Origin of the sequence: Picosynechococcus sp. PCC 7117, assembly GCF_001693275.1 — a bacterium.
In the GTDB taxonomy this organism is placed as follows: Bacteria; Cyanobacteriota; Cyanobacteriia; order Cyanobacteriales; family MRBY01; genus MRBY01.
Window position 1 is genome coordinate 629188 of sequence record NZ_CP016477.1, and the last position, 461373, is coordinate 1090560.

Annotated in this window: 453 protein-coding genes, 4 tRNA genes, 3 pseudogenes and 2 riboswitches (2 of these 462 cut by a window edge); of the genes and pseudogenes, 219 read left to right on the forward strand and 241 right to left on the reverse strand. The window is 49.6% G+C overall.

All coding sequences use genetic code 11. The features are described 5' to 3' along the window. On the forward strand, positions 1-695 hold the 3' end of the coding sequence (locus tag AWQ22_RS03015; RefSeq protein ID WP_065710135.1) for an N-acetylmuramoyl-L-alanine amidase. Its footprint begins 1075 nt before the window's first position; 695 of the gene's 1770 nt are visible here — the last part of the coding sequence; the start codon falls outside the window, past its left edge; it ends in the stop codon at positions 693-695. A 3-nt stretch (positions 696-698) separates the two neighbouring features. Here the strand turns inward: AWQ22_RS03015 and AWQ22_RS03020 are convergent, their stop codons facing one another. From AWQ22_RS03020 to AWQ22_RS03050, 7 genes are all read right to left on the reverse strand, one after another. After that, positions 699-2471 carry a TolC family protein gene (locus tag AWQ22_RS03020; RefSeq protein WP_065710136.1) on the reverse strand — a complete coding sequence of 591 codons (1773 nt, stop codon included), beginning with the start codon at positions 2469-2471 and terminating at the stop codon, positions 699-701. A 382-nt stretch (positions 2472-2853) separates the two neighbouring features. Then, positions 2854-3297 (reverse strand): VOC family protein, encoded by a 444-nt coding sequence (locus AWQ22_RS03025; RefSeq protein WP_065710137.1) that lies wholly within the window; start codon positions 3295-3297, stop codon positions 2854-2856. A gap of 69 nt (positions 3298-3366) precedes the next feature. Beyond that, entirely contained in the window at positions 3367-6561 is a 3195-nt protein-coding gene (locus AWQ22_RS03030) for an efflux RND transporter permease subunit (RefSeq protein ID WP_065710138.1), read from the reverse strand. 115 nt (positions 6562-6676) lie between these two features. Next, positions 6677-7075: an arsenate reductase, glutathione/glutaredoxin type gene (gene arsC / locus AWQ22_RS03035; RefSeq protein ID WP_065710139.1), complete on the reverse strand. Its 399-nt coding sequence runs from the start codon at positions 7073-7075 to the stop codon at positions 6677-6679. Between the two features lie 16 nt (positions 7076-7091). Further along, positions 7092-8231, reverse strand: a complete 1140-nt coding sequence (gene arsB, locus AWQ22_RS03040; RefSeq protein ID WP_012306220.1) for an ACR3 family arsenite efflux transporter — start codon at positions 8229-8231, stop codon at positions 7092-7094. Between the two features lie 75 nt (positions 8232-8306). Further along, positions 8307-8624 (reverse strand): helix-turn-helix transcriptional regulator, encoded by a 318-nt coding sequence (locus tag AWQ22_RS03045; protein WP_030005849.1) that lies wholly within the window; start codon positions 8622-8624, stop codon positions 8307-8309. Between the two features lie 28 nt (positions 8625-8652). Next, positions 8653-9912 carry an efflux RND transporter periplasmic adaptor subunit gene (locus AWQ22_RS03050; RefSeq protein ID WP_065710140.1) on the reverse strand — a complete coding sequence of 420 codons (1260 nt, stop codon included), beginning with the start codon at positions 9910-9912 and terminating at the stop codon, positions 8653-8655. Positions 9913-10097: 185 nt separating this feature from the next. Between AWQ22_RS03050 and rseP the strand changes: the two genes are divergently transcribed. From rseP to argS, 8 genes are all read left to right on the forward strand, one after another. After that, the gene (rseP, locus tag AWQ22_RS03055) at positions 10098-11189 is read left to right on the forward strand and encodes an RIP metalloprotease RseP (protein ID WP_062432414.1); all 1092 of its coding nucleotides are present in this window, start codon (positions 10098-10100) and stop codon (positions 11187-11189) included. Positions 11190-11243: 54 nt separating this feature from the next. Beyond that, a complete protein-coding gene (locus AWQ22_RS03060; protein WP_065710141.1) occupies positions 11244-11510 on the forward strand; it encodes a DUF3493 domain-containing protein in 267 nt (88 codons plus the stop codon). Between the two features lie 42 nt (positions 11511-11552). Next, entirely contained in the window at positions 11553-12458 is a 906-nt protein-coding gene (locus AWQ22_RS03065) for an LD-carboxypeptidase (RefSeq protein WP_065711613.1), read from the forward strand. A 66-nt stretch (positions 12459-12524) separates the two neighbouring features. Beyond that, on the forward strand, positions 12525-13250 hold the full coding sequence (gene tpiA, locus AWQ22_RS03070; RefSeq protein ID WP_012306226.1) for a triose-phosphate isomerase: 726 nt from the start codon (positions 12525-12527) through the stop codon (positions 13248-13250). Positions 13251-13364: 114 nt separating this feature from the next. Then, positions 13365-15413 (forward strand): magnesium chelatase ATPase subunit D, encoded by a 2049-nt coding sequence (gene bchD, locus AWQ22_RS03075; RefSeq protein ID WP_065710142.1) that lies wholly within the window; start codon positions 13365-13367, stop codon positions 15411-15413. A 116-nt stretch (positions 15414-15529) separates the two neighbouring features. Continuing rightward, complete coding sequence (locus tag AWQ22_RS03080) at positions 15530-16135, forward strand: Uma2 family endonuclease (protein ID WP_065710143.1); 606 nt, start codon at positions 15530-15532, stop codon at positions 16133-16135. A gap of 103 nt (positions 16136-16238) precedes the next feature. Then, entirely contained in the window at positions 16239-16622 is a 384-nt protein-coding gene (locus AWQ22_RS03085) for a DUF4346 domain-containing protein (protein WP_030005857.1), read from the forward strand. Between the two features lie 151 nt (positions 16623-16773). After that, positions 16774-18531, forward strand: coding sequence for an arginine--tRNA ligase (argS, locus tag AWQ22_RS03090; RefSeq protein WP_065710144.1), 1758 nt, complete (start codon positions 16774-16776; stop codon positions 18529-18531). 445 nt (positions 18532-18976) lie between these two features. On the opposite strand, the gene AWQ22_RS03095 is transcribed toward argS, so the two are convergent. From AWQ22_RS03095 to AWQ22_RS03105, 3 genes are all read right to left on the reverse strand, one after another. Then, on the reverse strand, positions 18977-19780 hold the full coding sequence (locus AWQ22_RS03095) for a M48 family metallopeptidase (protein ID WP_065710145.1): 804 nt from the start codon (positions 19778-19780) through the stop codon (positions 18977-18979). A 2-nt stretch (positions 19781-19782) separates the two neighbouring features. Further along, the gene (gene rdgB, locus AWQ22_RS03100) at positions 19783-20358 is read right to left on the reverse strand and encodes an RdgB/HAM1 family non-canonical purine NTP pyrophosphatase (RefSeq protein ID WP_065710146.1); all 576 of its coding nucleotides are present in this window, start codon (positions 20356-20358) and stop codon (positions 19783-19785) included. Between the two features lie 162 nt (positions 20359-20520). Then, positions 20521-20733, reverse strand: coding sequence for a high light inducible protein (locus AWQ22_RS03105; RefSeq protein WP_012306233.1), 213 nt, complete (start codon positions 20731-20733; stop codon positions 20521-20523). Between the two features lie 248 nt (positions 20734-20981). Between AWQ22_RS03105 and AWQ22_RS03110 the strand changes: the two genes are divergently transcribed. From AWQ22_RS03110 to AWQ22_RS03125, 4 genes are all read left to right on the forward strand, one after another. Further along, entirely contained in the window at positions 20982-21971 is a 990-nt protein-coding gene (locus AWQ22_RS03110) for a phosphotransferase enzyme family protein (protein WP_065710147.1), read from the forward strand. Between the two features lie 325 nt (positions 21972-22296). After that, positions 22297-22818, forward strand: a complete 522-nt coding sequence (locus AWQ22_RS03115; protein WP_065710148.1) for a Ycf51 family protein — start codon at positions 22297-22299, stop codon at positions 22816-22818. A gap of 56 nt (positions 22819-22874) precedes the next feature. Then, entirely contained in the window at positions 22875-24047 is a 1173-nt protein-coding gene (locus tag AWQ22_RS03120; protein WP_065710149.1) for an iron-containing alcohol dehydrogenase family protein, read from the forward strand. 89 nt (positions 24048-24136) lie between these two features. Further along, positions 24137-25279: a 5-(carboxyamino)imidazole ribonucleotide synthase gene (locus AWQ22_RS03125; RefSeq protein WP_065710150.1), complete on the forward strand. Its 1143-nt coding sequence runs from the start codon at positions 24137-24139 to the stop codon at positions 25277-25279. Here AWQ22_RS03125 and AWQ22_RS03130 read toward each other — a convergent pair. Then, positions 25276-25689 carry a gamma-glutamylcyclotransferase gene (locus AWQ22_RS03130; protein WP_065710151.1) on the reverse strand — a complete coding sequence of 138 codons (414 nt, stop codon included), beginning with the start codon at positions 25687-25689 and terminating at the stop codon, positions 25276-25278. The two genes, AWQ22_RS03125 and AWQ22_RS03130, sit on opposite strands and share 4 nt — an antisense overlap. Positions 25690-25783: 94 nt before the next feature. Between AWQ22_RS03130 and AWQ22_RS03135 the strand changes: the two genes are divergently transcribed. The 10 genes from AWQ22_RS03135 to AWQ22_RS03180 all read left to right on the forward strand — a co-directional run bounded on the left by AWQ22_RS03135 (position 25784) and on the right by AWQ22_RS03180 (position 35815). Further along, positions 25784-26482 carry a response regulator transcription factor gene (locus AWQ22_RS03135; protein ID WP_012306239.1) on the forward strand — a complete coding sequence of 233 codons (699 nt, stop codon included), beginning with the start codon at positions 25784-25786 and terminating at the stop codon, positions 26480-26482. Positions 26483-26553: 71 nt separating this feature from the next. Further along, positions 26554-26841: a DUF3288 family protein gene (locus AWQ22_RS03140; RefSeq protein WP_030005865.1), complete on the forward strand. Its 288-nt coding sequence runs from the start codon at positions 26554-26556 to the stop codon at positions 26839-26841. Further along, positions 26832-28280: a bifunctional orotidine-5'-phosphate decarboxylase/orotate phosphoribosyltransferase gene (locus AWQ22_RS03145; RefSeq protein ID WP_065710152.1), complete on the forward strand. Its 1449-nt coding sequence runs from the start codon at positions 26832-26834 to the stop codon at positions 28278-28280. Before AWQ22_RS03140 ends, AWQ22_RS03145 begins: the two co-directional genes overlap by 10 nt. 81 nt (positions 28281-28361) lie before the next feature. Continuing rightward, positions 28362-29585: an ABC transporter permease gene (locus AWQ22_RS03150; protein ID WP_065710153.1), complete on the forward strand. Its 1224-nt coding sequence runs from the start codon at positions 28362-28364 to the stop codon at positions 29583-29585. 81 nt (positions 29586-29666) lie between these two features. Then, positions 29667-29739 (forward strand) — tRNA-Arg (locus AWQ22_RS03155). 26 nt (positions 29740-29765) lie between these two features. Beyond that, positions 29766-32774, forward strand: coding sequence for a DEAD/DEAH box helicase (locus AWQ22_RS03160; RefSeq protein WP_065710154.1), 3009 nt, complete (start codon positions 29766-29768; stop codon positions 32772-32774). A gap of 72 nt (positions 32775-32846) precedes the next feature. Next, a complete protein-coding gene (locus AWQ22_RS03165) occupies positions 32847-33074 on the forward strand; it encodes a DNA-directed RNA polymerase subunit omega (protein ID WP_012306244.1) in 228 nt (75 codons plus the stop codon). Positions 33075-33236: 162 nt separating this feature from the next. Next, a complete protein-coding gene (locus AWQ22_RS03170; RefSeq protein ID WP_065710155.1) occupies positions 33237-34883 on the forward strand; it encodes a DUF3685 domain-containing protein in 1647 nt (548 codons plus the stop codon). A 71-nt stretch (positions 34884-34954) separates the two neighbouring features. Continuing rightward, positions 34955-35389, forward strand: a complete 435-nt coding sequence (locus AWQ22_RS03175) for an NUDIX hydrolase (protein ID WP_030005870.1) — start codon at positions 34955-34957, stop codon at positions 35387-35389. A 39-nt stretch (positions 35390-35428) separates the two neighbouring features. After that, positions 35429-35815, forward strand: a complete 387-nt coding sequence (locus tag AWQ22_RS03180; protein WP_062432456.1) for a RidA family protein — start codon at positions 35429-35431, stop codon at positions 35813-35815. 156 nt (positions 35816-35971) lie between these two features. Here the strand turns inward: AWQ22_RS03180 and AWQ22_RS03185 are convergent, their stop codons facing one another. From AWQ22_RS03185 to AWQ22_RS03215, 7 genes are all read right to left on the reverse strand, one after another. Then, on the reverse strand, positions 35972-37435 hold the full coding sequence (locus AWQ22_RS03185) for a DEAD/DEAH box helicase (RefSeq protein WP_012306248.1): 1464 nt from the start codon (positions 37433-37435) through the stop codon (positions 35972-35974). Between the two features lie 180 nt (positions 37436-37615). Next, positions 37616-38935, reverse strand: coding sequence for a 30S ribosomal protein S12 methylthiotransferase RimO (gene rimO / locus AWQ22_RS03190; protein ID WP_065710156.1), 1320 nt, complete (start codon positions 38933-38935; stop codon positions 37616-37618). 136 nt (positions 38936-39071) lie between these two features. Then, on the reverse strand, positions 39072-39704 hold the full coding sequence (hisG, locus tag AWQ22_RS03195) for an ATP phosphoribosyltransferase (protein ID WP_012306250.1): 633 nt from the start codon (positions 39702-39704) through the stop codon (positions 39072-39074). Positions 39705-39751: 47 nt separating this feature from the next. Next, positions 39752-40966: an ATP phosphoribosyltransferase regulatory subunit gene (locus AWQ22_RS03200; RefSeq protein WP_065710157.1), complete on the reverse strand. Its 1215-nt coding sequence runs from the start codon at positions 40964-40966 to the stop codon at positions 39752-39754. A gap of 34 nt (positions 40967-41000) precedes the next feature. After that, on the reverse strand, positions 41001-41933 hold the full coding sequence (locus AWQ22_RS03205; RefSeq protein ID WP_065710158.1) for a J domain-containing protein: 933 nt from the start codon (positions 41931-41933) through the stop codon (positions 41001-41003). A gap of 71 nt (positions 41934-42004) precedes the next feature. Further along, entirely contained in the window at positions 42005-42847 is an 843-nt protein-coding gene (locus AWQ22_RS03210) for an inositol monophosphatase family protein (protein ID WP_065710159.1), read from the reverse strand. 94 nt (positions 42848-42941) lie between these two features. After that, a complete protein-coding gene (locus tag AWQ22_RS03215) occupies positions 42942-43310 on the reverse strand; it encodes a 2Fe-2S iron-sulfur cluster binding domain-containing protein (RefSeq protein ID WP_012306254.1) in 369 nt (122 codons plus the stop codon). 71 nt (positions 43311-43381) lie between these two features. On the opposite strand from AWQ22_RS03215, the gene AWQ22_RS03220 reads away from it, so the two are divergent. Next, positions 43382-43468 (forward strand) — tRNA-Ser (locus AWQ22_RS03220). A gap of 75 nt (positions 43469-43543) precedes the next feature. Here AWQ22_RS03220 and AWQ22_RS03225 read toward each other — a convergent pair. The 10 genes from AWQ22_RS03225 to AWQ22_RS03270 form a co-directional block, all read right to left on the reverse strand. After that, complete coding sequence (locus tag AWQ22_RS03225) at positions 43544-45463, reverse strand: ABC-F family ATP-binding cassette domain-containing protein (RefSeq protein WP_065710160.1); 1920 nt, start codon at positions 45461-45463, stop codon at positions 43544-43546. A gap of 9 nt (positions 45464-45472) precedes the next feature. After that, the gene (locus AWQ22_RS03230) at positions 45473-46066 is read right to left on the reverse strand and encodes a hypothetical protein (protein WP_157094570.1); all 594 of its coding nucleotides are present in this window, start codon (positions 46064-46066) and stop codon (positions 45473-45475) included. 19 nt (positions 46067-46085) lie between these two features. Further along, the gene (gene thrS, locus AWQ22_RS03235; RefSeq protein ID WP_065710162.1) at positions 46086-47900 is read right to left on the reverse strand and encodes a threonine--tRNA ligase; all 1815 of its coding nucleotides are present in this window, start codon (positions 47898-47900) and stop codon (positions 46086-46088) included. Between the two features lie 93 nt (positions 47901-47993). After that, on the reverse strand, positions 47994-48479 hold the full coding sequence (locus tag AWQ22_RS03240; RefSeq protein ID WP_065710163.1) for a crossover junction endodeoxyribonuclease RuvC: 486 nt from the start codon (positions 48477-48479) through the stop codon (positions 47994-47996). A gap of 282 nt (positions 48480-48761) precedes the next feature. Beyond that, entirely contained in the window at positions 48762-50309 is a 1548-nt protein-coding gene (locus AWQ22_RS03245; RefSeq protein WP_065710164.1) for a hypothetical protein, read from the reverse strand. A gap of 229 nt (positions 50310-50538) precedes the next feature. Beyond that, positions 50539-51591, reverse strand: a complete 1053-nt coding sequence (locus tag AWQ22_RS03250) for an iron ABC transporter permease (protein WP_065710165.1) — start codon at positions 51589-51591, stop codon at positions 50539-50541. Next, complete coding sequence (locus AWQ22_RS03255) at positions 51588-52802, reverse strand: ABC transporter substrate-binding protein (protein ID WP_065710166.1); 1215 nt, start codon at positions 52800-52802, stop codon at positions 51588-51590. The genes AWQ22_RS03250 and AWQ22_RS03255 overlap by 4 nt, the downstream gene beginning before the upstream one ends. 11 nt (positions 52803-52813) lie before the next feature. Beyond that, positions 52814-53581, reverse strand: a complete 768-nt coding sequence (locus tag AWQ22_RS03260) for a phosphodiesterase (RefSeq protein ID WP_065710167.1) — start codon at positions 53579-53581, stop codon at positions 52814-52816. A 40-nt stretch (positions 53582-53621) separates the two neighbouring features. Beyond that, positions 53622-55592, reverse strand: coding sequence for a TonB-dependent receptor (locus AWQ22_RS03265; RefSeq protein WP_065710168.1), 1971 nt, complete (start codon positions 55590-55592; stop codon positions 53622-53624). Positions 55593-55955: 363 nt separating this feature from the next. Then, positions 55956-56103: riboswitch (cobalamin riboswitch) on the reverse strand. A 68-nt stretch (positions 56104-56171) separates the two neighbouring features. Next, positions 56172-57326 carry a D-alanyl-alanine synthetase gene (locus AWQ22_RS03270; RefSeq protein ID WP_065710169.1) on the reverse strand — a complete coding sequence of 385 codons (1155 nt, stop codon included), beginning with the start codon at positions 57324-57326 and terminating at the stop codon, positions 56172-56174. 972 nt (positions 57327-58298) lie between these two features. On the opposite strand from AWQ22_RS03270, the gene AWQ22_RS03275 reads away from it, so the two are divergent. Beyond that, the gene (locus AWQ22_RS03275) at positions 58299-59027 is read left to right on the forward strand and encodes a phycobilisome rod-core linker polypeptide (protein ID WP_065710170.1); all 729 of its coding nucleotides are present in this window, start codon (positions 58299-58301) and stop codon (positions 59025-59027) included. Positions 59028-59121: 94 nt separating this feature from the next. Here AWQ22_RS03275 and AWQ22_RS03280 read toward each other — a convergent pair whose 3' ends face one another. The 3 genes from AWQ22_RS03280 to AWQ22_RS03290 all read right to left on the reverse strand — a co-directional run bounded on the left by AWQ22_RS03280 (position 59122) and on the right by AWQ22_RS03290 (position 61033). Continuing rightward, positions 59122-59637, reverse strand: coding sequence for a PD40 domain-containing protein (locus AWQ22_RS03280; RefSeq protein WP_030005890.1), 516 nt, complete (start codon positions 59635-59637; stop codon positions 59122-59124). Then, positions 59634-59909 carry a LuxR C-terminal-related transcriptional regulator gene (locus AWQ22_RS03285; protein ID WP_012306270.1) on the reverse strand — a complete coding sequence of 92 codons (276 nt, stop codon included), beginning with the start codon at positions 59907-59909 and terminating at the stop codon, positions 59634-59636. The genes AWQ22_RS03280 and AWQ22_RS03285 overlap by 4 nt, the downstream gene beginning before the upstream one ends. A gap of 92 nt (positions 59910-60001) precedes the next feature. Then, the gene (locus AWQ22_RS03290; protein ID WP_065711614.1) at positions 60002-61033 is read right to left on the reverse strand and encodes an isochorismatase; all 1032 of its coding nucleotides are present in this window, start codon (positions 61031-61033) and stop codon (positions 60002-60004) included. A 380-nt stretch (positions 61034-61413) separates the two neighbouring features. On the opposite strand from AWQ22_RS03290, the gene AWQ22_RS17415 reads away from it, so the two are divergent. Beyond that, positions 61414-61521 (forward strand): hypothetical protein, encoded by a 108-nt coding sequence (locus tag AWQ22_RS17415; protein WP_071925378.1) that lies wholly within the window; start codon positions 61414-61416, stop codon positions 61519-61521. A 144-nt stretch (positions 61522-61665) separates the two neighbouring features. Here the strand turns inward: AWQ22_RS17415 and hemJ are convergent, their stop codons facing one another. The 3 genes from hemJ to AWQ22_RS16685 form a co-directional block, all read right to left on the reverse strand. Further along, positions 61666-62280 (reverse strand): protoporphyrinogen oxidase HemJ, encoded by a 615-nt coding sequence (hemJ, locus tag AWQ22_RS03295; RefSeq protein ID WP_065710171.1) that lies wholly within the window; start codon positions 62278-62280, stop codon positions 61666-61668. 88 nt (positions 62281-62368) lie between these two features. Beyond that, positions 62369-63079 (reverse strand): hypothetical protein, encoded by a 711-nt coding sequence (locus tag AWQ22_RS03300; protein ID WP_065710172.1) that lies wholly within the window; start codon positions 63077-63079, stop codon positions 62369-62371. Between the two features lie 53 nt (positions 63080-63132). Continuing rightward, positions 63133-63279: a hypothetical protein gene (locus tag AWQ22_RS16685; RefSeq protein WP_156785464.1), complete on the reverse strand. Its 147-nt coding sequence runs from the start codon at positions 63277-63279 to the stop codon at positions 63133-63135. Between the two features lie 7 nt (positions 63280-63286). On the opposite strand from AWQ22_RS16685, the gene AWQ22_RS03305 reads away from it, so the two are divergent. Together AWQ22_RS03305 and AWQ22_RS03310 are read left to right on the forward strand one after the other, a co-directional pair. Further along, positions 63287-64018 (forward strand): OmpA family protein, encoded by a 732-nt coding sequence (locus tag AWQ22_RS03305; RefSeq protein ID WP_065710173.1) that lies wholly within the window; start codon positions 63287-63289, stop codon positions 64016-64018. A 15-nt stretch (positions 64019-64033) separates the two neighbouring features. Then, positions 64034-64423 (forward strand): DUF2358 domain-containing protein, encoded by a 390-nt coding sequence (locus AWQ22_RS03310; RefSeq protein WP_065710174.1) that lies wholly within the window; start codon positions 64034-64036, stop codon positions 64421-64423. Between the two features lie 21 nt (positions 64424-64444). Here the strand turns inward: AWQ22_RS03310 and AWQ22_RS03315 are convergent, their stop codons facing one another. The 7 genes from AWQ22_RS03315 to AWQ22_RS03345 form a co-directional block, all read right to left on the reverse strand. Further along, the gene (locus AWQ22_RS03315; RefSeq protein WP_065710175.1) at positions 64445-65980 is read right to left on the reverse strand and encodes a bifunctional ADP-dependent NAD(P)H-hydrate dehydratase/NAD(P)H-hydrate epimerase; all 1536 of its coding nucleotides are present in this window, start codon (positions 65978-65980) and stop codon (positions 64445-64447) included. Between the two features lie 44 nt (positions 65981-66024). After that, positions 66025-67722 (reverse strand): DNA mismatch repair endonuclease MutL, encoded by a 1698-nt coding sequence (mutL, locus tag AWQ22_RS03320; protein WP_065710176.1) that lies wholly within the window; start codon positions 67720-67722, stop codon positions 66025-66027. 162 nt (positions 67723-67884) lie between these two features. After that, entirely contained in the window at positions 67885-68448 is a 564-nt protein-coding gene (locus tag AWQ22_RS03325) for a Uma2 family endonuclease (RefSeq protein WP_065710177.1), read from the reverse strand. A gap of 141 nt (positions 68449-68589) precedes the next feature. Then, a complete protein-coding gene (locus AWQ22_RS16690; RefSeq protein WP_157094571.1) occupies positions 68590-68889 on the reverse strand; it encodes a hypothetical protein in 300 nt (99 codons plus the stop codon). A gap of 273 nt (positions 68890-69162) precedes the next feature. Continuing rightward, on the reverse strand, positions 69163-70848 hold the full coding sequence (gene ilvD, locus AWQ22_RS03330; RefSeq protein WP_065710178.1) for a dihydroxy-acid dehydratase: 1686 nt from the start codon (positions 70846-70848) through the stop codon (positions 69163-69165). A 93-nt stretch (positions 70849-70941) separates the two neighbouring features. After that, positions 70942-72312 (reverse strand): hypothetical protein, encoded by a 1371-nt coding sequence (locus AWQ22_RS03335; RefSeq protein ID WP_157094572.1) that lies wholly within the window; start codon positions 72310-72312, stop codon positions 70942-70944. Positions 72313-72579: 267 nt separating this feature from the next. Further along, entirely contained in the window at positions 72580-73056 is a 477-nt protein-coding gene (locus AWQ22_RS03345) for an Hsp20/alpha crystallin family protein (protein ID WP_065710181.1), read from the reverse strand. A 371-nt stretch (positions 73057-73427) separates the two neighbouring features. On the opposite strand from AWQ22_RS03345, the gene AWQ22_RS03350 reads away from it, so the two are divergent. From AWQ22_RS03350 to AWQ22_RS03370, 5 genes are all read left to right on the forward strand, one after another. After that, positions 73428-74411 (forward strand): alpha-ketoacid dehydrogenase subunit beta, encoded by a 984-nt coding sequence (locus AWQ22_RS03350; RefSeq protein WP_065710182.1) that lies wholly within the window; start codon positions 73428-73430, stop codon positions 74409-74411. 40 nt (positions 74412-74451) lie between these two features. After that, a complete protein-coding gene (gene secD / locus AWQ22_RS03355; RefSeq protein ID WP_065710183.1) occupies positions 74452-75855 on the forward strand; it encodes a protein translocase subunit SecD in 1404 nt (467 codons plus the stop codon). A gap of 32 nt (positions 75856-75887) precedes the next feature. Beyond that, positions 75888-76859, forward strand: a complete 972-nt coding sequence (gene secF / locus AWQ22_RS03360; protein WP_065710184.1) for a protein translocase subunit SecF — start codon at positions 75888-75890, stop codon at positions 76857-76859. Between the two features lie 85 nt (positions 76860-76944). Next, the gene (locus AWQ22_RS03365) at positions 76945-77340 is read left to right on the forward strand and encodes a hypothetical protein (protein ID WP_065710185.1); all 396 of its coding nucleotides are present in this window, start codon (positions 76945-76947) and stop codon (positions 77338-77340) included. Between the two features lie 234 nt (positions 77341-77574). Beyond that, positions 77575-78666 (forward strand): LuxR C-terminal-related transcriptional regulator, encoded by a 1092-nt coding sequence (locus tag AWQ22_RS03370; RefSeq protein ID WP_065710186.1) that lies wholly within the window; start codon positions 77575-77577, stop codon positions 78664-78666. Here AWQ22_RS03370 and AWQ22_RS17060 read toward each other — a convergent pair. The 4 genes and pseudogenes from AWQ22_RS17060 to AWQ22_RS03385 all read right to left on the reverse strand — a co-directional run bounded on the left by AWQ22_RS17060 (position 78663) and on the right by AWQ22_RS03385 (position 80795). After that, entirely contained in the window at positions 78663-78923 is a 261-nt protein-coding gene (locus AWQ22_RS17060) for a hypothetical protein (RefSeq protein ID WP_232321572.1), read from the reverse strand. The genes AWQ22_RS03370 and AWQ22_RS17060 overlap by 4 nt on opposite strands. Before the next feature lie 9 nt (positions 78924-78932). Beyond that, a pseudogene (locus AWQ22_RS17065) lies at positions 78933-79130 on the reverse strand (HNH endonuclease); the annotation flags it as partial. A 3-nt stretch (positions 79131-79133) separates the two neighbouring features. After that, complete coding sequence (locus AWQ22_RS03380; RefSeq protein WP_065710188.1) at positions 79134-79406, reverse strand: hypothetical protein; 273 nt, start codon at positions 79404-79406, stop codon at positions 79134-79136. A gap of 150 nt (positions 79407-79556) precedes the next feature. After that, a complete protein-coding gene (locus AWQ22_RS03385) occupies positions 79557-80795 on the reverse strand; it encodes an MSMEG_0569 family flavin-dependent oxidoreductase (protein WP_065710189.1) in 1239 nt (412 codons plus the stop codon). Positions 80796-81193: 398 nt separating this feature from the next. Here AWQ22_RS03385 and AWQ22_RS03390 point away from each other — a divergent pair, with 398 nt between their 5' ends. The 7 genes from AWQ22_RS03390 to AWQ22_RS03420 all read left to right on the forward strand — a co-directional run bounded on the left by AWQ22_RS03390 (position 81194) and on the right by AWQ22_RS03420 (position 86289). Further along, complete coding sequence (locus AWQ22_RS03390; RefSeq protein ID WP_065710190.1) at positions 81194-81676, forward strand: MSMEG_0572/Sll0783 family nitrogen starvation response protein; 483 nt, start codon at positions 81194-81196, stop codon at positions 81674-81676. A 160-nt stretch (positions 81677-81836) separates the two neighbouring features. Then, positions 81837-82844, forward strand: coding sequence for a Nit6803 family nitrilase (locus tag AWQ22_RS03395; RefSeq protein ID WP_065710191.1), 1008 nt, complete (start codon positions 81837-81839; stop codon positions 82842-82844). A 24-nt stretch (positions 82845-82868) separates the two neighbouring features. After that, positions 82869-83963, forward strand: coding sequence for an MSMEG_0568 family radical SAM protein (locus AWQ22_RS03400; RefSeq protein ID WP_315862425.1), 1095 nt, complete (start codon positions 82869-82871; stop codon positions 83961-83963). A gap of 14 nt (positions 83964-83977) precedes the next feature. Then, positions 83978-84496 carry an MSMEG_0567/Sll0786 family nitrogen starvation N-acetyltransferase gene (locus AWQ22_RS03405; protein ID WP_065710192.1) on the forward strand — a complete coding sequence of 173 codons (519 nt, stop codon included), beginning with the start codon at positions 83978-83980 and terminating at the stop codon, positions 84494-84496. Positions 84497-84522: 26 nt separating this feature from the next. Next, positions 84523-85500: a sll0787 family AIR synthase-like protein gene (locus tag AWQ22_RS03410; protein ID WP_084448951.1), complete on the forward strand. Its 978-nt coding sequence runs from the start codon at positions 84523-84525 to the stop codon at positions 85498-85500. Positions 85501-85505: 5 nt separating this feature from the next. Next, on the forward strand, positions 85506-85793 hold the full coding sequence (locus tag AWQ22_RS03415) for an MSMEG_0570 family nitrogen starvation response protein (protein ID WP_062432560.1): 288 nt from the start codon (positions 85506-85508) through the stop codon (positions 85791-85793). 4 nt (positions 85794-85797) lie between these two features. Continuing rightward, complete coding sequence (locus AWQ22_RS03420) at positions 85798-86289, forward strand: PD40 domain-containing protein (RefSeq protein ID WP_157094573.1); 492 nt, start codon at positions 85798-85800, stop codon at positions 86287-86289. A gap of 23 nt (positions 86290-86312) precedes the next feature. On the opposite strand, the gene AWQ22_RS03425 is transcribed toward AWQ22_RS03420, so the two are convergent. Next, the gene (locus AWQ22_RS03425; RefSeq protein ID WP_012306298.1) at positions 86313-86735 is read right to left on the reverse strand and encodes a hypothetical protein; all 423 of its coding nucleotides are present in this window, start codon (positions 86733-86735) and stop codon (positions 86313-86315) included. Between the two features lie 168 nt (positions 86736-86903). Between AWQ22_RS03425 and AWQ22_RS03430 the strand changes: the two genes are divergently transcribed. Further along, positions 86904-87956 carry a tocopherol cyclase family protein gene (locus tag AWQ22_RS03430; RefSeq protein ID WP_065710194.1) on the forward strand — a complete coding sequence of 351 codons (1053 nt, stop codon included), beginning with the start codon at positions 86904-86906 and terminating at the stop codon, positions 87954-87956. Here AWQ22_RS03430 and pdxA read toward each other — a convergent pair. Together pdxA and msrB are read right to left on the reverse strand one after the other, a co-directional pair. Further along, positions 87886-88962 carry a 4-hydroxythreonine-4-phosphate dehydrogenase PdxA gene (pdxA, locus tag AWQ22_RS03435; protein ID WP_065710195.1) on the reverse strand — a complete coding sequence of 359 codons (1077 nt, stop codon included), beginning with the start codon at positions 88960-88962 and terminating at the stop codon, positions 87886-87888. The two genes, AWQ22_RS03430 and pdxA, sit on opposite strands and share 71 nt — an antisense overlap. Positions 88963-89070: 108 nt before the next feature. After that, entirely contained in the window at positions 89071-89472 is a 402-nt protein-coding gene (gene msrB / locus AWQ22_RS03440; protein WP_012306301.1) for a peptide-methionine (R)-S-oxide reductase MsrB, read from the reverse strand. Positions 89473-89635: 163 nt separating this feature from the next. Between msrB and AWQ22_RS03445 the strand changes: the two genes are divergently transcribed. Next, positions 89636-89872, forward strand: a complete 237-nt coding sequence (locus tag AWQ22_RS03445) for a hypothetical protein (protein ID WP_065710196.1) — start codon at positions 89636-89638, stop codon at positions 89870-89872. A gap of 14 nt (positions 89873-89886) precedes the next feature. On the opposite strand, the gene argF is transcribed toward AWQ22_RS03445, so the two are convergent. Beyond that, complete coding sequence (gene argF / locus AWQ22_RS03450) at positions 89887-90807, reverse strand: ornithine carbamoyltransferase (protein ID WP_065710197.1); 921 nt, start codon at positions 90805-90807, stop codon at positions 89887-89889. A gap of 234 nt (positions 90808-91041) precedes the next feature. Here argF and AWQ22_RS03455 point away from each other — a divergent pair, with 234 nt between their 5' ends. The 6 genes from AWQ22_RS03455 to AWQ22_RS03480 all read left to right on the forward strand — a co-directional run bounded on the left by AWQ22_RS03455 (position 91042) and on the right by AWQ22_RS03480 (position 96667). Further along, positions 91042-92955 carry a long-chain fatty acid--CoA ligase gene (locus AWQ22_RS03455; protein WP_065710198.1) on the forward strand — a complete coding sequence of 638 codons (1914 nt, stop codon included), beginning with the start codon at positions 91042-91044 and terminating at the stop codon, positions 92953-92955. A gap of 120 nt (positions 92956-93075) precedes the next feature. Continuing rightward, the gene (locus AWQ22_RS03460) at positions 93076-93519 is read left to right on the forward strand and encodes a YlqD family protein (RefSeq protein WP_012306305.1); all 444 of its coding nucleotides are present in this window, start codon (positions 93076-93078) and stop codon (positions 93517-93519) included. A gap of 86 nt (positions 93520-93605) precedes the next feature. Next, complete coding sequence (locus AWQ22_RS03465) at positions 93606-94442, forward strand: prephenate/arogenate dehydrogenase (RefSeq protein WP_065711617.1); 837 nt, start codon at positions 93606-93608, stop codon at positions 94440-94442. A 68-nt stretch (positions 94443-94510) separates the two neighbouring features. Next, entirely contained in the window at positions 94511-95179 is a 669-nt protein-coding gene (locus AWQ22_RS03470; protein ID WP_065710199.1) for a protein-L-isoaspartate(D-aspartate) O-methyltransferase, read from the forward strand. A 297-nt stretch (positions 95180-95476) separates the two neighbouring features. Further along, complete coding sequence (locus AWQ22_RS03475) at positions 95477-95854, forward strand: DUF1823 family protein (protein WP_065711618.1); 378 nt, start codon at positions 95477-95479, stop codon at positions 95852-95854. A 3-nt stretch (positions 95855-95857) separates the two neighbouring features. Further along, positions 95858-96667 (forward strand): MOSC domain-containing protein, encoded by an 810-nt coding sequence (locus AWQ22_RS03480; protein WP_065710200.1) that lies wholly within the window; start codon positions 95858-95860, stop codon positions 96665-96667. A gap of 22 nt (positions 96668-96689) precedes the next feature. Here AWQ22_RS03480 and trpE read toward each other — a convergent pair whose 3' ends face one another. Together trpE and AWQ22_RS03490 are read right to left on the reverse strand one after the other, a co-directional pair. After that, positions 96690-98210, reverse strand: coding sequence for an anthranilate synthase component I (gene trpE / locus AWQ22_RS03485; RefSeq protein WP_065711619.1), 1521 nt, complete (start codon positions 98208-98210; stop codon positions 96690-96692). A gap of 215 nt (positions 98211-98425) precedes the next feature. Next, positions 98426-98854: a photosystem I reaction center subunit II PsaD gene (locus AWQ22_RS03490; RefSeq protein ID WP_012306311.1), complete on the reverse strand. Its 429-nt coding sequence runs from the start codon at positions 98852-98854 to the stop codon at positions 98426-98428. A 316-nt stretch (positions 98855-99170) separates the two neighbouring features. Between AWQ22_RS03490 and AWQ22_RS03495 the strand changes: the two genes are divergently transcribed. Continuing rightward, positions 99171-100055, forward strand: a complete 885-nt coding sequence (locus AWQ22_RS03495) for an alpha/beta hydrolase (RefSeq protein ID WP_065710201.1) — start codon at positions 99171-99173, stop codon at positions 100053-100055. 22 nt (positions 100056-100077) lie between these two features. Here the strand turns inward: AWQ22_RS03495 and rimK are convergent, their stop codons facing one another. The 12 genes from rimK to grpE all read right to left on the reverse strand — a co-directional run bounded on the left by rimK (position 100078) and on the right by grpE (position 112706). After that, positions 100078-100983, reverse strand: coding sequence for a 30S ribosomal protein S6--L-glutamate ligase (gene rimK / locus AWQ22_RS03500; protein ID WP_012306313.1), 906 nt, complete (start codon positions 100981-100983; stop codon positions 100078-100080). Then, on the reverse strand, positions 100980-101438 hold the full coding sequence (locus AWQ22_RS03505) for a RimK/LysX family protein (RefSeq protein ID WP_012306314.1): 459 nt from the start codon (positions 101436-101438) through the stop codon (positions 100980-100982). The genes rimK and AWQ22_RS03505 overlap by 4 nt, the downstream gene beginning before the upstream one ends. 44 nt (positions 101439-101482) lie before the next feature. Then, positions 101483-102265 (reverse strand): ABC transporter permease, encoded by a 783-nt coding sequence (locus tag AWQ22_RS03510; RefSeq protein ID WP_065710202.1) that lies wholly within the window; start codon positions 102263-102265, stop codon positions 101483-101485. A gap of 10 nt (positions 102266-102275) precedes the next feature. Continuing rightward, positions 102276-102809 carry a DUF4330 domain-containing protein gene (locus AWQ22_RS03515; protein WP_062432590.1) on the reverse strand — a complete coding sequence of 178 codons (534 nt, stop codon included), beginning with the start codon at positions 102807-102809 and terminating at the stop codon, positions 102276-102278. Between the two features lie 82 nt (positions 102810-102891). Further along, the gene (locus tag AWQ22_RS03520; RefSeq protein ID WP_065710203.1) at positions 102892-103413 is read right to left on the reverse strand and encodes a hypothetical protein; all 522 of its coding nucleotides are present in this window, start codon (positions 103411-103413) and stop codon (positions 102892-102894) included. 91 nt (positions 103414-103504) lie between these two features. Continuing rightward, positions 103505-105715, reverse strand: coding sequence for an ATP-binding protein (locus AWQ22_RS03525; protein ID WP_065710204.1), 2211 nt, complete (start codon positions 105713-105715; stop codon positions 103505-103507). Between the two features lie 153 nt (positions 105716-105868). Next, positions 105869-107257: an IctB family putative bicarbonate transporter gene (locus tag AWQ22_RS03530; RefSeq protein WP_065710205.1), complete on the reverse strand. Its 1389-nt coding sequence runs from the start codon at positions 107255-107257 to the stop codon at positions 105869-105871. Between the two features lie 46 nt (positions 107258-107303). Beyond that, the gene (gene rsgA, locus AWQ22_RS03535) at positions 107304-108401 is read right to left on the reverse strand and encodes a small ribosomal subunit biogenesis GTPase RsgA (protein WP_065710206.1); all 1098 of its coding nucleotides are present in this window, start codon (positions 108399-108401) and stop codon (positions 107304-107306) included. Then, a complete protein-coding gene (locus tag AWQ22_RS03540) occupies positions 108377-108631 on the reverse strand; it encodes a sulfurtransferase TusA family protein (RefSeq protein WP_065710207.1) in 255 nt (84 codons plus the stop codon). The genes rsgA and AWQ22_RS03540 overlap by 25 nt, the downstream gene beginning before the upstream one ends. Further along, positions 108628-109764 (reverse strand): molecular chaperone DnaJ, encoded by a 1137-nt coding sequence (gene dnaJ, locus AWQ22_RS03545; RefSeq protein ID WP_065710208.1) that lies wholly within the window; start codon positions 109762-109764, stop codon positions 108628-108630. The genes AWQ22_RS03540 and dnaJ overlap by 4 nt, the downstream gene beginning before the upstream one ends. 121 nt (positions 109765-109885) lie before the next feature. After that, positions 109886-111841: a molecular chaperone DnaK gene (gene dnaK / locus AWQ22_RS03550; RefSeq protein ID WP_030005934.1), complete on the reverse strand. Its 1956-nt coding sequence runs from the start codon at positions 111839-111841 to the stop codon at positions 109886-109888. 115 nt (positions 111842-111956) lie between these two features. Then, positions 111957-112706, reverse strand: a complete 750-nt coding sequence (gene grpE, locus AWQ22_RS03555) for a nucleotide exchange factor GrpE (protein ID WP_012306324.1) — start codon at positions 112704-112706, stop codon at positions 111957-111959. Between the two features lie 409 nt (positions 112707-113115). On the opposite strand from grpE, the gene AWQ22_RS03560 reads away from it, so the two are divergent. The 4 genes from AWQ22_RS03560 (at position 113116) to AWQ22_RS03575 (ending at position 118233) form a co-directional block, all read left to right on the forward strand. Further along, the gene (locus tag AWQ22_RS03560) at positions 113116-115137 is read left to right on the forward strand and encodes a GspE/PulE family protein (protein ID WP_065710209.1); all 2022 of its coding nucleotides are present in this window, start codon (positions 113116-113118) and stop codon (positions 115135-115137) included. 119 nt (positions 115138-115256) lie between these two features. Continuing rightward, positions 115257-116363, forward strand: a complete 1107-nt coding sequence (locus tag AWQ22_RS03565; RefSeq protein WP_012306326.1) for a type IV pilus twitching motility protein PilT — start codon at positions 115257-115259, stop codon at positions 116361-116363. A gap of 65 nt (positions 116364-116428) precedes the next feature. Then, positions 116429-117667, forward strand: coding sequence for a type II secretion system F family protein (locus AWQ22_RS03570; protein WP_012306328.1), 1239 nt, complete (start codon positions 116429-116431; stop codon positions 117665-117667). A gap of 8 nt (positions 117668-117675) precedes the next feature. Then, on the forward strand, positions 117676-118233 hold the full coding sequence (locus tag AWQ22_RS03575; RefSeq protein WP_062432640.1) for a hypothetical protein: 558 nt from the start codon (positions 117676-117678) through the stop codon (positions 118231-118233). On the opposite strand, the gene AWQ22_RS03580 is transcribed toward AWQ22_RS03575, so the two are convergent. Together AWQ22_RS03580 and AWQ22_RS03585 are read right to left on the reverse strand one after the other, a co-directional pair. After that, entirely contained in the window at positions 118230-119306 is a 1077-nt protein-coding gene (locus AWQ22_RS03580) for a glycosyl transferase (protein WP_065710210.1), read from the reverse strand. The genes AWQ22_RS03575 and AWQ22_RS03580 overlap by 4 nt on opposite strands. Before the next feature lie 27 nt (positions 119307-119333). Next, a complete protein-coding gene (locus AWQ22_RS03585) occupies positions 119334-120497 on the reverse strand; it encodes a class I SAM-dependent methyltransferase (RefSeq protein ID WP_065710211.1) in 1164 nt (387 codons plus the stop codon). A 69-nt stretch (positions 120498-120566) separates the two neighbouring features. Here AWQ22_RS03585 and AWQ22_RS03590 point away from each other — a divergent pair, with 69 nt between their 5' ends. Next, positions 120567-121493 (forward strand): homogentisate phytyltransferase, encoded by a 927-nt coding sequence (locus tag AWQ22_RS03590; RefSeq protein ID WP_065710212.1) that lies wholly within the window; start codon positions 120567-120569, stop codon positions 121491-121493. Positions 121494-121495: 2 nt separating this feature from the next. Here AWQ22_RS03590 and AWQ22_RS03595 read toward each other — a convergent pair whose 3' ends face one another. The 4 genes from AWQ22_RS03595 to acsF all read right to left on the reverse strand — a co-directional run bounded on the left by AWQ22_RS03595 (position 121496) and on the right by acsF (position 125572). Continuing rightward, positions 121496-122266 (reverse strand): alpha/beta fold hydrolase, encoded by a 771-nt coding sequence (locus AWQ22_RS03595; RefSeq protein ID WP_065710213.1) that lies wholly within the window; start codon positions 122264-122266, stop codon positions 121496-121498. Positions 122267-122349: 83 nt separating this feature from the next. Next, positions 122350-123372 (reverse strand): ATP-binding cassette domain-containing protein, encoded by a 1023-nt coding sequence (locus AWQ22_RS03600; protein ID WP_065710214.1) that lies wholly within the window; start codon positions 123370-123372, stop codon positions 122350-122352. A 62-nt stretch (positions 123373-123434) separates the two neighbouring features. Next, the gene (locus AWQ22_RS03605) at positions 123435-124277 is read right to left on the reverse strand and encodes an inositol monophosphatase family protein (protein ID WP_065710215.1); all 843 of its coding nucleotides are present in this window, start codon (positions 124275-124277) and stop codon (positions 123435-123437) included. A gap of 215 nt (positions 124278-124492) precedes the next feature. Further along, positions 124493-125572: a magnesium-protoporphyrin IX monomethyl ester (oxidative) cyclase gene (gene acsF, locus AWQ22_RS03610; protein WP_012306336.1), complete on the reverse strand. Its 1080-nt coding sequence runs from the start codon at positions 125570-125572 to the stop codon at positions 124493-124495. A 257-nt stretch (positions 125573-125829) separates the two neighbouring features. On the opposite strand from acsF, the gene AWQ22_RS03615 reads away from it, so the two are divergent. Both AWQ22_RS03615 and AWQ22_RS03620 read left to right on the forward strand, forming a co-directional pair. Continuing rightward, positions 125830-126195, forward strand: coding sequence for a metalloregulator ArsR/SmtB family transcription factor (locus tag AWQ22_RS03615; protein WP_030005943.1), 366 nt, complete (start codon positions 125830-125832; stop codon positions 126193-126195). A gap of 83 nt (positions 126196-126278) precedes the next feature. Further along, positions 126279-126896: a cation transporter gene (locus tag AWQ22_RS03620; RefSeq protein WP_065710216.1), complete on the forward strand. Its 618-nt coding sequence runs from the start codon at positions 126279-126281 to the stop codon at positions 126894-126896. A 97-nt stretch (positions 126897-126993) separates the two neighbouring features. On the opposite strand, the gene typA is transcribed toward AWQ22_RS03620, so the two are convergent. Then, positions 126994-128787 carry a translational GTPase TypA gene (typA, locus tag AWQ22_RS03625; RefSeq protein ID WP_065710217.1) on the reverse strand — a complete coding sequence of 598 codons (1794 nt, stop codon included), beginning with the start codon at positions 128785-128787 and terminating at the stop codon, positions 126994-126996. Positions 128788-129064: 277 nt separating this feature from the next. Between typA and AWQ22_RS03630 the strand changes: the two genes are divergently transcribed. After that, complete coding sequence (locus AWQ22_RS03630) at positions 129065-129559, forward strand: PH domain-containing protein (RefSeq protein WP_065710218.1); 495 nt, start codon at positions 129065-129067, stop codon at positions 129557-129559. Here AWQ22_RS03630 and AWQ22_RS03635 read toward each other — a convergent pair. The 5 genes from AWQ22_RS03635 to AWQ22_RS03650 all read right to left on the reverse strand — a co-directional run bounded on the left by AWQ22_RS03635 (position 129556) and on the right by AWQ22_RS03650 (position 134500). Beyond that, positions 129556-130836 (reverse strand): FAD-binding oxidoreductase, encoded by a 1281-nt coding sequence (locus tag AWQ22_RS03635; RefSeq protein WP_065710219.1) that lies wholly within the window; start codon positions 130834-130836, stop codon positions 129556-129558. The genes AWQ22_RS03630 and AWQ22_RS03635 overlap by 4 nt on opposite strands. Before the next feature lie 4 nt (positions 130837-130840). Then, on the reverse strand, positions 130841-131014 hold the full coding sequence (locus tag AWQ22_RS16910) for a hypothetical protein (protein WP_012306340.1): 174 nt from the start codon (positions 131012-131014) through the stop codon (positions 130841-130843). 61 nt (positions 131015-131075) lie between these two features. Next, positions 131076-132875: an ABC transporter ATP-binding protein gene (locus AWQ22_RS03640; protein ID WP_065710220.1), complete on the reverse strand. Its 1800-nt coding sequence runs from the start codon at positions 132873-132875 to the stop codon at positions 131076-131078. 26 nt (positions 132876-132901) lie between these two features. Beyond that, positions 132902-133657, reverse strand: a complete 756-nt coding sequence (locus tag AWQ22_RS03645; protein WP_065710221.1) for a phosphonate ABC transporter ATP-binding protein — start codon at positions 133655-133657, stop codon at positions 132902-132904. 9 nt (positions 133658-133666) lie between these two features. Further along, positions 133667-134500 (reverse strand): alpha/beta hydrolase, encoded by an 834-nt coding sequence (locus AWQ22_RS03650; RefSeq protein WP_198166520.1) that lies wholly within the window; start codon positions 134498-134500, stop codon positions 133667-133669. A gap of 192 nt (positions 134501-134692) precedes the next feature. Here AWQ22_RS03650 and rlmN point away from each other — a divergent pair, with 192 nt between their 5' ends. Both rlmN and AWQ22_RS03660 read left to right on the forward strand, forming a co-directional pair. Further along, a complete protein-coding gene (rlmN, locus tag AWQ22_RS03655) occupies positions 134693-135733 on the forward strand; it encodes a 23S rRNA (adenine(2503)-C(2))-methyltransferase RlmN (RefSeq protein WP_065711620.1) in 1041 nt (346 codons plus the stop codon). A 34-nt stretch (positions 135734-135767) separates the two neighbouring features. Continuing rightward, positions 135768-136064 carry a TatA/E family twin arginine-targeting protein translocase gene (locus AWQ22_RS03660; RefSeq protein WP_012306345.1) on the forward strand — a complete coding sequence of 99 codons (297 nt, stop codon included), beginning with the start codon at positions 135768-135770 and terminating at the stop codon, positions 136062-136064. A 31-nt stretch (positions 136065-136095) separates the two neighbouring features. Here the strand turns inward: AWQ22_RS03660 and AWQ22_RS03665 are convergent, their stop codons facing one another. The 4 genes from AWQ22_RS03665 to ureE all read right to left on the reverse strand — a co-directional run bounded on the left by AWQ22_RS03665 (position 136096) and on the right by ureE (position 139736). Further along, positions 136096-136560 carry a hypothetical protein gene (locus tag AWQ22_RS03665; RefSeq protein ID WP_030005952.1) on the reverse strand — a complete coding sequence of 155 codons (465 nt, stop codon included), beginning with the start codon at positions 136558-136560 and terminating at the stop codon, positions 136096-136098. A gap of 73 nt (positions 136561-136633) precedes the next feature. Further along, entirely contained in the window at positions 136634-137797 is a 1164-nt protein-coding gene (locus AWQ22_RS03670) for a glycosyltransferase family 4 protein (RefSeq protein WP_065710223.1), read from the reverse strand. A 23-nt stretch (positions 137798-137820) separates the two neighbouring features. Next, positions 137821-139179 carry an MFS transporter gene (locus AWQ22_RS03675; RefSeq protein ID WP_065710224.1) on the reverse strand — a complete coding sequence of 453 codons (1359 nt, stop codon included), beginning with the start codon at positions 139177-139179 and terminating at the stop codon, positions 137821-137823. A gap of 107 nt (positions 139180-139286) precedes the next feature. After that, positions 139287-139736 (reverse strand): urease accessory protein UreE, encoded by a 450-nt coding sequence (gene ureE / locus AWQ22_RS03680; RefSeq protein WP_065710225.1) that lies wholly within the window; start codon positions 139734-139736, stop codon positions 139287-139289. Positions 139737-139958: 222 nt separating this feature from the next. Between ureE and AWQ22_RS03685 the strand changes: the two genes are divergently transcribed. Both AWQ22_RS03685 and AWQ22_RS03690 read left to right on the forward strand, forming a co-directional pair. Further along, the gene (locus AWQ22_RS03685; RefSeq protein ID WP_228657462.1) at positions 139959-140600 is read left to right on the forward strand and encodes a transglutaminase family protein; all 642 of its coding nucleotides are present in this window, start codon (positions 139959-139961) and stop codon (positions 140598-140600) included. Between the two features lie 654 nt (positions 140601-141254). After that, positions 141255-142112 carry a pentapeptide repeat-containing protein gene (locus AWQ22_RS03690; RefSeq protein WP_065710226.1) on the forward strand — a complete coding sequence of 286 codons (858 nt, stop codon included), beginning with the start codon at positions 141255-141257 and terminating at the stop codon, positions 142110-142112. On the opposite strand, the gene AWQ22_RS03695 is transcribed toward AWQ22_RS03690, so the two are convergent. The 7 genes from AWQ22_RS03695 to cimA all read right to left on the reverse strand — a co-directional run bounded on the left by AWQ22_RS03695 (position 142113) and on the right by cimA (position 150089). Beyond that, entirely contained in the window at positions 142113-143603 is a 1491-nt protein-coding gene (locus tag AWQ22_RS03695) for a GMC oxidoreductase (RefSeq protein WP_065710227.1), read from the reverse strand. A gap of 86 nt (positions 143604-143689) precedes the next feature. Continuing rightward, entirely contained in the window at positions 143690-144283 is a 594-nt protein-coding gene (locus tag AWQ22_RS03700) for a heme-copper oxidase subunit III (protein ID WP_065710228.1), read from the reverse strand. Positions 144284-144369: 86 nt separating this feature from the next. Continuing rightward, positions 144370-146025 (reverse strand): cytochrome c oxidase subunit I, encoded by a 1656-nt coding sequence (ctaD, locus tag AWQ22_RS03705; protein WP_065710229.1) that lies wholly within the window; start codon positions 146023-146025, stop codon positions 144370-144372. An 82-nt stretch (positions 146026-146107) separates the two neighbouring features. Further along, a complete protein-coding gene (locus AWQ22_RS03710) occupies positions 146108-147001 on the reverse strand; it encodes a cytochrome c oxidase subunit II (RefSeq protein WP_065710230.1) in 894 nt (297 codons plus the stop codon). Positions 147002-147020: 19 nt separating this feature from the next. Then, complete coding sequence (locus tag AWQ22_RS03715; RefSeq protein WP_065710231.1) at positions 147021-147620, reverse strand: DUF2231 domain-containing protein; 600 nt, start codon at positions 147618-147620, stop codon at positions 147021-147023. A gap of 3 nt (positions 147621-147623) precedes the next feature. After that, positions 147624-148124: a DUF2231 domain-containing protein gene (locus tag AWQ22_RS03720; protein WP_065710232.1), complete on the reverse strand. Its 501-nt coding sequence runs from the start codon at positions 148122-148124 to the stop codon at positions 147624-147626. A 348-nt stretch (positions 148125-148472) separates the two neighbouring features. Further along, a complete protein-coding gene (cimA, locus tag AWQ22_RS03725) occupies positions 148473-150089 on the reverse strand; it encodes a citramalate synthase (RefSeq protein ID WP_065710233.1) in 1617 nt (538 codons plus the stop codon). A gap of 251 nt (positions 150090-150340) precedes the next feature. Here cimA and AWQ22_RS03730 point away from each other — a divergent pair, with 251 nt between their 5' ends. Then, positions 150341-150814, forward strand: a complete 474-nt coding sequence (locus AWQ22_RS03730) for a hypothetical protein (protein ID WP_049761560.1) — start codon at positions 150341-150343, stop codon at positions 150812-150814. A 54-nt stretch (positions 150815-150868) separates the two neighbouring features. Here the strand turns inward: AWQ22_RS03730 and psb29 are convergent, their stop codons facing one another. The 9 genes from psb29 to AWQ22_RS03775 form a co-directional block, all read right to left on the reverse strand. Next, on the reverse strand, positions 150869-151624 hold the full coding sequence (gene psb29 / locus AWQ22_RS03735; protein WP_065711621.1) for a photosystem II biogenesis protein Psp29: 756 nt from the start codon (positions 151622-151624) through the stop codon (positions 150869-150871). Between the two features lie 303 nt (positions 151625-151927). After that, on the reverse strand, positions 151928-152872 hold the full coding sequence (locus AWQ22_RS03740) for a F0F1 ATP synthase subunit gamma (protein WP_030005967.1): 945 nt from the start codon (positions 152870-152872) through the stop codon (positions 151928-151930). Positions 152873-152956: 84 nt separating this feature from the next. Continuing rightward, complete coding sequence (gene atpA / locus AWQ22_RS03745) at positions 152957-154474, reverse strand: F0F1 ATP synthase subunit alpha (protein ID WP_030005968.1); 1518 nt, start codon at positions 154472-154474, stop codon at positions 152957-152959. Positions 154475-154575: 101 nt separating this feature from the next. Then, the gene (gene atpH, locus AWQ22_RS03750) at positions 154576-155133 is read right to left on the reverse strand and encodes an ATP synthase F1 subunit delta (protein WP_065710234.1); all 558 of its coding nucleotides are present in this window, start codon (positions 155131-155133) and stop codon (positions 154576-154578) included. Then, a complete protein-coding gene (locus AWQ22_RS03755; RefSeq protein ID WP_012306365.1) occupies positions 155130-155657 on the reverse strand; it encodes a F0F1 ATP synthase subunit B in 528 nt (175 codons plus the stop codon). Before AWQ22_RS03755 ends, atpH begins: the two co-directional genes overlap by 4 nt. 129 nt (positions 155658-155786) lie before the next feature. Further along, positions 155787-156272, reverse strand: a complete 486-nt coding sequence (locus AWQ22_RS03760) for a F0F1 ATP synthase subunit B' (RefSeq protein ID WP_012306366.1) — start codon at positions 156270-156272, stop codon at positions 155787-155789. A 150-nt stretch (positions 156273-156422) separates the two neighbouring features. Beyond that, positions 156423-156668, reverse strand: a complete 246-nt coding sequence (gene atpE, locus AWQ22_RS03765) for an ATP synthase F0 subunit C (RefSeq protein WP_012306367.1) — start codon at positions 156666-156668, stop codon at positions 156423-156425. A 161-nt stretch (positions 156669-156829) separates the two neighbouring features. After that, positions 156830-157564, reverse strand: coding sequence for a F0F1 ATP synthase subunit A (gene atpB, locus AWQ22_RS03770; protein ID WP_012306368.1), 735 nt, complete (start codon positions 157562-157564; stop codon positions 156830-156832). 60 nt (positions 157565-157624) lie between these two features. Beyond that, positions 157625-157984, reverse strand: a complete 360-nt coding sequence (locus AWQ22_RS03775; protein ID WP_065710235.1) for an ATP synthase subunit I — start codon at positions 157982-157984, stop codon at positions 157625-157627. Between the two features lie 499 nt (positions 157985-158483). Between AWQ22_RS03775 and AWQ22_RS03785 the strand changes: the two genes are divergently transcribed. From AWQ22_RS03785 to AWQ22_RS03795, 3 genes are all read left to right on the forward strand, one after another. Continuing rightward, complete coding sequence (locus tag AWQ22_RS03785) at positions 158484-159458, forward strand: aldo/keto reductase (RefSeq protein ID WP_065710237.1); 975 nt, start codon at positions 158484-158486, stop codon at positions 159456-159458. Between the two features lie 15 nt (positions 159459-159473). Further along, complete coding sequence (locus tag AWQ22_RS03790) at positions 159474-159842, forward strand: hypothetical protein (RefSeq protein WP_030005972.1); 369 nt, start codon at positions 159474-159476, stop codon at positions 159840-159842. Positions 159843-159912: 70 nt separating this feature from the next. Continuing rightward, complete coding sequence (locus AWQ22_RS03795; RefSeq protein ID WP_232321468.1) at positions 159913-160179, forward strand: hypothetical protein; 267 nt, start codon at positions 159913-159915, stop codon at positions 160177-160179. A gap of 157 nt (positions 160180-160336) precedes the next feature. Here the strand turns inward: AWQ22_RS03795 and ispG are convergent, their stop codons facing one another. From ispG to ebsA, 3 genes are all read right to left on the reverse strand, one after another. Next, entirely contained in the window at positions 160337-161557 is a 1221-nt protein-coding gene (ispG, locus tag AWQ22_RS03800) for a (E)-4-hydroxy-3-methylbut-2-enyl-diphosphate synthase (RefSeq protein WP_012306372.1), read from the reverse strand. 71 nt (positions 161558-161628) lie between these two features. Further along, positions 161629-162717: a phosphotransacetylase family protein gene (locus AWQ22_RS03805; protein WP_012306373.1), complete on the reverse strand. Its 1089-nt coding sequence runs from the start codon at positions 162715-162717 to the stop codon at positions 161629-161631. Between the two features lie 76 nt (positions 162718-162793). Beyond that, entirely contained in the window at positions 162794-163174 is a 381-nt protein-coding gene (gene ebsA, locus AWQ22_RS03810) for a type IV pilus biogenesis protein EbsA (RefSeq protein ID WP_012306374.1), read from the reverse strand. 127 nt (positions 163175-163301) lie between these two features. On the opposite strand from ebsA, the gene dusA reads away from it, so the two are divergent. The 5 genes from dusA (at position 163302) to atpC (ending at position 168547) form a co-directional block, all read left to right on the forward strand. Continuing rightward, positions 163302-164336, forward strand: a complete 1035-nt coding sequence (dusA, locus tag AWQ22_RS03815; RefSeq protein WP_065710239.1) for a tRNA dihydrouridine(20/20a) synthase DusA — start codon at positions 163302-163304, stop codon at positions 164334-164336. 2 nt (positions 164337-164338) lie between these two features. Beyond that, the gene (locus AWQ22_RS03820; RefSeq protein WP_065710240.1) at positions 164339-165652 is read left to right on the forward strand and encodes a four-carbon acid sugar kinase family protein; all 1314 of its coding nucleotides are present in this window, start codon (positions 164339-164341) and stop codon (positions 165650-165652) included. A gap of 32 nt (positions 165653-165684) precedes the next feature. After that, on the forward strand, positions 165685-166434 hold the full coding sequence (rsmG, locus tag AWQ22_RS03825; protein WP_065710241.1) for a 16S rRNA (guanine(527)-N(7))-methyltransferase RsmG: 750 nt from the start codon (positions 165685-165687) through the stop codon (positions 166432-166434). A gap of 156 nt (positions 166435-166590) precedes the next feature. Continuing rightward, the gene (gene atpD, locus AWQ22_RS03830) at positions 166591-168042 is read left to right on the forward strand and encodes a F0F1 ATP synthase subunit beta (protein ID WP_065710242.1); all 1452 of its coding nucleotides are present in this window, start codon (positions 166591-166593) and stop codon (positions 168040-168042) included. Between the two features lie 100 nt (positions 168043-168142). After that, positions 168143-168547: an ATP synthase F1 subunit epsilon gene (gene atpC / locus AWQ22_RS03835; RefSeq protein WP_012306379.1), complete on the forward strand. Its 405-nt coding sequence runs from the start codon at positions 168143-168145 to the stop codon at positions 168545-168547. A gap of 147 nt (positions 168548-168694) precedes the next feature. Here atpC and AWQ22_RS03840 read toward each other — a convergent pair whose 3' ends face one another. Further along, a complete protein-coding gene (locus AWQ22_RS03840) occupies positions 168695-168997 on the reverse strand; it encodes a 30S ribosomal protein PSRP-3 (RefSeq protein ID WP_012306380.1) in 303 nt (100 codons plus the stop codon). A gap of 290 nt (positions 168998-169287) precedes the next feature. Between AWQ22_RS03840 and rimP the strand changes: the two genes are divergently transcribed. From rimP to recO, 7 genes are all read left to right on the forward strand, one after another. Further along, positions 169288-169749: a ribosome maturation factor RimP gene (rimP, locus tag AWQ22_RS03845; protein WP_065711622.1), complete on the forward strand. Its 462-nt coding sequence runs from the start codon at positions 169288-169290 to the stop codon at positions 169747-169749. A gap of 59 nt (positions 169750-169808) precedes the next feature. Next, the gene (nusA, locus tag AWQ22_RS03850) at positions 169809-171071 is read left to right on the forward strand and encodes a transcription termination factor NusA (RefSeq protein WP_012306382.1); all 1263 of its coding nucleotides are present in this window, start codon (positions 169809-169811) and stop codon (positions 171069-171071) included. Between the two features lie 51 nt (positions 171072-171122). Further along, entirely contained in the window at positions 171123-171377 is a 255-nt protein-coding gene (locus tag AWQ22_RS03855; RefSeq protein ID WP_012306383.1) for a YlxR family protein, read from the forward strand. A gap of 237 nt (positions 171378-171614) precedes the next feature. Then, positions 171615-174554 carry a translation initiation factor IF-2 gene (infB, locus tag AWQ22_RS03860; protein ID WP_065710243.1) on the forward strand — a complete coding sequence of 980 codons (2940 nt, stop codon included), beginning with the start codon at positions 171615-171617 and terminating at the stop codon, positions 174552-174554. A gap of 194 nt (positions 174555-174748) precedes the next feature. Then, positions 174749-174838 (forward strand): cytochrome b6-f complex subunit PetN, encoded by a 90-nt coding sequence (gene petN / locus AWQ22_RS16310; RefSeq protein ID WP_071819460.1) that lies wholly within the window; start codon positions 174749-174751, stop codon positions 174836-174838. Between the two features lie 315 nt (positions 174839-175153). Further along, complete coding sequence (gene deoC / locus AWQ22_RS03865; RefSeq protein WP_065710244.1) at positions 175154-175840, forward strand: deoxyribose-phosphate aldolase; 687 nt, start codon at positions 175154-175156, stop codon at positions 175838-175840. 7 nt (positions 175841-175847) lie between these two features. Then, positions 175848-176660 carry a DNA repair protein RecO gene (gene recO / locus AWQ22_RS03870; RefSeq protein WP_065710245.1) on the forward strand — a complete coding sequence of 271 codons (813 nt, stop codon included), beginning with the start codon at positions 175848-175850 and terminating at the stop codon, positions 176658-176660. 10 nt (positions 176661-176670) lie between these two features. Here recO and AWQ22_RS03875 read toward each other — a convergent pair whose 3' ends face one another. After that, entirely contained in the window at positions 176671-177789 is a 1119-nt protein-coding gene (locus tag AWQ22_RS03875; protein WP_065710246.1) for a hypothetical protein, read from the reverse strand. A 100-nt stretch (positions 177790-177889) separates the two neighbouring features. Continuing rightward, positions 177890-179515: an ABC transporter permease gene (locus AWQ22_RS03880; protein WP_065710247.1), complete on the reverse strand. Its 1626-nt coding sequence runs from the start codon at positions 179513-179515 to the stop codon at positions 177890-177892. Between the two features lie 76 nt (positions 179516-179591). Here AWQ22_RS03880 and psbX point away from each other — a divergent pair, with 76 nt between their 5' ends. From psbX to AWQ22_RS03900, 5 genes are all read left to right on the forward strand, one after another. Then, positions 179592-179708 (forward strand): photosystem II reaction center X protein, encoded by a 117-nt coding sequence (psbX, locus tag AWQ22_RS03885; protein ID WP_030005983.1) that lies wholly within the window; start codon positions 179592-179594, stop codon positions 179706-179708. A gap of 134 nt (positions 179709-179842) precedes the next feature. Then, positions 179843-180760 (forward strand): Ycf66 family protein, encoded by a 918-nt coding sequence (locus tag AWQ22_RS03890; protein ID WP_065710248.1) that lies wholly within the window; start codon positions 179843-179845, stop codon positions 180758-180760. Between the two features lie 29 nt (positions 180761-180789). Further along, entirely contained in the window at positions 180790-181326 is a 537-nt protein-coding gene (locus AWQ22_RS03895) for a PD40 domain-containing protein (protein WP_157094574.1), read from the forward strand. Positions 181327-181456: 130 nt separating this feature from the next. Then, entirely contained in the window at positions 181457-181585 is a 129-nt protein-coding gene (locus AWQ22_RS17250) for a hypothetical protein (protein ID WP_255447998.1), read from the forward strand. Next, positions 181585-181800 (forward strand): hypothetical protein, encoded by a 216-nt coding sequence (locus AWQ22_RS03900; protein ID WP_030005987.1) that lies wholly within the window; start codon positions 181585-181587, stop codon positions 181798-181800. The genes AWQ22_RS17250 and AWQ22_RS03900 overlap by 1 nt, the downstream gene beginning before the upstream one ends. Before the next feature lie 28 nt (positions 181801-181828). Here the strand turns inward: AWQ22_RS03900 and AWQ22_RS03905 are convergent, their stop codons facing one another. Continuing rightward, positions 181829-182911 (reverse strand): YheT family hydrolase, encoded by a 1083-nt coding sequence (locus AWQ22_RS03905; protein WP_065710249.1) that lies wholly within the window; start codon positions 182909-182911, stop codon positions 181829-181831. A gap of 17 nt (positions 182912-182928) precedes the next feature. Then, the gene (locus tag AWQ22_RS03910) at positions 182929-184629 is read right to left on the reverse strand and encodes an ABC-F family ATP-binding cassette domain-containing protein (RefSeq protein WP_030005989.1); all 1701 of its coding nucleotides are present in this window, start codon (positions 184627-184629) and stop codon (positions 182929-182931) included. A 73-nt stretch (positions 184630-184702) separates the two neighbouring features. On the opposite strand from AWQ22_RS03910, the gene AWQ22_RS03915 reads away from it, so the two are divergent. Then, on the forward strand, positions 184703-185368 hold the full coding sequence (locus AWQ22_RS03915) for a class I SAM-dependent methyltransferase (protein ID WP_065710250.1): 666 nt from the start codon (positions 184703-184705) through the stop codon (positions 185366-185368). An 11-nt stretch (positions 185369-185379) separates the two neighbouring features. On the opposite strand, the gene AWQ22_RS03920 is transcribed toward AWQ22_RS03915, so the two are convergent. The 7 genes from AWQ22_RS03920 to AWQ22_RS03950 form a co-directional block, all read right to left on the reverse strand. Further along, on the reverse strand, positions 185380-186321 hold the full coding sequence (locus AWQ22_RS03920) for a glycosyltransferase family 2 protein (protein WP_065710251.1): 942 nt from the start codon (positions 186319-186321) through the stop codon (positions 185380-185382). Positions 186322-186353: 32 nt separating this feature from the next. Further along, on the reverse strand, positions 186354-186926 hold the full coding sequence (lepB, locus tag AWQ22_RS03925) for a signal peptidase I (protein WP_157094575.1): 573 nt from the start codon (positions 186924-186926) through the stop codon (positions 186354-186356). 29 nt (positions 186927-186955) lie between these two features. Next, positions 186956-187345, reverse strand: coding sequence for a hypothetical protein (locus AWQ22_RS03930; RefSeq protein ID WP_012306397.1), 390 nt, complete (start codon positions 187343-187345; stop codon positions 186956-186958). 129 nt (positions 187346-187474) lie between these two features. After that, the gene (gene lptB / locus AWQ22_RS03935) at positions 187475-188218 is read right to left on the reverse strand and encodes an LPS export ABC transporter ATP-binding protein (protein ID WP_012306398.1); all 744 of its coding nucleotides are present in this window, start codon (positions 188216-188218) and stop codon (positions 187475-187477) included. A 3-nt stretch (positions 188219-188221) separates the two neighbouring features. Next, on the reverse strand, positions 188222-188689 hold the full coding sequence (locus AWQ22_RS03940; RefSeq protein WP_012306399.1) for an LptA/OstA family protein: 468 nt from the start codon (positions 188687-188689) through the stop codon (positions 188222-188224). 135 nt (positions 188690-188824) lie between these two features. Then, the gene (gene glp / locus AWQ22_RS03945; RefSeq protein WP_065710252.1) at positions 188825-190036 is read right to left on the reverse strand and encodes a gephyrin-like molybdotransferase Glp; all 1212 of its coding nucleotides are present in this window, start codon (positions 190034-190036) and stop codon (positions 188825-188827) included. 52 nt (positions 190037-190088) lie between these two features. Beyond that, the gene (locus tag AWQ22_RS03950; protein WP_065710253.1) at positions 190089-190670 is read right to left on the reverse strand and encodes a DUF4126 domain-containing protein; all 582 of its coding nucleotides are present in this window, start codon (positions 190668-190670) and stop codon (positions 190089-190091) included. Between the two features lie 208 nt (positions 190671-190878). Here AWQ22_RS03950 and AWQ22_RS03955 point away from each other — a divergent pair, with 208 nt between their 5' ends. Then, positions 190879-192174 (forward strand): Glu/Leu/Phe/Val dehydrogenase, encoded by a 1296-nt coding sequence (locus tag AWQ22_RS03955; protein WP_065710254.1) that lies wholly within the window; start codon positions 190879-190881, stop codon positions 192172-192174. 17 nt (positions 192175-192191) lie between these two features. Here the strand turns inward: AWQ22_RS03955 and AWQ22_RS03960 are convergent, their stop codons facing one another. Both AWQ22_RS03960 and AWQ22_RS03965 read right to left on the reverse strand, forming a co-directional pair. Continuing rightward, entirely contained in the window at positions 192192-192977 is a 786-nt protein-coding gene (locus tag AWQ22_RS03960; protein ID WP_065710255.1) for a DUF1350 family protein, read from the reverse strand. A gap of 33 nt (positions 192978-193010) precedes the next feature. Then, positions 193011-193973, reverse strand: coding sequence for a DUF6282 family protein (locus AWQ22_RS03965; protein ID WP_084448952.1), 963 nt, complete (start codon positions 193971-193973; stop codon positions 193011-193013). Positions 193974-194131: 158 nt separating this feature from the next. On the opposite strand from AWQ22_RS03965, the gene AWQ22_RS16315 reads away from it, so the two are divergent. The 4 genes from AWQ22_RS16315 to AWQ22_RS03980 all read left to right on the forward strand — a co-directional run bounded on the left by AWQ22_RS16315 (position 194132) and on the right by AWQ22_RS03980 (position 196366). After that, positions 194132-194248, forward strand: a complete 117-nt coding sequence (locus AWQ22_RS16315) for a photosystem II reaction center protein I (RefSeq protein WP_015132356.1) — start codon at positions 194132-194134, stop codon at positions 194246-194248. Between the two features lie 162 nt (positions 194249-194410). Next, positions 194411-194701 (forward strand): hypothetical protein, encoded by a 291-nt coding sequence (locus AWQ22_RS03970; protein WP_065710256.1) that lies wholly within the window; start codon positions 194411-194413, stop codon positions 194699-194701. Between the two features lie 153 nt (positions 194702-194854). After that, positions 194855-195979, forward strand: a complete 1125-nt coding sequence (locus AWQ22_RS03975; RefSeq protein ID WP_065710257.1) for a DUF3747 domain-containing protein — start codon at positions 194855-194857, stop codon at positions 195977-195979. A 3-nt stretch (positions 195980-195982) separates the two neighbouring features. Continuing rightward, on the forward strand, positions 195983-196366 hold the full coding sequence (locus tag AWQ22_RS03980; RefSeq protein WP_084448953.1) for a VOC family protein: 384 nt from the start codon (positions 195983-195985) through the stop codon (positions 196364-196366). Here AWQ22_RS03980 and AWQ22_RS03985 read toward each other — a convergent pair. Further along, the gene (locus AWQ22_RS03985; protein ID WP_062432821.1) at positions 196363-196605 is read right to left on the reverse strand and encodes a hypothetical protein; all 243 of its coding nucleotides are present in this window, start codon (positions 196603-196605) and stop codon (positions 196363-196365) included. The genes AWQ22_RS03980 and AWQ22_RS03985 overlap by 4 nt on opposite strands. A gap of 216 nt (positions 196606-196821) precedes the next feature. Here AWQ22_RS03985 and AWQ22_RS03990 point away from each other — a divergent pair, with 216 nt between their 5' ends. Continuing rightward, positions 196822-197139, forward strand: a complete 318-nt coding sequence (locus tag AWQ22_RS03990; RefSeq protein WP_012306410.1) for a DUF3082 domain-containing protein — start codon at positions 196822-196824, stop codon at positions 197137-197139. Positions 197140-197223: 84 nt separating this feature from the next. Here the strand turns inward: AWQ22_RS03990 and AWQ22_RS03995 are convergent, their stop codons facing one another. Beyond that, positions 197224-198834, reverse strand: a complete 1611-nt coding sequence (locus tag AWQ22_RS03995; RefSeq protein ID WP_065710260.1) for an iron uptake porin — start codon at positions 198832-198834, stop codon at positions 197224-197226. Between the two features lie 246 nt (positions 198835-199080). Between AWQ22_RS03995 and AWQ22_RS04000 the strand changes: the two genes are divergently transcribed. Further along, complete coding sequence (locus AWQ22_RS04000) at positions 199081-199590, forward strand: pentapeptide repeat-containing protein (RefSeq protein ID WP_065710261.1); 510 nt, start codon at positions 199081-199083, stop codon at positions 199588-199590. A gap of 57 nt (positions 199591-199647) precedes the next feature. On the opposite strand, the gene AWQ22_RS04005 is transcribed toward AWQ22_RS04000, so the two are convergent. Further along, positions 199648-199721 (reverse strand) — tRNA-Pro (locus AWQ22_RS04005). A 93-nt stretch (positions 199722-199814) separates the two neighbouring features. On the opposite strand from AWQ22_RS04005, the gene lipA reads away from it, so the two are divergent. From lipA to AWQ22_RS04035, 6 genes are all read left to right on the forward strand, one after another. After that, positions 199815-200720 (forward strand): lipoyl synthase, encoded by a 906-nt coding sequence (lipA, locus tag AWQ22_RS04010; protein WP_065710262.1) that lies wholly within the window; start codon positions 199815-199817, stop codon positions 200718-200720. 28 nt (positions 200721-200748) lie between these two features. Next, positions 200749-201312, forward strand: a complete 564-nt coding sequence (locus AWQ22_RS04015; RefSeq protein ID WP_065710263.1) for a Uma2 family endonuclease — start codon at positions 200749-200751, stop codon at positions 201310-201312. Between the two features lie 13 nt (positions 201313-201325). Beyond that, positions 201326-202486, forward strand: coding sequence for a cysteine desulfurase family protein (locus tag AWQ22_RS04020; protein ID WP_065710264.1), 1161 nt, complete (start codon positions 201326-201328; stop codon positions 202484-202486). Positions 202487-202842: 356 nt separating this feature from the next. Next, a complete protein-coding gene (locus tag AWQ22_RS04025) occupies positions 202843-204924 on the forward strand; it encodes an Rne/Rng family ribonuclease (protein ID WP_065710265.1) in 2082 nt (693 codons plus the stop codon). Between the two features lie 102 nt (positions 204925-205026). Beyond that, complete coding sequence (mazG, locus tag AWQ22_RS04030) at positions 205027-205863, forward strand: nucleoside triphosphate pyrophosphohydrolase (RefSeq protein WP_065710266.1); 837 nt, start codon at positions 205027-205029, stop codon at positions 205861-205863. A gap of 243 nt (positions 205864-206106) precedes the next feature. Then, a complete protein-coding gene (locus AWQ22_RS04035) occupies positions 206107-207057 on the forward strand; it encodes a hypothetical protein (RefSeq protein WP_065710267.1) in 951 nt (316 codons plus the stop codon). A 38-nt stretch (positions 207058-207095) separates the two neighbouring features. On the opposite strand, the gene AWQ22_RS04040 is transcribed toward AWQ22_RS04035, so the two are convergent. The 5 genes from AWQ22_RS04040 to AWQ22_RS04060 all read right to left on the reverse strand — a co-directional run bounded on the left by AWQ22_RS04040 (position 207096) and on the right by AWQ22_RS04060 (position 212398). After that, complete coding sequence (locus AWQ22_RS04040; RefSeq protein ID WP_065711626.1) at positions 207096-208073, reverse strand: GntR family transcriptional regulator; 978 nt, start codon at positions 208071-208073, stop codon at positions 207096-207098. Positions 208074-208233: 160 nt separating this feature from the next. Beyond that, positions 208234-209247, reverse strand: coding sequence for an NAD(P)/FAD-dependent oxidoreductase (locus tag AWQ22_RS04045; protein ID WP_065710268.1), 1014 nt, complete (start codon positions 209245-209247; stop codon positions 208234-208236). Between the two features lie 118 nt (positions 209248-209365). Further along, positions 209366-209929 (reverse strand): peroxiredoxin, encoded by a 564-nt coding sequence (locus AWQ22_RS04050; protein WP_012306421.1) that lies wholly within the window; start codon positions 209927-209929, stop codon positions 209366-209368. A 232-nt stretch (positions 209930-210161) separates the two neighbouring features. Continuing rightward, entirely contained in the window at positions 210162-210407 is a 246-nt protein-coding gene (locus AWQ22_RS04055) for a DUF5666 domain-containing protein (RefSeq protein WP_157094576.1), read from the reverse strand. Positions 210408-210577: 170 nt separating this feature from the next. Next, positions 210578-212398, reverse strand: coding sequence for an SLC13 family permease (locus tag AWQ22_RS04060; RefSeq protein WP_065710270.1), 1821 nt, complete (start codon positions 212396-212398; stop codon positions 210578-210580). A 324-nt stretch (positions 212399-212722) separates the two neighbouring features. Here AWQ22_RS04060 and AWQ22_RS04065 point away from each other — a divergent pair, with 324 nt between their 5' ends. The 9 genes from AWQ22_RS04065 to AWQ22_RS04105 all read left to right on the forward strand — a co-directional run bounded on the left by AWQ22_RS04065 (position 212723) and on the right by AWQ22_RS04105 (position 219198). Next, positions 212723-213787, forward strand: coding sequence for a sulfate ABC transporter substrate-binding protein (locus AWQ22_RS04065; protein ID WP_065710271.1), 1065 nt, complete (start codon positions 212723-212725; stop codon positions 213785-213787). Between the two features lie 48 nt (positions 213788-213835). Further along, positions 213836-214129: an NIL domain-containing protein gene (locus AWQ22_RS04070; RefSeq protein ID WP_084448955.1), complete on the forward strand. Its 294-nt coding sequence runs from the start codon at positions 213836-213838 to the stop codon at positions 214127-214129. 54 nt (positions 214130-214183) lie between these two features. After that, positions 214184-215041, forward strand: a complete 858-nt coding sequence (cysT, locus tag AWQ22_RS04075; protein WP_065710272.1) for a sulfate ABC transporter permease subunit CysT — start codon at positions 214184-214186, stop codon at positions 215039-215041. Beyond that, complete coding sequence (gene cysW / locus AWQ22_RS04080) at positions 215031-215855, forward strand: sulfate ABC transporter permease subunit CysW (protein ID WP_065710273.1); 825 nt, start codon at positions 215031-215033, stop codon at positions 215853-215855. The genes cysT and cysW overlap by 11 nt, the downstream gene beginning before the upstream one ends. A 67-nt stretch (positions 215856-215922) precedes the next feature. Beyond that, positions 215923-216969, forward strand: coding sequence for a sulfate/molybdate ABC transporter ATP-binding protein (locus AWQ22_RS04085; RefSeq protein ID WP_065710274.1), 1047 nt, complete (start codon positions 215923-215925; stop codon positions 216967-216969). Positions 216970-217105: 136 nt separating this feature from the next. After that, positions 217106-217900: a Crp/Fnr family transcriptional regulator gene (locus tag AWQ22_RS04090; RefSeq protein ID WP_065710275.1), complete on the forward strand. Its 795-nt coding sequence runs from the start codon at positions 217106-217108 to the stop codon at positions 217898-217900. A 233-nt stretch (positions 217901-218133) separates the two neighbouring features. Further along, positions 218134-218346, forward strand: coding sequence for a DUF2997 domain-containing protein (locus AWQ22_RS04095; protein WP_065710276.1), 213 nt, complete (start codon positions 218134-218136; stop codon positions 218344-218346). A 39-nt stretch (positions 218347-218385) separates the two neighbouring features. Then, on the forward strand, positions 218386-218769 hold the full coding sequence (locus AWQ22_RS04100) for a DUF1257 domain-containing protein (protein ID WP_012306430.1): 384 nt from the start codon (positions 218386-218388) through the stop codon (positions 218767-218769). Between the two features lie 3 nt (positions 218770-218772). Continuing rightward, positions 218773-219198 (forward strand): ferredoxin, encoded by a 426-nt coding sequence (locus AWQ22_RS04105; RefSeq protein ID WP_030007600.1) that lies wholly within the window; start codon positions 218773-218775, stop codon positions 219196-219198. Positions 219199-219219: 21 nt separating this feature from the next. On the opposite strand, the gene AWQ22_RS04110 is transcribed toward AWQ22_RS04105, so the two are convergent. Continuing rightward, a complete protein-coding gene (locus AWQ22_RS04110; protein ID WP_065710277.1) occupies positions 219220-219714 on the reverse strand; it encodes a hypothetical protein in 495 nt (164 codons plus the stop codon). Positions 219715-219809: 95 nt separating this feature from the next. Here AWQ22_RS04110 and AWQ22_RS04115 point away from each other — a divergent pair, with 95 nt between their 5' ends. From AWQ22_RS04115 to AWQ22_RS04125, 3 genes are all read left to right on the forward strand, one after another. Further along, on the forward strand, positions 219810-220478 hold the full coding sequence (locus tag AWQ22_RS04115; RefSeq protein ID WP_065710278.1) for a class I SAM-dependent methyltransferase: 669 nt from the start codon (positions 219810-219812) through the stop codon (positions 220476-220478). A 300-nt stretch (positions 220479-220778) separates the two neighbouring features. Continuing rightward, entirely contained in the window at positions 220779-222455 is a 1677-nt protein-coding gene (locus AWQ22_RS04120; RefSeq protein ID WP_065710279.1) for a DUF3352 domain-containing protein, read from the forward strand. Positions 222456-222578: 123 nt separating this feature from the next. Beyond that, positions 222579-224819, forward strand: coding sequence for a serine/threonine-protein kinase (locus AWQ22_RS04125; RefSeq protein ID WP_232321470.1), 2241 nt, complete (start codon positions 222579-222581; stop codon positions 224817-224819). A gap of 76 nt (positions 224820-224895) precedes the next feature. Here the strand turns inward: AWQ22_RS04125 and psbH are convergent, their stop codons facing one another. Further along, positions 224896-225099, reverse strand: coding sequence for a photosystem II reaction center phosphoprotein PsbH (psbH, locus tag AWQ22_RS04130; protein WP_012306436.1), 204 nt, complete (start codon positions 225097-225099; stop codon positions 224896-224898). 80 nt (positions 225100-225179) lie between these two features. Here psbH and psbN point away from each other — a divergent pair, with 80 nt between their 5' ends. Next, positions 225180-225311 (forward strand): photosystem II reaction center protein PsbN, encoded by a 132-nt coding sequence (psbN, locus tag AWQ22_RS04135; protein ID WP_012306437.1) that lies wholly within the window; start codon positions 225180-225182, stop codon positions 225309-225311. Between the two features lie 216 nt (positions 225312-225527). Here the strand turns inward: psbN and AWQ22_RS04140 are convergent, their stop codons facing one another. Together AWQ22_RS04140 and AWQ22_RS04145 are read right to left on the reverse strand one after the other, a co-directional pair. Further along, positions 225528-226271 carry a TIGR01548 family HAD-type hydrolase gene (locus AWQ22_RS04140; protein WP_065710280.1) on the reverse strand — a complete coding sequence of 248 codons (744 nt, stop codon included), beginning with the start codon at positions 226269-226271 and terminating at the stop codon, positions 225528-225530. A gap of 260 nt (positions 226272-226531) precedes the next feature. Further along, the gene (locus tag AWQ22_RS04145) at positions 226532-227278 is read right to left on the reverse strand and encodes a phycobilisome rod-core linker polypeptide (RefSeq protein ID WP_030007594.1); all 747 of its coding nucleotides are present in this window, start codon (positions 227276-227278) and stop codon (positions 226532-226534) included. A gap of 399 nt (positions 227279-227677) precedes the next feature. Here AWQ22_RS04145 and AWQ22_RS04150 point away from each other — a divergent pair, with 399 nt between their 5' ends. The 3 genes from AWQ22_RS04150 (at position 227678) to ndk (ending at position 229904) form a co-directional block, all read left to right on the forward strand. Beyond that, on the forward strand, positions 227678-228679 hold the full coding sequence (locus AWQ22_RS04150) for a hypothetical protein (protein WP_065710281.1): 1002 nt from the start codon (positions 227678-227680) through the stop codon (positions 228677-228679). Between the two features lie 67 nt (positions 228680-228746). After that, on the forward strand, positions 228747-229355 hold the full coding sequence (locus tag AWQ22_RS04155; RefSeq protein WP_065710282.1) for a PspA/IM30 family protein: 609 nt from the start codon (positions 228747-228749) through the stop codon (positions 229353-229355). 99 nt (positions 229356-229454) lie between these two features. Then, positions 229455-229904, forward strand: coding sequence for a nucleoside-diphosphate kinase (ndk, locus tag AWQ22_RS04160; protein ID WP_065710283.1), 450 nt, complete (start codon positions 229455-229457; stop codon positions 229902-229904). Positions 229905-229989: 85 nt separating this feature from the next. Here the strand turns inward: ndk and AWQ22_RS04165 are convergent, their stop codons facing one another. Next, entirely contained in the window at positions 229990-230562 is a 573-nt protein-coding gene (locus tag AWQ22_RS04165; RefSeq protein WP_030007590.1) for a hypothetical protein, read from the reverse strand. A gap of 59 nt (positions 230563-230621) precedes the next feature. After that, the gene (gene dacB / locus AWQ22_RS04170; protein ID WP_065710284.1) at positions 230622-232094 is read right to left on the reverse strand and encodes a D-alanyl-D-alanine carboxypeptidase/D-alanyl-D-alanine-endopeptidase; all 1473 of its coding nucleotides are present in this window, start codon (positions 232092-232094) and stop codon (positions 230622-230624) included. 111 nt (positions 232095-232205) lie between these two features. On the opposite strand from dacB, the gene AWQ22_RS04175 reads away from it, so the two are divergent. Then, positions 232206-232844, forward strand: coding sequence for a class I SAM-dependent methyltransferase (locus AWQ22_RS04175; RefSeq protein ID WP_065710285.1), 639 nt, complete (start codon positions 232206-232208; stop codon positions 232842-232844). A 63-nt stretch (positions 232845-232907) separates the two neighbouring features. Further along, complete coding sequence (gene dxr / locus AWQ22_RS04180; RefSeq protein WP_065710286.1) at positions 232908-234086, forward strand: 1-deoxy-D-xylulose-5-phosphate reductoisomerase; 1179 nt, start codon at positions 232908-232910, stop codon at positions 234084-234086. 16 nt (positions 234087-234102) lie between these two features. Here dxr and AWQ22_RS04185 read toward each other — a convergent pair whose 3' ends face one another. From AWQ22_RS04185 to AWQ22_RS04200, 4 genes are all read right to left on the reverse strand, one after another. After that, on the reverse strand, positions 234103-234516 hold the full coding sequence (locus AWQ22_RS04185) for a putative toxin-antitoxin system toxin component, PIN family (RefSeq protein ID WP_065710287.1): 414 nt from the start codon (positions 234514-234516) through the stop codon (positions 234103-234105). Further along, positions 234509-234727, reverse strand: coding sequence for a hypothetical protein (locus tag AWQ22_RS04190; RefSeq protein WP_041443377.1), 219 nt, complete (start codon positions 234725-234727; stop codon positions 234509-234511). Before AWQ22_RS04190 ends, AWQ22_RS04185 begins: the two co-directional genes overlap by 8 nt. Positions 234728-234788: 61 nt before the next feature. Further along, the gene (locus AWQ22_RS04195; RefSeq protein WP_065710288.1) at positions 234789-236561 is read right to left on the reverse strand and encodes an ABC transporter ATP-binding protein; all 1773 of its coding nucleotides are present in this window, start codon (positions 236559-236561) and stop codon (positions 234789-234791) included. Positions 236562-236609: 48 nt separating this feature from the next. Then, positions 236610-237041: an FYDLN acid domain-containing protein gene (locus AWQ22_RS04200; protein WP_062432899.1), complete on the reverse strand. Its 432-nt coding sequence runs from the start codon at positions 237039-237041 to the stop codon at positions 236610-236612. Positions 237042-237144: 103 nt separating this feature from the next. Here AWQ22_RS04200 and hemE point away from each other — a divergent pair, with 103 nt between their 5' ends. The 3 genes from hemE to AWQ22_RS04215 all read left to right on the forward strand — a co-directional run bounded on the left by hemE (position 237145) and on the right by AWQ22_RS04215 (position 240258). Further along, complete coding sequence (hemE, locus tag AWQ22_RS04205) at positions 237145-238197, forward strand: uroporphyrinogen decarboxylase (protein WP_012306451.1); 1053 nt, start codon at positions 237145-237147, stop codon at positions 238195-238197. A gap of 161 nt (positions 238198-238358) precedes the next feature. Then, positions 238359-239291, forward strand: coding sequence for an isoaspartyl peptidase/L-asparaginase (locus AWQ22_RS04210; protein ID WP_065710289.1), 933 nt, complete (start codon positions 238359-238361; stop codon positions 239289-239291). Between the two features lie 13 nt (positions 239292-239304). Next, positions 239305-240258, forward strand: a complete 954-nt coding sequence (locus tag AWQ22_RS04215) for an ABC transporter permease (protein WP_065710290.1) — start codon at positions 239305-239307, stop codon at positions 240256-240258. A gap of 165 nt (positions 240259-240423) precedes the next feature. Here the strand turns inward: AWQ22_RS04215 and gyrA are convergent, their stop codons facing one another. The 8 genes from gyrA to thiC all read right to left on the reverse strand — a co-directional run bounded on the left by gyrA (position 240424) and on the right by thiC (position 249047). Next, positions 240424-243033, reverse strand: a complete 2610-nt coding sequence (gyrA, locus tag AWQ22_RS04220; protein WP_065710291.1) for a DNA gyrase subunit A — start codon at positions 243031-243033, stop codon at positions 240424-240426. A gap of 159 nt (positions 243034-243192) precedes the next feature. Continuing rightward, entirely contained in the window at positions 243193-245388 is a 2196-nt protein-coding gene (locus AWQ22_RS04225; protein ID WP_065710292.1) for a ComEC/Rec2 family competence protein, read from the reverse strand. Between the two features lie 348 nt (positions 245389-245736). Then, positions 245737-246003, reverse strand: coding sequence for a type II toxin-antitoxin system RelE/ParE family toxin (locus AWQ22_RS04230; protein ID WP_030007578.1), 267 nt, complete (start codon positions 246001-246003; stop codon positions 245737-245739). Further along, complete coding sequence (locus AWQ22_RS04235) at positions 246003-246206, reverse strand: ribbon-helix-helix protein, CopG family (RefSeq protein WP_065710293.1); 204 nt, start codon at positions 246204-246206, stop codon at positions 246003-246005. The genes AWQ22_RS04230 and AWQ22_RS04235 overlap by 1 nt, the downstream gene beginning before the upstream one ends. Before the next feature lie 70 nt (positions 246207-246276). Next, entirely contained in the window at positions 246277-246486 is a 210-nt protein-coding gene (locus tag AWQ22_RS04240; protein WP_232321472.1) for a DUF2283 domain-containing protein, read from the reverse strand. Next, positions 246477-246695 carry a hypothetical protein gene (locus AWQ22_RS16695; RefSeq protein ID WP_157094577.1) on the reverse strand — a complete coding sequence of 73 codons (219 nt, stop codon included), beginning with the start codon at positions 246693-246695 and terminating at the stop codon, positions 246477-246479. The genes AWQ22_RS04240 and AWQ22_RS16695 overlap by 10 nt, the downstream gene beginning before the upstream one ends. Next, complete coding sequence (locus AWQ22_RS04245; protein WP_232321473.1) at positions 246665-247561, reverse strand: abortive infection family protein; 897 nt, start codon at positions 247559-247561, stop codon at positions 246665-246667. The genes AWQ22_RS16695 and AWQ22_RS04245 overlap by 31 nt, the downstream gene beginning before the upstream one ends. A 100-nt stretch (positions 247562-247661) precedes the next feature. After that, entirely contained in the window at positions 247662-249047 is a 1386-nt protein-coding gene (thiC, locus tag AWQ22_RS04250; protein ID WP_065710295.1) for a phosphomethylpyrimidine synthase, read from the reverse strand. 9 nt (positions 249048-249056) lie between these two features. After that, positions 249057-249156: riboswitch (TPP riboswitch) on the reverse strand. 362 nt (positions 249157-249518) lie between these two features. On the opposite strand from thiC, the gene AWQ22_RS04260 reads away from it, so the two are divergent. Continuing rightward, complete coding sequence (locus AWQ22_RS04260) at positions 249519-249992, forward strand: GNAT family N-acetyltransferase (RefSeq protein ID WP_315862436.1); 474 nt, start codon at positions 249519-249521, stop codon at positions 249990-249992. On the opposite strand, the gene AWQ22_RS04265 is transcribed toward AWQ22_RS04260, so the two are convergent. Then, positions 249952-250713, reverse strand: a complete 762-nt coding sequence (locus tag AWQ22_RS04265; protein WP_065710297.1) for a sensor histidine kinase KdpD — start codon at positions 250711-250713, stop codon at positions 249952-249954. The genes AWQ22_RS04260 and AWQ22_RS04265 overlap by 41 nt on opposite strands. A gap of 86 nt (positions 250714-250799) precedes the next feature. On the opposite strand from AWQ22_RS04265, the gene AWQ22_RS04270 reads away from it, so the two are divergent. After that, positions 250800-251693: a CoB--CoM heterodisulfide reductase iron-sulfur subunit B family protein gene (locus tag AWQ22_RS04270; RefSeq protein ID WP_065710298.1), complete on the forward strand. Its 894-nt coding sequence runs from the start codon at positions 250800-250802 to the stop codon at positions 251691-251693. 16 nt (positions 251694-251709) lie between these two features. On the opposite strand, the gene AWQ22_RS04275 is transcribed toward AWQ22_RS04270, so the two are convergent. The 3 genes from AWQ22_RS04275 to AWQ22_RS04285 are packed head-to-tail and all read right to left on the reverse strand — an operon-like array spanning position 251710 to position 254575. Continuing rightward, positions 251710-251994, reverse strand: a complete 285-nt coding sequence (locus AWQ22_RS04275) for a Txe/YoeB family addiction module toxin (protein ID WP_397428288.1) — start codon at positions 251992-251994, stop codon at positions 251710-251712. Next, on the reverse strand, positions 251964-252278 hold the full coding sequence (locus AWQ22_RS04280) for a type II toxin-antitoxin system Phd/YefM family antitoxin (RefSeq protein WP_012306465.1): 315 nt from the start codon (positions 252276-252278) through the stop codon (positions 251964-251966). Before AWQ22_RS04280 ends, AWQ22_RS04275 begins: the two co-directional genes overlap by 31 nt. A 59-nt stretch (positions 252279-252337) precedes the next feature. Further along, the gene (locus tag AWQ22_RS04285; RefSeq protein WP_065710300.1) at positions 252338-254575 is read right to left on the reverse strand and encodes an NADP-dependent isocitrate dehydrogenase; all 2238 of its coding nucleotides are present in this window, start codon (positions 254573-254575) and stop codon (positions 252338-252340) included. A 40-nt stretch (positions 254576-254615) separates the two neighbouring features. Between AWQ22_RS04285 and AWQ22_RS17255 the strand changes: the two genes are divergently transcribed. Continuing rightward, positions 254616-254738, forward strand: coding sequence for a hypothetical protein (locus AWQ22_RS17255; RefSeq protein ID WP_255448006.1), 123 nt, complete (start codon positions 254616-254618; stop codon positions 254736-254738). A gap of 41 nt (positions 254739-254779) precedes the next feature. Here the strand turns inward: AWQ22_RS17255 and petD are convergent, their stop codons facing one another. Beyond that, positions 254780-255262: a cytochrome b6-f complex subunit IV gene (petD, locus tag AWQ22_RS04290; protein ID WP_012306469.1), complete on the reverse strand. Its 483-nt coding sequence runs from the start codon at positions 255260-255262 to the stop codon at positions 254780-254782. A gap of 56 nt (positions 255263-255318) precedes the next feature. Then, positions 255319-255987 carry a cytochrome b6 gene (gene petB, locus AWQ22_RS04295; protein ID WP_012306470.1) on the reverse strand — a complete coding sequence of 223 codons (669 nt, stop codon included), beginning with the start codon at positions 255985-255987 and terminating at the stop codon, positions 255319-255321. A gap of 230 nt (positions 255988-256217) precedes the next feature. Here petB and ctpA point away from each other — a divergent pair, with 230 nt between their 5' ends. Continuing rightward, positions 256218-257462 carry a carboxyl-terminal processing protease CtpA gene (gene ctpA / locus AWQ22_RS04300; protein WP_030007566.1) on the forward strand — a complete coding sequence of 415 codons (1245 nt, stop codon included), beginning with the start codon at positions 256218-256220 and terminating at the stop codon, positions 257460-257462. Here ctpA and AWQ22_RS04305 read toward each other — a convergent pair. After that, positions 257459-258901: an MFS transporter gene (locus AWQ22_RS04305; protein ID WP_065710301.1), complete on the reverse strand. Its 1443-nt coding sequence runs from the start codon at positions 258899-258901 to the stop codon at positions 257459-257461. The two genes, ctpA and AWQ22_RS04305, sit on opposite strands and share 4 nt — an antisense overlap. A gap of 130 nt (positions 258902-259031) precedes the next feature. Further along, positions 259032-259220, reverse strand: coding sequence for a hypothetical protein (locus tag AWQ22_RS04310; RefSeq protein ID WP_062432939.1), 189 nt, complete (start codon positions 259218-259220; stop codon positions 259032-259034). A gap of 79 nt (positions 259221-259299) precedes the next feature. On the opposite strand from AWQ22_RS04310, the gene rpmB reads away from it, so the two are divergent. Beyond that, on the forward strand, positions 259300-259536 hold the full coding sequence (gene rpmB, locus AWQ22_RS04315; protein ID WP_012306474.1) for a 50S ribosomal protein L28: 237 nt from the start codon (positions 259300-259302) through the stop codon (positions 259534-259536). Between the two features lie 210 nt (positions 259537-259746). On the opposite strand, the gene AWQ22_RS04320 is transcribed toward rpmB, so the two are convergent. The 3 genes and pseudogenes from AWQ22_RS04320 to AWQ22_RS17355 form a co-directional block, all read right to left on the reverse strand. Continuing rightward, positions 259747-260949, reverse strand: coding sequence for an NAD-dependent epimerase/dehydratase family protein (locus AWQ22_RS04320; RefSeq protein WP_065710302.1), 1203 nt, complete (start codon positions 260947-260949; stop codon positions 259747-259749). 373 nt (positions 260950-261322) lie between these two features. After that, positions 261323-261991: a diguanylate cyclase gene (locus AWQ22_RS17350; protein WP_315862438.1), complete on the reverse strand. Its 669-nt coding sequence runs from the start codon at positions 261989-261991 to the stop codon at positions 261323-261325. Beyond that, positions 261992-262504 (reverse strand): annotated as a pseudogene (locus AWQ22_RS17355) (MASE1 domain-containing protein); the annotation flags it as partial. A 92-nt stretch (positions 262505-262596) separates the two neighbouring features. On the opposite strand from AWQ22_RS17355, the gene AWQ22_RS16530 reads away from it, so the two are divergent. Then, a protein-coding gene (locus AWQ22_RS16530) for an IS1 family transposase (protein ID WP_397428282.1) occupies positions 262597-263306 on the forward strand; the annotation gives its coding sequence in 2 pieces (ribosomal slippage) (positions 262597-262882 and positions 262882-263306; 711 coding nt in all). Between the two features lie 6 nt (positions 263307-263312). Here the strand turns inward: AWQ22_RS16530 and AWQ22_RS04335 are convergent. The 6 genes from AWQ22_RS04335 to petH form a co-directional block, all read right to left on the reverse strand. Then, the gene (locus AWQ22_RS04335; RefSeq protein WP_232321477.1) at positions 263313-263600 is read right to left on the reverse strand and encodes an MASE1 domain-containing protein; all 288 of its coding nucleotides are present in this window, start codon (positions 263598-263600) and stop codon (positions 263313-263315) included. Between the two features lie 243 nt (positions 263601-263843). Next, positions 263844-265085 (reverse strand): DNA cytosine methyltransferase, encoded by a 1242-nt coding sequence (locus AWQ22_RS04340; RefSeq protein WP_065710304.1) that lies wholly within the window; start codon positions 265083-265085, stop codon positions 263844-263846. 54 nt (positions 265086-265139) lie between these two features. Continuing rightward, positions 265140-266486 carry a UDP-N-acetylmuramoyl-L-alanine--D-glutamate ligase gene (gene murD, locus AWQ22_RS04345; RefSeq protein ID WP_065710305.1) on the reverse strand — a complete coding sequence of 449 codons (1347 nt, stop codon included), beginning with the start codon at positions 266484-266486 and terminating at the stop codon, positions 265140-265142. A 57-nt stretch (positions 266487-266543) separates the two neighbouring features. Beyond that, positions 266544-267299, reverse strand: coding sequence for a response regulator transcription factor (locus AWQ22_RS04350; RefSeq protein ID WP_012306479.1), 756 nt, complete (start codon positions 267297-267299; stop codon positions 266544-266546). A gap of 114 nt (positions 267300-267413) precedes the next feature. Next, on the reverse strand, positions 267414-267878 hold the full coding sequence (locus AWQ22_RS04355) for a GAF domain-containing protein (RefSeq protein WP_232321479.1): 465 nt from the start codon (positions 267876-267878) through the stop codon (positions 267414-267416). A gap of 247 nt (positions 267879-268125) precedes the next feature. Next, entirely contained in the window at positions 268126-269334 is a 1209-nt protein-coding gene (petH, locus tag AWQ22_RS04360; protein WP_012306481.1) for a ferredoxin--NADP reductase, read from the reverse strand. A 518-nt stretch (positions 269335-269852) separates the two neighbouring features. On the opposite strand from petH, the gene AWQ22_RS17260 reads away from it, so the two are divergent. From AWQ22_RS17260 to sipA, 3 genes are all read left to right on the forward strand, one after another. Further along, positions 269853-269984 (forward strand): hypothetical protein, encoded by a 132-nt coding sequence (locus AWQ22_RS17260; RefSeq protein ID WP_254903390.1) that lies wholly within the window; start codon positions 269853-269855, stop codon positions 269982-269984. A 30-nt stretch (positions 269985-270014) separates the two neighbouring features. Then, positions 270015-272009, forward strand: a complete 1995-nt coding sequence (locus tag AWQ22_RS04365) for an NAD(P)H-quinone oxidoreductase subunit 5 (RefSeq protein WP_030007559.1) — start codon at positions 270015-270017, stop codon at positions 272007-272009. Positions 272010-272127: 118 nt separating this feature from the next. After that, a complete protein-coding gene (gene sipA, locus AWQ22_RS04370; RefSeq protein WP_030007558.1) occupies positions 272128-272352 on the forward strand; it encodes a regulatory protein SipA in 225 nt (74 codons plus the stop codon). Between the two features lie 2 nt (positions 272353-272354). Here the strand turns inward: sipA and AWQ22_RS04375 are convergent, their stop codons facing one another. The 3 genes from AWQ22_RS04375 to AWQ22_RS16920 form a co-directional block, all read right to left on the reverse strand. After that, positions 272355-272690, reverse strand: coding sequence for a hypothetical protein (locus tag AWQ22_RS04375; protein WP_065710306.1), 336 nt, complete (start codon positions 272688-272690; stop codon positions 272355-272357). A gap of 131 nt (positions 272691-272821) precedes the next feature. Then, entirely contained in the window at positions 272822-274429 is a 1608-nt protein-coding gene (locus tag AWQ22_RS04380; RefSeq protein WP_065710307.1) for an NAD(P)/FAD-dependent oxidoreductase, read from the reverse strand. A 127-nt stretch (positions 274430-274556) separates the two neighbouring features. After that, positions 274557-274727: a hypothetical protein gene (locus AWQ22_RS16920; protein WP_012306486.1), complete on the reverse strand. Its 171-nt coding sequence runs from the start codon at positions 274725-274727 to the stop codon at positions 274557-274559. A 514-nt stretch (positions 274728-275241) separates the two neighbouring features. On the opposite strand from AWQ22_RS16920, the gene AWQ22_RS04385 reads away from it, so the two are divergent. The 7 genes from AWQ22_RS04385 (at position 275242) to AWQ22_RS04415 (ending at position 282178) form a co-directional block, all read left to right on the forward strand. After that, a complete protein-coding gene (locus tag AWQ22_RS04385; RefSeq protein ID WP_012306487.1) occupies positions 275242-276042 on the forward strand; it encodes a response regulator in 801 nt (266 codons plus the stop codon). 483 nt (positions 276043-276525) lie between these two features. Beyond that, complete coding sequence (locus AWQ22_RS04390) at positions 276526-277977, forward strand: ABC transporter substrate-binding protein (RefSeq protein ID WP_315862427.1); 1452 nt, start codon at positions 276526-276528, stop codon at positions 277975-277977. Positions 277978-277997: 20 nt separating this feature from the next. After that, positions 277998-278834: a nitrate ABC transporter permease gene (gene ntrB / locus AWQ22_RS04395; protein ID WP_012306489.1), complete on the forward strand. Its 837-nt coding sequence runs from the start codon at positions 277998-278000 to the stop codon at positions 278832-278834. After that, on the forward strand, positions 278834-279727 hold the full coding sequence (locus tag AWQ22_RS04400; RefSeq protein ID WP_012306490.1) for an ABC transporter ATP-binding protein: 894 nt from the start codon (positions 278834-278836) through the stop codon (positions 279725-279727). The genes ntrB and AWQ22_RS04400 overlap by 1 nt, the downstream gene beginning before the upstream one ends. Positions 279728-279783: 56 nt before the next feature. After that, positions 279784-280227, forward strand: coding sequence for a cyanase (cynS, locus tag AWQ22_RS04405; protein ID WP_030007552.1), 444 nt, complete (start codon positions 279784-279786; stop codon positions 280225-280227). Positions 280228-280331: 104 nt separating this feature from the next. Next, positions 280332-280808: a nuclear transport factor 2 family protein gene (locus tag AWQ22_RS04410; protein ID WP_062432975.1), complete on the forward strand. Its 477-nt coding sequence runs from the start codon at positions 280332-280334 to the stop codon at positions 280806-280808. Between the two features lie 152 nt (positions 280809-280960). Then, positions 280961-282178 (forward strand): HAMP domain-containing sensor histidine kinase, encoded by a 1218-nt coding sequence (locus AWQ22_RS04415; protein WP_065710309.1) that lies wholly within the window; start codon positions 280961-280963, stop codon positions 282176-282178. Positions 282179-282243: 65 nt separating this feature from the next. Here AWQ22_RS04415 and AWQ22_RS04420 read toward each other — a convergent pair whose 3' ends face one another. Further along, positions 282244-283155, reverse strand: a complete 912-nt coding sequence (locus AWQ22_RS04420; RefSeq protein ID WP_065710310.1) for an alpha/beta fold hydrolase — start codon at positions 283153-283155, stop codon at positions 282244-282246. 295 nt (positions 283156-283450) lie between these two features. On the opposite strand from AWQ22_RS04420, the gene AWQ22_RS04425 reads away from it, so the two are divergent. The 7 genes from AWQ22_RS04425 (at position 283451) to AWQ22_RS04455 (ending at position 292491) form a co-directional block, all read left to right on the forward strand. Continuing rightward, positions 283451-285721, forward strand: a complete 2271-nt coding sequence (locus AWQ22_RS04425) for an MASE1 domain-containing protein (RefSeq protein ID WP_232321481.1) — start codon at positions 283451-283453, stop codon at positions 285719-285721. A 106-nt stretch (positions 285722-285827) separates the two neighbouring features. Next, complete coding sequence (locus AWQ22_RS04430; protein WP_030007548.1) at positions 285828-286937, forward strand: S-(hydroxymethyl)glutathione dehydrogenase/class III alcohol dehydrogenase; 1110 nt, start codon at positions 285828-285830, stop codon at positions 286935-286937. A gap of 59 nt (positions 286938-286996) precedes the next feature. Continuing rightward, a complete protein-coding gene (gene fghA, locus AWQ22_RS04435; protein WP_065711629.1) occupies positions 286997-287842 on the forward strand; it encodes an S-formylglutathione hydrolase in 846 nt (281 codons plus the stop codon). Between the two features lie 490 nt (positions 287843-288332). Further along, on the forward strand, positions 288333-290132 hold the full coding sequence (locus AWQ22_RS04440) for a bifunctional serine/threonine-protein kinase/formylglycine-generating enzyme family protein (RefSeq protein WP_065710312.1): 1800 nt from the start codon (positions 288333-288335) through the stop codon (positions 290130-290132). Between the two features lie 231 nt (positions 290133-290363). After that, positions 290364-290579, forward strand: a complete 216-nt coding sequence (locus AWQ22_RS04445) for an addiction module protein (protein WP_065710313.1) — start codon at positions 290364-290366, stop codon at positions 290577-290579. Further along, the gene (locus AWQ22_RS04450) at positions 290576-290872 is read left to right on the forward strand and encodes a type II toxin-antitoxin system RelE/ParE family toxin (protein ID WP_065710314.1); all 297 of its coding nucleotides are present in this window, start codon (positions 290576-290578) and stop codon (positions 290870-290872) included. The genes AWQ22_RS04445 and AWQ22_RS04450 overlap by 4 nt, the downstream gene beginning before the upstream one ends. A 209-nt stretch (positions 290873-291081) precedes the next feature. Beyond that, positions 291082-292491 carry a serine/threonine-protein kinase gene (locus AWQ22_RS04455; RefSeq protein WP_065710315.1) on the forward strand — a complete coding sequence of 470 codons (1410 nt, stop codon included), beginning with the start codon at positions 291082-291084 and terminating at the stop codon, positions 292489-292491. A 9-nt stretch (positions 292492-292500) separates the two neighbouring features. Here the strand turns inward: AWQ22_RS04455 and AWQ22_RS04460 are convergent, their stop codons facing one another. Then, positions 292501-293565 (reverse strand): ABC transporter ATP-binding protein, encoded by a 1065-nt coding sequence (locus AWQ22_RS04460; RefSeq protein WP_012306499.1) that lies wholly within the window; start codon positions 293563-293565, stop codon positions 292501-292503. Between the two features lie 251 nt (positions 293566-293816). Here AWQ22_RS04460 and rsfS point away from each other — a divergent pair, with 251 nt between their 5' ends. The 5 genes from rsfS to AWQ22_RS04485 all read left to right on the forward strand — a co-directional run bounded on the left by rsfS (position 293817) and on the right by AWQ22_RS04485 (position 298885). Continuing rightward, entirely contained in the window at positions 293817-294200 is a 384-nt protein-coding gene (gene rsfS / locus AWQ22_RS04465; RefSeq protein ID WP_045442200.1) for a ribosome silencing factor, read from the forward strand. Between the two features lie 513 nt (positions 294201-294713). Next, entirely contained in the window at positions 294714-295556 is an 843-nt protein-coding gene (locus tag AWQ22_RS04470; RefSeq protein ID WP_232321483.1) for a pentapeptide repeat-containing protein, read from the forward strand. Positions 295557-295646: 90 nt separating this feature from the next. After that, entirely contained in the window at positions 295647-296972 is a 1326-nt protein-coding gene (locus AWQ22_RS04475) for a Mur ligase family protein (RefSeq protein ID WP_065710317.1), read from the forward strand. Positions 296973-297017: 45 nt separating this feature from the next. Next, the gene (locus AWQ22_RS04480; protein ID WP_065710318.1) at positions 297018-297518 is read left to right on the forward strand and encodes a hypothetical protein; all 501 of its coding nucleotides are present in this window, start codon (positions 297018-297020) and stop codon (positions 297516-297518) included. 71 nt (positions 297519-297589) lie between these two features. After that, positions 297590-298885, forward strand: a complete 1296-nt coding sequence (locus tag AWQ22_RS04485; protein ID WP_232321485.1) for an O-antigen ligase — start codon at positions 297590-297592, stop codon at positions 298883-298885. Here AWQ22_RS04485 and pgsA read toward each other — a convergent pair. After that, the gene (gene pgsA / locus AWQ22_RS04490; protein WP_065710319.1) at positions 298790-299326 is read right to left on the reverse strand and encodes a CDP-diacylglycerol--glycerol-3-phosphate 3-phosphatidyltransferase; all 537 of its coding nucleotides are present in this window, start codon (positions 299324-299326) and stop codon (positions 298790-298792) included. The genes AWQ22_RS04485 and pgsA overlap by 96 nt on opposite strands. Positions 299327-299381: 55 nt before the next feature. Here pgsA and AWQ22_RS04495 point away from each other — a divergent pair, with 55 nt between their 5' ends. Beyond that, complete coding sequence (locus AWQ22_RS04495) at positions 299382-299951, forward strand: nicotinate-nucleotide adenylyltransferase (RefSeq protein WP_065710320.1); 570 nt, start codon at positions 299382-299384, stop codon at positions 299949-299951. Positions 299952-299956: 5 nt separating this feature from the next. Here AWQ22_RS04495 and AWQ22_RS04500 read toward each other — a convergent pair whose 3' ends face one another. From AWQ22_RS04500 to dapB, 3 genes are read right to left on the reverse strand one after another with little or no spacing between them, the layout of a single operon-like run. Beyond that, on the reverse strand, positions 299957-300673 hold the full coding sequence (locus tag AWQ22_RS04500; RefSeq protein WP_012306507.1) for a hypothetical protein: 717 nt from the start codon (positions 300671-300673) through the stop codon (positions 299957-299959). Positions 300674-300676: 3 nt separating this feature from the next. Beyond that, on the reverse strand, positions 300677-301507 hold the full coding sequence (locus tag AWQ22_RS04505) for a transposase (protein ID WP_065710321.1): 831 nt from the start codon (positions 301505-301507) through the stop codon (positions 300677-300679). 14 nt (positions 301508-301521) lie between these two features. Then, positions 301522-302349 (reverse strand): 4-hydroxy-tetrahydrodipicolinate reductase, encoded by an 828-nt coding sequence (gene dapB / locus AWQ22_RS04510; protein WP_065710322.1) that lies wholly within the window; start codon positions 302347-302349, stop codon positions 301522-301524. Positions 302350-302441: 92 nt separating this feature from the next. On the opposite strand from dapB, the gene AWQ22_RS04515 reads away from it, so the two are divergent. From AWQ22_RS04515 to AWQ22_RS04525, 3 genes are all read left to right on the forward strand, one after another. Then, positions 302442-303773 carry an adenylosuccinate synthase gene (locus AWQ22_RS04515; protein WP_065710323.1) on the forward strand — a complete coding sequence of 444 codons (1332 nt, stop codon included), beginning with the start codon at positions 302442-302444 and terminating at the stop codon, positions 303771-303773. A 55-nt stretch (positions 303774-303828) separates the two neighbouring features. Next, positions 303829-304122 carry a 50S ribosomal protein L25 gene (gene rplY / locus AWQ22_RS04520; RefSeq protein WP_065710324.1) on the forward strand — a complete coding sequence of 98 codons (294 nt, stop codon included), beginning with the start codon at positions 303829-303831 and terminating at the stop codon, positions 304120-304122. An 87-nt stretch (positions 304123-304209) separates the two neighbouring features. Then, positions 304210-305220, forward strand: a complete 1011-nt coding sequence (locus AWQ22_RS04525) for an aspartate carbamoyltransferase catalytic subunit (RefSeq protein WP_041443396.1) — start codon at positions 304210-304212, stop codon at positions 305218-305220. Positions 305221-305236: 16 nt separating this feature from the next. Here the strand turns inward: AWQ22_RS04525 and AWQ22_RS04530 are convergent, their stop codons facing one another. The 9 genes from AWQ22_RS04530 to AWQ22_RS04570 form a co-directional block, all read right to left on the reverse strand. Continuing rightward, positions 305237-307030: an alpha-amylase family glycosyl hydrolase gene (locus AWQ22_RS04530; protein WP_232321487.1), complete on the reverse strand. Its 1794-nt coding sequence runs from the start codon at positions 307028-307030 to the stop codon at positions 305237-305239. 302 nt (positions 307031-307332) lie between these two features. Continuing rightward, on the reverse strand, positions 307333-308208 hold the full coding sequence (locus AWQ22_RS04535) for a carbohydrate kinase (protein WP_065710326.1): 876 nt from the start codon (positions 308206-308208) through the stop codon (positions 307333-307335). A 14-nt stretch (positions 308209-308222) separates the two neighbouring features. Beyond that, positions 308223-309056: an HAD-IIB family hydrolase gene (locus tag AWQ22_RS04540; RefSeq protein WP_065710327.1), complete on the reverse strand. Its 834-nt coding sequence runs from the start codon at positions 309054-309056 to the stop codon at positions 308223-308225. Next, positions 309049-311208 (reverse strand): HAD family hydrolase, encoded by a 2160-nt coding sequence (locus AWQ22_RS04545; protein WP_065711631.1) that lies wholly within the window; start codon positions 311206-311208, stop codon positions 309049-309051. Before AWQ22_RS04545 ends, AWQ22_RS04540 begins: the two co-directional genes overlap by 8 nt. A gap of 258 nt (positions 311209-311466) precedes the next feature. After that, the gene (gene folD, locus AWQ22_RS04550) at positions 311467-312333 is read right to left on the reverse strand and encodes a bifunctional methylenetetrahydrofolate dehydrogenase/methenyltetrahydrofolate cyclohydrolase FolD (RefSeq protein ID WP_012306517.1); all 867 of its coding nucleotides are present in this window, start codon (positions 312331-312333) and stop codon (positions 311467-311469) included. 81 nt (positions 312334-312414) lie between these two features. Further along, positions 312415-313350, reverse strand: a complete 936-nt coding sequence (locus tag AWQ22_RS04555) for a succinyl-CoA synthetase subunit alpha (RefSeq protein ID WP_062433018.1) — start codon at positions 313348-313350, stop codon at positions 312415-312417. Between the two features lie 46 nt (positions 313351-313396). Next, positions 313397-314563, reverse strand: coding sequence for an ATP-grasp domain-containing protein (locus tag AWQ22_RS04560; protein WP_062433020.1), 1167 nt, complete (start codon positions 314561-314563; stop codon positions 313397-313399). 285 nt (positions 314564-314848) lie between these two features. Continuing rightward, positions 314849-315475 carry a hypothetical protein gene (locus AWQ22_RS04565; protein ID WP_065710328.1) on the reverse strand — a complete coding sequence of 209 codons (627 nt, stop codon included), beginning with the start codon at positions 315473-315475 and terminating at the stop codon, positions 314849-314851. A 133-nt stretch (positions 315476-315608) separates the two neighbouring features. After that, positions 315609-317444: a PhoX family phosphatase gene (locus AWQ22_RS04570; RefSeq protein WP_065710329.1), complete on the reverse strand. Its 1836-nt coding sequence runs from the start codon at positions 317442-317444 to the stop codon at positions 315609-315611. Positions 317445-317963: 519 nt separating this feature from the next. Here AWQ22_RS04570 and AWQ22_RS04575 point away from each other — a divergent pair. The 3 genes from AWQ22_RS04575 (at position 317964) to AWQ22_RS04585 (ending at position 320751) form a co-directional block, all read left to right on the forward strand. After that, positions 317964-319532, forward strand: a complete 1569-nt coding sequence (locus AWQ22_RS04575) for a photosystem II high light acclimation radical SAM protein (RefSeq protein ID WP_065710330.1) — start codon at positions 317964-317966, stop codon at positions 319530-319532. Between the two features lie 131 nt (positions 319533-319663). Further along, entirely contained in the window at positions 319664-320398 is a 735-nt protein-coding gene (locus AWQ22_RS04580; RefSeq protein WP_157094578.1) for an SPOR domain-containing protein, read from the forward strand. 62 nt (positions 320399-320460) lie between these two features. Beyond that, complete coding sequence (locus AWQ22_RS04585) at positions 320461-320751, forward strand: cupin domain-containing protein (RefSeq protein ID WP_065710332.1); 291 nt, start codon at positions 320461-320463, stop codon at positions 320749-320751. Here AWQ22_RS04585 and rsmA read toward each other — a convergent pair. From rsmA to AWQ22_RS04605, 4 genes are all read right to left on the reverse strand, one after another. Continuing rightward, the gene (gene rsmA, locus AWQ22_RS04590; RefSeq protein ID WP_084449032.1) at positions 320736-321557 is read right to left on the reverse strand and encodes a 16S rRNA (adenine(1518)-N(6)/adenine(1519)-N(6))-dimethyltransferase RsmA; all 822 of its coding nucleotides are present in this window, start codon (positions 321555-321557) and stop codon (positions 320736-320738) included. The two genes, AWQ22_RS04585 and rsmA, sit on opposite strands and share 16 nt — an antisense overlap. A gap of 56 nt (positions 321558-321613) precedes the next feature. Next, positions 321614-322204, reverse strand: a complete 591-nt coding sequence (gene cbiT / locus AWQ22_RS04595; RefSeq protein ID WP_012306526.1) for a precorrin-6Y C5,15-methyltransferase subunit CbiT — start codon at positions 322202-322204, stop codon at positions 321614-321616. Positions 322205-322226: 22 nt separating this feature from the next. Then, the gene (pip, locus tag AWQ22_RS04600; RefSeq protein WP_065710334.1) at positions 322227-323174 is read right to left on the reverse strand and encodes a prolyl aminopeptidase; all 948 of its coding nucleotides are present in this window, start codon (positions 323172-323174) and stop codon (positions 322227-322229) included. A 72-nt stretch (positions 323175-323246) separates the two neighbouring features. After that, positions 323247-325529: an ATP-binding protein gene (locus tag AWQ22_RS04605; protein ID WP_065710335.1), complete on the reverse strand. Its 2283-nt coding sequence runs from the start codon at positions 325527-325529 to the stop codon at positions 323247-323249. A gap of 263 nt (positions 325530-325792) precedes the next feature. Between AWQ22_RS04605 and AWQ22_RS04610 the strand changes: the two genes are divergently transcribed. After that, positions 325793-326500 carry a hypothetical protein gene (locus AWQ22_RS04610; protein ID WP_065710336.1) on the forward strand — a complete coding sequence of 236 codons (708 nt, stop codon included), beginning with the start codon at positions 325793-325795 and terminating at the stop codon, positions 326498-326500. Positions 326501-326586: 86 nt separating this feature from the next. On the opposite strand, the gene ftsH4 is transcribed toward AWQ22_RS04610, so the two are convergent. Further along, positions 326587-328464, reverse strand: coding sequence for an ATP-dependent zinc metalloprotease FtsH4 (ftsH4, locus tag AWQ22_RS04615; protein ID WP_065710337.1), 1878 nt, complete (start codon positions 328462-328464; stop codon positions 326587-326589). A 191-nt stretch (positions 328465-328655) separates the two neighbouring features. Then, positions 328656-329291 carry a tRNA (guanosine(46)-N7)-methyltransferase TrmB gene (gene trmB, locus AWQ22_RS04620; protein ID WP_065710338.1) on the reverse strand — a complete coding sequence of 212 codons (636 nt, stop codon included), beginning with the start codon at positions 329289-329291 and terminating at the stop codon, positions 328656-328658. A gap of 141 nt (positions 329292-329432) precedes the next feature. On the opposite strand from trmB, the gene AWQ22_RS04625 reads away from it, so the two are divergent. Both AWQ22_RS04625 and larB read left to right on the forward strand, forming a co-directional pair. After that, entirely contained in the window at positions 329433-329870 is a 438-nt protein-coding gene (locus AWQ22_RS04625) for a DUF2996 domain-containing protein (RefSeq protein WP_030007824.1), read from the forward strand. A gap of 33 nt (positions 329871-329903) precedes the next feature. Continuing rightward, positions 329904-330674: a nickel pincer cofactor biosynthesis protein LarB gene (gene larB / locus AWQ22_RS04630; protein ID WP_065710339.1), complete on the forward strand. Its 771-nt coding sequence runs from the start codon at positions 329904-329906 to the stop codon at positions 330672-330674. On the opposite strand, the gene AWQ22_RS04635 is transcribed toward larB, so the two are convergent. Continuing rightward, positions 330671-331801, reverse strand: a complete 1131-nt coding sequence (locus AWQ22_RS04635; RefSeq protein ID WP_065710340.1) for a PP2C family protein-serine/threonine phosphatase — start codon at positions 331799-331801, stop codon at positions 330671-330673. The two genes, larB and AWQ22_RS04635, sit on opposite strands and share 4 nt — an antisense overlap. A gap of 49 nt (positions 331802-331850) precedes the next feature. Here AWQ22_RS04635 and AWQ22_RS17360 point away from each other — a divergent pair. Both AWQ22_RS17360 and AWQ22_RS04640 read left to right on the forward strand, forming a co-directional pair. Continuing rightward, positions 331851-332237: pseudogene (locus tag AWQ22_RS17360) on the forward strand (ATP-binding protein); the annotation flags it as partial. A 42-nt stretch (positions 332238-332279) separates the two neighbouring features. After that, positions 332280-333128 carry a sulfurtransferase gene (locus tag AWQ22_RS04640; protein WP_065711632.1) on the forward strand — a complete coding sequence of 283 codons (849 nt, stop codon included), beginning with the start codon at positions 332280-332282 and terminating at the stop codon, positions 333126-333128. A gap of 20 nt (positions 333129-333148) precedes the next feature. On the opposite strand, the gene bchM is transcribed toward AWQ22_RS04640, so the two are convergent. Together bchM and AWQ22_RS04650 are read right to left on the reverse strand one after the other, a co-directional pair. After that, entirely contained in the window at positions 333149-333844 is a 696-nt protein-coding gene (gene bchM / locus AWQ22_RS04645; protein ID WP_065710341.1) for a magnesium protoporphyrin IX methyltransferase, read from the reverse strand. 71 nt (positions 333845-333915) lie between these two features. Continuing rightward, positions 333916-334401, reverse strand: a complete 486-nt coding sequence (locus tag AWQ22_RS04650) for a CYTH domain-containing protein (RefSeq protein ID WP_065710342.1) — start codon at positions 334399-334401, stop codon at positions 333916-333918. An 82-nt stretch (positions 334402-334483) separates the two neighbouring features. Here AWQ22_RS04650 and AWQ22_RS04655 point away from each other — a divergent pair, with 82 nt between their 5' ends. The 4 genes from AWQ22_RS04655 to AWQ22_RS04670 all read left to right on the forward strand — a co-directional run bounded on the left by AWQ22_RS04655 (position 334484) and on the right by AWQ22_RS04670 (position 337500). Beyond that, positions 334484-335197: an ABC transporter ATP-binding protein gene (locus AWQ22_RS04655; protein WP_062433062.1), complete on the forward strand. Its 714-nt coding sequence runs from the start codon at positions 334484-334486 to the stop codon at positions 335195-335197. Positions 335198-335435: 238 nt separating this feature from the next. Further along, entirely contained in the window at positions 335436-336491 is a 1056-nt protein-coding gene (locus AWQ22_RS04660) for a hypothetical protein (RefSeq protein ID WP_065710343.1), read from the forward strand. Positions 336492-336623: 132 nt separating this feature from the next. Beyond that, positions 336624-337067, forward strand: a complete 444-nt coding sequence (locus AWQ22_RS04665) for a SufE family protein (RefSeq protein ID WP_030007831.1) — start codon at positions 336624-336626, stop codon at positions 337065-337067. A gap of 67 nt (positions 337068-337134) precedes the next feature. Next, complete coding sequence (locus AWQ22_RS04670) at positions 337135-337500, forward strand: hypothetical protein (protein WP_065710344.1); 366 nt, start codon at positions 337135-337137, stop codon at positions 337498-337500. Positions 337501-337609: 109 nt separating this feature from the next. Here the strand turns inward: AWQ22_RS04670 and AWQ22_RS04675 are convergent, their stop codons facing one another. The 4 genes from AWQ22_RS04675 to AWQ22_RS04690 all read right to left on the reverse strand — a co-directional run bounded on the left by AWQ22_RS04675 (position 337610) and on the right by AWQ22_RS04690 (position 341604). Further along, positions 337610-338671, reverse strand: a complete 1062-nt coding sequence (locus tag AWQ22_RS04675) for an Mrp/NBP35 family ATP-binding protein (RefSeq protein WP_062433068.1) — start codon at positions 338669-338671, stop codon at positions 337610-337612. A 14-nt stretch (positions 338672-338685) separates the two neighbouring features. Further along, positions 338686-339573 (reverse strand): beta-carotene hydroxylase, encoded by an 888-nt coding sequence (crtR, locus tag AWQ22_RS04680; protein ID WP_065710345.1) that lies wholly within the window; start codon positions 339571-339573, stop codon positions 338686-338688. Positions 339574-339921: 348 nt separating this feature from the next. Then, a complete protein-coding gene (locus AWQ22_RS04685; protein ID WP_065710346.1) occupies positions 339922-340728 on the reverse strand; it encodes an EI24 domain-containing protein in 807 nt (268 codons plus the stop codon). Between the two features lie 48 nt (positions 340729-340776). Beyond that, a complete protein-coding gene (locus AWQ22_RS04690) occupies positions 340777-341604 on the reverse strand; it encodes an NAD-dependent epimerase/dehydratase family protein (RefSeq protein ID WP_065710347.1) in 828 nt (275 codons plus the stop codon). A 69-nt stretch (positions 341605-341673) separates the two neighbouring features. Here AWQ22_RS04690 and AWQ22_RS04695 point away from each other — a divergent pair, with 69 nt between their 5' ends. Further along, positions 341674-342549 (forward strand): lysophospholipid acyltransferase family protein, encoded by an 876-nt coding sequence (locus tag AWQ22_RS04695; RefSeq protein ID WP_065710348.1) that lies wholly within the window; start codon positions 341674-341676, stop codon positions 342547-342549. Here the strand turns inward: AWQ22_RS04695 and AWQ22_RS04700 are convergent. From AWQ22_RS04700 to pgl, 10 genes are all read right to left on the reverse strand, one after another. Continuing rightward, positions 342546-343406 (reverse strand): ABC transporter permease, encoded by an 861-nt coding sequence (locus tag AWQ22_RS04700; RefSeq protein ID WP_065710349.1) that lies wholly within the window; start codon positions 343404-343406, stop codon positions 342546-342548. The genes AWQ22_RS04695 and AWQ22_RS04700 overlap by 4 nt on opposite strands. Before the next feature lie 52 nt (positions 343407-343458). Then, the gene (locus AWQ22_RS04705) at positions 343459-343797 is read right to left on the reverse strand and encodes a circadian clock KaiB family protein (RefSeq protein ID WP_012306548.1); all 339 of its coding nucleotides are present in this window, start codon (positions 343795-343797) and stop codon (positions 343459-343461) included. 14 nt (positions 343798-343811) lie between these two features. Further along, positions 343812-344975, reverse strand: coding sequence for a cysteine desulfurase family protein (locus AWQ22_RS04710; protein WP_065710350.1), 1164 nt, complete (start codon positions 344973-344975; stop codon positions 343812-343814). A gap of 166 nt (positions 344976-345141) precedes the next feature. Beyond that, entirely contained in the window at positions 345142-346608 is a 1467-nt protein-coding gene (locus AWQ22_RS04715; RefSeq protein WP_065710351.1) for a glycosyl hydrolase family 57, read from the reverse strand. Between the two features lie 250 nt (positions 346609-346858). Beyond that, on the reverse strand, positions 346859-347164 hold the full coding sequence (nuoK, locus tag AWQ22_RS04720) for an NADH-quinone oxidoreductase subunit NuoK (protein ID WP_198158715.1): 306 nt from the start codon (positions 347162-347164) through the stop codon (positions 346859-346861). A gap of 22 nt (positions 347165-347186) precedes the next feature. After that, a complete protein-coding gene (locus tag AWQ22_RS04725) occupies positions 347187-347804 on the reverse strand; it encodes an NADH-quinone oxidoreductase subunit J (protein WP_062433086.1) in 618 nt (205 codons plus the stop codon). A 63-nt stretch (positions 347805-347867) separates the two neighbouring features. Continuing rightward, complete coding sequence (gene ndhI, locus AWQ22_RS04730) at positions 347868-348479, reverse strand: NAD(P)H-quinone oxidoreductase subunit I (protein ID WP_012306553.1); 612 nt, start codon at positions 348477-348479, stop codon at positions 347868-347870. A gap of 51 nt (positions 348480-348530) precedes the next feature. Further along, complete coding sequence (gene nuoH, locus AWQ22_RS04735) at positions 348531-349649, reverse strand: NADH-quinone oxidoreductase subunit NuoH (protein ID WP_030007840.1); 1119 nt, start codon at positions 349647-349649, stop codon at positions 348531-348533. A 210-nt stretch (positions 349650-349859) separates the two neighbouring features. Next, the gene (locus AWQ22_RS04740) at positions 349860-350675 is read right to left on the reverse strand and encodes an FHA domain-containing protein (protein ID WP_065710352.1); all 816 of its coding nucleotides are present in this window, start codon (positions 350673-350675) and stop codon (positions 349860-349862) included. A 37-nt stretch (positions 350676-350712) separates the two neighbouring features. Next, positions 350713-351471: a 6-phosphogluconolactonase gene (pgl, locus tag AWQ22_RS04745; protein WP_065710353.1), complete on the reverse strand. Its 759-nt coding sequence runs from the start codon at positions 351469-351471 to the stop codon at positions 350713-350715. Positions 351472-351566: 95 nt separating this feature from the next. Between pgl and AWQ22_RS04750 the strand changes: the two genes are divergently transcribed. The 3 genes from AWQ22_RS04750 (at position 351567) to nusB (ending at position 354115) form a co-directional block, all read left to right on the forward strand. Then, on the forward strand, positions 351567-352394 hold the full coding sequence (locus AWQ22_RS04750; RefSeq protein WP_065710354.1) for an HpsJ family protein: 828 nt from the start codon (positions 351567-351569) through the stop codon (positions 352392-352394). A 257-nt stretch (positions 352395-352651) separates the two neighbouring features. After that, positions 352652-353416: a DUF502 domain-containing protein gene (locus AWQ22_RS04755; RefSeq protein WP_065710355.1), complete on the forward strand. Its 765-nt coding sequence runs from the start codon at positions 352652-352654 to the stop codon at positions 353414-353416. 57 nt (positions 353417-353473) lie between these two features. Next, positions 353474-354115, forward strand: coding sequence for a transcription antitermination factor NusB (nusB, locus tag AWQ22_RS04760; RefSeq protein WP_065710356.1), 642 nt, complete (start codon positions 353474-353476; stop codon positions 354113-354115). 24 nt (positions 354116-354139) lie between these two features. On the opposite strand, the gene AWQ22_RS04765 is transcribed toward nusB, so the two are convergent. Then, a complete protein-coding gene (locus AWQ22_RS04765) occupies positions 354140-354760 on the reverse strand; it encodes a CPP1-like family protein (RefSeq protein ID WP_065710357.1) in 621 nt (206 codons plus the stop codon). Positions 354761-355785: 1025 nt separating this feature from the next. On the opposite strand from AWQ22_RS04765, the gene AWQ22_RS04770 reads away from it, so the two are divergent. The 3 genes from AWQ22_RS04770 to AWQ22_RS04780 all read left to right on the forward strand — a co-directional run bounded on the left by AWQ22_RS04770 (position 355786) and on the right by AWQ22_RS04780 (position 357502). Further along, complete coding sequence (locus AWQ22_RS04770; protein ID WP_065710358.1) at positions 355786-356364, forward strand: hypothetical protein; 579 nt, start codon at positions 355786-355788, stop codon at positions 356362-356364. A 53-nt stretch (positions 356365-356417) separates the two neighbouring features. After that, positions 356418-356873, forward strand: coding sequence for a hypothetical protein (locus AWQ22_RS04775; RefSeq protein ID WP_065710359.1), 456 nt, complete (start codon positions 356418-356420; stop codon positions 356871-356873). Between the two features lie 92 nt (positions 356874-356965). Then, positions 356966-357502: a hypothetical protein gene (locus AWQ22_RS04780; protein ID WP_065710360.1), complete on the forward strand. Its 537-nt coding sequence runs from the start codon at positions 356966-356968 to the stop codon at positions 357500-357502. A 351-nt stretch (positions 357503-357853) separates the two neighbouring features. On the opposite strand, the gene AWQ22_RS04785 is transcribed toward AWQ22_RS04780, so the two are convergent. Then, the gene (locus AWQ22_RS04785; RefSeq protein ID WP_065710361.1) at positions 357854-358246 is read right to left on the reverse strand and encodes a hypothetical protein; all 393 of its coding nucleotides are present in this window, start codon (positions 358244-358246) and stop codon (positions 357854-357856) included. 748 nt (positions 358247-358994) lie between these two features. Here AWQ22_RS04785 and AWQ22_RS04790 point away from each other — a divergent pair. From AWQ22_RS04790 to dusB, 4 genes are all read left to right on the forward strand, one after another. Further along, positions 358995-359714, forward strand: coding sequence for a response regulator transcription factor (locus AWQ22_RS04790; RefSeq protein WP_030007285.1), 720 nt, complete (start codon positions 358995-358997; stop codon positions 359712-359714). 130 nt (positions 359715-359844) lie between these two features. Further along, positions 359845-360852, forward strand: a complete 1008-nt coding sequence (locus AWQ22_RS04795; protein WP_012306566.1) for a PhoH family protein — start codon at positions 359845-359847, stop codon at positions 360850-360852. Positions 360853-360885: 33 nt separating this feature from the next. Further along, the gene (locus AWQ22_RS04800; protein ID WP_065710362.1) at positions 360886-362640 is read left to right on the forward strand and encodes an EAL domain-containing protein; all 1755 of its coding nucleotides are present in this window, start codon (positions 360886-360888) and stop codon (positions 362638-362640) included. After that, complete coding sequence (dusB, locus tag AWQ22_RS04805) at positions 362624-363724, forward strand: tRNA dihydrouridine synthase DusB (RefSeq protein WP_232321489.1); 1101 nt, start codon at positions 362624-362626, stop codon at positions 363722-363724. The genes AWQ22_RS04800 and dusB overlap by 17 nt, the downstream gene beginning before the upstream one ends. Here dusB and lpxD read toward each other — a convergent pair. After that, on the reverse strand, positions 363721-364746 hold the full coding sequence (gene lpxD / locus AWQ22_RS04810) for a UDP-3-O-(3-hydroxymyristoyl)glucosamine N-acyltransferase (RefSeq protein WP_065710363.1): 1026 nt from the start codon (positions 364744-364746) through the stop codon (positions 363721-363723). The two genes, dusB and lpxD, sit on opposite strands and share 4 nt — an antisense overlap. A 19-nt stretch (positions 364747-364765) precedes the next feature. On the opposite strand from lpxD, the gene AWQ22_RS04815 reads away from it, so the two are divergent. The 4 genes from AWQ22_RS04815 (at position 364766) to AWQ22_RS04830 (ending at position 368249) form a co-directional block, all read left to right on the forward strand. Continuing rightward, positions 364766-365341, forward strand: a complete 576-nt coding sequence (locus AWQ22_RS04815) for a TerD family protein (RefSeq protein WP_062433111.1) — start codon at positions 364766-364768, stop codon at positions 365339-365341. A gap of 134 nt (positions 365342-365475) precedes the next feature. Next, positions 365476-365943, forward strand: a complete 468-nt coding sequence (locus AWQ22_RS04820; protein ID WP_143596758.1) for a surface-adhesin E family protein — start codon at positions 365476-365478, stop codon at positions 365941-365943. Between the two features lie 57 nt (positions 365944-366000). After that, entirely contained in the window at positions 366001-367689 is a 1689-nt protein-coding gene (hflX, locus tag AWQ22_RS04825) for a GTPase HflX (RefSeq protein WP_181445693.1), read from the forward strand. A gap of 119 nt (positions 367690-367808) precedes the next feature. Next, positions 367809-368249: a hypothetical protein gene (locus AWQ22_RS04830; protein WP_065710366.1), complete on the forward strand. Its 441-nt coding sequence runs from the start codon at positions 367809-367811 to the stop codon at positions 368247-368249. 130 nt (positions 368250-368379) lie between these two features. On the opposite strand, the gene ruvX is transcribed toward AWQ22_RS04830, so the two are convergent. From ruvX to AWQ22_RS04845, 3 genes are all read right to left on the reverse strand, one after another. Continuing rightward, the gene (gene ruvX / locus AWQ22_RS04835; protein WP_065710367.1) at positions 368380-368814 is read right to left on the reverse strand and encodes a Holliday junction resolvase RuvX; all 435 of its coding nucleotides are present in this window, start codon (positions 368812-368814) and stop codon (positions 368380-368382) included. A 9-nt stretch (positions 368815-368823) separates the two neighbouring features. Further along, positions 368824-370011, reverse strand: coding sequence for a GNAT family N-acetyltransferase (locus AWQ22_RS04840; protein ID WP_065710368.1), 1188 nt, complete (start codon positions 370009-370011; stop codon positions 368824-368826). An 83-nt stretch (positions 370012-370094) separates the two neighbouring features. After that, positions 370095-370949, reverse strand: a complete 855-nt coding sequence (locus tag AWQ22_RS04845) for a hypothetical protein (RefSeq protein ID WP_065710369.1) — start codon at positions 370947-370949, stop codon at positions 370095-370097. A gap of 201 nt (positions 370950-371150) precedes the next feature. On the opposite strand from AWQ22_RS04845, the gene AWQ22_RS04850 reads away from it, so the two are divergent. Next, a tRNA-Met gene (locus AWQ22_RS04850) sits at positions 371151-371227 on the forward strand. Positions 371228-371479: 252 nt separating this feature from the next. Further along, positions 371480-374008 carry a mannose-1-phosphate guanyltransferase gene (locus AWQ22_RS04855; RefSeq protein WP_065710370.1) on the forward strand — a complete coding sequence of 843 codons (2529 nt, stop codon included), beginning with the start codon at positions 371480-371482 and terminating at the stop codon, positions 374006-374008. Here AWQ22_RS04855 and AWQ22_RS04860 read toward each other — a convergent pair. From AWQ22_RS04860 to pyrH, 3 genes are all read right to left on the reverse strand, one after another. Then, positions 374005-374277 (reverse strand): DUF6439 family protein, encoded by a 273-nt coding sequence (locus AWQ22_RS04860; protein WP_065710371.1) that lies wholly within the window; start codon positions 374275-374277, stop codon positions 374005-374007. The genes AWQ22_RS04855 and AWQ22_RS04860 overlap by 4 nt on opposite strands. 75 nt (positions 374278-374352) lie before the next feature. Beyond that, entirely contained in the window at positions 374353-374901 is a 549-nt protein-coding gene (gene frr, locus AWQ22_RS04865) for a ribosome recycling factor (protein WP_012306579.1), read from the reverse strand. Further along, entirely contained in the window at positions 374888-375610 is a 723-nt protein-coding gene (gene pyrH, locus AWQ22_RS04870) for a UMP kinase (protein WP_012306580.1), read from the reverse strand. The genes frr and pyrH overlap by 14 nt, the downstream gene beginning before the upstream one ends. A gap of 173 nt (positions 375611-375783) precedes the next feature. Here pyrH and pgeF point away from each other — a divergent pair, with 173 nt between their 5' ends. Next, a complete protein-coding gene (gene pgeF / locus AWQ22_RS04875; RefSeq protein WP_065710372.1) occupies positions 375784-376572 on the forward strand; it encodes a peptidoglycan editing factor PgeF in 789 nt (262 codons plus the stop codon). A gap of 141 nt (positions 376573-376713) precedes the next feature. On the opposite strand, the gene AWQ22_RS04880 is transcribed toward pgeF, so the two are convergent. From AWQ22_RS04880 to AWQ22_RS04890, 3 genes are all read right to left on the reverse strand, one after another. Then, entirely contained in the window at positions 376714-377694 is a 981-nt protein-coding gene (locus AWQ22_RS04880) for a 30S ribosomal protein S1 (RefSeq protein ID WP_012306582.1), read from the reverse strand. Positions 377695-378127: 433 nt separating this feature from the next. Then, the gene (nrdR, locus tag AWQ22_RS04885) at positions 378128-378673 is read right to left on the reverse strand and encodes a transcriptional regulator NrdR (protein WP_012306583.1); all 546 of its coding nucleotides are present in this window, start codon (positions 378671-378673) and stop codon (positions 378128-378130) included. 182 nt (positions 378674-378855) lie between these two features. Further along, positions 378856-378951: a photosystem II reaction center protein T gene (locus AWQ22_RS04890; RefSeq protein WP_012306584.1), complete on the reverse strand. Its 96-nt coding sequence runs from the start codon at positions 378949-378951 to the stop codon at positions 378856-378858. A gap of 192 nt (positions 378952-379143) precedes the next feature. On the opposite strand from AWQ22_RS04890, the gene AWQ22_RS04895 reads away from it, so the two are divergent. Further along, entirely contained in the window at positions 379144-380067 is a 924-nt protein-coding gene (locus AWQ22_RS04895) for an RluA family pseudouridine synthase (protein WP_065710373.1), read from the forward strand. Here AWQ22_RS04895 and AWQ22_RS04900 read toward each other — a convergent pair. Further along, on the reverse strand, positions 380064-381476 hold the full coding sequence (locus tag AWQ22_RS04900) for a hypothetical protein (protein ID WP_065710374.1): 1413 nt from the start codon (positions 381474-381476) through the stop codon (positions 380064-380066). The genes AWQ22_RS04895 and AWQ22_RS04900 overlap by 4 nt on opposite strands. Positions 381477-381708: 232 nt before the next feature. Here AWQ22_RS04900 and AWQ22_RS04905 point away from each other — a divergent pair, with 232 nt between their 5' ends. The 3 genes from AWQ22_RS04905 to AWQ22_RS04910 all read left to right on the forward strand — a co-directional run bounded on the left by AWQ22_RS04905 (position 381709) and on the right by AWQ22_RS04910 (position 383758). After that, the gene (locus tag AWQ22_RS04905) at positions 381709-382650 is read left to right on the forward strand and encodes a hypothetical protein (RefSeq protein WP_065710375.1); all 942 of its coding nucleotides are present in this window, start codon (positions 381709-381711) and stop codon (positions 382648-382650) included. Between the two features lie 319 nt (positions 382651-382969). After that, positions 382970-383371 (forward strand): GFA family protein, encoded by a 402-nt coding sequence (locus AWQ22_RS16330; protein WP_071925400.1) that lies wholly within the window; start codon positions 382970-382972, stop codon positions 383369-383371. A gap of 168 nt (positions 383372-383539) precedes the next feature. Next, complete coding sequence (locus AWQ22_RS04910; RefSeq protein WP_062433137.1) at positions 383540-383758, forward strand: TA system antitoxin ParD family protein; 219 nt, start codon at positions 383540-383542, stop codon at positions 383756-383758. Positions 383759-383781: 23 nt separating this feature from the next. On the opposite strand, the gene AWQ22_RS16535 is transcribed toward AWQ22_RS04910, so the two are convergent. Further along, positions 383782-384575 (reverse strand): IS5 family transposase gene (locus AWQ22_RS16535; protein ID WP_157094579.1). Its coding sequence is split into 2 segments (ribosomal slippage): positions 383782-384242 and positions 384242-384575, totalling 795 coding nucleotides; the frame shifts between segments, so codons are not numbered across the junction. A gap of 107 nt (positions 384576-384682) precedes the next feature. Here AWQ22_RS16535 and AWQ22_RS17420 point away from each other — a divergent pair. Continuing rightward, positions 384683-384958 carry a type II toxin-antitoxin system RelE/ParE family toxin gene (locus AWQ22_RS17420; protein ID WP_339374700.1) on the forward strand — a complete coding sequence of 92 codons (276 nt, stop codon included), beginning with the start codon at positions 384683-384685 and terminating at the stop codon, positions 384956-384958. Positions 384959-385046: 88 nt separating this feature from the next. Here AWQ22_RS17420 and AWQ22_RS04930 read toward each other — a convergent pair whose 3' ends face one another. Both AWQ22_RS04930 and AWQ22_RS04935 read right to left on the reverse strand, forming a co-directional pair. Next, a complete protein-coding gene (locus AWQ22_RS04930) occupies positions 385047-386660 on the reverse strand; it encodes a S8 family serine peptidase (RefSeq protein WP_065710379.1) in 1614 nt (537 codons plus the stop codon). A gap of 72 nt (positions 386661-386732) precedes the next feature. After that, positions 386733-387905: an RNA-guided endonuclease TnpB family protein gene (locus AWQ22_RS04935; RefSeq protein WP_065710380.1), complete on the reverse strand. Its 1173-nt coding sequence runs from the start codon at positions 387903-387905 to the stop codon at positions 386733-386735. A gap of 219 nt (positions 387906-388124) precedes the next feature. Between AWQ22_RS04935 and AWQ22_RS04940 the strand changes: the two genes are divergently transcribed. Continuing rightward, positions 388125-389711, forward strand: coding sequence for a glucose-6-phosphate isomerase (locus tag AWQ22_RS04940; RefSeq protein ID WP_065710381.1), 1587 nt, complete (start codon positions 388125-388127; stop codon positions 389709-389711). A 23-nt stretch (positions 389712-389734) separates the two neighbouring features. Here the strand turns inward: AWQ22_RS04940 and AWQ22_RS04945 are convergent, their stop codons facing one another. After that, on the reverse strand, positions 389735-390286 hold the full coding sequence (locus tag AWQ22_RS04945; RefSeq protein ID WP_065711634.1) for a DUF4334 domain-containing protein: 552 nt from the start codon (positions 390284-390286) through the stop codon (positions 389735-389737). Between the two features lie 230 nt (positions 390287-390516). Here AWQ22_RS04945 and AWQ22_RS04950 point away from each other — a divergent pair, with 230 nt between their 5' ends. Further along, on the forward strand, positions 390517-390945 hold the full coding sequence (locus tag AWQ22_RS04950) for a DUF29 domain-containing protein (protein ID WP_232321495.1): 429 nt from the start codon (positions 390517-390519) through the stop codon (positions 390943-390945). Positions 390946-391038: 93 nt separating this feature from the next. Next, positions 391039-391602, forward strand: coding sequence for a Uma2 family endonuclease (locus tag AWQ22_RS04955; RefSeq protein ID WP_065711635.1), 564 nt, complete (start codon positions 391039-391041; stop codon positions 391600-391602). Here the strand turns inward: AWQ22_RS04955 and AWQ22_RS04960 are convergent. Both AWQ22_RS04960 and AWQ22_RS04965 read right to left on the reverse strand, forming a co-directional pair. After that, the gene (locus AWQ22_RS04960; RefSeq protein WP_065710383.1) at positions 391599-392657 is read right to left on the reverse strand and encodes a M42 family metallopeptidase; all 1059 of its coding nucleotides are present in this window, start codon (positions 392655-392657) and stop codon (positions 391599-391601) included. The genes AWQ22_RS04955 and AWQ22_RS04960 overlap by 4 nt on opposite strands. 148 nt (positions 392658-392805) lie before the next feature. Further along, positions 392806-393270, reverse strand: a complete 465-nt coding sequence (locus AWQ22_RS04965; protein WP_065710384.1) for a glutathione peroxidase — start codon at positions 393268-393270, stop codon at positions 392806-392808. Between the two features lie 141 nt (positions 393271-393411). Between AWQ22_RS04965 and AWQ22_RS04970 the strand changes: the two genes are divergently transcribed. After that, complete coding sequence (locus AWQ22_RS04970; protein WP_065710385.1) at positions 393412-394401, forward strand: NAD(P)-dependent oxidoreductase; 990 nt, start codon at positions 393412-393414, stop codon at positions 394399-394401. Here the strand turns inward: AWQ22_RS04970 and AWQ22_RS04975 are convergent. Further along, entirely contained in the window at positions 394398-395771 is a 1374-nt protein-coding gene (locus AWQ22_RS04975; protein ID WP_065711636.1) for a GDSL-type esterase/lipase family protein, read from the reverse strand. The two genes, AWQ22_RS04970 and AWQ22_RS04975, sit on opposite strands and share 4 nt — an antisense overlap. A gap of 142 nt (positions 395772-395913) precedes the next feature. Between AWQ22_RS04975 and AWQ22_RS04980 the strand changes: the two genes are divergently transcribed. Together AWQ22_RS04980 and AWQ22_RS04985 are read left to right on the forward strand one after the other, a co-directional pair. Beyond that, positions 395914-396387, forward strand: a complete 474-nt coding sequence (locus tag AWQ22_RS04980; RefSeq protein WP_065710386.1) for a low molecular weight protein-tyrosine-phosphatase — start codon at positions 395914-395916, stop codon at positions 396385-396387. A 32-nt stretch (positions 396388-396419) separates the two neighbouring features. Next, entirely contained in the window at positions 396420-397382 is a 963-nt protein-coding gene (locus AWQ22_RS04985; protein ID WP_084448957.1) for a CAP domain-containing protein, read from the forward strand. A 118-nt stretch (positions 397383-397500) separates the two neighbouring features. On the opposite strand, the gene btpA is transcribed toward AWQ22_RS04985, so the two are convergent. Beyond that, a complete protein-coding gene (gene btpA / locus AWQ22_RS04990) occupies positions 397501-398334 on the reverse strand; it encodes a photosystem I biogenesis protein BtpA (RefSeq protein ID WP_012306602.1) in 834 nt (277 codons plus the stop codon). Positions 398335-398571: 237 nt separating this feature from the next. On the opposite strand from btpA, the gene AWQ22_RS04995 reads away from it, so the two are divergent. Then, positions 398572-399549 carry a cysteine synthase A gene (locus AWQ22_RS04995; RefSeq protein ID WP_065710387.1) on the forward strand — a complete coding sequence of 326 codons (978 nt, stop codon included), beginning with the start codon at positions 398572-398574 and terminating at the stop codon, positions 399547-399549. A gap of 126 nt (positions 399550-399675) precedes the next feature. After that, positions 399676-400230, forward strand: coding sequence for a tetratricopeptide repeat protein (locus tag AWQ22_RS05000; protein WP_065710388.1), 555 nt, complete (start codon positions 399676-399678; stop codon positions 400228-400230). 420 nt (positions 400231-400650) lie between these two features. Here the strand turns inward: AWQ22_RS05000 and radA are convergent, their stop codons facing one another. Continuing rightward, positions 400651-402072, reverse strand: a complete 1422-nt coding sequence (gene radA, locus AWQ22_RS05005; protein ID WP_065710389.1) for a DNA repair protein RadA — start codon at positions 402070-402072, stop codon at positions 400651-400653. A gap of 221 nt (positions 402073-402293) precedes the next feature. Here radA and rpaB point away from each other — a divergent pair, with 221 nt between their 5' ends. Continuing rightward, positions 402294-403022: a response regulator transcription factor RpaB gene (rpaB, locus tag AWQ22_RS05010; RefSeq protein ID WP_012306606.1), complete on the forward strand. Its 729-nt coding sequence runs from the start codon at positions 402294-402296 to the stop codon at positions 403020-403022. A gap of 163 nt (positions 403023-403185) precedes the next feature. After that, the gene (gene recJ, locus AWQ22_RS05015; protein WP_065710390.1) at positions 403186-405186 is read left to right on the forward strand and encodes a single-stranded-DNA-specific exonuclease RecJ; all 2001 of its coding nucleotides are present in this window, start codon (positions 403186-403188) and stop codon (positions 405184-405186) included. 70 nt (positions 405187-405256) lie between these two features. Here recJ and psb30 read toward each other — a convergent pair whose 3' ends face one another. Then, the gene (gene psb30, locus AWQ22_RS05020) at positions 405257-405388 is read right to left on the reverse strand and encodes a photosystem II reaction center protein Ycf12/Psb30 (protein WP_012306608.1); all 132 of its coding nucleotides are present in this window, start codon (positions 405386-405388) and stop codon (positions 405257-405259) included. Positions 405389-405538: 150 nt separating this feature from the next. Here psb30 and AWQ22_RS05025 point away from each other — a divergent pair, with 150 nt between their 5' ends. Beyond that, a complete protein-coding gene (locus AWQ22_RS05025; RefSeq protein WP_065710391.1) occupies positions 405539-405898 on the forward strand; it encodes a YkgJ family cysteine cluster protein in 360 nt (119 codons plus the stop codon). A gap of 173 nt (positions 405899-406071) precedes the next feature. Here the strand turns inward: AWQ22_RS05025 and AWQ22_RS16925 are convergent, their stop codons facing one another. From AWQ22_RS16925 to AWQ22_RS05040, 4 genes are all read right to left on the reverse strand, one after another. Beyond that, on the reverse strand, positions 406072-406212 hold the full coding sequence (locus AWQ22_RS16925) for a hypothetical protein (RefSeq protein ID WP_168191139.1): 141 nt from the start codon (positions 406210-406212) through the stop codon (positions 406072-406074). 337 nt (positions 406213-406549) lie between these two features. After that, positions 406550-407950, reverse strand: coding sequence for an NAD(P)(+) transhydrogenase (Re/Si-specific) subunit beta (locus AWQ22_RS05030; RefSeq protein ID WP_065710392.1), 1401 nt, complete (start codon positions 407948-407950; stop codon positions 406550-406552). Positions 407951-407953: 3 nt separating this feature from the next. Next, positions 407954-408244: an NAD(P) transhydrogenase subunit alpha gene (locus AWQ22_RS05035; protein WP_012306612.1), complete on the reverse strand. Its 291-nt coding sequence runs from the start codon at positions 408242-408244 to the stop codon at positions 407954-407956. 67 nt (positions 408245-408311) lie between these two features. Next, entirely contained in the window at positions 408312-409457 is a 1146-nt protein-coding gene (locus AWQ22_RS05040) for a Re/Si-specific NAD(P)(+) transhydrogenase subunit alpha (RefSeq protein ID WP_030007255.1), read from the reverse strand. 290 nt (positions 409458-409747) lie between these two features. On the opposite strand from AWQ22_RS05040, the gene AWQ22_RS05045 reads away from it, so the two are divergent. The 13 genes from AWQ22_RS05045 (at position 409748) to AWQ22_RS05105 (ending at position 423742) form a co-directional block, all read left to right on the forward strand. Then, on the forward strand, positions 409748-410527 hold the full coding sequence (locus tag AWQ22_RS05045; protein WP_065710393.1) for a DUF2808 domain-containing protein: 780 nt from the start codon (positions 409748-409750) through the stop codon (positions 410525-410527). A 184-nt stretch (positions 410528-410711) separates the two neighbouring features. Further along, positions 410712-410849 carry a 50S ribosomal protein L34 gene (gene rpmH, locus AWQ22_RS16340; RefSeq protein ID WP_012306615.1) on the forward strand — a complete coding sequence of 46 codons (138 nt, stop codon included), beginning with the start codon at positions 410712-410714 and terminating at the stop codon, positions 410847-410849. Between the two features lie 63 nt (positions 410850-410912). Further along, positions 410913-411263, forward strand: a complete 351-nt coding sequence (gene rnpA, locus AWQ22_RS05055) for a ribonuclease P protein component (protein ID WP_012306616.1) — start codon at positions 410913-410915, stop codon at positions 411261-411263. Then, positions 411253-411645: a PH domain-containing protein gene (locus tag AWQ22_RS05060; RefSeq protein ID WP_065710394.1), complete on the forward strand. Its 393-nt coding sequence runs from the start codon at positions 411253-411255 to the stop codon at positions 411643-411645. Before rnpA ends, AWQ22_RS05060 begins: the two co-directional genes overlap by 11 nt. Before the next feature lie 179 nt (positions 411646-411824). Next, entirely contained in the window at positions 411825-412991 is a 1167-nt protein-coding gene (yidC, locus tag AWQ22_RS05065; RefSeq protein ID WP_012306618.1) for a membrane protein insertase YidC, read from the forward strand. A 6-nt stretch (positions 412992-412997) separates the two neighbouring features. After that, complete coding sequence (locus tag AWQ22_RS05070) at positions 412998-413489, forward strand: R3H domain-containing nucleic acid-binding protein (protein WP_062433199.1); 492 nt, start codon at positions 412998-413000, stop codon at positions 413487-413489. Between the two features lie 112 nt (positions 413490-413601). Further along, positions 413602-414102: a DUF177 domain-containing protein gene (locus AWQ22_RS05075; RefSeq protein ID WP_065711638.1), complete on the forward strand. Its 501-nt coding sequence runs from the start codon at positions 413602-413604 to the stop codon at positions 414100-414102. Between the two features lie 103 nt (positions 414103-414205). Continuing rightward, positions 414206-415702, forward strand: coding sequence for an AAA family ATPase (locus AWQ22_RS05080; RefSeq protein ID WP_062433204.1), 1497 nt, complete (start codon positions 414206-414208; stop codon positions 415700-415702). Positions 415703-415784: 82 nt separating this feature from the next. Next, on the forward strand, positions 415785-416288 hold the full coding sequence (locus tag AWQ22_RS05085) for an SH3 domain-containing protein (RefSeq protein ID WP_065710395.1): 504 nt from the start codon (positions 415785-415787) through the stop codon (positions 416286-416288). 284 nt (positions 416289-416572) lie between these two features. Then, on the forward strand, positions 416573-420355 hold the full coding sequence (locus tag AWQ22_RS05090; RefSeq protein ID WP_198166523.1) for a response regulator: 3783 nt from the start codon (positions 416573-416575) through the stop codon (positions 420353-420355). Positions 420356-420360: 5 nt separating this feature from the next. Next, a complete protein-coding gene (locus AWQ22_RS05095; protein WP_065710397.1) occupies positions 420361-420726 on the forward strand; it encodes an Hpt domain-containing protein in 366 nt (121 codons plus the stop codon). 96 nt (positions 420727-420822) lie between these two features. Then, positions 420823-421914, forward strand: a complete 1092-nt coding sequence (locus AWQ22_RS05100) for an ArsA family ATPase (RefSeq protein WP_065710398.1) — start codon at positions 420823-420825, stop codon at positions 421912-421914. A 388-nt stretch (positions 421915-422302) separates the two neighbouring features. Beyond that, complete coding sequence (locus AWQ22_RS05105) at positions 422303-423742, forward strand: isochorismate synthase MenF (RefSeq protein WP_232321497.1); 1440 nt, start codon at positions 422303-422305, stop codon at positions 423740-423742. A gap of 92 nt (positions 423743-423834) precedes the next feature. On the opposite strand, the gene AWQ22_RS05110 is transcribed toward AWQ22_RS05105, so the two are convergent. Continuing rightward, entirely contained in the window at positions 423835-425202 is a 1368-nt protein-coding gene (locus tag AWQ22_RS05110) for a Fic family protein (RefSeq protein WP_065710399.1), read from the reverse strand. 113 nt (positions 425203-425315) lie between these two features. Between AWQ22_RS05110 and bchH the strand changes: the two genes are divergently transcribed. Together bchH and AWQ22_RS05120 are read left to right on the forward strand one after the other, a co-directional pair. Continuing rightward, on the forward strand, positions 425316-429032 hold the full coding sequence (gene bchH, locus AWQ22_RS05115) for a magnesium chelatase subunit H (RefSeq protein ID WP_065710400.1): 3717 nt from the start codon (positions 425316-425318) through the stop codon (positions 429030-429032). A gap of 248 nt (positions 429033-429280) precedes the next feature. Then, positions 429281-430246 carry a hypothetical protein gene (locus AWQ22_RS05120; protein WP_065710401.1) on the forward strand — a complete coding sequence of 322 codons (966 nt, stop codon included), beginning with the start codon at positions 429281-429283 and terminating at the stop codon, positions 430244-430246. Between the two features lie 86 nt (positions 430247-430332). On the opposite strand, the gene AWQ22_RS05125 is transcribed toward AWQ22_RS05120, so the two are convergent. After that, on the reverse strand, positions 430333-431466 hold the full coding sequence (locus AWQ22_RS05125; RefSeq protein ID WP_065711640.1) for a beta-ketoacyl-ACP synthase: 1134 nt from the start codon (positions 431464-431466) through the stop codon (positions 430333-430335). A gap of 117 nt (positions 431467-431583) precedes the next feature. On the opposite strand from AWQ22_RS05125, the gene AWQ22_RS05130 reads away from it, so the two are divergent. After that, positions 431584-433206: a sodium:proton antiporter gene (locus tag AWQ22_RS05130; RefSeq protein WP_012306630.1), complete on the forward strand. Its 1623-nt coding sequence runs from the start codon at positions 431584-431586 to the stop codon at positions 433204-433206. Here the strand turns inward: AWQ22_RS05130 and AWQ22_RS05135 are convergent. Both AWQ22_RS05135 and AWQ22_RS05140 read right to left on the reverse strand, forming a co-directional pair. Next, positions 433203-433883 carry a TrkA family potassium uptake protein gene (locus AWQ22_RS05135; protein ID WP_062433224.1) on the reverse strand — a complete coding sequence of 227 codons (681 nt, stop codon included), beginning with the start codon at positions 433881-433883 and terminating at the stop codon, positions 433203-433205. The genes AWQ22_RS05130 and AWQ22_RS05135 overlap by 4 nt on opposite strands. A 49-nt stretch (positions 433884-433932) precedes the next feature. Continuing rightward, positions 433933-435378, reverse strand: coding sequence for an ATP-dependent DNA helicase RecQ (locus AWQ22_RS05140; protein WP_065710402.1), 1446 nt, complete (start codon positions 435376-435378; stop codon positions 433933-433935). 92 nt (positions 435379-435470) lie between these two features. On the opposite strand from AWQ22_RS05140, the gene purU reads away from it, so the two are divergent. Continuing rightward, complete coding sequence (gene purU, locus AWQ22_RS05145; protein WP_065710403.1) at positions 435471-436319, forward strand: formyltetrahydrofolate deformylase; 849 nt, start codon at positions 435471-435473, stop codon at positions 436317-436319. 67 nt (positions 436320-436386) lie between these two features. On the opposite strand, the gene tsaD is transcribed toward purU, so the two are convergent. Next, the gene (tsaD, locus tag AWQ22_RS05150; RefSeq protein WP_065710404.1) at positions 436387-437454 is read right to left on the reverse strand and encodes a tRNA (adenosine(37)-N6)-threonylcarbamoyltransferase complex transferase subunit TsaD; all 1068 of its coding nucleotides are present in this window, start codon (positions 437452-437454) and stop codon (positions 436387-436389) included. Positions 437455-437609: 155 nt separating this feature from the next. Between tsaD and AWQ22_RS05155 the strand changes: the two genes are divergently transcribed. Both AWQ22_RS05155 and psaJ read left to right on the forward strand, forming a co-directional pair. Continuing rightward, positions 437610-438119 (forward strand): photosystem I reaction center subunit III, encoded by a 510-nt coding sequence (locus AWQ22_RS05155; protein ID WP_030007236.1) that lies wholly within the window; start codon positions 437610-437612, stop codon positions 438117-438119. A gap of 43 nt (positions 438120-438162) precedes the next feature. Continuing rightward, entirely contained in the window at positions 438163-438276 is a 114-nt protein-coding gene (psaJ, locus tag AWQ22_RS05160) for a photosystem I reaction center subunit IX (RefSeq protein ID WP_012306636.1), read from the forward strand. Positions 438277-438636: 360 nt separating this feature from the next. Here the strand turns inward: psaJ and plsY are convergent, their stop codons facing one another. The 3 genes from plsY to AWQ22_RS05175 all read right to left on the reverse strand — a co-directional run bounded on the left by plsY (position 438637) and on the right by AWQ22_RS05175 (position 440922). Then, entirely contained in the window at positions 438637-439284 is a 648-nt protein-coding gene (gene plsY / locus AWQ22_RS05165; RefSeq protein ID WP_012306637.1) for a glycerol-3-phosphate 1-O-acyltransferase PlsY, read from the reverse strand. Between the two features lie 37 nt (positions 439285-439321). Then, positions 439322-440455, reverse strand: a complete 1134-nt coding sequence (locus AWQ22_RS05170) for a DUF3086 domain-containing protein (protein ID WP_065710405.1) — start codon at positions 440453-440455, stop codon at positions 439322-439324. A gap of 62 nt (positions 440456-440517) precedes the next feature. Beyond that, positions 440518-440922: a DUF3119 family protein gene (locus tag AWQ22_RS05175; RefSeq protein ID WP_030007233.1), complete on the reverse strand. Its 405-nt coding sequence runs from the start codon at positions 440920-440922 to the stop codon at positions 440518-440520. A gap of 185 nt (positions 440923-441107) precedes the next feature. On the opposite strand from AWQ22_RS05175, the gene AWQ22_RS05180 reads away from it, so the two are divergent. Together AWQ22_RS05180 and AWQ22_RS05185 are read left to right on the forward strand one after the other, a co-directional pair. Further along, the gene (locus AWQ22_RS05180; protein ID WP_065710406.1) at positions 441108-444248 is read left to right on the forward strand and encodes an efflux RND transporter permease subunit; all 3141 of its coding nucleotides are present in this window, start codon (positions 441108-441110) and stop codon (positions 444246-444248) included. Between the two features lie 22 nt (positions 444249-444270). After that, positions 444271-444906 (forward strand): GerMN domain-containing protein, encoded by a 636-nt coding sequence (locus AWQ22_RS05185; RefSeq protein ID WP_065710407.1) that lies wholly within the window; start codon positions 444271-444273, stop codon positions 444904-444906. Positions 444907-444918: 12 nt separating this feature from the next. Here AWQ22_RS05185 and AWQ22_RS05190 read toward each other — a convergent pair whose 3' ends face one another. The 6 genes from AWQ22_RS05190 to AWQ22_RS05215 all read right to left on the reverse strand — a co-directional run bounded on the left by AWQ22_RS05190 (position 444919) and on the right by AWQ22_RS05215 (position 452458). After that, positions 444919-446217: an FHA domain-containing protein gene (locus AWQ22_RS05190; RefSeq protein ID WP_065711641.1), complete on the reverse strand. Its 1299-nt coding sequence runs from the start codon at positions 446215-446217 to the stop codon at positions 444919-444921. 202 nt (positions 446218-446419) lie between these two features. After that, a complete protein-coding gene (locus AWQ22_RS05195) occupies positions 446420-446698 on the reverse strand; it encodes a hypothetical protein (RefSeq protein ID WP_065710408.1) in 279 nt (92 codons plus the stop codon). Then, positions 446688-446921: a BrnT family toxin gene (locus AWQ22_RS05200; protein WP_084448959.1), complete on the reverse strand. Its 234-nt coding sequence runs from the start codon at positions 446919-446921 to the stop codon at positions 446688-446690. The genes AWQ22_RS05195 and AWQ22_RS05200 overlap by 11 nt, the downstream gene beginning before the upstream one ends. A 93-nt stretch (positions 446922-447014) precedes the next feature. Further along, positions 447015-447725, reverse strand: coding sequence for a DUF6977 family protein (locus AWQ22_RS05205; RefSeq protein ID WP_065710409.1), 711 nt, complete (start codon positions 447723-447725; stop codon positions 447015-447017). 12 nt (positions 447726-447737) lie between these two features. Then, the gene (locus AWQ22_RS05210; protein WP_065710410.1) at positions 447738-448292 is read right to left on the reverse strand and encodes a DarT ssDNA thymidine ADP-ribosyltransferase family protein; all 555 of its coding nucleotides are present in this window, start codon (positions 448290-448292) and stop codon (positions 447738-447740) included. A 170-nt stretch (positions 448293-448462) separates the two neighbouring features. Then, on the reverse strand, positions 448463-452458 hold the full coding sequence (locus AWQ22_RS05215) for a magnesium chelatase subunit H (protein ID WP_065710411.1): 3996 nt from the start codon (positions 452456-452458) through the stop codon (positions 448463-448465). A gap of 358 nt (positions 452459-452816) precedes the next feature. Between AWQ22_RS05215 and AWQ22_RS05220 the strand changes: the two genes are divergently transcribed. Further along, a complete protein-coding gene (locus AWQ22_RS05220; RefSeq protein ID WP_012306646.1) occupies positions 452817-453401 on the forward strand; it encodes a low-complexity tail membrane protein in 585 nt (194 codons plus the stop codon). A gap of 38 nt (positions 453402-453439) precedes the next feature. Here the strand turns inward: AWQ22_RS05220 and AWQ22_RS05225 are convergent, their stop codons facing one another. Beyond that, positions 453440-454915 carry a DUF3370 domain-containing protein gene (locus tag AWQ22_RS05225; RefSeq protein WP_084448960.1) on the reverse strand — a complete coding sequence of 492 codons (1476 nt, stop codon included), beginning with the start codon at positions 454913-454915 and terminating at the stop codon, positions 453440-453442. A 256-nt stretch (positions 454916-455171) separates the two neighbouring features. Here AWQ22_RS05225 and AWQ22_RS05230 point away from each other — a divergent pair, with 256 nt between their 5' ends. Next, positions 455172-456263, forward strand: coding sequence for an LptF/LptG family permease (locus AWQ22_RS05230; protein WP_232321503.1), 1092 nt, complete (start codon positions 455172-455174; stop codon positions 456261-456263). A 93-nt stretch (positions 456264-456356) separates the two neighbouring features. On the opposite strand, the gene tkt is transcribed toward AWQ22_RS05230, so the two are convergent. The 3 genes from tkt to acpP all read right to left on the reverse strand — a co-directional run bounded on the left by tkt (position 456357) and on the right by acpP (position 460182). Continuing rightward, positions 456357-458363, reverse strand: a complete 2007-nt coding sequence (gene tkt / locus AWQ22_RS05235; RefSeq protein ID WP_065710413.1) for a transketolase — start codon at positions 458361-458363, stop codon at positions 456357-456359. A 167-nt stretch (positions 458364-458530) separates the two neighbouring features. After that, positions 458531-459787: a beta-ketoacyl-ACP synthase II gene (gene fabF, locus AWQ22_RS05240; RefSeq protein ID WP_012306650.1), complete on the reverse strand. Its 1257-nt coding sequence runs from the start codon at positions 459785-459787 to the stop codon at positions 458531-458533. Between the two features lie 149 nt (positions 459788-459936). Then, complete coding sequence (gene acpP / locus AWQ22_RS05245; RefSeq protein WP_065710414.1) at positions 459937-460182, reverse strand: acyl carrier protein; 246 nt, start codon at positions 460180-460182, stop codon at positions 459937-459939. Between the two features lie 248 nt (positions 460183-460430). Between acpP and gatA the strand changes: the two genes are divergently transcribed. Continuing rightward, positions 460431-461373, forward strand: partial view of an Asp-tRNA(Asn)/Glu-tRNA(Gln) amidotransferase subunit GatA gene (gatA, locus tag AWQ22_RS05250; RefSeq protein WP_065710415.1) — the 5' portion only. It continues 515 nt past the right edge of the window; 943 of the gene's 1458 nt are visible here — the first part of the coding sequence; its start codon is at positions 460431-460433; its stop codon lies beyond the right edge, outside the window.

The window sequence follows — 461373 nt, forward strand, 5'->3', positions numbered from 1 at the left end:
AGATTGATCCAGAAACGATCCGCTATGATTTTCGCCTCAAAACAGACCAACAATGGGGCCATTCACTGCGTTATGAAGGCAGCAATTTAATTTTGTCCCTCCGTCACCCGCCACAACTCCAGGGGAATTCGCTCCGGGGCGCGACCATTTGGCTCGATCCTGGCCATGGGGGGGCTGAATCCGGTGCCTTAGGGCCAACGGGCTACCCCGAAAAAGCAATTAATTTGCTCATTTCCCAAAAAATTCAAAAACAACTGGAAGCCAAAGGCGCGGAAGTGATCCTCAGCCGTACCACGGATCAAGATTTATCCTTAGGCGATCGCCAGGCCGCGATTCGTGAACTCCAGCCCACTTTGGCCCTGTCTGTCCATTACAATGCCCTGCCCGATGCGGGGGACGCGGAAAATACGGCGGGTATCGGGATGTTTTGGTACCATCCCCAGGCCCATGACCTGGCGCAGTTTCTCCACGATGATTTAACGACGCAGTTAGGCCGTCCCAGTTATGGTGTCTTTTGGAATAACTTGGCCTTGACCCGGCCCCAGGAAGCCCCAGCAGTCTTAATGGAGTTGGGTTTTATGATTAATCCCACGGAGTTTGAGTGGATTACCGATCCCCAGGCCCAGGAAGAACTCGCCGGGGCGATCGCCAATGCAGTTGAAACCTGGCTGCAAACCCAGGCGATCGCTCAATGATCCCTAGGGAGCCGCCGGGGCGATCACCGCATCCCCTAAACCGACTTCCCGCTTCAGTTGGGCAAAGGCACGATTATAATCGGTAACTGCCTGGAGATAGTTCCCCCGGGCCGTATTCAGACCCGTTTGGGCAGAGATTACATCGGTTTGGGTGCCGACCCCTGCATTAAAGCGCAGACGAGCCAGGCGTAAACTTTCTTCTGCTAAGGTGACTGCGGCGGCTGCCGTCGTGATGTTTTGTTCGCTGGCTTCAAAGTCATAGTAGGCCGTTTCCACCGCCAGGCGAATTTGGTTTCTTTGGTTAGCAAAACGATTTTCGGCGATCGCCTGATCAACTTGCTCTTGATTTGCCCGGGCGGCCGCTGCACCCCCATCAAAGAAATTCCAACGCATCCGGGCCCCAACCGTTAACCCATCGGCGGGGCCAAGGCTATCATCAAACACTTCCAAGACATCGTAGTTTGCAAAAACACTGACTAAAGGTCGAACGGCAGCCAATGCAATCCGTTCCTGGTAACCATCGATTTCCCGCTGGAGGAGCTGCTGGCGCAATTCTTGGCGGTTTTGCAGTGCCAGAACAATGGTTTCTTCTAAAGAAATTTCCCATCTTCCAGCGAGATTAATCTCATCGGCGGTGCGGGGATCGATGGTCGGTGCCAAACTCAGGAGTTGAGCCAGTTGACGCCGGGCGGTTCTTTGGGTGGCTTCAGCCCTGGTGAGCCGCTGTTGGGCGCTGGCGAGTTCGACCTCGGCCCGCAATACATCAAATTTTGTGCCCAAGCCTGCCTGTTCTAGTAGGGTGGCATCCCGTAAACTCTGGGTGGCATCAAACACCGAACTTTGTTCAATGACCACCTGGGCGTCGGCACTCTGGAGGTTGTAATAGTTCACCGCAGCGGCTAGACGAGTTTCTTCGGTGAGGCGCTCAATGTCTAGTTCGGCAATTTGCAATTGGGTCTGGGCCGCTTCAATTTGGGCAGAGCGACGCCCCCCGGTATAGATGTCATAGCTGACTTCGAGACGGCCATTGATCGCTGTGGTTGCGTTGTTGTCCCTGCCTAGGTTCCGGGCCTGGAGTTCTCCGTTGGCGCTGTCGGTGCGGGTAATGTCGAATTGGTTGCTGAGGTTTGGGTATTCGGCGGCGATCGCCTCTTGCACAAATTCCTCTGATCGGTCGTAGTTCAGACGGGCTTCCTGGAGCGTTTCATTGCGCTCTAGGGCCAGACGAATTGTTTCTTCTAGGGTGAGATCAACAACATTGTCAGTCGTTACTGCTGTGGCCTCCTGGGGGACTGTCACTGCCGGATTCTCAATGGGTTCTAGAAGCTGATTTAGATCTTCATTAATCACCCGATCCGGCGGTAAGGGTTGCACAAGGGGAATTGTCGGGTTTGTCTCTGCGGTGGGCAGCGTTACATCGACTCCCGTTGTTGAGGGGGTTTCTGTGGCATCTCCCTGGGCGAGGAGGGGCGCAGGAGCCTGGATGGTGCCGAGGTGAGCAGTCGGCGTTAAATCGAGATCTGCGGCAGGTAGGGGCAGAGCCGCCAGGGTTGTGGGCTGGCTGAGACCACCGAGGCTGGGTAAAAAGGCTGCTGTATCGAGGGGATCAACGCCAGGAGTGGCCAATGGTGGCAATGGCGCCTGGGGGGCCTGACCGACGGGAGGCTCTGGCGTAGCGATTTGCGGCGGGGTTGTTTGGGCGATCGCCACCCCACCACCAGAGAGGACCACGAGGCCACTGGTACTGAAAGTAAGAAAATCTCGAAAAGCGAACATTAGCTTCTAAGGGTCCAGCTGAAAATAGTTTAAAAATTGCCCACTAGCGAGCTTGGCAACGGGAAAAATTGCGCGGCCTAGGAGCTAATGACTTAGTTTAAGTCAAAAAACTTTAAACTACTACTTGTCACTAAATCCTCCGGCAAAAACCAATTGATCTAACCAGAAGCACTGGAACAAACCATCGGAATGCCTGCAATTTTTCTGTAATTGAATGTCATTGGCCGTGGCTAAGCGTTAGCTGCGCATCCCGCAAGCTTTTATGTCGTCACCAAATAAAGCACTTAAATTGGGCGATTTTTACCCCTTTATTTTTTTGACGACCAACGGCATCAATAACAGTGATGCAACTTACTAAAGCCGCATAATCTCAAAGCAAAACCTAGTGAGTTTCGGGGCGATCGCCAATTTCGGTGATTTCTCGACCACCAAAAATTGCCTCTGGATGGCGATACCATTTGAATTCCAATAGATTAAAAAACGGATCTTCGAGGAAAAAAGTACGATGTTCCGTTAATTTTCCCGGAAACCGGAGGCGGGGGCGATCGCGGAAGGGGAGTTGATAGTTTTCTGCCCGATTTAAGACCTGTTGCCAATCCTGTTCATCGAGAAAATTTAGACCAAAATGGCGCGGATAAACGCTCTTTTGGGGGCGGAGGGGTTCCTTGGTGACGTGGGCCACCAGTTGATGACCAAAGAAGTTAAAAATCACCGCCCCGCTATTTTCTCGTCCCACCGTGCAACCGAGGGCATCGGCATAGAATTTTTTGGCGACAACTGGGTTAGTAATCGGAATTGCAAGGTGAAACAGGTGGCGATCGCCCATGGCAATTTTTTCTCATAACGAAGATCATTTCCCCATTGTAGAGGGATTTTTCTAAGCACTTTTTCGGCCCTAACGTAGGACTTTAGTCGGCAGCTCTTCTTCTACAACCACCGGGCGGGGACGCTTGGTGCGGGGGGTACCCAGTTCATGGAGCAGGGTATAAAAACAGGGAATAATAAAGAGGGTCAACACCGTTGCCAAAGAAAGGCCGGAGAAGACCACAACCCCCAAGGGCTGGAGAAATTCTGATCCTTCGCCAATGCCCAGAGCCAGGGGAAATAAGCCCAAGACCGTCGTAATCGTTGTCATGAGGATCGGCCGGAGACGCTGGGGGGCCGCCTCCAAAATCGCTGCCCGGTAACTCAGGCGATCGCGTTCTCGAATTTGGTTCGCCAGTTCCACCATGATGATCGCGTTGTTAACGACAATCCCCACCAAGAGCACCGCCCCAACAATCACCGTCGCCCCAATTGCCGTTTGGGTAACGAATAAACCTAAGATGCCGCCCGCCAAAGCTAGGGGCACCGTCAGCATGATTACCAACGGATCGATGAGGGAGTTGTATTGCACCGCCATCACCACAAACACGAGGAAAGCCGCCATCCCCCCAAGGAGTTGGAGGGCCAGTTGAATTTGGCGATTGGTTTCTGCTGCCGAACTGGGCAAGAGGCTCACCCCTGCTGGCAACTCAAGACCGGCAATGATTTGATTTACTTCGCTGAGGGCGTCACTCAGGCTGGCCCCTTCGACGAGATTTCCTTCGAGGATCAACACCTGTCGCTGGTTAATGCGTTGGATTTCCCCTGGGGCATCACCGGAGGTAATGGTGGCGAGATCCCCCAGTTGTACCGGTTGTCGGGTGCTGGTAAATAAAGGAATACTCCGTAATTGGGCGGCCCGTTGAATGGTCTGGGGTTCGAGTTGGACACGGATATCCACCAGGCGATCGCCCCGTTGCAGTTGGGTGGGCACAGAGCCATCGAGGGCCGTTTGAATCGTGCTGCCAATCGCTTCAGCAGAAAATCCTAGGGCGGCGGCCCGTTGCCAATCGGGGCGGATTTGCACTTCCGGTTGGGGGGGAGCCGCATCGGGTTCATAGCTAGCGAGGGTTGCCTGGGACTCCAGGGCCGCTAAAACCTGTGCGCCCGCCTGCTCAAGGATGTCTGTATTCGCACCTTGGAGCATCACATCCACATCGGCCCGGGACGGAGAATTACTCAAAATCAAGCCCCGCACACTGCCCGGTCGCATCCGAATTGAGGTGCCAATCGCCGGAATTTGTTCGGCCACGAGCTGATTGATCCGGTCGGTGTAGGCTTGGACATTGCTGCCAGGCTTGAGGGTGACACTACTCGACCCCCGCAGCGCGTTACTGACCGTTGAAGTGCCGAATAAAGCCCCCCCGGAAGTGGTAAAAACATACTCCGTTTCTGGTTGAGCGAGCAGCAACTCTTCTACAGCTTGCATGACTGTGCGGTTTTCTTCGACCGTGGTGCCTGGGGGGAAGGTCGCCCGTAATTCCGCTTGGCCTGTATTGATCCGGGGTAAAATTTCCTGGGGCAATTGGCCCACCATCCACAAACTGCTGCCCCCAAAAATGGCGATCGCCCCGGCAATCACCAATAATTTCCGCCGCAGAATCAGGCCCAAAACGCGACTATAGAGGGTCGTTAAGCGATTGATAAAAGCACCAAACCACTGAATCGGCAGCGCCCGCTGGAGGTTACTGGACCAACGCACCGCGAGTAGTCGTGAAGAAAGGGCAGGTACCACCGTCAGAGCAATAATCAGAGAAGCAGCCACCGAGAAACTAATAGTTAGAATCAGTTCGCTAAAAATCAGCGCTAAAAAGCCCCCCACCAACAGAAAGGGCAACACGGAAACCAGGTTTGTCGTCGTCGAGGCAAATAGGGCCGATTCCAACTCCTGACTACTGGCTTCGACGGTGCGCTGCAATTTCTGGCGTGAACCATGCTCGGACTTCACTTTTTCGGCCCCAGCGGTGATATTTTCGAGCATCACAATGGCGTTATCCACCACGACCCCGACCCCCAGGGCTAGGCCCCCCAAACTAAACACGTTGAGGGAAAGATTGAAGGTAAACATCAAGATCAGTGCCGTCAACGTCGCCAGGGGAATTGACAAAACAATAATGAGGGTTTGGCGTACTGAGCCTAGAAACAATAAAACGGCGATCGCCGCGAGGGTTGCCCCAGTCAGTCCTGAAACCGCCACATTCTGAATTGAACTGCGGATAAACACCGACTCGTCTAAGGTTGCCGTACGATCCATATCCGCAGGGATGAGGCCGGATTGTTGCAGTTCTGCCAACTTCGCTTTCACCCCATCCACCACTTGCACCGTGTTGGCATCGGGTTGTTTCTGGACACTCACCTTCACCGCTGGTTGGCCATTGAGGGTAACGACTAACCGTTCCTCCACCGTGCCATCCGTAATCTGGGCCACATCCTGGAGGGTGATCGTCTGGGGATTTTCTGGGGTGCCCAGGCGGATCGGTAAGTTACGAATTTCCGTTACGTCATTAAATTGTCCCAGCAGGCGGGTGAGGGATTCTTGATCACCACCCCGCAGTAAACCCCCCGAAGCATCTTGGTTCCGTTCCCCCAGGGCGTTGAGTACCGTGGGGACATCTAAACCCAGGGCTTGGAGGCGTTCTAAATCGAGGTTGACTTGGATTTCTTCTTCAACCCCACCGGAAATATCCACATTGGCGACCCCCGGCACCCGGATTAATTCTCGCGCCAGGTCATTATCGGCAAAAATGCGTAGATCCACCGGCGCTAGGGTACTGGAGGTTAAGGCCATCTCGTAGACAGGCAACTGGGACGGATCAAATTTAAATACCCTAGGTTGGCTGATATTGTCGGGGAGGGAATTGCGCGCCCGGTTAAGGGTTGCTGTGGTGTCGTTCAGGGCTTGATCGACATCGGCGCCAGGCTGAAAAAAGAGATCGATACTGATCCGGCCTTCCCTGGTCTGGGAAAAAATTTGAGTCACCCCTTCCGTGGCGGCGAGGGCTTCTTCGAGGGGTCTAGTAATTTCGTTAACGGCTACTGCAGGAACGACCCCAGGGGCATCAGCCCGCACGCCAATGCGCGGATAGGTAATGGAAGGGAGTAAATCCACGGGCATCCTGAAGATGGCATAAAATCCCATCACCACGACGGCGATCGCCAACATCAGGGTGCCGATATGACGCCGGATGGCGAGGGTCGTCAAGCTTAGATTCGATTTTGCGCTCATGGCGGATGCACCGGGAAATTGGACAAGAAGAAGCTACTTTTTAGACATTAGGGAGCAATCTTTGGTTCAAAATTTGTCAATTTAGCCAAAAAATCGCTACCTCCTGCAAATCACCCTAAGATGTTAACTTTTTTAGCAACTGGTTGACTTGTCCTTGTATTTCATCTCTGACATTTCGAAAAATTTCGGGAGGCTGTCCATCGGGATCTTGAATTTGCCAATCTTCAAAGAGGGGCCGTGTCACCCAGGCGGCGGGCAGATTGACCCCGCAACCACAGAGGGAAATCACCGCATCGTAATCTTCTGGGTTAAATTCGGCTAAAGCATTAGAGGTTTGCGGCGTCAGATCAAGACCCACTTCAGCCATGGTGGCGATCGCCCCTGGATGAACCCGCGAAGCTTCGAGACCGGAACTGTGGACGATCACCTTGTCTGCACCGAGATGTTTCACCCAACCCTCCGCCATTTGGGAGCGACAGGAATTGCGCCGACAGACGAACATAATTTTTTTCATGGCAGGTTTTGCTTCCCTAAAAATTGCACGAATTAAGACAACGGGGATCGGGGAGCGTCGCTTTTTCCGGCTCCCGGGGAAACCAAAAGGCAGTTTTCTGGCACACCTTCACCAACATCAACATCACCGGCACTTCGATCAAAACTCCCACCACCGTGGCGAGGGCAGCCCCAGAATTTAACCCAAACAGCACCACCGCCGTGGCGATCGCCACCTCAAAATGATTACTCGCCCCAATCAAGGCTGCTGGAGCTGCATCTTCATAGGTAAATCCCAACTTCTGGGCCGCAACATAGGCGATCGCAAAAATGACATTGGTTTGGATCAAGAGCGGGATGGCGATCAGCAGAATGTGGAGGGGTTGATTGATGATCAATTCCCCCTTGAGGGCAAAGAGCAGCACCAAAGTTGTCAGTAATGCCAGCACCGCCACCGGGGTGAGAAACTGCAAAAACTGGGTTTCAAACCAGGCCCGACCATAGCGACGCAGCAGCCATTGCCGACTCAAGATGCCCGCTGCTAACGGTAAACCCACATAAATCAAAACCGAGTACACAATGGTTTGCCAGGGCACCGTCAGATTATTCGTCGCCAGGAGCCATTTCCCCAAGGGCGCATAGACAAACAGCATCATCAAAGAATTCACTGCCACCATCACCAAAGTGTGACCCTGGTTACTGTAGGACAGATAGCCCCACATCAGCACCATCGCCGTACAGGGAGCAATCCCCAACAAAATACAGCCCGCGATATAGGAATCCGCCAGGGCAATTTCTGTCCCCCGGATGATCTCCGTGGCACTGAGCAAAGGCCGAAATAAATACCCCAGAAAAAACTGGGCAAAAAAGACCATCGTAAAGGGTTTAATCAACCAATTAATCACCAACGTGAGGGTCACTGGCTTTGGCGTTTGGGCCGCTTTGACGGCTTGGGAAAAATCAATTTTCACCATGATCGGGTACATCATAAAAAATAGACACACCGCAATCGGCAACGACACATTGTAGAGACTGAGGGCATCGAGGCTTTGGGCGATCGCCGGAAAAAGACGACCGAGCAAAATCCCCGCAACGATACAAAGGGCCACCCAGAGGGTCAGGTATTTCTCAAATATATTGAGCTGTCCCCCTGCCTGCACCGCCTTGGTTTTGACCATGACTAAAAAAATCCTGCTGAGGCTTACAGGACTCAATATATCAAAAAAAATTGATTTGTATTCTGGGTTGAGGTTTTAATCCGCACAGGGGCGAGCAGGTAAAATTTCCCCAAAACGCCGATATGCTGCCAAATAAGATTCTAGGGCGATAAATTGGGCCAAATTCAGCCGATAGTAAATCCAGCGGCCTTCTTGACGGGTCAGTACCAACTCACTCTCTTTAAGAATTTTCAAGTGAAAAGAAAGTTTGGACTGCTTTAAATCCAAGACATCACACAATTCACACACACATAATTCTTGGGCGCGCAACCGTTCCAGGATCTCCAAACGAATGGGATCTCCTAAGGCTTTGAAGCCCTGCAAAATTAAGGTTAGGTCTTGGGTGAGGGACATTAAATCAAAAATAATTGATGCTTTGTGGTTATTCGGACAGCAAACTTAAGCGGACTGTTTGTCCGGTTTCCAGGGGGCGATCGCCTTGGACAACATACCGTTCCCCGACACTGAGACCACTCAGGATAGCAACCATGCCATTATCTTCCGGGCCAACTTGTACCGGACGCGCTTGCACAGTTGTTGTGTCACCCTGGGTAACGGGCACAAATACCGTTGTTTGGTTGCCATTATTCCCCGTGGTGAGGGCGGACGCGGGAATCATGACAGCCGTGGTGAGGTTGGGATCTGTAAGGCTGACCCGCGCCAATAACCCCGTGGCAATTTTTCCTGCGGGATTAGGAATGGTCACTTCAATGGGAATTAAGCGGGCAGCGGCATCGGCCACAGGAGAAATGCGGGTGACTTCGCCGGGAAAGGTTTCCCCAGGGAAGGCATCGAGGGCCACATTAACCCGTTGACCTTGGGCAAATTGACTCAGATCCCGGTCAGAGATTTGGATTTCAACCTTAATGGCGCTCAGATCGCCAATTTCGACGAGGGTTTGCCCCCCTTGAATCGTATCGCCAGCTTCGGCTTGCTTACTGAGGAGAATGCCACTTTGGGGCGCTGTGATTTGGGTATAGGTGAGGCGTTCTTGGGCCTGGGCGAGGATCGCTTGTTGGGCTGTCACCCGTTGCTTGGTGGCGGCGATCGCCTGTTGGCGGGTAATGACTTGTTCTTGGCTGGCTTTTAGTACCTGGGCGGCGGTGGCCTGTTGAGTTTGGGCGACTTCAGCTTGTTGGGCGGTGATCGCCCCCGCTTCGGCTAACTGTTGGAGACGGCGGGCATCGGCTTCGGCTTGTTTGAGTTCGGCCCGGTTCCGTTCTAGCTGGGCTTTGGCTTCGGCAAGAACGGATTCTGCTTCTTTTACTTCAAATTGCCGGGCGGCCAGTTCAGCTTGGGCTTCACTGACATCGGTGCGGGGTAAGTCCTGTTCCACGGCGGCGAGCAGTTGACCTTGGCGGATAAAATCTCCCACATCTGCATTGAGGGTAAGTAATTGTCCTTCGACCCGGGAGCGGACTACCACTTGTTTCAGGGCCATGGTGGTGCCGGTATAGCTGGCGGTGGGGGCTGTTTCTGTCCCAGTGGCGATCGCCACCTCGACTAGGGGCGGTTGGTCTGACTGTTCTAGGCGGCCCGCTGGTTGGGCATTGCTATTTTGTTCGAGGGCGCATCCCGTCGAAACAAAGGCCAGGGTTAGGGATAAACAGGCACCGATGGGGAGATGAAATTGCTGAGCCATAGGAGAGCACCAAGGAGGGGAATAGCAGGCAAAAAACTTAATGTTTCTTAAAGGTTTTGTCGCCGCTGATTCTAACATCTCAATTTTGAGGCTGCCGCTCACCCAGGTCTTTCTCCCATAACTCCGATGGCGATCGCCTACAATAGCTAGAACATAAAAAATCACTACAACATCAAGAGAACGTTATGTCCGTACTGGCGGCGATCGCAGTTTTGGCACTCCTCATCGTGATCCATGAGTTGGGTCACTTCTCAGCAGCCCGACTTCAAAATATCCATGTCAACCGCTTTTCCATTGGCTTTGGGCCTACCCTGCTCAAATACCAAGGCAAAGAAACCGAGTATGCGGTGCGCGCCTTTCCCCTCGGTGGCTATGTGGGCTTCCCCGATGATGATCCAGACAGTGATATCCCCCCAGAAGACCCGAACCTCTTGCGTAATCGTCCCGTCTTTGACCGGGCGATCGTGATCAGTGCCGGGGTCATTGCCAATTTAATTTTTGCCTACTTCCTCCTCGTGGTACAGGCAGGCACCGTGGGTTTTCAAGATATTAACTATCAACCGGGTGTACGCATTCCCCAAGTATTAACCGAAGTAGACTCTCCAGCAGCCGCAGCAGGTATTCAAAGCGAAGATATTGTCCTAGCTGTTAATGGCCAAACCCTCCCCAGTGGCCAAGCCGCCCTTGAGGAATTGCGGGTGCTGATTCAGGAGGCTCCCAACGAAACCCTTAATTTGCAACTCCAACGGGGCGAAGCAACGCTCACTGTAGATGTAACCCCCGATGCGGGGAGTGATGGGCAAGGGAAAATTGGGGTGATGTTAGCTCCCAATGGTGAAATTGTGCGCAACCGTGCCGGTAATCCCATTGCGGCTCTCCAGGCAGGCTCCCGGGAGTTTCAGCGGCTTGCTAGTCTCACAGTGCAAGGCTTTGGTCAACTCATCTTCAATTTCCAAGAAACAGCCCAACAGGTGGCTGGCCCCGTGGCGATCGTGGCGGTGGGAGCCGATTTAGCGAAAGATGATCTGAGTAATCTGTTCCAATTTGGTTCACTCATTAGCATTAACCTGGCGATTATTAACATTTTGCCTTTACCCGCTTTAGACGGCGGCCAACTGGCCTTTCTCCTAGTAGAAGGAATTCGCGGGAAACCTCTGCCGATGCGCCTCCAGGAAAACATTATGCAAACGGGCTTAGTCCTGTTACTTGGTCTTGGGGTTTTTCTCATCGTGCGCGACACCGTCAACCTGGCTTTTTTCCAAAATTTAATTCGTTAATTTCTTTGTTCCGTAGGGGTTAACGCTGGTTAATCCCTCGCAATTAATACAACCATGAGTCAAAAGTTCACCCCCGAAAAAATGGCCCGTCTACGGGCGGAAGCCAAAAATCCTTACCGTTCGCTCCGCCAATTTATTTATCTATGCTTTGGGTTGTCTGGGGGTGTTGGGGGGATGATTTTTCTGTTGCAAATTGCCGCTGGGCGAGATTTAGACCAAGCGATTCCGAATCTGGCGGTGCAGGCTGGGGTTGTGGGGTTAATGATTTTTCTCTGGCGCTGGGAAAATAAAAATAAACTCGCCAGTCAAGAAAAAGAATAAGCTGGATCTCACCAATTGGCCCGTTAATTTTAAATGAATAAATTGATGCTGCCCCCTTGGTTACAACCGGGGGATTTATTGAAAGTAATTGCCCCTAGTGGTCGTTTGCTAGAGCAGGATGCCTTTTGGGCTGGGGTAGATATTTGGCGATCGCAAGGATATCGGGTAGAACTGACGACGGGTTGGGATGCGCGCTGGGGCTATTTAGCGGGCAATGATCAGGGGCGACGGGACGCCTTGGCAGAAGCCTGGTTTGACCCAGATTGCAAAGGCATTCTCTGTGCGCGGGGCGGCTACGGCGGGATGCGCCTCCTAGAAAATTGGGACTGGAAAATCGACCAAGTGACTCCCAAATGGCTGATCGGCTTTTCGGACATCACCAGTCTATTGTGGAGTTTAGGCACGGTGGGCATTGCCAGTATCCACGGCCCCGTTTTAACTACTTTTGCGGCAGAATCCGATTGGTCTAGGCAAAGATTATTTGATTTCTTGGCAGGAAAACCCCTTGAAGCGCTCCAGGGCAAGGGCTGGGGCAATGGTCAAGCTGAAGGAATTTTATTGCCCGCAAATTTGACGGTGGCGACCCACATTCTCAAAACACCGTTACAGCCGAATTTTAAGAATGTAATTTTTGCCCTCGAAGATGTGACAGAAGCGCCCTACCGCATTGATCGCCTGTTAACCCAATGGCGACTGTTGGGGGCTTTTGAAAAAATCAAAGGCATTGCCCTCGGTCGCTTTAGCCAATGTGATGAGTTGGGTTCAGCGGACAGTTTTAGCGTTATGGAAGTGCTTGGCGATCGCCTCCAGGATTTAAACATTCCGATCGTCGCCGAGTTGCCCTTTGGCCATGATGGGATTAATGCCGCTCTACCCGTGGGGGTTCCGGTAATTTTAGATGGCGATCGCGGTTTACTCTCTTTCCCGGAGAAGCCGACCCCCCATTAGCACCGCTTCGGCAATGGGGTAAACTGGATCCCTGTGCATTGTAAGGAAAGCATTAGTAGGAAAGCCGTGCGAAAGATCATTATTGCGGGTAATTGGAAAATGTATAAGACTCAAGCCGAGTCTTTAGACTTTCTCAAAGCATTACTGCCCAAAATCGCCGATGACCATGAAGAACGAGAAGTGGTACTCTGTACGCCCTTTACCGATTTAGGTTTAATGTCCAAGAGTCTCCACGGAACGCGGGTACGTCTGGGAGCACAAAATATCCACTGGGCTGACGAAGGTGCCTTTACTGGGGAAATCTCCGGGTCAATGCTGACGGAAATGGGCGTCCGTTATGTCATTGTGGGCCATAGCGAAAGACGGCAATATTTTGGTGAAACCGATGAAACCGTAAATCAACGCCTTAAAGCGGCCCAACGCCACGGTCTAACACCAATTCTCTGTGTTGGTGAAAGCAAAGCCCAACGGGATGCTGGCGAAACGGAAGCGGTGATTTTTGCCCAGTTAGAGCAAGATTTAGTCGATATTGATCAAAATAACTTGGTTGTTGCCTACGAACCCATTTGGGCCATTGGCACAGGTGACACCTGTGATGCCACCGAAGCAAACCGAGTCATTGGTCTGATCCGCGAAAAACTCACCAATAAGAATGTCACCATTCAATATGGTGGTTCCGTTAAACCGAATAACGTTGATGAGATTATGGCCCAGCCCGAAATTGACGGAGCCTTGGTAGGTGGTGCGAGCCTAGAGGCAGAGAGTTTTGCCCGCTTGGTGAACTATGTGTAAGTTCTAATCAATTTTTCATTGGGTGGGGGTTTACCATGGTAAACCCCTACATTTTAATCATCTTTTCATTTCCAGATTGCCAAACTTTTATTTTTATAAAAACTTTTTTGATAGATGCCTACTCTCACGACATCGCGCACGACCTTTCCCCTAACAGCGGTGGTTGGTCAAGATGTAATCAAAACTGCTCTCCTGCTGGGGGCCGTTGATCCTGCCCTTGGTGGGGTGGCGATCGCCGGGAAACGGGGCACCGCAAAATCCGTGATGGCCCGGGGAATCCATTCCCTTTTGCCCCCCATCGAAGTCATTCAGGACAATCCCTTTAACTGTGATGTGCAGAACCGCAGTGACTGGGACGATCTCACCGCGGCGACCTATGGTGAAACGGCCAGCGAAAACATTCCCACAGAAGTGATTGCCGCGCCTTTTGTACAAATCCCCCTGGGCGTTACCGAAGATCGTCTTTTGGGTTCTGTGGATGTCGAAGCTTCCGTGCGCCAGGGAGAACCTGTTTTCCAACCCGGTCTATTGGCCCAAGCCCATCGGGGTGTGTTGTACATCGATGAAATCAACCTCCTCGATGACCAAATTGCCAACCAACTCCTGACGGTCTTAACCGAAGGACGCAACCAAATCGAACGGGAAGGTATTAGTTTTTCGCACCCCTGTCGGCCCCTACTGATTGCCACCTATAACCCTGAGGAAGGAAATCTGCGGGAACACCTCCGCGATCGCATCGCCATTACCCTGTCCGCCGATCGCCCCCTCAGCCTCGAAGAACGAGTCGCAGCAGTGGATCAAGTCGTGCAATACGCCACTGCCCCCAAGGATTTTCTTCAAAGCTACGAAGAAGACCTTGATGCCCTCCGCACCCAAATTATCCTGGCCCGGGAATGGCTCAAGGAAGTCAAAATCAGCAAAGACCAAGTGGCCTACCTCGTGAGCGAAGCAGTGCGTGGCAGTGTTGAAGGTCACCGGGCCGAACTGTTTGCCGTGCGCGTTGCCATGGCTGCCGCTGCCCTTGATGGCCGGAATGTAGTAATTGCTGATGATCTCCGCACAGCGGTCGAACTGGTGATTTTGCCCAGGGCCACGACAATCCCCACCCCAGAGGATGAAGATATGCAGCCACCTCCACCGCCGCCACCCCCTCAATCCCAAGACGATCAACAGGACGAGGAGGATCAATCCCAGGACGAAGATCAAGAGGATCAAGACGACGACGACCAAAACGAAGACCAAGAGGAACAGCCGGAACAGGAGCCGACGATTCCCGAAGAGTTTGTTTTCGATCCAGAGGGGGTTGTACTTGATCCAGGGATTCTCGCCTTTGCCCAGATGATGCAAAACAAAGGCAACTCCGGGAAACGGGGCTTAATTTTTTCCGATGACCGGGGCCGTTACATTAAGCCGATGTTACCGAGGGGGAAAGTACGGCGCATTGCGGTTGATGCGACCCTGCGGGCGGCGGCTCCCTACCAAAAGGCGCGACGACTGCGACACCCTGAGCGAAAAGTGATCGTCGAGCAAAGCGATCTGCGTTCTAAACGGATGGCCCGTAAAGCAGGGGCTTTGATGATTTTCCTTGTTGATGCCTCTGGATCTATGGCCCTGAACCGAATGCAGGCAGCAAAAGGGGCGGTGATGCGTCTGCTGACAGAAGCCTATGAAAACCGTGACCAAATTGCGTTGATCCCGTTCCGGGGCGAAATGGCGGAGGTGCTTTTACCTCCTACCCGTTCGATCACTTTGGCGCGCAATAGATTGGAAACGTTGCCCTGTGGTGGTGGTTCACCGCTGTCCCATGGGTTAACCCAAGCTGTGCATATCGGTGTGAATGCGCAAATGTCCGGTGATGTGGGTGAAGTAGTCATTGTTGCGATTACTGATGGTCGGGGCAATATTCCCCTCTCTCGTTCCCTTGGCGAGAAACCAGAGGAAGGGGAGGAAAAACCCGATATCAAAGAGGAACTTCTGGATATTGCCGGTAAAATTCGCGCTTCTGGGATGAAACTGCTGATTATTGACACAGAGAAGAAGTTTATTTCCTCTGGCTTCGGTAAAGAGCTAGCTGCTAAAGCGGGGGGTAAATATTACCGTCTGCCCAAGGCCACAGATCAGGCGATCGCCGCCATGGCCAAAGGAGCAATGGCCGAAATTTAGGCGATTTTAAATCCATAAAAGCTTCAGGGGCGATTGTCTACAAAGGCGATCGCCTTTATTTTTTCTTCCGGGGGCAAAGCTAAAATAAAACCATCTGGCTCACGGGAAAACCCACCATGGCAACCACTCTCTTGATTCAAAGTAATCTGGCTCCTCTTGAAGTCTCCTTTCCGGCGATCGCCAAAATGGAAAAAGATGAATTTTACGCCTTTTGCCGCGCCAACCCTGAATTACGCATCGAACAAACTGCCACAGGAGAAGTCATCATTATGTCCCCTGCCACTTCGGATACTGGCAATCGAAATTTTAATCTCGCTGCTTATCTTTGGTTATGGAGCGAACAGGATGGTACAGGTCTAGGCTTTGATTCGAGTGCCGGTTTTACGTTGCCTAATGGCGCGACCCGTTCCCCCGATGCGTCTTGGATGCGCCGTGAAAAGTGGGACAACCTAAGCGATGAGGAGAAAAATTCCTTTGCGCCGATTTGTCCCGATTTTGTAATTGAGTTGCGTTCCAAAAGTGATGCCCTCAAAACGCTACAAGCAAAAATGGTGGAATATCTGGAAAATGGTGTGTCTTTGGCTTGGCTCATTGATCGCCAAAACCGCACCGTCCACATCTATCGACCCCAGCAATCGCCCCAAATTCTCGAAAATCCGGACACAGTCAGTGCCGATCCTGAACTGCCAGGATTTACATTATCCCTCGCGAAAATTTGGTGATTTTTAGGCGATCGCCTTTTAGTTCAAGAATTTTTGGTGACGAAACCCCGTAGGCTATACTAAAAAGCTGTGCCAAACGCCATCCAAGATTACTGCCTTCACCATGACTGTTAACGCCGAAGAACGGGCTAAACTTGACAACGAATTATCCAATCGGTTTATTGACCTCGATCCCGACGGTTATTTTATTATCTACCTAGACCGTGAACAAGGCTTAATTTGCGCGAAACATTACACCAATACGATTAACGATAAAGGTTTAGCCACAGATCCAGAAACCGGAGAAGTCCTCGCCTGCAAAGGTAGTTTAGAACGGACTCATGTCACTGTTTACACTGGCCGCACCGCAAAAGAATTAGGCATTGAAATCACCGAAAAAGCCGATCCCTGTCCCATTTCCAAGTTAGATCATGCCCTATATCTCGGACGGGAATTTGTCAAAGCAGAAATCGCCCTTCTTTCCGGCACAGAATACATTCAAGATTAATTGAATTGAAACATATCTAAAAAAAGATGTTTGTCAATGCGATCTTCAAGTAAGAATAATATTTCGCCAAACTAATTCGCATATTTCTTTTACAGCAAACAAAATATAAAACTCTTTTTTATAACTAAAACTAAAAAAACAATCATTTATCATGAAATCTATTTTGTCGCAATTAAAAACGGCTGTTTCTGAGGCTCTGATCAAGGCATTTGGCGAAGATCTTAAAGATACTGATCCCCTTGTTGTCCCTGCTAGTAATCCGAAATTTGGTGATTATCAGTCTAATGTCGCCCTATCGCTAACGAAAACACTGAAGAAAAATCCTAGGGAAATTGCCCAAAGTATTATCGAAGCTTTAGACATTGCTGATCTTTGTGAAAATCCGACCATTGCCGGGCCTGGTTTTATTAACTTCAGCCTCAAACCGAGCTATTTAGCCACACTTTTAAAGGAAGTTCAGCAAAGCGATCGCCTTGCCATTGAGCCAGCAGAAAATCCCCAGAAAGTCATTGTAGATTTTTCTAGTCCGAACATTGCTAAAGAAATGCACGTCGGCCACCTCCGCTCAACGATTATTGGGGACTCTATTGCACGGATTTTAGAGTTTCGGGGCCAGGATGTTTTACGCCTCAACCATGTGGGGGATTGGGGCACGCAATTTGGGATGTTGATCACCTATTTAAAAGAAGCCTATCCCGATGCTTTAACGAAAGCAGATGTTCTCGACATTGGTGATTTGGTCGCATTTTATAAAAAAGCAAAGGTTCGTTTTGATGAAGATGAAGCCTTTAAAGAAGCCTCTCGAAATCAAGTCGTAAAATTACAATCTGGAGACGAAGAAAGTCAAAAAGCGTGGCAATTGCTCTGTGAACAATCCCGCCGAGAATTTCAAAAGATCTATGACATTCTAGATATCAAATTAACGGAACGGGGCGAGTCTTTTTACAATCCATACCTGGCAGATGTTCTAACGGCATTGGACGAAGTGGGTTTGTTAGAAGAAGATGCCGGGGCGCAATGTGTTTTCCTCGAAGGGTTTAAAAATAAAGATGGCGATCGCCTACCATTGATTGTCCAAAAATCCGACGGGGGCTTTAACTATGCCACCACTGATTTAGCAGCAATTCGTTATCGCATCACAGAAGATCAGGCCAAACGGATCATCTACGTGACAGACTCTGGTCAGGCCGGACATTTCGCCCAGGTGTTCCAGGTGGCCGGACGTGCTGGGTTTTTACCCGATGATGTGGAAGTTGTCCATGTGCCCTTCGGCCTCGTGCAAGGGGAAGATGGCAAAAAACTCAAAACCCGTGCTGGCGATACGATCAAGCTCAAGGATTTATTGGATGAAGCTGTTAACCGCTCCCGCGCTGATTTAGAAAAACGTCTCGCCGAAGATGAACGCCAAGAAACAGCAGAATTCGTCGAAAAAGTCTCCCAAGTGGTTGGGATTGGGGCTGTGAAATATGCTGACCTGAGCCAAAATCGCACCAGTAATTACATCTTTAGCTTCGATAAAATGTTGGCGCTCCAGGGCAACACGGCACCCTATATGCTCTATGCCTATGTGCGTGTCCAGGGGGTCAGTCGTCAAGGGGGCATTGACCTCAGCACCCTACCCACTGACACCCCGATTATTCTTGAAGAGGCCGCTGAACTGACCCTAGCTAAACATTTACTGCAACTGAGTGAAGTCCTGATGAGCGTTGAGCAGGATCTGATGCCCAATCGCCTCTGTGAATACCTCTATGACCTCAGCCGCAAATTCAACCAATTTTATGAGGCTTGCCCGATCCTCAAGGCCGAAGGCGATCACCGCATTTCCCGGTTAATCCTCGCCGACACCACGGCCCGCACCCTCAAATTGGGTTTATCTCTCCTGGGGATTGAGGTGCTAGACCGAATGTAGTCCTAAACCCTTATTCCCTTAGAAGAGTTGCCAACATCGCCCGCGAGATCGATAAGCAAATATTACAAGATATAAAGTATCCATCACCGCTACCTATCTTTGCTGATACCTTATAAGCAAGGTACAAAATAAAAGTTCTGAAAAAGCTTTTATTCGGACGAAGAGATTGAGCGGTTGTACCTCCTTTGTTCGGTCTCGCCCAGAAGTCCTTCTCAACATTTCAAGTTGAAGATAGACTCGGTTATTCCCCCTAACGGAATCGGGTAATCGGGCTATAATCACTGCCTGTTAGGTACCGTTTTTCGAGAAGCGCTTGTTGGGTTCGTTGTTAACCTCGTTTTGTTGTTTGGTAAATCTTTTTGTTAGTTAAATTTGGATTGTAAGCCTGCTCCCCTGAGTAGGCTTTCGCCTTGTTTAGGGGAAAATTATCCCAAACAGCGGTAGATTAATCTTGGGTTAATACCTCTGGCAGAGGGGTATATTCACCGATGGGGTAGCCCCTTTGCTGAATTAATGTTTTGAGGTGTTGCACTCGTTTTGCGGGGGCCGGGTGGGTCGCAAGAAAATCCCAATTGGCCCCTTGTTTTTGGCTCATCGCCTCAAAGAAATCCGTTGCACCAGCGACCTGTCTATAGGTGGCATAGAGCAAATCTAAACCATATTCATCGGCTTGTTTTTCTTGGGCTTGGGAAAAGCGCGAGGTACTGACAATTTGCGCGACATCTCCCAACCAACTGACATCACCAAAAATAGAAGAGATCACTGTACGGATTACGAGGGCCCGACCAATATTACGCAGATGGTCTCGGTTGGCAAAGTGACCGATTTCATGGCCCAACACCATCATTAAGGCGTTTTCTGAGTCCATTTGATCTAACAACCCTTGATAGACCAATACCGTATCCCCCGGCAGGGCCGCGGCATTCACCACATCCTGGGGAATATAGAGGAGTTGGTAGTCACGTTTTTCTTTAGCGCCAGCAGGAATTTCTGCTTCCAGGCGGTCGAGCAGGGCATTGAGTTCATCTTGGGCGGGCGAAGGTTCGGCTTGGGGTTCGTAGATTTTGACCAGGGCTTGCCCTAACCGTTGTTCCCAACTCACGGGCATCTGGACAATGAGCCAGTTGACACTGAAGTTTAATAGCCAAATCAAGAGGGCGATCGCACAGATAAACATTCCCCCAAGGGTGAGGAGTTCTCGGAGGGACGCTTCAGGATTGCGATCTTCTGGGGTGGGGGGAGCAGGCATCGTTAATCGAGGAGAGTGGCAAGACGCGGCAACAGCAGTGCAAAGGCTTGGCCCCGGTGACTGACGTTATGTTTGAGCGCCGCTGACATTTCTGCAAAGGTCTGTTGATATTCTGGCACATAAAAAATGGGGTCATAGCCAAAGCCCCCTGTTCCCCGCAGTTCCGGGAGAATTTCTCCGGGACAGTCTCCTTGGACTTGGGCGACAATGGTTCCGTCTGGTTTGGCGATCGCCACTGCACAGATAAATTTCGCGCGGCGATTGGGGTTGTTGCCCAGTTCCGTTAACAGACGTTCAATGCGTTCTTGGTCGGTGGTGCCGTAGCGGGCTGAATACAGACCAGGGGCACCGTTGAGGGCTTCGACGGCTAAACCAGAATCATCGGCGATCGCCCATTGGTCGAGGGCCTTTGCCACCTGAGAGGCCTTGAGAGCTGCATTTTCGAGGAATGTTGTGCCTGTTTCTTCGATGTCGAGTTCCGGGGGCTTGAGCTGCAATTCCCAGGGCAAATCCTGGAGATAGGCTTGCATTTCCTGTAATTTACCGGGGTTTCCGGTGGCGACGACAAGGACGGGCATGGGCGTTAAATATCTGAATGAGAAATTAAAAAAGTTAACCGGGAGTACCGGGCAGCGACTTCTATTTTAAGGAAATTTGCCGAAAAAAAAGACGACCAAGGGCCGCCCTACACAAACTTATGCTGTTGAGATGTTGTTTGAAAAAATTAAAAGCTGCTGGTCTTACTGAAAAATACCAATGACACCATGGCCGGTGAAGATTTCGAGAAGAAGTAAAGAAGCAAAACCGATCATTGCGGCGCGACCATTGAATTTTTCTGCGTATTCGGTAAAGCCGACGCGGGGATTTTCTTGGACGTAAACGGTGGGCTCTACGGCAAAGGTGTTCATTTTGCCTTGGTCGTCGATGATATTGCCTTGGTATTTTTTAGCCATATTGTTATCTGAGGTAAATTAGGTTGTTTTTTATCTTGATTCAAGATTAACAAGTTTTGTAACAATTTGCAACATTTTATTTTTCGAGGTTGACAAAAGCTGTAGGTATAAGCGTTTATCCCATTTTAGAAAAGAATTGCAAACTTTTTCTTGATGTTCTGGAAGATGGTGCCATGGGCTACAGATTTTTGGCCCATATCTTTTTAGGTTGATAGTTGATTTGTCCTGCACCTGAGGGGCTGCGGTCTATGGTCTGCTCGGATTTCCCCGTCATTTACTCCACGCTATCGGCGATCGCCCTCCGGGAGCGTGTGCTGCCGCAATATGGCCTTAAGACCGTCAGCCAATGTGAGTTATGGAATCGGGGCTTGAGTGATATTTATTTTGTGCAAGCAGCCCAGGATACGTTTGTGTTGCGGGTCTCCCATCACCATTGGCGATCGCCCACAGAAATTTTTTTCGAGCTAGACTTTTTAAATTTTCTCAAGGCCCAGGGTTTACCGGTGGCGGCTCCTCTAGCGACGGAAGTTGGTGAATGGGCGGTCAAAATTCAGGCCCCAGAAGGCGATCGCTATGCCACTCTGTTTCCCTTTGCCCCAGGGGAAATTGCCCTAGGGGGGTGGAACGAAAGCCAAAGTCATCATTTAGGGGCAGTGGTGGCGCAGATCCATCAGGTCAGCCAAGACTTCATCTGTGACCACCCGCGCAAACCCCTAGACCTTGAGTATTTGTTGGATGAATCCTTGGGCGTGATTTTGCCGTTTTTTGGCGATCGCCCCCGGGATTGGGGTTTCATGCAGGATATTGCCCACAAAATCCGCGAAACTTTAGCGCAACTCCCCAAGGAAAAGCCCCTCTGGTCGGTCTGTTGGGGGGATGCCCACTGCGGCAACGTCCATTTCACCGAAGATCATCAGCTCACCCTCTTCGACTTTGACCAATGCGGCTACGGTTGGCGCGCCTTTGAAATTGGCAAATTTTTCCAGGGGGCACTCACCACAGGTCTCCAGCGACGGGTGCGAGAAGCCTTTATCGCGGGCTATGAGTCCCAAACCACCTTTGTCGCCCAGGAACAGGTGGCCCTCCAGGCCCTTACCCAACTGGCTTATATTTGGTCGTGGCGCATCAGTCTCACCAGTATTCAAATTTTTAACAACAGCCAACTGGATCGTCACTACCTCACCCAGCGGCTAGAACGACTCAAGGCTTTATCTTCGCGGGATTGGCAATTATTCTAAATCTCCCCAGTGATAAATCTATGTGACATGATCCAGGCTGAGGGAAAATGTCGCGAAAAGTTGAAAAATTCCCTGATCAAAAATGGTATGTTCTGCTACACTTAGCGTTGTGTAAAGAAATATTTCGGGCTTCGTGCTGGGAACGCGTGGTTTGAAATCTTGTATTTTTTCGATGCAAAAACAACAACAAGCTTGAGTTATGCCAGCGATCGCCTCGCTGGTTTTTTCTTGGGGCCCTTGCTGGGATAATGGAAGCCACAACTTTTAATGATCCCTTAATTAACTGCACTGGCCTTGTGCCAAAACGTTTTTACCGAACTGACCCATGGAAAATTTAGATTTTGCCCTTTATACCCAGTGGTCTGCCTACGCCACCTTGTTCTTTGCGGTCTTGGCGATCGCCGCGTTTCTTTTTAAGTGGGGCATCCGTTTCCGCTTAGTCGGCACCACCGGCTTTATGATTGTGCTTACCATTGGTTTGTTTGGCCTCAGCTTAGGACTCTTTAGCCGTAGTATCGTGCCGGGAGCCGTGCGCTATGCCCTGGTTTATGACAATGGTGCAAACCTAGCCGTTGTCTCCGTGAAGCCTGAAGTGACTGCCGAGGAAATCAATGCAACCCTCCGCCAAGCTTCTAATGACCTCTTTTCCTACGGACGCATTGGCAATGGCGATAATAAATTTACCGTGCGCCTCCGGGTGATGAGTCACCCCGAACCCGGCGTTTCTGAACCCCTCTATCTAGGTCAAGTCCAACGCGCCATTGCTGATCGCGAAAATGGGGCCCTGGACATCCAGCTTTATCCAGAAAATCTCAAAAAGCTGCCCCAACCCAATGCGATTAGTTAGGATCTAGGGAAGTTTTTCTCAACCGTTTCGTCGCCATTTCTTCGCTACCAATACCCATGAAAAAGCCTGCTGCTACCCAAACCCAAACTATTCCCATGCAAGTGCTGATTGCGCCGGCCCAAGTGCTCAAGGGAAATAACGCCCTGGCCCAAGCTGGTGCGGCGATCGCCCGGTGGGGAAAACGTCCTTTTGTGGTGGGAGGGCAGCAGAGCCTTGAAAAATTGGCAGATCCGCTCCAAACCCTAGCCGAGCAAGAAAAACTCGATCTCGCCAGTGGCAGCTACAGTCCTGACTGTTCCGAAGCGTCCCTCAAGGAACTCAACAAAAAATTCAAAGCCCACAAAGCAGATTTTGTCATCGGCATCGGCGGCGGCAAGGCCCTAGATACGGCCAAACTCCTTGCCCACCAACAATGTTGTCCCATTGTGACCGTGCCCACCTCGGCGGCCACCTGTGCTGCTTGGACAGCTCTGTCGAATATTTATTCTGATCAAGGGGCCTTTCAATATGATGTGGCCTTGGAGCAATGCCCGAATCTGTTGATTCTGGACTATGACTTGGTACGCACTGCGCCGCAACGGACTCTCATTGCCGGGATTGGGGATGCGATCGCCAAATGGTATGAAGCCTCCGTCAGCAGTGGCCATTCCCCCCAGACCCTCACCATTGCCGCCGTCCAAGAAGCGCGGATTCTCCGGGATCTCCTCTTTCAAAAATCCTCCCAGGCGATCGCCGATGTCCACAGTCCCGAATGGCAGGAAGTCGTTGATGCAACGGTTCTCCTCGCTGGCGTGATCGGTGGCTTGGGAGGGGCCAACTGTCGCACCGTGGCCGCCCACGCGGTTCACAATGGGTTAACCCATCTGTCCGCCGCCCATGGCATTTTGCATGGTGAAAAAGTTGCCTACGGCATTTTGGTGCAACTCCGCCTCGAAGAAATTTGCCAAAAAAGTCAACTGGCTGAGACCGCCCGCCAACAGCTCCTCCAGTTTTACCGCGATATTGGCTTACCAAAGAGCCTCGCTGATCTCGGTCTAAATACAATGACCTTGGCCGAGCTGCGCCAGGTGGCAGAGATCACCTGTCAGCCTCAGTCAGACATCCACCGTTTACCCTTTACCGTCAACCCAGACCAGTTAATGGCGGCGATGGTTTCCACAGAAGCAACTAGAGAGAGTAACGCCTCTGAGACCCAGTCTGCCCCAGAGGCAACTAAAGCTCAGGCTTAGGCTCGCGGATCTAGACAATTGACATCCGGCAGCCCTCCTAGGGTTTAATGGGGCACGGGCAATCCATATAAAAACGGCAAAACAAGAGCATGAAACATAAAGTGGGTGTCATTGGCGGCGGACAACTCGCCTGGATGATGGGAGCAGAAGCCCGGAGCCTCGGCATGGAACTGTGGGTACAAACACCCAACGCCAGTGATCCGGCGGTTTCTAATGCCGATCAAGTGATCATTGGGGCGATCGACGATCTAGAGTCTACGGCCAAGCTGGTGGAAAACTGCCATGTGGTCACCTTTGAAAATGAATTTGTTGATCTCGAAGCCCTCGATACCCTCGTTAAACGGGGGGCAAAATTCTTCCCTTCTCTGCCTTTCCTCGCTGCCCTCTTGGATAAATATGATCAACGGCGCTGTTGTCAACGGTTCGGCATTCCGGTGCCGACCTTTGTCCCTTGGCAACTGGGGGAACCGCTACCCTCTGGTTGGGAATTTCCACTGGTCGTGAAGGCCCGTCGCCATGGTTATGACGGCAAAGGGACATTTATCGTGAAAGATGCTGCGGCGTTACAGACTTTACCAACGGATTTGGCTGATATTCCCTTACTTTTAGAAGCGTTTGTGCCCTTTGAGCAGGAATTAGCGGTGATGGTGACCCGCAACCGCCGGGGAGAAATTCGCACCTTTCCGACGGTGGAAACCCAACAGATTGATCAAGTGTGTCGTTGGGTGCTGGCCCCTGCGGCGGTTTCCCAAGATGTGGTGAGTCAGGTTGAAAAGATTGCCCGCACCTTAGCTGAAGGGTTAAATCTGGTGGGCATTATGGGGATTGAGTTGTTTCTCACTTCCGAAGGACAGGTGTTGGTGAATGAAATCGCCCCCCGCACCCACAATTCCGGCCATTTTAGTTTGGATGCTTGTCAGACTTCGCAGTTTGCAATGCAACTCCAGGCGATCGCCGATCTGCCTTTAGGGAACCCCAAGATGATCACCCCTGGGGCGGTAATGGTTAATTTACTAGGGTTTGAGCACAGTACGGGGAACTATGCCCACAAACGGCAGATGTTGACCCAGTTTCCCCATAGCCATGTCCACTGGTACGACAAAACCAGCGCCAGCCCAGGCCGCAAACTGGGTCATGTCACAGTTTTAAGTGAGACGAATGACCGAGAAACATTGGCGGCGATCGCCCAGCAAATTGAAGCCATTTGGTATGGTGACTCTAGCCCCACCTAGAAGTTCGAGAAGTTTTGGTTAGCCGTCCAGCGGGAACCAGAGAAAGGCGTCCCTCCCAGTTGGGCAACCTTTTCTGGGGTCATCCCATAGACCCAAGCCTCCGTCAGGATCGTTTTTGTCTCCGTGTAAACAGGCGCTTGACGCCGTTGATATTCATTGAGGCTTGGCGATCGCCCCGGTTGATAATCTTCAAGGACATCTAGTTTCCCTAAAACATTGGGATCCCTGAATCGCAACAGACAACCCTCTACCCAGCCAGGCTCTGGGGTGAGGGCCGGATAACCCACCGGTAACTGATAAAGCTTCCCTGGGATGAAAGCCTTCTCAATGTGGGGGTGATAGGGGGCACAGTAGCGGGGAAAATTTGCTTCTCCTGGCTGGAGGGTGCCATACACGAAAACCTTGAGCATGGTGTGATTTCCGACAAAGAACAACAGAGGACGAAACCGTGAAAAGCTATAATCAGGGGCAAGATCATGCGCTTTCGTAAGGGGAAAATGGGCGATGGATAAACGCTACAATATTTTGCTTGTCGATGATGAACCGGGCGTCCGGGAGGCGGTTCAAGCCTATTTAGAAGATGATGAAGCCCTAACCGTCACCACCGCTGAGAATGCCACAAAAGCCTGGGATGTTTTGCAAACGTTTACACCGGATTTAGTCATTTCTGACATTATGATGCCCCAGGTGGATGGCTATCAGTTTTTGGGGCAACTGCGCGAAGATCCGCGCTTTAAAACGCTTCCGGTAATTTTTCTAACGGCCCGTGGCATGACTGGCGATCGCATCCAAGGCTACCAAGCGGGCTGTGATGCCTATTTACCGAAACCCTTTGAACCCGAAGAACTCGAAGCGATTGTCAAAAATCTCCTGACCCGGGAGGCGGCGATCGCCGAACAACAAGATGGTGGCGGCAGCAATCTCGAAGGCATCGCCCAGGATCTCCGGGAGATTAAGCAATTCCTCGGCCAGCAAAATCAACTGGTCACCACCCCACCGCCTTTAAAAATTGACCTGACCCCTAGGGAGCAAAGTGTCCTCGATCTCGTGGCCCAGGGACTGATGAATAAAGAAATTGCCAAGGAGCTCGAAACCAGCGTCCGCAATGTTGAAAAGTATGTTAGTCGCCTATTTAGCAAAACGGGAACCAATAGCCGGACAGAATTGGTACGCTACGCCCTCAAGCACGGCTTAACGCAATAGTTGACGAAGACATTCCTTCAGTCTTGCGCCATGATTTAGCCCTTTTTGCACTGTTAGTTCCATTCGCGCCGATGCCCCAACAAGATCAAGTCCATCCCCAAGCCAACCGCGATCGCCTGATTGTGGATAGTCTCCTCAAGGGAGAACCCACAGAAAATGCCCTGGTGGAATTGGCACGGCTCCATCTGCGCTATGACGGCTTCCCTGGGGCAAGGGAAATTCAGCAGGATTTGAAATTGCTGTTCCAACAGTGGGGACTGACAGAGGAAGCTTTATTCGCCAAAACAAGGGAAATCCATGCGGCCGGGCGGGCCTACAAACATCTACGCCATGGCGAGGAGCAACAGGATTGGAGCTAGCACCCGCAACTTTCACCGAAAAACTCACCGGGGCGATCGCCGCCCAAAAGACCCTCCTCGTGGCGGGCCTCGATCCGAACCCGGAAATGCTGCCGGATGCTTTACGCACCGGAGATTTAATTCAGAACCTGAAAACGTGGCTTTTGGGGATCATTGACCAGACCCAGGATCTCGTCTGTGCCTACAAGCCGACCCTCGGTTTTTATCAAGCCTTAGGGGTGCCGGGGTTGCAACTGTTAGAAACGGTTTTAGCCCATATTCCGCCTGATATCCCCATTATTCTCGATGCGAAACACGCCGATCTCAACACCAGCAGCCTTTTCGCCCAGGCGATTTTTGAGGCGTGGCAAGTGGATGCAGTCACCCTCAGCGCCTACCCGGGCCAAGACCACGTTGCCCCTTTTTTGCTCTATCCCGACAAAGGCGTTTTCTTGCAATGCCGCACCTCTAACCCCGGTGCCTTTCCCCTGCAAAATTACCCCGACCCGCAACGGCCTTTTTATCTGCACCTGATCCAAGAAATTAAACAGTGGGGCACCCCCGAACAACTTTTCCTAGAAATTGGGGGCGATCGCCCGGCGGTTTTTCGCCAAGTACGTGCCATTGCTCCGGAACGGTGGATCCTTGCCCGCAGTATCTGGCAACGGAGCGAAAACCTCGAAGAAATCATTCACCAGGGCTTAAATTCCAATGGGTCTGGCCTCTTAATTCCCATTCCTAACGATGACCTCAGCCAAACCGATTGTCGGCAACCCGTCGCCCAGCTACGGCAAAAGATTGAAGACATTCGCCAGCGTTATACCCCCAGCAACGCCCGGTGTGATTTGCTCCAGGTACCGACAAATTTTCCCGCAGCGCACCCCCAGGCGGAGTTGATCGTGCAGTTGTTTGACCTGGGCTGTCTGCTCTTTGGGGAATATGTCCAGGCCTCCGGAGCGACGTTTTCCTATTACATTGATCTGCGCAAAATTATTTCTAACCCCCAGGTTTTTAACCAGGTGCTCAATGCCTACGGGGCGATCGCCAAAAACCTGAAATTTGACCGTATCGCCGGGATTCCCTATGGTTCGCTCCCCACGGCAACGGGGTTGGCTCTGAAATTAAATTACCCGATGATTTTCCCCCGTAAGGAAGTCAAGGCCCACGGGACGAGGCGGGTGATTGAGGGCCATTTTGAGCCAGGGGAAACGATTCTGGTCGTCGATGACGTGCTAATTACGGGCAAAAGTATCGTTGAGGGGGCGAAAAAACTGGAGTCGGCGGGCCTTACCGTGAAGGAGATGGTGGTTCTCATTGACCACGAAGCGGGCGTTAAGGATCGGCTCCAGGCCCAGGGATATCAAGCCCACGCCATTTTAACCATTTCTGAAATCACCGAAACCCTTTTCCAAGCGGGTCGCATTAACCAGAGTCAGTATGATTGCCTCGTGAGCCATTGAGCTTTTTTCGGACAAAATTCTGCCAGGGCTTGGGTCTTTTGCGTACAGTAGAGAAGAAGCACCTTTATCGACGACGGCCCCATGGGATTACATCTGTTTGAGCATTTACAAATGGCGATCGCCACCCTCCGCACCAACAAAATGCGCAGTGGTTTAACGATGCTCGGCATCATCATCGGTAATGCGTCCGTGATTGCCATGGTCGGTTTAGGCCAAGGTGCCCAAAAATTAGCCACAGAGCAGTTTGAATCCCTCGGTTCCAATGTTTTGTTTATCATTCCCGGCTCCCGGGCGGCCCAACGCACCACCATTGATTTACCCAAGACCCTCGTTTGGGAAGATGCCCAGGCGATCGCCGAACAGGTGCCGAATGTGGCGGCGGTGGCGCCCCAGATTAATAGTCGTGGTTTAGTGACATTTCGGGGGATTAATAAAGATTCTTTGCTCTTGGGGATTACCCCCGAATTCATTGATGTACGCGAATTTACCCTAGCCCAAGGCCGGTTTGTGACCGACAGTGATGTGGAACGCAACAAGCGCGTCGCCGTGATTGGGTCTGAGATTGCCACGGAGCTTTTCCCTAATATCGAGCCGGTGGGCCAAAAACTCCGGGTCAAAAATCTTACCTTCGATGTGATTGGTGTTCTCGAAGAAAAGGGGGCTTCCTTTGGCACAAACCAGGACAACGCCGTTTATATGCCCCTCACCACAATGTCGAACCAGGTGGTGGGACGCACGTCTCCCTATGGCACGGAGTTAACCTTTATTTCCGTCTCCGGTGAAAGTGAAGACCGAGTCAGGGCGATGACCTTTCAGATCGAAAATCTATTGCGGCTCCGCCATAAGATCGTCGATGAGGATGATTTTAGCGTCCAAAGTCAACAGGATTTATTGGACGTGGCGAATACAATTACCGGGGCTTTAACCACAATGTTGGCGGCGATCGCCGGTATTTCTCTCCTCGTTGGTGGGATTGGCATCATGAATATTATGTTGGTGTCTGTTACCGAGCGGACAAAAGAAATTGGTCTCCGTAAAGCCCTTGGTGCCACAGAAAACGACGTTTTGTATCAGTTCCTGATTGAATCGGTGATCCTGGCAGGGATTGGTGGGATCTTTGGGACAGGTCTAGGCTTGGGGGGCGTATTTCTCGCCAATGTCTTGACCCCCCTGGCGGCCCCTATTTCTGTAACAGCGATTGTGATGGCGGTAGGTGTTTCTGGGGGAATTGGCTTATTTTTTGGGGTGTTTCCGGCGCGGCAAGCGGCCCGTTTAGACCCGATTGTTGCCCTCCGCAGCGAGTAGAATTTTATCCCCGGCAATGGAGATAGATCGGGGTCTACAGCCAAACTTCAATCTGCTATACTTTATTAGCCCAAAACCCTTGGACGCATAGCTCAGTGGATAGAGCAACCGCCTTCTAAGCGGTCGGTCGCAGGTTCGAATCCTGCTGCGTCCGTTTTTCTCGACAAATACATATCGTCTATGGCACTGGTACACGGCACTTGGATTTTTCAGGCACAGCAATCCTACTTTTTTCTGTGGAGTGAGGTCTGGCGCAGTGAGTCCGCAGTCAGCCCGCCCGCTTATCCTTTTGGGGGCGATCGCCAAAGCCTCGAAACCCAACTCCAGGCCTATGGGGTGACGGTGCCGGAAAATGCCCAGTGGTTAGAAACGACGCTTTCTCTACCCAGTACCAAAGGCACCAAGACCAAACCCTCGATCCCACTCTTGTCTAATCAACCCCAGATTCCCGATCAGCTCGATTGGGCCGACTGGCAAATTATGGGCCTCGCCCTAAACGCCCGCCAAGCCACGAATATTATTCAAACATTACCCCTCACCGATGACGCCCTCGCGGGGGATCTCCGGTTTTGGTGGCAGGTGTGCCGCTGGAGCCTTGATTTAGTTGTGCGGCGTAAATTTCTGCCCCATGTGACCCTCCTCCCAACGGGAGAAGCCCTGGCGACGTGGGTACCTTTGTTAGATAGCGTCACAGAACAACAGCGGTTTGCCCAGTTTTTGCAACAGATGCCAGGCATTTGTGCGGTCGGTCAAACGCCAGCCCAGGTGTCATTGAGTTTTCTCACGGCGATGATCGATGCCCAGGTGCGTCCCCATGCCAAGCCCCTACAAAATTTTCCGAAAACCTCTGTGGTGTTTCCCTGGTGCGATCGCCTTTCCAAAGCCAAGGCCACCTTTGAAGATCTGCCCCGTCAACTGGGCCATGCCTACGAAAATTGGACGTTTCCCGTGCGGGAATATTTGGTAAATCCGCCGGATTTTGCCCTGAATCAGCCCCTATTTCGTGCCTGCTTTCAACTGCTACCCCCCACCGCAGACCAAAACAGTTGGCAATTGCAATATGGTTTGCAGGCCTTGGGAAATGCAGAAAATATTGTCACGGCGGATCGCGTTTGGCAAGATCCCAGTCAACCCCAGGAAATTTTATTAAAGGGTCTAGGCATTGCGTCCCGGTTGTACGAGTCCATTGGTGAAAGTTTAGGGGGGCCGCAGCCCTGTGGTTGTCCCCTTGATGCAATCCAAGCCTATGAGTTTATCCGTTCGGTGGCCTGGCAACTGCGCGATAAGGGCCTGGGGGTCATCCTGCCAGCAGGTTTAGAGGCTGGGAGTAATGAAGTGCGCCTTGGCATTAAAATTTCTGCCCAGGTCAAAGATGAAAGTCGCTTAAATCTTCAGAGTCTATTGCAGTACAAACTAGAGGTGGCCGTTGGCGAAACGACTCTCACAGAACGGGAATTTCAGGATCTCCTCGCGCGGCGATCGCCTTTGGTAGAAGTGAATGGTCAATGGCTAGCGCTCCAACCCACCGATGTGCGGGCCGCCCAGGAAATTTACCAAACGAAAATGAGTGAGCAGCCGCTGCGGGTAGAGGATGCCCTCCGCCTGGGGGCAGAACCGGGCCAGGTGTTTGCGAAGTTGCCTGTGGTTGGCTTTGAGGCGTCGGGGGCGTTACGGGAACTCCTCGATCATCTGGCGAATAATGAAGCCCTGAAGCTAATTGAGCCGCCTGACTCTCTGCAAGGTACGCTCCGGCCCTACCAGCACAAGGGGATGAGCTGGTTGAGCTTTTTACAAAAATGGGGCTTGGGGGCTTGTCTCGCCGACGATATGGGCCTAGGGAAAACGATTCAGGCGATCGCCTTTTTATTAACCCTCCAGGAAAACAAAAAACTAACCCAGCCGGTGCTATTGGTCTGTCCCACCTCCGTGGTCAGTAACTGGGAACGAGAACTTCACAAGTTTGCCCCTAACTTAAAAACCTTGATTCACCATGGCGATCGCCGCGCCAAAGGAAAAACCTTTGCGAGCACGGCCCAAAAATATAATGTGATTCTCACCAGCTATTCCTTGGTTTTTCGGGATCAAAAAGATTTAGCAACGGTGTCTTGGCAAGGCATGATCCTCGACGAAGCCCAAAATATCAAGAATCCCCAGGCGAAACAGTCCCAAGCGGTGCGCGCCCTCGACAGTGGTTTTCGCATTGCCCTCACGGGAACCCCTGTGGAAAATCGCCTCAAGGAACTCTGGTCAATCCTTGATTTTCTCAATCCCAATTTCCTTGGTACGCAACAATTTTTCCAACGGCGCTTTGCGATTCCCATCGAAAAATATGGCGATCGCCAAACCCTCCAGAGCCTCCGTAAGCTGACCCAACCCTTTATCCTGCGTCGCCTCAAGACCGACAAGACAATTATCCAAGACCTGCCCGAAAAACAGGAAATGGAAGTCTTTTGTAGTCTCTCGAAAGACCAAGCCAACCTCTACCAAAAACTGGTGGATGAATCCCTCGCGGAAATCGAAAACACCGACGGCATCCAACGGCGCGGCTTAATTCTCACCCTGCTGCTACGGCTCAAACAGCTTTGTAATCACCCTGTACTGCTCCAGAGCAAACCCAAACTCGGCAAAAATTTCGCCCCCCGTTCCGGCAAGCTACTCCGCCTTGAAGAAATGCTCGAAGAATTAATCTCCGAAGGCGATCGCGCTTTGATTTTCACCCAATTTTCCGAGTGGGGGAAACTGCTCCAACCCTACCTCCAGGAACGCCTCGGCCAGGATGTTCTTTTTCTCTATGGCGCGACCCGACGGGAGGCCCGTCAACAGATGTGCGATCGCTTCCAAAATGATCCCAATGGCCCCCCCATTTTCATCCTGTCCCTCAAAGCAGGGGGTACCGGGTTGAATTTAACCCGCGCCAACCATGTGTTCCACGTCGATCGCTGGTGGAATCCGGCGGTAGAAGACCAGGCCACCGACCGCGCCTTCCGCATTGGCCAGAAGCAAAATGTCCAGGTGCATAAATTCGTCAGTACCGGCACCCTCGAAGAAAAGATTAGTGCCATGATCGCCAGCAAAAAAGAACTGGCTGAACAAACCGTTGATACGGGAGAAAATTGGCTCACGGAACTGGATACGAATCAACTGCGAGATTTACTGCTCCTAGAGCGCGATCGCCTCATGGAAGAATAACCAGGCGAACTCCCCCGCACCGTTATAATGGAAAGCCTGAACACCCAACCCACAGATTTATTACCACCTCGTATGCAAAAACGTAGCTCCTTCGATTCTGCAGAAATTATGCACCGGGCTGAAGATCTCATGCAGGCCGCATCCAATCGTTACCGCATTACTGTGCAGGTGGCTCAGCGGGCTAAGCGCCGCCGTTACGAAGAATTTGATGCCGTTGAAGATCCGCTAATGAAGCCGCCGATCCGCGCCATTATTGAGATGTCCGATGAACTGACCCAGCCTGAAATTATTGGGGAATAATTCAAACCCCGTGCTCATCTAGTTTCGTCGTCCTGAAGGGGTTAACAGGTGGCCCCTAGGTAAAAAATTCCGCAAGAAGTTTGTGGGGAGCGATGTATTACAGGCGTCAACCAGTACACTGGGAGCATTGGTAACTCAGTGTAAGACATTCGTAAGCTTCCCATGAAACTGCTGTTGGTAGATGATGATCCCATTTTTCGTCTAGGCTTTTGTACCGCTTTAGCCCAGGAAACGGATTGGGCGATCGCCGCAGAAAATTTCAGCACCATTTTGGCAGCATCCCCCCGCAAGGATTTGGATCTAATTCTCTGTGATCCCGCCTGGCAGGGGGATCGTCATTGGCGTCGATACCGCGAACTGCAACTTCTTTACCCGACGACGCCCCTGGTTCTCTGTACGGCACAACTGGATTCGGAGCGGATCTTACAGGCAAAACGGGATGGACTGGCGGGTTATTTCCCGAAAGGCTTGGCGATCGCCGATCTCGTCCCGGAGCTGAGTACCATCGCCGCTGGTGGTAAAGTTTGGTCCCAACGTCCCCAGGGCATTAACCAAAATTTATTCGCTGGGATGCGTCGCCGGGGCCTTAACCAGATTTACACAGCCCTAGATCGCGTCGAAACCTACCTCGCCCAAGAGAACCTCCCGCCCCTGTACCGTGCGGTTTTCGCTGGACAACAACGGGAACTCAAAACAGCAGCCTGGCTCCTGCGCCATTGTCTGCCCCAAAGTGCCATTTTCCTCAGTACAGTTCCTCCTGCCCAGCCCCAAACGCCTCCCGCCGGGGCGATCGCCATTGCCTCGCCCGTAGAGATCACGACGACCAATAGCCGCTGGCAAACCCTCCTCGACAAGACCTTTGTGAAGCTCAATGGCTCCCTGAAAAATGCCACTGGCAGTAGCCTAGAACTAGAGATTGTCACCCCAGAAAAACGACGGGAACTGCTCTACATCATTCTGCAACAACTCAATTTTATTTTTAATGATCCCCAGTGGAAAAATTTAGATCCCGAAGCCTTCCAAGCCCAACATCAACGCAGCATTCGCAACCTCTGGAAATTTAGTGCCCAGGAATTTATTGGCCGCTACCACCTCACTGCCGATAATCAGGCCGAGGGCTTTTTGGAGTTGCTCAATCGGGTGGCGATCGCCAATGCCCCAGACCTAAACCAAAGACTACCCCAAAGCGATGACTTATTCGCCTATCTCCTGCAAGACCAGCCCCTCAAGATTGATAATGTCACCTATCGCCTTGAGGCCAGGGAAGCCCTACGACGCAGCCAACTCATTTTAGAAAATTTGTTGATCACCGTCGGTAACGATATCCTGCAATTTATCTTGAATACCTTACCGGAACCAGAATTACTCAAGGCAGAAATTTACCAGCCAAAACTGCGCTCTTCCCGCAACATTGCCCGTTTTCGCAATGATCTATCGTGGGCCTATCGCCTGCGCAAATATTGGTTAGAACCGAAGGCCATTTTTGAAAGTCAACATCAATTTTTGAGCGTTAGTCCAGTCGGCATCGTGCAAACGGCCGTTTACCAGCCCCGATCCGCAGAACTCGCCAACCTTGAGGGGATTCCCTGGCTGGTGACGATTCTCCTGGAACTGAGGGATGCCCTTGCCCCCCGGATTCGCGCTCTCGTGGCCTGGCTCGGTGAAATTTTAGTTTACGTGCTGACCAATGTGATTGGCCGAGCCCTTGGGTTAATCGCTAGGGGCATCGTCGAAGGAGCTGGCAGCAGTTGGCAACATCTCCGGGCGCGCCAAATTGAGCTAGCGAACATGGCCCGGAAAAATTCCTAAGAAGACAATAAGTCTGCAAACTGGCTTCAGAGAAACTGCTATGATCCTGATTGCAATTGCCTTTCTCTGCCATGGCTTACCGTAATCCCGCTCCCACCGTCGATATCATTGTTGAACTCTGTGATCGCCCCCATCGACCAATTATTTTGATTGAACGCAAACATGAACCCTTTGGCTGGGCAATTCCAGGGGGCTTTGTGGATTATGGCGAAACAGTAGAGACAGCCGCCAAACGGGAAGCTTTAGAGGAGATTTCCCTAGAGGTGCAATTAGTTGAGCAATTGGGTGTGTACTCCGACCCTGCCCGTGATCCGCGCCAACACACCATTAGTGTGGTCTTTATCGCTACGGCAACGGGAGACCCCAAAGCGGCAGATGACGCCAAAACAGTCGGCATTTTTCAGCCGTGGGAAGTTCCGCAAAATTTATGTTTTGATCATGGGCGCATTTTGCAGGATTATTGGTCTTACCGCCACCACGGGATGCGTCCCCGTCTGGGTGCTTAACGTGATCTGCAATTTTTTAACGGTTTTAAGAATTTAGTGATGGAAAAACAAGTTATTCAAACTAATCATGCCCCTGCCCCCGTTGGCCCCTATAACCAGGCGATCGCCGCTTCAGGCAAGATGTTATTTTGTTCTGGCCAAATTGCCCTTGATCCCGCCACGGGCCAAATTATTGAGGGGGATGTCCAAGCCCAAACGAAACAAGTCATGGCAAATTTAGCGGCGGTATTACAAGAAGCTGGTGCCACCTGGGAAAATGTTGTGAAAACGGGCGTTTTTCTCAAGGATATGAATGATTTTGCGGCGGTTAATGCTGTGTATGCCACCTACTTTGATGAAGCCACTGCTCCGGCCCGCGCTTGTGTTGAGGTGGCGCGTCTGCCGAAGGATGTCCTCGTCGAAATTGAATGTATTGCCGTGCTTTAAACACACAACTAAAGCTGCATTTTTATAAAGCCTTACCCAAAGAAAAACCTCCACTTCTCATCGGAAATGGAGGCTCTTTTTTATTTCTATAATGCTTGTCGCATTCCCCTAGATTTAGTGAGTTGGCTCACCTGGGGAGTCAGCGATATCACATTTTTAGGAATGGTTGGAACTGTAGGAACGGCGTCCCCGGGAGCGATCGCCTTTGTAGCCACCGCCACTCCCTTTGTAGTTAGAACGACGTCCGCTGCGGCCACCTTTTTTCGTCGGCTTGGGGAGACCTGTCTTGGTGTTGACTTCCGGTACTTCCCAATCTTCGTTGAGCCATTCGGGGGAATTATTGTCGTACATCATTTGCAATACCGCCGCGGCGATCGCCTGGGGATCATACTCATCACCCAAACGCTTCACAATCGGTAAGAAAGAGGCCATCCGTTCTCCAGCCAAGGCTTCCCGTACTTGGGTTTCCAGGCGGGTGACCCGTTGGGCTTCTACTTCAGTGCGGCTCGGAATGGTCGAAACTTTGAGGGACTGTTTGACGCGCCGTTCAATTTGACGCAACAACCGGCGATCGCTGGGTTCGACGAGGGCGATCGCAGTACCCGTTTTACCAGCTCGGCCCGTCCGACCGATCCGGTGGATATAACTTTCCGTATTATCCGGTAAATCAAAGTTAATCACGTGGCTGAGGTTTTCCACGTCCAGACCCCGCGCCGCAATATCCGTGGCGACAATCATCTTGATCTTGCCATCCTTAAAGCGACGTACCAGTTTTTCCCGTTGGTTTTGGTTGAGGTCGCCGTGGTACTCATCGGCACTTTGGCCCGCTTCAACCAACTCATTGGTCAACTCCGAAGCCGTCCGTTTCGTGCGCACGAAGATAATCGCCGACTCTGGGTTTGCCATTTCCAAGATGGGCAGGAGGGCTTTAGTTTTTGACCAACCGCGCGGAATCATGTAGACCTCTTGGGCAATGCGGTCAGGCGTAACCTGGGGCTGTTTGATCGTGATGTTGATCGGGTCATTGAGGAAATTTTCCACCAGATCCCGGATTGCGGGGGGCATGGTCGCCGAGAAACAAACCGTTTGGCGAGTTTTGGGGGACTGACGCAAAATCTTTTTCACATCATCAATGAAGCCCATACTGAGCATTTCATCGGCTTCGTCAAGCACCGCCCAACGGAGTTCTTCAAAGGACAACTTACCCCGTTCGAGGAGATCGATGACCCGGCCCGGCGTGCCCACAACAATGTGGACGCCCTTTTGCAGGCTGCGAATTTGCCGTTCCATGGATTGACCACCGCAGACGGTGAGCACCCAGAGACGACGATCCACGGCGAATTCCTTGAGGGACTGGGTCACCTGCACCGCCAGTTCACGGGTGGGAGTGAGGATCAAACCTTGGACGGTCTTTTGTTCCAGGTCAATTTTTTCAAGGAAAGGCAGGGAGTAGGCGGCGGTTTTTCCCGTACCTGTTTGGGATAGTCCCACCACGTCCCGTCCTTCGAGGATTGCGGGGATCGCTTTACTTTGAATTTCGGTGGGCTTCTCGAAGCCAATATTTTCTAACAGGTCAACGCGGGCGTCGGATAAGCCGATGGTTTGAAAAGAAGTGGTCATAAAAAAGTTGTAAGGTTTATGGATGGGTTTTTGCTAAGGTTTGACAAAAATTGGGAATGCGTCTTATCTAAGGGCAATCCCTCCCCCAACCCTTTTCCCAAACTGGGTTCTTTGAAATAAAACCGATTGGATGCTTCTTGGCAGTCTGGACAATGCCGGGGGTGTGGCTGGACGGTCTAGTTATGCTTCAACGATGGTGCCGTAGAGGTCATAAATATCCGCAGCGGTAATTTGAACAGGGACAATACTGCCGAGGGAGGCTTCTCCGGTGACATATACCAGTCCGTCAACGTCTGGGGCAAATCTAGGCGATCGCCCGATTAATTCACCAGTCGCTGGGTTTTCCTGTTCGATCAGCACATCCACCGTTTGTCCGACACAAAGTTCATTGCGGCGGGCAGCAATCGGTTGTTGAATTTCCATCAGAGCATCCCGACGGCTATCTTTGACAGATTGCGGTAGTTGGTTCGGTAAATCAATGGCAGGGGTTCCTTCCTCAGCCGAGAAAGTAAACACACCCACATGATCAAACTCGTGACGTTTCACAAAATCCACGAGGTGCTGGAAGTGTTCTTCCGTCTCGCCGGGGAAACCCACGATAAAGGTGGTGCGCAAAATTGCATCGGGTAACGCCTCTTTCAGGTCTTCAATGATTCGATCATTGACGCGACCTTGCCAAGGACGATTCATCGCCCGAAGAATATCTGGATGGGAATGTTGTAGCGGGAGATCCAGATAGGGAATAACGTTGGGGGTATCACGCATCGCCGCGATCACCTCAGGGGTCAACCCCGTCGGATAGGCATAGTGGATGCGGATCCAAGGGACATCGACTTCACCCAAGGCTCTGAGGAGTTCTGCCAATTTGGGTTTGCCGTAGATATCTTTGCCGTAGTTGGTGGTGATCTGGGAAATCAGAATAATTTCCTGGACACCTTGGTCAGCCAGTTGTTTGGCTTCGGCCACGATGGACTCAATGGGGCGCGATCGCTGATCCCCTCTAAGGTGGGGGATGATGCAAAAGGCACAGCGGTAATCACAGCCTTCCGCCACCCGGAGATAAGCCACCGCTTCGTTGGTAGTGCGGTAGCGGGGCACAGTTTCGTCGGCGATATAGGTGATTTCTTGGGAAACTTCCTTTACAATCTCGCCCTGTTCGGTGCGTTGAATCACGTCAACAATTTTGTGATAATCCCCAGTGCCTACGAGGGCGACGGCTTCAGGCAATTCTTCTAAAAGCTGCTCTTGGAAATGTTGCGCCATGCAACCGGAAATGACAATTTTCTTGTTTGCCTCTGCCAACTCCACTAGGGTACGCACAGATTCGGCGCGGGCATCTTCGATGAAGCTACAGGTGTTGACGATGACGTAATCGGCCAGTTCTTCGTTTGCGTCAACCTCATAACCAGCATTTACCAATAGCCCAATCATATGTTCGGAATCGATGCGGTTTTTTTCACAACCAAGATGGGAAATGGCGATTGTCGGTTTTGTGGTCATGCAGTTTCTAGTAAAGAACGGAGTTCAGGTCAAGATCTAGGAACGATTTCTTAATGCATTGTAACGGATCTTGGGGCGATGCTGAAATATTTTTTAGGAATTTGTCAGCAAACCTTGTTACCGTTTGCCCAAAGATTTAGAGGATTTGCTCCAATTTTTGCACCCAATCGAGCATATTGTGACGGTTGGCGCGGTAGCTGGTGGGGTGGGCAATGAGGCGAACGGTGCTATGGAAGAGCACTTCAACTTCTTCGAGGTTATTTTCCCTGAGGGTATTTCCAGTGGAGACGAGGTCAACGATCGCCTCGGACATGCCGGTAATGGGGCCGAGTTCGACGGAGCCGTGGAGGGGAATGACTTCGATGGGGAGATCGAGATCGCGGAAGTAGTCTTTGGCGCAGTTGACAAATTTGGAGGCTACACGGCAGTTGGGGGGGAGTTGCCGGGGATTTTTGTAGGGGCTGGCCTTGGGGACGGCAACGGAGAGGCGACAACCACCGAATCCTAAGTCTAACAGATTCGCGACATCGGGTTTTTTCTCCCGGAGGACATCGTAACCCGCAAAGCCCAGTTGGGCCTGGCCATATTCGACATAGACGGGAACGTCATGGGTGCGCACGAGCATCGCCCGGGCAGTGCCAGTGGGATCGGTGATTTGCAGTTGGCGATTTTTTTTATCGAGGAAGGCGCTAAAGTCTAACCCGACTTGTTGGAGGAGGGCGATCGCCTCTGGGAGGAGTCCACCTTTGGGAATGGCAATGGTAAGCATTTTTTCGTTAGCAGTGATTCAAAAATCTTGAGGAAAAAGAATTTAAGTTAGAGGGTTTCGAGTTTGGGTTCGCCACTGGGGTCAATCCAGGCGAGGTGGGTAATGTGGCTGCTGCGGGCATAGGCATAAATTTCGGCAGGCGATCGCCCTCCCAGTTCCACTTCGACGCGCACCATTTCATCCCCTTGGCGGAGGGTTTGGGCATAGTGAAATACCTGCTGCTGGGCATTGGGTTCCGTCGCAATCACCAGCCAAGCACTGCCAGCGAGTTGTTTGGGCAGTTGGGGACTTGCCAACAGACAGGTGTGTAGTTCTTCAATATTCAAGCAAAAGCCAATACCGGGGTGATTTTCCCGTTGGGGATGATACAAGCCCAGAAGCTGATCATAGCGTCCGCCTTGACCTAAGATATAAGACTGATGATTGGCAAAATTCACCACCTCAAACACAATGCCCGTGTAGTAATCAAAGGTCTGAATTAGGGTTAAATCCAAGATAATTGGCAGTTGCTTCCGGGTACTCCCAGCCAATAACGCAAAGAGAGCCTTAAGATTCGCGACGATTTCCTGCGCCTCTGGCCCCAGATCAAACTGACTCACCCGCGCCAATACAGTTTCCGGCTCGCCACGCAGATCAAAAATGTCCAGGGCATAGGCCTTGAGATCCTCATCCAGGGGCAATTCCTGCAACCCAACCCGGTCTAAATTGGCCACACAATGACGAACTGTTTCCCTTACTGGTTCAGGAAACGGATCCAAGAGCGATCGCCCCAGGGCCGCCTCTCCTAAAATTAACTGCCAATCTTCTAAACCTAGGACATCAAGGGAATCTGCCAAGAGCAATAAAATTTCTGCATCCGCCACAATTCCTGCCGCAAAGAGTAACTCTACTCCCGCTTGGTAAAACTCCATTTGTTTGCCGTGGCTGCCCCGGGGGGGATGGCGAAATACATTGGCCCGGTAACAAAGCCGTTGGGGAAAGGTATTTTCGGCCATTCTGGTGACAGCCGCCCTAGCGATCGAGGCCGTTAACTCTGGGCGCAAACCCAAAGCTTGACTTTCTGCCGTTTGTAGTTGAATGACCTTTGTGCGATCCACCGCCCCGCCAGCCGTGAGCGTCTCCAACCATTCCAAAGTAGAGGTGACGATCCGCTGGTAGCCCCACTGTTGAAAAACCCGTTGGAGATTGTCATTAATCCAGGCCTTTTGAGCAACTTCGAGGGGTAATAAATCCCTGGCACCTGCGGGGGGTTGATGAATCATGAAATCCGTATGTTGAGCTTTGCCGTCGCCTATTCTACTTCTTTTTCCCGCCAAACAAACCGCCAAATAAACCCCCTTGTTTATCGGAGCTCCCTTTCTTGGCCCCTGGTTGGGTCTCTAGGGCGCTGCCCATCACTTTTTCGAGGGCTTGCTTGGCTTGGCGCACGAGGGGATCTGTTGGTTTGGAGAGATAAGCTTTTTTGATATGCACCTTGGCCATTGCCAGTTGGTTTTGGCTCAGATAGGACAGTCCCATGAGGGCGTGGGCCTTGATGCAGTTGGGATCGAGCTGGAGGGCATCTCGGAATTCCAGCACGGCCTTGGCATAGTTTTTCTTTTTTAGGTGTTCTTCTCCCCGCCAGAGGGCTGCGTCTAGGGAAGATGTGCTGGTATTTTTCGGCGGCGGCGGGCTGACGGTAGCGCCTGATGTCGCCATGGTTTCCCCAGGATATTGGGGCATGGTTTCTTTTGTCTCGACTTTTTTAACCTTGCCGAGGTATTGGAGATAGACGAGGTTCAGTTCGCTTAAGGTGGCGATCGCCTGGGGGACTGTGGCCATCGTTTGGTAATTTGCCTGGGCCAAAGCTGCCACCTTCTCCCGGTAGAGTACCGAAATATTCCCTGGGGTATCGAGGAGTTCCTGGGCTTCCGTCGTAGTGAGGACAAGGTTATCTGTCTCATTACTCAATTGCTGACTCAATTGCACCAGAATCACTTGGTATTCCGACCAGGAAGCCGGTTTAGACAGTTTTTCATAGGCCGGATTCACGAGCTTTGACAAAAATTCACTGGCCAAGCGTTTATCCAGAGCCTGGGTTAGGGTACAGGTATCCGGGTGGAGCCGTTGGGCAATTTGTAAATAGGCTTTGCGCACGACTTTTGGATTCGCATCAATGGGCAAGCCGAGCACCGCAAAATGGTCGGCAATTTTTCGAGCAAATAATCCTTGGTTAATGGCAAGCGACATATGTTTGTGGGGGTCCCATTGACCTAATTATGACTGATTCTAAAAAAGGTACAACCGTTTAATGATGGTTTTTATGAATCCGCAGCGTAATAACTCTGAAACCATCCTTGGGCCTCTTGGAGGGCGACACTCAACGGGGTATGAATTTTGCCATTCGTCGCCAAGAGCCGACCACTGCCCATATCGAGGGGGGTTTGATCATAACTGGTGACGAGGCCGCCCGCTTCCCGCAAAATGCAGATGCCCGCCGCCATATCCCAGGGTTGGATGCCCCGTTCCCAGTAACCATCTAGGCGACCGCAGGCCACATCCACGAGATCAAGGGCCGCCGATCCGCCCCGTCTGACCCCCTGGGTTTGGTGGGTGAGGTAACAAAATTCACGGTAATTATTATCTTTCGTTTGCCGGCGATCATAGGCAAAACCAGTGGTAAGGAGACTATTTTGTAGCTGATCTGTTTTTGAAACTTGGATCGGTTGGCGATTTAGGGTGGCCCCTAATCCTTGGGCGGCGCGGAAGAGTTCATCGCGGTAGGGGTTGTAAACAACGCCGACTAACGGTTCGCCGGTATATAACAGAGCAATGGAAACCGAAAACATCGGATAGCCATGGGCGTAGTTCACTGTGCCATCGAGGGGATCGATCATCCAGAGGTAGGGACTGGGCTGATTTGTGGCTAACTGGCCTGCTTCTTCGGCATGGATCGGCACATCCGGTAGATGTCTTTGGAGCAGCTCGATAATGGCGGCTTCGGAGGTGGTATCCGCTTCTGTGATCAGGTCGCCTGGGGTTGCTTTTTCCCGAATTTGCTGGAGGTTACCGTAATATTTTCTGAGAATTGCGCCAGCACTGAGGGCGGCTTCTGTGGCAATGTCAAGGTAAGTTTGGCGTTCGGGTAGGGAGGGAAGGGCCATAGAGATATTTATAAAAGGAGATGGGCAGAGTTTAAATCCAAGAAAGTGGCGATCGCCCCAGGATCGGAATTGATAGTGGGGGGTCTAGGTGCCGTTAGTCTTCATCAAGGGGTAGACCAAAGCGAATCTTACCCTTACCGAAGTTGCGCCCAAACTGGAGTTCATACACTTCGTCCTCATCCTGGGTTTCTACCACCAAATCACTTTTGGCATGGCTCACACACATCAGGGCGTAACCCTGGCGTTGCAGATCCGGGGAAAGTCCCATGGCATATTTTTGTTCGAGATCCCCCGACAAAACCCGCACAGCGCAGGTCGTGCAGGCCCCGTTGCGACAGGAGAAGGGAATCTGAAACCCTTGTTTTTCGATGCTCCGCAGGATGAATTCGTCTTCTGGGACGGTAAAAGTCTGGGTTTCGTTAATTTGCCGGTAATTAATCGTGATTTTGTGAGTTTTAGCCATGGTTACAGCAGAAAAAATAAAAATTTGCCTTTTCCTTTAGTTATTGTATAATCATTAACCGTGCCCCATCTGGAGAGATGGCCGAGCGGTTGAAGGCGCAGCACTGGAAATGCTGTTTAGGGGTAACTCTAACGAGGGTTCGAATCCCTCTCTCTCCGTTCTAATTTAGAACCTAATTTATGAAAGCCTTAGATGTGTTGTCTAGGGCTTTTTTATGGCTTGAAAGATAATGGTTAATGCTCCATTTCTGCCAGTTCTAACCACCGTTCTGTTTTCGCTTCGATGTCTTGGTTGAGGGCTTCTAATTTTAAGGAAAGGGTCTGCAATTGCTCATAGTCCACTTGGTTACTGAGTTCCGTCTGTAATGCTTCCCGCTGAATTTCTAGCTCAGGAATAATCTCATTTTCGAGACGTGCTAGTTCACGCCGTTGGTAGTTTGACAGGCGACGGGATGGAGCGGCTTTTGGCTTGCTAGGCGTTTGTGGTTTGGCGATCGCCTCTTTTGGGAGAGGATTTTCCGGTGGGTTTTGGGCGGCTTCTGCCTGTTTATAGTCTAAATAAAGGGAATAATTGCCGGGGTATTGTCTCAGTAGCCCATTGCCTTCGAGGGCGAAAATCATGTTCACTGTCCGGTCGAGAAAATAACGGTCGTGGGCAACGATAATCACACAGCCATTAAAGTCTTCGAGATAATCTTCCAAAATAGAAAGGGTTTGTACATCTAAATCGTTCGTAGGTTCGTCAAGAATGAGTAAATTCGGCGCACCCATCAGCACTTTTAGCAGAAATAAACGCCGTTTTTCACCCCCAGAAAGTTTATGAATCGGCGCATATTGTTGATCGGGCGGGAACAAAAATCGTTCTAGCATTTGGGACGCTGTAATTTGTGTACCATCCGCCGTTTGTACATAGGTGGCAACATCTTTGATGTAATCAATCACCCGTTGATTTTGCGTGGCTTCATCAAGTAAATCATCGGAATGTTGGTCAAAATAACCAATATGAATCGTACTGCCGATTTCTACTGTGCCGCTATCGGGTTCGAGTCGTCCTGTAATCAGATTTAAAAAGGTCGATTTGCCCGCTCCATTGCCACCGATAATGCCGAGGCGATCGCCGGGATTAAATTCATAACTAAAATCTTTAATGATCATTTTATCATCGAAACTTTTACAGAGATTTTCGACGACAACAACTTTCTTGCCAATACGCCGCCCCGGTGTATCAATTTCAACTTTTCCTTGGGCTTCCTTAAAGGTTTTATTCTGCATATCAGAAATCCGATCAATGCGCGCTTTTTGTTTGGTACTCCTCGCCTTCGGCCCCCGTTTGAGCCATTCTAATTCCCGTCGCAATACCCCTTTATGTTTCTGTTGGCTGCTAACCGCTGCCTCTTCTGCCAAGGCTTTTTTCTCTAGGTAATAGGAATAATTTCCGGCGTAGGTATACAGATCACCGCGATCAATTTCGATGATGCGGTTGGTGACTTTGTCAAGGAAATAACGGTCGTGGGTGATTAATAGTAATGCCCCTGAAAATTGAGTTAAATAACCCTCTAACCATTCCACTGAATCAGCATCTAAATGGTTTGTCGGCTCATCCATTAAAAGTAGATCGGGTTCCGAAAGGAGGGCAGCCGCAAGGGCAATTCGTTTGCGATAACCACCGGATAAATCACCTACTTTTGTTTCAAAATCATCAATGCCCAATTTACTCAAAATGATCTTGGCATTGGTTTCCACTTCCCAAGCATTCAGGGCATCCATTTTTTCGGTAATGCTGGACAATTTTCCCATTAAACTATTCAATTCATCGCCAGAAGCTTTTGCCATTTTATGGGATAAATCTTCGTAGGCTTTAACCCATTTCATTTGTTCACTGCAATTGGCAAAAATCTGATCTAAAATAGTATTTTCTGGGTCGATTTCTGGTTGTTGCGGTAGATAGATAATCCTTGCCCCAGAACGAACTAACCGCTGTCCCCCATCAATGGATTCAATCCCTGCAATCATTTTTAAAAGGGTTGATTTTCCGCCACCATTCACCCCAATCAAGCCGACTTTTTCGCCATCATCAATACTCAAGCTCGCCTCTCTGAGAATTTCTTTAATGCCGAAATCTTTTTTAATGGATTGGAGGGTAATGATACTCATATCAAGAATTTATTTAAGTATGCCTAGATTTAAATATTTGCTAAATTCATTTTGTGATTCTTCTAACTGGTTAGTTAACCAGATCAATTTTTTTGCTTTTTTTTCCGCATGAATATCTCGATCATGTTGAGATAAATCTTTTTCAGCAAGTGAATGGCCGATAGTCAGTATGTCCAAAGACTCTTTTCTGATCTTTTTTATGTATTTACAAGTGTTTTCATCAAATAAAAAAGTAGCGTCTCTAGTATTTAAGTCTAACTCTATTAAACGAGCATCATAAAATGCTTCTGGATCAAGAAGTGATGGATGATTACGAACAGAAACCATAAATTTAATCACTGCACTAAAAATATTTAGCCGTCGTTCATATAAATCAAATTTAAGCCGATATTTATTGATTGTATACTGCTGACATGCGACGTAAGCTGAAATACATGCAGCAATTGCAGAGGCAAATGCTGCAAAAAAAGAAGGATTTATAGAATGAGTTGTATTAGAAATTAAAATTTTAAGTGACTCAAGTATCATAAGCACTTTTCGATAATAATTTAAAAAATAGGACGATTTTAAGCCAAAGTATCTTTCTGCTTCAAATCGCCCCAAATAATTGACGAGACGTTTTTTAGAAGTTGATATGACTCATGTTTGCTTCAACTAAGCGTTGAACCACTTCCTCCATCGGAATCGCGCCGAGTTCTCCAGAGGCACGGGTGCGGATACTGAGGCTATTGGCTTCGACTTCCTTCGCCCCGGCGATCGCCATCACAGGAACCTTCTGTTTTTCGGCATTGCGGATCAATTTGCCCAGACGTTCCCCAGAAGCATCGGCGATCGCCCGGATGCCAGCGGCTTGCAGTTTATCCGCTTGGGCTTTGGCGTAGTCGAAAAATTCATCGCTGACGGGGAGAATTCTGACCTGTTCGGGGGCGAGCCATAGAGGAAAATCACCCGCATATTCTTCGATCAGAATGCCGATCAATCGCTCCAAGGAACCGAAGGGCGCGCGGTGGATCATGATCGGCCGTTGGCGATCGCCATGCTCGGTAACATATTCCAATTCAAACCGTTCGGGGAGATTGTAATCCACCTGTACTGTACCCAATTGCCATTCCCGTTCGAGGACATCTTGGAAAATAAAGTCCAGTTTCGGGCCGTAGAACGCCGCTTCCCCTTCGGCTTCAAAATAGTCCATGTCGAGCTTGGTGACGGCTTTACGGATTGCGTTTTGCGCCTTTTCCCAGACCTCATCGGAGCCAATATATTTATCGGAGTTGGGGTCACGGAAGCTTAGTCGCGCCTTGAAATTTTTCAGTTGCAAACTCTTAAAGACGGTCAAAATTAAATCAACCACGTTAAAGAATTCTGCTTCCAGTTGATCTGGCGTAACGAAAAGGTGAGAATCGTCCACGGTAAAGCCCCGCACCCGCGTTAAACCACCCAATTCACCGGATTGCTCGTAACGATAAACTGTGCCAAATTCCGCCAGACGGATCGGTAATTCCCGATAGGAGCGCAGTTGATCCTTATAAATTTGGATGTGGAAAGGGCAGTTCATCGGCTTCATCACAAAACCCTGTTCCGCTGCCCGTTCTGCGTCGCCGTCCGCCATCATCGGGAACATATCCTCGCGGTAATTCTGCCAGTGACCGGACACTTTAAAGAGATCCACGCGGGCGATGTGAGGAGTCACGACACCTTGGTAACCGCGTTTGGTTTGTTCGGTTTTAAGGAAATTTTCGAGGGTGGAACGGATCAACGTTCCTTTCGGCGTCCAGAGGGGTAAACCGGGGCCGACTTGATCGGAGAACATAAACAAACCCAGTTCTCTGCCGAGTTTGCGGTGGTCGCGTTTGAGGGCTTCCTCTTTGCGGCGTTGGTATTCTTTGAGTTGTTCGGGGGTTTCCCAAGCGGTGCCGTAAATACGCTGGAGTTGCTGGTTATTTTCGTCACCCCGCCAATAGGCTCCGGCGACCGATTCGAGGGCGATCGCCTTGGGGTTGATATCACCAGTATTTTCCACGTGGGGGCCAGCACAAAGATCCCACCATTGATCGCCGAGGTAGTAGAGGGTGATCGGGTCGTGAATTCCTGCGAGGATTTCGAGTTTGTAGGGTTCGTTAATTTCCTTGATTCGTTTTTCGGCTTCGGCGCGGGAAATTTCTTCACGAATCACAGGCAATTTTTTCTTGACGATTTTCACCATCTCTTTTTTGATCGCCTTGAGATCCGCTTCCGTAAAAGGTTCTGGCTTATCGAAATCGTAGTAAAACCCATTCTCTGTCCAAGGACCAATGGTGACCTGGGCGTCGGGAAATAGCTTTTGCACTGCCATCGCCATGACGTGGGAGGTGGTGTGGCGAATCCGCTTGAGGGTGTCTGATTCACTGGTTTTGGGAAGTTTCATCGGTTCGAGTTGTTCACCATTCACCTGATCCATGGTTGAAATATGCTCCTTAAAATTGCTCCAAAAAGTTTAGCAGGTCGCCATTCTATGTTATCCGTTGTCTCTGCTGGACTGGGGAATTTTCACTTACCGAATCTCATTGCGCAAACCACAGGCGGCGGCATAGGCGATCGCAATAGCATCGACACTGTCATCGATAGGCATCGTCTCCATCCCAAAAATCGACTGCACGAGGGTCGCCACTTCCCGCTTATCGGCCTTTGCATTACCGATGTGGCATTTCCAACTGGACTGGTGCAGATAAATCGGTTCGATGTTTAATTCTCGCAGGCTAACCAAGTTTAAAATGCCTAGACCCTGTAATACGCCTCCTGCGGCTTTGATCTGACGGCTAAAGAAGGGCATTTCGATGGCGATCGCCTCTGGGTGAAATTCCCCCAAAATTTCTGTGTAATCTTGTTCAATCTCTAGGAGTCGTTGGGGCGTCGATAAATCTTTGGCTGTTTCGATAATGCCGTAATCAAGAATTTGTGGCAGCGTTTGTCCCTGTTCTTCGAGGACGGCCCAGCCAATAATCGCTAAACCAGGATCAATACCAAGCCAACGCTTCATGGCAAAATAATTTCTATAAGGTATTCATTCAGTTACAAATCTAGCACGACATTCAGAAGGCACTTCCAGCACAGTTGAAACTCCAAAACCCTCAAAGTTCTTGTAACTAATGATCAATGTAGGGCGATCGCTTTATTCTTCTATTTCTTCACCGGTGATGATCCCTTAACACTCCCGTTTACCCACTGTTAGTAGCTTTTCAGATTCATCAGCCAATTTACTAAAGACGGAGTACAAGTGAATTGTTAGACATGCTGTTGATTAGAATTGAATTAGAGATAATTAAAGAATGGAAACACCGCTTAAATGTCCATAACCATGTCCTTTATGATCAGGGCTTACAGGAGAATCAGCATTCTGTTTTGAGAGAATTAATTCTGACCAATTATTGAGACTTCTATTCAAAGTCCAATGTTCAAACTCATGTAGGGACTGAACGATTGGTGGCATATTTACCCTCATTAAAGAGCAATACTCGGTTTGCTTTACCATCTCTTCAAAAACTGTAGATGCAGCAATACTGTCATAGAAAGTTAAGATCAGCGGAATCACTGGCTTGTCATGAAGATTGAGGGCTTCTACCGTTATTCCAATTTGCTCAAAGGCAGAGTGAATGCGGCACCAAAGATCGGCAAGCCTATCAGCTTGGAAATAGGCACTTGTATCAGAATGCATAACACAACTCTTACATTCTATTACAATATATGAACTTGAAGTTTCAACAAGAAAATCAGCACGCTTATCTTTATTAGAATTAGGGTTTTTGACTTCAGGAATCTTCTCGAAGGAGGAAGCACAAATAAAAGGAAATAATACCTTTTCAAGATAATCTTCAAAGGCGCAGCTTAATAAGTGATTCAGTTTTTCTCCATAGCTGCTTTTGGAAATGAGACCTCTTACCTGATTCCAACAGGATTCAGTAAAAGAAAAAGGATCTGGTAAACAGAACTCTTGACCTCTTAATTCAACAAAAGGAATTTCCAGAAAGTGATTGTAGAAAAGCGGTTGATAATATTCAGGAACACTATCAAGAGTTTTGGTAATCTTTCCACGAAACGAAGTATCGGTTTGTGCAGAGTGAGGGGCACTATTCTGTTGAATAAAAAGTTTGAGATTCTCTGAGGTAATTCCTGACTCCTGGAGTTGGTTATCTATATCGGGAAGTCGAGAAAAGTTGCAAAATCCTCTTTTTCCGGAAAGCCATCCAAACAGAGCCAAACAAGCCAAAAACTGCCTAAAGTAATTTGTCGGGCTTAATCCCACATAGTTTGAAAAAGTCTCTGAAAATTCTTGATTGGACTGGCTGTCCAATAGTTCAATTAGTTTGATTGTCCGATGTAAACGAGAAACTGGATGCCCAAAACCTGCATTTTGAAAAGCCCCTAAACGTTGTACAAATAAACCTGCTATATGAGCATGAACCACGCTTGAATCTAAAATTTCGCTTAACTTTACTGACCAATTGCGTACTTGTTTTTTATTTTTAGGATTACCCTCCCATTTCATAATCGAGTTTAATAAAATTTTTTCTTCTTCATCAAGAATGCGCCTATCTGAAATCGTATGTCTGTCCCAGTTATGGTAAGCATTGACCAAATTATCAAATACGTGAGTATCCATACTCTGATGTCGGTGAGGATTACCCGCGCTTGCTAGTAACATGATTCGGACAGCATAATTACGTTCAGTGTTAGCAAGTACCCAATCTAGAGGATTGGCATACCTTACTTCCCAGTTTTGCCAGCATTTTTTAGTTCCAATTTCTAGGACAGATGTTGAATTATGACGACGAATAAACTGAAGAAATTCAGAAAATTGTTTGAAGTCCATTCGATTTTACTTTCTCTTAATCTAGCGGGACTGAAGCCACCTAACTATGTATTATACGGATGCTTTCTATGTAACATTCTCTTTGTTGTTTTTATATAGAGTATTTCTGTATAAACACACAAAATGGAAGACTATTCAGACAAAATTTGTGTGATACCTTTGTAAAGGTAATATACAACTTTAAAAGTTTGGCATGAACTATCATCGCTATAAAATAATTCAGCCTAAATTAATGATGGCGACGTAAAATCAAGACCACAATAATCGGTGCACCAAACATCGCTGTAACAGTATTCAAGGGCAACGTTAATTCACTCCCTGGTAGTTGCACAATAATATCCGCTAGCAATGCCAGACTAGATCCCAATAAAGTTACCGCTGGCACCAAAAGCCGATGATCAACCGTTTTTAGTAAACCCCGGCAGAGGTGCGGCACCGCAATCCCAAGGAAAGAAATCGGGCCACAAAACGCCGTGACAGATCCCGCCAGGAGAGCAGTGCTGACAATAATGTGACGACGGGTTGCCTTGAGGTTGAGGCCCACGCTTTGGGCATATTGTTTGCCGAGAAGAAGCGCATTCAAAGGTTTCGCCTGAAAAAAAGCCAGCAGTCCCCCCGCAAAAATTAACACCATAAAAATGGGCAACTGTTCCCGCTGGATTTCCGCGAAGCTGCCAAATGTCCAACTGAGATACAGGCGTAGCGCTTCCGTGGGACTAAAGTGCAACAACAATGTGACGAGGGAATTGCTGACATAGCCGAGCATCAACCCCAAAATTAGTAAGGTGCCATTGTGGGGAATTCGACGGGCGATCGCCAAAACGAGTAGCAACACCGCCACCGCCCCTAAACTTGCCGCCATCGCCACACTCAAATTTCCAAAAAGACCGCCCATAAAACCCGTTCCCAACAGCACCAGGGCCACCCCCAAACTTGCCCCAGAGTTGATGCCCAACACAAAGGGGCCAGCGAGGGGATTATTAAACAAGGTTTGCATCTGGAGGCCGCTAATCCCCAGGGCTGCCCCGGCAAAGGTGGCGGCGATCGCCCGTGGAAAGCGCAGTTGCCAAACGATTTCTGCCCATACCGGATTGTCAATGGGTTGGCCCAAGGCGATCGCCAATAGTTGATCCCAGGGAATGGTCGTCGAGCCCAGACTCAAACTGAAGAAAAATAAAACCCCCCACAATCCCCCCAGCAGGATAAATAACGAGGGCGATCGCCACCGCAGTTCCGGTAGGGACAAACAAGTTAGAGGGGTCGTGGTGTAGGGAATTTTCACGGGGAATCTTGCAAGTGACGGTAATAATAAAGCTCGTGGTCAGGCAATTGATCCGGATGGGCGATTTTAATCACATCGGCAAGGATCACATCAGGATTGAGGGTGCCCCCTTCCCAAAAATCATTGCCTCCCCCAGGCGCAACCCGGTTGTTGGCGGCATAGACTTGCTGGTTTTGTACCGCCTCAAACAGTTCATAGCGCGGGTCTTCCTGGAAAATATCGACGGTGGTTTGCCAGTCAGGATTCACATTCAGCCAAAGATCCGCTGTTTTTGCCCGACCTAGAACAGCCTCAAAATCTAGGGGTAAGCTCAAGCGGGCCGTTGTCGCATCCCAGGGGTAATTCACGTTCGCATCCCGCAGCAGTTGGGCCACATAGCTTTCGCCCCCCGGCACATACCAGACCCCTTGGTAGGGCGATCCACTCAGCACCGTTGGCGTGGTGTCTAGATCTTTGACTTGGTTCACGAGGGCTTGGTAGCGGTTGGCGATCGCCCCAAAAATCTCATTGGCTTCAGCTTCTTTGTTAAAGAGGAGAGCCGTAAACTTGAGCCATTCGGCCCGGCCCAGGGGAGTGGGTTCCAGGTGGGCCGCATCTAAAACCACCGTTAATCCCAAGGAATCTAGGGCGCTGGTATTGTTTCCTTCGCTGGCATCAAGACGATAATTCAAAATCACATCGGGCTGGAGACTGAGGATCGCTTCCCGGTCTAGCTGGAGGTTGCCCACTTCTTGGATGTCGCCTGCTTCAATGGCCGCCCGAATTTCAGGACTGTAAATCAATTGGCGATCGCCTACCCCCACCAAATTTTCCGACTGCTTTAAAACTTCCAAATGGGGTAAATAAGTCGTCGAAAGAGCAATCACCCGGTTGACAGGCACTTCAACGATGGTCGCCCCTGGATAATCCTCTGGAATCGGTGTGCCACACTGCACAAAAACATAGGTCAAATCCTGCTGGGCCGTTTCCCAGGGTTGCCGCACCGTCACCACCTTGTAATGGTCGTGGTATGTCACCTGAAAACCCCTGGCAAATTCTGGCGTCACCTTATCGGGGAAATAATCCACCGCCGGATCGTAATTCTCGACACAGGCCGCCGTCGAAGTTGGAGTTTCTACAGTTTGTTGGGTGGGGCCACACCCCCCTAGCCACAGGGATAAACCCAGGCCCAGCAGAGGAATCGAACGGTGTGGCAAGAAGGGGCAACGCATCGTTTTTTCTCCTACGCAAACCACGGAATGCGTTGGACTTTTGTCTGGAAGCGACCATCATCCTGGAGTTCAAACAGACGAAAACCCGGTTGTTCCCACAGTTGGCGATCGCCTTCCCGCAATTCTTGATCTGGGGGGGTCACTTGGGTACAGGTCGATGGCGTACCAAAGCAAGGAATTCCCCCTTGGGTGACGCTGTATTCCAGGTGCACATGGCCAAAGAAAACTGTTTTCACCTGGGGATGATGTTGCACAATCTGCCAAAATTCGGCGCGGTTGGTCACATCGATTTGATCGAGCCAATCAACCCCCGCTGGCACCACATGGTGATGGATGGCGATCGCCACCGGAGAGTGTGAAGATTGTTCCAGGTTTTCCGCGAGCCAAGCCAGTTGCGCTGTATCTAAAAAACCCTCGCCATATTCTGGGTTCTCAAGAAACGAATCCAACAGCAACAGTTGCCAGTTCCCCAAAGAAACGTTCTTGTCTGGCGAAAGATAATCTCCCTGCAAAATCTCGGCCATCAGTTCTGGATCGTCGTGGTTCCCTGGCAGCCAATAGCTAGGAATCTGCGTTGCTTCAACCAAATCCCGCAACCGTTCGTAGGCGATCGCCTCACCATGATGGGCCAAATCTCCTGTGAGAATCAATCGATCTGGTTTAAACTGTTGCACCGCCGCCAGGACTGCTTGAAAAGACGCATCGGTTTTCACGCCGCGCATTTCGGCCTCTGGGTGATCGAGGAGGTGGGTATCAGTAATTTGGGCAATGAGAACCATAGGAAATTGTGGGCAAAATTAGGAAACGAAACAAAGCAGCTTAACGGAATTGAGCATTGACACCAATCTGAAACCTGCGCCCCACTCCAGGGTAAGCGGGGAATGTTTCAAAATCCGCATCAAACAAATTTTCGACACTCGCCGTTAAATTTACGGTATCACTGATGGGATAGCGCGCCCGCAGATCCAGGTTTGTGTAGCCTGCCAAGGATTCAGTATTGGCATTATTTGTCAGGCGATCGCCCACCCGTTTCAGGAAAATTCCGGCATAAATTCCCTGGGGATTTTCGTAGGCAAGACCCACATTGAAATAATCTGTCCCCGCAAAGGCGACCTCATTACCAACCACCGTCGGATCAGCATCGGCAAGAATTTCTGAGTTGTTCCAAGTGTAATTAGCAAAAGCAGAAAGAGATCGGGACAATTGCAACGTCACCTCTGCTTCTAAACCTTGATTGCGGGCTTTCCGGACATTTTGGGGAGTGAATGTCCCAAGATCAAAAACGATGGCATCATCAAGGGTGTTATTAAAATAGGTCAGCCGCACCAAAGCACGATCCGAAAAACGGTGGTCAACACCCAGATCAAAACTATTCCCCAGTTCCGGCACTAAATCAGGATTGCTAAACCCCGGAAAATAGAGATCCACGGCAGTTGGCACCCGGAAGTTGCGGGCGTAATTGCCCCGAATTCGGGTTGATTCTCCCACTTGCCAGGCAAACCCTGCGCTGGGTGATGTGACCGAACCATCGGCCAAACTATTAAAGTCCTGGCGCACGCCCAGATTTAAAGCCAGTTCCGGGGTAATATCCAGGCCATAGCGGGCAAAAATGGCCCCTTGACTGAGGTTTTCGTCGTAACTAAAGCCAAATACGCCAGGATCCTCTGCTTTTGCAGTCAAATAGCGGTAATCAAAACCATAGGTGAGATTTTGGGTTTCATTTAGTTGCCAATTGTGCTGAATCTGGGCACCAAAGGAATTATTTTCATAGCGGGCATCGGTTGTCCCAAATTGATTCTCATCAAAGAAACGAAAATCATTCAGATCCGCAAATAATCTTGTCGTCAGCAGAGAATCATCGCTATTCCCCAGGCGAGACTCTAAATCCAGGGACAACAACCAATTATTGTCGTATTGGGTTGCATTTGGACTTGGGGAAGAAACACTGCTCGGAATTTCTAAATCCTTACTGCTATAGATGCCGTTGAAGCGCAACCGGTGGCGATCGCCTAACTGATTAACCACCTGGAGATTCACGTTTTGGATATTCGTCGCCGCATTATCCCGGACACCCAACAAACCCCGTGCGGCAATGTCATAGTCAAAGTCATTTTCTGCGGCGGTGCGGTCGTAGGCCAGTCGCACTGCCTGGGTTTCCGCACCAAAACTCACCCCAACATTTTGGCGATTGTAGCCAAAGCTCCCCAGATCGATCCCGGTCTCTACTGCAACTGGTTGGTTAAATCCGGGTTGGCGCGTCACAATATTGATCACGCCACCGATGGCATTGGAACCAAACAGCACCGAACTGCCCCCAGGGATTAATTCAATGCGTTCGACATTATCGGTAGTCAAATTAGACAGATCAAAGTTTCCTGAATCGAAACGATTAAGCGGCCTGCCATCAAGCAAAATTAATGTTTGGGAAGAACTATTAGCCCCCCGAAAAATCTGAGAACTTTGGGCACCAAGGCGAGATCCAGCCGTGCTATCAATAAAAATCCCAGGGAAATATTTCAAGGCTTCGTTGACGGTGCGATACCCTTGGGCTTCAATTTGCTCCCGGTTAATCACATAGGCCGCACGGGTTGCATCTTGCACTGTTTCTTCCTGGCGCGACGGAGCATATACAGGTTGATTTAATAGCTGGTCAATGACCGTTAGTTCAAAATCAACGGTCTCTTGTTCATCATCTAGATCGTTCTCTTCTTGAGCAAAAACAGCGGTACTACTACAGAGAAAACAAACAATCGTAAAGCAAATCGTCTGGGGCGTAAAAAATGACGTCATCTAAGAATATTTTGGGCTAATTTTTAATGTAATGAAGGGAGAATTCGTGAAGCAATGGCAAGACTTTTAAGTCATAAAAAGCCTTGGTCAATAACCTTAAGAAAAGCAAAGCAGTTGAGCGATTAAAATATCGTCGATTTTTTCTGGTTTGCCAAAATCAATGCATTTCTCAACCTCATTGAATGAGGCTAATGCTGATGGAATAACGGGTTAAAGCAATGTTTAAAACAAACTCGCTAACGAGACTGGGTTTGCTGATTGCGGCGATATTGCAGTCTCAGAAGATAGAAATTATGGGCAGCAGAAAAAGACTGGGTGCTAAAAGAAAACATCATCCGTACCTCGCAGATGGGTAATTACTAAAACGTCTACGCTTGGCTCGGCGGGCATTCTGACTTAGAAATTGCGGAAAATTTCCTTACAGCTGCGGGACAGCGACGGATTTGCACCGTTCTTTCCCCATTGCTTTTATCGGCTGATCCCCGATAAAACCGAACAGAGTCTAATTATATAGCAGGCGATCGCCCCCGATGTAAATAGATTTATGAAGTCCCCTTGAACCTTGGGAGAAAAGCACCTTTAGGGATTAAGCAGGGCCGTAATGTGGGGAATAATCTGGGCGTGGTTGGTCAATAAATAATCCAGGCGATCGCTAATCAGCGACAAAATTAAATCCTCGTAGGTCATCCCCTCTTCTGATAGTCCCTGGGCAACCAAGCTGGTGACGTTGGCAGCGGGCCGCTTAAGATCGGGCTTGGGATTGGCCTCTAAAATTTGGATATTTCCCATCGCATCCATCCGGGCATCGATACGAATTAAGGCATTTAAACTAAATTCCCAGTAGACTTGTTGGGCGAGTTTTGCTAGCTTTTTTTTGGCTGAGTCACTATCATCTAAAAAGCGAATTCTTTGGCCTGTAATTGCCTTTTTATCCATCGAGGTAAAAATCTTTTCATCGGCTTCTAAAAGACGCTCTAAAATCGAAAACGTAAAGGGAGATTCTAATTTTTCAAACTGCCCTTGACGATGGCGCACATAGCCACACACAGAGACACAAAATTCGCGCCCGGTTAAGAAGGGTTCAATCAAAGCGGTGTTGTGGGTTTGCTGATGTATGTTGGCGATCGCCTCACCGAGATCCTGGGGCTGATCCACAAAATGAATGTTCAAAGAGGCACGACCAGACACGGGTTTAACCAGAAAACTGCCCTGGTAATCGCCAAAAGTCTGCTGGAAACGAGCGTTGTCCTTGGCAGTAAATTTCCCCTGGGCTGGATGCCAAATCATGAACGGCGCAGTGGGAAAACCGAGCCCTTGCAGTTCCCGTTTAAAGCTGTGTTTATTATCTAAAATCGAGCTATTTAAAGGGTTATGGCCGATATAGGGTACTCCCAACATTTCTAAAATTGCCGGGGTGTGGCAGACGGGATTGTAACCCTGCACCCCACCAGTATTCAGCCAAGCCAGATGAATTTGATGTTTCCGGAGGCGATCGCCTAAGGTGGCATCATCGGGCAACACAAACACGTGCTGGAACCCTAAATCTTCGAGGGCCGCGGCAATGTCATGGGCTACCACTTCGTAGGTTTTGGTGGAGCGGGGATTGTGGGTTTGGTAGATCACGGCCCCCTGCGCTGCTTTGTCACCCCCATGAATTACGGCAATTTTTAACTTTTTCCGGAGAATTTCAAGGTAGTTTGGTAGTTGACTAAAATCGTAAACAAATCCCATCATTAACGTGACTTTCCCACAATTCTGAGCAGTTTTGTTATTTTAGAGGATCCCTGAGAAAGATATGGCAGGCAGAAAAAAAGAGATTGAGTCTTTAAAAGTCCTAAGATCTCTAAACAAAAAAATTATGTCTGCATCCTGTTCGACAGACCTCACCAATGACCAATGGTCTCTCATCAACCCCCTACTTCCCCCAGTTCAATCTAGCAAGCTCCTGTCCCACTGACCTGCGCCAGGTTGTTCATGCACGCTTTTATCTCCTCACGGGTAGTATTATCTAGCGCTTACTGCCCCGTAATTTTCTCCAATAGAAAATCGTCTCCTCCTACGCCCGCTAATGGTGTGACGACACGACCCTCGAACCCATTAAGCAAACTCCCCACCAGTGGAAGTGCCGCATGCACAGGTCACGAGCACCCTCCTCACTCAGTTATGGAGTGGTAAATGCTCAATCGGTAGATACAGCCACAATGATTCATCAGGAGATCGGCTACCAAGGCGATGGGCTGAGGTGCTTGGCATGATTTTCAAAAGATTTGCTGCGTCAATCTGGTTCCATTGCGATAACGATCTTAATAGCGCCTATGCTTACCGCTTCATCCCTGGCAAAAAATCCAAAGAGACCAATATTTAAGTCAATAAAACTTCTGGGAATTAGGCTTATATTTTCTTAATCGAACAAGAATTTTTTCTTTATTTGTCAATAATATTTTTGAGATTTACTAAATTAAAAATTATTATATAATTTTTGTTGTTTTATTGTAATTGGCAACTAAAAATAGAGAAAAATCATACTTTCTTAAATGGCGAATGCACTATTGTCCATAGACCCTTAGGGGGATTGTGGTGAAAACTTAAGAAAAATAAACCTTACTTTAAAAAAAGCAACTTTCCCGAAACTTTGCCTGGTCTAGTCTATAGTTTTTATAAACTTAATTCTTTTCATTTTCTAAAGTCAATACTTACTATAAAAAAATGACTATACCTCTATTGACCTACGAACCAAGCTCTCAGAATCAACGGGTACAAGATTTTTTTATCGGCAGTGAAGAAAGTCCCAAGCAATTTAGCGTGGAATCGGCTTTTGCAAAAACAGATTTTGAGACCTTAATCCAGGCGGCCTATCGCCAAATTTTCAATGAGCAGCAGATGCTTGAACAAAATCGCCTAAAAGTTCAAGAATCTAAGCTGAAATCCGGCTTTATCACCGTTCAAGACTTTATCCGAGCGTTGCTATTGTCTGAGTCTTTTCGGCAACGGAACTATGACGTGAACAATAACTATCGCTTTGTGCAGATGTGCGTGCAGCGGGTACTGGGCCGGGATGTTTATGGTCAGAAAGAGGTTCTGGCTTGGTCAATTTTGTTGGCGACCCAGGGTTTAAATGGCTTTGTGGATGCTCTCTTAAACTCTGAGGAATATCTCGACAATTTTGGCTTAGATACTGTCCCTTATCAGCGGCGACGCATCTTACCCCAGCGCACAGAAGGAAATTTACCCTTTGCCCGGATGCCCCGATACGACGCTGATTATCGTCAACAATTAGAAGATCTGGGCTATTTTCAAGAACGGGATGAAACACCATGGGTTGCTCCCACTTGGGTCAGTGTAATTGGGAAAACGGTTACCATTGCTGGGGCTGGGACATTGATTTTAGGGGCGATCGCCGTTGCTTTGGCGGCTTTTGAAATCATTAAGCTGTAGGCCTATGGCTCGATTGAGGGCAAGACTTCAATGCCTTGGACAATACATAAAATTCAACCCCAAGATATCGCGCGAGTGGGTCTTGGGGTTTGGTTCATTCTGCTTCAACTAAATCCGGTTGAACACCGCGGTCAATCACTTCAATATCCCATTGCCCCGTGCGATCGCCTTCAAAGGCAACCCAACGGCCATCGCCACTAACGGTAGGATTGCGCACTTGACCGATGTAGGTACGGGTCAGATTTTGGCTCTGGAAGGTTTGGCGGTCGTAGAGATAGATATTAGTTTTTCCTTCCTGCTCGGAAGTGTAGACAATGAAACGACCATTGCGGCTAATGTCTGGCTGGTCGTAGAACACATTGGGTTGATTTAAACCGGGTAGAGGCAACAGTTTGCGTTGGGCGAGATCATACAAAAAAATACGCCGTTGTTGGCGGCGATCGCTACTAAAGACCAGATAACGGCCTTCATCGGAAAGGCGGGGATTTTTTTCGCTGTGGAGACTATTGAGATTATTGCCAAGGGGGTCGGCTGGGGGCGTCACAAAACTGGTACTCTGGCAGCCGATACACAAAACCCCTAGAAGGGCGATCGCCCAAGCATGGTTCATGAATCCGAGGTAGCAGACTGATTCGGGAGGGCACAACAGTTCACATTATCCAGGCACACTTTCCCCCACTGTAACGCCCAGCGCACCAGGGAAACGCGATTATCCGTCGCCGTTTTTGTCAAAATATTACTGATGTGGTTGTCCACCGTGCGCTTGCTAATGTCGAGGCGCGCCGCAATCTCATGGTTCGTCAGACCCGCTGCCACCAAATCGACAATTTCGATCTCCCGTTCCGATAAAGCCGCTTCACTTGCCGTCTTTTCCGTAGCCATAGACCCTTCTTTTGTCTGTGTATTGTTATTTTCCTATTGTAGGGGAGGTTTTCACGTTGGCTAGATTGTACACAATTCCCTCCCCCAGACAACTAAAGATTTAACCCCGGAAAATCGGCGATCGCCATCGTTGAACTGACGAGCTGCATCCCTGCTGCGGCAAATCGAGTAAAGGCTTGGTCGGCCTGGGCCGTAAAATCAACCACCTCAGGGATCACGACCGGAGAAGTACAGTCTTCTAAAAGATAAACTTTTTTTGCCAAGGCTGGATCGTAACGCAAAATTTCTGCGAGCAAATCGTCCACAGTCCAGGCTAGACAGTGACTTTTCGCCTGCCCCGCAATAATCAACGCATCAAAGGCCAACAATTTTTGCAGGAAACGGGTATTTTCTTGGGCAATGGGTTGTCCCTGGGCATCGTCTAAGACCTCTGGCCGCAACGCAGAATAATTTTCCGTGAGGGGATTGTCCCCTTTAATCTCAAAATGGGTTTGGCTATGGCGCACTAAATTATGGAAAAACAGAGCCTCTTCCACCGCTGGCACAAGGGCATGACCAATCCCCCCCAACATGGCATGGTAGGGCCAAATCGTCAGGGGATATTTACCCGCTTGGCTGAGTTGGGCGGTGTAGTGGCGGGCATATTCTTGTAAGTCTTCGTAGTCGCGCTTGGTGCTAAAGGCGATCGCCGGATTCACTCGCCAAAGACCCTGTTCAACCTCCGCAAAGCTAATCTGAGTCGCCGGTTGGGGATGTTCGCCCGCCGCATTAACCCAAAAGACCGGGTGAAAAATTTGCACTGCCTTGTGGGTGTCCATGGTGGGGGTAATGGTGGTAATTGTCCCGAGATTTCGGTAGATAAATTCACACAGACGTCGGTTATCTTCCACGGCCCCAAGCCCCGATTGGCCGCCGACAAACAACTCAAACTCCGGGAGACAAAAGGTATTTTGCACATCGATCACCAGCAGACAAACGCGACAGCGGTCAGTGGTGGCCGGCCTAATCCCGTGTTCCTTGGCCCAGATTTCAGCAGCGGCGGCTCGGTCTAGATAGGGGACACGCCAGATCTGTCCAACGGTCTGGGGATCAAAAAAAGCAGGAATGGGTAGTTGGTTTGCCATCATCGATACCTCATGGGCAACAGATAGTTTCACTATGCCCCTATTGTGGTGTTTTAAAAACACGTTGTCAAATTGTCAAATGAGGGAGGCTGGCGATCGCCCGGCTTTGATCGCATGAGCCGGAACGATGATTTGCATGATGTATTTTCAGGGTTGATTCGATGTGCTTTTGCCGTGGAGAGTTGATTTTTGTCACAGTCTCCCAGGTTCAACATACTATTGTTGTCATTTAAAAGCGTATCCTTGATTACATTGTGTTGATTTTTTAACTCGTTTAATAGTAAACAACCATTCCCATCAAAAGTTTTTCTGCTAACACTTACTTGGGCGTTGCTCTAGGAAAACTATTTCAGTAAATCAAGTTAAAAACTAGAGTTTTAATGACGTGGGATAGAAACGAAAAATTTGGCGATGGGATCGTCAGTCTAATTGATTTTTCTATTGAAGTAGATGAGCTTGGATCGCCTGATAGTAACTATGTGCGGTGAATTTTGGCCCTGCAAAAAATGGCAAGTTATTTAAAGTTTTTCTGCTTCAAATTTCAAGCTTGATGTACATAGCAAAGTCCCTAGATTTTTTTACAGAATCCAGGGACTTTTTCTTATTTAAATTCACAAAATCAAGAGCTAATTTTAAGGATTAGACGTGGCCACTTGGCTCTGGGCTTCCCGGAGTTTTTCTTGATCTTTGCGGCGTTTTTTCGCATAAAGTTGGATTGCGACCGCCATAAAAACAATTAAGGCCAAAATCAAACCCCCTGTCCAATTGAGGGGCAAACTATTTTTAAACACGGCCAACATCACAATGGTTACCAACAGGAGGGTCGGCGCTTCATTGAGGGCGCGAAACTGTTGCCCTGTCCAGGTACAGGTGCCTTCTGCCAGCTTGCGCATAATTCGTCCGCAGAAAAAGTGATAGACCAGTAACAAGACAACCAAGGCCAGTTTCGCATGGAGCCACCAGGCTTTTAGAACCCCCGGTTCGGTGCTAATTACGGCGATCGCCATGGCCACAGTCACAAACATTCCCGGTTGGGTAATGATGTTGTAGAGGCGCTTTTCCATCAACTCATATTGTTTTTTGAGGATGCTCCGGGCGGGTTCGGGTTCCTTTTCGGCTTCGGCATGGTAGACAAAAAGGCGCACGAGGTAAAATAACCCCGCAAACCAGACCACCACGCCGATAATATGGAACGCCTTGAACCAAAAATAGGCCTGGGGAGCAATCTCTGACCAAAACTGTGTCATAGCAAGTTTCGATAAAAATCTTTATATCGTTTTTAGTCAGTGTAAAAGGGGCTGGGGGCGATCGCCGCAGTTTTCCCCGAAGTTGACATTAAATGTTAAATTCCCCGTCACTGCCAAACCAAGCTGGAGAAAGGAAATCACCATAGACCACGCCGTGATTTTCCCTGGCAAGATTCGTATCCCCACTGGGACTCACCCGCCAAATGGGCCAGACTTCTTCTCCCATAACCCCGGTTTGGAACAGGACATCCTCAGCATATTGCTCGCTCCAGCCCAACAAAATGGCATGGCTGTATTCGTCTTCGATATTGGGTTGGAGGGTAATACTCCGTTGGGTTTTGGCATCCCAGACCACCGCAAAATCTGACATCACGCCACTGTTAAAAAAGCCTTCAAACTGCCGCGCTAGGAGCCTTTGGCCATCGGCAGACCAAGACACGGGAATCAATAGCGAAATTAAACCTGCAGCATCGTTCCCTTCGACTTCTTGAAATGCTTGGGGGGCAAGGGGCGATCGCGCCATTACTGTGCTTAAAATGCCTGTTTGTAAATTTTCCACAAATAAAACACTGGTGACCTGACTCTCCTGGAGTTGCGGTCGCAGTGCTAACTGGATGCGACTGTAGGCGGCGTATTGATGGCGACCATTATTTAAAGCAGGACTGCGACATACATCGGCGCTACTCTGGTTCCCGGCGGCCACCGTGGCTTGGGTCTCTAAAATCCACTGCCAAGGGATAGGGAAAGGGCTGTGGAGTGGATCCGTAATGAGCTGGGGGTCGGCGGTGGAGATGGACATGATCTCAGGGGGGGAAGAGCAGCAAAAAAAGAATAGAGCGGTCAGGCAATGGTTTACATAAACCTGAGCGGTGGGGTCTCTAGGGCATTAGAATAACGATAAATTATTGTGCCGATGGCGACGACAACTGTGAGTTCATCTTCACCCCACCCCCCAATACCGTCAACGAAATCCCGCTTTTCTGTAACAAAATGGATCATCGCAACCTTGGGCCGGACGGCGCTTTTGCTGGGTTCTGGTCTCGGGGCGATCGCCTTGGGAATCTTAGTGGGTCATTTTATGCCACGGGTCGAGCCAAAACCGCCATTATTTTTACGGTTATGGGCGACAAATTCTGCTGGAACCACCAAACCGACCCTCAATGAAACCATTGCTGATTTATCGGCCGAAGACCGAGCCGCCATCGAACAAGAAATTGCCGGTATTCAGGCCCAACTAGATATCCTCGAAGCCCGTACGCAACAGTTGGAGGCAGAACTTGACCTCAGTCAGCAACAGACGGATCTCGGCGATCGCCTCGACAATTTGACCGAACTCCTCGCCGCTGATCCCAGCACCTTTGACTCCCAGGCGACCCCCGCAGTGACTTCGCAAACTCCGGAACCGTTAAAAATTACCCTGCCCAACAATGCCCTATTTAGCGCCGATGGGCAACTCGCCGCCGATGCTGCGGAAATTCTAGGGGCGATCGCCATCGATCTCCAGCAGCAGGAGCGCCAAACGATCACCATTCGCAGTTATCAAGTTGGGGACGATGCCACCAAAGCGACAAGCCTCGCCCAACAACAGGCCCAGGCCGTCCAAACTTACCTGGCGGAGGCTCTCCCCGGTGATTATCGCTGGCTCGTGGTGGGCTACGGTGAACAAGCCGCCGCTGAACCCACAGAAGACACAACGGAAACCAGCAGCCAAGCCCGCCTTGAAATTAGTACCCAGTAGTTACCGGTTTTGCCGATGGATCTCCTCGATATCTTGCGCCAAGATTACCAAAACTTTCCCCAGGATCAAACCTTTGCCATTTACAGCGACGATGTCTTTTTCCAAGACCCCCTTAATCGGTTCCGGGGGCGCGATCGCTATCAAAAAATGATTGGTTTTTTAGGGCGCTGGTTTCGGGATATTCACTTGGAACTCCACGATCTCCAGCAAACTCAACAGACCATCCGCAGCGAGTGGACTTTATCCATGACTTGCCCTCTGCCCTGGCAACCCCGATTACGCATTTCTGGCTATAGCCTGTTGGAGGTCAACGCCGATAACTTGATCGTCTCCCACATCGATTACTGGCAAAAACCGCCCCTAAAGGTTTTGTTGCAAGTTTTCCAGTCCCCCACATCTCCCTAGTTCATTTCCCAGAGTTTACGTTCAGGTAGATTTTGCCGACCATTGCTGTAAAACGTCGACGAGAAATTCCGCCAAAGTGACACCATCAACCCCGGCAACAGTTCTGGTCTGGGCCGCGAGGATTCCGGCTTGGGCATGCCACCAAGCGGCTGCCGCGGCGACCTCTAAGGGTGCGTCTGGATCTTGGGCCAAGAGGCCACCGATTAAACCAAGGAGGACATCACCACTACCGCCCCGGGCTAGGGCGGGGGTACTTTCTGTAACGCAATGGGTCACGCCATCGGGACGGGCAATCACAGTTTTTGCTCCCTTCAAAAGGGCGATCGCCCCGGTGAGTTGGGCCGCCATTTGGGTCATCTGAAACCGGTCGGCAGTAATGGGAATTTGGTCAGCAAAAAGACGCTTAAATTCACCGAGATGGGGCGTCAAAATTGTGGGGAAATGGCGGTTTTGAAGCACTTCTAAATCTTCCTCGGCTAGCCAATTGAGGGCATCGGCATCTAGCACTAGAGGCACTTCCCTCGGCATGAGGTCGGGCATTAAATTAGTCGCCCCCGTAAGGGTCAAACCGCAACCGCAAGCTACTGCTTGGTATCGGGAAAAATCCAGGCTCGGCAGTTGGGCAATCGCCCCCGTTTCATCTTCTGGGCAACCAATGACCAAGGCTTCCGGCAGTTGCGCCACTACCAACAATTTCAAGGATTCTGGCACTGCAACGGTAAGCATCCCAATCCCCGTTGCCCGCGCCCCCAAAGCCGCTAACAGTAGACTCCCTAGGTAAGTTTGGGAGCCACCAATGAGCAATAAATGGCCTTGTCTATATTTGTGGGTCAAAGGCGATCGCCCCAGGGGCAAAAAGCGTTGTAATAAATTCTGGGGAATGCCTTGAATCGTATTTTTGGCAGACAGTGTTTCTGCAATTAAATGGGAGGGAATCCCAAAATCAAGACGGTTCACCCTGCCCAGATAAGGGGCGGCGGCATCCTGGCCATAGGCGCGCTTCCAAAGACCTAAGCAGAGACTTTCCGTCGCTTGAATCGCTGTACCCAACACTTCTCCAGTATCGGTATGGAGCCCCGAAGGCAAATCAATACTGACAATCGAAAGACCCGATTCATTCAGTTCATCAATTAATAAACCTAAATCTCCTGTGATCGGTCGCGTTAAACCAAAGCCAAATAAACCATCAATGATCAAATGACTTTCCAGAAAGAGATCCAGATCTTTTATCTGGGGAATTCCTAAAAATTGTGCATAATTCCAATGACTTTGGGGCAGGGATTTTAGCTTTTCTAGGGGACGCAATAAGCGCAGTTCATAGCCCGCAAAATACAACTCCCGCGCAACAACTAAGGCATCACCACCATTGTGACCAGGCCCCACTAAAACGCTGATTTTTCGATAATCCTTTAAAGGATAATGACTTTGAATATATTGGGCAATTAATCCTGCCGCCTTTTCCATGAGGGCTGGTACTGGCATCCCTTGGTTGAAAATTTCTATTTCGAGGTGCTGCATTTGGGTGGCAGTGACAAAAATCTGGTCAAACTCAAGCATTTTTCTCTAGATAACGGTAAAAGGTCTATTAACTTTTAAAATACTCATTTTTCGGTAATGCCATGGCTTTTCCCCAAAACCCAATGGCGACGGAAAAAACGATAAAGGGATTTTTCTTCTAGGGCCAGATAAATGGGTCGACCGTGGGGACAGGTGCTTGGGTTTTGACACCCTTGCCAACGATCAATAATTGTTTGCATGGTCGGGAAATCTAGCGGTGTGCCATTACGGACAGCAGTCCGGCAGGCGATCGCCACCTGGGCGGCATCGAGATCTCCCCCTAGACTGAGTTCTAGTAAAGCTGCTTCTAAGTCAAGATTATCTTGCAAAGCGCTCGGAATGGTATTCACTCGCCAAATATTTTCCCCAAAAACTTCCAGTTCAAGGCCAATATTCTCTGTTAATTGCTCGATTTGCTTAGGAGATAAATGGTTTAAAAGTATCGGTTGGGAGAGAGAAACTAACTGCCAATTTTTGTGTAAATCTTCATAGATTGCTCGCTCATCGGCAATGTGCTGTTCTACCAGCCAAATCCCTTCGGTATGCTCCACTAAAATATAGGTATTGCGAGCTTGACCAATCACTTTTAAGGCTTTTTTTAATGGATTTTCTGAGGAAATATCGGTTTGTTTTTCTAATGATTTAAGTGAATAATTTTCTGATTTTTCTGCGGCTTGAATGAGATTTAAAACCCGTTGATTTTCGACACGCGGCAAACTCACTTCACTAAAACTTAAACTTTTGGCGATCGCCTGAGGGATAATCTCCTGCCAGAGGGCTTGATTTTGCAGATAAATTTCACTTTTTGCAGGGTGACGATTCCAGTCGATTTGTTCTGGCGGCACGTGGAGATGGACAAAACAAACGGGATGGCGATCGCGCGGCAGTGTGCGAGAAAAAGCTTTCATTATTGCCTGTTCTAAGGCCGAAAATCTCACGATTCGTCCATTAATGCCAAGCTTTAACCAGTCAGCTTGGTGGCGGTGACAACGGTCTGGTAAACCGAGGACTAATTCCAAACGGCTTTGAGAAAAACTAGGCAGATGTTCTGATAGAAAATCTGCGGCTTGATAGCACCGATAAATCAAGTCTTGAAGATTAATTGATTTCAGCAGTTGCGGCAAAATATCCTGGGCATTTTTTCCGGTACTAATGGCAAACCAGGGTTGATTATTTTGGGTCACTTGCCAAGTAATTTGTGGCTGACACAAAGCTAAATGGTAAATAATTTGCTGGGCGGTTTTTAATTGCTGGGCGATCGCCGGTAAGGCATGGCGTCGCACCGGAAAATTCTGAAAAATATCTGTCACCGTCACCATCGTTCCCACAGCCATCGGCTTGAGCAGTGGTTCCGAAACATGATTTTGCTGCACTGTGAGTTGATAACCGGGTTGCCCATCTTGGCAACTGGCGATGGTTAGCTTCGCCACCTGGGCAATGCTGTGGAGGGCTTCCCCTCGAAATCCGAGGCTTTTGATGTGGGCTAAATCTTGGCGATCGCCAATCTTACTTGTCCGGTGGGGGAGGGCGCACTGTTGCAAATCCTCCAGATCCATTCCCTGACCATTATCTACAACGCGAATTTGCCAACGTTGGGGCTGAATATCGATGTTAATGCGTGTCGCCCCGGCATCAATGGCATTTTCTGCCAACTCCCGCACCACCGCTGCCAGGGAATCAATCACTTCACCAGCCGCAATTAACTGGATGACATCATTAGGGAGTTGTTTGATATTGGCCATTTAGTGCTGAGTAATTATTTATTTTTATTTTTGGCGATCACGTTATGACTAAGATCTCAGTAATTTAAGACCAGGCTTTAATAACTTAGCACTCACTTTTGATGAAGGTTAAAAATTTTTATGGAAAACTATTTTATCTTCAAATCAAACATCAGAAAATAATCATGACCCCATTTTTAGCCAACTAAACACCTCAGCGGCGGTCAAGGTTAAAGGAATATTCGGTAGAATCTTGAGTGCATCTTCTTGCGTGAGCAGTTGTGGTTGTTGATTAGGCTGAAAAATTAGAATTGATCGATCGCCTGGATCAATAAGCCACCCCAACTGACAGCCATGCTCTAAGCAGTACAAAATATTGCCAGTGACTCGGTTAGGGCTTTGTTCAGGGGAAAGAATTTCAATTGTCCAATCTGGACACAGCAGAAAATTATCTGGGACTTCACCATCTGCTTCCAACGGGATACGTGACCATTGAAACACCGCAATATCAGGAACAATAGAGCGATTGCCAAAGCTACAGCGCAACTCTGGAAAGGCATAGGCAAGTTGAGTTGTTTCAGTAACAGCATTGATATGATTGCTGAGTTTTAACTGAAGACGGCTATGTTTACCCTTTGGCATTGGCTTTTGGTAGATGGCACCATTGATATATTCGCTTGCAGGTTTTGTTTCAGGACGTGCTAAAAAATCTTGCAATGATATTTCTGGAGAAGTTAAAGCCGTCATCTCTTTACCTTATCTCAAATATATTCACAGTTTAACATCGTTTATTCTCTGTCTTGAAACAGTAATTCCCTAGCTAAGTTAAGATAGTGTGTTATAACAACGCATAATCAACAAATGTAAAAAGCCAAAATTTTTATCTTGTCAGTTAATAGTAATTTCTCTACTTAAATCAACTCCTGAGTTGAGAAATATTCTACATTCTTCAATTTTATCAAAAGGGACTATATTTCGAACGGAGCGCTCGTTGAATCTTAACTTTACTCTAGTTGTACTATGGTCTAGAGAATTCTTTTTTGAAATCTCAATAATTAAGTGCCGTCCACAATCTTCTGTAGTATGTCGATATTCAAATTTATTACCTAATTTTTGTTGTAATTCTTCTAAGCGCTCCTGAAGACTACGTTGTTTTACTTCCTCTAAATATTTTTGAAGGTTATACATTTAATTGTTGACCTAATTTATTTGTACTACCTATTGTATTCTATGCTGTAAAAGCTTTCTTGACTATAAATGTACTGAAAACCGATCTTTTAGAGTTCTGCTTACCACACCAATAAAAATAAAACCACTTTATGTTGTAAGTACGATGTATTACTCTTCGTCCATACGCCTTAAAGAATCTTGGAGATTTCGTAATTTTTTATCCATAATGTTCAATAAAAAATCTCCGGTTGAAAAAGCAACACGGAGATCAAATTCATTTATTTTTTGAGCTTAGAAAAGGTCAATATCTGTTACTGCGCCTTTACTGCTGCTAGAAACAATCTTTGCATATTTCCCAAGGACACCACGCTTATAACGAGGTTCACGGGGTTTCCAAGCAGCGCGGCGTTTCACTAGTTCCTCATCAGAAACATTGATTTGCAACAGTTTTTCGTGGGCATCGATAGTGATGCTGTCCCCTTCTTCCACGAGGGCAATATTACCACCTACAAACGCTTCCGGAGCCACGTGACCAACCACGAGACCATAGGTTCCGCCAGAGAAACGACCATCGGTAATTAGACCGACAGAATCCCCTAGACCAGCGCCAATAATTGCGGAGGTGGGCGCTAACATTTCCCGCATTCCGGGGCCACCCTTCGGCCCTTCATAACGAACAATCACCACATCACCAGCAACAATCTTGCCAGCCAGGATTGCATCGAGACATTCTTCTTCGGACTCAAAAACACGGGCAGGGCCAGTGATCCGGGGATTTTTTACGCCACTAATTTTCGCCACGGAACCTTCTTCGGCCAAGTTGCCCTTGAGGATCGCCAGGTGTCCTTTTTCGTACATCGGCTTATCCCAAGGACGAATCACATCCTGATCGGGAGAGGGTTCGCTGGGAATGTCGGCGAGGGTTTCAGCGACGGTTTTGCCAGTAACTGTTAGACAGTCGCCATGGAGGAGGCCATGCTCCAAGAGCATTTTCATCACCTGGGGAATGCCGCCCGCCTTGTGGAGATCGGTAGCCACGTAGCGACCAGAGGGCTTGAGGTCACAGATGACGGGGACGCGCTGGCGGATGGTTTCAAAGTCATCGATGGTCAGATCCACACCGATAGTATTGGCGATCGCCAACAAATGTAAAACGGAATTCGTCGAGCCGCCCACGGCCATAATCACAGAAATCGCGTTTTCAAATGCCTTGCGCGTGAGGATGTCCTTCGGCAGGATCTGCTTCTTGATCGCATTGACCAAAACGCGTGCCGACTCTTCCGCACTGACAGCTTTTTCTTCGTCTTCGGCAGCCATCGTCGAGGAGTAGGGCAAACTAATCCCCATCGCCTCAAACGCCGAGGACATTGTATTGGCAGTGTACATGCCGCCGCAGGAACCCGCTCCCGGACAAGCATTTTTCTCAACGGCTAATAATCTTTCTTCGTCGATTTTTCCGGCGCTAAATTCACCGACTGCCTCAAACGCGCTCACAACTGTGAGATCTTCCCCGTCTAAATGACCGGGTTTGATCGTGCCACCGTAGACAAAAATTGCGGGAATATTCATCCGGGCGATCGCCAACACTGCCCCCGGCATATTCTTATCACAGCCACCGATCGCCAGCACCGCATCCATGCTCTGGCCATTACAGGCCGTTTCAATGGAGTCAGCGATCACATCACGGGAAACCAAAGAATACTTCATCCCCTCCGTACCCATGGAGATCCCATCACTAATGGTGATCGTCCCAAACATCTGCGGCATCGCTCCCGCTTCCCGGATCGCCTTATCCGCTCGCTGGGCGAGGTCATTGATTCCCATATTGCATGGCGTAATCGTACTGTACCCATTCGCCAAGCCCACAATTGGTTTACTAAAATCATCATCCCCAAAGCCCACAGCCCGGAGCATGGCGCGGTTTGGGCTGCGCTGATGACCTTCGGTGACTACCCGGCTACGTCGATTGTCGCTCATAACAAATAGAAATCAAGATTTACATCAAAATAACCTTTCTATTGTCCTTTTTTTTCGAGCTTTTGGATAGGGACTGCCTCAAGTTAACCACGACTACTCAGGCACAACCGGGCAATACTGGGGAGCCGTCAGCACCAACGCCAAAATAACCTGAACCGTCTCAAAAAAGCCCATGAGCCACTGGCACTCTGCCTTGGGCTGGTCTTGATATTGTCCGAGCAGAAGATTGAGGGCTTGCATCAGTTCACCATAGGTTTCTGGCGCGACCAATACCAATTTCAACAACAAAATACTGTGGGTTAAATATTCCCGCTGAATCATTAAAACGGGCAGAGGATGGGATAAATCTTGCAAATGTTCAGGATTGAGTAGGTAATGGATCAAATTGCGGCAAACATCAGTAATCAGCGCCCGGTCTAGGGTAATACTGTCTCCTGCGGGATAACACTGTTTCAGATGTTGCAAAATCTTATCGGGCAGCCACTTCAAACGGCGTGGTGAAGTCATGGCACAGAACAAATAGTCAACAAAATAGGGCTGCCAAGTGACAAAGGTATGCTCGTCTGTCTGGGCTAAAAATTGCGTGGCAATATCAGGGTAACTGGGCTGCTTTTTAACCACTAAACGGTGAATCAGATTCAGGGTTACATCTTCAATGAGGGTAGGATTTTTAATGGCCTCTCCTGTCGCTGTCATTTTTCCCTTCGTTGACAGGTACATCACCAAGCGGTAGCGATAGCGGTTATTAAATAGTTGGTAAAGCAGCTTAGAGGCCCGTTGTTGTTCGGGGGAAGATTGTGGATCCGTCGCTTGGGCAAATAACATAAAACCAACATAGCGATCGCCCCAAGTCCGTTGATTTGTCTCACTAGGAGGAGCCAAGACCCGCAAGACCCGACATTCCTCACTCTGAATAAATCCCCGTAGCCAATCCTGAAATCGCTCTGTGGTCAACGACGCATCACCCGTCTGCGATGTGGGCGTCAACAGCAAATGGGCCAGTTGAGTAATGTACTGGATACTTTCTTGATTGAGGCAAGTTTCGATAAATAGATAACAACACCGTTTAAGAACCGCAATAAATCCCGTGCGCCGATTGCCAATAATCAGCTGATAACTTGCTTGTTGTAGGGGTTCTGGACATTGGGCCGCGTCATAACCAACGAAAAACCCTTGAAATAACCCCAAGAACTCATCAAGGGAAGGGGTTTGTAGCGTTTGGGCAAAGAAATCAAAAACAACCTGTTCCGGGGGGATTTCTGGCTTCGGTAACGATGATTCTACGGGAGCTAAGGAGGTTTCAAAATCACGGCCTGGAGTCATGTCCGGGATCATCTCTGTTGATTGCAGTACTGTCTCTTCCGATGATACATTGGCTCGCCCTGATGGGTCAGTCTTTGGGCTGCGGCGAACCGATTTCGACGTGATCGGCCGTAGGTGGTTCAGTGGCAACAGTTGCTTCATGATGTTTCTCCCCCCGGCAATCCCCAGTTTTCTTGACTACCTCCATGATAAAGTTCCAGGTCTGTTGAGCATTGCTTTCTTGGACAATTCAAAGAAAAGCTTTATACTTCATTGCTTCTTTAGATATATAGCCAAACTTTATTGTAAATTCACATTGGCGCAGGCTCTGTCAGTTACTCAAAAAAACAATGGCCTCCCCGAATTTTCGGGGAAGGCCAGCACAGTGTTTATGATTTGACGGCGTCATGGAAAATGACAGTCCGTGAACTATTCAGTCGGTTCTTCGAGAGCTTTTTGAGTTTCGGGGCTTTTACCCAGTTGTAGTTTGACAACTTTTTTCGCTGCGGGAACAACTTTGGGCAGCTTCAGGGTAAGAATGCCATCTTTAAATTCTGCTGTGGCATTTTCGTGGTCAACGGCGACCGGAAGCGCAATGGTGCGGTCAAATTTTCCATAGCGGAATTCAGAATGATAGCAGCCTTCATCTTCTTTTTCTTCTTCGTATTTATATTCCCCGGAGAGGCGGACTGATTCACGGGTCAACTGAATATCGATATCGTCAGCGGCAATGCCAGGAAGGGCGGCTTTTAAGGTTAATTCTGCGTCCCCATTGAGTAGCTCGACAGAGGGACGCCAGGGGGAGCGACCTTCCCCTTGCCAGCCGGCAAGTTCATCGAGAATGCGATTCATTTGGGTCTGAACTGTTTCTAGTTCAGAAAACGGCGAGAAATGTACTAAAGACATATATGACCTCCTAAGAGAATCGGCTTCTTGCTACATTTTTATTTTCTACTATCTTCAAGGGGTTTGTAGATGACAAAAACCGTATTTTTTTTGGTGGAATTACCGCAGAATTGCTACTTTTTCTTGGGATTACAAATTGCATTTTTTTTAGGGAAAATTTAAGCATTTTTCGATCACCATTGGGGCTGGTTGGCCATTCCCCCCGCAAAAGGCGATCGCCACCGGACAGAGCCTCCCTGCCGATGGGGTTTCTCAATCCGGCCCTAGAGCCCTAAAAATGTCGGCTTCAATCCCACCTAGATTGATGGCGCAAGAAAGGCTCAGGAATGATACGATGTCACTTGCTGCGATAGGTTTTAGAACGATTTCATATGGCGGAAACTTTACTTTTTAATGCGCTGCGTCAAGCTATCGATGAAGAGATGGCACGTGACGAAACTGTCTTCGTTATGGGCGAAGATGTGGGTCATTACGGCGGTTCCTACAAGGTAACGAAGGATCTTGCAAAAAAATATGGCGACCTGCGCGTTCTGGATACACCCATCGCAGAAAACAGCTTCACCGGGATGGCTGTTGGCGCTGCCATGACTGGACTGCGGCCGATCATCGAAGGGATGAATATGGGCTTTTTGCTGTTGGCCTTTAACCAAATTTCCAATAACGCTGGGATGTTGCGCTACACATCCGGCGGTAATTTCACAATTCCGATGGTGATCCGTGGGCCTGGGGGGGTCGGTCGGCAGTTGGGGGCTGAACACTCCCAGCGTCTAGAAGCCTATTTCCAAGCTGTCCCTGGTTTGAAGATCGTCGCTTGTTCCACCCCTTACAATGCTAAAGGTTTATTAAAAGCGGCGATTCGTGACGAAAACCCCGTGCTTTTCTTTGAACACGTGCTGCTCTACAACTTGAAAGAGAATTTGCCCGATGGGGAATATGTGCTGCCCCTCGATAAGGCGGAATTGGTACGGGAAGGGAAAGATGTGACGATTCTGACCTATTCGCGGATGCGTCACCATTGCACCCAGGCGATTAAAACCCTCGAAAAACAAGGCATCGATCCAGAATTGATTGATCTCATCTCCCTGAAGCCCATCGATATGGAGGTGATCGCCAAATCTGTGAAGAAAACCCACCGGGTGATCATCGTCGAAGAATGTATGAAAACGGCGGGGATTGCGGCGGAAGTGATGTCCTTGATCAACGAGCAACTGTTTGACGAATTAGATGCCCCCGTAATGCGTCTCTCGTCCCAGGATATTCCCACCCCCTACAACGGTACCCTGGAGCGACTCACCATCGTCCAACCGGACAACATCGTCGAAGCAGTGCAAAATATGTTGGCCCTGAACGTCTAAACACCAGCGACCAACTGCGGTTCATCCTCCTAGATCCATCATGCAAAAACAACGGTTAATCATAGTTGCAATTCTTTTTTTGGTGGCGATCGCCATCACGATTTTGACAACCTTACCCCTCCAGCTCGGTCTGGATCTCAAAGGCGGCGCCCAATTGACGATCCAGGTACAACCCAATGCCGAAGGAGTCGTCGTTGAGGCCGATGATACAGCTGCCGTGAAGCGAGTCATCGAAAATCGCATCAATGGTCTAGGAGTGGCCGAACCCATCACTCAACTCGTGGGGAACGACCGGATCCTCGTGCAATTGCCTGGGGTGACAGATCCTGAGCAGGCAGAACGGGTTCTAGGCGGCACGGCCCAGCTCGAATTTCGGCCCCAAAACCCTGGCACCGAAGCCGAGTTCCAAGAAAAGTACGCCCTCCGTCGCCAACTCGACGCCCAGTTAACCAGTCTCCGTGGCAGTGCAAGCCCTGCCGCTAGCGATGCCGAAATCGAAGAATTAGAAACCAATATTGACAGTCTCGATCAAGAGATTCTCGCTCTGTTTGAACCCGTTGGTCTAGTCGGCGAATACGTCACCAATGCCCAACCTGCCCCCACCCAAACGGGCAACAGTTGGCAAGTCTTTCTCAATTTCAATAGCGAGGGGGCTGAACTCTTTGCCGAAATCACAAAAGGTCTAGCTGGTACAGGCCGGAGTGTCGGCATTTTCTTAGATGATGCCCTCCTCAGCGCCCCCACCGTTGGCCCAGAATATACCGCCCAAGGGATCGCCGGGGGCAATGTGACCATTACCGGCAACTTTGACATTGATACCGCCAGTGATCTCGCCATTCAGATTCGGGGTGGGTCGTTACCCTTCCCGGTGGCCGTGGTCGAGAACCGTACCGTAGGGGCAACCCTAGGCCAAGATTCCATTCGCCAAAGTATCTATGCAGGGATTGCGGGCCTAATTCTGGTGTTGGTCTTTGTGGCAGTCTATTACCGTTTGCCGGGGCTGATCGCAGATGTGGCGTTAGTGGTTTATACCCTCCTCACTTTGGCCTGCTATTCCCTTGTGGGGGTTACGCTGACGTTACCGGGGATTGCTGGTTTTATTCTCAGTATCGGTATGGCCGTGGATGCAAATGTGCTGATCTTTGAGCGCACCCGGGAGGAAATCTATAAGGGAAATACCTTGTACCGGGCCGTGGAATCGGGATTTTTTAACGCTTTCTCCAGCATTCTCGACAGTAATGTCACCACTTTGATCGCCTGTGCGGCCCTCTTTTTCTTGGGTTCGGGTCTGGTAAAAGGTTTTGCGTTGACCTTGGCGATCGGGGTGGGGGTGAGTATGTTTACGGCAGTGACTTGCAGCCGCACTTTACTGCTGTTAACGGTATTGGGCTTACCGGCGGTGCGTCAAAATCCCAAGTTGTTTGCGCCCAAAGCCCCCAACTAATTTCCTTTGCCCTCTAGTCTGTTGTTAACCCGATGACTTTTAAATTTAGCGTCATTAAACAGCGTCTCCTTTGGTGGTCCATCTCGGCGATCGCCATCCTTGCGAGTGTGTTGTTTATGGGCATTTCCTTCAACCAACTCCAAGCGCCCCTCCGACCCAGTCTCGATTTTGTTGGGGGCACAAAAATCCAAGTGGCCCTCGACTGTACGGTGGCTGGCAACTGTACTGATCCTTTAGAAACAGCGACAATTCAAACCGTGGTGAATAACCAGGGAGTCGGCAGTAGTACGGTGCAAATTTTGGGCCAAGAGCGGACAACGTTTTCGGTGCGGACGCCGCAGCTTGATGTGGATCAACGCAGCCGTTTGCTCGACGCCCTAGAATCCGAAGTGGGCGCCCTAGATCCTGGCGCGATCCAAATTGACTCGGTGGGGCCAACCATTGGTCGGGAATTGTTTGTCCAAGGGATGCTCGCCCTCCTGGTTTCTTTTTTCGGGATTATTGTCTACTTGAGTATCCGCTTTCAGTTCGATTATGCGCTGTTTGCGATCGCCGCATTATTCCATGATGTGCTGATCACGGCTGGCGTCTTTGCGCTACTCGGTCTGGTGTTGGGCGTTGAAGTAGATAGCCTTTTCCTCGTGGCCCTACTGACGATTATTGGTTTTTCTGTGAATGATACGGTGGTCATTTATGACCGCGTTCGTGAGAATCTCAAGGCCGACGAGGGAGACAACATCGATCAAGTTGTTGATCATTCCGTCCAGCAAACCCTGGGCCGTTCGATCAATACCACCCTCACCACCCTATTGCCGCTGGTGGCGATCTTTTTGTTCGGTGGTTCGACCCTCAAGTTTTTTGCCCTCGCCTTGATTATTGGGTTTATTTGCGGCTCTTACTCTAGTATTTTTGTCGCCAGTACCCTCTTGGCCTGGTGGCGTAACCGTAATGGCCAACCCCCCACGGTCACCAAAGAAGCGGTGAATGTCACAGAATTGTCCTAGCCATTGCAGGGGAACTTCCCGGTAACGGCGGCAATCCCAGGATTTGGCCTGACCCACTCGGTAAAGATGTTTAGGGTGAAAAAATATGGGCGATCGCCAACTTCAGGAAGCACCAACAGACCATCATTTCAGTCCCTTGGCCCGCAAGCTGGTGCGGTTTACTTTCCTCTGGCGTTGGCTATTGGTCGCCTTGCTGTGGCTGATCTTGGGGAGCTACGGCATTTGGGCGTTGCGGGGAGAATTTGCCCTCTGGCGCGACCATCTCACCTGGGCCGTGGTGCGTTTGAGTCTCGGTTACCATTACTGGGCGAGCGTTGCCTTGACGATCTGTGTCGCCTATACCTGTGCTGTTTTGGTTTGGCATAGCCAGAAATTAACCCAAGGCTGGTCTCAACGGGAAAAGTATCGTTTCAATCAATGGGCAGAAAAATTAACCCAGAATCAGCAGCATTGGCTTTGGTTTTTCCTAAGGCGTTTATAGTGTGATTTCAGCCATCTATAGGGTGTCAAAAGAAAAACAGCCAGTATTCGCAAATACGCCAAATTACTGAAAGCCGCTCTTTTGGGAGAGCGAGTCGCTGAAACTTTTCTGGATTAATCCCCTCCAAAGTTCCAGATAATTGCGGGTTTCTGTACTAATGTTCACTACTGACTGACGTAGGTGAGCTGGCTCGCGTTAACTAGAAAGAGAATTTGTGCTTAATTTACCGATGCCGTGCTTGATTCTGCTTGCTTGATTGTTGATTTGCAAAAGGTTCAGCGCATTACCCAGGGCATTTCCGGTTGTCTGGAACCAACGCTGATCGCCAAACGTTTAACCGAAGCATTGATTAAAGACTTTAATTGCGCCTTTGCGCGAATTTGGTTAACTGAGCCAGATCAACGATCGCTCCGGTTAGTGGCTTCATCGGGTCTGTCTGAAAACATTAATGGCAGTTTTGCACGGGTTCCCATGGGCGCCTATAAGGTCGGAAAAATTGCCAAAAATGGGATTCCATTCCTGAGTAATCAACTGGCGGAAGAAGCTTGGGTAAAAGACCGTGACTGGGCGATCGCCAACGGAATTCAAGGTTTTGCGGGTTATCCCCTTGCCAGTCAACAACGAATTATTGGTGTGTTAGCAGCTTTTAGCCATGAAACTTTTTTACCAGAATTTTTAGAGGTTTTGCAGGTGCTGTGTATGGCTGGGGCGATCGCCTTAGATGCCGCCCAAAAAAGCCCCCAAGATCCCAGCAAAAGCCAGACAAGAGAATCTCACCCCCTCTCGGATCACCTGGGCAGCCTTTTAAGTACCAGCCAGCTTAGTTTGATTGGTACGGAACGACCTCTGACACCAAGTTCGACCTATCTCTTGATTAAAACCGTAGAAATTCTCAATCAATTCAACTGTCACTATTGCCGACTCATCTACAGTGATACGGAAATTTGTCTCGAAGGCATTATCGCCGCCCCTAACCCGACGAAAAACAAAGGGCGATCGCCCTTTGCCGACATTGAATTTTTCGTACAAACCCTTGGGGGGAACTGCGATGTCGGGATCAACGCCCAGGAAGCAGTCCACCAAATTCGCCTTACTTTGCCCTATGGAGCGACCACCCAAGTCTACAAATCAAAAGAATCACTATCCCAACGGGAACGTCAGATTTTAGCGCTTCTCACCAAAGGGTTGCGTGATCGCGACATTGCCCAGCAGCTCCACATCAGTGAAAGTACCGTAAAATTCCACCTAAACCGCACCTTGAGTAAACTACAAGCTAAAAACCGCTACCAAGCCATTTACCAAGCCACAAAACAAGGTTTGATTTAAACGCGATCGCTAGTTCCACTATCCCCCAACAGCCGATCCAATTTCGGAGGATGTCGCCCAACATCTCGATCCGCTTGCCGAATCAACAGAACGCGCTCCCGATTCATATCTAATCTGGCGATCGTTGCCCGCCCAATTTCCGTTAAGCCTACCAACATAACTCCATCTTCTGCCCAAACAAAATGATCAGCCCATCGATCACAACGCGGGTTAAACAAGCGAACTTCCGCCCCTGACAGCAGATCAACTCCTGTCACGAAACTTGACTTTTTACGATTGCAATGAAAACAAGCCAACGCCAAATTTTCCACATCATCCGAACCGCCCCGAACCTGTGGAATGACATGATCAATCGTGAAGCGAACATACTGCCATAACTCCACCCCATGACAATACTCACATAGACCCTTAGCTCTTTCTCTGACTTTGTTTTGAATTTTCTCTGGAAGTGGTGATCTACCCATTTCCTATGCCACCATGCTCCCAGCAGCAGCATTACGAACTGTCCGATTCACAAAACTCAAATAATCATCAATTTCTTCATAACAGTCCAATTCTTCCTCCTCAGCCTCGGTCAATCCTTCAGACTGCTGCTTCTCCAACAAAACTTCAACCCGTGCCTGTACCTGTACTGAAGCTCGAAAAATCAGAACCCCTTCCACCAAATCAAGCTGAACAGCACCATCAAGCGGTATGGAATTCGACAAACGTTGCAGCACAGGAAAAGTAGAAGCAGCCATAATGTTTAAATCGAAAAACTATGATCATCATAACTTAGTAAACTGCTCGCCACTAAGTCAGGAACTCGGTTTTTATTTGATTGAGGAAGTTTAGAATTCCTAATGAACGTCTTTTAACTGAAACCGGATTAATAATCCTTCGTTCGGTTGTTAAGCAGAAGCCGGTACCAAAAGCCTTGCTGTAATTTGTGTCGCCAAATATTCTGCATCGCGAGTGACACCGGAAAAACGACCAGAGCCCCAGGTATAGAGCCAGGGCAAACCAAGGAAATATAATCCGTCTACGGCGGTTACCCCTCGGTCATGTAAGGGTTCTCCCAACTCATTAAAGATGGGGAGATCAATCCAACTAAAGTTCAAGCGAAAGCCCGTCGCCCAAATAACTGCACCAATGTTGGTTGCCTTGAGGTTGAGGGATGATGGTTCTAATTCTGGCTCCCAGACGGGTTGATAATGGGCCTCTGGGGGAGCGGTGATGTTGTTATCAGCGATAAATTTGTCAATATTCCGTTGGATGCGCACCACGGTGGTATCAGCCCGATCTAAATTTTGTTTTAAATCTTTCCCAAAGTGGAGAGTCTGCCCGGTAATACTTTGCAAGCGACCATAGAGGTGCATTCCCTGTTGGGCAAAGCGGCGCAGATCAATATCACGACCCCCATCCCGGCCTGTGACATAGTGATTGGTTTTATGACGCACCATTTCTTTTTGGGGATGCTGGTCGATGGGTAGGTCGTAATAACCCATGCGTTCGAGCCACTCCACCACATCCTTACCCCGATAGCGGCGCGGCGCCCGGGGCGCACTACCGGTAACAAGGTGAACTGTTTTCCCTGCCAAATGAAGATCTTCGGCAATTTGACAACCCGACTGGCCAGTGCCCACAATCAAGACTTCATCGGGAAGATCCTGGGGATTTTTGTACTGTACAGAATGAATTTGCTGTACATCACGGGGCAGTTGGGCGGCGATGGGCGGAATTTTTGGAACGTGGTATCCACCCGTGGCGATCGCCACTTGATCAGCTGTGTAATCGCCGATGGATGTTGCCACTGCAAACTTGGTTCCAGACGAACTTACTTTTAAGACAGTTACTCCCTCTCGAATTGGGGGATTAAAAGAGCGGGCATAGGCTTCTAAGTAAGAAACAATCTCCTCCTTAGCCATAAAGCCATTAGGATCAGGCCCCGCATAGGAAAAACCAGGGAGCCGACATTGCCAATTGGGGGTCACCAAACAAAAAGAATTCCAGCGTTCATTACGCCACGCATGGCCAACTTTATGTTTCTCAAAAATAAGGTGGTCAATGTTGTTTTGCTTGAGGAGATAGCTGAGGGCAAGTCCTGCCTGGCCACCCCCAACAATTATTACCGGGTAATGGGTCTGCATTGCCGTTGCTCTTAAGTGGATTGGATTTAACTGTAAACCCGCTCAATTCTTTTTCTTGTAAGGGTTGTTACCGATCCCAGCGGTTTGTGATTACCCATAGGCGATCGATGAATTGCGACCCAGTAGCTGCTATTTTGGTGGCCTAACCTAGCAAAATCAATAGTTCTTTTAGGACACAATCACTATCCTCTAATCAGGACAAAATCAGATAGCTATTATCAAACAAGCTTGAATCTAGCCAAAAAGACAATCCAGAAATTGGCTTTTCAATCAAAAAACTATTCCTTTAAACAGAAGGTCTCCTTTTGTCAGCAATGATACAGGTCGCCTTGAGTTCTCCCCTTACAGTAATGCACAACTCAACCCATTAAAACCAAGAAATCAAAGGAAAATTTACCATGCCTGAAGTGACAATTCCTGCCCACCAGACCGGTGACTTTCTTGTCGATTACGAAGAAAAAGTTTTTCCTGATGTCCAAGCAGAGCCCGGCGAAAAAGCACTAATCACCTTTCACACAGTGGCTTTTGAAGGTTCTATTGGTTTAGTTAATTTATTACAAGCGAGTCGCCTCATTAAAAAAGGATTTGAAACGTCTGTGCTACTTTATGGCCCTGGGGTAACTTTAGGGGTGCAGCGGGGCTTCCCGAAGCTGGGCGATGAAGGATTTCCGGGGCACTTAGCCATGAATGATCGCCTGGTTAAGATTATGGAATCTGGCGGAAAAGTCTATGCTTGTCGCTTTGCACTGCAGGCTCTCTACGGTCATGGGGAAGCTTCCTTGATTCCTGGTATTCGCCCGATTAGTCCCTTGGATGTGATGGATTTAATTTTAATGCACCGTAAAGAAGGGGCGTTTATTCTTGATACTTGGACAATGTAAAAATCAAGGGTTTTATTCCTGAAAATCCTAGAGAGTCTATCAGGCAACCTACAAATTTTTATGTTTAATAAAAATTTCTGGATATTTCAATCACTTTTTTGAAATATCTTTGGTTGCCAAATTCGTTTTTTGTGAGTTTGTTGTTTCCCTGGTAGCGACTATGCTTGATTATTCAAAAACGATTCGGGCAGCAGCAGCACAAATCAGTCCGGTTTTGTTTAGTTGTGCAGATACAACAGAAAAAATTCTAGAGACAATTACCCAAGCAGCCAAGGAGGGAGTGCAACTCATTGTTTTTCCAGAGACCTTTGTTCCTTACTACCCTTACTTTTCTTTTATCGAGCCCCCAGTGCTGATGGGCAAAAGCCATCTCCAGCTCTATGAGCAAGCAGTCACAGTCCCTGGCCCAGTTACGGCAGCGGTGGCTGAAGCGGCCCAAGCCCATGACATGGTGGTGGTTTTAGGGGTGAATGAACGGGAGGAGGGTTCCCTTTACAATACCCAATTGATTTTTGATCACGATGGGACATTGCGCCTTAAGCGCCGCAAAATCACTCCCACCTACCATGAGCGAATGGTTTGGGGCCAGGGAGATGGGGCTGGTTTAACGACGGTCGATACGGCGGTGGGCCGTGTGGGTGCTTTAGCTTGTTGGGAGCACTATAATCCCCTTGCTCGCTATAGTCTGATGGCCCAACATGAGCAGATTCACTGTGGTCAATTTCCGGGATCTATGGTGGGGCAAATTTTTACGGAGCAAATGGAAGTGACCATGCGTCACCATGCCCTCGAATCCGGCTGTTTCGTAGTCAATGCAACGGGATGGCTCTCGGCAGAACAGAAGGCCCAATTGACCAGCAATGAAAAGATGCACAAGGCCCTTAGTGGTGGTTGTTATACGGCCATTATTAGTCCTGAAGGCAAACACCTCTGTGAACCTATTTATGAAGGGGAAGGTTTGGCGATCGCCGATTTAGATTTCTCCCTGATTACCAAACGCAAGCGAATGATGGATTCAGTGGGACATTACTCCCGCCCTGATCTATTCCAGGTACAACTCAATGACGCACCTTGGGCCACCCTCAACACGAGTTCCTTGCCCTTTCCCTCAGAAGTAACGCCACTGCCGAATACCCCGGCCCCAGATATTCCCGCCTCCTGTCCCTAATCTAGCGCGCCATCACCCATCCCTATGACTATGCCCATGGATAAACAACGTCTGATTACAGAACTCCAGTCCCACGGCCTCCGCCTCACAGAGACCACGATGACGGGACGCCAAGGGGGGGCAGGGCCTTCGGATCACCGGGCAGTGACCATTGGCGGGACCACCGTGATGGTTCCTATCTATACGAATACCGCTGGGCGATCGCCTTACCATGCCACCCTAGATTCCCAACGGAGTGAAGCCAAGCTCCAAAAACATCACCAAGAAATTGCCCCCATTACCCTGCAAGGACGTCCCAAATTCTACGACCTAGAGACAGCGGAAGGGATTCCCTACTGGAAAATTGCCCTTCTCCATAGCAACAATGTCCTCGCCACAACGGTGCAACAAACCTGTATGCGCTATCGGGACGAAAGCACGGCCTGTCAATTTTGTGCGATTGAAAAATCCCTAGAAGCAGAACAAACCATTGCCCGCAAACTCCCGGAACAGTTAGCAGAGGTTGTGGAAGCGGCGGTGCGGCTCGATGGCATTGAGCAGGTCATCATGACCACAGGGACTCCCAACACAGGCGATCGCGGTGCGGCTTACCTGACCAAATGTGCCGCTGCCATCACAGCAAAAGTCGATATTCCCATCCAAGCCCAATGTGAACCCCCCGCCGATTTTGTCTGGTTTGAGCGCTTAAAAGCCGCTGGTGTAGATAGTTTAGGAATGCACCTAGAGGCCGTTGATCCCGCAGTCCGTGCCAAAATCATGCCTGGCAAAGCAGAAGTCCCTGTTTCCTACTACTACCAAGCCTATGAAGCAGCAGTGCAAGTATTCGGTTGGGGCCAAGTCAGCACCTACCTGCTAGCCGGTTTAGGCGATAGTTTTGCAACGCTTGTGACGGCGGCAGAAAAATTAGTCAGTCTTGGCGTTTATCCTTTTGTGGTACCTTTTGTCCCCATTTCTGGCACGCCCTTAGCAACCCATCCAGCCCCTGATCCAGAGTTTATGTTCGCTCTCTACCAAAAGGTGGGTCAGATTCTCAAGGAAGCGGGAATGTCTTCCCAGGCAATCAAAGCCGGTTGTGCAAAATGCGGCGCCTGTTCCGCATTGTCTACCTTTGAAAATTAGGGAGGTTACGGGAAATGAGCCGTCAACGATTTCAGTTTGAACTCGCCCAGTCTGCGGCGGAAATTCGCGCCTATTTTGCCCTGAGACGGGATATTTTTTGTGAAGAACAGGGAATTTTTACGGGCAATGATTTTGATGACCTCGATCCCATTGCCTATCCGATTGTCGCTTTAGATAAGAGCTCATCCCCCCAGAGTAAGGTGGTTGGGGTTGTGCGCATCTACGAAAGTGAGCCCCAGGTTTGGTATGGTGGCCGCCTGGGAGTCCAGCCAGAGTTTCGGCGCGTGGGACGCATTGGTAAGGGGTTAATCTACAAAGCGGTCACAACGGCCCATGGTTGGGGCTGTACTAAGTTTCTGGCGACGGTACAGCTACAGAATGTGCGTTTTTTCCAGCGGCAACATTGGCATTCTCTCGCGGAAATGGACATTTGCGATCGCCCCCATCATCTTATGGAGGCAGATTTAAACTTTTACCCACCGGCAGTGAATCCCCGACCCCAACTTGACCTAGGGACTTGGCTCGTTTCCTAAAGGAAAAAATAATCGAAATACTTGGCGTGAACATCACTTTACCCCAGTTGGCAGAGACCCTACGCCACAATTTGGGCCTTTTACATAAACGGGATATTCAACTCGCTTCCCGGCAATTTCAACGGCAATTTACAGCCCAGGGGCAAGCCATTCGCCTTGGGGATGATTGTGCAGCCATTCCCGACCAAGCTGGTTTTCTCCTTCTCGCCGCAGAGGGCATGAGCCCCGCATTGGTGCAACAGGATCCATGGTTTGCGGGCTGGTGTGGGGTGCTCGTAAATGTCAGTGATATTTATGCCATGGGGGGACGGCCCTTGGCGGTTGTGGATGCTCTGTGGGCCTGTGGAGATCAGCAGGCGCGGCAGATTTGGGACGGGATGCAGGCAGCGGCAGAAAAGTTTCAGGTACCGATTGTTGGGGGGCATACCAATACCCACAGTGAATACGATGCCTTGGGGGTCGCGATTCTCGGTCGGGCAAAACGACTGATTACCAGTTTTGATGCCCAGGTGGGCGATCGCCTCGTGTTAGTCGCTAATTTTGAAGGGCAACCCCGGCCCCACCTCCCCTACTGTTGGGATGCCGCCACCCAGGCCGCTCCAGCGCAACTCCAGGCCCAATGGGATTTATTACCGCTCTTGGCCGAACGGGGTTTATGTAGCGCTGGCAAAGATGTCAGTATGGGGGGAATTATCGGCACAACTTTGATGCTCTTGGAAACGTCTAATTGCGGTGCGATCTTGGATATTGGCGCAGTTCCCTGTCCACCACAGCTCGATTTGCAACAATGGCTCCTCAGTTTTCCGAGCTACGGTTTTTTGCTGACCGTGCCCCCAGAGCAGGTCTCTGAAGTAGAAATGTTGTGCGAAGATCAGGGGTTAGTCGCTCAGGCGATCGCCACCATTACCCCAGGCCACACCTTGACCCTTAAACTGGGGGAAACTAGCCTCGATTTTTGGCACCTCGACTATGTTCCGCTCACTGGCTTTACCGGAGGCTCCTAAATTCTATGCCAGCCGTTACTTTTGATATTGTTTGGCCCGACGGCTCCCAGGATCAATTTTATTCTCCCTCCACCGTCGTCCATGACTACTTTCAGGTGGGACAAGGCTACGCCCTGGCGGATTTTGTGCATCGCTCCCAAACGGCCCTCACCCTTGCCAGTAAGCGGGTCGAACAGCGCTATGGTAGCCCCTGTTCCCTGGCCCTGAGGCAACTCCAACGTGTTGAACAAAAGGCTAGTACATTCATGGATCAACCCAATGCCCAGGTCACAATCTTGGCGAATGATCACTAATCCCATGGAAAAGTTTTGGCCGTTGGCGATCGCCGCTATGGGATTGATCTTGGGGGGCTGTGGTCGAGCCTTGTTCTATCAGCCCCAGATTGCCACGGGGGGAATTAATAGTAATTTTGCCGAAGAATTTCCGAGCTACAGCGGTGATGGCCGTTATCTCGCCTTTGCCTCAGAACGGGATGGCCGCCGCAATATTTTTCTCTACGATCTCCAGACTAATCAATTAGTTAACCTGCCTAATCTCAACCGCCGCGACTCTAGCCAAGACCAACCGGATCTCAGTGAAGATGGCCGTTTTATCGCCTATGTTTCCACCGAACGGGGCCGCCAGGATGTGTTTGTCTATGACCGCAACCAGGGGCGATCGCAGTTGTTAACGGTGAATTTGCGGGGTTCGGTACAAAATCCCACCATTAGCGGCGATGGACGTCGGGTCGCTTTTCAGAGCAACGAACGGGGGCAATGGAATTTGATGCTGGTGGACGTGACTCCCTAACGGAAACCGGACTGCGCTATGGTCTATAGATCAGAATGGTGTTGCCTTGACCGGAGGCGTTTATGGATCGCAGACAGTTGGTCGCGGGCATAGTGAGGACAGTGGGGCACGGGAATATTCACATTCGGCCAATCTGCGAGATCCGCACAGGGGCAGCCATTTTTCAAACCCACTGCATCGAAGGGCATCGGCATCGCACAGCGGGGACAATCGGCAATATCCCACCGCTCTGAGAGCAAATCCGCGATGGTTTGGGTTGTACCCTGGAGATAACAGTCACGGTTTGCGTTGAGGTCTTGCCAACAGGCCTCAAAATCTGGGGAATATTGATTTCCTTCAAGCACGGTCATCGGTAAAATTTGGCGATCGCCCTTGGGGCAAATCACCGGTTTGCCCACCTGAAACCAGTAGGCTAAATATTGTTTAACTTGATTCACGGTCGCCATATATCTATCTTCTTCCTGCTGCATATCAATTCCTAAAGCTACGCCGTCCCCATCGTCCCTATCCTATCGAGAAAAAAGAAGACCCGTGGCGATCGCCTCCGTCTGAGCCTCGAAAAGCAATTTTTTTTAAGATCGTTTTTAGATTTAAGCCCATCACCGCCTTTTTATATGAATTTTTGTGAACCACCCCACAGTGGCTACCACTGGGATCACCACACCCCCCGTTTCTTTGAAGGTTGGTACTTTCGTGTCACCTTGCCGGAGTTGGGTGATAATTTTGCCTTCATGTATTCCATCGAAGATCCCCTCGGCGATCGCCCCCATAGTGGTGGTGCCGTGCAAGTTCTGGGCCTCCAGGATGAATATCTCTGGCGCACCTTACCGAACGTCAAAAATTTTTGGGCAGATCATCAACGCCTCGCCCTGGGCCATTGGCGACATTGCCCCCCCAATTTAAAACCCCAACGCCTCGCCCCCAGGGTTTTTCAGGAGAAAATTCACGAAGGCTACCAGGCAACGGCAACCCTCAACCAAGGCCATATTATCGACCCAGGCACCGGAGAAATTTGCCAGTGGCACTACGAAACAAAGCCGATCTACGGTTGGGGAAAGCCCGCTAAGCCCACCGCCAATTGGTATTCTTTTTTGCCTATTTACGATCCCGGTTGGCAGGTGTTGCTGGCCCATGGGTTGAGTACGGGTTGGATCGAATGGCAGGGCAAGCGCTACGACTTTAGAGATGCCCCGGCCTATAGCGAAAAAAATTGGGGCAAATCCTTTCCAAAGGCTTGGTTTTGGCTCAATTGCAATGCTTTCAAGGAAGAAAAAGATCTCGCCCTCACTGCCGCTGGTGGCATTCGTCAAATTTTAGCGAGGGAAGAGGAAGTGGGCTTAATTGGCATTCACCACCACGGAAAATTTTATGAATTTGCCCCCTGGACAAGCAATCTTACTTGGCAGTTTTCGCCCTGGGGAAGTTGGGAAATGACCGCAGGCGATCGCCAAGGGTTTACGGTTCACCTCAGCGGGAAAACCGACCTACCGGGACAACCCCTGCGAGCACCGACCCACACGGGCCTACGGTTTTGTTGTCAGGATACCCTGCGGGGCCAAATTTCTCTCGAACTATTCGCCCCGGACAAAACGCCCCTCATCCAAGCAACGAGCGATCTGGGGGGGTTAGAAGTGGGGGGACAGTGGTGGCGGCGCGATTTTGACTAATGCTGACGGCCAGTTTAATCGCTTCTTTCATGCTGGTGGGATTGGCGCTGCCTTGCCCCGTAATGTCGAAGGCGGTGCCGTGGTCGGGGGAAGTCCGAATAAAGGGTAAACCGATGGTGGTATTGATCGCGTAGTCAAAGGCCATCAGTTTGACGGGAATCAACCCCTGGTCATGGTAAAGGGCCAGATACGCATCGGCGGCGGGTTTGAATTCTGGTTTGCCATACCAAGCCTTACCTGCATTGACCCACATCGTATCGGGGGGATAAAGCCCCAATAAATTAGCCTTCGGATATTGTTGTCGTACTCTCTGGAGCCAATCGTCTAACCAGTCCATTTCTTCGGTGCCCAATTGGCCATTTTCGCCACTGTGGGGATTTAAGCCGGCGATCGCCACCTGGGGATTTTCTAACCCAAAATCCTGCTGGAGCGACTCTAAAAGAAGACTAAGTTTCAAATCCATCAGCCCTGGATTCAAGGTTTCCGGCACCGCTTTTAGGGGAATGTGGGTCGTCGCTAGCAGGCTCCGCAATGTCCAGCCCGTATAGGGCGATTTGCCAATAAAAGCCATGCCATAGTGGATGGTTTGGCTCTTTTGGGCGAGGACTTCCGTTTGGCCGAGGTAGTCGTGGCCCGCTGCTTTCCAGAGGGATTTAGCAATGGGGGCGGTGACAATCCCCGAAAATTCTCCCTCCAGGGTTTTTTCAATCGCCGTGTCGAGGTACCGGAAAGCGCGATCGCCTGTTTCTGCCGAACCTTCTCCCCAGGTGAAATTTCTCAGAAATTCATTGCCACTGGGTTCGACAATCTCTAACTCACTGGGATCAAGGAGATCAGATTCCGTCCGAGTTTTGAGATGCTGATAGGTTTTTTCGAGCAAGGGGCGATCGCCAATGACCGTCATCGAACAAAGTGCTCTAATTTCTGGATCCGCCAGAGCTTTTAAAAGTACCTCTGGGCCAATCCCGACCGGATCACCAATAGTCAAAGCGAGGCGAGTTTTCATAGGGGAGAATAGTCAATGAATAAAAAAATCCTCCCTAGAGGGAAGTGCCGAAGGCGGAGGGTGCATGTCCCTAGAGGGAGGTGCCGAAGGCGGAGGGTATGAGGGCGTCTACTCGGCCTTCGGTTCAAACTTCAGGGCCACGGAATTGATACAGTAGCGCAAGCCCGTAGGAGGGGGGCCATCGTTAAATACGTGACCCAGGTGGGCATCACATTTCGCGCAGAGCACTTCTGTCCGCTTCATAAAGAAACTAAAGTCATTTTTTTCGGCGATCGCCTGATCATTGACCGGTTGCCAATAGCTCGGCCAGCCAGTACCCGAATTAAACTTCGTCTCCGAGGTAAACAGGGGCGCACCACAGCACACACAATTGTAGGTGCCTTCCCCCTTAAAATCGTGATATTCACCCGTAAAGGCCCGTTCGGTGCCATGTTTGCGGGTAACTTTGTAGGCCTCTGGGGAAAGTTGCGCTTGCCATTCGGCGTCAGTTTTGACAACTTTGTCGGTCATGGTGGTGTTTTGTCTCCAAAAGTGAGGTTGCACTGCTTTGTATCGTAACAAGATCGACTAGGGGAAAACAGGTGAGAAATCCCCCAATGGATGTTGTGGGGTCGGGGCTTTCGGCTATACTCAACAAGGTTTTTTTATTCAAGTTCAAGGAGAGCGCCAAAAGATGCGATGTGCCATTATTAGTCGTGCCGGTCAAACTCTGGCGCGCGGGAAGTTAGTCTTAACTTCGATCGAAAACGATCAACAACGGCTTGATCTGGTTACGGACGGGGGTCGCTACCTAGAGGGAGGGCTGGTTGCTCCCGATGGTGATATGACCGAAGCCAGCCTAGAGCTATCGCGGAAATTTTTTGCGATGTGGGGTATGAGTAATCTCCAGCTACAAATCACCCTCCGCTAGATCCATAATCAAAGTTAGACAATGCCAAGGAGACTGGCCATCAGCGCTTTTTGGGCATGCATCCGGTTTTCGGCTTGATCCCAAATTTTGGCTTGGGGGCCTTCCATCACGTCGGCGGTAATTTCTTCGCCCCGATGGGCGGGCAAACAGTGGAGGGCGATCGCCTCTTTATCGGCAAGGGCCATGAGTTCGGCGTTAACTTGATAGGGTTGGAAAATGGGTACGCGACTGTTGGCGAGGTCTTCTTGGCCCATACTGGCCCACACATCGGTGTAGATGGCGTGGCAGCCTTCGGCGGCTTCCTTGGGATCATGGGTAATTAAAATTTGACTGCGATCGCCCGCAATGGCCTGGGCCTGGGCGACAATTTTCGGGCTAGGTTCATAATCTTTGGGGGTAGCGATGCGAATATTCATGCCGACTAACGCGCCACCGAGGAGGATCGAGTGGGCCACATTGTTGCCATCGCCCACATAGGTCATGGTGAGACCTTCCAGTTGGCCAAAGGTTTCCTGCATCGTTTGCAGATCCGCCAACATCTGACAGGGGTGTTCTAGATCTGTAAGGGCGTTGATAATCGGCATTTCACAGTAATCAGCGAAGGTTTCGAGATCCTGTTGATCGAAGGTACGAATCGCCAAAATATCGAGGTAGCGGTCTAAAACCCTGGCGGTGTCCTCGATGGGCTCGCCGCGACCCACCTGGGTACGGTTTGGGTTCAGGTCAATGACATTGCCACCCAGTTGGTACATGGCCACGCTAAAGGAGACTCTGGTGCGGGTAGAGGCTTTGTAAAATAACAGGCCGAGGGTTTTGGGGCAGGTGGGGGCGATTTTTCCCTGTTTGAGATCTGCCGCCAGGTTTAGCAGGTCAATAATTTCTGTGCTGCTGAGATCTGCAATGCTCAGAAGATCCCGACCCTTGAGTGCATTCATCCTGTTTTCGGCTCCTTACCGTGGCAAAAAAATCATTATAAGCTCCCCTCCAGATTCCACAAAAGCTTGCAAGGGCGATCGCCACTGGTCTTCGTCAGGAAATGTTGATGGCGATCCCAAGGGGGTGACACTTGAAAAACTGTCTACTTTTGGGGAGATGGGTGAAATCTGGTTTTAAAGTAGGATTGTAGCCATGATTTCGGCTTGTTTTTTGCGCTTTTAAATGGAATTGCCATGAGCACTGCTCCCTACGACCAGATCCAATCTTTATCAGAAATTTGGGCGATCGCCGCCGAGCGTTATGCCGACATTGTTGCCCTCTATGATCCCCACCAAAAACCAGAATTCAAACTGACCTATCATCAGCTCTGGCAAGGGATTCAGCAGTTTGGGGCTGGCCTCCAGGCCCTCGGCCTCCAACCCCAGGAAAAAGTCGCCCTGATTGCGGATAATAGCCCCCGTTGGTTCATCGCCGATCAAGGTAGTATTGCGGCGGGGGCCGTGAATGCGGTGCGCTCATCCCAGGCAGAAAAACAAGAACTGCTCTACATCTACACTGACAGCGAAAGTCGATTTCTCATCGTCGAAGACCGCAAAACCTTTGAACGCCTCAATCCAGAAATTACAAATCTCCAACCCAGGGCCGTCATTTTCCTCACCGACGAAGAAGTACCAGAAACGGAACTCCCGATTTTTAACTTTTCCCAACTGATGACCCTCGGCAGCCAAGAACCCCTGACGATGCCTGGGCGATCGCCCCAAGATTTGATGACCTTGATCTACACTTCTGGGACGACGGGCAAACCTAAAGGGGTGATGCTTTCCCACGGCAATGTCCTCTACCAAGTGCGCAACCTCGACCAGGTGATCCAACCGAATCCTGGCGATGTCACCCTCAGCATTCTCCCCACCTGGCATTCCTACGAACGGGCTGCTGAATATTTCCTCCTATCCCAGGGCTGCACCCAAATTTATACGAATATCCGCAACATCAAAAAAGATCTCCAAACCTACAAGCCCGGTTACATGGTTGCGGTGCCGCGCATTTGGGAATCGATTTACGAAGGAGTGCAGAAAAATCTCCGGGAACAACCCGCCAAGAAACAAAAGCTGGTGAACTTTTTCCTCACCTGCTCCCAAAATTATGTCCTGGCCCAGCGCATCGCCAACAACCTCAGCCTGGAGCATTTCCATGTTTCTCCCCTGACGCGGTTAATGGCCAGAGCAAAGGCGATCGCCCTTTACCCCTTTCACCTCCTCGGCAACAAACTCGTTTACGAAAAAATTCGGGGGGCCACTGGCGGCAAAATTCGCTACGTAATCAGCGGCGGCGGCTCCCTCGCCCAACACATCGACACCTTCTTTGAAATCGTGGGGATCAATATCCTCGTGGGTTATGGCCTCACCGAAACTTCTCCTGTGACCAATGCCCGTCGGCCAGAACGCAATGTGCGTGGTTCTGCTGGCCCCGCCCTCAAGGGCACCGAAATTCGCATTGTTGATCCCGAAACGCGACAAACCCTCTCCCAAGGCCAAAAGGGACTGGTTTTAATCCGTGGCCCCCAGGTGATGCAGGGCTACTACCGCAAACCCGAAGCCACCGCCAAGGCCATTGACCCCGAAGGTTGGTTTGACAGTGGCGACCTCGGCTGGGTGACGCCGCAGGGGGATCTCGTTTTAACTGGGCGGGCAAAAGATACTATTGTCCTCACCAACGGCGAAAACATCGAACCCCAACCCATCGAAGATGCCTGCGCCCGCAGCCCCTACATCGATCAAATTATGCTGGTGGGCCAGGATCAAAAATCCCTCGGTGCTTTAATTGTGCCGAACCTCGAAGCCCTCGGCCAGTGGGTGTCCCAGGGTGGCCTCGGTTTACAATTGCCAAATCCTGACATCCCTTCAGAACAACTGCCCCAAACGGATTTGTACAGTAAGCCAGTCTTGAATTTATTTAAACAGGAGCTGAATCGAGAAATTAAAAATCGGCCTGGCTATCGGGTGGATGACCGCATTAGTGATTTTGCGTTGATTTTGGAGCCTTTTTCCATTGAGAATGGCCTGATGACCCAGACGCTAAAGGTAAAGCGGCCAGTGGTGGCAGAGAAATATGCGGCCTTAATTGCTTCCCTTTACGACAAAGATTAAGCGATCCGAATGGCGGAATCTTCGGGTATTGATGCTACCCTGAAAATATTTTGCAGATAGGGCACCTTTAGCCCACTGATTTAACAAAACCGAGTTACATTTCTCTAGGAAAACATTCACATGGACGGAAACCAAGTGCCTACTGTTACCCTCAAACGCCCAATTAATCTGAAGGTCATCGTGACCCCCCGCTGGAAAGAGGAAGTACAGCAGCAACTCCAGGGACAAATAGCGACTTTTGATGGTCAATTACAACAACTGGATGTCCAAGGAAATCGCACCATTAGTGAACTCCAACAACAGGGCAATACCCCCCAGGTCGCTCAACAAATGGAAAATATTCAACTCCAGGTTAACCAAAAAAAGCGGGAACTCCTTGAGAAGAAAAACCAAGTGCTCCAGCAGCTCCAACAGGTACAAAACTTAGAATTAGATCAAGAGTTTCTCCAGGGTCAGATGGAGAGTTTCTTTGAAGTGAAAGTGGGCGATAATCTGGTGCGCAAGCTGAATGTTGAACTTGTGGTCCGGGATGGTGTTGTTGAAGAAATTCGCGGCGACCTCTAATTTTTTTGTGATTGCTGTCGCGTGACAGTGTTCGGCTCCCCCGATGACACTTGCGGTGCGGGGGATTTTTAATGGGGAAAAAATTCATGAAAATTGGCATTGTCGGGCTGGGTTTAATCGGTGGATCTTTGGCGATCGCCTTCCGGGAAAAAGGCTTAGAAGTGTTGGGTATTTCCCGGAAAAATACAACCTGCGAAACGGCCTTGAGGAAGGGAATTGTCGACCAAGCCAGCACAGATTTTTCTCTTCTCAAGGATACGGATGTGGTGTTTCTCTGCACGCCGATCAAAGCGATTTTGCCCACGGCTCAAACCCTTATTCCCCACCTCAAATCCACGGCGATTTTGACCGATGTGGCCTCGGTGAAGGGGGAAATTGTCCAGGCGATCGCCCCGCTGTGGCCCAATTTTGTCGGGGGACATCCCATGGCGGGCACAGCCGAACAAGGTATTGACGCCGCACTCCCCGGATTGTTTATCAACGCACCCTACGTTTTAACGCCGACCAATGAAACTTCCCCTGATGCGGTAAAAATCCTTAAAGACTTAATCACGCTGCTCCAGAGCCGTTTCTACTGCTGCGCCCCAGAGATTCACGATCAAGCGGTGGCCTGGATTTCCCATTTGCCCGTTTACGTTAGTGCGAGTCTGATCGCGGCCTGTGGGTCAGAAATTAATTCAGAAGTGCTACAAATGGCCCAAGCTCTGGCAAGTTCTGGCTTTCGGGATACCAGTCGTGTCGGCGGTGGCAATCCAGAATTGGGGTTGATGATGGCCCAGGGGAATCAACAGGCGTTGTTAAAATCCCTCACCCATTATCGGCAGCAGTTAGATCAAGTCATTGCAGATCTTGAAACAGAAAACTGGGAGGCGATCGCCCAATTCCTCGCAGCGACCCAACAACAGCGGCCCGACTTTCTCTAGATTCCAGGAGTACAATGGAGGTAGGAGGAAGTCGAAGGATTCAACTGAAATGATCCTCGCCAGCGACCATGGATCTTCCACCCACCAATGATTTCTGTGCCGATCCCACCGTTGCGTTACGCCAGCGGATGGTTAAGCAGCAAATTATCGCCAGGGGCGTGAACGATCCAGCCGTCTTAGCCGCGCTCCAGCAAGTGCCCCGGCATCGCTTTGTGCCCGCTTCTCTCCAGAATCTTGCCTACGCCGATCAACCCCTCACCATCGGCTATGGCCAAACCATTTCCCAGCCCTATATCGTCGCCTACATGACCGAAGCGGCCCACCTGACGCCCAGCAGCAAAGTTTTAGAAATTGGTACGGGGTGCGGTTATCAAGCGGCAATCCTCGCCGAAATTGCCCAGGAAGTTTTTACCGTTGAAGTTGTGCCCGAATTAGCCCGGCAAGCCCGCGATCGCCTGGAAAAATTGGGCTATCAAAATATTCACTATAAAATCGGTGACGGTTACCAGGGCTGGTCAGAATTTGCTCCCTACGACGCGATCCTTGTTACGGCGGCCCCAGACCATCGGCCCCAACCGTTACTGCAACAATTGGCCGTGGGCGGTCACCTGGTAATTCCTGTGGGCACCGTCGGCCAACGCCTTGAAGTCCTCCACAAAACCAGCACTGACTTGGAAATGGAAAAGGCGATCGCTGTGCGGTTTGTGCCACTCCAGGGCCACAGCTACGGATTTTGAAACAATTTTTTGACGCGAAAAACCAGCACTGACTTGGAAATGGAAAAGGCGATCTCGGAGAGATCCGCTGTGCGGCACGCTGTGCGGTTTGTGCCACTCCAGGGTCACAGCTACGGATTTTGAACAAATTTGGATAGGTCACCAGATTAATTGTCCCATCTCTATTGCTCGCATCGAGGGCATTGCCTTCCTGGAGAGTGACCCAGACGGTTTGGGAATCCGGCGCAACGGCCACATATTTTGTGGAGGCGATCGCCTAAAATTGAACCAGCTTTCTCTACACCTTTTCTTTTTGTTATCGTGACTTTGCCTCCCCTAACAACGGACACTATTCAGCAAATCATCGACGATCGCCTTGAGGATGAAACGCTCCATCAGTTGGTCTGGCATTACCTCGGCTACCGTTACGATGAAACTCAAAAATGCTGGAATCTTGACCAAGTTGATTTAGCCTGGGCCGAAAAATATCCAGAACCGCCTAAGTTTATCGAGGAGCGTCCCCCCACGGTGCAACTGACCCGCTCGATCCCCAAACCCTATAAGGCTCTGCTCAAGGAAAAAATGGGCTTTAAGGGCTACACAGTTGATCAACTGATTCCGCGCCTGACGCGGCGGGCGACCATGGCCAGTTGGCTCCTTAGCTATATGGCCCAACACGATTTGTTAGAGGTTTAGCGGGTGGTACGGGTTTCGGCTTTATGGATTTATCCGGTGAAGTCCTGCGGCGGGATCGCTTTGGAGACAGTGGAAGTTTTGACCCAAGGTTTTCAAGGCGATCGCCAATGGATGATTGTTGATACCGACGGGAAATTTCTCAGTCAACGGCAATATCCTCAACTGGCCAGGGTTAAGCCCCACATGACAGAGGATAATCTAACCTTAACTTTTGATGATTTTTCGCCCCTGAAACTGTCTCCCAAAACCGTAGGCTCCCTCAAACCTGTGACAATCTGGCGCAACCAGACCCAAGCCCTTGACCAAGGCCCTGAAGCTGCCGCTTGGTTTTCGGAGGTGCTACAAACCCCCTGCCGTCTCGTGCGTCAATCCCCCGATCATCCCCGGCCCGTTAACCCAAAATATGCCCTGTGGGAAACCCAAAATGTCAGTTTTGCCGATGGTTATCCGGTGCTCCTCACTAATACTGCTTCTTTAAAGCTGCTGGAAGAAAAATTAGGGGCAGCCGTTTCGATGAATCAGTTTCGTCCTAACCTAGTGGTTGAGACAGCACAACCTTTTGCGGAAGATCATTGGCAGACTGTGGACATTGGTGGCACGACCTTTGTCACCGCCAAACCCTGCGAACGTTGCATTGTGATTACGACGAATCAAACCACAGGCGATCGCCACCCAAACCAAGAACCCCTCCGCACCTTGGGTACTTTTCGACGCACTGCCAAAGGCATTCTTTTTGGCATTAACCTCATGCCTACCAGTTCAGGCAAGATTTCAGTGGGGGATGCTGTGATCCTGAATCCAATGTCTTCTTAACACTCCCTGTCCTCAACAGTTATTAAACCTGAAGGCAGCGAATCGCTTCCAACATTCCCCTGGCCTTATCAAGGGTTTCCTGGTATTCCCGTTCCGGTTCCGAATCTGCGACAATGCCTGCGCCTGCCTGGACAAAGACCTGGTGCTGATTCCCCTGCGATCGCACAATCATGCTCCGGATCGTAATCGCCGTATTCAGTTGGCCTTCAAAATCGTAGTAACCGTAGACGCCAGAGTAGGGGCCGCGCCGTTCGGGTTCCAGTTCATTGATAATTTCTAAAGCCCGAATTTTCGGCGCACCGCTGACTGTTCCGGCGGGAAAACAAGCCTGTAATAAATTCCAAGCCGATTGGTCGGGGGCTAAATCTCCCATCACATTACTCACGATGTGCATTACGTGGGAATAGCGTTCGATGATCATCAAATCCCCAACCGTCACCGTACCTTTTTCGCAGACGCGACCGAGATCATTGCGGCCCAAATCTACAAGCATCACGTGTTCAGCGATTTCCTTAGGGTCGGCCAAGAGGTCTTTTTCTAACGCTAAATCCTCAGCTTGGGTTTTCCCCCGGCGTCGCGTGCCCGCAATCGGTCGGAGCATCGCCTGGAGTTTTCCGTCTGGCGTTTGCTCGGCTTTGACCATAATCTCTGGGCTAGAGCCGATGAGTTGCCAGTCCCCAAAATTGTAAAAAGACATGTAGGGGGAAGGGTTAATCAGGCGCAGGGAACGGTAGAGATCAAAGGGATGGCCTTCGTAGCTCGTCTGGAGCCGCTGGGACAGCACCACCTGAAAAATATCTCCGGCCTTAATGTATTCCTTTGCCTTGGCGATGTTCTGGCAGAATTGTGCTTGGGAAGTGTTGCTTTCGTACTTGAGGGCTTCCCCGTCTGGGTTGGCGAGCCATTCTAAGGGTTTGGCGGCAACGGGCAAAGGCAACTTGAGCTTGAGGACTAATTTCGTCACGCGATCGCAGGCATTTAGGTAGGCTTCTTCTAGGGGCACCGCCGGATCCCGCAGGTCAGCATAGGTGATGACCCAAATCTTGCGTTTAACTTGGTCAAAAATAATCAAGCTATCAATTTGCATCCAGAGGCCATCGGGCAGATCCTCTTCTTGGCGTTCGTACACTGGCACCCGTGGCTCGATCCAGCGCATCAACTCATAGCCCCACATCCCAAATAGGCCACCAATCCCCGGTGGTAATTCCGGCAGTTGGACAGGCTTAATGCTGGCGAGACATTGGGCCAACACATCAAAGGGATTGCCGCTAAATTCTTGGACAGCCCCATCACGGAATTTTTGCGTGGTGCGATCGCCTTTATTTTCTAAGACCCAAACCGGATCGCAACCGAGGAAACTATAGCGACCAATATTTTCGCCCCCCTCAACGGACTCCAGCAGAAAATTGTAGGGTTGATCTGCACAAACCTTGTACCAAGCCGACACTGGCGTTTCGAGATCCGCCACCCACTCCTGATAGACCGGAATAAAATTACCCTGTTGACTGAGATGCCGAAACTGCTCGAAATCAGGAAAAATCATAGGAAATGCGTCGGTCGCCTGGGGCACATGGAGGGCCGCTGGGACGATAGATAAAAGTAAAAATAGAGCTAGACACAAAGAAGCGGAAGCCTTTTGTTCAGCTTTTCATCATAACAGACTTTCCTCATCGGTCTGGGCTAATCGCCGCCACCAAGAAAGCCTTCATAACTCAAACTAAAACTGTCAACTTCCGCCCGGACTGTTGTGGTAAAAATCTAGGCTTCGTAGGGGGCCACACCAGAAAACTTCAGGGTTGCCGGTTCGGGGTTGCTCCCGATATTGCGGTCAACTTTTCCTTTGTATTCGCGACCTTCGTTTACCTTCTCAGAAGGTACACCATCGAGAGGATAGAGGAACTGAGTTTCGCCGGAGGGGAAGACACGGTAAATCTTATAGTCGGTAATCTTGGGCTTAAATTGTGTTTTCAGCTGAGTCCCGAGGGCAAGGCACTGTTCCTTGCGGGCAAAGTACATGAGGTTATCGCCTTCGTTCATGACCGCTGCACCACCGGTGGGCAGTTCAAAAACCTGCTCTTTTGCGCTAGACCAGGTGATGGCGTATTTTTCCTCCCGTTCAGCAGCGGCGAGTAGACCACCCGTGCTGCCACCGAATTTCGGTGTTTTTCCAGTAAGCTCGTTAGACATGCTCAAAAATCTTTATTAAATAAAGGGTGTTTCGCAAATGCTATCACCAGACCCCTACGCCATAGATCAAGTGTCAAGAACTGTAACAGTTATTTTCTATTTGTAAGGGAAGCAGACAGGCAAATTTATCATCCTTTAGGGACTGTTTTGGTGGGAATGGCCCTAGGGGCAAAAGTTTCTGGCAAAAGCCACTAGAATGCGAGAAAATCCCCTTTTTTCCACTGCAAAACCTAGGCTTAGTAGAAGGTGAGCATCCGTTGTTTTTGGAATTTTTGGGTTAGGGGATGGGTTGAACCCAGCAGGTTAAAGAACATCTATGGCAGAAGAATTTTACAAAGGTGGACAACGGGCTTGGTTCCATGATCAGGGCCATTGGGGCGGTTTTTTCCATACCTATGATCAGTTGCAACTCAAGGGTTTTGGGGCGCATTTTGATCAACCCCGCAAAATCCATGTCTTTTTACCACGAGATTATGAAGTAACTGGCGATCGCCTGCCCGCACTGTACTGCAACGATGGCGACCATATTTTTTTCCCCGATGGGGATTTTGGTCAATGTTGGCAGGTGGCAGAGCGCTTGAGTCGGCTGTATCTACGGGAGCAATTGCAAAAACTGATTGTCGTAGCCATTTGCCCCAATGATCATGCCTACGAATATTCCCACGTCCCGGATCAAGGCGGCGGCTTAGCCGATTACAGCCGTTATCTTGCCAAAGGACTGAAACCCTTTATCGATGAGCAATACCGCACCCAAACCGATCAAACGCTCATCGTCGGTGCTGCCCAAGGCGGGTTGGCTGCTTTTTACACGGCTACCCAGCACCCCCGCCAGTTTCCTCAAGTGGCCGCTTTATCCCCCTCTTTTTGGCTGGGACTGGAGGCAAACCCAATGTCCATAAATAGTTTAGATGGGGCTTTTAAAATATCCCTTGAAAATTCGGCGTTGGTTTTTGCCGCGACTCCCGTTTTGAGCAACCTTGAACTGCGCCCCAAAATTTACCTAGACTGGGGTTTAATGGCTGATGCCCAGCACCAGGAGGCACGGGCGAGATTACGGGGCCAAGAAATGCGATCGCTTTTAATCGAAGAGTTCCAATACCAAGAAAATGTGAATCTTTTTAGCCTTGAAGATCCCCTTGGTCGCCACGATGAACTTACCTGGGGCGATCGCCTTGAGACAATTTTGCAGCTTTTCTTCTAGCCCGTGGGCAAAAATCTGACCTCTAATACTGAATGCGATCGGTGGTTTTCCCAGGAGCGGCATTCTTTTCGAGATATTCAATAATTTTTCCGGCCACATCAACCCCGGTGGTTTTTTCGATGCCTTCTAATCCCGGTGAAGAGTTAATTTCCATCACCAGAGGCCCGTGGTTTGAACGCAACAAATCTACCCCAGCGACCCGCAATCCCATCGCTTTAGCGGCCCGGACAGCGGTACTGCGCTCTTCGGGGGTGAGTCGAACTTTGTCCGCTTTGCCACCCCGGTGCAAATTAGACCGAAATTCTCCCTCTGCTCCCTGGCGCTTCATTGCCGCCACGACTTTCTCGCCCACCACGAAACAGCGGATATCTGTACCCTTGGCTTCGGCGATGTATTCTTGCACCAAAATGTTGGCATCCAACCCCCGAAAGGCTTCGATCACGGATTTGGCGGCCTGGTGGGTTTCCGCAAGCACCACACCAATACCCTGGGTGCCTTCTAAAAGTTTAATGACCACGGGGGCACCACCCACGGTTTCGATGAGGCCATCAATGTCCTGGGTCGCGTGGGCAAAACCTGTCACCGGAAGTCCAATGCCTTTGCGGGCTAAAATTTGCAGCGATCGCAGTTTATCGCGGGACCGAGAAATCGCCTGGGATGTATTGGCACTAAACCCTCCCATCACTTCAAACTGACGTACCACCGCCGTACCGTAAAAAGTGGCCGATGCTCCAATACGGGGAATAATCGCGTCAAAATTTTCTAACCGCTGCCCTTGGTAAATGACAAAGGGTTGATGGGAGGTGATATTCATGTAGCAGCGCATGAAATTAATCACCTGGACGTCGTGGTGGCGATTTTCGGCGGCTTCCCGGAGACGACGGGTGGAGTAGAGTTTTGGATCTTGGGAGAGAATAGCAATTTTCATGGTTGGTGGGGATGATCCGGTTGGCTTTGGAGAAAAGATTTGCTCACATCAACGAGGAATCGTTTGCGCAGGGCCTGGCGTCCAAGGAGCATCCGGTAACCCATTAAGGAGCGATTGGTGAGATTGAGTTCAATGAGCCAACGGTGTTCGCCTAGTTGAACATGGGTTTCGATGACGGGCCGCAGTTGCTTTTGGCCATTGGAACTTTTGATGCTGCGGTGTTCGACCAAAGGGGCTTCTATGGTAACGGTGTCATGGATATTGTGCTGGTGGGGGTGAATTTGGAAACGAACCATCTCGCGATCGCCTTGGTGAAAATAGTGAATGCGGGTGGCATGGATCGAGGAGGAGCCAGCACCAGTGTCAATTTTGGCGCGAATCACGGGGATCTGAAAATCCGGGAGCGCCACACATTCTCGCCAACCAATGGTCGATAGGATGGGTTTTCTTTTCATACAACGGCAGTCTAGGAGACAAAGTTTAAATTCTTGCTAAGGCTTCAGCTAGAAGCACTGGTATAGAACCGTAGGGCAAACCGCCACACCACATTAGACAATAACAGCAGCAGCAGGCCCAAACAACCGGCACCAGCAATCCACCCCAAAGGCGATCGCCCCAACATGGTTTCCGCAGGAATGGTCGTTAAAAAAACAATGGGGACAATGAAGGTAAAGAAAAAACGAAAGACCCCCGGATAGGCCACAATCGGGTAACGTCCGGCCTCAAGAAAGCCCCGCAGCACCTCGGTGACATTATAAATTTTCACAAACCAGATACTCGTTGCCCCCAACATAAACCAGAGGCTGTAGAGGATCAACATCCCAAACCCGATGGGAATCAGGCTCAACACATAATTGAGCGGTGACAGACCCAACTGCAGCCCGATGTAGATCAAAATTCCCAGTCCTAAAACTAAGTCAGGCAAGCCCCAGGGGGAAATCATCCGCGCCGAGAGCCAAAATTGACTACTGATGGGCTTGAGTAGCACAAAATCGAGGGTGCCTTCCTGTACCTGTTGGACGATCCGGTTGAGATTCGGCGAAAAAAAAGTATTGGCCACCCCCTGCAAGAGGGTAAACATTCCCACCACCAACATCGCCTCTTGCCAAGTCCAACCGGAAAATTGATATCCCGTGCGGTAAAACAAAAAGAGGCTGAACAGGCTGCCCGCTAAATTTCCCACACTACTCAGGGCCGCAATAAAAAAATTTAAACGATACTCCAATTCGGCGGCGATCGCCGTACTCCAAAACAGTCCTAAAATGCGCCAATACTTGCCCATGGAGTCGAGCCTATTTCTCCACTGCCCGGATATCAATCACGCTGCCATTGAAATCGTAATTAAACCCCTCAAGGCGCAGGGTATGACCAATTTTGACCTTGTTGTTGCCAAAAACATAGCCATTATCTGTTTTCTGGGCTTCGCTGGTTAACACAATCCGAAAATCCCCAATATTCTGCACCTCAGGACGGGGATCATTTAACGGTAAAACAGAGCCGTCCGGCTGGGGCACAGGGGTTGTCCGGGGTAAAAGCTCAATGGACTTAATGCCAACATTGGCAAAGGGTTGATTGCGGATCACGATGGAGGTCGTTTCAGACCCTTGAAATTCTGCCACAAAGGTCTCTGGGGACTTCACACTCAGACCCCGCACCAGGACTTCCACCTCGATCGCTTCCATGGCTGACCCAATTTGGGCCACGGAACCCGAACGACCGGGGAGGAAAAAAATACCAAAAATTACGCCGAGAATGATCAGAAGCGCCCCCAGATCGAGGATGCTCACTTTGCCGAAAAGACGCCCTTTTGAATCCAACAGAGCCATATGTTTGTGGAAATACACTAAAAGTTTTTTTAACCCTCCACATTATAGGGGAGGTGGCCGCCGTCCCCCGATAAATTCGCCCTTAACCGTCTTGGGGAGGGGACATCGGCAGCAGCGATCGCCCAACTTCCGGGGAGGCTTGTCTCTGTATTTGAGGCCGTCGTCGGGACTGTTGATAGAGTCGGTAAAGGGCATAGGTAAATAGAGAAGGCCCCACCAGAGCACAAAGCACAATGACGCCATAAATCCAAAGGGGTAACACGGACGGTTCTCCCCCAGGGGAATTCGTCTGAGCATTAGTCTCGGCGGGTGGCGGTGTTTTTGTTGCCGGAGGGGCGTCCGCACCACTGACCGTTTGGGATGATGGAGATTCCGTTTCCTCCAAAACCCGCGCCGCTGTCTGGGCTGGCAATTGTCCCAAAAGACTATCCACCACCGGAATCGGTACCCGAGGATTGACCAGGGTTGCGAAGCCCACACTTGTGAAAGTTAACATCGCCAAGCAACTACCACCCAGGAAATAAGCGCGACCATGGTGGGTTTTAATGAGCTGTTTAAAGGTGATCAGGCGAGGCGGTTGTTTTTTCGGGGAAGTAGAAGCCATCGGCGGTGACAAAATTTAAAGATTAGTAGCCTTTAGGCCAAGGGGATTCAAACAAGGTAATCGCTGGTAACTTCAGCATAACGAACTGGATTTAGGACGGGGAGGTTTGTGATTTTGGGTGGGCATCAACGGGATTCAAGATTCCCCTATGTTGCTCTAAATGATGGGCAACCTTACCTAGAAGTTCCTCCAAAGAGACCGGGTGATAAATAATGTCATCACAAGCTAACCGCGAATGCTCATCTTGCTGATTTTGAAAGATATCGGCGGTAATCACGATGAGTTTTGGGTCTTCGGTTAGGGGGACTGTTTGGAGTTGTTGTTGGATATTGCTCAAGATCTCCGCACCATCGACGGAGGCCAGTTTCAGATCAACCAAAATTAGGTCTGGTGTCCATTGTTGCCATGGGTGATTGGAGATTGCTTCCATGGCGATCGCCTGGGTTTCGATACCAGCCCTGGCCAGTCGCTGACAGAGTAGTTCCCGCTGCTCGACTTGATCCTTGAGGAGCAAAATTTTGGGCGATCGCCCCGTGTGTTCTCCAAAAGCCTGAATTGAAACGTCTGCTTGATCTTTTTCTGGCGAAGCGAGGGACAGCTCAAACCAAAAGCAACTACCCTGGTTTTCTGCCGTTGTTACCTGGATTTCTCCCCCCATGAGCTGTACCAACTGCTGACTGATGGCGAGGCCCAGGCCCGTACCTTGGCGCGAACGAATTCCTGTGCTGGTTTGCTGAAAAACCTGAAATAATTTGTTCTTCTCATGTTCTGGGATGCCAGGCCCCGTATCAATTACCGCAAAGTGTAAGTTCTGTTGGTGGGCATCATAGGTAATTTTGAGGGTAACGCGACCCACCTCAGTAAATTTAATGGCATTACTCAAGAGATTAATTAAGACTTGCTTGAGCTTTTTTTCATCGAGGTAAATCACCTCCGGTACATTGGCATCACGCTCAAAGATCAATTCTAGTTGCTTTTGTTTCGCCGCAAGGACAACAAAATCGTAGATAACATTGAGAGCTTCAACGAGATTAAAGGCTTCTCGAAGGACGCTGGTCTCCCCGGCCTCAATTTTTGAGAGGGAGAGAATATCGTTGATCAGGTTCAGCAGGTGCTGGGCACTCTGGGTAATGATGTCGAGGGATTCGAGTTGATCGGCAGTGAGGTTAGTATCCCCAGTGAGTAGCTCCGTAAACCCCAAAATGGCGCTGAGGGGTGTGCGGAGTTCATGGCTCATATTGGCCAAAAATTGACTTTTTGCTTGGTTTGCCTTTTCTGCCTCTTCCTTGGCTGCCTGTAGGGTTTCTAGGAGTTGGGCCTGTTGGAGGGCCACACCCAGTTGGGTAGCGATCTGCCGCAGCATTTCGATTTCCTCGGTAAGCCAGGTGCGGGGGGCGTTGTTTTGGTAGATGCCGAGGAGTCCCCACAGGCGATCGCCTAGGAAAATCGGTAGGGTGATATAGGCTTTGGCTTGGAAGTTTTCGAGGAGCTCGATATAACAGGGAGGAAACCCGGCTTTGTAAATATCATGGACTGCCCGGTAGGTATTGCCTTGACGATAAATCCCCCCCTGGGTTTCCTGGAGATAGGTATCTTCTACCCAGCCCGGTAGCTCACTTTCAAAAACTTTGACAATACAACGGTCATCACGCACTGCGGAATATTTTAGGAGTTCACGCTGTCGCGCACTGGCGTCATTCATCAGCGATCGCCATTGGGGAGACATGGCCTCAGCCACAAAGTGACCACTCCAGTCGGGGTTAAACTTGTAGATCACCACCCGGTCACAGTGCAGGGCATCATGGATTTCCTTGGTTGTACTCTGAAAAATTTCGTTGAGGTTGAGGGTACGACGAATCCGATTGATCACGACCCGGAGAATTCTTTGGCGGGTGATTGTCCGTTGCAGTTGCTCGGTTTGGTTTGACCACAGGGCTTGGAGATGTTTGTGGTTAAGTTGTTGTTGGACACGTTTTTGTAATTCGGTGCTGGTGCAGGGCAATAGCAACACATCATCGGCCCCAAACGAGAAAGCCTCGGCCCGGGTTTGGGCATGGATATCCGTGGTGGTAATAATCAGGGGGATATCGCGGCTGTGCAGATCACTTTTGAGCTGGGCAAACAGTTTGCGCTCCGGACGGGACACAAAATCGAGGTTCACAATGATCAGTTCTGGATGATTGGCGATCGCCAAAGCCGACAGATGGGCGGCGCTGGGGGCAACCTGCACTGCGGCAATACCCCGGAGGGTCTCCAGGAAAAATTCAAGGAAATGGGCTTGGTGCTCACCGACTAAAATCATGACAAAATTGCAAACCTCAGGGCAGGAGATAATGGGAAGAAAAATCAGACCGCTCCTCTCCAAAGAGCAGATGCAGATCAAAATTTCAGGCCGCACGCTGAAACCACGGGACAAAAAGTTCCCCGGTAGCTCAGCCAGAAAAAATAATCGAGATTAAGGGCTGGGGTTGTCTCTTCCAGTGGGTTGGCACGGGGGGATCTGGGCGGCAATAATGCCCACCATCAACCACCAGAGGGTATTGACCTGGGGACGATACCAAACGGTATCAAAGAGGCCCTGGATCAATAGTCCTGTCATCGCGGCGATCGCCCCAACTAACCATAGTCCTTCTATTTTATGCTGGGACTGAAAGTCTTTAAGGCTTTGTAAAGCTTGGCTAAAGATATTGATCAGCAGCCACACAAATGTGGTCAAACCCAGTAAACCAGTTTCCACAGCGGTCTCCAGAAAAATTGAATAGGCACTCAGGGCCGAAAAACGACTTTCCATATACTGGGGGTACACCGCATTAAAGGCATCATGGCCTGGCCCAATCCCCAACAGGGGGCGATCGCCAATCATCCGCAGCACCGCCAACCACACATTAATCCGGAAATTATTACTACTATCGCCCCGCCAGGAAAAAATACTCAGCAACCGTAGGCGAATGGCATCAACGCCCAATACCGCAATGAGCAGTAACCCCGCCCCAAAGCCGAAACACAAGGGCAGCAACCATTTACGCCAAAAAGGACTGAGGCGATCGCCATACCAACTGTAGAGTAATAATCCCCCCACAACGGCCGCTCCCACCATCGCCAGCCAGCCCCCCCGACTATCGGTAAAAAATAGGCAAGCTGCATTGGTTACAAACATGACCGCTGCTAAAGTTTTCTGGATCTTGGTGCGCCAAATCAGCATCGCTACGCTACTAAAGGCGATCGCCCCCAGGAGATAACCCGCCAAAAGATTCGGGTTGCCTAGGTAACTGTAAACCCTAGTATCATTGGCAAACTCCGACAAAGGATCGTTCCAGGTGGCCAACTGTTCTACCCCAAAAAATTCCTGACGAATACCATAGCCACTCACCACCAGGGACACCATTAAATACACCCAAATGACCGCCGCGAGAATTTTGGGCGATCGCAAGACCCGGGCACAAAACGCAAAGAAAATCAGATATAGCAACAACTGCACCAACCCAGACAGGGCCGCCCCCTTAACTGGCGACAAGACCGTGGCGATCGCCGCGATGCCCCCATATAGTGCAACCAAAAGATGAATTCCTGTCACTTGTCCCAGGGGCAGATCAGACAGACTTAGCAAAATCCAATAGCCCGCACAGGCCAACAGCAAAAATCCGATTAAGGTTGTCGAGACAAAGGGCGCTGCCACCAACAATACACAGAGAATCATTGCCCCCAGGGGTTCTGCCCATTGCAATAGCCAACTGCCGCCCCGCCAGCCCTGCAAAAGTCCAAACACCCGGTAACTGACACTGGCCCGTAACCAAGGCTCAAAGGGAAAGCGCAAAAAGAGAATCTGCTGCCACACTGCCGCCATGAACCATCAACCTCAGTATTGTGTAACTGTTCATTGTAAAAGAGATTTAGCCGTCGTCGTTCCCATACAACTCATCGAGGGATTGCTTCTCGTATAAATCTTTTAAATTTTGGTGCCGTTCCCGCCGGGAAGTTCGTCGATATTTTTTGGTCGCTAGTTTCGGTTCGTGAATTTGTTTGCCCGCCGCTGTAATTTTGACCTTGAGGTGATCTTCTTCATCCCGTTGCTGCTGCTGGACTTCACGGTAGGCGATCGCCTCTTCGAGAAATTTTTCATAGATCTCATAGCGTTCCCAATCCCGTCCCACCGCACAGTTGGGTTCCTGCAGGTGTAAACAATCCTTGAACTGGCAATTTTCTTGTTTGAGTTGGGCACGAATTTCTGGGAAATATCCCCCCAAATCCTGGGGCAGCACCGACCAATCCGGCTGATTAAATCCAGGACTATCGGCCAAAAGTCCCCCCTGGGGCAGTGGAAATAGTTCCACATGGCGGGTTGTGTGTCGTCCCCGCTGCAATTTGCCTGAAACTTCGCCCACCCGTAGCTCTACCTGGGGAATTAAGCGGTTGATCAGACTTGATTTTCCCACCCCCGAAGGCCCAGCCACCACGGTGATTTTATCCTTAAGACTGGCTTCTAGGGCGGCAATGCCAGCATCCTGGAGCACACTAAAAAAGACAGCCCGATAGCCCCATTCCTGTAAGCGTTCAGCCCAGGTCTGTTGTTCTTTTTTAGAGAGTAAATCTTGTTTATTAAGACCCAATAATAACGGCAACCCCGTTGATTCTGCTTTGATCAAGAAGCGACTCAGTTGCCAGGGATCAAGGGATGGTTCCGCTAGGGCAAACACCAACAAGAGTTGGTCAGCATTAGCCACAGGGGGTCGATCTAAAACGGTGCGGCGGGATAAAACCTGGGCGATCGCCCCCCGTCTATCTTGAAAATCAACTTCTTCAACGATGACCTGGTCTCCCACCATGACCCGTTGACCGATTTTTTTTAAGCGGGCTCGCCTTGTACAGAGCAAATGTCCTGCCCCAGCTTGGAGTTGCACATGGTAAAAGTTTGCCTGAACCGCCGTTACGGTTCCCTGGCAGTTCTCTGGGACTAAGCCACCACTCATGTCGCCGGACAACGTACCCATAATACGTAGTGGCCCTCCGGTTGGGCGATCGCCTTTTCTACCAAATACCCTTCCATCGTCAAACTATCAGGCACTTGCTCCATGGGTTCCCCCGCATCGAGCCACACTTCGAGCAGGGCATTGGCGGCCATTTTCTTGAGTTGTAACTTTGTGCGCACAAAATTAATCGGGCAGGGAGTCCCCCGCAAATCTAACCGTGCGTCTGCCTCTAATGCTTGCGGATTGCTCATTTGTTATGGAATAGGTTCCCCAATAACCCTTCAAAACCACCTTTGCTGTGTTCGGTTCCCTTTAATTTCGCCAGTTGGTGCAACAGTTCTTTTTCTTCTCGACTTACTTTCGTCGGAATCACGACTTTTACCGTGATTAGATGATCACCACGGCTCACTGGATTACCCAGTTTAGGCACCCCTTTTCCTTCCAACGTAAGCACTTTATTGGGCTGTAAGCCAGCGGGAATCGTCAAATCTTCTGTACCATCAACGGTTTTAACCTTTACCGTATCCCCAAGAATTGCCTGGAGATAGCTAATTTCAATTTCCGAGAGGATATTAGTACCGTCGCGACGAAACTCTTTATCCGCATTGACAGCTAAGTAAACGTAAAGATCCCCAGGGGGGCCACCTTTAACGCCAGCATCACCTTCCCGCGATACCCGCAGCCGTGTGCCACTATCAACCCCGGCAGGAATCGTGATTTTGAGCTTTTTCGTTTCTTGTTTGCGGCCAGCACCACCACAGGATTCACACTTCTCGGCGATCACTTGCCCTTCCCCATTACAGGTCGGACAGACGGAAACTTGAGCAAAACTACCAAAGGGGGTCCGGGTCGCCCGCCGCACTTGGCCAGTGCCATTACAAGTGCCGCAGGTATTTGCCGAAGTACCAGCCTTTGCTCCAGAGCCACTGCACGTTTTACAGGTCTCTAGGTGGGGAATACGAATTTCCTTTTCGCCCCCAAAAATCGCTTCTTTAAAGTCGAGCTTTAGGTCTAGGCGGAGGTCATCGCCCCGCATCGGCCCACTGCGTCGGCGGCCGCCCCCGGTGGCACCAGTGCCCATACCACCAAACCCACTGAAAATGGTCTCAAAAATATCAGCAAAGCCGCCCATGTCGCCGTAGTCGGCTCCAGCAGCACCAGCCCCAGAGACACCAGCTTCACCAAAGCGATCATAGCGGGCCCGGGTTTCCGGTTCCGAGAGGACTTCGTAGGCGCGGTTAATTTCTTTAAATTTTTCTTCGGCCCCAGGGTCTTTATTTACATCTGGGTGATATTGACGAGCTAGACGACGATAAGCCCGCTTGAGTTCATCTTTCCCACAATCACGGGAGACACCAAGAATTTCGTAAAAGTCGCCTGCCATAAACCTTTTCTAATAACGAGCACAATCTAGCCTTTACCAATCTTAACTTGAACTGGGAAAACCTGAAAAGTGTTATGGGGAATAGATGTGTTATCTGGGTCAAGGTTTAGCCATAACCCAATCAATCAATGGTTTCATAATCCCCAGTAATATTGCCTTCGCCATTTTCAATGACAACACCAGCTTCGGTGGGAAATTCAATTAAATCATCGTCGGCAGTGGTTGGCACAGGGGTCACTGAGATGGGGCGATAGATCGGTGTATCGCCTTCGCGGTCATAGAGTTTTGAGCCAATGGCCAGGAGTGCGGTCTTAAAGTCTTCGAGTAGACGGCGAATTTCTGCGGTCGAGAAGGAACGGTCGGTAAAGGATTGTTCTAAAACAGCGCGTTTTTGGATTAGTTGGGTTTTAACTTCATTGGTTAACAATTCGCTATTTTCTCGCAGGGTGGCATCAAGGCTGTAGAAGAGGCTGTCGGCTTGGTTTTGGAGGTCAACTACTTGGAGACGTTGGCGGTCTTGTTCGGCGTATTTTGCGGCTTCGGCGCGCATTGCTTCGATTTCAGCGGGGTCAAGGCCACCGGTATTGGTGATTTTAATGCCCTGTTCTTTGCCGGTACCGCGATCCTGGGCGGACACCTGCAAAATACCGTTGACATCGATTTCGAAACTAACTTCAATTTGAGGCAAGCCCCGGGGAGCAGGGGGAATCCCTGTGAGCAGAAATTTTCCTAGACTTTTATTGTCTTTTGCGAGGGCGCGCTCACCTTGCAGAACATGGATTTCTACAGAGGTTTGGCCGTCGGTGGCGGTGGAAAAAACTTGGGAATTGTTGGTTGGCAGGGTGGTGTTACGGTCAATGATTTTGGTAAAGACTTCGCCGAGGGTTTCGATGCCGAGGGAAATGGGGGTGACATCAAGGAGGAGAACGTCTTTCACTTCACCATTGAGGACCCCGGCTTGGATCGCGGCCCCAATGGCGATCGCCTCGTCAGGATTTACAGAACGATCAATTTGTTTGCCATGGAAAAAGCCTTGAATCGCCTGCTGGACTGCGGGGATGCGCGTGGAACCTCCCACCAAAATAATCCGATCAATATTATCGACCGTTAATTCTGCATCTTTTAGGGCCTGTTCTACGGGGCGGAGGGTTGCCTCAATGTAATCTTTGGCTAATTCCTCAAACTTCGAGCGACTCAAATCAATTTCAAAATGCTTAGGGCCAGTGTCATCAGCCGTGATAAACGGCAAATTAATGGATGTCGTAATGGTACTAGACAACTCAATCTTGGCCTTCTCTGCCGCTTCCCGGAGCCGTTGGAGGGCCATCTTATCGCTACTTAGATCAATGCCTTCGAGTTGCTGAAACCGTTCAACCATCCATTCCACAATGGCGTTGTCGAAATCATCACCACCCAGTTGATTGTTTCCAGAGGTCGCCTTGACCTCAAACACCCCGTCTCCCAACTGCAGGATGGAAACATCGAAGGTGCCGCCCCCAAGGTCAAATACGAGGATAAATTGTTCTTGGTCTTGTTTGTCCAGGCCATAGGCAAGGGCCGCAGCGGTCGGTTCATTGATAATTCGCAGCACTTCAAGACCGGCGATCGTTCCGGCATCTTTGGTGGCTTGACGTTGGGCATCGGTAAAGTAGGCTGGCACGGTGATGACAGCTTGAAAAACTTCCTCCCCTAAAAACGCCTCTGCATCGGCCTTGAGCTTTTGGAGCACCATTGCTGAAATTTCTTGGGGCGTAAAAACCTGTTTCCGTACCGCGACATCAACGGTATCATCCTTTCCCTTAACACATTTGTAAGGAACCCGACGGCGTTCTTGTTCCGTATCATCCCAGCGACGGCCAATGAACCGCTTGATACTATAAACTGTGTTCTCGGCATTGGTTACGCTCTGGCGTTTTGCCAATTGACCCACGAGGCGAATATCGCTTTTGCCAAAACCGACAATACTTGGCGTAGTCCGTGCCCCTTCTGCGTTGGTAATGACAAGGGGATTACCGCCCTCAAGGACAGAAACACAGCTGTTGGTAGTGCCAAGATCGATGCCAATTACTTTGCCCATGGTTCGCGGCCGAAAGACGATAAGGATTTTTTCAATACTACTGAAGATTTTGTCTGGGGCCAGGAACTACAACAGTTTAGTCTATAGGCCCCATCGCAAAAATTGGGTTTAACCCTTAACTTTCACTGGTGCTGGTTTCACCGCTGGGGGGTTCTTCGGGCGCGGCGGCAACCTTAACCATGGCATGGCGTAACACCATATCTCCTAAAAGATAGCCACGCACGACCTGCTCAATCACAGTGCCTTCTGGGTGCTCACTGGTGGGTTCTTGGAAGATCGCCTCGTGGAAATTGGGATCAAATTCTTCTCCTTCTGGACGCATGGCAGAGACACCAATTTTCTTCAATCCATCGACAAGTTGTTTATAGACCCCTTGATAGCTTTTGTGGATTGTCATTTCGCCATCGGTGGAGGGCTTGATCTGCAATCTGGCCCGCTCAAAGTTGTCAACGGCGCCCAAGATTTCATTGACGGTATTGCACTTAATCCGCAGTTCCATTTCTTCTTTTTCTTTGCTGGTGCGCTTGCGGAAATTTTCAAAATCGGCGGCGATCCGCATATATTGGCTTTTGAAATTTTCGGTTTGTTGACTTTGGGTACTGAGCTGTTGGCGCAGGGTACTGACCTCCTGCTGGAGAGCGGCAATGACAGCTTCTAGTTCGGCACCATCGAGGGGCGTGTCATCGACCTCCTGGTCAGGGGCTTGATCTGCGGTATCGGTGTTTGTTTCTCCTTGAGCTTCGATCGTTGTGGCATCCTCCCCAAGGTTAGACTCGATGGTTGTCTCGGGGGCCTCGTCGGAAACAGACTCGGGCGTGCTTCCTGGATCAATTGGGCTATCAAGATTTTTCGCGTCTTCTACCATGGTTGCTTGAACTAGTTGTTTTAGGATTGGCTATTGGGTTATATCGATGTTTTTAGTCGTTTCTATCCTAGTAGTGATGGTGGGCGATCGCCTAACCTAGAGTAAAAACATCAAATATAGGTCTTTTAACATTACCAAATGTAACATTGTCCCCTATGGATCCCGTCTTTCCCAGGTAAAAAGAATAAAACTTCAAGCAACCGCTATATTAGGAAGAAACAACCCTGGCATCGTAACCGACACAGACAGTTGCCATTATTAAGCCCCGACCGATCCCCTTGATCCCAAAAAGCAGATTCTTTCTGCTACATTCAGCATTGAACTACGAATCATCATATTGCCAACAACTATCCCGCTTTTCTTTTTTGCCTAGTCTGCCGTCATTTGCCAATGCTGTCTGGTTTTTCCTATGACCCACTCTTCCCTTCCCAAACGGACAAGAGCCCTTGCCCTCCGCAATGATTTCTCTCCTTTCGGCAACAAGCTCATTCAACAGGGAGTTGTAGACCATCAACAGATGGAAAAAGCCCTCGTTGAAACCCGGCGTAGTGGACGCCCCCTCACGGCCATTGTCGAAGAACTAACCGGGAAAGCCCTGTCCCCTGAGCTAGTCCGACAGTACAAAAAGCATCATCTCTTTGAACTGAAGATCCTCTACGGTCTCAATTCCATTGACCCAGAAGTTCAAAAAATTGACATCGATCAGATGGGCGAGTTGATCAATTCCCTCGTGCCCGTAGAATTATGTCGCCGCCACCGTCTCCTTCCGATCCGGCGGGTTCAAGATGAAGTGATTGTGGCGATGGTAGAGCCCGATAACCTAGCCGCCCAAGATGATTTAAACCGTCTTTTTCGCCTGCAAAATCTGACGTTACGGCGCATCGTGATCACAGAAGACGACTATCGTCAGGTGCTAGATGGCTATTTAGAACAGCAAGTCCAGATTCAAATCCAACAGCAGGAACAAGCAGCCAAGGCCGCCGAAGCAGCAGAACTGAAAAAAGCAGTTGATATCGAAGATCTTGATCTCGGTGTAGCCGGGGAATTAGACGAGCAGGAAGAAGAAAGCGCCGACCTGATGAATGAAAATCAGGCTAGCTCTGCTCCGGTGATCAAACTCGTCAATAAAGTGCTGCTCAAAGCCCTCCAGGAAGGGGCCTCAGATATTCACATCGAACCCCAAGAAAATGATCTGCGGATTCGTTTCCGTAAAGATGGGGTTCTGCAATATGCTTTTGATCCGCTGCCCAAACGGATTGTGCCGGCGGTGACGGCCCGGTTTAAAATTATGGCGGACCTAGACATTGCGGAACGTCGTTCGCCTCAGGATGGTCGGATTCGGCGGATGTTTAAGGGGCGCAAGGTGGACTTTCGGGTCAATAGCCTACCCAGTCGCTACGGCGAAAAAATTGTTTTACGGATTCTCGATAATTCTTCAACCCAGTTGGGCTTGGATTTGTTAATTACCAACCAAGATATTCTGGGGCAGGTGCGGGAAATGGCCCAGCGGCCATTTGGTCTAATTTTGGTGACGGGGCCAACAGGCTCAGGAAAATCAACAACTTTGTATTCAATTCTGGCGGAGCGCAACGAGCCGGGCATCAACATCAGTACCGCAGAAGACCCCATTGAATATACTTTGCCGGGCATTACCCAGGTGCAGGTCATCCGGGAGAAGGGGATGGATTTTGCGTCAATTTTGCGGGCATTTTTGCGGCAGGATCCAGATGTCATTCTTGTGGGGGAAACCCGGGATAAGGAAACGGCAAAAACAGCCATTGAGGCGGCTTTAACGGGGCACTTGGTACTAACGACTCTCCACACCAATGATGCTCCAGGGGCGATCGCCCGTCTAGATGAGATGGGAGTTGAACCCTTTATGATTTCCGGGTCACTCCTGGGAGTTCTGGCCCAGCGCTTGATGCGACGGGTTTGTGGGGAATGCCGCATCCCCTATCAGCCCACAGTGGAAGAGCTGGCACGCTACGGCCTTTCCAGTAATGACCGCCATCCTTTAACGGTGTACCGGGCCAATACCCTGACGCCAGAGCAAATCCAAATGGCCAAAGAAGCCGGCAGTCTCTGTCCTAAATGTGGCGGCGGCGGCTACAAAGGCCGGGTGGGGGTCTATGAGTTTATGCAAAATAGTGAAGAAATTGAACGGTTGATTAATACCGGGGCCACCACGGACATGATTAAAGAAGTGGCAGTGCAAGAGGGCATGTTGAGTATCTTGGCCTACAGTTTGGAGTTGGTCAAAGAAGGCCATACGACCTTTGAGGAGGTAGACCGTGTTACCTTTACGGATTCTGGCCTTGAGGCAGAACTAAAGGCGAAACGAAAAACGGGCCTGGTTTGTGCCACCTGTAATGCTGAGTTGCAGCCGGATTGGCTAGATTGTCCCTACTGTATGACGCCCCGCTTTAGTTAAGACTCTTCACTCTCTGTTCCCTGGCGATCGCCTTTTGGGCAGAATAATGGCAGCGACAATCTTTCACCCCAACTTTTTTCTTTCCTATCCCAGGCGATCGCCCAAGGAGTAACAAGCCAATGGATTACATGATCGAAGACCTCATGGAGCAACTCGTAGAAATGGGCGGCTCCGATATGCACATCCAGGCCGGTGCCCCCGTTTATTTCCGAGTCAGTGGGAAACTTGGCCCCATTAATGACGAGCCCCTCTCCGCCCAAGATGCCCAAAAGCTCATCTTCAGTATGCTCAACAACACCCAACGCAAAGACCTAGAGCAAAATTGGGAACTAGACTGTTCCTATGGCGTGAAAGGACTCGCGCGCTTCCGGGTCAATGTCTACAAAGAACGGGGCTGTTATGCCGCTTGCCTGCGGGCCTTGTCCTCGAAAATTCCCAACTTTGATCAACTCGGTTTACCCGATATTGTGCGGGAAATGGCCGAGCGTCCCCGGGGCTTGGTGCTGGTTACGGGCCAAACGGGTTCTGGGAAAACCACCACCATGGCTGCGATGTTGGATTTGATCAACCGCACCCGTGCCGAACATATCCTCACCGTCGAAGACCCCATTGAATACGTTTTCCCAAACCACAAAAGCCTTTTCCACCAACGGCAAAAGGGAGAAGACACCAAAAGCTTTGCCAATGCGCTCCGGGCCGCGCTCCGGGAAGATCCAGACATCATCCTCGTCGGGGAAATGCGAGACCTCGAAACTATCTCCTTGGCTATCTCCGCCGCTGAAACCGGGCACCTCGTCTTCGGGACGCTCCACACCAACTCCGCCGCCAGCACCATCGACCGGATGTTAGACGTGTTCCCGCCGATCCAACAGCCCCAAATTCGGGCGATGCTCTCCAACTCTCTCTTGGCTGTTTTTAGTCAATGCCTGGTGAAAAAAGCGAATCCGAAACCCGGTGAATTCGGGCGCTCTATGGCCCAAGAAATTATGGTTGTCACCCCGGCGATCGCCAATCTGATTCGTGAAGGAAAAAGCGCCCAGGTCTACTCAGCAATCCAAACGGGGATGAAACTCGGCATGCAAACCATGGAGCAAGCCCTGGCGGGTTTAGTGGCCACAGGCACCGTTACCTTTGAAGAAGCCCTGTCGAAGAGTGGTAAACCCGATGAACTACAACGACTCGTTGGGGGAGCCTTGGGGGCTAGTCCAACCGCAAAACGTCGCTAAATAAATATTGTCAGTTAAGCTGGCAAGAGCACCCTTTATTCCATTTTTCCCAGTGAACGAAAGCCATGGCACAGTATGTCGCACAAGTCGTTGATCGCAACGGTCAAAAGCTAAAAGAAAAAATCGAAGCCAACTCCCCCGAACAAGCCCGCACCATGCTAGCGACGCGCTATCCAGAAGTGGGCAAGATCATGAAGCCGGGGGAAATCGATCTCTCGTTTTTAGAAGAGGCCCTCGCGAAAGTTTCCATCAAAGATAAAGCCGTATTTTCGCGACAATTTGCGGTGATGATCAATGCTGGGGTGGCGATCGTTCGTTGTCTAAGCATCTTGGGAGAAAACCACTCCAACATCAAGATGCGTAAAGCCCTCACTGCCATCAAGGCCGAAGTTCAGCAGGGGGTGAATCTTTCCGACGCGATGCGGCCCCACGAAGAATGCTTCGATACCCTGTATGTCAGCATGGTAGAAGCCGGTGAAATTGGTGGGGTGCTCGATGAAGTCCTGAACCGTTTGGCGAAGGTACTCGAAGACATGGCCAAACTGGAAAACCAAATCAAATCAGCCATGACCTATCCAATGGCCGTGGCATTTTTGGCGGTGGCGGTGTTCTTTGGGATGACCGTCTTTTTGATTCCGGTTTTTGCCGATATTTTTGAAAGTATTGGCACAGAACTTCCGGCTTTAACGATCATCATGATGGGGATCAGTAACTTTCTGCGGACTAGCGAAGGGTTATTGCCAATGCCTTTTGGGAATGTGCTCCTGATGATTATTGGTGCCAATATTCTCTTTTTTGCGATCCGCCGCTACTACAACACCGAAATGGGGCGGTGGCAAATTGATTCTTTGTTACTCAAGTTGCCTCTGTTTGGGGATTTGCTCCGGAAAAATGCGGTGGCTCGGTTCTGTCGGATCTTCGGGACATTAACCCGGTCTGGGGTACCGATCCTCAATTCCTTTGATATTGTCGGGGCAACGGCGGGGAATGTGGTCATTGCCAAGGCGATTAATGATGCCAAGTCTGAAATTCAAGAAGGGGGGATGTTAAGTGTTGCCCTCGATCGCGACCGGGTTTTTCCGATCCTTGCGATTCAAATGATGACCATTGGTGAGGAAACAGGGGAATTAGATAGCATGATGATGAAGGTGGCAGATTTCTACGAAGATGAAGTAGAGCAGACGGTAAAGGCGCTGACCAGTATTCTAGAACCAGCGATGATGGTGATTATTGCGGCGATGGTTGGTGTTATTTTGCTCTCGATGTATCTGCCGATGTTTAAGGTATTTGAAGATTTGGGTTAGAACAAACGATGACCGGACAGCAAAGTCAGTATGAAACGCTTTTAGCGGCCTACAGTGATCGACAAACGGCGATCGCCTTACTGAAGCAACATCGCCCTTACCTTTCTTTGGTGCCCAGTGTCCGGCGTCCTGAGGGGAGTTTAATTGTGATGCCGCTGCCGGTGATGCGCCACCTCAGCAGAAATGAACAGCGCTCCACTCCAAAAACCTTGATTTTGCCTTGTGATCTGGCGATTTTAACCTGTGATCCGGAGTGGCAAATTAAGCTAGATGCCGAAATTATGGTGTTTATCCATCGGCCTGGGGAAACGTTTTCGGAGCTATTGCTGCGCTGGCGTCATACCCAGGTTTACCTTGATCAAGATTACGAGTGGTTAATGCCAGAGTCGGAGGCCCACATGATCAGTAATCTTCCGGCCCAAATTCACCCTCTGTTTGTGGTGTTCCCGACAACCCCTGAGCACATTATTAAGGGACTTACGGGGGCACATCTCCCCTTTGTCCTGGGGGAATCACCGTTTCCTGAACCGGAGTCTATACCCGAAGTTTTTGTTACGGGAAATTAATGGCTGAGAAATTCGGCAATGGCTTGGGCGATCGCCTTTATGCCCGTCTTATCGATGGGTTGATTGCCTTGGGGCGGTTGGGGTGATTCCCGAAGAAAATCCCAATCACCCTGGGCAAATTGCTCTGGATCTAAAATTTGGTGGTGGCCATATTGTTGGAGGTTTTTAATTAAAATTGGCCCTTCGGCAAAATCATCCCTAGGCAAGGTCACAACGGGAAGATCGAGGCGCAGGGCTTCGGCGTAGGTACTAAAGCCCGGTTTGGAAATAATGCGATCGCACAGGGGCATGAAGTCAACGGGGCGGTACTGGGTCTCTGTAATTTTGCGGAGATTTGCTAAATCGGGGGCGTTACGGTCGAAGCTAATAAATTGATAATCAGGAAATTGCGCCAAGGCTTCATAGGGCATTCCAGCAAAACCGAGGCCGCCAAAACTGAGAAGAATAGTTTTTTCCTTGGGATGAGTTAATTGAAATCTTTCCCGCAGGGCTGCCAGATCATATTGCGGATCACCCCCCGTCAGTCCCACATTGGTAACGTTTGCAAAATTCCCCATGGGTTCGTGCAGGGGTAAACGAAACAGGCGATCGCCTTCACGATAAAGCTCTGTAATCCAATCGGCTTCGGGAATAAATTCTCCACCCCAAGCACGGTAAATAAAATCCCAACCAAAATTTCCCATACACCAACAGGGAATATCCGCACCATGGGCAATGGGAATCGCCAGGGGCGGCAAATCAGCGAGGACTAACTGGGCACGATTTAACCGTAAAAAGTCCACTTCACCCGCAATAATCCGGGGCGATCGCCGACGAATTTCCCGCAATTTCTCTAGGGTCGCACTGTAGTCCATGGAGAAACTATCCGCCTGAATCACCCCCACGTCCAACCGTTTCGGCCGCTGAATAAAATCCCCTTTGACATAACTTCTGATCAACCAGTGGGGCGCTGTCGTCACAAAAATCAGCAATACATCGGGCAGTAATTTCTGCACCTGGGCCGCCACCGAAGCCACCCGCACCACATGGCCAAACCCATGACTCGTAATCGCCAAATACAAAACAGGACGCATAGAACTTTCCGCAATCGTTGAAAACTATTAGACCATGGGGGGCTGGGTTAAACCCTTTAGGGAAGTCTGAAGCTGATTATCCGTGAGATTTTTTCCCTGAACCAAGACATAAAAGCCCCCTAAACCCATGGGATCGATCAACTGATGGAGGGCATCCCGGCGGCGAAAGAGGGTCATCACATCGGTGGGGTTTTGGGATAAAGCATTGAGGCGATCGCCTAACCCTAAAGCCATCAAAAAAAGTCCCTGTTGCGTTAAACCTAAAGTTGCTAATCCTAGGGATTCGCCATGGTTTTGGAGGCTGGTAAAATCCACATGGGCTGTTAGATCCTGCTCGCCTAAATTGGTGTAGGGATTATCATGGCGACGGTGTTGAAAATAGCATTGTAAAGTGCCCTGAGACCGTTGGGGATGATAATATTTTTTCGCTGGATAGCCATAGTCAATGGTGAGAATATAACCGGTTTTTAGTTTGGTCTGTAGCTGCTCTAACCAACTCAACATTCCTAGATTAACTTCTGTGCGATAACCATCAGGATAATTAGAGAAATCAATATTTAAGTGATTAAAATAAGCTTGAATCTCCGGTATAGATAGAGAATCTTTCACTTCCTGCAATGAATTCTGAGCGGGATTATATTGAACGTAAATCTCCTGAAGTTTCCCGGCATTCACTGTGACTAAATGTACCGGAAAGGCATCAAGCAATTCATTAGAAATAAAACAGCCTTGGATACTATTTTCTGGCAACTCTGACCAATCGCACCATTGAATTTTGCAATAGGAAAACCCCGCTAATTTTTCCTGTTGTTCTTGGCGGAGAGCCGGGGATTTTTCAATAATATAATATTTAATTTCTTCAAGTTCTTTTGGATAATGCTGCTGGAGGTAAAATAAGATATCCTTCGCCAAGTCGCCCTTGCCTGCTCCCATTTCGACGATCTGAAACGGCGATCGCCCCAAAATCTGCTTCATTTGGAGCAACTGTTCTGCCAATAATTCCCCAAAGTCTGGGCCGAGGGACGTGGCCGTAAAGAAATCCCCCTGGGCACCGATCGCCACTTTCCCGCTACTGTAGTAACCTGCCGTGGGGTGATAGAGCGCCAACTCCATAAACTCAGCAAAGGTGAGGCGCTGGTGCGGTGCGGCCTGGAGTTTTTCCTGGAGGATCGCCAAAAGGGGGGAAGCCATGGACAAGTCCGTTAAAATGATGTGCGATTAGTGTATGCTGCCGCCTTTTTGAGGTGCAACCTTTTACCTGTGAAGTCTTCTATCTCTCCCACTGCCCCGCGACCGTCATTTTTTGCTTCCCTATGGCAATTTTCCCGGCCCCATACGATTATCGGCACGAGTCTGAGTGTTTGGGCCTTGGCGCTGCTGGCGGTGACCCCTGAAACATTTTCCTGGGGCTATGGTCAGTCGGTGCTTGTTGCTTGGCTCGCTTGTCTGGCGGGCAATGTCTTTATTGTCGGCCTCAATCAACTGACGGACATTGACATTGACAAAATTAATAAACCCCATTTACCAGTGGCGGCAGGGCATTTTTCTCGAAAAACGGGTTGGGGGATTGTCTGGTTTTGCGGAGCTTTAGCGCTGATTTTGAGTGCTTTTAGTGGCCTGTGGCTTGGGGTGACGGTGTGGGGCAGTTTGGCCATCGGGACAATGTATTCTCTGCCCCCAGTGCGCCTGAAACGATTTCCCCTACTCGCAGCGATGTGTATTTTTACGGTGCGGGGTGTGGTGGTGAACCTTGGTCTTTTTGCCCATTTTCAGATGATGTTACAGAACCCAGTGGTGATTACGCCGACGGTATGGCTGTTGACGGGGTTTATTATTGTGTTTACGGTAGCGATCGCCATTTTTAAAGACGTTCCGGATCTAGAAGGCGATCGCCAATATCAAATCACAACCTTTACAATTTTGTTGGGTAAAAAACGGATTTTTCAGCTTTCGTTGGGGATTATTTTTGCTTGCTACGCCGGTATGATTGTCGGTGAAATAACGATGACCACCAGTTTGAATCAACTGCTATTTATTGGGTGTCACATTATCCTGGGTGCTCTGCTGTGGTGGCGTAGTCGTCAGATTGATCTTGAATCGAAAAAATCCATTGCCAGCTTTTATCAATTTATTTGGAAACTCTTCTTTCTGGAATATCTTTTGTTTCCCCTCGCCCATTGGCTTTAAAATCATTGTTGTTTTAGCCAGTTTTTAATCAAGGCGATCGCCTCTATGTTGTCTTGGACTTTAACCATTTGTGATTGGGGAATTTTTTGGGCAAACAATAAGGCTTGGTGGGAGCCTTGATCGGCTGAAACAATTAACGTAGGTGCAGTTAGTTGAGACAATTCAGAGTTTAGGTATTCTGCCTGAATTTCACTGGGATGCCGCTGAAACAAAAGTCGCCGACTGGCCGGAGATTTAAGCAACTGTTGTCGATAGTTGAGCAGTTTTTGAATCTTGTGACCGAGGCCAATTAGCTTACCTAGGGGATAAAGTAATTTAAGTCCCCAAGGCAAAATTGGAATTGGTAATAGCAAGCATTTTTCAAGGAAATAACCAGCATTATTGGGGGCTTCAAAACCAATCGGAGAAAGTAAGACCAAACCTTGAATTTGTTCAGGATTGTTCAGGGCGTAACGAGCGGCGACCCAAGCTCCAAGGGAATCTCCCACAAAATATATTTTTTTCAGATTTAATTGGCTAAAAAATTCCGCTAAAATTTCACTCTGCCATTGAATAGACTGGGACGAAACTGCTGGATCAGAATCCCCAAACCCCAACAAATCCGGTGCAAAGCATTGATGATCTCGCCCTAAATTTTCAAAAAAATCTAACCACTGACTACCGTCGCTATATTCCCGGTGAATAAAGGCGATCGCCTCCCCTTGTCCTGTTTCTCGCCAAAAAATCTGGCCTTGATTTAAACGTAGGCGTCCATTCCGAACAACACATCCCATAAATATTTTTTGATAATCTTTAGCGAGGGTTTTTGAGCGATCAACTTTTGCGCGGACAAATTCTCCAGAAACGATGGATTGGCTTAACCTTTCATTTGTTGCTTTTTCTCTTTTTTGAAATCCCGCTTGCTGGCCGCTTCGATTTCGGCATCCATGAGGGTCTTACCCGTAGCCGCGAGATAAACGTCATCCAAACTAGGCCGCGCTTGACTCAAGCTAAAAATGGGCAGTCCAGCCGCTTGAATGCTTTGCTCAATGGTGCTCAGGTGATTGCCCTGGCGACTCACCACCAGATTCAAAGAATTCCCTTGGGAGCCATTAATAATCACGCTCTCAACAAAATCCAAAGCCGACACCACTTCTTTTGCTTTTTCGGCATCCTGGGCAGAGGTAAATTCTTCGATGCGTAACGTAATGCGATCGCCACCCACTTTATCCTTGAGTTCGTTGGGGGTACCATTGGCAATGACTTGGCCCTGATCAATAATCGCGACACTATCGGCGAGGGCATCAATTTCTTCGAGGTAATGGCTAGTGATAATCACTGTCGTGCCTGCCGCCCGCAGTTGCCGCAGAAAATCCCAAACTGCAACACGACTTTCGATATCGAGGCCCACCGTCGGCTCGTCTAGAACCAACACATCCGGTTGATGGAGCAGACCTGCCGCCAAATCCAAGCGTTTGCGCAAACCACCGGAATAGGTGCCTGTTTTTTGGTCAGCGTAATCGTTTAAACCTAGAGCATTAAGGAGTTGTTCCACCCGCTGGGGAATAAAGCTTTTCGGCAGATGGTAGAGGGCTGCCTGTAAATTCAGCAGTTCCCGTCCGGTGAGAATTTTGTCGATCGCCACTTCCTGGGCCACATAACCGAGCCGTTGTCGCACTGCTTTCGGTTGGGTCAGGGCAGAAATACCGCAGACTTCGATCTGGCCCCCGTCCGGTTGGGCGAGGGTACAGAGACAGCGAATCGTCGTCGTTTTGCCTGCGCCGTTTGGCCCCAACAGCCCAAATATTTTTCCTTGTTCCACCGTGAAGGAGACATCCTTTACCGCTTGGGTGGTGCCGTAGCTTTTCTGGAGGTGGTCAATGGCAACCGCAACAGTCATGGTCGGGGGAGTCCTCGCAATGGTTCGTCAAAATGCTCAGTTGTGTATTGTATCGAAGTTCTTTACAATCCGTATTTTTCGCAGACTTGATCGCCAATAAATTGTACCCAGGGTTTGAAGACGGGAATCAGTTCTGCCCGACTCGCTGTTAAACAAGGAAAAGGGCGATCGCCATAATTTTTGCCGATTTCTAAAGGAAACATCGGGTTCGGTTCGAGGGGTTCAATGGCTCCCCCAGCCGCCTGGATAATCGCCCAAACTGCCGCAATATCCCAAATTTTCGACGTCGCTTCCACGCCCCCTAGGGCCGCCCCCGAAGCCACGATTAAAACGTTATAGCTGGCAACCCCCATCAAGCGAATCTTACAGGGAAAATCCGGTTGAGCTGCCACCGCCGTACTCCGGGCACAGAGGTTAAAAATATGGTTTAGGCTCGGCTCGTCGTCGCTGGTCTGGAGCGGTTCGCCATTACAAAACGCCCCGGTCGGCCCCGTTAAACCGGAGTCTCCGTACCAATAGCCATGGAAGGATTGACGCAACCAAGGGAAATGCACATAGCCAAAAACAGGGGTGCCTTTGTAAAGTAGCCCCAGGGAAATGCCCCAGATCGGAATGCCCCGCGTAAAATTCGTTGTGCCGTCAATGGGATCAATCACCCAACACCAATCATTTCCAGGCAAAATATGCGTTTTTTCTTCGCTGAGAATGCCATGGTCAGGGAAGGCTGTGGCGATCGCCTGACAAATTTCCCGATCAGACCACCGATCCGCTTCCGTCACCAAGCTACCATCGGCCTTGCGAACTGCCGTGAGCTTCCCAAATTTTTCCGTTAATTCTGCGCCAATCCGGTGACTTGTGTCCGCCGCAAAGGTCAAAATGTCCGTCCAAAATAATGCATCAACCATCGGTGTGCTAGATCCAGAAACGTTATCCCAGTCCAAAAAAGGCGATCGCCACTGAGTCAATCAATACCTCGTCTGGCTAAACAACCATAGCCCAAAACCCTGCAATCTCGCTATCTCTAGACAAAAAAATCCTCCCTCTAAAAAAGAAGGAGGCAAATTATCCTCTCTTTGAGGGAGGTGCCGAAGGCGGAGGGAGGGTATTCTCCAAAAGGGTGTTAGCGGACAGTACCAGCCAGTTGATCAACGCGGATCGGCTTCATCAGATAAAGACTAATGAATTGGGTTGCGTTAGAGAGATAAGCAGGTAACTTCTTCAACAGCTTCACAGGCGCAGGCGCATCGCTGGCATCAATTTCCCGCAGTTTTTCGCCGTTCTTGACGCAGGTTTCTAAACGCTCGTAGAACTCAGGCTTTTCGACATCGAGAATGATCGGGAAAACCCGGCCAGCGGTGTTGTTGGTTTCCCAAATCACTTCCTTGTCAAATTCCCGCGCATTCAAGCCGATGGATTCGTAGAAACCATGGCGCTGGGTATCATTGAGGTACATCGTCGCAAAGACAGAGAGCAAGAAGAAACGGCACCACAACCGCGCTTTCCAGTCATTGAGGATGTTGGGCTGGGTTTTCATCAGGGCATCAAAGAAATCCCCGTGACGGTTTTCATCTTGGCACCAGTTCTCAAAGAATTTAAAAATCGGATAAATGCGGTCTTCGGGATTCTTTTCGAGGTGACGATAAATCTTGATGTAACGCCAGTACCCAATTTTTTCCGAAAGGTAGGTGGCGTAGAAAATAAATTTCGGCTTAAAGAAAGTATAGCTGCGGCTCTTGGTGAGGAAACCGAGGTCAAGGGACAGGTTAAAGTCCGTCATCGCCTTGTTGAGGAAACCAGCGTGACGCGCTTCGTCCCGGGACATGAGGTTAAACCCTTCAGCCAACAGAGGATTCTTGTCCTTAAGGCGACGGCCTAATTCTTTGTAGAGCAAGAAGCCGGAAAATTCAGCAGTACAGGAACGCTCCAGGAACTCGATGAAGAGTTGCCGGGTTTCCCCTTGGATATGGTCGAAGGAGATATCAAAAGACTCATCCCGAACAAAGTGATGACGGTTGTAGTCCACGCGGAATTCTTCGATGATCGCTTCCATCTCTTCTTCGTTGACAGAAAGATCCATCTTCGCCATTTCATCGAAGTCGGTGGTGTAAAAGCGGGGAGTCAGGATAGTTTCCTTCGCCGGAACCTTCACGCCGGGGCGCAATTCCTCTACGCCAGCAGATTTGTTAACAGTGCTTACCATATCTGTAATGTTTATTGCTTCCGTTTTTTATGGGGATCAGTCTCTTTTTTGCCAAATATAACCGCGTGAGACTTGGGGTTTTGATTAGGTTACAGTCTAACAAGCTCTACACCAGGGTTTAAACCCTTTTTTGTGAATAGTTGATACACATTGTTACAAAATATTGCAAGATAAATCACGAAATTAAGGCGATCGCCTTCTGGGATCGATGACCCAATGAGTACAATTAAATTGTAGAATTTGCGCCCTTAAAAGTTGTGATAAAGCCAAAATCACAGGATATCTGCCAAGTCCGCTGTGTTAATACGGATTTGGTGGCCCAAGCCAGTGAACAATTACCAGAGGGTGATTTACTCGAAGAAGCTCAGATTCTCTTTAACGCTTTAGCCGACAAATCCCGTCTCAAGATCCTGGCCGCTCTCAGTACAAGTGAAGAACTCTGCGTGTGTGACATTGCGGCTTTACTCAACATCAAAATTGCCACGACTTCCCATCACTTACGAAAATTACGCGATCTCAAAATCCTGAAATATCGGAATGAAGGGAAACTAGCCTATTACTCCCTCCGAGATCAACGGGTTGCTGAAATCCTGAGCCACGCCCTTAACAAACTTGCACAATAAAACAAATCAACTTCAACTTGATCTGCACTTATCGGCAAAAACATTCTAATATTAATTTGAATATCGAAATGTAAAACCAAGTCATGGATGATAATTGCTGTCAAGCTAAAGCTTGTGCGTTGTCGAAACTAAAGCAACAACAAGCAAAAGTACTTTGGGTCGTGTTGTTTATCAACGCAGCAATGTTTCTGGTCGAGTTTGGGGCTGGGATTCGAGCGGGTTCTCTCTCTTTAACTGGAGATTCTTTGGATATGTTGGGGGATGCCCTGGTCTATGCCAGCAGCTTATATGTCATTAACAAGAGTATTCAGGCTCAGGCTGGAGCCGCGTTCCTTAAGGGAGTCATTATGTTTTTGTTTGCGGTTGTAGTGTTTGCAAGGGCGAGCTATCAATTGTTCGCAGGTGTTAGCCCGGAAGCTTCCATTATGGGGACGATTGGTATCGTCGCGTTACTTGCGAATTTACTTTGCCTACTGCTTTTAACACGTCACCGCAACGATAATCTCAATATGTCTTCTGTTTGGTTGTGTTCCCGCAATGACATCATTGCCAATACATCCGTGTTAATTGCTGCCGGATTGGTGTTTCTCTCGAATTCTAATCTGCCGGATTTGTTGGTGGGTTTTCTCCTGACCTTTGTCTTCGCCAAATCAGCCAGTAAAGTTTTGTCGCAATCGTGGCGAGAAATGCAACAACAATAACTAGAAATAAAAAAAGCTGATCCCACATCATGGCAGGATCAGCCTTTCTTAAAATCACTAACATTCACCCTTCAGGTGTTGGGTCATGCCTAGAACATTAGCGTTTAGCCATTTTCTTCGTTTCCACCTTCCGCAGACGAATCGATTCGGGCGTAACCTCTACGAGTTCTCCGGGGCCGATATATTCGAGGGCGCGCTCTAGGTTCATTTCCATGGGGGCTTGTAACTGAACTAGTTCATCACCACTGGCAGCCCGATGGTTCGTGAGCTGCTTCGCTTTACAAACATTTAGCTCTAGATCTTGGGGACGGTTGTGCTCCCCGACAATCATGCCTTTGTAAACCTTAGTGCCTGGGGTAATGAAAAATTGACCGCGATCCTCAGCGTTCTTGAGGGCATAGAAGGTTGCTGTGCCTTCTTCAAAAGCAGTGATGACGCCGTTGTAGCGAGTGTCGAAGTCGCCACAGATGGGTCGATATTCCAGGAAACTATGGTTCATAATGCCAGCACCGCGAGTGATCCGGATAAATTCACCCCGGAAACCAATCAAACCACGGGCGGGTACCACAAATTCGAGTTGAGTCCGTCCACCTGCGCCAGCTTGCATATCTTGCATTTCCCCTTTGCGCTGACCGAGTCGTTCGATACAGCTACCCACCGCTTCTTCCGGGACATCGAGCACGAGGTATTCAAAGGGTTCACAGGGTTTGCCATTTACTTCGCGGTAAATCACCTTGGGCTGGGCCACTTGGAATTCGTAACCTTCCCGACGCATGGTTTCAATCAAAATACCCAGGTGCAGTTCACCCCGACCGGACACAGCAAAGCTATCGGCGGACTCGCCATCTTCGACCCGCAGGGCCACGTTGGTTTCGAGTTCTCTTTCGAGGCGATCGCGGATTTGGCGAGAGGTCACAAAGGTTCCTTCTTGGCCCGCAAAGGGGGAATTATTCACAGAGAAGGTCATCTGTAATGTAGGCTCATCCACCTTGATCAGCGGTAAAGCTTGGGGATCTTCAGGGGACGTTACCGTTTCCCCGATATTGGCATCAGCAAACCCGGCAACAGCGACGATCATTCCGGCGGTCGCTTCTTCGAGTTCAACACGATTTAAGCCTTCAAAGCCCATCAGCTTGGCCACTTTTGCCTTGGCAATGGTGCCATCTTCCTTGACCAGGGCTGCCTGTTGTCCCGCTTTAATCGTGCCGTTGTGGAGACGACCGATGACAATCCGGCCCAGGTAATCGGAGTAATCAAGGGTCGTAACCTGCAACTGGAGGGGCTTGTTAACATCTCCGGCTGGCGGGGGAACGTGCTGCAGAATCGCTTGGAAGAGGGGTTCCATATCCTCGTTGGTATCGTCGAGGGATTCCCGGGCGAAACCAGATAAACCAGAGGCATAGAGAGTGGTGAAGTCACATTGATCGTCATCGGCACCGAGTTCAACGAACAGATCAAAGACTTTATCAACGGCAGTTTCAGGATTGACGTTAGGGCGGTCGATTTTATTAACGACAACGATCGGGCGTAGACCTTTTTCGAGGGCTTTTTTCAAGACGAAACGGGTCTGGGGCATTGGGCCTTCGTTGGCATCGACGATCAAAATGCAACCGTCTACCATGCCGAGGACGCGCTCTACCTCACCACCAAAGTCAGCGTGGCCAGGGGTATCAACAATATTGATCAGAATGTCGTTGTAACGGACGGCGGTATTTTTGGCAAGAATCGTAATACCCCGTTCCCGTTCGAGGTCATTGGAGTCCATCACGCAATCGGGGATGTCTTCGCCTTCTCGGAAAATGCCGGATTGATGTAAGAGAGCATCAACAAGGGTCGTTTTACCGTGGTCAACGTGGGCAATAATCGCGACGTTACGAATGGGAAGAGACATAAATTTTACGGATGGTTCCTAAGACCTGTAAATTTTTTTGACAATTTCTGCCCAATTGTAGCCTAATTATCATCTTTCTTAATATTTAAGTTGTGAAGTTTCGGCTACTAGGCGGGCGAGAAATCCAGGGTAGCACCGTCACGGCCAAGATTTACGAGATAAATGTGCGGAAATGTTGAAGGGCGCCAGGCAATACTGGCCAACAGAGATAAAACTTTACCGCTGCCGTAATTCTTGGGGAACTTTGCTACCGTGAAATCAGCTTTTTGTCACGGTTATGGAAAATAGTCTGTTTTTTAAGGCTCCCTGGAGTCAAACTTTAATCACCATTACAACTCTTGTTTGCGTAGTGTTGTTGGCCATGGTGCTGCTGTTTTTGATTTTAGGACTCCAACAACAGAATCCTTATTTTTTGCTGTGGATTATTTTGCCCATCGGCATTGTGGTAATGACGGCGTTATTTATGGTGCGAGGCTATCATCTGGACGGCGATCGCCTTTATGTTGAACGCTTGGGGTGGCGCACAGAAATCGCTTTAGAAAATCTAGAAAGTGCCACCTACGATCCCACCGCCATGGATGGTTCGTTACGGCTGTTTGGTAATGGTGGTCTATTTGCCTTTACCGGAAAATTTTGGAATAAAAAGTTGGGTCACTACAATGCCTATGCCACAGCGGTTCGTTTAACAGTGGTTTTGAAATGGCCTAACCAGACCATTGTCGTCACCCCAGAGAAGCCTGAACAGTTTGTCGCTGCAATTCTCCGTCGTTAAATGCCGCCCACAAAACGCTGGGGACTCAAGATATTTTGGGGATCAAATTGCTGTTTAATGCGGCGCATCAACGGCAAGGCATCGCCTGGATAGCCCCAGGGTTCAAATTGCTGCTTGAGGCGATAGGGGGCATCTAAAATTGTGAAAAAACCGTGGTGAGCCTGACAAAAATCCCGGATGGCTCGGAATTGTCGGAGAAATTGATCATGGGGAAACGCAATGATGCCCAGGCCACTTTTGCAATGGATCCGGGCGATCGCCTGACCATTGGTTAGGGTCTCAATGTGTTGCAGCAAAGCCATACTTTGATGGGATAGAATGCCGACCTTGGCGACCACCATTTCCCCAAATAAAGCTTTCCGTAGCTGTGCCCACAGATCTAGGTGCTCCGGTTGGCTGACTAAACCCAGGTGCTGCCCGATAGTCTCCAGCTCCTGCAGTTGTGCCGTAATACTCTCACGGATCGCCTCAAAACGCAGCAGCAAACCCCAGTCTTCTCCAGTTCCCCTTTGTAACCGTTGTAATAGTCGAGGTGAAAGCAGATCTGCCGCCGCTGGCGTAAGTACAGAATTTAAAATTTGGCTCTGGGCCTGGCGTATTTGCGCGGACGACCCAAGCATTAAGATCGTTTGGGACTGCTCTTGAATCGGATAGAGACGAAACGTTAATTTGGTAATCGTCGCCAAACTGCCATGGGAACCTGTGAGGAGCTTCATCAAATCATAGCCCGCCACATTTTTAACTACTTTTCCCCCGGCTTTTGCCAAAGTTCCATCGGCCCGGAGCATGGTGATTCCCAGGAGTAAATCCCGCACACCACCGTAACGTTGACGCAAGCTGCCGGTATCTGCCGTGGCTACAATCCCCCCTAGGGTTGCTTGGTTGGGGAAGCTCGGATCGAGGGGAAGATACTGTTTATAGGGCCTGAGATGGTTTTGTAGTTCAGCAAAGGTGATCCCTGCTTCCACCGTAATGGTTAGATCATTAACGGCATGATCCACAATGCGATTTAACTGCCGGGTGCTCACCAACCAATCTACTTTCGGGGTGAGTCCACCCCAAGCGAGCTTTGTGCCGTTACCGCAGGGGATAATCGTAATTTTTTCCCGGTGGGCTGTGCGGAGGATTTCCGTTAGGGCTGCGCGGGAGTGGGGCACAAGCAGAGCTTCGGGGCTTTGACGGCTGATCCGTTCCATCTGCCGATGCCAATGGGGATGACAATATTGCCACGCTTTTAGATCGATATTCTGGGTACCGGGATCAACCACCAAAGCCATGATTTTAGTCTTCTGGAGTTAAGGCGATCGCCTCAACTTTTGCCGTATTTTCTTCAACTTCAGTGATTGCCCACCGGAGCACATCACCCCGCTTTTCGAGCTCTGCTTCAATTTCCTTGGGCAAATCTGCTGGATTTTCCTGGAGATCAATTTCTGCGGTAATGAAGTGGGTTGTCATCGGCCCGTTCCTTATGAAAATTCTGTGTTCATTATCATACCAAGCAAAGGAAACGCCCCGTCTAGTCTCCCAACATATGCAAACGATAGAGGCTGGCATACAACCCATTTTGGGCGAGGAGTTGATCGTGGTTCCCTGTTTCGAGGATTTCTCCTTGCTTTAGGACAATGATTTTATCCACATCCCGGATGGTCGAGAGACGGTGAGCAATGATAATTGCCGTGCGGTCTTCAAGGAGTTGTTCTAGGGCCGACTGAATCAATGCCTCTGTACCCACATCAAGACTTGCCGTAGCTTCATCGAGTACCAGAATTTTCGGATCCCGGATTGCGACCCGGGCAAAGGCCAACAGTTGTTTTTGGCCCCCAGAAAGATTTGTGCCCCGCTCCCGGAGGGCTGTGCGATACCCCTGGGGCAATTCTTCGATGAGTTGATCGACGTTGGTCAGCACTGCAGCCTGCTTTACCGCCTCAAAGGGATACTCCTCCCCCAGGGTAATGTTGCGTTGAACATCTCCAGCAAAAAGAAAGCTTTCTTGGAGGATGACGCCAATGTGCCGCCGCAGATCTTCTTGGGGCAGATCACGAATATCAATGCCATCAACGAGAATGCGTCCTTCACTAGGGTCATACAGACGACAGAGTAAACGAATGATTGAACTTTTGCCTGCTCCCGTTGGCCCCACAAGGGCGATTTTTTCACCGGGTTTGATCTTAAAATTCAGATTTTTCAGGACATATTCCCCAGGCTTGTAACCGAAGGAAACATTATCAAAAATAATTTCACCGGAGGCCGAATCCGAGAGATTTAGAGAAGTCGTTAAATGCTGTTGTTTATCTTGGATCTCGATGGGCTCCGACATCAATTCTGTCACCCGTTCGATGGCCGTTAGTCCCGACTGGAACATGGTGAATTTGTCGGCAAATTGGCGCAGGGGATTAAATAACCGCTGGGAATAGAGAATAAAGGCGGACAACACCCCAAAGCTCAGGGCATCCTGGAAAATCAGCCAGCCCCCCAACCAGAGCACTCCGGCGATCGCCACTAGGGAAATCCACTCCAGAGTGGCAGAAACAGCCGAGTCATGGAAGATGGTTTTATTGACAGCCAGACGATAGCGATCATTAACCGTCCGGAATAACTCGGCATTCAGGGCCTCCCGACGAAATAATTGCACGATATTGATCCCCGCAACGTTTTCCTGGAGCATCGCGTTCAGTTGGGATAGTTCTTCCCGGGCTTGGTAGTTGGCTTTGCGGTACTGCCCCTGAAAATAAACGATCAAAAAGGTGACGGGCAACAACATCAAAATGAGGAGCGTCGCCAGTTGCCATTGCAACAAAAAAATCGAAACAATAATCACGGCCAGGGAAATGACATCATTGATAATGCCGATCGCCCCACTGGCAAAAACATCACCCAGGGCTTCCACGTCATTGGTTAAGCGGGTGACGAGCTTCCCGACAGGCATCCGGTCAAAGAAGCGAGAAGAAAGGGACGTGACGTGATCGAATAAATCCTGGCGGATGCCTGCGGTAATTTCCTGGCCCACTTTTTGGACGAGGTACCCTTGGATCGAGGTGAAGGCCAAGCGAATCACAATGGTGGCCAACAGAATCCAGATTAAACGGTTAATCCCTTCTGGAATGCTGAGATCGGCGAGGATGCCCCACACGGTTTCGCCCCGCAATAGGGAAACTGCCTGACCGACAACGAGGGGTTGCACCGCACCGGCGATCGCCAAGGGGATCAGCAAAACAATCGACACAACAAGGGTAATAAGATTTTTCTTGGCGTAGGGAAGGAGCTTCCCGGCCAGTTGCCAATCATTTTTCGGAACAGAAGAGGATGCGATCGCCATGGAAATTTTTCAAGAAATGCAGACATCTAGTATATCGATTGCTCACCATAGAGGTGGTTGATTTGGGCCTCACTGACCGTTGTGGTGGGCTGATCGAACAGGATTTTGCCGCCCTTGAGACCAATTAGGCGATCGCAGTGGCTCCGGGCAAATTCCAGGGAGTGGAGGCTGACGACGAGGGTTTTGCCTTGGGTTTCACAAAGCTGCACTAGCAAATCCATCATTTCCCGACTCAGTTGAGGATCAAGGCTAGAAATCGGTTCGTCTGCGAGGATCACCGCCGGATTTTGCACCAAGACCCGCGCCAAGGCAACCCGTTGTTTTTGTCCCCCCGATAGGTCACTGGTTTTAGCAAAGAGTTTTTCGGGAATGCCCACCTGTTTTAAGACGGCTTCGGCCAAGGGACGCTCCTGGGGAAAGATCAGGGAAAACATTGCTTGAAGGAACGACCAACGCCCCAGATGACCCGCATTGACATTGTGAATGACGGCCAGACTTTCGACCAAATGAAGTTGTTGGTAAATGGTACCAAGCTGCCGTTGGATACGTCGCCGTCCCTTTGGGGAGAGGGTTGCGATCGCTTCCCCCCAGATGAGCAATTCCCCCTGGGTTGGTTGTTGTTGACCATTGAGGAGACTAAGGAGCGTACTTTTGCCTGCGCCACTGGCCCCAATCAGGCCCACCTTCTCACCGGGATAAATTTTAAAGTTGAGTTCCGTCAGGGCCGCAACACCCCGGAAGTGACAAGAGAGCGATCGCCCCATAAAAATTGGTTCTGTCATCTGTTTTAATCACCCGTGGCAGAGGGCACGCTTGGTTTCGAGCCAGGTAATGCCCTGCTGGATCGTGGTTGGAGTCACGGCGGCGAGGTTATGGTGGTCGGCCCCAGGCACAGCTTGAAATTGCTTGGGTTCATTGGCGATCGCCCACAGTTGCGCCCCCATGGTACTGGGGACTGTTTCATCCAATTCCCCGTGGCAAAAGAAAATCGGTAGCTGGAGTTGGGTAATTTTGGCTGCTGAATTAAACCGCTGGTGTAAAAGGAAAGAGACGGGAAAAATTCGATAGAGGGGTTTGGTGGTAGACATGGCGAACATCGAGGTGAAGGTGCCCTCTAGAAATAAGCCGCCCACCGGATACCGCTGGGCCAATTCAATGGCGATCGCCCCGCCGAGGGAATGACCATGGATGGTCAACTGCTGGGCTGGGATCCCCTTCGTTTCGGTGAGAAAGGTATAGGCTGCCGCTGCATCTTGGTACACCTGGGATTCTTGGGGAAAGCCAGGGCTGCTCTGGCCATAGCCCCGATAGTTAAAAGCCAAGACCGAATAGCCCGCTTGGGACCAGAGGGCGATCGCCTGGAAATTGTAAGCCGTTAACCCACCATTCCCATGGAGAAATAGTAGCGTCTTGTCCCCCTTGTTCTGGGGTAGCCACCAGCCCGTTAATTGTTGCGTTGAAGTGACGGGGATCGTGATCGTTTCGTAGGGTAGAGCAAAATCCGACGGCACTGGATGTAAGGGTTGAGCTTGGGGTTCAAAAATAATCCGCCGCTGCCCAAAAAAGAGATAACCACAGCCCCCCAGATAGAGTAATACCAGTCCAATTAATAGCCAGCCAACCATTATTCTCCTTGCCATACGCCACCTTTAAATCATAGGCAGATTCCCTGGGGGAGCCAAGGATTTAAGGACAGTTTTTCGATTGTCTGGGCACCTTACCAGGAACCAACGGCCCCTATGCCACAATGGAAAAGGAATTTTTTAACTTTATCCCTTAACCCAATCACAGGCGATCGCCCCTTTCCCTTGCAACCCATGCCCCAAGACGTACTCCTCGGCAAAAGTCTCCCGGAACTGACCGACTGGATCGAAACCACTGGTCAACCCGCCTACCGTGGCAAACAGCTCTACAATTGGCTCTACCAAAAAGGGATCCATGACCTGAGTGAAATCACCGTCTTTCCGAAGGCTTGGCGTGAGCAAATGGGCACCTATCCCGTGGGGCGATCGCAGATCCACCACCAACGCACTGCGCCCGATGGCACCCGCAAATATCTCCTCCAACTCCACGATGGCTTAATTATTGAAACGGTCGGTATCCCCACCGAAAAACGCCTCACTGTCTGTGTTTCTTCCCAGGTGGGCTGTGCCATGGCCTGTGATTTTTGTGCCACTGGCAAAAGTGGCTTTACCCGGCATCTCCAAGCCCATGAAATCGTTGATCAAGTGCTCACTGTCCAAGAAGATTTCCAGCAACGGGTCAGCCATGTGGTGTTTATGGGTATGGGGGAACCCCTCGCCAACCTTGAACAGGTGCTCAAATCGATCCAAAGCCTGAACCAAGACATCGGCATTGGCCAGCGATCGCTGACAGTTTCTACCGTGGGGGTACCCGATCAGATCCGCACCCTGGCCCAGCAGAATCTGCAAATCACCCTAGCGGTAAGCCTCCACGCCCCGAACCAAGCCCTCCGAGAATCAATTATTCCCACCGCTGTCCATTATCCCATTGAGGAGCTGTTGGACGAATGCCGCGAGTACGTCGCCATCACCCGTCGCCGCCTCAGTTTTGAATACATTTTGCTGGCGGGGGTGAATGATCTGCCCGACCATGCCGCCGAATTAGCTAAAAAACTAAAAGGGTTCCAAAGCCATGTGAATTTAATTCCCTACAATCCCATTACCGAAGTGCCTTTCCAGCGTCCGGGGAAAAAACGGATCAATGTCTTTAAGCAAATCCTCCAGGATCACAAGATCGCGGTGAGCGTGCGTTATTCTAAGGGCTTGGAGGCGGATGCGGCCTGCGGTCAACTGCGATCAAACCTCCGACGATCTGCCCCGGCAACGGTAAAATAAAACAGCAAAAATCCACCCTTAACCCCCAGAATCTATGAATATTTTCGGGATTGGCCTGCCAGAAATGGCCCTCATTTTTATTATTGCTCTGTTAATCTTTGGCCCGAAAAAGTTGCCAGAGATTGGCCGGAGCCTTGGGAAAACAATCCGCAGTTTCCAGGATGCCTCCAACGAGTTCCAGGAAGAATTTAAGAAAGAAGCCGAAAAAATTGAAAAAACTGTTTCGATGCAGGCCCGCCTAGAGGAAGGGAACGGCGAAAAAGTCGAGGCCACGGAAGCGAAACCGGAAACCTCTGATCAGGAAACAAAAGCTGATACCCCATCTAGTTAGGGATTAACCGGGTTTGTCCTTGGTATCTTGTTTAAGCCCACTGACTACCTGGGGTTTGACGGGGGCGATCGCCTAATAATTGTTGTTGAACGGCCTGTTGCAGATCCTGGCGGCGAATTTCAAGGCTCCCCTGGGCTTCGGTGAGGATCAAGCTATCAACGGCGGCCAGCGAAAATAACTGAAACAACAGGTGGGTGACGGGCAGAGGCACAGCAATTAGGGACGGATCGGCATTGCTGCCCTGGTGCTGTTGGGCGAGGGCGAGGCTTGAGAAGCCGTAAATAACGGTTTTGGTCTGCTGGGGATCGCTCTGTTGGGCAAGGGTCGTGATGAGCCAGTCCCCCTCTAAAGATTGACAAACATAGTATTCGAGGGATTGTAATTTTTGGGCGAAGGCTTTGAGGACTGGGGCGATCGCCTGGGCCATCACCTGGGGCATCTTGCCATCCTGGGGGGCTTGGTCAATGAGGATTTGCAGTTGTTGGTCTAAATTCATAGAACAATATCAAGGCGATCGCCAAAAAATACATTGGTCTCCCCATGATAAACCTTGGCCAACAGTAAACCTTTTAGGGAAAACTTTGCACTGGAGCCGGATGGGGGGCAGATGCCGCCGTGGGACAGAGTTCTTGGTAAGTTTGTTCGAGCTGACTAATGTTGTTCTGCAAGGTGTAACGTTCTAACACCCGCTGCCTCGCCTTGTGACCCAGGATTGTAACTAATTCTGGTTGTTCGCGGAACAAGGGTAAAAGGGTTTTCAGTTGTCCGGTGACTCCCTGGGTATCGAGGACAACCCCGGCTCCTTGGTTGAGTACTTCCCCATCGGCGCCGGCATCCGTGGCAATGCAGGCCAAACTGCAGGCCATTGCTTCGAGGAGTGATAAAGACAATCCTTCCACCAAAGAGGGCAACACAAACACATCTGCCGCCCGGAGGAGATCAATCCGCTGGGTTTCATCGCCGACAAACCCAAGCCAGCGGACCCCTTGATCTTCGGTGTAAAGCAATTCTAGGGAAGCCTTGAGGGGGCCATCACCGACCATTAACAGCACACAATCTTCCCCCATATTGGCCAGTCGCCAAGCCTTGAGGAGGGCTTCTACATTTTTCTCAGGGGCAATGCGGCCTTGGTAAATGAATACCCGTTTCGCTTGGAAGGTGTGGCGGTAGGCACTGAGGGCCGGGGCATATTTTTGTTCATCGACACCATTGGGAATGATGCGCACCGTATCCCGTGGCACTCCCAGTTTGACGAGCATTTCCTTTTGGATTTCTGAGAAGACAATCACCCGGTCATAATTGGCTAGACAGGGGGCATAAAGCTGGTAGGTGAGGTATTGGGTGCTGGATTTGAGGTTGCGTAGTTTGCTGTCAAAGGGAGGGTGAAAGGTGGCCACTAAGGGCAAATCGAGTTCGCGGCAGATGTCGGGCAGACGAAAATCTAGGGGTGAGAGGGTCAGGGAGGCATGGACGAGGTCTGGCTGGAACTTTTGGAGCGATCGCATCAGCACTTGACTCGATTTCGGACTGGGGATCGTGTAAATTTGCGACTTGTAGAGGAAGGGTAAAAAAACCTCTGGGCAGTCCCGCCATTTTTGGTCACATTCTTCCTGCTGGGCAAAGTGGAGAAAGCTCACTTGATAGCCCCGATCGAGGAGGTGATTGGTCACTTCACGGCCATAGGTGACATTGCCACAAAAAGGAGATTTTTTACCGAGCCAAGCAACATGCATTGAGGGGGATCCTGTGGTGTGCGTTAGGATTTGATTGAAATATACCAGTTCAATACCCCACCGGCGATCGCCAATCCCGAAAGACCTAGAAGCACTGGTTGCAGGCCAAAAAAGGTTTCTGCCACCCCAGCCAGGGCCAGAGGTAAAGATAGAGCAATATTAACAGCATTATTCTGTAAACCGAAAACCTTCCCCCGGAGGACTGCCGGGGTTTCGCGCTGGATCGTCGTCTGCATCGGCACTCCCACCAGGGCCGCAAAAAAGCCAAGACAGGTGGTACTCAAGAGGGCAAAAACCAAATTGTGGATCGAAAAAGAAAGGGCAATTAAGGCGATCGCCGTGCCGATAGAACCCCAAAGGCTGAGGGTACGGTAGGGCAACTGATTCCCCCAGTGCCCCACAAAGAAAGCACCGATCCCCAAACCAACGCCCCCTGCGGCCAACAAAAAGCCAAACTGCTCCGCCTTTAACCCCGGAATTTGAGCCGCCAAACTCACCGCCAACACCGCCAGGGCCGCAAACACAGAAAACAAAATCACCAATTGGATCAACGCATTGCGCACCCGGTGATTTTGATTCAAATAACTGAGGCCGTCTTTAATATCCTCCCAAACATGGGGCTGTTCCCGTTGGCGATCCGTTTCCGTTTCATTGGTCTTCAGGGCCAACAAAATCAAACCGGCGATCGCATAGCCTCCCCCAACTACAAATTCTTTCCCCCAAGTCCCCGTAATCCCGAAAGATTCAACTAGCTGATCTGCCAGGCCCAACAAGGGTTCTCCCACCGCAAAGCCCACAATTAGCAGGGCCATCATCGTGGTGGTGTAGAGGGAATTGGCCGCCAATAAATGTTTATTCTTCACAATGAGCGGTAAAGTCGCCTGTTCCGCCGGCGCAAAAAATTGTGTCAAGGTAGAAACAGCAAAGGTGATCCCCAATAAAAAGACAAATCCAGGGGGAAGCTCCCACCAATTGGGTTGATCTTGCACGAGCCAGAGTAAGAGGGGGATGCAAAAAACAAAGACGCCCCGCAACAAATTCGAAATAATCAGCACCCCTTTTTTAGACCAGCGATCCACATAAACCCCCGCAACGGAACCAAACAAAATCGCAGGCACCGTAAAGGCAATCATGATCGCCGAGACCCAAGCACTAATGCTCTGAGCCGCCGTTTGAAAGTGACTGGCAATCAAAGCAATCATCAGCACGAGATAAATCTTGTCGGCCAGTTGTGAAAAGATTTGACCAAGCCAAAGAACAAGGAATTTCGGGTTGCGCAACACAGGCCCAAAACCATCTACGCTCTGGGACGGGGCCACGCCCATCTCGGTTTGGGAAGTATCTTTAGGGGAGAGGGTCGGTAGATCCGTTTCCGTTGACATGGGTGCTCGGCAACCAAAAAGTTGATAAGGGAATCACTCTTAAGTATAAATCCTGCGATCGCCTTATGTTGGGGAGTTACCGCCCAGGATTCGCCCGGATTATGTGCTTAGTGATGATGGCCATAGGCTCCATCTTCCGGAAAAAAGGGCAACATTTCCTGTTTCAGTTGCAACCCCAGTCGGGTGAGCATATCTTCGAGCACATGGTCAGGGGAAAAGCGGAGATACTGGGGATGAACCTCTAGGGGTACATGGCGGTTACCAAGGTGATAGGCTGCCCTGAGCAGTTCCAAGGAGGTCGAGGCCGTGACCGTAACCACGGGTTCAGGTTTTGCCTTAACCTGTACGAGAGTAGAACCAGTCGCGTCTTGAAAGTAGTCATCGGGATGGATATGGCTGCCACGGGATAAGTTGAAGTGAATCGCTTGGCCATTGTCTAACTCTAGGCGTTGGCGGCTCTTTTGACGTTCGGCAGCGGTGAGGAACAACTCCAGATCTACTTGGATCGGTGCCTGGGGTTGATATTTTTGGGCCAGGATTAAGTCAGCGTCAGTCATCGGCTCTAGCGAAATGGAAGTGAACGAAAAACGTCTATCCTAAGGACATAAGCATTAATTTAGTCTAGATCACTCCACATTCGACTTTACATAACAGAAGTAACGCTTGAGACAAGTGACCCCACGCACCATATTCAACAATTTACGCGGCGGGGGTGTTATCACGCCAAGCTTACAAATCTGTAATATTGCTTTTGCAACAATCCTATATGAGAAATATCCATGCAATTTAAAGCTAAGGTCTTACGACTCGTATCAAGCAATATGGAAGAATATTTAAAAGTTAGTGAAGTCATCGACTGGCGACATCCAGAAATTCTGGAGCGTGCTAAACAGATTGCATTGGGATATGAGACACCAATAGCGATCGCAAAAGCATGTTTTGAGTGGGTACGAGATGAAATTTGTCATAGTTATGATTATCAAATGAATCCTGTGACTTGGCGAGCATCAGATGTTCTCCAGCATAAAACGGGTTATTGCTTTGCCAAAAGTCATTTGTTGGCAGCGCTGTTGCGCGCAAATCAGATTCCCGCCGGATTTTGCTATCAACGATTAAGTGTTGATGATAAGGGCGCGCCATATAGTTTGCATGGATTTAATGGAATTTATCTGCCCGAAGTTGGTTGGTATCGAGTTGACGCAAGGGGCAATAAAGAAGGAGTCAACGCTCAGTTTGTCCCCCCTCAAGAACAACTAGCATTTAAGACCCAGTTGACCGAAGAAGCAGATTTTCCAGTAATCCTTGACGAACCCCTTCAAGTCATCATAAAAGCATTGCAATCACAGAGTACGTGGGATGAGATGTTTCATACCCTTCCAGATATTCCGATAGAATTTGCGAAAAATTATGGTTTGGCATAGACAAATGTTAGTGTGTGCTAGCCAGCTAACAATTCAGGTAGGTTGGAAGGCAAAGGTTATCTGCGGCAGGTGGTGGGCAATGTTAAAGAGTTGTCACAGGTAAAAAACGTAAAGCTAAGGCGATCGCCCTGCCTTAACCATTGATTACGGAAATTTTGAGATTTTTAGCGATCGACAACCGGGAAGGTTAGCCTGGAGGGGTTTAGTCGTAAACCCGATCAAACCGATGAATACTAAGACCCTTACACCAGTCGCTCAACCGACCAAAAATGTAGGACTTTTATTTGGGCAGCTGCCTCGAAAAGATATTTCCCCAAACCACCCTGTAAACGGCAAAGGAAAATGCACCCATAGCGGTTGTAGTTGCCCCTCATTCGTTGATCCACCCGGGGGTTTTGACTGCGCCCGCTGCGGCCACCCAATGTCCGAACATTGGTAGAACGTTCATCACCGACAAAAATCTGAGTTCCCCAAAACTGTAAAGCTGATTTTGGTCAGTCCACTACCTTCACAACACCCGATTTCTGGGGGCTGTGGAGGTTTTGGTATCAATTCCCCTTTGTCATTTCCGAGAATCCTGAAGCCTGTATAAAGATTAGAGTGTTGCCAAATCGAGGACGCAATAATGGGATCAGTATTCGGGGAGTCTCAAGAATGCCCAAGCGATTCAAGCCATGGCAGCCAAAGGAAGAAATTAACAAGGGGTGGACAATGGGGGCGATCGCCTTGCCAGTTGTGCTCTGGATGACGGGGTGGTTATGGTTGCTCCCTGGCCAAAGACAGCAGGCCAATTATCCTCATTTATCTCAAAACGAAAGCGTTACCTTAGTTGACTCCCATCGCGATCGCGAAATTTTAGCCAGCGACCTCCAGGCGATCGCCGCAATTGTTGGCGGCATTTTCCTATTCCTCAGTTTCCGCAGGGCCACAAAAAAGACGGAAACCGCTGACTTCTGCGGTGCGGATCTCAATGATGTTAATTTCTGTGGTGCGGATCTCAAGGGCATTGACTTTTGCGGTGCGAGCCTAATTGATGCCAACTTTAGTGGTGCCAATCTCAGCGGTGCTAATTTTAACGGAGCTAACCTCAGCCGCGCCAATCTCAACGGGGCTAACCTCAGCGGTGCATCACTCCAGTATGCGAATCTCAGCCGCGTGAATCTTAGATACGCCAACCTCAGCGGCGCTGACCTCAGGTATGCCAATCTCAGTGATGCTGATCTCAACTGTACCCTCCTGAGTGATGCCAACCTCAGCGAGGCGAATCTCAGCGGAGCCCTGCTCTTTTTTATCAATTCACGGGACGTGCTCAACCTTGAACCCATTCAACTCAAGGCAGAGCCCTCGCCCTTTCTTTGTAACGTTGCTCTCCCTACCTATGCCCAGCATCCAAAAATGAATCCCAACCGTGACTGCAACCGTATTCCGCGATTATTGAGCGATCGCTATGATATTTCCCTCGAAGAAGCTCAGGGGATCGTCGAAGAAGCGCGACAACATCATTGGGATTAATTATCTAAGGATTTCTAACAGGCGATCGCCAACCCGGAGGGCATTGGCAATGACCGTCAACATCGGGCTAGTGGCACTGCTAGACGGGAAAAAGCTACTGTCCACCACGTAGAGATTTTCCAGATCATGCATTTTGCAATGGAGATCGAGGACGGAAGTGGCGGGATCTTCCCCAAAGCGACAGGTGCCGCACTGGTGGGCGACGACGGAGATGGGCATCCGGGCGTAGGGATGGGTGCCTTTAAATTCCTTATCCACCGCCTTAAGAATCTGCTGCCAACGGTATAACAGGCGGTCGTGGGCTTCGAGGTTATTCTCGGTGTAGTTGAGGTGAACCTTATTATTTTTGAGCCACACGCGATTTTCGGGATTCGGTAAATCCTCCGTTTGTAGCCACCAACCCAGGGAGCGGGTCGCCAACTGTTTCAGCCCAAATTTTGGTAAGAACTTCGCTGCCACGGATATTAAAGGGGGCGATTCGGAGAAAATAACATCCTGCAAAATGCCGCCGGAATCCTGCACATGACCCATAGGATAGGGGAAATCTTGGTCACCCCAATAGAAATCATTCACATAGAGCGATCGCTGGAAAAGACCATCTTTAAGGGTGGGTTCCTGCTCCACGATGACCGTCATCAACTGCTTCATGAGGTTGCGACCGACCAGCCCGGAACTATTGCCTAAACCGTTTTCATGTTTGGCGTTCGCTGATTTGAGGAGTAATGCCGCTGAGTTAATCGCGCCGCACGCTAAAACCACGATGTCCCCCACAAACAAAAAAGCTTGGTTTTGGATGACCGCCTGCACCCCCTTCACGATTTTGCCGGAGGGATCGGTGTGGATGGAGGTGACCTGCGCCCCCGTTTTCAACGTCAGGCGATCGCCAGCGCGGATGGCGGGACTAATCCCCGTATCTTCGGAGTCCGTGCGCCCTTCCTGTCCAATGCCGATGGGGAGATAGTTCGGGTGCAAACCATAATCCTTAAAACGCTGATTAATTGCATCGAGTTGGGGCAACCTTTCGACCGGGGGAAAGCCATAATCCTGACTCCGGGAGGGTTCCGTGGCATCATCACCGCCTTGCCCATGCACCTGGTATAACTTTTCCGCTTCGGTGTAATAGGGTTCAAAATCGGCGTACTTTAACGCCCACTCTGGGGAAATGCCATCTTTGTGTTCCACCGCTTCAAAATCCTTTTCCCGGAGCCGCATCAACACCCCGCTATAGATTTTTGTGTTGCCGCCGACGCAATAACTGGTTTGGGGATGGAATGGCTCACCGTGCTGGTCGTACCACTGTTCCGGGGCGTGGTATTGCTCTTTTTTAAAAACTTCGACTTCGGTTAATTCGGAGCTTTCCTTCTCGGAAAATTGCCCCTGTTCTAGCACCAATACTTTCTTGCCTGCATCCGCCAATTTCCGGGCGATCGTGCCACCACCTGCCCCAGTTCCAACAACGATTACGTCATAAATTTGGTCATCAATAATCATTACTTACACACCACTATGTCTAAAAATGTTTGTAGGGCAAAAACTCGTCAATTTTTTGTCAAGAAAAAGATCGGCGATCGCCCCAATTATTGCCAGAGATAAATTAGCCCGAAAAGAATAATCCAAATCACATCCACAAAGTGCCAAAACCATGACGTTGCCTCTACGCCATACTGTCCACCAGCGTAGTTATTCGGCAGAAAAGAACGTCCCAGCATTACCCCTTGTAGCAAGACCCCCGTTAGGACGTGCAAGCCGTGAAACCCCGTCAGCAGATAGAAAATTCCGCCATAGACCCCAGACGTAAACCCAAACTCTAAACTCTGCCATTCCACCGCCTGACCATAGAGAAAATAACTCCCCATTGCCATTGTGAGTAGCCAGAAAAAACGGAAGCCCCAGAGATTTTCTTTATGAAGGAAACGTTCCGCCAGATAAATCACACCGCTACTCGAAACCAGCACCACCGTATTAACCGCCGGATCATGGATTTCTAAACCCTCCACCCCCGGCGGTAACCAATCCGTTGCCGAGAGTTTGTAGACGATATAACCCACAAAAAAGCTGATAAAAATCACACTTTCCGATAGCAGGAAAACAATAAAACCAAACAGACGATGATCCTCTTCTTCATGCCCATGGCTTGTTGCCGAGATCGGGGTTTCATTGATGGCAGTCATAATAAGAATTACGATTTTAAAAAACTGGATTTACGCAGGAGTTGACCATGGTCAACCCTTACCAAGGGTGGGGGGAAATGATGGATTTAACCCCCTAGATTTTCCGTGAGGGGTTCCGACTTTCCGTAGCCATAGGGTTCTGCGATGACGATGGGCAACTCCTCGAAATTTTCATGTTCCGGGGGAGAAGGTACAAGCCATTCCAAACCGATCGCCCGCCAGGGATTTGCGGGAGCGCGATCGCCGTTAATCCAGGACGCAATCATATTGAGCAAAAAAGGAATCGTGGACATGCCGAGGATAAAACCACCAATACTGGCAATCACATTCCAAAAAGCAAACTCCGGATCATAGGATGCAACCCGGCGCGGCATCCCCATCAAACCCACCGGGTGCATCGGCAGAAAGTTCAAGGTTGTGCCGATCATCGTCAACCAAAAATGCAGTTTCCCCAGACCCTCGTAGTACATCTTGCCCGTCATTTTCGGGAACCAGTGGTACACCGCCCCATAGATCCCAAAAACGATCGCCCCGTAGATCACATAGTGAAAATGCCCCACCACAAAATAGGTGTTGTTCACATGGATATCCACCGGCACCGATGCCAACATAATCCCCGTGATCCCTGCGAAAACAAAGTTAATCAAACCCCCCATCGCAAAGAGCATCGGCGTATCCAGGCGCAACTTGCCACCCCAGAGGGTCGCCACCCACGCAAACACTTTGATCCCCGTCGGCACAGAGATCAGCATCGTTGAAAACATAAACAACATCCGCATCCAGGGGGGCGTACCACTGGCAAACATATGGTGTACCCAGACCACCGCACTAAGGACAACAATAATCATCGAGGAAACGACGACCACCTTGTAGCCAAACAAGGGCTTTCGGGCATAGACGGGGAACAGTTCCGAGAAAAAGCCAAACACCGGCAAAATCATCACATACACCGCCGGGTGGGAATAGAACCAGAAAAAGTGCTGGTACAGAACCGGGCTTCCCCCCTGGGAGGCATCGAAAAAGGTTGTGCCCACAGTGAGATCAAAGAGCAACATCACCGCCCCAGCAGTTAAAGCGGGTAACCCAAAAAGCTGAATAATTTGTGCCGCTAGCACCGTCCAAACAAATGCCGGCGTTTTAAACCAGCCCATCCCCGGACAACGCATCCGCACAATGGTCGTAACAATATTCACCGCCCCCAGGATCGAGGAAACTCCCGACAGGGCAACGGAAACCAACCAGAGAAATTCACCATTGAGTAAAACCCCTGCTGGATTCTGGATACTCACCGGCGGATAAGACCACCATCCCGATTGGGCGGGTCCCCCCGGAGCCAGGAAACTCAGGATTAGCAACGACCCAAACACCGGAACCATCCAAAAGGCGATCGCATTCAGTCGGGGGAATGCCATATCCCGCGCCCCGATCATTAGGGGAACGAGGTAATTCGCGAAGCCCGCCAACACCGGAAATGTCCAGCCGAAGAGCATGATGCTGCCGTGCATCGTAAACAGGGCATTGTAAACGGTGCGATCCACGAGATCCGGTTCTGGGGTAATCAATTCTCCCCGCATGATCATCGCGAAAATTCCGGCGACGAGGAAAAAGAAAAAGGACGTGACAATGTATTGCAGTCCGATGACTTTGTGGTCGGTACTAAAGGAAAAGAAGGTACGCCAGTTCGGGAGGTTGGTGAGGGGTTGTCCCTCGTTGGTCAGGGCTTCTGGGGGAGCTTGGGTCATGGTTGATGAGCGATTACGGAATTACAGAAAATTTATGGAAGACTGACAAAAAAATTCAGAGGAAAAAGGTCAATAAACAAAATCAGGGATGATAATTCACCACGGGCGGCGGCGCAGGGGGCACGGTTTTCCAGGCGGCGCGGTCTTCTTTCTGTTGACGGCGGGCGTATTCACTGACGGCTTGGTTTGGCGCTGGGGTCGGGGTTTGGCGGGCGGCTTGGTTTAACCAGGTTTGGTAGTCTTCCTGGGATTCCACCACCACATCGGCTTGCATCGCTGCGAAATAAGTGCCACTAAATTGGGAGTCACGAATGCGGTATTTGCCTTCTTTAATCGGCGTAAATTCAAAATCGGTGTCTTCAAAGGGGATCACGTCCTGCTTTACCCGGAAGGCAGGGATAAAAAAGCCATGGATCACATCGGGCGATCGCAGAATGAAGTGGGCGCGTTGATTTACCGGGAGATGGAGTTCGGTGCTGGTAATATTTTTTTCGGGGTAATGGAAAATCCAGGCCCATTGCTTGGCAGTGACTTCCACATTGGTGACGGGCATCTCCATGGTGGTTTTCCCTGTAGAAACATTGGTCACTAAAGCCTCTTGGTGCCTATGTCCCGGAGGTTGGATATTCATCTCGCGGTAGGTTTGATAGCTGAAATAGGCGAGATAAATGACAATCAAAAAGGGGATCGTTGTCCAGATAATTTCTAATTTGACGTTGCCTTCGATGGGGGGACCGTCGCTGGTGTCGTAGCGTCCTGCCCGGTGAAAGAGGATCGAGTAAGTCATCGTGCCACCAACGCCAAACAGGATAAATGTGCCGATCGCCACCAGGGTGCTAAAGAGCCGATCCACCAGTTGGGATTCCACGGAAGCCTGGGGCGGCAACCAACTATAAGACCATTGCCCGACGTTGTAGCTAAATATCCCTAAAATTAGGGCGATCGCCGAAAGTGAAATAATCGTTTTTAACTTCATAGCCTAATGTTCCTCACCCCTACCGCAACAGCACATTGGGATCTTCACCGAGTCGGAGCAGATGACCCGCCGTATTGTGCGCGCCAAATTCCGCCGCTAACTGAGCGCCTAATGTGCCGTGGACATACATCACAAACATAATCACCAGTCCCGCCAACAGATACCACCACTGCACCTGGCGACTGCGATCGCCGCGCCAGACATACCGCTGAAAGCCTCGCCAAACCGTCATGCCAACGATTAATGCCAGCAACAGCACGCCGCCAATGCCGTGCCAAATCATCGTATCTATCGCAGTAAAATTCCAGGCACTCTTCACTTCAGACGGCGCATCCATCAACAGCATTTCGTAGAAACCTGCCGCCACCGTAAAAAAGGTAATGATTGACGCCGCCACCATGTTGTACCAGCCCACATCAAAAAAATTAGAGCGGGTGGCCGGGATCGCCAGATATTTAAAAATGGGACGCTCAAAAGTAAAAAATACACCGACAATATCGAAAGCAATGCCAATGATGAACAGCCCCAGGGTCAGATGCACCAGATTCGGGTGAATGGGAATGCTGTAGGGTAAGCCGTTTGCCCCCAAATCGAGTTGATGGATCAGATCAGAATACATCGCTTATAAAAGTCCCTCTTTTGCTGCTTGGACAATCTCGGTGGTGTGGAGTCCATAAACCCAAACTAATTTATCGCCGAGATACACCTGGAAAAAGACAATTCCCGTCAAAATGGCTCCCATACCCAGATAGGACATCGGCAAGGTTTCTGGGTTTTTAGAGCGAATTACGTAGCGCCAGCCCGTCAAGGCCGCGATAATCCCCGACAAAGACCAACCAATGATCGTGTGGAGATTCAGCACGGGTTCAACAGCATCGTAGGCGATCGCCAAACCTGCTTCGATTTGTCCGAAGATAATGGCAATAAAAATCGAAACCGTGGCGACGAACATATTCCACCAGCTCACTTCATAGAGTTTGCTGTTGCGGCTGCAATAGCCAAGCACATCACAGAAAAAAGCAAATAACACCATCGCAATCACAAAATGCACCACAATCGGGTGAATTGTGTCGGGATAGGGCAGATTATGCTCGTTGAGGGGGGGAAGAAGATTATCAAACATGAAAATTGCATGGAGAGGATGCGACCCAGTCCCCAAGAATTCTGAAGCCTTAGCAACTTTTAAGTTACTAATTTTCCAAAAAGAGAGTCCTTTGGGTTTGGTAGGTTTGGGTCATAGTAGATCAACACCAGAACCAGAAAATAAACTAAAAATCTGAGTTGAGTGAGTCCGGAAACTAGAACAAGAGACGGCAATGAGGAATACTGATACCCAAAATTTTTTAGGTATTTTGACTTGCAAACCATACTAGCTCAGATCAAAAAAGGAGGGGTGGCGATCTCCTCTAAATGTCAACTCTCCCGCATCGGAAAATAGGTCAAAATCTATACCATCCCCGCAGAGTTAGAGTCACAGGGTTGTCACAGGTAAAGGCACAGAGGGATAAGGCGATCGCCGCAACAGACCATACTCAATGCCCTCGACCACAGCCCGATAGGATGCCTCAAGAATATTGGCTGATACGCCCACCGTCGTCCATCGTTCCAGGCCATCACTTGATTCCACCAAAACCCTGGTTTTTGCACCAGTGCCCGCTGCCCCATCCAAAATTCGCACTTTATAATCCGTCAACTGAAACTCGGCAATCTCTGGGTAAAATTTCGTCAACACCTTCCGCAACGCCTGATCCAAGGCCGAAACGGGGCCGTTCCCTTCTGCTGCCTCGAGCAAATTTTTCCCGTTCACTTCTAACTTGATCGTGGCGATCGCCGTACTTTGAGTTTCTCCCACATCACAATTCACATGGAATCCCCGCAGCTTGAAAAATTCCTGCCGATGCCCCAATGCCGAGCGGATTAACAACTGAAAACTCGCCTCTGCCGCTTCAAATTGGTAGCCTTCATGCTCCAAATCCTTTAATTTCTGCAGGATCGTCCGACTGGCCAGATCCGTTTTCTCTAGGGCAATGCCGAAGCTTTTCGCCTTAGCCAAAATATTGCTTAATCCCGCCTGTTCTGACACAACAATACGCCGCTCATTGCCCACCGTTTGCGGATCGATATGTTCATAGGTGAGGGCATTTTTTTGCACTGCTGAGACATGAATTCCTCCCTTATGGGCAAAAGCCGAACGGCCCACATAGGGCGCATGGTCATCGGGGGCCAAATTAACAATTTCACTGATTAAGCGGCTTGTACTGGTGAGCTGTTGTAGTTTTTCCGGTGCGAGACAAGGCTGATTTAACTTCAGTTGCAGGGTAGGAATTAACGTGCATAAGTTAGCATTACCACACCGTTCGCCATAGCCATTGATGGTGCCTTGAACCATGGTGGCTCCGGCTTGCACGGCCATTACTGCATTGGCCACCGCCATCCCCGAATCGTTGTGGGTGTGGATGCCGAGGGGAATCTGGAGATCCGGAAATGCCCGTTGAATATCCTGGAGACTGGTCATAATTCCTTGGGGCAATGTGCCGCCGTTGGTATCGCACAAAACTAGATATTCAGCTCCCCCTTGGATCGCTGCTTCGAGGGTTTTGAGGGCATATTCGGGGTTTTGTTGGTAGCCATCAAACCAATGTTCGGCATCATAGATTACCCGCCGATTTTGGGATTTTAGATAGGCGAGACTCTCCCGGATCATCGCGCAATTTTCTGCCAAAGTAGTGCCTAAACCGAGGGTGACATGGAGATCCCAGGATTTGCCAAATAGAGTAATCCAGTGGGTTTGCGCCCGGAGGGATGCCTGGAGTAGAGAGTCCGTTTCGACGGCGGAATGGGGACGTCGTGTTGAACAAAAAGCAACAATTTTCGCCTGCTGGAGTGGGTATTCCCGGAGATGTAGAAAAAATTGTTCATCTTTTGGATTTGCCCCTGGCCAGCCCCCTTCAATAAAAGGAATACCGAGGCGGTCGAGGTGCTGGGCGATGCGGACTTTATCTTCGAGGGAGAGGGCAAGCCCTTCTCGCTGACAACCATCGCGGAGGGTGGTGTCGTAGATCTGAACTGGGTTTTGGGGAGAAACCATAGGGGAACCGTCGGCTAGAAATGCTGCTTTTGATCCTAGCAAGGGAGTTTCTGGCTAAGGCGGGCCTCGATACGATTCCACAAACTTAGACAATCTTGTTGATATTTCGGGGTCAGTACATCACTAAATTTTCTAGACATTTCTTTGGAAACATTGATCACTGGCCCCAAGATTTTTGAAGCTTCTGGGGAATCGAGTACACTGGAGATACTTTTTTGATTTTGTGATGCGTTTATAAGCTTGTGTTGTCTATGGCGATCGCCTTCAAAGTTAGTCGGTGGTGTCTTAGCGGCTTCATCGCAGTAAATTTAATCGGCTGTACTCCTTGGACAGTTTTATCTCAACAGGAAAACCTGGGTACAACCAGGCAGCCCATCGCCAGTCTTGGGGCTGTGTCACCGGGGGCTGAGGTCTATGTCCAGGGAACTGTAACCCAGCGGGTGCCTCTCCTCGATCAAGGTGCTTACGAATTGCAGGACAGCACCGGGCGCATCTGGGTGATTACGGAAACTCCGCTGCCGGAGCCTGGGGCAGAATTGGCGATCGCCGGGCAATTACAATTCCATGAGTTGCAACTCCAGCAGCAAAATTTTGGGGAATTTTTTATTCAAGAACAGGCGATTATCGACACCGTAGAAGAGGGAACGATTTCACCGCCACAATTACCCATTAAAGAACACCTTGATCTGCAGTTTTTGCCCCACAAAGGCAATCAAAAATCCTGAAGATCAAGGTGTTCTTTAATAACATTTAAGAATCAAGGTTTCGCACAAGTAATCCTAAGCATCGGAACCGGATTCGCTGGTTTCTTTTTGTTCGTCGTTGGTTTCAGTCGCTACGGTGGCTTCTGCTGTTTTGGCCTTCGCCTCTGCTTCTGCCTTTTCCCGACGTTGCCGTTCTACGGCGAGGGCATCTTCTAAAACCTCTAGGACTTGATTCATTTTTTCGAGATTGCTGCGATAAAGATCTAAGTCTTTTTTCATTTTCTCCTCAGGGAGATTGAGGCCAGCGGTAACCGTGGTCAGCATTTCGTCGCGCTTCTCGGTGTCTTCGAGGAGTTGCGGCTCTGATTCACCCAAAAAAGTATAGACGCCAATGGCAAACAACCGACTATATTTGAAGTGATCATTTTTGGCGATCGCCTCAATTTTTTCCCATAATTCCTGGGCACCTTCGGGGGGCATATCTTGCCGGAAGCACTCAATCAGTTGCGTCCCAGAACAACGTTTTGCCAGTTCAACCAGGGCCATTGCATCTTCTTTGTAACGGTTGGCGTCGCCCCCAATCGCTTGGCACATACTTTGGAAAATAGAAACTTTATCCGCCTCTGGGCGATAGCCTTGCATAAAGCGCTCAAAGGAAGTGACGACGCCCAGCGCATAGAAAGGATCGTAGCGAAAATCGGCGTTCACCGACAGTAAATGCATTTCAACCAAAAGTTCTTCGACGACGCGCCGAAAAATCGAATTAATTGGCCGAGTATGATGTGTATAAAAATCACGCTTCGTATCGGAAACGGTGCGAACTTGACTCACAAATGGAACCCACAATTGACATTTCAATATTCTATTTTGACGTTTCCAGAGGCGTTTGCCAAGGTGATGGGTCTGGGGCAGATTATTAACAGCGCGATATTTCAATTAAAATTCACCCCAAAAAATCTCCTTTGGTCAGTAAATTGATCCCCTCTAAAAACTCCTTAAAACTCTTTGGCGATCGCCTCCCTAGGCCACCATAAAAAAAGAGTGACATGGTTATGCCACCCTTTCATGTTATTAAAGCCGTCCTCAAGTAACCGTTAGCGTTAGTGACGGCAATGGGAATGACTTGTTCGTCTTTTAGAGTGCATTTGCACCGGCGACCACTTCCAATAGCTCCTGGGTAATCGCTGCCTGACGAGCCTTGTTATAGGACAACGTCAAGGTTTTCATCAGTTCAGAAGCATTGTCACTGGCATTGTTCATCGCCGTCATCCGTGCTGCCAACTCACTGGCTGCCCCTTCCTGGAGCGCCCGCAGCAGTTGGTTGCTGAGATATAGCGGCAACAAGGCATTCAAAATGTCCTTCGGATCCTGCTCGAAGATCATATCTGCGGGCAGTTCTTTAACTTCAGTCGCCACCTTTTCCCGTTCAACTTGGAACTTACCGCCCCGGGTAATCAGGTTGAAAGTTTCGTCGTCGGGGTTGGTGAGCGCTTCAGGCACCAAAGGCAACAGCGTTTGCACAACGGGTTGAGAACTAATCAAAGACACAAAGCGTGTGTAAATTAGTTCAATTTTGTCCACTTCTTCCGAGAGGAACAAAGAAAGCAGTTCATCGGCAATGTCCGACGCTTCTGCTGCCGAAGGAATTTGTTCTAAACCAGCATAGGTTTTAGCAACGGGAGCTTGGCGATTCTGGAAATATTGCACCGCTTTACGGCCCACTAGCACAAACTTGTAGCTGATACCAGCCGCTGCTAATTCTTTTGCTCTTTGTTCGGCTTTGCGGATGATGTTGGCGTTGTAGCCCCCACAAAGGCCGCGATCGCCAGTGATGACCAACAGACCGACACACTTTACTTCCCGTTGCTTGAGGAGGGGCAAATCTGCTTCTTCAAGGCGGAGACGACTCTTGAGGCTATAGAGTACCTGCAAGAGGGTGTTAGCAAAGGGACGGGTGGAAGTCACCTGTTCTTGGGCACGACGTACTTTTGCCGCGGCCACCAGACGCATCGCTTCGGTAATTTTCTTGGTATTTTTGACGGATTGAATCCGGTCGCGAATCCCCTTTAGGTTTGGCATGAGTAATATCCCTTAGTTCGATTCTGGGTCGCCTGCAACCCCTGGTGATGCTAGCCATAGACCACAGGCGACATGATCATCTGCTTAGGCCGCAGCGGCGAAACTTTGCTTGTGCTCGGCGATCGCCTCTTTGAGGAGGTTCTCCGCTTCTTCAGAAAGCACTTTATCGTTGGCAATGATTTCACCGTACCGGGCTTTGCTGGTGGCGAGGTACTGACGGAGGCCAGCAGCAAACTCAACCACTTTATCTACAGGAACATCATCAAGATAGCCATTCAAGCCAGCGTAAACAATCGCCACCTGCTCAGCAACAGAGAGGGGAGAGTTTTGGGGCTGTTTGAGGATCTGACGCAGGCGCTGACCCCGGGCCAACTGGTTTTGGGTTGCTGCATCCAAGTCAGACGCAAACTGGGCAAAGGCTTCGAGTTCTGCGAACTGGGCCAATTCCAACTTCAGCTTACCGGCAACTTTTTTCATCGCTTTGGTTTGAGCCGCAGAACCAACCCGGGATACGGAAATACCCGCGTTGATCGCCGGACGGAAACCTGCGTTGAATAGGTCAGAGGACAAGAAGATCTGACCGTCGGTAATGGAAATAACGTTGGTGGGAATGTAAGCAGAAACGTCACCGGCTTGGGTTTCGATGATCGGTAGAGCGGTCATGCTACCGCCGCCGAGTTCATCACTGAGTTTCGCTGCCCGTTCTAAAAGACGAGAGTGCAAGTAGAAAACGTCACCGGGATAAGCTTCACGTCCGGGGGGACGACGGAGCAGCAGGGACATTTGGCGATAGGCCTGGGCTTGCTTGGAAAGGTCATCGTAGACAACGAGGGTCGCCTTACCTTGGTACATGAAGTGCTCGGCGATCGCCGCACCGGTGTAGGGAGCAAGGTACTGGAGAGTTGCCGGATCGTTAGCATTCGCAGCAACAACGACGGTGTAATCTAAAGCGCCCTTAGATTCGAGGGTCGAAACAACTTGAGCAACGGTGGATGCCTTTTGACCAACGGCCACGTACACACAAATTACATCTTCACCCTTCTGGTTGATGATTGTGTCAACCGCAACGGCAGTTTTACCAGTTTGACGGTCACCAATGATCAATTCCCGCTGACCCCGACCGACGGGAATCATCGCGTCAATTGCGGTAATCCCAGTCTGCATCGGTTCATGGACAGAGCGACGGGCAATAATCCCAGGGGCCATGAATTCGATGAGGCGGGTATCGGTAGCGTCAATGTCGCCTTTCCCATCGATGGGACGGGCAAGGGCATCAACGACACGGCCAACGGTCGCGTCGCCAACGGGGATTTCTGCAATCCGGCCAGTGGACTTCACACTACTGCCTTCTTGGATGTCACGACCGTCGCCCATCAATACGGCACCGACGTTGTCTTCTTCAAGGTTGAGGGCAATCCCTACGGTGCCATCTTCAAACTCAAGCAATTCACCGGCCATGGCCTGCTCAAGACCATAGATCCGAGCAATCCCATCACCGACTTGAAGTACGGTGCCGACGTTATCGACTTGAACTTTTTGGTCGTAGGACTCAATTTGTTGACGAATAATGCTACTAATTTCGTCGGGTCTGATACTAATCATGTCTGTACTGTTAAATAAGGTTAATTCTAGAGACAGTCTATTGAGACACTTTTAAAGTTAAGTGGCCGGTGTTAAAACAGATCCAAAAAATTGGCACCAGCTTAGTTTGAGCCTAATAGATCCATGCTGATCCGCCGGAGTTGGCCCCGCAAGCTAGCGTCAAAGACCTTGGAACCGACTTTGATCACGACACCACCAATCAAATCGGCATCGGTGCTAATGTTCAATTCGACGGCATTGGCCCCGGTCATTTGTTTGACTTGATCGGCGATCGCCGCTTCTTGGTCAGTGGTCAACGGTTGCGCACTCGTGACATCAGCGAGAACAATATTGTTCAGTTTTCGCTGGAGGGCGACGAATTCCTGGCAAATGCCTTCGAGGAAAACAATACGCCGACGATCCACAAGCAAAAACAAAAAGTTGAGGAAGTAGGCATCTACATCCTGGCCACAAACCCCTTGCAGAACACCTTTTTTATCCTCTGCTTTGACCAAAGGATTCATCACAAAAGACCGGAACTCCGCAGACTCTTGGAAGAGTGACAGTAAAGCCCGACAATTTTCTGCAAATGCCTCGACTTTATTGGTCTCTTGTGCAAGGGTCATCAGGGCACCAGCATAGGGCTCAACGACCTGAGCAATCATTGTGTTGCCTTTCATGCGCCACCTCCCAGTTGTGCAATGCTGCGATCAACTAACTTGGCTTGAGCAGACTCATCCAAATCAGACCGCAATTGAGCTTCCACTTTTGCCAGAGCAAGTTCTGCAACCCGTCGCTTCAGCTCGGTGATTACTTTCGCTTGTTCTGTGCTTAATTCTTTAACCGCAGAGGCCTTGAGTTTTTCAACTTCGTCGCGACCTTTGGCCAAGATGTCTTGTTTGGTTTTTTCTGCGGCAACCTTAGCGTCTTCCCGAATTTTGGCAGCCTGGGCTTGGGCCTGTTCGAGATCTTTCTGGGCTTTTGTCAGTGCTTCTTGGGCTTTTTTCGCGCGGTTTTCAGCGTCTTCTAGATCGGCGACAATTTTGCTTTTGCGCGTCTCTAAAATATTGCCAATAAACTTGCTCCCATAGACGTACAGAACCCCAATGATGATCGCAAGGTTGATAATGTTTGTTTCTAAAATGTCGAAGTTTAAATGAAAACCACCCTCCGATGCGGTGGCAAGGTAGGAAATAATTCCCATGATATCGATCTACCCCAGCGCTATTTGCTTATGGTGTATACATCTAAAAATGGATAACTCTTTTTCTTAAAGATATAAAAGCTTGAAATCTTCAAGAGTTCCCATCTAGGCAGCGAAAACCGCACTACCCTAAAGCTTTGCCCCAACTAATTTAGAGGCGATCGCCTGGCTTAGAGAATCAACTTGTTGTTCAAGGGATTTGAACGCAGATTCCCGTTGTGCCTCGATTTCCAGAGCTGCTTTTTCCCGCTCCGCCAAAGCCTCAGCCTGGGCAGACTTCACTTCATCTGCTACGACCTTTTGAGCTTCAGCCTGAGCTTTTGCAATTACATCCTGGGCTTCACGACGCACATCACGGAGTTCTTGCTCATATTGAGCGGCTAAGTCCTCCGCCTTTTGCTGACGTTCTTTCGCGTCCACTAAGTTAGTGCGAATGTAATCGGAACGGTCGTCAATCGCTTGACCAATAGGCTTATAAAAAAGCTTATTTAACAACGCCGCCAAGACCAAAAACTGAATGGCCATCACGGGGAGCGTTGCGTCAAAATCAAAAAGACCACCCTCAGCGGTTTTCTCGACTGCTTCAGTTGCTAAAACAATTGTCCAGTGTGTCATTTATCAATTGACCCCACCGTGTTTGGGTCTTATAGAGTTTATACATCTAGGGGGTTACCCCATTGTCCCATGGAAAAACGGGGCCTAGGTCATCCAGGTGAGCTGCTTTTAAATCAGCCTCGAATGACCTAAACCCAGTCCAGTGTCTTTTTACGCAAAGGGGTTTGCAAACAAAAGAACGAGGGCAACAACAAGACCGTAGATGGTTAAAGCTTCCATAAAAGCCAAGCTGAGGAGGAGAGTACCGCGGATTTTGCCTTCCGCTTCGGGTTGACGGGCAATCCCTTCGGCTGCACTACCCGCAGCATTACCTTGACCAATACCAGGGCCGATCGCCGCAAGACCAACAGCAAGAGCAGCAGCAATAACAGAAGCAGCAGCAGTTAAAGAATCCATAATTTTTTCCTTTCGATGTTATTGAAGTGGATATAAACAGGTCTCTAAAACAGATCCCCGTCAAAAAAATTAACAGAAAAAGTGACCAGAAACACAAATCAAGTTGAAATTTCTAGCTAGCCTTCGGGCTTTTATCAATAATCCTGAAGTCAAACCTTCCCTTAGTGATGACCTTCCATCGCTTCAGCAATGTAGGCTGCGGCGAGGGTCGCAAAAATCAACGCTTGGATCGCACTGGCGAATAAACCAAGCGCCATCAAGGGTAAAGGAATAATCAGGGGAACCAAGAAAACCAGTACACCAACCACCAGTTCGTCCGCGAGGATGTTTCCGAAAAGACGGAAGCTCAGGGAGAGGGGCTTGGTGAAATCTTCCAGAATGTTAATTGGAAGCAGGATAGGGGTTGGTTCCAAATATTTTTTCAGGTAACCAATTCCACGCTTTTTGAACCCGGCATAAAAGTATGCCAAGGAAGTCAACAGAGCTAGGGCTACGGTGGTGTTAATGTCGTTAGTGGGAGCGGCCAATTCACCTTCGGGTAAACCAATGATTTTCCAAGGCACAAGGGCACCGGACCAGTTGGCAATGAAGATGAAGAGGAACAATGTTCCAATGAAGGGCACCCAAGGACGATATTCTTTTTCGCCTAGCTGGTTTTTAGCCAGATCCCGAATAAATTCGAGGGCGTATTCCATGAAGTTTTGGAAACCACCAGGGACACGCTGAACATTACGGGTTGCTAGGATCGAAGCAAGCACGAGTACAGCAATAACGAACCAAGAGGTCATTAGTACCTGTCCGTGAACTTTTAAGCCACCGAGTTCCCAATAAAAATGTTTGCCGACTTCGAGTTCAGCAAGGGGAAATAAACTAAATGTAGTTAAACTATTAAGCATTTCCATTTGATGATCTTTCCCCGGTTCTTTCTCTCGACAATCAAGGGCTAGGGCGGAATTCTAATTTGTTTTGTCTGCGGCAAGTAAACTATTCGGCAGCACATAAACAATGATGGCAAGTTTATAGGTAATGAACCCTAAAAAAGCGGGGAGAATTTCCAGTTGCTCCAGTTGGGTTGCGATGACGATCAAGCCGATAAAAAGGGCTAGGCGACCGGAACCGGTTCTGGGATTAGTGCTACTGATTTTTTCTACGCTTTTTGCCAACTGTCTCAAATAAATTATTCCAACGCCAGCACCAATGAGATAACTCACTGCTGTTTGGGCAGAATAGAAGTACCAGACCAACAGGGCGATCGCCCCACTGATGGCAAGAGTCACAAAAAAAATGGACTGTTTGAGCTGATAGTACTCGTCCATTGGGGTGTTACTTGCCGAATCCCCATTGTTTTCTAAGGTTGAGTTAGAAGAGTTGGGAATGTCTGATTGGCTTTGAGACTCAGATGAATTCACGCTCAGCAGGTTTAGAAGATCAAGGGTTTTGATCAGTTTATTTGACTGTCTATATTGCTTTGTACAAGGGAAACAGTACAAACCACGTGCAATCATATCACGCCATTGTCACAATCCTTAAAAAGTTCCCCATGACCCAGGGCGAAGGCTGTAAAAGGGCTAAAGATGGGGATTTCTGGGTTGTGTCTGGGGAGATTCAAGTTATTTTTATAGGGCGCAAACCTGCTTTGGTGGGAGAATGAATCGTTCTAGGAGGATTATGGCGATGGAGACTGCGGTGTTAGATTGGGTGGCGATCGCCGGTTATTTTGGCGTTACCCTACTGGTTTGCTGGCAAATTTTCAGTCGGCACTAATCAGCTTTTCCTGACTTTTTCTCAGTATTTCACTCCATTCAAACTGATGTTATGCGCGAGCAACTTATTCTTCCCACCATGGGCTGTGGCACCTGGGCCTGGGGCAATCGCCTGCTGTGGGGGTACCAACCCAGCATGGATCAAGAACTACAACAGGTGTTTAATTTCTGTGTGACCAGTGGCATTACCCTCTTTGATACGGGGGATTCCTATGGAACCGGGCGTTTAAGCGGTCGTAGCGAAAGCCTACTGGGGCAATTTTCTCAAGCCTACGCTGGTCGTCACCAACAGGAAATCGTTCTGGCGACTAAACTGGCTCCTTATCCTTGGCGGCTCACCGCTGGCTCGATGAAACGGGCTGGAGCCGCTTCCGCGAAACGTTTACAGCGGCCAATTGATTTAGTGCAAATGCATTGGTCAACGGCAAATTATGCCCCTTGGCAAGAAAAACGATTATTGCGCGGTTTGGCAGAACTGTACGAAACGGGTCAGGTGAGAGGCGTAGGGTTATCCAACTATGGTGGTCAGCGACTCCGGGAAATGCACCGTTGGTTTCAGGATTGGGGCGTACCGATTCGGACATTGCAGGTGCAGTATTCTTTGCTTTCAACGGATCCGGTACTGAAATATGACGTCAAAGCCGTATGCGACGAATTGGGGATTCAGTTAATCGCCTATAGTCCCCTGGCCCTTGGTCTGTTGACGGGAAAATATAGCTTAGATAAACCGCTGCCCAAGGGTCTAAGACGGCGAGTTTTCAAGCAAGTTTTGCCGAACATGGCCCCGTTGCAGAGCTGTTTACAGGAGCTGATGGCGCTGCACCAAAAAACCATGGCCCAGGTAGCTTTAAACTGGTGTATTTGTAAAGGGACAATGCCGATTCCGGGGGCAAAAAATCTCACCCAAGCCCAGGAAAATGCTGGGGCATTGGGTTGGCACCTAAGCGCCGCTGAAGTAGAAGCCCTCGATCAAGCGGCAGCCCAAGTCACAAAAACCATGGTGCAAAATCCGTTCCAGTCCCGTTAAATTTTGAAGATTGCCATGACCACTGCTCCTCATCCTGTCCCTGTGCTTGAATCTCCCGAACAGTTGGCGGAATGTCTCACCCAAGCCCAAACCTGGGCAGAAATTGAACTGCTCACCCAAGCCTACCCCGACTTTAAGGCGATCGCCTGGAAACAATTATCGGCAGATCAGCAAGGCCGCATTCTCAAGCTCAGGGATTTGAAAGATAAGGCGATCGCCCAGGAGTTCCCCCTTGGTTGCCTCGTGCAACGCCGGGCAGATCCAGAGCAAAAACAGGGCAAAGTAGTGGATTATTGGGACGCCTACGGGGTTGATTACGTCGTGTTTACCGTTGATGGCTTTACCGATTGGTGCCCCGGTTCTATGCTCGAACGACTCGATTAAAACGGTAGGCGCTGCTCTTGAGAAAATCAATATATATTGCCGCGCTTTAACTTGTGAAAGGGAGCGTGTTATGAAAAAGTACGTGCTCTTTTCAGACTTGATCAACCCCAGGCCCATGCGTGATACCTCCGAAATTCGTTTTCAGCTACACCACGAGCTCAACCAGTGTTACCAAAAACTCTTTGATTCCCTTGCTTCCATGCAGATCAAAGAAGGGGATGCAGCCACCGTTGCTCAACTCCTGCTTAATTCTCGTCTGGATGCCCTAAAACACCTCGTCAGTGAAGCAGAACGTCCTGCCTACGATGCCCGTTACCCTGAGGACGCTGAAGATTAGTCGGCGATCGCCATAGAAAATCCCTGCCATTAACAGTTTGAATATTCAGGGTTTCACTGCTGCATTAATCGGTTTATTGATCGGATACGAGAAAAAACCCAGGGGATAAATTGATATCGCCTGGGTGACAAATGATTGAGAGAATTTCTGTCAAAAACTATTGGGGCGGATCAACCCAGCGACCATCAGCTTTGATTAGGTTAATCAGTTCTTCAACCCCTTGGGCTTCGGGGACTTTGCGGATTTCTTCCCGACCACGGTATAGGGAAATTACACCGGGCGTTTTCCCCACATAGCCATAGTCCGCATCGGCCATTTCACCGGGGCCATTCACGATACAACCCATTACGGCAATATCTAGACCCGTGAGGTGATTTGTCGCTTCGCGCACCTTGTGGAGCACTTCTTCAAGGTTAAAGAGCGTCCGGCCACAGGAAGGGCAGGCGACGTATTCCACCATGGTTTTCCGTAGGCCTAGGGCTTGGAGGATGCTATAGCAGACAGGGATTTCCTTTTCCGGTGCTTCCGTGAGGGAAACACGGATTGTGTCGCCAATGCCTTCCGCAAGGAGCGTCCCAATGCCTGCGGTAGATTTAATGCGGCCATATTCTCCATCTCCAGCTTCGGTCACACCCAGGTGGAGGGGATAGTCCATGCCGAGTTCATCCATTCGTTTAGCCATGAGGCGATAGGCAGCCAACATCACCGGGACACGGGATGCCTTCATGGAAATGATCAGGTTATGGAAATCGAGGGACTGACAAATCCGAATAAATTCTAGGGCTGATTCGACCATGCCTTCGGGAGTATCCCCGTAGGTGAAGAGCATCCGCTCAGCGAGGGAACCATGGTTGACGCCGATGCGCATGGCTTTGCCTTGATCCCGCAGGGAAACCACTAAGGGTTCGAGGGTTTCACGAATCTTTTCACCAATGGCCGCAAATTCTGCTTCGGTATAACCGGTGCGATCGCCACTGGCCTGTTCAAAAACATAAAGACCGGGATTGATGCGCACTTTATCCACGTGTTTGGCAACTTCCAGAGCAATTTTCATGCCGTTATGGTGGACATCCGCCACAATTGGCACTGCCTGGTAGGTCTCGGCGAGCTTCGCTTTGATCTGAGCCAGGGAACGGGCGTGGGCCATACTCGGAACAGTTACCCGGACGATTTCACAGCCAATTTCATGAAGTCGGCGGATTGCCGCGACGGAGCCCTCTATGTCAAGGGTATCTTCGTTGATCATCGACTGGACAACCACAGGATAATCACTGCCGATGGTGACATTGCCCACCTTGACAGCTCTGGTTTTCCGGCGATGGATAGTGGTATCCACAAGGGAATCGGTCGTTTGCACAGGACGCTCTACAGCTTGCATGGAACTTGAGGATAGGAAATTACAAAAAGTCGCTGGTATCTAGGATCTAAGCATAAGCGTTGGCAAAGGTTCTAGGCAACGGGAAAGGGCATCTGGGCCAAGAAACGCTCGAAGTCAAAATGCTTTTGGAACAGGGTCTGGGCCACTTCTACTTTAATCGGTTCCTGGAGGCGCACATGGTTAAAGGCTTGGTCGATGATTTCGACGGTGGTCAGGGTGTCATAGTCCACCGACAGAATTGGGATTTCTAGGTCTTCGGCGCGGTTGAGAATAATTTCTTGGGGGGCGACATGGCCTGTCAGGATCAGACATTGGGTGGAGGTTTCTAGGGCTGCCAGTTGCAGATCAGTGCGATCGCCTCCAGTGACCACCGCCATATTTTGTCGTTGCCGGAAATATTTCAAGGCAGAGTTAACGTTCATCGCGCCAATGGTGAGACTTTCGACCATCAGATCTAGGCGATTAGCCCGACAAAGAACTTCCGCATTGAGGCGCTTCACCAATTCCCGCACTGTTACACTCCGGAGGATCCGGTCGGCGGGGACAAGGCCATAGACATCAATACCCCGCTGGGCCAAGAAGGGCTTAATTTGAGTCTCGGCGGTTTCGAGGGCTTCGGGGGGAATTTTGTTAATCACCACTCCCATGAGGCGATCGCCCAGGAACCGATAAATTGTCAACAAACTATCAACTAAAAGCTTGTGGTGGTAGGGGATGACCAAGAGGATTTTGGCCCCTAGGGTCGCCGCAATTTCTCCGGCAGAGAGGTTAAATAAACTCCCTTCCCAGAGACTTTTGGGGGCTTCGATAAAGGTAATGTCACTGGCGATCGCCCCTAGATCATCCTTGAGTTTTTGAGGATAATCGGTTTGGTCTTGACCCGTAAGTCGCTGGGCCACCGTTGCCTCATCCAGAAAAAGTACCGGCGATCGCACTTCCGTTTCCTTAAGACCAAAGGCTTCCCCAAGGAACCGGAGATCATCTTCGATGCGGGTGAAACGCCCATTCTGCTCGTCATGCCAAACTGTACCGATGGGCTTACTGTAGGCCACAGAGATGCCTTTTTGCTTAAGGCTCTGTACCAACCCAAGTAGCACAGCAGATTTCCCACTGTAGGGTTCGGTAGAAGCAACGACGATATGTTGGGTTGAATTGGTCACACCCACTACTCCTTTAGAAGCTCACATTCTTTAGCCTCCACAATAACGGAATTTCGCGACTGAGCAAACCAGGACGCTATTCTTTTTTTAGGCCCAGAAGCTCCCGATAAAAATCCTTAGGAAAGTCAATGGCCCCGTCACGACCAAAGCCAATTAAGAGATCAATGAGGTAATCTACGAACTGGTGGTTTGGTAATGTCACGCTGTAACTGAGATCCGCCTGGGCCGCAAATTGAAGGCGACAACTGGTCATTTCCGACGGTAATTTAGAGACATACCAACTGGCCACAAAGGGGATACTTTCTCCTTTTTCGATCACCCGTTTCCCCTCAACGGAGCCGATCTGGTATAGTCCGAGGGCTTTGGGCAGTGTTTTTTGTTTATTTTTTGGATAGTAGGGAGCATAAACCATCACTTCTCCCTTTCCTGCAGATTGGATATCGTCAAAAACAGCCATGGGGCATTGCTCTAAAGAAATCAGTTAGCGTTGAGAATACATCGCATTGTAGCCTGTTGGCTGGTTTCTGTTTTGTTCTAGGATTGGCTGAAATTTCCGTTGAATATTTCTTCATCCGTTTTGGTTTATGTCGCAGAGGATCAATACCGTGGTTTGTCCCCATTTGTTAAGTGTAGCGCCGATGATGGATCGCACCGATCGCCATTTTCGTTACTTGATGCGCCAGATTACCCGACGGACACTACTCTACACGGAGATGATTACCACCCAGGCGATTATCCATGGCGATCGCCCCAAGCTTTTAGACCTCGATGCCGCAGAACATCCCATTTCCCTCCAGTTGGGGGGCGATAATCCTAAGGAATTGGCTGAATGCGCCAAGGTGGGCGAAGACTGGGGTTACGACGAAATTAATCTCAATGTGGGCTGTCCCAGTCCGAGGGTGCAACAGGGCAATTTTGGGGCTTGTTTGATGACCCAGCCGGAGTTGGTGGCCGATTGTGTAGCGGCGATGCAGGGGGCAGTCAATATTCCCGTTACAGTAAAACATCGCATTGGCGTCGATAAACAAGATAGTTACGCAGACCTCTGCCGCTTTATCGAGATTGTCTCGGCAACCGGATGCGATCGCTTTTCTGTCCATGCCCGCAAAGCCTGGCTACAGGGTTTAAGCCCAAAGGAAAATCGCACGGTACCACCTTTACGTTATGCAGATGTTTATCGGTTAAAACAAGACTTTCCTCACCTCTGGATCGAGATCAATGGCGGCATTACGACGCTAGAACAAATTCAAACCCATTTAACCCAAGTGGATGCCGTAATGGTGGGGCGGGCAGCCTATGACAACCCCTATCTGTTTGCGACGGTGGACCGCGATATCTACGGGGAAGCGATTCAGCCCAAAAGCCGCCATGAAATTGTTGAGGAGATGTTGCCCTACATTGAACGTGCCACAAAAGCCGGGGTGAAACTCCACAGCATTAGCCGTCACATGTTGTCGCTGTTTTTAGGCCAGCCCGGCACCAAAGCCTGGAAACGGTTTATCACGGAGGAGGGTCGAGGAACGACGGTGGGGCGAAAAATTATTGAGCAAGCCTTGGCCCTAGTGCCCCAGACAAACGCGATCGCCGATCCGGTCTCCATGGTTTCTGGGAGAAAGTGACCATGACAGCAAAAATTATTGTGTTTGATGATGACCCGACGGGCTCCCAAACGGTGCATAGTTGTCCATTACTATTGCGTTGGGATGTGGACACGTTGCGGTTGGGTTTACGGGATCCGGCCCCCATTCTATTTATTTTGGCGAATACCCGCGCTTTGACAGAACCAGAGGCGATCGCCACCACCACAGCAGTTTGTCGGAATCTCAAAATTGCCCTGACCCAGGAAAATATCCAGGAATATCTGATCGTCAGTCGCTCGGATTCCACCTTGAGGGGCCATTTCCCGGCAGAAACCGAGGCGATCGCCAACGTATTAGGGCCGTTTGATGCCTGTTTTTTTGCCCCAGCATTTTTTGAGGGGGGCCGCATTACCCGCAACGGCATTCACTATGTCCAGGAAAATGAACGCTTGATCCCCGTGGCTGAGACAGAATTTGCGGGCGATCGCCTCTTTGGTTTTCAGGACAGTTTTTTACCTGATTTCATTGCGACAAAAACGAAGGGCGTAGTGACAGCGAATCAAGTGGCTTGCCTGAATCCAGGGAATTTACCCGAAAATCTTCAAGATTATTTTTGTCGTCTGCAGAATGGCAAATACGTTGTCCTCGACGGTGAACAACAGGCTGATTTTGATCGTCTAGTTCCGGCGCTATTTCACGCGATTCACCAGGGTAAAAAGTTTCTCTTTCGCAGTGCCGCCAGTTTGCTGACTTCCCTCGCGGCTCTTGGCCCCCAGCCGATTCCCCCAGAAAAAAGTTTTACCGTGCGGCGATCGCCAAAACCAGGCCTGATTATTGTCGGTTCCCACACGCAAAAAACCACCGTACAACTCGCGGAATTACTGCAATTGATAAGCGTTGTCGGTCTTGAGATCGATGTAGAGCTGTGCCAAACATCCCCAAGTCGTGATCAACTAGCAGTAGCGATGCTAGAGCAGATCCAAAAAATTCGTCAGGCCGGACAAACCCCCGTAATCTTTACCAGTCGGCAAGTGCCAGCCAGCGACCAAGCCCAACATAACCTTGAATTTGGTAAAAATATCACGGCTCTATTCCTTAAAATTTTTGCCCAGTTGCCCGCAGATCTCGGCTTTGTGATTAGTAAAGGCGGTAACACCACCAATGCGCTGCTCCAAAAAGGTTTGCGGGTTCCGGCGATTCAGTTGCTCGGCCAAATTATCCCCGGTTGTTGCCTCGTGCGAACGGAGCATGATCACCCGCAATTTCCCCAGTTACCTGTGGTACTGTTTCCTGGCAATGTGGGCGATCGCCACAGTCTCGTCACCGCTTACCAACGCCTCCAAATTCCCCGTTGATCCCAATCTAGGCTTTATTTTTTCTTGAAACCATGAACGACATCGAAGCCCTATTTCGCGACCTATGCCAGCGCTATGCCGATCCTCACCTTTGGCAACCCGATTCTTCCCACTATCCGGCTCTTGCTGCCCTTTACCACGGCATTTGCGACGGCAACCAGCGGCTGAATCTGACCCGAATCACGTCTCCAGAAGACTTTTGGGAAAAGCATTTGTGGGATTCCTATGCCGCTTTGAAACTAGACGTACTGGGGGAACGTTTAACTCAGCCCCAAAAAGTCATCGATGTGGGCACTGGGGGCGGCTTTCCCGGCATTCCCTTGGCGATCGCCTTTCCTGAGTGGCAAATTACCCTGCTCGATGCCACCCGTAAAAAAATTAATTTCCTCGTTGAACTGAGCCAAACCCTCCAACTGAATACCCTTGGCATCGCTGACCGGGCCGAAACCCTGGGTCAAGACCCAAAATACCGGGAAAGTTACGATATCGCGACGATCCGCGCCGTGGGTAAAGCCTCCCTCTGTGTGGAATATCTCTTGCCCCTACTCAAAATTGGCGGCCTCGCGGTTCTCTATCGGGGTCAATGGTCTGAGGCCGAAACAGAACAACTCCAAGGGGCGATCGCCCAATGTGGTGGTCAACTCCTAGCCGTACAGCAATTTACCACCCCGATTACTCAAGGCCAGCGCACCTGTCTCTACATCGAGAAAAACCAGACCACAGCCCCCCAATTCCCCAGGGCGATCGGCCTGCCGAAACAATCCCCCCTCGCCCCGGTTTAAGCCTTATAGATCAAGCTCCCTGGCCCTCTGTCGAATCTTGTTTACTTGATCCCAAGAGATGGTACCCTGAGTATGGCAAATTTTTACATTTGGTTAAAACTTTAGGAACAAAGCCAGCATTTGGCCTAGAGCGAAACCAATCGATAATAGAGAAGCATGGTAGCTACACAAGAAAAAACTTTAGGTAAAATCACTCAGATCATTGGCCCTGTCATTGACGCAGAGTTTCCCAGTGGCAAAATGCCCCGGATTTATAATGCTCTAAAAATCCAAGGCAAAAACCCCTACGGCCAAGAAATCAACCTCACCTGTGAAGTTCAACAGTTGCTCGGCGACAACCAAGTCCGGGCCGTTGCCATGAGCTCCACCGACGGTCTCGTTCGCGGCATGAATATCCTCGACACTGGTGCCCCCATCAGCGTTCCTGTAGGGAAGAAAACCCTCGGTCGGATTTTCAACGTCCTCGGTGAACCCGTAGACGAAAAAGGCGAAGTTGGTGCAGAAGAAACCTCCCCAATCCACCGCCCTGCTCCTAAGCTGACCGAACTCGACACGGCTCCTTCTGTGTTTGAAACGGGCATTAAAGTTGTTGACCTTCTTACTCCCTACCGTCGTGGTGGAAAAATTGGTCTCTTTGGTGGTGCCGGTGTTGGTAAAACCGTCATCATGATGGAGCTGATCAACAACATCGCCACCAACCACGGTGGTGTGTCTGTATTCGCTGGTGTAGGGGAACGGACCCGTGAAGGGAATGACCTTTACAACGAAATGATCGAATCTGGCGTTATCAACCCCGATAACCTCAACGATTCCAAGATCGCCCTCGTGTACGGTCAGATGAACGAGCCCCCCGGAGCCCGGATGCGGGTTGGTCTGTCTGGTTTGACCATGGCGGAATATTTCCGTGATGTAAACAAGCAGGATGTACTTCTCTTCGTTGACAACATCTTCCGCTTTGTCCAGGCTGGTTCTGAAGTATCGGCACTGCTCGGTCGGATGCCCTCTGCGGTAGGTTATCAGCCCACCCTCGGTACTGACGTTGGGGATCTCCAGGAGCGCATCACCTCCACCAAGGAAGGTTCTATCACCTCGATCCAGGCAGTTTATGTCCCTGCGGATGACTTGACTGACCCTGCTCCGGCAACCACCTTCGCTCACCTCGACGGCACTACTGTACTTTCCCGTGCTTTGGCGTCTAAAGGGATTTATCCTGCTGTGGATCCCCTCGATTCCACCAGTACAATGCTTCAGCCCAGCATCGTGGGTGAAGACCACTACAACACGGCGCGTGCGGTACAGTCTACCCTCCAGCGCTATAAGGAACTCCAGGACATCATCGCAATTCTTGGTTTGGACGAACTTTCTGAAGAAGACCGTCTGACCGTAGACCGGGCCCGGAAGATTGAGCGTTTCTTGTCTCAGCCTTTCTTCGTGGCAGAGGTATTTACCGGTTCTCCTGGTAAGTATGTGACCCTCGAAGAAACCATTGAAGGCTTCAAGCGCATCCTCTCTGGTGAATTAGATGATCTACCTGAGCAGGCGTTCTACCTCGTTGGTAACATCGAAGAGGCGATCGCCAAAGGCAAGAAGCTCAAAGAGCAAGGCTAAACCCTGCCTCGCCTAAGACATCAGGTCAGTGCTACCGTTCTGCGGGGTGCTGACCTTGAACGTCAGAATTTTCCTTATTTTTTGAATTAGATTTAAGCAAATGGCTTTAAAAGTACGAGTGATCACCCCAGACCGGACGGTACTGGATGACAGTGTCGAAGAAGTCATCCTCCCCAGTAGTTCTGGTCAAATCGGTATTTTGTCGGGCCACGCGCCCCTCCTCACAGCCCTCGAATCCGGCGTCATTCGCGTCCGAACCAGTGGTTGGGAGAACATCGCAATTACCGATGGCTTTGCTGAGGTAGAAGCCAATGAAGTAAAGGTGCTGGTTAACACTGCAGCCAAAGGTCAAGACATCGATCTTGAGGAAGCCCGCAAGGCCTTTGAAAGTGCAAAGGCACAACTTGATCAAGTCAATGCGGCAGATCGTAAAGCAATCCTTGATGCCCGCAAAGAACTCAAGCGGACCCGGGCCCGCTACATGGCGGCTGGTGGCATGGCATAGGCAATGTGTCGCCCCAGGGCCAAAAAATTTTGCAATAAAAAGGCAGCCCTAGAGCTGCCCATTTTTTTATAGAAATTAATTACAAAATAACAGTCGTAAAAACTTAGATAGTGATTACATTTAAGACAAGTACAGGGGCAATTGACTTTAATTACTGCCGCTAAAGGCCACTTCAGGGAATTTTGCCTGGGCTTCAGCCATACTGGTCTTTTTGCCATGTTCCTGCCAGTAGTTAATGACTTCTGTGGCTTGGTTGAGCACTTCGATGCGCTCTGCCTCAGAAATCCAGTGCTTCGCTTCTAGTTCGTCTTTTAATTGTTGCCAAGCGTCGTTACGGGGCCAAAAGAAATAGGCGGTCAAAGGACTGGTGCCTTTCCCAACAACTTGATCCACGGCGATCGCCACGTCTTTATCTAACCAAAGTACCTTTAAAAGAAATCTTTCTACCAAAGAAGCCTCCAAACCCAAATTTACACAAGTGGTTTCAAAAATTTACAGTCTATTATTTTACATTGAAGCGGGAGATTTGGATGCCCCCTAGAAAATCTCCTGACGAATTGGGGTAACAAATCCAGAGAAATAAACACTTGTTACCGGGGGCGATCGCCCCAAGCTATGTCATTGTGACGGGCGAATGTTAGACTATTTGCAGATAGATAAAATATTTTTTATCTATACCACCCCGATCAAGAAATCCTGAAGTGGGCCTGACCCGCTTTTTTTGTTGTCTAGATTTCCCCATGGCTCATCCCCTCATCCCCCGAATCGTAACCTGTGCCGAACCCATTGCTGCAGAGTTGGGTTTAGAAGTGGTGGACGTGGTGTTCCAGACGAATAAAAAACCACCAGTCCTCAGAATTGATGTCCGGAATCTCTCCCAAGACACTGGCCTGGAGGATTGCGAGCGCTTCAGTCGCCTACTCGATCCTCAACTGGAAGCCCAAGAGATCATTCCTGGGGCCTATGTGCTGGAAGTCTCTAGCCCTGGCACCGACCGCAACCTCACCACGGATCGAGAGTTTATCGCCTTCCGGGGCTTTCCTGTCCGGGTGAAAACCTATGCTCCCTACAAAGATCAAAAAGAGTGGTGTGGCACCCTCCGGGAACGGGATGAAGCGGCAATCCATCTCAATCTCAAGGGCAAGGCGATCGCCATTCCCCGGAAACTAGTCGCCAAAGTACAGCTAGATGACCAACCCTAGTTGCCCCAAACTGCCCCAAGCTTTGTTCATTTATCGATTTTTTCTATCCGTAAATTTCTATGTCCCTTGTTAGTCTCACTGGTTTAAGCGCCCTCGTTGAAGAAATCAGCGATCGCCACAATTTACCCCAAAGTGCCGTCCATGAAGCCCTCCGGGAAGCCCTGCTCAAAGGTTATGAGCGCTATCGCCGTTCCCTAACGCTCAACCAAGCCACCCCCTTCGCCGAAGATTACTTCGATAACTTTGAAGTCGAACTAGACCTCGAAGACGAAGGCTTTCGGGTATTGGCCACCAAGGTGATTGTCGAAGAAGTGGAAAACTCCGATCATCAAATTGCCCTACAAGAAGTCCAAGAAGTCGCCAATGAAGCCCAACTCGGTGATTCCGTAATCCTAGACGTCACCCCCGAACAGAGTGATTTTGGGCGGATGGCCGCGATTCAAACCAAGCAAGTGCTGCTTCAGAAATTACGGGATCAGCAACGAAAGCTCGTCCAAGAAGAATTCCAAGAACTAGAAGGGGAAGTCCTCCAGGCCCGTGTCCTCCGTTTTGAGCGGAACTTTGTGGTGATGGCGGTTACCAGCGCCTTTGGTCAACCAGAAACCGAAGCCGAATTACCCAGACGGGAGCAGCTCCCCAACGACAATTACCGCGCCAATACCACCTACAAAGTCTATTTAAAACACGTCAAAGAAGGCTCCCACCGTGGCCCCCAGTTAGTCGTTTCCCGCGCCGCCGCAGATTTAGTCGTTTACCTGTTTGCCAACGAAGTCCCGGAAATCGAAGAAGAAATCGTGCGGATTGTGGCCGTTGCCCGAGAAGCGAATCCCCCCGGCCGTTATGTTGGCCCCCGCACAAAAATTGCCGTGGATACCCTAGAGCGGGATGTGGATCCTGTCGGTGCTTGTATTGGGGCGCGGGGATCACGGATCCAAGCAGTAGTTAATGAATTGCGGGGCGAAAAAATTGATGTGATCCGTTGGTCGCCAGATCCAGCGACCTATATTGCCAATGCCCTGAGCCCAGCACGGGTCGATGGGGTAATCTTGGTTGATGCGGAAGAGCGACAGGCTACGGTACTGGTACCCGAAAACCAACTGAGCCTTGCCATTGGTAAGGAGGGACAAAATGTACGTTTGGCCGCACGCTTGACGGGCTGGAAAATTGATATTAAAGATAGTGCCAAGTACGAGGCAGAACAAGCCGCCCTCGCCGAACAAGAGACAGCCCCACCCAGTGAAGTGGAGTCGGAAACTGCTGTGCTGCCGGATCAAGCTGAAACGGAACCTTTAGAAGAAGAGGCCACGCCAACGGACGCTTAGATTCCGGGGGGAATTTTGATGTAAAAGGCGATCGCCATTTCAACCATTGCCATGGAGCCAAATCTACGCCGCTGTGTTGCCTGCCGCAAACTTGCCCCAAAACAATCTCTTTGGCGGGTGGTTCGAGTCTATCCATCCCAGCAGGTACAATTAGATCGGGGCATGGGGCGTTCCGCCTATCTCTGTCAATGTCACCATTGTCTAGAAATGGCCCAGCGCAAAGATCGGCTCGGGCGATCGCTCAAAAAGAACGTCTCCCCTGAGATTTATCAAACCCTAAAAGAACGCTTAAATTCTCTCAATTAAAGCTCTGACAATCGCCACTCCTCAAGCCATTATGGACGCGCGATGCTATTTAAAATCATCCCTGAAATTATTCAGATTAAACCTTCTTTTTATTGTTGAACTCTAGCAAGCTCGGAGGCCTTTCCATTCATCATTGCCGCTAATCCCCGTTGGATTTAGATCCCACAATCCACATTAAACCCACCTATCCCTCACTCACCCTCAATTTGTACGACTAGTAGTTAAGGACATTATTGGATGAATAACGAAAAAGTTAGAATTTACGAACTTTCAAAGGAACTAGATCTCGAAAACAAAGACATTTTAGAATTCTGTGGCCAGCTCTCCATTGATGTGAAGAGTCACAGTAGCACCATCACGACAGAAGAAGCTGATAAAATCCGGGCGATCGCCACACAAAAGCGCCCCCAAGCCCCCAAGGCCCAGCGGCCCCAGAGAAAGAAAAAACAAGAAATTCTCTCCGTCCAGCACCAGCCCCAGGGCGCAAAACCCCAGGCTAGTAAATCAGAATCAGCCGACGCAAATCAACCAACCCCAACAGCCAAAAAGCTTGAACGTCCGAAATTGCAGTCTCCTCCGAGTCGAGGAAAAGAGACACCTGCACAACCAGAAGAGTCCCCGGCCAACAATGGAGCCAAAGCTGAGCCAGTGGCCAAGACAACTTCCCCCAAAGCAGAACCAGCAGCCCCCGCTGCCCCGAAACCCAAGCTCATGGGGCCGCCGCCTCGGCCAACCCCCAAATCATCTGCTCCCAAGACGCCCGATGCCAGTCCTGCAACGGCAGAAACAAGCAGTGGGGCAACCCAAGCCGATGTGAGGGCCAAATCCCTCTCGAAAAATACCGCCGAAGCCCCGGCCAAAGCACCAAAATTACGGCCAAAACCGCAAATTGTTGGCACCGTCAGTAAAAAGCCCGCCCCTGTTCAAGCGATTGAACCTGAGCTTGACGAAGAACCCGATACCAACAATGTCGAAGGGGATGATGATGCGGCCCCAGAAGTCCTTCTTGCTCCTCCTAAGCGCCCCGCCGCAAAACCCAAAAAAGCCATTGGCCCGAAACCCAGCAAACGTAAAGTCTGGGAAGATGAGGAAGAGGACGAATCCGAAAGCAAGAAGACAAAAACCAGCAAACTCAAGCGTCGCCCCGTTGTCATTGATGACGATGACGATGACTTTGGCACAACCACAAACAACAATGCCGAAGTGCCTTCTGTCAGCTTGTCCATTGCCCGTCCCCCCAAACCGAAGAGTGCTTCATCGTCTCCTTCCCCAAGCAAGCCATCACCTTCAAAACCGAAGAAACCAGCGGCGAAACGATCTGGCAGTGGTGGCAGTGGTCAATCTCAGAAAGAACAACGGCGCGATCGCCCTGATGTGAAAACACCACCAGCGGAGATCACCCTCACAGAAACCATGACCCTCCGGGAAATGGCGGATATCCTCTGCATCGCTGAAACAGACATTATCCGTCGCCTCTTCAGTAAGGGGATCGCGATCAACATCACCCAAACCCTAGACTACGACACCGCCCAGATGGTAGCCGAGGAATTTGACGTGAAAGTCATTGCCCCAGAGGTGAAATCAGCGGCTGAAAAATCCACAGAAATGCTGGATGTGGCCGACCTCGAACACCTCCAACATCGTCCTCCAGTCGTCACCATCATGGGTCACGTTGACCACGGTAAAACTACCCTCCTGGACTCCATCCGCGAGACTAAGGTGGCCCAAGGGGAAGCCGGGGGAATTACCCAGCACATTGGTGCTTACCACGTGGACATCGAACACAACGGGAAACCCGGTCAAATTGTTTTCCTCGATACTCCTGGTCACGAAGCCTTTACGGCCATGCGGGCCCGGGGTGCAAAGGTGACAGATATTGCTATCCTCGTTGTCGCCGCCGATGACGGTGTCCGTCCCCAGACCCTAGAGGCAATCCGCCACGCCCAAGCGGCCAAAGTGCCCATCGTTGTGGCGATCAACAAAATGGATAAACTCGGCGCAGAACCAGATCGCGTCAAGCAGGAACTCTCAGAACAGGGCTTAGTGCCTGAGGAGTGGGGCGGCGAAACCATTATGGTGCCCGTCAGTGCCCTGAAGGGAGAGAATCTAGATACTCTCCTGGAAATGATTCTGCTCGTCTCTGAAATTGAAGAACTCTCGGCGAACCCAGATCGTCTGGCGAGAGGCACAATCATTGAAGCCCACTTGGATCGCGCTCGCGGCCCGGTAGCGACTCTGTTAGTACAGAACGGAACCCTACGGGTTGGTGACATCATTGTGGCGGGATCGGTGATGGGTAAAATCCGTGCCATGATTAGCGATCGCGGGGAAAAAGTCATAGATGCAACACCGTCTTTTGCGGTGGAAATCCTTGGTTTAAGTGAGGTACCAGCGGCTGGGGATGAATTTGAAGTCTACTCCAGTGAAAAAGAAGCCCGGGCGATCGCCGACGAACGGGCCGAAGGGAAGCGTCAATCTCGGCTCCAACAGGCCATGTCTTCCCGACGGGTCAGCCTTAGCAGTCTCTCGGCCCAAGCCCAAGAAGGGGAACTCAAGGAACTTAATTTGGTACTCAAGGCTGATGTCCAGGGTTCCGTCGAGGCGATTCTCGGCTCCCTCCAACAACTGCCCCAGGACGAAGTCCAAATTCGTGTCTTGCTGTCTGCTCCCGGTGAAATCAGCGAAACAGATGTTGATCTTGCCGCCGCCAGTGGGGCGATCATTATCGGCTTTAACACTACCTTGGCTCCCGGTGCGCGACAGGCCGCCGAACAGGAAGGGGTTGATATCCGCGAATATAACGTGATCTACCGTTTCCTCGAAGAAATCCAAGGGGCGATGGAAGGTCTTCTGGATCCAGAGGAAGTCGAAGAACCCCTGGGTCGGGCCGAAGTGCGGGCCGTCTTCCCCGTCGGTCGTGGCTCCGTTGCGGGCTGTTATGTCCAGTCGGGTAAGGTCGTTCGTAACCGGATGATCCGCGTGCGTCGGGGTGATGTCGTCGTCTATGACGGTTCCCTCGATTCCCTCAAGCGTGTCCGCGAGGATGTCCGGGAAGTCAATTCTGGCTATGAATGCGGGATTGGCGTCGATAAATTTAGTACCTGGAAAGAAGGGGACATTATCGAAGCCTACGAAATGGTCTTCAAACGCCGCACCTTGGCGGGCCGCACCAGTTAAGTGACGCACGTTGTTTAACTGGCAATAATCCTTTAATCAAAAACCTCCTGGGCAACTGGGAGGGTTTTTTTGGCGATCGCCAATTTCGCTTTCAATTTCACCCTGGGGATTCAGAGAGTTACGTTTCGGTAGGTTTCAAGACAGGATAAGATATGGGATGATCACTCTTTAGTAATTTCAAGGCGTTATTAAAAATGGATGTTCTTTCTCTAGGTTGGGGCGCGCTATTGGCCCTGTTCACTTGGTCGATCGCCATGGTTGTTTGGGCACGTAACGGTTTCTAGGATTGTGGAAACAATTTTTTTAAATTCTCTTTTTTTGGGAGCCCTTGCCTTGCTGCTATTGGTCAGCGGTGGGATCTCCTACCTCACCTTTGTAGAATGGCGCGATCGCCGTCGTCAAGACCGAGATAAACGGGGCAAGTAACCCTCAAACGAACTTGCGCGGCCTTGGTGCCTTTCCCGAACTATCTTGCTTGGTTAATCTCCTGTGATGGCAGGGGATTTTTTTGTGGATGTTGTGCCTAGACAATTTCTACAGACGCCCCAGAAGCCGAACAATTTCTGCCACAATCAAAGGAAGTACCATTTCCAAAAACCATGGCGATTCCCGCAAACGAAATTGATTTAGCCCGGTATCTCGAACATTCCCTGTTGCACCCAGCCGCCACCGCAGCCCAGGTCAAAGAATGCTGTGAGGCGGCAGTCCAATTTGATTTTCCGGCGGTCTGCCTCTACCCAACGGCGATAAAAACAGCCCGAGATTACTTACACCAGCGACCGATTCAGATTTGTTCTGTCGTCGGTTTTCCGGCCGGGGCCCATACGACCGCAACCAAACTCTACGAAGCCCAGGAAGCGGTAGAAAATGGCGCAACGGAATTAGATGTGATGCTTAATTTGGCCTTGGTGAAAATGGGGGAATCGGAGAAGCTCTATCAGGAAGTGGCGCAAATCGTCGAACTAACTAAGGTTCCCATCAAAGGCATTTTAGAAACGGCTCTCCTAACCGATACCGAAAAACGCCTTGCCGCAGAAATTTGCCTCGATGCAGGGGTGAGTTATCTCAAAACCTCAACGGGCTGGTTCGGGGGGGCAACGGTGGCCGATGTAAAGTTGCTCCATGGGATCACCAAAGGGCGCATTGGGATCAAGGCAGCAGGAGGGATCAAAACGGTTGACCAGGCGATCGCCTTAATCCAGGCTGGTGCGACTCGCCTTGGCACCTCCCGGAGTATCAAGATTATGCAGGAAAGGGAACAAGCGAGCGACAACCCAACTTGGTAAATACGGCATGTCTTTTAAAGTCACAGGCATCATTCTCAAAGGCAGCCCCCTCGGTGAAGCGGATCGGCTGGTAACGATCCTATCGCCGGAACAAGGGTTGGTAAAAGCCGTAGCCCCAGGGGCGCGTCAACACCGTTCTGCCCTGCGGGGACGCACCGAATTACTGGTGGTCAATGAATTTGTTTTGACCAGGGGGCGATCGCTAGACCGGATCCAACAGGCGGATATGCTCACCTCCTATTCTGGCCTCAGACATGACTTTGCCAAATTAGCCGTGGGTCAATACCTCGCAGAAGTAACCCATTACCTCGCAGTGAGCCACACCCCCCAGCCGGAATTATATGAATTGCTCCGAGAACATTTACGCCGCATCGAAGCTTTAGAATTTCAGCCCAGCGCCAGGGTGACCCAGATCATCGCCCACCTAACCCAAGCTCTATTTCATCTGTTGGCGATCGCCGGTTTTGCCCCCCAAGTTCAACATTGCCAGGGCAGTCAAACCCTTATTTCTCCCAACTTTGTTGATCCCCGGTGGCGCATTGGCTTTAGTCACGATCTGGGGGGGATTATGGTGCTGGGCCAGGGAAATATCCGCCCCGATCAACGGCTGACGGCTTTGGAACTAGATATTTTACAAATGCTACCCAATCGTAATTTGCCGGAGCTGCAACGGTGGTCCCAAGCAGAACAAATGGTATTTTCCTTAGAAACGGCTTGGCTCCGGGTTGAACATCTGTTACGGCAATACCTTGAGCATCACATTGGCAAAACCCTCAAGGCGGCCCCGCTCATCGATACCCTTGCCCCCTTAGCTTTTTAAGGGGCGATCGCTAATTGCTGGCTGCAGCCGGGACTGAGGATTCTTGGGCCTGGAGTTGTTGCACCCGTTGTTCCACAGCTTCTAAATTTTGTTGGTAACTGGCCCGTTTCGCCTGGGCAAAATCGTAATAAAAATCCTCTGCTGGAATTGCGTCTAAGGTGGCGATCGCCGTTTGCCACTGTTCAATAATCTCTTGCCATTGGGCCACAGAAGAGGGCGGATTTTCAGCCATTTGGGCTGCCGTTGCTCCCTGGGATAAGCCTGTGATTAGATTGCCAAGACTGCCATTGAGGGACTGGTAATCGGCGAGTTGGGTCTGCACTTCTCCGTACCGAGGCGACCAACGGGGCACGGTTTCTAGGGTGGCGATCGCCTCTTCTAAATTGGCTTGGGCCTGGAGAATCGCTTGGCCAGAGGGATTTTCGCCAGCAGCAAACAGCGATCGAGCCGGATCAGCCAGTTGTGTGGCGGTGGTCAAGGGCGCACAGGCACCAATCACACAGGGACGACTCAAACCATAGCCCGCTACCCCCACAAGGACTAACAACAAACCCGCACCGAGGATTAGAGGGCCTTTTTTGCGAGGGCGATCAGAGGATTCGGTAAACTCTTCTAGCCCCCCGTCAGCAGTGGTAAACCCTTCAAAATCGCCGCTGGAATCCATCGGCTCTTCTTCTGGGGCGGCGGTGTCAAACGAGTCTTCTTCTAACTCATTGCCCACGGGCGGAAAGGGATCATCCGTGGCTTCGAGGTCAATATCTTCCGGAAATTCAGATTGTTCAGGGGAGTCCGGTTCATTTTCTGGAGGTTCTCCATTGGAAACAGGCTCGACTTCAGACTGGGTGAGGGCGTGGAAAGCATAGGGTTCGTTGGCCCCGGTGATTCGCAAATAAATGAGAGTTTGATGCCCTTGGACGCGGGGATCACCCTGGAGGCGATCGCGGATCAGCCGGAAAAGGGGCGGGAGTTCTGTCGGGGCCGGAGCTTGATGTTGTACCAGGACAAGCAACAGACCTTCCTTAAAGAGACAACGCACCTGAATCGGGTCTGTGGGGAAATATTCTGCTTCAAGTTGAGTTTGGAGATCCGCTTGCAGATCCTGGAGATTTAACGGGGCAACATCGGACATAACCGCAAGAACAGCCTATGGACTTGAAATGTCATTGTAAGTAAAGCTCAAAAAAAAAGTCTTGTCAAAAGACCCCGGCGATCGCCAAAGCTCAGTTTATTTAGCGGGACTGTTGCCGCAAAAATCCACTAAAACTATCAACTCCCCAAGTAAGCAAGAGGAAACAAAGCAAGGTCAGACTAACGCCCCCATAATTAAAACTGCTCAATTGTTCCATCAGAAGTCGCCCCAGGCCGCCCGCCCCCACGAGGCCGACAATGACCGTTTCCCGTAGACAGACTTCCCAACGATAAAAACTGTAGGCAATAAAATTAGGCAGCGTTAAAGGCACCGTACCATAGAGCCAAACATTGCCTTCGCTACTGCCCAAGTTCCGGAGAGCATTGAGGGGCGCAGGAGGAACATTTTCAATTACTTCGCCCATTAATCTGCCTAAAATGCCCAGGTTATGAATCCCCAGGGCGATCGCCCCCGGCAAAGTCCCCGGAAACATCACAAACACCACCACCAACGCCCAGATGGGAGCCGGAATACTGCGACAGACTAAAAGCACTAAATGACTTAAGAGCCGTTGTCCCCAGAAAATGGGCCGCTGATTTTTCGCTGCCAAAAAGGCCAGAAAGAATCCGCCCACCCCAGCTAAGGTGATCGCCAAAATAGACATCTCCAGAGTCTGTAGACCCAGGATCGCTAACTGTTTTCCCTGGGCGAAATCGAAACTGACGGTCTGGAGTTGAGTCATAACTTCCCCCAAAAAGTCTTGGCCCCGGCCAGACCAGAGTCGCGACCAATCGGGCTGAATATACCAAAATCCCCAAGCCACTAAACCACTACCGAAAAGCATCGTACCAAGGAGCCAATCCCGCCGCTGTCCCCCCAATTTGTAACGATGACTGTTGAGGTCAAAGCGACTGGTGCAATCTAGCCGTTGCCGCAAAAAATGGCTCCCCCAATCCACCATCCCATTCAACGCAATCAGGTCATAAAACAACGTCCAAAGCTGTTCGTAGCGGAGGGATTGCAGACTTAAATAAATTTCATAGCCCAGGCCCCCAGCACCAATAATGCCCAACACAGCCGCCGAACGCAGGGAACATTCAAAGCGATAAAAACTGTAGGACAACAAATTAAACAAAGCCTGGGGCAAAATCCCATAGAGAAAAGCTTGGGCCGTGGGGGCACCGCTATAAATTAAGGCTTCAAAGGCGGCCCGGGGAGTCTCATCAATGATTTCGGCAAAAATTTTCGCCACAATCGCCCCAAAGGGAATGGCGATCGCCCCCAAGGCCACCACCGGATCTAGACCCCAAACATTAATCAAAATTAGACCCCACACCACCTCATGGATCGAACGGGGTACAGCTAAAAGCAACCGGATGCCGCTTCCTAACCGCTTGCCTTGGGGAAACATCGTCTCCCAGAGCAGCTTGGCACTAAGCAGTCCGCCCACCGTGCCCAACACCAAACTCAAAAATGTGCCGCAGAGGGCATAGGCAAAGGTGGTCAAGGTTGCCTGGCAGGTCAGGAGGAGAAAGTCCGTTGTTAAATTTGGCTGAAAAGCGGCCCCCACAAATCGCCCAAGGGTGCCTAAACCCTGGCCATTAAATAGGGCTCCCCCCCGAACGGTAACGTCGATCAAACTGCAGGCGATCGCCAGGCCAAAAAGACCAAACCCCCAAGCCTTGGGCTGAACATTTCGGGGCAGCGGCAGGGAGATTCTAAACATCAATGGCAAGATTCGGCGGAGAGTATGGCAAAATTATCAACAAATAATTATTAAACACATTAAGGAAACCCTCATTATGACTCCCTCTTTGGCAAACTTTTTCTATAGCCTCTTGGCTGGCACCTTAGTTGTGGTCATTCCTGCCACCGCATTTTTGATTTTCATCAGTCAGCAGGACAAAATTAAGCGCTAGATATTCCCTTCCAAAACACGAAACTGCGAGGTGGGCATTTTGTAACATTGTCCACCTCTATTTTCATCTGAGATATCTTATAGTCTGGAAACGGAAGCCGTTAGTATAGAAGGTAGAGTCAAGGGAGATCAACAATGGTTAATTTTGGGCTAAATTCCGCCAGTATCTTGGGGATTGCGTTGGCTGCAGCGGGTGCATCCCTCTATTTTTTACGGTCGGTACGCCCAGAACTTTCCCGCGACCACGATATTTTCTTTGCGGCGGTTGGGCTATTGTGCGGCTTCATTCTCCTGTTCCAAGGGTGGCGTTTAGACCCGATTTTACAATTTGGTCAATTTCTCCTGTCTGGCTCAGCGGTATTTTTCGCCATTGAATCAATTCGCCTCCGGGGTTTGGCCACAGAGCAAGCCCGCCGCAATACGCCCATTGTGGACGATGAACGGCCCGTCAGTCGGGTTTATCGGGCGGAGCTGGATCAGATTGAGCCTTACCAGGGGGAAGAACGCTATGAACGTCGGTTGCGGGGCTACCCTGAACCCCGTTCGAGTCGGAACCGGGGCTATGAAGATGAAGCCCCCCGGGGAACGAGTACCCGACCCAGTAGCCGCCCCACCAATCGTCCTCCCACGGATTACGGTGATCGCCCCAGTGGCCGACCCACCAGTCGTCGCCCCAGTCGCCCCACACCCCCTAGCCGCCGCCCCCGTCCAGATCGCTATGACAATGGCGGCTACGATGCCTATGGCCCCAGCGGCAATGTCACCGATGTCTGGTCAGAAGATGCCTGGGAACAAGGCGATCGCCCCGTCAATGAAGCGCCCCGTCGTCCCCGCCGCCCCCGGCCCGATGATGAGCCGCCAGCCCCCCGTCGTCCCCGTCGCCCTCGCCCCGATGATTATGGTGCCCCCGACGAAGAAGTGGCCACCGTTGACTATCAACCCATTGATGGCGCTTCCTTTGGGGAGGATCAAGATTGGGATGATCCGGCCCCCGACAATCCAGAAATGCCAGAAGGCGATCGCCCCAACAATCCCGTCAATTTCGACTACTAATTGCCCGAATTTTCTGCCCATTAACGAACGTGTTTAGGCAAACCCCTTGCTTTCTCTGGTTGTTGACAATATTCCTGGGACTAGGAGGCTGCTCCTTTGGCAACACCCCCTTAACCCCCGTTTCCCTCAATAGCCGCTTCCACGATGAACAGCCTGCGTTGAGTGGGGACGGTCGCTGGTTAGCCTTCATTTCCAATCGCCATGGCACCAGTGAACTGCTTTTTTATGACTTAAACCAAAAGCAGTTTGTGGAATTGCCGAATCTCAATCAAAAAAATGCGATCTATGAAAGTCCAAGCCTGAGCCGTACCGGGCGTTACCTCGTTTACCTGTCGAGTCCCCTGGGGAAGCCGGATATTATTCTCTATGACCGAGCAACCAAGCAGTCTGATATTTTGACCCAGGGCTATCGCCACTGGGTGCGCAACCCCCAAATTAGCCCCGATGGCCGCTATGTAGTGTTTGAATCAGCTCGGCGGGGCCAGTGGGATATTGAGGTTTTAGACCGTGGCCCGAATATTGAATTTGATTTACCCCAGGAAGTGATTGTCAATCCGTCGGGTTAACTGCGCCGCTGTAGGTAAGTTGGCGATTGCTTCAGCGGAAAATGTTGAGCCCCATTGCTATGGGCAATTGTTAACAATGTGAGAAAAAGTCGTCTTGCTCCACCTTGACAGATGAGTAGATCGGAGTATTATGTCATATATCTTAACTTTTATTGACTGTGCGCTCCCTAACCGCCCCACCATGACAGCTAGGGAAGTAAAAATCCGCACCAACGCCATTCGGGCGATCGCCTTTTGCAGCAGAAATAGTATTGAATAATGATTAACCCATCGATTTTGAGTCTCGGAGTTGCTGCTTGTGCAACTTGTTTGAGTGTCACCACAAAGGAAGAAATTGTCAAAGTTGCTACGGGATGTGTGGCTATCCTCGCCGGATTTCTGGCCTTGTGTTACGCCCCCTGGGTCGTTAAGGTACTCGTCATTGCATTACCAATCATCATCGAGCGCCTCAAAGCCCGTTCTTCTGATCTTTGAATTTCTGTTCGACTTTCTGACTATTGTGCTATTGTTGCGCTGTCGTGACAGAACGAGTCCGGTGGTGCCGACTTAACTGTTGGTCAAACCAAGAAAGAATTCTTTGCCATGCCCACCAGGGGTCACTGTCTCCCCAATGATTTTGACATTGGCGATCACTAATGTAACCCACATGGCCCCCAAACTTTGTAATTTGGGTATTTAGGTGAGTATTCCGTTGATCGACATAGCGGAGATCTTCAACAAGATCCGGCGCAAAGAGGGGATCATCCGCTGCATACAAAATAAAAGTCGGCCTGTGTAAATCCTGGAGAAAATAAAGGGGGCTACTGGCCTCGTAATAAGCTTGGGTTGTGGTGAAACCCAGCTTGGGAATCACGAGATACTGATCAAACTCTCGGATTGTCGTCGCCTTTTCAATGGTTTCAGTCTGGAAAGCGTGGGGATGGTAGCTTTGTAACTGCCAAGCCAGCTTCTGTAGATTTTTGGCGATCGCCTGCTCAAAATAGCATTTGAACGGATGTTTTTCGAGATAACTGAGGGAACGGTGGGATTCTAAACTGGGGCAAATAACAGCGCCCGCAAGAATATCTTCTGGTTGCAACCCTAAAGCCTTTAAATCCAATTCCTGGGCTTTTTTTAATCCCCACAAAGCTAATTGTCCCCCCAGAGAATAACCAGCAAAGAAAAAAGGCGGCCTTAACCCCAGTTGTTGTTTGCCCTGGGCTGCTAGACGCACAAAATCTTCGCCTTCAAGGAGGCCGTCACTGGTCAAATCAGGGGAGAGGGCTGCTGTTTTACCATGGGCACGCCAATCGAACAATAAAACACCATAGCCTGCCTGGAAAGCCTTATGGGCGAGAATTTCTAGAAACCATTGGTCTTCTAAACTGCCGGTAATGCCATAGGTAGCAACGATCGTTCCTTTTGAATTACTGGGTTGCGCATATTGGCAAAAAATAGGCGTTTGATTCGCCCCCGTCAGGATCACCTCCCGATACTTTAAAGGAGATGTTTTTGGTTGACTGTGCCACTGTTTCGCAGCACCAAAGGCCGCATAGATTGTCATGGCAATGCCAGACCGTAACCAGAGGGGCGGTTGATAAAACATAAAACTACATCTTGCTATTATTTTTTAGTCGCTTTCTTGGCCAATTGCTTGGCTTTTTTTGCTGCTTTTTTCGCCGCTTCTTGCTCTGCTTTTAGACGTCGTCGTGCTGCTTCTTTTTCTTGTTCGATTTTTTCAAGATAGTAATGATAATCGCCGTTGTAAACAATAAATTCTCCGTCGCGAATTTCGACAATTTTATTGGCGACTTGGGAAATAAAGAAACGGTCGTGGGAGACAATCGCCACGGTGCCGTCATATTCCTTGAGGGCGTTTTCCAACATTTCCTTCGCTGGAATATCAAGGTGATTGGTCGGCTCATCGAGGATTAGAAAATTTGCGGGCCGCAGCAACATTTTTGCCAGGGCTAACCGGGCTTTTTCACCACCACTAAGGGCACCTACTTTTTTGAAAACGGTGTCGCCACTAAAGAGGAATTGCCCTAGGAGCGTCCGGACTTCGCCATTTTTCCAATCGGGTACTTCATCGTGGATCGTATCCATTACCGTTTTTTCAAGGTCGAGAGCTTCAGCTTGGTTCTGCTCAAAATAACCGGGAATGATGTTGTGGGTGCCAATTTTAACGTTGCCTTCGTCGTAGCTTTCCATGCCCATGATCATGCGTAGAGTTGTGGACTTGCCACAGCCATTCGGCCCTAGAAAAGCAATGCGATCGCCGCGTTCGATGGCCAGATTCGCACCGAGAAACAGAATTTTGTCGTCGTAGGTGTGGGTCAAATCCTGAATCGTCACCACCTCCTGGCCACCCCGGGGCGCTGGGGGAAACTGGAACTTGAGGGTGCGCACATCACTAATGGGTGCTTCGATGCGTTCGACCTTATCTAATAGTTTTTCGCGACTTTTTGCCTGGGTGCTGCGGGTGGCACTCGCCCGGAATTTTTCAATGAATTCCTGTTGTTTGGCCAAGTCTTTTTGTTGGCGCTCAAAGGCAGATTGCTGGGCGTCTTTATTTTCTGCTTTTTGTTGCAAATACTGGGAATAGTTACCGAGGTAAGTGGTCGAAATTCCCCGCTCTGTTTCAACGATTTTCGTACAAAGGCGGTCTAGAAATTCTCGGTCATGGGAAATAATTACCATCGGCGTCTTTAAACCCCGGAGATAATTTTCCAACCATTCAATAGTTTCTAGATCTAAATGGTTAGTTGGCTCGTCTAGGAGGAGAATATCTGGTTCCTGAAGGAGAATTTTGCCCAAACTGATCCGCATCTGCCAGCCGCCACTAAAGGAACTCACCAGGCGATCGCCATCTTCGATCTCAAAGCCCACTTCCGGGAGAATTTTTTCAATTTGGGACTCTAAACGATAGCCATCAAGGGCTTCAAATTTTCGCTGGGCCCGGTCAAGCTGGTGGATCAGATCATCTAAATCGGCATCCGGCTCGGCCATTTCATGCTGAATGCGGTGGATTTCATCCTGCACAGCATTGGCTTCTGTGAAGACTGTCCATAGTTCTTCGCGCACAGTGCGCGTCGGCACCACATCAAATTCTTGGGTTAAATGGGCAATGCGCAGATCAGCCGGACGAATAATTTCGCCATCCGTCGGCTCCACTTCCCCCATAATGATCTTCATCTGGGTAGATTTTCCCGCACCGTTGACCCCCACAAGGCCGACCCGTTCACCCGTTTTCACTTCCCAGTTAATATCCTTGAGAACTTCGCCGGTGGGATAAATTTTGCGGATGTGCTCAAGTCTTAACATCGGGAAAAACTCCTGGTTGGGATCAGCATCAGTCTATAACAAATTGTAAACTTTTTTCGTTCACTCCTTTGCCATGACCCGTAGTAGCCTCTCCCTGGACGCCCCTTTATATGATTACCTCCTCCACATTTCCCTCAAAGAGCATCCCGTCCTCAAAGAATTACGGGAAATCACGGCCCAACACCCAGCGGCCCGGATGCAGATCGCCCCGGAACAGGGTCAATTGATGGCCTGGCTCGTGCAACTGCTGGGGGCGCGGAAAACTCTAGATATCGGCGTTTTTACGGGTTACAGTGCTCTCGTTGTCGCCTTAGCGCTGCCGAAAAATGGAAAAGTCATTGCTTGCGATCGCGACCCAAGGCCAACGGCGATCGCCCAAACCTATTGGGAAAAAGCAGGGGTCGCCGAAAAAATTGAACTCCGCCTTGCCCCAGCCCTCGAAACGTTAGATTTTCTTCTGCTAGCGGATGGCCAAGCGGGTACCTTTGATTTTGCCTTCATTGACGCGGATAAAGGAAATTATCTAAATTATTTTGAGCGGTCTCTCAAACTATTGCGGGTCGGCGGTGTCATTGTCATTGATAATGTGTTGTGGTCGGGACGCGTGGCCGATCCAGCGGATCAAGACAAACGTACGGAAAAAATTCGCGCTTTCAATGAAGCTTTGTACAACGACCCACGCATTAGTTTGACGGTATTGCCTGTGGCTGATGGTCTGACCCTCGCCCGCAAACTTTAGAAAAATCTGGCTTAAAGTACTTCGTCAAAGCCTGCCGCTTTTTTAACGGTGTAGAGGGGGCGCTGTTTCACCTCGTCGTAAATGCGGCTAATGTATTCACCGAGAATGCCGAGACAAATGAGTTGCACAGCTCCCAAAAAGAAAATGGCAATGGTGATCAAGGTATAGCCAATTAACTGGGCCGGGGCATTGTAAATCCGCCAAAATAACACCAAAATCATCATGGCGATCGCCACTAGGGCCGTCACCAAACCCAAATAAGTGGCAATCTTTAAGGGTTTACGGGACAGGGAAATAATCCCATCAATGGCAAGCTTCAGGGATTTACGAAAGGTGTACTTTACTTCCCCAGCAAAACGTGGATCCCGGTTGAACTGCACCGCCGTTTGCGGAAAGCCCACCCAGGCCCGGAGGCCGCGAATGTAGCGGTGTTTTTCGGGCATACTGTTGAGAATATCCACCACTTGACGGGACATCAAACAGAAATCCCCCGTATCCGTGGGAATGGAAACATCGGTGAATCGATTTAAAATCCGGTAAAAGCCATAGGCCATCAGTTTCTTGAGCCAGCTTTCTTTGGCCCGACTCACCCGCTGGGCATAAACCACATGATAGCCAGCCCGCCATTTTTCAATTAATTGAGGAACCAGTTCGGGGGGATCCTGGAGATCGGCATCCATGATAATGACCACCTCCCCTTGGGCATATTGCAAACCAGCTGTAACCGCGATTTGATGGCCGAAATTTCTCGCCAAACTTAAGTAGTGGACCCTGGGATCCCTTTGGTGTAATTCGTCCAAAATGGCGAGGGAACGATCCTGGCTGCCATCGTCGATTAAAACCAACTCTGCGGGGCCATCTAACCCTTCAATGACCTGGACAACGCGCCGATACATTTCCGGAAGATTCGCTTCTTCGTTGTACACCGGGATGATGATGGAGTAAGTAATCATCGAAAGAAGGGAGGCAGGTTGAGAAAATAGTTCTAGAGAATTTTGCCGAGGTGGTTCAGGGGCCAAAATTTAAAAATGGCATGGCCAATAACATTATCGGCAGGGACAAAGCCCCAGATATGGGAATCATTGCTGTTGTTGCGATTATCACCAAGGACAAAAAAACTGTGAGGCGGCACCGTTAGGGTAGGCAATTCATAGTCAGGCGACGCAGCAATGAAGGGTTCCGTTAAGGGCGTTTGGTCAACATACACAGTGCCATTGTGAACGGATACAGTTTCACCGGGGGTGGCAATAATTCTTTTGATAAACGCTTGTTGGGGATCGTAACCGAGGAGTTCTAATTGAGGGGGCGTCCGGAAAACCACCACATCACCCCGATGCACGGGCTGGAATCGATAGGATAGTTTTTCGACAACAATGCGATCGCCTAAATCGAGGGTCGGCAGCATCGAACCGGAGGGGATATACCGGGGTTCCGCGATAAACCAGCGCACCACCAAGGCGATCGCCAGGGCAATGACTAGAATGCGAATATTTTCCCAGAGGGCGGCCCATGGTTTCGGTTGTTGATTTGTGCTGAGGTGTTTGCCCTGATCGCCCATGGGTCTCCGTGAAATTTGATACGACGGCTCTATATTGTGGCACGTTCGCTTCGTTTCAGTACAGTTCCCCACAGCCAAAACAGGAAACGGCGCAGGGATGCGGGCGCTTGGGTTCCCCAGAGATTAATCGCGATACAAACTGCCCCAAAAGCAGGCAGGAGGAAGGTGGGCACCATCACAACGCCGACCAGGAACCATGTGCTGACATGGAGCACCATTAGGGTTACGCCCCCATAAACGGCGATCGCATTTCTTTGGATCAAACTGGGGGAAGCTTGGCGCACCACGTACACCAAGGTCAAAAAACTCAAAATCAGGTTAAAGGGAACCAAACCGCCACAAATGGCAAGACAATGGCACCGGGAAAATTCACACAACTGCTCAAAAACGCTACTCAATTCGAACACGGCAATATTCAAAGGCTCTTAAAAAAAAGATGATGTTATTGATCTGAGCCTAACGAATTCTTAGGAACTTTTACCTAACGTTTTATGAAGTCTCCGCCCTTAAAAACCTTACCCATTGGCGATCGCCCCGCAACCCTTGCCCTAGAAATATTTCACATTGCGCTCAAAATTTTCCCCAAGGTAATACTGCCGCACAAGGGGATTGCTATAAAGCTCTTCTGTCGTTCCCGCCGCAAGAATTTCCCCGTCCCGCATGATGTAAGCACGGTCAGTAATCGCAAGGGTTTCGCGGACGTTGTGGTCAGTGATCAAAATCCCCATGCCCCGTTCCCGCAGTTGGGCCACAATTTGTTGAATTTCAGCGACGGCAATGGGATCAACCCCAGCAAAGGGTTCATCAAGCAGGAGAAATTTCGGCCCTTGACCGCCGACAGCTAAGGCGCGGGCCAGTTCAGTACGCCGTCGTTCGCCCCCTGACACCAGACGACCACGGGTATTCACAATGCGGTGCAGCCGAAATTCGCTCACCAGTTCCTTGAGACGGTGTTGCTGTTGGCGGTGGGACAAAGGGGACTGTTCGAGAACCAGTTGAATATTTTCCTTGACCGTTAAATTCCGAAAAATGCTGGGTTGCTGGGTGAGATAACCAATGCCTAGTTTTGCCCGCTCATCTAGACTTAGGGGCGTAATGTTCTGCCGTTGGAGCCAGACGCGCCCTTCATTGGGTTTAATCAGACCCGTTGTAATGTAAAAGGTAGTGGTTTTCCCAGCACCATTTGGCCCCAGGAGGCCGACAATTTCCCCTTGATTTACTTTTAAATTGACACGGTTAACAATAACGCGCTTGCCATAGGTTTTACGGATGTTTTCGAGAACGATGGTCACGGTTTATTCGTCTTCGGGGAGGGTAATGGGAGCAGGGGTGCGGGATTGACTTGTCGGGGGCTGTTCGGGAATGAGATAGCTGGCTTCTACTTGTTCGCTGCGGCCTGGGGTGGCGACAAAGCGTCCTTCGTCGATGGAATAAGTCATTTGTTCTGCCCGGAGACTATTGCCATCCTGGAGGACATAGACGTTGCCGCTGAGCACTAGTGTACGTTCTTCTGAAAAATATTGGGCCTGGGCCGCAGTAGCCTGGAGATTGCGGGCGGGATAATTGATCCGTACATTGCCCCGGGCAGTGATAATCCCCGTTTCGGTATTCGCCTCTTGGATATCAGAACGCACCGTGAGGGCATTGGCATTTTGGGCTTGGGCGGCCTGCTGGGGGGGAAGCTGACTGACCGTGGCGGCGATCGCCAAGGAGAGTCCCCCAAATCCATAAATCATTCGATTACCAAAGCCCTTGACCGTCATAATTGTTGTACCTGCTAAAAAGACTATGCGCGCTGGGTGCGGCTATTTACCCTAAAGACGCAACGATGGCCGATTGAGTTGCGGAATTATCTTCCTATAGTAAGCCTGGGATTTCCCTTTTCAACAAAAATCCTCTTAGGTTTGGAGACGCATCACCCGGAGGCGATCGCCTGCTGGGATTTCACCAGTCCCCTGGGGCACAATGGCGAGGGCATTGGTTTGGGCAAGATTCACTAAATTCGCAGAACTGTGGCCGCCCCCAGCTAAATGAAAAAGATAACCTGTCGCCGTGGCTACCAAGGTTCCCCACAGGTAAGCATCCCGCTTTCCGGCGCCCTTGAGGGGCTGATCACAGGTGGCCCAGACAAATTCTGGTGCCCAAGGCCCAGCATCGCCGGACAACTTTTTCAACGCAGGTTGCACGAACCGCCAACAACCCACTAGGGCCGATACCGGATTGCCGGGCAGCCCAAAGTAGAGTTTATTTCCAGGAAATTTCGCCACTGTCAGGGGTTTACCGGGACGGATGGCCACACTACGGATGAAAATTTCGCCCCCTAATTCTTCGAGGAGCTTTTCGACATAGTCAAACTCGCCCACGGAAACGCCCCCCGTCGAGAGGATCAGATCCCCAGCGGCGATCGCCTTTTCCATGGTTGCTTTCAGTTGGGCTGGATCATCGGGGACAATGCCAAAATTTTTCGGAATCGCCCGTTGCCCCTGGACAAAGGCCGTCAAACCATAGCGATTAGAATCAACAATTTGGCCGATTTCTAACTTTTCCTGGGGCGATCGCAGCTCATCCCCCGTGGAAAAAATTGCGACCCTCGGTTGCCGATAGACCGGAAATTTCACACATTGACAGGCCGCAAGCACCGCTAAATCTGCTGCGCCCAACCGTTGTCCTGGTTTTAAGAGGGGTTCCCCGGCGCGATAATAATCACCCCGCTGGCGTACAAACTGCCGCAAAGAGGGATTTTGTAAAATTTTGACCCGATCGCCCCGTTGCTCTGTGTGCTCTTGCATCACCACCGTATCCGCCTCAGTCGGCAACATTGCCCCGGTGAAAATGCGAGCGGCTTGGCCAGACGCTAAGGATTTTTGGGGCGCTTGACCCGCCGGAATCGTTTCAATGATTTCTAGTTCGACGGGCTCTTCTTCCAGGTCTGCAAACCGGATCGCATAGCCATCCATGGCGGAATTATCCCAGTGGGGAATATCCAATTTTCCGGTCACCGTCGTCGCCAAAATTCGTCCCAGAGCCGTTTCTAGGGTACTGGGTTCAGTCTCGCCCAGGGGGGCGATCGCCTGGAGAATTAAAGCTTGGGCTTGATCAACGGAAATCATACTTCGTCATACGTTTTGACACTCAATATAGTAGGTCAGTTTGCCAAACAAGTTAGTCTGGCCCTGAAGCATCACCTTTGGGCTGGCGATTCTCTTCGTAATAGCGTTTCCATTCTGTGGAACTGCGCACCGCTAACCACAGCAAAATCATCGCAATAATCCCGCCCTGCTCCGGCGATTGAAAGGCAAACAACACCAGCACCACACATAAAAAATCTTCCGTAAAAGACCACCACAGGGGCAGACCCCGCAACCGGAAAAACCACCCCGTCAAAGTCAGCTTCAGCACAAAAGCGACCAGCCCCCCCATTACCCCCACCAGCCAGAGCGGTTCAAATTCTAGGCGGATCACCTGGGCCACGGTCAGGCTTAAAATGGCCCCTACAATCGGACTAAATAAGAGGGCGATCGCCTGGAGAATGCGTTGACCCAGGAGTTGCTTCGAGCCAAACAGCTCAAACACGGCCCACATCGTAAAAATAGCGATCAAAACCCGGGGCGGCAACCAACCGATCCCAGGCAAATTCGCCACCAATTCATCACTGTGGAGCAGCAAAATAATCAGCAACGGTAAACCGATGCGCATTCCCGCCGCCGCCGCCGCTGACAATACCGCCAAAAATCCGATGATCATCTCAAAATAAAAAATTCTGTGCCACAATCCCGTGGACAGAAGACCTTACCCTTCAGTGTATCGTTCCATTTTTAGGGATGGCCTTTTTTCCAATCCCGAATGATTTCACACCAGCAGATGTAACGATTTCCCCGTGATTCATGTTCCCGACCTCACAAGCCAAAGTCACCGTGATTTAATACCCCTTATTCGGCTTAAACCATGAACCATGACGGTAAATTCTCTCCTGAGCGATGCTAGCCTACGCCTCGAAAAAGCGCTCCACCACGTCAACATCTCTGAAGATGCCAGCGAACGCTTGAAATATCCCAAAATGAGCCTGAGCGTTTCTATTCCCGTGCGCCTCGATGATGGTTCTTTGAGAATCTTCCGGGGGTATCGGGTGCGGTATGACGACACTAGGGGGCCGGGTAAAGGGGGCGTGCGGTATCATCCCAACGTTTCCCTAGACGAAGTACAATCCCTGGCCTTTTGGATGACCTTCAAATGTGCCTTGCTAGATCTGCCCTTTGGGGGAGCCAAAGGGGGCATTACTGTTGATGCCAAAAGCCTTTCTAAAGCCGAACTAGAACGTTTGAGCCGGGGTTACATCGAGGCGATCGCCGATGCCATTGGCCCCGACACGGATATTTTGGCACCAGATGCCTATACCAATGCCATGGTGATGGGTTGGATGATGGATCATTACAGCATTATTCAACGAAAAATTCTGCCGGGGGTCGTAACAGGTAAGCCCTTGGGCATGGGGGGGAGCCAAGGACGCAATACCGCGACGGCCAGTGGTGCCTTTGATGTAATTAAAACCATCTGCAAAAAACTAGAATATGTCCCCGAAAAAACCACCGTTGCGGTGCAAGGGTTTGGCAATGCCGGAGCAGAACTGGCCCAACAACTAGCCTGCGCTGGCTACCATGTTGTCGCCGTTAGTGATTCCCGTGGGGGGATCTATGCAGAACAGGGCTTAGATATTCCGAGCATCCGCCAGTACAAGTCAGAAAGTCGGAATATGGCTGCTGTTTATTGTGAAAAATCCGTTTGCAATATTGTTGAACACCAAACGATCACCAATGAACAACTCTTGACCTTAGATGTTGATATTTTGATTCCGGCAGCCCTTGAAAATCAAATTACGGCGGACAATGCCCATCAAGTGCGAGCCAAATTAATTTTTGAAGTGGCCAACGGCCCCATTAGCTCGGCTGCGGATGTCATCCTAGAAGAAAAGGGAATTATGGTGGTGCCGGATATTCTCACCAATGCTGGGGGGGTCACGGTGAGTTATTTTGAGTGGGTACAAAATCGCAGTGGCTTTTATTGGCCGGCGACGGACATTCGCGATCAGCTGAAGACACGTATGGTTACAGCCACAAACCAGGTGTGGCACATTGCCCAAACGCGACAGATTTCGATGCGGACTGCGGCCTATGTCCAGGCTCTGATGCGCCTCGGTGAGGCCCTAGATGCGAAGGGGACACGCACTTATTTTTCAGGCAGTTCGGCCTAGGGAAAAATTCTTTCGATTTACGCCCTAGAGACGGCAAAATCAGCAGGGTTCAACCAACGGCAGATCTCTGTTTTCAGTCCCTTTAGATCCTTTGATAGGCCTTGTTTTAACCATTGGCCAAAGGTATCGAGGGGAGAAAAGCCTTCGGTAAATTGCCAGTCTAGATCTTGGCCTAAAGGGGTGAGGTGATTCCCCGTGAGGTTGAGGGTTGCCACCATATTGGGGAAGCGCTCGATGAGGATGGGGGTTAGATCTGGGGTTTGGTCAATGGTGTCGTTGTTGAACTGAATCAGGAGATTGCGTCGGATCTGGTAGCTGGTTTGGATAATTTCATTGGTCTCAAGAGGAGAAGGGGTGAATTCAAAATTAATCGTGTTGTCCGGGTCAAACTGCTCGAAGAAAGGAATAGATTTTTTCACGGGAAAGTTGTTGTAGGACATCAAAACATTGCCCGCCCGTTGCACATTAAATAAGCTGCCAATCAACAGGTGAATTTTGCAGCCCATGCTGTGGCCCACGCCATAGACAGGGAGGTAACGGTAGCCCAGTTGGTTTGAGTTTTGCAGTCGTTCGAGGATATTTTCAAAGCGGTTAAGCACCTGCCGGGCGATCGCCAAATGATCAAAACCATTCACAAAAGGAGTGGTGATAATCGCATACCCTTCGGCGGCAAGCTGTTCTAGGAGCCATTTGTAGGTGAGTTGCGGCGCAGTGCCCACAAAAGCACCCCCCAAAAAATGAATCACCCCCACCGGTTGTACTGGGATTAAAATCCAACTGCTACCAGACTCTTGCCAAATCATTATTTGCCGTTTGTTGCTTACTAAAAGTGGCTTTTATTGTAAAAGTTTTTCGGGGTTGGTGTGGCTCATCAGGTACAGGTCAGCTTCAGAAATGCCCGCCGCCGCCAACTGTTCTAAAAATCGCTGGTAGCCGTCAATGGGCGATGGATCAAGGGCTCGTCCGAGATCGGTGCTCAGGACAAAGTGGGTTGCACCGATGGTTTGGATCGCCTTCGCCATTGTTTCAATACTCACATTCTCCCAGGCTTGGTGGTCTGCTTCGGTGGCATTTTCCCCCATCAATGTATTCACGTAGGTTAATTCTAAAAAAGCCCCTTGGTCGGCGATCGCCTGCATTTGTGCGAGGGTTAATCCTGGTACGGTGGCCATGGCATGGGTTACGAGGATTTTTTCAACGCCCGATTGTTTTGCCGCAGGGACAATGGTGAGAATTTCTGCCGGGGAAATGTGGCCCGTGCCTAAAACCAGATTATGGGCGGCAATGTACTGTAAAATGTCCGGCATTTCTGGCACCAGATGGCCATAGCGGGCAACCCGCAATCCCCCAAAGCGGTGGTTTAGGGTCTGACGATGGTGGGCCGCATCAATGGTGGGCAGCCAAACGACTTTTCCCCGCCCTTCTCCCAGGCGATCCATGGTTTCCACGGCCCGGAGATTCAAGCCGCCCACCGTTTCATTGAGCACAACCCCCCCATATACTTCCATATCCGGCACAACTTTGTGGGCCAACACCGCCCGATCCGCCGTTGGGGTGACGTGGTTTTTGAGCACGAGGGCTTGCATCCCTGCCTGGGCTGCGTTTTCAACCAATTCGAGGTCGTCGTATAACCTAGTCGTGACATCCGGAGCAGAATGGACATGGAAATCGATGCTGCCTTTAAAATCTGTGGCGATCACCCCCAGGGTTCCAACCCCCCAAATCCAGAGGCCCAAACCGATCCCGACTAGCAGCCGTAACAGGAGAGGATTTTTAAGGAAATAAAGGGGACGTTCCATGGCAGAGAATGATAGCTTTTGCGCTAGCGAATACGGTTTAAGGATTCCTTTCGTTTACGGAAGCGAGGATATCAACGTATGATATGTTACGTTAATTAAAATATCCTCATAAAACCAATTGCATCCGTTGGTTTTGTGTTCACAGGAGACCTATAAATATGCTTACCCTTAAGATTGCTGTTTACATCACAGTCATTTTCTTTGTATCTCTGTTTATCTTCGGTTTTCTATCTAGCGACCCAACCCGCAACCCCGGTAGAAAGGATTTCGAATAAAGTATTCTGGGCTGTTTATCGCAGCAAACTTGATTTACAGCATCAAAAATGGTGGGGAGCTGTCCTAGGGCAACCCCACTTTTTCATGGGTACGGGTTTTGGATTCGCTACATTGAAAAGAAAGGCCATTGAGTCCCCCGCAACTGTCTCCTAAATGTCACCATGCTAAGACGACCTGCTTTGCCCATAACCGCCGTTGTTTTGCTCCTGACAACGCCCCTCTCGATCGCCTTGCCGCCCCCAGAGGATCTCCCGGAGGAGGTGTTGCGCACAGAAATGATTACCGAAGGGCGATCGCCCATTGATGGAGAACCCGTCACTGCCCAAGAATACGCCGAAATCCAACAGGAACAAGCGGAACGAAATCTTCCTCCCACCGTCAATGCAGACATCCAGCACACCATTTTTCTTCTCCGGTTGCGGAAACTGCTGCAAACAATTTCTCCCTTTTAAACTGTGTCGGCACACGGAACTATAAATTTTTGTTGACTGATGGCCGGATAGGGGATGGGAGAGGCAAAAGTCCGGTGCTAAAATGCTGGCAATTCTGAGCTTTCCCCCAGGGGAAAACCCAGGCCCATTGTTCGTTTTGGTGATGAGGATCAGATGAATATTCGCGCAGGTCTCACGGCGTTGGGGGTGAGTATGGCTACCCTAGGGCCCATTAGCTTTGCACCCATAGCCCAAGCTAATAGCGGTTTGTTTGGCACCCAGGATTTGACCCCTGGAGATGTGGTGGCGATCGCCGTCCCCCTTGCTGGTGGTGAAGCCTATAATCTTGTGATCCTTGAACAACTCGACCAAAACCGGGCCTGTTGGCGAGAACAGGGAGGCTCTCCCACGGTTATTGATCCGCTACTGTTGCAATTTGACTTTACGGGGATTTGTGGCCGCAGCACCGATTCCAACGGCTATTCCCTGCGCCTAGGGGAGCAAGATATGGCTTGGCGCTATCGCCTCCAGTTGGTTCAGGAAAGGGGAGCGGTTGTCCTCAAGGCTTTTGATGTGGAAAATCCGGGGCGATCGCCCATCGAAGTGGGAGATACGGGCGGGCTGGCCCAGGGAATGCTGAAGATTAACCTCAATCCAGGTTGGCGCATGGCGAAACGCACCTACGAAGGAAAAACCCTGGGTCACATTTACCTCGCCAATGAACGACCCCGCGACCAATTGGTTGCTGCCGCTCCCCGACAGGAATGGGTTGCAACTGCGCCCACCACCTATACCAGTAGCAAAATCACCGAAAAATCGGTCTCTGGCAGCGAAACAATTCAAATTTTTGTGCCTCCCTACCAAGAAACCACCAGTCGCCCGAACGAAACCCTCGTGGCAGCAATTACAGTTCCCGCGGCCCCTGAACCCATCGTGAGCCTACCGAGCAATCCCAGCAATCCCAACGTTCTCCCTGTCCCCCAACGCTCTATCCCCACCTATAGTTCCAGTAACACTGGGGTCATTCGCCTTGAAGAACCCGGTCAACAACCGCCGCCACCGCCCAATAGCGTTTCCTTGGCCCAGAGCTTAGGTTTGCGGTACCGGGTGGTGGTTGATGCCCAAACCCCAGAACAAAAAGAACGGTTAAAGGCTGTTATCCCGGATGCGTTTCATACGTGGGTTGGCGATCGCCGGATGATGCAAGCCGGAGCCTTCGCCGCAGAATTTGAAGCCCAAGATTTGCAAATGCGCTTGCGAGAAACGGGTCTAGCCGTGCAAATTGTCCCTGTGCAGTAAGTGATGGCAAATTTTTCAGAAATCTTTGTGGCGATCGCCGCTGACCCTTGGCAGGAGGTGGTTGACTTTTACCGTGGTCTCCTGAATGACGAACCCGCAAGCTACAGCCAAGATCGTTACGCGGAGTTTCGGATTCTGGGTCTGAAAATCGGCATTTTTCAACTCAGTCCCCAACACCAAGCAGAATTTACCGGAACCTCAGGGGCTTTGAGTTTTTGCCTAGAAGTTGATGATCTCGAAGAGGCGATCGCCACCGTGCAAGCCTTAGGGGGAGCGATAAATGGTGAAATCAGCACAGCCTCCCATGGACGCGAATGTTACGCCTACGATCCTGCCCAAAACCGCTTAATTCTGCACCAAAGTAATGCTATTCAAGCCAATCCCTAGGGTTGGCTCCCTGCTTCCTGTTCCATTTCTTCTACGGCCTTTTCCGTCCGCTCATGGGGATCTTGAAATCCCTCCCGTGGCAAAATACCCAGGACAAGATTGTTTACGGTTGCCTTTATTTGTTTACTCGCCCCCTTGAGAGGTTCCGGTAAAAAGACATCTCCCACCGCCACAAATGCCAACAACAGAAAAATAACTAACTTCACCGAATTGCCTGCACTCATGAACTTAACTTTCATGGATCTGTCCTCCCTCGTAAACGGCCACGGAAATATTTCTCTCAATTTTTATACTATGGCAACATCTGGCCCAGTGGCATCATCACCCAATATTGGCTTAAGTCTTGGGCTTGGCACTCCTGGAAAATTTCCTTGCCCAAACCCCAAAGGCGTAAAATATCAACCATGTCCCCTGGCCTGTAATTTGTAGTTTCTACTATTTAACAAATCGAGACGATGAGCGAAGAAACCCCCGACCTAAAACCAGACGAAACCTTACCCAGTCCTTTGCGGTGTTGGTACGGTACTGCCGTTGCTGGTTCCATGTCCTTTGCAGCCTACCTTTTAACGAATAAAGTCATTGCGGGCTTTGCTAGTAAACCACCTACGGGGAATGGCCTTGCCATCCAAATTGGGATTACAGTACGCACCCTCATTATGGGCTTATTTACCATGGCAACAGGAGTATTTGGCCTCATTGCTGTAGGTCTATTTATTTTGGGTCTCCAGTCTCTCTTGAGCGGTAAGCAAACAACTTCCCCTGGTGATTCATAAGAAAAAACCCTAGAATTGCTTCCAGGGTCAGGTCATTACTTTTAAGCATTTTCAGTTAAGCAGCTTCACTCGCTGCCAGCTCCTCTAGAACGAGAAGGTTGTCCGAATCGTGCCAATAATGATGTCTTCGTTATCCTCATTTTGATTTGGGTTAATCAACCAAATTACACCAGGGGTAATGGAAATATTCTTGCTCAACTGATACTTATAAAGCCCTTCAATGTGCAAAGGCATATCATCAGTAAAGCCTCGGGGTGTACTGCCACCAATTTCTAGGTTTGTGGCGTAGGGCTCAGAACCAACGATAATTGCTCCCATGTTGCCGGGTTTACCAAGGTCAGGCAATGCCAAAATACCGGCCCAAGTCCAGATATCCGCTTCACCTTCATCGAACTTGGCATCGGTATAGCCGACCCAACCCCGGAGGCTGATTTTATCGGTGACATCCCATTGAACCTGGCCACCAAACGAATTCGTTTCCACATTATTTACAGCCATGCCCATGCCGGAGTTATTCAGATTATTAGCCCAGCCAGTTCCCGTACCACCATAGGCAAAATCACTACTGTCAGTGGCATAGCCGCGGACATAGTTCACCCCAAATTTAAACTTGTCACTGGGCTTGATTGCCAATTGCGCCATTGCGGAGTAGGTGCCGTTAAATAGTCCTTCTCCTTCGCTCGGATCACTGCCATTTGTTGCGAGATATCCCGCCGAAAGCTGGAAGACGTCATTAAAGTCATGTTTAATCCCAATCCCGGTAGTGGAAGTACCAATCCCCAGACGATAAATTGGGTTGCGCTCACCGAAACGAGAGAGGGCACCATTTGAACCGCCACCAGCTTCTAGACCTGTATTGAAGGTATCTGCATAGAAGTGATGGGCTCCGAGAATCGCCATCGCCGTGACAGTTGCGCTATCACCAACTGGAAAGGCATAGTGCAGTCGATCGATTGTGACGTCGTTGTCACGTTCACCATCATAGGAAAAACGTCCTTCTTGAGTTCTAGGGACAAATCCAGATCCCAAAGTATCGTATTGCCCTGTAAATGAAGGGCCAGAATTTCCGGCACTTAAACGTGTATAGAGCCGATCTTTGCCAGTAAAGCTGGTGACTAGCATTAAGCGAACTTTGTCTTGAAAAACGGTTTGGGCATCATCGACGCCATCGCCAAAAGCATCAGAAATATTAAAGGAGACTTCCCCCACTAGCTTGGTCGTCGTTGAGAACTGATGATCTTCGAGGAATTCGACGCGGCCTTCGAGGTCATCAACGCGGGCACCAAGGGTTGCGAGTTCTGCTTCAAATTCATTCACGAGGCGACGTAGCGCAGCGAGATCTTCTGCCGTAACTTCAGAACTGCCACTGGTGATCAGCCGCTCAATTTGCTGTAAACAGGCATTTAAACCAGCGGCAAATTCATAACGACTGAGGGGACGATTGCCACGATAGGTACCATCGGGATAGCCAACAATACAGTTGTAGTTTTCGACTAAATTTCGCAGCGCATCAAAGGCCCAGTCAGAGGGAGAAACATCGCTGAGCTGGAAAATGCTATTGACTTGAGCGGTAGAACTGTTCGCACTGTACTGATTAATTTGTTCGAGCAATGCTTGATTATCTGTGGCGATCGCCTGGCCGGTCATCGTCACAAAAGCGGTTGCAGCTAAGGATACAGTTTTCAAAGAAGTCATAGTTTGGTGTTTGTCCTCACACCCGAAGCTTTGATTTTGGCAAGGTTAATCAAAGTTGAAGTCGGGGTTAAAAAATGAATGGCTTAGTTTTGCCATGACTTATGGTGGAAGTTTTGTAGTATTTCCTACGAAATTGTGGCGGTGATGCAAATTTAGCGGGTACTACATGGAAGTTCTGGATGTAACCCCCTTGGGGAAGGCTTGTATCCTAGAAAAAGAAAAATATTTTTTGAGGTTAGTGAAATTATGGTTTCTGTAGCCGCGCAATTTGTTCGACGTGTGGGAATGGTTTTTCTGTTGGCGATCGCCGTGATAATTTTGGTGACCCCAGAGGCGATCGCCGCTAGTAAGCTGAACTATACCTATTCCGAACTGCCGAACCATGACTTTGCCCACGAAAATCTCCAGGCAGCGAGCTTTGCCCGGGCCGATGTGCGGGGGAGTGACTTTACTGGCAGTGACCTAAGCCGAGCCATCCTCACCGAAGGCAAATTTATGGAGGCCAATCTCACCGAAGCCAACCTTTCCGAAGCCTTTATGGATCAAGTCAACATGGAAGGTGCGAACCTCACCAACGCCCTTTTTGTCGATGCCGTTGCGCCGGGGACAAACTTTGCCGAAGCGATTATCGATGGGGCTGATTTTTCTGGTGCGCTCCTCGACCGCTATCAACTGTCCGAGCTCTGCAAACGAGCCAGCGGCACCAATACCATTACCGGCACCGACACCCGCTACAGTCTCAACTGTAAAAATTAGTCCCCCTGGGAATTAGCAAAATATCCAGGAGATCTTTGGTCGTGATTTTTCAAAAAATCGGGATGATAGGATTTGAACCTACGACCCCCTCGTCCCGAACGAGGTGCGCTACCAAGCTGCGCTACATCCCGAAAAACAGAACCTATACTAACACAGGTAAACCTTGCTACGATAAAAACTTGTCCGTTAAGTCCAAAATTCTCAAAAAGTAAGGAGCGATCGCCGTGACGGTAAAACCAGATTGGCTCAGAGTAAAGGCCCCCCAATGGCAACGGGTTGGCAGCGTCAAAGAAATTTTACGGGACCTCAGCCTCAACACCGTCTGCGAAGAAGCCTCCTGTCCCAACATTGGCGAATGTTTCAATGCAGGCACCGCCACCTTTTTGATTATGGGGCCAGCCTGCACCCGTGCTTGCCCCTACTGCGACATTGACTTTGACAAAGTGCCCCGGGGTTTAGATCCCACAGAACCCGACAATCTCGCCGAAGCCGTCCGCCGTCTGAATCTCAATCATGTCGTAATCACCTCCGTCAACCGTGACGATCTCCCCGATGATGGCGCAAGCCAATTTGTAAAATGTATCGAACGCACCCGTGAACTGTCACCCAAAACCACCATTGAAGTCTTGATTCCTGACCTCTGCGGTAATTGGGACGCCCTCAAAACGATCCTTGATGCGGCCCCCGAAGTGTTGAACCACAACACCGAGACCGTCCCCCGTCTTTATAAAAAAACGCGTCCCCAAGGGGATTATCAACGTTCCCTGGAGTTACTCCAGCGCACCCGCGAGCTAACCCCCTGGGTTTACACCAAATCGGGGATTATGGTTGGCCTTGGGGAAACCGATGCAGAAGTGCGTGAAGTCATGCGTGATCTGCGAGCCGTAGACTGTGACATTCTCACCATTGGTCAATACCTCCAGCCCACCCAAAAACATTTAGGGGTGCAAGATTTTATTACCCCAGCACAATTTGACGCTTGGCGGGAATATGGTGAATCCCTCGGCTTTTTGCAAGTGGTTTCTAGCCCCCTCACCCGTAGTTCTTACCATGCCGAACAGGTGCGGCGCTTAATGGAAACCCACCCTAGACCTAAGCCAGAACTCAGTCAGTTACAGTCACTAAAATAAAAAATAGTTCCCATCTACGGTACGTTCCATGGTGCAAGCACTAAGTCGCTCAATGACCCTAGAAGAATTCCTAGCGCTACCAGAGACTAAACCTGCTAACGAATATATCGATGGGATGATTCGTCAAAAGCCAATGCCCCAAGGAAAACATAGCCTCCTACAACGGGAATTAACCCTTGCCCTCACCATGGCTTTCCGCCCGGAGAAAACAGCTCAGGTTTTTCCAGAACTACGTTGTACTTTTGGGGAACGCTCCATTGTGCCGGATGTTGCGGTCTTTAAAACAGAACGAATCCCTCGAGATGATAACGGTGAAATTGCCAATGTTTTTAAGCTTGCGCCGGATTGGTTAATTGAAATTTTGTCTCCCAATCAAAGCCATAGCCGTGTTATTCGAAACATCCTCCACTGTTTAGCTTATGGAACAGAAATGGGGTGGTTGATTGACCCCCAAGAAGCCTGTATTTTCGTTTATCAGCCAGATAAATCTGTACAGGTGTTTGATCAGCAAGCCCAAAGTTTACCAATGCCGACTTTTGCTCAGCCATTGACTTTAAGGGGAGATGAGATTTTTGCTTGGTTAAAAAATTAGGCTATTTTTTACGATGAAGCGTCCCATTTATCTTGATAACCATGCGACAACTCCCGTTGATCCGCAGGTACTAGAAGCCATGTTGCCCTACTTTACGGAGCAGTTTGGTAATCCTGCGAGTGCTGGCCATGTCTACGGTTGGGAAGCGGCGGCAGCGGTAGAACAATCCAGAGAAATAATCGCCAGCAGCATTGGGGCAGAGCCAGAGGAAATTGTGTTTACTAGTGGGGCGACGGAGGCAAATAATCTAGCGATTAAAGGGGTAGCTGAGGCTTATTTTGACAAAGGCAGGCATATTGTTACGGTGCAAACGGAACATCGAGCGGTGCTTGACCCCTGTGCCTATTTAGAAACTTTGGGGTTTGAGGTAACTTATCTGCCCGTGCAAGCCAATGGCTTATTGGATTTATCCTTGTTGGAAAAAGCACTCCGTCAAGATACAGTACTGGTCTCGGTAATGGCGGCCAATAACGAGATTGGCGTACTCCAACCTGTCGCAGAAATTGGTGCCCTCTGTCATGACCAAGGCATTTTATTTCACTGTGACGCGGCCCAGGCGATCGCCAAAATCCCCCTGAATGTCCAAACCCAAAACATTGACCTGCTGTCCCTGACAGCCCACAAAGTCTATGGCCCCAAGGGAATCGGTGCGTTGTATGTGCGCCGAAAAAATCCCCGTGTCAATCTTGCGCCCCAACTCCACGGCGGTGGCCAAGAACGGGGACGGCGATCGGGCACTCTCTACACGCCGCAAATTGTTGGCTTTGGTAAGGCCATCACAATCGGTCTGGCCCAGATGGACGAAGAAAATACCAGGCTTAAACTATTACGCGATCGCCTCTGGCAGCAACTCCAACCCCTAGAAGGCATTTATCTAAACGGCGACCTCGACCAACGGCTCCCCCATAACCTCAACATCAGTATCGAAAATATTGACGGCACCGCCCTCCTTTTGGCACTGCGCAATACCGTCGCCCTTTCCGCTGGTTCCGCCTGTAGTTCCGGTAAACCCTCCCATGTCCTCACGGCCCTGGGGCGATCGCCAGCCCTTTGTCGCGCCTCCCTGCGCTTTGGTTTAGGCCGTTTCACCACCGCTACCGATATCGATCACGTCGCCCACACCCTACAGCACACCCTCCACAGCCTCCGAAAAATGCCCACCAAGACCCCATGAAAGTGATCCAAAGTGAACACTTGGCTTTAGAATGGGATCTGAGGCGATTGCAAATATGCCGCTAAACCTTCCTGTATTTAGCCGTAACCGTCTTCTCCCTTTACACAGCGTGTGAAGAAAGAATTTGCTCCGGTCTTTGTTTGTTGTTGCGGTAATCCTAACCTTTTCCTCAACGACACAAGATCCGGCGATCGCCTACCATTTCATCTCACCCAGCCATACATAGACTCATGTCTGCGGTGAAGTCTGCACGAAACAAGAAATATCCAGCCTAGTTTCAAAGCATTTATTTCAGACAACAGAACTTGCATAGAACAGTTTTTTCAGCATTAAGCGAAAAAAATCGAGGAATTTGAATGCCTAAGCAAATTATTATTGCAGAGCAGCATCAGATTGCTGCCGTTTTTTGGGAAGACCAAATCCAAGAAATTGTCGTATCCACCGGTGCCCAACAGGTCGGTGACATCTATCTCGGTATCGTCGAAAACGTCATTCCCGGCATTGACGCGGCCTTTGTTAACATCGGTGACACCGAAAAAAACGGTTTCATCCACGTCAGCGATCTCGGCCCCATTCGACTCAGAAAAAATTCCAGCTCAATCACCGAACTCCTCGAACCCCAACAAAAAGCCCTGGTTCAGGTGATGAAAGAACCCACGGGAAACAAAGGGCCGCGGCTCACAGGCAATATTACCCTCCCCGGTCGCTACGTCGTCCTGATGCCCTACAGCAAAGGAGTTAACCTTTCCCGCCGCATCAGTAGTGATAGCGAACGTAACCGTCTGCGGGCCCTCGCCGTGCTGATGAAACCCCCCGGCATGGGACTTTTGGTGCGGACTGAGGCCGAAGGTACCGACGAAGAAGCGATCATCGAAGATTTAGAACTGCTCCAAAAACAGTGGGAAGCGATCCAGCAGCAGGCAAACTACGGCCGTCCTCCGACCCTGATCAACCGCGATGACGACTTTATTCAGCGGGTGCTGCGGGACATGTACAGCGATGAAGTGAACCGCATCGTGGTGGATTCTGCCAGCGGCATGAAACGGGTGAAAAGCCAGCTCATGAACTGGGAAGGGGGGAAAGCGCCCGACGGTTTGTTAATTGATCATCACCGCGAAAAGCAATCGATTCTGGACTATTTCCGGGTGAATGCAGCCATTCGTGAAGCCCTCAAGCCCAGGGTTGAGTTGCCTTCTGGGGGTTACATCATCATTGAACCCACCGAAGCTTTAACTGTTATTGATGTAAACTCTGGTTCTTTTACTAAATCCGCCACCGCACGGGAAACGGTGCTCTGGACGAACTATGAGGCGGCCACAGAAATTGCGCGGCAACTGCGGTTACGCAACATTGGTGGGGTAATCGTGGTGGATTTCATTGACATGGATTCTCGCCATGATCAGTTGAAGTTGCTGGAGCATTTTACAAGTATTCTCAAGGCGGATAAGGCCCGGCCCCAGATCGCCCAGTTGTCTGAACTCGGTTTGGTAGAACTAACCCGTAAACGACAGGGTCAAAATATTTACGAACTGTTCGGTAAGCCCTGCGCCCACTGTAATGGCCTTGGTCACTTGGTACATTTACCCGGTGAAGAGGAACCTGTACCACTCCAGTTAAATATTCTGTCTTCTCTCTCGCTCCAGGGCGGGGCGCGGACACCGGGAGAAAGTCGGCCTGTACTGTCTGGGGGACGGCGCGGCACCACCAGCCACGGACGACGGATTACATCACGGGTTGCTCGGAGCAAGCTGATTAATGCAGGGAATACGCCTGCGGCAGAGCCGTTAAATCTGGTGCATCATCCCGATTATCAGGAACAAAGCAGTAATAATAATAATCGTCGTCGTCGCCGGCGATCGCCGGAGGTTTCGAGTAAGCCAGTGCTCCGGGACGAAAAAGAGACCCAAGATAATGGTGGCGATCGCCCCTCTGCTGAGACTCCGACAAAAGAGAAAAAAGAAACAAAAACGTCTTCGTCCCAAGACAACAGCAATACGTCTTCCCGCTATGACCGTCGCGAACGGAGTCGTTACCGCCGTGACGAGCCCAAAGAAACCGTTCAGGTGGAAATGACGGAGCAGGAAAAAAATGTCTATGCCCTGATTGGGGTATCACCCCTGGTGCGTTTAGACGCTGCTGGGAAAAAAGACCCCCGCTCAACGATTATCGAAATTGTGCGACCGGGAAGCGCCAAAGAAACCGATGCCACTTCGGAAAAAGTAACACCAGTCGAAAATTTAGAGCCGCAACAACTCCAGATTGAGACCCCTGAAACTGGAGAGGTCGCCCCCGAAGCAGACGACACAGCTCCTCAAACTGCTCAACCCGTAGAAACAAAAGTTTCACCCCAGGCGGAACCGGAAGTAGCAGAAAAAGACGCTGAAGAAAAGACCAATGGCCGTCGCCGTCGCCGTCGCCGTTCTTCCGCCAGTAGTTAAAACCCAATTACCGTTAACCTAAGGCAGTGGCAACACTGCTTTTTTCTTTTGGGGGTGTTTTCGCCCCCTCACTCTGACCCAAAAATTCCCCCTTAAAAAGCTATGGCACCGAAACAAACGACCGACGCAATCCTAACGGCTCTACAACATTTAATTGAGGTTGTCGCTCAATTGCGATCGCCCGCTGGTGGTTGTCCCTGGGACTTAGAACAAACACCCCAAACCTTGATTCCCTATGTGATCGAAGAAGCCTATGAAGTTGTCCATGCCCTCCGTCAAGATGACCAACAGGCGATCGCCGAAGAATTAGGGGATCTCTTACTGCAAGTCGTTTTACAAGCCCAAATTGCCCAGGAATACGGCCACTTCAGCCTCCAGGAAGTCGCCGAGGGCATTAGCGAAAAATTGATTCGCCGTCACCCCCATGTGTTCGGTGAAACCAGTGCCAGCACCGTCGCCGAAGTCCGTCAAAACTGGGAGACCATCAAGGCCGAAGAAAAAGGCGAATCCCCGCAAACTGTGCCCCAGCTCAGCCGTAAATTAGACCGCTATAACAGCACCCTCCCACCATTGATGGCGAGCCTAAAAATGTCCGAAAAAGCTGCCGCCGCCGGATTTGAATGGGAAAACATTGGGGAAGTGTGGGCAAAATTTGAGGAAGAACTCCAGGAATTTCGCGAGGCACTCCAAACTGAGAACAAGGCCCATCAACAGGCTGAACTCGGCGATCTACTATTCACCGTCGTCAATTTAGCCCGGTGGTATGATCTCGATCCCAATGGGGCGCTCCACGGCACCAACAACCGCATGGTGCAACGCATTTCTTTGATGGAAAAGTTTGCAGATAAGTCCCTGACAGATTACTCCCTCGCAGAACTAGAAACCCTTTGGCAACGGGCAAAACAACATCTCCACCAAAGCATTGATTCTTCCGACTAGTCTTCAGTAATTTCGTTACCTTAGGGCACTGTGAGGGTTGTTAAAGTGGCTTGACTGCTCGCTCTAAGCCACAATTTCGACAGGATTTATGTAATAATAAACGCCTCAACCTAGACAAAGAATATGCGATGATACGGTTAAGAAAGTCTATTTTTCCCTATCAGCAAACTAAAAAATAGTTTAGGAACAGAAAACACTATCCCGTTCACCAGCAATCAACTCCATTACTTGCCTTAAATAACCATGGATGAAACACAATGGTGGAATAAGCCTCTAATCGGTGAGACCAGTTTTTCAGAAAAAATTGCGAAACTGATTAGCAAGAAGTCAGTGCCGGAAAAAATTATTTTGGCGCACCGAAAGTATAATCGCGAAATTAGAGCAAAGGCCTGGCATGTGCAGCGAATCGAACTAAATAAGTTCGACAATGAAGACTTTTTGACCTATGCCAAAATGCGGGTCTTAATTGAGAAAGAACTTGGCGAGTTTAAGGGTTTAAAACGAATTATTCAGTTTTTAGAATTAGCTTTAACAGCGGCGGAAAGTTATTTACTGATTTCTGAAACAGAATTACAATTTCGCAGTCCGCTTCAAAAAAGTATTTATAAATTTATTTCCCAGGTGCTTGCAACCCAAGATCACCAAACAGTGATCGCTATTCTTCACAAAAAAGTATGGCCTCTGCTCGACCGCATTAAAACAGACAAAGGCCGGATTGTGCTCCAGGAATATTTAAAGGCGATTGATAATGTCGCCCAATATCCAGATGGACTGGAATTGCTGAGGCTTTTTAAGCAGGCAACCTACAGTTATACGGTCCTGCGGGCGATTTCTAGTATCTCAAAAACCCTAACAAAATCTGATACTTATGATGTGACGCAGCTCAGTTTACACATTCGTGATAATCAAGATGTTTTCAATCATTTGACTGAAATTCTCCAAATTCCAGCAGAACATGATAACCCCCGTTCCTATGCACGGATGCTGCAATTTATTGCGTTTAAATATCGTTATCAAAAAAATGATATTGAATTTCAAGAGTTATTGCAGCGGCTACGGGATTGGCAACTTCCTTATCTAAATATTGTTGATTTGCGAAAAGAGTATTCCGCTCAGGATTATAGTTTGCCGCAGGCATTTAAGGAACCAATTCCGGCAGTAGACATTTATGAAAAATACCAACAATATTTATAAGCAGTTTTATTCAGCCAAAACTAAGAATTTCTAGAATATTAGGATTTTTGTAAGGCTTGATGCAGTGACTGTAGTGATGTTTCACTGATGTAATTGTTACAGGGAAATACTTTAGGTCGCTGACTAAGACTGGGTTGGAGTCGGCTAATTTGTTGTTGCACGGTTTCCAAGCTAAGGCGATCGCATAAAATCATGTGACTGCGCCGGATTAGCGCCTGGAGACGAGGCAGATCCGTCGGCGTGCTAGTAATCAGGGTCAGCTCAGTCCCCCGGAGACTATGGATAATGGTGCGGGCAGCATGGAGAATGCCAGGACTCAGGCTCACTAGACCGAGGCAGTGGTTGGGGGGAAGCGCTTTGATGTGGGTCAGTTCGGGGCCGTAATCATGGAGTGTGACCGGGATGATCTGGATATTCGGGGGGGCGATCGCCGCCACAGCCTGAAGGAAATAGGGGGTAGTAACCAGGGTTGCCGCCGTGACCTGTTCTAAACGTTCGGCCAATGCTTCTAGGGGAACCAGTTGGATCGGGATGGCGATCGCCTGACTTATTTCTTGCAAAATCCACTGGCCAGCCCCCAATTCCCGCTGGGGAACAGTGATCATCACCTGGGCGGCACAGGCGAGACGCCAATCAATGGCCTTAGTAAACAGTTGTTGAATTTGGGGCAAACTATAGCCCGCCTCCAACAGTCGCTGAATTGCGTCATCAAAAATAGCCTGGGGTTGCGGCGACGGCTCTTTAGTGGTTTCGGATGGCGTCGTGGAGGACTGGCGTTGATCCTGAACATAAACCCCTGAACCGGGAATTAACTTGACGAGGCCAAGGACTTCAAGCTCCCGGTAAATCTTGCTGATGGTATTGCGGTGGAGTCCGGTCATCATTTCCAATTGTCGTAAACTCGGCAGCCGTTGATCGTGCCTAAATTGATGGGAGGCGATCGCAAATTGCAATTGATCCAGGAGCTGTTGGGACGCAGGGATTTCGCTATCGGGCTGAATGTGGAAAGAAAACATGGGGGAATTCACACGTAGAGGATCTCCTCCATCAAACCGAAAAAATGCCTGGGCGATCGCCTAGATAGCTGAATATTGGCACAAAAAAATTCCCCAACAGTTGAGGAATAAAATAACCAATTTATCTGGTCGAGCCAAAATACCAAGGCCCTATCTAAAATTAGACATTTAAGAAAGGATGGGGTTCGCTGACATTTTCAACCCACTTGCGGGGTGGAGCCGCCCGACGAATATTGCGCCAAATCTGCGTTGCGGCCAAGGTACCATCCGCCACCGCCACAGAGACTTGATTGAGGCCTTTCTTGAGATCACCAAGGGCAAAAATTCGCTCATGGGTCGTTTGACACATATTGTTGGTTACGAGGTTTTCACCGTCCCACTCCAAACCATCGATCCCTTTCAAATAGTCGTTGTAGTAGGTCGAGCCCATATTCACCAAACCTGTCGTGGCTTCGACGATGGTGCCATCTTCGAGTTCAACACCGCTCATCTTGTGATTTTCGCCGTGGAATTTCACAATTTTTTGTTCGTAGAGGGGATAGCCGTGTTCAGCAAGCTTTTCTTTCATTTCATCGCTCACTTCCACGAGGCCATGGGTCAGCACGGAGATGTAGGGGGTAAACCAGTTTAAGACGAAAGCCGCGTTGATCTGTCCTTCGGTGCCCGCAATGACGACCGCCTTTTGATCCCACATATCGAAGCCATCGCAGATCATGCAGACATGGAGCGTATAGCCAGCATAATCATAGACATTTTGCATATCATCGGTTTCGGGGAGATTGTCGATGATGCCAGAGGCAGCGACTACATATTTACTGCGGAAAACAGGATAGCTACTATTTTTTCTGCCAACTTTGACTTTGACGGCGAAGGTTTCACCTTCATCAGTAACTTCTTCGACATAACCCCGCAGGTGATCCGCACCCCAATCAATGGCCTGCTTGGTGCTCTGGAGGATAATATCTCGCCCGGGGGTTTCTGGGTCTAAGCCGACATAGTTGCGGAGATCTTGCATCCAGAAGGAGCGGCCCCTGCCTTTTTCGACGATGAGGCACTTTAGGCCATAGCGGGCGAGGTAAATTGCAGCGGATAAACCACCCATGCCGCCCCCCACAATAATGGCATCATAGACGGTATCTAAACGGGTTTCGAGGTTTTTACTAGAAAGCTTCATGGCAGGGTCCCCCAATGGTTTGGCGGTGGTACGAGAAATCAAAAAGGCAAAGAAGGCGATCGCCGCCCCCCTTGCCTTAGTCTAAAAAAATTATTTGGTGAGCGTCGGTGATAGAAACTTAGCCAACAAATTCTTTGCGGGGTTCAGAAACACCAGGAGCAGATTCGCCCTTGATGTAAGCCAGCATGGTATCTGCATCAGATACTTCAAAAGGATCAGTGGGGCAGTTATCAGAGAAGTCAGGCTCTACAAACATCTTCTTGATTTCGCCATCTTCGACGAGCATGGAGTAGCGCCAAGAACGCATCCCAAAACCGAGGTTAGACTTCTCAACGAGCATCCCCATTTTGCGGGTAAATTCACCGTTACCATCGGGAAGGAGGAAGACTTTGTCAGCACCGATTTCCTTACCCCACTTGAACATTACGAAAGCATCGTTTACGGACAGACAGATGATTTCATCAACGCCCTGGGCCTGGAATTCGCTATAGAGCTCTTCGTAACGGGGTAAGTGGTTGGAGGAACAAGTGGGCGTGAAAGCACCAGGCAGGGAGAAAAGAACAACTTTCTTGCCACCGAAAATGTCAGCGGTGGTTTTGTCTTCCCAACGGTAGGGGTTGGGGCCTTCTACGGATTCATCGCGGACGCGGGTTTTGAAGACAACGTCAGGTACTCTAGCCATGTGGACCTCTTGGATAGTGTGATAACAGAAAATTTTAGGAAAGGTCTCAACCTTTCTTAATAAGCCAGAATAATTCTTATTTAGGAATAAGTCAAGCTTTTCGTTTTCAGATCCCGGAGGCAGGCACAAAAAAAGAATGGCGATCACCCCAGGTTTATCCAGATAGAGGATGCTTGCGGGGGCAAAGACCATTCATAGGAAGACAAAAAAAAAGAAAAGAAGAGAAAAAAAGTTAATCTTCCAGTTCAATTTCGATGGCGATGTAGTTACCCCGGAAGTTCAAATACTCCACCTCAACTTTTTGATTTACCCGCAGATCGCTGAATCGATTGAGTCCATCATCATAGTCAGTTTCGGGGCTTGCAAAAATTCTAATTCCGTTCACAGTTAAAGATTGATCCTGTCGGTTAATCGCCGTGATGTATCCTTCGATTTCATTATCATCATCAGCGATCGCCGGGATGGAAGTTAGAAACAAGCCACTACTCGCAATGGTTGCAAGAAGGGCTTTTCCAAAAAATGTCATGATCCTAAAAAATTTTTATAACAGCAAAGTTGAATTCCTTCCTGTTTCCTGGGAATGGAATTAGTTTTCCAGGACATAAGTGAGGTTAGAAAAGTTCCCCTAGGTGAAGTGGTGCCATCGTTCTAAAAAGGAAATATAAAAGGAATAATGCTACAAGCCACCACCCAAAACAGGAGGTTCAAGGGAATCCCCACCCGAAAATAATCGGTGAATTTATAGCCCCCTGGCCCGTAGACCATCAAATTAGTTTGGTAGCCGATGGGAGTCGAAAAACTCGCCGAAGCGCCGATCATGATCGCAATCACAAAAGGCATCACATCCACACCGAGGGTATTGGCTAGGGATACTGAAATGGGGAACATTAACGCCGCGGCGGCATTGTTGGTAATTAATTCTGTGAGGAGGGTTGTAATTCCGTAGACGACAACCAGGGTGGGCCAGGGATTGTCTCCCGCCAGTTGCAGGAGATTGGCGGCGATCGCCCCAGCAGCCCCGGTCGTTTCTAAGGCTTTCCCCAAACCAAAGGCGGCCCCAATGACGAGCAACACAGACCATTCAATACTTTTGAGGGAACGACTGGGGGAACAGCAACCGAAAACAATCATGGCGATCGCCGCTAGGGTTGCCGCCTTTAACATCGAGAGCCAACCGAACACCACACAAACCACCATCACCAGCAGAATTCCCAGGGCGAGGGGAGCACGGTCATGGCGCATCGGCTCCGAATCAGGAATTTCACTGACTAAATAGAAGTCCCGGGAACCCCGTTGCTGCTCCAAAAAGGTGGGGTGGGTTTCGAGTAATAAGGTATCCCCTGCCAACAGGCGCATTTCCCCGATTTTTCCCTTGAGACGTTCCCCATTCCGAGCCACGGCTAAAACGACGGCATTATAGCGACTGCGAAACTTTCCTTCCCGGATCGTTTGCCGGATCAGCGGACAGGTATTGGAAACAACCGCCTCAATTAGGCAACGTTCAGAGCGGGGAGTATCTAATTTAAAAACTTGATCCGTGGCTGGCTGTAACCCCCGGAGTCGATTGAGGTCGAGGATCGAATCCACTGCCCCGACAAAAACTAACTGATCCTTTTCCTGCAAAACTTCGCGCGGGCTGACCGCTGGCAACACCAAAGAATCCCGCACCACTTCAATCAGGTACAGGTTTGGCAAATTTCGTAGCCCAGCTTCTTCAATACTTTTGCCAATGAGGGGACTGTTTTCGTGGACAACCATTTCCACGGTGTATTGCCGCAGATCGTCTTGGTCACTAATGGCCGGTTTGCGCTCTGGTAGTAGCCAACTGTGACTCAGCATTAGAAAGGTCACACCGGCGATCGCACAGGGTAATCCCACCAAGGCAATATCAAAGAGGCCGAGACCGGCATGGTCTGTTTCCGCAATCAAGAGGCCATTGACCACCAGGTTTGTACTGGTACCAATTAAAGTACAGACGCCCCCAAAGGAAGCGGAATAGCTTAGGGGCAACATTAATTTTGAGGGGCTAATGCGCAGCTTGCGGCACCACTCGTTCACTACCGGGATAAACATCGCCACCACAGGGGTGTTGTTTAGAAAAGCACTCAGGCCCATCACGGGCACCATCAACCGCATCAAGGCCGCAGACTCTCCTTTCGGCAGTCCTAAAACCCGCTGGGAAATCCAACTGAGAGAGCCGGTTTGTTGCAAGCCAGTCACCACGAGATAAAGCACCGCAATGGTCGCCAAACCTTCGTTACTAAACCCGGCGAGGGTAGTACTCGTATCAAGCACCCCCGTCAGCAGCAAGGCTCCCAAGGCACCAAGGAAAATCACCTCGGCAGGGAGAGGCGTCAGGGCATTTAAAAGAAAGGCCACCAGAGTCAGACCGAGGGTCAACCAACCTTGCCAACCCAAACCGAAGAAAGCCGCCTCCCCCAAAGAAGGCAACTGCGCAAACATTGCCATCGAAAATCCTCCAGCACATAGAACGCCTAGCATGGGCGCCGTTGAAAAGAATTTAGTCGTTTTTATGACATTAAAGGGCAGAATCGCGTTCCAAGTTCGGGGCGATCGCCAGGACTGAAAAAAAGATTTAGAAATCTGAAACAAAGGCATAGAGAAGGGTTGACAGCTTAGAACGGATTGCCATGCACCCTTGGCAGGGTCAATTTTTTTCAACTCTCATCATGGCACAGCAGAGAATGATTCAAGATTGAATTTGAAATGAATTGCAATTCAAACAAGACTAGATTATGATTAGCTGCTAATTCAAAAGAAATTGAATCAAAAATGAGAAAGCCCAATTTGTCCCTAAAAACTTTGGCGATCGCCACCCTATTGAGTAGTAGTCTTTTCGCTTGCGGTAGCCCCAACCAAAACCAGAGCACTACCCCCGAGTCTGAAACCACAACGGCTCAGACTCAATCTCAAGAGCCAGTTACCATCACCCTGGTTACCTATGCCGTTACCCGGAGCGCCTACGAAAAAATCATTCCGCTTTTTGTTGAACAGTGGAAAACAGAAACCGGACAAACCGTAACCATCGAGCAAAGCTATGGCGGATCTGGTTCCCAAACCCGTGCCGTCATCGATGGCTTGGAAGCAGATATTGTCGCCCTCGCCTTGGGATCTGATATCAACGCCATTGAAGAGGCTGGTCTCATTGACCCCGGCTGGGAAACAGAAGCCCCCCGTGACAGTGTGGTTACTTCCTCTGTGATTGCGATCGTGCCCCGTAACCCCAATTTGAAAATTACACAGTGGACTGATCTTGCGGAAAACGACTTAGAAATTATTACGGCCAATCCCAAAACATCCGGTGGTGCCCGCTGGAATTTCCTTGGTCTTTGGGGTGCCATCACTCAAACGGGTGGTACTGAAGCCGAAGCACGGGAATTTGTCACCAAAATCTATAAAAATGCGCCAATTCTGCCAAAAAATGCACGGGAATCTACCGATGTTTTTTACCAACAGGGACAGGGAGATATTCTGCTGAACTATGAAAATGAAGTTTATCTCGCCAACTTACAAGGAGAAAATCAACCCTACACCATCCTGACGGATTTCAATATCGCGATCGATAATCCCGTGACCGTTGTGGATAAAACCGTTGATGAACGCAATACGCGGGACGTGTCAGAGGCTTTTGTTGAGTTCCTCTTCACCCCTGAAGCCCAAGCGATTTTTGCAGAAGTTGGTTTCCGACCGACAGATCCTGATGTTGCGGCTCAAGTCGCGGATCAATATCCAGCGATTAAAAACCTAGCAACCATTGAAGACTTTGGTGGCTGGCGCGAAGCACAACCAAAATTCTTTGGTGATGGTGGCATCTTTGATCAAATTTTTCAACAGTAAAGAATTAGAAATCAAGCTGAATTCTTGAATAGGAGAGGTACAGCAATTATGTCTCATGAATCAGCAGAAAAAAATCCAGGCGATCGCCACACCCAAGTTAATATTCTGGTACAAATCCCGAAGCAGTATCAACAGGATCCAATCATCACCCAGTTAGCTGTTAAATATAATGTTCAAGTCAATATTTTGGCAGCAACTTTAGGCCGAGATAATACCGTTAGTGGTTGGTTTGATTTACAGATTTCTGGTCTTAATCAAGCAGTAAAAGACGCACTCCTCTACCTAGAGGATCATAATGTTGGGGTTTACCATAAAGAGTCTCCGGAAACTGACGGGTGGTGAAATAAATATCTTTAATTTTTCAGTAATCTACCAGTCATTTCTGTTATGTAAACGATGAAAATTCTATCTTTAGCACTGCCGCGTAAATTATTTTCGGCAAGGTCAATCCAATTTCCAAAAAATACAATCCCTTGGTCAGTAACAATTACTTACCTAGCGTTGATTTTGATTTTGCCGACCTTCGCTTTAATCGAAAAATCCCTGAGCTTAAGCACCTCAGAATACCTAGAAATTGCTTTATCCCCGGTGGCTTTGTCTGCCTATGGTGTGACTTTTATTACGGCGATCGCTGCTGGGGCAATTAATGGCCTATTAGGCACGATCATCGCTTGGGTCTTAGTCCGCTATGAATTCCCCCTCAAACGAATTGTTGACGCAGCCATTGATATTCCTTTTGCTGTACCGACAGCCGTTGCAGGTCTCGTTTTAGCGACACTCTATAACGATCAAGGTTGGATTGGACAACTTTTTGCTCCCTTAGGGATCAAGATTGCCTACACCCGAATCGGCGTTTTTATCGCGATGTTATTTATTTCTCTTCCCTTTGTGGTGCGCACTCTCCAGCCAGTATTACGCGAACTCGAAGAAGAAACAGAACACGCCGCTTGGTCTTTAGGGGCGACAGAAAGCCAGACTTTTTGGCGCGTTATTTTTCCACCCCTAATCCCACCAATCTTAACGGGCGTTGCCCTCGGATTTTCACGGGCTGTCGGTGAATATGGCTCCATTGTGCTTGTTTCATCGGGGATTCCTTTCAAAGATCTAATTGCCCCAGTGTTAATTTTCCAACGCCTAGAAGCTTTTGATTACGAAGGGGCGACGGTGATTGGTTCAGTGCTGTTAATTGTTTCTTTGCTGCTTCTATTTATTATCAATTTTCTACAACAATGGGGAAGGCGTTATGCAAACTAAACTTAAATCCTTTGAATTTAAACTTTCTCCCCAATGGCTAATTGGGATTACAATTACTTATCTCGCTTTAATTCTTTTAATTCCCATTCTTGCCATTTTTTATGAAGCCTTTCACCAAGGAATTTCCGTTTTCTTTGAATCACTCCAGGCCCGCGCTTTTATTCAAGCAGTTAAATTAACGGTGATCATTGCTTTAATTAGCGTGCCATTGAATACAATATTTGGTCTTTGCGCCGCTTGGGTGTTGGCAAGAAAACAATTTTGGGGGCGGACTCTGTTTCTCAGTGTAATCGATCTTCCTTTTTCAATTTCCCCCGTCGTTGCTGGCTTGATGATTGTTTTGCTTTATGGGCAAAATGGTTGGCTAGGTGCTCTTTTTGAACAGGCAAATATCAAGATCCTTTTTGCTTTACCAGGCATGGTGATTGCCACACTTTTTGTAACGTTGCCATTTGTCGCCAGAGAAGTTATTCCTGTTTTAGAAGAAATGGGATCAGATCAAGAAGAATCAGCTCGTACTCTTGGTGCTAGTGATTGGCAAATTTTTTGGCGGGTGACACTACCCAATATTCGTTGGGGGTTACTCTATGGAGTTTTGCTGACAAATGCCCGGGCGATGGGAGAATTTGGGGCTGTTTCAGTGGTTTCCGGGAGTATCCTCGGCAAAACAGCAACACTACCGATTTTTGTAGAGCAAGAACATATGAATTACGCAACAGAATCAGCTTTTGCGGCAGCGGTTGTTTTAGCTTTACTTGCCTGTGTGACGCTGGTGCTGAAAGAGATCTTAGAACGGAATACCCACTCCGCTTAATGGCAATTTAGGCCATGATTTATTTCGCTTAACTTGATAAAAATTTCCCTTATTACTGTAGAAAAAAATGAGTATTTTTGTTGATTCAGTTTATAAAAACTTTGGTACGTTTCAGGCTTTAGAAAATATCAATTTAGGAGTCAAAGAAGGAACATTGGTTGCCTTATTAGGGCCATCTGGTTCTGGAAAATCAACCCTCCTACGGGCGATCGCCGGACTAGAAACCCCTGATCATGGACAAGTGATTATCAACGGTCAAGATGCGACCCATGTAGATATTCGGCGGCGGAATATTGGCTTTGTATTTCAGCACTATGCCCTGTTTAAACACCTAACCATCCGCCAAAATGTTGCCTTTGGGCTTGAGATCCGCAAAAAACCCAAGCATCTGATCCGCCAGCGGGTCGAAGAGCTATTAGAGCTGGTTCAACTACAGGGTTTAGGCGATCGCTACCCTTCCCAGTTATCCGGCGGTCAACGCCAACGGGTCGCCTTAGCCCGTGCCCTAGCGGTACAGCCCCAGGTTTTACTGCTTGATGAACCTTTCGGTGCCCTAGACGCAAAAGTCAGAAAAGAACTCCGAGCTTGGCTGCGTCGTCTCCATGAAGAAGTTCATGTCACAAGTATTTTTGTCACCCATGATCAAGAAGAAGCGATGGAAGTTGCCGATGAAATTGTTGTGATGAACCATGGGCGCATTGAACAGGTCGGCAGCCCTGCGGAAATTTATGACCACCCTGCGACTCCGTTTGTGATGAACTTCATTGGGGAAGTGAATGTTTTACCCAGTCATCACTCCTTGATCCGTAATCACCCGAACACAAGCCCCCATCACGCGACCCATGCTGTATTTGTTCGTCCTCATGATCTAGATTTACAAATCGATGGTGATCCGACTGCTTTGCCCGGTATAGTCAAGCGAATCATTTACCGAGGCTCCGATGTTCAAGTGGAGGTACTAACGGCAGATCAAGAAATTATCATGGCCCACCTTAGTCGAGAAAAACTTGCCCAATTACAAATTGAAGTTGGCCAAACCGTTTATCTCAGGCCGAAACAGGCAAAAGTCTTTGCGGTCAATGCGAAGTCCCAACCCGTGCCGAGGCAATCTTAATGTCCCGGTTTGAGGAAACTTGGGCCATGGCAAAACCCCACCCATGGGCGATTGATGACTCGGTTACATCGAGCTTTTCGACTAGAATCAGAAAGAAACGCCTGTAGCTTCTGAATCTAATACGTTTGTAATTTCCATGGCAAAATCTGTCCAAGCTCCCAAAGTGCCAGAAATCATCACTGAGTTAACCGAAAACAATTTTTTCTTTCGGGGAATGGATCCAGATGCACTGCAAAATTGGCTTGATCCAGCGGAATTAATCACTGAGAAACTCTATTCCAGTCGGCCGATCTATACAGCTTTTCGCCCGAACCATAATTTGGAATTTCTTTATGTGTTACTTGCGGGGGGGCCAGTGATTGTGCGGAGTACGCCCCTCGACCGCATCTTAGCAATCACCTACATGGGCAGTTGTTTTGGGATGCGCAATCTTCCCGTTGGGTTTGGGCAGGTGAGTCGGAGTTTTCCCAGTTTGGTGGAAGCCTACAAAACTACCGATGTGCTGAAAATTCCGGTAGTAACGGTACAACGGATCTATGACCAGAGTGCTGATTTTCGCGATCGCTATAATCTGAGTTTCGAGTTACGGGAAAAATTCCAGTACCATCTGCTGAACTGTAGTACCTACCCGCCCCAGGCCGTCGCTTCCCTGCTGCGGGCTTTGATTTACCAAGAGCGATCGCTGGCCAATCAACCCCAGCGTGATGGCGTTTTTAGCTTTGATCTCCCCGTAGATATCATTGCCCATGCCTGCCAGTTAAATCACCGCACCGTGGAACAGGTGTTGAAGGGGATGACGAAGGTGGAACTGATTAAGACAGAAAAATCCGCTGAGGGACAAGGGGATCTGATCCATGTGTTGAATCCAGAAGGCCTCAAGGAAGTTTATAGTGCGACCCGCGATAAGGTGGCTTGGTGGCCATTGCGCTAGGCGAGGGAGTCAACCATTGGGGCGATCGCCTAATCACCATTGAAAATCATCTATTTAGCCACCTAAAAATGAAAAGAATCTTACGATTTGCGGCGGCAAGCTACCCCCCCATTGTCGAGATTTGTTAAACTGCTGTAAACACAAATGTGCTGGAAAGTTAAGGGCAAAATTTCGTATATTGTCCCCCGCCAAATTGGTCAACTTTCCCACCATGCCAATGAGGAAGCGCACCCATGAACATGGAGACATTAGAATTCATCATTTACCCTGATGGCCGTGTCCAAGAAAAGGTCACAGGCATTATCGGGTCTTCATGCCAAGAAGTGACCGCTGCGATCGAAGAGCAACTGGGCGTTGTTCTCTCCCAAGAACAAACCTCAGAATATTTTGCCCAACCGGTGAGCCAAACTGCAACGACGACGAACCCCGTCCAAAGCAATTGGTGATTTTTTTGCAAACCTCTATAAATAGCCCCGTTAAATCCTATGTCTCATTTCAGCAATATCAAAACCAAAATCCGTAATTTGACTTCCCTCAAGTCTGCCCTCAAGGACATGGACATTGAGTGGAAAGAAGGCCCCAGTGCTGTGCGGGGTTATAAAGGCGATCGCCGCACCGCTGAAGTTGTCATCCAACAGAACAATGACTACGATATCGGCTTTAGCTGGAATGGCCATGAATATGAACTCGTCGCTGACTTGCAATACTGGCAGCAACCCCTAACCGTTGATGGCTTCCTCCAACGTCTCACCCAGGGCTATGCTTACCACACCATCCTCAACGAAACCAACAAACAAGGCTTTCAAGTCAGTGAACAGCAGAAAAACGAAGATGGCTCGATTCGCCTCGTCGTCCAGCGCTGGAGCTAATGTATGACCTTTGAAAATTCCCCCCAGCGGTCTGGTTTTGAGCCGGAGTTGGGGGGCTTTTTAAGAAATGACACAGAACGGTCTGGGTTTGAACCGGAACTAGGTGGCCTGCTGCGCCAAAAAGGGGTGTATGTGGATGAAACCACCTGCATCGGCTGCAAACATTGCGCCCACACGGCTCCCAACACCTTTTATATCGAAGAAGAACATGGTCGGGCCCGGGCCTATCGCCAGGATGGAGATGCTGAGGAAGTCGTCCAAGAGGCGATTGATACCTGTCCGGTAGACTGCATTCATTGGCTAGATTACACGGAACTAAAGGCCAAGGAAGCCGCCAGGAAAAACCAAGTAATTCGGCCCCTCGGTTTTCCCCAGGATGGGGCAGGTCAGGCGATCGCCCGCAAACCTAAACCCTCCCGGAAACCCTAAGCATTTTAAATTTTGCTTGGCTTATGGGTCTTCTGTAGCGGTGACAGCTTGATATTTGGCTTGGCAATAATCATCAAGGGCTTGGCCGATGGTTTGTTCTTCGGTGCCTGCGGTCTGGCTCAGGGACTGGGCAGTTTGGGCCGCTTCTAGGTCTTTGTCCTGGCGCGCTTTTACCATGGCATAGGTGGCTTCGGCCTGACGTTGGTAAATATCGCTAATTTGCGTTTGGTAGGTTTTCATCTGGCTATCCCGTAAGCGCAGTTGGGCGATCGCCTCGGCCCCCATTTTCAGGGCATCGGCCGCCTGGAGCCAACGCTCAAAATTAAAAGTTTGCGGAGCTTCTGTCGTTGGTTCGTTCTGGACAAGGGTCTGGGCTTCCGTGACGGTGCTTTGGATTTGCGCCAAAAGTTTTTGACAGTCGTAGAGGGCCGGGTCAATCCTTTGGCAAGCGCCAAGGCTCAAAAGACTGGTGCAACCGATGAGAGAAATCAGACGAAAGGGCGAGAACAAGGACATTACAGACGAACACTCAACATCGGCAGTGTAGCGAATTTTTTAGAACATTAGACAATCAGATCAATCCGGAAATATTTTTCAGGAATAAACGAAAGATGGCGTTAACAAGAATTTTAGAACCGGAAGTGATGGACGATCCCGCCGAGGCGATCGCCTACGATGCGATGGATTTTCGAGCGGTGAATCAAGATTTTGCGGATCTCGTGGTTACAACTTACCCCCAAGAAACCGCTTTCGTTTTAGATTTGGGCACAGGGACAGCACAAATTCCGATTTTGTTAGGGCAACAGCGCCCCCAATGGCAGATTAAAGGCACCGATTTAGCGCAGTCGATGCTCGCTCTAGGACAAAAAAACGTTGTGGCCGCAGGTTTAACAGCACAAATCGAGTTGGTTTATGCTGATGCGAAAAATTTGCCCTGGCCCGACCAAAGCTTTGATGTGATTATTTCTAATAGCCTGATTCACCATTTACCTGATCCGTTGCCCTGTTTTCAGGAAATGGGCCGTCTCCTCAAACCCCAGGGAAAAATTATCGTGCGGGATTTGTTTCGTCCCGATAGCACCGCCACCATTGACCAGATCGTTGCTGCTGCCGAGGGGCCAGGTTTTGATGCGCGTCAACGGCAATTATTCTGGGATTCGCTCCATGCGGCGTTTACGGTGCCTGAAATTGAGGCGATCGCCACCGAAGCAGGCTTAACCAAGGCCCAAGTTTATCAATCTTCAGAACGCCATTGGACGCTGATTTTTCCCCAGCCTTAACGCCATGCAACAAAGAATAAATTTTTTAGCCTCAGTTCTGAAGTCATGCGTATTCGAGAGAAAAACTGTGATTATTGCCAAACCATTGCGGCAGTTCGTTACCGAATTCAATATGATGCGAGTGAGCAGTGAGTGTTGGTTTGCCCTGATTGTCGGCGCGAGTTAGCAACCAATAATCCTAACTATCGCTACGGCGGCACCTGGAAGGCGAAAAAACGTAAATAGACCTTTTCGCGGTCGGGAATTTTCGATCCTCCCAGCACAATGGGATAATAAATGCCGTGCGTTTCTAGGCAGCCCATGAAATCTCGTTCCTTTTTTGTGTATCTCGGTCTTCTGGTGGTGCTTCTGCTCTCGGTGGGGCTAGGCAGTTGGTTCGCTATTTTTAAACAGAGTCCCTTACCTTGGTTGCAAGGTGGGGTGGCGCGCAATCCGGCAGCAGCCTTGTTTGTTCCCCGGCAAGCGCCATTGATGCTTTCGCTAGTGGTGAATCCAGAGAAATTAGCCGCCCTGGGCCTCGTGCAAACCCCTTGGGGTAAACGGCGGGCGACGCTCACGGAATTACAACAGGTGAAAACAAGTTTACTCAGTGCGACGGGACTGGATTACAGCAAGCAGATTGAACCGTGGCTGGGGGACGAGTTGAGCTTGGCGGTGACTACTTTAGATGTGGATCGCGATCCGAGTAATGGGGTGCAGCCGGGTTATTTATTGGTGGTAGAAGCACGGGATCAGGCCTTAGCCAAGGAATTTCTACAGCTTTCTTATACGGAACAGGCGATCGCCCCAGAAGCGGGTTTGACGTTTGATCAATATAAGGGGGTCAATTTAGTCATTCCCCAGGCGGACAGCCATCGGTTTGCCAGTGCGATTGTGGGTAATTATGTACTGTTTGCCAACGAAGCAAAGGTGCTACGCAGTGCGATTAATACGGTGCAGGTGCCAGATTTGAATTTGAGCCATGACCCGCAATATACAGAAGCCCTAGAAACCATTGACCGGAAACATATCGGCGTGATGGTGGCGAATTTACCCGCCCTCAGCGCTTGGATTGCCAACGATCCGACCCCAGAGGAACCGACCCTCGAACAACGTTTGGCGATCGCCATCGGTCTTCATCCAGAGGGGTTAGTGGCGGAAACGGCTTTGATTGGGGACACGGAACCTAGCCTGATGCCAGGGGCGACCACGGCACCGACCCATGTCCTCAACTACATTCCCCAGGAGGCGATGTTTGCCGTGGCTGGGCGAGATTTAAACGCTCTCTGGGGTGAAGCGACTACAGGGTTAAATCCGAAAAGTCCCTTATCCCAGATCTTGCAACAGGCGGTCGCCGCAATCCAAGATCCCCTCGGCATTGACCTCCCCGAAGATATTTTTGCGTGGATTTCTGGGGAATATGCCCTGGCCCTCGTCCCCGATGCCGAACGCAATGATGTGGAATGGCTCTTTGTGGCGGAACGACAACCGGAGGTCAACCTCGATCCCGTCATTGAACACTTTGATAGCTTGGCCCAGGAAAAAGGCTTAAGCGTCGGGCGTTTACCCTTGGGCGATCGCCGCGTCACCGCCTGGACAGCCATCGATACCCAAGACCAAGATGAGCTGGTACAACTCAATGCCGATGTCCGGGGGGCGCACCTCAGCGTTGACGAGTACGAACTCTTTGCCACTTCTGTAAAAACCCTCAGCCGGGCGATCCAAGCTAATACCGGGCGATCGCTCCTGAAAAACAAAGATTTCCAGACCAGCATTGCCCAACTGCCTCCCGAAAACAGCGGCTATCTTTTTGCCGATTGGCGTCAAGGTTCCCAACTGTTCAAAACCCAAGTGCCGATCCTGCGGGTGGTCGATTATGTGGCCAAACCCTTCTTTAACCATCTCCGCGCCTTTACCCTCACCAGTGCCGGCAGTACCCAAGATATTCGGCGATCAACCCTATTTTTCAACCTCTCCCCCAATCGTTTACAAAATTGAGACGGCCCCCGATTTGTGAAAGTCCCGATTACTATGGAACAAGGTGATCTTTTTGAAAATTTTGTCCTCCGGTAACCCTTGCCCCTGCGATTTTAATCTGTTGCTTTTATTTCCCCGCTGCCGATGACTGCTTCCCTATTGGCCCCCGGACACACCCTGCGCGGACGTTACCATATTCTCCGGTCTCTGGCCCAGGGAGGATTTGGGGCGACTTTTTTAGCAGAAGACCGCGATCGCCCAAAGCGGCCCATCTGTGTGGTGAAGCTCCTCAAGCCCCAAACCACCGACGCAGAAACCTTAGCAACGGCCCGGCGTTTGTTTGAAACCGAGGCAAAAATTCTCGATGAATTGGGTCAGCACCCGCAAATTCCTCAGTTGCTGGCTTATTTTGAGGAAGGCCAAGAGTTTTATTTAGTTGAAGAATACATCGAAGGACAAAGTCTCTGGGAAGAACTACAGCAGCTTTCTCCTTGTCCTCCGGCAAGGGCGATCACCCTTGTGCAAGAAATCCTGGAATTGTTAGTTTTTGTCCACGAGCACCAGGTAATTCACCGGGATCTCAACCCCAGTAACCTCATTCGCCGCCAAGCCGATCAAAAACTCTGCCTCATTGATTTTGGTGCGGTTAAACAGGTCACCCACCAATTTGCCAGTACCTCCGGTCGGCCCACCATTGCCATCGGCACCCAAGGCTATATGCCCCTAGAGCAGATTCAGGGCTATCCTCGTTACTGTAGCGACCTCTATGCGGCGGGGATGATTGCGATTACGGCCCTGACGGGTACCGCCCCTGACAAAATTCCCCTCGATGCCCAAACCGGGGAAGTGCAATGGCAGGATCAAGTGGAAATTTCAGCAGAGGTCAGGCACTTTCTCTCTAAGATGGTGCACCATAATTGGCGCGATCGCTTCGAGACAGCTACAGAAGCCCAACAAGCCTTGCAGCCATTGGCGACCCAGGGGACACAGTCACCGCAAACGAGCACCCGTGTTTTGTCACCCGTAACGGGCAGCATTCAACATATTAAACAAACGGCGATCGCCCCCCTCAATTACCTCTCAACGGTCGTTTCCCAGCAATACCAGCGTTTGAGCGTTAATCACCAGGCGATCAAGGCCGCCCTTCTCGGTGTTGGCTTAGCGGCGTTGGTGGGCACTGGTCTAGGTGTTCATGCGGGGTGGCGGTGGTGGTCAGAGCGCCAAGCCCTGATCGCCCAATACGAACAGGCCCAACTATCCCAATCTCAAAATCAACTGGAGCAGGCCCTCGCCCAATACCAAGAAATTTTACAGACTGTCCCAGACCATGAAGGAGCGCTTTTGGGAAAGGCCCAAGTCCTCCAAGCCCTCGAACGATTTGACGCGGCTTTAGGGGCCTATGATCAGCTATTAGAGGTTAATCCACGCCGTTGGGAAGCCTGGTGGGGCAAAGGTAAAATCGCCAGCGATCACCAACAGGACGACCAAGCCCTAACCTTTCTCGACCGCGCTATTCAAGAAGATGCCCGGCAAGCGGTGGTTTGGGAGACAAAGGCTCGACTTCATCTCCGTCGCGAAGAAACCGATGCCGCCCTTAGCAGTCTCGATGCGTTTCTCAGGTTGGATTCCCAGCAGGTCTGGGCCTGGTTTGAGAAGGGCTGGATTCACCACAATCGCGCCGAATATAATGCGGCGATCGCCGCCTACCAGCAGGCCCTCAAACTTGACGACCGGAACGCCGATATTTGGTACCAGCAGGGCAACAGCTATAGCAAACTGCAACGGTACCGGGACGCCAAAGATGCCTATATCCGGGTAGTAGAACTGGAGCCAGACCGCGCTCCCGCCTGGTATAGCCTCGGCATGGCCCAAGAAAATCTCCGCAATTACACCGAAGCTCAGGATGCCTTTGCCAATGTCACTCGCCTCGAACCCAACAACGACCGGGCTTGGTATCATCTCGCCTGGAACGCAGAACAAAACAGCGATCGCCCCACGGCCATCAATGCCTACCACCGTGTCGTTGCCCTAAATAGCGATGATCGTCCCAGTTGGCGCAGTCTAGGAAATTTACTCTATGACTCTGAAAATTACACCGAGGCGATCGCCGCCTACGAAAATACCCTCCGCCTAGACGATGCCGATGGAGATATTTGGGCGCGTTTGGGGAATGCCTACAAAGCGACGGGTCAGTACCAAGCCGCAATTAATGCCTACGACGAAGCGCTCCAATACAAGCCCAATGACCCAGATATTTTAGGCGATCGCCAGGATGCCCAGGAGCGTCTCCAGTGGGAACAAGCCCAAGATGATTTTAAAGAAGGAGCCGATAGCCTGAAAGAAGTGCTCCGGGATACCCTGCGGGAAATTGTGCCCTGGTTATAGCAACCGACCACAAAAAATCCGGGTAGACCCGGATCTCAGCAGAAAAATGGCTTCAAAAATGGTGATTGGCAAATCCTTAGAAACCAAGGGCAGTCCAATCCACTTCAAAACCTTCGAGAATCAGAGAAGAATTGTAGATCTGGAGAATAATAAGCAGGAATACTAAAAACAACGCCATGAAGACGCCCATGAGCGGTGTGGTGCCCCAACCGGGAGCGACTTTACCGTATTCAGAATTCAAAGGCTTGAGAATATCTCCCAACCGAGTACGCTGTGCCATAGGATTCGTGTATCGTAAAGGATTTTTGTAATGTTCCGTAATATTATAGAGGAAGAGTCATCATAAACTGAGATACACCTATGGATTCTGCAACAGTTCTTAGCATCGGCATTGCGGTGGTTGTGATCGCCGTAACAGGGTTTTCGATTTACACAGCCTTCGGGCCTCCTTCGGTAGAACTTGAGGATCCCTTTGAAGATCATGAAGATTAAGCGGGCAGCGACCCTTTAACATCAAGCCCCATGGTTCTTCTGCCTGGGTTGTTTTTCTCCCCAGTCTCGCTGTCATCATAAAACCCTTTTTGAGATGTCTTTTTATACCGTCACAATCTGACGCACTTCAACTAGCTCACTTGAAATAAGTTGATCAGGCAGCCTCCGGGCTGTTTTTTCTTGGGGGATTGCTCGAAATTCTGGGTTTTAAAAACGTCAAAATAGTTGTAACAAAACCTCAGGTAAGAGCTCTTGCACTCCTGGGAGAACAATATTGGCCCCGACATCCTGCAAGTTAGAGGCATACATATACTCCTTGTCGTCACCAGTCTGGGCGTGGGGTGGGATCACCCCAATGGCTCGCCATCGTCGTTGGGGCTGCTGGCTGATGGCATTGGTAATGGTGCGCATATCGGCAGCGGTATCTCCCACGTAGGCGACGGGGGTCTTGGCTGATGCGGCTTCGAGTTGGGCGATCGCCGCGAGTAATCCCTTGGGATCAGGTTTTTCGGGGGCATCTTCCATGGCAATGAGCACAGGATTTTCTAGGCCCAAACGACCTTTTAGTACGTGTTCAGCAGAACCCCGCATGGCACCACTAAAAAAGCCCCAGGCAATATCGGCAGCGGTGAGGGCCTCAAAATAGGCTTTGGTGACGAGCAACGGTTCATCGTTGATATACCCATCAAAATTGTGACCCCGGTATTTGCGCTGGAAAAAAGCGACGAGCTCTTTAAAATTGACAGGAATCGTCTCATCCCAACGGCGGATCAGTTCCTGGGAGGCTTTCCAATCGTTATTCCAAATGGCCTCGGCCTTGAGACTATCGATTTCACCATTGCTGGGGCGATATTCCCCCTGGGTGTAATGTTCAACGGTATCGGCGATCGCCCGCCGGTAGGACTGACTCACATCGCGAATCACCCCGTCGATATCAAAAATCACAATCCCCTTCGCCATGGTCACCACCTCTGTTGCAAAACCTATCGCTATACTTATCGTCTCGTTTGCTATTTTCCCAAGTCTTTGACTGAAAACAAAATCAGATTTTTTCTGTTCTCTTTGGGGCTTGGGCAAAGGCTCAATACCCCATAACAAAATTACCGCCCCTTAATATCAGTCCAAACAAAACGGGGTTGCTCAAACTAAGATTAAAGACGGTAATTCAATTTTTTAGAACAAAACAATAACACCCCATGGGGTGCTAGAAGCTGTCCGTCTTAGTTGCGGTAAGGCACTGCGGCAAGGCTGATGTCTGCGGCGGAAACCCGAACGTTGACTTTGGGAATCTGGGCAGAACGCGCCATGTTGAGGAAGAGAGCGGGATCGCCAGCTTGGGGCACCCGGTCGGGAGTCCGGAAACGACGGACTGCATTTTGCCAAACCACTTGGGGGAAGCCCAACTGGGAGCGGTAGTAAGCATCGTAACGGGGAGACTTGATGTTAAAGGGTGTCTCACCTTGCTCACGGCTAGCGAGGCTACGGCGGCGCTGGTAGGGCACCGTGTCATAGCCGAAGTTTTCCATATACTCATCAGTGTTGAGGAGTTGGTCAACAAAGGCCGCTAGACCCTTGGTGCAGATCACGATTGACCAGGCAATTTTTTCCTGTTCGCTGAAGGGATCGCGACCGAGTACCCGTTGGATACACTGCTCAACAAAGCGATAGTTACTGTTTTTGTTATAGAAGCTATCGATGAAGGTTTCCGACAGCAACAGACCCCGAATGAAGTCACGGACAGTGATTTGACCGTTGCGCAACTGGGATTCGAGTAGCTGTTGGCGATCGCACTTAAAAGCGTGGAAGAAAATTTGACGATAGGCAGCGTTGATGAGAACGTCAAAGTCAGAATCGCTAATGACGTTATCGGTTGTAAAAACAAAAGGCTGCTCGTCGCCACCGACGGTATACCCTGCTACCCGAGTGTTTTGGCTCGAGGGGGCGTATTGTAATAAAGGAATTGTCAAACCAGACCTCCGTTATATCAGAAGACTTTAAAAAATAAAATTTCTTACTGATTAGCATAAGGGAGTCAGGGGCTATCCCTCGGAAAGATTAAAAAATATTACAGAAGTTAACGTTTATTTCCTGCGCCCTAGGGCCGCAGTAGCTTGCTTTTTCGGCAAAACTTGATCAAACAAGGGTCTATTCTGGGGCGATCGCCGGGGCCATTTCCTTAAGATAAAAGGAAAAAAGATCCGGCCCTAAAAGGTCAATTTAGAACAATTGACGGTGGCCGAAAAAAATGCAGTATTTTAGAGAAAGTTGAGTCTCCCAACCCCTTAGTTTGACCGTGGGGTTACTGAGCCGTGATCGCCTTCCCCATCCCATTGATTGTTCTCCGTTGAGAGTGTAGGAGTTTTCGGATGAATCAAGCCCCCCCTAACGCCGCAAATGCTAGCTTTCAGGCTGCTTTAGACAATTTAGACCTAGATCTAGACCGAGAATTGCAACGTTATCGGCAACAGCGGCCACCATCCGAGCGATTCACACCGCCTCCAAGTCCAGAACCGCCCCTCGATGGGGGATCTGCAGCTCTTGATCAGGGTGATGATGGCGAATTAATGGCGCAACAACCAGCACAGGCTTCTGAAACAGACACTACCGAGACCATCACTGCTGTTGCTGGCCCCCTTTCCCCCTGGGAGCAGCCCACGCCCCCCCCGGAAGATTACCTGCAATCGTCGGAGGAACTCCTCAAAAGTTTAGATGCCAGCAGCCAACCTGTTACCCCGCCTACGCCACGTTGGAAACTGGGTCTTGCTTTTTTGGGAGCAGCCATTTTAGGGGGGGGATTGGTGGCCTTGGCGATCGCCGTTCCCGATTTATTTACCCCGACCCCAGTCCCGGAAACAGCCGCAGAATCCTCCCCGGCCCAGACCACGGCAACAACGCCAGAGACCACTGCGTCGGCGACCTCTAGCACCGTTAATTTAGCCTCCCAAGAATTTATCGAGTTGCGCCTAGATAATCTCAGCATCATTGATCCCAGCGTACCCACGGACACCGAAAATACCGAAGCCGATGCCACTGCTTCTACCAGTGCCACAACGCCTCCCCCGACTCCAGATCAAGCAATAGCAACCCCCCTTGCGCCAGTGCCGGGCTTTCCGGGGACACCTTTGGCCACCCCCGATGGTTTGAAGTTGGGATATTACTACGTGATTTTCCGAAATACGAGTCCCAGCGCCCTGGAGCGTGCTCAGGCAGTGGTTGATGGGGCTTTTGTGCGACAGTTCCCCGTGGGCCAAGCCATTCAGATGGCAGAAGTCGATTCAGCCACCAAAGCCGATGATCTGATGCGTCAATTTAAGGCCCAAAAAATTGCAGCGGAGGTTTATTACCATCAACTGTCGCCAGCTTCCTAAACGAGGCGATCGCCCCCTGGGCTAGATTAGTAGTTGAAACGCGTCAGTAAGCGGGACACTGGGCACGATGAATTTTTTCCGGCGCACCTGGGATGGCATTCAACAATGGTGGCAACCTGCCGCTGATCCAGAGCACATCCTGGAGCAGACCCTCTGGGACATGGAGAAAAATTTGATCCAAATGCGGCGGGCCGTGGCCCAGGCGGTGGCGAGTGCTAAACGGGGGGAACGACACCGAAAAACCATGGCGGCAATGGTACAGCGATGGCAGCGGTGGGTAAAATTGGCCCTGGATTGTGGCGATGAAACCTTAGCAAAAGCGGCGATCGCCCGACGACAAACCTATGGGGAAATGTTGACGAAACTGGAGGCGCAACGGGAAGAACAACAAGCCTTTATCCGAGGCGTACGCCACGATCTTGATGTTCTCGAAGACAAAATCAACCACATTAAACTGCAAAAAGATTGGTATGTGACGCGGTTGCGGACGGCGATCGCCCAGCAACAGTTACAAACCCTCCAGCAAGAATTAATCGGGGGAAGCTTGGATGCGGCGATCGCGGATTTGGAATTGTCCCTGTGGCAAGTGGAAGCAGAAACCGATCTCATCGATCCCCTCGAAGCACAATTCCGTCAGCTAGAAAAAAGCCAGCGCCATCACCCAAAAAATTCCTAGAAAAATAAAGGCGATCGCCCACTCCATTTTAGGCGCAACGAAGGGTAAAACTTATGTTACGCTGACCTGTGGTTTTGTATATGTCCAAAGGAGAATTCTGTGGAACGCACATTTGTAATGGTTAAACCGGACGGTGTTCAGCGCGGTTTGGTCGGCGATGTTATCCGTCGTTTTGAATCAAAAGGCTTTAAGCTCGTCGGTCTAAAATTGGTTTCTGTTTCCCGCGAATTAGCAGAGCAGCACTACGGCGTTCACAGAGAAAGACCGTTCTTCGGTAGCCTCGTAGAATTCATTATTTCTGCCCCCGTCGTCGCCATGGTTTGGGAAGGGAAAGGGGCGATCGCCGCCGCCCGGAAAATCATCGGTGCCACCAACCCCCTCGAAGCAGAACCCGGCACAATCCGGGGTGACTTCGGTGTGGACATTGGCCGTAACCTGATCCACGGTTCCGATGGCCCCGACACCGCTGCTAGTGAAATTGCCCTCTGGTTCTCCGAATCTGAATTGGCCAACTGGGAACCCGCCACCAAAGCTTGGCTCTACGAATAAACCCAATCTGTTTGGTTTCCAAGCAAATTTTGGCAATTTAATTTTTTCCAAGACCTCGTTCAACCCTAACGGGGTTTTTTCGTGGCTATTCCTCTTCATCCCAGAGCCGTTCTAATTGGTGCTGCCAAGCCAATAAAGCCCGCTGTTGTTCCCTGGGTTCTTGGTCGAGGCCCCCCATAATTCCTTCTTGGTAAAACCGGGTAATCGTTTGCATCGTCTTTTCGATACTTTGCCCCTGGGACTTGGCGGCACGGATAATTTCTCGCACTTTATCTTCGGCCAGTTGATTAAAAAAGGGACTGAGATTTTGTTGGTGTAAGGCCACCATTTCCGTTAACACCTGTTGGAAAATAGCGGTGTCAAGTTGTTCCAAGGGATATTTAAATACGCCCCAGAGTAAACCCTGGTTGAGGGCGTAGCGGACGAGTTTATTTTCATTAAAGTTACTTTCGAGCAACTGGCCATAATAGGGTTCCGCGTCATCCTGGGACGCGACAGGTACAAAGATCCGCAGCATTTGACCATCACTAGACAGGCTCACCAGCAGGTGAAACCGGGCTTGGGATTTGTGTACTTTCCAAGTTTTGTTGTCTGTGTGGTTAATTTTGGCGTCGGGAAAAAATTCAGTGAGGGTAGCGGAGATGGCGTCTGGGGTCATTGTTGCAACTTGAATCGGAAAAATTGAATATTCGCCTTGTATTCGATCAACAGCGGAGGTTATGGCTGGGTCGTGGAACAGGAGTGCCAATCATGGACAGCGACGACAACATCATCAATGGCTTGACGGGTAATTCGAGCCGATTGGCCAGTTTGGTTCGCCAAAATACTGACCAATAAGGTGCTGTCATCGGGTAGATCGAGGTAGCCAGAGAGGCCAGAAACGTGGGTCATGGTGCCTGTTTTCCCAAAGAATTGGTTTTCGACAGGTGTATCTTGAAAGCGGTTTTGGAGAGTGCCTGTGCGGCCGGCGATCGCCAAAGAGTCGCGGTAAATGTCCCCCTGGGGATGGGTCAGCATACCGTCCAAGGTCTGGATTAAGGCCATGGGGGTGACAAGGTTATGGCGAGAAAGACCAGAGCCATCCCGGAGTCGGTAGGTGGCAGGATCAACCCCGATAGATTCTAAGATTGTTTCTGGGTCTCGGTCAGCGGCAGTAAGGGTTTTTAGGAGACTTTCGGCAAAAAGGTTATTGCTGTCTTGGTTGGTGGTTTTGAGGATTTCAGCCAAGGGCTCAGAGGCGATCGCCGTGAGTGGTTCAATTTTGTAGAGGAGGCTTTCTTTGTTGAGTGGATCAGGGAGTAGGGACTGGATATCGGTGTCGATGACCCGTCCCCCTTTGAAAGTAATGTTTTGACTGCGCAGGATAGTTTGCACCGTTTCGAGGGCATAGCGGCCAGGATTTGGAATCGATAAAAACCATTGCCTTGGTGGTGCATCGGGGGCCAGTTCTCCCCGGAGGGTGAGGGTATTTGTCCCATAGGTTTGGCGGGGTTCTGGGGGAATATTTGCGCCTTCTGGGGTTATAAAAAGTTGGTGATCCAGTTGCCATTGGCGGGCGGCGATCGCATCCGACCAAGTGATACGGGCGCGACTCCCCACGGCTCCGGGCGTCACAGTGGCAGTGACAACATTTTCATTGAGAATAAGCTGATTTACAGCCGTTGCATAATACCAAGGTAAATCAGACCATTCCCAAGTGGGATGGGGCGTTTGGGATGGTGGACTATCAATAATAATGACCTCTCCCACATCCGTAATCCCTTGGTTTTTAAGTTCTTCGAGGGCGGTGCGGAGCTTTGCCGTGGTTAGGGTCGGGTCTCCTTGACCTTCAATCACCAAATAACGAACTTCTCCGTGGATATGCCGAACGAGGGAAATGGGCGTCTGGAATTGGTAGTCTGCGCCTAAGTCGGTGAGGGCAGCGGCAGTGGTGAGGAGTTTTTGATTAGAGGCTGGCACAAAAAAAGTGTCGGCTTGGTGCTCAAATAAGAAACTATCAGTCTGGGGATCTTGGATCGCAATGCCCCACTGGGTTTGTTGCTGTTCTGGACGCTGGAGGATCTGAGAAATAGTGCCAGAGAGATCGCAGGTTGCTTGGGATTGGGCCAGACTTTGGGAGCTAAAAGCCAGGGTTGCTAAACTTGCCAGGGCGAGGATCTGGCTTACCGGTTGAAATTGTGTTTTCCCCATTTTTTCTCCTCGTCAACGGTCAGGGCGCATTTGTCCTACTATACTGCCGTTTTTGGTGGGCTTCGGTACACTGCGAAAAGGATCTTTGTGGTTTTCTTGGGCTAAATCTCCATGAGCGAACAATTTTTTCAACGGAAGCAGACTTTTTTTGACCGCTGGGCGAGAAATTACGATATTTTATTGACCACGCCTTTTTATCAGGCTGTCCATAAGCGGTTACTCACCTATGCTGATTTCCCCAGAGATGGCCATGTGCTTGACCTAGGTTGTGGAACGGGCAAATTATTTAAACGACTCGGCAAGCTTTATCCAGAATTAACGGGGGTGGGGTTGGATCTGTCTCCAGAAATGTTAGCCCAGGCCCAACGGAAAAATATCCATGGCGATCGCCTTTCTTTTGTCCAGGGGAATGCCGAGGCGCAACCTTTTCCGGAAAATACCTTTGATGCGGCGTTTAATACGATTAGCTTTTTGCACTATCTCCACCCCGAAACGGTTTTAGGGGAAGTGCAGCGGGTGCTCAAGCCGGGTGGCCAATTTTATCTGGCAGATTACGGCAAGGGAGAATTGTGCCAAGGGGATGGTTTTCCCTTTTCGCCTGGGGGATTGCGTTTCTATTCCCGGGCGGAACGAACCGCAATGGGGGAACGAGTTGGCCTGGAAACCGTGGCACACCATTATCTGATGTTCGGCGTTTTACTCACAAGTTTCCAGAAAAGCGAGGAAATCCCAGCGGCGATCGCCTCTTAAGTCGTCCCCACAAAGCCCCGATTATGAGATGATGCAACAAACGGGTTCACGCAAACAAGTATCATGACCAACGCTAAAGCCATCTCTATCCTTGGTTCCACCGGATCAATCGGGACGCAAACCCTCGATATTGTGCGATCGCACCCCGATAAATTCCGCGTTGTGGGGATGGCCGCTGGGCGTAATATTCAACTCCTAGCCGAACAGGTGCGGGAGTTCCACCCAGAAATTGTCGCCACCAGCCAGGAAAGCCTTTTACCCGAATTAAAATCTCTCCTCAAAGATTTAAATTACCAACCCCAAATCATCGCTGGCACTTCGGCGATCGCCGAAGTGGCCCGGTATGGTGATGCCGAAAGCGTGGTAACGGGGATTGTGGGCTGTGCGGGACTTTTACCCACCATTGCCGCCATCGAAGCCGGAAAAGACATTGCCCTTGCCAACAAAGAAACCCTGATCGCTGGAGGGCCAGTGGTTTTACCCTTAATCGAAAAACATGGCGTGAAACTACTGCCTGCTGACTCCGAACATTCCGCGATTTTCCAATGTCTCCAGGGTGTGCCGGAAGGAGGTTTAAAGCGGATTATTCTGACGGCTTCCGGGGGCGCTTTCCGGGATCTCCCCGTGGAAAAATTGGCCACTGTCACCGTCAAAGATGCTTTGAAACACCCCAACTGGTCGATGGGCCAGAAAATCACCATTGATTCTGCCACCCTAATGAATAAAGGTTTAGAGGTGATCGAAGCCCATTATCTCTTTGGTAAAGATTACGACGACATCGACATTGTGGTGCATCCCCAGAGCATCATCCACTCCCTAATCGAGCTGCAAGATACCTCGGTTTTAGCCCAGTTGGGTTGGCCTGATATGCGCCTGCCCCTGCTCTACGCCCTCTCTTACCCCGAACGTATCTACACCGATTGGGAACAATTTGACCTCGTGAAGGCGGGCGATCTCACCTTCCGGGAACCAGATCACCATAAATATCCCTGTATGAATTTGGCCTATGCTGCAGGACGGGCCGGAGGATCGATGCCAGCGGTTTTGAATGCGGCGAACGAGCAAGCTGTCGCCCTCTTCCTGGAAGAAAAAATTGAATTCCTCGATATCCCTCGTTTGATCGAAAAGGTCTGCGATCGCCACCAAAACGACAACAAGACAAACCCGACCCTAGACGACATTTTGCAGGCAGATCAATGGGCCAGACAAGCTGTTCTTGAATTACAGCCACAATTAGCTTAAGGCCAAATCAAATTCCTTAGTTAACAGCTTGCAGGAAGTCTTGGACGGTAAGAATGGAAGCGTCTCGAAAGGGATGGAGAGCGAGTAAATCTTGAGCGCCTGTGATGAGAAAATCAGCCTTGCCATTGACAATGAGTTCAAGGAATTTGTCATCTTTGGGGTCGCGGCAGACCGAAACTTTTTCGATGATGGGAACAATTTCAGAGGCTAGTGCCAAGCTTGTTAAAAAATCGTCTCTGATTTCTCTGGTCAGATAACGGTCAAATTTTTGTCGATTGAGAACCTCACTTAATTCTGACAAAACATCTAAAGACGTCAGGATAATGCCCTGTTTTTGAGCGAAAGTTACAACTTCCATACAGTTGGAACTTGAGAAAACCAAAGCACTGACAAGTACGTTGGTATCAATGATGATGCGGCATTTATTCATCCGCCAAAATTGTTTCTAAAATCTCCGGTGTCATGCCTTGGGCAATAGCTTGCTGACTCGCCGTTTCCATGACTTCTAGGAGTGGTTTGGGGTTAATTGCTTTGGCAAGAAAAATATTCAGCAATGCTTGGATTTGCCGTTGTTTTTGAGGATCAATCTGTTGATAGGCCTCGGCGAGATGAGACTCGACTTGAATGGTGATGGTTTCCATTGAATATGACCTGACGTAACGAATTTTTGGCGAGGCAATGACCAAGCTCACAGGATTGTACCTAGAATGCAGGTAATTTTGCACCAGTTTGGACTTGCCAGAGGCTGTAGTATAAACCCTGCCGATCAAGGAGTTGTTCATGGGTTCCCTGCTCCACAATTTTGCCTTGATCCATCACATAAATGCAGTCGGAATGGCGGATCGTAGAAAGGCGGTGAGCGATCGCAATGGTGGTGCGGTGCTGGGTGATTTTTTCGAGGGATTTGGCGATCGCCGCTTCGGTTTCATTGTCCACAGCAGAAGTAGCCTCGTCCAAAATCAGAATGGGCGGATCTTTCAAAATGGCGCGGGCGATCGCCAAGCGTTGCCGCTGGCCACCGGAGAGTTTTTGTCCCCGTTCCCCGACGATGGTGTCGTACCGTTGGGGCAGAGTTTCGATAAAGTCGTGGGCTTCCGCAAGTTTTGCGGCCTGGATAATTTCCGGGAGAGTTGCATCGGGATTCCCGTAGGCAATATTTTCCGCCACGGTGCCATGGAAGAGGAACACATCCTGACTCACTAGACCAATGGCGCGCCGCAGATCCTTGAGGTAAATGTCGCGAATATCCAGGCCATCGACGGTAATTTGTCCCTGGTTAATTTCGTAGAAACGCAGGAGCAATTTCACAATCGTACTTTTCCCAGAACCTGTCGCCCCCACAATCGCAATGGTTTGCCCCGCAGGAATGTGGAGGGAAAAATCTTGCAAAACCGGCGCTCGCTCAAAGTAGGCAAAGGAAATATTGTCGAGTTTGATCTTCCCTTTGACCGTATGGGTGGGCAGGGCTACCTCCCCAGAACGAATTTGCACTTCCGTGTCGAGGAGATTAAAGACCCGGTTACTCGAAGCCATCGCCCGTTGATAAAGATCCATCGTTTGCCCCAGGCGGGTTAGGGGCCACAGCAACCGCTGGGTCATAAATACCAAAACACTGTAGGTGCCCACAGCCAAAGCTCCTTGTTCCACCTGTAATCCACCGAAAAAGAGAATCGCCGTAAACCCAGCCAAAATCGCAATCCGGATCAAGGGGATAAAGGCGGCACTTAAGGCGATCGCCCGCTCATTACTTTGAAGATAAGCATCACTGTCAAAGCGGAGCCGTTCTAGCTCGTAATGCTCCGTCGTAAAGCTTTTAATGGTCGTGATGCCGCTGAGGTTATTGGATAGGCGCGAGCTGAGTACCCCTACCTTTTCGCGCACATCGGCATAGCGGGGAGCCAACTTTTTCTGAAATGCCACCGAACCCCAGATGATGATCGGAATCGGCGCCATCGCCATCCAGGCCGCTGAGGGGGTCGCGTAGAAGAATAAACCCCCAATCAAAATCACCGTCGTGATCACCTGCAAGATTTCGTTGGCGCCCACATCGAGAAAGCGTTCCAACTGGTTCACATCATCATTGAGCAGGGCCAATAGTTCCCCGGTGCTGCGTTCTTCAAAGTAGCCCAACTCCAGTTCCTGCAAATGGCCGTAACCATCGAGACGGAGATTGTGTTGCATTTTTTGGGCTAAATTGCGCCACAGACGTTGGTAGAAATATTCAAAAATGGACTCGGCACTCCAGATCAGGAAAGACAAAATGCCGATGACGACCAATTGACCGATGATGCTGGTGACGCCAAACTGGGCCACAAAGGAGTTGTCCCGCTGTACCACGGTATCCACTGCCACCCCGATTAGCACCGGAGGCGCCAGATCAAAGAGTTTATTCAGAACGGAACAGGCGATCGCCAAATTGATCTGTTTGCGGTAGCGACTACCATAGCGGAATAAACGGGTTAGCGGATGGGACATACTCAAAGAAAATCAAGCCAATACCCAAGAGATCATAACCTGTTCTGTTTAATCTTCGCCCGGCTCTAGCACCTGCACATCCACCGTTTTAGCGTCGGCGTTATCCGTCCCTTGCGGCCCGTCCACTTCCACAGCGGCTACCTCCACCGTTCCCTCAGGGGTCTGGCGTTGGAATTTCTTTTCTGTAATTTGCACCACTTCACCACAACTAGGGCAGCGAGCCATGGAATTGTTTAAACCCGTAAATTCATAGCCACAGACCGGACAATCTGCCTCTACCAAATTGCGCTTGAGCCACCACTGGAAGCCCACAACCCCCAAGGCGATCGCCACGGGAATGAGCAGAATGAGAATAATAAACCCGTTGACAACCCAGCCGAGGCCCACCGAAGTCAGTAACGCCGCGATCAGAATAAAGGTCAAAAAACAGCCGAGGCCCGAAGAAGAGAATTGAATATTACGAGAGAAAGGATCGTTCACAATATTTCTTAATAATTGTTAACTGCTTACGATAGTGCCTCAAGTTTATTTCACAAACCGAGATGATAAGCTTACAAATGCACAAAAATTATTTTAATAAATCATGTCGGAAAGCAATAATACACCTCTTTTATTGAGGGCTGCACGGGGGGAAAAAGTTGAGCGGACACCGGTTTGGATGATGCGTCAAGCCGGACGTTACATGAAAATTTATCGCGACCTGCGGGAGAAGTACCCGAGCTTCCGGGAACGTTCTGAAAATCCTGATCTCGCCATCGAAATTTCGCTCCAACCTTGGCATGCATTCCAGCCTGACGGTGTAATTATGTTTTCGGATATTCTCACTCCCCTACCAGGGATGGGAATTCCCTTCGACATCATCGAAAGCAAAGGGCCAATCATTGAAAACCCGATCCGCACCCAGGCCCAGGTCGATGCCATGACCCCCTTTGATCCGGCAGAATCCTTGCCTTTTATCAAAACAATCCTTGGCACCCTCCGCCAGGAAGTGGGCAATGCCTCGACGGTACTGGGCTTTGTCGGTGCCCCCTGGACGCTAGCGGCCTATGCCATTGAAGGTAAGAGTTCAAAGAACTACGCCATCATCAAAAATATGGCCTTTTCTGAGCCGGCTGTGTTGCACAGTTTCCTTGGAAAAATTGCCGATGCGATCGCCGATTATGTTTGCTACCAGATCGAATGTGGAGCCCAGGTGATCCAAATGTTCGACTCTTGGGCGGGCCAACTCAGTCCCCAAGACTACGATATGTTTGCCCTGCCGTATCAAAAACGGGTCGTGGACAAAGTCAAAGCAAAATACCCAGACTTCCCGCTGATTCTGTACATCAGTGGCAGTGCCGGTGTTCTAGAGCGCATGGGTAAATCTGGTGTCGATATCGTCAGCGTCGATTGGACGGTGGATATGGCCGATGCCCGCCAGCGCCTTGGTAAAGACATGAAAGTCCAAGGCAATATTGATCCTGGTGTGCTGTTTGGTTCCCAGGACTTCATCAAAGCGCGGATCATTGACACCGTGCGTAAAGCGGGCAATTGGGGACATATTCTTAACCTTGGCCATGGTGTTCTCGTTGGCACCCCTGAAGATAATGTCCGCTTCTTCTTTGAAACCTGTAAGAACGTCCAGAGTTTCCTCTAGATTTTAAAGCCATTCCTTCATTCAGAAAAAGCGTTTTAGGAGAGTCAAATCCTAGGGCGCTTTTTTTGGGAAATTGGGGTGATGCCGTAGGCAGGGCCGACATTTCTCGATAGAATTTCTTAGCGTTTGCTTTTAGTTAAAAATTCTGGGGAATCAGCGGGATGACAGTGCAACCAAAACTCATTATTCACGGTGGGGCCGGCAGTTCCCTCAAGGGCAAAGGGGGCTTAATCGCCGTACGGGAGTCGCTCCACAGGATTGTTCAAGAGGTTTATGACTTCTTAGAACAGGGCGGCAGTGCTGTGGAAGCAGTCATCCTAGGGGCAAAACTTTTAGAAGATGAACCACGGTTTAATGCGGGGACAGGGTCGGTGCTCCAGTCCGATGGTCAAATTCGCATGAGTGCTTCCCTGATGGATGGTACGGCCCAACGGTTTAGCGGCGTGATTAATGTGGGCCGCATTAAAAATCCCATCGAAGTGGCCCAGGCGTTGCAAACGGAAGATGATCGAGTGTTGTCCGATGTTGGTGCGGCAGAGATGGTGCGGTTACTACAGCTCCCCATTCATGATCCTCTGACCGATTTGCGCCTCGAAGAATGGCTGGAAGAACGTAAGGGAAATTTTCGCAGTAGTATGGCCGGGGTTGTTGCGGAGGATGAAATGGCCCGGCGCGGCACCATTGGGGTGGTGGCTCTGGACCAAAATGGTCGGGTTGCAGCGGCCACATCTACGGGCGGGAAAGGTTTAGAGCGGATTGGTCGGGTGAGTGATTCGGCGATGCCTGCGGGAAATTACGCGACCCAGGTGGCTGGGGTCAGTTGCACGGGCATTGGGGAAGACATTATTGACGAATGCCTTGCGGCGAAGGTGGTTATTCGGGTCACGGATGGTTTAAGTTTGCCAACCGCCATGGAAAAATCAATCCAGGAAGCAACGGTAAATAAACGGGATCTGGGGGCGATCGCCTTGGATGCCGGGGGCAATATTGTCTGGGGAAAAACCAGCGAAGTGCTTTTGGCGGCCTACCACGACGGTACTGCTGTGGGGGATACCCTGGAATGGCAACTGGAACCGGGGGTCGGCTCCCTTTAGGGAGTAAGGACGGATGGTGCGCACCCTCCTGAAACGTTTGGCGATCGCCCTGGGGACATTGCTTGCCATTAGTTTTGTGATTTTCACGATTTTGGCCTTGGCACCAGGAGACCCCCTCAGTGAATTTGCGAATAACCCAGCAATCACCGCCGAGGTGCGGGAAAATATTCGGCGATCACTGGGCCTGGATCGGCCCTTTTATCTTCGTTATGTCAAATGGCTCTGGGCGCTGTGCCAGGGGAATTTGGGCTATTCTTTCACCAGTAAAAGTCCTGTGCTGGGTCTGATTTGGCAACGCCTGCCGACAACCCTCTGGGTGGTGGGTCTTGCCTACGGTCTGAGTGTGGCGATCGCCTTACCCCTGGGGATTATCTCTGCCCTGCGCCGCAACTCTCTTTTGGATCAACTGGCCACCACCTTTGCTTTCTTGGGGTATTCCCTACCGACTTTTTTTACGGGTTTGCTGGCGATCATTGTCTTTAGCGTGAAATTGCAGTGGCTCCCCTCGCTATACAACAGCACCCTGGTGGTCAATGATTTCCAGAGTTTTTGGCAGCAGATCCAGCAATCGATCCTGCCAATCACCGTCCTCGCGTTGTACCAAACGGCGATTTTGACCCGGTTTGTGCGCAATGCGATCCTCGAAGAGCTGCCCCAGGATTATGTGCGGACGGCTTATGCCAAGGGCTTAGGGGAATTTGCTGTGCTCCGCAAACATATTTTGCGCAATGCTTTGATTCCCGTTGTCACCCTGATTGCCATTGACGTGCCGAGCATTGTGACGGGGGCCTTGGTGACAGAGCAAATTTTTCGGGTGCCAGGGATCGGCGCGCTACTCATTGAATCCATTAACCGCAACGATACACCTGTAATTATGGGGATTACGATTATCTATGCGGCCTTGGTGGTGATTTTTAATGCGATCGCCGATCTAAGTTATCGTTTCCTCGACCCCCGCATTAAGTAACAAAAAAATCCTCCCTTAAGGGAGGTGTCGTAGGCGGAGGGTGTTATTCCTTGAGTTAACACTCCCCTGACCCCTCTCAAGAGGGGAAACAGTTGCCGGTGTGTTGGCAAGCTCCACAAAATTCTTTCCTCTAGGGAAGCTAGAGAAGTGTTACTAAAGGGGAGGTTATTCTTCCTCAGCTGTGACCTCCACCATGTCTAAATTGTCTTCCTCGGCGGCAATATCCACAGTTTCTAAACCGTCTTCTTCTGCTGGGGGCGGTACTAGGGCCACCGCCACAATCGCATCATCTCCATCCAGGCGCTGCACCCTGACCCCGGTGGCACTGCGGGATTGGAGCGAAATCGACTCCACAGCCTGACGGATCATAATGCCGCGCCCCGTGACGAGCATCAGTTCATCTTCGGGATTGACAATTCTCAGGGAAGCCAACCGATCTGCCTTAGATTTGAATTTAATCGCCCGGAGGCCGACCCCAGCGCGGTTTTGCAGGCGGAATCGTCCCACGGGCACCCGCTTGCCGAAGCCTTTTGTGGTTACGGCAATCACCCAAGGCCCCTGGTCAACATTTTCGGTGACTTCTTCGTTATCGTCTTCGTCTTCTGCTGTATCCGCAGCGGCGATCGCCGCCGTAATTTGAGACGACACAATATCCATACTTACCAATTTGTCATCGTCGGATTTGAGTTTCATCGCCCGCACGCCTCTCGTAGAACGGCCCAAGGGACGTAACTGGTTATGGTCAGCCTGGAAGTGGATCGCCATCCCTTCACTACTGGCCACAATGATGCTGTCCTCCTGTCGCGCGAGGCGTACCCAACGGAGTTCATCGCCATCTTCGAGGGAAATGGCAATTAGACCGTTCGAGCGAATTTTGGCAAAGGCAGACAGGGCGGTTTTTTTGATGTAGCCGTTCTGGGTGAGCATGACGAGGTATTCATCCTCGGTAAACTCACTCACTGCCAGCATCGCTGTAATTTTTTCATCCTTCGGGATGGGGAGCAGTTGAATGGCTGGTAAACCTCTGGCCGTGCGGGAACTCTGGGGGATTTGGTAAGCGTTTAGAGAATAAACGACGCCGCGCTCCGTAAAGAACAGCACATGGTCGTGATCGCAGCAGGTGAGGAAGTGATCGACGCCATCGTCTTCCTTCATTTTGGTGGCGGCTTTGCCGCGAGTGGCGCGGTTTTGGGCGTCAAAGGTGGCCACGGGCATGCGTTTGATATAGCCTTGTTCGGTGAGCAAAATAGCCGCTTGCTCATTGGCAATTAGGTCAATATCCTGGAGATCACCATCATCCAAGACCAATTCTGTGCGGCGATCGCTCTGGTGGATAGTCTTAATTTCGGTGAGCTCTGCTTCGATAATCGCGTAAACCCGTTCCCGACGCGCGAGAATATCTTCGAGATCCGTAATCTTCAGCAACAGATCCTGGTGTTCTGCTTCGATCTTGTCCGCTTCTAGGGCCGTGAGGCGACGCAATTGCATCTGTAAAATGGCATCGGCCTGGGCTTGGCTGAGGTTGTAGCCGTCCATCAACCCCTGACGGGCGATCGCCGTATCCGCTGCCTGACGAATTAAGTGAATCACCGCATCGAGATTATCGAGGGCAATGAGTAATCCCTGGAGAATGTGATCCCGTTCCTGGGCCTTGCGCAGTTCGTAGCGGGTGCGCCGGGTAATTACTTCCACCCGGAAATCCAGGAACACCTGGAGGAATTGCTTCAGATTGAGCAGTTGGGGTTCGCCGTTCACCAGGGCCAGCATATTCGCGCCAAAGTTGGCCTGGAGGGGCGTGTGTTTATACAGATTATTTAAAACAACGCGGGGATAAGCATCACGCTTGAGTTCGATGACAATCCGCATCCCTTGGCGATCGCTTTCATCGCGGATATCAGAGATGCCATCAATTTTCTTATCGTTGACCATATCGGCAATGCGTTCGATCAGCGCCGCCTTGTTGGTCTGGTAAGGCAGTTGGGTGACGATAATTGCTTCTTTTTCCCGACCATTTTGGCGGAGCGTTTCAATTTCAGCGACTCCCCGCATCGTGATCGAACCCCGACCCGTCATGTAAGCATCTTTAATCCCCGAACGACCGAGAATCTGTGCCCCCGTTGGAAAATCAGGGGCCGGAATGAATTGCATTAATTCTTTGATCGTGATCTCAGGATTGTGGATCAGCGCTGTCACCCCATCAATAATTTCCCCAAGATTATGGGGCGGGATATTGGTCGCCATCCCCACCGCAATCCCCGAAGAACCATTCACCAAAAGCTGGGGAATCCGAGAAGGGAGAACAACGGGTTCCTGTTGGGAGCCATCAAAGTTATCCGCAAAGTCAACGGTTTCTGATTCGATATCCCGCAGCAGGGCGTTGGTCGCCAAGGACTGGAGCCGACATTCGGTATAACGCATCGCCGCCGCTGGGTCGTTATCAATGGAGCCAAAATTACCGTGGCCATTGATCAGCGGGTCTCGCATGGAGAAATCCTGAGCCATGCGCACCAGGGCATCATAGACCGCTGTATCCCCGTGGGGGTGATATTTACCGAGGACTTCCCCCACGACCCGGGCACATTTCCGGAAAGGGCGATCTGGGGTCAAACCCAATTCATACATCGCATACAAAATACGACGGTGTACGGGTTTTAAGCCATCCCGTGCATCGGGTAACGCCCGCCCCACAATCACACTCATGGCGTACTCTAGGTACGAGCGTGACATTTCATTGCTTAAATCGGTGGGAATAATGCGCTCCTGGGGGGAGGTCATAGGATTTCGGCTCCGCTAGGTCAAAAAAGGTTAAAAACCAGAGAAAAAGACGTTAAGGAAGATTATTTTGCGTTTTTTAACTGGATTTTTTCGGTCAAATAGACTCCTATTTTACCACAGTCTTTGGGGCATAAACTGGCTCAGGAAAAGGCTTTGGGCCTAGGGGAGATTGGGCGAAAGGCTGCTTAAACCCTGGCGGGGCGTCCATTGAATCGTGCCGTCGGTTTCGCTCCAGTAAACGATGCGGTTGGGCGCTAAAAAATGGCCCTGGGGAGAACCAATGGCGATCGCCTTTTGGGGTTTGAGGGTCTGCCAGATTTTGAAATCGAGATCAGCGGCCTTTGCAATGAGAATGGCCGGATTCCACTGGGCGATAAAGTCGGCGTCGGCGGTTTGTTTACTGAGGAGATAAAAAGCTTGGCCCTGGAGACGAATTTCTAAAATATGCAAATCTTCCTGGAGGAGTTGCAAGCGGATCGGGCCGAGGCGTTTCGGTTCGAGGGGGCGGAGGATTGTAACCTTGTCGGTTGGAGATTGGGGGAGTGAAAAATACTGTTTGATGGGCAGTTCACCGGAAAAATTAACGGTTTGGGCGGCGGGGTCGGGGGGCGTCAGGGAAAGCAAGCCATCAATTTGATTGAGGCCGCTGCGACGTAAAAAAGGTTCGAGGGTATATTCCCAAAATCCAGGGGAACCGACATTAATTACCAGGGTTTTACCGCCCGCTTGAGCGACAATTACAGGGGTTTGGCGATCGCCAAAAATCGTCACTTGAGTGGTATTGAAATGGCGATAAACCAGCACTGTAACGAAAAGGATTAGTAAACCGCCGATAAGGGGCCTGGCCTGTTTTTGGGCCCAGGGAGAGCGCCAAATCAACAGCATCACTCCATAGAAAACAAGCAGTTGCGGCAAAGGTAGCGCGGCGACACTCGCTTGGCTCCCAGGCAACGCCACAACCTGTTCCACGAGCCAAATCATCCCCCGCAAAGGCCAACCCAGTCCATAGGCGATCGCCCCACCAAGTTCTGGGATGAATAGACCGACGGCACCGCTGACCATACCGCCCAAACTGACCAGGCCAATAATGGGCGATAGCACAATGCTGGTGGGGATCGAGTAGGTGGCGATCACATTAAATTTGTAGGCCAGTAAGGGTAATGTCCAAATACTGGCGGCAATAGGAATGGCGATCGCCGTTGCCACCGTTGGGGGAAGAAAATCTAGCTTTTTTTGAAGCGGCTCTAGGGTCGTAAACAGGCCAAAGGTTGCCAAAAAACTGAGTTGAAAGCCCAAGTCCCACAGCCATAGCGGTTTAATGAGGAGCAACACCGTTGCCGTCACTAGCAAAAGACCAATGGGCCTGACCTTGCGATCAAGCACTAGGGCCACTAAACCCCCCATCCCCATTAAGGCCGCCCGGAGAATCGAAGCCTGGAAACCCGTCAGCAGCACGTAACCGAGTAAAGTTCCTGCCGCGCCATAGAATTGTGTTTTCTCTTGTTGATCACGCAGGAGCCACAACACGACCCCCAACAACAGCGACACATGAAACCCAGACGCGGCAACGGTGTAGGCCAAGCCCGCTTTGACCCACAAATCATAAATTTCGGGGTCTAAATTGGTGGTCTGACGCCCCAACACCATAGAACTGAGCAAGCTAGCGGGTTTGTCTGGTAAAAATTCCCGATGGCTCCGTTGAATCCGTTGGCGCAGTATTTCTGTGAGCGACTCTTCTCGCCGAATTAATGCCGCTTCCCAAGCACTAAAACCCAGAAAAGTATTGTTTTGGCGTAGGTAATCCGGAAAACTGAAGGCAAATTTATTTTGAGGCGGTCGGGGTTTGTATAAACGCCCTGTCAACTGGAGGCGATCGCCAAGCTTAAATTGAGAAAAATCTCCGCTTAACGTGACATATAAATTTTCTTTTTGGGGAGCAACATTTTGCCCTAACTTTACATTTTGCACCCGAAACCAAAACCGTTGTCTATCTGGTTCTTGTGTGGTGATGGAGCGGTAAATTTGCCCTTGGATTTCTACGGGACTTTGTAATAAACTGGGCTGACTTTGGGTGAGACTGTAGAGACCATTGGTCGCCGGACGGGGTAGACGCCCTTGACTATAAACTACAGCCAGCAGCATCACCAATCCCAGCATCGGCCAGAAGCGGCGCGGCACTTGCCAGAGATGACGGGGAAGAAAAATTGTTGCGAGGATTGTCCCCAAGGCGATCGCCCCAACCAATAACCCCCACTGCAGCAAAGAAGGTTGCGGGTTCAGTGGCCCCCAAAATCCCGTTAAACCAAGACCAATGAGATATCCAAGACAGAGGACGATACCACGCTGAAAAACCATAGGCAAAGAAAGCAAAGGTACAAAAACTTGCCCACAAGCTTAGCTCGACTTTATCCATGGGAATTAGTGAGGAAACAGTAGAAGGACTCAGAGTAGAAAATTTGTGTGAATCAATGACTATGCCGTTGAGCACCAAGAATGGGCCATCCTCTATATTGCCGTCGATTTTCGCGAGCCATCCCCAAATGAGCGTCATAAAAATCCGCATTGACATTGCTAAAGACCTCCAAGGCAGAACCCTATGCGCGTCATAGTGTTGTTTCCTTCACTCGTGACCAGGGTTGTCCGTTGACTCCCTAAAAAGGCGATCGTCAAGGTAGCCCAAAAATATCACTCCATTTTCATGGCCTATGGGAAAAATCGATAAATCTCTTTCCGATGCAAGAAGCGGGTAAAAATCAATGTATTCTCCGAAAGTTCAATGCCAATGCGATAATCACCTAGCCGGATGCGATAAAAAGTCTGATAGCCTTGCATTTTTTTGAGATTATTAATTTCGTTTAATTGCCCGGCCTGTTTACACTGTAAAATAACTTCTTTGGCTTTTTGGCGAATTTTTTTATCTTTGATTTTTTTGAGATCTTTTTGAAAGCGAGATTCAAACAGTATTTCCATTATTCTTCATCTAACAAAGTAAAGATCCCTTCTTCGCTCACAAAATCATTTTGTCTACCTTCAATGATTGCTTTTCCGAGTCCCACTTCTTCAAGAGCATCAAGGAGAATTTCTCGAATAACTTCCTGACGATTTTGAATCAGATCAATCACAATTTCTGTTAATAGCTCTTTTGTTTTACTGTCATCAAGTTGGATTTGCATTGTATTTTTATACAGAAAATATATTAATTATCATAACTTATTTTTTACTTATCGCCTGTGTGGAGAACAGTTAACCCCACAAGTTCATCATTTTTCCATACCGAATAATCACATCATCATCCATTAATTCAGTATCATCACTCGACACCGGAGGATTATAAAAATCGATATAAAGAACATCTGCTTCAGCGTCATAGAAGAGATACAAGAGACGCTTCTGCAAATCCTGTAGCAACGGTACAAACTTTAAATAACTAAGGCTTTCTTCCACTACGACCATACTTCAATCCTTTGATTGAGTGAGTTAAGACGACGAGTCAGAAATGCAGTAATCATAAAACCATCATCTGGTCTTTTTTCTTTATAAATCACAACTAAAACCTTTCCTGCTTCCATTTCTCGAATGGCCATCAAAGCTCCATCATTACCAAAAATAATCTGATCATAATTGGCGATAACTAAGGTTCTTTTGAGACTTGTTCTTCCCAAGTCGAGATTAAAAATGCAGCCATTGAGCCAGCTAAATTAACCGCAAGCTCTGCATGCCGATTAGATGGTTTAATTGCTTTTTTTCCTATTCCATGAGCATCGCTTAATTGATTGCGTAATGTTCCTAGTCCTTGAATTACTGAGTGGCAACCACTGAAGATTTGCTTGAAAGTATGTTCCTGATAATCTTGCGGCGCCATTTGAAGTTGTTTGGCAGTTTTCTTATAAAGTTGAGGTAACTCATCCTGATTATTGTAATCAACATTTGCTTCATCTAAAATATGCTTACAAACTGACTCAATTAATGTTCGAGCCATTGTAATTGCGGCATCTGGATCAGTATTGCGTCTTTCAAGAGCCTTTTCCCATGCAGCATGAATATTTTGGCCATCGAAACTAGTAAGAATAGTCGAGATATTATTATCTAGTGGTTGAATTCCCATCAATAGTGGAAGCTGAATATTAAGTTGGCCAAGCTCTTTGTCTAAATCAACTTCCTTAATTGACCAATGAGTCCTATCCATTTCATAATGTTTAGTGTCAATTTTAAGCTCAAATTTTTTTTCTAAGAGTTGAGAATGAGAGAGAAATTTATCAATATCAACGATTTTATATTCTATTTTTACCATGCCCTGAAATTCAATGATATTTGTGATGTATCCAAATTTTGGATCTTGATTGCATCGAGATTCATAGGCAAAAATGCATGGCAATTTACAAATAGAGTCAATCTCTTTTTTTCGAAACGAGCCATATTTTTGAGTGATCTCGCTGGTTGTGTATTCACGTATACATCGACTTAATTCGAGCTTAAATGGTGAACCATTCCAAGCAGATTTTTGAGAGGAAACTAGTAAATTATACAATTTTTTCTCTAACAATCAGAATGACTAAATATAAAAAGAGAAGAGTGGAATAACAATTATGCTAACCACCCTTCTGAAAATATAAAGTACAGAAATTAAGTTAAGCCTTGGCGAGTTCCTCTTGGGCGGCAGTACTAGCTAAATACTTTTCCAGTTCTGTTAATGCATCCGCATCAACTTTCGTTTGCATCGGGCAGAACTTTGGCCCACACATGGAACAGAATTCCGCAGTTTTATAAATGTCTGCCGGAAGGGTTTCATCGTGGTACTCACGGGCGCGTTCCGGATCGAGGGAAAGCTCAAACTGCTTCTCCCAATCGAAGTTATAGCGAGCATGGGACAACTCATCATCGCGATCGCGTGCCCCAGGACGATGACGGGCAATATCTGCCGCATGGGCCGCAATCTTATAGGCGATGAGGCCATTCCGTACATCCTCTGCATCAGGTAGGCCGAGGTGCTCTTTGGGGGTGACATAGCAGAGCATCGCCGTGCCATACCAGCCAGCCATTGCTGCCCCGATCGCCGAGGTGATGTGGTCGTAACCGGGAGCAATATCAGTCACCAATGGGCCGAGCACATAAAAAGGCGCTTCAGAGCACTCTTCCATCTGCTTCTTCACGTTGAACTCGATCTGATCCATGGGGACGTGGCCAGGGCCTTCTACCATCACTTGGACATCGTGTTCCCAAGCGCGACGGGTCAGTTGACCCAGGATTTTGAGTTCGGCGAGTTGCGCCTCATCAGACGCATCGTGGGTACAGCCAGGGCGCAGAGAATCCCCAAGGCTGAAGGACACATCGTAACGCTTAAAGATTTCGATAATGTCGTCAAAGTGGGTATAGAGGGGATTTTGCTTATGGTGATGCAACATCCAACGGGCAAGAATCCCACCACCACGGGACACAATCCCCGTAATCCGGTTTTTCACGAGGGGCAGATGCTCGATCAAGATCCCAGCGTGGATGGTCATGTAGTCCACCCCTTGCTGGGCGTGCTTCTCGATGATGTGCAAGAAATCATTGGCCGTGAGGTTTTCCATGTTGCCATGGACACTTTCTAGGGCTTGGTAAATGGGCACAGTCCCGATGGGCACCGGTGAGGCTTTGATAATGGCGGTACGAATTTCGTCCAGGTTGCCGCCCCCAGTGGAGAGATCCATCACAGTATCCGCACCATATTTAACGGCCTGTTGTAGCTTGGCTAATTCCTCATTAATTTCGGAGGAGTTGGGGGACGCACCGATATTTGCATTGACTTTGCATTTCGAAGCAATGCCGATACACATCGGTTCGAGGTTGGTGTGATTGATATTAGCCGGGATAATCATACGGCCCCGGGCTACTTCGTCGCGAATCAAGTCAACGGGCAGATTCTCACGCTTTGCCACGTAGTCCATTTCTTCGGTGATAACGCCTTGGCGTGCGTAGTGCATTTGGGAGACGTTACTTTGACCTTGCCGTTTGGCGACCCAATCAGCTCTCATATTGTTTTAATCCTCTATTAACAGCTTCCCTACGCTGGTATTACCCAGTCTCAGGTTCTAAGGGACTATCTCAGTCTGATTCCTATGACAGACACCCCTAGCTATGGCAATAAATTCTAACATCACTCCTTAGCAAAGTCTTGGGAAGTATGGCGGGGCTGGGATCAGGGTCTGACGGGATTTGGGCAGATTTAAGGATTTTTGGACAGCAGTCTGGAAAATCGCTATTTTCTGGGGAAAAAGCTAAAAATCAACAATTCATCACCGGATGTATGGCGGAACTGGTTACAATGATGGACAAATTTTTCAGGTTAAGATTGCTAATGGGTTAATTAGAATGGGTAGCTTTTTTAGCTATTGTTCTTTTGCACTCGCGATCCGCCTGTCCTAGAACATTCCCGTGGGACAAGGAAAGGGTTGCCCTGGGTGTTTTTGTTTTATTCCCTCTGCGTCTAAAAGGCTATGAATAAAATTTCGGATTGCAGCAATATTTTATTTTCTGTGGATAAGGCCAGGGTTGATCTGGTGCAATTGCAGGCGTTGTTTAATGCGACGGCCTTTTGGGCGAGGGAACGCTCTTTGGCGGATCTAGAAACGGCGATCGCCTACAGTGATCCGGTGGTGACGGTGTGGGATGGCGATCACCTGATTGGGTTTACGAGGGGAACCTCAGATGGTGTCTTTCGGGCGACGGTGTGGGATGTGGTGATCCACCCGGATTATCAAGGGTTGGGCCTAGGCCGTAAGTTAGTGGAAACGCTGATTAGCCACCCACGGATGTGCCGAGTCGAGCGGGTTTATTTGATGACGACCCACCAACAGACGTTTTATGAGCGCATTGGTTTTAAAGAAAATGCGACGACTACCATGGTGCTCCACAACCACGAGCATCCGATCAGCGTGATTACCTGTGCGGTTGAGGAAACTGCCCCATTACCTGCATAGTTTGGTCTTGGTAATGGCGGGTTAGGGTACCCCCGTAGCTCGCCAGCAGCTTTTTGCACAGTTGCCACTTTAGGGCTGGAGAAAATTCAAGGGCTTGGGCTAGTTGTTGAACTTCTTCGAGGCTGGGGCGATCGCCTAGGGTTAAATCCGGCACTTGGGTTTCACGCCAAAAGTCCGTGGTCTGGGTTGAGGTCAGTTGAAACGTGATTTTATTGGGTTGTTGTAGCCCGTAACTGAGGTGAATTGTGCCTTGTTCAGCCCGTTGTAGAGTGGTGTCGATGAGGGTGAGGAAAAATTGGTGTAGGTGGTGGCGATCGCCAAAAATATCCAGGGTAGCGCCGACCGGATGGGCAATGGCCAAACACAAATTATTATTTTGGGCTTTCACCCTGAGCAGGCTTTCTAGTTCTGCGAGGAGCGTTTCGAGATCAAACCACTCCGCCTGTTTCGAACTTTGACCATAATCTAACTTTGAAACGGCGATCGCCAAATCAAGTAACCCCAGTAATTTTTGGCTGGCGGCATAACTTTCGGCAATAAAAGCCCGTTCTTCAGCGGGATTTTCACACAAATCACTCAAAATGAGCTGCTGCAGCCCCATGATCGTGCTCAAGGGCGATCGCAATTCGTGGGCCACTTGGCCAAAAAACCGCGCCTGAAATTGTCCCCACTGGAGGGCGATCGCCAAATCCGTATTCAAAGCAGAAGGACCATTAGACATAACAAAACATAACTATTTTCACAGACTACGAAACGACCAACGATAAGATGAACCTACATCCTCCAAGATCCTAAGGTTTGGCTGAAATGTTGCGCTATGCTTATTTTCCCGGTTGTGTCGCCCAAGGAGCCTGTCGGGAACTGTACCTCTCCACGGCGGCCCTCACCCAAGCCCTCGACATTGAATTAATCGAACTCAAGCAAGCTGCCTGTTGTGGCTCTGGCACCTACAAAGAAGAATCCCAACTCCTAGAAGATAGCGTCAATGCCCGCAACATCGCGTTGGCTGAATCGCTTAATTTACCCTTACTAACCCACTGCAGCACTTGCCAAGGGGTAATCGGCCATGTCGATGAACGCCTCAAAGCAGCCAAAGACAATAATCCAGATTATTTTTCTCAGGTCAATCATCTCCTGAGTGAATCCCACTGTTCACCCTACAGAGGCACTAGCGAAGTCAAACATCTGCTCTGGGCGCTCGTGGGAGATTATGGCCTTGATAAGCTCACCCAAAAAGTAATTAAGCCTCTCCGAGGACTCAAATGTGCCGCCTTTTATGGCTGTTATCTCCTCCGGGTTCAAAATAGTCTTCCCTTTGATGACCCTGTCCAGCCCCATTCTCTGGAGTCTGTTTTCTCGGCGGTTGGGGCAACGCCAATTATCTATGATGGTCGCACCCAATGCTGTGGTTGGCCCCTCTCTAGTTATGCCACAGAACAAGCGTTTCGTCTCGCAGGGAAACATCTACAAGCGGCGATCTCCGCCGGGGCAGATTGCCTTGTGACCCCCTGTCCCCTCTGTCATCTCAATTTAGACTCGCGCCAACCAGAAGTCGAAAAAGTCATTGGCCAGAAATTGGAAATTCCTGTGCTCCATTTGCCCCAATTAGTAGCTCTTGCATTGGGCATTTCTCCTAAGGAACTCGGCCTCGGCAAACATATTGTTTCCGCGAAGCCGCTCCTCGAAAAGTTGGGTTTTTAAGAAAAGAGTCAAATGTTTATTCGTAGTGACTCCACATCCGCAAAATTTTAATCATTCTCTCGGATTCTAAAACTTGGTAAACCAGACGATGTTGAATGTTAATGCGGCGTGAATAATAGTCTTTTAAATCGCCCACTAATTTTTCGTAGGGAGGTTGATAGGGGTTTTCTTGGAGAATTTCTAGAAGTTTTTGAACTTTTGGCTTCAAACCAGCAGATGCAATCTTTTTGGCATCTTTAGCTGCTTGCTTTGACAAGACTATTTTCCAGCTCACCAGTCCAGATTCTCCAAGGCAATGCATTCTTCTAGAGGTTCTCTGGCTGCCTCTTGAATGGATGCCTTCATGCCTGGAATATTGACTAAATAAAGGGTTTCTTGGATCGCGTCCCAATCAGCTTGTGAAATCATCACAGCTTTATTGTGTTCACTAGAAATCACAATCGGTTGATGGCTATCAGCAATTTCATCAATGAGTCGCTGGAGTTTATTTTGCGCTTCTTGAACTGTGAGCAAATCCATCGCTTTTTTCGTGGGCTTTAAAATTATTCCTAGTATATCTTTTTTGCTAGATAAACCAGTGATCAAAAAATCGGCCTCAGAAAATATTTTGTTTCCACGAAGCCGATCCTCGAAAAATTGAGTTTTTAAGCAGTAATCAAGGTGGCGATCGCCTGATTTAAAGTTTCACTAGGACGCATGGCCTGACTCGCTTTTTCAGAATTAGCAAAATAGTACCCATCAATATCAACCGATTGACCTTGAGCCGCATTTAACTCCGCCACGATCTTGTCTTGGTTTTCTGTTAATGCTTGGGCTAAGGGGGCAAATTTCGCCTTTAATTCAGGGTTTTTGTCCTGTTCCGCTAAGGCTTGGGCCCAATAGAGTGCCAGATAAAAATGGCTGCCCCGGTTATCAATTTCGCCCACCTTGCGGGAGGGAGATTTATCGTTGTTGAGGTACTGACTGTTGGCTTTGTTTAGGGCCTCTGCCAAAACGAGGGCATTTTCGTTGCCTGTTTTCTGGGCGAGGTCTTCGAGGGCAACGGCGATCGCCAAAAATTCCCCTAGGGAATCCCACCGTAAGTGGCCTTCTTCGAGGAACTGTTGGACGTGCTTCGGTGCAGAACCGCCTGCGCCCGTTTCAAACAAACCACCCCCAGCCAGCAACGGCACAATCGAGAGCATTTTAGCGCTCGTGCCCAGTTCGAGAATGGGGAATAAATCCGTTAGATAGTCCCGCAGCACATTTCCCGTAACCGAAATGACGTCCTGACCAGTTTTAATTTGGGCGCAGGTAAATTTCATCGCATCCACTGGCGGGAGAATGTGAATATCCAAACCACTCGGATCATGCTGGGGTAAATACTCTTTAACCTTGGCGATAATTTTGGCATCGTGGGCGCGGTTCTCATCTAACCAAAATACGGTGGGATTTCCTGTGAGGCGGGCGCGATTAACTGCCAATTTCACCCAATCTTGGATCGCCACATCCTTAGTCTGACACATCCGCCAGATATCGCCTTTTTCCACGGGATGCGCCATTAAAACATTGCCCTGCCCATCAACAACACGCACTTGACCAGCGGCGGCAATTTCAAAGGTTTTATCGTGGGAACCGTATTCTTCGGCTTTTTTCGCCATTAGTCCCACGTTGGCGACACTACCCATGGTTTTGACGTCAAAAGCGCCATTTTCTTGACAGAATTCAATGCAGGCCTGGTACATGGTGGCGTAACAACGGTCGGGAATCATCGCTTTTGTATCGTGGGGTTTCCCATCGGCTCCCCACATTTTCCCGGAGGTGCGAATCGCTGCCGCCATCGACGCATCAATGATCACATCACTGGGCACATGGAGGTTGGTAATGCCCTTGTCAGAATTAACCATTGCCAACCGGGGTTGCTTGTCATAAACCGCTTGGAGATCCGCGGCGATCGCCGCTTTTTCTGCTGGGGGAAGATTGGCAATTTTGGCGTAAACATCCCCTAAACCGTTATTGGGGCTAACACCTAAGGCTTGGAAAGTATCGGCATATTTCGCAAAAACGTCCTTGTAGTAAACGGTGACAGCATGACCAAAGAGAATCGGATCAGACACCTTCATCATCGTCGCTTTAACGTGCAGGGACAATAAAATATCCTCGGCTTTAGCGGCGGCAATTTCTTTTTCATAGAAAGCACGCAGGGCCTTGACGCTCATCACCGCAGCATCGACCACCTCACCCGCAAGCACGGGAATGGCTTCTTTGAGAACGGTGACGGTGCCATCGGTGCCTTGATGTTCAATTTTCAGGGTGTCCGCTTGCTCAATAACGACCGATTGCTCACTGCCATAGAAATCTCCCTCATCCATGTGAGCGACGTGGGATTTGGAGTTCTTTGTCCATTCCCCGACCTTGTGGGGATTGTGCCGGGCATATTCTTTAACGGCAGCGGCGACCCGGCGATCGCTATTGCCTTCCCGTAGAACCGGGTTTACGGCACTACCAAGAACTTTCGCATATTTCGCTTTAATCTCCCTTTCTGCCTCGGTCTTGGGGTCTGCGGGATAATCCGGCACGTTGTAGCCTTTGGTTTGTAATTCTTTGATCGCCGCTGTCAATTGGGGAATGGAGGCGCTAATATTGGGCAGCTTGATGATGTAGGCGTCGGGAGTTTTTGCGAGAGCACCCAATTCAGCGAGGGCATCGGGGCGGCGTTGGTCGGCGGTGAGATATTCCGGAAAATTCGCAATAATCCGCCCAGCGAGGGAAATATCCTTAGTTTCCACCTCAATATTGGCCGCAGTCGTAAAGGCTTCCACAATGGGGAGAAGGGAGTAGGTCGCCAGTGCGGGGGCTTCGTCGGTAAAAGTGTAGGTAATTTTCGAGGTCTGGTTGCTCATATTGCTTAGGCGTCGTGTCACGGAATGTTTCTCAGCCTAAATGATACATGGCACAGGGTCTAGCCTTGACGCTTCTCCGTCTGGAAATGCTGATAGGGGTCACGCAAAAGGCGATCGCCATCGTTTAGCCGGAGCCAAAGGGGGCGATCGCCAATCTGTTTAGAAATGAAAAATAAAATTAGTCCAAAAAATTAGGCGTGGGTTTTAGAACAGGCCCAAAGTCAAAGACTCATCAATAGGGAAACAAGCACCCGCACCGAGCCAGAGAGTGACCGCAGTCCCAAAGAGGAAAACAGCCATCGCCACCGGACGACGGAAGGGGTTTTGGAATTTGTTGACGCTTTCAATGAAAGGCACCATCATCAAACCCAACGGAATCGCCCCTTGACAAGCAATACCCAGCAGTTTGTTGGGTAGTACCCGGAGGATTTGGAAGACGGGGTAGAGGTACCACTCCGGCAAAATTTCCAGGGGTGTTGCGAAAGGATTACCCGGTTCACCGATCATCGCTGGATCGAGAATCGCCAAGCCGGTAATTAAACCGATGGTTCCCGCAATACAGATGGGGAAGGTAAAGAGAATGTCATTGGGCCAAGCCGGCTCACCATAGTAATTGTGTCCCATGTTTTGAGCCAGTTTTGCCCGGAGTTTTGGATCGCTAAGATCCGGCTTTTTCATGATAGACATGAGTAAAAGTTCTCCTCAACAAGAACGTTGTTTTGAGCAAACGGAAAACCTGATCCTTACAAAGGACCAGAAATACCTTGCTTACGGATCATGAGGAAGTGGGCCAACATGAAGACCGCAATCAACCAAGGTAAAACAAAAGTATGAAGACTGTAGAAACGGGTTAAGGTTGCTTGGCCAACGCTTGCGCCACCCCGGAGCAACTCAACCATTTGGTCGCCCACGACAGGAATCGCCGCAGGTACACCAGACACAATCTTGACTGCCCAGTAACCAACTTGGTCCCAAGGCAAGGAGTAACCAGTTACACCGAAGGAAACGGTGATCGTCGCCATGATGACCCCAGTAATCCAAGTCAGCTCACGGGGACGCTTAAAGCCACCAGTGAGGTACACCCGGAAAATGTGGAGAATCATCATTAAGACCATCATGCTGGCAGACCAACGGTGGATCGAACGGATCAACCACCCGAAGTTCACTTCATTCATGATGTATTGAACGGAAGTAAATGCCTCTGCTACGGTGGGTTTGTAGTAGAAGGTCATTGCGAATCCAGTGGCGAACTGGATAATGAAACAGGTAAGGGTAATACCACCCAGACAATAGAAGATATTGACGTGGGGGGGAACGTATTTACTAGAAATGTCGTCAGAGATCGCTTGGATTTCTAGTCGTTCGTTAAACCACTTATATAATTTGGAGTCGGTAACTTCTTTTGTAAACATGAAGCCTGATTAGAAACGAAAAATCTCTTTACAAAAATGTAACACAGCTTGCTCTGTCAAGTGGTGAAGTAACAGGATTATCGGGCTTTTTGGCGGATATGACCTTAATGGCGTTAGGGCAAATTTTTATGGACGGCGATCGCCCCAGGATAACCTCAAAAACCGTCAAAGGGCTGTTAATTTCGCTATAGTGTTAAAAATAATCAAGTATTTTTCATAAAACTCGACGGATGCTGAGAAAACGTTTACAGGCTGGTCTTTGCAGTCTTTTGCTGGTGTTGGTATTGGTCTTTGGGCCTATGGAGCGGGCGATCGCCTTTACCGACGAACAAGATTTACTGCTCCAGGCCTGGCGTTACGTCAGTCAAGCCTACGTCGATGAAACCTTTAACCACCAAAATTGGTGGCTCATCCGGCAAAAATTCCTGAAGCGGCCTCTCAAAACCCGCGACGAAGCCTATGAAGCTGTGGGTGAAATGTTGGCCCTCCTCGATGATCCCTACACGCGTCTATTGCGCCCAGAGCAGTACCGCAGCCTAAAAGTCAGTACCTCTGGCGAACTGTCGGGGGTCGGTTTACAGATCAATGTCAATCCAGAAGTCGATGTTTTAGAAGTGATTTTGCCTCTGCCTGGCTCCCCAGCAGAAGCGGCGGGCATTGAAGCCAAGGATCAAATTTTAGCTATCGATGGCATTGACACCCGCAATATTGGCCTTGAGGAGGCGGCGGCAAGAATGCGTGGCAAAAAAGGCAGCACCGTTTCCCTCACCGTAAAATCTCCGAAAACAGACACGGTACGCACCGTCAAAGTGACCCGCGACACCATTGCTTTAAATCCTGTCTATGACAAATTAGATGAAAAAAATGGCGAAAAAGTGGGTTACATTCGCCTCAATCAATTCAGTGCCAACGCCAAAACAGAAATTATCAAATCCCTGAATCAGTTGCAAAAACAGGGGGCTGACCGCTATGTCCTCGACCTGCGCAATAATCCCGGTGGTTTACTCCAGGCTGGCATCGAGATCGCGCGCCTCTGGCTTGATCAAGAAACCATTGTGTACACGGTCAACCGCCAAGGGATTTTTGAAAGTTACAGTGCTGTGGGCCAACCCCTCACCGATGCGCCCCTGGTTGTCCTCGTGAATCAAGCGACCGCTAGCGCCAGTGAAATTTTAGCTGGGGCACTCCAAGACAATGGCCGGGCGGTGCTCGTGGGCGAAAAAACCTTTGGGAAAGGGCTGATTCAATCGCTGTTTGAATTGCCGGATGGGGCGGGTATGGCCGTCACCGTTGCGAAATATGAGACGCCTCTCCACCACGACATTAACAAGTTGGGGATTATGCCCGATGAGGTGGTGCCCCAGGAGCCGATCGGCTATGCAATGATGGGGAGTGAGACGGATCTGCAATATCAAGCCGCCCTCGATCTGCTAACCCAAGACCAGGCGATCGCCCAAATTTCCCAAGCTTCCTAAACCGTTGAATCGACAACCGAAGGCTCTGCCATTTGTTGTGGTGATGTTTGTAGACCCGCTAATTGTTTTGCCTCCGTCGGCACAAATAACATCAAAGCCGCTGCAATCACGAGAAAACTTCCCCCCAAGACCACAGCAGTCAGTCGATTATCCTGGAGCCAATGTTCCATGATCCAGCCAAAGCCTAGGGAAACGGCAATTTCTGGTAACACAATAAAAAAGTTAAAAATGCCCTGGTAAATGCCCCGTCTTTGGGTCGGTAAAGCGTAGGTCAAAATGGCATAGGGGATCGCTTGGGCACTGGCCCAGGCCAAGCCAAAACCAACCATCGAAGGCAAAAGCAGCCAGGGTTGCTGAATTTTTAAGAGGGCAATAAGACTCAAACCCCCACACAAAAGACAAATGATGTGGATCACCTTGCGACCAAGGCGACGGGTTAACCAGGGTAACAGGAACGAAAAGGGAATACAGACGGCATTAAACACCGCAAAACAAAGTCCCGCCCATTCAATGCCTTGGTTATAGAGGGTTGATTGAATATCCACAGCCCCAAAAATATTCCGGGCCACCGCTGGCGGGAAGTAAATAAAAAAACAAAAAATTCCTAACCAGGTAAAAATTTGCACCCAAGCAAGTCGATACATCGTCGGTGGCATTTGTCCCAACACTTGCCAGGTTTCACTGAAGCTCTGGCGGATACCACCCCGTTTTTCCTTGAGTTGGTCGAAGCGGTCTAAATCCGGAGGGGGAGATTCTGAGGTGGTCAGCACCGTCCACAGTACAGTGGTGAGAAAAAGCCCGGCACCAATATAAAAAGACCAGGTGACAGATTGGGGAATTTGCTGATCTGGGCCAGTGGTGGAATTGACAGCAAATAAGTGACTCAGGAGCCAAGGCAACATCGAAGCGGCGATCGCCCCTAGCCCAACCATCACGCTCTGCATGGCAAACCCTTTTGTCCGTTGCTGCTGGGGCAGTAAATCCCCAACGAAAGCCCGAAACGGCACCATACTTGTATTGGCACTGGTATCTAAGATCCACAGGAGTCCCGCCGCCATCCAAAGGCTGCCACACTGGGGCATAAGGACTAACGCCATGGACGCTAAGATGGCCCCCACGAGAATGTAAGGGCGACGGCGTCCCAGGGGAGTCCAAGTGTAATCACTTAAATTGCCAATGACCGGTTGTACCAAAAGACCCGTTAGGGGGGCCGCCAACCAAAGAATCGGAATACTGTGGGCACTAGCGCCGAGATGTTCAAAAATAGAGCTCATATTGGCCATCTGCAGGCCCCAACCAAACTGAATTCCCAGGAAGCCAATGCTCATGTTCCACAGTTGCCAGGCATTAAACTCTTGTTTTTGTTGCGGGGAATTGTCCGTTGATGGGGTTGCGATGGTTGGATTTTGGGAAGATTTTTCTTCCCCAGTAAAAGCCATATAAAATTCTCCAGTTGCCGAGCGATCGCCCTATGAATGAAGTTGAGGACTAGAGGACCATCGCCCATTAGTTGTCATAGTTTCATTCTAGCGGCCCAACTTGGTCGCCCCAGGGAAATCGCTTTAATGCTTAGGAGTGAAATGCTTGATCAATATGGGGCTGGGCAAAAACGCTGATCGTTGTCGGGAGCATCTCCACCATCGGCGCGGGTTTCATTTCGCCGCGAAAATCTAGAATTTGGACGAGCAGTAAATAGGCGATCGCCAACAAAAGAGAAATCGCTCCGGTAATAATAGCGGTCAGTTTTCCGCGTTGCATGAATTTGGCCTCGCTTCGTTAATGCATTATGATTGTAGATTGGATTACTTATTATAAAAATTGCTAGGAGATCTTTCGTATGTCCCGTAAGTGCCAGATTACCGGCAAGAAAGCCAATAATGCGATGGCGGTGTCCCACTCCCACCGTCGGACGAAAAAGCTACAAGAAGTTAATTTGCAGTGGAAAAGAGTCTGGTGGCCCGAAGGCAATCGCTTTGTCCGCCTACGTCTTTCCACCAAAGCCATCAAAACCCTTGAAAAGAAAGGCATCGATGCCATGGCGAGAGAAGCTGGTATCAACCTTAACAAACTCTAAGGTCAAAAACGCCAGTTCTTTATTACTTTCACCAGACTTCCATGGGTTGCTATGGAGGTCTTCTTTATTTATTCCTAAAATTTTATAAAATTCAGATCTTTTTTCGCCTCGTCAGCCTACGCATCAAAAGCTCAAGCCACAAAAAAAGAGGGGCGATCGCCCCCCACCCCATTACGCCAAATATCTAATTAAGCCTATAAATTTTAAGCTCTAGACTTTTGCATGAACTTTCAGGGGTTCTGAGGTCGTACTTTGGTTCCACTTAGAAGTACAGAGGATTCGGGAGCGATCGCAGCGATCCACATATTTCTTCGCGATTTCTGTGACCTCTAACATCAATCCCTTATCGAGCTTGGTCGGTTCTAGGCCCATATCGAGGAAACACTGATTATCCACATACAGTTCGTTTTCTGCTGCTTCATTCCGGGGATTTTCTAAATATTGAATTTCTGCCCCAGCGATATTCGCCACCATCTGCGCCAGATCCCGGACGCGGTGGGTTTCCGTCATCTGGTTGAGAATTTTGACTCGTTCCCCTTTCGCTGGAGGATTACTGATCGCCAGTTCAACACAACGCACCGTATCTTGAATATGAATAAAAGCACGGGTTTGGCCGCCAGTACCATGGACAGTCAACGGATGGCCTACAGCTGCCTGCATCAAAAAGCGATTCAGCACGGTGCCATAGTCGCCGTCATAGTCAAAGCGATTGATGAGCCGCTCGTCCATTGCTGTTTCTGCGGTGTTCGTACCCCAAACAATCCCTTGGTGCAAGTCAGTGACGCGGACTTGGTCGTTTTTGTTGTAGTAGGCAAAAAATAGTTGATCCTGGGTTTTGGTCATGTGATAGATGCTGCCAGGATTTGCCGGGTGCAGAATTTGCTTCTCGATCACTTTGCCTTCTTCGGTGACCACCTGAACATCGAGGTAGCCTTCGGGGATCTTCATCCCGGCGGTACCGTAACCATAAACCCCCATGGTGCCGAGGTGTACCACGTGGATATCAAGGCCGGATTCCACAATGGCACAAAGTACGTTATTGGTTCCGTTTAGATTGTTATCGACGGTATAACGCTTGTGCTTGGGAGACTTCATGGAATAAGGAGCGGCCCGCTGTTCGGCGAAGTGAACGACCACATCCGGTTGATAGTCAACGAATAGCTTGAGAAGCTGGTCATATTCGTGGGCAATATCGAAGTTGAAGAACTGAATTGTTTTGCCAGTGAGTTCTTTCCATGCTCTGAGCCTGACCGACATTGGGCTAATCGGCGTCAGTGATGTTACTTCCAGTTCGTTATCAATGTTTCTTCTGGAAAGGTTATCAACAATAACAACATCATGACCTGTTTTCGACAGATGCAATGCTGTGGGCCAGCCGCAAAACCCATCTCCACCCAGAACAATAATTTTCATGGATTCAACTCCTTAGGTTTTTTATTTTGGTGCTTTAAAAAGTAATGTGCATGGTGTGTACTCCCGGAAAATTTTTTGGGGTTCATGGTACGCCATACATATATTCCCGAGTTTGTAGAAAAGGATGACTTCAAAGGGGATGTCGGGTATTTGGATCAAAACAAAATGCTCGAAATTAAAGCAAATCGTTGAAATCATCCCACATTATAGACGGTTGGGTCGTTCCCTGAGATCATCTTGCACGGGGTTAATGGACTTTTAATCCAGGCTAGCGTAGGGATAAATCGCTGTTAATCTGGGCTTAAAACCTAGGGACTAACAGATCATGGGCAAGGCGATCGCCACCTAATGCCTTTGGACTAGCGCCTTTCGACTAGGGCAAATGGGGAAACTCAGACTCTCCGGCGACAACAATGCGATTACGCCCCTGTTGTTTGGCTAAATAGAGAGCTTGGTCGGCTTTTTTCACAAACGTTAGGGGTTTTTCCTGGCTCTGGGGGATACCACTGACAACACCAAGGCTGACGGTAACAATTGCCTCATTTATCTCCGTTGCATTGTGGGCAATCTGAAGCTCTAAAACAGTTCGTCGAATCCGCTTGGCGACGATGGTTGCGCCTTCCTGAGTCGTATTCGGTAAGACAACCACAAACTCCTCTCCCCCATAGCGAGCCACTAAATCTGCCGGTCGTTTGAGGAGGTGTTTCACTGCTTGGGCAATTTGAATCAGACATTCATCTCCCTGTTGGTGACCATAGGAATCGTTGTAGCGCTTGAAGTAGTCCACATCAAAGAGAATTAAAGCGAGGGGTTTTTGCTCGCGGTAGAGACGATGCCACTCCGCCGCGAGCCGTTGATTAAAACAACGTCGGTTGGCAATTTGAGTTAAACCGTCTAAATGGACTAATTTTTGTAATTCTTGGTTGGTCTGCCGGAGGAGTGCTTCACTGCGACGTAATTCTTTTGTTCTTTCTAAAATGAGCTTTGTGGAATTATCCAGAGCTTTCTTTAGGGAAGCTTGGGCGCGGCTCCGTTCTTCCACGACCGCTGAGAGGAGCAGAGAACTGAGGGCAAATACCCCCATAAAGGACTGTAAAAACAATAAAGATTGATTTTGGGACTCTAAAACAAAGACACCCAAACCATGGGCAGTTGTATAAATAGCCAAGATAGAAACAATGCTGACCAATAGGCTTGACACAAAAGCACCGTAGCGAAACACTGTCCAATTTAAGATCAGCAGCAATAGGTAAGCAACGGGATAACTTTGAATAAAAATACTCCAGCTCACACTGATGAAAACAGCTAAAATCAGCAACATCTCGATGACATGGTAGGGGATTTTTCGGCTAAAAAAGTCCTTCCCCAGGAGAATTACCGGGGTGAAAATCAAGTGAGCCAAAGTGCTCGCCAGCCACCAAGTAAACCAATTTAAGCCATACTGTCCCCATTCCATACGTTCTGCAAACACAATACTGGTGACACCAATGAATGCAGAGGCCATTGGCGAAAGGGTTGCAGCCGTGATGTAGGTTAAAACGCCTCGAACTTGATTAAAAAAATGTCGGCTCTGGGAATATTTTTGGTGGTACTAAAAGGGTAATGACGGTTTTGTTAAGGTAGAACGGAAGTCATTGACTCCGACCCATGCCTCAATGTCCCAGCTGTCAATCCCAACATACAGTCAAAAATGGGCACATCCACAACGGTAAACAGCGCTTTCTCTGCAAGCAATGCGGTCGTCAATTCGTGGAACATCCCACCAATAAACTCATTGATGCTGAAACCCGCGCTCTGATTGACCGTCTGCTTTTCGAACGTATTTCGATGGCCGGCATCGCCAGAGCTGTTCAAGTTTCTGAACAATGGCTGCAAAATTACGTCAATATGAAAGCAGCACAAGTACCAAGAAGGGCCAAAGTTGTCCCCAAAAAAAGGGGTCTTTAAAGGTGCAGTGTGACGAACTCTGGTCTTTTGTTGACCACAAAGGCAATAAACAGTGGGTCTGGCTGGCCCTTGACGTTCAAACCCGGGAAATTATTGGTCTGCACGTTGGTTGCCGTGGTCGAGAGAGTGCAAAAGCACTGTGGGCGTCATTGCCTGGGGTATATCGGCAATGTGGAGTCTTCTACACGGATGAGTGGGAAGCCTACCGTGGCGTATTCCCTTCAAAGCGTCATCGGGTGGTTAGCAAACAGAGTGGTAAAACCAGTTATATTGAGCGCTTTAATTGTACTGTGAGGCAAAGGATGTCACGGTTTGTGAGACGCAGTCTAGCCTTCTCCAAGTGTGTATTTAATCACATTGGACTATTGTGGAATTTCATCCATCACTACAATTCCTCATTACCCCTTTAGTACTACCTATTTTTTTAGGATAAAACGAGCCAACAGAGGCTGTACTAAATTGCCAGCAATGCAACCAAAGTTAACCCAAAAGAAAGCCTGAATACTAATATTTGGATCCCGCTCGATCAAATCAAAAGAAATAACCCAAAGGGAACCTAGGGCAATGCTCGGTAAGATTTTATTGCCAAAAAGAAGAATTAAACCCAATGTCAATCCCGAAGGAAGCCATACTGAAGCGACGGTTCCCGGCAGGGTGGTAAAAACTAGACTGATTTCCGCGGTCCAGGCATAGGCGATCGCCAAGCAGATATTGAGGCCGAACCATCGCAGCCATCGACTGTGTAGCAGTTGGAGAAAATCCATAGTACCAGTAATTGGGGAGGAACGTTAACAAGAATTAAACAGCAAAAAGAAACTGGTTTCTACCAGCTCAAAATCAATTTCACAACGGGTTATTGAGAGTTAAAAGATAGTCTGTCAAATAGGAATATAGTTATTATCATAGGTGAGAAATTGGGTTTCAAAAAATATGATTTTTATGAGTTTTTAAGGTGGAGAAAGACGGCGACGGCGTGGCACTAAATGTCGCGGAATTTCCCAATATTGACTAGCTTGCCCAAGGGGAGACCATAAAGCATCAGTTTGGGTAATATGAATTGTTTTTTGGGGGAGAAAATTCGGCTGAATGTCTAAGGTGTGAATAATTTCTTGGGCAATTTTTTGGGCCAGGAGCGGCAGCACGGCATTGCCAATTTCTCGGAAGCCATGCCAAACCTTGCGATGAAACTGAAACCAATCGGGGAAGGTATGTAGGCGGGCGGCTTCGCGGATCGAAATGCAGCGGGGCAGTTGGTAATGAATCGGTCTAGGGGCAGTAAAGGAGCCTTTTTCGGTGGGAGTACCAGCGCGGAGGGTGTTGCTGAGACCCTGGGCATCCAGCTTAAAGAGGCGACTAATGGCTTCTTTTTTGCCGGGGGGAGTCGCTCGGAAACGGGCTTGGATTTCGGGTTGATGCTGAGAACCGAGGTGGCCCCAAAGAAAATGAGTGTCTAATTGGCGGGAATGGCAATGGTGAAACTGCTCATGGAGCGATCGCCCAAAGGTTCCCAAAGGTTCGGGGGGGACAATGCCCCGGTCAATGTCTGTAAAAACAGGGATAGTTTCTAAATCGGCGATCGCCTCGTGGACAGTAACATAGGGTGCTAGGCCGGGGCCATGGCTCGGCGCTGGATAGGCCACCGGGGGGACATCCCGACGATATCCCAAGAGAATTAAGCGTTTACGTCGTTGGGGAGCGCCGTAGTCAGCACCATTAAGCACCTGGGGGGGCAAAACATGGTAGCCAGCCTCCCCTAAAGATTGGCAAAGCTGTTGTAGCATCCCTTGGTGGCGTTGCCCAGTCAGGCCCTGGACATTTTCAAAAATGAAATATTTGGGTTGAATATCCCGCAACAGACGGACATATTCAAAGATCAATTGATTGCGCGGGTCACCCAATTGTCGTTTGCCCATCACCGAAAATCCCTGGCAGGGAGGGCCACCCGTGAGTAAATCAATGTCTGCCGTTGGATAGCCACGCCGTTCGATGGCTTGGCGCATTTCTGGCCATTGCAGGTGACGAATATCCCGGCAAAAGGTGACGCCATAGGGAAAATTGACTTCGTGAACGAGGGCATGGACGGGATCAATCTCTACCGCTGCGACCACATCAAAGCCCGCCGCTTCTAGCCCCAGGGACATTCCGCCGCATCCGGCAAACAAATCAATGGCTAGGGGCCTTTGGTTCACAGTGCGCTCCCAGTAAGTGTTTGCAATTCTCTTTAATGCTAAAGGGTTTTGGCCCTATAGAGCTTGGCAAAGATGACGAAAATGATCGCCCCGGTGCTCGAAACTGCGGTATTGATCGAAGCTGGCACAGGCGGGAGAGAGGAGCACTGTTTTCGGTTGATAGGTCGGAATTAAGGCAACACTGCGGGCGATCGCCTTTTCTAGGGTTTCAACGATTTCGTACTGGGTGTAATCGCTCTCTTGGAGTAACTGAGCAAACTGGGGGGCCGCCTCACCAATTAAAAGCACCGTCGCTGCCTTTTCTTTAATTTTTTTGATCCAGGCCTCGGCATTACCGGCTTTGGGTTCGCCCCCAGCAATGAGAATCACCGGGCCAGGGGCCGCATTTAAGCCCACCTCAGCAGCATCATAGTTCGTTGCTTTACTGTCGTTGATAAAATCAACCCCCTGATGCTGGCAAATGAACTCGAGACGATGGGGCACCCCAGGAAAAGTAGCAATAGCCTCGGCGATCGCCCCTTTGTCAATATTTGCTAACCGGGCGGCGGCGATCGCCAAGAGTAAGTTCTGGAGATTATGGTCGCCGACCATTTTGAGTAGAGAAACAGGAATTACCAATTCCCCAAAGGCTTTCACCCAAGCATCCTGGATAAATACCCCCCGTTTAGGATCGCACGGTAAATGTTCTGCTCCCTTGATGCTTGTCCAATAGGCGTCAGGCCATTGCTCTGCCTGCGATCGCAAAAACGGATCATCCCCATTCAAGACTTGGCGGCGACTGCGCTCAATGAGGGACGCTTTGATGCTGTGATAATTGTCGAGGGTGTAGTGGCGGGCGAGGTGGTCTGGTGTGAAGGTCGTCCACACGCCAATTTGAGGACAGAGGGTCGGCGCAGATTCGATTTGATAGCTACTAATTTCGGCCACAATCCACTCTGGGGTGGCTTCTCCCAACGCAAGCTCACAGGCGGCATGGCCAATATTCCCGCAGGCAGGGCCACCCCGACCCGCTACCTGAAAAATTGCTTCGACCAGGGCCGTAGTGGTGGTTTTACCATTTGTGCCCGTAATGCCGACCCAGGGTTTTTGGTCTAAATTGCGCCAGGCCAGTTCCATCTCGCCGATGGTGTCAATGCCTTGATCCCGCGCCTCTTTCAGAAAAGGAATATCCCAGGGTACCCCCGGACTGACGACGATTAAATCCGGGCGATCGCCTTCTTCCAAACTGGGGGTATGGCCGAGTTTGACCGTAATCCCTTGGGCCGACAGCTCCTGTTGCACTGCCACGAGGGATTCATCCGTTTGGCGATCGCCTAAGACCACCTCCCAACCTTGCCGCTTTAAAAGCCGTGCTGCCGCAATTCCTGAACGACCAATGCCAATGACGAGCGCCTGAGCCATACCATCTCTGTCGAAATAATGTGATCGCTGATTGTACCGAATTATGGCTGCTTTCCCCTAACCAAATCGATAGCCAAAGCCCCGCACTGTGATCAAATATTCCGGCTGACTCGGATCTAACTCTAGCTTTTCCCGTAACCAGCGGATATGCACATCGACCGTTTTTGTATCCCCTAGAAAATCAGCACCCCAAACCTGTTCAATTAACTGATCCCGTGACCAGACCCGGCGCGGATAGCTCATAAACAATTCCAATAAACGATATTCCTTGGGCGATAAACTCACTTCCTCACCCCGCACCGTCACCCGACACTCCTCCGGGAACAAAGAAATATCCTTAAACTGACGTACCGAATTTTTAGGCGTGCTCCGGATAAACTGCTGACGCCGCAACAGCGCACGGCACCGGGCCACCAACTCCCGCAGACTAAACGGTTTGGTTAAATAATCATCTGCACCCACCTCTAGGCCCAATACCCGGTCTGTTTCACTTGCCTTGGCACTTAGAACTAAAATCGGAATTGTGTTTCCCTGATATCTCAAAAAACGACACAGGTCTAAGCCATTCACTTCCGGCAACATAATATCTAGAATCACCAAATCCAGAGGCATATCCGGGGCATTGAATTCTGGATTTTGCAGCATATTCAAGCCTGTGCGGCCATTATCCGCAAAAAAGACCTCATAGCCTTCTTCCTCTAAACCCATCACAATCATGTCACGAATGACTGCCTCGTCCTCCACTACTAGGATCCGTGCTTTCGTCGATAGCTCAGCATCTAGGGTATGTGACATCAAATCAAGGGAGAGCATAAAAATAAATTATTTACAGGGTTACGCCAACATATACATCAAAAGGCAGAGATTTGGCTAGTACATTGTGATTTCCTATACATTCACACTGCCAAGTTTAGCCAGGGTCAGGATTTAGTCCATGAGTTGTAAATCACCAGCTAGGGTTTGTGCCTGTTGTCGCACAAACTCCACCTCCTCCGCTAGCCAAGTCCGGACTTCATGGTGATGAGCCGCTAACAATCCCCACAAACGTTGATCGACAATGATTGGCGCAACCAGATCGGCCCGCACCCGAATTGATCGTAAAAAGTCCAGGTGACAAGGGTCAAAATCACTTGCCTCAATATCTGTAATTTGTAGGATTCTGCCTTGGAGATACCGTTGGGCATAATCACCATTAAAACAATCATCGGCCCCCGTCGAGCCTAAAATCGAAAATTCACTCTGGCTCAGGGATTCAATGATCACCTGCCCTTTCCATTCCCGGTAGAAATAATAAATGACAACCCGACTCACCCGGAGTTGCCAGCGTGTTTGATCAGTGGCCTGTTGTAACAATTGATTACGAGTCAGGGTGCGATTTAATCGCTCGTTCACTCGATTAAGACTTCGATCAAACATATTCGGCTGCTAGTTTTATTACCTTCGATTTTATAAAGATCTCCTTCACTTTGGGAATTAATGATGAATTTCCTCGGAGGGCGCTCCAGTTTTAACCTGCTTTGGCAAGGGATCTGTCTTGAACAAAAAAGCCCTGACAAACCGTAGTGGCTCCCAGGGCAGAGATTAACAACTTGCTGAAATTGCACGATAGTGTGACTAGCAGAAGCTCACAGCAATGTTTTTAGTAAACTTCCACATGCCAACGGTGTTCTTTTTTCATGGAGCGGCGCATTTCTTCCCAATTGAGACCACGCTTCTCTGCTTCGGCGGTAAAGGTTTCGTCAATGGGGGGTTGCATGCCCTTGAGACCACACATATAAACATGGGTATTGGGTTTTTGAATCATCTCAAAGAGTTCATCGGCATATTCACTAACGCGGCTTTGAACGTAAACCTTGCCACCATCGGCGGTCTTTTGTTCGCGGCTAATGGCGTAGGTTAGGCGGAAGTTGTCAGGATTTTCCGCGGCCATTTTTTCGAAGTCGTCTTTATAAAGGATATTGGCAGTATAGGGGACACCGAAGATGAGCCATGCCTTGCCTTTAAATTTGTAGTCTTCGTGCTGCTCTTTGAACATCCGCCAGAGGAAAGCCCGGAAAGGTGCAATCCCAGTGCCGGTAGCGAGCATGACGACAGTTGCATCTTCGTCATCGGGCAGCAGCATTTCTTTACCAACAGGGCCAGTGATCTTGACGTCATCTGTGCCGACAGGAAGATTACAGAGATAGGTGGAGCACACACCATAAACTGTTTCGCCAGATTCGGGATCTTGGTATTCGAGTTGACGAACACAGAGGGAGACGGTCTTGTTGTCTTCCATATCGCCATGACGGGTAGAGGCGATGGAATAGAGTCTGAGCTTGTGGGGTTTCCCGTTTTTGTCTTCACCGGGAGGAATAATCCCAATACTTTGACCTTCTAGGTAGCGCAGATCGCCTTCGGAAATATCGAAGGTTACGTGACGCACGGTGCCGCTGCCGCCTTCGTCAACAAGCTCGTAGTTTTCGATACATTTGCCGAGGAAGGGGGTCTTCGGGCGATAAATATTAACTGGAACTGAGGTGTCGGTGGTTTTGGGGTGAACGATTTTTGTCGAAGAAGCCATAGGAGATTGTGCAGATGCTTGGGCGGAGGACTGGCCTTCACTCACAATCTGGGCTGCATCTTCTGCGGGACGGATACTAACGATTTTGCCTCCCAGTTTGGTAATGCGTTGCATTTCCTGGTTCATTCTGGCATAGGGCACAGTAATAAATGTGGTGCCACTTTTACGAACGAGGGAGTTTTCGTTACGACCGTCGCCACCCAGACCAACAACTTCGTAGATAAACAGACGATTGGCGTAGGATTGATTTCCAGTAGAGTTTGCTGTGCTAGTGATACCGTACATTATGTGCAGTTTCCCAATTATTTTGATTTATCAGTTTTTTTGATCTTAAAGGGGGTGGATCGTCGGTACAAACCGCTTTTTCCCGCTTTAGAGTCAAGATTATAAGGGCTTTACTCCATTTAGACTATCATTGTGCTGCCCATGCTTTACTGAATGGGGCGGGAAGTGTGACTGATTTTGATGTATCAGAATTGGGATAGCAAGGTCACTGGAAACACGATCTTAGCCGGGCTCGGTTCCTTGGAGTTAGTTAGTGCAAGATTGTGAGTCAAGGAAGTTTAGAAAAGCATTTTAGGGATGTTTCTCTAGGGGTTTTGTGATGGCTGTTGCATTCTTCTTGGGGCTTTGTAAGGGGATCTTCATAGAGGTAATCTTTTTAGATTTTCTTTAGATTTTTTTGAAGTGGATTAGAACAGGGCGATCGCCTTTGCTGGGGAATTGTGATAGCAAAATATAATCAAACGGCGGCAATCCGTTGAAGATTTAGGGGGATATGTCACAATGAGGGGCGAAACTCTTTGACCATTGGTGTCTATTTAGAACAGCCCAAACAGAGCAACTCGCCCCAAGCAATTCCGAAAAATGCCCTTGGTCAACTGTGCGCTGTCACCCAAAATTTGTTGGGAAATTTGACATCAATGGATGTGTAACTTAGAAAGCAAGAATCCTAGGCATTCGTAATGGAACCGCTTTATCAATATGCATGGTTGATTCCGGTGCTGCCTCTGTTGGGGGCAATGGTTATCGGGATCGGCTTAATCTCCTTAAACAAATTCACGAACAAGCTACGGCAACTCAATGCGGTATTTGTTCTGTCGCTCATCGGTACTTCGATGGCCCTCTCTTTTGGGCTACTCTGGAGTCAAATTCAAGGTCATGAAGCCTTTACCTACACCCTAGAATGGGCAGCGGCAGGCGATTTTCATCTGCAGATGGGCTATACCGTGGATCACCTGAGTGCCTTGATGTCGGTGATCGTAACCACGGTGGCCTTGCTGGTGATGATCTATACCGATGGTTACATGGCCCACGATCCGGGTTATGTCCGTTTTTATGCTTATTTGAGCATTTTTAGCTCGTCGATGTTGGGTCTGGTGTTTAGCCCAAACCTTGTGCAGGTTTACATTTTCTGGGAATTGGTGGGGATGTGTTCCTACCTCCTGATTGGCTTCTGGTATGACCGCAAGGCGGCGGCCGATGCTTGCCAAAAGGCTTTTGTCACAAACCGTGTCGGCGATTTTGGTCTCTTGCTAGGGATGCTCGGTCTCTATTGGGCCACGGGCAGTTTTGAGTTTGATCTGATGGGCGATCGCCTGGTGGATCTCGTCTCAACGGGGCAAATCAGCTCCCTCCTGGCCATTGTCTTTGCTGTACTCGTTTTCCTTGGCCCTGTGGCTAAATCCGCCCAATTTCCGCTCCATGTGTGGCTCCCCGATGCCATGGAAGGGCCAACCCCCATTTCCGCTTTGATCCACGCGGCGACCATGGTTGCTGCTGGAGTGTTCCTCGTGGCGCGGATGTATCCCGTGTTTGAGCCGATCCCAGAGGCGATGAATGTCATTGCCTGGACGGGAGCAACCACCGCTTTTCTAGGGGCGACCATTGCCTTAACCCAAAACGACATCAAAAAAGGTCTTGCCTATTCCACCATGTCCCAGTTGGGCTACATGGTGATGGCCATGGGGATCGGTGGCTACACCGCTGGGTTGTTTCACCTAATGACCCATGCCTACTTCAAGGCGATGCTCTTCTTGGGTTCCGGTTCTGTCATCCATGGTATGGAAGAGGTGGTCGGCCATAACGCTGTGCTGGCCCAGGATATGCGGCTGATGGGTGGCCTGCGGAAATATATGCCCATCACTGCCACAACGTTTCTCATTGGCACCCTCGCTATCTGTGGGATCCCGCCCTTTGCTGGTTTCTGGTCGAAGGACGAAATTTTAGGCTTGGCGTTTGAGGCTAATCCAGTGCTCTGGTTCATTGGTTGGGCCACCGCTGGCATGACCGCTTTTTATATGTTCCGGATGTACTTCCTGACCTTTGAAGGGGAGTTTCGCGGCACGGATCAGCAACTGCAAGAAAAGCTCCTGACGGCGGCAGGTCAAGCCCCCGAAGAAGGCCACCATGGCTCTAAGCCCCACGAGTCTCCTTTAACGATGACTTTCCCGTTGATGGCTTTGGCGGTTCCGTCGGTATTGATCGGTTTGCTGGGGGTTCCCTGGGGTAATCGGTTTGAAGCTTTTGTCTTTTCTCCCAACGAAGCAGCAGAGGCCGCTGAGCATGGTTTTGAATTGACAGAATTTTTGATCATGGGTGGTAATTCTGTGGGGATCGCCCTCATTGGGATTACCATCGCCTCGCTGATGTATCTCCAGCAGAAAATTGATCCGGCTCGTTTGGCCGAAAAATTCCCGGTGTTGTATCAGTTGTCTTTGAACAAATGGTACTTCGACGATATCTACAACAATGTTTTTGTGATGGGTACCCGGCGCTTAGCCCGACAAATCCTTGAGGTGGACTATCGCGTCGTCGATGGGGCCGTAAACCTCACGGGGATCGCCACCCTCTTGAGTGGTGAGGGCTTGAAATACATTGAAAATGGCCGCGTCCAGTTCTATGCGCTCATTGTGTTTGGGGCGGTGCTAGGCTTCGTCATTTTCTTTAGTGTGGCCTAGCCGTCACTGTATTCCGAAAGTTGAGAAGATAAAATTCCCCCTTGCCTGAGTGGTGAGGGGTTTTGTTTTTCCTGATAAGATTTGCAGTGGCGTTGTTACAGGGGTTAGCAGAAAAATTATGGCTGGATTTAAACAAGGAACCCAGGTAAAGCTGACACAGTTGCCCCCCTATCTTAAGACCGCAGACCCGATGCCGATGTTGCGTCCGGCGGATTTGTTGGCGGTGGGGGCGGTTGGCACCCTAGGCGATCGCCGCCCTGGTGGTTATTGGGCGGTTAAGTTCGAGCGGGGCTCTTTTTTGCTTGAAGAAACCTATCTGGCAGTCGCCACTGGGACGGCCTAAACCTAGGAATTGGGCAGATCGACAGTCGGACTCAGGGGGACAAAATCGCCGTGAATGGTAAGGCCGAGGCACATGGTTTCGCCTGTTTGGATGCGTTTTCCCGTGAGGGCACAGGTTTCATCCTTTTGGGCGATCGCCTCAAGGGTCGCCCGAATATCTGCTTCGCTAAACTGGGGGCGATAATCCCCTGAGTTGTGATTGACGTAGTTCCAGAGAATATCGCGGATTAGGGCCTGGTATCCTTGGTTTCCAGCGAGTTCCTTGAGTTTATCTTTCAGTTTGCGCTCTAGGCGAATACTGGTGACTTCCATTTCTGTCGTGCTAGTTGCCCGAGTCATAATCTTCGCTAATCCCCTTACATTTAAGACTTTACTAAATATCTGTCCTCGGAATGAGGCAAAATATCAAAAGTTGTAGTGTCAGTGTAGTGAAAATGTTTTAGAAAAAAAAGCGCGATTTGGCTGAATTGTTACTCATTGACAATATCTAAGGCGATCGCCTCCGCCACTTTGACCCCATCGATGGCTGCCGAGAGAATGCCCCCTGCATAACCAGCTCCCTCCCCCGCAGGATAGAGGCCCTGGGTATTAATACTTTGGTAATCTTTGCCCCGTTTAATGCGAATTGGCGAAGAGGTGCGCGTTTCCACCCCCGTTAACATCGCCTCGGCCATAGCAAACCCCTTAATTTGTTTGTCAAAAGCGGGTAGAGCTTCCCGAATCGCTTCAATGGCGTAGTCCGGGAGCGCGGTGCTGAGATCCGTTAGCTTAACTCCCGGTGCGTAGGAAGGCTTAACTTTGCCCAACGACTCAGAAGAACAACCCGCGAGAAAATCCCCCACCAATTGGCCCGGTGCACTGTAATCTCCACCACCCAGTTCAAAGGCCCTGGCTTCTACTTTTCGTTGGAGATCAATGCCTGCGAGGGGATGCCCTGGAAAATCTTCTTCTGGGGTAATGCCAACAACAATCCCCGCATTGGCGTTACGTTCGTTGCGGGAATATTGGCTCATGCCGTTGGTGACGACTTTGCCAGCCTCGGAGGTGGCCCCAATCACCAAACCCCCCGGACACATACAAAAACTATAGACCGAGCGCCCATTTTGACAGTGGTGGACGAGCTTGTAATCGGCGGCACCGAGAATTTTATTGCCAGCAAATTCCCCGTAGCGACATTCATCGATCAGGGGTTGGGGATGTTCGATCCGAAAGCCAATGGAAAAGGGCTTGGGCTCAATGTAAACACCCTGGTCATGGAGCATCTGGAACGTATCCCGCGCACTGTGTCCCATGGCCAGCACCACGTGGGAACTGGGAATAAATTCGCCATTTTCGAGGGTGACGCCTTTGACCTGATGGTTTTCTAGTTCGAGGGTTTTGACCTTGCTTTGGAAACGAATTTCGCCACCCAGGGATTCGATGGTTTTGCGGATGCTTTGGACGATGCCGACGAGCTTAAAGGTGCCAATGTGGGGTTTGGCGATGTAGAGGATTTCGGGATTGGCCCCGGCGGCGACAAATTCTTCGAGGACTTTGCGTTTGTAATGGTGGCGATCGCGCACCTGGCTGTAGAGTTTCCCATCGGAAAACGTCCCTGCGCCTCCTTCTCCAAATTGGGCATTAGATTCGGGGTTAAATTCTCCCTTCTTTTTCCAGAAATTAAAGGTGTCTTTGGTGCGCTCATTGACGGTTTTTCCCCGTTCTAGCACAATCGGCCGAAAGCCCATTTTGGCTAGCATTAATCCCGCAAACATCCCACAAGGCCCCATGCCAATGACGATGGGCCGCGTCGCACAATCTGCCGGTGCTTGGGCCACCATTTTGTAACTCATGTCTGGGGTGGGGAGCACGTGGGGATCTTTTTTGAAGCGTTTTAGCAAAGCTTGATCCTTCGTGGTGTGCACATCAAAGATGTAGACGAGGTAAATATTGCTCTTTTTACGGGCATCGTAGCTGCGTTTGAAAATCTGATATTCCAGCAAGTCATCCGGCTGAATTTTCAACTTCTGGCAAATGGCCTGGGCGATCGCCTCTGGGCTGTGGTCGAGGGGCAGTTTGATTTCCGTAAGACGAAGCATGGCAGTTACTGACAAAAATAGCGATGATAATCCCTGGGGCCGGGGATTCTTATTAAAAACGAAAAAAATCTTCCCCACAATGGCGAGGAAGACCCGGACTCAATAAATAAAGAATTAGTCAGCGGCCTTAGATCAACCCCAACCAGCTCAGGACGCCTTCTTTGGTGAATAATTCGATGGCGATCGCAATGATGATCCCGATCATCGCCGCCCGGCCATTGAGCTTCTCGGAATAGAGATTGAAGCCAAACTTCGGATCTTCAAGATTGGGCTTAACGGTGGGTTCTGGAGCTGCCATGGTAAAAACCTCGTCTTATCGAAATTAATGTAATAATTCTTAATATGTAGTGTAGCGCACAAAAGCCACAGTCGTACATTTCGCTATTTCATGGCTCAATCGTTTTATTTATCTATCGCCATAGACTTTTGCACTTAGTTGTTGCCAAGTTTATTCGCCTTAGAAATAGATGGCGATCGCCATTGAGGTTATCCAAAATGCTAGGGCATCTTTACTCTAATTGTTACACGACCAAACTGCGATCGCCTGCTGATCAGAGGAGCCGAGGGCGAACGGTCACACAACACCTTGGGGCTTAATTCGACAATATTTTTCCAAGTTGATCATTGCGATCGCCCCTATTTTGTATAGCGGGATACATCAGGCTGACCATAATTAAAGGCTAATAAAGCTTAAGTTGAGTGCAGTGATTACATCTAAACAAGAACACAATATCAATTTGCTCTTTAAGCCCTAGGGAATAGGGGGCTTTACTTGGCAGCATAAATGATCAATTTTTGGAAACAAGAAGGCAATGACGAAAATTTTGATTATTGAGGATGAAGCAGAAACCCGTAATGTTTTCCTTAAGTGCCTAGAATTTGAAGGCTTTAAAACCTGTGCTGCAAGTAATGCTTTAGATGGGATTGAACTGGCATTAAACGAACAACCAAATTTGATTGTGTGTGACATTCTCATGCCCGACATGGATGGTTACTTCGTGTTGTCAAAAATACGCCGCTCACCTAAAACAACCGCGATTCCTTTTATCTTTCTCACTGCCAAAGTTACTATGGCCGAGCTTCGCTATGGTATGCAGCTCGGAGCAGATGATTACCTGACCAAGCCTTGCACGGTTGAACAATTTCTAGGCGCGATTAATGTCCGACTAAAGCGACAACAAGACACGATTGAAAATCACCATCTAGATTCGACAAAAAATAAAACAGTTGTTTCTTCTGGTGCCGAAATCGACTTTCCATTAACAGATATCGATCGCGATTTTTCTTTCCCCTACTCCAGCAATTTAAATCGAGCGTTTGATTTTATTGAAGATCATTACCATCAACCCATTAAAATAAAGGCGATCGCCGAGGAAGTTGGCTATTCTACTTCCTACCTGAGTAATTTAGTCCAAAAAGAAACTGGCTATACAGTCAAGCAGTGGATTATCGCAAGGCGCATGCTGCAGGCTCGCAAACTATTGAAAAATACAAACAAGCCAATTCATAAAATTGCAGAATTATGTGGCTACCATGATGCTGGCTACTTTACCAACCAATTCCGGCGATTCCATGGAAAAACACCATTAAATTGGCGTTCTGAGCAAATATAGCCTGTCTTCTTGTGGGTTGCCAGGACAGTTTTTCACAAAAACCAACTGAGAATAACATCTTCGGAAAAGACTTTTCTGTAATTGATTTAACAAAAAAAGCAGGATATCAAGGGAGTTGAAAAAACAGCCTAAAAAAATGACATTTTTTCAAAAAAAAATCTAATGTTTATTACGAAAGTGGCTGCTACTATAGACCGCAACTCTTAATAAATAAAAGTACTTTTCTGAGTTTTAGGGCTCTTTCAAAATTCTGCGGTTTTGAAAGTTTAAGTTGTTATTTTTGGGTAGATATAAATTATGACTCTGATTTCAGCACAGCAGGCTTTACAGGGACTAGGGGGTTCCGACTCTTTCGGTGGCAGGCGCTCAAACTTACAGTCTTTGTGTCATGTTTGTGGAAAATACCATGGCGCGAGTGATCACTGGCAGTTTATGCAGACGATGCCGCAAGATCCTGTAGAAATGGTCGAGGACCTCGTAAAAATGGGGATTTATAAAGAGAATCAGTTGCGGGCTGCAGAAGGAGTAAATGCCTACGAACTGAGAAAAACTTTATTTTTGAAGCGCATTGGTCGCAGTGATCCAAAGCGAGAGAAGCTGATCTTGGCCCTCTGTAAGCAGGCTGGCGGGATGGAAAATGCTTTTGCGGCAGCCTTTGGGCCCCAAGCTGGTCTATTTTTTGCAGACTCAATTCGTAGTAGTCAACAGACCCGTCGAGAATTTCTGCGGAATATGGCCGTCGGTGCTGCCCTTGTGAGTTTAGCGAGTTGTGGGCAGGATACAACGCCCCCTGCGGCAGACGCTCCGGCAGATGCGCCAGTGGGTAATTTGGAGAAAACTGATTTACAGATTGGTTTTATTCCCATCACTTGTGCGACGCCCATTATTATGTCTGAGCCTTTGGGCTTTTATGAAAAGTATGGTTTTAATGCCAAGGTCGTCAAAATGCCGAGCTGGGGGGCCGTCAGAGATTCGGCGATCGCCGGCGAATTGGATGCCTACCACATGCTGGCTCCGATGCCCATTGCGATGACTTTAGGTCTTGGTTCCGAGGCATTTGGCGTGAAGCTGGCAAGTATCGAAAATATTAACGGTCAAGCAATCACCGTTGCCGAAAAATATAAGGGGCAGGTAAATGGACCTGCCGACTTTAGGGGCTTTACCATTGGGGTTCCCTTCCCTTACTCAATGCACAATCTCCTGTTACGTTACTACCTCGCGACGGGCGGCATTGATCCTGATGTGGATGTACAGATTCGTCCTGTTCCCCCACCAGACAGCATTGCTCAGCTAGTAGCGGGTGATATCGACGCATACTTGATGCCTGATCCGTTTAACCAGCGGGCCGTGTACGAAGGTGCAGGCTTTATCCACATGTTGACCAAAGAAATTTGGCCAGGTCATCCTTGTTGCGCCTTTGCCGCCAGTGACCAGTGGATTGACGCCAACCCCAACACTTTCCGCGCCCTAAACAAGTCCATTATCGAAGCGGCTGCTTACGCTCAAGTCCCTGAAAATCGTCCTGAAATTGCCAGAGCGATTTCCGAGCGGGCCTTCCTTAACCAGCCTGTGGAAGTTGTCGAAGCAGTTCTCACTGGCAAATTTGACGATGGTAATGGCAATAGCCTTGATATTCCTGACCGAATCGGCTTTGACCCCTATCCTTGGCAGAGTTTTGCAAACTGGATTTCTTCCCAGCTTGTGCGTTGGGATCTTCAGGGTGACGGATTGGCTCCCACAATTATTCCTGAGACTGGCTATGACACCGTTGGTACAGATGTCTTCCTCACCGATTTAGCAAGAGAACTGGCAACTGAGCTTGGTCAGACACCGCCCACTGAGATCTATCGCGAGGAGACCCTCAAATTTGACACCTTCGATCCCGCTGACCCTGCGGCTTATGTGCAACAGCAAATCGATGAATATGGCGTGTAATTTTTAGGAGGTTTTTTATTATGGCAGTCACAAGTAAACGACTACCAACATCAGCTTACGCTAGGCCGAAAGAGTCCCTTTGGCAAAATGAGAATTTTCTCGCATTTGCACTATTTGTTGCTTCCCTTATTGTCTTTTTAGGAGGATGGGAAATTAGTGCTCGCATAGGAATCCTGGCGAATATGCCTACTGCTTCTTTGACTCTCAAGGAGTTGTGGTGGTGGACGACTAATCCTTTTTTCGACAATGGGCCTAACGACCTGGGCATTGGCTGGAATCTGTTAATCAGTTTGCGACGGGTGGCGATCGGCTATCTTGCGGCTTCTTGTGTTGCTGTTCCCCTCGGAATCTTGATTGGTATTTCACCGATCGCCAGAAAAGGTTTTAACCCATTCATTCAGTTGTTAAAACCTGTATCTCCCCTAGCTTGGTTACCTCTTGGTTTATATGTCTTGCGCGATTCTGAGCAAACTGGCGTTTTTATCATCTTCATTTCCAGTATTTGGCCGACTTTGATCAACACGTCTTTCGGTGTGGCAAATGTTAGTAAAGAATATTTGGATGTGGCAAAAACCCTGGGGGCTTCGAGTTTCCGCACTATTTTTAAAGTGATTATTCCTGCTGCTCTGCCCAACATCTTGTCGGGTTTAAGGATCAGTATGGGGATTGCTTGGCTGGTCATTGTGGCGGCAGAAATGTTGCTGGGTACAGGTTTAGGCTACTTCATCTGGAATGAGTGGAATAACCTTTATATTCCGAACATTTTGGTGGCGATTCTGATCATCGGTTTAGTTGGTCTCATTCTGGATAGTTGCTTTGCGGCTGTCGAAAAATTTGTTGCATTTGGTCGAAAATAATGAGTGTTACTCCTGTGAATTACGCAACTCCCCTAACGCCGGAAGATACTTTTTCGGATACGGCTCAACTTTCAATTCGTAATTTGACCAAAGTCTTCCACGGTAAACAAAGTTTATTGGGTAAGGTTACTGGTAAAAAATCGAGAGATTATGTGGCGATCGAGGATATTAGTCTCGATATTGAGCCGAATACGTTTGTTTCGATTATTGGGCCTTCTGGCTGTGGTAAGTCCACTTTGCTGGATATGATTGCGGGTCTTTCGCCTGTTACCTCTGGTGAGATTCGTCTCAATGGCGTACCGATTACTGGCCCGGGGCCTGACCGGGGTATGGTGTTCCAAAGTTATGCGCTGATGCCTTGGATGACGGTGGAGGAAAACCTCTACTTCGCGGTGGAAACGGTTTATCCGGATATGCCGAAAAAGCAGATTAAGCGAACCATCAAAGAACATATTCAGCTCGTGGGTTTAACGGGTGCAGAGAAAAAGCATCCCCACCAAATTTCGGGTGGTATGAAACAGCGGGTCGGTATTGCCCGTGCTCTGGCGATTAATCCCCAAATTTTATTGATGGATGAGCCGTTCGGAGCATTGGATGCGCTAACGCGTGGGTTCTTGCAGGATGAGATTGAACGCATCTGGGAGCGGGAACGGAAAACGGTAATCATGATTACCCACAGTATTGATGAGGCTTTATTGCTTTCTGATCGGATCATTATGATGACCCGTGGCCCGGCTGCTGGTGTGGATGAAATCTTGGATGTGCCTTTCCCTCGTCCTCGTAATCGTGAGGAGCTGGATCAGTATCCGGAATATCACGATCTGAAGGTTGAAATGGAGAGTCATCTTTCTCGCGAAACCCGCGCGGTTGAGGCAGCAAGAATTAGTCGTTAAGCGACATGATTCGATTTGGTTACGTTGTAATTTTGATTTTTTAGAGGATTTAAAGAATGGCAATTTCTGAGGTTACAGAGAAGCTTTTAGCTGCGAAAAAGGCTGCTGGTATTTCCTTTGCAGATTTGGAAGCGAAAGTCGGTTGTGATGAGGTTTGGATTGCTTCCGTGGTTTACCGTCAGGCCAGTGCATCTTTAGAAGAAGCAACCAAGATTGTGCAAGCGATTGGGGCGGATGAGTCTCTAATTGAGCCGTTGACAGAATGTCCTTTAAAAGGTTCGCTTGAGCCTGTTATTCCGACGGATCCTCTCATCTATCGTTTCTACGAAATCATGCAGGTTTACGGTATGCCCATTAAAGCGGTTGTCCATGAGAAATTCGGCGATGGCATCATGAGTGCGATTGATTTTTCCATTGATGTTGAGTGCGAAGAAGATCCCAAAGGCGATCGCGTTAAGGTGATCATGTGCGGTAAGTTCTTGCCCTACAAGAAATGGTAAGTAGAGCTCCTGCTATGAATTAATGGCGTTTGCATGGATCGGGGCTGTTAGTGATTGGCTGGCAGCCTCTTTTTTAAACAGAATTTGTGTTGAGGCTTTGAAATATGACATCGACTCCAAAAAAGTTAATCCCTCCTTTTGATCGAGAAACGGCGATCGCCAAAGTGCGGATGGCGGAAAATGCGTGGAATGGTCGCGATCCGGATAAAGTGTGCATGGCCTATACAGAAGATAGTTTTTGGCGCAACCGTGCTGAAATTTTTCAAGGTCGGGAAAATATCCGTGAATTTCTGCGCCGCAAGTGGGATAAAGAGCTAAATTATCGTCTCGTCAAAGAAATGTGGGCCTTCGACGAAAACCGGATTGCGGTACGCTTTCAATACGAATGGCAGGATGATGCAGGGCAATGGTATCGCGCCTATGGCAATGAAAATTGGGAGTTTGACGAAAATGGTTTAATGCGCCGTCGAGAAGCCAGCATTAACGACAAACCCATTGCCGAATCTGAGCGTCGCTTTTTTTGGGATGCCCCTGGCGATCGCCCCCTCGATCATCCCGGATTGATTAATTCCCCTGAATAAATACAAAATTTCCAGCGTTCCCATCATCTGCAAGCGGTAATTAGCCCATTGATTCACATCAGTCTGAGTTGACTCAATGGGTAACGGCAGCCGAGTGATAGAGTCAGTCATAATACTCTCTACTGTACTGATGTCGAGGATAATAACGTTTCTTGTCTAAACCATTTGCCCAAGAATTAAAACAGCTCCGTCGCCAGCACCAACTCATTTTAAATGCCGTTGGCGAAGGGGTTTATGGCCTTGATTTAGATGGCAATGTGACCTTTATTAATCCCGCTGCCGCTAAGATGATTGACTGGCCAGTGACAGAGTTGGTCGGCAAGTCAATGCATACGGTATTGCACCATTCCCATGTGGATGGTTCGCCCTATCCCCGTGAAGATTGCCCAATTTATGCCGCCCTCAAAGATGGTAGTACCCATCGCGTGATTTCCGATGTATTTTGGCGCAAAGATGGCACCAGTTTTCCGGTGGAATATATCAGCACCCCCATGAAAGATGAAGATGGCACTTTAATTGGGGCTGTTGTCACATTTCAAGATATTAGTCAGCGGCGTTGGGCAGAAAAAATTCTTGAACAGGCCAATGAAGATTTAGAGCAAAAAATTCAAGAGCGGACCCAAAAGTTGCAACGAGCCAATCAACAGCTAAGGGAACTTAGCGAAATGCGTTCACGCTTCATCACCATGGTTTGTCATGAATTTCGTAATCCCCTTAATAACATCACCCTGTCTGTTTCTTCCCTGAAACGTTATGACACCCATCTTTCCTTAGCAGAAAAAGCAGGTTATCTTTCCAGTATTAATGCGAATGTTGAGCGCATGACTCAAATCATTGACGATATTTTAGTGATTGGTAGGATTGAAGCCAAAGTTCTAGAAGTTAACCGAACAAAAGTTGATGTAGTGGCATTTTGCCGTCGGTTATTAGAGGAAGGAGAATTTATTCGTCAGTCTGATCCCATTAAATTGATTTGCCCCAGCCATTCGATTATCACTGAGCTTGACGAACGCTTACTCTATTCAATTTTAGGAAATTTACTTGCCAATGCGATTCGCTATACCCACGCGAGTGGCGCAATTACTTTGAGCTTAAGAAAGTGGAAACAAATACTAATTATCAAAGTCCAAGATGAAGGGATTGGCATTGCCTTAAAAGATCGAAAATATCTTTTTGAACCGTTTCATCGGGGTTGTAATACCAGTAATATTCCTGGTACAGGACTAGGGCTAAGTATCGTTAAACAGTTTGTGGATCTCCTTGGAGGCAATATTCATGTGTCCAGCCGAATCAATAAAGGAACGACTTTTACTGTGAGATTACCAATGTTTAATAACAGTAAAAACAATATTTCAACTTCCACCAGTTAATTAAAATCAAAAAATATCATCTTGAGTCCATTAAAAAATATTTCTTGTCAACTCAAGGATTCAAGCTAATGATTAGATGTGATTGGGATTAAAGTTTGGCAAAAGCGAAGAATGTGTTCGGCGACGAGGGTTGTTTGCTCCACATGGGGGAGATGGCCACAATTGGGAATCCAGTGGAGGGTGCTATTGGGTAAGCCCTGTTGAAAGCGATGGGCTGCTTTTGTGCCAAGGATTCGGTCTTGTTCACCCCAGAGAATTAAGGTGGGTTGCTGGATCTGCTTCAATTTGGGATAAAAAGAGCCATAGCCACCGCCTTTTGTAAATTGAATCAAGGCTTCCTGCCAGCGATCGCACTGGACATGCATCGCGCCACAGAGCACCGCATCTGTTGTGACTTTTGTTTTATCGAAATAGGCACTCTGGCAAATCTTTCGGCGGATATTCATGCTCCCTAAAAATTGTGTAGCCCACCGATCCAAAGGCGGTACCATTGCAAAGCGGCTGAGGGGTTTTGGGGCCAGACCAGCACTATCTAAGAGGACAATTTGCTTGACCGCGTCGGGGTAGCTCAGGGCAAAATCGAGGGCCACCGCCCCACCCATGGAGGCACCAACAATCACTACCGGGCGATTAATTTGCTGTTGCCAAAACTGGTAGAGGTGGGTTTTGATGGTTTCTGGGGTAAAGGGAAGCTGTTCTGGTCGCTCCGTAAAACCGAAACTGAGCAAATCCACGGCCCAAACAGGATGCTGCTGGGCTAATTTGGGCAAAAGATAGCGGTATTCTAAAACTGAGCTATCAAAGCCATGGATGAGGAGAATGTCTTGGTCGCCGCTGCCCTGTTGGACAAAGCTCGTCAAGATGGGATCTGTCTGAAGCGGAGTGGCGATCGCCACCTGTTGGAGCTGCTGGGCGAGGCGAATCGCATCAAGTTCCGTAAGCTGATTAACCAGAGGCGGTAAAAAAGAAGGATACATAGGGGATTTCAACAAATGCAGCCAAATTGCCTACTTATTGTTACAGGTTTGCCCCTGGCCTACAAGCAAACGGTGTCCGAGAAAATTTAGGGAGCTAGGGCACGCTCAAGCAAAATTGTATGCTTGGGTAGTTGTGGTTTTTCGACAATAATAGAATAGTAGGACTTAGTTCCTTAGAGCTCTTTGTGCCAGTTGACATTTCCCAATTTAAGTTACAGCTACCCATTGTGATTCACCTGCCAAAATCTGTCCAAGCTCCATCAGGATCGTCATGTTCCATTTCCCGCAACCGCCCTTGAAACTATCTCGACGGTTTATCCTCATTATTTTGCTTGCCTTAGCCTATTACGGGACCGCAGAAATTTCTCGCCAGGTTGCTTCGACCCCCCAATCCGTTACCCCTATATGGCCCCCCGATGGCATTGCCCTGGCAGCAACATTTATCTATGGCTATCAAGTATTACCAGGGGTATTTCTTGGCTCTTTTTTAGCGAATATTTGGGCTTTTTTTCAGGGGGGAAATCTCAATCAAGCCCTCACTTCAATTGTGCAGGTATTGGCGATCGCCCTAGGCACCACAAGCGGTATGGGCTTGGGAAAGTACTTACTAGATACCAAAATTCAGCGCAAAAATCCCCTCAAAAAGCTTGACGATCTCTGCAAATTTCTTCTATTTATCGGTATTTTAACCCCGGCAATCAATGCCACAGCCGGAGTTTTTGCCCTTGCCATCGGCAATACAGTCACTTGGGCAAACTTTGGAGCATCTTGGTTAACTTGGTGGATTTCTAACGTTTCTGGAATCTACATTTTCACCCCGGCCCTAATTAGTTGGTATGAGCTATTTCAACCACAAACCTTAAATCGTCTCATTCAAAAAGCAATTTTCACTTTTAACAAGCTTTATAAAAAGCCTAGTAAACTTGCCTGGAAATTATTGTTTGAAACAAGATTTATTGAGGCCCTAAGCCTACTCACAATTATTTTGTTAATTAGTTATATTTCTTTTTCTCAAAATTTCCATTTGGAATATATGCTCATTCCCTGTCTGGTGTGGGCCGTGATTCGTTTTGGTCAATTTGGCGCGACAAATCTTATTTCCCTCGTGACAATGTTAGCGGCACTCGGCACTGTGCGGGGACTGGGTTCCTTTGCCAGTGAAGATATCAACGAATCTTTACTACGCTTGCAGTTATTCACCGTGGTCATCGTGGTGACTAATTTGAGCTTAATGGCGACTTTACGAGAAAAAAAAGAAGCCTTTAACAATTTGCGCCAATCTAAACTCCACCTCCAAGAAAAATCATCACAACTTGAACAAAGCAAAATAATCCTGAAAGAAAATGCCTTTTTATTAGAGCAACAAAACTTAGAGCTCATCGAAGCCAAACAAGCAGCAGAAAATGCGAATCGCACCAAAACGCGGTTTCTGTCTAGTATGAGCCATGAGTTGCGCACCCCTTTAAACGCTATTTTAGGGTTAGTGGAACTGCTCAAAGATTCTGATAATTTAGACGAATACGAACGGGGAGATTTACAAACCATCAGTGACTCAGGGATTCACCTACTCCATCTCATTGAAGATATTTTAGATATTTCTCGCATTGAAGCGGGAAGAGTCGAACTTCATTTTCAAGAAGTAGATTTTCCAAAATTTCTCCAAGGGATTAAGGGCATTATTCAAGCGCAAATTAATACCGATGCCATTGAATTCATTTGTGAATTCCCCCCCCAGTTGCCAGCAGTGGTGAGCATTGATGAAAAAAAGCTTAAGCAAGTATTGTTAAATCTCTTGCATAATGCGGCGAAATTTACAGAAAAAGGCCAGATTATTTTTCGCTTAAAACTTCATTCTTTTCCCGATTTGAGTGAGACCTATACATTGCTCAATTTTGAAGTTGAAGACTCTGGGATTGGTATCGAGCCTGATAAGCTCAACTTGATTTTTCTGCCTTTTGAACAAACTGGTAAAGCCAAATTCAAAACCCAAGGGACTGGTTTGGGTCTCGCCATTAGTCAAGAAATTGTCCGGATGATGGGCGGCAAAATTTCGGTGACGAGTCAGCCGGGCGTCGGCAGTAAATTCGAGTTTATGATCTGTACTCAAATTGTCAATAAGCCTAGTGACTCCCTTGAAAAAAAGCAAAATCCTTTGTTTGTTTTTGATCGAGAGTTGGCGACGAAATTGCCCCTGAAGATCCTCTTAGCGGAAGATAATTTAACGAATCAAAAGGTTGTCGCAAAAATCCTAAAGAATTTAGGTTATCAGGTGGACATTGTAAGTAATGGTTTAGAAGTCCTAGAGGCAGTTGAACAGCAAATTTATGATGTGATTTTGATGGATATTCAGATGCCTGAAATGGACGGCTTAGACGCCACCAAAGCATTACTTAAACTAAATTTGGAGCCACATCCCTATGTCATTGCGCTGACGGCCAATGCCATGCAGCATGATCGGTTGGCTTGTTTGGAGGTTGGGATGGATGATTATATTACCAAGCCTGTGCGGTTGGATTTGTTGGTACAGGCCCTGTGGCGATCGCAATGTTGTCGCCTCGTATTTTAAAAGCCTTGTGTTTGCCGATGAACCCCTAGATTTAGCAAAAATCTATACCCCTAGTATTTGTCTTTAGAATAGTAACGACTAAAACCAAAATTTAAGGATTGACCCCATGGATGTGAAAGCGGCGATCGCCTATGCAGCAAAAGAACCCCTCAAGGTAGAAACCGTCCAACTCGAACCCCCCAAAGCTGGAGAAGTGCTGGTAGAAATCAAGGCGACGGGGGTTTGTCATACCGATGCCTACACTTTATCTGGGGCCGATCCAGAGGGGCTATTCCCGGCGATCCTGGGCCATGAGGGGGCTGGGGTTGTGGTTGAAGTGGGGCCTGGGGTCAAAAGCCTAAAGCCGGGCGATCACGTCATTCCCCTCTATGTGCCAGAATGCCGCGAGTGCGAATATTGCCTCAGTTTTAAAACAAATCTCTGTCAGGCGATCCGACTCACCCAAGGCCGGGGTGTGATGCCCGATGGCACCGGACGTTTTTCGATCAATGGCGAACCGCTGTTTCACTACATGGGCACCTCCACCTTTGCTAACTACACCGTGGTGCCGGAAATTTCCCTGGCAAAAATCCGCGAAGATGCCCCCTTTGATAAGGTCTGCTACATCGGCTGCGGTGTCACCACGGGGATCGGGGCGGTGATCAATACGGCGAAAGTTGAAGTGGGGTCAAAGGTAATTGTCTTCGGCTTGGGGGGCATTGGCCTGAACGTGATCCAAGGCTGTCGCATGGTGGGGGCAGATATGATTGTCGGCGTCGATATTAACGATGATAAAAAGGCGATCGCCGAAAAATTTGGCATGACCCATTTCGTCAATCCCAAGGAAGTCGAGGGTGATCTCGTTCCCTACTTAGTGGATTTAACAAAAGGCGGTGCGGACTACACCTTTGAATGTATTGGCAATGTGGAGGTGATGCGCCAGGCGTTGGAAAGCTGCCATAAAGGTTGGGGGGTTTCTACTATTGTTGGGGTAGCAGGCGCAGGCCAAGAGATTAGTACCCGACCCTTCCAGTTGGTGACGGGGCGTGTCTGGAAAGGAACAGCCTTCGGGGGCGCGAGGGGCCGCACCGATGTGCCGAAAATTGTCGATTGGTACATGGAAGGCAAGATCAACATCGACGATCTGATTACCCACACCATGCCCCTTGAAAGAATTAACGAAGCCTTTGACCTGATGCACGCCGGAGAATCTATCCGCAGCGTGGTCACCTTTTAGATCCTCAAAATTGGTAGGGGTTTACCATAGTAAGCCCCCACAGCACGATCAAATTAATGATGACAAACCTTGTTTTAACGAAAGAAACCCTCTGTTTTGGCGGCAAAGTGCAGTATTACCAGCACAATTCCGAGGTGTGCGGTGTACCGATGAATTTTGCGGTATTTGTGCCGCCCCAAGCCGAAACTCGACCCATACCAACCCTCTATTACTTATCAGGTTTGACCTGTACTGAGGAAAATTTCACCACGAAGGCGGGCGCCCAAAAATATGCCGCAGACTATGGCTTAATGCTCGTGGCCCCCGACACCAGCCCCCGCAATACGGGCATCGCCGACGAGGATAAAGATTGGGATCTTGGCAGTGGCGCCGGTTTCTATGTGGATGCAACCCAACAGCCCTGGGCAAACCATTACCAAATGTACAGTTACATCATCGAGGAACTGCCCCAACTCATCGAAGCGAACTTTTCCGTGACGGCGAAACGGGGAATTTTTGGCCATTCCATGGGAGGTCACGGGGCGCTCGTTTGTGCCCTCCGGCAGCCTGATTTCTACCAGTCGGTTTCCGCCTTTGCGCCGATTGTTGCGCCGAGTCAGTGCCCCTGGGGAGAAAAAGCGTTTACTGCTTATCTGGGCACGGATAAAACCCTCTGGGAAAATTATGATGCGACGGCTCTCTTACAAAAAAATGGCCCTTTAAAGTACCCAATCCTGGTGGATCAAGGCAGCGCCGATGGTTTTTTGGAGAAACAATTACTGACAGAAAAATTGGCGATCACCTGTGAAAAAGTCGGTCAACCCCTCACCCTCCGCTACCAAGACGGCTATGACCACAGCTATTTTTTCATTGCCACTTTTATGCTTGACCATGTCCGGCACCATGCCCAATTCCTGATTGGCTAAATGTTTTCGCCGAACCTGTTCCATAATGGGAACATCAGTTTAGGTGTGAGCCAAGCATTACAGAGATTATGATTGGGCAGTTACTCGATGGCCGCTATCGCATCGTCAAATCCTTGGCGGCGGGAGGCTTTGGGCAAACCTTTATCGCCGAGAACATTAAACAGCAACTCACTGTTCACATATCCTGATTAAGCCAAAACTTTATAAGATTGGTGTAAGTGTTCTCCCGTTGTTATGACCATTTGTCAGCCCCCAACAAGTCCTCAAAAACCGTTATCGTATCGATGCAAGCTTGACCCCCAGCGGCTGTGGGCTGACCTACCGCGCCTTTAATCTCGAAAAAAATCAACCCGTCGCGATTAAAACTCTCAACCGTCATCTCCACGGCGATCGCCTAAAGTGATCGCATTTTTTTGTTTAAAATTGTCAGAATACACCACGAAAATTCTGTAAGTTTCACTGTTTTCCAATCCCAGCAAGTTCTTACACCATGACCTACCACCAAAGTCAGTGTCTAGCTCCCGATTGTCAAACTATCAATCCCTATGATCATAAATTTTGCCAGCGTTGCGGTAAAAGGTTGACCCTAAGAAATCGCTATCGTTCGGTGCAGTTTTTAGGGGAAGGTGGTTTTGGAAGAGCATTTTTGGCGATCGACTCGGATACCTGGGACACACCCTGCGTGATTAAGCAGTTTTTGCCGAACTTGGGAGGAGCATCTGGCAGTGCGGTGCTCGAAAAAGCGAAAGAATTGTTTAAACGGGAATCGAAGCAGTTGAAAGAGTTGGGCAAACATCCCCAAATTCCTGATCTGTTGGCATTTTTTGAAGAAGAGAGCAAGCTTTATATCGTTCAAGAATATATAGAAGGCAAAAATCTACTAGATCTAGTACTGTCTCAAGGGCGTTTTCCTGAGGCAAAGATCCGGGAATTTTTGGCTAGTCTGCTCAAGGTTTTAGAATTTGTCCATGGACAAAAGGTGATTCACCGAGACATTAAGCCGGAAAATATTATTTATCAAACGGAAAAACAACAATATGTACTAATTGATTTTGGGGTGTCGAAGCAGGTGGGCAGTACTTTAACTCAGGTGGGGACGACTGCGGGGACTACAGGATATGCGCCACCAGAACAAATGCGAGGGTATGTGGATTATTCCTCTGATCTTTATGCTTTAGCGGCGACAACAGTTCGGTTATTAACGGGGAGATTTGCGCAAGAGGTCAATGGCTTGCTCGAAGATGAGGTCTATGACATTCCTAATTGTGAATGGGTCTTTGGGGATTGGTGTCGGCGCAATCGGATTTCTCTAAGCAAAGAACTAGAGCAGATACTTTTGAAAATGTTGAGCCTGCGTCCAAAGGAGCGCTTTGCTGCAGCAACGGAAGTTTTATCAGTCTTAAACACAAACAAGAATCAACCACAGCAGATTACTACGCCACGGGTATCCTCTGCTAGAAATCAGCCCTCAATGCCATCTTCTTTCGTGGAGGACTTGGGTAATGGGGTCAAGCTAGAAATGATATTGATCCCAGCGGGAAGCTTCATGATGGGGACACCGTATGATGAAATCACTAAACTGTGCAAGGAATATAAAGTCGATTACTTTAAGCGCGAACGCCCACAACATCACGTAAAGATCAAAAAACCCTTCTACATGGGAAAATTCTTAGTCACCCAAGGACAATGGCAGGCGGTGATGGGAAATAATCCGTCGTATTTCAACGATGGAGACAACTATCCGGTAGATTCAGTATCGTGGAACGACTGTCAAAAGTTTATCGAGGAAATTAATAAAAAAACAAGAAAAACCTATCGACTTCCCAGTGAAGCGGAGTGGGAATATGCTTGTCGTGCTGGCACAAAGACAGCGTTTTATTTTGGGAATACCATCAGCACAGACCAAGCCAACTACGATGGAAATTATTTCTATGGCAAAGGGAAAACCGGGGTCTATCGACGAAAAACAACGGCTGTAGGCAGTTTCCCTGCTAATGCTTTTGGGCTGTACGATATGCACGGTAACCTATGGGAGTGGTGTGCAGATCCTTGGCACGATAGCTATATGGAAAAGTCAAAGCGAGTGAGCGAAAATGGCAACGCTACATGGCCATCTATTTATGAAAGGCTTCGTATACTACGGGGCGGTTCTTTGAACAACAGTCCGAGGTTTTGTCGCTCGGCATATCGCTTCAGGGTCAACCTGAACGGCTCCTACGGGGGGGTCTGGGTTGGGTGTCGAGTGGTTTGCGTTGGCTCCAGTGCTCCCAATTTTTACCAGAATCAATAGATGTGTAAATGTATTGAGCGTGCCTAGTGGGGAGTCCAGCCTAAATCCAGCGATGAGAGCAATCTCATCCAAAAATCACCTTGGGGCCGCGTGGTAGAGTAGCTTGGTTGAAAGGCTATGCTGTCTCTATTGATGGCAGGATTCAAATTTTGTGCTGATGAACAACCTCAAATACCAACCAGAGTAAAATTGTGGAAGTTGCACGCTCCTAATCCTTCTCCTAGAAATACGATGAGTATTCTCCAACAACAAATCCAAGAATTAAGTCTTGCTGAAAAAATTCAACTCGTACAAGACCTGTGGGACGACATTGCCACCACAACAGATGACCTTCCCCTCACTCAACTTCAAATAGCAGATCTCGATCGCCGTCAAAAGCAATACCAAGCCCATCCGACAGACGTTTCCCCTTGGGCAGAAGTACAGCAGCGCATTTTAGACCGATGAAACGACCTGTTGTTCTAACTCCTCAAACAGAACAAGACTTAGAAACAATCTATGATTGGTATGAACAGCGGAGCAAAGGACTTGGGTCAGAATTTATCCGGATCATCGATGCGAACCTCGCCCAAATTCAACGTTATCCCGAAGCTCACCCTGTCGTTAGAAAAGACATCCACCGCAAAATTATCCGCCGCTTTCCCTACGCTCTGTTTTACATCATCGCAGAAACGCAAATAGTTATTATTGCTTGTCTTCACCTCAAACAAGATCCCCAACAGCAATCCCGTTTACAGTAATTTAGTTTTCCTTTTGCCCTTTGTCCCATGCCCACCAGCATCACCCTCCGCTACCAAGACGGCTATGACCATAGCTATTTTTTCATTGCCACTTTTATGCTTGACCATGTCCGGCACCACGCCCAATTCCTGATTGGCTAAATGTTTTCGCCGAACCTGTTCCATAATGGGAACATCAGTTTAGGTGTGAGCCAAGCATTACAGAGATTATGATTGGGCAGTTACTCGATGGCCGCTATCGCATCGTCACATCCTTGGCGGCGGGGGGCTTTGGGCAAACTTTTATCGCCGAGGACATCAAACAATTCAACAAGCCCTGTGTCGTTAAGCAGTTTAAACCCAGTTTTTCTGATCCCGAAGCCCTGAAGGTAGCGCGGCGGCTTTTTGAAGCGGAAGCCCAACTGCTCAATCGCCTGGGCGATCATGATCAAATTCCCCACTTGCTCGCCTATTTTGAAATCAATCAAGAATTTTTCCTGGTTCAGGATTTTGTTGAAGGCCACAGCCTAGAGCGGGAAATCACCGTCGGCAAAAAACTCAGTGAAGCCTATGCGATCGCCCTGTTAAAAAGTATCCTCGAACCCCTCAGTTTTATCCATAGCCAAAACGTGATTCACCGGGATATTAAACCCGCAAATCTGATTCGGCGGAAACAGGACGGCAAAATTGTTCTGATCGATTTCGGCGCTGTGAAAGAACTGGCAGGCACCCAAATTAATGCCCAGGGTCAAACCCGTGTCGGCACCATTATTGGCACCCCTGGCTATATGGCCAACGAGCAAGGCCGGGGCAAACCTAAACTCAGTAGTGATATTTACGCCACAGGCTTGATTATTATCCAGGCCCTGACCGGGAAGTTGCCCCCCATGGGTTATCGCAGTGGCGACGAGCTCTACGAAGATCCCCAAACTGCAGAGATTCTTTGGCGTCAGGATGCCCAGGTGAGTCCAGAATTTGCGGCGATCCTAGACCGAATGATTTGTTTCGATTTCCGCAGTCGTTATCCATCGGCCATGGCCGTAAAAGCCGCTCTCCAATCCCTGACGGGGGCCGCCCAACCCGTCGCCCAGCCAGCCATTAATCTCCAAAAAACGAATTTGCAGGAAGCAGCAGTGCCCGCAACGGTGGTGAGTGGTGGCTTGGGTCAAAACATTCAAGGACAAGCGCCCCTCGCCGCTCCCCCAAAAACCCACTGGGCGAAGTTTCTGTTCCGTGCCATGCAACGGTTTATCGGGGTGTCTTTGCTAATTATGGGGCTGCCGATTGCGATCTACGGTCTCGTGGAAGGGGTCAATGAAAATGTCTCCCAGGAGGACCGCGAAGGGGCGATCGCCGCTTTTATTATTTTCGGGGTTCCCTTTACTGGAACAGGCTCATTCATGCTGTGGCGGTTAAATCGCCAAGTGCGGAAAGAAAAGTTTGACTCCGACTGGCTGCGGCAAAATTTCTACCAAACCCTCAGTGAGACCAATGGCGAAGTGACGGTGCTTCGTTTCGCCCAAAGTACCCAACTTTCCGGCAAAGAAGCGCAAAAATATCTCGACGCCAGGGCCAAGGAATTTAACGGCACGACCCGGCGATCGCCTGATGGGGAAATTCTTTATTCTTTTAAGCTCTAGCCCAAATTTTTAGGACGCAGCAAATACTTGGGGGGTCGCCGATTGGATCTTAATTTCGACCCGCGACCCGACGGGAACCAATTGGTTGACTCCCATGCGGGCATGGAGACATTTCCCCGAATCTGTCTGGAGACAATAGCGGTATTCCCGGCCCAAAAATTGCCGCTCCTTCACAATTACCGGGGATTCTGGCTGGGGAATCAATTCCAATTCCTCCTCCCGCACCATTAATTCTCCCTCTGCGGCCTGTTCTGGGGGGGCGATCGCCACTTTAAATTCACCGATCTCCGTGCGCCAAACCCCACCGATCCACTGGGCTGGTAGAAAATTCGCATGGGTGACAAATTCCGCCACAAACCGAGAGGCCGGGCGGGTATAAATTTCCTCTGGTGTGCCCAACTGCTCTAAATTCCCCTGGCGCATCACTGCAATCCGATCCGAAATGGCCAGTGCTTCCTCTTGGTCGTGGGTGACGAAAATCGCCGAAATGCCCGCCGCTTTAATAATTTGGCGAATTTCATGGCGGAGGTGATGGCGCACCTGCACATCCAAATTACTCAGGGGTTCATCTAACAAAATTAACGAAGGACGGGGTGCTAGGGCGCGGGCGAGGGCGATCCGTTGCTGTTGCCCCCCAGATAGCTCGTGGGGATAGCGCTTTTCTAGGCCCGCAAGTCCCACTAAATGCAAAATTTCTTGAATTCGTTGGCGAATTTCCTGGCGGGAAAATTTGCGTTCACGGTGGCGCAACCCAAAGGCAATGTTATCGGCGATGGTGAGGTGGGGGAACAGGGCATAGTCTTGGAAAACCATCCCGGTATTCCGTCGCTCTGGGGGAAGGCAATTTTCTGGGGTACTAACGGGTACGCCGTTGAGAATAATTTGTCCTGCGCTGGGCTGCTCAAACCCGGCGATTAAGCGCAGTAACGTCGTTTTACCGCAACCGGAAGGCCCTAAAAGTCCGAGAATTTCCCCCTGTTTGAGTTGAAACTGAATATCTTTGACCGCTGGTAGATCTTGGGCACTGAAACGTTTACAAAGACTTTCGACGCGTAGGATGGGGGAATCATTCATGGGGGTTTAACGGTGACTCTAATGGCAGGGCCTTGAGACAATTCCCAGAGGCGATCGCCAATCAATTAAGAACTATTCTCAACTGCTGCATCATAACATAGGAATATTTAGTTTGATCGATCAACAGCAAGATATTTTGCACAATCGGAGGAAAGTGCCTTTGTTCTCCCTGGGGTGCTGTGGGGGAGATTCCACGGTAAGCTAGAAGAACAATTATTTTTGCTCTATTGATATTCACAACAGAACCGTTAATGACTCTACCGAAAACCCTTGAAGCCCATGAAAATGGACGTTTAGTCTGGGATATCGCGGCTGCGGCCGATGACCGGAAAGCCGAAGATATTACGATTTTGAAGGTAGATCAAATTTCCTATCTGGCGGATTTTTTCGTTGTGGTGACAGGATTCTCGCGGACTCAGGTGCGGGCGATCGCCGATGCCATCGAAGAAAGATTAGAAACAAAATATGGCAAAGTGCCCCTACGGATGGAGGGCAAAAGCGAAGGGATGTGGATTCTCCAAGATTATGGCGAAGTGATTGTACACATCTTCTTACCCCAGGAACGGGAATTTTATAACCTCGAAGCCTTCTGGGGCCATGCCGAACGCATTGAGTTTGAACCGGCACTCCCTTAAATCTTAAAGCTGTTTTCTGTCAAAAAAACATCAATTTTCCGGTAGCTAGTGGCCTTTATACTGAGTCAGATCGCAAGGATGTCTCGAATGTCATTGCGATATATTGCATTGTCTGTTTATTTTCTCAGGAAAGTGCTGCGTAATACTCCGATGACAAGGCCATTAATTTTCCTTTCAGAAATCACGAAAAGCTTTATTTCTTTACAGGTAGACCTCACTCAAAAAACTTTTTCAAAGCATTATTTGTGAGTATTTCTGGGAAAATAATTGATATTTCTTTAAGAAGAAATGTAACGCCAAATCTCAATTTCTCCGGCATTTCCAACCCCAGAGAAAGTTATTAAGTTTCCCAAAATCTTCGTGAATTTTTTTGGCGATCACCCTGGAGATTCCCTTTTAAGAATTTTTTAAGATATAGAATAAACGTGAATTGAAATAGCAGCCCGTCACCGTGATTCTGTCCAGTCATGGCATGGAATTAGCGCTATTTTTTTGTTTTGTGGGTCGAAATCCATGAATGTTCAACAATTACTACGCGCCTACGAACATGGGGAACGAAACTTTGCCGGGATTAACCTGCAGGGAGCCGATCTCCGGGGTGAGGCATTAATTGGCGTTAACTTCCAGGAGGCCAACCTCATGGGTGCGAATCTGAGTCGAACATTTTTACTGAAAGCCGATTTGTCTGGGGCGGCATTAAATTGGGCAAACCTCGCCCATGCCAAACTAAACGATGCCCAGCTTGTTGGTACAGATTTAACGAAAGCGACCTTAGACGGGGCTTTTATGGTCAACGCTCAATTGGTCGAAGCGCGTTTGTGTGGAGCCAGCCTAGACCATACCAATCTACGGGGCGGGAATCTCCGGCGGGCTAATCTGTGCGGCGCGAATCTCGCCCGGGTGAACCTATGCCAGGCAAACTTAAATCAGGCAAATTTAGCTTGGGTCAATGCCCAGGAAGCACGCCTAGGCCATGCGGATCTCCAGCACGCTAATTTACACCATGGCAATTTTAGCCGCGCTTTTTTACGGGATGTGAATTTGCTGGGCATGGATTTAGCCGGGCTAAATTTTTCAGGGGCGAAACTTTATGGCGCTAATCTCCAGCAGGCGAATCTCCAGGGGAGTAATCTCGTCGAAGCCAATCTAAAGCTCGCCTGTTTAGTCGAGGCAGATCTGCGGGGAGCAAAGATCGTCGGAGCAAAATTAGAAGGGGCAGACCTGCGGAATGTGTTGCTCGAGCCAGAAATTTTAGCGTATTTACCGGGAATCGATCGTCCGGTGCTGGCTAATTTGACCTATCATTCACCGGATGCCCACGGGGGCTGGCAAGGTTTACCCCAGGCCGTTGGTTAGTTGTCAGTCAGACCTCGCCCAGAGATAGGCAGGGACTGCAAGTTCTGTTATGTTTAAGGACTTAGACAGTCTGGGAGACAGCCGAAGGGAATGGCTATTTTGCGCAGTGTACGGTTGGCGATCGCCTGTGGTTTAGGCAAAACAATTACAGCGGTGGTACGGGGCCTCAAGCTTAGTGCGGGCAGTGTCTTACCGGGGGCGATCGCCCGACGCATTTTTCCAGAGATTCTGCCGGATCTGTTCCAACAGGCGAAAAAAGGCGTCATTTTGGTGGTGGGCACCAATGGTAAAACCACGACTTCTCTGCTGATTAAAGCAATCCTCACGGCCCAGGGCTATAAGCTCGCCCACAATGCTACCGGGGCAAATTTGATCAATGGTTTAACGACGGCCCTCCTGGAGCACGCGAATCTTTTCGGCCAGCTCGACATTGACTACGCGATCCTAGAAGTGGATGAAAATATTATTCCGATCCTCCTCAAAACCTGCTCCCCGACCCATATCCTCGCCCTCAATTTATTCCGTGACCAACTCGACCGTTACGGCGAAGTCGATACCATTAGTCAGCGTTGGCAAACGGCGATCGCCCCCCTCCCGCCGGAAACCACGATTATCGTCAATGGCGACGACCCGACCCTCAATGATCTGGGGCAAAACCTCAGCCAGACGGTGAAATTTTTTGGCCTCAACGAGCCAGACCTATACCTAGAGGCCATCCCCCACGCTGTCGATTCCATTTATTGTCCCCGCTGCGGTGCGCCTCTCACCTACAAAGGCGTTTACCTCTCTCACCTCGGCGATTACCACTGCGATAGTTGCGGCTTTGCCAAAAATCCCCTCGACATCCACAGTCCAGACTGGGGTCAAATCCTCATCGGCGTTTATAACAAATACAACACCCTTGCTGCCGCTCTCTTGGCGGAAACCCTGGGCATTCACCGGGACATCATCAACGAGCAGATTCAGTCGTTTAAAGCAGCCTTTGGTCGGGCGGAAGAATTAACCGTCCAAGGAAAATCGGTGCGGATTCTCCTCTCCAAAAATCCCGTGGGCATGAACGAAACAGTCCGCGCTGTCACTGATTTACAGCAGCAAGGGAAAACGAGCACCGTCCTCGTCGTACTCAATGACCGCACCCCTGACGGCACCGATGTGTCCTGGATTTGGGATGTGGATCTCGAGAAGCTCACCCAATCCCCCGGCAAAATTATCATCAGCGGCGATCGCACCTACGACATGGCCCTGCGGCTGCGCTATTGCGAAGGGGCTGCCGAATTAATTGTGGAACCGGATTTAACAAAAGCCCTCGACCAGGCGATCGCCCTCAGTCCAGCCGAGCAAACCCTCCATATCCTGCCCACCTATTCAGCGATGTTAGAGGTGCGCCAAATGTTGACGGGCCGCAAAATTTTGTAGGCTAGCAAAAATAAATTCTGCTCTCCAGCGCCACCGTTTTTTTTGATGGATACCACGACGCAAATTTTGTTTGAAACTGGCAAGGATGCTTTTCTTCAGGGGGAATATCGCCAAAGCATCGACTATTTCCAGCGCACCGTTGCAAATCTACCTCCCTATTCCCGCGAATCTGGGGAAGTGCAACTCTGGCTTGTCAGTGCGTACCAGGCGAACAATCAAGGGGAAAAGGCGATCGCCCTCTGCCGCGAACTAATGACCCATCCCTTTGCCAGCACCAGCCAACGGGCCCAGCGACAACTGTACATCCTCGAAGCTCCCAAACTTGAACGGCCCAAGGAGTGGCTCACGGAAATCCCCAGCTTAGATAACCTTGATCCGGCAAAATCGCTCTACGTCGAAGGCAAGAAAAAAGTGGAAACCAAAGCACTTGCCATCGAGGATTTGGAAGATCTATCCCAAATTGAAACCCAGGATAATCAGTTTCTCTGGTGGGCTTTGGGCTTGGGTCTCATTGGCTTGACCAGTTGGGGCATTTGGGGCGGTTAGAATCTCCAGCAATCCAAGAAGAGTGGGGTGGTGCGGTAGGATTTGAAAGCTGTGGCTCCCTTCCCCTCGGTATGATCAAACATTCGTCAGCCTCAACTTTAGAATATTTACCACCCCTAACAGAACTGGGGATGGTTCTCCTGCCGATCGCCCCTGGCTGGGGGGTCGCTTGTCTGGGGATTCAAATGATTATGTTGTTAAAACAGGCTGGACGACAGCTATGGCAGCAACCGTTAACTTGGATTTTTGGGGCCATTTCAATTTGGCTATTCGGAGTAACGGCGATCGCCCCCTATCCTTTGGAATCGTTGTTGGGGGTTGCTAACTTTGTCCCGTTTTTCCTAGTTTTTCTCGCTTTCTCGACCCTCTTTAATACCTTGGAGCGTTTGGATCGCTTGGCGTGGCTGATTGTGGCCCCTTCTTTGGCGATCGCCGTTTTAGGTTTAGGGGAGCTTTGGTTTGGCTGGCGGACGCCCCCTCTGATTTGGCAACTGTTTGGCTGGGGTTTGACAGGGGAAGGAAATCCCCCCACGCGGTTGTCCTCCACGTTCATGTATGCCAACATTTGCGCCGCCTATCTGCTGATGGCTTTTTTATTGGGGGTGGGGCTGTGGTTGCGGGATTTCGCTTGGGGAAAGTTACGGCAGTCCCGAATTTTTCTTTATCTCACTGTGACCCTACTCCTCGATGGTGTTGCCCTGATTTTGACAAATTCCCGGAATGTCTGGGCGATCGCCTTTTTAGGGCTGTTTATCTATGCCATTTATGTGGGTTGGTGGTGGATTTGTGGCTTTGCAACGGGCTTCGGTACCGCCATTCTCGGCGCATCTTTTGGCCAAACCCCCTGGCGCGATCCCCTGCGTCAGATTGTGCCTTACTATTTTTGGGGGCGTTTATCGGATCAAATGCACCGTGGCCGTGCCATCGAAGATCTCCGCATTACCCAATGGCAGTTTGTCCTAGACATGATTCGTCAGCGGCCTTTGACGGGGTGGGGCATCCGCAGTTTTACCCCCAGCTACGAAGTGGCGATGAACCGTTGGCTGGGCCACCCCCACAATTTTTATCTGATGCTCACTTCTGAAATTGGCATTCCCTTCGCTGCTTTACTGATCGGTACCATCGGCTGGCTCTATGCCCAGGGAGTGTTGGCCTGGCGCAGGTTATCTGATCGGGGCGATCGCCTGTTGTTGTTCAGTTATCTGATGGCTTTTGGCGGTTATATTTTGTTTAATACCCTTGATGTGACGGTGCTGGATTTGCGTTTAAATCTATTTACTTGGCTCCTCCTGAGCGCGATCTGGGGTTTGGGGCAACAGGTAAATTACCCCAGAAATCAAAGTCAAAGCGACAGCCAGCCAGAATAAACCGAAAGCCAATATTTCCCCTTGGGCGGTAATTGGGTAAATTAACAAGGCGATCGCCGCAATTTGGGTCACTGTTTTCGCCTTTCCCCAGAGATTGGCCCCCTGAATTTTCTTTTCCCCGGTGACGCGCCAGCCAGCAATGGTCAGTTCCCGCGCCAAAATCAGGAAAACGCCCCAAGCAGGAATTTGTTGTAGATGAACCAAAGATAATAGCGGCGCTGTGACCAGCAGTTTATCCACGAGGGGATCGAGAAATTTGCCTAAATCTGTCACCTGATCCAGTTTGCGGGCTAAATAGCCATCCAGCCAATCGGTCAGGGCCACGACGAGAAAAATAATTAGGGCAATGAGACGTAGTCTCGGCGTCGGATTTTCTAACAGAAATAAGAGGAAAGGCACACCCGCCAATCGAGAAACCGTGATCCAAGTGGGTAAATTCATATAAACTTCTCAGAACAACCTAACCTCCCATCATGTCACACCAATGTCTGTTTCCATGACACGCGTTGCCCTCTTTGGTACCAGTGCTGATCCGCCTACGGTGGGCCACCAAGCGATCCTCCGCTGGCTCAGTGAACATTACGATCAAGTGGCGGTTTGGGCTGCCGATAATCCCTTTAAAAAGCATGGGGCATCCTTGGCTCAACGGTCGGCGATGTTGCAGTTGGTGATCGAAGATTTAGGTTGCGACAATGTTTTGGTGGATGAACGCCTCAGCGATCGCCGCAGCTTACATACCCTCCAGCACGCCCAGACTATTTGGGGTCAAGAAACAGCGTTTTTTCTGGTAATTGGCTCTGATCTAGTCAGTCAAATTCCCCGTTGGTACCGGGCCAAGGATCTCCTCCGACAAGTTACTCTCCTCATCTTTCCCCGCCGGGGCTACCCTCTCCAACCAGAAGCACTCCAACAACTAGAAGCCCTCAAGGGTTCCTGGGAAACGGCTACCTATGTGCCGCCTTCGGTTTCTTCCAGTGAATATCGCAGTGAAGGCAAACAAAAGACAGTTATTCCCGCTGTTACTGAATATATCCAGACCCACAAGCTGTATCAAGAGCTTTCTTGAGTCGTTTAAAAATTACGCATCAGTCGGGGCGATCGCCGTTTTGGATAGGGTCTTGGGGGAGGATTATTGGGATTTTTGCTGTAGCGTACCCGCAGTTGTTCCCGCACATCCCAAAACACATCCCGTCGCAAATAGGGATATAGCCCTACCCAAAGATTCAGTCGAGGTACATAGGCATCCGTCACCTTTAGTTTGGGGCCGAGATTGCGCTGATTCGATAACACCAACAGTTCAACGGCTTGGCCTGGTTTGAGGTTGCGATGGATGGGGGCGACTGGGGCTTGAATGCGGGCCAAATAGCCTTCTTTGTCGCCGACTTCTAAGTTAATGCGGCGTTCTCGATTTTCGACCCGCAACAAACGACCAAGTTTATCGACTTCTTCCTGGGTACGGACAATTTCTTCGGTGAGGTAAACATCGAGAATCTTGCCTCGCCAAAAAAAACAGTAGGCTTGCCGTCGATATTCTGCGTTTTTCAGACTGGCTGAGTAAATGGGCGACCAAAACCAATACAAACCACCAATGATTTGGGTCAAGAGCCGCAGGGAATCGGTTTCTCGCAGCAAGAGGCCCAGTAAATAAAACAAGACCACCAAAATAAAGGAGATTAGGGCGCGTCGTAAAAAATCTTCGGTTTTCCCCCAGTAATATTGGTATTGCTCGGCGCTGGCGACCAGGGGAATCAGTTGTTCAAATTTCTCTTGGGTAATGGGAATGAGCATTGGTTAATCTTGGGTGCCCTCTTGTGGCGATCGCCCTTGATGATCCTGAATGATTTTGGTCACCGCTTCAACAGAATCATCGACAATCTCGGCAATTTCCTCCACCGAAAAATTCCTTTGTAAAAGACGAAGTACAACTGAAATTTCTTTTTCTCGCTGACCTCGACGCTGACCTCGACTAAGAATTTCGTTATACCAAGGCGATTCCCGAAGTACAGTCATATCCCACCTCATAATTTGTTGAACAAGGGGCAGATCCAATACAAAGCTAGCAAAAAAGGCCAACAGCGGCTCCAATTCATCGAGTCGTTCCTCTTGACGGAGTTGGTAGACCGCTTCCCGAATTAAGCTTTCATCATTGCCCCCGGCGAGAATCGGAACAAAGGGCAACAATGAGGTTAGGGATTGGGCCAAAACCAAATTAGCTTCCACCTCCCAAAGATTAATCACCTGATAGTCCTGCCTCGTTTGCAACCCTTTAAACACCGCTTGGTAGGAAGTCGGAATCTGGGGTTTGCTTGCCGGGGGCAGAATATTGATCAGTACTGGGTAAACGGGCAAGTTGAATTTTTCCCGCGCTAAGGCTGCATAGGCCGTCATCCGACGGGGCATCTGGGCGGTATAACGCAACTGCAATTCGTTGAGCAGCAGAAAATCGCCATCCTGGGGACAGGTCACGCGCAACAGCACATCGCTATCCCGGCTGACCCACTGGAATTGGGGATCGATAAATTCCTGGGCCTGGAGCGTTTGATCCCCCATGACCCACTGCACCCAGGCATCGGGGTTAAGACTAATGAGACGTTTACTGCCAATATCGGCGGATTTAGCCATAATTTTGGCAAGTACTACAGGATATTTTCTAAGCCGTAAACAAGGGTATTTAACTCAGTCACTTTACGAATCGAGAGCAGTACACCGGGCATATAGCAGGAGCGATCGCTGGTGTCATGGCGTAGGGTATAGATTTGACCAGGAGCACCGAAAATCATTTCCTGGTGGGCGATTAAACCAGGTAACCGAACGCTATGGATGCGGATATTATCTTCGGTGACAGCTCCCTTTGCACCGGGCATCTCTTCTTTTTCTTCTACTTCAGCGGGATTGAATTGCTTGCCGAGTTCCGCCAACATCTGCGCCGTTTTAATCGCAGTGCCACTGGGGGCATCGGCTTTTTGGTTGTGGTGTAGCTCGATGATTTCGACGTGATCAAAATATTTAGCGGCCTGTAATGAAGCCTGTTGCATGAGGACGACGCCAATGGAAAAGTTGGGAATAATCAATGCTCCGGTGCTGGCTTTTTCGGCAAATTCCTTGAGGTCATTGATTTGTTCTTCGCTTAATCCTGTGGTTCCCACAACAGGACGCACCCCATAGGCGATCGCCGCGCGCGTATTCGCATAAACCCCACTGGGATGGGTAAAGTCCACCATCACCCCTTGGATTTTGCTCTGGGTCGCCATGACCAGGGAAGCCTCTAAATCATTCACAATGGGCACTTCAATCGCACCACAGCCCGCAACTTCCCCTGCATCCTGACCGAGGAGCGCCGGATTTTTATCCACAGCAGCGACAATTTCTAGATCCGCTGCCCCAGCCACTGCTTTGACCACTTCCCGGCCCATTTTGCCACCGGCACCGTTGATCACCACTGGGATTTTGTTGATATTTTCCATGACTTCCCTTAGAAAACTTTTTTAAAAAGCTTGACACAAGATCGCCAAAGTCACAATAATTGAAGTTTGTGTGAATTAGAGTAGACAAACCCTTGGCTAACGTAGTTGTCATTGGTGCCCAATGGGGTGACGAAGGAAAAGGAAAGATCACGGATTTACTGAGCAAATCCGCCGATGTTGTCGTGCGCTCCCAAGGGGGCGTGAATGCAGGACACACCGTCGTTGTGCAGGGACAAACTTTTAAGCTTCATCTAATCCCTTCCGGCATTTTATATCCAGATACCGAATGTATCATCGGCTCAGGGACGGTCATTGACCCGAAAGTCCTCCTCGAAGAAATTGATCAGCTCCACCGTCTGAATGTTTCGACGGAAAATCTGTTTATCTCCCAAACCGCCCACGTGACGATGCCCTACCACCGTTTAATCGATGGGGCCTCCGAAGAAATGCGCGGCGATCGCAAAATTGGCACCACCGGACGGGGAATCGGCCCGACCTATGCCGATAAGTCCGAACGGACGGGGGTACGAGTTCTAGACCTCATGGATCTTGATAACTCCCAAGACAAATTCGTTTGGGCGATCAAATACAAAAACGTCATTCTCGAAAAACTCTACGATCTGCCTCCCCTAGATCCCCAGGAAGTCATCGAAGAATATCGTGCCTATGCCGATGCGCTACGTCCCCACGTCGTAGACAGTTCCCTGAAGGTTTTTGAAGGCGTCAACGCGAAGAAAAATATCCTCTTTGAAGGCGCCCAGGGCACACTCCTCGATATTGACCACGGAACCTATCCTTACGTCACCTCCTCTAACCCCATTGCTGGGGGGGCTTGTGTTGGTGCTGGCATTGGCCCCACCATCATTGACCGCGTGATTGGCGTCGCTAAAGCCTACACCACACGGGTCGGCGAAGGGCCGTTCCCCACAGAACTCGACGACGAGATCGGTGAACTCCTTGGCCATGTGGGTGCAGAATTTGGGACAACCACGGGGCGGCGGCGGCGCTGCGGCTGGTTTGATGCCGTTATCGGACGTTACGCGGCACGGATCAATGGCCTAGATTGTCTAGCGATTACTAAATTAGATGTGCTCGATTCCCTCGATGAGATCAAGGTCTGTGTGGCCTACGAAATCGACGGGGAAGCTTGTGAACACTTCCCGAGTAATGCTAATCTGTTTGCTCGTTGCCAGCCGATTTACAAGACAATGCCCGGCTGGAAACAGCCCACGAGTGATTGTCGTTCCCTCGATGGGTTGCCCAAGGAAGCGCTTGCCTACTTGAAATTCCTAGCAGAACTAATGGACGTGCCGATCGCCATTGTTTCTCTAGGGGCAGGTCGAGAACAAACGATCATCGTCGAAGACCCAATCCATGGCCCCAAACGGGCTTTGTTGGATCGTAACGGTGAACCCATCGGCTAAGCCTGCTATTTTTTAACTTTTTATTTTCTAACGCTATTTATTTAGGTTATTTCCCATGTCTTTAACGATTGAATGTCAAGCTCGCCCTGAAGGGGTTAACCCCCGTGCACTCCGCCGTGACGGCCTCCTACCCGTCAACCTCTATGGCCATAAGGGTGCTGATTCTGATGTTTTTGTGGTGGACTACAAAGATGCCCTAACGTTGCTGAAAAAAGTAACCCCCAACGAAACCGTAGTTGAAGTCAAAACCCCCGATTGGTCTGGCACTGCGGTCGTGCGAGAAATCCAGTCCCACCCCTGGAAGCGGAATTTACTACACCTCAGCTTTTTCCACACGGATGCTGCGTAAGGACACCTAATTTGATTGGTTAAGATGGGGAGGGCGTCACAGAAAGTGCCCTCTTTTTTTGTGGCTTGATAGTGAATGGGAACAGTTATGACAACGGCAACGGCCACCTGGACAAGGCGACATATTCTGTCACTGATGGATTTTTCGGTGGCGGAACTGGATGCGGTACTGCAGACGACCACTAGCTTACGGGATGTTTTATTTCGTCGCATGAAGAAGGTGCCCGCGCTGCAAGGGCAGGTGGTCACAAATATGTTTTTTGAGCCATCGACCCGTACCCGGAGTAGTTTTGAGTTGGCGGCGAAACGGCTTTCGGCGGATGTAATGAATTTTGCGCCGGGATCTTCGTCCCTGAGTAAGGGGGAAACGATTTTGGATACAGCGAAGACTTATCTGGCCATGGGGGCAGACATTATGGTGATTCGCCACCAGCAATCGGGGGTTCCCCAGGCGATCGCCGCTGAAATGGATCGGATAAATTCAGGCGTCAGTATTCTCAATGCGGGAGATGGCCTCCACGCCCACCCGTCCCAAGCCCTATTGGATCTGTTTACCATTTGCCGGGTACTCGATCCCGAAAATCCCCGGTGTGAACTTTTGCGGGGCAAAAAAATTGCCATTGTCGGGGATATTATGCACTCCCGGGTGGCCCGCTCGAATATTTGGAGTTTGACCACCGCTGGGGCCGATGTCCACTTAGCCGCGCCGCCCACTTTGCTCCCAGAAGGATTTCGGGAATTTGCCACGGACGCCGCGGGAAGCCTCAAGCTCCACTGGGACATTGAACCCGCCCTAAAAGATGCCGATTTTGTGATGACCCTCCGCCTGCAACATGAACGGATGACCGCCCATCTTCTGCCCAGTTTGCGGGAATATCATCAACGGTTTGGCATTACAGGCGATCGCCTTAAATTTTGTCAACCAGATGTTAAAGTGCTCCATCCGGGGCCTGTGAATCGTGGCGTGGAACTTGCCTCCGATGTGATGGATCATCCCGCCCTCAGTCTTGTTTCTGAGCAGGTGACCAATGGCGTCGCTGTACGGATGGCGTTGCTTTATCTCATCGGTAGCAGCAAGGCCAATGGTTCTCTCAATTAGTTCTTGGCGCAATAACCTACAGCAAAGTTGTGGTCAGACTCGGCTGCATTTTACTCAACCAATAAAACTGGAACGGTGCCAGCACAAGTTGTTTTTCAAAAATTTCCGGTGCATTTTGACTGTATAAATCAATCAATAAATCCTGGTCATGGCAATCAAAAGGATGACAGGCTAAGTGACTAAGATCTAAATTTTGATAGTCCGGTGAAAAATTTCCAATGACTAAAATATGATCCCGTTTATTGGGACTAATGCGCACAAACCCAAATAGGTGCGAATTATCAATGGATAACAGTTGACGATTATTGAAATCAGCAAAGGCAGGAATTGCTTTACGTACGGCGATCATGTGTTGTAAAGCAGAAAAAATACGGTGTTCAATGGTGCCTTCAATATGTCGTAGTTCTGCTTTTTTCCAATTAATTTTCGGTCGATGGGCCCAGCGGGTATCATTAGCTTTACTCAAATTTCCCACGTAGGAATAGTCATTTAAAGTGCCAATTTCATCGCCATAATAAATCAGCGGAATGCCCCCAAAGGAAAAAATAATACTGTAGAGTAACAAAATATGTTTGATGATAATCGCTATTTTTTGGTGATCGTTGGCCTCAATAGCTGTTTCTAAGCCCATTAAAGACGTTAAAGTGCCTGAAATACGGGCATCGTCATTTTTAGAATTTTGACCAAACAGTAAACCCCTCGCGTCGGTGCCTTCAAATTGGCCACAAAAATAGTCAATGAGAAACCGTCGGTGGGATTTTGGGTCATAGCCCGCCTGGGCAATATCTGCATCGGTAAACCCCAGGCCAATGTCATCATGGCAGCGGATATAGTTGAGCCAGGTGGCGCGGTCCAGTTTTGCCGGAATATTTTTGAGTCCTTGGATTAACAGTTTGGCGTTCTTGGTGGCGGCGGCATCCCACAGGAGGGCCATGAGCGTGGCATTGTAGGCAATTTCACATTCCTTGGCATTGATCGCATCCTCCCCGAAATACCGCACAATTTCTACAGGGGCAACGATCGCCTCGGCAATGAAAATAACCCCTGGGGCGGTAATTTGGCAGCAGTCTTTGAAGATTTGCAAAATCATGTGGGCTTCTTTTTCGTTTTGACTCTGGCTGCCGATCTTTTTCCATAGAAAAGCGACCGCATCGAGCCGCAGCACATCAACGCCTTGGTTGGCCCAAAAAAGAATAATATCGACCATTTCAATGAGCACCGCCGGGTTTTGATAATTAAGATCCCATTGGTAGTTATTAAAAACAGTCATCACCCATTTTTGTAATTCTTCATCCCAGGTAAAATTACCCGGAGCTGTTTCTGGAAAAATTTCTGGGAGATTTTTTTCAAACATGTCGGGAATATCCCGCGTGTCGAACATGTAATAATATTTTTGATATTTTTTGTCCCCTTTACGTGCTTTTTGCGCCCATTCATGCTCGTTTGAAGTGTGATTAATCACAATGTCAAGGGCTAATAAAATTTCCTTTTGGCGAAAGATTTGAACGAGGTGTTGTAGATCCTGGAGAGTGCCAATTTTAGGGTTGATTTGTCGATAATTACTGATAGCATAGCCACCGTCGCTGGCATGGCGAGGGCACTCTAGAATCGGCATAATGTGGATGAAGTTAACCCCTAATTCGCTGAAATAGGCAACGCGATCGCCTAGATCTTGGAGATCATCGGCAAAGCCATCGGCATACAAAGTCATACCGACCCATTGGGATTCGAGAAACCAGTTAAAGTTTTTTTCCCGTGCTAGATCGGTCTGCTTAAATTCTGGCGATCGCCCAATGTATTGATAGGCCATCACTTCGACCAGTCTCAGCAGTTGTGTCTTAAAATCTGAGCGGCGACCATAGAGTTTATAAAAGAGGGAAAAAAGGCTATAAAAGTTTGCTCCTAAACGGGTATAAAAATGACTTAATTCTTGTTCTTTGAGTTCGGGCCTTAATTGATCTAAAATCTCATTTAAAATCGAGTGAGAAAACTGTTCGTACATAGCCCGAAACCTAAAGTTTAGAAAATTGAACCGTATTTATAGTAAAGCAAAGGTGCTTGCAAACAACCGTTTGCAGAAAATTAAATGAGTGCTGGGTTAACTCCAAGCAATTATAACCGCCAGGCCTGAATAAAAGGTTGATAAAATCGGGGATCTTCACTTACCGCACCACGAATCCTCACAATAGCGCTGGCAAAGGCTTGCGCCCGTTCTAGGGTTAGGACAGATGGCCAATCATTCATAAGCCCCAATAAGCAAATACTACAAAAAGCATCCCCAGCTCCAACCGTATCAACCACGGTGGTATTTTTTGGAGGAGAAATCTGTTGGCGATCGCCTTGGGTATAGAGACTCGCACCGGCTTCTCCCGCTGTTAGGATAATATGCCGTAGCGAATTCTGATTTAATAAATGATCGATGGCAAGGTTAGTTGAGAAAAACTCAGGTGTTAATAACGGTAATTCTTCGGTATTTAATTTCACATATTGACTAGCAGCTAGGGCAGAAGCAATAGTTTCTAATGTCCACCAGGGTTGACGTAAATTCACATCAAAAAAAATCTGGTCTGCTCGTTGCTGTAGTACCCTAAAACTGGCTTGAGAAACAGCATTTCTGAGGGCAAGACTGCCATGGTAAAGCCAAAATTTATCTTCTAATATAGGGAACTGTTGGCTATCAATAAAATCGTAAGCACAGTCGGCGGTGATTTCATATTGGGGTTGACCCTTTTCCAGGGTGACTTGAACGGTTCCGGTGGGGTGAATTTTATCTATTTGAAGACCAGCAAGGGTCATCTGCCATGCCTGCATTTTGGTTTGAATTGCCGCCCCAAGATCATCGGTTCCAATCCGAGAAATTAACAAAGGATTGGCCCCAAACGCCTTTAGATGCCAGGCCACATTGAAGGGAGCGCCCCCCAGCTTTCGATCATTGTCGGGAAAAATATCCCATAACACTTCACCAAAAATTACAATATTTTTTGCCATAGTCAAACGTTTCCTTAGGTGGAATTAAGCCATTGTTGATATTCAGGAAAGTAATAAAAAATGCCCTCTAAAATTCCAGCACTATAATTGCCATTCATACCTAAACAATTACCCTGAGCAAAATAAAGTGAGGCTTGATCATGGGCATCTTGAAGTTTTTTTCTTAATTCTTGAGGAGCATTGGCCACAAGCACCGCAGGAATGGGACTGCTTAAAACTGCCTCATCATTGCCGCTATCCCCAGCAAAAATCGTTTGTGCCAAAGAAAATTTTTGGGTAGCTATCAAAAAAGAAATAGCTTGATATTTATTCGCTTGGGAAGGCAAAATATCCAGGAGGCCGATGTTTTTTTCTTCATCAACGCTCCAGATTAAATGGGCGGAAAAATTATGTTCTTCTAAAAGTGCTTGGATCTCAATTAATAATTGTTGAGTATCTGCTTGAAGATCGACGTAATAACTCAGTTTATAGTGGCTTTGTTTGGCTGATTCTTGGAGTTGGAGAGCCGGGTGATTGGCAAGGCGGTGATGGATGGCGATCGCCCCCTGTTTTGGCCAGTCCGTCGCAAGGTGATCATCCCAGGTTTGCCAGCGGTGCCATTGGGAATTTTGCCAAGTATAAATACTGCTACCCACATCGGCGATCGCAAATTGGGGGTGAGGCAGTTGATAGTCTAAAATCGCCTGATCAATTAAAGCTAAATGGCGTCCCGTGACATAGGCTAAAGTTACCTGGGGCTGGGCAACAAATTGACGAAAATAAGCCCTTGCCTGGGGAGATTCTGGGGCGGCACCATTGGGAATCAAAGTGCGATCTAGATCAGTACATAACAGCAAGCGATCAGTCATGATTTTGTCCCGTCGCACGACACAATTCTAAGAAATTGTAGTGGGCTAAACCATCTAAAATGCCAGCCGCAAATTCTTTTTCAGAAAAATAAATTGGTTGAATATTGTTTAAATCCGAAAGCTCTTCCCGGTGGCGATTTTTAACCACCACAGACAAACTATTGCCTAACATCATGTCTTCATCGGCCCCGGAACCACCCACCGTTAGAATACGATTGAGGGGAATTTCCCACTGTTCTGCAAACCAGCGTAACCCGTAACCTTTTGAGGCACGAATTGGCACAACGTCGAGGTATTGACCAAAGGAAAACATGACATTTATGGTCTGATCATTTTTAAATAAAATGCGTTTTAATTCCTCAACACTGGGGGCGATCGCCGGGTCGTAAAAATAGCTAATTTTAAAGGTGCTTTGGAATAATTTGGGTTGAAGCTCTAACCCAGGTAAATCCCCTAAAAGATCCACCACCCGTTGACGATTCCAAAGATAATTAATGTGATTCGACCAAGCCCGATCCGGCGTCAATTGAGGGGCGTAGTAAATTTCTGTGCCGAGGCTCGTCATCAACACATCCGGTTGGGGGATATTGTGTTCCCGCAAAACTTTGAGGGCCGCATCCAAACGCCGGCCAGTGGCAATACAAAAGGCAATTTCCTTACGGTGCTGATTGAGCAAATCCACCAATGCTTGCAAGGCAAGCGGATCCCCCACCAAATTCTGATCGATGGTCGAAACAATCGCTCCCTGGTGATATAGGGCCGGGCGACGGGCGATCGCCAATTCCTGTCGGGACTCCGTGCGGTTCAAAATCGACTGCACCACTTCCATGTACTGCTCCACATGGGACTGCCAAGTATATACCCGGCGCACATTGCGAATCCCCTGTTGCGAAAACGTTTGCCACCGTTGGGCGTCCCCTAAAATTTTGCTAATCTTCGCCGCAATATCCTGGGGTTCAAGGGGATTGACCAAATAACCATTTTGACAATTTTTCAAAATATCCACTGGCCCCCCATCCTCAGTGGCCACAATGGGTAAACCGCTGGCCGCCGCCTCGATCAACGTCAAACCAAAGGGCTCCGTTAACGCTGGATTCACAAATACCCCTTGGGAAAGACTAGCCAGCCGATATAGTTCCCCAATTTCCTGGGCAGACAAAAATTTAGGATAGGCCACTTTGCCATATAGGTTGTAACGATCAATCGACCATAACAATTCCGTAAAGATCGCCTGGGCATTGCTGCTTAAATCCCGTGGATCGTCTCGCGTACCCGAAAAAACAATCAAATTAGCCTGCTGTTGCAACGATGGTGATGTCCCAAAAGCTCGGATTAGGCCCAGAATATTTTTGCGCTGATCCAAACGAGACAAGGCTAAAATCATCGGCTTACGGGGTTCCTGCAAAAACACCGCCAATTTCTGCCAAACTGAGCCCTGCCATTCATCACCCGTAGGAGGATAAAAACATTGCAGATCCGTCCCCGGTGGAATCACCCGCATATTTTCCGGATGGTAAAAATCGTACTGGGCATACTGACCTTGGATTTCCTGTTGGGTACTGGTAATCACCCTGGTAGCTGAGGCAAGGGTTTCTTCCTCCGCATTAATTCGTCGGGTCAAACGGTAACGGCTCTCGATCAGTTCCCCTTTAACTCCACTGGCAAGCAAGCGCTTGCGTTTGCTGCGACCGAGGGAATGGCCTGTATGAAATAAAGGAATCCCCAGATGATTCGCTAGACGGATGCCCACATAACCGGCATCGGCGTAATGACTGTGGATCAGATCCGGGAGTCTGGGTTGATGGTTGAGATAGGTTAAAGTGTTGTCTGCGAAATTATCGAGGTAATCCCACAGTTCTTCTTTGGGAATATAGTCATCGATCCCGGCCGAGATGCGAATAATATTGGCTTTTTCGCTAATGGGTTCGCAAGACTGACTGTAATCGGCACTCACTTTTGGGTCAATGATCTGCTTGGTAATCAAATCGACCTGTTCAATGTCTGGGTGCTGGGCTAGGGCAGCTGCAAGTTCGACCACATATTTCGTCTGACCACCCGTATCAGCATCACGACCCAATTCTAAATTTTGACTACGGATAAGACCGTGAATACTGATTAAAACGATGTATCGAGGGGATTGGGGACGCATCATCGTTGCTCTGGGGGCATACCCAATATCAACCGTCGCAAGAGGTTTGGTTTTTGTTGAAAAATGAATCGCAAAACGCAACCAAAAGGTAACTGCTGTTGTGATGTTAGCGTACCCTTTAGCCCAGTAAGGATCCTTGAAAAATATCTTCATTAATCAAAAATTGGCCAAAGTAGGGCAATTTCCCTGGCTAAAGACCATAAAAAACTCCCCCCGAAAGGAGAGAGAATTTCATCAAAATCTGTACCTAAAAATAAATGCTTATTTCGCCTTAGCTTGGTAACTGTTGAAGGTATTTTGTAGGAGCATCGCCACGGTCATGGGGCCGATGCCACCGGGAACGGGCGTAATCTGGGCAGCAACTTGGGCGGCCTCTGTGTAGGCGACATCTCCCACCAGACGAGATTTACCCGTTGCCGTATCGACGATGCGATTGATGCCCACATCGATCACCACAGCACCGGGCTTGATCATGTCAGCGGTAATAAATTCGGGTCTGCCAATGGCGGCTACGAGAATATCTGCCTCCCTGGTCACCGCAGCGAGGTCTTGGGTGCGAGAATGGGCGATCGCCACCGTGGCATTTGCTTCTAAAAGCATCAAGGCAATGGGTTTCCCTACCAAAATACTCCGGCCCACCACCACGGCTTTTTTCCCTTCGAGGGGGATGTGATATTCCTTGAGCAGTTCCATTACGCCGTAGGGGGTACAACTGCGCAGGCCCGGTTCGGAGCGTACAAGATGGCCTAGGTTTAAGGGGTGCAGCCCATCGGCATCCTTTTCCGGGGCAATGGTTAACAGCAAACCCACGGCATCTAGGTGGGGCGGTAACGGCAATTGCACCAAAATCCCGTCAACTCGCTCATCTTGATTCAGGTCTTGGATCACGGCTTCAAGTTCGCTTTGGGTGGTATCGGCGGGAAAATGCTTACCAAAGGAGGCCATGCCAATCCGTTCGCAGGCGCGTTCTTTGTTACGGACATAGGCAGCGCTAGCAGGATTATCCCCAACCATCAGCACGGCGAGACCGGGGGGACGACCCATTTTTGGGGTGAGGGCCGCGATTTGGGTTTTGAGGTTTGCTTGGATTTTTTGGGCAAAGCTTTTGCCGTCAAGGATTTGTGCCATGGATGTCGGGGATGCTGAGCATTTCGGTTGCCAAGTTTATCTTAGATCTGATGCTGAGGATAGGATCTAAGCGGTGCAAATTTAAGGGGTCGTGGGAGCATTTTTAGGGCGACGGCTGCGACTGCGTGGGGGTTGGAGGGCTTTTTTGATCAGGGTCGGAATTTCTTTAAGATTGCGGCCAAAGGCGAGTTTTTCCCGTTTAAAGGCGCTGTGCATTTCCGCAGGGGTGTAGGTGTCGCTAATGCAGTAGGAAAGTTGGTTAGCAATAATGGTTCCGGCATCGTAGCAACTGCGCTGGATAGGCGCGTGACTGCCACAGAGATAGGTAACGACGGGGGTTTGGATCTGGTCGCGGATCAGAGGAATCAGATCGATTTCTTCTTGGGAACCATAACGACCTAAAAGGGCGATCGCCTTGGTTTGGGGATCTTGATCGAGGTAGTGGAGCCACTGGGCAAAATGGGAACCCGGCAGATCGGCGTTGCCCACATCCACCACATAGGATTGACCTAAACCCGCTTGATTGAGCAAAATTGCCACTTCCTGGGAGAGGCTACTAAACCGACTGAGAAGCGCAACCTCACCGGGTTGGAAATGATTAACGAAGCTTGTCCCTAGCCACAGTTGCCCCGGAATCACGAGTCCACTGCTCCCTGGCCCTAGGATCTGCACCTCTTCTTGTTGGGCTTGGCAGAGTAGGCGCACCATATCCAGGGGCGGCACTCCCGCAGAAACGATGATTAGTTGTTTAATCCCGGCGGCGATCGCCTCAAAGGCCGCATCCAAAACCTCAAAGGGTTCGACAAAGATCAAACTGGTGGTAATCTCGCCGACCTGGGCCTTGGCTTCCATGACCAAATCAAAAATGGGAATGCCGTCAAGGGTTTCTCCACCGCCCCCAGCACTGACGCCCCCAATAATCTCGGTGCCATAGGCGACCATCCGGGGGAGATAATATTGGGCGAGGGGCGTATGGATCCCTTGAATCAGAATATTGTGATTTGTGTGCCAAGCCATTGCCGTTGTGTCTAAGTCCTGTGTGTGAGAAAAGTTGAAAGGCGTTTTAGGTTCCGGGTTTACTGAGGGCGATCGCCTGTTTGACGGCGGCCTCTAAATCTTCTTCCCAATGGCAACCAGGCGCGATCGCCGGGTCAAGGGAAGGTAAACAGCGCACAATAATGTGTTGGGACAACTCAGGCAGCTCTGGATCGGGGTCAGCATCCGGGGCGATCGCCAATTGGGGTAAACGTGCCGTTAAAGTTGCCAAAATGCGTTGGTTAATTTCTGCTTCTGCCACCAAGTTCAACAAAACCACCTTGATCTGCGGTAGTGCGGCCAATTGTTCAAGAATGATCTCGATCTGTTCATCTAGGTCGTAGGGTGAAAACACTCGACCCTGGGCGCGGGGGCCAAGGAGCCAACAGCAGGCTGGATGACCCTTGAGATCATGGAGCATATCCCAAATCACCGCCGCTGCCCCCACCCCATAACAAACAATGCCCACCGCGCCCCCCTGGACATCATGTTGCCAAGAGAGGGGGGCCGCCTCTGGGGTAAAGCTGAGTTGGTTTTGGTGCTCGTAAAATAGGGCGATTTCAGGGTGCTTACGGAGGGCCGTATCGTGAACCGTGACCTTACCATCAAGGGCCATTAATTCCCCTGCTTGGTTAATGCCCAGGGGATTGATTTCCACCAATTCCAAGTCCTTGGCAAGGAGCAGATCGTACATTTTTTTGATGATGTCGCTCAAGGCGGGCACCAATGCCCCCCGGATGCCCATTTTGTTGAGGAGATGGCGCGCTTGGAACGGGGAGAAAAAGTCTTTGATCACCACTTGATGGAGGTTCGCCAAAAGCTGATCGATTTCCATGCCGCCGTGGGCCGACCCCAAAAGCACAGGCCGCTGCAATTCGTAGTCTAAAACCACCGCCAAGAAAATTTCCTGCTTGCGTTCGTAGTGGGCCTCGGCCAATAAAACATCAGGGTATTGCCCGGCGATCGCCAAATTAAAAATATTCCGCGCGGCGGCGATCGCATCGATGGTATTCTGCACCCGTTTAATGCCCCCAGCTTTGCCCCGTCCCCCAGCCCGCACCTGGGACTTCAGCACAATGGGATAGGGAATTTGCAACTGTTTCAGTTCCCGGGGATCCGCAATAATCTGGGACGGCAACGTGGGTATCCCCACCTGTTCAAAAAGTTGTTTTGCTTGGTATTCGAGCAATTCCATTAGCGCAGAGGCAACCTCTATATTTCTCAACTCAAGCCTAACTTAAAACCTGAACCCTAGTCATCAAGGCCAGAGGTTCCAGTGCCGAGGCGCAATGATTGGGCTTTATCTTTTTTCATGTATTTAGGTAATTAGGCGAACGAGGGAAAAAAGTTAATTGCAGTTAAAGAAATGGTGTTTTTTAGATTAAGTTTTATCTGGGATCTCAACGGATTATTTAGGGTTGTTTGCACCCAATAAATTCTGAGCCATTCGCCCCCAGGACAAACAATAGATCGCGGCGGTCTAGCCGGGAAAATACGCATCTAGTTTTTGTTTTAGGCGGATTTGGGCTTCAAACAGATTTGGGTAAGCTTCTCCCCGGTGGGTACGGTGATCATAAAGGAGATTCTCGCCCGCAAAATGATCTGGATCGCAAACATAGCTGATTAGATTTAACCCCAAAGCTCGATTTTCAAAGATCAAGACCGGGAGCAAGGATGGGTCGGGCACGGCATAGCCAAACCGGGCGATCGCCTTTTCTGCCACCGTAACGCCAATAATCGTTTCATCGCCCCAGAGAATCTCACTATCGGGAATCGTCAAAGCATAAAACCAGAGGCGATCGAGGGCTTGCCAGTCCGTTGCCGTGGCCCGTTTGGTCAAATTTTCCCAGCGACTGGGGTCAGGTTTTAACAAGGTCACAAAGGCTGCCACCAAACCATGACTCGGTTGATAGCCAGCGGCGGTACGGTGTAGTAACACCTCAATGTAATACCCCCGACGCTGTTCTCGACAAATGACCTTGAGGCTCCCCTGGGCATCCGTAATTTCCCACCAAAGTAGTTGCAGAGGCTCGCCGTAGGCTTGGGTACAAACCCGTTGGAGCTGGACTTCAGGATCTTGGCCCGTGGCGTGGGTCGTTGGGGACATGGACAAAAATTGGGTGGTGACAGAGCAAAATCCAGCTTAACCTCTAGGCCGATGAAAGAGAAAAGTCACCCCAGAGTTGAACCGTTGGGGTGACCGATCTGTAACGCCAAATCCTAACTAAATCATCAAAGTGCTATGAGCCAACGATGCCGCCATCTTTACGGGTGATGACCACAGTGCTATCCCGGGGCACCATCCCACTCCCCTGGGGAGCCGGGAAATTGGTGGTGGCTGGGTTGCCATCGCCTGGGTGCTGCACGTTAATAAACATCGTGCGACGCTCTGGGGTCACCGTAATCCCCGTTACTTCGCAATCAGTCACCCCAGTAAAGAGACGCCGAATTTCCTTGGTATTGGTATCAGCCACAAGCAGTTGGTCATTCAAGCCGTCCTTCTGGGCACCATCGGTTTGGATAAAGAGGCGGCCATCGGGGTCAGCCCATAGTCCATCGGGGGAGGCAAAAGATTCTTCGGTGCCATGGGTATCTTGGGCGATCGCAAAAATATCCCAGGTAAAGGTTGTCCCCACGTGACGATCGCTATCCTGCCAGCGAATAATGTGACCATCGGGATTCGGTGCCAGGGGATTTGCCGCATCAGCTTCCGTGCGACGGCTATTGTTAGTCAGGGCACAATAAACGTTTTCCTCGGTGCCGACAGTGATCCATTCCGGACGATCCATCGGCGTTGCCCCAGCCGCATCTGCCGCTAAGCGAGCATACACAAGGATTTCAGCCTGGTCTTGGAATTTTCCTTGTAAGGCTGGGTTATCCATGCTGAGGGATAACCACTCTCCAGAGCCATCATCGTTGAACTTTGCGACGTACAACTGGCCTTCATCGAAGGGACTGATCCCCCGCGCCCGCATTGACTGCCAATTGTTTGCCGAAACGAACTTGTAAATGTAGTCAAAGCGTTCATCGTCACCCATGTAGCAGACCACACGACCGCCACGACCAACGACAATTTCTGCCCCTTCATGCTTAAAACGACCGAGGGCTGTCCGCTTCACAGGGGTCTGGTTGGGATCCATCGGGTCAATTTCGACGACCCAACCGAAGCGGTTTTCTTCATTTTTGTAGGCCGCCTTGGATAGGTCAAACCGCTCGTCATAGCTTGCCCAACCATAGCGAGAACTGCTGGCGAGTCCATAGCGGGCCTGGGCTTCAGTGGGCGTCCATTCTCCGGTGGCCCCGAAGTAGGTGTTGAAGTTTTCCTCACAGGTGAGGTAAGTGCCCCAGGGAGTGTGACCATTAGAACAGTTATTGATCGTCCCTTTCGGCGCATTGCCCGCTGCTGTTTTTAGGAGGGGATGATTTGCGGCAGGGCCACTGAAGGCCATGGGGGTATTGGCATGGATCCGGCGAGCATAGTTACTGCGAACCACTTCCCAAACGCCACGATTATTTTTCTTGATTTCAACGACGGAGGCACCATGGGCATGTTGAGACAATCGCACATCCTCAAGGCTGGCGGGATCTGCTTTACCTAGGACGTGTTCGTTGATGCCAAATTCATGGTTAATTGCCAACAAACCATGGTCATTGTTGTTGCCGAGGGGGAAAAACCACATCCCATCGTGGCCGATGCCGATCTGCTGGGCCTGTTCGTCGGCGGTGGGTCGGGTGTTGGGGTCGCCATTGTATTCGGGGCCGCCGGGTTGGAGGGGGGTGCCCCAGGGGATCAACACTTGGTATTGGTAGTCACTGGAAATACTGGGGACAGGGCCATTGCTTTGGGCTAGGGTTACAGCATTGAATCCCAACAGGGGACTGGTGCGCCGTTGGGCAACTTGGGTGGCGGCGGTGCTGGGTTTGAGGACGCTATTGCCGGCGATCGCCCCGATAAAACCAGCGGCGGAGAGCATCATGCTTTTTTGGAGCATACTCCGGCGGGAGAATCGCGCCTTGAAAATATCTTGGAAAGGACGATTATTTGAATAATTACTTCTGCCGTCGTCGTGAATCATGATTGTAGGGTGCTTAGTTTACAGCGTCTCAAAGATGTTTTAAGGAAGAAATATTTTAATTTGCCCCTGATTTTGGTTTTGAATATTGAGTGTTTAGCATAGAAAATTATGCCATTATTTTTTTATGGCGAATCAATTCCTGAAATACACTTTTATCCAAATGAATGTCCTTAAACAGGAAGTGGTTAGAGCCTTTTAAATATTGTTTTAAACAAAGGCTTTAGCCGTGGTTAGAAAACATCTAATCAGTTAAATGGGCAGACATAGAGGATGCCGATTACAATTATCTCCATGGGAATTAAGTAGAAATTAAGATTGACCAGTTAAAACTTTAAATTTTCTTTCAATCCGTTTAAGAAAGAAGCCGATCTATTGAATTTAAAATCGATAATTACGGTATATTTTTGGGCTGCTCGTTTTGCGAACAGGCACCCGTCACTACCCCAAGGCGATCGCCCCGCTGCGGATTTTCCCTATAATGAGAGTTAACTTATGTAACAACGCCTGCTCATTTTCACCATGACTCAGCGCCTCCTCTACGTCCGCCTCCCTTGCAATCCCATCTTTCCCATTGGCGTGGTGTACCTAGCAGATCATGTCCATAAGCTCTTCCCGAACCTCGAACAAAAGATTTTCGACCTGGGGGCCGTACCGCCCCTAGATTACAAAAAAGCCCTCGATGACTGTATCGCCGCTTTTAAGCCGACGCTGCTGGTCTTTTCCTGGCGCGATATCCAAATCTATGCCCCTGTGGGCGGCCGGGGCGGTAACCCTTTACAAAACTCCTTTGAGATTTTCTACGCGAAAAATCCCTTCATTAAACTGAGGGGAGCCTTCGGGGGCCTGAAGGTGATGGCGGCCTACTACGGCGAACTGTGGCGCAACCTGGGACTCATTAAACGCGGTCTTCAAAAAGCCCAACAGTATAATCCTGAAGCCCAGATGGTCGTTGGCGGTGGGGCAGTTAGCGTCTTTTATGAACAACTGAAAACCGCATTACCGAAAGGGGCGATCGTCTCCATCGGCGAAGGAGAAACCCTACTAGAACGCCTACTCCGGGGCCAAGATTTTAGCGATCAACGTTGCTATGTTGTGGGCCAAGCAGAGCTACGCCCCGGCATGATCCACGAGGAACCCACCCCCATCGAAAAAACTGCTTGCAATTACCAGTACATTGCTGAAATTTGGCCGGAGTTTGATTATTATCTCCAGGAAAATGATTTTTACATCGGTGTCCAAACGAAACGGGGCTGCCCCCACAACTGTTGCTATTGCGTCTACACCGTCGTCGAAGGCAAGCAAGTCCGGGTCAATCCAGCGGCGGAAGTGGTGGCAGAAATGCGCCAACTCTACAATCGGGGGATCCGCAATTTCTGGTTTACCGATGCCCAGTTTATCCCGGCGAAAAAGTACATGGATGACGTGGTGGAACTGCTCCAGGCGATCCGCGATTCGGGCATGGACGATATTCACTGGGCTTCCTATATCCGCGCCGATAATTTGACCCCAGAGATCTGCGATCTGATGGTAGAAACGGGGATGAATTATTTTGAAATTGGCATCACCAGCGGCTCCCAGGAACTCGTGCGGAAAATGCGCATGGGCTACAATCTGCGGCGGGTCTTGCAAAACTGCCGGGATCTCAAAGCGGCGGGCTTTAATGATGTGGTCTCGGTGAATTATTCCTTTAACGTCATTGATGAGACCTTTGATACGATCCGCCAAACCATTGCCTACCACCGGGAACTCGAAAAAATCTTCGGGGTCGATAAGGTAGAACCCGCCATTTTCTTCATTGGCCTCCAGCCCCACACCCACCTTGAACAATATGCCTTTGATCAAGAAGTGCTAAAGCCGGACTATAACCCGATGAGTTTGATGCCCTGGACGGCGAAAAAACTCCTGTGGAACCCGGAACCCCTCGGTTCTTTCTTTGGGGAAGTGTGTCTCCAGGCGTGGCGGCAAAACCCCAATGATTTTGGTCGGGAAGTGATGGCAATTCTAGAGGCTCGTTTGGGGCGATCGCCTTTGGAAGAAGCCCTAACGGCGAAAATTGTGTCCCAAAAGCCGACTCTGATCCCTGCTTAAATGTTTAATCTCGGTGGGTCATGGGTTCGGAATCTTCAGGACTGGGGGTCAGCATTTGCGTTTGGCCAAATCTTTAATAAGATTGTCAAAAAAGCCTTATTTACCCCGTCTGTTTACGGAGGAAAAGATCGGTGTTGAAGTCTTGCCCTAATCTTCTGTGTCCCCTATTGGCTGTTCTTGGGGGATTTGTGCTGCTTTCGCCTGGGACGATCGCCCAAGAAGTTTTCACCTTTGAGCCGTTACCCCCCGTCCCCCCAGTAATTCCCCTCTGGGAAGAAGCCCCCGCCTCGGAACCTGTGTTTTACGATGGCCCTGCAACGACGGTGGCCCCTGGTCAAGAATATATTTTTGAGGCTCCGGCTCCCACCGCGTCCCCTCCGGCATTTGTTCCTTCGACGCCGCGGTCAAGCGCCCGCTACCGGGTTGAAGTAGTCGGGTCTAGTCCCTTGATGTTGGCAACGGTGCGCCAGGTGGAACCAACTGCTTTTGTGAAAGGCGATCGCATCCAGGCTGGTTTGTTTTCTGAGCGCGAAAATGCAGAAACCCTCCGAGCCAACCTCCAAGCCAGTGGCATTGCTGCCCAAATTACAGACATGGGTTCCGGGGATTCATTCGCTGCCAATAGCACCACAGCAGCCAGTAGCCATGGTGGTTACTTTGTGGCGATTCCCAGCCGCGGCCAAGGCCAAGATATCCAAGACCAACTGCGGCGCATGGGCATTCAACAGGATTTGATTGAAGCGAAAAGTGCTCCCCGGGGGCCTCACATCGCCATCGGCCCTTTTGCCCAACGGGAAGAGGCAGAGTTGATGAATGTGCGGGTACGCCTCATGGATCTTGACGGTCGCCTGTATTTCCGCAACTAGCTTTCATTGACTTTCCCTTACAATCGAAACGCACTTGATTTGTCGTTTTTTTCAGAAAAACCATGGTCACAACAAACCAGCAAGCGATTCAGATTGAACGTCAACCCAGCCCGGAACGATTAGCGGCACTGGGGGTTAAAACTTGGGGCATTTGGACGAAGGAAGTCTCCACCTTTCCCTGGTCTTACAACGAAGCGGAAACCTGCTATTTCCTTGAGGGGGAAGTAACTGTAACCCCAGAGGGAGGCACCCCAGTCACCATGGGTAAAGGAGATTTAGTGACCTTTGCGGCGGGCCTGACCTGTACCTGGGAGATTACCCAACCTGTGAAAAAGCACTATTCCTTTGGGTAATCATTGAGGCGATCGCTCAGGGCAATCCATTGTAAAAGATCCACTTCTTCCCCCCTCGCCTGGGGACTAATGTCGAGATCTGCAAAAATGGGGTCAAGAATTTCCGGGTTATAAAGGCTTTTGAGGTTATTACGCAGCATCTTGCGTTTGCTGGCAAAGCCCACCTTAATCAGGGTTGCGAGTAGTTTGGGGTTCTGGGCTGGCTGGGCGAGGGGCCGGGGCCGTAGGCGCACCACCACGGATTCGACCTTTGGTTTCGGGTAAAAGGCCTTCGGCGGGACGACACAAACCGTTTCACAATCGGCGAGATATTGCACCCGCAGAGTCAATGCCCCAAAGGCTTTAGTACAAGGATGAGCCACCAGGCGATCGCCTACTTCCTTCTGAATCAGCAGCACAATCGACTCAAAGGGATTCGAGTTCGGTCGGTCAATGGTGCCCAGGAGCTTCTCTAAAATCGGCCCGGTGATGTTGTAGGGAATATTCGCCACCACCTTGCGGGGGTGCTGAAATTGAGGAAAATCCCCCAAAAATTCATTAATATCTGTCTGGAGATAGTCCGCTTCGAGGAGTAAAAAGTTCGGGCGATCGCCATAATTTTTGACCATGTACTTGCATAGATCCCGGTCAATTTCTACCGAGAGCAAGGCTTCTACTTGAGGCAATAAACGGCTGGTTAACGCCCCTTTCCCTGGGCCAATTTCCAAGACCCGGTCTGTCGGTTGCAGGTTTGCCGCCGCAACAATCTCATCTAAAATCTGTTGATCCGTCAGCCAATGTTGACCAAACCGTTTTCGGGGGCGCATCGTTTTGTCTCTCTCCATCCAGGGGCAGGGGTTTATTTTACAAGCATTTTCTACCCCTAAATTTTTTCCCCACTCAAGATAAACATCGGGTCTACCGCCGCAAACACCTGGCGCATTCCCTGGGTTTCTAAACGGTTAATTGCCGCCTGAACCACTTCCACATTCCGGGCCTGCAGTTCCGAAAAACCCTCCGAAAGCTGATAAAGCTGCTCCAAGTTAGTCGCCATCGCCACCGCTCGGCCCCCTTGCCGTAAGCATTGCCAAGCCTCACTCAACAGAACTTTGATCGGTTTGCCACCCCCAAGACAAATCCGATCCGGCTTCGTGGCAATCTGGGCAAAACATTCCGGTGCATTCCCCTCAATCACCGTAATATTGTCGGTTTGAAAATGTGCACAATTGCGACGCACTAAATCCGCCACCTCCTCATCCCGTTCAACGGCGATCACCTGGGCTTGGGGGCATAAAAGGGCGATCTCAACGGAAATTGTCCCCGTCCCGGCCCCAATATCCCAGAGTACAGAATCCGCCTCCATCCGTAGGGCCGAGATAATCAAAAGCCGCGCTTCTCGTTTCGTCAGGGGAATGCCCGGTAAACGTTTAAATAGGTGATCCGGAATGCCAGGGGTCTGGTAATGCCAAGCCATAAGTGCTGCTAAAAAATAAAAACTATAGGGTTGCAAACGCATCCGTTGCGTTCAATAATTCCGTTTGAATGCCCGGTTCAAAGGCCGAGTGACCTGCCTCCGGGACAAGGACAAACTTTGCCTCCGGCCAGGCTTGATGGAGTTCCCAGGCACTGGTCATCGGACAAACCACATCATAGCGACCCTGGACAATGACTGCCGGTAAATGACGGATGCGATCAATGTTTTCGAGGAGTTGATTTTCCGTGGCAAAAAAACCTTTATTCACGAAGTAATGGCATTCAATCCGGGCAAAGGCTTCGGCAAATTCTGGGCGTGCAAAACTCACTTTACTGGCCGCCGAAGGAATTAACCGACTGGTGCTACCTTCCCAAACAGACCAGGCTTGAGCTGCTTCTAGGCGAATGTGGGGATCGGGACTGGTTAAACGTTTGTAATAGGCACTGACGAGATCGTGACGTTCTTCGGGGGGAATTGGTTTGAGATAACTTTCCCAGGCATCGGGGAAAATTTCGCTGGCCCCGTACTGATAGAACCACTGAATTTCTTTTTGACGGAGCATAAAAATTCCCCGCAGGATCAGACCAAGGCAACGGTCTGGGTGGGTTTGGCTATAGGCGAGGGCGAGGGTACTGCCCCAACTGCCGCCAAAGATAAACCATTGGTCAATGGCGAGATGGTCGCGGATTTTTTCGATATCTGCAACGAGATCCCAGGTGGTATTTTCCCGTAATTCTGCCCTGGGGGTACTCTGGCCTGCGCCCCGCTGGTCAAACAGAATAATGCGCCATTGTTGCGGATCAAAAAATTGACGATAAATCGGGGGACAGCCACCCCCTGGGCCACCGTGGATAAAGATGACGGGTTTGCCATCTGGATTGCCGGATTCTTCGTAATAGAGGGTGTGGAGATCAGAAACGGGGAGTTTGTCGCTGTGGTAGGGCTGGAGAGGGGGATAGAGGTTGCGCATGGCCGAGGTGAAGGGGTGGGCGTAGTTGAATCGTGCCAGAAACAGCGGGCGATCGCCAATGGGTTGGCTGTCCTAGAGGGTGCTGGCGAGATAGTGACGGGTGACGTAATGGTTCACCATATCAATCAGTTTTTCACTGTGGATCGGCTTGGGGAGGTAATCTTGGAAACCATGTTTTTGAAGTTTTTGCCACTGGTCATCGCTGAGGCGATCGCCCGTCAAAAGCGTGGGAATTTGTTGGGTTTGGGGAGCCATTTTGAGGCTATCGATAATATCTTCAATTTGAATTTTATGTTGGTGGGCATCGAGAATCACTAAAATCGGCTGGAGAGCACTAATCTGACGGCTGGCAATTTCGCTATCGATCAGCCAAATCACTTGGTAGTTCGTCGCCGTTAACAACTCACAAATCAAGGTCGCCATTTCTTCATCTTGGGAAACCAGCACAATGGTGCCGCCCTGGTTACCGCCCACACTCCCCTTACCCACGGGGTGAAGATTGCGGGGCACTTGATTGGGGATGCGGACGGTGAAGATGGAGCCTTTTTTTGGCGTGGAGGTGACGTGGATTTGTCCCTGGTGAATTTCGACGAGCTGTTTGACGAGGGCTAAACCAAACCCTGCCCCATCGTAGCGACGACTCATGGAAGGTTCGAGTTGCTGGAACTGCTCAAACAGGAGGGGAATTTGCTGGGGAGGGATGCCAATGCCCGTGTCTTTGACCTGGAAGCTGACATCTTTTTGTTTTTCGCGCCAAATGCTGAAGGTGACTTCGCCACCGTGGGAGGTAAATTTAATCGCATTGGACAGGAGGTGACTGAGGATTTTTTCCAGGCGAATTGGGTCGGCGTAAAAGGAATCTTGTTCTGGTTCTAGTTGATTGATGAATTTAAGGTTGATCCCCTGGCGATCGCCTAATTCTTGGAACCCATTGAGGACGCGATAACACAATTGTTTGAGGGAAAATTTCTGTAAATCCAACACGGAACGGGCCGCTTCTGTTTGGGAAAAATCAAGAATATCCTGGAGCAAATTGCGCAGGCGAGTGCCGCTTTCATGGATGGTTTGGAGATAGACGCGCTGTTTTTCGGGGGAGAGCTTTTTCGGATTGTCATCGGCTGTCCAATAGCTGAGGGTATTCGAGAGGCCAATGATCGACGTGAGCGGAGTCAAAAGCTCGTGGCTCATGATGTGGATAAATTCTTTTTTTGATTGGCTGGCCACTTGGGCAGAGAGGAGGGCATCTTCTAGTTCCCGGGCGCGGCGTTGGGCGAGGGTCTCAAGGCTGGTTTTTTGTTCTTGCAATTGCTGGTAAGAACGGGCTTGGAGGATGGCGATCGCCAAATATTCCGCCACGTGGGTCAGAAAGGTAATTTCATTTTTGCGCCAACGGCGGGGGCCATGGCATTGGTGGGCGATGAGTAAACCCCAGAGGCGCTGCTCGACGATGAGGGGCACTACCAACTTCGCCTTGACCTGCATCCCTTGGAGTTGTTGTTTAAAACAGGGACTGAGGTTTGGTTGGGTCTCGATGTCATTTACCGCCAAGTGCTTCCCATTCAGATAGGCATCTTTGATCAGTTGATTATTCGTCAGGCATTCATCTTGGTCAAAATGCAGGAGGGAAGTAACTTTGTCTGAGGACACCACTTCAAAGGTGACCCGATTGACGAATTTCTCTGGATTCGCCGTCGGTAAATCGAGCTGATAAACCAGCAGCCGATCGACCCGTAAGAGGCGCTGGGCTTGTTCGAGGGCCATGCGTACCGTCACCATCAGGTCTTGGTTTTGGTAGATACGATGGGTAACATTATTGAGGATTTTTTCCTGTTCTAGGCGCTGGCTCAGCAACATATTCAGGGGTTGGTTGGGCACCACCGCCTCGTCTGGCGCAGTTTCTTGAATAGACGGCGATCGCACAATCTCCAAGAGGCCCACCATCAGATCCGGCGGAATCGCAGAGCGTTGGGGCAAAATCTTTTTTCGCAGGGCCTTCAATTGGGGAAAGTCCACATGACTACCGAGGAGGGTCGCAATCAGGGGGGCGATCGCCTGGGGATCAAACGCCATAGAAATTTCATACTGTTCCCCTGGGGCTGACGGCGTATCCGGAGCAACTGCGGCGGGATCAATAGCCTTCGCCCACAGCAGAGCCGTAAAATCCGTTTCGATGAGGAGGTGAAAAACGTCGTAGTCGAGGGCCAACCCTGCCTCTTGTAACTGGGCACCACTGATGTATAGGCGATCCTGGGGGTCGATGCCAATGCCAAACCGCCGCCAAAGATGACACAGCTGTTGCAGCACATTCCAGGGGGCAGTCCAAGCAATATCGGGGGTAATGGCGTTAAGAATCATGAATTACGTCAAGAGACCAATCAGACAGACCTCGTTGCTGTCTAGCATGGCCCTAATTTTTGGCGGGAGCTTTAGATCTAAGCTTTTCTAAAGAAAGTTTATGGCAAGCTGAGGGGTTGCCGAAAGAATCTTCTTGTCTTGAAACGAAACGTGTCAAGGGCAGAGGATGATCAAGCCTGACTTGGCGACAGGTATTTTTTCGGTAGGATGATATCATACAAGGCTTTTGCCTTCCTTTCGCGCTCCTATTGTAGGTTTCGCCGATGTTCTATAGTTTTCAAAACCGCATCTCTGTCCTAGGGATTTCCCCATTGGCCCTGGGTTTCGCCTCTAGATCTTGTTTGGGTCTGGTGGGCTTAGTTGGACTATTAAGCTTGACGCTCCCCCAGGCGATCGCCCAAGCACCGCCCCAACTGACCTGTGATTATGCCGAGCCTCCCCAAGACCCAGCGATCACCCCAGAAATGTCTTGTATGCTCCGTTTTGATGCCATCGAAATTAATGGTCTAGAACCCTTAAGTTCCGGTCAACCCCCCAGCCGCTATTCCTGGTTTATGCGCCAGGCCGAAGATCGCACCGAATTGCTAATTCCTTTGTTATTTAGGCAAAGTCCTACCCCCAGCACTTTGGATCTTTTGGTACTTGGTCAAAATGATGTGGCGGTAGCCCCTCTATTTAATCTGCGTATTTCCCAACAGGATTGGCAACGGAACCCCAATATCAAACAGTGGGCCAGTTATTATCCCGAAGTAGATGTCCTCCTGAACCTCAGTCAGCCCGTAGCGAGCAACGAAGCTGCAACATCGCCAGCATCGCCAACCCCAGAGACAATCACGCCACCCCCAAGCTTAGATACGACCCCAACCCCAAGCGAAGGGTTAGTACCCGATGCAGGGATTCCTGCTTTACCTAGCATTCCTACCCTACCAGACGTGGAAAATGTGAGCCCCCCAGAGACCACAGCACCATAAAAAAGTTCCCATGACCCTTGGAAAAGCCATAGGAAACTATTTCTTATTTCTAAGTTACTAATCAGGCAACGTTAAAGGTTTGGGGCCTAGGCTGAAGCTGAAACTTCTGGCTTAACGGCTTGGTTCAAAAGTTCCTGGAGTTCATCGCCTTCAATGACCTCTGTATCGAGGATTTTTTGGGAGATGGTTTCGAGTAAATCTCGGTTGGCCCGCAAAATGGCGATCGCCTGATCATGGGCAGTCTCGACAATTTCTTTCACCTCTGCATCGATGGCCTGGGCTGTCTCATCGCTGACCATGCGCCGGGGATTCATCATACTTTCACCGAGGAAATTATTTTGGGAACCCCGTTCATAGGCGAGGGGGCCAAGGACTTTGCTCATGCCGTAGGTGGTGACCATCCGTTCGGCGAGATCCGTGGCCCGTTGCAGATCGTTGGCGGCACCTGTGGTGATCGAACCAAAAACAATTTCTTCTGCGGAACGGCCTCCGAGTAGGGTGGCAATCTGGTCACGCATTTCCCGCTCATCCATCAAGAAACGGTCTTCCGTAGGCATTTGTAGTGTATAACCCAAGGCTGCCATTCCACGCGGCACAATGGAAATTTTCGCAACTCGGCCTCCTCCAGGCAACAAGGCACCAACAAGGGCATGACCGACTTCGTGATAGGCGACAATTTTCTTTTCTTTATCCGACAAAACCCGGCTTTTTTTCTCCAGGCCAGCGACAACCCGTTCAATTGCTTCCGAAAAATCCGCTTGGGTCACCTTATCGCGCTTATTACGAGCCGCTAGCAAAGCTGCTTCGTTAACAAGGTTTGCCAAGTCAGCCCCCGCAAATCCAGGGGTGCGAGTCGCAATCTCTTTTAAATTGACTTCGTTATCGAGTTGGACTTTGTTGGCGTAGATTTCGAGGATCTTCAGACGTCCGCCGAGATCCGGGCGATCCACTAAGACTTGACGGTCAAACCGTCCTGGGCGGAGCAGGGCAGGATCAAGGGTTTCGGGGCGGTTCGTTGCAGCTAGGACAATCACGGTGGCATCGCCCGCCGAAAAACCGTCCATTTCGGTTAAAAGCTGGTTGAGGGTTTGCTCCCGTTCGTCATTGCCCCCCATCATGCCGCCACTGGCCCGGGATTTGCCGATGGCATCTAATTCATCGATAAAGATAATACAAGGGGCTTTTTTCTTAGCTTGTTCAAAGAGATCCCGTACCCGGGCGGCACCGGCACCGACAAAGAGTTCAACAAATTCCGAACCAGAAATACTAAAGAAAGGCACGCCAGCTTCGCCAGCAACGGCCTTCGCCATGAGGGTTTTTCCGGTTCCCGGAGGGCCAACCAGTAATACCCCTTTGGGAATTTTGGCACCGATCGCCGTGTAGCGTTGGGGGGTTTTGAGAAATTCAACGATTTCTGTGAGTTCAGTTTTGGCTTCCTCGACACCAGCTACGTCATCAAAGGTGATTTTTGTGGCTTCTTCCTCAACGTAGACTTTTGCTTTGCTGCGGGTAAAGGAGAGTGCTCCCCCTGCCCCACCGGCACCGCCAGCACTGCGCCCAATGAAAAATTGCCAGATTAAGACAAAAATAATCGGCGGGATCACCCAACCCAAGATATTGCCAAAGAAATTATTTTTTGGGGGAGGTGCGGCAAATTCAACGCCACTGGCTTCGAGACGCTTGGGCAAATCTAGGTCAAAAATAGGGGTGGTGCGGAGGATTGTGCCCTGTTGTTCTTCGCCTTCGGCTTTGAGTTGGTAACGGATTTCGCGATCGCCAACGGAAGCACGGGCCACCTGACCATCTTCTACCTGATTGATGAAGAGACTGTAGGGCACCTGGGGGGTCGGATTACCAAACAAATTGGGGAAAAAGGCATTCACCAGGAAAAAAAGTCCCGTCAGCCACAACAAAATGGAGCCAATTTGCCTCGTCCGAGAGGGGGGTTTATCTTTGATGCTCATAGCAATGTTTTCCGCAGAAAGCTTTGTATTCCCCCATTGTAAAGATCGTTACATTTTTGATACAACGCGGTTAACCGAAATCAACGGTTCGGCTTCAGACGAGATCATTTGTGTTAGTGGGCCAGGGCTTGGCCAAAGTATTTAGCCGCTCTAGGGGCGATCGCCAAGGCATCTGTTACGCGCTACTTTCTTCATTTTTTATGCAAAAGAAAACGGTAGACCGGTTCGCCTTTATTGGCCGTGGCGACTTCCCGCTCCGTCGGCACTGGAAAAATATTCTCCTTTAGCCAAAACGAATCATGGGCGAGGATGAATTTTTCATGCTCCAGAAATTTTTCTCTCATTTCTAAAGCAACTTCTTCAACGTCCGACTGACAAAACAAAACCAGCTTTTGGGGTGTATGTTTCGCCAGAATGTCAACTAAATCTGGTTGCACAACCCGGCGTTTGTGGTGCTTTTTCTTAAACCAAGGATCAGGAAATTGAATCGTGATCCAAGTCAAAGTTTCCGTCGGCAAGGAGTCCAACAGCACCTGGAGAGAGGTATTAATATTCGCAAAAACGTAGTGAAGATTGTTTAGCCCCAGTTGATCCCGGATTTCGTTGGCATCGTCCACGAGGGGTTCGCGAATTTCTACCCCAACAAAATTACGCTCTGGAAACCGTTGGGCCATCTCTAAAATAAACCGCCCCCGCGCACAGCCAATATCAAGGTGCAAAGGGGCCGTTAGATCAGCAAAAAGCTCTGACCAATCTGGCATCTGAAACACCTGTTGATACTTATCGGTTAAGGGATTGACATGCTGTCGAACGCGCGATCGCCCCACGAACTCACTCCTTAGAAATGTCCAACGAAAAAATTTGCCATCCCATTGTGCCACGTCCCCCACGCTAAACTTGGATATGCTTAAATGAAAAAGAGCAAAAACCCTTTGCCCTTCGTGAACCCCTCAACTTTTCGGCAGACTATGGCAGAAACCACCGATCCCAAATCCAAAGCAGCCCCCGCCGCGAAAAAAAAGGAAAAGCCCCCCGCAGTAGAAGACAAACCCTTTGCGGAGTTTATTGAGAATCACTTCCTCCCGGATCTACAAACTGCCCTCAAGGAAAATGGCATTGGGGACATGGGTCTCAAATTTATCGAAACGAATATTCCCATTAAAGGTTTAGAATCCCAAGTCTGCTGGCAGGTTCAAGGCAGTTGGCTCAATAACAAACGGCAATTTATCCTTTATTTCATTGATGCAGACATCAAAGGCCAGAAGGCTTGGTCTTTTGCGACGGATGGCTCCCCCCACAGCACCCTAGAGTCTTTCATGATCGACGAACGCCGGGTGAATCTTCCCTTGATGGTCGGCTATGTGCTCCAGCGGCTCAATGGCCAAAAATGGTTAGTTCTCAACTAAGGCGCGGCGCGATCTGTACCGACAAGGTTATCCATGAGCGATCCTGAGGCCCTCAAACAGTTACTCGAAGCGGTGGCCCAGGGGGTAGTTAGTCCCCAAAATGCCCTGACAGAGCTGAAACATTTGGCCTTTGAAGCTGTGGGTGACTTTGCCAAAATTGACCACCACCGCCAACTGCGCACGGGCTTTCCGGAAGTGATCTGGGGGCCAGGGAAAACGCCGGATCACATTGCCCAAATTATGCAAACGATGGGCGATCGCCACCCGGTTGTCATGGCTACCCGCATTGATGTGGAGACCTACCACCAACTGCAGCCCAAGGTACATAACCTCACCTATTTCCCCGAAGCCCGCATTTGTGCCCTCATCCAGGCACCGCCCCAGGTACGCCATCGGGGGACGATTTCGATCTTGACCGCTGGCACCGCTGATCTCCCCGTAGCCGAAGAAGCGGCTGTCACTGCAGAGTTATCGGGTTTTGCGGTAAATCGCCTTTGGGATGTGGGGGTGGCCGGAATTCATCGTCTTTTAAGTCATCGCCATGTAATCGAGCAAGCAGACGTTCTGATTACGGTGGCGGGCATGGAGGGGGCTTTGCCTAGTGTGGTGGCAGGTCTGGCCGATTGCCCTGTGATTGCGGTGCCCACCAGTGTTGGCTATGGAGTGAGTTTTGGGGGCGTTTCTGCTCTCCTGACCATGCTTAATTCCTGTGCGGCGGGCATTGGTGTGATGAATATTGATAATGGCTTTGGGGCGGCGATCTTGGCGGGACAAATTTTGCGGACGGCGGCAAGGTTACGCTAGAGGGTCAAACGCAACAGTGAAAAATCGTCTTCGAGGTGATTTTGGTGCAGGCGATCGCCAATGCTTTTGACCAGAGGCTGGAGAGAAGTGCCTTGGAACCGCTGTAGAAAGTTCAAAAACAGATTCCATTGCTGTTTGTGGCTTATCGCCGCCGTATTTTCATAGACCCCATCACTAAACAGATACAAGCGGGAATTAAACGGCAGATAAAGGCTATGTTCTTCGTAGATGCTGAGGTCGGGTGGCAACATCCCGATGGGGAACCCCTGGGCCTTTAATAATTGCGGCGGTTCACCAGTATTGGGCTTCACCAGAACCGCCGGGGGATGGCCCGCACAGGCATAGGTAACGATCCGGTCATCCACGTCATAAATCCCATACCACATGGTGAAGTATTGGCCTTGCTGTTCGAGAAATTGGCAAGTGCGGTTGAGATGATTCAGAACAGCCTGGGGGCTGCGGTAGTCAAGACCTTTAGTTTTGTTGCGCGATCGCAGGAGGTTCAAAATACTAATGGAAGGAAGTGCGGCTTTGAGGCCATGGCCCGACACATCCAAAAGATAAAACACCAGTTCCTGGGGACTGAGCCAAAAATAATCAAAGCCATCGCCCCCCAATTGGGAAGACGGAATAAAGCAGCTATCGATCTGTAAATGATCTTGATAGAGGGGGTCTGGCAAAAGGGATTTAACGTATTGGGCCGCCTCGGTCAGTTCCGACTCTAAAGCGCGTTTCTGGGCAGTCAGATCCTGGGTGAGACGACAGATTCGCAGGCCAGATCTAACCCTGGCTTCTAGTTCGTGGCTGCTAATGGGTTTACAGAGAAAATCATCGGCTCCCGCATCTAAACCCATCACCTTATCTTCGACGGCATCTAGGGCACTCAACAAAATAAAAAAGGTAGTCGAGAGATCGGGGTGTTGTTTCACTGCTTGACAGACTTCAATGCCATTCATTTCCGGCATCATCCAATCGGAAATGATGAGATCGGGCCGGGTGGCGATCGCCAAGTCCAATCCCGTTTTGCCATCACTCGCGGTGGTGACTTGATAACCCTTACGTTTGAGGGTCCGTTCCAAGAGAACCCGCATGGCAAGGTCATCATCAATGACAAGAATCTGAGGCATTACTTAAGCTAAACTACCAAGGGAGACTATCCCTTTTTATGGCTGTACTTTGGCTATCTTAGACCAATTTCAATTCCAAATTCCCAGTGATACGGCTCAGTTAGACCAAGTCCTCCAGCACTGTGAGGCTTTTCAACTGCGTCATCACCTGGCCAGCCAAGATTGGCTCCAGTGCAAAATCGTGATCGCTGAGGGATTTACCAATGCCGTTCGCCATGCCCACGGCGAAGATCTCAAGCAGTACCAGATCACCGTTGAACTCTGCCTCAGCCACCACAGCCTCGAAATCCGCATTTGGGACCATAGCCCCACTGTCTTTGACCTAGAGCAATATTACGCCACCCAACAACACCAACAAACCACCCTAGAAGATGCGGGGGGGCGTGGCATGATGATTTTGCAGAAAGTGGCCAATCACCTCACCTACCGTCGTGATCCCCAGCGGCAACAGAATTATTTACATATCGTTAAACATCTGATGCCCCGTTTATCTTCCCATTTCATCACCGTTGATCAATTGGGCGATCGCCTAGCTGATCCCAACCTTGTCATTGTGGATTGTCGCTTTCGGCTCAATGATCCGACCTGGGGGGAAACGCAATACCAACAAGGCCATATTCCTGGGGCCTATTACCTGCATCTGGATCGGGACCTCTCCGGCCCTGTGCAACAACATGGGGGGCGTCATCCTTTGCCTGACCCAGAAGCTTTTGTTTCGTTACTTTCTCGCCTCGGCATTGAGCGCAATCGCACCGAAGTGATTATTTATGACGACTTTTACTGTGCTTTTGGGGCGCGGTTTTGGTGGTTGCTCAAATACTATGGCCACGACAAAGCCCGCCTGTTAGATGGCGGGTTTCCGGCCTGGCAGACTGCCCAATCGCCAATCGCCACTGATATTCCTGGGTTTAAACCCGGCCAATTTGAGCCAAATCCCCAACCTCAATTGGTGGTTAATCGCCAGGACTTGTTAATCGCGACGGACAATCAACGGCTGGTGATCGATGCCCGGGATGGCGATCGCTATTTGGGAAAAGTTGAACCCATTGATCCAATTGCTGGCCATATTCCTGGGGCACTTAGTGTCTCCTGGAAACAAGTTACCGATGCCCAAGGGTTCGCCCAACCGCCGGAAGCACAGCAAGCCCTTTGGGAAAACCTGTCCCCTGATCAGGAGATTGTGCTGTATTGTGGCTCCGGGGTCACGGCCTGCGTCAATTGGCTGTCTTTAGAGCTGACGGGCCATCATAATTTGAAACTGTACCCTGGGGGCTGGAGTGATTGGTGTTCCTATGTAGCCCCCTCGTTCGACGCAAAGTCTCCTTAGGAAATTTCAGGCAATATTTATTACCGGAGGCGAACCGCTTCCAACAAACGGGAATAGTAAAAACGGGTACTGGTCATTTCGGTGCGGGCGATCGCAAAACCGTTATCAATTAAGATTTGGCGGATATCCTGTTCCTTGTGTTGGTAGGCGCGGGTGGTCTTGCTGGGGCCAGGGAAGAATTCACCGATTTTCTTGAGGATCATCAGCCAAAACGTTTTCGGCGCAAAGCTCAAGATCAAGCGATCTTCACTGAGGGATGCCAAGTGGGCAATCATTTTTGCCGCATCCTCGGTGGGATAGTGGATCAGCACATCCAAGCAAATCACCGTATTGTATTTGCCGCTGATGCTTTCGAGATCTTTGGTTTCAAACTTTAGATTAGGGGTGTTGCCAAAGATTTTTGCGGCCCGTTCCTGGGCTTCTCCGACCATTTTTTCAGAAATATCGCTGGCATAGATTGAGCGAGCACCGGCCTCCATGAGGGGGATACTGAGGCTACCGACCCCACAGCCAGCATCACAAATGCTTCTGAGGTTGAGATTTTGATCGGCCTTGAGCCAAGCCACCACCTTATTAATGGTCTGTTGGTGCCCGACGCGGATATCAGCCTGGACTTTGTTGACATCCCCGTCACCATAAATGCGTCGCCAACGGTCAAAGCCCTTGGCATTGAAATAATCTTTGACGATGGTTTTGTCATTGAGGGAGGAGGTCATGGCGCTTTGGATTTAGAAAAAAATTAAAGGATTTTGTTATCGATCCAATAATGTAGCAGCTTTGGGAAACCCTAGGGTGATTGTTCTGTGGGGGACCATTGACAGTAGGGATAGCTAACGAGGTTGGCGTTGTAATAGCGGGGCTCGTGGCTCACTTCAGGGCCAACCCAATTGGGTTTTGGGAAGGGTTGATCAGCATCCGTCAGTTCAATTTCTGCCAGGATTAAGCCTTGGTTCTCGCCGAGAAATTCATCGACTTCCCAGAGGAAATTATCGAGGGGAATGCGGTAGCGGATTTTTTCGATCTGGGGGCGATCGCCTAAATGCTCTAGGATCTCTAGGGCTTCGATTAAGGGAATCGGGTATTCAAATTCCAAGCGCCCAATCCCCTCGGTTTTACCTTTAATAGTCAAAAAAGCCTGCTCCCCGGCAATGCGCACCCGCACTGTTTTTTCGGGTGTCCGTTGGAGATAGCCTTGACGATAGGGAATCCCTGGGGCCAGATCTCGCCAGCGATCGCCAATGACGAGAAATTTCCGTTCAATTTCCTGGGGCATAGCGTAAAAACCTCCACAACATCAGACCCCAAAGATTGTGGCCTAGAATGAAGATCAACTGTGCGATCGCCAACAAAAATCAATGATCGAAATTCATAATCTCTCCAAGATTTACGGCCAAGGGGACACCCAAATCTACGCCCTCAAACAGGTAGAACTCAGCATCCAAGCGGGGGAATATTGCGCCATTATGGGAGCGTCAGGTTCCGGCAAATCAACCCTGATGAACATCATTGGTTGCCTCGATCAGCCCACCAGTGGCGATTATTTCCTCGATGGCCAAAATGTCGCCACCCTCAGCGATCGCCAACTGGCCACCATTCGGAATCGCAATATTGGTTTTGTTTTCCAGCAATTTCATCTCTTGCCCCAGATGAGTGCCCTTGAAAATGTGATTTTGCCGATGGTTTATGGCAATGTTCCTCCCCACGAACGGCGAGACCGGGCCGTCGCCGCTCTAACCAAAGTCGGTTTGGGCAGTCGTCTCTATAATCGTCCGAACCAACTCTCTGGGGGACAACAACAACGGGTGGCGATCGCCAGGGCGATTGTGAACAAACCCTTGCTACTGCTAGCGGACGAACCCACCGGGGCTTTAGATTCCCGAACCACCCAAGAAATCTTAGCGTTATTTCAGACCCTCCACGACGACGGCATGAGCGTGGTGATGGTCACCCACGAAACGGAAGTGGCCCGGCAAACCAAGCGGATTATCTGGCTCCGGGATGGCAGTATTACCCACCCAAACCTCAGTCCTGCGGAAATGATCCAAGTGGCCCTGGCCCCAAGCCCCTAAGAATCCTACGGGAGTGGTATGCAATTTGGCGATCGCCATGGTTCAATTCAGATACACTTGGGACAAGACTTTGGGGAACCCTATCCCACCACCATGATTCCTTGGGGACAAGTCCATTAAAAAAACGATAAAATTCGCAAATTTTGTCAAAGTCGGCAAAATCCCTTGTTACACTGCAGAGCAAAACCCCATTGCCTCTCCTGTTTTCCTTTCGCGTCCCGTCTACATCAGCACAACTATGAGCAACCTTAACTTCCCCTCGCCAGAGCCCACGCCCCCCGAGACCGAAGCGAACCTCAATCAGTCTCCGCCCCAGGCCCCCGAGACCGAAGCGACCAGTGCCGTAGATCCGGGTCATTCTGAAAAACAACAACCAGAGTCTGCGAGTCCTAGCCCGACGATTCCGAAACCGAATCCCAACGCCGATGGCTATGTCATTGCCCACAAACTAAGGCAGCACAACCGCGAACTGGTTAAAACCGTTGTTCAACTCGAAGAAGCCTTGGCCGAATCCCAAGAAAAACTCCAGGCACACATTATCCGTTCCCGCAGCGCCGACAGTCTTATCACCCAGCAGAGTGACGAACTGAATACGAGCCAGCAACAGCTCAGTCAGTTGGGGCAAGAACTCGAACAAGCCAAACAAAATGCCCGCCAATACCAAGAGATGCTTGCAGAACTAGAATACAAATTCCAAACTAGCCAAACACAGTTGGCGAAAATCGAACGCGAATGTGCCCTCCTCCAGGAAGCCTATAACGAGCAGCAGCAAAAACTATTCGCCGCCGAACAGGAAATTAAGGATCTCCAGGTGCGACTCCAGCGGCAACAACGCTACACCTTACAGTACAAATCAGCCCTAGATGAATGTGCGGATATTCCCGTCGAAAACGATTTGGCGACCGGGGAAGCTTCCATGCCCAAGGCGTCGAATATTCAACCCTGGTCTGAGCCGGAAACAGCGGCAACCGAGCCAACAAGGCCGGCGATCGCCAAAGCAGATCCAAATACCGAAGCTGACCTGGATCGTCAGTTAGCGGCCCTCGAAGAAGAAATTGAAGAAATGGAAGAATCCGCCGGGGCCGCTTCAATCCTGAAGCCCACCATGAGCCTAAAAGCCGCCCTACGGATTACCCCCCCAGTGACAAAACGACGGGTTAGTGCGCCCATGAGCACCCCGGCCAAAGCAGAAACTAACCACAACTGGCCAGCGCCGACCCTCAACAGTCCCCGGAACCAGAAGCGGCCGATGTCTGCGGCAGTGGTGGATCTACCAGCCTTTTTACGGAACTAATTGCTGTCCTAAATATTGGGTCTCCCTGAGACCCCGTTGGTGATTGACCCAGTGGCGATCGCCAATCTTTTTTTGTCACAATATTTAACAATAGAAGTTGCAAATTTTATCAACGTTTATTTTTAAGTGATTATGCCTAGAACGTTACCTGCAAACCTCGAAAAGATCGTCAGTCGGTTTAAGCGAAAAACAGATCCCAAACAAAAATATCAACAGCTTTTGTGGTACGCCAACAAGCTCGAACCCATGGCAGACAGTGAGAAAAACGCCAACAATAAAGTCCATGGTTGCGTTTCCCAGGTCTTTATCACAGCAGACTACGAAGCGGGCAAAGTGACCTACCACGGGGATTCTGACGCCCAGCTCGTGAAAGGATTGGTGGGCCTACTGATTACAGGTTTAAATGGTTTATCGCCTGCCGAGATCCTGGCGGTCACCCCAGACTTCATCGAAGAAACGGGATTGAATGTGAGCCTAACGCCGTCTAGGGCCAACGGTTTTTACAACATTTTTAAAATGATGCAAAAAAAAGCAAGGGGCTTTGAAGTGGGGTTAGAAGCGAGTTCCAACTCATAAATGAGAAAATTTTGATATCATTTACAACAAGTAATGTTGTTTGTTAAAAAAAGAAAATTTAAATCCTATGGCACTTTTTGGCTTATTTGGCGGCAAGAAAAAGAACGAAGCTCCTAAGGGTGATTACTTCCTCGACTTTGAAGAAGCCCAGACCCTTGGTGATACTGAATTGATGAAGAAATCCGTAACCATTAAGCGGACTTTCCCGAAGGTTAAAGGTCAAGAGGGCGCGACAATCGTGACTCAAGTCTCCTCGGAGATCGCCCGTAAACTGAACAAAAATCAACAAGCTGTATCCCAGGCAACGGAAGCAACCAAGGCTTCTTCTGAAACCGCCAGCACTCCCATCACCCCGGCAGCACCTCGTCCTAACCTGAAGGTCGATAGCAGCATGGACATGTTCCGTAACATGGCGAAGAAAATGAATCGCTAAGGGTTAAGAACTATTGCGATTTTCGACGGTGATTTTCAGAATATTCACTAAAAAGCTGGGGGCGTTGGCCCCCTTTTTTGTGCCGATCAGTTGGATTTAAGGGTTCAATTTAAGCGAGGGCCGCCACAGAAACTTTCGCGGCGATCGCCTTAGCGATAGAGACCAGAGCCTTAGCCGAAGCAGATTTTGGTTGGGCGACCACAATCGGTGTACCAGTGTCGCCCCCTTCCCGGAGCGCAATTTCTAGGGGAATGCAGCCGAGGAGAGGCACATCCAATTCGTTCGCGGTTTTTTCACCGCCCCCAGAGCCAAACAGGTCATATTGGCGATCTGGCAGATCCGGCGGGATAAAGTAGCTCATATTTTCAACAATTCCCAGCACATTCACTCCCATTTGCTGGAACATCTTGAGGCCCCGGCGCGAGTCTAGGAGAGAAACGGTTTGGGGGGTGGTGACAATGACAGCACCGGCCATGGGAACCGCCTGGGCCATCGTTAGTTGGGCATCACCCGTACCAGGGGGCATATCAACGATGAGATAGTCCAGTTCGCCCCAGTTCACCTGGTAGAGAAACTGACGAATGATGCCGTTGAGCATCGGCCCTCGCCAAATCACTGGTTGGTCTGGGTCAATCAGGAACGCCATGGAAACGAGTTTGACCCCATGGTTAAATTCTGGCTGGAGAATATCTTGACCGCCTGTTTTATCGACCTTGATTTCGACTTCGCCAATGCCCATCATGTTCGGTACATTTGGCCCGTAGATATCTGCATCCAAGAGGCCGACTTTTGCGCCAGTTTGGGCCAGGGCGATCGCCACATTCACCGCAACGCTACTTTTACCAACGCCCCCTTTGCCGCTGGAGATGGCAATGATATTTTTGACGTTATCAATGCCCTGTTGATTAGGCAGTGCTTTCTGTTGAGGCGTTTCGGCGGTGACTTCCACATCCACAGCGTTTACCCCAGGTAAAGGCAGCACAGCATTTTTGCACTCCTCGACGATAAATTCCTTGAGGGGACAAGCGGGCGTTGTGAGCACCAGGGTGAATTTCACCGTACCATTCTCCACAGAAACATTGCGGATCATGTTGAGATCCACCAGGCTTTTTTGAAGCTCAGGATCTTGAACGGGACGGAGGGCAGCCAGAATTGCTTGGGTATCAGCCATAACTTCAGGAAAATTTAGGATTTGGGTTTGTGGTGCAGGCGAATGCCCACAAAAATATCGTAGAGGAAACTGAGAAAATCTTTTCCCTGGAGCAGCCCTAATGATTGGGGAGAACCTTTATGATCTAACAGGGGCTTGATGTAGTAATAGGCGGGTTGATACTTATACCAAGGAATCGAGGGCCACAGGTGATGAACCAGGTGGTAATTTTGCCCAAGGATCAAAAGATTGAGGAGCTTGCTTGGGTAAACCCTGGCATTTTTCCAGCGATCGCGTTCTTCAAAGGGACGATGGGGCAAATAATCAAAGAACAGACCCAGGGCAATACCAACCACCAGGGCCGGGACAAACCAAAAATTCATGATGTAGCCAATAAAACCATACTGGATGCCCAGGTAGACAATGACCCCTAAAAAAGCACGGCTAAGGAACCACTCCAGTAATTCGTAATTTTTCCACAGACGACGCTTAAAGAAAAAGATTTCGTGGTAGAAAAAACGGGCTGCAATCATCCAGAGGGGGCCGCCAGTCGAAACGAAATGATCCGGATCATTTTCAGGATCATTGACATGGGCGTGGTGCTGGAGATGGACCCGGGTAAAGACCGGAAAAGCAAATCCCAGCATTAGGGCACTGGCATGGCCCAAAATGGTATTGACCGCACGGTTGCTATGGGCGGCACGGTGGGACGCATCGTGAATCACCGTTCCCGCAAGGTGCAGCGCTAAAACATTTTCTAGGAAGCAAATCCAGTCATACCAACCCCAAAACCAATAGCCTCCCACGGAGGTGGCGATCAATCCTACTGCGATGATGACCATCCACACATTGGGGTTCATCCCACCAGGGGGACGCAAATACTCCCTTGACATTACCAATGATGACGCTGCCGCCGCCGTCATAAGCTCCTGTTCTCCTCGATGTCTGTGAAATTTGGTTAATCCTTGGGTAGTTTACAATACTTAAGGCTAATTCATAAACCTTGATGTGCCATAAACACTGTTTAGAAAAAAACAAAAAACGCTTGTAATTCAACGTTTCTAGGCTAATTTCAAGCTAGCCATTTGCTGCTTCGCTGCGTTTATAAAATACCAAGTCCACGGTTACTTTCTGAAGTTTATCGTCTTCTTTAACGGCGATCGCCTCGTGGAGTTTGACAATTAAGAGGATTAATGTTCCGTGACGTGATTGATAAACAATCGATTTTCCTGCATTGGGAAGAATTTAAGAGAGTGTCATGTCCTCGGTTCCTAGTCACTGGCTGGGGGATTTAGCTTTGGCAACAGGCGATCGCACACAAACAAAGTGCCAGAGGCAACGCAGAGGGGAATTGTCACGAGATTGAGAAAAGGCAAACTGATCAACCCCAGACAAACCAGCCCAAACCCTGCACTCCCCGGCAAGGCCCGGTAAACTTGCCGCAACTTTTGGCGAAACGTGAAGCGCCTTCTCTCAAGGGTGGCGTCGAAAAAATCAAGGCAAATGATCGTTAAAGTCACCGCCAAGCCTCCCAGGGAGGACAGCACGCTACCAATCCCCGGCAAAAAGTTGATCCCAAACAACAAAGGGGCGATCGCCAAGACCAAAGCGAATTTTTTCAGTTCAAAAAGAATGGCACGGCCAATGTCGCGAATAATGCCCACTTCAATGATTTCCAAACGACTGGTGCGGAGTTTTTCAATCTGTTCTGAGAGTTGGCCATACCAAGGGGCACCAAGAATAACGCCAAACTGCACTAGCAGCAGTCCCACAGCAATAAACACTGCTGCAATGAAAACAAGACCTAACAACCCTCCCAGAAAATTTGCACCGTAATCTAACCACTGCAACCAGGAAGGTAACCGATCAATCAAACCAATCAGACTGGTGCTAATCCAAGTGTAGCCAGCCCCCGCCGTCCGCCAAGCCCAGCGCAAAGAGAAGGTGTAGAGCACCCCCCCCAGCACAACATTAACGCCAAGGGGAATCGCTAAATATTGGAGAAGCTTCGGGTGACGGGAAAAAAATTTCGCAGCGCGGAATGGATAACTGGCCCCCCGAATGAAGTCAATGGGCATATTTTTCGGGTCAACTCTACCTTGGGTCGTAATGCTCTGTCTTTCAATCTAAACTTCAATGGTCGGATGGCGGAATGTAAACCCTAAATTTTTTAATTTTTGGTTAGATACACGCACATTTAAAGGGCGATCAGAGGCTTGACTCGCATCCCAACGTACTGGGGCCAGGGCATATTTTTCGGCCAAACGAGAGAGTAATTCCCGCCGGAGCAGTGGTTCATCACAAACCAGATTAAATAAACCGCTCAGATTATGGATCTGGGCAAACTCGATCGCTGCCACAATATCTGCTAAATGAATCCAGTTACCATATTCGCTGCCGTCACCAGGCCGCACCTGGCCCATGGCCCGTTGGAAAATTTTTTTAATTTCCCGCCCTTCACCATAGATTCCCCCCAAACGGAGAATGCAAACCTGACGTGCATCGGTGGCGATCGCCTTTAGGGTTTGTTCCGTTGCCAAAAGAATTTCTGCAAAAACATGAGGTGGTTTGTCGGGGGTCTTTTCATCAACCCAAGCACCGTGGTGATTGCCGACGATGGCGTAGCTGCTGGTATAAATCACCTGTTTAATGGTGTCGTTATGGGTGAGGGCCTGGGCGAGGTTTTGGGCCGTTTTGAGATAAGCCTGCCGATAATTTGCTTCGGTGCGCCCCTTTGAACCCACGGCCAAAAGAATGACATCTTGGCCTTCACAAAGCTCCTGGAGGGCTTCTGGTTGATCGCCGCTGAGGACTTTCACCTGGTGAGCAATCCCTTGTAACTGGGAGACTTTTTCGGGGGTCGTTGTTGTCACGGTCACTTGATGACCCGCCGTTGTCCACTGCTTGGCGATCGCCTGGCCCACATAGCCACAGCCAATAATTGCAATTTTCACCAAGGGAATTCCTCCTTAACAAACCGTGCCATAATTTTAAGCATTGTAAAGTCTTGTTTTGTCGCTATTATGCCCCTTTTTCCGCCATTTCCGCCCCTGGATCCGCCTTTGGATGGCTGGTCTCTTGAGGGGCGTGACCCAGAAACTATCCGGCGTTTGCTGCCCCTCTGGGAGTGGCTCTACAAATTTTATTTTCGGGTAGAAACCAGTGGCTGGGAAAATTTACCGACGGCTGAGCCGGTGTTAGGGGTTGGTTCCCACAATGGCGGCCTTGCGGCGCCGGATATGTGGATGATGATGTATGACTGGTTTCGGCGGTATGGAGTTGAAAGGCCCACCTATGGTCTGATGCATCGCAATATTTGGCTCGCTTTCCCAGAATTAGCGAAAATTGCGGTCAAAACAGGGGCAGTGCAGGCCCACCCGAAAATGGCGATCGCCGCTTTGAAATCCGGGGCCAATGTCCTTGTCTATCCCGGGGGTGGCCAAGATGTCTTCCGGCCCCATGCCCAAAGAAATCAGATTTATTTTGCCGAGCGACGGGGATTTATTAAACTGGCCCTGCGCCAGGGGGTGCCCATTGTGCCACTGATTTCCTGGGGCGCCCACGACAGTATTTTTGTCATTGAAGATATCTACGAACCCCTTAAAGAATTTTTAAAAGCGTTTAACCTGCCGTGGCTATTTAACATCGACCCAGAAGTCTTTCCTATTTATCTCGGTTTACCCTGGGGCGTCGCCTTTGGCCCCCTACCCAACTTTCCCTTACCCACAAAAATGTACACACGGGTCTGTCCACCAATTCGCTTTGAAAAATATGGCCGGGCCGCGGCGGGCGATCGCCCCTATGTTGAAGCCTGCTATCAGCGGGTTTTAGGGGAAATGCAACGGGAATTAGACCAATTAATCGCGGAGGTCGAATCTCGCCCTAAAAGTTGTCCCTAGCGGCGGTTCGCAGGATTTAGCCAGGTGTTTAAGCCTTCCCCCAGCAAAGATAAACCCATCACCATCAGGGTCATGGTCAGCCCCGGAAACAGCGCCGTCCACCAAATCCCCGTCGGCAAAGCATCGAGGGCGAGGCGCAAATCATGGCCCCATTCCGGCGTGCCATCGGGCAAACCTAAACCCAAAAAACCTAATCCCCCCAGAATTAAAATCGCATCGGCAGCATTGAGGGCAAACAGTACCGGTACACTCTGGATTACATTGAGAAACAAATATTTCGACAAAATTCGCCTCGGCGTTGCCCCCATAGCCTGGGCTGCTTCGATAAACAGTTCTGTTTTGGCGCTGGTGGTGCGGTTGCGGACAAGGCGAAAATATTGGGGCACATAGGAAATACTCAAGGCGATCGCCGCATTAATCACTCCTTTGCCCACCACAAAGGCGAGGGTAACGGACAACAGCAATCCCGGTAGGGTATAAATCGTATCCATTAAGAAGAGCAGCACCCGGTCTACCTTGCCACCAAAATACCCACTCACCATCCCCAGGGGGACGCCGATCATTAAACTGAGACTCGTGGCTAGCAGCACTACCTTGAGGGCTGCCTGGGTACCAAAGAGGGTGCGGGACAAAACATCGTAACCCTGGCGACTGGTGCCAAACCAATGGTTCCAACTAGGAGGACTATGGATCGGGAAACTGAGGGAATCGAGGGGGTCTTTCAGCCAGCCGACATTTTCTAATAAGGGTGCGCCGAGGGCGATCGCCACAAATAGCCCGGTAAGCGTCACCCCCACCAGGGCCAGGCGACGCGAAAGTTTTGCCTCAGGATTTTCCCCTGCCATAACAGCCCACATTAAAACAGAACGTCTGTCAGTATAGCGGTTGGGCGGTCTCTCCCCATGGCTTTTACCAAATATCTAAACCAATCAGAATACTTTCTCGATCGGATAAATCGCCGATAAACTTTCGCAAGGGGGGCGGCAATTTCTTGATCAGAGTCGGGGTCGCAACAATCCGTTCTGACTCAGCGAGATCGGGGTGCTCGTAAATATCAATGATCCGGATTTCGTGGCGTCCGGGCAGATATTCGCTGCAAATGCTTTCTAGTTCGTTGATCGCCCAGCGGGAATGGCTATTACTGCCAGCAACGTAGAGATAAAGCACATAGAATTCATTTTGTTTGTGGTGGATGGGAGGGCTTGGATCTAGCCGCGGGGAGGGATCCTTAGAGAAGTCAGAAGCCATGTATTTGGGTCAGGTTATGCCAGAAGCACGGTAGGTTGTCGCTGCAAAATTTGTTCGAGGGCGATCGCCGTCCATTCTATATCTTCCATTTGAGTTTGTGCACCTAGGGTTAAGCGAATCCCGGAGAGGGCCTCTTGATCGCTATAGCCCATCGCCTTCAGGGTTGTGCTGGGATTGAGCTTACCGCTATGGCAGGCAGACCCCGCACTAATACCGATGCCAGCGAGGTTCATTTGGCGCACGAGGGTTTTCCCGGTTAGGCCCAGGAGGGGCGAATCTTGGCGCAAGGCAAAACTGACATGGTGGGGTAAGCGGGCATGGCGATCGCCTGTAATTTGTAAATGTGGGCTACTGCTCCCTCGGTTTAACAAAAAATTGCGGAGGCGACTCAAGCGCTCAATTTCTTGAGCCATGGTTTCCTCGGCGAGTTCAGCGGCCATGCCCAAAGCAACGATGCCGGGTAAATTTTGGGTGCCGGAGCGTAAATTGTGTTCTTGGCCGCCGCCGTAGAGTCGGGGCTGAAGTTTAATACCGTCGCGCACATACAACGCACCAGCCCCCTGGAGGCCATAGATTTTGTGCCCAGACAGGGAAAGCAAATCCACGGGAAGCTGGCGGAGATCAATGGGAATGCGTCCCACGGCCTGAACTGCATCGGTGTGAAAGGTGATGTGATGTTTTTTGGCGATCGCCCCCAGTTCCGCAATGGGTTGAATGGTGCCCACTTCGCTCTGGCCATAGATCACCGAAATTAAAACCGTGTTGGCTTGAATCGCCTTTTCTAGATCCTGAGGATCTACTTGGCCACGACGATTAACTCCGAGGCGTGTCACTTGCCAGCCTTGGGTTGCGAGGAAATCTGCGGCCTTGGCGATCGCCGGATGTTCCACCTGGGAGATAATCAAATGTTGCGGCTCTCGGTACTGATCGGTAATGCCAAAAATCGCCAGGTTATCGGCTTCGGTGCCCCCTGCCGTAAAAATAATTTCATCGGGGTTCGCTGCACCAATGAGGCTCGCCACTTGCATCCGCGCCATTTCCAGGAGAGTGGCAGCCCGATTGCCCCAACCATGTAAGCTTGAGGGGTTGCCCCAGGTTTGGCCACAGACTTCTTGCACCCGCTGGATCACCAAGGGATGGGGGGGCGTTGTTGCGCTGTAATCAAGGTAAATTTGCATGGTGGGCGATCGCTCAATGGTTCCCTTAGCATACGCAAATTCGGGCCAACCCGTCAGCCCGTGCGACCAAGGGAGTATCCCAGGATAAGCCAAAGTCGCAACAAGAAAAAACTCCCCCAGTCCAAGACCAGAAGAGTTTCGCCATCACATCACTCTAGTACAAACCCTAAGCCAAACTTGCAAGCCCATCACTGTAGAGCTTCCGGGCGTAGTCTGTCCAAGTGCCCTGGCCCCAATAGCGGAAACAACTGGTTTCTACCAACAGCAAATACAACAGAGATCGTTGATAAGCTTCTGTTTTCGTTACGCTGGGATCTTCGGCCACGAGGCGGTCATATTTTTCGTGGAATTTAGCGCTCAGTTCGTTCATCGGCTCCAGGACATTTTCATAACCCTTGACCCAACTGAGATCATTTGTCCAGGAAGCGCCATCCACATGGAATTGGTGGTCATGTTCATTTAAATAGGCGATCGCCTGATTGACAGTTTCCGGCGTAACACCTTGATTTTCGGCCTCTAGTCTTGCCCAAATCTTCGCCTGGCCCACCGCCTGACACACTGGATAATCGGCTTCGGTAATACCCTTCACTTCTAGGAGTTCAAGATATTCCGTGCCGTTAAAACCGACAACACTACCGTCATTTTTAATGTCATGCCAAGCTGGGAGATAACCTCCAGGAAACTCATTCATCATCACGCCGCCATTTTCCCCATCGGCGATCTGGGAAACTAAACAGGGCACTGATTGACCTGCTAATTCTTGGCGATCGCGACTCTTGGCTTCGTAGTAGGGTTGCATCTGGGCCACCAGTTTCGTATCAGACCCCTGGGTTTTAATCAGTGCCGTAATGCTGATTTCTTCGCCCCGGGAATTTTTCACCACCAGGCGATTGGGGAGATATTTATCATCATGGTGTAAACCAGAACCGTCCAAACGCTCCACGGAATGTTCTTGCACTAACAACCAACGATAACCACATTCCTTGAGGGCTTTAATGTATTCAAATAGCGTATCCGGATGATTGGGGAGGTGCATTTCTGGGGGCGAAAATCCTTTAACCCGCTTCAGGGCTTCGACCCCAAAGATTTCCGCAAAATAATGCTGCCAGGCTTGAATTTGCAATTTTAAATCGGGGATGGGCGTCGAAGGGGCCACCGCATGGCTCCACATAGTCCCTAGCCATTCCACATAGGGCTGATAACAGGCATCTGTGGTGATTTTCTTGAGGTTATCGAGGACATCTTCCCGGCCCATTTGCCGTAGACCCCAGAGCAGGTTGCCAGAATAATCCAACATAATCCGGGGGCTGCAGCCTGCAGCTACTAGCTCAGGGATAAACTCTCCCATGCGGCTGTAGCACCAAGCAAACACTGTGGCATTGTGGTTATCACCATCATGGGGATTTTCCATCATGTGCTGCAAGTTGCAAATGAGTGCGCCATCGGTTCCGGCGGGAATGGTGGGTTGGTGCATATGAAGGGCACAGGCAAACCCAGCCTTGACTTGATCAAGATTGAGATCACTCCGATCGAGAAAGATTTTTTCGTGATGATTGACAATCTCTGAAATTTCCTGCTCCTGACCGCAAATATTGGGTAATTGGGTTGCTTGAGGAGAAAGTGTCGAAACCATGTATTTTTCCTTATATATCTTTATCGCAATCACGGGACGATGCTTGAAGATCGCTACGGTCAATCCCACAAGGTCGTTTGTGCTGTCGTGGTCTTAATGTTATCTCAATCCTTTGGGAGTTAAGTTTAAGTTTTAGTTTATCTTGTTATTATTTGATAACCTTATGTTTTGTGAAGAAAAAAAGAGAGACCAGTGGACTGATCCCTCTCAAAAAGATGAAGTTTATTAACTTTGCTTGGTTTTTAAAGGGCTACCATTTCAGCAAATTAAACTGTTCCATATCGATGGTGTTGCGGTTGCGGTAAATGGCAAGGATGATCGCCAAACCCACGGCGGCTTCAGCAGCAGCAACAGTCAGAACAAAGACGGTAAAAACTTGTCCTTTGATTTCGCCGGGATCGAGGAAGTTAGAAAAGCCCATAAAGTTGAGATTGACGGAGTTTAGCAATAGCTCAATGGACATCAACACGCGGACGGCATTGCGACTGGTCACTAAACCGTAAATGCCGATGCAAAATAGGGCGGCAGCGAGAACCAGGATGTATTCGAGTTGAATTTGCATGGGTGTCAAGAAAAGCTTAGTTTTGTTTGGATTTGGGGCTATTTGCGCCAGCGAGCTCCCGGGGACGCTCTGGTAGTTGGAGGCCAGTACTCCCTTCTTCTGTGGTTGTAATCTCAGGAATAATATCGCGACGGGCCAGGATAATCGCGCCCACCATAGCAATGAGGAGGAGCACTGAAGCTAGTTCAAAAGGCAGGAGGAAATCGCTAAAGAAATGTTTGGCGATCGCCACCACAGAATTGCCCACTGCTGCCGGAGAAATTGCTGACAATTCCCAAGGAGTTACCAAAACCATCGTGCCAAGGAGAGCGAAAAGACCCAAGCAGACCAGAGCCGTTGCCCCCTGACGAAGGAGACGACCAGGCATCTGACTGAAGTCTTCTTTTTTATTCACCAACATGATGGCGAATAAGATCAAAACATTAATCGCCCCTACATAAATCAAGACCTGGGCTGCCGCGACGAAATCCGCATTTAACAGAATATAGAACCCAGAAATACTGATAAACACGCCCCCCAGCAGGAACGCTGAGTAGACAATATTTTCAAAGAGCACAACCCCAAGGGCTGACCCCAGCATCATCACCGTAAGGATGACGAACGAAACAATTTGAACACCTTCTGCTAAATTCACAATTTTTTTAAAACTCCTGCTAAATTCACACCTGCACTAAATCTTGCTTAGTCTATCGTGGCTTTATTGATCTGCTGTTTCTTGTTGCTTTTCGGCCTGTAAGCGTTCGAGAATATCCTCTGGATGCTCGCCAGCCCGCTGACTGCCTTGGGGGAGATCATGGGGGTCAATGACACCTTGGGGCAAGTAGGCCAACTCCCGGAGGGGGGTCACCATTGGATCTTGGGTGACTTTGTAGGGCAGACGACCCAGGGCCACATTATCGTAGTTCAATTCGTGGCGATCGTAGGTGGCCAGCTCATATTCTTCTGTCATCGATAGACAATTGGTGGGGCAGTATTCGACACAGTTACCGCAGAAGATACAAACCCCAAAGTCGATGCTGTAATGCTTGAGGGTTTTCTTTTTGATACTTTTATCAAATTCCCAATCCACGACGGGGAGATTGATCGGACAAACTCTTACACAGACTTCACAGGCAATACATTTATCGAATTCAAAGTGAATTCTGCCGCGGAACCGTTCTGAGGGAATCAGCTTCTCGTAGGGATATTGCACTGTCACGGGGCGTCGCCGCATGTGATCAAAAGTTACCGAGAGACCCTGGCCAATATACTTCGCTGCCTGGGCTGCATCCTTGGCATAGTCACCGACTTGTTTGAGGATTTTAAACATAGGACATAGGGTAAGAAGATCAACAAAGAAGGAGAAAGAAACGGCGAAGCCTTAGCCCCCAAAAGCAATGGGAAAAGCAAGTTTTAGGGCCGCCGTGAGCAATAGATTAACGAGGGCAACGGGGAGGAGAAACTTCCAGCCAAAGTTCAAGAGTTGGTCAATGCGTACCCGCGGTAAAGTCCAGCGTAGGAGGACAGCAATAAAGACCAGGGCATAGGTTTTCACGAGGGTCATAATAATCCCCAAGGAGGCGGTGATCACCTGGAGCCAAGGGGTGCTGGGGGCAACGTTTAACCAACCGGCAAGCTTATCGAGGGGAATGGGAAACTCCCAACCGCCTAGGTAGAGAATCGAAACAATCAGGGCCGAAAGCACGAGGTTGACATAGGAGCCAACGTAGAACAGACCAAATTTCATCCCGGCATATTCGGTTTGGTAACCAGCGACGAGTTCTTCTTCTGCTTCGGGTAGGTCAAAGGGGAGTCGTTCACATTCGGCAAGGGCGGCAATCCAGAAAATGAGGAAGCCAATGGGTTGTCGCCAAATATTCCAGCCTAAAATGCCGTAACCGGATTGTTGTTCAACAATGTCAATGGTGCTCAGGCTATTGGACATCATGGCGATCGCCAATACAGCCAGGGCCAGGGGAATTTCGTAGCTGATTGATTGGGCGGCAGCACGGAGTCCCCCTAGTAACGCATATTTGTTATTAGAAGAGTAGCCTGACATCAAAAGGCCAATGGGAGCGATGCTTGAGAGGGAAATCCACAGAAAAATCCCCACGTTCAAATCCGTAATCACCAGGTTTTGCCCGAAGGGAACGATGAGATAGGACAAAAAGACCGGAATGACCACGAGAGCAGGCCCGAGGGTAAAGAGCCAGGGATCTGTTTTAGCGGGGACCACATCTTCTTTAAAAACCAGCTTTAAACCATCGGCCACCGGCTGTAAAACCCCTAGGGGGCCTGCATATTCCGGGCCAACCCGTTGTTGGGCTGCCGCTGAAATTTTTCGCTCTAACCACACCACGACTAAAACACCCACTGTCGCGCCAATAATCATCAGTAACAACGGTAGGGGTAGCCAAATAGTCTTGGCAATTTCATGGGACAACCCAAAGGATTGGAGGGTTTCGATAAAACTACCTTGAAGATCGATTCCTGAGTTCATAGGGGTTCTTTAGCCTGCACGATGGATTGTTAAGGGAATGTATCGAGGCAGGGATTTCCAACAAAAGTGACATCACTGAATTAGTATATCGTTGTTCCGGGAAACTCCGTTATCAGAACCTCTTAGGGAATTTTAGGGGCTATTGATAAGTTTTTCTAAACCAAGGTACGTCAATAGCCACTGCAAAACGCCAGGATTGGAAAATCGCCCTTAACTGATTTGGAAAATAAACGTCACCTTATCGCCTTTGCCTAGACCAATGCGATCGCCGGCCCGGAGTCGATGTCGATTACCGACGGGGAGGGGCACATGGTTGATATAGGTGCCATTGGAACTACCGGTGTCTTCTATATAGTAGAGGCCCGCTTCTTGGCGCAGGTCAGCGTGTACCCGTGATACCACTTCAGAACTCGGAAAACCAGAAACATCAATATCTGGTGGGACGGTCTCATTCGGTTTGCCGATGTGAATCACATCGAGGTGTTCAGGAATTTCTAAGGCCACCTGGGTTTGCACATGGAGCAAGCTGGCGGTCTGCACTTGAATTTGGGTTGCCTGCATTGATCCCTGGACAGTGGTTGGGGCAGGGGCAGGAGCAGGGGTAGGCGTTGGCGGCACCTCTGGGGCAGGGCTTGGTTCTTCAAAATCAAATGTGAAAGGATCAGGCAATTCTGGAGATTCGGCAACGGCAGGGGCAGCGGCTTCTTCTTCCTCGAAAAAGTCAGGAAAATCAGGGAAATCTGCTTCGGGAATCTCTGGAAAATCCAGGGTGGGCTCAGGGGGAGCTGTGGGGGGGGCGCTGGCACTGGGGGCATTGGGAACCACAGTTTTGGGTAACTCCTCTGTTACTGCCATGGGAGCGGCCTGTTGCAGGTTAAAGCCACATTGACCACAGAAGGCGGCATTACTTTGGACGCTAGCACCACATTGGGGACAAGCCGATGCTTGGGGGAGAGGGGTATAACAGGCTTCGCATTGGACAGCGCCGTCAGGATTTTGGTGGTTACAGTTGGGACAACTAATCATGACAGTGGGTGGTCAAAGGGAAAAGAATGGTTTTATTTTAAGGCTCTGGGCGAGATTTCGTTTGATAGATTGCTTGATCGGGGGCGAGGCGATCGCCAGCGGCAGCATCCAGGAGCCACCAGAGGACACCGTGGTCTGGGTTGATCAGTTTACTGGGATAGGCAAACCCATCGGCATCGCTATGGAAAATTTTCTGGAGCGCCTCCTGTTTATTTTCCCCAGCGACCAAGAAAAGAATGTTCTGGGCAGCATTAATCAAGGGCACGGTAAAGGTCAGCCTGGGTTCTCCCTGTTTCTCGCCAACGGTGATGAGGCGATCGCCAACGGTTAGGGCCGCCGTTTGGGGAAAGAGCGAAGCAGTATGGCCATCATCCCCCATGCCCAACAGCACAATATCAAAACTAGGCCAGGGGCGATCGCAAAAAAAATTTCTCAACGTTGCGTCATAGGCCGCTGCATCTTGCTGGGGGTCTGCGGCTGCGGTCGGCATCGGGTGAATATTGCCCTCCGGAATCGGCACCTGATCCAGCCAGGCGAGCCGGGCCATCCGTTGATTACTATCGGGGTGATCGGCAGGTACATAGCGTTCATCTCCCCAGAAAATGTGGAGTTGCGCCCAGGGGAGGGATTGCTCTGCTAATTTTTCGTATAAAGGTTTGGGGGTACTGCCGCCGGCAAGGGCAATGGTACAGACACCACGACGGGCGATCGCCTCCTCAATCCGGCCCATGACAATACGCAGCGCCCGTTTAATGAGTTCCGGTTTATCATCCAGGATTTCCAGGTATTTTGTCATAAACTTTACAGAGGACGAACCATGCCCCCTAAAATAGCGTTACTCGTCATTCTAGTGGTGACACCCATAAACGCCCATTGACTGATACATAAAGTATGAATAATGTTCGCCTTGCTTCTTTTACGTCCCTGAGCCTCAAGATTTTGGGGGGCGTACTGTTAATTTCTTCTTTCGTTGATTACGTCATTGCCGCCTTCCCGTGGCTGCCCCTGGACAATGCTTGGCAAATTAATTTCACAAATCAGGTAGTCGGTAGAGGGATTAACCCTTTGATTGGGATTGTGGCTCTGCTTCTGGGCAGTTGGCTAGATGACAATGCCGGAAAATCAGCAAAACTGCGCGCCTCCATTACAGATGGTCGCTTTGTAAGTTTTCTTTTTTCTCTCGTCCTTGGGGTGATCTTCTTGATCCTCATCCCTATCCACCTCGATAATATGCAGGGCATTCGGGAACAGGCGATCGCCCAAATTGAACAAGAAACCCAACAACGGGAACAACAAGTCCAGCAGCAATACAGCCAACTCCAGGCCCTTGCCCAAAACCCCGAAGCCAAACAACAACTAGAGCAACAGATTCAAGAAATCGAAACAGCCCTCAACTCTGGTCAAGTTCCCCCCCAGCAGATCGCCGAAGTCGAAGCCCAAAGACAAGAATTCCTCAACTACCAAACATTCGTCAATGACCCCGAAGCCCTGAATGCGCGGCTAGAAGAATTACAACAAAGCGTTGTTGAACTCCAGACACAACAGCGCCAAGAAGCCAACCGCAGTGTCCTCCAGGAAATTATCCCAACCACTATCCGGAGTCTCTTGTTAGGAATTGCTTATCTGATTGTGGGTTGGCTTGGCGTTCGTAATACTTGGTTCAATAAAACAAGCCCATCCCAAGCCCCTCAACCTGAAGCACCTGCCGATTCCGAATAATATTTTTCCCGCTTGGGGTGACCTCGACTGGTACTTGTCACCCCATTTTTTCCAGCACAGTAGCACCCAGACACGTTGGCAACCCCAAAGAATTCAGTAAAATAGATTACGTCGTCTTTTTTCTTAACATTTCACTTATTTTTCTACCCTAGTCCCCAAAATTTCCCTGATTTCCTAAACCGACAAAAACGACTACCCACTGTATATATTCCCGCCATTTCGTCCACCATCTCCCTACCAGGAAACCTCGCCCTACCGTGTTAGAACGTCTGAAACAAGATTTAAAAAACGATCTGATTGCCGGGTTGCTCGTTGTTATCCCCCTAGCGACCACCATTTGGTTGACGATCACAATTGCGACTTGGGTGATTAATTTTTTGACGCAAATCCCTAAGCAGATTAATCCGTTCGATGGCCTGGACCCAATCTTGACCAATGCCTTAAATATTGGCGTTGGGATCACCGTTCCCCTGACATTTATTCTGGTGATCGGTCTGATGGCACGAAATTTTGTCGGACGTTGGCTGTTGGATGTGGGGGAACAAATTCTCCAAGGGATTCCCCTAGCAGGCGCAATTTATAAAACCCTCAAGCAACTATTAGAAACTCTCTTGCGGGATTCCCAGAGTCGCTTCCGACGGGTAGTGATGGTGGAATATCCGCGACCTGGTGTTTGGACGCTAGGTTTTGTCACAGGAACAGTCAGTCCCCAATTACAGGCCCAGGTGGCCGATCCTCTCTTGAGTGTGTTTATTCCGACGACTCCGAACCCCACCTCTGGCTGGTACGCAATGGTGCCAGAAGATGATGTGATCAACCTCTCAATGTCCATTGAGGATGCCTTTAAAGTCTTAATTTCTGGGGGCATTGTCAGCCCGGATGTAGAAACTGAACGAAAATCAGTGCGGGGCACAATTCCCCTCAATCTCACCCGCCGTAAAAAGTCCCGTGAATTGGAGCGTCCCCTTGAAGAATTGAATAGTCCCCAGGCGGATATGCTTTCTCTAGAGGAAGAAGTGTAGTTTAATGGTGCCTCTGAGTGACGTTGATTTTCCTTATTGTTTATCCCTAGTTAGACTATGCCCGCCCGTAAACAGCCCCGTAGTGTTGCCCGTGAAATTGCTCTATTGAGCTTGAGTCAGATCAAAGGCAAGCCCGATAAATTAGAAGCCGTAGAGCTTGATGAATTGATGTTGGCAGCGGTTCGGACCCTGAGTAGCGAAATCCATGACATTTTAGAGGATGCGGCGAGTGAAGTTTCCCGGGCGGAGGAGCAATTACTCAGAAGTGAAACGTTAGCGGTTAATGTCAAAAGTGCGCGCACAATGGCCGCAGATGCCCTGGAATTGACTCGTGCGGCAATTAATCGTTTGGGTCATGTGGTGGAATTGCCAGAATTTTTGCAGTTGACCCGCCAACATGAGGTGCGCAATTTTGCGTTAGAGATTCTCACAACCCTCCGCCGTCGCAATAATCAGATCAAAGAGGTCATTGACGGGTCTTTAGTGGATTGGCAATACCATCGTCTGCCCCGCTTAGACCGGGATATTCTGCGCATCGCTGTAGCTGAAATTTTGTTTTTAGAAACGCCCTATAAAGTGGCCATCAATGAGGCCGTAGAACTAGCAAAACGCTATTCTGACGAAGACGGCCATCGTTTTATTAACGGTGTTCTGCGCCGGGTTAGCGATCGCCTCCGGGCTGAGGACAGCCTCAAATAGATGCCCTCTAGGTCGTTATTATCATTATCTTAAGAAACTCGTCCCTAAGCCAAAAACAATACTGGTGAGCACTAATAGGAGATGTTCGGGGGCGATCGCCACAGTGACGCCAGCGCTACTGAGGATGGCATTCACACCACTACCGAGGGCAATGCCTGCGACCAGGGCGACAAACCCAATGGGGGCAGCCCGTTCAAAGCGCTGTTCTTTACGGTAAAGCAAATAAATATTCGCGATCAATGCCACAGTCAAAAGAGTTGAGGTGAGATCCGTTGCGAGGAATATTCCGGCAATGGCGATCGCCCCATTGACACCGAGGGCAGTATATAGAGTGTTGGTTTCTGGTGTATCCCGTAAATTGACCAACCACTGGGGCAGTTCGGGAGACTTCACCAACGGTTGAGACGCCTGCGTCTTCTTCTGAGAAGTTTCTGCAAAGCGAATTTTATCCGGAACATCTAGGGTGCCCTGTTGTCGTTGTCTAAGGCGATCCATAATAATCGCATCGTAGGCCGCTTCGAGTTTGTCCACTACGGCGCGATCGCCTTCGTATTGGGCGCTTAGTTTTTGTTTGGCTGCTTGGATCTCTTCAAATGAAGCCGTTTTTGCAAGCCCAAGGGTTTCGTAGGGATTTTGTTCGCTCATTCTCCTCCTCCTGTGAGCATGCCACTGGGTTATTGGAACATCCTTAGATTCTTAATGTAACCCAATCATCATACAGTTTATTATTATGAGCGTTTTCCGGTGCGCTTTCCATAGAGCAAAATTTTTTCTGGTGATGATAGCCGGGGCGATCGCCTCAAGACTTGCCCAGACCAGAGAGCATACATCCCCATACCTAACGCTAGCTGATCAACGGAGTAGGTACTCGAACCACTCAGGCTCCCTAACCCGCTGCAATGTACAAAATCTTAAAGACCATCCCAAAGACCCTCCACTAAGCGATCGTGTAGAGGCCAATGAACAGACAAGCACGAAAATACAATCCTCCCAGACTACGGTTTGTGCCCATTGATCGCACTCGGCATGAAAATAAGTCCATTTCGTCGATTGACCCTACCTTAAAAACTCAAGCTTGATCTTTTATGGATCGTCTTTCTTTCGATCTGGCTTTGTAAACATAAGTTTATGTTAATTAGTTAAAGATGCCCTGAATTTTGTCAGTTTCATGAAGCTTCTTTTAACCTCAGATTAATTAGGCACTAATTTTATAGAAAAAAGCTTCATTATATAGAATTTCTAAAAATCAAGCCTTAAAGGGTTGACCTTCCTTTTGAAAGGTAATAAAACTGAAGTACAAACAAATACGTAAGTAACAAAAAGGAGTAAATCACAATCTGCCTCAGTGGGAACACGTATTTTTATCCCAAAAGAAGTATTTTATTCATCTTTCTCCTTTGTGAGAAGGTTCATGGAGATCCTTCTGGGGCACTTGAAGCCTCTGCTTGCAAGAATTCAAGCAATATACGTACGTGTTTCTCCAAAAAATCCTAGAAGTAGGGAGTAGTTCCTCTACCGAGATTTTAAGGAAATTAAGTGTTCTGAGGCTTGGTTTATACGGGAAATTTAGACTTGATAGTTTGGGTCTTACCTTTGCCTAGCAGCAAGACTAAATTAATTAGTTACGCATTTGTTGAAATCAAACTGAATTCTATTGAGGATTCCTTACAATGGCTAAATTCAATTCTTCTACAATCGCATTCGCAACCATCATCGCTTTTGGTGCCATCGGTCAAGCCGCACAGGCTGGCGAAAGCTACGTCCGCAACACATTTGAACACAGCACCTCCAAAACGACTTCTAATCTTGATCTGGAAAGCAAAGATTGGTATCACGGCTCTCGTGAATGGTCTAACTATGCTTACAAAGAATACTACGATGGAACTGTAACAACCAGTGTAGATGGTGAACTCTCTAGTGAAATTGCATTAACTGGAACTTTTGAAGGTACTGTTGAAGGTACCATTCAAGACGGTGCTCTATGTAACCAGTGTGGCGGTCCCGTTGACTTTTTTGAAGATGATTTTTCTGGTACCACAGAAGGCACAATTTCCTTAGAAGGTACTGAAAATACGATCGCATCTGACTTTACTACAACAAGTGATTATGACGGCTTTACCTTCCATGTTGCCGGTGCCCATGAGACTGGTAATGAAACCTTTGGTGGCTATTCTAAAGTTACTGGCACCATTGAAGCTATCATGCGATCTACAACTGATAGCCATGAAACTGCTGCCGGCAACCGTTAATTTTGTCAGTGGTTTGTCTCGTAGCTAAGTTCTTTAATATTACGGACAGAATCATGAAAAAAATGCTAGGTTTGGCGATGACCTTGTTCGTCGCCAGCCCGGCATTTGCGGGTAATCTGCTCAAGGGCGAGCCTTATTATGATGGCTTATATGCAGGCGAACCCTTAACTATCGACATAGAGCCAGATCCTTTCGACTCTGAACCCACAATCCGGGCTAATTTTTTTCATTCCATTGAGCCATTCTACGGCGGCTCCACAGAAATTGATATTACAGAAGAATTTCGTGGGCAATCCAGCATTTTCGAAACGGAATTCTCTCAAAATGTAGTTTCCGGATCGATGACCCCCATCGATGGTGGTGTCGAATTTGAAAATTACACAGTCGAAAGTCAATATTCGTACGCATCAGAATTTACAACACGAGGTTCCTCTACAACGGTCAAAGGCTCAGCAGAGACCTATGGCACCACCTTTATTTTTGAAAGCAATCTCTCCGTTGAGTTCTAAAGGTTTTATTTATGCTTGGTCGAAAATTCTTCACACTTTTAACGGCTGTCTCCACAGTGTTCCTGACTCCTATTTACGGAGCGGCTCAAACGATGCAAGATCAAAGTAATACGATGAATAATGAAAATTCATTGGGGAATAGTGCGACTGGGGTAGTCAACCAAACCGCTGTGTACAACTTAGGTCAAAGTGCCACCTACGGTTTTAGAGGGATCGTTTGTCCCCGCCCTTCCTTTGTGCTCAGTGGCTCTGCAAATGGAAATAGCTTTGACGGCAACACTTCAAATTCCTATGCTCTTTCCGGTGCCATTATTGTGCCTCTCGGTGGTCAAGTGGGCAGCAACTGTAGAGATTTCAGCACTACCCTACTGGAAAGAGAACAAGCCGAATTAGCAAAGTTTCAAATCCAATCTTCAGCGGAAACAGTCAAACTTTGTGCTGACATGATTTCTTCAGGCATTCAAGTAGACCCAGAGGTTTATCCAGTACTGGCGCGGCAATGTTCTGCGGTTCGGTTGGTTTCACAAGGACGGACTTCTAGTACAAATGAAGCCCGACAAAATGAATCGAGTCACAATAAGCTAGATGATGATGTAGAATTGTCTGCTAATTACTTAAAGACTGATTAAATATAATATTTTGAATGGTGAGGAAAAATATCTCAAAGGCTCTACGAAAATAAAAAAAGAGCGGCTAAAAAATCTTCAGCTTACAGTGACGCCTGTCTTTGCATTCTAAAGCACTAAAACACGGTCGTTTTTTTACTGACCCCAAGTGTTTTTATTACTATACTTAGAAATCCGTCAAATAGACATGGAATTGTTGTATTGAAATATCCTACTGTATCTTTTAGTTCACAGTATTTTTCTTGAGTTGATTTTGTATCAGTAACTCAAGAAAATAAAGTCAAAGTGCTTCTATAATTTAAGATCTATTTTTAAACAGTACAGCTTTACAGAAAGAAAAACCAGAAGGGACGCCTATTTTATATCGCTTTCTTCCCAGAGCAGCAGGACATTTTTTTCTGTAAAAGCAGAGCAATTTGTACTGAAATCATTATCAATAATGACATTAGATTCTTCGATCAAGACATCTGTACCGTTGCTTATATCTGCTTCAGAGCCTAATACAATGGGGTATTGTGGTTGTTGACATGCCGCATTAACGAGTACTTTGACTGGGAATACAACCGAATCATCGCTATAGGTGTAGACATTGGCGTGGTAGTAATAGGTATAGTCATCATAGTCGTAATTATATTCATAACCATACCGATACTGGTAATCAAAATCAATGAATACAGGTTCACTTTTTGCCTGTTGAACAACGATAAATGATAGACCACTAAGGGCTGCTGTAAACAGTTTATTCATTTTGCTTTCTCCATCCCTTGACTTAATTGATCAATATTGGAGCGATCAGTTTGAGTAAATTTTTTTGTAAAAGAACTTTTGCTGAAAGCACATCTCTTGGGTTTGTTGGTGCTTAATGTTGTACTCAATGCTTTTGGTTATGAATTATTTATGTTTACGATGAGAAAAATTCGAGGTTGAGTGATTGAAATATTGATGCTCTCCCCCTAAATGATAACAATATTTGAGAAAGCATGACTACGTAGTTTAAATAAAAATTCAAGATATGTTTCAATACTCAAAAATAGTGAATAAGTATTGCATAAACAAAAGGGGTATTGACGACCTTCGTTTAGTAGTCTGAATCTAGTCTGCCTCTAACTTCTTGGGATAAATTGAAGTCTCAATTTTGAAAGCTTAGTGATGCATCTTTTTTCTAACACAATTAATTTGATAGGCAAAGGTTGTCTAAAATTATCAAAAAAAGAAGAAGGAAAAATTTTCTACTTCGGAAAGTCATCGTGGGGATTGGGGAAGCAGCAAAAGTTGCTTTTTATGTTCTGGCTCCCTTCAGGCCGTTTTTAGGGCTTGCCCACTGGTCAAATTGAATTTAAAAAAAACTCTGGGGCGGCTCAGGGCGATCGCCATAGACTTTTCGCAGAATTACACTAAAATAATGTGTTAGGGAGGAATATGATCGCACACTAATCAAACAAGCTTTAGTTTGAAGCCTTGATTTACTATTCGCCGAAAGTATCTTGAAGAGTCTATGGCCGGTGCCAAAATTTTAGTTGTTGATGATGATCCAGCAATTCGCACACTAATTGTTCGATTTCTCGGGCAGAAAGGCTATGCAGTAGCAGCAGCAACGGATGGACAATCCGCTAAAGAAACATTTCAATCCTTTAGTCCTGACCTGGTAATCCTCGACATTAATCTGCCAGATACCCTCGGCTATGCCCTCTGTGAGCAAATGCAGGAGTCGAAGGATACTTACGTGTTGATCCTGACCAGTCGCACCGATGCGACCGATAAAGTACGAGGCTTTACCCAAGGGGCAGATGATTACCTGACTAAACCCTTTGACATTATTGAGCTTGAACATCGTGTCCATGCGATCCTCCGCCGTCAGCGATCGCCCGTTGCCCCCCCAGCCCAAGACCAAAGCCTCGATTTTGCTGATTTAAACATTGACCCGATGCGCCATGTGGTCGCTGTCAAGGGAGAACCCGTCAACCTAACGGCCCTAGAATTCAACCTGCTCCACTTCCTCGCGAAAAATGCGAACAAAGTTTGGCGGCGCTCAGAACTGATTCAAGCAGTGTGGGGCTACGATTACCTAGGCGATCAACGGGTAGTGGATGTCCATATCGGACAAATTCGTCGCAAACTTGACAACCTCATGCAGCAAGAAAACCCAATCAAAACCGTGCGGGGTGTGGGCTATATGTTTGAAACAACATTAAACTCCTTTAGCGAAACCCGCTGATCAGTTCCCAGTCTGTAGCGTCATCTGACAGGAAAAGACCCCCAAAAGTGAGGGTCCGAAACCCTATCTTGGTCTTTTCTCTTCCCTCTGCTGCCTATAATTAAGGCTGATCTATTTTTTTGCTTTGCCCATGAGTGAAACCTCGCAAACCATTCAACTCCCCAGCCTAGAAAGTGCGATCGCCCTCTCTGGCGTCAAGGAAGAAAACCTCAAATTTCTATCCCAGCACACCGGCACAACTGTGGTCTTACGGGGACAAGAGCTACTGGTGCGAGGTCGCGAAAAGGCCGTTAATCGTTGCATTAAAGCGCTCTATTTCCTGCAACCTTTTTGGGAAACAGCCCAACACATCTCCCAACCAGATCTACTGACGGCCTTCCATGCCATCGATACCCACCAAGTCGAAGAATACCAAGACCTCCAAAAGCAGACCCTAGGAAAAACCAGGCGTGGCGAATATATCCGCGCCAAAACATTTCGACAGCGCCAATATATCCAACTCATTCAAAAACATGACATCACCTTTGGCATTGGGCCGGCGGGTACCGGGAAAACCTTTCTCGCTTCAGTCTTAGCCGTCCAAGCCCTGCTCCGGGATGAGGTTGAGCGTTTGATTCTAACCCGGCCAGCGGTGGAAGCTGGGGAAAAACTAGGCTTTTTGCCGGGGGACTTGCAACAAAAAGTTGATCCTTTCCTGCGTCCTTTATATGACGCCCTCTACCAATTTATCGATCCGCTGAAACTGCCTGAACTAATGGAGAAAGGGCGCATTGAAATCGCACCATTAGCCTATATGCGGGGACGCACCCTCAGCAATTCCTTTGTGATCGTCGATGAGGCCCAAAATACGACCCCAGCCCAGCTCAAAATGGTGCTGACACGGTTGGGTTTCGGTTCTAAGATGGTGATCACCGGGGACATCACCCAAACGGATTTGCCGAGTCATCAGTCTTCGGGATTGATTATGGCGAGTAAGATTCTCCAGTCTGTAGAAGGGATTGGCTTTTGTTATCTGACAGATGCTGATGTTGTGCGTCACCCCCTCGTCCAGAGAATCGTTAGCGCCTATGATCGATTTGAGAGCCATGGTACGACCAGCCAAAAACGGCGGCCTTTGGGACAAACGAAAGGAGGGTAGCAAGGGGGCCATACCCTAATCACCTATTTTGTTATGACGACAATTCTAGTCATTGAAGATGATGATATTGTGCGGAAGCTAATCCGCAAAATCCTAACGCAGCAGCAATATGCAGTCCTAGAAGCCGCCGGGGGACATCAGGGTGTGCAGTTAGCCTTGGCGCACCAACCGGATTTGATTGTTTGTGATGTGATGATGCCGGGAATAGATGGTTATGGGGTCTTGCAAAAGCTCCAGGCCGAAGCGGCAACGGCAATGATTCCCTTTGTGTTTTTAACGGCCCGGGCGGAAAAACAGGACATTCGCCAGGGAATGCGTTTGGGGGCGGATGATTATTTAACAAAACCATTTACAAAAGAAGAGTTACTGTCGGCGATCGCCATCCGGTTGAGTAAGTTATCTTCTTTGCAACAGCACTATAGCTCCCCAGATGCATCGTCAAAGGCAGTGCCCCAGACAACGCCCCCAGCACTGAGAAATGATTGCGGCGATCGCTTTAGTCTCCAGGAAACCTTCGAGGCGATCGCCCTGACTCTCCAGCAGGATGATGCTGCATTTTTACCGCTATTTGTCGTTGGCTTTGAACGGTTTGCCCAGATCTGTGCTGACCTCGAACCCCAGGAAATTGACACGCTCAACCAGGCGATCATCAATCGTCTAAATCAAGGGCTCCAAGGGCGAGGAAGAGTCATTTGTTTGGCGGCTGGGGAATTTTGCCTCGTTTTAAATCGCGCCTATGTCCAGGCCGATACCGGGGCGATCGCCCAGGAAATCCTTGCTGCTTTCGAGCAATTTTTAACCACTGCCACCGAGGAGTTTTTCCTGTCCGTGAGCCTAGGGATTGCTGAGTATCCCCAGGATGCCGACAATCTCAGGGACTTAGTCGCCCAGGCCCAGACCGCCCAGCGCCAAGCCCAAAATTTAGGGGAGCCGCGCTATCAATTTGCCAACGCAATGACGCCGCAAAGTTACCCCAAGGGCCTTGATCTAGCCGATGATCTGCGGGATGCCTATCACCAGCATCAGTTAACGGTTCATTATCAGCCCCAATGCCAACTGCCAGGAAAAGAGATGGTGGGAGCGGAGGCCCTGCTGCGGTGGGAACATCCCCTGAGGGGTTCTATTCTGACTGAGGAAATTTTGGCGATCGCCAACCCCATCGGTTTACTCGAACTTCTCGATCAATTTGTGCTGACCCAAGCCTGTCGTCAGCTCCGCCGCTGGGCAAACCAAGACCATCAAACGTTTCAAATGGCGGTCAACCTCTCGGCGACTCAATTTAATCAACCCCACTTCCACCAAGATCTCAGCCACTTACTGATTGAAAATGGCTTAAACCCAGCAAACCTCGTGTTAGAACTCACGGAGTCAACCCTCTTAGACAATGCCCCGTTAACCATTCGCCGCCTCAAGGCGATTAAAACCCTCGGTGTCAAAATTGTTTTGGATGATTTTGGTCTCGGTTATAGCTCTTTGACTTACCTCAAAAAATTTCCCTTTGATTTCCTCAAACTAGACCCCAGCTTAATCCGTAACATCCACCAAAAATCGGCACAGCGGACAGTGGTGCGATCGCTAATTAACACGGCCCACCAACAGAAACGCCTAGTGATTGCGGAGGGGGTTGAAAACGAGACAGAATTAGAGTGTTTGCAGCAACTCAACTGCGATCGCGCCCAGGGTTTTTTATTGGGCTATCCGATGAGCGCCCCAGAACTAGAGCAGTTACTCTTGTCCAAGACAATATTTCCCCATGATTCGGTAATCTTTGATGCCCCTGACCCCTAACACCACGGCCCCAGTGAATTCAGTGAATTTTGACCCAAGGCGATCGCCGCCAATCTCCCTGCCAGATAGCCCCTTAAAAATCGGTAACGTTGCCCTCCAGAGTCGTGTCCTCCAAGCGCCCCTATCGGGAGTCACAGATCTAGTATTTCGTCGCCTGGTACGTCGCTACGCCCCCAGTTCAATGATGTACACCGAAATGGTAGGCGCCCAGGAAGTCCACCACCTCCAGACCTTACCGAGGCTCATGGAGATTGACCCGGGGGAGCAGCCGATCAGCATTCAACTGTTTGACTGTCGCCCTGATTTTATGGGGGAAGCAGCGAAAAAAGCCGTGGCCGAGGGCGCCCAAACCATCGACATCAACATGGGTTGTCCGGTGAATAAAATTACCCGCAAAGGAGGTGGTAGCTCCCTCCTGCGGCAACCAGAGGTGGCGGTGGCGATCGTTAAAGCAGTGGTGGAAGCCGTCGATGTGCCTGTGACCGTTAAAACCCGCATTGGTTGGGCGGATGCTGAAATCGTGATTGTTGACTTTGCCCGCCGCTTAGAAGATGCCGGAGCGCAAATGCTGACGGTGCACGGTCGCACCCGGGCCCAGGGTTATACCGGGAAAGCCCAGTGGCAGTGGATTAAAAAAGTCAAAGAAGTCCTCTCGATTCCGGTGATTGCCAACGGCGATATTTTTTCAGTGGATGCGGCGATCGCCTGCCTGGAAGCAACGGGAGCTGATGGGGTAATGTGTTCCCGGGGCACCCTCGGTTATCCGTTTTTAGTCGGCGAAATTGATCATTTCCTCAAAACAGGACAGCGGCGACCCCAACCAACCGTGGTGGAATTGCTCCAGTGCGCCAAGGAACATTTAGACGGACTTTGGGCCTACAAAGGACAAAAGGGCATTTACCAATCCCGCAAGCACCTGACTTGGTATTGTCGCGATTTTCCGGGGGCCGCAGATTTTCGCGATCGCCTTAATAAAATCAACACCGTGGCCGAGGGTCAGGCCCTCCTCGATGAAGCCATTGAGCAGATACAAAACCAAGACAGCATTCCCGCCGTAAAAACGCCCCAACTGGCCGTGATTTAACCCTTCTTGAGCTTGCGGAATACCTCGTACATTTCCGGTAAACGCTTGTAGATGGCCGAAACTTTCCGGTAAACCGCATTGGGTACTGCTGGACTACCAGAGACAATTTCCCCAGGGGCGACCCGATTATTAATCCCGGTTTGGGCGGTGGCGATCGCCCCATCACCGATCACTGCTTGGTTCGCGACCCCCACCTGACCCCCAAGGAGCACATTATTCCCGACGGTGACGCCCCCTGCTAAACCCACCTGGGCAGCAAGAGCACAGTTCGAGCCGATGGTTCCCCCATGGGCTACATGGACGAGATTATCCAGTTTGGTTTGGGTTTTAATGCGCGTTTCCCCGACGGCGGGCCGATCTACCGCACTGTTACAGCCAATTTCAACGCCATCTTCGAGGACAACAATCCCCGACTGTTCCATCTTGAACCAGCCCTGGGCCGTGGGCACAAAGCCAAATCCTTCCGCCCCAATTACCGCGCCGCTGTGGATTACACAATGATTGCCAATCTTGACCCGCTCGTGGATCGTGCAATTGGCATGGAGTAAGGTATCAGCACCAATTTCCACATCGGGATAAATCACCGCATTGGCCATAATGCAAGTGCGATCGCCAATTTTCACCCCCGGATAAAGCACCACATGGGCACCCACCGAGACAGCCTCGCCCAGCTGCACCGACGGATCAATAACAGCGGTGGGATGAATCCCCGGTGCCGGACGAAACGGTTGATAAAAGACTTTGATCGCCGCTGCGAATAACAAACGCGGCTCCTTGGTACTGAGCCAAGCCAAACCCCGATCCGTCGCCCGCTGTTGCAAATCTTCATCCGCTGGCAAGATTAACGCCGAAGCTGCCGTTGTATCGACCCTTGCGGCAAATTTCCCCCCTTCGATGTAGCTGATTTCCTGGGATTTTGCGGCATCAATGGCGGCGACCCCCGTAATCTCCGGGTCACTTCCGAGGGAATGATCGATAATGAGATCAGACTTTAAAACTTGAATTAATTCAGAAACGTTCATCGAATTTTAGCTATAGAAAATGACGATTAATCTAAACAAGGGCCAAGGCATTTCCCTCAAGAAAGCTGCACCAAGCCTCACCGCCGCTTTTATTGGTTTAGGTTGGGATATAAAGCAACAGGGCACAGGGGCAGACTTTGACCTTGATGCTTCTATTTTTATGCTGGGGAATAATGGCAAGCTCATTTCAGACCAGCACTTCATTTTTTACAATAACTTGACGAGTCCCGATCCTGAACAAGCCGTCAAATTAATGGGGGACAATCGCACGGGGGCCGGTGAAGGTGACGATGAAGTGATGATCATTGATTTTCGGAAAGTACCGGAAAATGTCGCCACAATTGTGGTCGCGATTTCGATCTATGACGGGGAAGCGCGGCGGCAAAACTTTGGCCAGGTGCAAAATGCCTATGTCCGGTTGGTGAACGTGGAAACGAAAGCAGAGGTATTGCGCTATTCTCTCCAGGAACATTTCTCCAGTGAGACAGCCCTGATTATGGCAGAGGTCGTTAACGAAGGGGGCGAATGGCGTCTCAATGCAGTGGGTGATGGTTACCAAGGAGGCTTGCAAACGCTACTCGACCGCTATCAATAGTGTTTTGGCTTGCTGGTTGAGGCATTCGGGGAAGTTCCCAGCTAGTAGAACAGATGGCGATCGCATATTTTTTAAAACATCGCCTCAAAACCCTTCCCCAATTTTTGATTTTGATGCCTTGCGGAGGACGGGCAATGGGTAATTTTTCAAAATTTTGGCGCACGTTGGCGATCGCCACGGGGATTTTAACGGTTCCCCTGGTCGCCCAGGCAGAACTGGTACAGGTGGTAGCCAGTCGCAGCTACGACGAAGACTACGGCCAGTACATGGAAAAAGAGCTATACGTCAACCCCACAACCATCAGACGGCAGGGGCCGTTTGCTTGGTGGGAAGTAGAAGCGGTCAACCGAGATAGCACCTCGAAGGAATTGCGCTACCATGCCCGGGCCTATTATTCTGGGGACTGCTCCCGGCGGGTCACCCGTCTACGGGAAATTTCGGTGTTTATCCTCAACGGCGAAAACACTGATTTTTACAAAAACTACGGCGATCAAGGGGAAGTGAATACGGTTTCCCCCGGTTCGACGGGAGCTAGCCTCCTAGACTTTGTCTGTGGCAATGGTCGCACCGATACGGCGGCGGCCCCTCGCCTTGACGAATAGAAAACATTTCGACACGATATTCTAATGATTATTTAGCATTCATTTCGTTCTAGGAAGCTGCCCATCGATACTATTCACGGTAATCTCAAAGGTCTTAAAAGTAGTCAACTCAAGCAGTTGCAACGACTGTATCAACAGGCTGTGCCTGGCGATCGCCTCACGACTCCAGAATTAGCCCAACGGATCGCAGCCCTAAGCACAGAGCTAAACCAAGCAGTTTGTGTCTATCTCAATCGCCGGGGGAAGGTGATCCGGGTGGGGGTTGGTTCGCCCCGACAAACCCAAATTCCCCCCTTAGAATTGCCCCGTTATGGTGCCGAGCGTTTATCGGGTATCCGCTGCTTGACCGCCAGCCCGAAGGATGAACCGCCCAAGGAATCGAGTTTAACGGCGATGGTGCTGCAACGGTTAGACGCCCTCGTAAGCTTTACGTTAACGGGGACGGGGACGACGAAACGGGGCCGGGGGGCCGCTGGCTATGTGAAAAATGTCTATGTGGCCCACTTACTCCCCCAGACCCATCCGAGCCATGCCTATTGGCTTGTTTCTGAGTCCCAAGCCCTAGAAGAGGTTTCCCAACAGGATTTTCTGGATCTGGTTGAAGGTCTAGAGGCGGAATTTCGCCGGGAATTTACCGCCCAACAAGTGGATCAAAGCCATGACCGGGTGATTCTCGTCGGCTTACAAACATCAGATATTGGCGATCGCCCTTTCCAGGATCGACTGACGGAACTGGCCCGCTTGGTGGATACCGCCGGGGGGGAAGTGCTGCTCACCCTGGAGCAAAAACGCAGTACACCCCATCCCCAAACCGTGGTTGGTACCGGGAAAGTCGAAGAAATTGCCCTCCAGGTACAAACCCTCGGCGCGAATCTTGTGGTCTTTGACCGGGATCTGTCCCCTGCCCAGGGGCGCAACCTGGAACGACAACTGGGGGTAAAGGTTTGCGATCGCACGGAAGTGATTCTTGATATTTTTGCCCAGCGGGCCCAGTCTCGCGCCGGAAAACTCCAGGTGGAATTGGCGCAATTGGAATATTTGTTGCCGCGCTTGGTGGGTCGGGGTCAGGCTATGTCCCGTTTGGGGGGTGGTATCGGCACCCGTGGCCCTGGGGAAACGAAACTAGAAACGGAGCGGCGCACAATCCAAAGTCGCCTCAGCCGCTTGCAAAAGGAAGTGGATCAACTGCAAGCCCACCGTTCGCGGATGCGCAGTCAGCGGCAACGGCAGGATGTGCCCACCTTTGCGATTGTCGGTTATACCAATGCGGGCAAATCAACGCTAATTAACGCCCTCACCAATGCTGAAGTGTATGCGGCGGATCAACTGTTCGCGACCCTCGATCCTACGACTCGGCGCTTGACCCTCACCGATGAAGCCTTTCAAACCCAGACGATTCTACTAACGGATACCGTTGGTTTTATTCACGAATTGCCTCCGGCCCTGGTGGATGCGTTTCGGGCGACCCTCGAAGAAGTCACCGAAGCCGATGCGTTGATTCATGTGGTGGATCTGTCTCATCCTGCCTGGCAGCATCAGTTAGAATCCGTCGAAAAAATTCTAGGGGAAATGCCGATTATGCCAGCCCAAGCCCTATTGGTTTTTAATAAGCTGGATCAAGTTTCTAGTGAAGCACTCCAGGAGGCGAAGTTGCGCCATCCACACGCTGTTTATATTTCTGCGGGCGATCGCCTCGGTTTTGAAACCCTCCGACAACGGCTTGCCCAGATGCTAAAACAACTATAAAGAGACAAATTTTCGCGAGATTGTAAACCAATTGTCAAAAAACTGCGAATTTCTCCCTTAGCGTAGAACATGACTCGTTAAGCTTGAGATATGTCTACTAGATTCCGAGGAGGTTAAACGTGAATGCATCAGAACGGGCCTTAGGCGTTAAGCTGGCGACGAAAATTGCCTCGGTGGTAAATTTATTCCGGGCCGAATTCCCCGATGCAAGGGCCGACCTCAAACCCTGGCGCAATGACCCCGAAACCCGTGAATGGATGGATCCTGATTCTATTGATATTGGCTTTCACCTGCCGGGCTGGAGTCCCCGTTTCCAAAGTCGGAGTATGCTGGTGCAAATTCGCTTTTTTACAGACCCCCTAGATCAAGTGCAAACCTTTATCGGCATTGAAACGGCGGGTTTTAATCACCAGGGGGAAGCGTGGCGGCTCTCAACCATTGCCCAGTGGCAACTGGTCGGCGACTATCAACCCGCTCAAGATGTGTGCGATCGCCTCCAACGATTTTCCCAAAAAGCCTTTGAACTGTTTGCTTCAGGAAATTCTGATGCTGTCACCTAAGAAATCATTTATAAAATTAATAAATCCCTAGATCGGCCCCCTAAATCCCCCAAATTGGGGGACTTTGGCCCACTGATTTGCCTAAAAATCTCCCCCAAACTGGGGGCCGGGGGGCTTGATAAACGGTCACCTAGGAAGTCGAGGCACACTGTCTTGTTTCTAGCCACTGTTGCAGAATAATTTGGGCCGCCCGCTGATCGACGAGGCCCTTTTGTTGGCGGTCATATTGCTTTTCGGCTTTGAGTTGGTTTTCGGCTTCGACGGAAGTTAAGCGTTCGTCCACATACTCAATAGGGAGCCCAAAAGCTTCTGCCAATTTACGGGCAAATTTTTGGGTTTGTTTCGCCTGTTTCCCTAGGCTGCCGTCCATGGCATAGGGCAAACCCACCACCAAAACTTGAATATGGCGCTGTTCGATCCAATGGGCGATCGCCGCTAAATCTGCCTCTAAAGTGGTGCGTTGAATGGTGGTCAAAGCCATCGCCAACAGCCCTAAACCATCACAGCCAGCCACCCCAATACGTTTACGGCCAATATCCAGGCCCAATGCCGCCACTGGTTTCATCTGCTGTGCCTAATTTTCCGGAAAAAAATCCCGCTGCGGTGATTCCTTTGGCAATTTTAGGCTGGGATGATTTTTAAACCAATGGATGCGGCTGGGGATTGGCGATCGCATCGGCTGTAAACCCTGGAGTACCCCTGATAATTGCAACGCTTCGAGGGGCTGGGATTCCCGCACTTTGTGCCATACCGAGCGAGACATGAGGAGTGTATGTTCCCTGGGGGTTGCGCCCACCGTTTCAAAAAATTCTTCCCGTTCCGGCTGGTAATCCGTAGAGGTGGTCAAAAGCGGTTGTTCTGGTCGGATCTGGGCGATCTGGGCCATTTTGATCATCAGTTCCGGATAGAGCCAGGTGTAGGCCGGATGCACCGTGAGGCGGCCATGGTGGGGTTTGTGGTCTTGGTGGGCTAATTGCACGGCGAAATAACCGATGGCGGCTTTTCGTTGGGGCTCGAAAACGTAGCCTTCGACCACGTCCACGTGCTGCGTCCAATTTTTAACGCGGCAGATTAAATTGCTGAGGGGCGCACTCTTAAAGTCTTGAACGTGGCGATCAAAGACCTGTCTGAGCATTGGCGGCATGGAAGCGGTGTCTAGTTGGTAGAGCAAGCGGGCATCGGCATTGCCCACGGGCATCAAATTGGGTAGGGCGGGTTCCTGGAGGGCCAATTCACTGAGAATTTCCGGGGCGATCGCCCAGTAGGTCAGTTTCGCGAGGGGCTGGAACCCATTTTGACGGTAAAGGCTGAGGGTCTGTTGGGCGTTAACATTCACCTCTAAGACCCAGTTGCGGGCTTCCACGACATGGTCAAAGCAATAACGGAGCAGGGCTGAACCGGGGTCTCTGGCGGAGCCGTGGTATTGCAATTTGGGAAAATGGGGATCAATGATTACCTGTTCAACGCGCCAGGTACTTTGGGAGGAGTTGAAGGGGGAAATCTTCACAAAGCCCACAAGCTGGCCATCGACTTCAATCACATAGCCGTGGAAGCTGTACTGATTAGGATTTGGAAAGAAACTCAGTAACTTAACGAGGCCGTAAAAATTCTTGGTATTTTCGAGGTGATCTTCAAGGGGCATATCGAGGGGAGAAGGCCCATCTAGATCCACTTCGTTGGCAAAATTGGCGATCGCCGTGAGATCTCGATACTGTACTGGCCGGATGGATACTTTGCCTTGTTTGCTCATTCCCGCTGTCATGGTCAGTATTGTCCCCAATTCAGTCCGCTGTTGCCCCTATCTTAACGGGTTTATGGGCTGAATGCACCGACTCAGACTTAGCTTCAGCTTGCCCCTTGGAAATCTTGATAGCGCCGCACAATCACAAGGCGATCGCCCACGACCGGATTCCGCGCCACGAAATTTCCTGCTAAATCTTCCACAACCATCTTTTTAAAATCGAGCAACTGGGCTAGGTCTAAAACCTCCATACCGAGGCGATCCTGAAGTCCTTCTCGCAAGAGATACCAAGCATCACCCACCGTAATCCGCAGGGTATTGGTGTCAAAATCCGCCTGGATCGTGCGCACAATGTTGTCCCCATAGGGTTGGGTAACTTCATCTAACTGGGCCTGAATTGCTGCAATTAAACGTTGTTCCGGGGTCAGGGGTTTGGGGGGGTCTACGCTGGCGGCAGGGGCTGGCTCTGAAATTTTGGGCGCTTGGGTTGGCGTTTCCGGTTGGGGGGTCTCTGGGGCTACTTCCTCGGTGGGTTCAGTGGGGGGTGTTTGGGCAATATCTTCGCTGAGTTGGGGCGTTTGGGTCGTGAATTTCCAGAGAAAAATAAAGGCGATCGCCGCTGTGGCGGCACCCAGCCAAAGTTTCTGTTGTTGCCACCAGGGCTTACGTCGGGGACGTTGGGGAACTGGTTCAACACGCCGGGGCTTAACTTTTGGGACGGGGGTAGTCGGTACTTCAACCCCAGGAGTATTCACAGGCACTTCCACCACAGGATTAATCGCCGCTTCCGGTTGCTGCTGTAGTTGCCGAATCAAATTTTCTGTGTCGGTGCTCAGGGTATCGAGGGCTGCCGTTGGAATTTGGCTAGTCCCTGTTTCCAGGTCGGCGACCACCTGTTGCAGTTGGGCTAGGGTTTGTTTGAGACGGCTTAGGGAAGCTTGGGGATCAGCTTGGCTCATGGGTTACGCCAAAAAATTACAAAACATCACACAGCAGCAGAAAATCTGCGTCCCCATTTTAGGCGATCGCCTTCCCCCGTTGATTGTTTTGCCAAAAGCTGGTTCTTGCTCGTTTAACTGGTGAAGATTTCTTCAGATCCCCAAGAATCTTTCCTGGGGGGTTGCCATTTTTCTTTAGGGGGTTTATGCTAGTAAAAGCGCCGCGGGATAGAGCAGTCTGGTAGCTCGTCGGGCTCATAACCCGAAGGTCGGTGGTTCAAATCCGCCTCCCGCCACCAAATCGAATCAAAAAGCAATGCCTCACCTCCGGGTGGGGTTTTGTTGTTTTAGGTAGTATTGAGCATTCTAATTTTAAAGATTGTCTCTTGTTAGCGAACCATTGCCGTCAAACCGAGAACTCCACAATACAATGCCAAAGTAAGAGAGGCAGCGGGACAACCAGAGAACTTCTTTGATCGCGACATCGCCCAGGGAATTTTTTGGCTGAGTCCGCTGCGTATTTTGATATTGCGGTACAGCGGAGATTTTTTATGCGTGCAGTTTTAATGGCAGGTGGTGCTGGGACAAGGTTGCGTCCCCTGACTTGTGATTTACCGAAGCCGATGGTGCCAGTGCTCAATCGCCCCATTGCCGAGCATATTATTAATCTACTCAAACGCCACCGCATTACCGAAGTGATTGCCACGCTCCACTATGTGCCGGACATCATGCGGGACTATTTTCAAGATGGCCATGAGTTTGGTGTCAAAATGCATTATGCCGTGGAAGAAGAGCAACCTTTAGGGACAGCGGGCTGCGTCAAAAATGTCGAAGAACTGCTCACCGAAACCTTTGTGGTGATTAGTGGGGATAGCATTACGGATTTTGATCTCGCGGCGGCGATCGCCTTCCACCGTGAAAAAGGTTCCAAGGCGACCCTGGTTCTTACCCGTGTTCCCAATCCCGTTGAGTTTGGCGTTGTGATTACCGAAGAAAACGGACAAATTAGTCGCTTCCTCGAAAAACCCTCCACCAGTGAAATTTTTTCCGATACCGTCAACACAGGCACTTACATCCTCGAACCAGAGGTGCTGAAATATCTCCCGGAAAACGAAGAATGCGACTTCTCGAAGGATCTCTTTCCCCTGCTCCTCGACCGGGGAGAACCGATGTATGGCTACATTGCCGATGGCTACTGGTGTGATGTGGGACACCTTGATGCCTACCGTAAAGCCCAGTACGATGCCCTCGCCCGGAAAGTCCATGTGGAATATTCCTATGAAGAGCGATCACCAGGGATTTGGATTGGCCACAATACCTTTATTGACGACAGTGCGACGATTTCCCCCCCAGCGATGATTGGTGATAACTGCCGCATTGGGGCTAGAGTTCACATTGAACCCGGTACGGTCATTGGCGATAACGTGACCGTCGGTGCCGATTCTGACCTCAAACGTCCTATTCTCTGGAACGGCGTCGTTTTGGGTGATGAAGTGCAGTTGCGGGCCTGTACGGTGGTGCGGGGAAGCCGGGTCGATCGCCGCGCCCATATTTTAGAAGGGGCCGTGGTGGGGGCATTATCCACCGTGGAAGAAGAAGCCCACATTGGTACTGGCGTGCGGATCTGGCCCAATAAGCGGATTGAGGCGGGGGCGATTGTGAATATCAACCTCATCTGGGGCAGCACGGCCCAGCGGAATCTGTTTGGTCAGCGGGGGGTTTCTGGCCTCGCCAATATTGATATCACCCCCGAATTTGCCGTCAAGCTGGGGGCGGCCTACGGTTCGACTTTAAAAATTGGCTCGATGGTGCTAGTGTCGCGGGATCAGCGCAGTGTCTCGCGGATGGTAAGTCGTTCCTTGATTGCGGGGTTAATGTCGGCGGGCATTGGCGTGCAAAATCTCCAGGCTACAGCGATTCCCATCGCCCGGACCATGGCGAATATTCTAGATGTGGAAGGGGGAATTCATGTGCGGCTCCACCCGGAACGGTCGGATCATCTGCTAATTGAATTTCTCGACAGCCAAGGGATCAATATTTCTAAGGCAAAGGAAAAGAAAATCGAGGGGGTTTATTTTAAAGAAGATTTAAGACGGGTGGCGATCGCCGAAATTGGCGAAATGTCCTGTCCGGCGCAAATTATTGAGCAATATAGTCAGCGCTTTGAAGATCACCTCAATATTGGTGCCTTGATGAATAGCGGCTCGAAGGTGGTCATTGACTATGCTTATGCTGTGTCTGGTGCTGTTTTACCGACTATTTTGAATAAATTTAGCTGTGATGCCGTTGTCCTCAACGCTAGTCTCAAGCAAAATTCCCCCGTGGGCCAAGAGAAAGAATCCCTACTGTTGCAGTTGGGCCATGTGGTAGAAGCCCTACGCGCCAGCATGGGGGTACAGGTTGCCGCCAACGGGGAACAACTCACCCTCGTCGATGAATCGGGACTATCTATCTATGGGGAACGCCTCACGGCCTTGCTGACGAGCATTCTCTTCACGGCCAGTCCACGCAGTTCCGTCGTGGTGCCCATCTATGCGTCGAGTGCTGTAGAACAAATTGCCCGCCGCCATGATGGTCATGTGATCCGCACCAAGGCCAACCCCACGGCCCTCATGGAAGCCTGCCGGAATAATCCCCATGTGGTGTTAGGGGGAAGTGGAGACATGGGTTTTATTTTCCCGGAGCTGCACCCTGGCTTTGATGCGATGTTCACAATTGCCAAATTAATTGAGATGTTGACCATCCAAGAGCGATCGCTGGGTCAAATTCGGGCAGAATTACCGATCATTTTCCACAAGTCTTACACGATGCGCTGTCCCTGGCGAGTGAAGGGAGCTTTAATGCGGCACTTAGTCGAAATCCATGAGAGCGATCGCCTGGTGTTGATCGATGGCGTCAAAATTATTGATCCGGTTTCGGATAACTGGGTGCTGGTGCTGCCCGACGCGGGGGAACCATTAGTACATATTTACGTCAACAGTGAAAGCCGGGAATGGGTCGAAGAATCCTTGCGGGATTATCGCCACAAGGTGCAGAGCTTCATCGAACGGGAACAAAACGGCGATATGCCGGAATTTTAGGGCGCGGTTTTACGACCATGGTCGGGACAAGGGGGCGCGGAGATTGTCCGGTCTAACCATCCTTGGGCCTGTTCGAGATGTTGCAGGGCGGCGGCGGGATTGTCATTCAACAAAAAAACCAGAGCCGCAGATAAATGTTGTTGGGCTTGGACTTTACGGTTGCCTTTTAATCTGTGCCAATCATTGGGGGCGATCGCCAACTTTGCAGCGAGGGCTTGGGCCAGTTCTAGCGCATCAATGGCTGTTAAATCAGACGTTAAACTATGCATCACAACACTAATTTCTAGGATATTCAACAAAAAAAGAAGGCCTTTGGGCCTCCCTCTAGTCTACCGAGTGCGGCCCTAGACCGTCATAATGTCTTTTTCTTTGATCTTGAGTAAGTCATCGATTTTTGTCGTAAACTCGTCCGTCACCTTCTGGATATCGTCCTGTAAGCTACGGGATTCATCCTCGGAAATGTCGCTATTTTTCTCCTGTTTGCGCACATCATCAATGGCATCACGGCGAATATTGCGGAGGGCCACTTTTCCTTCTTCAGCTAATTTTCCAGCCGTTTTGACCAATTCTTGACGGCGCTCCTTCGTTAACGGCGGAATATTTAAGCGGATATTTGTCCCATCATTGTTGGGGGTCAGACCCAAATCGGACATGGAAATGGCCCGCTCCACATCACTCAAACTACCCCGATCAAAGGGTTGGATCATAATGGTGCTGGAGTCGGGTGTCGAAATACTCGCCAACGATTTTAGGGGAGTTTCTGCACCGTAATATTCCACTGTAATCCGGTCGAGGAGGGAGGCGCTAGCTCTCCCTGTCCGGAGGGTGTTAAAAGACCGCTGGGTTGCCTCAATGGTCTTTTGCATATTTTCTCTAAGTTCACTTAACTGCACAGGAACCTCCCACGATTGTTCCAACTGGTTCACCTTTAACGGCACGGACGATGTTGCCTTTCTCAAATAGATTAAACACCATAATCGGGATGTCGTTTTCTTTGCAAAGGGCGATCGCCGTCCCATCCATTACCCTTAAATCATTGGCGAGAACGTGGGCATAGGTCAAGCTTTCATAGCGTTTTGCTGCGGGATTTTTCGCTGGATCGCTGTCGTAAACCCCATCAACTTTGGTGGCTTTGAAGATCACTTCGGCGTCAATTTCAGCGGCCCTCAGGGCAGCGGTGGTATCGGTGGTAAAGAAGGGATTCCCGGAGCCTGCGCCAAAAATCACCACCCGGCCTTTTTCTAAATGCCGGATAGCCCGTCGCCGGATATAGGGTTCTGCGACCTCTTGCATGGCGATCGCCGTTTGGACTCGGGTCGGAATATCGATTTGTTCGAGGGCATCCTGGAGGGTCATCGCATTCATCACCGTCGCGATCATGCCAATATAATCCGCCGTGGCCCGATCCATCCCTTTAGCCGAAGCCTGTACCCCACGGAAAATATTGCCACCGCCAACCACGATCACAATTTGCACACCGCTGGAGACAACTTCTGCAATTTCTTTGGCGATGTCTGATACGATTTGCGGGTCAATCCCGTAACCGAGATCCCCCATCAGAGCCTCACCACTCAGCTTTAAAAGAACACGTTGGTACGCCATCGGTTGTCCCGTTCCTATCTAACTCGCGTTTTGCCTCCATTAAAATAGCAGCTTTTCGGAAATTGCGGCCCGACCCAAGAAAACTTTGCGCCCTGAAAAAGTATTTTATTTTTTATTACCATTTAGATTATTAAAGTGAATCTAAATCAAAAATTATCACTGGAGCAACGGCAATGGGCGCAGTCACCGCCGCAGATCAATGGCATTGGCAAGAATGGGAAGGGCGGCCCTATTTAACCTGTGCACTGCTAGAGCCTTGGCACCATGGATTTTTCACCCAAGCTTTTGCGCCGGAACTGCCAGAAAATCTTGTGAGAATTTTCCATCCGGAAATCTCGGCCTACCGTGTCAAACAGGTCCATGGGAATACCGTCCTCACGCCCCACGAAATTAATTGGGAAGGGGAGCATTTTTCGCCAGCGGATGGGATTGTTTCAACGGCTTCCCAACAGGCGGTTTTTGTTGCCACAGCAGATTGTACCCCGGCCCTCATTGGCGATCGCCGCACCGGACAAGTGGCAGCCATCCATGCGGGCTGGCGAGGTACAGCAAAACGGATTATCCCCGAAGCGATTCAAAAGTTTCTCGATGCGGGTTCTGAAATAAAAGATTTACTAGTTGCCCTTGGCCCGGCCATCAGTGGCGAAGTTTACCAAGTCTCCACCGATGTTGCCGTCGAGATGGGAGTCAGTTTAGGCTTGCAGGATCTTGCAGATGATCTCGATGGGATGCTCCTCGCCCTGGAAAATCTCCTGGATTCACCGATTCTGCCCGATGATGAACATGAAAAAGTGCGCCTTGATGTCCGTCGCGTCAATCAATTACAGCTTGAGCAGTTGGGTCTAGAGCTTGAGCAAATGGCGATCGCCCCCCACTGCACCTACCAACAGCCTGAACATTTCTTTTCCTATCGCCGCAGTAACCAAAAAAACGTGCAATGGTCAGGGATTGTTTCCCGCTAACCCCAGGCGAAAGTTTCGATAAAAAAAGAGAGGCCTTTGCAGTACCTCCCTTCATCATTAAAATTTGCAATTAAGTGTGCAGTTTATAGAAAAAGCTTGTGGAACCCAGAGGAAAATACTTGGTTTCCGCAACTATTCTGCTTACTCTGTTGCACTCATGTATTCATCATCAGTATCGAGATCTTCGCTCTCGTCCACTTGATCTTCAACGGTCAGACCAGCCGCTTCAGCCCGGAGCTTTTCGCGGTACTTCTCTGCCATCTCCTCGGCCTTTTCAAACACAAGGTCACGGTTCTTGAGCATATCGCCCGGTTCGGGTTCAAGCTGCTTCGTCGACAAGGAGATCCGACCCCGTTCCGCATCAAGATCAATGATCATCACCTTCAGTTCGTCGTTCACCTGGAAGACGCTGTGGGGGGTATCAATGTGGTCGTGGGAGATTTCAGAAATGTGGAGCAGGCCGCTGACACCACCGATATCAATAAACGCACCATAGGGCTTGATCCCACGGACAGAACCCACAACGACTTCGCCGACTTCCAGGCCATTCATCTTCCGCTCAACCAGTGCCCGACGGTGACTGAGGACGAGGCGATTGCGGTCTTCATCGACTTCGAGGAATTTGAGGGGCAGTTCCTGGCCGACGAGATCTTCTTTCGCTTGGCGAGTGCTGATGTGAGAACCGGGAATAAAGCCGCGCAACCCTTCAATACGAACCAAAGCACCACCACGGTTGGTGGCAAACACCAAAGAGCGAACCGTCGCATCTTCTGCTTGGAGTTGACGGACACGTTCCCACGCTCTCATGTATTCAATGCGGCGGATGGAGAGGGTAAGCTGACCATCTTCGTTCTCATCGGTGAGAATGAAAAACTCACGGGTTTCGTCAGATTGAAGAACCTCATCGGGAGTATCCACACGGTTAATGGACATCTCCTGGATGGGAATATATGCTGCGGTTTTCGCGCCGATGTCGATCAATGCACCTCTTGGCTCCATACTAAATACGGTGCCGGGAACGATATCTCCAGGGCTGAAATGATAATCGTATTTGTCTAAGAGAGCGGCAAAATCGTCATGGGTAAAACCAATATCTACTGTAGCTGTGTTCTGACTGACCATGTGTGTTTCTATTCCTAGTGTTTAATCTCCTGAACTTTTGTTGCTGACCTCCAACCTCGATACGCGACCGACCTTTGGGATTTAAGGCACAACCCAAAATGGCTTTTTCATAACATATGTTTGGTGGGAGAAATAGTCTAGGGATGGGAAAGCATCGCCTCGACTAGCTTTGGGTAAATTACGGGAGCCTTGGATGTCTTCAAATTTGAATGCTTGATGACATCTTGATAAGTAATTTACAGCAGCAAGAAAAACCGTACTACGATCAAGGCAGTATGGCAGGGTACATATCTTAAAATGTAAAAGTTAAATATATTAAGATACAGGATATCAATAGTATCTCAAAAAATGGCGCAGATCCATAAGTTCCCAGGCTTATTTTTTCGACTGTTACTACAGGGGAACGGGATCAACAAAATAAATCTCGTTTAATCTAGTTTGCAGAGGGCGTTAGGACTGAGGGAGAAGTCAGATCTTCTGATTCTTCGTCTTCATTGAGGGTTTGAATCCAGAGGTTGGCTTGCTCGGCGTTGTCCTGGAGATGACTGAGGGTTTCGATAAAGTCATCGACTCCTTGGAACTGACGGTACACGGAAGCAAAACGCACGTAGGCGACTTCACTTTCTTGGCGGAGCCGATGCAACACCAAATCCCCAATTTGGGCCGTGGTAATGCTGCGCTTGGGTTTCTGTTGGAGTTGGGCTTCGATTTCTTCGGCGATCGCCTCTAGGGTGGAGGGTAAAACAGTTGTTTTTTCGCAGGCCCGCACCATACCCCGCAAAATTTTAGAGCGATCAAAGGCTTCACTTTGACCATTGCGCTTGATCACAGAGATGGGCACAAATTCGATCCGCTCGTAGGTGGTGAAACGGTGTTTGCAACTGAGGCATTCCCGACGACGGCGGATACTCCGTCCAGCGCCGGTGGATCTTGACTCTAAAACGCGACTATCAGTATGTTGACAATAGGGGCATTGCATAACGATTGGAACAGAAAAAAGTTGGCCGATCTGAGCAAAATATGGCAGCCGCTGATCGGTGCATCCTAATGATTGGGGGAAAATGGAGAAAGCCTGAACCAAGAAAAAATCTGCCCTAAAAGACAAACTTTTCGCTTTAGTTCAGGGATGATCTTCAAAGGTTGGTATGAGAAAATCAAAGTTTATTTTTCGATACGGGGGGGTTCGCGGAAGGCGATCGCGAAAAAGAGAACCGATAACGCCATCGCTAGCACAATAATGTAAGCAACACTATCCATGTTTTTAAAAAATCCTTGGGTTTTGAACTTTTGCTTCACTTTAACATTTTTTTGTTCGGATCCTCAGTTGGGGTTTTGTTGATAATTGAGATTTTAAGTTTTTTAACGTTTTCTGCCCCATTTGGGAAAAATGTGAGGTCTTGGGGGCTTGGGGAAAAGATTTTTGCAGACTATTCGAGGCACAGCTAGGGGATGACGGAACAAATTTTAGAATTAAAAGTTGAAGGAGCAGGGGAACGCCTGGATCAATGGTTGGCCCAGCAGCTCCCAGAGTTGTCACGGTCTCGTTTGCAGCGATTGATTGAGCAGGGTCAAGTACAGCTCAATGAAGCCCCTTGCCAATCGAAAAAGACAAAATTAAAAGTGGGCGATCGCCTAATACTCAAGATTCCCGCCCCAGCAACTATGGCCCTCGCACCGGAGGCAATGGATCTGGATATTTTGTTTGAAGATGAGCATTTTTTAATCGTTAATAAACCCGCTGGGATGGTGGTACATCCGGCACCGGGAAACTATACCGGCACCCTTGTTCATGGGTTGTTGGCCCACTGCGGCGAGAATTTAGCAGGTATTGGTGGGGTACAGCGGCCTGGCATTGTGCACCGCTTGGATAAGGACACGACCGGGGCGATCGCCATTGCGAAAACAGACCAGGCCCACCAACATCTACAGGCGCAGATCAAGGCCAAAACTGCGAGACGGGAATACATGGGGATTGTCTACGGTTGCCCCCGGAATGATGCTGGGACAATTGAGGCGCCGATTGCGCGGCATAAAGGCGATCGCAAAAAAATGGCCGTCGATGAAACGGGGCGTCCGGCAGTGACCCACTGGGAGATCATGGAACGCCTGGGCAATTATTCTTTGCTCTATTACAAGCTCGAAACGGGCCGCACCCACCAAATCCGCGTTCACAGTGCCCACATGGGCAATCCGATCATCGGGGACCCCCTCTATACCAGCAATAAATTCGATAAGGTCAAACTCACGGGCCAAGCACTCCACGCCCGCAAGCTCATGGTCGAACATCCAGTGACCGGAGAAACGATCGAGGCGATCGCCCCTTTACCTACAGAATTTGAAAAGTTACTGCGATTTTTGCGCCAGCGGGCCTAGGGCAGTGCCCCCCGCCACTGGATTACCTGTTGAGTCTGATGTTCACCGAAACGCCTCTCCGCCGTAATTTCTAAATCCACCACCATTCCGCTCTGGAAATACTCTTGAGCCAAGGGCAGATCGCCTAAGCGTAGTTGATATTCTGAACCAATTTGCTGCACTGCTTCTGGGGAGAGGCGTCCGCTATAACGGGTTTCGTAGGTGTAGCCCTCTCGAAATTGGGGTGTGGGATTACGGGTGCGGTAGGTGACCATAAATTGCGTGTCTAACCAATCGCTCCGAGGCCCTAGATCGAGGATGCTAAAAGTTAGATCGCGGTCAGTTCCCCGCAAACCCTGGCGGATCAATTGGGTAGCTTCATCTGCCTGCATTGCCCGGTTAACTTGGATTTGGAAACCGTTACCCTGGGGTTGAACGGTGTAATCTAACCAAGCTTCCCCCGATTGTTGTACTGCTAACTGCCGACTGTCTCCCAGGCTGAGGCTAAATTGTGCTTGGTTAAAAGCAGTTTGGGGTTGATCAGCGGCCCAAGCCAGTTGAATCGGCGCAGTGAAAAGTTCGACATATTCGCGATAGGTATCGGGGACTTGGGAACCGCTGGCTAATTTGCTGCGTAATCCTGTAGGCGATCGCCAAATATTTTTGCTGAGGGTCGTCCCCGATCGTTCCAATGCGGCGAGAGAAATGGTGGTGTTGGGATTGTCGGTGGGGATAGCGGTTAAATTTTGAATGAGGGTCACAGTCCCAGGAGTTCCATTTCTGCCAGGGTTACCATCGGGAGCGTTACGACCATTGTGACCGGGGGTGCAGTAATAGCGTTGTTGAGTACATCGCTCTTCTTTTCTGGGTTTTTCTTCGGGATTATTGCTGGCCACTTCCTCCAGATGGCAAGTTTCGACGACCCAAGAGGAATAGGGACAACCACAGCCTTGACCCCCATAACCGCCTCGCCCCTCTAGTCCACCTTCACCACCACGATTGTCGATAAAAATGAGGCTGAGATCCTGGGGCTGTTGGTAGAAAATTGTCACATCCGCGCCATCGCCCCCATTACCACCGTTGCCACCTCGACCACCATCGCCCCCATCAGCGCCCCGAATATTGTGTTCTGGTCGTCGCCAATAGCTAGAACAGCGGGCTGCTTCGCCATATTCGCCGTCGGTGCCTGGTTCGCCGTCGCCACCTTTGAGGTCAAACGTGCGGGCGGTGCCATCAATAATGATTGTTTGCGCTTGGGCATTGCTGCCGGAGCGACCATCGCGACCAGGGCGACCATCGCGCCCCGTCTGTCCCCACGAGAAGGAGTTGTTGTAATAGGGATAATGCTGGGAAACCCCAGGGGCGATCGCCCCGAGCATAATTACCCCGACCACAACGCTGCCAATTCCCACCCAATGGTGCCACTTCATTGCGTTTGACCCCTGATTTATCCGCCCGGATATTACTCCGTGACGGGCTAGAAACCTCTCTAGTTTCTAGTGTACCCAGCAGTCCACCAGGCAAAAGGCGATCGCCTAATTTTGGACGGATTTTTCTGCGCAACACTCCACATTCAACTGTTTATACAGAAATTTTCCATGTAAAAGTAATAGAGAGGACGCTATACGGAAATCATCCGCATAATACATAGTTAAAGTAATCATGTACACCTTCACAGACGAGAGTGCCCAATTTGGGCAGGAGCTTTCTCATCAATTTGCGATTGAGTCAGCTGGTGCTCGCTATTCGGAGGTTCAGCAGTTTCGGGCCCTGATGTCAGCGTTTGGAAAAATTTCTCCCCGGTTTTTGGTAGAGGAATATCATGGGCAGAAACACCAGGTCTATTTCAATGGCAGTGGGTCTTGGGGACGGAGCCCTGCTCGGTGTGAATTATGCGATGTGGTTATTCTTGCATACTCGTACACATCAGGATTTCGCGCTCGGGTCACATTTCTTCAGGCTAAGCGCTCTACAGAATTTCATGCGGGAGTATGCAGGAGCTTCCCCAGTGAGGCTGACGAACTGTCGTTTAAAGCCAATCTAGAACAATGGGATTTGCTCTCTAGGAGGCCGGAAGTGCTTCCTGTTCCTCCTCTCATCGCCCAACCTCACATTCTTCAGGCAGCGATTCTTCCATCCGTTGGTTCATTCGGAGTGTTTCATCGAGGCAGCTGCAAGGATGTTGGTTTCTTTTATGCGTCAGCGGATCAGCTTCAGCCCGTGGCGCAAGGAAAAACTAAGTTTGGCCGTCTAAAGCTACCGGCCGCTTCACCATTAACACGGACAGTTGGTGGTTACAAAGAAAGGCTCTACTGCTGTTGCCTTCCATTGTTCGGTGCCGCTCTATACGAGTTGGAAATTGGCACTCCCATTGAACCTGCTTCTGATCACATCGCTAGAGGTCCAGGAAAATCCTCGTTGTGGGCTTGGGTTCGGGGGTTGCTACGATTTTATGTAGAACACAGCATACAGAGGTCCGATACATTACAGGAAATATTGAATGGGCTGGTCGACGATGAGCAAGAAGAAACCGAATTCTTTGAATCAGCGCCCTCGCTATTGGTGGTGAAATCGAATGTGGACGCTGGTGAAAATGGCTTCTGACAAATTGTCGCCTCAAACACCGCTGAACTCTGACGTTAAAATTTCATGTGGAGATCTACTTTTCTGAAAAGATCACATTATTTGACAAGAAAAATTAGGGCGTTGTCGCTGTCCACCAGGCGATAGGTGATCGTATCATCCTGCGTTGGTAAGTTTTGGCGATCGCCTAATTTTGGACAGATTTTTTTTGCATAACACCCCATATTTAGCGGAGGAAAAAGTTTCTATACAAAAGTAACAGAGGGGACATCATACAGAAATCATTCGCATAATACATAGTCTATGTGTGTGTCACCTAGAGGTCATAGAAAAAAGAAAGATGACTGATTACTTTGGTTCTTGTCTGTGTGGAACCGCGAAATTTCAAGTACAAGGGGAGTTCGACAGCTTTTACCTGTGTCATTGTCAGCATTGCCAAAAAGATACAGGGTCGGCTCACTCGGCAAATTTATTTTCGCGGTCTGCTAAATTGATTTGGCTGGCTGGTGTGGATGCAGTGACTACATTTACGCTTCCAGGTACTCGCCACAACAAAAGCTTTTGTAAATTCTGTGGTTCAGCTTTGCCAAGCACTCAGATCGCTGATTTTCTTGTTATTCCCGCAGGGTGTTTGGACACAGAAGTTTCTATGTCGCCAACTGCCCACATCTTTACATCGAGCAAAGCTGCTTGGGACAGAGCGTTAGGGGAACTGCCAAAATTCAAAGGGTTGCCAAGTTGAGCGACCATCACATCACAAGTCAAAGCACGCTAACTTCACCATCCTGAAATACAGTATTTGACGAAAAAAATTAGGGCGTTGTCGCTGTCCACCAGGCGCTTATTGGAATTTTTGTTGCAAAACGCAACTTTATGGTGCACAATGCAATCATCTAGTTAGGAAAATAGTATGTCTGTTGCTGTTCGTATCTCTAACTCTTTGGCGACAAAGGCTAAAATTCGTTCAAAAGCCATGCATCGTTCAGTTGCTGGTCAAATCGAGTATTGGGCGAAAATGGGGGAAATTCTCGAAGATAACCCTGATTTGTCTTTCGCTTTTGTACAAGAAATCCTCATCGGTAAAGAAGAGGCTGAGAACTCTGAATTAACACCTTATGAGTTCCAATAAGAGGCCGTTTATAAAGTAAATCTTTAGGAAACTAGCCGACGTAGCATAAGACGACTCATGGAAGCGTAAATCCCTGCCTCCGATACCTCTGGTAATTGCTCATAGTCCTTACTAAGGCGACGATACCAATTCAACCAACCGAATGTACGCTCAACAATCCAACGTTTTGGTAACACCACAAATGCCTTACTGTTTCTGCTAATCACTTCCACCTTGGCTTGAACCATTAACCACAGACTTAAGGCAAAACGCCCTCCCCGATATCCGGCATCGACCCACATCAACCGAAATCGTCTCAATAGTTCCTGCTGCTGTTCCCTGAGTTCCATCACTGCCGCCAGGGTAAGGCTACGCTCTGAGCCATTCCCTTCAGAGACCAGGACTTTGTAGAGTAGCCCTAAACTGTCGACTAGCAGGTTTCTCCGTCTTCCTTTGACCTGCTTACCACCATCGAAGCCATAGACTTCGCCCTTTTTTCTGTCGTTTTAACCGATTGGCTATCAGCAATCAAGACGCTAGGTTCTGCGCTTTTCCCCACTGATTGGCGACAGCGGGTACGCAGAGCATGGTTGATTTCTTCCCAGACTCCTTGCCTCTGCCATTTGCGATAGTAGTAGTAGACTGTGGAAGAGGGAGGAAAGTCCTTGGGCAGATAGGCCCATTGACAACCCGTTTTGAGGAGATAGAAAATTCCATTGCAGACCTGTCGCATATCAGTGGTACGTGGATGACCGCCGGACTTTGGAGCAGGAATTAAGGGTTCTAGTAAAGCCCATTCTGCATCGCTTAAGTCACTGGGATAGGAAGCTTGAGACATTGGTGCTAGTTTCCTGTGTCGTTATGCTTATGTTTGACCTTAACGACTTCACGGGCAACAATCCTATTCTCTTTATCTTTACTTTATAAATACCCTCTAAAAAGAAAATCGAAGTATATCAAACTCCCTCCTTTACCAAGAGAAAAAAGAAGCTTCGTAAAAATGAAATTGCAGACCTAGATAATGCTGTTAAAGCGATTATTGAAAATCCAGAAATTGGTGTTCAAAAAAAAGGCGATTTAGCTGATGTGTGGGTCTACAAATTTAAAATGGCAAAACAGGAAAATCTGCTTGCTTATAAGTGGGATGCGGAAAAAAGAATTCTTATTGCACTTGGCGTCCACGAAAATTTTTATCGTGATCTGAAAAAATCAAACTTCTAACAACGAGTTCGAGCGCACAATCCCAAAGCTCCCTCTGCTCAACGTCGATGTTGAAAATTTGATTGGGCGATCGCCACATGAGAAAAAATTAAGGCGTTGTCGCTGTCCACCAGGCGATCGCATAATCCTGGGTTGCTTGATTGGCTTGCTCGGCATAGACAACCCGCACTTTATACTTTCCCGTTTGTGATACGGGGCAAAAAATATGTTCAACGCTATCAACGGAGCTGGTAGAGCGACATACCGCCTCGCCTAAATCATCAGCATCCGCTGGCAAGAGATAGAGATTGAGATCATTCAGGCCGCGATCCGTAAAACTTTCTCCCACATCATATAGACCATTATTGTTCTGGTCATTCAAGTCCACCCAACGATCCCAAGTGAGGGTCAGGGCCACAAAAGAATCCCGTTGTAGGGGCATGGCGAAATGATAGTCCTGAAACTCTTGGGCGCTAATTTTGTCGTAATTCCATCCCCGACTTGGCACAGGCGCTGTCGTTGACCGTTGTCCGGCGGCCAATTGTTGGTAAGCGCGCTGGGCGTTGAGTTGACCGGTACCCATTTCGATATCCAGGGGAATGTCAGGATTTTTGTAAGCGTCCCCTTCGAGCCAGGTGCGATTTTGTTTACTGAGAATCGTGCGGGTCATCTCCAGAGATTTCCCGTCCCCAGTATCAGCAATTTTATCGGCACTGTTGAGCAATACCGCTTTCATCACTTCATGGCGACGGGCAGCGAGGCTCCATTGGTCGGCCTGGGTTTTCAGTTGGCGATCGCCAAATTCCTGTAACAAGGCAACGGTGCCAGTGATGTGGGGGGCCGCGAAACTCGTACCGCTCACCCGGTCGATTTTATTAAAGGTGGTGATCAGATTGAGCTGGCTACCAGGGGCACTGAGGCTAATGGCCCGGCGAGAACCCGTATTAATTTCCTGACGAATCAAACGACTGCCACTGCCCACAGGTAGGGAACTGAGATTAGCAAAATCAATCTTATTAAACACCTCCCCTTGGAACTGCGTGGTGTAGGCGGTAGTAATGCCGTTGTAATGATCCGTCGGAATCGGGATGCCACCAGTGCCTTGGTTTCCGGCTACCACATGGAGGACATCATAAACCCGCGCTGTCCAGTCTAAACATTGGGTCAAAAGGGCATTGCCATCTAAGGCTGGATTCGGCCGGGGATCGCGACTGAGGGATTCTCCAAAACTGAAATTGATCGCCCGCACGTCGCCACCATTTTGTCGGGCAATGTGTTGGGTCGCGAGACATTCCTCCGGTTGGGCCGAATCGTCAGTGGAACCGATCGCCGAGGAAAACAGACGGGCTTCCGGGGCGACTCCCAGTTGGCGTTTATCTTGTCCGACCATAATTCCCGCCACCATACCTGCGTGGTCATCGACATGATCATCGGGGGTCGCCTTTTCGTTGAGGAAAAACAGTTGGGAAAGTCCCAGTTGGGGTTGCCAGACGGCCCGTTTATCGAGGCCAAATTTACCAGGACGGCCAATTTCTACTTGGCCAATGGCGATTTTGCGACCTAGTAGATCATAGGGTTCACTGTGGAGGGTGGTGGCTTGGATCCCGTTGTCGCCGATAGAGGTATTAAAGTCCTGGGCGATCGCCCCTTTTATGCCCCCGAAAACCGTCAAACTAAGGGTAAATATCCCCAAAATCGACCGTTTTTGCCTAAATCTTCCCATGATCTTCCGCTATTAACCCAAAACTGAATAGTGAAGTACCCGACGCTGACCTGACGGTACAGTGCGGGCTTCCTACCCAACAGACAGCGCCACAGTAGATTTCTTTCGTCCTCTACTATCACGTCTTACATCTGGGCGATAGGCGTTATCCCTGCTTCCCAAGGAAATAATTCGCAGTCCTTCATCGCGAATGTTCTTAGCCCCATTGACATCTCTGTCGTGTTTAGCGCCACAGTTAGAACATTGCCAATGTCTTACATCAAGCGGAAGGCTGCTTACTTGATATAGACAGTCATTACAGGTTTTAGAACTAGGAAAGAAGCGATCTACTTCTATGTAAACCTTCCCTTCCCACTCAGCCTTGTAATTAAGCATGGTACAAAAACTACCCCATCCTACTTGGCTGATCGCCTTGGATAGAGAGCGGTTCTTTACCATGCCACGTATATTAAGACTTTCTACGCAGATGACTTGGTTTTCGTCGACTATCCTGCGCGATAGCTTGTGGTGAAAGTCTTCCCTGCACCTTGAGATTTTGCTATGTATCTTGGCTATCTGTTTACGAGCTTTATTCCGATTATTGCTATCCTTAACCCGTCTTGACAAACGCCGTTGCTTACACTTGAGGTTTCTTTCGTGCCTTACCAGCCAGCGCGGGTTGTCAAACTTGGAGCCATCACTGGTAATCGCAAAATGTGTTAGTCCGAGATCAATGCCGACTGCTTTCCCCTTGACCGATTGTTCGGGGTTATCTTTTCCATCGTCAGTCAAGATAGAAGCATAGTATTGACCGTAGCAGTTCATTGATACCGTGACAGTTTTGATCTTTCCCTCAATTGGTCTGTGTAGCTTAGCTGCTACTTCCCCTAGCATTGGGAGCTTAATTGCGCTTCCTAGCATCTTAACATTTTGAGGAAAATGTATCGACTGTTGATGATGCTTTGACTTGAATCTTGGGTACTGAGCTCTTCCTTCAAAGAAGTTATTGAAAGCGACACCAAGATTAAGACAAACCTGCTGTAGACACTGAGAATAAGTCAGCTTAAGCCACTCATACTCTTTCTTTAGTTGCGGTATCTGCTTCTTAACGGCATAGCCCGATAAGCCTTTACCCGTCTCTTTATAGGTCTCGTTCATCAAGCTAAGACAATAGTTCCACAGCCAACGGCAATTACCAAACGCCTGTGATAGCCTCTGTTTTTGCTGCTCGTCTGGATAAAGTCTTACCTTAATAGCCCGTAACATTAGAGTAAAAAGCTTTTGTTATAAATTATTGTAGTCTATTAATTTAGTCTTATACGTGCTCCCTATCGGTCGCTGCTTCTCATCCCGACTCCGAATTAGGGATTACGGAGCGATGCTTCCCCGCGATTAGCTAAACAATGTGAATTGCTACATAAATTGGCACCGACCTCTAGTTAAACTTAACGTAAATCATCAAAAAACAGGTTGAGAAGTTTATATATGGATACCGCCGCACTCTGGCAACGTTACCAAGCTTGGCTCTACTACCATCCGGAACTCGAATTTTACGTCGATATCAGTCGGATGGGCTTTGATGAGGCGTTTGTACAAGGTTTACAACCGAAGTTTGCAAAGGCATTTCAAGATTTAAAAGCGATCGAAGCCGGGGCGATCGCCAACCCCGATGAAGGCAGAATGGTGGGTCACTATTGGTTGCGTAACCCTGATCTTGCCCCCAATGCGGAACTAAAAGCAGATATTGTTGACACCCTCGAAAAAGTCGAAAAATTTGCCAAGGCAGTTCATGCGGGAGAAATTAAGGCTCCCGGTGGTGTGCCGTTTACAGATATTCTCTCCATTGGCATTGGCGGGTCTGCCCTCGGCCCCCAATTTGTCGCCGAAGCCCTCGCCGATGTGGATGCGCCGTTAAAGATCCATTTCATCGATAACACCGATCCCGACGGCATTGACCGCACCCTCGCCCAGGTCAAAGATCGACTGAATACCACCTTGGCGATCGTCATTTCTAAATCTGGCGGTACCCCCGAAACCCGGAACGGCATGGTTGAGGTAAAAAATTTCTACAAAGCCCACAAAATTGATTTCTCTTCCCATGCAGTAGCGATTACCGGAATTGGCTCCAAACTCGAAAATGTGGCGAAATCCGAGCATTGGCTGACCACCTTCCCGATGCATGACTGGGTGGGCGGTCGGACTTCCGAATTGTCAGCCGTGGGTTTAGTTGCCGCCGCGTTACAAGGGATTAATATTCGGGCAATGCTTGACGGCGCAAAAACTATGGACGATGCCACCCGCATTCCTGAACTAAAACAAAATCCGGCGGCATTATTGGCTCTGGCTTGGTATTACTCCGGCAATGGCAGGGGCGAGAAGGATATGGTGATTTTGCCCTATAAAGACCGTTTATTGCTCTTTAGTCGCTATTTGCAGCAACTGATCATGGAATCCCTCGGCAAAGAAGAGGATCTCGATGGCAATAAGGTCTACCAAGGAATTGCTGTTTACGGGAATAAAGGTTCCACTGACCAGCACGCCTATGTGCAACAACTGCGAGAAGGGGTTCCCAATTTCTTCGCGACCTTTATCGAAGTGTTAGGCGATCGCCAAGGTGACTCTATCGATATCGAAAATGGCGCAACTAGCGGTGATTTTCTCTCCGGCTTTTTGCTCGGCACCCGCGAAGCCCTCTATGACAATGGCAGGGACTCGATCACCATTACCGTTCCCGATGTCAATGCCCGTACTGTCGGTGCCCTGATTGCCCTCTATGAACGGGCTGTCACGATCTATGCGTCTTTGGTGAATATCAACGCTTACCACCAACCTGGCGTCGAAGCTGGGAAAAAAGCAGCCGCATCAGTGCTCGATCTCCAGAAAAAAGTGGTGGATGCGGTAACGACGAGTGAGTCCCCTCTGACCCTCGATAGTCTAGCGATTAAAGTCGGGGCAGTTGAACAAATTGAGGTGATTTACAAAATTGTTCGTCATCTGGCTGCCAATAGTCGCGCTTTGAAATTAGAGGGCAATCCGGCTCAACCCAGTGCGCTAAAAATTAGTCGTCTCTAAGTTCAGAATGTCTCACATTCAAGCTATGGCTGACCTGTTATGCGCTCCAGGATAAAGAAAAATGGCTGGGTAGATTGCTTGAAATCCATCACACCAAACACCTGATTTTCGTTGATTTTCCTAAAGGAATCGTTGATGGGCAGGCAGTCATAGATCATGGTGGCGCTGACTTTGCCACGGTATTTCATCATTCGGAGTCTGGCTTGGCTTTTTTCGGTTTTAAATAGGCCATTGAGCAACCCCAGAAACGGTTTAAAGGCCGGGTTTTGGGGCATGGGCAATTTCAAGACCATCTCCATGGTTTTGAGATTGGGAGCTACCTTGAAAATTTCTCCCTGACGACCAGAAAAAAGTAGGGGATGTACGGTTTCCGGGTCGATAAATTCTTTGCCGTACCAGTTACCTAACTCCAGCAGACCATCCATTGGGTGCCCTGTATAAATTCCCCGGCCTCGCCACCGTCCCCACATAAAGTCCAGATCAACGGTTTCGAGGCTGTCAAAGAGTTCAAGGGCTTCCTGGGTCGTACCTTGGCCTGTTTGCAAAATGCTTGGTAACTCAGTTGTGGTCGTCATCGGCGATCGCTCTCCATCAATGTTTGGGGTCATTTCCATAGGCTAACAAGAAATTCAGGCAGTGATAGATCTTGAGAAAAGCGAGTTTTTTAGATGGGAGGCTGGCGACAATAAAAAATCAAAGCTAGATTAGAGTTCCTATGGCGCTACGTTTTCGATAAATATCAAATATTATTCTTTGATTAAGCATCGTGGTTTAAATAATGGTGAATGCACAATCTCAAATATCCATGCAAGTTTTATATGACCAAGATTTTAATCTTTGGCTTGCGGAAACAGTACGTTCTCTCAAGGAAGGAAAATTGTCGGAGATTGACTATGGAAATTTGATTGAGGAACTAGAAACCATGGGCCGGAGCGAGAAAAATGCCCTTAAAAGCAATTTAAAAATACTCCTGATGCATCTTCTCAAATATCAGTTTCAGCCCGAAAAAAGAACCAATAGTTGGCGTTACACGATTACGGAACACCGCCAAAGAATTTTAGACAGTTTAGAAATCAGTCCGAGTTTAAAAGGATTTTTTGAACAAGAATTTGAACGCTGTTATCAAAATGCCCGCCGTTTAGCTGCTGATGAAACAGGAATTTCTATTGGCAATTTTCCCAAGATTTCACCCTTTACAATCCCAGAAAGTCTTGATTTAGATTATTTGCCCTGATTTTTGAGTTGCCATATTCTCGGCGCTGAGCAGTGGGCGATCGCCCCAGAAGACATCGACTACACTAAAAATATCAATACTCCCAGAAAAACCATGGTTGCCAATGCAGTTCGCTGGACAGTACAGGATCTCGAAGCCATGCCCGACGATGGCGGCTGGAAACGCTATGAAATTATTGATGGAGAATTAATCGTGACCCGCGCGCCCCATATTTTTCATCAAAGTGCTGCCAGTCGGCTTCACATCGCCCTAGGTAATTGGTCAGACCAATCAGGTCTTGGTCGTGTTTTTGAGGCTCCAGGGGTGGTCTTCTCTCCGAATGATGGCGTGATTCCAGATGTGGTGTGGGTGAGCAATGCGCGTCTCGAAACGGGTGTGGATGAGTCGGGGCATTTTACCGTTGCGCCGGAACTAATGATCGAAATTCTCTCGGCGGGCAAATTGAATGAGCAGCGGGATAAAGAGGCAAAGCGTAAATTGTATTCGCTCTATGGGGTGCAGGAATATTGGGTGGTGGATTGGCGACTGAAAGCCATTGAGGTCTATCGGCGCAATCAGGCGCAGTTGGAGTTGGTCTGTACTTTACTGGGTGATGATGCTCTCACTTCACCTTTATTACCCGATTTTGCGATCGCCATTGATCAGGTCTTTCGTTAAGCTCGACTTTTCGGATGCTGACAGTAGGCGAACAAAATATCAATGCAGTGGGCGATCGCCCCAAGGTGAGCAATCTCGTAACCATGGGTATTTTCCGTGGGGAAACTGAGGCAAGCGCCCCGGCACACATGGCCAAATTTCATCGCAATGGAAGCATCACTACCGAATCCTTGGATAATCGCCTGTTGGAGCGGTCGGTGAATGCCAGCGGCGGCAGTGATAATTTCTTGATTCAAGCCTTCATCGTAGATCCCGTAACCATCCTGGGACAGTAACACGGGCCGATCCCCAGCGGCGATCGCATATTCCCGCGCCAGGGGACAAATTTCCAGGGCAACTAAGGCATCGAGTTGAGTATTTTGACTGAAGTAGAGCGCTCCCACAGCCCCCACTTCCTCCTTTGCTGAGGCGACCAGATAAACATCTTGGGGGGGATTTTTGAGTCGTTGGGCCAGTTCAATCAGAATGACGAGGGAGGCTTTGTTATCGAGGGTGTAGCTGGCGATGTAATTTTTCAGGCGGAACGGTTTTTTGCGGTGTTTCCCGACTACGACCCGACTCCCCGGCCGCACCCCAGCGGCAAGCAGTTCACTACTATGACACTTCGTTTCCAGCCAAGCCTGGTGCCACTGGACGGGTTTTTCCGTTTGCAGTAGTTTCTGGGGGGACTCATGGGAAACGTGGCGCGACCCAAAGCTCAAAATCCCGGAAATCGTTGTGTTATCACCGAGGATATCCATCACCCCTTCGCCGTAGATCCAGGGATAAGCCCCACCTAAAGCTCGAATTTCCACGCGACCCGTGCGTTCATCCACCTGTTTAACGATCGCCCCGATTTCATCTTTGTGGGCGGTGATGGCGATCGCCCCTGCTTCCGGATTCTGACCAGGAATTTTCACGATGATATTGCCAGCGCGGTCTTGCCAATGGTTCACCCCAAGTTTGGCGAATAGAGCGAGGAGATAATGGTCAATTTCTGTTTCTTGGCCACTGGGAGAATGGTGCATGACTAAGGTAGAAATTTGCTCAAAAAGCAGGTCAAAATCGTGGCTCATGGTCAAAAAAAGTTGTGGAGAATAGAGAAAAAATAAGGAAAATCGCCCCCACAATTCTCGCAACTTTATCTGAAGAAAAACAGAAGTGCGGGAAGGAGCGATCGCCAATGTCAAGTCCCCCTTCCGAAGGGGGATTTAGGGGGATGTATTAACCCAAAGCTTTTTCAATGGCCGCTTTCAGGTTTGCGTCATCAGGGGCCGTCTGGGGCTCAAAGCGTTCGATGACTTCACCGTCACGGCCGACGAGGAATTTGCCGAAGTTCCAGGCGATGTCGGGGCCATTTCCCACGAGGAACTGGTACAGAGGGCTGCGGTTTGCGCCGTTGACATCCTGCTTTTCAAGGAGCGTAAAATCTACGTCATATTTGGTCTTGGTGAAATCTTTGATTTCGTCAGGGGTGCCGGGTTCCTGGGCGCCGAACTGATTACAAGGAACGCCGACAATCACCAAACCGCGATCGCCATATTCTTGATCGAGGGCAACCAGGCCACTGTACTGGGGCGTCAAGCCGCATTTGCTCGCTACATTCACGAATAAAACGACTTTATTTTCGAGGGTTTCCGGGCTGAGGGGCGCGCCGTCTAGGGTTTTTAACACTGTGGGTAAAGCCATGGTGATGATTACGAATTATTACGACAGTTCCCATTATCGGGGATCGACGGGGAGCAGGGGTAGGCTCGGTCAAAATTTTTCGGGACAGGCCCCCACATACTAAACTAAGGGGCAACTTTCCATCGCGCATCCCGCCCACCCATGACGAAAAAGGTCTTTATCACTGGCGCTAGTGGCTGCATTGGCCATTACCTTGCTGAAACGTTTATTTACCACACCGATTACGAGCTTTATCTGTTGGTGCGATCGCCCGAAAAATTACGCTTCAACACCGAAGCCCGGGGCGGCATTCATGTGGTGCAGGGGGATTTATTAGATATTGAGCAGCAGGCAGACCTCCTGAAAACGATTAACGTGGCGATCTTGGCGGCCACAGCCTGGGGTGGTGCCCAGGAATCCTTTGAAACCAACGTGGTAAAAACCGCCCAGCTTATTGATCTGCTCGATCCAGAAATTTGCGAACAGGTAATTTATTTTTCTACGGCGAGTATTCTGGGGCGCAACAATGAAGTGCTCACGGAGGCCCGGGACTTTGGCACCGACTACATCCGCACGAAATACGAGTGTTACCAAAAGCTCGGCACCTTAAAATTAGCACCGAAAATTTCCGTGGTTTTCCCCACCCTGGTGGCAGGGGGCGGTGAAAATAAACCCTTTTCCCATCTGTCGGGGGGCCTGCGGGATCACATTAAATGGCTATCCATCGCCAAGTTCCTCAGTGCTGACGGCAGTTTCCACTTTATCCACGGTGAAGATATTGCGCGGGTCGTGCGCCATCTGGCAGAAAATCCACCAACCATCCACTTTGATTTGCCCCCCGGAGAATTAGACCCCGATCGCCAGTTTGTGTTGGGCAATGAACCGTTAACCGCCGACAGGGCGATCGCCGAATTGTGTGAGCACATGGGCCAAAAAATTTACTTTAAAATTCCTCTGTCCCTGTGGTTGGCGAATTTCATTATTAAAGTTTTTCGGATTCAGTTGGCGGCCTGGGATCGCTTTTGCATCGACTACCGCCATTTCACCTACGGCAAAACCTACAATCCCCGCAGCTTCGGTTTAGAATCCGCTTGCCCAAAACTGAGTGATGTCCTCACCAGCGCTGGCATTCCCCCCCGACGTCGTCCTTAATCCAGGAAGAAATTTTCCGGGATAATCTGCATCTTTGGTAAATTGGCGATCGCCCCGTAAAGTTGCTCAGCCATCACCTCATTTGCAGCAGCATTAATGTGGATCGGGTCGATAAAAGTCGGCGTGGGGAACTGATTATCGAGGCGATAAAAATCAATAAACTCCAGATTATTCGGAAAGTCCTGGGCCAGTTGTTGCAGTGTCTCAGCAAACTGGGGGTAATAGGTGGTCATTTTTTCTGTGTAGTTATCCCCAAGCTGCTGGCGAATCGCTGCTTCCGTCGGATCAAGTTGAGCTTCAGGGCGTCCAGTGATTTCTGGTTGGAGGGCCACTAACAACGGAATTTGGGCCGCACCACACAGCCCCACCATCTGCGCCAGATTGTCCTGGTAGCGCCCTAGGCGTTCCTGAAATTCTGCATCGGAGTTAGGGAGTTGTTGCGCCAAGCCCGTTGTGTTGCGTTCACGAATGCTAAACACTTCGCCCCCTTGGTTTGCTTTGCGGGGGGAAGTCAAGGCAAAAACGGCCCGCATTAAAGCACTTTGTTCGGCCTTGTTTCGGAAGGATTCCTTGAGGTATTGGTGGAAGTAGGCATCGGGATTTTTGGCAAATTCTGCTAATTTCGGAATCTCCGTCGCCGCTTGGTCACTGGGGAGGAGAAGATCTTCATAGCCGTTGAGAAGAACAATCAAATCCGGCTGGTAGGGCAAAATCTTCAGGGCAAGCTGGGCCAACTCATTGCCAGAGCTATAGCCAGGTACGGCCACATTCACCACACGGTAGTTTCCCTCTCGAATTTTGGCGGGCAGTTGGGCCAAGCGATTGCGGGTCGGCGGAAAGAAAGGGAAAACGTCCGGGCGATAGGTGCCGGGGGATTGTCGTTGGTCTTGGACACGGTTTTGGAGACGTTGTTCGAGGAAAGCGGCGATCGTCTCTTGGTTTGTCTGGGCACCCCGACCAAAGGCGGTGGAATTGCCAAGGATAAACACACGAATTTCATCTTGGGGTTTGGCGACAGGCAGCGGTTCTTCGTCCCGGAAACCTTGTTCGTTGAGGCTAAAAAATTCACTCTCTTGGCTGCCGACCAGTTCGTAGCCTGTGGCAATGGCTTTCTGGGCGAGAAGTTCGCCGCGATTGTCTAACCCTTGGTAGACGTTTTGATCGTCATCGACAAATTTTAGGCTGTAGGCGATCGCCTCCTGGGAGAGCTGATCATCCTGTCCTTCAAAATAGCCAGACCCAAGCCGAGCCACCACTTCGAGGCCGAGCAGTACCACCGGTACAGCCACCAGGATCGTCCAGGGAGAAACGGATTTTTTCTTTTTTCTTCGACCGAGGGACGAGTAACGACGGCGACCGCGACTAAACATGTACGCTTTCCTTTTACGAGAGAATTTCCAACTATTTTCAAGGGAGATGGCCCATTTGTCATGGGGAATTTGTGCTTTTCCGGGGAGGAATTTGGGGTACACTGCAAAATTGCGATCGCCCCTTAGCTGAAAAAAATTGACAATGGCCTATAAATTATTATTCGTTTGCCTCGGTAATATCTGCCGTTCCCCCTCCGCCGAAAATATTATGCGGCATCTCCTGAAACAAGAAGGTTTAAGCAATAAAATTCTCTGCGATTCGGCCGGGACTTCTAGCTATCACATAGGAGCAGCTCCAGACCGACGGATGCAGGCAGCGGCCCAAAAGCGCGATATTCGTCTGGTGGGTAGCGCCCGGCAATTTTCCCGCGCTGATTTTGAAGCATTTGACCTGATCCTGGCAATGGATCGCGCTAATTATCGTGACATTTTGTCCCTAGACCGGGCGGATATCTATGGCGAAAAAGTTAAAATGATGTGTGACTACGCCACGAATTTTCCCGACAGCGAAGTGCCAGATCCCTACTACGGCGGCCAATCGGGTTTTGACTATGTGATTGATTTGCTCCTCGATGCCTGCCAAGGACTCCTCCAGGAGATTAAACAGGAAATGTGATGGTGTAGGCAGTTTATTTTCTCGGTCACACCATGTTTATCCGCAATGTAACGGCGATCGCCTTGTTGGGCCTCTTTTGGTTCCAGGGAGCAGCTAGTCACAGTCATCCAGTTCCCCAGGGGCCAACCCCAATTCTCTTGGCCCAGGCAACGACCTTTGAGGTGGGTGATAAAGTTGACATCGAGCGGCAAGGGAGTTGGCGTCCCGGTGAAATCCTTGCTATCCAAAGTGCTCCCGAAGCAGCCGTGCGTTATCAAGTGCGGTATTTGGACGTGGGATTCGTGGAAGACAATGTCAGCCCAGAAAGATTACGGCCAACCGTCGCTACTCAACCTGTAGCGGGCCGCTTACCCCAAATCAATAGCGTCAGTGAACCCATTTATGTCGAACGGGATGGCGTTTGGGTCGAAGCCAGTATTCGTACTTACAGCTATAGCTCCCGCACGGGAAATCGCTTTACGGTGCAATATCGCGACAATGGCCGCCTTGAAACAGATGTTGTGGCCCAACGGGTGCGTTCAGTGGCAGAGGCAAAAGCCGCCGGGATTGAAGTGAGTGAATTTGATCTCTCCACCCAGGCTGGCATCGAACAGATGTTAGCGGCCCATAATGAGTGGCGATCGCCCCACAATTTGCCAGATTTAGTTTGGTCAGAAACCCTCGCCAACCATGCCCAAACTTGGGCCGAACGCTTAGCAGCCCAGGAGAGGGTAGAACACAACACCAGCGATGACTACGGTGAAAATATTGCGAAGTCTAGTAATTTAGTGCTCTCGCCGACGGCGGTGGTGAATCTTTGGGGAAACGAAATCCAGGACTATGACTACGGCACTAACCGCTGCCAACCAGGTAAAGTGTGTGGCCACTATACCCAAATCGTGTGGCGTGATACGGAGAAAGTCGGTTGTGGTATGGTGCGTAAGGATAATGGTTGGGAAGTTTGGGTCTGCAACTATGATCCCCCCGGTAATTACCGGGGTCAGCGACCTTACTAAGCCCTGGGGATTGGACAATATTTTTCAGGTAAAAAACAGCAAGCACCGCACTGTCCGCAAAGCATCAGCATCAAGCCAGAACTTTTAAAAAATACAGCACCCGTGCCCGCACACAGGATTAGGCAAATTGTTTCTGGCGCATCTGGCGAATTTTAATCCCCTGTTGGGCCGATTCCATAAACTGCGACACCCGCAACGGATCAATGGGTTCACTGAGCTTGCCATGACGTTTGAGGGAACTGGCGACAATGGCCCCGTCGGCCACCTGGAGGAGGTTGCCGATATTCTCCCAGGTGGCACCACTACCAATCAAAATCGGCGTATCCCCTGCATTGGCACGGGCATCTTTCAAGTCGTCCATTTTCGGCACTTGACCCGTCGCCCAACCAGAGAGAATTACTGCATCGGCTAAACCCCGCTCTACGGTGTCGTGGATGGCGGCGGTGAGGTTAGGCGTACTGATGGGGTGGGCGTGTTTCACTAAGACATCTGCCAAGATTGCTACGTCTGCATCGAGTTCGCGGCGGTATTTCAGCAGTTCGTAGGCATTGCCTTCAATTAAGCCTTGGTCGGTGGCCATTACCCCGGTGAGCACATTCACACGAATAAACTGGGCGCCAGTACAGGCGGCGATCGCCATCGCACTTTTGGCATCATTGCGGAGGACATTAAGCCCCAGGGGAACAGTCACCAACCCCGCAAGACGATCCATGATTAGGGTCATGGCACTAATGGTGGCGGGATCAACCCGGTCTTTTGTGAAGGGGGCATCAAAGAAGTTTTCGATAATAATGCCGTCAATCCCCCCCGCAGCGAGGGCCGTTGCTTCCTGTTCCGCGCGGTCCATCACCTGACGAAAGTCACCTCCCCAACGGGCAGAGGTGGGCAAAGGCAACAGGTGAACAACGCCAAGGATGGGATTTTCGGTCTGGAAAAGATGTTTGAGATCCACTGATTTTCTTTACGTTCGTTTGTACAGGGTCACTCCCACAGGAGCGATGCCTCGTCACCTTTGCAGGCTTGGGATAGGGCGTAAATTAGTATATCAGGGGCAGGCCTCCCCAAAATTTTGTTTCCCCGAAGAAAAGGCGATCGCCTCCATAATTCACCACAGGAATCGAACCAGCCCATGTCACAATAGGAGGATTGCGACCCACAGTGCAAAAGACAGAAGAAACAGAATCAACCTATGGATATCAAAGACGGTTTTGTTGGTGCAGTTGGCAACACCCCCCTCATTCGCCTAAACAGTTTTAGTGAAGCAACGGGCTGTGAAATTTTAGGCAAAGCAGAATTTCTCAATCCCGGTGGTTCCGTCAAAGACCGGGCCGCCCTCTACATCATCAAAGACGCCGAAGAACGGGGCCTGCTCAAACCTGGTGGCACCGTTGTCGAAGGCACCGCAGGAAACACAGGCATTGGTCTGGTTCATATCTGCAATGCCAAGGGTTACAAATGCATCATTGTGATCCCCGAAACCCAGTCCCAAGAAAAAATTGATCTGCTCCGCACTCTGGGGGCCGAAGTGATTACGGTTCCAGCCGTGCCCTATGCCGACCCTAACAATTACGTGAAATATTCCCAACGGCTCGCCGCAGAGACAGAAAATGCGATCTGGGCCAATCAGTTTGATAATCTGGCCAACCGCCGCGCCCACTACGAAACCACTGGCCCCGAAATTTGGGCTCAAACCGACGGCAAAATTGATGCTTGGACGGCTGCTACGGGTACTGGGGGCACCTATGCTGGCACCGCCCTCTACCTGAAGGAAAAAAATCCTGACGTTAAATGTGTCGTGGCCGATCCCATGGGCAGTGTGCTCTACAGCTATGTGAAAACGGGCAAACTCGACCGGGAAGGGGGGTCGATCACGGAAGGCATTGGTCAAGGACGCATTACCGCCAATATGGAAGGGGTGCCCATGGACGACGCCATTCGGGTTGATGACCAGGAAGCGGTACGGGTTGTGTATCAACTTCTCAAAAAAGATGGCCTGTTTATGGGAGGCTCCGTGGGGATTAATGTCGGTGCTGCCTATGCCCTCGCCAAGGAAATGGGGCCGGGTCATACGATTGTGACGGTGTTGTGTGACAGTGGCGCTCGTTATCAATCTCGCCTCTTTAACCCAGAATGGCTCGCCAGTAAAGGGCTATCTATTCCTAACTAATATTCAAACTATGTAAGGAGAGTAAAGGTGAGTAACCTTAGTCTGAAAGCTACCAAAGTTAGCCATATTTACAGTTAGGGGAATGATGAGGATATAGTCAAATAAAAAACTTGTCATTTAGATCCTATGAGTGAATTTTGGCTTTGGTTCTTTGCCATCATTGGGATTATCTCCTGTGTCCTGGCCTTGTTGCTGATTCTTGCCTCGTTGATGCCTCCTGAAACTGAATCTCCTTCAGATGAAAAAATTGCCCAAAAGCAAAAAGAGGCACTAGATACAATTGAAATCCTCGGACGGCAAGGTGATGAAAAATTTGCCGCAAGAGATTGGCAAGCAGCGATTTCAATTTATAAAAGAGTTATTGAACTTTGTCGCAACGTTGAACTGAAAGAAGTTGAGAAAACTTCGTATGATCTTTGCGGCATCAGCGCGATGCATTTAGGGAATTTTGAAGTTGCAATTTTCTATTTTTCTAAAGGTACTAAAGAAGATGCATATCTGTATAATCGTGCAATCGCTCATTACTCTTTTGACAATTATTTAGAGTGCATAGAAGATTGCATTCAAGTATCTCGTGAAAATGGAAGCTATGCCCCATCGTTTTGGTTAAGAGGACTAGCACGCCTAGAAATAGGAGACAGAACGATGGCAATCAATGATTTTAAAAAGCTGTTGAGCTAGACAAAAAACATGGAAATGATTATGGCGAAGATCATCACAGCTACTATTTTCGTGCTTTAGCTTACATATTTGTTAATCAGAAACAAAAAGCAAAGCTAGACATAGAACAAGCTCTAAAATGGGCAGGTGAAGTCAAAGATACTTTCTACGAAGCAAAAATCCATGAATTACAGAAAAAATTAAACTCTCAAGTACTATGAGGAGATAGTAAATGACTTTGTCAACTGAAATTTTGATTGTGCTAACTGACAATTGTGTGGATTGATTTTATGGAAACCCAAACTTTAGATATTGTGATGGGCATCTTGGCGTTTTTGATCGTTGCCAGCGGTTTATTCATGCTGATCAAAGGCACCACAGCGATGAACGATAAAGAATAAGTCCGTTAAATTGCTCAAACTCCAATTGCCTTAACGGGGTCTATTCTTTGCCATCGGCAGGCAGGGCAGCGACGATTGCATCCAGCACGCGAGCCACGGGAATAATATCGAGGTTCAAACCGTCTGGTAACTTTTGGCCTTTGGGCACAATGGCACGGGTAAAGCCTAATTTCATTGCTTCCTTGAGGCGAGTTTCGAGGTGAGAAACAGGCCGAATTTGTCCCCCCAAACCCACTTCCCCGATCAGCACAGTCTGGGGTGAAACAAGGCGATCGCGGAAACTAGCGACCAAAGCAATGGCAATCCCCAGATCAACGGCGGGTTCCGAAACTGTCAGACCGCCCGCCGAAGCCACATAGGCGTCTAACTTAGAAAGGGGAATGCCCACTCGCTTTTCTAACACCGCCAAAATTTGCTGGAGACGAGAATAATCAACGCCTGTGGTGGAACGCCGAGGGGAAGAATAACTGGTGGGACTGACTAGGGCTTGCAATTCTACTAAAAGGGGCCGGGTGCCTTCACAGGCAACAACGGTGGCGGTACCGGGGGTGGCCTCTTCGCGGTTACCGAGGAAAAGTTCTGAAGGATTGAGCACTTCCTCTAAACCCTGTTCTCCCATCTCGAAAATTCCCACCTCATGGGTCGCCCCAAAGCGATTTTTCACGGAACGCAACAGCCGATGGGAGGCATATCTATCTCCCTCGAAATACAGCACCGTATCAACGAGGTGTTCCAAAACCCGTGGCCCGGCGATCGCCCCTTCCTTGGTGACATGACCGACGATAAACAGCGTAATGTTTTCCCGCTTCGCCACTTGCATCAAAGCCGAGGTACATTCCCGCACCTGGGACACTGAACCGGGGGCGGAACCCAAGGCGGAATAATACAAGGTCTGAATACTATCGATCACTGCCACCTGGGGCTGGAGAGTTTCCAACTCAGCCAAAATCGTTTCGAGGCCCGTTTCCGTTAGTACATATAAATTTTCTTCTGGGGGGTGGGCTGCATCCCGGAGGCGATCGCCCCGGAGTTTGATTTGCTGGCCCGATTCCTCCGCCGACACATACAAAATTCTTGGTAAACTTGTGCTGAGTTGATAGGCCACCTGGAGTAATAATGTCGATTTCCCAATGCCCGGATCGCCCCCAATCAACACCAAAGAGCCAGGCACTAAGCCACCCCCAAGCACCCGGTCTAATTCCCCAAACCCAGACCCAAAGCGCATCCGTTGGCGAGTATCAATATCTGTAAATTTCACCGCAGTGCGAGAGACTGGACTGGCTGTTTTTCTGGTTGTTTTCGGCTTATGGTGCCAGGTACGACTCACACCAGTACTGCTTTCCTTTTCGCGGATCTCTTCTTGCAGCGACCCATAGACCCCACAATCTGGGCATTTACCGAGCCATTGCCGCGCCTCTGCCCCACATTCACGACACACATAAACCGTTTTTGCCTTAGCCATGACTTGTCATCTCCCCATCACAATGAATTTCCCTCGGTGGCAGCATCACCCCGAAAAACCGCACACTTTCCAAAATAAATCTTAAAAAACTTCTCATTTTCCCGAAAACCCGACCTCAGACTCCCATCAGATTTCAGGAAAGCGATATTCTTATATCTAGATAACTCTACTTAATAAACTTCAACAACACTTACCGAAAGTCAACAGGAGCGTGAAGGAACTTGGAAAATCATAAAGAAAGAATTCTTGTCGTTGACGACGAAGCCAGCATCCGCCGCATCCTCGAAACCCGCCTTTCCATGATTGGTTACGAGGTTGTGACCGCCGCTGATGGTGAAGAAGCCCTCGCCACATTTGATGAAGCAGACCCCGATCTTGTGGTTCTCGATGTGATGATGCCCAAGCTCGATGGCTATGGCGTCTGCCAAGAACTCCGCAAAGAATCCGATGTGCCGATTATTATGCTCACAGCCCTTGGGGATGTGGCGGACCGCATCACAGGTTTGGAGCTTGGGGCCGATGATTACGTCGTAAAACCATTCTCCCCCAAAGAACTAGAAGCGCGCATCCGTTCTGTCCTGCGGCGTGTTGAAAAAAATGGTGGTACGGGCATTCCTAGCTCTGGGGTTATCCATGTGGGTTCGATCCGCATTGATACCAATAAGCGCCAGGTCTACAAAGGCGATGAACGTATTCGACTCACAGGGATGGAGTTTAGCCTGTTGGAATTACTGGTCAGCCGTTCTGGGGAACCTTTTTCTCGCTCAGAAATCCTCCAAGAAGTTTGGGGCTACACCCCAGAGCGCCATGTGGATACCCGCGTTGTGGATGTGCATATTTCCCGGTTGCGCGCCAAACTAGAAGATGACCCCAGCAATCCCGAACTTATTTTGACAGCCAGAGGTACAGGTTATCTGTTTCAGCGGATCCTCGAACCGGGTGATGAATAACCCCAAGAATTGTACGGATAAACTTTTAAGATCATGGTTGGGATGAATGTTTGACCGTGGTCTTAAATTTTGACTGGGGATGCTAGATCTGACGCAAGGTCTCTAAACGACGAACCGTCTTCTGTACCTACTAACTTTTTTGCTGCAAACTATCTCCTTTGCCATGAATTTTCGCCTCCCCCAACAGCGCTGGCACATTGCCGATCGCCAACCGGACATCACCCAATCATTGGTTGAGGCGATGGGCCTTAATCCGCTTGTGGCCCAGGTTTTAGTGAATCGCAATATTCGCACGCCAGAGCAGGCGAAGATCTACATCCAGCCGGAATCCCAGCGATTACCTGCGCCCTTGGTGGAATTTGAGGATCTGGCCCTCAGTGTGGAACTTCTCCAGGAGGCGATCGCCGAAGAAACTCTCATGGCCATTTGTGGCGATTATGATGCCGATGGCATGACCAGCACTGCTCTGTTGTTGCGGGCCTTGGGCCATGTGGGAGCCAAGGTAACCTACGCGATCCCCAGTCGCATGAAAGATGGCTACGGAATCAATGAGCGCATCGTCACCGAGCTCGCTGAGGAAGGGGTGGGCTTAATTCTCACGGTGGACAATGGCATTTCTGCTTACGAGCCGATCAATTTGGCACGGGATCTGGGTCTAGATGTGATCATCACTGACCACCATGACTTGCCGGATCAATTGCCGCCCGCCAATGCGATTCTGAATCCAAAGTTATTGCCGACCATGTCTCCTTATGCTGGTTTAGCCGGGGTTGGGGTAGCTTATGTGCTGGCGGTGTCCCTCGCCCAGGCGGTAGACAAGCTAGAAGGGCTCACCAGCCAAATTTTAGAATTATTTACCCTGGGGACCATCGCTGATCTGGCGCCCTTAACCGGGGTGAACCGTCGCTGGTTGAAGCGTGGCCTCAAGCTTTTACCCCAGTCGGAGTTGGCAGGGGTGCAGGCCCTCATGCAAATTGCCGGGGTCGATGACCAAAAGAAACAACTCAAGCCCGATGATATTGGCTTTCGCCTCGGCCCCCGGATTAATGCCGTTGGTCGCATTGATGATCCCCAAAAAGTAATTGAATTGCTAACTACCGACGAACCGGGTTTGGCCCTAGAGCGGGCGATGCAATGTGAGCAGATCAATAAGCAGCGCCAGGAGATGTGCACCCAGATCGAAGCGGAGGCGATCGCCCTAGTAGAAGAAACCCCCATCGATTACCAAGGACAGCGAGTGTTGGTGGTGTGCAAAGAAGAATGGCACCATGGCGTGATCGGCATTGTCGCTTCCCGGTTGGTCGAACGCTATGGCGTGCCCGTTTTTATCTGTACTGCTGAGGAAGATGGCAAAATTCGCGGTTCCGCCCGGGGCATCGAAGAATTTAATGTGTTTGAGGCGCTGAACTATTGCCAAGATCTCCTGGGTAAATTTGGGGGCCACAAAGCTGCCGGGGGATTTTCCCTTGCCAGAGATAACCTAGCTGCGTTTACCGAAAAGCTTAGTGAATTTGCCCACCAATTGCTCGAACCCGAACACCTAAAACCCCTGGTGAAAATTGACGGGGCGGTAAATTTCACGGATTTAACCCCAGAGTTTTACCAACAGATTGATCAACTCCATCCCTGGGGCATTGGCAATCCAGAACCGATTTTCTGGACAAAAAATGTACAAATTCTAGAGCAACGTACCATTGGCAAAAATCACCTAAAATTCAGCCTCGGCCAAACCATCGCCGGTCAAACATTCACCATTAAGGCGATCGCCTGGCAATGGGGAGACTATTTGCCACTTCCCCCAACCCTGGACATTGCTTACAAACTCAAAGAAAATCGCTGGAATGGTGAGGTGAACCTAGAGCTAGAATTGGTCGGGGCGCGTCCCAGTGAAGCCCCGCGTCCTGCGGTTCCAGACCGAGAAATGTCTCCCCAAGCTCAACCTCAGCACTCAGAAAAGACTTTTCTGTTTAATGACCGGACCTATTTCTGTACCCTCGCGGATCAGGGATTGACCCTCAGAATTCGCAATGATCAAGGCAAGTTATTGGCGATCAAAAAAGGTCAACGGCAGGGCAAACTCGGTGAGCAAACCGTTGATGTTACCCAACCCCCTTTTTTTCAGATGATCAAAACGGCGATCGCCACCCTCGAACAAGCCAACTAAATCAACACAAAAAAGGACAACTCTCCCGTCGGTTTGTTGCCCCTGCGCACAATTTGTTTTTGAGAAAAAATTACATATCGCCGCCACGAATGGCCAACAAAAAGATAACAACAGGCCCCGAAATGAGGATCAAAGAGACAAAAGTCAACTGAAAAATCACTTCAAAGTTGAGGCTACCAAAAAAACCTGTGATAAAATCCATATTTCTCCTATTCCTGAGTTAATGCAAAAAACAGGGTAAATTTTTTTTTCCTAAAAATCAATGTCTATCATACCCCGTCAGGCCTGCCTTGCTTTGCTGAGAATAGGCAAAAATCAATGAAGTTTTGTAACGCCCCGGAGACGGATCCCGATGCCCACTTGGCAATGTATTGAAAATTGTGGTGCCTGCTGCCACCTCGAACCCGGCGATCGCCCCGACCTTGAGGACTACCTCACCCCCGCTCAACTGGAGCAATATCTCGCTATGGTTGGCCCCGACGGCTGGTGCATCAACTATGACCAAGCCCATCGCAAATGCACGATCTACACCGAACGTCCCCGCTTTTGCCGTGTCCTCCCAGAAACGTTTACCGAAATGTTCGATGTGCCCACCGAAGAGTTACAACAATTTGCCATTGATTGCTGCCTCGAGCACATCGATAGCATCTATGGTGACGAAAGCCCAGAAATGGAGCGCTATGTTGCCAAGGTCGTCAACATCGGACTGTAAAAGGTTTTCCCGAAGAAGGATTTGATCCCAAGGATTAGGGGCCTTTTTTCCAAGGGCGAAACAAGACTTGCCCAAAAAGAAAGAGTACCAGCCCAAGGACTCTGGTACCCATCGATACTTGCAATACTGTTTAGTTGTTGATGCCCACAACCTAAAACCAAGTTGCCAACTAACTAATCTAAATCTGATGATCCATCATAGGGATCCCCATCAAAGGGTTGTACCCCTACCTCTGGCACAGGTTCTTCATTCGGTGAAAAAATCCGATTGATGCCCTGTAAAACATACTGAAAAAGCTTTTCTAACGTTTTCATGGTTGCTGTGCCTCGTCACGTCTAATCACTCGAAATACAATGGTTAGAACCACGAAACAAACCGGGTTTGCCACTGCACTTTAAGCTTGTCTATCGCTGAGATTTGTCATTCAGCTCTATATGACTATTATTAGGGGTCAGTCCCCTTGGGGGATCGCTTAGTTGTGATTCTTGAAATTGTGTTAGGGTTCTGAAAGTCGAAAAAAGTAAATACTCCTGTATATGTAAAAAAAGACAAAGCCAAATCAATCAAAAGCCCTAATCGCTTAACAATTAGGGCCTAATCATAAATACAATCTTTAATTCACTAACAACTTCAAAAAATACAGTTAGTTTCCTAAAGCTCTTTTACTTCAGAAGAAATTTTTTCCACCATGTCTTTGGCACTGCCAAACAGCATCATTGTTTTGTCTTTGAAGAACAGCTCATTTTGTACCCCAGAAAAGCCTGTACTCATACTTCGTTTGATCACAATGGTGGTTTTGGCTTTATCTACTTCCAAAATCGGCATCCCATAAATGGGGCTACCTTTGTCGTGGCGCGCCGCTGGATTAACCACATCGTTGGCACCAATCACTAGGGCCACATCCGTATTATCAAACTGGGGATTGATATCGTCCATGTCATAAAGCTGGGTGTAAGGGACATTGGCCTCCGCGAGAAGCACATTCATATGCCCCGGCATTCGACCAGCCACAGGATGAATCGCGTATTTGACTTCTACGCCTTTTTTCTCCAGCATATCGGCCAGCTCTTTGACGGAATGTTGCGCCTGGGCTACAGCCATCCCATAACCCGGAATAATGACAACACTGCGGGCATAGCCAAGCATCATGGCGCTTTCTTCAGGATCTACGCTTTTAATGGCGCCATCAATGACCGCACCACCGTCTCCTTCTGGGGCACCGCCATCACTCCCAAAGCCCGCAAACAAGACGTTAGTAATGGAGCGGTTCATGGCTTTACACATGATCTGGGTGAGGATAATCCCCGATGCGCCCACCAAAGCCCCGGCAATAATGAGCATATTGTTGCCCACCACGAACCCGGCGGCACTGGCAGCTAGACCAGAGTAGGAATTGAGGAGAGAGATCACCACAGGCATATCGCCGCCGCCGATGGGGATCACAAAGAGAACGCCCAGCACAAGGGAGATCCCCACTAAGCCGAGAAAAATATTCGGATCAGGATTCACGAACAGATAAATACTGCCGCTGAGGAATCCTGCCAGAATGGCGAAGTTAATGATCTGTTGGGCCGGGAAAATGACCGGGCGACCGGGCATGATCCCTTGTAATTTGCCAAAGGCAATGAGGCTTCCTGTTAGGGTGACGCCGCCAATGAGTACCCCCAAAATAATCGTGAGGCTAGTGGTGATGGAGAGGGTTTCTCCGAGGGATAGGAGTCGCCAAAATTCGGCGATCGCCACCAGGGCCGAAGCAGCCCCCCCCAGACCATTAAAGAGGCCGACCAATTGAGGCATATCGGTCATTTCGACTTTTTTCGCGGTGATCACACCGATGATACTGCCGATGACAATCCCCCCAGCGATCAGGCCATAGTTTAAAACCTGTTGATTGAGCAGGGTCGCCACCACTGCCAGTAACATGCCCACCGCTGCAATGGAATTGCCTTGACGGGCCGTTGCAGGGGAGCCTAATTTCTTTAAGCCCAGAATAAACAGACAGGCCGCCACGAGATAACTCAGTTCGATGCCATTGGTAAGTAAGCTATCCATCACTTAGGCCTCCTTCTTCTTAAACATTTGCAGCATCCGGTCTGTGACCAAAAAACCGCCGACAACATTGATCGTGGCGCAGACCACCGCGATGAGACCGAGGATGACCGTTAAATTCCAGTGTTCTTCGCCAGAAACTAAAAGGGCACCAATTAAGGCAATACCAGAAATGGCGTTGGCCCCGGACATGAGTGGTGTGTGTAGCGTGGGTGGGACTTTATTAATTACTTCAAAGCCCACAAAGGAAGCCAATACAAATACGAATAGGCTACTGAGCAGTGTTGCTGTTGTCATGAACAGTCAAAACTCCTTTAGATAAGATGAATAGATTTAGGTTCAAAACTGAGAAAATGTCTGTTTCTTAGGCAGTAACAGCCATTTGTTGCAGGGCGTCTTTGACCCGTTGATTGCGAATTTCCCCTTGATGGGTTACACAAACAGAATCCAGGATGTCGTCGGCAAAATCGAGATTAATTGCGCCTTCGGGAATGAGCAGTTGTAGCAAGGTCGCCATATTCTTGGCAAACATTTGGCTCGCATGGACAGGCACCGTGGAAGGAAGATTAATGGGAGCAATGATCGTGGCCCCGTGGACTTGGACTTCGCGGCCTGCCTCACAGCCTTCACAGTTACCCCCTTGTTCGCCGGCAAGATCGATCAAAACCGATCCGGTTTGCATCCGGGCAATCATGTCATCGGTTACAAGCACGGGCGCACGGCGACCAGGAACTTGGGCGGTGGTGATCACCACATCGGCGGTGGCCACATGGTCTGAAATGAGGGCTTGGCTTTTCTTTTTCGAGTCTTCGGAAACTTCCTTGGCGTAGCCCCCAGCCGTGGCGGTTTCTTCTTCTAGTTGCACTTCGACAAATTTAGCGCCGAGACTTTGGACTTCTTCTTTGACGGCGGGCCGGATGTCAAAGGCCTCAACCACTGCGCCGAGTCTTCTGGCGGTGGCGATCGCCTGGAGACCCGCTACCCCAGCCCCAATTACAAACACCTTAGCTGGACGAATGGTGCCAGCAGCTGTGGTTAACATTGGGAAAAACTTGGGTAGGGCAGCGGCGGCAAGTAAAACCGCTTTGTAGCCAGCCACCCCAGCCTGGGAAGACAACACATCCATACTTTGGGCGCGACTGGTGCGGGGGATCAACTCCATACCCAAGGCGGTGATCTTTTTATCTGCTAATTTTTGAATAATCTCTGGTTGTCCCAGGGGATTCAGCAAACTCGCCACCATTGACCCTTCCGGCAGGAGGGCAACCTCTTCTTCTGTGGGTACAGCCACCTTGACGAGGAGATCAGCCTCTTTCCAGAGGGATTGGCGATCGCCAACGACTTTTGCCCCAGCTTCCTCGTAGGCAGCATCGGGAAGGAGAGATGCCTCACCAGCCCCGGCCTCCACATGGATTTCCCAGCCTTTTTTAACAAGACGAGAAACCTGATCCGGTGTCAGGGCTACCCGACGTTCTCCGGCAACGGTTTCCCGAGCAACAGCAATTTTCATAGAAACTCCTTAACGAAACAATAGCAACAGACTGAACGGTAGATGTAGAGCAATTCAGTGGCAAAACCTTGAGAACCCAGGGCCGTCGGCCATCCCCATAAGGCTGTTACGGCGTCTTTTCGCAGTGTAGTGCTATCTTTTCCTTGGCGGACACCCTCTGTAATGTGTCTTATCAGTTTTTGTAAATCTCTGTTGCGTTGGCACTTCTTCGTCAGGATTTCGTCAGGAGAGTTGCTGAAAACGCAAACTTTAGTCACAATCGGTTACAGACTTTGAAGGCGCCTGTGAATATGCAACTCTTCCGTTCTCCCCTTTCCCGTTTGGCGATCGCCACCACCCTGTTAAGCAGTAGCCTGACTTTCATGCCCCAAATGGCTGAAGCCCGCCAACCCTGTGGGTCTTTTACGATCAACTGGGGGGGAACGATTCCCCAAGGGGACATTCTCAAGTGTGCCGTTGAATATAATTCCGGTGCCCGCCGCCGCGATCGCTACTACTTAGAAATCAAAAAAAGTAAAATCGTTGACCGCTTCCAGACCTTTGAACTGAGCTTCCCGGAAGACTTTGACGGTCGGGTTGATGATGCAAAAATTCGGGTCCGAGTCAATGGCCGAGAAGTTGCCCTCAACGAAGCCGCTACCGCCTGGGATCCCGATAGCTTACCCACCGATCCGGCCCAACAGAGCCAAACCATCCTCGGTAACATTGCCGCCAGTACAACCACACCGGATCGTGGGGGCGAATTAGTCCTGGTCAACGGCGAATTGGTGTTCCTCGATTCAGAAACCCTCGCCGCCCAACAGGCCAACCAAAGTAACAACACCAACAACAATAGTCCTGCTCCGGAACCAGAGATTGCCGAAGAGCCAGAAGATGAAGGCCCCCGCAGTCGTTCCCTGGTGATTACCCTTGCTGAACCCCTCAGCCCCGAAAGCGACGTCGAGATCATCCTCGATAGTGTCAACAATCCTTCCCGTGGGGGAATGTACTTGATAACGGCCTTTGCTCGTAGCCAAGGGGCGCCTCTCCCCAGCCGTTTGGGCTCTTGGTTATTGGATGTGGATTTTTAGGGATTGCCAGTTTCTTGACTTCCTGGGTACTGACCGGGGTAAATGCGATCAATTTCGCCGGAGCCCTTGGTTAACTTGACGGACACGGTATAATTAGAGACTGTCATTTTCTGATTTTCCCGGCAAGGCGGCGATCGCCTCCGGAGAGAGCACCTATTTTCAAAGGAATATAAGGAGGACTTCCATGACTAAACGGACCCTAGGCGGCACCGTCCGCAAGCAAAAACGTACTTCTGGTTTTCGGGCTCGTATGCGCAGCCACACTGGCCAGAATGTTATCCGCGCCCGCAGAAAAAAAGGCCGTCATCGCCTTACTGTCTAATCCAGCGCGCAAACCATTATTTTGGTGAGGGGACTTGCCGTCTACCTCACTCTCATTTTCTTTGTGGGACTGCCAAAAGAACACCGTCTAAAACACTGGCGCGATTTTAAAACGATCTACAGTCAAGGGAAACGCTTCCGGGGAGATGCCCTAGCAATCATTCTCTTACCCCAGCCAGCGGCCCCAACCAAAATTGGCATCAGCATCAGCCGCAAAGTCAGTAAAAAAGCAGTGGTTCGGAATTTAATCAAACGCCGTATTCGCCACGCCTGTCGCACGCTACTGCCCCAGATTCAACCCGGTTGGCACATCGTCATTGCTGTGCGGTACAACGCCAGAGAATGCGAATATGAGCATTTTTTGCAAGAATTAAAAAGATTACTCATACAAGCCGAGGTATTCCATGGGCATTAAAGAAGACGTGATTTATGAGGGCGGCCCCCACATTGGGGATCTGATCCTCAATATCTTGCTGGGGTTCACGGTGATCTGTCTGCCGCTGACCGTCGGGGCGATTGTCCGAGCATTGTGGCTCCGCTATCGCATTACCAGTCGGCGTATCTCGATTACTGGGGGCTGGCAGGGGCGCGATCGCACCGATATTATTTACAGCGAAGTTAGAAAAATCGTCAAGATTCCCCGGGGATTTGGCCTTTGGGGGGATCTAGTTGTGACTCTCCAGGATGGTAGCCGCCTAGAGTTGCGCTCCATGCCCAACTTCCGTGATATCTACAGTCACATTGCCGAAAAGGCAGCCGACCGCACCGGGGTTCCCCTAGAGGCGATCGCCGCCTAGGCGCCAATAAAAAATATTTATCGATTATTTTCTGGGTGAAATCCCAGTGGTTAGTCGGGAGAAACGCGACCCCTAATCCCATTTCTCCCATCGCTTTTTTAAAAGAAACCATTAAAAATAAGAACTAAACCCGATAAACTAACCCTTAAACAACTCATAGCTAGACGAACTTCAGACGCATGGATTTTGGGATCGGATTTTTATCAAACAACGTGATGTTGCCAATCCTAGATTTTTTCTATGGCATTGTGCCGAGCTACGGCTTTGCAATCATCGCCCTGACCCTTGTGATTCGATTTGCCGTTTATCCCCTAAGCGCCAAATCGATCCGCAGCATGAGACGCACAAAGATTACCCAACCCCTAATGCAAAAACGGGTCAAGGAAATCCAAGAGCGCTACAAAAATGACCCGGCAAAGCAACAAGCCGCGATGTCAGAGGTCTACAAAGAATTTGGGAATCCCCTCGCCGGTTGTTTACCGATTCTGTTGCAGATGCCCATCCTCTTTGCCCTCTTCGCCACCCTGCGGGGATCGCCATTTGCCAACATCAACTACACCGCTAATCTGCAAATTCTCCCCAGCGAGAAAATGGAGCAGGTACAGCCCCAGGCGGTCGATGTTAAAACCCAAAATGTTTATTTTGATAGCGGTATCCATTACCCAATCACCTTGTCTTTACCCGCTGGGAATAAAGTCGGTGTTGGAGAAACTACCCAATTTGTTCTCCAGAGTGACTCCGGGAAGGACTTTGCGGCCCTAGCTGCCGAATATCCAGACAGTAACATCAAGCCCAGCTTTGAAGTTACCAAAGGTCAAGAACGGGTAGAGATTCAACCCGATGGTTCCCTCGTGGCCCTTGCGCCTGGGGATGTCAGCATCCAGGTAACTGTGCCGGGGATCGCCGCTGATAAAGGATTTCTTTTCATTGAAGCCCTAGGCCGCATTGGGGTCAATGGTGACGATGGTATCCACTGGGATATTCTCGGCATGGTGCTGTTCTTTGGGGTGAGCCTTTACATTAACCAGACTATTTCTGGGGGCGCTCCCAGCAGCAATAACAACAGCGGCGGCGATCAACAGCAGCAGGCCCAACAAACGGTGAACAAAATTACGCCGTTGATTTTCTCAGGGATGTTCTTGTTTTTCCCGTTACCGGCTGGGGTGTTGATGTATATGACGATCGCCAACGCGTTCCAAACGGTACAGACGTTCATCCTTACGAAGGAACCTTTACCAGAAAATCTCCAGAAACTGGTGGATGAACAGGAGAAGTCGGAGAAAGGGCGCGACAAGCTTCCCTTTGAGCGCAAAGGTAGCAAGAAAAAAGAGAAAACTTCAGGTTAAGAGCAGATGAACGAGACCAAAATCCAACGGGGTGAAACCTGGCTGGCGACACTGCTTGAGTTGATGGCGCTTCCGGCTCCGGTCACTGCGGCGGTGAAACAAGGCCTTGATGGGGAAGATTCTCTCTGGTTGACCATTGATCACCAAGCACTATCTGAGGCCCAGCGGGAAAAATTAATTGGCGATCGCGGTCACTTAATCGATGCGATGCAATATTTAGCCAACATCACCCTGAACCATGATCTGCCGAAGGAGGAGCAATATCCCCTCACCGTTGATCTAGGGGGCTACCGCGAAAACCGCCTCAATGAACTCAAGGCGATCGCCACTGAAATTGCCCTCCGGGTACAAGCCACCGGGGAAGCAGAAGCGATTGGCGATTTATCCTCGGCGGAACGGCGGCAAATGCACGGCTTTTTTAAGGAATTTCCGCTCCTAAAAACCGAAAGCCAAGGTCAAGAACCCCACCGCCAACTCATTGTGCAATTGGCTCAATAACGGGGCTTCACCCTGAATATTTCCCAAGAGGCGGGCTTTGTCCCGTCTTTTTTGTGGGAGTTTTACGGTAGGATGGGGCTGATAAATGCCGCGTCATCGGAGGTTTGAGGTGATGGATCGGATTTTTATTCCCCGACTATTAAAGGCCCCCCAGCAACAGGAGCAATTTGCTTTTGCGGAAACCCTCGCGGATTTGGAGACCTTGACCCCAGTGCGCGGTGAAATGGCGATCGCCCACCGTCAAACTTATCTCGAAGTCACGGCCCAGGCCGAAACGATTGTGACCCTCACCTGCGATCGCTGCCTCCAGCATTACAATACCCGCCTCACCGTAGACCGCACCGAACTGATTTGGCTCCAGAGTAACCTTGGCGAAGATCTCCCCGCAGAACGGGAAGTCAGCCTAGAAGATTTGGATGAGTCTTTAGATCCCCATGGCTACTTTGAACCAGAAACCTGGCTCTATGAGCAATTTTGTTTAGAAATGCCCCTGCGAAAAGTTTGCGATCCCCAACGTTGTCCTGGAGCAGAAACGAACCCAGACGATGCGACGCCCCAAATCGATGCCCGTTGGGCCAAGCTGGCTGACCTCAAACAACAGCTCTCTTCCTAGCAAAAAAGGCAGTCGCACAAGGATGATGACCCTTGGTCTTGAAGAAATTTCCCCCTAAGCTTAAACATTAATTGAGTTGCCCTGTGCTGAAAGCGCTTTACCTATGACCTTCCGCGAAGAATTTAGCCTCCTTCTCCGTGCCTGCTATCCGCTGCTTTATATCCCCACCCTCGAAGAAGAGCGGGTTGAAGGGGCGATCGCCCAATGTGCCGCGACCCTAGGACAGCGAACGGTCTACACCTGGGATTTCGTCGATGGCTACCAGGACAACCCCAATAACACCGGCTTTGGTAAACGGAATCCACTCCAAGCCCTCGAATTTATCGAAAAACTCCCCCCCAATATCGGTGGCATTTTTATCCTGCGAGATTTTCAGCGATTCCTCGAAGACATTGCGATCGCCCGGAAATTGCGCAACCTTGCCCGTCGTCTCAAAGCAGAACCAAAAAACATTGTGATTGTGGCCCCAGAGGTAAAAATTCCGGCGGATCTGGCGGAAGTACTCACCATCGTGAAATTTCCCCTGCCCACCGCGAATGAAATCCGCACCGAAATTGAACGCCTCCTCCAGGGCGTCGGCCAAACCCCCGAAGCCCAACTCCTGAATGAATTAGTCCGGGCCGCCCAGGGACTTTCCCTCGAACGGATTCGCCGTGTGCTGACCCTCAGTCTGGCGAACCATGGCCAAATCCAAGCAGAAGACGTAGAACTTATCCTCGCTGAAAAGCGCCAGTCTATTCGCCAAACCCAAATTTTGGACTTCTATCCGGCCACGGAGCAAATTTCTGACATTGGCGGCCTCGATCGATTAAAAGAATGGCTCCTGCGTCGGGGGGGAGCTTTCAGTGAAAAAGCACGGGAATATGGTCTGCCCCACCCACGGGGACTGTTGCTCGTCGGCATTCAAGGCACAGGTAAATCCCTCACCGCTAAGGCGATCGCCCACCACTGGCATTTACCCCTGCTGCGCCTTGATGTAGGACGTCTCTTTGCGGGCTTAGTGGGTGAATCCGAATCCCGCACCCGGCAAATGATCCAGCTCGCAGAAGCCCTTGCCCCTTGCATCCTCTGGATTGATGAAATTGATAAGGCTTTTGCTGGGGCTGATGGGGGAGGCGATGGGGGGACAACCAGTCGCGTCTTTGGCACTTTTATCACCTGGTTAGCAGAAAAACAAAGCCCTGTTTTTGTGGTCGCTACGGCTAACAAAATCCACACCCTGCCCCCTGAAATGCTGCGGAAAGGCCGTTTTGATGAAATCTTTTTTGTAGGCTTACCCAGCCAGGCCGAACGGGAAGCGATTTTCAATGTCCATCTTTCCCGCCTGCGGCCTCATAACCTCAAAAACTACGATGTAAAGCGTTTGGCCTACGAGACGCCTGATTTTTCTGGAGCTGAAATTGAACAAACCTTGATCGAGGCCATGCACCTGGGCTTTAGCCAAAATCGAGACTTCACCACCGACGACATTTTAGAAGCCGCGAGCCAAATCATTCCCCTGGCGCGCACCGCGAAAGAGCAAATCGAGTTTTTGCAACATTGGGCGACCTCTGGAAAGGCCCGCCTCGCCTCGCGACAACAAAATTTTTTGAACCCCTAAGACCCAGGGAACGGTCAACTATAATGCTTTCTATGGGCCGTTCCTTTGATGTTGTTGGTGTCCCGGTCAGAGAGCAGATTTTATGAATATTTCTAATCTTTTTCAATTTATTCTTGGTTTTATCCTTGGGGTATTTCTGTTGGCGGTAGGCAGTGTTGGGGCTGCTTATTATTTCTTTAACCGCATGGCCGCTGCCCCGCCTAAACCGGTGTTTTCTGAGACCGTCGCTGATCCCCTAGAAACCACCCCGACATCGCCTCAATCCCAGGAGACCGAGCCTGAACCCACTGCCACCGCTGCCAATAATGATCCAGAGGCAACCGAGGCCGAAGCAGAGGAAGAGGAAGCCCCAGAACCAGAGGTGGCTGAAACATCGACGGATAGCTATAAAGCGACGGTCACTTGGTCGAATGGCTTAAGTTTACGGGCAGAGCCTTCCCAAGACTCCGCTCGCTTGGGGGGTGTTGATTATAACGCCGAGGTAACGGTGCTCGGCATGAGCGACGATCAAGTGTGGCAGCAAATTCGCCTAGCGAACGGTACAGAAGCCTGGGTAAAAGCGGGCAATCTTCAAAAGGTTAATTAATTAAGGCAAACAGGATATCTGACAAGCCCTCTTTGGTCGCCAGTTTAGGAGAAACGGCCTTTAAGGTAGATAGGGCGATCGCCGGACAAATTAGTCAAAAAGTAAAAAAGAATCCGGATGCCTTCGTTGTCTTAGTCAAGAATCATATCGTTTGATTGATATTAGATGGCAAGTGTTATTACGATTAATGAGTATAGAGTTTTTAACAAAATTTTCTGAGTGTGATGCTGTTTCAGTTCCAAAAAACACTCAATAAAGTTGTATCCAAGCTCCTTAATTTAAAGGTGGAGTACCCTTGGTTATTGTTAACTTTGATCGTCGTTAGCTACCTGGGTAATTACTTTAAATTAAGCTTATTTTTTGGTATTGACTTTTTATTTGGTTCTATTGCAGTTTGGATAATTTTATTTTTCTATGGGCCTTTTTGGGCGATCATCGCTGGGGCGATCGCCAGTGTGCATACATTTTTTATCTGGCATCATCCCTATGCCATGGTTATTTTTATTGGAGAAGTTCTTTTTGTGAGCTTCTTTTGGCAAAAAAAACGCCGCAATATCAATATTCCTTTTTATGACGCGATTTATTGGTTGACAGTTGGTGCTGTTCTGATTTTCGGCATTTATTTTTTGATTTTAAAAATGGATGCCCAAGCCGTAGTAACTATTGCTTTAAAACAATTTGTGAATGGGATCTTCAATGCCGAAATTGCTAGTTTAATTATTAATTATTTTCCTTTTCTACTGCGAGTCTTCCCCCGGCGTTATCGGCGAGAAAATTCACTCCAAAAGATTGCCTTCGACGTCCTGCTAGCCTTTGTGATTTTTCCTATTTTGACGTTGATGATTTTAACTGCCCAGGAAAGATTTGAAACAATTGAACGGGATATTCATGATGTTTTAGTCACATCTAACCAGTCTTTGACGACAGAATTAAAACTTTGGGAAGCTGCTTATTTAGAGGCAAGCCAATACGCTATTAACAGTATTGCCCAGGATGATTTTCCGTTGGGCAGGCTTGATAATGTTCTCAGAGGGCTGCAAAGAGTTTATCCAGAACTCGCTTATATAGAAGTATTTGATGCAACGGGAAATCCAATTATTGCCTTGGATAATCAAGCTGATTCTATCCAACATATAGCAACAGAAGAGACAAATCAAGCACTGCAAAATTATCGACAAAGTAAGCCGTTTTTACAAGATGGGATTGTTGCTGCCATAAATCAACAAAAAGATCACTTACATATCGATTATCTTTTAGAAATTCCGGATAATTTAGGTTCGTTTTATCTTGATGTAAACGTTGATTTTTTAGCGGATTTTTTGCAACGAAAACTACAAGCGGTACGACAATATCCGCTCCGGGCGATCGCCACAACCCAGACAAATGATTTCGTGATTGCAGATTCTGCCAAACAGATCGCTGCGGGGGAGCCCTGGACTTGGTATGACGCACGGGATAACCAACCCTTACTTAGTCAAACGTTTATTTCCTTACCGGAGACTGTCATCGGTAAATCGGCGATCGCCCGCTGGCAAGAAGCCTTTGGAGTTATTGTTCAACCCCTAGAAGGCACTGTATTTCCGGCTCAGTTATGGCTGACCATGGGACTGGCGGAGGATATGGATGCCCTGGAAAGTTACTACATTCGCAGTCTGATGATCGTCCTGATTTTGCTGTTGTTGGCAGTGGTGACGGCGGAAAAAATGAGTCGTTGGCTGACAGCACCGCTGAATCAACTGAGTGCGATGACCGCCGATATTCAAGAGGAGCTGCAGCAGCAGGAACCGATTCTTCCTCTCAAGAGCTATATCAGTGAATTTAATCGTCTGAGCCAAAACTTTGAGGTGATGCTCAATACCCTACGACAACAATTCCAGGCGATCCAGGCGACAACCCTCAACCTCGAAGAACAGGTAGAAACAAGAACCAAAGCCCTCTCAGAAGAAGTACGACAGCGAGAACTGATTGAACAGCAATTACGGCAGAGTGAAGAACGCTACGAGTTGGCGATCGCCGCTACCAATGACGGTATCTGGGATTGGGATCTCCGTTCAGATCAAGTTTACCGCTCCCGGTCTTGGTTTCGTCTTTTGGGCTACAAAGAATCCAACCTACGGCCTCGGATCACAGGTCGCCAAATGTGGGCCGATCTCGTTCATCCTGATGATCTAGCTCAAGCCCAGGCCGCCATGACAAACCACCTCCAGGGACTGACCGCAAGTTATCAAAACGTCCATCGTCTACGCCATTGTGATGGCCAATACCGGTGGATTTTGAGTAAAGCGAAGTGCCTCAAAGATGAACAGGACAACCCTTACCGCATCGTCGGCACAATCACCGACATTACAGACAAAGTGGAAGCCGAAATCCAACTGAAGCTTGCCAAGGAAGACGCAGAACAAGCCAACCGCGCCAAAAGCGAGTTTCTGGCGACCATGAGCCACGAGATCCGAACGCCGATGAATGCCGTGATTGGGATGGCGGAACTTCTCAGGGATACAGACCTCACGGCCCAACAACGGGAATTTATCGACATTATTCGTAATAGTGGCAGTAACCTCCTCGCGATCATTAACGATATTCTGGATTTTTCGAAAATTGAATCGGGAAAATTTGAGTTAGAGTTGCAGCCCTTTAACCTGCAAACCTGTTTAGAAAACTGTTTAGATTTGATGTCGACCCGGGCGATCGCCAAGCCCATTTACCTGAGCTATATCCTTGATCCCGATGTGCCCCACTACTTAATGGGAGACGTGACGCGCTTTCAACAGATTATGCTCAATCTCTTGGGCAATGCCGTCAAATTTACCAATCGCGGTGATGTTTCCCTCTGGGTACAAAAAGTCCCCACAGCGACGGGTGCCGGGGATCAAGTCTGCCTGCGATTTGCGATCCTAGATACGGGCATCGGCATTCCGGCGCAGCAGATGACCCGGTTGTTCCAACCCTTTAGCCAGGGGGATGCTTCCACTTCACGCCGCTATGGTGGGACGGGGTTGGGTCTCGTGATTAGCAAACGACTGGTGGAGTTGATGGGGGGGCAACTTTGGGTCGAAAGTGGTGGAATCATGGCTGGTCAATTTCCCCAGGAAATGTCCCCTGATCCGCCAAAAATCTTCCAATCCGTGGCGCGGCAAACGGTATTTTATGCGCAAATTCCCTTTACCATTGCCCCGATTTCCGCAAAAGAAATCACCCTCCATGAACTCCCGCCCCAACTCCAGGAGAAAAACTTCCTGATCCTGCATCCAAGTCCTTTATTTGCCCGAAGTATCTCCCATTTATTGACAGCAACTGGAGCAGCGGTCTCCCATACAACCATGGCCTCCGGTGCCTTGGATATCTTGCATCAACGTCCCATTGATCTGTTGATGATGGAGATGAAAACGGATCTTGTTTCCGCAGATTTTTTCCGACAAATTAAGCAATCTAGTCAAAATCCTGACCTGGCAATTGTGGCGATCGCCCCGCCCCTCAGTACTGCCGAATCGACTCATTATCCAGCCATCTCCCAGCAGCTCCAATTACGTCAGCCCATCAAGCAGGAAGCCCTTTACCATTGCCTATCCTTGGCGATCGCCGAGGCCCTACCCACAACGGCCATGGAGCCTGCCTCTCCCTTTGATGCAACCTTGGGGCAAGCCTACCCCCTCAAAATTCTGTTGGCGGAAGATAATATTGTGAACCAAAAAGTTGCCCTCAATATTTTGGCCCGCCTCGGCTATGGTGTAGAGGTGGCGACCAATGGCCTCGAAGTCTTGAGCCGTTTACAAAGCGATAACTATGATGTCATTTTGATGGATGTACAAATGCCTGCGATGGATGGCCTCGAAGCCACCAGACAAATTCGCCAGCGTGATGCCCGGTCGCCCCAGTCCCAGGGGAAGCGTCCCTGGATTATTGCCATGACCGCCAATGCGATGCAAGGCGATCGCCAAGTTTGTCTAGATGCGGGGATGGACGATTACCTGAGTAAACCGATTCAAGTAAAAAAGCTCCTCCATGCCCTGAAGGTCGCCTACCATTACCACCAGTCCCTCTCCACTACCCAGTCTTCTTCTGATTAAAGTCTATGGCCTCTTCATCTGCTGCCGACGAAGTCAATTTAGAGCAACTAGCTGAGATGGTCAGCTATGACTTAGCAACATTACAAGACCTCGTTGAAACTTTTCTAGAAGATACTCCTCTGCTGATTGCGGCGATGCAGACGGGTTACGAACAACACAATCAGGCGGAGCTTGTGCGCAATGCCCACACCCTCAAATCCAGTAGTCGGCTATTTCAGATGGAGCAATTTGCTTGCCAATGCCAGGCCCTAGAGGGGGCAGCTCATGCCCAAGATTGGCCTCTCGTGGCAACTCTCTTACAGCAGCTAGGGCAAGACTATCAGGCGATCGCCGCTGCCCTAACCCTTAAACTGACCCAATTAATGGCTTAGGTGGAGTCCTAGCACTAATTCAAAATAGTCTCGCAAGATAATCCAGCAGAATCGCTACAATTTCTGTTAGATCATCGTTTTGTGCAATGGAGAACTATGGCTTTTATTTTGACATTCCTTGGTAAAGGTGGGGTCGGTCGTTCCACTGTGGCGATCGCCGCCGCGAAAAAATATGCCCAAGCAGGTAAGCGGGTTTTACTCATTGGCCAAGATCCAAGTCCTGCCTGGGGGATCGCCCTGGGGATGTCACCGAGTTTTAGTCCCGTTAACCTTGAAAATAACCTCGATGCCGTGCAGATCATGGCCACTGCTGCCCTCGAATCCGGCTGGGAGCAGGTCAAAGCATTAGAAGCAAAATATCTGCGATCGCCCACCCTGAAAAACGTTTATGGCCAGGAATTAGGAATTTTGCCGGGGATGGATAGCGCTGTAATCCTCAAGGAAATTTGGGACTATGACAAAAGCGGCCAGTACGATGTGATCATCTTTGATGGCGATGGCGACCTCAATACCCTACGACTGTTAGGCACTCCCGAAATTTTAAGCTGGTACATCCGCCGCTTCCGGGAAGTGTTCCAAGCCTCTGACCTGGGTCGTGCCATTTCCCCCTTTATTCAGCCCGTGACCAGCGCCATTTTAAATGTGTCCTGGACGTTTGATAACTTTGCCGCTGAACCCACCCAAGAGGCAAACCAAGTCCTCGATGAAGGGAAAAAAGCGATGGCTGACCCCAACCGTTTCGCCGCATACCTCGTCACCGATGCCAGTGCTGGGGCGATCGCCAAAGCGAAATATCTCTGGGGCAGTGCCCAACAGGTGAATGTGACTGTCGGTGGTGTCATCGTCAATCGTAGCGATGCAGATGTTGGCCCTGAATTTGAACCCCTGACGAATACCGCCCTACCCACAGTAGAGGCTGATCATTGGGAAGACCTCATTTCCCATCTGCCTGACTTTAGCCAAGCGGCCCAGGCTCCTCAGCCCCTGATCATCGATACCGCTGCCCGTCAGGTGAAAGTATTCCTCCCCACCTTTGACAAAAAACAGGTTAAGCTCACCCAATATGGCCCCGAAATCACCATCGAAGCAGGGGATCAACGGCGTAATATTCTGCTGCCGCCTCCCCTCAAAGGTGCTCCTGTAAAGGGGGCAAAATTCCAAAATCAATATCTAATTATTTCTCTGTAACCGCTTGGGAGAGAGTCCCTTGCAAGAAATTGCTGATGGCTAAAACAACCGCCCTAGGAACCATACTGGAGCAATCTTTTGGGAAGCATAAAATGAAAAAATGCCTAATAAATCAAGAAAAAACTTAAGAAAAAGTAAAAAATGTCTAAAATAGGGGACTTTTTCCGAAAAGCACGGCCAAATCAAGCCCGGAACCTATGAAGTTAGTCTGCGTTTCGTTACCATACATAAAATAAGCTTGAGGTCTTGATTGTAAAATTCTGGAGTGGTAGCCCGCTACAGCCGAATGGTCACTGGGAAGACATCATTGCTGGCCTGAGTGACTGCACCATCGACTGATTGCACATCTTTGTTTTTCGTTGTCCATCGTCCTAGAGGGATCTGAATTGTGGGAAAAACGCTTTGGCGCGATCGCCTAGAGCCGGATCAAAGTCACGGTTCGGCATTGGGGGAGGGAATGGGAACTTCCTGCCAACGGCGTCAACTGTCCCCATCAACCTGGCAACAATGGCTCACCCAAAGAACCCCCGCACCATCTGGGGAGATTGTCAGCGAAATCACTAAAATTCCAGCGGTAGATAACCTGGTGGTGCTCCGGGCCATTGAACAAATTCTGCCCAGTCCCCTCAATCACTTCTATTGGGAAAATCGCCAACAGCAACGGGCGATCCTCAACTTTGGCACCCTAAGCGAATTAGTTCCCCAGGGAGAGGATCGTTTTCGCCAAGCCCAGCAATTTATCACCCATTGGCAACCGAGAATTCAGCGCAATATCAACATTCCGATTCCTTACTTTTCCTGTGGGTTCACGTTTTTTAGTGCCCAAACCCCCGAAGCGCCTTTTCCGCCTGGTTTAGTCACCATTCCTAGACTGCAACTGGTGCAACACCAACGGGATTATTTTTTAGTGCTCAATGGCGATCGCCAACAGCGTACTCTTTTACATCAAATCGCCCAACAATTGCGACAATTTCTCGCGACTCTGCCCCAGGAACTCGTCCCTTCCCTAGGGATTCGGGGCACTGTCTGCACCGCCTCAACGGGATTTACCCAGGCTGTCCGGCGAGCCCTCCGACTCATTGACCAAGGTAAACTCAGTAAAATTGTCCTGGCCCATGCCCTCGATGTCACGGCCAATCAAGCCTTTGATGTGGTGCATGCCCTGGATAATTTGCGCGATCACCACCCGGACTGTTGTGTTTTTTCCCTCCGTAATCAGCGGGGTGACACATTTATCGGCGCAAGTCCAGAACGGCTGTTAGCGGTACAGCAGGGACAATTGGTGACCGATGCCCTCGCCGGATCTGCCCCCCGGGGGGAATCTTTGCTCACAGATCAGCGTCTCGCCAAAAGCCTACTCCACAGTGAAAAGGAACAACGGGAACACCAGGCCGTGGCAGATTTCCTACTAGGACAACTCCAGAGCCTTGGTCTCGATCCCCAGGCGGCTCCCCGTAAGCTCCTTAAACTTTCTAATATTCAGCACCTCTGGACACCGATTCATGCAATCCTACCGCCGCAAATTCATCCCCTAGAGGTAGTGGCCCACTTACATCCAACACCAGCAGTGGCCGGCGTCCCCAGAGCGATCGCCTGTGCGGAAATTCGCCAAGCAGAAACCTTTGACCGTACCCTTTATGCCGCTCCTATCGGTTGGCTCGATAGTCAGGGCAATAGTGAATTTATCGTGGCGATTCGGTCGGCCTTGATTCGGGGTAACCATGCGCGACTCTACGGTGGGGCCGGAATTGTCGCCGGTTCCCAGCCGGAACGGGAATATGCCGAAGTCCAGTTAAAATTGACCTCCCTTTTGGAAGCCTTGACGTGATATGGCTCTTAAAACCTGTACTCTACCGATAAACTTAATGCCAGCTTATACTAGAGTACGATTTTAACTTTTAAGATCTAAAATTAATGCCACTAATTTATTTCCCAATCACGAATAATTTCTTTTTTATCAAGCATAGAAAAGACCCACTCACGTCCTTTCTTTTCTTTTCTAAATAATTTTAAATCAACTAATTTATTTAAAATATTTGCTGCGGTGTTGTAGGAGCAACTCAAATTATTTTTAACTTCATTCGTAGTAAAATAACTCACTACACCATTTTTGGCAACTTGTAATATGATACGCTGCCTATGATTTAGTTGTTCGTATAATCCAGACTCCCAAAGCCATTGATTAAAATCCTCCATATTTTTGAGGTTTTTTTCGTATGTTGTTCTGAATCTTTTAATGGCTCTAGTGATGATATCACACTGATAGTTCAAAAAATATGTCAAGTCCATATTATCAGTTTCAGTATATAGGTAACTTTTAGCATACTGGGCAGGAGCTTTTTTCAATAGTGAACTAATAGTGATATAGCGAAATGCTGCAAATCTATTTTTGAACATATACCAGTAAAAGAGAGATCTTGCGACTCTTCCATTGCCATCATAAAAAGGATGCTCATAACCAATGGCGAAATGCAGAGTAATTGCCTTGATTAAAGGATGTAAATAATTAGAACTGTCAACCTCATGATGTTGAATATTTGCCCAGTTTGATAACTTTTCTAGTCTTTCTTTTAATCCTTGTGATGATGGAGGAGTATATATGACATTTCCTATTTCATCAACTATTTCAACATCATCTGTATCACGAATTCTGCCAGGATAATATTTATTATCCTGAATTCCTTTGACTCCAGCAATATGAAGTTCTTTGATTAAATCTAATGAGAGAAGTTCATCTCGATGCTCCCATGCAAAATGCATCATATTAAAGTTACCAAGAATCATTTTCTCGTCAGGAGTTCTTGGTTTTCTTTGTCTTTTTAGAAGAGTTTTTGCAACCCGTGTTGTTGTCGCAGCGCCTTCTAACTGACTACTTCCAATAGCCTCATCTTCGATTAAGTCGTTAATTAAATATTCAAAGTTCTTCTGCTCTCCTATCTTGCTACACATTAATTCTAGGGCAGCATTTGTAGTGTGTCTATCCACTTCGGAACAGGCTTTTTGGATAATGTGTGTCAAGAAAAATTCGCACTCTATTGGAGGTGATCCGAGAGCTATGACTGGCTTGAGTTGATTTTGCCGTGCTCTTTTAACAAACTGCCAAGCTAATTTTGCATTAACTGATTTATCGACTCTGTACTGAAGCTCATCAAATGATAAGTATCTTCCCTTAGAATCAACTGGAGAATTTAATTCTAAGTATTGTTCAATTTTATGTGGTGATTTTTTTAAAAACTCGTGAAGTAGCTTTCTTTGCTCTTTTTCTGAAGGAGGAGTCGTAATTTTCATAAAATTATCCTACTTTTTATTTCATTTTGACTTATTTTTGAGATAAAGACCAGGAAATAGGCCCAGAAAAAGTTGCTAAGATCGCAGTGTAACGGAAAGTAAAGGCCGCTCCCATGAAGCGCATTGTGATCATCACCGGGTTTGAAGCGTTTAATGCCAGCTTGTATCGGGATGCTGCCCAAAAGGCGATCGCCCGTTGTCCCGACCTGGAAGTATTGACCTTTAATGATCGGGATTTGGTCAGTCAACCGGAGGCCGTGGCCCAAGCTTTACAGGGGGCCGATGTTTTTTTCGCCAGTCTGATTTTTGACTATGACCAGGTGATTTGGCTGCGGGAACGGGTCGAAAATATTCCGGTACGCTTAGTTTTTGAGTCGGCCCTGGAGCTGATGGCCTTGACTCGGTTGGGCAAGTTTGTCATTGGCGAGCAACCCAAGGGAATGCCGAAACCGATTAAATTTATCCTGAGCAAATTTACCAACAGCAAGGAAGAAGATAAGCTCGCTGGCTACCTAAGTTTCCTCAAGACCGGGCCGAAGCTGCTGAAATATATTCCCGCGAAAAAAGTTCAGGATCTGCGCAATTGGCTGATTATCTACGGTTACTGGAACGCCGGCGGGACGGATAATGTGGCGGCCATGTGTTGGGCGATCGCCGAAAATTACTTGGGTCTCAATATTGGAGAATTGCCCGCTGTGGTGGAAACGCCGAATCTGGGCCTGCTCCATCCCGACCATGATGGCTATTTTCTCAGTCCTCAGGCTTACCTCGATTGGCATCGCCACACCTTTCCAGAGCAAAAATTAAACCCCGTCATTGCCGTCCTCCTCTACCGCAAGCACGTTATCACTAAACAGCCTTACATTCCTCAACTGATTCGCAAATTTGAAGCTGATGGGTTGGTGCCCCTGCCGATTTTTATCAATGGTGTCGAAGCCCATGTGATCGTTCGGGATTGGCTCACCACCGACTACGAACAGCACCAAAGGCTCCATGGCCAAGTGGAGATTAAATCTCTCAAAGCCGATGCGGTAAAGGTTGAAGGCATTGTTTCGACGATTGGTTTTCCCCTGGTGGGTGGCCCGGCAGGTTCCATGGAAGCAGGGCGGCAGGTGGAGGTGGCGAAAAGTATCTTGAGCGCGAAAAATATTCCCTACCTCGTTGCGGCTCCTCTGTTAATCCAAGACCTCCATTCCTGGACGAGACAAGGGATTGGCGGCCTCCAAAGTGTGGTGCTCTATGCCCTGCCAGAACTGGATGGGGCGATTGATACGATTCCCCTCGGTGGCCTCGTCGGGGAAGATATTTACTTGATCCCCGAACGGATAAAACGACTCACAGGACGGCTAAAAAATTGGATTCGTCTGAAAAATACGGCCCCAGGCGATCGCCAACTGGCTATTTTGCTCTACGGCTTTCCACCAGGCTACGGAGCAACGGGAACAGCGGCATTATTAAACGTCCCCAAAAGTTTGGTCAATCTTCTCAAAACGCTCCAGGCTCAGGGTTACGACGTGGGGAATTTTCCGGCAGATGGGGAGGAAATCATTCGTTTAGTGAAAGCGGCTGATGAAGCCTACCGCCTTGATCCCGCCTTGGCGCCCCAGCAGACCCTGGAAAATATCGATCTCAAAATCATGGATCGTTGGTTGGGTTATCTTCTGACCCAGAAAATTGAAAAGCAGTGGCAAAGTTTAACGAATACGGGTCTGAAAACCTTTGGGGGCAAATGTCAGGTGGGAGGCGTCCAGTTCGGGAAGGTGTGGATCGGCGTGCAGCCGCCCCTAGGCATTTCTGGTGACCCGATGCGGTTGATGTTCGAGAAAGATTTAACGCCCCATCCCCAATACGCTGCTTTTTATAAATGGCTCCAAAATGAGTTCCGCGCCGATGCCCTGATTCACTTCGGCATGCATGGCACAGTGGAATGGCTGCCCGGTTCGCCCCTGGGGAATACCAGTTATTCTTGGCCGGATATTTTGTTGGGAAATCTGCCAAATTTATATATTTATGCGGCGAATAATCCTTCAGAATCAATTTTGGCGAAACGACGCGGCTACGGCACTCTGATTTCCCACAATGTGCCCCCCTATGGTCGGGCCGGTTTATACAAAGAACTGTTGGTGCTGCGGGATTTGATTGGGGAATATCGCGAAGATCCAGAGAAAAATGACGCTCTCCGCCCGGACATTATCCAAAAAATCATTGATCTGGGCCTGCCGGAAGATTGTCCGTTTACAGTAGGCCAGGAGCAGGGGATCGAATTTACTGTTACAAATGCCCCCTTATTCAGCAAAACCGCCCTCCAAAACTATTTCGTCCAAATTTATGAATACCTACAAACCCTAGAACAACGGCTGTTTTCCTCTGGTCTCCATGTCCTGGGGGAAAAACCTAGTCCCAAAATTATCCAAAGTTACCTCGCGGCCTATTTTGGCGATCGCCTTTCGGCAAATATTCTTACCAAGGTCGCCCAGGGAGAGCCTGAAATTACCTGCGACCAACCGGAACTCCTGGCAGAAGCGCGGGAAATTGGCGATCGCCTTTTGCAAACGGACGACGAAATTACGAACCTGCTCAAGGGTTTGAACGGCGAATATATTCCCCCGGCCCCTGGGGGCGATCTGCTGCGGGATGGCCTGGGAGTTTTACCCACCGGACGCAATATCCATGCCCTCGATCCCTACCGGATGCCTTCCCCGGCAGCCTATGCTCGCGGTCGGGAAATTGGCAAAAAAATCATCCAGCAACACCTTGAGGAAACGGGCAATTATCCAGAGACGGTGGCAGTGATGCTCTGGGGTTTGGATGCCATTAAAACGAAGGGAGAATCTTTGGGGATTCTGCTGGAATTGGTGGGGGCAGAACCGATTAAGGAAGGGACGGGGCGCATTGTCCGCTATGAATTATTGCCCCTGGCAGTCGTCGGCCATCCCCGCATCGATATTTTGGCGAATCTGTCGGGCATTTTCCGGGATAGTTTTGTCAACATCATTGAACTACTCGATGATTTGTTCCACCGGGCCGCCACCGTAGACGAAGATCCTGCCCGAAATTTTATCCGCAAGCACAGTCTCGAACTCCAGGCCGAGGGGGTTAAAAATACCACCGCCCGCCTCTTCTCCAATCCTGCTGGGGATTTTGGCTCCCTGGTGAATGATCAAATCGTCGAAGGCAACTGGGACAACAGCGATGAACTGGCGAAAACCTGGGAAGGCCGCAATCAATACAGTTATGGCCGCAACGATAAGGGTCAGGCACGCCCGGAGGTCTTGAAAAAATTACTCCAAACAGGCGATCGCCTGGTGCAGGAAATTGACTCGGTGGAATATGGCCTGACAGATATCCAGGAATACTACGCCAACACTGGGGGACTAAAAAAAGCGGCGGAAAATGCCAGCGGTAAAACCGTTACAGCTAGCTTTGTGGAAAGTTTCTCGAAGGACACAACGCCCCGAAAATTAGAATCGGTGCTGCGCATGGAATACCGCTCTAAACTGCTCAACCCCAAGTGGGCTGAGGCAATGGCCGATCAGGGGTCTGGGGGAGCCTATGAAATTTCCCAGCGAATGACAGCTTTAATCGGTTGGGGCGGTACAGTCGATTTCCAGGATCAATGGGTCTATGACCAAGCCGCAGAGACCTATGCCCTCGATGCAGCCATGGCGCAAAAATTGCGAGATGCAAACCCTGAAGCTTTTCGGAATATTGTTGGGCGGATGTTGGAAGCCCATGGGCGCGGTTTCTGGGAAGCTTCCGATGAAAAATTGCAAAAACTAAGTGATCTTTATGACCTTACGGACGATGTTTTGGAGGGAATTACAGTCTAAATTATTTCCCTTCACCAAATATTGGCAAGGCACTAATTTCAAAAAAAAACACACCCTTCGGCATTTTTAATTTGTTAAAAAATATATGGCCATACAGATAAGCATAGATATGCCATGATTGCACTTTTAGCTGAGTCTTTTATAAAAAAAACAAAAGATTTTCATCATAAGACAATTTTCGCTACTACCATTAATAATTAACATCTTCGGTGACTTGATGGCAGCTCATTATTGTATGGGTAAGATCTATGCATGAATATTTAATTTATATCCACGGCGTTTCACCAGAAAATAATCCAGATCAAACTGAAACTTACGATCAGCTCCATAAAGGTGTTGGGAAAGTCAGCACAAATTTCCCCAATCGTTCAGACTGGGAAAAAGCAAAACGTTGTGACATAAAATGGGGATCAGAGCAAAGTCCTGTTCTAGAAGGCGACTATTTGTTGGCAAAGGCGCAGGATGAATTAGCAAAGAAGTTACTCGGCCACATACAACAGACTTCGGACTGGACAATCAATCCTGCTCGGTTACTTCTCTCCACATTGAGAGAACTGATGATTCGGGGCTTTTCAGATATGTTTTATTATGTTTCCCAAGATGGGAAAAGAAGTATTCGGAGAAGTGTTTCATCTCAGATTATTCAATGTATTCAAGAGCCTTTAGAAAAAAATGAACCTATATCGTTAACTTTTTTAGGGCATAGTGCTGGTTCAGTGATTGCCTTTGATTTCCTTTTTTATCTTTTTGCGTCCCAGTCTATTCTGAGTAATAAAGACCATGATTTTATCGAGGTTGGCAATGAGGATAGTTCGGAAGTCAATCATATCCTGCAAGATTTTGAAAAGCTACGAAAATTAGCAGACAATAAAAGACTCCGAGTGCGTCGCTTATTTACTTTTGGTTCTCCTATTTCAATGCTGGCTTTTCGCAGTAATGCCGTTCTAGATATTCTTGCTCAAGGAAATGCGTTAAATTTCCATGATTATGGTTTGGCAGACAATCCGGAAGTATTTGGCCAATCTTTGAATGGAGCACGATGGATTAATTTTTGGGATAAGGATGATATTATTGCTTGGCCAGTCGAGGGTTTGATGCAAGAATCTAGTGCCATTAAAGATATATATGTAGATATAGGAGATCATATTTCTACTGTTCATAATCTCTATTGGAATAGTAAAAAAGTCCATGAAGAGATTGCAGCATTATGGTGAAAAATCATTAGTGTGTGCTTCTGGCAAGCCATCTAAATCAAGCCATGTAAATATTTCAGCGATAAAGTTAAAATAAATGACTCTTTCTATGGATAGTTTCGGATAGCGATCGCCCCATTTTGACCACCAAACCCAAAGCTGAAACAGAGAGCATTTTGGAGTGGAGTATTCTGGGCTTTTGTGACGAAATTTAAGTCAAATTCTGGCTGAGCTAAGCCCACACAGGGAAAAAGCCGTTGATCTCGCAACATTAACAGCGAGAACGCCACCCCCAAAGCTCCCGATGCGCCGAGGGTGTGGCCCGTTGCCCCTTTACTACCGCTGACAAAAGGACGGTGGGGAAATAGCGTTTCGATCATCGTTGCTTCGGCTTGATCATTTAAACGGGTACTGGTGCCATGGGGATGAATATGATCTATGTCTTCGGGTTCCAGGCCAGCCCGCTCTAAACATTGGGCGATCGCCTTCATTGCGACCTGATAATTACCTTGGGGCGCGCTCATGTGGTGGGCATCACAGGTAAAACTCCAGCCGAGGATTTCGCCGTAGATTTTGGCGTTTCGTTGCTGGGCTGATTCTAGGGTTTCGAGCAGAAAGATCGCCCCCCCTTCCCCTAAAACCAGTCCTTCCCGCCGTTGGTCAAAGGGAAAACAGCCCGTCGTCGCCAACGCCCCCATTTTCTGGAACCCCGTAATGCTTAAAGGTGTGACGGGAGATTCCACTGCTCCGGCTAACACCTGTGGGCGATCGCCCCGTTGCAAAAGTTCAAAGCCCTGGGAGATCGCCCATAATCCGGTGGTACAAGCCCCCATCGGTGCTAAAACTGGCCCTTGGGAGCCAACTTGCTGGGCCGTGGCGATCGCCAATTGGTTGGGTAAATAAGTTAACCAATTCTCTAATCCTCTCTGATGTCCTTGTTGGTCGTCATACCGCAGCTTTTCCCACTGCCCCTGAAAGCCCCGACTAGAGCCGATCACAATCCCACAATGTTCTAAAGGCGGTTCTAGGCCAGCATCTACGAGGGTTGCCTCAACGAGCGATCGCCGCAGAATTTCTAAATCCACAGGCGCTTTCCCCAACATCGCCACCGGAATAACGGGTAAATCCCGAAACGGTTGCCGCAATTGGATCGCGCTTTCTCCCCGTTGTAATTTTTGCCAAGCCTGGTGGCGATCGCCCAGGGCACAGCGTAAACCCAGGCCCGTTATCACTACCCGCACCATATCAATATCCCGTCACTAAGCATCAAAAATTTTGCGTCAGCCTGTCGATTTCTGGCGATCGCCGTTACCGTAGGATGTTGCAACCGATTATTCTCACCAAGGAAACTTACCACCGTGCCCAATCCTCCCCTGATCATTGTGCGCCACATCTTCCTGTTCGGACAAGCGGTTTCTTTGCCGGCCAATGCCTTTACCGGATTGGTGAATACTTTAATTCTGTTGCTGTTGGTGGCGACGGTCGTGGCACTGGTGACCCGCTGGCTGAGGATTCCCTACGTGATTGGTCTGGTGTTGGCAGGGTTGTTGATCCCCAAACAAATTCTCTCCGATGCCATTGGCTTGAATCCTGAGGTCATTCTCAATTTATTCTTGCCGATTTTGATCTTTGAGGCGGCGATCAATACCGATATTAGTCGTTTGCGGAGCACCATTAAACCAATCGCCCTTTTAGCGGGGCCTGGGGTGCTTTTGGCGGCGACGATCACCGCTTTTTTCCTGAAGGTCAGCTTAGATTTAGCTTGGCTAACGGCCTGTGCGGTGGGCGTTATTCTCACGATTACAGATACAGTGTCGGTGATTGCGGCGTTTCGGACGGTGCCAGTACCGGGGCGACTGGCGACCATTGTGGAAGGGGAAAGTTTGTTTAACGATGGGATCGCCCTTGTTCTACTGAATATTGTGACCACCATTCATCTGCAAGGTTCGTTTAGCGTTGGGGAAGGGGTTGAGCAAATTTTAATTGCCTTTGTGGGGGGTGGTTTGCTAGGCCTGGGTCTGGGTTATTTGTGCATTGGCCTGTTCCGGCAATTGGATGATCCCCTCAGTAATATTTTGTTGACGGTGGCGGTCTCCCTGGGTACGTTTCAAATTGGTCAAGCCTTGGGGGTTTCTAGTGCGATCGCCGTGTTGATCGCGGGTCTTTTGATCGGCAACGTGGCGCTGCGAGAATGCTCCGGTTCCGTAACGATTACGCTCCTGAATTTCTGGGAATATGCAGGTTTTGGGGTGAATACTTTTATTTTTCTGTTCGTGGGGATTGAGGTCGCCCCTTTATCGTTGTTACAGACAATTCCGGCGGCTTTACTGGCGGTGGTGGCCTATCAAGTGGGGCGAATTTGTTCGATTTATCCTCTGCTGTCGGTGCTGAAGTTTTTCGACCGCCCCTTGCCCCTCCGCTGGCAGCACGTACTCATTTTCGGTAATGTGAAAGGCTCTTTGTCCATGGCCCTCGCCCTCGGCTTGCCTTTAACCCTCCAGGGGCGATCGCAGGTGATTACCCTCGTGTTTAGTACCGTCTTAGTTTCCCTGATTGGTCAAGGTTTGAGCTTGCCTTGGTTTGTGAAAAAGCTCCAACTCGCCAAGCCTTCCCCCGTCCGCCAACACCTCGAAAATTTGCAACTTAATCTAATCGCCGCCAAATCTGCCCAGGAGGAACTGAAGGAACTGTTACAGAGTGGCAGTTTGCCAAAATTCCTCTACGAAGAACTCTTTGCCAGCTACCAGGCCCGCATTGCCAACGCCGAGGAAGAGTTACGGGGGCTTTATAATCAGCGCCTCACCCAAAAACTGAGCCAGTTTGAAAACCAAGCTTATTTAGAAGGCTTGCGCCATCGCCTCTTTCTCGCGGAAAAAAGTGCCATTAACGAAGCGATTCTCAAGGGCTTAATCAGTGATGAGACGGCTCGGCCCTATCTACAAGAGTTGAACCAAAAAATTCTGGCGCTCCGGGATCCCTAAACAACACACAACCCCATAAAGTCCACCAACTGGTGTACCAGTTCTGGTTTGGTGACAGCCAGGATCGTCGAACCGCTCTCTAGGAGGGTGCTGCCATTGGGGATTTGTAATTCTTCGTGGGGGTGCGCTTGGTAGCCGATTACTAATGTCCCGGCAGGAAACCGATGATCCTGGGCTAATTCCGCGACGCTCCGGCCAACAATGGCGCAATTTTCAGGAATCGAGAGCTTTAAAACTTCGATTTGCCCCTGTTCAAAATGCATCATTGCATCGACTTCAGGATATTCAATGGCATTAACCACGCGATTGAGGGCCAGTTCTGTGGTGCTGATAATGTGGGTTGCCCCCGCGAGTTTGTAGGGCTCGATAAAGTCGCGATCGCGCATCCGAACAATGATTTGCGGGACACCATAGTGTTTGCAGAGAGTCACCAAGGCGAGATTGAGGGCATCGTCCCGGAGCGTGGCAATCACGGCGTTGGCTTTGCGGATGCCAGCTTCGATGAGGACACTGGTTTTAACGGCACTTCCTTCAAAGGCCATGACACCAATTTTTTCGCGGGCATCCTGACAGGCGGCCGGATCGGTATCAATGATCGCGACGGTGTGGTTCATTCGTTGGAGGGTTTTGGCGAGATCTCGTCCCATCATCCCGGCACCACCGATTAAAACGTACATGGGGTTTCTCCTTGGTAACTGGAAAAAAGGCGATCGCCTTTCGCTTTGATCATGAAGAGTTCTGACAGCGATCGCAATGGCCACAGCGGAAGTCTTTGGCCTGGTCATGGAAACCAAAACTGTCGATTAAAAATTGCCAGCGGCAGGTTTTTTGTCGCCAAAAGGTTTGTAGCTGGCGAACAGCGTGGATTTGTTGCTGTTTCAGAAGCGTGAAGGCTTTCGGATCTAAGGTTGGCTGACGTTCGTAGGTAAACGGATCCCGCCAGCAGAGTTGCCCGGTGCTGTGTAAAATCCCTAGGCTTAATTCTGCTTGGTGATCGAGTTCTAAAATGCTGCCCTGGAGAGGAAGGGTCTGGGCCAATTTTGCGGCGTGGCGGATCTGCTTTTGGAGATTTTGTTGAAAAAAGCGCGTGCGGTTTTTATCCTCCGGGTTTAAAAGGCCCGTGGGTTCGCTGATCAAACTTAGGGCTGTGCTTTTTTTTCCATCACGACCGGCGCGACCAATTTCCTGGAGATATTCCGCCAGAAGACTAGGGGGATGGTAGTGAAGAATCCAGCGCACATCAGCTTTATCAATGCCCATCCCAAAGGCATTAGTACAAACGACAAATTGTAAGCGCCCCGTTTGCCAATCTTTTTCCTGTTGGCGGCGATCGCCTGGACTAAGACCCGCATGGTAGGCCGCTGTCTGATAATTTTGTTGCCCCAGGGTCATGGCTAGGGTTTCCGCCTCCCGCCGCGACCGGACGTAAATCAACCCCGACGCCTTGGCATTGGTTTGTAGCAATCGGTGCAACTGGTCTCGTTTGCCCTTGGGACTCCAAACGGTGCGGCTTGCTAAATGTAAATTCGGGCGATAGGGACTCTCGACAAATTTTTTGGGACTCTTGAGCTGGAGGGTTTGGCTGATACTTTTCTGGGCTTGGGGATCAGCGGTGGCCGTAAAGGCGGCGATCGCCATTTTTGTGCCCTTGGGTTTGTGGCGTAGTAAGGCGGGACGCACAGCCCCTAAGCGTCGGTAGGCCGGACGAAAGGTATCCCCCCACTGCACCAAACAATGGGCTTCATCGAGGATTAAACCATTCACCTTGAGCTGGGGTTGAATCAGTATTTCCCAAACCGGGGGACTTAAAAGGGTTTCTGGCGATAGATACAGCAAGCGCAACTGGTTTTTGGCTACTGCCTGCAGGGTTTGCCACCGCTCTAATTTTGACAACTGACTGTGGAGGAGTCGGGCCGGGAGGCGTTTTGCCTGGAGAGTTTGCACCTGATTTTCCATGAGAGCGACCAAGGGAGAAACCACCAGGGTCAGACCCGTTTGTAAAATAGCTGGCAGTTGAAAACAAATGGATTTACCGCCACCGGTGGGCATGATAATCAAAGCATCCTGTCCGGCGAGTAAACTGCGGATAATCTGATCCTGGGGTGGCCGAAAGTCATCGTAGCCCCAAATTTGTTGGAAGGTGTGCTGTACCTGCGCCCAAGTCTGTGTCATTTTTTCGTGAGTTTCTTGCTACACCGTTCATTTTCAAGGCGAAACCCGTACAATAATGGAGTTTTGCGAACCTTTAAGAATCTACAAAAGCAATGCCCACTGCTACTCTGCTAGTGTCCTGTCCGGATCAACAAGGTCTGGTTGCGAAAATTGCCAACTTTATCTATGCCAATGGCGGCAATATTATCCACGCCGATCAGCATACGGATCTTAGCGTTGGTTTATTTCTGACGCGCATCGAGTGGGAGCTAGACGGATTCAACCTGCCACGGGAGGTCATTGAACCTGCTTTCGGGGCGATCGCCAAACCGTTGGGGGCAACCTACAGCCTACATTTTTCTGACCAGGTTCCCCGGCTGGCCATTTGGGTCACAAAACAGGATCACTGTTTGCTGGATCTGCTCTGGCGACAACAAGCTAAAGAACTCAAGGCAGAAATTCCCCTCATTATTAGCAATCACCAGGAACTAGAGGCGATCGCCCAACAATTTAAGATTGATTTTCACCATATCCCGATCACCAAAGCCACCAAAGCAGAACAAGAAGCAAAACAATTGGCCCTGTTGCAGGAATACAACATCGATCTGGTGATCCTCGCCAAATATATGCAGGTGCTTAGTCCAGATTTTCTCGGCCAGTTTAACCAGGTGATCAATATCCACCATTCCTTTTTACCAGCTTTTGCAGGGGCGAAACCCTACCACCGCGCCTACGACCGAGGCGTAAAAATCATTGGTGCCACGGCCCACTACGTCACCCAGGATCTCGACGAAGGGCCGATTATCGAACAGGATGTGGTGCGGGTCAGCCACCGGGATGACGTGAAAGATCTAATTCGCAAAGGCAAAGATTTAGAACGTATCGTCTTATCCCGCGCCGTCCGCCTCCATCTACAAAATCGCGTTTTAGTTTACGGCAACCGCACCGCCGTCTTCGCCTAAAATCCTCCCTTGAGGGAGGTGGTCGATAGACCGGAGGGTGTATGTCCTTTAAGGGAGATGGTGCAGCTTAAGATTTCCCCTTAAGGGGAACTAGAGGGGTGTATAGAGTTTGCACTTGGGTAATCGGCAACCGGGAGGCCACAGGCAAATCTAGCCGGGAGCGATCGCCTTTCTGGAAATGTTCCGCCGCCGCACAGGCAATCATCGCCGCATTATCCGTACAGAACTTAAGGGGCGGGAAATAAACCTGAATTCCTGCTGCCGCTGCCGCTGCCGTCAAAATTTCTCGTAAACCACTGTTTGCTGCCACACCACCACCGACCACAATGGTTTGCAGTTGGCGATCGCCTGCACACCGTACCGCCCGTTTCGTTAAAGCCTGGGCAACGGTGTATTGAAAGCTGGCCGCAATATCTGCTACAGGCACGGCTTTCCCCTGGGTTTCAAATTGCTGCACCAAACGCAGCACCGCCGTTTTTAGACCACTAAAACTGCAATCGTAGGGATGGTAACCCCCGCCCGGTAAGGAAATTCTTCCCTCTGGCAACTTAAAGGCTTGGGGATCTCCTGCTTTAGCCAGACGATCAATCACTGGCCCCCCCGGATAACCCACCTTCAGCAACCGTGCCACCTTATCAAAGGCTTCTCCAGCCGCATCATCACGGGTTTCCCCCAACAGTTCATATTCCCCACAACCGCGCACCTCAATGAAGCTCGTGTGCCCCCCGGAAACCAAGAGACAGAGAAAAGGCGGCTCTAACTCCGGTTGACTGAGGTAGCTGGCATAAATGTGTCCCTCTAGGTGATGAACGCCAATAAAAGGCTTGTTATGCACCATCGCTAACGTTTTTCCGGCGGCCGCTCCCACCAACAAAGCCCCCACTAAGCCCGGCGCACAGGTCGTGGCGATCGCCTCAATTTCAGACCAGTCCAACCCCGACTGCTCAAAGGCCGTGTCAATACAAGCATTGATACTTTCTAAATGGTGCCGCGATGCTACCTCTGGCACAACGCCACCAAATTCCCGATGAATGTCGATTTGTGAAGCAACCACATTGCCAAGAACTTTACGATTATTAACAATTGCAACGGCAGTTTCATCACAACTTGTTTCGATTGCTAAAACAATGCTCATATATCGGTATAACTTAGATTTAAGTTAACAACTTTAACCTTTTTTGCCTTTACTCGATACGCTGGTCACAGTAATATTGCTTCCAAAGTACAAATGGATTGGCGTATCTTTTGTACAAAAAACTTAATTATTTTGTAACAAAAGGAAACAAACTTATGCAACGTTTCGTAGCTGTTGTTTGCGCCTTTGCTCTCTCTTTAACTTTGTGGCTGGGTTTTGCTTCCCCCGTGAAAGCAGATTCTTTGTCTCACTTAACCCCCTGTAGTGAGTCCGCCGCTTATAAACAAAGAGCAAAGAACTTCCGCAACACCACCGCAGACCCGAACTCCGGTCAAAACCGTGCCGCTGCTTACTCTGAAGCCCTCTGTGGCCCCGAAGGTTTGCCCCACCTCATCGTGGACGGCCGTCTTGATCATGCCGGTGAATTTTTAATTCCAAGTATTCTCTTTCTCTACATTGCTGGTTGGATCGGCTGGGCTGGTCGCGCTTATCTGATCGCAGTCCGTGATGAAAAAGATGCGGCAATGCAAGAAGTCATCATCAATGTCCCCCGGGCATTTAGTTTGATGTTGGCTGGTTTTGCTTGGCCTTTGGCTGCTCTGAAAGAATTTACTTCCGGTGAGCTAGTCGTGAAGGATGCGGATGTCCCCATCTCTCCTCGCTAGGTTTTCATTTTTAAGTATTTATCATTCTTTTTGGAGTAAATAAATGGATAAGTTCTTATCTTCTGCGCCGGTGTTGTTGACCGCAATGATGGTTTTTACGGCCGGACTACTAATTGAGTTCAACCGTTTCTTCCCTGATCTTTTATTCCACCCGTAGGTTTAAATAAAACATCACTGGGATTTTGGTTTTAATAATCTAATAAAACAACAGCACTGGGAATAGTCTCAGTGCTTTTTTAATTGGTTCGACTTGATTTTTTTTGACTTTGTAGCGGCAGAAAGGCAATCAAGGAAATTGACCCGAATCGAATTAGAAGAAAGCCGTCATTTTGACTCTTTTGTGAAAAGATCATGCCCATAAACAAAGACTACAAAACCTTGAAATCATCAAATATTTTGCCTTTTCAATAAAGCGGCACCTTCACAAATTAGACCGGAAAAGTTAATCAAAAATGCAGACAACCCTTTCCCGATCTCCGCAAACAGAGTTTGATTTTTTGGGCATTAATTTCAAAATTTAGTTTGTCGCTTTAGCCCCGATTTTAGGTTCGGTACCAGCGATGATTCTTTGGATATTACTGCGATGGCGCACAATGACATAAATACCAGCGATCGCCCCAAAGAGGATGTAGGGGAGGGGCTGCTGTAAAACAATCATCAAAAGCATCACGGCGATCGCCCCACTGATCGAACTCAGGGAAACGATTTGGGTTAAAGTAATTGCCGCTGCAAAGGTAACGATAGTGCCCAGAGCAACCCAAGGAGCCATGATCAAAAGGACACCGATGCTGGTAGCAACGGATTTGCCGCCGTTAAAGCCGATGAAAATAGATTTGCTGTGGCCCAAGACAGCGGCGATCGCCACGGCCATGGTGAGCCAATATTGGTCATAGTTGGCAGGAAAGGCAATCCATTCAGGGTGGGTATAAAGCAGCTTGAAAAATAAAATCGCCGCAACGCCCTTGAGCGCATCGAAGAGCAACACCGTGATCCCCGCTTTTTTACCGAGGGTTCTGAGGACGTTGGTCGCCCCTGTGGAACGGGAACCATAATCGCGGATATCAATTCCCTTGAGCCACTTGCCAGCTAGGTAGCCCGTGGGAATAGCGCCCAATAAATAGGCCACTCCGATGCAAAAGGGGGCGATCGCCAACGAAAGATTCATAACCCATTACTCCGATGCAGAAAACACGTGCGAAAACTTAGAAAAAGTAAGAAGAATCGGACTGGGGTTCCGGCGCAAATGCAAGCCACAACGGGTATTGCAGCAACGACAGATTAATATTGTCCTCAGCCTCATCAATAATGATTAGCGGTAGTCTATCATCTTCTACGAGTCGATCCGCCTTTTGGACGAGGGCATCGGGACTTTCAAATAAAATGACCCCAGAGTTTGGCCCGAAGTCACTGCGGGAGATGCCTAAACAGTCCTGTAAGCCCCGCCGCCATTCGCCGAGCCGTTCTGGCGTATTTGCCAAAATCAAGGCCCGGAGGCGATCGCCATAGAGACTGTAGAGCACCGATAAACTGGCCGAAGCCACAAGAATATTTTGCAGACGGCTACCCATACTCCGGATTGCGCCCCGTCCACCTTGGTCAAAGAACCATTTTTTCACCCGTTCGCTATGGATTGGCTCGAAGGTGCGGCGCAGTTGCCAAGGGGGGCCATAGTAGTCCGGCGACATTCGGTATTGATCCAGCATTTCCTGGATTCGACGCGCCTTAGCGGCAAAACTTTGCTCCGAAAACTGGGGCGGGGTTAATTTTTGAGGAGGAGGCTCCGGGGTCGGTACTGGTGACGGTGCCGCAGACCAATCTTGATCAAAGCTGGGTAAGTCTAACTGCTCGGCGGCGATCGCCAAATCCTGCAAGCTCCCGATGAGATAGTCCTTAAACCCTTGCACCCGCACGGCAATTTCTTGGGATGTACCCGCAAAGGTGGTGCGCATTTCCTCACGGATTTTGTCCCGACGTCGCTCCAATTGGGCAACAGATTTTTGCAGGCTTGCTTGTCTGTCTTCGAGGGTTTGGAGTCCTGTGGCCATCAACCGTTCTAGTTGAGCTTGGAGATCTCCCGTTTCCGTTTGTAAGAGGGCCGCTTTTTCTGCCTTAAGTTCGGCAATCTCTGCCAGAAGCGCTGCTTTCTCTGCCTGTAATTTTTCTAAGTCCGTGCTGTCTGTCGTGGTCTCTGGGGTCTGGTCAGGCGCAGGAGTTGAAGCACTGGCATCAGTCTCGATACCACTCGCTTCAGAGGGCAAATTTAATGGTTCTTTGGGAGTGGGTTGCAGATCTAATTTGGGTCGGTCTTGTTGGTCTTGTTGGGGGTCTGAACTCATAAAAGTTTGTCCTTAGGGGCAACGGGTGACAACGCAGGGGAAAGCGTCATTAATGAAGGGTTTTAGTCTTGGCGGGGGCAGCGCGCTTCGAGAACCTGCTGGAGGGTGCGGGGGTCAAAAATAATCGGTAAAAAATGAATGCTATTGATTTCTTTAAAGTAAAACAGGATGGGAACCCTTGTCCAAAAGATGCGCCAATTTTGCCATTCGCGATAGGGGAAACGCCGAATGCGATCACCGCTGCGATAAACATCTAAATCCGTGGCGGTGAATTCTAGTCGCAGGGTTACTGCTTGAAAAAGTAAAAATAGACCAAATAACGAGGCGATCGCCCCCACCCAAATTTGCCAGAGGGCTAGGGGAATCCCGCTAATAATCAGCACCAGGGGAATATTATAGCTAGGCCGTAATTCCACCGTTGGCGGCAGTTGATCGCTGAGCTGAGGGGACGGAGAAGCAGAAGTCATTGCTTGCTGTGCGGGTTTTAGGGTGAGCAGGGGTGAATTCCAATTTTAACGCCAAGCCTTTCCCCATTAAAGATTTTCTGATTTGAAGCACAAAAATAAAGAATTTGACGCGAAACCCAGAAAATTACCGGCCTTTCTGGAAAAAAACTCTTACGATAGGGAGATGCTTTTCTCAGATTCTCCCAATGTTTTCTAAGCTCTTCATCAAGAAGCCTATTTTTGCCCTGGTTTGTGGTGTGATCATTTTACTGGTCGGTCTCATTACGATTCCCAGCCTCCCGGTTGCCCAGTTTCCCCAAATTAGTCCCACCCAAATCAGCATCACCGCCAGCTACACCGGGGCCAGTGCTGAAGTAGTAGAGCAAACCGTTACCAATATCCTTGAAGCAGAACTCAACGGGATCGAAGGTCTCAGATATCTTTCCTCCACCAGTAGTAACGACGGTCTGAGCACCATTGTGGCCACCTTTGATGCGAGTCGTAATGAAGATCTTGCCGCCGTCGATATCCAAAACCGACTTGCCGCCGTCACCTCACAACTGCCCGCAGAAGTCCAGCGAAACGGAGTCCGGGTGGCGAAAAGCAGCAATAACATTGTCCTTGGGGTGGGTTTGTACTCCGAGGCGGGCGAATATGACGATGTCTTTCTCAGTAACTATGCCGATAATTATCTGCTCGATGCCCTCCGCAAACTAGAGGGGGTCGGTAATGTCCAAATTTTTGGGGAACGTCGCTATGCGATGCGGGTCTGGCTTGATCCCAATCGTCTGGCGGCCCGTCGCCTCATCCCCCAGGACGTAGTCGCCGCAATCCAAGAACAAAATCGCCTGGTGGGGGCTGGACAGTTGGGCCAATCCCCTGCCCCCGCCGGACAACAGTATCAGTTTGACTTAGAAATTCAAGGGGGACGCCTGGGAACAGTACCAGAGTTTGAAGAACTGGTTCTCAAGGTTGATGAGCAGGGTCAGATTATCAAACTGCGGGATGTGGGCCGCGTTGAGCTAGGGGCCGAGAGCTACAACACCACTGTCCGCTACCGAGGCAACCAGGCTGTCGGGATTGGGATCTTCCAGCGGCCGGGGAGTAATGCCCTGGATGTGGCAAATCGCGTCATTGCGGAGATGGAAGTCCTTTCGGAACAGTTTCCGCCTGGGTTGGATTATCGGATTGCTTTTAATACAACCGATTATGTGGCGGCATCGATGCGGGAAGTGGTGATCACCCTCATCACGGCGATTGCCTTAGTGATTTTTGTGATTTTCCTTTTTCTCCAAGATTGGCGTACAACCCTCGTGCCGACCTTGACGATTCCCATTGCCTTGATTGGGACGTTTATTTTCATTAAACTCTTCAATTTTTCGATTAACAGTCTGACCCTCTTTGGTTTGACCCTCGCGACGGGTCTAGTGGTCGATGATGCGATTGTGGTCGTCGAAGACATTGCCCGGCTCATCCACGAGAAAGGCATGGCCCCAAAACAGGCGGCGATCGCCGCGATGCAAGAGTTGACCGGAGCCGTCATTGCTACCTCCTTGGTGTTGATGGCTGTGTTTATTCCGGTGGCTTTTTTCCCAGGGACGACGGGGGCTTTGTATCAGCAGTTTGCCCTCACCATTGCCTTCTCTATCGCGATTTCGACCTTTATTGCCCTGAGCCTAACGCCTTCCCTCGCTGGGGTTTTGTTGCGCGATCGCCCCGAACCCACCAGTGCTTTGGGAAAAGTCTTTAACCAATTCAATCGCTTTCAAAATTGGCTCCGTCGCCGCTACCAAAAAATTCTTTTCCAACTGACCCGCATGAAATATGCCGTGGTGAGTCTTTTTACTGTCCTGCTGGTGATAACCGCCTGGCTTTACCAAATTGTCCCCGGCGCCTTTGTGCCCGAAGAAGACCAGGGCTACATCATCACCCTTGTCCAGGCCCCCCAGGGGGTTTCAATGCAGTTCACCGATGCTGTGATGGCGCAGGTCGAAGCAGAACTCCTCAAAATCCCCGAAATTGACGGCACCTTTGCCATTAGTGGCTTTAGTTTTGGGGGCGGTAGTCAAGCCAATTCTGGTGTTATTTTTTGTCCCCTGAAACCTTGGTCAGAGCGGACTCGACCTGAACAAACAGCCCAAGGGATCATCGGTCGCCTATTTCCGACCTTTGCGCAAATTACTGAAGCCCGTGTCTTTCCTGTGAATCCACCGCCGATTCAAGGTCTCAGTAACTTTGGTGGTTTCCAGTTCCAACTCCAAGACCGCAGTGGACGCGCTGCCATCCAGGATTTGGTGGGAGCCATGGGACAACTGCTAGGTGCTGCGAACCAAGATCCCGCCCTCCAAGGGGTGTTTAGTACCTATGCCGCCAATAATCCCAAATATGACCTTGAGATTAAACGGGATTTTGCAAAGGCAAAAAATATCAATATTGCCCAGGTCTATGGCACCTTACAAACGGCCTTTGGGTCTACCTATGTCAATGACTTTGATTTGGGTCAGGATAATTATCGGGTCTATGTTCAAATGGATGGCCTATTTCGGGATAATCCGGCGGATATTGGTCAGGTTTATACCCGTTCCGACACAGGCGAAATGGTTTCCCTGGGGCAGTTATTCACCGTCACACCCGGCTCTGGGGCACAAACCATTAACCACTACAATCTGTTGCGTTCCATTGAAATTAATGGTTCTGCGGCTCCGGGGGTCAGTTCTGGTGAAGCTTTACAAACGATGGAACGCATCGCCCAGCAAACGTTACCCCGCAGTTTTGGTTATGAGTGGGCGGGTACAGCCTTAGAGGAAATTGAGTCTGGCGGCCAAGCACCGATTATCTTTGGTTTGGGGCTGGTCTTTGTCTTTTTGGTTCTAGCCGCGCAATACGAAAATTTCTTGGATCCGGCGATTATTTTACTTTCGGTACCGTTAGCGATCTGTGGTGCTTTGACGGCATTGGTACTTAGGGGCTTCCCTAATGATGTGTATTGCCAGGTGGGTCTGGTGATGTTGATTGGTTTGGCGAGTAAAAATGCGATCTTGATTGTGGAATTTGCAAACCATTTGCGTGGCGAAGGGCTATCAATTACCAAAGCCGCCATTGAGGCCGCGCGGGAACGACTCCGACCAATTTTGATGACAGCGATCTCGACCTTATCGGGGATCTTTCCCTTAACATTGGCAACGGGGGCCGGGGCCGCCAGTCGTCAGTCTTTGGGGACGACGGTCTTTGGGGGAATGCTAGTGGCGACTTTGTTGAGTTTGTTTGTGGTGCCGATTTTGTATATTTTGGTGACTTACCTGAGTGAATCTTTATTGGGTCACCGACTGTCAAAGGATGAGGTATAGGATTTTGCTCTGTAAGTTTGCAATGGTAAAACAAATGATCTGGACACGACGCGTTTGGCAAGGGTTGGGTACAGTGGCTTTGGCGATCGCCTTCACGACCGCTTGCACCGAGGTTCCCAATGGAGATAATCAGCCCCCGGTGGTGAATGAACAGCCTCCCACTGAGAATAATCAGCCCCCAGACGGCGAAGATCCCACCGACAATAATCCAGATTCAAATCCTGGGGAAACGACGCCCCAGCCGACGGTTTATTGGCTTAAAGATGAAGGCGATCGCCTGGCTTTGGCTCCCGTCGAAGTGACCCCCACCGCAGAAACGCCCACAGGCCAACTCGAAAGCCTCTTTACCCAATTGCTCACAGAAACCCCAGGGGATGGCCTCAGTAGCACAATTCCCCCCGGTACCGAACTGTTAAGCCTGATTATCCAAGGGGATGGTATCGTGGTGAATCTGTCCGAAGAATTCCAGTTTGGCGGCGGCAGTGCCTCGATGATTGGTCGCGTTGCCCAGGTGCTCTATACGGCCACTAGCCTTGATCCCACCGCCGGAGTCTGGTTCCAAATCGAAGGGGAACCTTTGGAAGTGCTGGGGGGCGAGGGGCTAGAAATTGCCCAGCCCATGACCCGCGACATTTTCACAACGGACTTTGATCTTTAATTAGCCTCTCAATTAGCCCATTTCAAAGATGAGGCTGACCTTTTCGCCCCGGCCAAAATCGAGGCGATCGCCGTTTTGCAGCAGATGTTTTTCCTTGGGTTCCAACAAAGTGCCATTGAGGTAAGTGCCGTTGGAACTCCCCACATCCAGGATGTAATACTCAAAACCATTATCACTCCACAAATTTGCGTGGAGTCGGGAGACAACATCGCTATTGGGCAACGGCGATAAATCAACTTCCGGCGGATATTGGGGATTCGGTTTACCAATGTGGACAATGGAAACCTTCGGGATCGCCAGCACCGTATCCGTTTGCACATGGCGAAATTGGGGTTGGGGTAGCTGTAGGGTCGTCGCCCCGGCGTCGGTAGGGACTGGCTCTGGTGGTGCGACCGTCCCAGGGAGTAAACCCATTTCTGTTTGTACGTCCTGGTAAGCCCGTTTAATCAGGTGGGTCGCCACCGTTTGAATGCCGGTATGGGTAAAGTAATTGGTGGTTTGATCCAAAAAAGCAGCCACTAAATCGAGATTGTCGTCGGCAAATTCAATAAATCGCCCCAACTGACTAAATACAGAGCTACGGGACACACCGGTTTTCGCGATCCAGTTTTGCATCCAGCCCCGCACAGCCTCGAAATTTTCGCTTAAAAAGCCCAGCTTGGAAGCGGTATCTTCCCCTGGCAGAGCCGAACCAAGTACCGTATAACCGCTATTATTTTGCACTTCGGTTTGATCGACCTGGCCAATGATGCTGTGGACTTTTTCGAGGAAATCCGGCCCCAGGGGTAAAAGGCCATCAACACAAACAAGGGTTCCCATGCGCACCAGGGCGGCACCCCGATAGTTTTCTTGGAGGGCCTGGGCGAGAACCTGGGGGTTTGCCTGGGGGAGGCCGTTTAGTTTGCAGTAGGCGATCGCCTCGACGGAAATTTTCAGCACGAGATCGATGGTTTGGCTGGTGTCGGCCTTGGGGGTCAATTTACTGAGAAAGCCCAAAAGACCGATTTTTTCGCCAATTTTGTCGGCGAGGGCGGCAGTCCCCAGGGCCGTGTCAGCTCGATCGACGGTTTGGTACAGAAACACCGCACTCTGGTAACCGTTTTTTGGGTCATCGTAGAGGGCGATCGCCTTGTCCCGAATTCGTTGCAATACCTCTGGATTGGTCTCTTGGGTAATTTGGCGGATTGCATCGTCAAATCCCCGAAAATTTATCCATTCCCCTGGAAATAGGGTATCGAGAGCCGTCAAAACTTTTGTGGTGATGTTGTTTTCCGGCAGATTATCAACAAGGGTGACAATGGATTTGGCCATGACGCTCAGCTTCTCCAGGATGGCAGAGGGTTTTGTTGCCCATCGTAGCACCCTATTTGACGACGGTTCACAGTGGTGAATAAAAGATTATTAAGGCGATCGCCCGTCTCTCATTCCAGTAATAATTTTTCGGCGATCGCAATAAAATTCCTGCTTTACTCAATTAGTATTTGAGTATTTTCTGAACTGATTTGAATATCATCTAACTCAACTCTTTTAATGAAGCTTCAATTAATTCTTTACTGACGCCATGACGTTTAAGGCTTTCAATCAAAGCAGTAAGAGAATGATTTTCTAACTTCTCTAAATCAGCACGGAGTCCCTGCCCAATATAAGCGCGCACCAAAGGTTGATAACCAGAAAAACCCAGTAAAGGCGCGATACGCTTTAGGTCATCAATTACATCCTCTGGCATCCGCATCGTAATTGTTGTCATCGGACGATCTTTATCTAGCCGTTTTTTAAGGTCTTTAAACTTCATATAACTCACGCTCCTGTCGTGTTGCTTGACGGGCAGAAATAATCCGAATTATTTCGTCCTCTCTTTCGATATAGACTACAAAAAGCAATCTCCAATTTTGATCAAAGCCAATAACAGCATCACGATCTTCATCATTACGGCTCCCATCGACAAGCACTAGGAAAGGATCAAAAAATACCTCTGTCGCTTGCTGAAAGACAATGCCGTTCAGCGTATAAAAAATATTCCTACTTTATAAACCAATTATTATTACAGCCTGTTATGGCTTTTATTAGAATTTTCAGATAAGGTTAAGATGTCTGGAAAATATTTTTTGTTAGTTCTTTATGCCCAAATTTAAAGTAGTTTGTTTGCAGTTATAGGGAGAAGACTCTTCCAATGAATCTTGCATTGTCATTTTAATGAAGGATTCCTGTGACGCAAGAGCATTATCTAGTTCGTTTAGTTTCAAAAGAGAAACTAAGATCGCACAGCTCCGTGCTTGGCAATTTACAGATTTTTTTGGATTAAACTCTATATCCGTAAAGCCTTTGTACTGATATAAGTGACGAATCAAAAAATCCTGGTATGGCTGAAGCGCCGAAAGATAAAGCCAATCATAGAAAGATGTCTTAGGACTAAGAGGCCAATTACTCCCGAAAAAATTAAAACCTACTAACTTTCCAGAAGTTTTCAGTCGACTATCTTTTTTCGCAGTACGACTATCTTTAGTATATAAGTCTATGTATGGGCCACCATGCTCGAAGACTTTGCTGCCCTGGTAAGCTGACTCTATGCTGATATCTCCTTCTGGAGTAGCAATCTTAAGATTAAAAGCGCTAAGACGTTGACCCAGCTTCTCCTCTGACTTCGTAGAAACTTCGAGGATTGGAAATAAGCTCTTACGCTTTGCGGAAGCATGAAGAGCCATAACATTTTTTTTCTTTTGAGTAGGTGAAAAACCCGGGTTCCACTCAAAATCGCATTGCATCTCATCGACAAGATGGCTTTTGTTGCTAACGGGTAGATATACTGGTCGTTTAGCCATAATGTTAACAGTCTATGTTACGTAGTAGATGATGTAATCAAGAGGTACGGACTTTGGCACAAGAATTTCTGATTTTTTTGCTAAGTTTCGCCGCTCCCTTACCTTGGGATCGCCCCAGTCTAGCCGAGAATATAGAACCTCAAAGTCAATTTGCTCTGCTGCCTGATTGGCATCAAGTATCGGTACACCAGACTTATTTGATACGTCAGCACAATACCGTACTCCAGGAATTTTCAAAACATCAATTTTTATTTTTAGCCATGCCGATGATTTAATGCGTCCATCTTCAGTTGCACAATAGTGCATTGGATGTTCTTTTAAGAAACAAAGATGAACATATTGATTAAGACCTTTACTCAAATCTGCGTCATGACTCCATTGATTTCCGCCAGGTGCAGGTACTTGTATACCACGACTCTGTAGTTCAGCATGTGACAACAATCCACCGTTATCTTTGATAGATTGTATATTGGCTTTGTCTGTAAAGTGCCAAACACTGTCGATATTATATTTTCGTATGATTTCATCCATAATTTTCAAGGCTGACCAGAAAGCATCATTTATCATTACAACAACTGCTCTGACAAATAACTCAGAGTTTGACTATCACGATTCTCCAAATCTCAATTAATAATACCTATAAGATAACCAGTGCGTCTTTACATCGTCAATACAAAATTCGCCAAAAAAAAGGTGGGACGAACCCACCCAGTCTAGATTAAGTTTGAGTTGATGCTTTAGCCATCAATTCCTTCAATACGGTCTTCAACTTCCTGATAAAGCTGTTGTAAACGCTCAAGGTTTTCATCGCTGGTTTCCCAGTACCCACGTCCATTCACTTCCAGTAACGTGCTGACCATCCGGCGGAAGGAATTGGGGTTCAAATCCATCAGACGCTTACACATTTCTTCGTCTTTGATGAAGGTTTCGTTGGTATCTTCATAGACCCAGTTATCTACCGCATCTGCCGTTGCCGACCAACCCATCGTATTCACCAGGCGCTTAGACAGTTCTCGCACCCCTTCATAACCGTGGGAGAGCATGCCCTCGTACCACTTGGGATTAAGGAGTTTTGTCCGCGCATCAAGGCGTACCGTTTCAGAGAGAGTCCGTACCTGAGCGTTGGCAGTGGTGGTATCAGCAATATAAGCAGAAGGTTTCTTGCCATCATCCCGCAGAGAAGCAACGACCTTGGTCGGATCAGAGTCGAAGTAGTGGGAAACGTCCGTCAAACTGATTTCCGAAGAATCCAGGTTTTGAAAAGTAACATCCGCTTTCTTCAGGGAAGATTCAAACACCTTACGGTTTTCGTCCATTACCCCCGGATTATCGGAGTTGAAGGCGAAGGATTTCCGGTTCAGGTACATATCCTGGAGCTCTTTTTCCTCTTCCCAAGAGCTATTTTCAACGGCGAGGTTCACGTTAGAAGAATAAGAACCAGATGCGTTGGAGAAAATACGGGTTGCCGCTTGGCGAATGTTAATGCCCATTTCCTCGGCTTGTTCGAGGGCGTGTTTGCGCACATAGTTCATTTCGAGGGGTTCATTGGCTTCGGCGGCCATTTTCACGGCTTGATCCAAGAGGTTCATTTGGTTGATGAACAGGTCACGGAAGACGCCGGAACAGTTGACCACGACATCGATGCGGGGACGACCGAGTTCCTCGAGGGGAATTAATTCCAACTTGTTGACGCGACCAAGGGCATCGGGGACGGGTCTTGCACCGACCATCCACATGATTTGCGCCAAGGATTCACCGTAGGTTTTGATGTTGTCGGTTCCCCAGAGGACGCAAGCGATCGTTTCGGGATATTCGCCGCCGTTGTCGAGCTTTTGTCGCTCAATCAGGCGATCCACCACAACTTTTGCGGATTGGACTGCCGCAAGGGTCGGGATTGATTGGGGATCGAGGGCGTGAATATTTTTGCCTGTGGGGAGGACATTGGGGTTGCGGATCGGGTCGCCACCGGGGCCGGGAAGGACGTACTCACCTTCGAGGGCTTTGAGTAAACCGCCAAGTTCTTTGTCGGCACAAACCTGTTCGAGACAGAATTCAAGGTAATCGAAGAGGGGTTTGAGGAGTTCCTGATCGACGTTTTTGTAACCTGCTTCGTGGAGAGCTTCAACCCAAGGGGCTTTTTTGCCCATGTTGAAGAAGTTGAGCTTAGAAACCAGAGACACGCGACCTTCGGCGTTGACCTGTTCCATCACGAGGGCACGAACGGCGGCACGGGTCGCTTCAGTGATGTCCTGGAGTAAGTTCACATCTTCGAGGATGCCTTGATCACTGTTGCGATAAACGTCCTCCATGTTGCGCCCGATGCTCTTGGCGATGATCGTGGGGAGGCTCCAAATACCTTCTTCTTCGCGGTCTAGGCTGGCAATGTTCACCAGGGTGGCGATCGCCTCTTCGGCGGTGGGAGGCTTACCGATAACATGGAGACCACAGGGGAGCAGACGGGATTCAATCTCCATCAGCTTCCGGTAGACAATGCCCACCATGTTGTCTCGCTCATCCTGAGACATTTGGGCCGCATCTGTTTCAGGGATCTCAATATCCTTATCAAGGTTACAGATCCGCGCTTGATCCATGATCGTATTCACAATTTGCACGCCCCGCGCCCCATCCTTGAGGGTTTGGTAGGAGCCGATCAACTCGCTAAGTTCTTTTAAGCCCTTGTACAGACCCGCATTTTCTGCCGGGGGAGTCAGGTAGGAAATGGTATTCGCATAACTGCGGCGTTTGGCGATCGTTGCTTCCGAAGGGTTATTGGCGGCGTAGTAATAGATGTTGGGAATATTACCGATCAAATTGTCGGGATAGCAATCGCCAGACATCCCCATTTGCTTACCAGGCATAAATTCGAGGGAGCCATGGGTACCGAAGTGCAGCACCGCATCTGCGCCCCAAACCCGCTCAAGGTAAGTGTAGTAGGCAGCAAAGCCATGGTGAGGACTAGCGGAACGGGAGAACAAGAGGCGCATCGGGTCGCCTTCGTAGCCAAAGGTGGGCTGGACACCAATAAACAGATTGCCGAAATGCTTCCCATAGATCAGCAGGTTTTGACCGTCGCTGTTGAGTTCACCGGGAGGCGTACCCCAATTTTCTTCCAGGCGTTTGGAATAGGGGGTCAGTTCTTCATATTCCGGCACACCCATGCGATAGGCGATGTTTAACTCAGGGGAAGCGTATTGCGCCTGGGCATCATGAATGATCAGCTCTAACAGCTCTTTGGGGGTTTCAGGGATATCTTGAATATCGTAGCCGTTGTCCCGGAGACCCTTCATTACTTCATGGATCGAGCCAAAGACATCGAGGTAAGCGGCAGTACCGATATTGCCTTTGTCGGGGGGGAAGCTAAAAATTGTAATGGCGAGTTTTTTCTCTAGCTTGGGCTTCTTCCGGAGGTTTGTCCATTTCAAAGCACGGGTGGCGATCGCCTCGACGCGATCTTGTAGCGTAATCGCCCGACCTGTAGCCCCGTCACGACCAGAAAGAATAATTGGTTCAATTGCCCCATCCAGTTCAGGGATCGCAATTTGGAGCGCCACTTGGATCGGGTGCAGACCGAGATCACTCTCTTCCCACTCCTCTGTGGTTTGGAAGACCAAGGGCAGCGCCACCATATAGGGACGGTTCAACCGCTTGAGGGACTCAATGGCTTTGGGATGATCCTGACGTGCCGGGCCACCGACGAGGGCAAAACCAGTTAGGGAAACCACCGTATCCACCAGAGGTAATTTTTCGACTCCGGCGACCGTATTATCCCAGAAAAATTCATCGACTGGCTTTGAGAAATCGAGACCCCCGGCAAAGATGGGGATCACCTTTGCGCCGCGATATTCCAACTCCTGGAGCATGGCGACGTAGTGGGCATCATCTCCGGTGACGAGGTGTGTCCGTTGCAGCACGAGGCCAATGCAAGGGGCGAGGGGATCCTTCAGTTCGTCACTAATATCGTCGCGGCCGTTGTACCACTGGAGATATTCCTTGGTGTCTTCAAACATTTTCGGGGCGAGGGGATGCCAAATGCCCATATCGGGGTAGACTACCGGCTCGGCATAATCGGCCTTATCGAGCTTCTCAGCCCCCTTGAGGATGTACTTGTCGGTCATCATCAACAGGAAGTTTTCCAAGTTATCGGGGGAACCACCCAACCAGTATTGGAAAGACAACATGAAGTTGCGGGCATCCTGGGCTTTTTCAACAGGCAAATATTTTAAAACCTTCGGCAATGTCCGGAGCAGCTTGAGCATGGCATCTTGGAAGGAAGCACCGGATTTTTCCTTCCGCTTTTTCATAAATTCGCCAATAGCACTCTTGGATTGTCCCAACTGTGCCATGGAAAAAGTGCCCATTTTGTTGAGGCGCATCACTTCCGGCATGGAAGGGAAAACAATCGCCGCATCAAGGTTATCCCGGTGGGGCGTCACAGCTTCAACCACCTTTTGGGCGAGGTCTTCGATGAAGATCAAGGAGGCAATAAATAAATTGGCTTGGGCGACTTCCCGTTTGAACTCTTCGTAGTTATCGGGGTCACGCAGTTCTTCAATCAGATAACCACTAATTTCAACCGCAATCTTTGGGTGGTTCGCGTTAATCGCTTTTACCGCAGCAGAGAGGGCACTCTGGTACTGGGACTCCAACACGACATAGACCACCTTCACTAACGTGCGATTATTGATGTCATCTGGTTTGATGTGGCGAATGGCGGACTTGACGTTAGTGAACATAAATGGTGAGTCTCCTTTACTTGGACAAGTAGATGGATATTAAAAATTTATAACTATTCTCCTGCTCATCATCACATTATATGGAGCAGAAGCTGCTGTTCTGATAGTGAGCAAGCTGAAGGCACTTAAAGAGTTTTAGCAAAAAATGCTGGTTGGCCTAGGAAAGGCTGGCCATTCTGACACAATTTGATAAACCAAACTTAATTTTTTGTCATATTCCTTGACATTTGTAGTGCCCATTGGAGAAAAGCTGATTTGTCGTCCACCTGACGCATCGGGCCGCTTTACTTTCAGGGGGCACCGTGGGATATTCAGGGCATTGTGCTGTTGTTCGTTTAAGTCTTGGAGCGACGGAAAAATGTTGTTTGAGCCTTATTTTTGGTTGCATGTTGCGGGCTTGGCTTTGCTGCCTTTGATCTGGTCTTTGTTGGCGATCGCCTTGGCGATTGGCATCCCGTTTCCCGTGGCCAATATTGAATTGGGCTTAATTGTGCTCCTGGGGGGAGTCCCGGTGTGGCTCCTGCAAATCCTGCGGCCTTGGCAACCCTTCAGTCTCTTTGTGTTTCAAATTCCGCCAGAACGCCTTGATGAACGGCAACGGCAAATTTTACGGCTCGTGCAGGGAACCCGGCAGCCAATTTTAAATGTCCTGGGGGCGATCGCCATGGTGATTTTGCTGTGGCAGGTGGCCCATTATGCACCCCTTGCAGTGGGACTGACGGCGGGTCTCCCCCAATGGCATATTCTGGGCTTATTCGCCGCAATCCTGCTGTTCTTCTTGGGGAATATTCTGTTACAAATTCCCTTGACCCTTTTGCCGACACTCTTTATTTCTGAAACAACGGCCCAGGCCATTGATCCCCATCCCACCGTGAGTATCCGGCGCGATTTTGCCTGTTGGGGCTTACCGTTGGGGCAACTGTTTCCCCCGAAACGCGCCTAGGGCGATCGCTACATTCTTTTAAGAATATCCAACAATATTTAACGCTCTTCTGGGGCGAGGGTTCTCACGGTAATCACCTGGGGAGGCGTTGCGTCGGGGGGATAGAAAAAGTCAATTTCGGCGGTGCGACTTGTGCCAGGGGGAATTTCCAGGGTGGCAAGGGGTTCTGAGCGTTGGCCCCGATGTTGTACTAGGTGGACATAGCGGGTAATCTGGCGTCGATATTCATTGGGATAGTTGATGCGGACAGTGCCTCGATAGAAAACACGGTTGGGGGGCGATTCAAAAAAGGAAAGGCGATCGCTATGGAGATCATCTTTAATCGGCGTTTGAAACGTTAGCGACGTCCACTGATATTCATCGCTCGTATTTTCAAGGGGGAAAGTCAGTTTGTAATGCACTAAATAGTTACCATGGCCCTGGAGCGCGGTATCAGGGTAACGGGTGAGCATGGGGGCGCTTTGGACTTGGTCGGTGCCGAAGGTGCCGGTGCTGGTGGTGCTAATGGGGAAAGAAATCGCTTCGCCGGGGGCGGGGATTGCTAAACTCTCTGCGTCTGGATCGGTGACGGTGGCTTCCCACTGACTACCGACGGAAATACCTGCAACCCGACCATAAATAATGCGACCAGGATCTTTACTGGGAACTGGGGGCAGATCCCGGGGTTCTACAAGCTGACCTTGGGTGAGGAGCGATCGCCATTCATTGAGGCTGGGGGGACGGGAGCGGACAGCTTTTCCTTCGACAATACTGCCATTATTGCTAATACTGCTGGTGGCAATTTCTTCGCGGACTTCATATTTCGCTAAATTTGCCAAGTAAACGCTACCATCCGTTTCCACTTGTAAGTAGGTAGAGCGAGCACCGCTAACCGGGATCGGGAGATTCACCAAAACCACGGTGCTATAGGGGGGAATACGTAGAATCTCTGGGAATTGCGTTTGGCTTTTGCCCCGGAGGGTATCGCTCACCAGTCGGGAGCCAGGGCCGGAATAAACATGACCCTGGGGATCTTCAACGAAGGGCAATAGTTCGCGGAAGGGGGCATCTTTACTATTGAGGTAACTAATGCCTTGGAGAATTTTGAGGGTGCGGGGACTTCCAGTCGGATTGTTGACCAACAAGCCTTGGTACAGGGTGCGCTGCTCCGTGGCGGGACGGGAAATGTGGTGGGTAAAAATATCAAAGCGTCCTTCGAGGGGGGTTTCGAGGTGGGCGATCGCCTGGCTTTTTCCTGCCTTTGGGAAGGTCGATAATAAAATGCCTTCCTGGGCAATGACTTCAGGGCTGTTGCTGTTAAAGACCGGAATTTCATTGAGACTCCCCGGCAAAGGGCGCACCTCTTGGGGTTCCGTCACGATGGCCGCCGGCGATCGCCCCACAGAAGACCCCTGATCTTCCCCTGGTTGTGGTACTTGGTGGGGGAGTAACTCTTCCTTCGACCTGTTCTCTTGGGCCACCAATAAAGGGGCAGATTCCTGGGCAATGAGCAAAGAAGCAAACAGGTCAAACATGGACTCTATCAAAAAAAGTAAATTTAGAATAAACCAAAGTGCAGTGGCACTGAATCATTATCGCGGCTCTAAGTTCCCGATGCGCGGTGATCAATCAGTGGTCAAGGGGCACAATTTCAGACAAAACCGTAACTTCTTTGGCATGATGGGCTAGGGATTTTAATTGCTAAATAGTTGCTAAAACTCTCCACTTTAATCAGACTAGACCACAATGTTGAGAATTTTAAGGGTATTTTCACTATTAGATCGCTACATTATGGCGCAACTTGTGGGACCTTTCCTGTTTGGGTTAGGAATTTTCACGAGTTTGGGCCTCACCATCGGCGTTCTCTTTGAGGTAATGCGCAACGTGGTCGCCAATGAAATCACCTGGGCGATCGCCTTCCAAATTCTCGCTCTCCGTCTCCCAGAATTTCTCGTCCTCGGCCTCCCTATGGCAACCCTACTGGGTACCCTCACCGCCTACAGTAGTTTGTCTTCCTTTAGTGAAATTATCGCCTTACGGAGCGTTGGTTTGCCCCCTTTACGGCTGATATTGCCCGGTCTGCTTCTGGGGTTACTGATTACGGGCATCACCTTTGGCCTCAACGATTGGATTGTCCCCCAGACCACGAAACAAGCCAGCACCATTGCCAACATTGCTCAGGGTGAAGCAACCATTGACTACCAAGAAAAAAATATCATCTACCCCGAATATCAACGGGTAAAAACGGCCACTGGTAACCGTGAAATCCTCAAAACCCTCTTTTATGCCGAGACCTTCGATGGCACCCAAATGAACAATCTCACCATCCTCGATCGAGCTGCCGTCGATACCCAAAGAATTATCACGGCTGCCGCCGCCCAGTGGAATGCCAATGAACAGGGTTGGCTGGTGCAGGATGGCAGTATTTATCAAATTGGGGCCAATGGTTCCTTTAGTGATATTGAGCAGTTTGAAACTAACTTTTTAAATCTGTCTGATGCCCCTTTGATCCTTGCGACCCGCTGTCAACGTCCCAGTGAAATGACCCTCCAAGTCATTGATGTTTGTTTAGAAAGCCTCAAGTTAAGTCGTAATGAAAGGCGGATCCGGACGCTCCAGGTGAGAAAACAAGAAAAATTTTCCGTCCCCTTTGTCTGCATTGTCTTTGCGATGGTCGGCTCGGCCATTGGTCTGCGCCCGCAAAACTCAAGCCGAGCGACCAGTGTTGGCCTATCGGTGGCCATCGTTTTTGCCTACTATCTCATTTCTGTGATTTCCAGTTCCATGGGCGTCTGGGGAACGATTACGCCGTTTATGGGGACGTGGTTTCCCAATCTCCTGGGGTTAGTGGCCGCAGGGACAATTCTCTGGCGGACAGGCTAGGCAATATTGTCACAAACAAAAAAGAGGTAGGGGATAAACCTACCTCCAAAACGTTTTACTGAAAAGAATCAGTCTATGACCAGACCCAAGGTTTTAACCTAGTACTGTCTCAGCGGTTTTAACAACGTTGTCCACGGTGAAACCAAATTTCTCCATGACCACACCACCAGGAGCGGAAGCACCGTAGGTGTCAATGCCGATGACAGCGCCTTCAAAGCCAACGTACTTGTACCAGCTCATGGTGGCACCAGCCTCCACGGCAACCCGTTTGGTTACAGCTTTCGGCAGGACGGACTCTTGGTAGGCGGCATCTTGCTCTTCAAAGCGTTCCACACAGGGCATGGAAACAACACGGACATTTTTACCGTTTGCCCGGAGTGCTTTTGCTGCTTCGACACAAAGATGCACTTCACTCCCTGTACCAATCAAAATCAGATCAGGGGTGCCTTCGCTATCGGAAAGGATGTAGCCACCTTTTTCAGCATTTTCGATGGAACTGCCTTCGAGGTTGGGGAGACCTTGGCGGGTGAGGGCTAATAGGGTCGGCGTTGTCGCACTTTCCACAGCAACTTTATAGGCACCGGAGGTTTCGTTGGTATCTGCCGGACGATAAACATAGAGGTTCGGCATCGCCCGCAGAGAAGCAACATGCTCGATCGGTTGGTGGGTGGGGCCGTCTTCTCCAAGGGCAATGGAGTCGTGGGTCATTACCCAAATGACCCGTGCTTCGGACAGGGCCGATAAACGGATGGAATTCCGCATGTAGTCGGAGAACACAAGGAAAGTGGCTCCGTAGGGGATTAAACCTGTACCGTGGAGGGCGATGCCATTACAGATCGCGCCCATGGCGTGTTCCCGGACGCCGAAGTGGACATTGCGGTTTTCGTAGGCACCTTTTTGGAAATCGCCAGAAACGTGGATTTCTGTCAGGTTGGAGTGAGTCAAGTCCGCAGAACCACCGATCAATTCTGGCAATACCGGGGCGATCGCATTCAGGGTTACTTCGGAGTGCTTACGGGTCGCAAGACCTTTATCGGCGGGCGTTGCGGTGGGTAAAGCGTCAGCCCAGTTTGCGGGGGGCTTCCCAGAAAGAATCCGCTCTAATTCTGCAGCCTCCTCGGCATATTTTGTTTTGTAAGTGGCCCATACTTGGTTCCACTCTGCTTCGGCGCTGGCACCCCGTTCAACGGCTTTCCGGAAATGGTTGAGGGCATCTTCAGGCACTTCAAAAGGCCCATAGTTCCATTCGAGGGATTTACGGGTCAGTTCAATTTCGTCGGCACCGAGGGCTGCCCCGTGTACCCCAGCGGTATCTGCTTTGTTGGGGGAACCGTAACCAATGGTCGTTGTGATTTTGATCAAAGAGGGCTTGTCAGTCACTGCCTTAGCCGCTTCAATGGCTTTGGCGATCGCCTCAATGTCATTGTTGCCATCTTCTACATGGAGCACGTGCCAACCGTAGGACTCATAACGCTTACACACATCTTCGGTAAAAGCAATGTCCGTGGAGCCGTCGATGGAAATATGGTTGTCGTCGTAGAGGGCAATTAATTTGCCCAGACCCCAGTGACCCGCAATGGATGCCGCTTCCCCGGAGATTCCTTCCATGTTGCAACCATCACCCATGATCACATAGGTGTAATGGTCAAAAATTTTGGCATCGGGCTTGTTGTAGCGGGCTGCGAGGTGTGCTTCCGCGAGGGCGAGGCCGACGGCATTGGCGATCCCTTGGCCGAGGGGGCCAGTGGTTACTTCTACACCAGGGGTCTCGAAGTTCTCAGGGTGACCAGGGGTCTTCGATTTCCATTGACGAAATTGCTTGATGTCTTCGAGGGAAACACTGTCATAGCCAGCCAAGTACATCAAGGCATACTGCAGCATCGAACCGTGACCCGCTGACAAAACAAAGCGATCGCGGTTAACCCATTTCGGATTTTTGGGGTTGAACCGCATAAATTTGTCCCAGAGGGTGTAGGCCATGGGAGCGGCGCCCATCGGTAAACCGGGGTGACCAGATTTTGCCTTCTCGACGCCATCAATTGCTAAAAAGCGAATTGCATTAATACAAAGCTGATCTATAGATTGGGTTGCAACGGTCATAGTGAAAATTTCTGACAGTAAACGACAAATAAAGAAAAACTATAGGGAGTTGTTAGACCATCAAGAAGCGCAAATTGCCCTCCTCAAAATCCCCCCCATCATCCCACTGTTAGGATCACTGGGCAAGAATGATTCTGTCAAATCGCTAACATTTACTCGGACTAAATTTATTCCGGGCGATATTTCTTAAACGCAAGGGTAACGTTATGGCCGCCAAATCCAAAAGAGTTAGAAAGGGCAACTTCAACTGGGTGTTCGCGGCTTTCGTTGGGAACGTAATCTAAATCGCAACCTTCCTGGGGATTTTCGAGGTTGATCGTCGGCGGAACGCGATCATTGGCGATCGCCATCACTGTGGCCACCGCCTCAATGCCCCCAGAGCCACCCAAGAGGTGACCGGTCATAGATTTTGTCGAACTCACTAAAATTTTGTAAGCCTGGTCACCGAGGGCTTTTTTAATGGCTTTCGTTTCTGTGATGTCATTGGCTGGAGTGCTGGTGCCGTGGGCATTTACGTAGTTCACTTGGTTCGGAGCCAAGCCGCCATCCTTGAGCGCCAATTCAATCGCCCGGGTTGCCCCAGCGCCATCGGGGGTCGGTGCCGTCATGTGGTAAGCATCGCAGGTCATGCCATAACCAACGATTTCCCCGTAGATTTTTGCCCCCCGTGCCAGGGCATGCTCTAGCTCTTCCAGGATTAAAATGCCCGCCCCTTCACCCATCACAAAGCCATCGCGATCTTGATCAAAAGGACGACAAGCGTGTTTCGGATCATCATTACGGGTCGATAACGCCCGGGCCGAGGCAAATCCCGCAAAACTGAGGGGGGTTACAGCTGCCTCGGTGCCCCCAGAAATCATCGCTTTCGCGTAACCCTGTTGAACGAGTCGGAAAGCTTCCCCAACCGCATTGGAACCTGCGGCACAGGCCGTCACAGTACAGCTATTGGGGCCTTGGGCACCGGTATGGATCGCCGTCAATCCCGCCGCCATATTAGCAATCATCATCGGAATCATGAAGGGGCTACAGCGGCTGGGGCCTTTCTCCAGGTAAATTTCCTGCTGGTCTTCCATCACCTTAATCCCGCCGACGCCAGTGCCGATCATTACGCCGATATCAGGGGCATTGTCAGCATTGATCTCTAGGCCAGCATCGGCGAGGGCTTGTTTACTGGCAGCTACAGCGAACTGGGAGAACCGATCCATGCGTTTCGCTTCTTTTTTCGGGATGAATGCGAGGGGATCAAAGCCTTTTACTTCACCTGCAATGCGACAGGCATGTTGGGAAGCGTCAAATGCGGTCACGAGGTCAATGCCATTGCGACCGGTCATGAGTCCTTCCCAATACTCCTCTAGGGTATTACCAATCGGGGTGATCGCACCTAAACCGGTGATTACAACGCGATACGGAGATGAGTGTGCCATGGCTGATTTGAGTGGTTTTGCAGTGGGAAAAAAGGCTTGTGCATCCAAAGGAAGCGACAATCAATCATAAAAACTAGCGAGAAAGCCGCGATAACTTTTGGAAGTTCGCAGCTCTGGAAGTTGAGGTTAAACTGACTAGACTAAATGGCTTAGTTGACGCCAGTTTTTTCAGCGATGATGTTAACTGCTTCTCCCACCGTAGTGATTTTTTCAGCAACATCGTCGGGAATATCGATATCAAATTCCTCTTCGAAGGCCATGACCAGCTCGACTGTGTCAAGGGAGTCTGCATCAAGGTCACTGATGAAGTTTGATTCGGGGCTTACGGAGTCAGCATCGACATCCAGCTGATCAACGATAATATTTTTAATTTTGTCAAAAATTTCCTGGTTCATTGATGATTCCTAAAAATCTACCTGAGCGGTTCCCATACTTTGTTAAAGAATATGAGCGCTCATAAATTTAGCATTTTGTTGTGCTGACTAAAAATAGACTTATTAAATTAACATAAGCTGGAGTTTATTGTATCGGATGCTGGTTCCCTTCCGAGGCGATCGCCGCAAAAATAATTTTTTAGAGATGATTGTCAGGGAGGAAGGCAAGTGGATAAACTGATTGGGGTATTTCAGAGAATATATAAAGCATGTCAGCCATCCGCACGCTACACCAACAACTCATTTCAAAGGAACGTACTGCTGTCGAAATTTTGACGGAAACGTTTGCTCATATCGAAGCGGTGGAACCCAAGGTTAAAGCGTTTTTGACCCTGACTAAGGAGCAGGCCTTGGCCCAGGCGGCACAAGTGGATGCAAAAATTGCAGCGGGGGAAACCATTAGCCTCCTAGAAGGCATTCCCATTGCGATTAAGGATAATCTCTGTACGAAAGGCATTCAGACGACCTGTGCTTCGCGCATCCTCGAAGGCTTTGTGCCGACCTACGAATCGACAGTCACCCAGAAGTTGCAGGAAGCTGGGGCGATCATGGTGGGCAAAACCAATTTGGATGAGTTTGCCATGGGGAGTTCAACGGAAAATTCTGGCTATCAAGTGACGGGCAACCCTTGGGATGTGACGCGGGTACCGGGGGGATCCTCCGGGGGGTCAGCGGCGGCAGTGGCAGCGGGAGAAGCGCCGATCGCCCTGGGTTCAGATACTGGTGGCTCGATTCGACAACCGGCGTCTCTATGCGGGGTTGTGGGCCTTAAACCGACCTATGGTCTGGTGTCTCGTTTTGGCTTGGTGGCCTATGCGTCTTCTCTGGATCAAATTGGCCCCTTTGCGCGGACGGTGGAAGATACAGCAATTCTTTTAGAGGCGATCGCCGGCCATGATCCCAAAGATTCCACCAGTTTAGATGTAGATATTCCCCAGTATAGTCAGTTACTCCAGCCGGAACTCCCCAAGGATAAGCCCCTCAAAATTGGCATCATCCAGGAAACCTTCGGAGAAGGGCTCGATCCAGAAGTGGCTGAAGCGGTTCAAAAGGCGATCGCCCAATTCCAAGAGCTTGGTGCCGAAGTCGAAACCATTTCCTGTCCCCGCTTCCGTTACGGCTTACCCGCCTACTACATCATTGCCCCGTCCG

Coding starts and splice junctions, on each gene's coding strand:
- AWQ22_RS04485 (WP_232321485.1), top strand. CDS start 297,590: ATGATCAAACATTCGTCAGCCTCAACTTTAGAATATTTACCACCCCTA.
- AWQ22_RS03365 (WP_065710185.1), top strand. CDS start 76,945: ATGGGCGATCGCCAACTTCAGGAAGCACCAACAGACCATCATTTCAGT.
- hemJ (WP_065710171.1), bottom strand. CDS start 62,280: ATGACACAGTTTTGGTCAGAGATTGCTCCCCAGGCCTATTTTTGGTTC.
- fghA (WP_065711629.1), top strand. CDS start 286,997: ATGACAAACCTTGTTTTAACGAAAGAAACCCTCTGTTTTGGCGGCAAA.
- AWQ22_RS03170 (WP_065710155.1), top strand. CDS start 33,237: ATGAAACTGCTGTTGGTAGATGATGATCCCATTTTTCGTCTAGGCTTT.
- AWQ22_RS05075 (WP_065711638.1), top strand. CDS start 413,602: ATGGATCGGATTTTTATTCCCCGACTATTAAAGGCCCCCCAGCAACAG.
- AWQ22_RS03175 (WP_030005870.1), top strand. CDS start 34,955: ATGGCTTACCGTAATCCCGCTCCCACCGTCGATATCATTGTTGAACTC.
- rpmH (WP_012306615.1), top strand. CDS start 410,712: ATGACTAAACGGACCCTAGGCGGCACCGTCCGCAAGCAAAAACGTACT.
- AWQ22_RS03205 (WP_065710158.1), bottom strand. CDS start 41,933: ATGTCGCTTGCCATTAACCAAGGATTATTTGCTCGAAAAATTGCCGAC.
- AWQ22_RS03135 (WP_012306239.1), top strand. CDS start 25,784: ATGGATAAACGCTACAATATTTTGCTTGTCGATGATGAACCGGGCGTC.
- AWQ22_RS03675 (WP_065710224.1), bottom strand. CDS start 139,179: ATGTCAACGGAAACGGATCTACCGACCCTCTCCCCTAAAGATACTTCC.
- AWQ22_RS03245 (WP_065710164.1), bottom strand. CDS start 50,309: ATGGACTTCAAACAATTTTCTGAATTTCTTCAGTTTATTCGTCGTCAT.
- AWQ22_RS03700 (WP_065710228.1), bottom strand. CDS start 144,283: ATGACTGCCATCAATGAAACCCCGATCTCGGCAACAAGCCATGGGCAT.
- trpE (WP_065711619.1), bottom strand. CDS start 98,210: ATGATTTTTCCTGATTTCGAGCAGTTTCGGCATCTCAGTCAACAGGGT.
- AWQ22_RS03900 (WP_030005987.1), top strand. CDS start 181,585: ATGATTAACCCATCGATTTTGAGTCTCGGAGTTGCTGCTTGTGCAACT.
- AWQ22_RS04175 (WP_065710285.1), top strand. CDS start 232,206: ATGAGCGAACAATTTTTTCAACGGAAGCAGACTTTTTTTGACCGCTGG.
- AWQ22_RS16685 (WP_156785464.1), bottom strand. CDS start 63,279: ATGATCCATTTTGTTACAGAAAAGCGGGATTTCGTTGACGGTATTGGG.
- AWQ22_RS05185 (WP_065710407.1), top strand. CDS start 444,271: ATGGTAAAACAAATGATCTGGACACGACGCGTTTGGCAAGGGTTGGGT.
- secD (WP_065710183.1), top strand. CDS start 74,452: ATGCAAAAACAACGGTTAATCATAGTTGCAATTCTTTTTTTGGTGGCG.
- typA (WP_065710217.1), bottom strand. CDS start 128,787: ATGTCTCTTCCCATTCGTAACGTCGCGATTATTGCCCACGTTGACCAC.
- AWQ22_RS03595 (WP_065710213.1), bottom strand. CDS start 122,266: ATGGGATGTGTTGTTCGGAATGGACGCCTACGTTTAAATCAAGGCCAG.
- AWQ22_RS04650 (WP_065710342.1), bottom strand. CDS start 334,401: ATGCCCCAGGAAATTGAACGGAAATTTCTCGTCATTGGCGATCGCTGG.
- AWQ22_RS03150 (WP_065710153.1), top strand. CDS start 28,362: ATGGGATTACATCTGTTTGAGCATTTACAAATGGCGATCGCCACCCTC.
- rimP (WP_065711622.1), top strand. CDS start 169,288: ATGGCTCATCCCCTCATCCCCCGAATCGTAACCTGTGCCGAACCCATT.
- AWQ22_RS04855 (WP_065710370.1), top strand. CDS start 371,480: ATGCGTGCAGTTTTAATGGCAGGTGGTGCTGGGACAAGGTTGCGTCCC.
- nusB (WP_065710356.1), top strand. CDS start 353,474: ATGCCCGCCCGTAAACAGCCCCGTAGTGTTGCCCGTGAAATTGCTCTA.
- rsgA (WP_065710206.1), bottom strand. CDS start 108,401: ATGGGTACGTTGTCCGGCGACATGAGTGGTGGCTTAGTCCCAGAGAAC.
- AWQ22_RS04310 (WP_062432939.1), bottom strand. CDS start 259,220: ATGCAACGCGGAAAACTGACCGCTATTATTACCGGAGCGATTTCTCTT.
- AWQ22_RS03140 (WP_030005865.1), top strand. CDS start 26,554: ATGCCCCAACAAGATCAAGTCCATCCCCAAGCCAACCGCGATCGCCTG.
- AWQ22_RS03510 (WP_065710202.1), bottom strand. CDS start 102,265: ATGGGCAAGTATTGGCGCATTTTAGGACTGTTTTGGAGTACGGCGATC.
- AWQ22_RS03225 (WP_065710160.1), bottom strand. CDS start 45,463: ATGAGTATCATTACCCTCCAATCCATTAAAAAAGATTTCGGCATTAAA.
- pyrH (WP_012306580.1), bottom strand. CDS start 375,610: ATGGCGTACCAACGTGTTCTTTTAAAGCTGAGTGGTGAGGCTCTGATG.
- AWQ22_RS05225 (WP_084448960.1), bottom strand. CDS start 454,915: ATGTTTGACCTGTTTGCTTCTTTGCTCATTGCCCAGGAATCTGCCCCT.
- AWQ22_RS03880 (WP_065710247.1), bottom strand. CDS start 179,515: ATGTTTAGAATCTCCCTGCCGCTGCCCCGAAATGTTCAGCCCAAGGCT.
- plsY (WP_012306637.1), bottom strand. CDS start 439,284: ATGAATCTTTCGTTGGCGATCGCCCCCTTTTGCATCGGAGTGGCCTAT.
- dnaK (WP_030005934.1), bottom strand. CDS start 111,841: ATGGGCAAAGTAATTGGCATCGATCTTGGCACTACCAACAGCTGTGTT.
- AWQ22_RS03970 (WP_065710256.1), top strand. CDS start 194,411: ATGCTAAGACGACCTGCTTTGCCCATAACCGCCGTTGTTTTGCTCCTG.
- purU (WP_065710403.1), top strand. CDS start 435,471: ATGCCCACTGCTACTCTGCTAGTGTCCTGTCCGGATCAACAAGGTCTG.
- AWQ22_RS04640 (WP_065711632.1), top strand. CDS start 332,280: ATGCCCCGTTTATCTTCCCATTTCATCACCGTTGATCAATTGGGCGAT.
- AWQ22_RS03515 (WP_062432590.1), bottom strand. CDS start 102,809: ATGGCTCTGTTGGATTCAAAAGGGCGTCTTTTCGGCAAAGTGAGCATC.
- bchM (WP_065710341.1), bottom strand. CDS start 333,844: ATGACCTCCTCCCTCAATGACAAAACCATCGTCAAAGATTATTTCAAT.
- pgl (WP_065710353.1), bottom strand. CDS start 351,471: ATGACAAAATACCTGGAAATCCTGGATGATAAACCGGAACTCATTAAA.
- AWQ22_RS03940 (WP_012306399.1), bottom strand. CDS start 188,689: ATGACGGTCAAGGGCTTTGGTAATCGAATGATTTATGGATTTGGGGGA.
- bchD (WP_065710142.1), top strand. CDS start 13,365: ATGCCTACTCTCACGACATCGCGCACGACCTTTCCCCTAACAGCGGTG.
- AWQ22_RS04775 (WP_065710359.1), top strand. CDS start 356,418: ATGAAAAAAATGCTAGGTTTGGCGATGACCTTGTTCGTCGCCAGCCCG.
- AWQ22_RS03950 (WP_065710253.1), bottom strand. CDS start 190,670: ATGATCATCGGATTTTTGGCGGTATTGTCAGCGGCGGCGGCGGCGGGA.
- AWQ22_RS04045 (WP_065710268.1), bottom strand. CDS start 209,247: ATGAAGCTTTCTAGTAAAAACCTCGAAACCCGTTTAGATACCGTCTAT.
- AWQ22_RS04985 (WP_084448957.1), top strand. CDS start 396,420: ATGTTTATCCGCAATGTAACGGCGATCGCCTTGTTGGGCCTCTTTTGG.
- AWQ22_RS04880 (WP_012306582.1), bottom strand. CDS start 377,694: ATGGTCAGTCAGAACACAGCTACAGTAGATATTGGTTTTACCCATGAC.
- AWQ22_RS04555 (WP_062433018.1), bottom strand. CDS start 313,350: ATGGCTTGGCACACAAATCACAATATTCTGATTCAAGGGATCCATACG.
- AWQ22_RS04860 (WP_065710371.1), bottom strand. CDS start 374,277: ATGCATAGTTTAACGTCTGATTTAACAGCCATTGATGCGCTAGAACTG.
- AWQ22_RS04100 (WP_012306430.1), top strand. CDS start 218,386: ATGTCTCATTTCAGCAATATCAAAACCAAAATCCGTAATTTGACTTCC.
- AWQ22_RS05040 (WP_030007255.1), bottom strand. CDS start 409,457: ATGAAAATTGCTGTTGCTCGGGAAACCGTTGCCGGAGAACGTCGGGTA.
- rpmB (WP_012306474.1), top strand. CDS start 259,300: ATGTCCCGTAAGTGCCAGATTACCGGCAAGAAAGCCAATAATGCGATG.
- atpB (WP_012306368.1), bottom strand. CDS start 157,564: ATGCTTAATAGTTTAACTACATTTAGTTTATTTCCCCTTGCTGAACTC.
- AWQ22_RS16910 (WP_012306340.1), bottom strand. CDS start 131,014: ATGACAACCCACTTCATTACCGCAGAAATTGATCTCCAGGAAAATCCA.
- dacB (WP_065710284.1), bottom strand. CDS start 232,094: ATGGGGAAAACACAATTTCAACCGGTAAGCCAGATCCTCGCCCTGGCA.
- psb30 (WP_012306608.1), bottom strand. CDS start 405,388: ATGGATTTTATCACAGGTTTTTTTGGTAGCCTCAACTTTGAAGTGATT.
- AWQ22_RS04770 (WP_065710358.1), top strand. CDS start 355,786: ATGGCTAAATTCAATTCTTCTACAATCGCATTCGCAACCATCATCGCT.
- ispG (WP_012306372.1), bottom strand. CDS start 161,557: ATGCAAGCTGTAGAGCGTCCTGTGCAAACGACCGATTCCCTTGTGGAT.
- AWQ22_RS05045 (WP_065710393.1), top strand. CDS start 409,748: ATGCAACTCTTCCGTTCTCCCCTTTCCCGTTTGGCGATCGCCACCACC.
- AWQ22_RS04305 (WP_065710301.1), bottom strand. CDS start 258,901: ATGGCTTTTACTGGGGAAGAAAAATCTTCCCAAAATCCAACCATCGCA.
- AWQ22_RS04020 (WP_065710264.1), top strand. CDS start 201,326: ATGAAGCGTCCCATTTATCTTGATAACCATGCGACAACTCCCGTTGAT.
- AWQ22_RS04480 (WP_065710318.1), top strand. CDS start 297,018: ATGGATACCACGACGCAAATTTTGTTTGAAACTGGCAAGGATGCTTTT.
- AWQ22_RS05085 (WP_065710395.1), top strand. CDS start 415,785: ATGAATATTTCTAATCTTTTTCAATTTATTCTTGGTTTTATCCTTGGG.
- AWQ22_RS04655 (WP_062433062.1), top strand. CDS start 334,484: ATGATCGAAATTCATAATCTCTCCAAGATTTACGGCCAAGGGGACACC.
- AWQ22_RS04235 (WP_065710293.1), bottom strand. CDS start 246,206: ATGCAAATCCAACTTGATGACAGTAAAACAAAAGAGCTATTAACAGAA.
- AWQ22_RS03875 (WP_065710246.1), bottom strand. CDS start 177,789: ATGTCCGATGTTGCCCCGTTAAATCTCCAGGATCTGCAAGCGGATCTC.
- AWQ22_RS05175 (WP_030007233.1), bottom strand. CDS start 440,922: ATGACTTCTGCTTCTCCGTCCCCTCAGCTCAGCGATCAACTGCCGCCA.
- AWQ22_RS03600 (WP_065710214.1), bottom strand. CDS start 123,372: ATGACTGTTGCGGTTGCCATTGACCACCTCCAGAAAAGCTACGGCACC.
- mazG (WP_065710266.1), top strand. CDS start 205,027: ATGGCACCGAAACAAACGACCGACGCAATCCTAACGGCTCTACAACAT.
- AWQ22_RS04765 (WP_065710357.1), bottom strand. CDS start 354,760: ATGAGCGAACAAAATCCCTACGAAACCCTTGGGCTTGCAAAAACGGCT.
- psbX (WP_030005983.1), top strand. CDS start 179,592: ATGACTCCCTCTTTGGCAAACTTTTTCTATAGCCTCTTGGCTGGCACC.
- AWQ22_RS04685 (WP_065710346.1), bottom strand. CDS start 340,728: ATGCCCATTGACTTCATTCGGGGGGCCAGTTATCCATTCCGCGCTGCG.
- AWQ22_RS03210 (WP_065710159.1), bottom strand. CDS start 42,847: ATGGCCCTTCCCTCCCTACCCGAACGCCAAACTTACCTTGACATTGCC.
- AWQ22_RS03325 (WP_065710177.1), bottom strand. CDS start 68,448: ATGACGGCTTTAACTTCTCCAGAAATATCATTGCAAGATTTTTTAGCA.
- AWQ22_RS03695 (WP_065710227.1), bottom strand. CDS start 143,603: ATGATTATTGATGACCAAATTTATGACGTAATCGTTGTTGGAACTGGG.
- AWQ22_RS03730 (WP_049761560.1), top strand. CDS start 150,341: ATGGCGATCGCCTTCAAAGTTAGTCGGTGGTGTCTTAGCGGCTTCATC.
- AWQ22_RS03285 (WP_012306270.1), bottom strand. CDS start 59,909: ATGGCTACGGAAAAGACGGCAAGTGAAGCGGCTTTATCGGAACGGGAG.
- atpH (WP_065710234.1), bottom strand. CDS start 155,133: ATGAAAGGCAACACAATGATTGCTCAGGTCGTTGAGCCCTATGCTGGT.
- AWQ22_RS03985 (WP_062432821.1), bottom strand. CDS start 196,605: ATGAAAGTTAAGTTCATGAGTGCAGGCAATTCGGTGAAGTTAGTTATT.
- hisG (WP_012306250.1), bottom strand. CDS start 39,704: ATGCTTACCATTGCCATTCCCAAAGGTGGACTCCTCCCAGAGGCGATC.
- cysT (WP_065710272.1), top strand. CDS start 214,184: ATGAAAATTCTATCTTTAGCACTGCCGCGTAAATTATTTTCGGCAAGG.
- AWQ22_RS04410 (WP_062432975.1), top strand. CDS start 280,332: ATGACATCGACTCCAAAAAAGTTAATCCCTCCTTTTGATCGAGAAACG.
- AWQ22_RS03920 (WP_065710251.1), bottom strand. CDS start 186,321: ATGATTACTTACTCCATCATCATCCCGGTGTACAACGAAGAAGCGAAT.
- thrS (WP_065710162.1), bottom strand. CDS start 47,900: ATGGATCAGGTGAATGGTGAACAACTCGAACCGATGAAACTTCCCAAA.
- AWQ22_RS03565 (WP_012306326.1), top strand. CDS start 115,257: ATGGATTACATGATCGAAGACCTCATGGAGCAACTCGTAGAAATGGGC.
- AWQ22_RS05190 (WP_065711641.1), bottom strand. CDS start 446,217: ATGGCCAAATCCATTGTCACCCTTGTTGATAATCTGCCGGAAAACAAC.
- AWQ22_RS04115 (WP_065710278.1), top strand. CDS start 219,810: ATGGCGTTAACAAGAATTTTAGAACCGGAAGTGATGGACGATCCCGCC.
- ureE (WP_065710225.1), bottom strand. CDS start 139,736: ATGACTGACGCTGACTTAATCCTGGCCCAAAAATATCAACCCCAGGCA.
- AWQ22_RS03620 (WP_065710216.1), top strand. CDS start 126,279: ATGGATGATAATTGCTGTCAAGCTAAAGCTTGTGCGTTGTCGAAACTA.
- AWQ22_RS03820 (WP_065710240.1), top strand. CDS start 164,339: ATGACAGCAAAAATTATTGTGTTTGATGATGACCCGACGGGCTCCCAA.
- AWQ22_RS04460 (WP_012306499.1), bottom strand. CDS start 293,565: ATGAATGATTCCCCCATCCTACGCGTCGAAAGTCTTTGTAAACGTTTC.
- AWQ22_RS16690 (WP_157094571.1), bottom strand. CDS start 68,889: ATGTATAACCTTCAAAAATATTTAGAGGAAGTAAAACAACGTAGTCTT.
- AWQ22_RS05180 (WP_065710406.1), top strand. CDS start 441,108: ATGTTTTCTAAGCTCTTCATCAAGAAGCCTATTTTTGCCCTGGTTTGT.
- pdxA (WP_065710195.1), bottom strand. CDS start 88,962: ATGAAAACTCGCCTCGCTTTGACTATTGGTGATCCGGTCGGGATTGGC.
- AWQ22_RS04670 (WP_065710344.1), top strand. CDS start 337,135: ATGGCACTTTTTGGCTTATTTGGCGGCAAGAAAAAGAACGAAGCTCCT.
- recJ (WP_065710390.1), top strand. CDS start 403,186: ATGAATTTTCGCCTCCCCCAACAGCGCTGGCACATTGCCGATCGCCAA.
- AWQ22_RS03975 (WP_065710257.1), top strand. CDS start 194,855: ATGAATATTCGCGCAGGTCTCACGGCGTTGGGGGTGAGTATGGCTACC.
- AWQ22_RS04995 (WP_065710387.1), top strand. CDS start 398,572: ATGGATATCAAAGACGGTTTTGTTGGTGCAGTTGGCAACACCCCCCTC.
- AWQ22_RS03585 (WP_065710211.1), bottom strand. CDS start 120,497: ATGGCTTCCCCCCTTTTGGCGATCCTCCAGGAAAAACTCCAGGCCGCA.
- argF (WP_065710197.1), bottom strand. CDS start 90,807: ATGAATGCACTCAAGGGTCGGGATCTTCTGAGCATTGCAGATCTCAGC.
- AWQ22_RS04540 (WP_065710327.1), bottom strand. CDS start 309,056: ATGACTGATCGCTTGCTGTTATGTACTGATCTAGATCGCACTTTGATT.
- AWQ22_RS03955 (WP_065710254.1), top strand. CDS start 190,879: ATGACGGTAAATTCTCTCCTGAGCGATGCTAGCCTACGCCTCGAAAAA.
- AWQ22_RS03915 (WP_065710250.1), top strand. CDS start 184,703: ATGACCCGTAGTAGCCTCTCCCTGGACGCCCCTTTATATGATTACCTC.
- arsB (WP_012306220.1), bottom strand. CDS start 8,231: ATGGTCAAAACCAAGGCGGTGCAGGCAGGGGGACAGCTCAATATATTT.
- tsaD (WP_065710404.1), bottom strand. CDS start 437,454: ATGAGCATTGTTTTAGCAATCGAAACAAGTTGTGATGAAACTGCCGTT.
- AWQ22_RS03445 (WP_065710196.1), top strand. CDS start 89,636: ATGCGATGTGCCATTATTAGTCGTGCCGGTCAAACTCTGGCGCGCGGG.
- mutL (WP_065710176.1), bottom strand. CDS start 67,722: ATGGCCAATATCAAACAACTCCCTAATGATGTCATCCAGTTAATTGCG.
- AWQ22_RS04705 (WP_012306548.1), bottom strand. CDS start 343,797: ATGGCTTCTGACTTCTCTAAGGATCCCTCCCCGCGGCTAGATCCAAGC.
- ruvX (WP_065710367.1), bottom strand. CDS start 368,814: ATGAAACCAGTGGCGGCATTGGGCCTGGATATTGGCCGTAAACGTATT.
- AWQ22_RS04910 (WP_062433137.1), top strand. CDS start 383,540: ATGTCTGTTGCTGTTCGTATCTCTAACTCTTTGGCGACAAAGGCTAAA.
- AWQ22_RS03795 (WP_232321468.1), top strand. CDS start 159,913: ATGAAAAAGTACGTGCTCTTTTCAGACTTGATCAACCCCAGGCCCATG.
- AWQ22_RS04275 (WP_397428288.1), bottom strand. CDS start 251,994: ATGCATTGCCTTGGAGAATCTGGACTGGTGAGCTGGAAAATAGTCTTG.
- AWQ22_RS04900 (WP_065710374.1), bottom strand. CDS start 381,476: ATGAAGTGGCACCATTGGGTGGGAATTGGCAGCGTTGTGGTCGGGGTA.
- AWQ22_RS04980 (WP_065710386.1), top strand. CDS start 395,914: ATGGCCTATAAATTATTATTCGTTTGCCTCGGTAATATCTGCCGTTCC.
- AWQ22_RS04505 (WP_065710321.1), bottom strand. CDS start 301,507: ATGGCTAAATCCGCCGATATTGGCAGTAAACGTCTCATTAGTCTTAAC.
- arsC (WP_065710139.1), bottom strand. CDS start 7,075: ATGAAAAAAATTATGTTCGTCTGTCGGCGCAATTCCTGTCGCTCCCAA.
- AWQ22_RS03495 (WP_065710201.1), top strand. CDS start 99,171: ATGGCAGAAGAATTTTACAAAGGTGGACAACGGGCTTGGTTCCATGAT.
- ndhI (WP_012306553.1), bottom strand. CDS start 348,479: ATGTTTAAAATCCTCAAACAAGTCGGTGACTATGCCAAGGATGCAGCC.
- bchH (WP_065710400.1), top strand. CDS start 425,316: ATGAAGCGCATTGTGATCATCACCGGGTTTGAAGCGTTTAATGCCAGC.
- psbH (WP_012306436.1), bottom strand. CDS start 225,099: ATGGCACAGCGTACTCGGTTGGGAGATATTCTCAAGCCTTTGAATTCT.
- AWQ22_RS03335 (WP_157094572.1), bottom strand. CDS start 72,312: ATGAAGCAACTGTTGCCACTGAACCACCTACGGCCGATCACGTCGAAA.
- AWQ22_RS05135 (WP_062433224.1), bottom strand. CDS start 433,883: ATGTACGTTTTAATCGGTGGTGCCGGGATGATGGGACGAGATCTCGCC.
- AWQ22_RS03425 (WP_012306298.1), bottom strand. CDS start 86,735: ATGGCGACCGTGAATCAAGTTAAACAATATTTAGCCTACTGGTTTCAG.
- AWQ22_RS04440 (WP_065710312.1), top strand. CDS start 288,333: ATGACCTACCACCAAAGTCAGTGTCTAGCTCCCGATTGTCAAACTATC.
- AWQ22_RS04185 (WP_065710287.1), bottom strand. CDS start 234,516: ATGAATAAATGCCGCATCATCATTGATACCAACGTACTTGTCAGTGCT.
- AWQ22_RS04795 (WP_012306566.1), top strand. CDS start 359,845: ATGAGTGAAACCTCGCAAACCATTCAACTCCCCAGCCTAGAAAGTGCG.
- AWQ22_RS03910 (WP_030005989.1), bottom strand. CDS start 184,629: ATGTTAAGACTTGAGCACATCCGCAAAATTTATCCCACCGGCGAAGTT.
- AWQ22_RS03995 (WP_065710260.1), bottom strand. CDS start 198,834: ATGACTTCTTTGAAAACTGTATCCTTAGCTGCAACCGCTTTTGTGACG.
- AWQ22_RS03740 (WP_030005967.1), bottom strand. CDS start 152,872: ATGCCAAACCTAAAGGGGATTCGCGACCGGATTCAATCCGTCAAAAAT.
- infB (WP_065710243.1), top strand. CDS start 171,615: ATGAATAACGAAAAAGTTAGAATTTACGAACTTTCAAAGGAACTAGAT.
- AWQ22_RS03385 (WP_065710189.1), bottom strand. CDS start 80,795: ATGCAGACCCATTACCCGGTAATAATTGTTGGGGGTGGCCAGGCAGGA.
- msrB (WP_012306301.1), bottom strand. CDS start 89,472: ATGACCGACAAAGTTGTCAAAACTGACGCCGAATGGCAAGCGCAACTT.
- AWQ22_RS04660 (WP_065710343.1), top strand. CDS start 335,436: ATGAGCAACCTTAACTTCCCCTCGCCAGAGCCCACGCCCCCCGAGACC.
- AWQ22_RS04530 (WP_232321487.1), bottom strand. CDS start 307,030: ATGGCCTATCAATACATTGGGCGATCGCCAGAATTTAAGCAGACCGAT.
- AWQ22_RS05035 (WP_012306612.1), bottom strand. CDS start 408,244: ATGACAACAGCAACACTGCTCAGTAGCCTATTCGTATTTGTATTGGCT.
- AWQ22_RS03905 (WP_065710249.1), bottom strand. CDS start 182,911: ATGTTTTATCAACCGCCCCTCTGGTTACGGTCTGGCATTGCCATGACA.
- AWQ22_RS04105 (WP_030007600.1), top strand. CDS start 218,773: ATGACCTTTGAAAATTCCCCCCAGCGGTCTGGTTTTGAGCCGGAGTTG.
- AWQ22_RS03275 (WP_065710170.1), top strand. CDS start 58,299: ATGACTATACCTCTATTGACCTACGAACCAAGCTCTCAGAATCAACGG.
- AWQ22_RS04740 (WP_065710352.1), bottom strand. CDS start 350,675: ATGATTAGTTGTCCCAACTGTAACCACCAAAATCCTGACGGCGCTGTC.
- AWQ22_RS04695 (WP_065710348.1), top strand. CDS start 341,674: ATGCCCCTTTTTCCGCCATTTCCGCCCCTGGATCCGCCTTTGGATGGC.
- AWQ22_RS03560 (WP_065710209.1), top strand. CDS start 113,116: ATGACCCACTCTTCCCTTCCCAAACGGACAAGAGCCCTTGCCCTCCGC.
- yidC (WP_012306618.1), top strand. CDS start 411,825: ATGGATTTTGGGATCGGATTTTTATCAAACAACGTGATGTTGCCAATC.
- AWQ22_RS04955 (WP_065711635.1), top strand. CDS start 391,039: ATGGTTGCCAATGCAGTTCGCTGGACAGTACAGGATCTCGAAGCCATG.
- AWQ22_RS04000 (WP_065710261.1), top strand. CDS start 199,081: ATGGTTTCTGTAGCCGCGCAATTTGTTCGACGTGTGGGAATGGTTTTT.
- tkt (WP_065710413.1), bottom strand. CDS start 458,363: ATGACCGTTGCAACCCAATCTATAGATCAGCTTTGTATTAATGCAATT.
- atpA (WP_030005968.1), bottom strand. CDS start 154,474: ATGATTAGTATCAGACCCGACGAAATTAGTAGCATTATTCGTCAACAA.
- hemE (WP_012306451.1), top strand. CDS start 237,145: ATGTCGGAAAGCAATAATACACCTCTTTTATTGAGGGCTGCACGGGGG.
- AWQ22_RS03960 (WP_065710255.1), bottom strand. CDS start 192,977: ATGATTTGGCAAGAGTCTGGTAGCAGTTGGATTTTAATCCCAGTACAA.
- AWQ22_RS03060 (WP_065710141.1), top strand. CDS start 11,244: ATGAGTCAAAAGTTCACCCCCGAAAAAATGGCCCGTCTACGGGCGGAA.
- AWQ22_RS04495 (WP_065710320.1), top strand. CDS start 299,382: ATGACACGCGTTGCCCTCTTTGGTACCAGTGCTGATCCGCCTACGGTG.
- AWQ22_RS05060 (WP_065710394.1), top strand. CDS start 411,253: ATGGGCATTAAAGAAGACGTGATTTATGAGGGCGGCCCCCACATTGGG.
- AWQ22_RS03525 (WP_065710204.1), bottom strand. CDS start 105,715: ATGATTTTAGTCGGTGAGCACCAAGCCCATTTCCTTGAATTTTTCCTG.
- AWQ22_RS04960 (WP_065710383.1), bottom strand. CDS start 392,657: ATGAGCCACGATTTTGACCTGCTTTTTGAGCAAATTTCTACCTTAGTC.
- AWQ22_RS03125 (WP_065710150.1), top strand. CDS start 24,137: ATGAAACATAAAGTGGGTGTCATTGGCGGCGGACAACTCGCCTGGATG.
- atpD (WP_065710242.1), top strand. CDS start 166,591: ATGGTAGCTACACAAGAAAAAACTTTAGGTAAAATCACTCAGATCATT.
- AWQ22_RS05100 (WP_065710398.1), top strand. CDS start 420,823: ATGGCTTTTATTTTGACATTCCTTGGTAAAGGTGGGGTCGGTCGTTCC.
- nuoH (WP_030007840.1), bottom strand. CDS start 349,649: ATGAACTCAGGAATCGATCTTCAAGGTAGTTTTATCGAAACCCTCCAA.
- AWQ22_RS04560 (WP_062433020.1), bottom strand. CDS start 314,563: ATGGAATTGCTCGAATACCAAGCAAAACAACTTTTTGAACAGGTGGGG.
- AWQ22_RS03460 (WP_012306305.1), top strand. CDS start 93,076: ATGGACGGAAACCAAGTGCCTACTGTTACCCTCAAACGCCCAATTAAT.
- AWQ22_RS04110 (WP_065710277.1), bottom strand. CDS start 219,714: ATGTCCTTGTTCTCGCCCTTTCGTCTGATTTCTCTCATCGGTTGCACC.
- petD (WP_012306469.1), bottom strand. CDS start 255,262: ATGTCTATCATGAAAAAGCCGGATCTTAGCGATCCAAAACTCCGGGCA.
- AWQ22_RS04605 (WP_065710335.1), bottom strand. CDS start 325,529: ATGATTCTTAACGCCATTACCCCCGATATTGCTTGGACTGCCCCCTGG.
- AWQ22_RS03030 (WP_065710138.1), bottom strand. CDS start 6,561: ATGAGCGCAAAATCGAATCTAAGCTTGACGACCCTCGCCATCCGGCGT.
- AWQ22_RS04475 (WP_065710317.1), top strand. CDS start 295,647: ATGGCTATTTTGCGCAGTGTACGGTTGGCGATCGCCTGTGGTTTAGGC.
- rdgB (WP_065710146.1), bottom strand. CDS start 20,358: ATGCCCGTCCTTGTCGTCGCCACCGGAAACCCCGGTAAATTACAGGAA.
- AWQ22_RS04790 (WP_030007285.1), top strand. CDS start 358,995: ATGGCCGGTGCCAAAATTTTAGTTGTTGATGATGATCCAGCAATTCGC.
- AWQ22_RS05140 (WP_065710402.1), bottom strand. CDS start 435,378: ATGACACAGACTTGGGCGCAGGTACAGCACACCTTCCAACAAATTTGG.
- AWQ22_RS04265 (WP_065710297.1), bottom strand. CDS start 250,713: ATGTCTAATGGTCCTTCTGCTTTGAATACGGATTTGGCGATCGCCCTC.
- AWQ22_RS03260 (WP_065710167.1), bottom strand. CDS start 53,581: ATGGTTCTCATTGCCCAAATTACTGATACCCACCTCCTCGATCACCCA.
- AWQ22_RS03160 (WP_065710154.1), top strand. CDS start 29,766: ATGGCACTGGTACACGGCACTTGGATTTTTCAGGCACAGCAATCCTAC.
- AWQ22_RS03540 (WP_065710207.1), bottom strand. CDS start 108,631: ATGAGCAATCCGCAAGCATTAGAGGCAGACGCACGGTTAGATTTGCGG.
- ntrB (WP_012306489.1), top strand. CDS start 277,998: ATGGCAGTCACAAGTAAACGACTACCAACATCAGCTTACGCTAGGCCG.
- AWQ22_RS05230 (WP_232321503.1), top strand. CDS start 455,172: ATGGCGCAACTTGTGGGACCTTTCCTGTTTGGGTTAGGAATTTTCACG.
- larB (WP_065710339.1), top strand. CDS start 329,904: ATGAGCGATCCTGAGGCCCTCAAACAGTTACTCGAAGCGGTGGCCCAG.
- AWQ22_RS05220 (WP_012306646.1), top strand. CDS start 452,817: ATGTTGTTTGAGCCTTATTTTTGGTTGCATGTTGCGGGCTTGGCTTTG.
- AWQ22_RS05000 (WP_065710388.1), top strand. CDS start 399,676: ATGAGTGAATTTTGGCTTTGGTTCTTTGCCATCATTGGGATTATCTCC.
- rplY (WP_065710324.1), top strand. CDS start 303,829: ATGTCTTTAACGATTGAATGTCAAGCTCGCCCTGAAGGGGTTAACCCC.
- rimK (WP_012306313.1), bottom strand. CDS start 100,983: ATGAAAATTGCTATTCTCTCCCAAGATCCAAAACTCTACTCCACCCGT.
- AWQ22_RS03095 (WP_065710145.1), bottom strand. CDS start 19,780: ATGCCTGCTCCCCCCACCCCAGAAGATCGCAATCCTGAAGCGTCCCTC.
- AWQ22_RS03660 (WP_012306345.1), top strand. CDS start 135,768: ATGAATATTTTCGGGATTGGCCTGCCAGAAATGGCCCTCATTTTTATT.
- acsF (WP_012306336.1), bottom strand. CDS start 125,572: ATGGTAAGCACTGTTAACAAATCTGCTGGCGTAGAGGAATTGCGCCCC.
- rsmA (WP_084449032.1), bottom strand. CDS start 321,557: ATGCGCCCCCGAAAACGGTTTGGTCAACATTGGCTGACGGATCAACAG.
- AWQ22_RS16925 (WP_168191139.1), bottom strand. CDS start 406,212: ATGAAAACGTTAGAAAAGCTTTTTCAGTATGTTTTACAGGGCATCAAT.
- dusA (WP_065710239.1), top strand. CDS start 163,302: ATGTCGCAGAGGATCAATACCGTGGTTTGTCCCCATTTGTTAAGTGTA.
- AWQ22_RS03685 (WP_228657462.1), top strand. CDS start 139,959: ATGCAATTTAAAGCTAAGGTCTTACGACTCGTATCAAGCAATATGGAA.
- AWQ22_RS05095 (WP_065710397.1), top strand. CDS start 420,361: ATGGCCTCTTCATCTGCTGCCGACGAAGTCAATTTAGAGCAACTAGCT.
- AWQ22_RS04635 (WP_065710340.1), bottom strand. CDS start 331,801: ATGCCTCAGATTCTTGTCATTGATGATGACCTTGCCATGCGGGTTCTC.
- AWQ22_RS04455 (WP_065710315.1), top strand. CDS start 291,082: ATGATTGGGCAGTTACTCGATGGCCGCTATCGCATCGTCACATCCTTG.
- AWQ22_RS04420 (WP_065710310.1), bottom strand. CDS start 283,155: ATGTATCCTTCTTTTTTACCGCCTCTGGTTAATCAGCTTACGGAACTT.
- cynS (WP_030007552.1), top strand. CDS start 279,784: ATGGCAATTTCTGAGGTTACAGAGAAGCTTTTAGCTGCGAAAAAGGCT.
- AWQ22_RS04215 (WP_065710290.1), top strand. CDS start 239,305: ATGGTGCGCACCCTCCTGAAACGTTTGGCGATCGCCCTGGGGACATTG.
- AWQ22_RS04950 (WP_232321495.1), top strand. CDS start 390,517: ATGCAAGTTTTATATGACCAAGATTTTAATCTTTGGCTTGCGGAAACA.
- AWQ22_RS04025 (WP_065710265.1), top strand. CDS start 202,843: ATGCCTAAGCAAATTATTATTGCAGAGCAGCATCAGATTGCTGCCGTT.
- AWQ22_RS05080 (WP_062433204.1), top strand. CDS start 414,206: ATGACCTTCCGCGAAGAATTTAGCCTCCTTCTCCGTGCCTGCTATCCG.
- AWQ22_RS03890 (WP_065710248.1), top strand. CDS start 179,843: ATGGTTAATTTTGGGCTAAATTCCGCCAGTATCTTGGGGATTGCGTTG.
- AWQ22_RS03790 (WP_030005972.1), top strand. CDS start 159,474: ATGACCACTGCTCCTCATCCTGTCCCTGTGCTTGAATCTCCCGAACAG.
- nrdR (WP_012306583.1), bottom strand. CDS start 378,673: ATGCAATGCCCCTATTGTCAACATACTGATAGTCGCGTTTTAGAGTCA.
- AWQ22_RS03980 (WP_084448953.1), top strand. CDS start 195,983: ATGGCAAATTTTTCAGAAATCTTTGTGGCGATCGCCGCTGACCCTTGG.
- AWQ22_RS16920 (WP_012306486.1), bottom strand. CDS start 274,727: ATGGCAGCTCCAGAACCCACCGTTAAGCCCAATCTTGAAGATCCGAAG.
- AWQ22_RS04610 (WP_065710336.1), top strand. CDS start 325,793: ATGTTCTATAGTTTTCAAAACCGCATCTCTGTCCTAGGGATTTCCCCA.
- glp (WP_065710252.1), bottom strand. CDS start 190,036: ATGATTTCCGTTGATCAAGCCCAAGCTTTAATTCTCCAGGCGATCGCC.
- murD (WP_065710305.1), bottom strand. CDS start 266,486: ATGGCTCAGGCGCTCGTCATTGGCATTGGTCGTTCAGGAATTGCGGCA.
- AWQ22_RS04715 (WP_065710351.1), bottom strand. CDS start 346,608: ATGGTTTCGACACTTTCTCCTCAAGCAACCCAATTACCCAATATTTGC.
- AWQ22_RS04845 (WP_065710369.1), bottom strand. CDS start 370,949: ATGAGCCAAGCTGATCCCCAAGCTTCCCTAAGCCGTCTCAAACAAACC.
- AWQ22_RS03855 (WP_012306383.1), top strand. CDS start 171,123: ATGGAGCCAAATCTACGCCGCTGTGTTGCCTGCCGCAAACTTGCCCCA.
- AWQ22_RS05210 (WP_065710410.1), bottom strand. CDS start 448,292: ATGATAAATGATGCTTTCTGGTCAGCCTTGAAAATTATGGATGAAATC.
- AWQ22_RS03115 (WP_065710148.1), top strand. CDS start 22,297: ATGGAAAATTTAGATTTTGCCCTTTATACCCAGTGGTCTGCCTACGCC.
- AWQ22_RS04940 (WP_065710381.1), top strand. CDS start 388,125: ATGGATACCGCCGCACTCTGGCAACGTTACCAAGCTTGGCTCTACTAC.
- AWQ22_RS03775 (WP_065710235.1), bottom strand. CDS start 157,984: ATGGACGAGTACTATCAGCTCAAACAGTCCATTTTTTTTGTGACTCTT.
- AWQ22_RS03080 (WP_065710143.1), top strand. CDS start 15,530: ATGGCAACCACTCTCTTGATTCAAAGTAATCTGGCTCCTCTTGAAGTC.
- AWQ22_RS03520 (WP_065710203.1), bottom strand. CDS start 103,413: ATGGCTTCTACTTCCCCGAAAAAACAACCGCCTCGCCTGATCACCTTT.
- AWQ22_RS03110 (WP_065710147.1), top strand. CDS start 20,982: ATGGTCTGCTCGGATTTCCCCGTCATTTACTCCACGCTATCGGCGATC.
- AWQ22_RS05120 (WP_065710401.1), top strand. CDS start 429,281: ATGCATGAATATTTAATTTATATCCACGGCGTTTCACCAGAAAATAAT.
- ctpA (WP_030007566.1), top strand. CDS start 256,218: ATGCTGAGAAAACGTTTACAGGCTGGTCTTTGCAGTCTTTTGCTGGTG.
- AWQ22_RS04270 (WP_065710298.1), top strand. CDS start 250,800: ATGTTGCGCTATGCTTATTTTCCCGGTTGTGTCGCCCAAGGAGCCTGT.
- pip (WP_065710334.1), bottom strand. CDS start 323,174: ATGCGCAACCTCTATCCCCCTCTCCAGCCCTACCACAGCGACAAACTC.
- AWQ22_RS03050 (WP_065710140.1), bottom strand. CDS start 9,912: ATGGCTCAGCAATTTCATCTCCCCATCGGTGCCTGTTTATCCCTAACC.
- AWQ22_RS03755 (WP_012306365.1), bottom strand. CDS start 155,657: ATGGGAATTATTTCCTACCTTGCCACCGCATCGGAGGGTGGTTTTCAT.
- atpE (WP_012306367.1), bottom strand. CDS start 156,668: ATGGATTCTTTAACTGCTGCTGCTTCTGTTATTGCTGCTGCTCTTGCT.
- sipA (WP_030007558.1), top strand. CDS start 272,128: ATGGCTGGATTTAAACAAGGAACCCAGGTAAAGCTGACACAGTTGCCC.
- AWQ22_RS05030 (WP_065710392.1), bottom strand. CDS start 407,950: ATGGATAGCTTACTTACCAATGGCATCGAACTGAGTTATCTCGTGGCG.
- AWQ22_RS03505 (WP_012306314.1), bottom strand. CDS start 101,438: ATGAAAAGAAAACCCATCCTATCGACCATTGGTTGGCGAGAATGTGTG.
- dxr (WP_065710286.1), top strand. CDS start 232,908: ATGACCAACGCTAAAGCCATCTCTATCCTTGGTTCCACCGGATCAATC.
- AWQ22_RS04970 (WP_065710385.1), top strand. CDS start 393,412: ATGACGAAAAAGGTCTTTATCACTGGCGCTAGTGGCTGCATTGGCCAT.
- lpxD (WP_065710363.1), bottom strand. CDS start 364,746: ATGAACGTTTCTGAATTAATTCAAGTTTTAAAGTCTGATCTCATTATC.
- AWQ22_RS03670 (WP_065710223.1), bottom strand. CDS start 137,797: ATGCATGTTGCTTGGCTCGGTAAAAAATCTCCTTTTTGTGGCAATGTC.
- AWQ22_RS03180 (WP_062432456.1), top strand. CDS start 35,429: ATGGAAAAACAAGTTATTCAAACTAATCATGCCCCTGCCCCCGTTGGC.
- lepB (WP_157094575.1), bottom strand. CDS start 186,926: ATGGGCGATCAGGGCAAACACCTCAGCACAAATCAACAACCGAAACCA.
- petH (WP_012306481.1), bottom strand. CDS start 269,334: ATGTACGGTATCACTAGCACAGCAAACTCTACTGGAAATCAATCCTAC.
- AWQ22_RS03580 (WP_065710210.1), bottom strand. CDS start 119,306: ATGCGTCCTGTTTTGTATTTGGCGATTACGAGTCATGGGTTTGGCCAT.
- AWQ22_RS04840 (WP_065710368.1), bottom strand. CDS start 370,011: ATGACAGCGGGAATGAGCAAACAAGGCAAAGTATCCATCCGGCCAGTA.
- ftsH4 (WP_065710337.1), bottom strand. CDS start 328,464: ATGAGCATCAAAGATAAACCCCCCTCTCGGACGAGGCAAATTGGCTCC.
- AWQ22_RS04800 (WP_065710362.1), top strand. CDS start 360,886: ATGACGACAATTCTAGTCATTGAAGATGATGATATTGTGCGGAAGCTA.
- AWQ22_RS03690 (WP_065710226.1), top strand. CDS start 141,255: ATGCCCAAGCGATTCAAGCCATGGCAGCCAAAGGAAGAAATTAACAAG.
- ebsA (WP_012306374.1), bottom strand. CDS start 163,174: ATGGCTGTTTTTGACGATATCCAATCTGCAGGAAAGGGAGAAGTGATG.
- AWQ22_RS03025 (WP_065710137.1), bottom strand. CDS start 3,297: ATGGGCGATCGCCACCTGTTTCACCTTGCAATTCCGATTACTAACCCA.
- AWQ22_RS04210 (WP_065710289.1), top strand. CDS start 238,359: ATGACAGTGCAACCAAAACTCATTATTCACGGTGGGGCCGGCAGTTCC.
- AWQ22_RS04450 (WP_065710314.1), top strand. CDS start 290,576: ATGAAACGACCTGTTGTTCTAACTCCTCAAACAGAACAAGACTTAGAA.
- AWQ22_RS17250 (WP_255447998.1), top strand. CDS start 181,457: ATGTCATATATCTTAACTTTTATTGACTGTGCGCTCCCTAACCGCCCC.
- AWQ22_RS04015 (WP_065710263.1), top strand. CDS start 200,749: ATGGTGCAAGCACTAAGTCGCTCAATGACCCTAGAAGAATTCCTAGCG.
- AWQ22_RS03470 (WP_065710199.1), top strand. CDS start 94,511: ATGGATCTTCCACCCACCAATGATTTCTGTGCCGATCCCACCGTTGCG.
- AWQ22_RS04385 (WP_012306487.1), top strand. CDS start 275,242: ATGACGAAAATTTTGATTATTGAGGATGAAGCAGAAACCCGTAATGTT.
- AWQ22_RS03665 (WP_030005952.1), bottom strand. CDS start 136,560: ATGAATTTAGACCAACAACTGCAAATCCTCATTGACCAAGCCCCCCAG.
- cysW (WP_065710273.1), top strand. CDS start 215,031: ATGCAAACTAAACTTAAATCCTTTGAATTTAAACTTTCTCCCCAATGG.
- AWQ22_RS03720 (WP_065710232.1), bottom strand. CDS start 148,124: ATGTTTGATAATCTTCTTCCCCCCCTCAACGAGCATAATCTGCCCTAT.
- AWQ22_RS04785 (WP_065710361.1), bottom strand. CDS start 358,246: ATGAATAAACTGTTTACAGCAGCCCTTAGTGGTCTATCATTTATCGTT.
- AWQ22_RS03645 (WP_065710221.1), bottom strand. CDS start 133,657: ATGACAGAACCAATTTTTATGGGGCGATCGCTCTCTTGTCACTTCCGG.
- AWQ22_RS04895 (WP_065710373.1), top strand. CDS start 379,144: ATGACGGAACAAATTTTAGAATTAAAAGTTGAAGGAGCAGGGGAACGC.
- petB (WP_012306470.1), bottom strand. CDS start 255,987: ATGTTTACAAAAGAAGTTACCGACTCCAAATTATATAAGTGGTTTAAC.
- AWQ22_RS04195 (WP_065710288.1), bottom strand. CDS start 236,561: ATGTCCCATCCGCTAACCCGTTTATTCCGCTATGGTAGTCGCTACCGC.
- psbN (WP_012306437.1), top strand. CDS start 225,180: ATGGATTCTGCAACAGTTCTTAGCATCGGCATTGCGGTGGTTGTGATC.
- AWQ22_RS04225 (WP_065710292.1), bottom strand. CDS start 245,388: ATGGTTTTTCAGCGTGGTATCGTCCTCTGTCTTGGATATCTCATTGGT.
- AWQ22_RS04125 (WP_232321470.1), top strand. CDS start 222,579: ATGACTGCTTCCCTATTGGCCCCCGGACACACCCTGCGCGGACGTTAC.
- AWQ22_RS03785 (WP_065710237.1), top strand. CDS start 158,484: ATGCGCGAGCAACTTATTCTTCCCACCATGGGCTGTGGCACCTGGGCC.
- AWQ22_RS03240 (WP_065710163.1), bottom strand. CDS start 48,479: ATGAAGCGTTGGCTTGGTATTGATCCTGGTTTAGCGATTATTGGCTGG.
- AWQ22_RS04930 (WP_065710379.1), bottom strand. CDS start 386,660: ATGGGAAGATTTAGGCAAAAACGGTCGATTTTGGGGATATTTACCCTT.
- AWQ22_RS05070 (WP_062433199.1), top strand. CDS start 412,998: ATGAACGAGACCAAAATCCAACGGGGTGAAACCTGGCTGGCGACACTG.
- radA (WP_065710389.1), bottom strand. CDS start 402,072: ATGGCTAAGGCAAAAACGGTTTATGTGTGTCGTGAATGTGGGGCAGAG.
- AWQ22_RS04470 (WP_232321483.1), top strand. CDS start 294,714: ATGAATGTTCAACAATTACTACGCGCCTACGAACATGGGGAACGAAAC.
- AWQ22_RS05195 (WP_065710408.1), bottom strand. CDS start 446,698: ATGAAGTTTAAAGACCTTAAAAAACGGCTAGATAAAGATCGTCCGATG.
- AWQ22_RS03315 (WP_065710175.1), bottom strand. CDS start 65,980: ATGCTTGAGTTTGACCAGATTTTTGTCACTGCCACCCAAATGCAGCAC.
- AWQ22_RS04575 (WP_065710330.1), top strand. CDS start 317,964: ATGACTCAGCGCCTCCTCTACGTCCGCCTCCCTTGCAATCCCATCTTT.
- AWQ22_RS03760 (WP_012306366.1), bottom strand. CDS start 156,272: ATGACACACTGGACAATTGTTTTAGCAACTGAAGCAGTCGAGAAAACC.
- AWQ22_RS04165 (WP_030007590.1), bottom strand. CDS start 230,562: ATGACCCCAGACGCCATCTCCGCTACCCTCACTGAATTTTTTCCCGAC.
- AWQ22_RS04780 (WP_065710360.1), top strand. CDS start 356,966: ATGCAAGATCAAAGTAATACGATGAATAATGAAAATTCATTGGGGAAT.
- AWQ22_RS03415 (WP_062432560.1), top strand. CDS start 85,506: ATGCCAGCCGTTACTTTTGATATTGTTTGGCCCGACGGCTCCCAGGAT.
- AWQ22_RS04375 (WP_065710306.1), bottom strand. CDS start 272,690: ATGACTCGGGCAACTAGCACGACAGAAATGGAAGTCACCAGTATTCGC.
- AWQ22_RS04545 (WP_065711631.1), bottom strand. CDS start 311,208: ATGATGCGTCCCCAATCCCCTCGATACATCGTTTTAATCAGTATTCAC.
- rsfS (WP_045442200.1), top strand. CDS start 293,817: ATGACTCTACCGAAAACCCTTGAAGCCCATGAAAATGGACGTTTAGTC.
- AWQ22_RS04585 (WP_065710332.1), top strand. CDS start 320,461: ATGGTCACAACAAACCAGCAAGCGATTCAGATTGAACGTCAACCCAGC.
- AWQ22_RS03400 (WP_315862425.1), top strand. CDS start 82,869: ATGACTATGCCCATGGATAAACAACGTCTGATTACAGAACTCCAGTCC.
- AWQ22_RS03345 (WP_065710181.1), bottom strand. CDS start 73,056: ATGTCTTTAGTACATTTCTCGCCGTTTTCTGAACTAGAAACAGTTCAG.
- AWQ22_RS04675 (WP_062433068.1), bottom strand. CDS start 338,671: ATGGCTGATACCCAAGCAATTCTGGCTGCCCTCCGTCCCGTTCAAGAT.
- AWQ22_RS05170 (WP_065710405.1), bottom strand. CDS start 440,455: ATGAGTTCAGACCCCCAACAAGACCAACAAGACCGACCCAAATTAGAT.
- ctaD (WP_065710229.1), bottom strand. CDS start 146,025: ATGACCCAAGCTCCCCCAGAAGCCCTGACCAACGAGGGACAACCCCTC.
- recO (WP_065710245.1), top strand. CDS start 175,848: ATGTCTTTTAAAGTCACAGGCATCATTCTCAAAGGCAGCCCCCTCGGT.
- AWQ22_RS03640 (WP_065710220.1), bottom strand. CDS start 132,875: ATGGCGATCGCATCCTCTTCTGTTCCGAAAAATGATTGGCAACTGGCC.
- AWQ22_RS04750 (WP_065710354.1), top strand. CDS start 351,567: ATGAATAATGTTCGCCTTGCTTCTTTTACGTCCCTGAGCCTCAAGATT.
- cimA (WP_065710233.1), bottom strand. CDS start 150,089: ATGGTTTCTCCCCAAAACCCAGTTCAGATCTACGACACCACCCTCCGC.
- AWQ22_RS03455 (WP_065710198.1), top strand. CDS start 91,042: ATGAGCACTGCTCCCTACGACCAGATCCAATCTTTATCAGAAATTTGG.
- AWQ22_RS04500 (WP_012306507.1), bottom strand. CDS start 300,673: ATGCTCATTCCCATTACCCAAGAGAAATTTGAACAACTGATTCCCCTG.
- AWQ22_RS16330 (WP_071925400.1), top strand. CDS start 382,970: ATGACTGATTACTTTGGTTCTTGTCTGTGTGGAACCGCGAAATTTCAA.
- AWQ22_RS03990 (WP_012306410.1), top strand. CDS start 196,822: ATGAGCGAAGAAACCCCCGACCTAAAACCAGACGAAACCTTACCCAGT.
- AWQ22_RS03310 (WP_065710174.1), top strand. CDS start 64,034: ATGGATCTCCTCGATATCTTGCGCCAAGATTACCAAAACTTTCCCCAG.
- AWQ22_RS04320 (WP_065710302.1), bottom strand. CDS start 260,949: ATGAAAATTATTGTTCTGGGTGGAGATGGGTTTTGCGGCTGGCCCACA.
- AWQ22_RS03630 (WP_065710218.1), top strand. CDS start 129,065: ATGGAAAATAGTCTGTTTTTTAAGGCTCCCTGGAGTCAAACTTTAATC.
- rsmG (WP_065710241.1), top strand. CDS start 165,685: ATGAACGACATCGAAGCCCTATTTCGCGACCTATGCCAGCGCTATGCC.
- AWQ22_RS05205 (WP_065710409.1), bottom strand. CDS start 447,725: ATGGCTAAACGACCAGTATATCTACCCGTTAGCAACAAAAGCCATCTT.
- AWQ22_RS04240 (WP_232321472.1), bottom strand. CDS start 246,486: ATGGTCGTAGTGGAAGAAAGCCTTAGTTATTTAAAGTTTGTACCGTTG.
- deoC (WP_065710244.1), top strand. CDS start 175,154: ATGGCGATTCCCGCAAACGAAATTGATTTAGCCCGGTATCTCGAACAT.
- AWQ22_RS04445 (WP_065710313.1), top strand. CDS start 290,364: ATGAGTATTCTCCAACAACAAATCCAAGAATTAAGTCTTGCTGAAAAA.
- folD (WP_012306517.1), bottom strand. CDS start 312,333: ATGGCACAAATCCTTGACGGCAAAAGCTTTGCCCAAAAAATCCAAGCA.
- AWQ22_RS03710 (WP_065710230.1), bottom strand. CDS start 147,001: ATGAAGTTAAAAACGATTATTTCACTTTCGGCGATCGCCCTAATTTTA.
- AWQ22_RS04815 (WP_062433111.1), top strand. CDS start 364,766: ATGACGATTAATCTAAACAAGGGCCAAGGCATTTCCCTCAAGAAAGCT.
- AWQ22_RS05110 (WP_065710399.1), bottom strand. CDS start 425,202: ATGAAAATTACGACTCCTCCTTCAGAAAAAGAGCAAAGAAAGCTACTT.
- dapB (WP_065710322.1), bottom strand. CDS start 302,349: ATGGAAAATATCAACAAAATCCCAGTGGTGATCAACGGTGCCGGTGGC.
- dnaJ (WP_065710208.1), bottom strand. CDS start 109,764: ATGGCAGGCGACTTTTACGAAATTCTTGGTGTCTCCCGTGATTGTGGG.
- AWQ22_RS03965 (WP_084448952.1), bottom strand. CDS start 193,973: ATGGAACGTCCCCTTTATTTCCTTAAAAATCCTCTCCTGTTACGGCTG.
- AWQ22_RS03290 (WP_065711614.1), bottom strand. CDS start 61,033: ATGGCAAACCAACTACCCATTCCTGCTTTTTTTGATCCCCAGACCGTT.
- rseP (WP_062432414.1), top strand. CDS start 10,098: ATGTCCGTACTGGCGGCGATCGCAGTTTTGGCACTCCTCATCGTGATC.
- AWQ22_RS03390 (WP_065710190.1), top strand. CDS start 81,194: ATGCCTGAAGTGACAATTCCTGCCCACCAGACCGGTGACTTTCTTGTC.
- AWQ22_RS03650 (WP_198166520.1), bottom strand. CDS start 134,500: ATGGTTGGCTGGCTATTAATTGGACTGGTATTACTCTATCTGGGGGGC.
- AWQ22_RS04710 (WP_065710350.1), bottom strand. CDS start 344,975: ATGCAAATTTACCTTGATTACAGCGCAACAACGCCCCCCCATCCCTTG.
- AWQ22_RS04070 (WP_084448955.1), top strand. CDS start 213,836: ATGTCTCATGAATCAGCAGAAAAAAATCCAGGCGATCGCCACACCCAA.
- AWQ22_RS03165 (WP_012306244.1), top strand. CDS start 32,847: ATGCAAAAACGTAGCTCCTTCGATTCTGCAGAAATTATGCACCGGGCT.
- AWQ22_RS04085 (WP_065710274.1), top strand. CDS start 215,923: ATGAGTATTTTTGTTGATTCAGTTTATAAAAACTTTGGTACGTTTCAG.
- AWQ22_RS03270 (WP_065710169.1), bottom strand. CDS start 57,326: ATGATGGGATTTGTTTACGATTTTAGTCAACTACCAAACTACCTTGAA.
- AWQ22_RS04625 (WP_030007824.1), top strand. CDS start 329,433: ATGGCAGAAACCACCGATCCCAAATCCAAAGCAGCCCCCGCCGCGAAA.
- AWQ22_RS03430 (WP_065710194.1), top strand. CDS start 86,904: ATGAATTTTTGTGAACCACCCCACAGTGGCTACCACTGGGATCACCAC.
- AWQ22_RS04150 (WP_065710281.1), top strand. CDS start 227,678: ATGAATCAAGCCCCCCCTAACGCCGCAAATGCTAGCTTTCAGGCTGCT.
- nusA (WP_012306382.1), top strand. CDS start 169,809: ATGTCCCTTGTTAGTCTCACTGGTTTAAGCGCCCTCGTTGAAGAAATC.
- AWQ22_RS04050 (WP_012306421.1), bottom strand. CDS start 209,929: ATGGCTAGAGTACCTGACGTTGTCTTCAAAACCCGCGTCCGCGATGAA.
- AWQ22_RS03200 (WP_065710157.1), bottom strand. CDS start 40,966: ATGATTCATCAACCCCCCGCAGGTGCCAGGGATTTATTACCCCTCGAA.
- AWQ22_RS04430 (WP_030007548.1), top strand. CDS start 285,828: ATGGATGTGAAAGCGGCGATCGCCTATGCAGCAAAAGAACCCCTCAAG.
- AWQ22_RS03420 (WP_157094573.1), top strand. CDS start 85,798: ATGGAAAAGTTTTGGCCGTTGGCGATCGCCGCTATGGGATTGATCTTG.
- AWQ22_RS03465 (WP_065711617.1), top strand. CDS start 93,606: ATGAAAATTGGCATTGTCGGGCTGGGTTTAATCGGTGGATCTTTGGCG.
- AWQ22_RS03570 (WP_012306328.1), top strand. CDS start 116,429: ATGGCACAGTATGTCGCACAAGTCGTTGATCGCAACGGTCAAAAGCTA.
- AWQ22_RS04155 (WP_065710282.1), top strand. CDS start 228,747: ATGAATTTTTTCCGGCGCACCTGGGATGGCATTCAACAATGGTGGCAA.
- AWQ22_RS03530 (WP_065710205.1), bottom strand. CDS start 107,257: ATGGCGGCAGTGTGGCAGCAGATTCTCTTTTTGCGCTTTCCCTTTGAG.
- AWQ22_RS03120 (WP_065710149.1), top strand. CDS start 22,875: ATGAAAAAGCCTGCTGCTACCCAAACCCAAACTATTCCCATGCAAGTG.
- rimO (WP_065710156.1), bottom strand. CDS start 38,935: ATGACCACAAAACCGACAATCGCCATTTCCCATCTTGGTTGTGAAAAA.
- AWQ22_RS03605 (WP_065710215.1), bottom strand. CDS start 124,277: ATGGTTGATGCATTATTTTGGACGGACATTTTGACCTTTGCGGCGGAC.
- AWQ22_RS03085 (WP_030005857.1), top strand. CDS start 16,239: ATGACTGTTAACGCCGAAGAACGGGCTAAACTTGACAACGAATTATCC.
- AWQ22_RS04095 (WP_065710276.1), top strand. CDS start 218,134: ATGAACATGGAGACATTAGAATTCATCATTTACCCTGATGGCCGTGTC.
- AWQ22_RS03490 (WP_012306311.1), bottom strand. CDS start 98,854: ATGTCTAACGAGCTTACTGGAAAAACACCGAAATTCGGTGGCAGCACG.
- AWQ22_RS04665 (WP_030007831.1), top strand. CDS start 336,624: ATGCCTAGAACGTTACCTGCAAACCTCGAAAAGATCGTCAGTCGGTTT.
- cbiT (WP_012306526.1), bottom strand. CDS start 322,204: ATGGCTTGGCATTACCAGACCCCTGGCATTCCGGATCACCTATTTAAA.
- AWQ22_RS04700 (WP_065710349.1), bottom strand. CDS start 343,406: ATGTGGGCTGTTATGGCAGGGGAAAATCCTGAGGCAAAACTTTCGCGT.
- psaJ (WP_012306636.1), top strand. CDS start 438,163: ATGGATAAGTTCTTATCTTCTGCGCCGGTGTTGTTGACCGCAATGATG.
- AWQ22_RS17255 (WP_255448006.1), top strand. CDS start 254,616: ATGATACATGGCACAGGGTCTAGCCTTGACGCTTCTCCGTCTGGAAAT.
- AWQ22_RS04190 (WP_041443377.1), bottom strand. CDS start 234,727: ATGGAAACCATCACCATTCAAGTCGAGTCTCATCTCGCCGAGGCCTAT.
- AWQ22_RS04820 (WP_143596758.1), top strand. CDS start 365,476: ATGGGTAATTTTTCAAAATTTTGGCGCACGTTGGCGATCGCCACGGGG.
- AWQ22_RS04090 (WP_065710275.1), top strand. CDS start 217,106: ATGGCAAAATCTGTCCAAGCTCCCAAAGTGCCAGAAATCATCACTGAG.
- AWQ22_RS05215 (WP_065710411.1), bottom strand. CDS start 452,458: ATGTTCACTAACGTCAAGTCCGCCATTCGCCACATCAAACCAGATGAC.
- pgeF (WP_065710372.1), top strand. CDS start 375,784: ATGGGCGCAGTCACCGCCGCAGATCAATGGCATTGGCAAGAATGGGAA.
- AWQ22_RS04380 (WP_065710307.1), bottom strand. CDS start 274,429: ATGCTTCGTCTTACGGAAATCAAACTGCCCCTCGACCACAGCCCAGAG.
- AWQ22_RS03280 (WP_030005890.1), bottom strand. CDS start 59,637: ATGAACCATGCTTGGGCGATCGCCCTTCTAGGGGTTTTGTGTATCGGC.
- acpP (WP_065710414.1), bottom strand. CDS start 460,182: ATGAACCAGGAAATTTTTGACAAAATTAAAAATATTATCGTTGATCAG.
- pgsA (WP_065710319.1), bottom strand. CDS start 299,326: ATGAATTTACCCACTTGGATCACGGTTTCTCGATTGGCGGGTGTGCCT.
- AWQ22_RS04965 (WP_065710384.1), bottom strand. CDS start 393,270: ATGGCTTTACCCACAGTGTTAAAAACCCTAGACGGCGCGCCCCTCAGC.
- AWQ22_RS04060 (WP_065710270.1), bottom strand. CDS start 212,398: ATGGCAATGTTTGCGCAGTTGCCTTCTTTGGGGGAGGCGGCTTTCTTC.
- AWQ22_RS04525 (WP_041443396.1), top strand. CDS start 304,210: ATGACAACGGCAACGGCCACCTGGACAAGGCGACATATTCTGTCACTG.
- atpC (WP_012306379.1), top strand. CDS start 168,143: ATGGCTTTAAAAGTACGAGTGATCACCCCAGACCGGACGGTACTGGAT.
- AWQ22_RS04035 (WP_065710267.1), top strand. CDS start 206,107: ATGGATGAAACACAATGGTGGAATAAGCCTCTAATCGGTGAGACCAGT.
- AWQ22_RS04390 (WP_315862427.1), top strand. CDS start 276,526: ATGGGGATTTATAAAGAGAATCAGTTGCGGGCTGCAGAAGGAGTAAAT.
- AWQ22_RS04890 (WP_012306584.1), bottom strand. CDS start 378,951: ATGGATAGTGTTGCTTACATTATTGTGCTAGCGATGGCGTTATCGGTT.
- thiC (WP_065710295.1), bottom strand. CDS start 249,047: ATGAGAGCTGATTGGGTCGCCAAACGGCAAGGTCAAAGTAACGTCTCC.
- AWQ22_RS04400 (WP_012306490.1), top strand. CDS start 278,834: ATGAGTGTTACTCCTGTGAATTACGCAACTCCCCTAACGCCGGAAGAT.
- petN (WP_071819460.1), top strand. CDS start 174,749: ATGGATGTTCTTTCTCTAGGTTGGGGCGCGCTATTGGCCCTGTTCACT.
- AWQ22_RS03575 (WP_062432640.1), top strand. CDS start 117,676: ATGACCGGACAGCAAAGTCAGTATGAAACGCTTTTAGCGGCCTACAGT.
- AWQ22_RS03350 (WP_065710182.1), top strand. CDS start 73,428: ATGGCGGAAACTTTACTTTTTAATGCGCTGCGTCAAGCTATCGATGAA.
- AWQ22_RS04065 (WP_065710271.1), top strand. CDS start 212,723: ATGAGAAAGCCCAATTTGTCCCTAAAAACTTTGGCGATCGCCACCCTA.
- AWQ22_RS04570 (WP_065710329.1), bottom strand. CDS start 317,444: ATGATTCACGACGACGGCAGAAGTAATTATTCAAATAATCGTCCTTTC.
- grpE (WP_012306324.1), bottom strand. CDS start 112,706: ATGGTAGAAGACGCGAAAAATCTTGATAGCCCAATTGATCCAGGAAGC.
- AWQ22_RS03185 (WP_012306248.1), bottom strand. CDS start 37,435: ATGACCACTTCTTTTCAAACCATCGGCTTATCCGACGCCCGCGTTGAC.
- AWQ22_RS04565 (WP_065710328.1), bottom strand. CDS start 315,475: ATGTCCCCAACGACCCACGCCACGGGCCAAGATCCTGAAGTCCAGCTC.
- AWQ22_RS04140 (WP_065710280.1), bottom strand. CDS start 226,271: ATGGCGAAGGGGATTGTGATTTTTGATATCGACGGGGTGATTCGCGAT.
- AWQ22_RS04040 (WP_065711626.1), bottom strand. CDS start 208,073: ATGTTTTCTTTCCACATTCAGCCCGATAGCGAAATCCCTGCGTCCCAA.
- AWQ22_RS03715 (WP_065710231.1), bottom strand. CDS start 147,620: ATGTATTCTGATCTGATCCATCAACTCGATTTGGGGGCAAACGGCTTA.
- rlmN (WP_065711620.1), top strand. CDS start 134,693: ATGCCCCAAGACGTACTCCTCGGCAAAAGTCTCCCGGAACTGACCGAC.
- AWQ22_RS17415 (WP_071925378.1), top strand. CDS start 61,414: ATGACGTGGGATAGAAACGAAAAATTTGGCGATGGGATCGTCAGTCTA.
- AWQ22_RS05025 (WP_065710391.1), top strand. CDS start 405,539: ATGCCCACTTGGCAATGTATTGAAAATTGTGGTGCCTGCTGCCACCTC.
- AWQ22_RS05155 (WP_030007236.1), top strand. CDS start 437,610: ATGCAACGTTTCGTAGCTGTTGTTTGCGCCTTTGCTCTCTCTTTAACT.
- AWQ22_RS03635 (WP_065710219.1), bottom strand. CDS start 130,836: ATGGCTTTGGTGGTTGATCCCGGTACCCAGAATATCGATCTAAAAGCG.
- AWQ22_RS03130 (WP_065710151.1), bottom strand. CDS start 25,689: ATGCTCAAGGTTTTCGTGTATGGCACCCTCCAGCCAGGAGAAGCAAAT.
- AWQ22_RS04350 (WP_012306479.1), bottom strand. CDS start 267,299: ATGCTCTCCCTTGATTTGATGTCACATACCCTAGATGCTGAGCTATCG.
- AWQ22_RS03380 (WP_065710188.1), bottom strand. CDS start 79,406: ATGGCTGCTTCTACTTTTCCTGTGCTGCAACGTTTGTCGAATTCCATA.
- AWQ22_RS03395 (WP_065710191.1), top strand. CDS start 81,837: ATGCTTGATTATTCAAAAACGATTCGGGCAGCAGCAGCACAAATCAGT.
- AWQ22_RS04535 (WP_065710326.1), bottom strand. CDS start 308,208: ATGGCAAAAAATATTGTAATTTTTGGTGAAGTGTTATGGGATATTTTT.
- AWQ22_RS03105 (WP_012306233.1), bottom strand. CDS start 20,733: ATGGCTAAAAAATACCAAGGCAATATCATCGACGACCAAGGCAAAATG.
- ilvD (WP_065710178.1), bottom strand. CDS start 70,848: ATGAGCGACAATCGACGTAGCCGGGTAGTCACCGAAGGTCATCAGCGC.
- fabF (WP_012306650.1), bottom strand. CDS start 459,787: ATGGCACACTCATCTCCGTATCGCGTTGTAATCACCGGTTTAGGTGCG.
- AWQ22_RS03020 (WP_065710136.1), bottom strand. CDS start 2,471: ATGTTCGCTTTTCGAGATTTTCTTACTTTCAGTACCAGTGGCCTCGTG.
- AWQ22_RS04975 (WP_065711636.1), bottom strand. CDS start 395,771: ATGTTTAGTCGCGGTCGCCGTCGTTACTCGTCCCTCGGTCGAAGAAAA.
- AWQ22_RS16315 (WP_015132356.1), top strand. CDS start 194,132: ATGCTTACCCTTAAGATTGCTGTTTACATCACAGTCATTTTCTTTGTA.
- AWQ22_RS03405 (WP_065710192.1), top strand. CDS start 83,978: ATGAGCCGTCAACGATTTCAGTTTGAACTCGCCCAGTCTGCGGCGGAA.
- AWQ22_RS03045 (WP_030005849.1), bottom strand. CDS start 8,624: ATGTCCCTCACCCAAGACCTAACCTTAATTTTGCAGGGCTTCAAAGCC.
- AWQ22_RS04945 (WP_065711634.1), bottom strand. CDS start 390,286: ATGACGACCACAACTGAGTTACCAAGCATTTTGCAAACAGGCCAAGGT.
- AWQ22_RS03265 (WP_065710168.1), bottom strand. CDS start 55,592: ATGACGTCATTTTTTACGCCCCAGACGATTTGCTTTACGATTGTTTGT.
- AWQ22_RS03255 (WP_065710166.1), bottom strand. CDS start 52,802: ATGCGTTGCCCCTTCTTGCCACACCGTTCGATTCCTCTGCTGGGCCTG.
- AWQ22_RS04365 (WP_030007559.1), top strand. CDS start 270,015: ATGGAACCGCTTTATCAATATGCATGGTTGATTCCGGTGCTGCCTCTG.
- AWQ22_RS04230 (WP_030007578.1), bottom strand. CDS start 246,003: ATGGAAATACTGTTTGAATCTCGCTTTCAAAAAGATCTCAAAAAAATC.
- crtR (WP_065710345.1), bottom strand. CDS start 339,573: ATGACGGCGGCGGCAGCGTCATCATTGGTAATGTCAAGGGAGTATTTG.
- dusB (WP_232321489.1), top strand. CDS start 362,624: ATGCCCCTGACCCCTAACACCACGGCCCCAGTGAATTCAGTGAATTTT.
- AWQ22_RS04285 (WP_065710300.1), bottom strand. CDS start 254,575: ATGAGCAACCAGACCTCGAAAATTACCTACACTTTTACCGACGAAGCC.
- secF (WP_065710184.1), top strand. CDS start 75,888: ATGACTTTTAAATTTAGCGTCATTAAACAGCGTCTCCTTTGGTGGTCC.
- argS (WP_065710144.1), top strand. CDS start 16,774: ATGAAATCTATTTTGTCGCAATTAAAAACGGCTGTTTCTGAGGCTCTG.
- AWQ22_RS04120 (WP_065710279.1), top strand. CDS start 220,779: ATGAAATCTCGTTCCTTTTTTGTGTATCTCGGTCTTCTGGTGGTGCTT.
- AWQ22_RS04905 (WP_065710375.1), top strand. CDS start 381,709: ATGTACACCTTCACAGACGAGAGTGCCCAATTTGGGCAGGAGCTTTCT.
- AWQ22_RS03300 (WP_065710172.1), bottom strand. CDS start 63,079: ATGTCCATCTCCACCGCCGACCCCCAGCTCATTACGGATCCACTCCAC.
- AWQ22_RS04935 (WP_065710380.1), bottom strand. CDS start 387,905: ATGTTACGGGCTATTAAGGTAAGACTTTATCCAGACGAGCAGCAAAAA.
- gyrA (WP_065710291.1), bottom strand. CDS start 243,033: ATGACCTCCCCCCAGGAGCGCATTATTCCCACCGATTTAAGCAATGAA.
- AWQ22_RS03215 (WP_012306254.1), bottom strand. CDS start 43,310: ATGGCTAAAACTCACAAAATCACGATTAATTACCGGCAAATTAACGAA.